This is a genomic window from Streptomyces sp. AJS327, assembly GCF_013450295.1.
Taxonomy (GTDB): Bacteria; Actinomycetota; Actinomycetes; order Streptomycetales; family Streptomycetaceae; genus Streptomyces.
Map to the genome: position 1 here is coordinate 461,372 of NZ_SKBR01000003.1, position 461,373 is coordinate 922,744.

Genomic DNA, 461,373 nt, shown 5'->3' on the forward strand with positions numbered 1-461,373 from the left:
TCACGCCGTACGGTCCGCCGTAGGAGTCGTCGAGGCCGACGGCGTGCGGGTCGTCCGGGGCGTCCGGATCGTACGGCGCGGGCGCGGACGGGCCGGGCACGCCGGGCCCGGCGGCGTCGGCGCCCGACGGGGCGCCGGTGAGCGGATCGGCGTACGGGTAGGAGTAGGTGCCGTCGTGCTCCGGCCCTGAGCGGGAGGACATCAGCTACCGACCACCGGGGCCAGTCCGTCGGAGCGGGCGACCGCCCCGGGGTCGCCGCAGCGCTCCAGCCAGTTCGCCAGCATCAGGTGCCCCCATTCCGTCAGCACCGACTCCGGGTGGAACTGGACGCCCTCCACCGGGAGCGAGCGGTGCCGCAGGCCCATCACCAGGCCCGTCTCCGTCCACGCGGTCAGGAGCAGCTCCTCGGGGAGAGCGGCGCGCTCCACGCCCAGCGAGTGGTACCGGGTGGCGGTGAACGGCGCGGGGACGCCGCGGAAGACGCCCTCGCCCTCGTGGCTCACCTGGGAGGTCTTGCCGTGGAGCAGCTCGGGTGCGCGGTCGACGACGCCGCCGTAGGCGACCGCCATCGACTGCATGCCCAGACAGACCCCGAAGACCGGCAGCTCCCGCTCCGCGCAGTACCGCACCATGTCGACGCAGACCCCGGCCTGTTCCGGGGTGCCGGGGCCGGGGGAGAGCAGCACCCCGTCGAACCCCGCCTCGGCGTGCGCGAGTTCGACCTCGTCGTTCCGTACGACCTCGCACTCAGCTCCCAGCTGGTACAGGTACTGAACGAGGTTGAACACGAAGCTGTCGTAGTTGTCGACCACCAGAATTCGCGCGCTCATGCGCCCGCCTCCACCCTCCGCCCGGCCGCGGCGCCCTCTCCGGCCGGGCCCGCGCCCTGACCGCCCGAGCCCCCGTCGACCGTCACGTCGTTGAACGGCAGCAGCGGCTCCGCCCACGGGAAGACGTACTGGAAGAGCAGAAAGACCACGCCCAGGGCGAGCACCAGTGAGAGCAGCGCCCGAACCCAGACGTTGCCCGGCAGGTGCCGCCAGATCCAGCCGTACATCCCCGCGTGCCGTCCTTTCCTCACGCGCCGCTGCGGGCGACGCGCACCCCAGGGTACGGGGACCTCGGCACGCCGCTGGGAAAGCCGGGGAAAACCAGTGAATCCGACGGAAGGCCCGCACGCGCCGCACACGGAAGGCCCACGGAAGACCCGCCCCCGCGTCCCGGGGAACCCGCCCCACACCAGCGCGGAACGCCCACGGACGGGGATCGCGGACCCGGCCCGCGCCCCGGGATCGCGCCCCCGGGGAGAACCCGGGCCACCCGGGCGAGCGGTCCGCCGGATCAGTCCTTCGGTTCGGCGTACCGCAGGTCGACGGTGCCGGAGTAGCCGGGGAGCGACAGCTCGTCCTTCTTGTCGACCTTCCAGCCCAGTCCGTACGCCTCCACGTACTGGAGGTAGTTGCGGATCGCGGGGGAGGCGTCGATCGCCTCGCGGAGCTTCTCCTGGTCGCCCACCGCGGAGATGGTGTACGGCGGGGAGTAGACCCGGCCCTGGAGGATCAGGGTGTTGCCCACGCAGCGGACGGCGCTGGTGGAGATCAGCCGCTGGTCCATCACCTTGATCCCCTTGGCCCCGCCCTCCCAGAGCGCGTTCACCACGGCCTGGAGATCCTGCTGATGGATGACCAGGTCGTTGGGTTGCGGTTCAGGGACGCCCGGCACCTCCGCCGTGGCGTCGGTGGGCGCGTCGTCCAGGCTGACGGTGAGTCCGGAGCCGGTGACCTTCTGGGTGCCGGCGGCCTTCTCCAGCCGCTCCAGACGCTTCTTCTCCTGGGTGCTCCGGCCGCCGTCCCGCTGCGCCAGCGCGTCGACGTCCTCGCGGATCTCGGCGGCTGAGGAGTCGAGTTCGGCGTTGGCGCGGCTGCGCTCCTGGATGAGGTCGGAGAGGCGCAACATCGAGTCGTCGCTTCGGATGTTCGTACCTTGCGCCGTGTTGAAGCTGACCCAGAAAATGAGTCCGGCGAGGGCGAACACCCCGAGTGTGGCCAGCCGCGCGGGCCGGAAGAGCGCTGTGGTCACCGTACCCTTGTCTCCCTCCGCCCTGGGGAAGCACTACGCTAACGGAATACCCTCCCCTGAGACCCAGCCGGTCCGGGGGTGCCCTGAGCGTTGGACCCCCGGCCGTACCCGGGCCGCGTCAAGGGGAACGCACGCGGTCGCCCAGCACATCGACAGGAGAGTCCCTCGTGCCGAAGTCACGGATCCGCAAGAAGGACGACTACACGCCTCCGCCGGAGAAGAAGGCCACGCAGCTCGACATGAGCGGCGGCGGACGACGCTGGGTCGCGCCGCTGATGCTGGCGCTCTTCGGGATCGGTCTCGCGTGGATCGTGGTGTTCTACGTCACTGACACCTCACTTCCCATCGAGGCGCTCGGGAACTGGAACATCGTCGTCGGCTTCGGCTTCATCGCCTCGGGGTTCGTCGTCTCCACCCAGTGGAAGTAGCCGTCCCGCGAACCCCGGGCGCTCCGGTCGGCCCGGGCGGTTCTGCTCGGTTCTGCTGGTTCCGGTCGGTTTCGGTGGTTCCGGCGGTTTCGCGGCTCGCGCGGTTTCGGTCGTTCGCGCGGGTTCGCCGCGTAGGCCGCCGCGTTGACGTGTCGGTTCCGGTGACGACGGCGGTCGCGGTGGGTGGTACGCGCCTCGTGGCGATCCGGCGGTGTCGTGCCGCCGGGCGGTGCGCCGCGCGGTTCGTGGGCCCCGCTCCGCCGGTCTCCTCCTCGCCGTCATAGTGGTCTCGGCGGCCCGTGTGGTCCCCCGTGGCCCGGTGGCCCCGGCGGGCTCCCCTCGGTGCTGCCGCTCCGCTTCCGGGGGCGCCGCCGCCTCGGACGGCTGGTCCTGCGGTTGGCCGGTTCGGGGGTGGACGGTGGGGGGACGGACTGTCCGACCGTGGGGGTAGGGCGTGGGGTGGTGGTGTGGGAGGGTGTGCCGAGCGGCACCACCAAGTTATCCACAAGCTGATCCACAGCTGTTGGTAAAGGTCACACGATCTGTGGATAACTCTTTACCGTGAACCTCCGTCAGGGGCGGTCCCATCGTGCGGTACTCTCCGGCGCACCCCTGGCACGCTGCGGAAACGTACCTCTGAGCGAGCCTCGTGCGCCAGGTTCCCGGCATGCACAAGATCCTCGCAGCGCTGTGGACAACTCCCGGGAACGCCAGCGGAACCGCCGCCTCGCTCCGGAGCCGGAAACACCGTTCGTCCCCGCCCCGTCTGTCTGTCCGTCTGTCTCCGCCCTGTCCGTTCGGGCCGTCCTCCCGGGGCTCGACGGTGGCCCTGGAGGTGCCCGGCCGCCGCGCTCCCGTGTCAGCCGACGAGCTGGACGGTGCGCACCACACAGACGGCCGCGATGACCAGCAGCAGTCCGGCGGCCGCGCCCCACTGCACCAGCGCCCGCCGCTCCCTGGGGGCGTGCACGATCGCGAAGGTGAGCAGCGCCCCGGCGACCAGTCCTCCTATGTGGGCCTCCCAGGCGATGTTCTCCCAGGTGAAGGTGAAGATGAGGTTGATCGCCAGCAGGACGGCGATGGGCCGCATGTCGTGCCGCAGCCGCCGCATCACCACGGCCGTCGCGCCGAAAAGGCCGAAGATCGCGCCGGAGGCGCCGAGCGAGGGTTGTACGGGCGAGGCGATGAGGAAGGTCAGCGCGCCGCCGGCGAGACCGGAGAGCAGGTAGAGCGTGATGAACCGCGCCCTGCCCAGCGCCGCCTCCAGCGGGGGGCCGAGGAACCAGAGACCCAGCATGTTCATCGCGATGTGCAGGAACTCCTGGTGCAGGAACATCGAGCTGACCAGCCGGTAGACCTCGCCCTCGGCGACGCCCTCCAGCGGGCCCCACGCCTCGGTGGCGGCCCTGCCGAACAGCATCAGCTCGTTGACCAGGCGGTCGCCGTAGACGAGGACCGCGACGAAGACGGCGAGGTTCACGCCGAGCAGGATCTTGGTGACCAGCCGGGTGTCGCCGACCAGCACGCTGCCGGCCACCGTGCGCGGCTGGTTGGCGGAGGGCGCGTGTCCGGTTCCGGAACCACCGCTGACGCAGCTCGGGCAGTGGAAGCCCACGGACGCGGTGATCATGCACTCGGGGCAGATCGAGCGCTCGCACCGCGTGCAGCTTATGCCCGTCTCCCGGTCCGGGTGGCGATAGCACGTGGCCAGCGACTGTTCCGGCCGCCCCGGCTGCTCCTGCTCCATGGAACCGTCCCCTTCGAGGTCCGTCGAACGCGCCGCCCCACCCGTCTGTCATACGGACGGGCGGGGCGGCACAGTTCCCGTGTCCGCGGTCGCGCGGCGGCGTACGTCCGGGCCGCGCCGCCGCGCGGCCCTGTACGCCATCCGGCCCGCGCCCCGGATACCCGGGACGGGGCCGGATCGAACCCCGGCGGGCGCGCGGGCCCGGGGGCTTCGCTCAGCGGCGCTCGATGACCACCGACTCCAGCACCACGTCCTGCGTCGGACGGTCGGTGCGCGGGTTGGTCGGCAGGCCGGCGATGGTGTCGACGACCTTCTGCCCGGCCTCGTTCGTCACCTCACCGAAGATGGTGTGCTTGCCGGTGAGCCAGGTGGTCGGGCCGACGGTCACGAAGAACTGCGAACCGTTGGTGCCCGGGCCCGCGTTGGCCATGGCCAGCAGGTAGGGCTTGGTGAAGGCGAGGTCGGGGTGGATCTCGTCCTCGAACTCGTACCCGGGGCCGCCGGTGCCGTTGCCCAGCGGGTCACCGCCCTGGATCATGAAACCGCTGATCACGCGGTGGAAGACGGTGCCGTCGTACAGCTTGGCCGACGACTTCTGGCCGGTCTGGGGGTGGGTCCACTCACGGGAGCCCTCAGCCAGCTCGACGAAGTTCTTGACCGTCTTCGGCGCGTGGTTCGGGAAAAGCTGGATCTCGATGTCGCCGTGGTTGGTCTTCAAGGTGGCGAAAAGCTGGTCGGCCACGTTCTACCTTCCATCTGTCTACAGTGCCCTTCCGATCCTCCCATGGACTCCGGCGGAGGGGATTTCCCCCGGGATGCCCCGGATGCCGGGCTGGGCGCTGCCGAACAGCGCATCGAGGGGCATGATCCGCGGCCCTGGTGGAACCCGAACCAGTGACCTCACCACCGTGAGGGACGCGGGCTGTTCACCACCGACCCCGACCCCGACCCGAACGTCGGCCCCGACCCACGGGCCGGGCCCGCGCCGTGGAGCGCCGCGCGCCCGGTACCCCGGCCCCGCGCGTCCTTCCGTCCGGGGTCGCGCCTCCACCGGCTCCACCGGTCCGCGCGCCAGGTCCGCCGCCGTCCGTGCCGTACGGCGGAGACACGTCCCATCGCCGACAGCGAACGTGCTTCCCCGGACAACCGACGACAGATGTCGACGGGAAAGCGATAGAAAACGATAGACGGGGACAGATATCAACAACAACGGATGATTCCCTACGGTGGGAACGCTCTCCGTCCGGCGGTGAGCCCGCCGGACGGACCCGCCCCACACCGGGACTCGCCGTGACGCACCGGGGAGTCACACCCGGACCCCACCGGGGCCCGCCCGGACAGCACAGCACCGTCAGTACCGTCAGCGAAGGAGGAACCCGTGACCCGCATCGACAGCGTGCGCGCCGCGGCCGGATCCGCCAGGAAGAGCGCGCGGCACGCCGCGGAGGCGGTGACCCCGTACGCGGAGACCGCCCGGGACGCCGCCGCGCACTACGCGCACGAGGCGGGCGCGCGACTGGGCCCGCGAGCCTCGTCGGCCGCACGCCAGGCCCGGGACTCCGCGCGCGAGGGGTTCGAGGCCCACATCAGCCCGCGTCTCGCGCACGCCCGCGACTCCCTGCCCCCCGAAGTGGACCGGGCCGCGACCGACGCCGCGCGCCGCACCCGCAAGGCCGCCCGCACCGCCAGCCGCTACGCCTCGGACGCCGCCGAGTACGCCCGGCCGCACATCGAGCAGGCCCGCAGCGCCGCCGAACCGGTGCGCGCCGAGGCGGCCCAGCGCGGCGCCGCCGCCGTCGCCGCGCTGCGCGGCGAGGTGACGCCCCGGGAGATCGACGGAGTGCGGAGGCGCCGCGCCCGCTGCGCCCGGCGGAACAAGGCGATGAAGCGGCTGGGGCTGCTGGGCCTGGTGGCGGGCGGCGCGTACGCGGTGTGGCGCTGGTGGGACCGGCAGGCCAACCCGGAGTGGCTGGTGGAGCCGCCACCCGCCACGGAGGCGCCGGAGGGCTACGAGGGTTCGCCCACCGCCGTCAACGGCTCCGGCCCGGGCAGCGCCTCCGCGCCCAGCACCCGCCAGCCCGGCGGCGCGGGCGCGGAGTCCGGCGCGGAACGGCGCCCCGAGAGCTGAGCCCCCGCCCGGCGACCGCTCCCGGCGGTCGCCGGGTTCGGGGGCGCCGCCGCCCGTCCCGTGGTCGCGCGCCGCGGGGCGGGTCAGGGCCGCTGGGGGGTGAGGGCGCGCCGGAGGCGCTGGACGCCCTCCTCCAGCTGGGCGGTTCCGGGGGTGGTCGCGTGACTCAACCGCAGGTACGGGGCGGGGGATTCGGCGGTGAAGTAGGGCGCGCCGGGGGTGACCGCGACGCCGTGCCGCAGCGCGGTGGCGGTGAGCGCCCGTTCGTCGGTGCCGTCCGGCAGCCGCAGCCACAGGTGGCAACCGCCGGCCGGTGGGTCCTGGGGGACGAGGCCGGGCAGGGCGGTGGCGAGCGCGGTGAGCAGGGTGGTGCGGCGGTCGCGGAGCGCCCCGGCGAGGGCGCGCAGGTGACGAGCCCAGGCGGGGGAGCCGACGAGTTCGAGGGCGGTCTCCTGGAGGGGCCGGGGGACGAAGAAGGTGTCGATGGCGTGCAGCGCGCGCAGCCGCTCCAGCGCCGGTCCACGGGCCGTCAGCGCGCCGATCCGCAGGCTGGGGGAGGCCGCCTTGGTCAGCGACCGGACGTGGACGACGACGCCGTCCGGGTCCTCGGCGGCCAGCGGCGCGGGCGTCGTTGGGGCGTCGGCGTGGGCCAGACGGCGGGCGAAGTCGTCCTCGACGACGAAGGCGCCCGCGCTCCGCGCGAGGGCGCGCACCTCCGTCCGGCGCCGCGCGGAGAGGACCGTGCCCGTCGGGTTGTGGAACAGCGGCTGGCAGACGAACACCCGGGCGCGGGTCGTCGCGAACGCCTCGGCGAGCAGGTCGGTGCGGACGCCCTCGGCGTCCAGCGGTACCGGCACGGGCCGCAGTCCGGCGGCGCGCGCCACGGCGAGCATGCCCGGGTAGGTGGGGGACTCGACCAGGACGGGTGAGCCGGGCGCCGCCAGCGCGCGCAGCGCGGTGGTGAGCGCGTTCTGGCCCCCGGAGGTGACGAGCACGTCCGAGGCGTCCAGCGGGCCGGACGGTCCGCCGATATCGCGGGCGAACCAGCCGCGCAGTTCGGGCAGTCCCTCCACCGGCGGACGCGACCAGGTGCCGGGCCTCCGCCCCGCCCGGGCGAGCGCGGCGGACAGCGCCCGCTCCGGCTGGAGGGAGGCGTGCGGGTAGCCGCCGCTCAGGTCGACGACCTCCGGCGGCGGCGTGGTGAGGGTGGTCAGGACGCCCGTGGCGTCGAGGCCGCGCGGTCCCGCGTCCAGCGCGGTGTGTGGCGGGTCGGCGCTGAGCGCCACCTCCTGCCAGGAGACGTCCCCGAGGGTGCGGGCGGTGGGCTGCCGGGCGGCCTTGAAGACCCCGGCGCCGGGCCGGGTGGTGACGAGGCCCTCGGCGGCGAGCGTGGCGATCGCCCGGGACACGGTGACGGGGCTGACGCCGTACCGGGTGACGAGGGCACGGCTCGCCGGGAGCTTCTGTCCCTCTGAGTAGCGGTCCAGTTCGCTCCGCAGGGTCGAGGCGAGCTGGGTGACGCTGCTACTGTCATTCATGACGGTTCAGGATAGCGATACCCCTCCCTCCTCGATAGCGGTCCGTAGCGGTACCGCGCAGGCCGCGCTCGGCGTGGCCGCCTTCTCCCTCACCTTCCCCGCCACCGTGTGGGCGCTGGACGGCTTCGGCCCGTGGACGACGACCGGGCTCCGCGGCCTCCTCGCGGGCCTCCTCGCCGCCGTCTGCCTCTACGCCGCCCGCGTGCCGCCGCCCGCGCGGGAGCACTGGCCCGCGCTGCTCACCGTCGCCGGGGGCTGCGCCGTCGGCTTCCCGCTGCTGACGACTCTGGCGCTGCGCACCTCCAGCACCGCGCACTCGGCCGTCGTCATCGGCGTCCTCCCCCTCGCCACCGCGATCGCCTCGTCCGCCCTGACCGGGCGGCGCCCCCCGCGCGCCTTCTGGGCGGCCGCCGGGCTCGGCGCGCTCACCGTCGCCGCCTTCACGGTCCAGCAGAGCGGTGGACTGCCCACCCTCGGCGACGCCTTCCTCTTCGGCGCCCTGCTGGTCTGCGCCGCCGGGTACGCCCAGGGCGGCCGTCTCGCGACCCGGATGCCCGGCTGGCAGGTCATCGCCTGGGGCGTCGTCATCGCGCTGCCGGTGTCCGCCCTCGTCACGGTGGTGGCCCTGCCCGTGGAGCCGGTGGCGCCGAATGCGCGGGCCGTCGGCGGGCTCCTCTACATCGCCGCCATCTCCCAGTTCGGCGGCTTCGTCGCCTGGTACCGGGGCATGGCGCTGATCGGGGTGCTGCGGGCCAGCCAGATCCAGCTGACCCAGCCGATCCTGACCCTCGTCTGGTCGGCCCTGCTCATGGGCGAGACGCTGTCCCCCCTCGCGCCGGTCGCCGCGCTGCTCGTCCTCGCCTGCGTCGCCACCACCCAGCGCACGGCCGCACCCCAACGCCCCGCCGCCACCTGACACTCCCTCTCCGATGGCCCCAACAGGCGGACCGCTACGGGGTGTTCGGTAGACGCGGGAGGGTCTTCCGCCGCCCGTGGCGGTCAGGGGGTGGTGGACTCGGTGATGCCGTTGGCGAGTTGGCCGACCACGTCGCCGACGGTCTCCCCGAAGGCGGTGGGGGCGACCAGCACGCCGAAGACGAGCGCGATGACGACGGTCAGCTGCTCGTCGTTCCGGGAACGGGCCTGGGTGCGCCGACGGAGCCGCAGGATGATGATCACCGCGAGCAGTACCGCCACGTTGATGGTCAGAGACATCGCGCGTCCTCCTGTCAGGCAGGGGCTTCGGACCTCCCAGCCTTCCTGCATAAGCCACGGCGGGTACGCCGGTGAATCCGTCGTCCACGGTTGGCGACAAAAGGCCCCCGGTCGGCTGGTTTTCCCCGAAAGGCGGACGGGCGACGGGTTTTCGCCACAGCACGAGCCGTGTGGAGTTGACGGCGTCCCGGAGCCCGCGGTGTCTCCCCCGACTGACGGCGTCCCCGAACAAGCCCCGGAGCACCCGGAGTTGGCGCGGGCGTCCGAGGCGGCCGCCGGCGCCGTGGGGCGGCGGTCGGCACAGTGGCCGGGAGCGCGGCGCCACGGCCCGGGTGACCGTACGATCGGGCTGAGGTGAGGGGAGAAGCCGTGGACATCTCCGCGCTGCGCAATCCGTACGACTACCGGAACCCGGTACGTGACGCCACCGTCTTCGCCGGACGGGGCGAGGAAGTCGCCATCCTCGCCTACGAGATGGACCAGACGGCGGTGGACCGGCCGTCGGTCTGCGTCGTCCTGCACGGCCCCCGGGCCTCCGGGAAGACAAGCCTGCTCAACGCCACCGAGTGGCTCGCCACCGAACGCGGATACACCACCGCCCGCGTGGAGTTGATCGGCGGCGACGGTGACCCCACGGTCTTCTTCCGCAAGGTGTACGAGGAGCTGGCCACCGCAGTCCTCGCCGAGTGCCAACGACGCGGCCAGCGCCTCCCGTTCGACATGGCGCAGCTGCGCCGGACGATGGCCGGGGTGACCCGCCACACCCCGGGGCCGGTCCCAGCCGCTCCCGAGCACGCCCCCGAACCCCCGTCCACAGCCGAACGTTCCGGCGCCGAGACCGCGACGCCCGGCCTCCCGGCCCGCACCCCCGGTGCTCCCGCGCGGACGTTAGGGGCCGACCACCACGGTCCGGGCGCCGCCGAACCGCTGCCGGAGTTCGTACCGGAGTTCCCGGAGGCCGTGGCGCTCGCGGGCGCGGACGGGCGCGTGCCGGAGGCGGCGCTCCGCGCCGACCTGGCTTCCTTCGTCCACCTGCTCGGGCATCCGCTCGTCCTGCTCGTCGACGAGGCCCAGTTGATGGCCGAGGACGCCCAGGTCCTGTCGATCCTGCGGTTCCTCACCTCCCGCGTCGACGGACTCGTCCTCGTCCTCGCCGGAACCTCCGGGCTCGTCGACCGGATCACCGAGGTGCACTCCCCGATCCTGCGGCAGTTCCGGGAGATCGCGGTCAGCGGATTCGTCGAGTGGGAGGACGTCCGGAACTGCGTCATGCGCCCGCTCCGCAGCCTCGGCGTCCACTCCATGTCACTGGACGGCGTGGTGTCCGCGCTGCGGCAGCTCACCGACGGCAACCCGTACGAGATCCAGCTGTACTGCCACGAGATGTTCGCCCGCTGGCAGCGCGGCGCCTCCGACGCCATGGAGCTGACCGCCGAGGTGCTGGAGGGCATCCGCTCGCGGATGGAGTCCCGGCAGGACGTCCTCGCGCGGCCGCTGATCCGCGTGGTCCGGGCGATGGAACCGTCCGAACTCGTCGCCTTCAACGTGCTCACCTCCGCGCTCGGCCACGCCACGGCGGACCAGGCGTGGTTCGCCTACTGTCTCACCGGGCCGCCGCGGATCACCCGCGCCGAGTACGACGACTGCCGGGACAGGCTCGTCGCGGAGGGCGTCATCACCACCGAGGGGCCGGTACAACTCGCCCTGGAAAACGACCTGTTCGACGAGATTTACGCCCGTCTGTGGACGGTAGGCAAGCTCGGTACCACCCGCCACGGCTCGTACACCAGCCGGACGCACGCGTCGGCGCTGCTCACCTACCGGCTTCTGGAACTGCTGCACGGCTTCGCCCAGGAGCCGCTGCACATCTTCCCCACCTGCTGCCACGGCATGCGACAGGACCACCTGGACGAGATCATCCGCGTCCTGGACACCCTGCCGGAGGAGGGGCCCGACGCGGCCATCCGGATCAACTACCTACACAAGGCCATCCTGTTGGCGGGCGAACCCCGGGCGCTGGACCTCATCGGCGTCACCTGCACCTTCGGCGAACTCACCGTCCGGCGCTGGCTCTACGCCCCGGACAGCGCGGACGTCGCGCTGTCGGAGGACCCCGCCTTCGTGGTGGCCGCCGCCTGGGTGGCGGAGCTGGGCGGCGAACTCACCACTGACCACGTGCGGGTGCCGCTGCGCACCTGGCCCGCCACCGACTGGTTCGGGAAGGTGGCCCCCGGCCAGCTGCGCGACGAACTCGCCGACAACCACCTCTCCGCCTCCTACCGTTCCTACGGCGCCGGGGACCTCCCCACCGCACGGCGCCACCTGGAGGCGTCCTACGAGTTGAGCCCCGGCTGGGAGCACGCCAACAACCTGATGTACATGAGTCTTTCGGCCGGTGAGGTAGCGGAGGCGCAGCGCTGGGGAGAGCGGGCGACCGGGTGGACCGAGGACTCGCTGCACCGCGCGCTCACCCACTACAACCGTGCGATGACGGGCGTGCTCAGCGGCGACCGGGGCGAAATCAACCGCCATCTCACGTACGCGGAACGACAGTTGGACGCCGTGCTCGCGGACGAGCACCCGTTCGGCTTCCTGTTCCTGCCCGACCCGGACCGTCCGGGGGCCCTCCGCGAGGAGACGGACGTCGACCTGGCCGACGCCCTGCGGCGCGCCCGCGAGACCCTGGGCCTTCCCCGCACGGAGACCGCCGAACGCCCCGACCACGAACCGGTGTTGGGCGCTGCAACGGCCCCGCCGGACGAGGCGCCGGACGCCGGGGACGCGCTACCCGACGCGACTCCCGTGCCCGGCAACGGTGGTGCGGACGCCCGGAACGGAGCCAGCGCGGCGGAGACCGGGGACACCCGGGCCCGGGCGTCAGAGGGCGGGGTGCCGCAGCCCGAGGCAGCGGAGGGCGGGGCAGCGGAGGGCGCGGCGCCGGACGACGCGGAGCGGCCGGTCATCCTGTCCGTCGCCACCGAGTGGGACTCCTCGCACGGCGGCCTCAGCACCTTCAACCGGGACCTCTGCCGCGCCCTCGCCGCCGCCGGGGCCCGCGTGTTCTGCGCCGTCCTGACCGCCTCGGCCGAGGAGGAGACGGCGGCCCGCGCCGCCGGTGTGACGCTGCTCCCGGCGCCCGCCGTCGCCGGAGCCTCCGACGACCTGCGGCTCGGCAGCCGCCCCGCGCTGCCCGAGGGAACCGAGCCGGACGTGGTGGTGGGGCACAGCCGGATCACCGGCCCCGTGGCCAAGGCCATGGCCGACGCGCACTTCCCGGCCGCGCGCCGCCTGCACCTCATCCACATGGCCCCGGACGAGATCGAGTGGTACAAGCCCGGCCGGGACAGCGACGCGGGCCTGCGCGCCGAGGAACGCACCGACATCGAGCGCCAACTCGGCCGGGACGCGCACCGCGTGGTCACCGTGGGCCCTCACCTGCGCACCCAGTTCCTCGCGGAGTTCACCGACACCGAAGTCCTCCGCCTCGACCCGGGATTCGACGTACCCGCACCCACCGGACCCCGAACTCCCCCCGGAGGCGAACCACTTCGGGTGCTGCTTCTCGGCCGGGTCGAGGACGCGCGGCTGAAGGGGGTGGACCTCGCGGCGATGGCGTGTGGCGAGGTGGCGCGCTGGCACCAGGAGGACGAACTGCCGCCCGTCCGGCTCGTGGTGCGCGGTGCGCGGAAGGACGACGTGGACGCGGACCGGGCCCGGATCGTCGAGTGGGCCAACAGCCCCCGCCTGGACGTCGTGGTGCGCCCCTACACCTCGGCGCAGGACTGCGTGGAGATGGATCTGAACAGCGCGAGCCTGCTGGTGATGCCGTCCCGCTCCGAGGGGTTCGGCCTGGTCGGCGTCGAGGCGATCGTCCGGGGCGTACCGGTACTCGTCAGCTCGGAGAGCGGCCTCGCCCAACTGCTGCGCGAGGCACTGGGCCAGAAGGCGGCCAGCCGCTTCGTCGTCGAGATGTCGCGGGACGAGAACGACCCCGGCCGCTGGGCCCGCGCCATCGGCCGCAAACTCCAGGACCGCGCCGGTGCGTTCCGGGAGATCGCCGAGTGCCGCGCGCGACTCGCGCGAGAGATGCCCTGGGCGCGCGCCGCCGCAGTCGTACTGGAGGCCGCCCTGGACCGTGCGCCAACAGCCGGGCGGGAATGAGGGGTTGGGCGTGTTCGTCGGCGCGTCCGGGCGGCGGGTGACGGCGGCGGGCGTCACGGTGGTGACGGCGCGGCGGACTGCGATGGGCCACCGCCGGGGGGTTGGCAGCGCGGACACCAGAGGGTGCCGCGTCCCGCCATCCGGTCCCAGCGGAGCGGCGTACCGCAGCGTGGGCACACCGGGTCGGTCTCCTCGCGGTGTCCGGTGAGCCAGGACGCCCGGGGCGGCACCCGTCCGGCGCGGACGGCGGAGTTCAGGGTGCGGGTCAGCTCAGTGTGCAGCCGGACGCGCTCGGCCACCGTCAACTCCCGTACCGCGAGGGCCGGGTGGAGATGGGCGCGCCACAGGATCTCGTCGGCGAGGAGGTTGCCGAGCCCGGCGACCACCGACTGGTTGGTGAGCGCGGACTTCACACCGCCGCGCCGTCCGGCGAGCCGCGCCTCGAAGCCCGCACGGTCCAACCCCAGTGCGTCGGGACCCTGTTCGCCGATCATCCGGTCAACGTCCGCCCGGTCGGCGAGCCAGAGGCCCTTCAGCTTCCGCTGGTCTCGATAGCGCAGCTGCCGGTCCCCGCCCACGGTGAACACCACCCGGTCGTGCGGGGCGAGCGCATCGTCCGGGGCCGCGCAGTGCAACTCGCCGGTCATGCCGAAGTGCAGGAGCACGGTCGGCCCGTCCGTCCGGCCCAGCAGCCACTTGCCGCGCCGCTCCGGTTCCGCGAACCGTCGCCCCTCCAGCTCCCGCCGGAAGCGCTGAGCGCTCACCCCGTGCAGCACTCCGGCGTCGCGGACCTCCACCCGGTCGACCAGCGCGCCCCGCGCGCAGTCGTCGAGCACCGCGCGGAACGCTTCGACGTCGGGGAGTTCGGGCATGGCGTCCACCACCGTCTTCCGTCGAGCCGCCAACGAGCCCGCGCACCACACCCGTTGGGGCCGGCCGCCCCGGTGTCACGTATCGCCGGGGCGCGCCCGGGCCGCCGGGCCCGGCACTCGCGCCGGGGTGTGTGGCTCGCCCGGGTGCGGCGCACCCTGCGTGCGGCCCGCCGGGTCAGGGGCGTGGCCGGGGCCGTCTCCAGTGTGCTCGGCCCGCCCGGCCCTGTCGCCCGGGGCTACGCCACCCGGCTGACCCGGGCCGTCCGCCCGGGAGTCCCGGCCGGACGCCCTGTGGGCGGGCGCCGTCGATCAGCGGCCGCCCGCCGATCACGGGCCCCGGCGGGACACCCGCACCCGCGCCCGGGATTTCCGCACTGTCGGCCGGGGCGGTCGTACCGTCGTCCGGGTGCCCGTCCGTCGGACGGGGGCCCGGCATCCGAGACCGTGACGCCCGTACCGGCGGCCGGGGGGCCGGGGCCGGTGTGGCCCCGTACCCCCGGCCGGTGGGTGCCGTCACCCCAGGGTCTGGCCCACCTCGTAACTCCCGGCGGGCTGCCGCACGATGACGTTCATCCGGTTGAAGGCGTTGATGACGGCGATGACCATCACCATCGCGGCGAGCTGGTGCTCGTCGTAGTGCTTGGCGGCGTTCGCCCAGACCTCGTCGGAGACTCCGCCCGCCGCGTCGGCGATCCGGGTTCCCTCCTCCGTCAGCTCCAGCGCGGCCCGTTCGGCGTCGGTGAAGACCGTCGCCTCCCGCCAGGTGGCCACCAGGTTGAGCCGCAGGGCGGTCTCCCCGGCGTGCGTCGCCTCCTTGATGTGCATATCGGTGCAGAACCCGCAGCCGTTGATCTGGCTGGCGCGGATCTTCATCAGCTCCTGTGTGGACCGCGGCAGGGTCGTCTTGGCCAGTAGCGGTCCCGTGGCGGCGAGTTGCTTCGCGACCTTGACGGCGTCCTGGCTGCCGAGCAGGTTCAACCGGGCGTCCATGGTGGCTCCTTCGCTGGTGTGTTCCGACACCCCCTTCACTGGACGGCCCCTCCGGATGTGACAGCACACGATGTGACGTGCGTCTCTCCCCTCCAGGGCGCCTCCCCGACGCCGCGCGCAGCAGGGGCCGTCCTCCTCGCTCACGAGGAAGTCACGTGTTACGTCGAGCAGTTGGAACGCGGCGTGCGGGCGGGCGGCGATGTTCGCTCCACCGACGGGAGGCGGCGACCATCCGGCCCGTCCTCGCGTGCTGCGTCGTCGGGGCGGGGGTCAGGTGCCGCGGGCGCGGGCCTGGTGGAAGCGGCGCGAGCCGTCGGAGAGGGCCACCATCGGTGCGGGGTAGTCGAGTTGGCGGCGTTCACGCTCGTCGAGTCGCCACGGTTCGTGGGCCGCCCGGCCGGGCAGCGTGGCCAGCTCCGGGAGCCAGCGCCGTACGTACGCGCCCTCCGGGTCGAGACGACGGGCCTGACTGACCGGGTTGAGCACCCGGTTGGGACGGGTGTCGGTGCCGGTCCCCGCCACCCACTGCCAGTTGAGCTGGTTGTTGGCGACGTCCCCGTCCACCAGCAGCTGGAGGAAGTGCCGGGCGCCGACGCGCCAGTCGACGTAGAGCGTCTTGGCCAGGAAGCTCGCCGCCACCAGCCGTGCGCGGTTGTGTGCCCACCCCTCGTGTGCCAGCTGCCGCATCGCGGCGTCGACGAGCGGATAGCCCGTCCGTCCCGCGCGCCAGGTGGCGGCGTCGTCTCCGTCGCCCTGCCAACTGTCGTGGTGCGTACGGTAGTCGGCGTGCGAGCAGCCAGGGCGGGCGGCGAGGACCTGATGGTGGAAGTCCCGCCAGGCGAGTTGACGGACGAACGCGCGGGCCCCCTCCCCACCCCGGTCCGTCGCCCGGCGCACCGTCTCGACGGGCGACAGGCAGCCGAAGTGCAGGTAGGGGGAGAGCCGGGAGGTGCCGTCCATGTCCAGCCGGTCCTGGCGGTCCGCGTACTCGTCCAACCCGTACCTCAGCCAGTGGTTCAGACGGCGCCGCGCCGGGCCCTCACCGCCCTGCGGCAGCCCGGGTGACACCCCACGGCCGGGCCGCCCCGGCAGACGATCCGACCGCACCCCCTCGGGCACCCGCACCGCGCGCGGCGCGCCCAGCGTGGACCGCGTCCCCTCCGCCTCCCAGCGCCGGAAGTACGGGGTGAACACCGCGAAGTGGTCCTTGCCCGCCGGGGTGACCGCCCCGGGCGGCAGCGCCGTGATCACCGCGTCGTGGACGTGCGGGGCGCAGCTGGTCCCCTCCAGCGCCCGCCGGAGACGTTCCTCGCGCCGCAGCGCGTAGCCGCTCACCCCCGCGCTGAGGTGTACCGCCCGCGCGCCGGTCTCGCGCACCACCCGCCGGACCTCGGTGGCGACCTCGCCCGTGCGCACCACCAGCCGTCCACCGGCGGCCCGTAGTGAACCGTCCAGGTCGGCCAGGCAGTCGGCCAGGAACGCCCGCCGGTTGGGCACGTCGAACCCGGCGTTCCGCACCCCCTCGTCCACCACGAACAACGGCACGATCCAGCCACCGGACGGGCGGAGCGCGGCCCGCAGCGGCGGATGGTCGTACGTCCGCAGATCGGAGGTGAACAGCACGACGGCACCACTCACGGGACCCTCCTCCGCGCGGGAGCCGCATCGGCGCCGCGCACTCCTCCGGCCCCCGGAACGCGGCCGTTCCGGACGCCGCCGGTACCGGGCACTCCGGCACCGGACACCTCGGTGACCCCGCCCGGCCCGGAGAGCGTCCGCGAGGTCGGCGCCGGGGATCCGGACCCGGCACACCCGGCTCAACGCCGCCTCACCGGAACGGGTGGCGCCCCGGCCGCCCCGAGAGCCACTGGCGACCCCCGGATGGCCCCGCCTGCGCGTCCCCGCGCAGCCGCCCCTGCTCAGCCGTCCTCGCCCGGCGTCCCCGTCCGGGCGTCAGGAGAGCGCGGCGCGGACGGCGGTGTGGGCGAGGACGTAGACGGCCGGTCCGCAGGTCAGCGTGGTGACGAGGTTGACGAGGGCGAGCCGCGGGGCGCCGTCGCGGGCCAGCCGCAGCGTCTCGTAGGAGAACGTGGAGTACGTGGTCAGCGCCCCGCAGAGGCCGACGCCCAGCAGCAGCTGGAGGTCGACGCCGCCGCCGGGCGCGGTCGCCCCGAGCGTCCCGCCGAGCGCGCCGAGCAGCCCGCCGAGCAGGAGGCAGCCCACGAGGTTGACGGTCAGGGTGCCCCACGGGAAGACGCCCGGCCACCGGCGGCGGACCGCGCCGTCGATCAGGTAGCGGAGCGGGGCGCCGACCGCGCCTCCGGCGATCACCAGCAGCCAGCTCACGTCGAACCCTCCCGTCGCTCACCCTCGCCCCCGGAGCGGCGGCCGCCCCGGGGCCCGCCCCCGGGCCCGTCCCCGTGGGCGTCCCGGGGCCCGGCTCCGGCTCCGCTCTGGCGTCGTACCGCGCGCTCCGTCGTCCACGCCGCTGTGGACGCCGCGAGGAGTACCGCCACCGGTGTGAGGACGAAGTAGCCGAGCTGGCCCACGTCGTGGAGCGCGATCCCGTACGGCTGGCCGTCGCCGAGGGCGTGCAGTTCGGCCGCGACGGTGGAGAGCGTGGTGAACCCGCCCAGGAAACCGGTGACGACGAAGGGGCGCAGCAGCGCGCCCGCCGTCCCGAACTCGGCGCTCAGCGCCATGAAGAGACCGATGAGCGCGCCCCCGAGCACGTTCACGCACAGCGTTGACCAGGGGAAACCGCCCGGGGACACGGGCCAGAGCAGCCCCGTCGCGTACCGCGTCCCCGCGCCCGCGCCACCGCCCAGCGCGACGGCGGCCACCACCGGCAGCTCGGTGCTCCAGCGTGCGCGGTGCCCGTCGGACGACCGTTGTTCCGGCCGCGACCGGATCCGCTCGTCCCGCGACCGGATCCGATCAGCCCCGGTTCGGTGATCCGCGATCCGCCCAGCCCCGGTTCGGTGGTCCCGGAGTCGCTCGGCCCGGGTTCGGTGGTCCCCGATCCGCTCAGCTCGGGTCCGGTGGTCCCCCATCCGGTCATCCCGGGACGGGGCGTCCCGCGACGGGCCCTCCGGGCGGGACGGATTCCGAGACGCGTTCCGGGACGGATTCCGGGACGGATTCTCCGGGCGGGACGGACCCTCGGGGCGGGAGCGGTACGTTCCGGGGCGGGGCGCGGGTCGGCCGGGCCCGGGAGGGTCCTCGGGCGGGTGTTCGGCGCTGGGCTCTCGATACACGGCGTCCCCTGCTCGTCGGCACCCCTGCCGAGCACGGGTGCTGTCTGTCACAAGCAGGGACCGTTGGTGGCGCGTACGACCACGGTTGGTGACGGCGGGCCCCACCGCCGTGCGGCGGTACGAGACCGCCGTGCCGCCCAGGCTACCGGCCGCCCCTCCTCTGTGGTACCGCCCGGAAAGTGGTCCCTGCCACGGGTTCCGGAGCCGCCGCCACCCCGCCCGCCGCCCCCGGATCCGGCCCGGGCTGGCGGTCGGGCGGCCGCCGGGCAGGGAGGCGTGTCGCGAGCCGCCCGACGTACGGCTACGGAGAGTTGACCGGAGGCGGGCGTCCCGGGAAAACGGCGCACCGCACCGACTGCGTCTGACAGACGGCTGCTCTACGGTGGAGGCGGTTGTTCGTGAAGGGAAGCACGGGCGACCACAGGGAGGCGGTTGACGCACGAGCCCCAGGGCTCCGAACGGCCATCCCGGGGGAGGCGCGGTGCGCGGTCGGCCTGCGAGGCGGTCGACGAGAGCGTGCCGCGCCACGCGCCCTTCGCACCCCGCCCGCCCCTGGCGCCCGTCACACCTACGCCCCTCACCCCAGGCGCTCCCGCCCACTCCCTCGTACTCGTCAGGCCGCCGCACACGGCCGCCATCCCGCGCGGCGGGCGGTCCGTCCACCACGGTGGCGGGCGGTCCGCCCCACGGCAGCGGGCGGTCCGGCAGTCTGCGGCGCCGGGCGGCTGGCCGGGCTCCCGACTCCGTAGCGTCCGGTGGCGCTCCGTGCACGTCACCGCCTGACCCGCGGCGACACCGAGGACGAGACGGGGACGGGTCAGGGACGGGTCGAGCACGGGGCGGGGGCGACCCTGTCGGGCCGCCGTGGGGCGTTGGGGCGGGGTGTTCGGGCGGGGCGGGTGGCGGGCGGAGAACTTCCGGCCGTCGGTCATGAACGCGCTCCGCCGGGGAACCCGGACCGGGCCAATCGACCGCGTCCCACCACCGGTGGACGAACTGAGGGATGACCATGGCGGACATCGACCTGACCGGTCGCCGTGTCCTGGCGATCGTCACGAACTACGGCGTGGAGCAGGACGAACTCCTCGTTCCCGTACGGCATTTGCGAGCCGCTGGAGCCGAGGTGGACGTGGCGGCGCCCTCCCTGGCGATGATCAGGACGCTGGAGGGCGACCGTGACCCCGGAGTGGAGGCCGACCCCACCCTCACGCTGGCTGAGGCCGACCCGGAGACCTACGACCTGCTGCTGGTGCCCGGCGGCACGCTGAACGCCGACTCACTGAGGCTGAACGACACGGCCATCGGCATCGTCCGAGCGTTCACGGCGGCGCGCGGGCCGGTGGCGGCGATATGTCACGGTGCGTGGGCGGTCGTTGAGGCGGGGGTGGCCGGGGGCAAGACGATGACCTCGTATCCGTCGCTGCGGACGGACATCCGTAACGCGGGCGGTCAGTGGATCGACGAGTCGGTGGTCACGGACGACTCCGAGGGGTATCTGCTGATCACCTCGCGTACCCCGCAGGACCTGCCGGACTTCCTCCGGGAGGTCGACACCGCCCTCGCGATGGCCCCCGTCTGACGCGCGGCCCCCGGGCGACCGGCGGTGCGTCACCGGTCGTGTGTGACCGGCGGTGTGCGACGGGCCCGGGCATCGGCACCCGGTGACCGCTCCCCGGGCGACCGGCACCGTACCGCTCTGACGTGGTGGCCCCGGCACGACCGCCCGGGGCCACCACCCCCGCTTGCCCCCAACCCCCGCGTCCGTCATGCGTGTCCGTCAACCGTGCCCCCCAAGTAGGAGCGCTCCAGGGTGAGTTGCGGACGAGAACGACGGCGGGCCGGAGAAGTGGCGACTTACCCCGACCATCCGGTCACGGGCGTCTTCGGTCGCGCCCTGATCTGGGAGTGCTCGACCGACGGTGGCACCACCCGGTGTGCCGGACTGCCGGTGCGGCCGGCGGCGAACGGGCCGGACGACGCGTCGGACGCCCACGCCGCCGGTACCGCACTGGAGCTCAACGATTTGGGAGACGCGGGTGGTTGGGCACTGTCGGACGGGACGGGGGACGAACTGCGCTGCGGGCTCGCTGGGGACATGACGCGGGCCCGGGGCCGCCGGAGGGTTCCGGGGCCCCGGGCCCGGGGGGAGGGGAGCGCCGTCCCCTCCCGGGTCAGCTCATCCGCTTACGTCAACTTGGGCTTGCGCGGGGCGAGATGCAGTTCCCGCAGCCGCGCGTCGTCCACCGCGCTGGGGGCGCCCATCATCAGGTCCAGCGCGTTGTTGTTGAGCGGGAACGCGATGGTCTCGCGGATGTTGGGCTCGTCGGCCAGCAGCATCACGATGCGGTCGATGCCGGGGGCGATGCCACCGTGCGGCGGGGCGCCGTACTGGAAGGCGCGGAGCATCCCGCCGAACTCCCGCCGCACGTCGTCCTCGGAGTACCCGGCGATCGCGAAGGCGCGGAACATGATCTCCGGATCGTGGTTCCGGATGGCGCCGGAGGACAGCTCGACGCCGTTACAGACGATGTCGTACTGCCAGGCGAGGATGTCCAGCGGGTCCTTCGTCTCCAGCGCCTCCAGGCCGCCCTGGGGCATGGAGAACGGGTTGTGGGAGAAGTCGGTCTCGCCGGTCTCCTCGTTCCGCTCGTACATCGGGAAGTCCACGATCCAGCAGAACCGGAAGACGCCCTCGGTGAAGTTGCCGGTGCGGCGCGCGGCCTCCACCCGCACCGCGCCCATGATCTTGGAGACCTCCGCGAACTCCCCGGCGCCGAAGAACACCGCGTGCCCGGCCGACAGGCCCAGCCGCTCGGTAAGTTCGGCGACGTCCGCCTCGGTGAGGAACTTCGCGACCGGACCGGAGAGCGTCGGCTTCCCGGCGTCCTCTCCGACGCGCACCCAGGCGAGGCCCTTGGCGCCCTGCTCGACGGCGAACTCCCCGAGCTGGTCGAAGAACTTCCGCGGCAGGTCCGCGGTGTCGGGCACGGCCAGCGCCCGGACGTGCTTCCCGGCGAACGCCTTGAAGTCCGAGTCCGCGAACACCTCGGACACGTCGGTGAGTTCGAGTTCGGCGCGGAGGTCCGGCTTGTCCGAGCCGTACCGCAGCATCGCCTCGCGGAACGGGATGCGGGGGAACGGGGAGGTCACCTCGCGGCCCTCGCCCAGCTCCTGGAACAGCTCCGTCATCACCCGCTCGATGACCCCGAACACGTCCTCCTGCTCGACGAAGCTCATCTCCATGTCGAGCTGGTAGAACTCGCCGGGGGAGCGGTCGGCGCGGGCGTCCTCGTCCCGGAAGCAGGGGGCGATCTGGAAGTAGCGGTCGAAGCCCGCGACCATCAGCAGCTGCTTGAACTGCTGCGGCGCCTGCGGCAGGGCGTAGAAGGTGCCGGGGTGCAGCCGGGAGGGGACCAGGAAGTCCCGCGCGCCCTCCGGGGAGGTCGCGGACAGGATGGGCGTCGCCAGCTCGTTGAAGCCCTGCGCGACCATCTTCTCCCGGATCTTCGCGATCACCGCCGAGCGCAGCATGATGTTGCGGTGCATCCGCTCCCGGCGCAGGTCGAGGAAGCGGTACTCCAGACGCCGCTCCTCGTTCACCCCGTCCTCGGCGTTGATGGTGAAGGGGACCTGCTCGGCGGTGCCCAGCACCTCGACCTGGGCGACCTCCACCTCGATCTCACCGGTGGGCAGCTCCGGGTTGACGTTGTCGGCGCCGCGCGCGGAGACCCTGCCGTCGATCCGGATGACCGTCTCCTTGGTGAGCGAGCTGAGCAGCTCGCTCACCGCCGTCCGCTCCGGGCGGACGACCAGCTGCACCACGCCGTAGTGATCGCGGAGATCGACGAAGAGGATGCCCCCCAGGTTCCGGCGATTGTGCAGCCAGCCACTCAGCCGGACGTCCGTGTCGACGTCCGTCGTCCGGAGCTCGCCGCAGGTGTGGGACCGGTACCGATGCATCACTCATCCAAGGGGGTCGGCTGGGGGGAGTAAGACGGCCCTCAGGGTACCGCCCCGGCCCTCTCCCGCTCGCCGGGGTTTCCTCAACCTACATAAAGTGGGGCAATGCACATCGAGGACGTGCTGACCGCCGTGGGAGTGGGTGTCTGGCGCTGGGAGAACGCCGACCAGACGGTGATAGTCGACGCCTACGCCGCGCGCCTCATCGGGGTGGAGCCCGACCCCGAGGGCGGTTCCCTGACCCTGTCGGAGCCCAGCGTCCGGGCCCGGATCAACCCGGTCGACTTCGTCGAGTACCAGGGCGCGGTCACCCTCGCCGTCGCCGAGGGCACCCTGGCCGAGGGCCAGGTCCGGATCGTGGACGACGACGGCCGCCTGCTGCGCACCGTACGGCTGCGGATGGCCCCGCAGATCGAGGAGCACGCCACGCGGCTGATCGGCCTGATCGCCGAGATCCCCGGCCCGCCCTCGGCCGCCGGCGAACCGGAACCGGCCGAGCAGGAGACCCGGAACGCGCCCGCCGTCACCGGGGACTGGCGACGCCACCGGGAGGCGTTCCTGCTGGACGCGGGGCGGGCGCTGGCCGAGGCCCAGTCGACCGCCGAGGTCCTGCGGGTGGCGGCCTCGCTCGCGATGCCCGGGTTCACGCCCAGCGCGCTCGCCGTCTTCGCGCTGGAGGGCGACCGGCTGCGGGTCATCGGCCACCACGGCCAGACCGACAGCGAGACGGACGAGCGTCCGTTCCTGGACATGCCGCTGTCCACCGACTACCCGGGCGCCGAGGTGGTCCGCACCGGCCGGGCGATCTACCTCTCCTCGCCCGGGCAGTACCAGCGCCGCTTCCCGACCAGCTGGCCGCTGGCCGAGCCGTACGGCCGCCAGTCCTGGGCGTTCCTGCCGCTCGCCGTGGCCGGGCGGTCACTGGGCGCCTGGATGGCCGCCTTCGACCACCGGGTCGCCTTCACCCCGGACGAGCGGTCCGTGCTGACCACCGTCGCCAGGATGCTCGGCCAGGCGCTCTCCCGCACCGCCCTCAACGAGACCGAGCGGGAGCTGTCCGCCGGGCTCCAGCGCACCATGCGGCCCGTCCGGCAGCCCCGGATCACCGGCATGAACGTGGCCGGGCGCTACATCCCGACCGGCGGCGGCCTCCAGGTCGGCGGCGACTGGTACGACGTGATCCCGCTCCCCTCCGGGCGCACCGCGCTGGTCATCGGGGACGTGCAGGGCCATGACATACGGGCCGCCGGGGTCATGGCGCAGCTGCGGGTGGCCCTGCGGGCCTACGCCGCCGAGGGCCACCACCCGGAGGCGGTCCTCGCCCGCACCTCCCGCTTCCTGCACGGCATGACGCCCGGCGGGTCGACGGAGTCCGCGGACACCACCGCGCCCGCCGAGTCCGTCCCGCACGGCGACTCCCCGCGCTTCGCGACCTGCCTGTACGCCGAGGTCGACGCCACCGCCGGGACGCTGATCGTGGCCCGCGCCGGGCACCCCGACCCCGTCATCCGGATGGCCGACGGCTCGGTCCTGACCCGTCCGACCGCGGGCGGACTGCCCCTCGGTATCGAACCCGATCCGGAGTACCCCACCACCCGTCTGGTCCTGGAACCCGGCGAGACTCTGCTGATCTTCACCGACGGCCTGATCGAGACCGGCGGCCACGACTGGGAGACCGGCTGGGAGCGCCTGCGCGGAGTCCTCACCGAGCAGGGCAGGCTCCGCGAGGAGCGGTCCGTGGTGGTCGAGGGCCCCAACCAGCGCGCGCCGCGCGGCGAGGGCCTGGAGTGGCTCGCCGACTCCCTGGTGCGCGAGGTGCAGGGACCCACCTCGCACTACGCGCGCGGCCCGCTCGGCGACCGGCGCGAGGACGACATCGCGCTGCTCCTCCTCGAACACGGCCCGGAGAGCGCCAGGGGCGCGGCCGCCGAGGCGGGCTCCGCCCGCCGCACCGTGCTGACCGTCGCGCAGGCCCAGTCCGACCGTGTCTCGGACGCCCGCAACCAGCTGCACAGCTTGCTCTACGACTGGGCCGACCCGGACCAGCTGGACGGCGCCGTGCTGATGCTCTCCGAGATGCTGACCAACGTCCTCATCCACACCGACAGCGACGCGCTGATGGTGGCCGAGGTCAGTGGCGAGTCCGGCTCGCGGCTGCTGCGCGTCACGGTCAGCGACCACAGTGACGAGCTGCCGCACCGCCGCCGCCCCGGCGAACTGGCCTCCTCCGGACGGGGGTTGGTGCTGCTGGAGATGCTGGCGGGCAACTGGGGCGTGGACCCGCAGGGCGAGGGCAAGCGCATCTGGTTCGAACTGCGCGAGGGCGAGGGCACCCCCGCCGCCGCGGCCCCACCCGGACTGGAGATCGAGGCCATCGAGTGACCGCGCCCCCGCCGCTCCGAACCCCCGTGGGGCCGAGCGCGGAACCCGGTGCGGAGCCCCAACCCTCCCCGGACAGCGGGGAATTCGGCCAGGGCGTGAGCGGCTCGCCCGGATCCGGTCAGGTTCGTCGCGAGGTGGCTGGGATTCCGTGACACACCGGTGAAGTTCGCGTACGAGAGTGGTGTCCGTAGAAACGCAAACCCAGGGGGGTTCGCACCACATGACCAGCACCACGACCTCGGCGCGCCGGGTACGCCCGGCCCGTGGCCCGCGCCGCCACACCCACTCGCTCGCCGCGCTCGCCGTCGCCGCGACCGCCGCCCTCGGCCTCACCGCCGTCGCCTCCGGCACGTCGGTGGCGGCCACCCCGGGCTCCGGCACGAGCGCCGTCAGCGCCTGCGCGGCGGCCGGAACCGCGCTGGACATCTCCGAGACGGGCCACACCACCCGCACGCTCACGCTCACCAACACCTCGGACGCGTCCTGCGTCGCCGCCGGTTTCCCGCACGTCTCCTTCGACCCGGCGCTCGACGGCTCCGCCAGCTGGGTCGAGGACTCCGAGCCCGCCGAGCCGGTGGTGCTGGAGCCGGGCGAGCGCGCCTACGCCAGCCTGATCCCGGTCTACGGCGAGGGCGACGAGGCCCGGCTCTCGGACCGCGTGGTCGTCGACCTGTCCGTCGGTGAGGAGGGCATGGCCGAGGGCAAGCCGCGGACCCTGAAGCACGAGATCGGCGTCTGGGACCCCCAGGTCACCGCCTGGCAGCCCACCCAGCCCAACTGACCATCACCCACGGATCGTTGACCCGGCAGGGTCGTCGGACGGTCCGCTCCGAACCGGTGGTTGAACCAGCCGCATCCCGCGGTTGACGAACCCCCGGGGCCGGAAGGTCACTTCCGGCCCCGGGACCACCGCACGGCCGCCGCCCGTGGCCGTGTCGCACCACCCGGCAGGACACCCGGGCCGTCGGCCCGGAGGACCGCCACCCGCACCACCGCCGCCCCGGGCCCGTCCGGAGACGGCGCCTCCACCGACCACCACCGGCCGCACCGCCGGTGACGACCGGTCAGCCGGAACCCGGCGCACCGGTGGCTGCCAGTGCCACACTGGACGAGAGACAACCCGGGCGTTCCCGCCCGGAAGCCCGGTCGGCCAACAGACCTGACACCCACGCCAGGTGGGGAGGAGACCGGCCGGGAGCACAGCGCGGGCCGGGGCCACCACAGCCCCGGCCCGCCGCCTGTGCCACTCCCAACTCACGCTGTGCTACGCCACGTTCGGCCTGTACCGGGTCGTTCCGGCCCACGTCCCAACCCACGTTCCGGTCAGCGCCGCCCACACCACCGGGCTCCTCAAAAGGGGCTACGCAAAGATCAGTTCAGCAAGTTCCAGCGGTGGTGAGACCGCGCGACCTGCTGGAGGAGGCGGTGCGGCAGGCGAAGCCCTCGGCCGGTCCCGTGGCGGACTGACCACCAAAACCCGCATCGCCGCGGAGGGCCGTTGCCGCCCGTTGTTCCTGCTCATCACGCCAGGGCAGCGGGCGGACCGCACCCAGTTCGAGCCTGTCATGGACAAGGTCCGCGTTCCCCGCACGGGGCCCGGGCGTCCTCGCCGCACGCCGGACAGCGTCGGAGCTGAGAGGGCATACAGAAACCGCCTCATCCATGCCTACCTCCGCAAGCGCGGCATCCGGCACGTGATCCCGGAGAAGAAGGACCACAAGGCCGCCCGCCTGCGCCGGGGATCACGCGGCGGACGACCCCGAATTTCGACATGGAGCGGTACAAAGATCGCAACACCGTGGAGCGGGCCATCGGGAAACTGAAGCAGTTCAGAGCCGTGGCCACCCGGTATGACAAGCGCGGATACGTCTACCTCGGCACCGTCACCGCCGCGGCGGTCGTCATCTGGCTCCGTTCGTGACCGGCCGGAGCCTTGAGGGCTGACAATCCGGAGCCTTGAGGGCTGACAATGGGGTGTTCGAACCGGGCGCACAACAGTGTTCGGCCCGCCGCTCTGTGACAGGAGGACCTATGCAACGGGGCGAAGTCTGGTGGGCCGATTTCGACGAGCGGCGCCCGGTCGTACTGCTCTCGGAGGTAGAGGCGTCCGAGTTCCGGGCAATGCAAGTCGTCGCTCCCGCGGGCACCGAGCTCAGTGGCGTGGCCGCTGAGCTGGCAGTAGGCGCCTCCGAAGGACTACCTCTTGAAGGCGTCCTGCGAGTCGCACTCCCACGCCCAGGCCTCATCCCCTGCACTTGGCTGGTCACCCTCACCCGGAAAGACCTGATCGAGCGGGCGGGAGCACTGTCGTCCACGAAGCTCGGTGAGCTCCAGGATCTTCTCCGACTCGGTGGACTTGAATAGGCTCCCGTGGGGCGGCCAAGCACTACGACTGCGCGGCTACATCGAGCCCGGCACCGCGACCGCCTTCGCAATCCTCGTCTGGCACCGATCCTGATCGAAGAGACACGCCTTACTTGGCGCCTTGGCGGGCGTGGGCCGCGCGCCCGTCCGTCTCAGTCGCGCTCGGCGGGGATCTGGCCCATCCGGCCCGCCTTGAAGTCGTCCATCGCCTGGGCGAGTTCGACGTGGCTGTTCATCACGAACGGGCCGTAGTGCGCCACCGGTTCGCGCAGCGGCGCTCCACCGAGGAGCACCACCTCGAAGTTGGCGCTGCGGGAGTCCTGCGCCTCGTCGGCGCGGATCGTCAGTGAGCCGCCGCCGCCGAAGACGACCGCCTGGCCCATCCGGAACGGCCGGCGTTCGGCCCCGGCCGAGCCGCTTCCCGCCAGCCCGTACGCGAGGGCGTTGAACTCCGGCCGCCAGGGCAGGGTCACCTCCGCCCCCGGGTTCACCGACATGTGGATCATCGTGATCGGGGTGTGGGTGGCGCCCGGACCCTCATGTCCGTCCAGGTCCCCGGCGACCAGGCGGAGCAGGGCGCCGCCGTCCTCGGAGGCCAGCAACTTCACCGTGCCGCCCCGGATGTCCTGGTACTTCGGCGCGATCATCTTGTCCTTGGCGGGCAGGTTCACCCACAGCTGGAGACCGTGGAACAGCCCACCGGACAGGACGAGTTCCTCCGGTGGCGTCTCGATGTGCAGCAGTCCGGAGCCCGCCGTCATCCACTGGGTGTCACCGTTGGTGATGACGCCGCCACCGCCGTGCGAGTCCCGGTGCACGAAGGTGCCGTCGATGATGTACGTGACGGTCTCGAAGCCCCGGTGCGGGTGCCAGGGGGTGCCCTTCGGCTCACCCGCCTGGTAGTCCACCTCGCCCATCTGGTCCATGAGCAGGAACGGGTCGAGTTCGGCCACGTCGATCCCGGCGAACGCGCGGCGCACCGGGAACCCCTCACCCTCGAAGCCGCTGGGCGCGGTGGACACCCGGGTGACGGGGCGCGGGGGCGCGGACTCGGGCGCCGGGGTGGCTATCCGGGGCAGGGCGAGCGGGTTCTCGACGGTGATGGCGGGCACGACCGACCTCCTGGGCTTCCCAGACTCCTCGGCGGCCGGGTCGTTCCGGATGCCGAGACCGCTGGAGCGGACTCCTGGACCGCGCGGATTCCACGCGTACGGACTTCCAGCAATGTAGTTGAATCCTTAACTTTTGCCAAGCGCTCCGGTGGGGCGGGCGACGGGGGGCTGGGTGGAGGTCGAGGCGGGGGTTGGGTGTGCGGCCGGGTGCGGCGCGGGGTGTGCGGGTGTGCGGCCGCTGGGTCGGGAGGCGTGCGAATGCGGGGTCGCCGAGGTGTGCGGACGGGGATGCCCTCGGTGGCGCCCGTCACGCTCGGTCTCCGCTCCCGTCACGTTCCGTGCGGGTTGCCCTCACGTGCCTGTCCGTCCACCGCCTGTCCTCCCAAACCGGGCTCAACGGGAGGACTCTCGCGCCCTGTTGTGACGCAGAGTGTCGACGAGGTGCGTTTTCCCGGATAAGTCGCCTTGCTCGTGCGGACGTTGGGTGCGGGCGCGCGGGTGGGGCGCTACTCTGAATCCTGAGTGGACTCCTCGTCCTCCATATGCCCTTCCCCGTACAGGGGTTGGGGGCCGCGAGGCCCGACGTCGGCTGGCGTCGGCCAGCCGAAGAGCGAGGAGGAGGAAGCTCATGACGCATGAACCATCCGAAGGCAGCAGCGAACGCTGGTCCGCTCCGGACCGATGGCAGGTCCTGTTAGCGGCCCTCAGCCTTCTGGTGGCCGTCGTCGCCGTGGTGGAGCAGGTGGTGCGCTGATGACCGCGTGGCTCCGGTCGAGCTTGGCCAGCGACTCGTGCCAGACGGGTCCGGCCGCCCCTTAATCGGCCGGACCCGCCTGGCTCCCGACCACGGGCGGGGCCCGGATCTGGCTGCCACCAGACCGGGCCTCCGCTCGTGCGGGGAACGCCATCCGACGGAGCGCGTCTCCGCGACTTCCCGGAGCCGTGCCCCGTCGTGTGACTCTCTCAATGTAGCCGCGCGCCCGGTCGGCCGCCCACCATCCAACGGCGCCGGGACCTCCCGCTTCCCGTCATCCCCCGGCGTCGTCGGACGTGCGGGTCCCTCCTCGGCGGTGTGTCCGCGGCTCCTCGCCGACGTGCGGGCGGTCGACCGAAGGAACGACGAAGACCGGGGTTCTGGGAGTCAGTTGGCGGTGCCGGGGGTGAAGCTGAGGGCCAACTCGTAGCGCCGAACGCGGCTGTCCACCAGACCCGGGAACACCTGCACCCGGCGCCACGCCTCCGCCTGCGCCTCGGAGTTGGCGGGGATGGCGAGGAACGCCTCGTGGGCCTCAGCGCTCATCCACTCGGTGTAGTTGAGCACCCGGCGGCCATCCGTCCCCAGGTGGAAGTGGGCCGAGAGGCCGTCCGGATGTCCCGGGGAGATGTCCAGCGCCTCGAACACCGTGTCCACCCAGGCGCGTTGACGATCCGGGTCGGGCCCGTCGAACTCCACCTCGGCGGTGACGAGACAGCCCGGCACCCGGTCGTCGCCCGGCTGCCGCGCCGTGCTGCGGTACAGCTCGTACCCGTGGAGGCCGACACGTTCGATGCCCGGCACCGCCGCGTCGATCTCGTCGTTCCGCGACTGCCGGTGGTCCCGCGCGAAGTCCTCGTAGCCGGACGGGGACGCCCACTGGGAGAAGTGCCCCAGCGTCTCGCCGTCGTGGCAGCGGAACACGTGGTAGCCGAGCAGTCCCTCGACCGGCCAGGGCCTGCCCTCCCAGGTGCGGGCGATCGCCTCCACCGCCGCCCGCTGCCGCTCGGGTGTGCCCAGTCGCCAGGTGCTGAACATGGGCGCGCCGACTCCGGCGAGCAGGGGATCGGGGTAGTTCTCGGAGCGGATGGTCGCGGTGTGGACGGTCATGGCGGGTCTCCCTGACGTAGTGGGCGTTCTTCCGCGCGGATCACCGCGCCCGCACCACCCTGGTAGTTGAAGTGCAATTGAGGTCAAGGGGTGTGGGTCGCCCGGGGGTTGGCGCTCGAACCGGGACCGGGGAGTTGGTCCTCGGGTCGGGAACGGGGCGTTGACGCCCGGGGCCGGGAGACGTGGGGCAGTTGACCGCTGGGCGGAGGTGAACGGCCGGGGGAAGGCGGTCGGTTGAGGCGGTCAGCAGGGACGGCCCGTGGGGGCGGTCGGTAGCGGCGGCCTGTGGGGGCGCTCAGTACAGACGGTCACCGAGGGGCGCGTACGCCTCCGCCATCCGGATCACCCGCTCCAGTGCCGTGCGTGCCTCCGAGGGGTCCGGCGCCTCCTCGGCCCGTGCCCGCAGGGCCGGGACCGTCGCCGGATCCGCTGGCCACAGGGCGCCCAACAGTCGCCCCGCCGCTATCGCAACCTCCGGCTGCCGCGCGTCGGTCAGGTGCTCCAGCAGTACGTCCCGCGTGGCGTCCGAGGGATCGTGTAGTGCCCGTTGCCGCAACGCGCCGACGAGCGGGGCGGGATCGGGCTCGCGGTCTTCCGCGCCGTTCGCGTCCCGCTCCGCGTCGGCCTCCGGGTCGGGGATCGCCGCCCCGCGCAACTCCTCCGGTACGGCGGGGTCGTTGGGCCAGACGGTGGCGAGGGTGCCCAGGGCCTGGGCCCGGTCGTCCGGGTCGGGCGCGTGGAGGGCCTGTTCCCGGACGAGTCGGTGGACCTCGGGTTCCTCGCCCCAGTGCGTCACCAGCGTCTGGAGGGCGGCGTGCCGGATCGCGGGGTCGTGGAGGACCTGGTGCTGGACGAGTTCACGCACGCCCGCCGCCTCGGTCCAGCGCCCGGCGAGCAGGTCGAGCGCGGAGGCGCGTACCTCCGCGTCGGGATCGTCGGCCGCCTGCCGTTCGACGAGCCGCCGCACCGCCGGGTCGCCCCAACGCCCCACCAGGCTGCCGAGAGCGGAGCCGCGGACTGCCACGTTGTCGTCCCGCGTGGCCAACCGCTCGGTCCACGCCCGGACTTCCGGGTCATCGCCCCAGTGCTGGACGAGGAAGTCCAGCGCCTCGCCCCGGGTGAGCTGCCCCTCGGGCTCGGTGGTGTGCTTCCAGAGGAGCCGCCGGATGTCCGCATCGGCCCCCTCGACCTTCATGAGCTGGGCGAACGCGTACCGGCGGAGGACGTACGAGGGGCCGTGGACGATATGCCGGAGGAGGAGGTCGTGGACCTCGTGGTCGTCGGGGTCACGGGTGCGCAGCCGTCCCAGCGCCGTACCCGGAAGGAACAACAGGGCGTCCGTGTCGAGTTGGTTCAGCGCGAAGCGCCGGACCTCGGGAACGTCTGCCCACTGGCCGAGCAGTCCGTTGAAGGCGATCGCCCGGAGGCTTCGATCCGTGTCGTGCGCCGCGATCCGGCGGACGAGGTCCATCGACTCCGGATGGTCCTTCCACGGCCCGGTCAGCTCGAAGACGCACCAGGCACGCACCTCCACACCGGGGTCCTCCAGTGCGCGGTCGCGGATCAGCGCGAACAGGCCCGGCTCGCCGGGAAACTGGCGACACAGGGTGTGCAGGGCGTTGGCCCGGTTCCGGGAGGACCACGCGTGCGTGCCCATCGTCCGCAGCGCGGTGGCGTCTCCGACGAGCAGGTAGCCCATGGCGGACTGGGGGGCGGGTGAGGACACATGGAGGTAGCGCCGGACGAGGGGGGCTCCCGCCCATCCCGGACCGAGGTGGATCAGCGCCGCCTCGATGTCCGAACGCACCCTGTAAGACACGTAGTTGGCGGTCTCCAAGTACCGGACGAGCACCCGGGCCGTGGCGAGGCTCTGGGCCTCCAGCTGCCCGACGCGCCGCACCTCCGCGAGGGCCCGGAGCGCCAGGACGGCGGGTGGCGCCGATTCGTCCTGCCTCGTTCGGCGCAGCTCCGTCACGGCGCAGAGCGCTGTGACGGAGGTGGAGGAGGCCACCGTCCACGGGGGTGCCGAGCCGGTCCCGTCGCCCCGCTCCAGCTCGAGCAGCCGGTCGATGGCGCGGGCGGCGATCCGCTCCCCGACCTGGCCCACGATCAGCAGCAGCACCTCGTGCCAGGCGGGGTCCGGCGCGCGGTGGGCGAAGACGCCGTCGAGCAGTTCCTCGTCGGTGAGTTCACGCGCGTCGAAGCGGCGGACGATGTCGGTGGCGGCCAGGTACTCCAGGAACGCCCGGTGAACGAAACCGTAGACCTGGCTGCCGTAGCGGCTGAGGATGAAGTTCCGCTCGCGGAACTGCCGCACCATCGCGCGGGCCACCTTCTTCGCGGGCGCCGTGCCCAGTTGGAGCGTCTCCACCAGGTACTCGGTGAACACCCGCTCCACGTCCTCCCCGAGGACGTGGTTGCCCGCGATACCGTCCGCCCCGGCCTGCATCCGGCGGGCGAGCCGCTCCAGCATCTCGCGCCGGTCCCGGTCGTCCAGATCGGCGATCGCCCGGATGTCCGGGGAGAGTTCGAGGTGTTTGGTGTCCTCGTCCAGGTGCGCGATGAGCACGTTGACCGCGTGCTGGTAGACCCCGGCCCGGTCGCGTGGCAGCCGCTGTCGCCGGGCGATGATCGCCAGGATCGTCAACAGCAGGGGGTTGCCCGCGAGTTCGCGCACCGGACGGGAACGCTCGATGGCCTCGGTGAGCCGGAGGCGGAGCCGTTCGGCCTGCGCCGGGTCGCCCGGGCAGACCGCCGCGTACCAGTGCGCGGCGAAGCGCCCGATCCGCTCCTCGTCCAGCGGCTGGATCATGTAGTGAACGAAGTCCGCGCCGTCGAGGGCGTGACGCCGGTAGCCGATCACCCGCGAGGTGACCACGGTCCGCACCGCCGGATAGCGGGCGGTGAACCCCGTGATCCGGCGGGCGACGTCCTCCCGAACGCGCGGGTCGAACAGCTCGTCCAGGCCGTCGAAGACGACCAGGGCCCGCCCGCCGGTGAGCCGCCGCCGCAGCAGCGCCGGGGAGGGAGCGTGCCCCTCGTGCTGGTGCACGTGGGCCAGGAAGTCCTCGAACGACCGCTCCCGCCAGTCCGCTTCGGCGTACCGGCGTAACTCGACCACCACCGGCAGGAGTCCACGCAGCGGCTCCAGCGGGCCGTCGAGCGAGGCGGAGGTGAGCGCCAGCGCCAGATAGCGGGCCAGCGTGGACTTGCCCGCGCCCGGATCGCCGAGCAGCGCCACCCGGCCCGACTCCGCCAGCGCCAGCGTCTCCAGCACCCCGACCGGCGGACGGTCCCGGTACGCCTCCCGCGCCTCCTCCCACAGCCGGGGATCGAGCCCGGGGGGTGCCCCCAACTCATCATTCGCCGACGGCCAGTTGAGGTCGCCGAGCGCGTCCGGCGACTCCGGCAGTTCGCCCGACTCGACCAGACGGCGGTGCAGTTCGGCGGGGAGTTCCAGACGGGGCGGATCGCGCCGCAGCAGCGGCGGGACGAACACCTCGCGCAGCCGCACCTGCGGATGCTCGCCCTCGGTGGTCGGGATCAGTACCTCCAGGTCCAGCCGCCCGTACGCCTCGTGGATACGCCGTACGTAGGCGTCCAGCGCCGCCCCCGCCTCCTCGTCGGTCAACTCCGTTTCGGCTGACGGGCCGTTGGGCCCCGGCGCCATCACGTAGGTGCGGTTGTCGTGGTACGTCCGGTTGTCCGTGATCCGGCTCCCGTGGCCGGTCGCGGCGTGCGTGACGTCGCCCCCCACGCCGAGCGCCCCCTCCCCCGAGACGCTGACCCGGACGTTGTCCCCGGACGGACCGACGTGCCCGGACGGGGAGACGTGCCCGGGCGAGGAGAGGAGCCCGGGCGGGTGGGCCGTCGTGCGCTCGGCGTCCGCCGCGCTTTCCGCGCCCTTCCGGGGTGCCGCGTCCATAGTGCGCTCCGGGCCCCGGTCGGGGTCCGCGTCCGGCGTCGGGTCCGCGGCTGACGAGCGGACGGTGTGGTGTGCGGCGGCGGCGGTCGTTCCGGCGGCGGTCGGTCCGACGGCGGGGGAGTACGCGGGTGGTGGTGGGATGGCGGGGGCGGCCGTCTCGGTCCCCCCGGACGGTGGCCCCGCGGCCGGTTTCGTACCGGCCAGCGGAGCGTGCCCCAACTCCCGGGCAGAGCCGTGCGGTTCGTCCTCCGGCTGTAACTGCCCGTCTGACTCCCGTGGTTCCGACGCGTCCTCGTTCACGGCTCCTCCGAATGACGTCGCCTCCGCGTGCCCGGCACCGCACGGGCGCCGCACCCGCCAGAGCACCCCACGCCCGTGGCCGCTCAACGTCCGTGTGTGCGCGACCGGTTGGGCTTTCCGTAACGGCCTTCCCCGTACACCCGCACCGGCCCTTCCCGTTCCACGGCCGCCTCATACCGGTCGGCGTCGCCATCCACAGCCCGTGGACGGCGGACACGGCCGGAGGCCGAGGGCCGGGGGATCGGGGCGGTGGTTCGACCCTATGGCACCCCACTCCGGCGGGGAGCGATTCCGGCAACGGCCCCGAGACCACGCCCCCGGCGCGACTACTCGGGGTTACCGCCCGGGGACGGTGAACCGGGCTATCGGCTCGGAGGCGTCGAAGCGGGCCGATCCCCCGGCTTCCGGGTGGGACAGGATCAACTCCCACAAGTAGAGATTTCCGGACATGATGCTCGCTCATCACCCATGTACCCGCAGTTCACACCGTGTGTTACCTTTGCCGCGGCTGGCTTGATCGGGTGCTCTCGTGACGGCTCAGGCCGGGCGGTCGAGTGCGGCAGCCGACACGCGTACGGCGTGTGGACGCACTTCGCGGAGCAACGCCCGTACCGCCGCAGTGGCATAGCCAGATCCCAGCACCACGGTTCAGGACGGACGTCCTGGGCGAAACGAACGCAGGGAGTGGCTGTGCACTTGACTCCACACGAGCGAGAACGCCTGATGATCCACGTGGCGGCGGACGTCGCGGAGAAGCGGCGAGCCCGTGGGCTGGCGCTCAACTACCCGGAGGTCGTGGCGATTCTGACCGCGCACGTGCTGGAGGGCGCGCGCGACGGCCGGAGCGTCGCCGAACTCATGTCCTCCGGGCGGAAGGTGCTGCGCCGCGAGGAGGTCATGGAGGGCGTCCCCGAGATGATCGACAACGTCCAGGTGGAGGCCACCTTCCCGGACGGCACGAAGCTCGTCACCATCCACCACCCCATCCCCGAGGCGGCCGAGTACGAGGAGGACGTCGTCCACCCGGGGAAGGTGGACTTCTCCGTCGAACCGGGCGACGAGACCGTCGCGTTCAACGAGGGTCACGAGGTCACGACGCTGACCGTCCGCAACCCGTCCGACCGCCCCGTCCAGGTCGGCTCGCACTACCACTTCGCCGAGGCCAACGACGCTCTGCGGTTCTGCCGGAAGAGCGCCTGGGGCAAGCGGCTGCACGTTCCGGCGGGCAGTTCGGTGCGCTTCGAGCCCGGCATCACCGAGGAGGTCCAGTTGGTGCCCATCGAGGGTGAGCGGCGGGTACGCGGGCTGCGCGGCGACGTGCCGGGGCTCCCGGAGAAGGTCGACGGCTCGCTCGACGAGGTCCGTGGCGCGTTCGACGAGGAGGGGTGTGAGATCCGTGGCTGAACCGATCCAGCGTTCCGTGCGCGCCGAACAGCCGGGCCGCTCCAGCCCGTTGAGCCGTATCGACTACGCGGACCGCTTCGGTCCGACGACCCGCGACGGCATCCGGCTGGCCGACACGGCGCTCCGTATCGGCATCGAGGACGACTGGGCGGGCGGTCCCCAACGCAGCGGCACCGAAATGGTGTTCGGCGGCGGCAAAGTGATCCGCGAGTCCATGGGACAGTCCGCGATCCCCCGCGCCGCCGGGGACCCTCCGGGAACCCCGAAGAGTCCGGCCGGTTCGGTCAGCGCGGCGCGTCCGGACGGTCCGGGTGCGGCGAAAACTCCGGCCAGTCCGGTCAGTTCGGGGACCGACGAGGTCACCGTAGGCGCCGAGGACCGGGGCTGGACGGTCGGGCCGCCGGACACCGTCATCACCGGGGCCGTGGTCCTCGACCACTGGGGCATCGTCAAGGCCGACGTCGCCATCCGGGACGGCGTGATCACCGCGCTCGGCAAGGCGTACAACCCCGAGACCATGCGCCGCCTGCACGACGACGCGACCGCGCACAACGGGAACGGGCCCACCCCCACCGACTTCCCCGTCGGCCCCGACACGGAGGTCATCGCCGGGAACGGCCGCATCCTCACGGCGGGCGGGGTCGACACCCACGTCCACTTCATCTGCCCCGACGAGATCATCGAGGGGCTGGCGTCCGGCGTCACCACGCTGATCGGCGGCGGTACCGGACCGGCGCAGGGCAGCACCGCGACCTCCGTCACCCCCGGCACCTGGCATCTGGACCGCCTCTTCGAGGCGCTGGACGGCATCCCGGTCAACGTCGGGCTGCTCGGCAAGGGCGCCACCATGTCGGAGCGGTCGATGTACGACCAGGTGGACGCGGGCGTCATCGGCTTCAAGATCCACGAGGACTGGGGCGCCACCCCGCGCGTCCTCCGTAACTGCCTGCGGATCTGCGAGGAGACGGGCGTGCAGATCGCCCTCCACGCGGACTCGCTGAACGAGGCCGGGTTCGTCGACGACACGCTCCGGGCCATCGACGGCCACTCCATCCACGTCTTCCACGTCGAGGGCGCGGGCGGCGGCCACGCGCCCGACATGATCAAGATGGTGGGTGAGGGCAACGTCCTGCCCGCCTCCACCAACCCCACCCGGCCGCTGACCGTGAACACGGTCAAGGAGCACTTCGAGATGGTGATGGTGGCGCACCACCTCAACCCGCAGGTCAAGGAGGATTTGGCCTTCGCGGACTCGCGGATCCGGCCGTCCACCATGGCCGCCGAGGACATCCTGCACGACCTCGGCGCCATCTCGATCATGTCCTCGGACGCCCACGCGATGGGCCGCGCCGCCGAGGTGATCACACGCACCTGGCAGACCGCGCACGTCATGAAGGTGCGCCGGGGCGTCCTGGAGGAGGACCGGGCGGAGGAGCGGCGGCCCGAACCACGGAACCCGGAGACCGCACCGCTGTCCACCGACAACCGTCGCGCCCGCCGGTACGTCGCGAAGTACACCATCAACCCGGCCATCGCCCACGGCATCGACGGTCACGTCGGCTCCGTCGAACCCGGCAAGCTCGCCGATCTGGTGCTCTGGGAGCCCGCGTTCTTCGGCGTCAAGCCCAACCTCGTCATCAAGGGGGGTCAGATCGCCTACGCGCAGGTGGGCGACCCCAACGGCTCCATCACCACCCCGCAGCCGGTGCTGCCGCGCCCCACCTGGGGGGCGGTGGGCCGGGCGCCCGGCGCCAACTCCGTCAACTTCGTCTCCCAACGGGCCCTGGACCAGGGGCTGTCCGAACGGCTCGGGCTCACCAAGCGGTTCCGCGCCATCTCCAGCACGCGCGGTGTCCGCAAGGAGCACATGAAGGAGAACTCCGCCACCCCGGACGTGCGCATCGACCCCGACACCTACGAGGTCATCGCCGGGGACACCACGGCGGTGGACGTGACGGCCTCCGTCGACGAACGGCTCGTCGACCGGGTCTACGCCACCGAACTGCCCATGACCCAGCGCTACTTCCTCTTCTGACGTGGCGGAACGCGCATGAGCACCGGTACGACCGACGCCCCCACAGCCACGCCCCACCACCCCGCGACCAACCCCAACCCCAACGCCCGCCCGGGCACCGTCGACACAGCCCGCCCGTGCGACGACGACACTGCCCACCTGGGCGCCGTCGACGCAGTTCACCAGGGTGGTGACCGCCCGGGCGGCAACTACCCGGGCGTGGACGGGACATCGGACGTTCGTCCGGAAGGCGGCACCCAACCCGCCCACCGAGCCGCGCTGTTCGTCCTCGCCGACGGCCGCTTCCCTGCCGGAGGCCACGCGCACTCCGGCGGGGCCGAGGCGGCCGTCGCCGCGGGGCGCGTCCACGACGCCCGGTCGCTGGAGGCGTTCTGCCGCGGGCGGCTGCACACCGCGGGCCTGGTCGCCGCGGCCCTCGCCGCCGCGTCCGCGACCGGACACGACCCGCTCGCGCTGGACGAGGCGGCCGACGCCCGCACCCCCGTCCCCGCCCTGCGGGACGTCGCCCGGCGCCTCGGCCGCCAGCTGATGCGGGCCGCCCGTGCCACCTGGCCCTCGGCCGAGCTGGACCGACTGGCGGGCGCCCGCCCGCGCGGCGCGCACCAGCCCGTCGTCCTCGGACTGACCGCCCGCGCGGCCGGGTTGGCGCCGCTGGACGCCGCGTACGCCGCGGCCTACGAGTCCGTCAGCGGACCCGCCACGGCCGTCGTCCGGTTGCTGAGCCTCGACCCGTTCGACGCCACCGGGGTGCTGGCCCGTCTCGCCCCGGAACTGGACCGGATCGCCGAGGACGCGAGGGCGGCGGCCCAACGCGTCGTCCACGAGGGGACGGTGGCCCTGCCCGCGGCCTCCGCGCCGCTGCTCGACATCACCGCACAGCACCACGCCGCCTGGCAGGTCCGCCTGTTCGCGTCGTAACCCACCACACCCACCACACCCATCCCGCCCCGGCTCCTGCATATGGCCCACCAACCACGCCCCACGGCCCCCGCGTTCACCAACCGGACCTGAGCGACGGCCTGTTCCCCGCCTTCGTACCCCTGTTCCTCGAACCCTCGAACCCCTGAGGACGCCCGAACTCCGGACTCCGGACTCCGGCCCGCCGAGGTTGCTCCGGACGCCGGACGCCGGGTAGTCCCGACAGCCCCTGGGCACCGGTCAGTTCGGGGTCTCCAGTCCCCGTCCAGACACCCCGCCGCCACCCGTCCCGCTCCGCCACCCCGTCCCCGTCGCACCCCTCACTCCTCACTCCTCACTCCTCACCGCTCACTTCGCGCCCCTCGCCCCATCCCGCCCTCGTCCCTCCGGCCCGGCCAACTGGTCGCGCCGCAGCACCAACAGGAGAGCCCGTGCACCTCGATCACGACCTCGACGAGCGGTTCCCGCTCCGTCACACCCACAGCGCCCTCGCCCCCCACCGGCCCGACGGCACCCGGCGAGCCTTCCGCGTCGGGCTGGGTGGGCCGGTCGGTTCCGGGAAGACCGCCACCGTCGCCGCCCTCTGCCGAGCGCTCCGCCGCGATCTGTCCATCGCGGTGGTCACCAACGACATCTACACCCGGGAGGACGCCGACTTCCTGCTCCGCGAGGCGATCCTGCCGCCCGAGCGCATCCGGGCCGTCGAGACCGGTGCCTGCCCGCACACCGCGATCCGGGACGACATCTCCGCCAACCTCGAAGCCATCGAACTCCTGGAGGACGAGACCAGCCCACTCGACCTCGTCCTGGTGGAGTCCGGTGGCGACAACCTCACCGCCACCTTCTCCAGGGGCCTGGTCGACGCGCAGATCTTCGTGATCGACGTGGCGGGCGGCGACGACATCCCCCGCAAGGGCGGTCCCGGCGTCACCACCGCCGACCTGCTGGTCATCAACAAGACCGACCTCGCGCCGTACGTCGGCTCCGACCTGGAGGGCATGGCCCGCGACGCGAAGGTCCAACGCGGCGAGCTGCCCGTCGCGTTCACCTCCCTCACCAGCGGCGACGGCGTCGGCCCGGTCGCCAGCTGGGTGCGGGAGCGGCTCGCGGCCTGGGGCGCGAAGCCCGCATGACCCCGACGCCCCCCGCACCCGCCGCCGTCGCCCCGGCGATCCCCGCCGCCGTCGCTCCGACGACCCGTGCGGCCCCCGCCGCCCCCGCGACGTCGACGAGCCCGGCCTCCGCGCCGAACCGCGAGGTCACGCCGATCGCGCCCTGGGCCACGGCGGGGGTGCGGGCCACCGCCCGCGTCGTGGCCGCCCGGCGCGGTCCGGTCACCTCGCTTCCCATCCTCGATGGCGACGGCCCCTTCGAACTGCGCCGCCTGCGCTCGCGCGGCGACGAGGCGCGGGTCTGCGTCGTCGGCGCCATGAGCGCGCCCCTGGGCGGCGACCGGCTGTGCGTCGAGGCCACCGCGCGCCGTGGCGCCGCGCTGCACGTCACCTCGGCCGCCGCGACGCTCGCGCTGCGCGGCCCGACCAGCGAGCACGCCACCTACGACATCCGGCTCACTGCCGAGGACGACAGCGAACTCCACTGGCTGCCCGAGCCGTTGATCTGCGCGGCCGGGAGCGACCTGCGGCAGAGCTGGACGGTCGACCTCGCGCCCACCGCGCGTCTGCTGTTGCGCGAGGAGCAAGTCCTCGGCCGCACCGGCGAACCCACCGGCCACGTGACCACCCGGCTCACCGTACGGCGCGGATCCCACACCCTGCTCGACCAGTCCGCCGACTACGGCCCGGGAGCGCCGGGTTGGGACGGTCCGGCGGTCCTGGACGGTCACCGTGCGGTCGGTCAACTCCTCGCCGTGGACCCCGTGTACGAGCGGTATCCCGCCAACGTCCGGCTGCTTGGCGGCGGTCCGGACGAGGGCCACGCGGCGGTGACCCCGCTCGCGGGCCCCGGCGTACTGGTCACCGCCGTGGCCCCGGACGGCCTCCGCCTGCGCGACCTCCTCGACGCGGCCCAGACCACCCTCCTCCAACCTCCACCCCCGCACTGACCGACACCGGAGTTGACCCCGCTCGGGGCCAACCCCTGCACGGACCCGCCCGGTTGGTCACGAACCGCCAAGTCCCTAAGAGCTGGTGTCTCTCCGGGACGCGCCGCCGCTGCCCCGTAAGGTGCCGTGGGCACGGAAGTTGACCGGACCGGCGGAGGGCCGCCAGGGGCGGCCGCGGACTTCGGAACCCGAAGGCGGCGGCACCGGGCCAGGGACCGGACTACACGGAGACGGTGACGGGCACGGTGTCCCTGGAACTGGAGGACACCTTGTACGTCCACTCCACCGTCCGCATCCCCAACGGCTCCGTGGAGACGTAGGGACACAGCGTGTACTTGATGGTGTACGTGCCCGAGTAGCCGGCCAGGCCGATCTTTTCGCGGTACCTGAGCGTGAGGATCTGGCAGAACGCCGCCAGCGCGGTGGTCCCGGCGGGCAACAGGTTGTGCAGGACCCGGAACTCCGGCAGATTCATGATCCGCAGCATCTCGGTCAGGCCCGAGCCCCCGGAGTCACCGAAGATGACGGAGTTGTAGTCGTTGACCACGTCGTCGTTGGACTTGAACTTCCACAGCTCCTGGTCGGTGGAGAGGAAGTACGCCTGGAAGTCCTCGAATCCCGGGTAGGGAGTCGAGCTGACCTTGCGGAGGATGCAACTCACGGGAGTTCCCTTCCGTCAGCGGTGGAACCGCGTGCCCTGGCGGGCACATCCGCTCACGGTAATCGCACCGGTGCGCGGCGTGAGGGCCGTGAGAAGAACCCGCCCAGGTTGACCGAGAACCCGCCCTCCCGGGCAGCCCAGGCCCCGACGCGTGACCGCACCCACCCCGCCCCGCCGGAACCCCGTCCCCACCGGACCGACCGGGGGGGGCACGGGGCAGGCGATGCGGAGACACGTGAGAACGCCCGCATCGGATTCGCGACGCGGCGATGGCGCATCGGACGGGGAGGCGCCCGGAGTTGGAGCATGTGGGGGAGGGGAGCGACCCTTGATCGGCCCCGGCAACAAACAACCCCCAGGCCGCTGACCTGGGGGTTGGAGTGGAGCGGGCGACGGGAATCGAACCCGCGCTCTGAGCTTGGGAAGCTCATGTTCTACCATTAAACTACGCCCGCGAGGAGCCCGGTGTTGATCGGCTCATCGGCGGATACTGTACCTCATGAGGGACCCCGGTCGCACAGGCCGAGGGTCCCCTTGTCGTTTGCGGGCTGGTGTGTGTGGGGGTGCGGGCGGGGGCTGTGTGGGGGTGGGGTTGAGGGGGCGTGCGAGGGGGTCGTGGTCGCTACGGTGGGTGGGGCGCCGCTTGCGCCACTGTCTGAACCATCCCCTAATGTGGCTTTTGTCGTCCAGGTGTAGGGGAGTGGGAAGTTGATGGAGTCCACCGTCGTGCGGTGTGCCGAGGGGCACGTGTTCACCACCTCGATGTTCCCGATGCAGCAGCTCGGTTCGGAACGCATCGGCCCGGGGCGGTTGTTGCGGTGCCCACGGTGTGCGCGGTTGCGGCAGGCGGTTCCGGTGTCGCGGCGTACCGGCAAGCGGTAGCGCGGCGTACCGGTAAGTGGTAGCGCGGCGTACCGGTAAGCGGTGGTCGGCGCGCTGGCACGCGGTAGCCAGGTGGGCCCGTGGGTGGGCGCGGACGGTCCGGGCGGTGGTGGTCGGAGGGCGCGCGCGGGGGCCCGGATGTGGTGGGAGCGGTGGCCCGGGTGGTGAGCCGCTGCCCACCTACGGTGCGCGGGCTGCCGGGCTGCCGGGTTTCCTGGGTATCTGTTCCGGGGGTTCCGGAGGCGGCACCGGGTCGCTTCGCTGGTCAGTGGCCGCGTACCGGGGTTCACCGGTCGTCGCCGGGAGAGCTGGGGGCTGGGGGCCGGTCCGATTGGGCCGGCCCCGAGTCGTGCGCGTAGTCTCGGGCCGTGCTTCTCTCAGACAAGGACATCCGGGCCGAGATCGACGCGGGGCGGGTGCGGATCGAACCGTACGATCCGACGATGGTGCAACCGTCCAGTGTTGATGTGCGGTTGGACCGCTACTTCCGGGTGTTCGAGAACCACCGCTACCCGAACATCGATCCCGCCGTGGAGCAGCCCGACCTGACGCGGCTGATCGAGGTCGAGGGGGACGAGCCGTTCATCCTGCACCCCGGCGAGTTCGTGCTGGCCTCGACGTACGAGGTGATCAGCCTGCCGGAGGACATCGCCTCGCGGCTGGAGGGCAAGAGTTCGCTGGGGCGGCTGGGGCTGCTCACGCACTCGACCGCCGGTTTCATCGACCCCGGGTTCTCCGGCCACGTCACGCTGGAGCTGTCGAACGTGGCGACGCTGCCGATGAAGCTCTGGCCGGGGATGAAGATCGGGCAGCTGTGCATGTTCCGCCTCACGACCCCCGCCGAACACCCCTACGGTTCCGCTCGCTACGGCTCCCGCTACCAGGGGCAGCGCGGCCCCACCCCGTCGCGCTCGTTTCTGAACTTCCACCGTACGCAGGTCTGAGAGAGGCGGCACCGCAGTGAGTACCGCGATGGGTGACGAGCGCGAGAACCTGACGTACGGGCTGTTCGGCGAGGCGGTCCGGGGGTGGGGAATACGTTGGACGTGCCGATAATGCTTCCGCCGCTGCCCAACGCCGTGGAGTTCTCCGAGAAGCGCGTCCTGGTGGCGGACGACGTGGCGGACACCGGCCGCACCCTCAAGCTGGTGCACGACTTCTGTGCCGACCACGCGGCCGAGGTGCGCAGCGCGGTGATCTACGAGAAGCCGCAGTCGCTGGTCTCCTGCGAGTACGTGTGGAAGCGCACGGACCGCTGGATCAACTTCCCGTGGAGTGTGCGGCCGCCGGTGGTCCGCCGCCCCGGGCAGGTCTTCGACGCCTGACGGGACGCGGACAGGAAGGCCGACGGGGGCGCGGACCGGGACGCGGACAGGAAAACGGCCCGGCGTTCACCGGGCCGCTCCGTGCCGCAGACTACAGCGTGCCGAGTTTGACCAGCGCGAGCAGCGCCAGCAACTGCACGGCCGAGGCGCCCAGCGCGCGGGGCCACGGCAGATCGTGTGAACGGCTGACCATCGAGGTGAAGAGGAAGCCCGCCGCGATCCAGGTGGCCCAGCCCAGCACCTGCACCAGGGGAGCGGTGCCGCCCAGGAAGAGCGCGAAGAGCAGCCGGGGCGCGTCGGTCATCGACATGATCAGCATGGAGAGGCCGATCGTCGGCGCCCACGCGCCGTCGCCGCCGAACTGGCGGGCGAGGGTGTGCGTCACCGCGCCGAGCACCAGACCGGCGAAGACCACGGCCACGGCGGTGCTGATGACGAACGGGATGGCGGTGGACAGCGTGGCGCCGAGGACGTCGTCGCGTCCCTGGTCCAGGCCGAAGATCGCCAGCAGCCCGTAGAGGAAGGTGACGATCAGGGCCGGGCCCCACACGGGGTAGTCCCGCATCTGCCAGAAGGTCGCGTTCGGCCGGAGCACCAGGCCGCGTAGCAGGTCCTTCCGGGACAGCCGGGGCCCCGAGGGCGGGCCGGGGGTTCCGGCGCCGTAGGTGCTTCCGGCGCTGTAGCCGTCACCCGGCCCGTAGCCGTATGGATCCTGACCGTAGGGATCCCGGCCCTGTGGGTCGTGACCGTAGGGATCGTGCACGCTGAACTGCTGGGTGTGGCCCGGTGCGTTGGCGAACGGGTCGCCGCCGGGTCTGGGTCCCGGGCCCGGCTGGTGACCGCCCAGGTACTCGGGCTCGCTGCGGCCCCCCGGCCCGGCGTGCCCACCCGCTTGCGGCCACTGCTGAGCGCCCCCCTGTGTGCCGTACGGGGGCTGTTGCTGCCCGTACGGCGGTTGTCCGTAGGTCCCCTGCTGTGGGGAGCCTCCCTGCCGCCCGGCCCCCCGGGCGTCTCTGCCGCGTCCCATCCTGAATCCAGCCACGCGATCGAACGTACCGCGTCCCGTGGACGCGCACGCCGCACCTTCGTGAACTGGCCAAACATCGCTGCCGAGCTGTGACATCCCCTAGGGGGACCCGGTGGGGCCAGCTCCCCCACGGGGTGGCGTCAGCTCCCCGGACCGGGTGGTGACAGCCCCCCTGCGCGCGGCGTCACCCGGCCCGGCCGTGCGGACGTGGCCCACGGCCGGGCGTACGGAGCGACGGGGTGGGCCGGGTACGGAGCGGCGGGGCGGCGGACCGTGTACGGCGGGGCGGCGGACCGTACGGCGGGGCGGCGGGGCGTCGGGGGGCCGGGCCGTGTGGCGGGGTCCGGCTCGGCGGCGACGGGTCAGCGGAGGTGGGTCAGCGGGCGGGGCCGTGGGGGTGGGCCTGGTCGGCGGGGAGAGCTCGGGACGTGTCGGGTGCCTCACCGGCGCTCGGATCCGCGCCCCCCGTCCGTTCCGCGCGGCCGCCGGGCAGCGCGCCCGGCAGCCAGACGGCCAGCGTGACGACCGCGCCCTGACCGTTCGCGTCACCGACCGTCAGCCGGTCGGTGACGAGTCGGGCCAGCCAGAGGCCCCGGCCGGTGGGCGCGCCGTCCAGCCCCGGGAGCACCTCGGGGATCACGTCCTCGCTGAACCCGGGCCCGGAGTCGGCCACCTGGCACTCCAGCTCGCGGCCGAGCTGCCGCAGCGTGAGGTGGCCACCGCCTCCGCCGTGCTCGATCGCGTTGGTGGCGACGGCGTCGATCGCCACCACGAACTCACCCCTGCGCGGCTCGTTCAGTCCGGCCCACGCGGCGCTGCTCTCGACCTCCATGCGGAGCCTGGGCATGTCCCGCAGGGTGAAACGGAAGCGGCAGAGGCACTGGGGGGTCAGCATCCGGCGTCCTCCTCGGCTCCGCCGGTGACGCCCAGGCGTTTCCCGAACCCCCGTTCCCCGAACCTCGCGCGGACGGGACGGACGGGGCCGGGGCGGGGGGTGCCCGCGCGGTACGGGCGGATGACGCCCGTGTGGACGGGGCGGCCGGTGTCCGGACGGGGGAACACGGCTGTCCGGGTTCCGGGAAGCGGTAACGGGCGGGGTCCGGACGGTGGGACGGGGACGGTCGGGCGCCGCGCCACCGGACCAGCGCCGCTCCCGGCCCCCGAGCCCGCTCCGCTCCCGGCCGCTGAGCCTGCTTCGGGCCCGGAGCCCGAGCCCGCCCCGACCCCGGTGTCCGTGCCCATGGAGATTCCGGTCGCCGAGTCGGCCGTCGCGTGCGGGGTGGTGCCGTCGCGGGGTAACTCGGCCGGGGTGCGCGCGGAGGGTGCGCCCTTCGCGGCCCTTCCGGTGGACGGGGCGACCCCGTCGGGGGAGCGCGCGTACGGTCCCGGCGCGTGTCCGGGGCCGTCCCCGCCCGTCCGCTGGGCGTTCCGGCCCGTCGGCTGGGCGTTCCGGCCGGGCTTCGCGCGGCACGGTCTCCCGGCCGCCGCCGCTCCCGCCGTAGCCGTAGCCGTAGCCGGAACCGGAACCGGAACCGGAACCGTAGGCGGGGTCGTGGGGCTGGGCGATCGACGGGGGCCGGGCTGGGCTCGCCGGCCCTCGGGTGGGGCGACGCGGGGCTGGCCGGGGAGGACGCGGCGCGCGGGCAGCCGGGGGCGCGGGTGACGGCCCCCGCCGTCCGGTCCGCTGTCGCGGTCCCCCACGCGTGTTCGCCTCCTTAGCCGGCTCCGCTCGGCACTCCCCGCGCTCCCCGCACCGTCCGGGGCGGGTGTGGTGCCCGGACGCCCGGTTCGGGGCGCGGCTCTCGCGCGGACGTCCGGCTGGTCCGCTGCGCTGCCGCCGCCTCTAGGAGGCTAGGGCGGCAGCCAGGCGAAGGGTATACGCACGGCATGTATTGCACTCCGCTGGGTGGTGGCCGGTCCGCTCCGGGAGCCGCGCGCCGGGCGGACGCACGCTGGCGCACGCCCGGCGGAGCGCGGGCCGAGGACGGGCGGGAGCCGGGCGGGAGATGCCCGGAAGGCGGCCGGAAGACGGGCGGGAGGTGGCCGAGCGGGGGAGCAGGGTCCGGTGGCGGCCCCCCGCGAGGGACCTGCGTGGGGCCGGGTGCTGGGGCCGGGCGTCAGGTGGCGTGGTGTTCCGTGGTGTGCAAGTGCGCCCCGACGTAAGGGGGTTCGCGCGGCGGCGGGGACCCTCCCGTCCACCGCGCGGCCTCCGCGTCGTCTCCGGTGCGTCCACCCTCGCCGCCGCACCCGGCGAGACGCCGGGGACGTCATGGCGCGACGGCCGGTCCCGGGGGGTGGGACCGGCCGTCGCGGGCTGGAGGGGTGTGGAGGCGCTCCGGTGGCCTCAGGTGGCGGGCTCCGGCGCGGGCTCCTCCTCGGTGGCGTCGTCGGTGGGGTCGGCCGGGGTCCTGACGGAGTCCAGCAGCAGCTGGGCCACGTCGACGACCTGGAGGTCGGCCTTGACGCGCGGCGCGGCGCCGGAGGTGTCGCCCTCGGCGGCGGCCTTCTTGCCGTTCACCGAGTCGGTGAGCATGACCAGGCAGAACGGGCAGGCGGTGGAGACGATGTCCGGGTTGAGGGAGAGCGCCTCGTCGACCCGCTCGTTGTTGATCCGCTTGCCGATCCGCTCCTCCATCCACATGCGGGCGCCACCGGCGCCGCAGCAGAAGCCGCGCTCCTTGTGCCGGTGCATCTCCTCGTTCCGCAGGCCGGGCACCCTGGCGATGATCTCGCGGGGCGGGGTGTAGACGGTGTTGTGCCGCCCGAGGTAGCAGGGGTCGTGGTAGGTGATCAGCCCCTCGACCGGGGTGACCGGCACCAGCTTGCCCTCGTCCACCAGGTGCTGGAGCAGCTGGGTGTGGTGGATGACCTCGTACTCGCCGCCGAGCTGCGGGTACTCGTTGGCCAGGGTGTTGAAGCAGTGCGGGCAGGTGGCGACGATCTTCTTCTTGGAGCGGGGGACGGTGGTGGCCTCCGTGCCCTCCTCGGCCTCCTCCTCGCCGAAGGCGGCGTTCAGCGTGGCGACGTTCTCCTCGCCGAGCTGCTGGAAGAGGAACTCGTTGCCGAGCCTGCGGGCCGAGTCACCGGTGCACTTCTCGTCCCCGCCCATGATCGCGAAGTTGACGCCCGCCATGTGCAGGAGTTCCGCGAAGGCCTTGGTGGTCTTCTTGGCGCGGTCCTCCAGGGCTCCGGCGCAGCCGACCCAGTAGAGGTAGTCGACCTCGGTGAGGTCCTCGACGGTCTTGCCGACGACCGGCACCTCGATCCCGGTCTCCTTCTGGAGTTCCTTCGTCCACTCCAGCCGCTGCTTCTTGGCCAGGCCCCAGGGGTTGCCCTTCTTCTCCAGGTTCTTGAGCATCGTCCCGGCCTCGCTCGGGAACGCGCTCTCGATCATCACCTGGTAGCGCCGCATGTCGACGATGTGGTCGACATGCTCGATGTCGACCGGGCACTGCTCGACGCAGGCGCCGCAGGTGGTGCAGGACCACAGGACGTCCGGGTCGATGACGCCGCCCTCCTCGGCGGTGCCGATGAGCGGGCGCTCGGCCTCCTCCCGCGCGGACTGGGGGACGCCGGCCAACTGCTCCTCGCTGGCCTTCTCCTCGCCCTCCATGGTCTTGCCGCCGCCGGCGAGCAGGTACGGCGCCTTGGCGTGCGCGTGGTCGCGCAGCGACATGATCAGCAGCTTGGGCGAGAGCGGCTTGCCGGTGTTCCAGGCGGGGCACTGGGACTGGCAGCGCCCGCACTCGGTGCAGGTGGAGAAGTCGAGGATGCCCTTCCAGGAGAAGTCCTCGACCTGCGAGGCCCCGAAGCGGACCTCCTCCTCGTTGTCGTCGTCGAGCGCGGTCTCGAAGTCGATCTCCTTGCCGCCGGAGACCATCGGCTTCAGCTCGCCGAGCGCGGTGCCGCCGTCCGCGTTCCGCTTGAACCAGATGTTCGGGAACGCGAGGAAGCGGTGCCAGGCCACACCCATGTTGGTGTTCATGCTGACCGTGATCACCCAGACGAGCGTGGTGCCGAGCTTCACCATCGCCCAGAAGTAGATGAGGTTCTGGAGAGTGGCGACGCTCAGCCCGCCGAAGGCGGCGACCAGCGGGTACGAGACGAAGTACGCGGCCTCGTAGCCGTCGACGTGGTGCAGCGCGCCCTCCAGGCCGCGCAGCGTCAGGATGGCCAGGCCGATGATGAAGATCACGTACTCGACGAAGTACGCCTGCCACGCCTTGGAGCCGGTGAAGCGGGACTTGCGCCCGGCGCGCGAGGGCAGGTTCAGCAGCCGGATGACCATCAGGGTGGCGATGCCCAGCGTGGTCATCAGCCCGATGAACTCGATGTACATCTCAAACGGCAGCCAGCCGCCGATCACCGGCAGCGTCCAGTCGGCCTGGAAGAGCTGTCCGTAGGCGATGAGGATGGTCGGCGGCAGGGTGAGGAAGCCGATGGCGACGAACCAGTGCGCGATGCCGACGACGCGCCAGCGGTTCATCCGGGTGTGGCCGAGGAACTCCCTGACGAGCGTGGCCGTGCGGGCCTTCGGGTGGTCGGTGCGGCTTCCGGTGGGGACGGGCTGCCCCAGCTTCACGAAGCGGTAGATCTGCGCGACAGCACGGGCGATGAGCGCAACGCCGACGGCGGTGAGCATCAACGTGACGACGATCGCGACGAGTTGCATGTCGGCTCCTCGGGCCTGCGGCCAGCTCTGACCGAACTCTTACGGAACTACGGATGACGACGGACGGCTACGAACGGCTACGGAGTCTACCGATCTCTTACTAAGCAGTAACTTAACCGGTCTGTACGAGGCTACCCACTCACTGCCGCGCGTCTGTAGTTCGCGCGGCGGTGATTTGCGTCGCCCTGGTCGTGCCGTCAGACCGTCGAGCCGTCCGGCGTCCGGACGCCGGAGTCGGCTCGCGCCGTCCGTGGTCACGGTTCGCCCGTCGGGTGTGGTGACCCGGTGGCGGTCACCGGTGGTCGCCGACGGTAGCCGACGGTGGTGGGCGGGCCCCGGCTCCCGGCGCCGGACGGGGTGGGTGGGCCTGGGGGAATCGGGGGGACCGGACGGATCGGGGGGATCGGAGGAGGGGTGGGGTGCGGCGATCCGCTCGCGGGAGGCGTACGGGGTCTCGCGGAGTGTACGGGGGTGCGGGGTGGGGCGGGGGTGTGCGGGGTACCCGGGCGCCGCGCGACTGTGGGGGTCCGGGTGGGGGTCAGGTTCGGGTGGGGCGGAGCGGGCCGAGCCGGTCGGGGCTGGGAGGGGGTGGCCCGGGAGCCGGGCGGAGTCAGCGGGAAGCGGCCTGGGTGACGGGCCTGGGTGGGCTGGTGGCTGCGCTGTGCTCCGGCAGCAGCCTTGAGTCTGCTCGACTCACGTCTTTTGACGCGGTGAGAATCCTGGTGCACTCTTGAGTCAGTCTCACTCAAGACATCAGCTGGAGGAAAACGAAATGGCACGTGCGGTCGGCATCGACCTGGGTACGACGAACTCCGTCGTCAGTGTTCTCGAAGGCGGTGAGCCCACCGTCATCACCAACGCCGAGGGCGCCAGGACCACGCCGTCCGTCGTCGCCTTCGCGAAGAACGGCGAGGTCCTCGTCGGTGAGGTCGCCAAGCGCCAGGCGGTCACCAACGTGGACCGCACCATCCGGTCGGTCAAGCGCCACATGGGCACCGACTGGAGCATCAAGATCGATGACAAGGACTTCAACCCGCAGCAGATCTCGGCCTTCGTGCTCCAGAAGCTGAAGCGGGACGCCGAGGCGTACCTGGGCGACAAGGTCGCCGACGCGGTCATCACCGTCCCGGCGTACTTCAACGACGCCGAGCGCCAGGCCACCAAGGAGGCCGGTGAGATCGCCGGCCTCAACGTGCTCCGCATCGTCAACGAGCCGACGGCCGCCGCGCTGGCGTACGGCCTGGAGAAGGAGGACCAGACGATCCTGGTCTTCGACCTCGGTGGCGGCACCTTCGACGTCTCGCTGCTGGAGATCGGCGACGGCGTCGTCGAGGTGAAGGCGACCAACGGCGACAACCACCTCGGTGGTGACGACTGGGATCAGCGTGTCGTGGACCACCTGGTCAAGCAGTTCCACTCGGGCCACGGCGTGGACCTCTCGAAGGACAAGATGGCCCTCCAGCGCCTCCGGGAGGCGGCGGAGAAGGCCAAGATCGAGCTGTCCTCGTCCACCGAGACCACGATCAACCTGCCCTACATCACCGCCTCGGCCGAGGGCCCCCTGCACCTCGACGAGAAGCTGACCCGCGCCCAGTTCCAGCAGCTGACGCAGGATCTGCTGGAGCGCTGCAAGACCCCGTTCCAGAACGTCATCAAGGACGCCGGTATCCAGCTGTCCGAGATCGACCACGTGGTGCTGGTCGGTGGCTCGACCCGGATGCCCGCCGTCGCCGAGCTGGTCAAGGACCTCACCGGCGGCAAGGACGCCAACAAGGGCGTCAACCCGGACGAGGTCGTCGCGATCGGCGCCAGCCTCCAGGCCGGTGTGCTCAAGGGCGAGGTCAAGGACGTTCTGCTGCTGGACGTCACCCCGCTGTCCCTCGGTATCGAGACCAAGGGCGGCATCATGACCAAGCTGATCGAGCGCAACACCACGATCCCCACGAAGCGCTCGGAGATCTTCACCACGGCCGAGGACAACCAGCCGTCCGTGCAGATCCAGGTCTACCAGGGCGAGCGCGAGATCGCCGCGTACAACAAGAAGCTCGGGATGTTCGAGCTGACCGGCCTGCCGCCCGCCCCGCGCGGGGTGCCGCAGATCGAGGTCACCTTCGACATCGACGCCAACGGCATCATGCACGTCTCGGCGAAGGACCTCGGCACCGGCAAGGAGCAGAAGATGACCGTCACCGGCGGCTCCGCGCTGCCGAAGGACGACATCGACCGCATGATGCGCGAGGCCGAGCAGTACGCCGACGAGGACGCCAAGCGCCGCGAGTCCGCCGAGACGCGGAACCAGGCGGAGCAGCTGGTCTACACGACCGAGAAGTTCCTCAGCGACAATGAGGACAAGGTCCCCGGCGAGACCAAGACCGAGGTCGAGGCGGCGCTGGCGGACCTCAAGGAGAAGCTGAAGGGCGAGGACACCGCGGCCATCCGGGAAGCCTCCGAGAAGGTCGCGGCCACCAGCCAGAAGCTGGGCGAGGCGCTGTACGCCGACGCGCAGCAGGCGCAGGCCGGCGGTGCCGAGGGCGCCGCGGGTGCCTCCGCCGGTGGCGCCGCGGGCGGTGCCAAGGCCGACGGCGAGGACGACGTGGTCGACGCCGAGATCGTGGACGACGAGCAGAAGCCCAAGGGTGGTGCGGCGTGACAGATCCGGAGGCGCGGGGCTCCGTGGAGCCCGACGTCCCCACTGACGCGGCCGTGAACGCCGAGGGCGCCGCGGCACAGGCCGCCGGGTCCGCCACCGCCGAGGAGCCGACGGCGGACGCGGCGGCGTCCGGGGACACGCAGGAGAAGGAGGCCGCGGGTCCGGAGGACCTCCAGGGCGCTCCCGAGGAGAACGAGCTGGACGCGGGGCTGCTCGCGCAGCTGGAGCAGACCAGGACCGCGCTGAACGAGCGCACCCAGGACGTCCAGCGGCTCCAGGCCGAGTTCCAGAATTACCGTCGCCGGGTGGATCGCGACCGCGCCTCCGTCAAGGAGATCGCCGTCGCGAACCTGCTGACCGAGCTGCTGCCGGTGCTCGACGACATCGGCCGGGCCCGGGACCACGGCGAGCTGGTCGGCGGCTTCAAGTCGGTGGCCGAGTCGCTGGAGATGGTCGTGGCGAAGCTGGGGCTGATGCAGTTCGGCAAGGAGGGCGAGCCCTTCGACCCGACGGTGCACGAGGCGCTGATGCACTCGTACTCTCCGGATGTCACGGAGACGACGTGCGTGCAGATCCTCCAGCCCGGGTACCGAATCGGCGAGCGTACGATCCGCCCCGCGCGGGTCGGGGTCGCCGAGCCGCAGCCGGGGGCTCAGCCGTCCGCCGCGGACGAGTCCGCGGAGCCCGAGGGCGGCGAGTCCGGTGACGCCGGTGAGCCGGGCGGGTCGGCCGAGCAACAGGAGAGCGGTGGTCCGAAGGAGGGCTGAGAGCCCTCCCCGGGCCTGTGTTCAGGGCCCGGTTCCGGGCCCTGAACACAGGGGATGGAACATCAGTAAACGGGAGGAGGGACGTCGGGGATGAGCACCAAGGACTTCATCGAGAAGGACTACTACAAGGTCCTCGGCGTCCCCAAGGACGCCACCGAAGCCGAGATCAAGAAGGCGTACCGCAAGCTCGCGCGCGAGAACCACCCGGACGCCAACCGGGGGGACGCCACCGCCGAGGAGCGGTTCAAGGACGCCTCCGAGGCGTACGACGTGCTCGGCGACCCCAAGCGCCGCAAGGAGTACGACGAGGCGCGTTCGCTCTTCGGCAACGGCGGGTTCCGTCCCGGTCCCGGAGCCGGGGGCGCCGGGGGGCAGGGCGCCGGGAACTTCAACTTCGACCTGGGCGACCTCTTCGGCGGTACCCAGGGCGGCCCCACCGCCGGCGGCTTCGGCGGCGGTATCGGGGACGTCTTCGGCGGGCTGTTCAACCGGGGCGGCCCCGGCACCGCGACGGGCGGCCGCGCCCAGCCCCGCCGTGGCCAGGACGTCGAGTCCGAGGTCACGCTGAGCTTCACCGAGGCGGCCGACGGCGCGACGGTCCCGCTGCGCATGTCCAGCAGCGCCGCCTGCAAGGAGTGCGCGGGCACCGGCGACAAGAACGGCACCCCGCGGGTCTGCCCCACCTGCGTGGGTACCGGCCAGGTCAGCCGGGGCGGTGGCGGCGGCTTCTCGCTCACCGATCCGTGCGTCGACTGCAAGGGCCGGGGCCTGATCGCGGAGGACCCCTGCGAGGTGTGCAAGGGCTCGGGTCGCGCCACCAGCTCCCGCACCATGCAGGTGCGCATCCCCGCGGGGGTGAGCGACGGTCAGCGGATCCGGCTGCGGGGCAAGGGCGCGCCGGGGGAGCGCGGCGGCCCCAACGGCGACCTGTACGTCGTCGTGCACGTCGACGCGCACCCGGTCTTCGGGCGGCGCGGCGACAACCTGACGGTCACGGTGCCGGTCACCTACCCGGAGGCGGCGCTGGGCGGTGAGATCAGGGTCCCGACACTGGGTGGGCCCCCGGTCACCCTCAAGCTCCCACCGGGGACACCGTCGGGACGCACCATGCGGGCGCGCGGCAAGGGGGCGGCCCGCAAGGACGGAACCCGGGGGGATCTGCTCGTCACCATCGAGGTGGCGGTACCCAAGGACCTGAGCGACAAGGCGAGGGACACCCTGGAGTCCTACCGCGACGCCACAGCGGGAGAGGACCCACGCGCAGCGCTGTTCGAGGCGGCGAAGGGAGACTGACGTGAACGGCCGAGGCGGACGAAGAAACCCCTACGAACTGACCGAAGAGTCACCGGTCTACGTCATCTCGGTCGCAGCTCAGCTCTCCGGTCTCCACCCGCAGACCCTGCGCCAGTACGACCGTCTCGGGCTGGTCTCCCCGGACCGCACGGCGGGCCGGGGACGCCGGTACTCCGCCCGGGACATCCAGCTGCTGCGCGAGGTGCAGCGGCTCAGCCAGGACGAGGGCATCAACCTGGCCGGAATCAAGCGCATCATCGAGCTGGAGAACCAGGTGGCGGCCCTCCAGTCCCGGGTCGCCGAACTCCAGCAGTCGGTGGACGGCGCCGCGGTGGCGATGCAGCAGCGGGAGGCGCAGGTACACGCCTCCTACCGGCGGGACCTGGTGCCCTACCAGGACGTCCAGCACTCCAGCGCCCTCGTGGTCTGGCGGCCCGGCAGGCGCCGCGACTGACCACCTCAGCCCGTGCGCGCCGCGGGGCCCCCGGCCCGAGCGGCCCGCACGGCGCTACGGAGCGTGGCGACCGATCACCCGGATCGCCGATATCACGCCACCAGCGGAGTACCGCTGGCCGTGCCGCGGAGGCCCGCCCAGCGTGGGGGGATGACATCGATACGCAGGCCCTCCCGCACGCGTACCCGAATACGGATCGCGGCGCTGCTCGCCGTCGCGCTCGGCCTGCTGGCCGCGGCCACGCCGTCCGCCCCGGCCAGGACGTACGTCCCCGACTCCGAGGGGCGGCTCTGGTCGCAGGGGGACGGCAGTGTCAGGACCGTCGGGAAGATCGTCTCGGTGCTCCCCGGTGACGAGATCGGACTGTGCTCGGGGGCGGTCGTCGATTCCGGCGAGGGGGGCAACGGCAGCGTCGTGGCGACCGCCGCGCACTGCATCAGCGATCCGCACTCCCCGCGCCACCCCCGTGAGGCGTACTTCGTCCCGGAGTACGACCGGCTCGGCCAGACCGACCTCGCCCGGATCCGGGACGCCGGGTGGCGGGTGACCGGCTTCCACGAGGCGCCCGGCTGGAACCCCGGGAAGCAGCGCCTGGAGGAGATCCTTCCGCACGACTGGGGCTTCCTCACCGTGGAGCGGAAGGACGGCCGGACGCTCCAGCAGTCCCAGGGCGCCAACACCCTCGCCTACGCCCCCGACCCCACCCACGAGCACGTCGCAGCGCTCGGCTACCCGGCGCAGTCCCCGTACGACGGGGAGGCCCTGGCCTACTGCGCCGGACCGGCCCCGGTGGCGCGGCCCGACGAGTACGCGGCGGCCAACGTCGGCAGCTACGTGATGGACGGCTGTGACCTCACGCAGGGCGCCAGCGGCGGCCCCTGGATGCGCGGCTTCGACCAGGGCAGCGAGTCCGGGACGGTGGTCGCCGTCAGCACCGTGGGGGAGTGGGGGACGCTGCTCGGCCGCCCCTTCCCGAGAGAGGCGCGGGGCGTGCTCGCCGACGCCGGACGCTGAGCCGCCCCGCCCGTGCCCCGGGGCCATGGGCGGTACGCCCCGGCCGGGGCCGCCGGAACAGTCGGAGCCGTCGGAGTCGGGGCCGTCGGAGTCGGGGCCGTCGGGAGGGCCGGGACGTGGGCGGTCGGCGGGGGTCAGTCCGCCTCGCGGAGCGTCAGCCCGTAGTAGGTGACCCAGTAGCCGCTGATCTGCTGCGCGTTGTCCGAGAGGGTGAGGCTCGCGGGGTGCGGGACGCCCACCTCGCGGAGGTAGCCGACCACGGTGCGGGCCAGCGCGGCGCCGTCCGCCTCGCCGGGTCCGAAGGCCCCGGTGGTGAAGTTCACCGGGTCCCAGTGCTCGTGGGTGGCCGGAACCTCCTCGGTGGGGATCCAGCCCAGCGCCCGCATGGTGTCCGCCCGGGGGCCGTTGGCCAACTGCTCGCTCGTCCAGGTGTAGTGGCCGATCTCCAGGGTGTCCGCGCTGGAGAGGTTGCAGAGCATCGGGCCGCCCATCCCGGGGACGTCGCCGTGCAGGGACATCGATATCGCGATGCCGAGCGCCCGGGTCTCCGCCGCCAGGGTGCTCAGGAACTCCCCGAGCGCCCGCTCGAACACTCCCCAGTCGTCGGCCCGCCAGCCGCCCGGGATGCCCAGTCCGGCGGTGGCCGGATCGCCGGTGCGCACGCCGAAGAAACCGCCGAGCGCGCCCGGCTCGCCGTGCCCCTGTCGCAGGTGCCAGTTCTCCTGCGGGTCGGTGGGCAGCAGCAGTAACTGCGGGCCGTTCGGTCCCGGGTGCAGCTCCAGACAGTTCCGCTGACCGCGCCAGCGCAGGAACGGGCTACCCCAGAGCGGCGGGCTGTCGTAGTACGGCATCGGCATCCCGTACGAGCCCATCAGCGAGGCCGGGCCCAGCGCCTCCGTCAGCGCGTCCCCCGCCTGGCGGAAGGCGTGCGCGGGGGTGGCGGCGAGGGCGCCCGCCGGGACGGGGCAGGCGCCGGGGCGCTTGGTCGCGGTCGCACTCCGTCCCACGGCGGGGGCGGGTTCCGGGGGCCCGGCGAGCGGGCCCGGGTACGTGGGGGCCTGACGGGCGGGGGCCAGCGGGTCCTCGCCGAGCGGGTCGGGGCCCAGCGGCAGGTAGATCCCGACGTACTCCTCGCCGTCGTGCGCGTAGTCCTTCTCGAAGCGGTCCACGGGGCGCAGCCAGCCGACGGTCCGCGACCCGTCCGCGCCGGTGCCCGGTCGGCTGACCGTGGGACCACCTTCCGCCTCGGACCACTCCCAGCCCAGCCGTTCCTCGACCAGCGCCCGCAGGTCGGTCCTCCGCCAGCCGCCGGTGTCGCCGTCCCAGAGTGTGCGCGCCAGTTCGGCCAGCTTCTGGCCAGGCCGTGCCTCGGTCATCCTGCGGTCTCCCGTGGTGCTTCGCGGTCGGTGAAACCCGATCTTGGCACGCGTCGAACGGCTCCCGTGGGTGCCCGCGGAAGTTGTGCGGGCGCAGCGTGGATGGCTGGTGCGGAGGCCGGTGGGAGCCCCGGTCCGGAGCCGGACGCGGGTGTTCTCCGGTCGGCCTCACCTGGGGCGACCGACGGTATTGGTCTGGACCGGAATCCGGACGGAGAGCGTCCGCAGGGTCCGGTCGGCCGGGGCCCCGGGCGCGGACCGGGCGACGGATTCCGGGCGCGGGCGGAACGTGGGCCGAACGCGGGCCGGGGGCGGACCGGGCGCGGGTCGAACGCGGACCGGCGCGGCCTCCGGGGCGGCCGCTCACCGTCGGACCCCGGAGGGGCCGCCGGGGCACGGCCGGGGCACCGTCGAGTCGTGGTCGGGGTGTGGTCGGAGGGGCGATCGGACGGCCGTCGGGATCAGGGCACCGGTGGCCTTCGTTCGGCCGCCGCCCGAGGGAATACGAGGAGGCGACATGTACTTGAGTGGAGTAGACTCAACTTGCTGCATACTGGAGATAGCAGGAGGCGGCGAGGCTCGGACCTCCCACGGGGCGGCCGGACGGGAGCGCGCGCCCGACGGCTGGGCACGGCCACGGGCCAGGTCCGCGAGGCGTGCGCACCGGGGCGCGGGGGCACCCGGCGCCCCACCGGAGGTACGCCGGGCGCACGCGCCGGGCCGACCCCGCTGGGCTGGTTCGTCGCCGGGACCGCCGGGCCCGACAGCGGCGGCCGCACCTCCTGTCAGCGGAACCAGACAGCCGAACCACCAGCCAGCCGAACGCCGAGTGCACAGCAGAGAAGCGGAGGAACCCCAGCCGTGGACGCCGAGCTGACCAACAAGAGCCGGGACGCGATCAGCGCGGCCAACAACCGCGCCCTGAGCGACGGGCACCCCGACATCACCCCCGCGCACCTGCTCCTGGCCCTCCTCGAAGGCCAGGACAACGAGAACATCCAGGACCTGATCGCCGCCGTCGAGGCCGACCAGGCCGCGCTGCGCGCGGGCGCCGAACGGCAACTCGCCGGGCTGCCCAGCGTCCAGGGCTCGACCGTCGGCAAGCCGCAGCCGGACCGCGAGGTCCTCGCCGCGATCAACGACGCCGCCCAGCGGGCCAAGGAGCTGGGCGACGCCTACGTCTCCACCGAGCACCTGCTGATCGGGCTCGCCGCCAAGGGCGGGCACATCGCCGAGCTGCTGAGGGGGCAGGGCGCGAGCGACCAGCGGCTGCTCGACGCCTTCCAGGCGGGGCGCGGCGGCCAGCGCGTCACCAACCCCGACCCGGAGGGCACGTACAAGGCGCTGGAGAAGTTCGGCACCGACCTGACCGCCGCCGCGCGGGACGGCGCGCTGGACCCGGTCATCGGCCGGGACCAGGAGATCCGCCGCGTCGTGCAGGTGCTCTCGCGGCGAACCAAGAACAACCCGGTGCTGATCGGTGAGCCCGGCGTCGGCAAGACGGCGGTCGTCGAGGGGCTGGCCCAGCGGATCGTGAAGGGAGACGTGCCGGAGAGCCTGCGGAACAAGCGGCTGGTGGCGCTGGACCTCGGCGCGATGGTCGCCGGGGCGAAGTACCGGGGGGAGTTCGAGGAGCGGCTGAAGACCGTCCTCGCGGAGATCAAGAGCAGCGACGGCCAGGTCATCACCTTCATCGACGAACTGCACACCGTGGTCGGCGCGGGCGCCGGTGGCGACTCCTCGATGGACGCCGGCAACATGCTGAAGCCGATGCTGGCCCGGGGCGAGCTGCGGATGGTCGGCGCCACCACGCTGGACGAGTACCGCGAGCGGATCGAGAAGGACCCGGCGCTGGAGCGCCGCTTCCAGCAGGTGCTGGTGGCGGAGCCGACGGTGGAGGACTCCGTCGCGATCCTGCGCGGGCTGAAGGGGCGGTACGAGGCGCACCACAAGGTGCAGATCGCGGACGGCTCGCTGGTCGCCGCCGCCGCGCTCTCCGACCGGTACATCACCTCCCGGTTCCTGCCAGACAAGGCCATCGACCTGGTGGACGAGGCCGCCTCCCGGCTGCGGATGGAGATCGACTCCTCCCCGGTGGAGATCGACGAACTCCAGCGCGCCGTCGACCGGTTGCGGATGGAGGAGCTGGCGCTGGACAAGGAGACCGACCCGGCCTCCGTGGAGCGGCTGGACCGGCTGCGCCGCGAACTGGCGGACAAGGAAGAGGAGTTGCGCGGGCTGAACGCCCGCTGGGAGAAGGAGAAGCAGGGCCTCAACCGGGTCGGTGACCTGAAGGGGCGGCTGGACGAACTGCACGGGCAGGCCGAACGCGCCCAGCGGGACGGCGACTTCGACTCCGCCTCCAAGCTCCTCTACGGCGAGATCCCCGCCGTGGAGCGGGAGCTGGCCGAGGCCACCGAAGCCGAGGAGGAGGCCGCCTCCCGCCGGGGCGGCAAGGACACCATGGTCAAGGAGGAGGTCGGCCCGGACGACATCGCGGACGTCGTCTCCTCCTGGACGGGCATCCCGGCGGGTCGGCTGCTGGAGGGGGAGACGCAGAAACTGCTGCGTATGGAGGACGAGTTGGGGAGGCGGCTCATCGGCCAGTCGGAGGCGGTACGCGCCGTCTCGGACGCGGTGCGCCGGACCCGCGCGGGCATCGCCGACCCGGACCGTCCCACCGGTTCCTTCCTCTTCCTGGGGCCGACCGGCGTCGGTAAGACCGAACTCGCCAAGGCCCTCGCGGACTTCCTCTTCGACGACGAACGGGCCATGGTCCGCATCGACATGAGCGAGTACAGCGAGAAGCACGCGGTGGCCCGGCTGGTCGGCGCGCCCCCCGGCTACGTGGGGTACGAGGAGGGCGGTCAGCTGACGGAGGCGGTGCGCCGCCGCCCGTACAGCGTGGTGCTGCTCGACGAGGTGGAGAAGGCGCACCCGGAGGTCTTCGACATCCTCCTCCAGGTGCTGGACGACGGGCGGTTGACGGACGGGCAGGGCCGTACCGTCGACTTCCGCAACACCATCCTGATCCTCACCTCCAACCTGGGCAGTCAGTTCCTCACCGATCCGCCGACCTCCGGCGCGAGCGGCGCCCAGGAGAGCCGCGAGCGCGTGCTGGAGGTGGTGCGGGCCACGTTCCGGCCCGAGTTCCTGAACCGGCTGGACGATCTGGTGGTCTTCTCCGCGCTGAGCGGGGCCGAGTTGGAGCGGATCGCGCGGTTGCAGATCGACGCGCTCCAGCGCCGTCTCGCGGATCGGCGGCTCACCCTGGAGGTCACCCAGAGCGCGTTGGAGTGGCTGGCCCGCGAGGGGAACGACCCGGCGTACGGGGCGCGCCCGCTGCGCAGGCTGGTGCAGACCGCGATCGGGGACCAGCTGGCCCGCGAGATCCTGGGCGGGGAGGTCCGGGACGGCGACACGGTGCGGGTCGACCACGTCGAGGGCTGGGAGGGCCTGATGGTGGGCGCCACCACCCCAGCGGCCACCGTCTGACCGGGGCTCCCCTTCGTCCCGTCCGTCCCGTCCGTCCGGTCCCCTCCCGGGCGCCCGGCGGGTTCGCGGGGCGCGCCGAACCGGTGGTGGGGACCGCGCGTCCGGGGTGGGCGCGGGCGTGCGTGTCCCCACCGGGAGGGTTGCGGGGACGGGGCCCGGATGGGAGAGGATGGCGGGACGCGTACGAAGGGAAATCCACGGTGAGCATCGACCCGTCCTCGATCCCGAATTTCGGGGGCCAGCAGCCCGACGAGCAGGAGTCCGGCCCGACCGGGCCGATCATCCCGGACCAGGATCTGGTGAAGCAGCTCCTCGACCAGATGGAGCTGAAGTACGTCGTCGACGACGAGGGTGACCTCGCGGCGCCGTGGGAGGAGTTCCGTACCTACTTCATGTTCCGTGGGGAGGAGGAGCAGCAGGTCTTCTCCGTGCGCACCTTCTACGACCGCGCGCACCCCATCGAGGACAAGCCGCAGTTGCTGGAGACCACGGACGACTGGAACCGCCGCACCCTGTGGCCCAAGGTCTACAGCCACACGCACGACGACGGCAGCGTCCGCCTGATCGGTGAGGCGCAGATGCTGATCGGGACGGGCGTCTCGCTGGAGCACTTCGTCTCCAGCACGGTCAGCTGGGTCCGTGCCTCGATCGAGTTCGACTCCTGGCTCCAGGAGCAGCTCGGACTGGAGAAGGACGTGGAGAGCCCGGGCGAACCGGAGGAGTGAACCTCCCGGGGCGGGCTCCGCGCGGATGACCGGGTGGCGGTTCCGTGGGACGTCGAGGGGCGCCTGAGGGCGCCCTTCCGCGTACCCGGCGGAGCCGCCATCGGACGTCCGGAGCGCCGGAAGCCCGGAGCGCCCGACGCCTGGGGTCTCCGGAAGTGCACGCCTCTCCCAGGCCCCACGCCCCTCCGGGCTCCCTGGCCGTCTCCGACCGTCCCTGACCTGCCGTTCTCTCCCCCGTCTCGCCTGTCGGGGGCGTGCGCCCGGGGTGGAGGAGGCGGGCTTCGGCGGCGCCCGAAAGGTCTGCCGTCCGCTTTGACGTGTCTCCTACATTTTTGGTGTTCGTTGACACCAGACGACGGGGGACCAGAGATGTACCGGACACGTACGCCCGTGGCGATGACCGCCACCGGACTCGCCACCGTCCTCCTGCTCACGGCCTGCGGCGGCTCCGAGGACTCGGACGGGAAGGACTCGGAGAAGAAGCGGGACGACGGCATCTCCGCGCAGCGGGGCACCGGCAAGAAGCAGGACGTGAAGCGGCCCATGAAGCGGCTGTGGATGCCCTTCCCCTGCGGCCAGAAGTGGCGCGTCAACTCCTACGACGAGAAGCACGCGCCCGCGCTGGACATGGTCCGCGAGCCGCAGCACAAGACGGAGGGCTCCACCCTCCGCGCGGCGGCCTCCGGGACCGTCCGCATCTCGAAGTCGGACAGCGGCGCTGGCAACGTCGTGCAGATCAAGCACGCCTACGGCTACTACACCACCTACCTGCATCTCAAGAAGAAGTACGTCGAGGAGGGGCAGAAGGTGAAGCGGACCACGAGGATCGGCACGGTCGGCGACACCGGCTCCAACGGAAACACCCCCCACCTGCATTTCGAGGTCGCCAAGGGCGCGAAGAACGCGGACCACTGGGGCGAGCGGGAGGGCGACAAGTACCGCGAGACCGCGAACCTCCACCCCACGTCCTACAAGGGTGTCGGCAAGGAGTGGCGGAACGCGGTCTCGCACTCCTGCGCCGCGCCGAGGCCCACCAAGTTCGCGAAGTACCGCGTCGTCCGCACGGTCAACGCGCGGGAATGGGCGGGGACGAAGTACCAGTCGGCCCGCAAGGAACGCAAGGGCCGGACGATCTACCTGGGCTGCGACCACTACCGCAAGCCGGAGGGCAAGCTCTTCCGGCGCGTCCAGGGCGGAGCCGGGCCGGACGGGAAGGGCCTGTGGGTCAGGGCTTCCAAGACCTACGTGAAGAAGATCGGCAAGTGCTCCGCGCGCTGACCCCGGCGCGCCCGCTGACCCCGGTGCCCGCTGAGTCCGGCGCCCGCTGATCCTCGCAGCCCGGCGGTCCGGCGTCCCGTCCCCGCGCGGGCGCCGGGCCGCTGTCATACGCGCCGGGCCGGGCGCTCAACCGCCGCGCAGAGCGCCCAGCCGCTCGGCCGCCTCCCGGAGCACGGAGACCCGCTTGCAGAAGGCGAACCGGACGAAGGGGGCGCCCACTTCGGCGTGGTCGTAGAAGACCTGGTTGGGCACGGCCACCACGCCACACCGCTCCGGCAGCCGGAGGCAGAAGCCGACCCCGTCGCTCTCCCCGAGCGGGCGGATGTCGGTGGTGACGAAGTACGTCCCGGCGGGCGGGAAGACCGTGAACCCCGCCTCGGACAGTCCGCTCACCAGCACGTCCCGCTGTGTGGCCAGCCGCTCCCGCAGCTCCGTGAAGTACGCGTCCGGCAGCCGCAGCGCCTCCGCGACCGCGTACTGGAACGGCCCGGCGGAGACGTACGTCAGGTACTGCTTGGCCGAGCGCACCGCCGCGAGCAGTTCGGGCACCGCCGTCACCCAACCGACCTTCCAGCCGGTGAAGGAGAAGGTCTTCCCGGCCGAGCTGATGGTCACCGTCCGCTCGCGCATCCCGGGGAAGGACGCCAGCGGCAGGTGCTCACCGTCGAACACCAGGTGCTCGTACACCTCGTCGGTCACGACCAACAGGTCCCGCTCCACGCAGAGTTCGGCGACGGCCGCCAGCTCTGAGCGGCTGAGCACCGTACCCGTCGGATTGTGCGGGGAGTTGAGCAGAATGAGCCGGGTGCGGTCGGTCACCGCGTCCCGCAGTTCGTCCAGGTCGAGCTGGAAGCGGCCGCGTTCGGCGTCCGGCCGCAGTGTCACCGGAACGCGGGTGCCACCGGCCATCGCGATGGCGGCGGCGTAGGAGTCGTAGTACGGCTCCAGCGCGACCACCTCGTCCCCGGGTTCCAGCAGGCCCAGCAGCGCGGCGGTGATGGCCTCGGTGGCACCGGCCGTGACCAGCACCTCTGTCTCCGGGTCGCAGACGACGCCCAGATGGCCGTACCAGCGCTCCTGGTGCGCGGCGACCGCCTCGCGCAGCTCCGGAACGCCGGGGCCCGGCGGGTACTGGTTGCCCAGCCCGTCGCGCAGCGCACGGACGGCGGCCTCCCGCACCTCCTCCGGGCCGTCCGTGTCGGGAAAGCCCTGGCCCAGGTTGATGGCGCCGGTGCGCACGGCGAGCGCCGACATCTCCGCGAAGATCGTCGTGCCGAACTCCGCCAGCCGGTGGTTCTGCGGTGGTCGTCCCATGTCCGTCATCCTCCGCCCAAGCTCTGGATTGGCTCAACTCCGCTTTCGGAACTGTCCGGCCGGGGCAGAAGGCGGTTCCAGGCCGAGGCGGTTCGCGCGGGCGGAGTACGGCGGGCCGGAAAGGGGGAGTTCGGTGGGCGTCATCCTGCTCGTGGCGGTGATCATCGCCGTCCTGGTGTTCCTCAGGAGACAGGAACGGCCCCGGGAACGGCGCGGGTCCTGGTGGACCGGCGGCAGCGGTGGGGGAGGGTGTGGCGCTGGCTGCGGCGGTGGCGGCGGGGACGGCGGGGACGGCGGCGGTGGGGGCGGGGGCGGCGAGTGACGTACCGGCGCATGGCGGTACCGCCAACCTCCCGACCCAGCACGGCCGTCTACGCGGCCGGATGCTCATCTCCCGTACTGGCCAGGGGAGTTCACCCCGGGAGAGGGGACCGACGCCGGTGTCCCAGAGGCCACGCCAGAGCCGCGGAGCGGTCAGGAACCGTCCCCACAGGCGCCGTTCGGAGCAGCGGATGTCCGGATTCGGTGACAGGGGGAGAAAGAAAGGCTAAAGCGGCGAACCACGGACCGCGCCACACACGTGGACCACGTATCGGGAGACGTTCCGGGCCGTGTGGGGCGGCTCGCCCGTCAGGCCCCCCGACCAGGGGCTACGGCGGACAACGTACGGGGGAAGGACACGCGATGAGTCCCTTGACACTCACCATCATCTTCTTCTTCGTGATGGCGGTGGTGGCGTTACTCAGCATGGTGCTCGCGGGCCCCCGCGCGGGCCAGGGCCACAAGGCCAGAGGCCCCGGCGGCGCGGGCGGCGCGGGCGGTGCAAGCGTCAACGGCGGTGACGGCGGAGGCGGTTCGTCCTGCGGCGGCGGTGGCGGCGGTTGTGGTGGTGGCGGGGGCTGCTGAGGACGCTCTCCGGACCCCCGATCAGGGGCCCGGCGGACAACGCACGGAGGAGGACACACGATGGACCCGATGGCGATCGCCATCGCCCTCTTCGTGGGGGTGACACTGGTGACCCTTCTCGGCATCGCGATCGCGGCGAGCCGCGCGAGCGCGGGCCCCGGGACTGGTGGTTCGGGCTGGGCAGGGGGCGGCGCGGGCGTCAACGGCGGTGACGGCGGAGGCGGTTCATCCTGCGGCGGCGGTGGCGGCGGTTGTGGTGGTGGCGGGGGCTGCTGAGGACTCTCGCCGGACCCCCGACCGGGGGCCACGGCACGGAACGCACGGGGAAGGACGGAGAGATGGATCCCATGTTGACAGGTCTGCTGGTCATTCTCGGAGGAGCGCTGCTGGTCTGCGGCATCGCCGCGATGGCCGCGAAGGGCGCGGGCAAGGGCGCCGGAGCGGGCGGCTCGGGCTGGTGGGCCGGCGGCGCGGGCAGCGTCGGCGGTGGCGACGGTGGTGGTGACGGCGGTGGTGGCGGTGACGGCGGCGGAGGCGGCTCCTCCTGTGGAGGCGGCGGCGGTGGTGGCGGTGGCGGTGGCGGCTGCGGCGGTGGCGGAGGCGGCTGAGCCCCCGTGGCGGGCCGCCGGATCTCCGGCGGCCCGGCCACCCGTCACCGACCCGGCGACTGACCGGCTCCCGAGCGCCCATCGCTGTGTGCATCGTCACACACGGTGGGCGCTCGCGACGGTGCGTGGGCACGCTCGGGCCGCCCACGGCGCCGGACACGCCCCGGGGCCTCCCCCCGGGGCCGCGACGGACCGTCCGCGCTCCCACGTCGGTGGGCGGGGGCGGCCGGACGCCACCGGAGGGCGGTACCGCCGGGGAACGGTCGAACAGCCGGAGCCCGCGCAGGAGGCCCGGAAGCGGCGAATATCACAGATCACCGGGGCCGGACCGACCAGACAGTCGGTCCGGTCCACCCGTGGGGCCGCGTAGAATGCTCCCCAGGGTGAACACCTGACCGGTGCGAGCCCCTTGGGATGGATATCGGAAGAAGTTGGGTAAAAGCGCTGTGCGCGCCAACCCTTCCGTGATTCGGTGAATCCGCGTCCCCAGGGCCCGAGTTCCAGGGCTGGCCCGGGGCGGCAGCCCTGAGGGGGACGGGGCACGCGCCGTCGAACGTACGACTCTGGTCCTTCCGCCGAAGGGTGGACCGGCCCACCCTCCATCGCGTGCTTGCGGAGCCGATCCATGCTCACCACTCTTCACACTGCCTATACCGATACCCGGGCGGGCGACCTGGCCTGGGCGCTGGGCCGCGAGCCACTGCCCGCGCTCGCCACACTCGACCTCGAACTCTCCGGCGCCACCGTGCAGTTGAGGCTCCTCGGCGCCTCGCATCAGGTGCTGATCGAGGAGGAGGGCGGCAGTTGCTCCGAGACCGTCGCCTGTATGCCGGGCAGCAGCTCACCCCTCCCGCTCGGTGTGTCCAAGAGACTCGGCGACTGGGACTACGAGTTCGCCGCCCGGGTCGAGAAGCTCTCCGAGGGCTCGTTCGCCGGGCGTGCACAGGAGTTGCTGGCCCTCGTCGCCGACCATCCGAGGGGACTGGCGGGCACCTTCCCGGGCGCACCACACGCCTTCACCGCGCTGCTGGTGCAGCGTCACGAGCACCAGGTGCACTGGCGTACCTGGCATTCGTACCCGCAGGAAGGGCAGTTGGTGTCCACCCGTACCCGGGTCGGCGCCCGCACCCTGGAGGCGATGGAGCGTGACGCGGCGGAACGCGCCGTCGCATGCGGTCCGTTGGCCACCCCGGTGTGAGTCCCGACCGCTCCATCAGTCACCCGCGCGAGCGGGGCGCCCGGAAGACGTCGGTGGCGCGGAGCACGCGAGCCGCGCGGGCGAATGAGCCGGTGCGACCGGAGCCCCCCGGGTGCACGTGCCGACGACGGACGACAACAGCCCGCGCGGGCGCGGGTATCCACCCCCTCCGCCCGAGACACCCCCAACCACCCCCGACACGCGATCTGTTGACCGACCGACCTGTTGACCGACCGACCTGTTGACCGACCGACACGGTGACGCGCCGCGCGTCGGTCCACCGGCGGTCGATGTACCGGTGCGTGGCGACGGTCCCTCGGGAACGGGCCGGTGCCGTCCGGGACGGCGCCCGGACGGATCGCGCGTCGCGCGACGTCGGCGGCTGTGCCGCCGGTGTGGACCCGCCTGTCCACCCACGCCTGTCCACCCTCCGCAACCCCCATACGAGCGCCGACAGTTGACCTCGGTCCGCGACCGCCCCGGTCCGCGATCGACCCGGCTCCGAGCCGCCCCTCTCGGTCCGGAGCTGACCGCCGGAGCTGACCGCCGGAGCTGACCTCTCCGTGTCCGTTCCGTGCCGGTCGCGCTGTCGTGTGCGTCCCGATGCCGAGCACCCGCCGGGCGTCGCGGAGCACGCTCCCGCCTTCCCGTCCTCGTCCCCTCCGGCCCCTCCATCCCCATCCGTCCCCTCCATCCCTCTCCATCCCTCTTCATCCCTCTCAGTACCTCCGCGTTCCTCTCCGCGCCGGACCGACGGCTGGTCGCCCCCCACGATGGGGCGTGGGGGCGTACCTGGCTGACGCGGGGAGGTGCGGCCGCGGGGGCATCTGGCCCTGGAGAGCGTTCGGTTGGGAGGGTGGGGCGGCTCCGGTCGTGGTGGTCGGGCGATGCTGCGAGGGTTGGCACGGCGCTGCGGGATTGGGGAGGTGGAGAGCACTCTTGTGGGTGACAAAGAGTGCGCGCACACTCACGTAACGTGCGGCTATGTTCGACAGCGCCACCGCTCGACCCGCTCTTCCCGTCCCCGTGCGTTTCGGCCGTGCCCTCGTCCTGACCTCCGTTTTCGTCTGTGCCGCCTGCGGGCTGATCTATGAGCTGGAACTTGTGGCGGTGGCGTCCTACGTGGCCGGCGACTCCGTCACCCAGGCGTCCGTCGTGCTGTCCGTGATGGTCTTCGCGATGGGCATGGGGTCGCTGTTCGCCAAGCGGTTACGGCTCCGGGCCGCGCTCGGCTTCGTCTGGATCGAGATGCTGCTGGCCCTGGTGGGGGGCGGCTCCGCGATCGCGCTGTACGCGATCTTCGCCTGGTTCGGGGACACTCGGGGGGCGCTGATCGGGTTCACGCTCGTCATCGGCATGCTCATTGGCGCCGAGATGCCGCTGCTGATGACGCTCATCCAGCGGATCAGAGCGCAGGACGCGGGCGGGGCGCTCGCCGACCTGTTCGCCGCCGACTACGTGGGCGCACTCGTCGGCGGACTCGCCTTCCCGTTCCTTCTGCTCCCCTTTCTGGGCCAGTTGACGGGCGCCCTCGTCACCGGGGTGGTCAACGCGGTGGCCGGAGGTCTGCTGGTCCTCTGGCTCTTCCGCAACGATCTGACCACGCGCGGACGCTGGTTGCTGCTGGCCGCGAACGCCGCCGTGGTGGCCGTCCTGCTCGGCGCCTGCGCGGTGATCCCCACCTTCGAGCGTGCCGCCAGACACGCGATCTACGGCGACAACATCCGCCTGGCCACCCGCTCGGACGTGCAGGAACTCGTCATCACCGGTGGGATATCCGGCACCGGGGCGCACGGCCCGGGATCCGGCCAGCGGAGCGCGCCCGACGAGCCGTTCCGTCTCTTCCTCAACGGACGGCTACGCGTCAACGGAGCCCAGGAGGCCCGACAGCACGAGGCGTTGGTCCATCCCGCGATGGTGAGTGCCCCCTCACGGGCGCGGGTGCTGGTCCTCGGCGGCGGGGACGGGCTGGCGGTGCGCGAAGTGCTGCGGTATCCGGGCGTACGCAGCGTCACGGTGGTCGAACTCGACTCGGCGGTCAGCGAGTTGGGTCGTACAGACCCGGAGCTGTCCCGGATGAACGACGGCTCCCTGCACGACCCCCGAGTCCGGATCGTCAGCGAGGACGTCTTCGACTGGGTGCGTTCCCGGGCGCGCGGCCAGCGACCGGCGGTCGCCCGAAAACCGCCCGCCCAGGCCCCGTTGAGCCCGGTGCGGCAGCGCTGGGTGAAGGACGGAACACGGTTCTCGGGCGAGGGTGGGGGCGAGCACCGGAGCGGCGCCGGACGACTCCGAACGTACGGTCAGGTGGCGGCGGTTGACCCGCCCGCCCGCTGCTCGCGCCCGGTGACGCCCGCGTCGCACGCACACCGTCCGCCCGGCCCGTCCTCGTACGCCCTGCCCGGGATTCAGCCCGGAAGCCCGCCCGGGCAGCTCGCGGAACCGGCGGCCGTCGCCGTGCGGGACGGTGCGCGAGCGCCCTGCCCGGAACAGCGGGACGTGGGCGCCGAGTTGGCGGACACGGAAGCTCGGTTGGCAGGTCCGGCGGGTCCGGCGGGTCCGGTGCACCGGGCGGCTGCTGTGGGGGCGGAGGGGGAGGATCACCGGTTCGACGTGGTGGTCTCCGGTGTGCCCGAGCCCGGGGACTCCGAGCACTCGAAGGTGTACTCCCAGGAGTTCTACGGCCTCGTCAACCGAGTGCTGGCCGAACGCGGCCGACTCGTGGTGCACACCGGAACGGCCGGATCTTCGGGGCGAACGCTCTGGACGGTGGAGTCCACCATCCGGTCCGCTGGCCTGCGCACTGTCCCCTACGTGATCGACCGGACCGCTCCAGGCGGCGCTTCTGGCTCCGGGGCGCCCGCCGAGACGGGCGCGACGCGCTCCGGTGACCCGGGCGACCTCGGGGATTCGGGCGGCCTCGGCGACTCCGGCGAAACCGGGGGCCGGGGCTTCGTCCTGGCGTCCCGGGAGGGGGTACGGCCCCGGTGGCCGAGCGGTCCGGTGGGCGCCTCCGGCGTGCGGGTCGACTGCCGTCCGCTCGCCCCCTCCGGGAGCGCCCCCGCCACACCGTCCTCCGTCGCGTCCCCGTCGTCGACGGGGGCTTCGCCGCTCACCGACGCTCGGCCGGTCACCCCCGCCCAGCCGGGCACCGTGCTTCAGCGGCTGACCGCCTCGCGGCACCACATCCGCCTCCGATCGCTCACCGTCCCGCCCCTCCCCGCGCAGTCCCTCCCGGCTCAGTCCCTCCCCGGCCCGTCCGTTCACGGTCGGTCCGTTCACGCCCCGCCCCGCGCCGGGTGGCCCGGTGCCGCCCGGCCCGTGGTCGTACGGCCCTTCACCCCGCAGCCCGTGATCGTCCAGCCCTTCGGTGACGGGCCCTACGGTGCCGGACCGTTCGGGGACCAGCCGTTCAGGGACCAGCCGTTCAGTGGGGCGGTGCCGGATGCCCTGCCTGGTCGCGGCCCGGCGGAGTCCGCCACTGCCGTCGCCAGCGGTGCGGCCACCAGCGGTGCCGTGCCGGACGGAGTCCACCGGCCCGCTGGTGCCGGGGACGCGTCGGACACGACGGCAGTTCCGAGCCCACGGTGCGGCGGCTCTGGGCTGGGCGAGCAGCGCGCGTCCGAGTCCGCTCCGTGGCGTTCCTCGCTGACCGCGCGGCAACTGCGCGCGGCGGAGCGCCGCGCCGCGCGCGACCGTATTCCCGACCTCCCCCCGTCCACGCTCCCTCACCCCCGCTACTGACTCCTCCGCCCCTGACCACCCGGCCGCCACTCACCGCCTCCGCTCCAGACCGCCTCCGCCACTGACCACGCAGCTTTGGGCCCCGGCCACCCCGACCACCCCGATTACCCCGGCCACCGAACGTCACGGCCCCGGTCACTTCCGAGCACCCGGCTCGGAGCGCGCCCCGGACCTGTCCCGCGCCCGTCCCGCGTCCGTTCCGCGTCTGTCCCGCGTCCGTCCCGCGCTCGTCCCGTGCCCGCCCCGTCTCCGTTCGGTGCCCGACGGCCCCAACTGGCCTGCTGGTCCGGATCGTTGTCTCCGAGGGGATGGTCCGGCCTGGCGGCGCGCTCTCGTACGGGCCCGGGTCAGCGGTGTGGTGCGGGTGGTGCCGGAGTGGGGAAACATCACGTCCGGTCATATGTGCGCGCAGGTCCGGGGTAATAGGCTCCGCCCCATGGAGCACGAGGTGTACGTACCGTTTTCCATGGACTCCGTGCGGGCGGCGCTCAGCGAACCGGGGCGTGTGGCGCGCTGCGTGCCCGGGCTGCAACGTGACGCGGGTGACGGCCGGGAGCCCTCCGGAGAGGAGAGCGGACCGGTCGGTTCGCCGATCACGGGGCGTCTGCGGGTGCGCGTAGGAGGTTCCACCATCACCTATCGGGGCTCGCTGAGCGTCTCGCCACGGGACGAGGGCTTCGAGGTCGAGGGCGGGGGCGCCGAGGCCCGTGGGGGCGCTGCCGTCCAGCTGATGCTGAGCGTGCTGCCCAGAGCGGCCGACGACGGTGTGGGCACGGTGCTGGAGTGCTCGGGAACCGTCGAAGCGGAGGGCCGTCTCACGGAGTTCGAGCAGCGCACGGTCACGGCGGCCGGGCGTCGGCTGCTGGACCGGTTCGGTGTGGCGCTCGGGGAGAGCCTGACCGCCGATCCCGCTCCGGTCGTCTCGGAGGCGGCCGAACCGGCTCCCACCGTCGGCGGGATCGGTGAGCCGGACGACAACGAGCGGGCGATTCCCGGGATTCCGGGTCCGGACCCGGAGCGTGCCGGTGAGGCGCGGGGGCAGGGCGCCGAGCCGGTCCCCGGTCCAGAGCCCGCTACCAGCGCGGACGAGGTCGCCAGCGCGGGCGAGACCGCCGGTGCGGGCGAGACCGTCGGCGCGGACGAGACCGGTGCGGACGCGGCCCGGACGGACGATGACGGGACGGACGTGGCGTCCGGTTCCCCCACGTCCGCCTCCTCGTCGTCGGGTTCCCCGGAGCCGGGCGCCTCCGGTTCCCCCGGCGCTGAGGGCGGTTCCGGTGGCCGGTCCGGCGGCGGCTCCGACAGTGAGCCGGGCGGCGCAGGACAGGAACCAGCGGCACAGGAACCACCGGTGTCGCGCGGGGAGGGACCGCCGGAGGGGCGGCCCGAACCGGACCACGGGGGGCTCTTCGGCACCGAGATCCCGCCGCCCTCGCTCGACCCGGTGGAGGAGGACGCGTTCGACGAGGCCGAGCACCCCGGCGTCGTCTCCGGGGCCGACGGTTCGCCGGTGACCGCCGAAGCGGCGCACGCCCGGCGCACGATGATCGGGCGTAGCGCCGAGGAGGTCGACCACGCTCCACCGCGCGGCCGGTACGCCCCGGTGGCCGCCCCGGAGGCGACCGGGGCGGTCACCACGCTCCGCTGGGCGGCGCCCGCCGCCGCGCTGCTGATCGCGGGGGCGCTGGTGCTCGGCCGGGCGTTGCGCCGCCGCCGTCACTGAGCCTCCGCGACCTGGTGTCCCTCGCACCCCTCGGGTGCCCCTCCTGCCCCTCGTGCCCCGCGTCGCCTCCTGCTCCTCGGACGTCTCGTACGCCTCGCCCCCCGTCCCCCTGTCCCCCCGTTTCGCCTCGTGTCCCTCGTCCCTCGCCCCCACTCGTTCCGGTCGTCCCTGCTCGTGCCGGACGGCCGTCCTGCTGGGGCTGGGGCGCTGTCCGGCGGGGTCTGGGGCCGGGGCGCGTGTGGGCCTGTTGCCGCGCCCGGGCGGGCGGTCCGTACGAGGGGGCGCGGGGGCGCCGGGTGCGACGCGGTCGGGAAGCGTGCCGTGGGGACGGCGGTTAGGGTCGCCGTATGACTGATCTTTCCACCGCCACGGGAGGCGTGACGCTCCGCGCTGGCGACGCCGAGGTGACCGTCGATCCCGAGCGTGGCTGCCGTCTCGCGTCGCTGGTGGTGGGCGGGACCGAGCTGTTGCGGCAGGGGGCTCAGTACGGATCGTTCGTCATGGTCCCCTGGTGCGGCCGGACCGACCGGGGGCGGTTCCGTAACGGCGGGGAGCTGTACCAACTGCCGGTCACCAGCGGGCCGCACGCCCTGCACGGCACGGTGCGGAACGTCCCCTGGCGCCTAGTGCGGCAGGACGAGCGGTCGGCGGCCTTCCATGTGGCGCTGACCGATCCGTGGCCGTGGGAGGGACAGGTCACCCAGATCGTCGAACTGGCCGAGGACGGCAGCGGTCTGACGCTGAAACTCGGTGTGGAGACGGCGGACGTGGCGTTCCCCGCGCAGGCCGGATGGCACCCCTGGTTCGCGCGCAGGCTGCGTCCCGGCGCTGAGGACGTGCGGATCGACTTCGCGCCCGAGTGGCAGGAGGAGCGGGACGAGGACCACATCCCCACCAACCGCCGCGTCGAGCCCCGTCCCGGACCGTGGGACGACTGCTTCGGCATGCCGATGGGCGTGGACGTCTCGCTGACCTGGCCCGGGGAGATGAGCCTGCGGATGGTCTCCGGCGCCGAGTGGGTCGTGATCTACGACGAGCAGACCGAGGGGGTCTGCGTGGAGCCGCAGACCGGCCCGCCGAACGGGCTGAACTCGCGTCCGCACCTGGTGACGCCGATAGAGCCGCTGGAGACCAGCACCACCTGGACCTGGAGCCGACTCGGCTGACCGTGGCCCGTCCCCAGCCTGTCCGTGGTCCGTCCGCTGACCGTCCGATGCCCCGCCGGAGCCGGTCCGTCGCCTGCCCCCCTGGCCGTCCACGCCCCGTCGGCGACCCGTCCGCGACCCGGGCGGGCGTCCCTCACCTGGGCACCCTTGGTGCGAGCCCCGGACGTGGGGCGCATACGCTCGGCAGCATGAACGCGATGGATGCCCGCCACCCTTCCGAGGACGACCGCAGCACGTCCGCCACCCCCGACCCTCTCGCCGCGTCGCCCGAGGCCCGTCGCGCGGAGCTGCTGCGGCAGATCCAGGACAAGGCCGTGGTGCACGGCAGGGTGACCCTCTCCTCGGGCGCCGAGGCCGACTTCTACGTCGACCTGCGGCGCGTCACGCTGGACGGGCAGTCGTCCCCGCTGGCCGGGCAGGTGATGCTGGACGCCACCGCCGACCTGGACTACGAGGCGGTCGGCGGGCTCACGCTGGGCGCCGACCCGGTGGCCGGCGCGATGCTGCACGCGGCGGCGGCGCGGGGGCGTCGGCTGGACGCCTTCGTGGTGCGGAAGGCGGGCAAGGCGCACGGCCTCCAGCGTCGGATCGAGGGGCCGGACATCGCGGGGCGCCGGGTGCTGATCGTCGAGGACACGTCGACCACCGGTGCCTCACCGCTGACCGCCGTGCGGGCGGCGCGGGAGGCGGGGGCCGAGGTGGTTGCGGTGGCGACCATCGTGGAGCGCGGCGCGGCCGCCGCCGTCGCGGACGCCGGGCTGCCCTACGTGTACGCGTACGACCTCGCGGACCTGGGCCTGGACTGAGCGGGACGCCCGGGCCCTCGTACGTCCGGCGTCCCGGACGTTCCCGCGGCCCGGGGTGAACGAACCGGAGGGGCACGGGTGGTGTTCCACGTGAAACCGTGCCCCCGGCTGCCCGGCTGCCCGGCTGCCCGGCTGCCCGCGACAGCGGTGGTGCCGCGCCGCCGCCCTCCCGTCGAACCCCACGCTCAGGGTGGGGGACGCGCTCGGTCGGGGACGCGCCCGGTCGGGGTCGGCTCGGGCTGGTACCGGTTTCGTTCCCTCGTGACCTGGGTCGGACCCTCTTGGCACGGTCTGGGAGGATGGGCGGGACGATGACGTCGTTCCGTTGAGTTCCGTTGAGCTGAACCAGAGCCGACCAGAGTCGAAACGTACTCGCGCACCCCAAGGAGCGGACAGATGCCCATCGCAACCCCCGAGATCTACACCGAGATGCTCGACAGGGCGAAGGCAGGCACGTTCGCCTACCCCGCCATCAACATCACCTCCTCGCAGACGCTGCACGCCGCGCTGCGCGGGTTCGCGGAGGCGGAGAGCGACGGGATCATCCAGATCTCCACGGGTGGGGCCGAGTTCCTGGGGGGCCAGTACAGCAAGGACATGGTGACCGGGGCGGTGGCGCTGGCCGAGTTCGCGCACGTCGTCGCGGCGAAGTACCCGATCAACGTGGCGCTGCACACCGACCACTGCCCCAAGGACAAGCTGGACGGCTATGTGCGTCCGCTGCTGGAGGTCTCCCAGGAACGGGTGAACGCCGGGCGCGACCCGCTGTTCCAGTCGCACATGTGGGACGGGTCGGCCGAGACGCTCAAGGACAACCTGGAGATCGGTGAGGAGCTGCTGGCCCGGGCCGCCGCAGCCAAGATCATCCTTGAGGTCGAGATCACTCCGACCGGTGGCGAGGAGGACGGCGTCACCCACGAGATCAACGACGAGCTGTACACCACCGTGGAGGACGCGGTGCGTACGGCCGAGGCGCTGGGCCTGGGAGAGAAGGGCCGCTACCTGCTGGCCGCCTCCTTCGGCAACGTGCACGGCGTTTACAAGCCGGGGAACGTGGTGCTCCGTCCCGAGCTGCTGCGGGACCTCCAGGAGGGTGTGGGGCAGCGGTTCGGCAAGACGGCGCCCTTCGACTTCGTCTTCCACGGCGGTTCCGGCTCCACCGAGGAGGAGATCGCGACGGCGCTGGACAACGGCGTGGTGAAGATGAACCTCGACACCGACACCCAGTACGCCTTCAGCCGTCCGGTGGCGGACCACATGTTCCGCAACTACGACGGCGTCCTGAAGGTCGACGGCGAGGTCGGCAACAAGAAGGTCTACGACCCGCGCAGTTGGGGCAAGGCCGCGGAGCGGGGCATGGCCGAGCGCGTCACCCGGGCCTGTGGGCACCTGCGTTCCACCGGCACGAAGATCAAGTAACCGCGCGCGGGGGCGGGCGGCCGTTCGGCCGTGCCCGCCGCCCCCGTCCGCGACGGTGGCCGAACGCCCCGTCCCGCGCGCCGACAAGGCAGACTGGACAGCATGGCCATTCACGAGAACCTGCTCGGGGGACCGCCCCCGACCCACCTCCCCGACGACCCCGAGCCGCGTGAGCTGCTCGCCTCTGGGAAGGCACCCACGGAGGTCGCCGCCGCGTACCCGACCTCCTCGCTGGCCTGGGCGCAGCTCGCGGACGAAGCCTTCGAGGCGGGCCGGACCGTCGAGTCGTACGCCTACGCGCGCACTGGCTACCACCGTGGGCTGGACGCGCTGCGCCGCAGCGGCTGGAAGGGCCACGGGCCGGTGCCGTTCGAGCACGAGCCGAACCGCGGGTTCCTCCGCTCCCTGCACGCGCTGGCGCGGGCGGCCCGGGAGATCGGTGAGGAAGAGGAGTACGAGCGCTGCTCGGACTTCCTGCGGGACAGTTCACCCACCGCCGCCGAGACGCTCTCCTGAGTCGGCGGAACTCTCCGCCGAGATCCTCTCCCGAGGCGGCGGAGCCCCTTCGCTGAGACGGCGGGGTCGTCCGCTGAGACGACGGGTCTCCGTTGAGGCCGTCGGGTCGCCGGGCCGTCGAGGCCGTCTGCTGGGTCTGAGCGCCGTGGAGCGCCCCGGGATGACCGGGGCGCTCCACGGCGCTTCTCCGTGTCGGGGCGCACCCCTGGGTACCGGTTGGCCGGGGGGTGAGCGCCGGGTGGACGTGGGCGCTGGTGGGGGCGGGGTCGCGGGGGCGGTGGGGGCTCCGGTGGCTGAGTGGACTTGCCCACGGCGGGTGCGCTGCGCATGATGCCGTGGTGGGCTCGCTTTCCGGACGCTGAGCGCGTGCATGCGGACGGCGGGGCCGAGGGGACCGGGGCTCCGATGCAGTCGAGACGACAGGAGGAGCGGACCGCTACCCGGCAGTTCGTGTCGAGGAGACAGCAATGTCGCAGCTTCCCGATGCCCCGGAAGCCGGTTCGCAGGAGCCGAATCTGGACTTCGAGGGCACCACCCCCTACGAGGACTACGTCCACGCGGACGTCCTCACCCACCTTCAGGACCTTCGCTCGGACGAGCCCGGTGAACTGGCCTTCCTGGTCACCACGCAGGTCATGGAGTTGTGGTTCACCGCGATCGTCCACGAGTGGGACACCGCCGCCGAAGCGCTGCGGCAGGACGAGCTACCGCGCGCGCTGGCGGCGCTCCGGCGTTCCTGCTACGAGCTGGTCGCGCTGAACGCCTCCTGGGAGCCGCTGGCCCGGCTGACGCCCGCCGAGTTCAACGCCTTCCGCGCGATCCTCGGGGAGGGTTCGGGTTTCCAGTCCGCGATGTACCGCCGGATGGAGTTCCTGCTCGGCGAGAAGTCCGCGGCGATGCTCGTGCCGCACCGGGGCAGTCCGCGGGTGTACGCGGAGCTGGAGAAGGCGCTCCAGGAGCCGAGCCTCTACGACGAGGCGCTGCGCTACCTCGCCCGGCGCGGGGAGCCGGTGCCCCGGGCCGTGCTGGAGCGGGACGTCACCGAGCGCTACGTCTCCGACCCCGGGGTCGAGGAGGTGTGGGCGCGGGTCTACGCCTCCGGCACGTCCACCGGCCCGGAGGGTCCGGCGGACGCGGTGGGTGACGGCGGTGGCGAGCGCCTGCGGCTCGGCGAGGCGCTGACGGAGGTGGCGGAGCTGGTGTGGCGCTGGCGGAACGACCATCTGGTCGCCACCCGCAGGGCGATGGGCGCCAAGCGGGGCACCGGCGGTTCGCCGGGGGTCGCGTGGCTGGAGAAGCGCGCGGCGAAGAACGTCTTCCCCGAGCTGTGGGCGGCGCGCAGCCATGTCTGACACGCGTCCGGAGGCCCTGGACCCCGGCGTTCCGGGTCCCGTCGCCGAACCGTCCGGGGAGCGTCCGGCCACTGTGGCGACCGGCACCGGTGGGATGGCCGCCGGGGAGCTGGTGGAGACGGCGGCGGCCTGCGACGAGGCTGACGAACTGCGGGCCAAGCGCGCGGAGTTCGTGCTGGAACCGGAGACGGTCTACCTCGACGGGAACTCGCTGGGCGCGCTGCCCCGCTCGGTCGCCGGGCGGCTCGCCGACGTGGTGGAGCGCGAGTGGGGCAGAGGACGCATCCGCTCCTGGGGCGAGGCCGGGTGGTGGACGGCGCCCGAGCGGATCGGTGACCGGATCGCGCCGCTGGTGGGCGCGGCGCCCGGGCGGATCGTGGTGGGCGACTCCACCAGCGTGAACCTCTTCAAGGCGGTGGTGGGCGCGGTGCGGATCGCCCGGGAGGAGGCGCCCGGCCGCACCGAGGTGCTGGTGGACGCGGCGACCTTCCCGACCGACGGGTACATCGCCGCCTCGGCCGCCCGGATGACGGGCTGCGCGATCCGGCCGGTCGCCGCCGCCGCGATGGCGGAGGAGGCCGGGCCCGCGACGGCGGCGGCGCTCGTCAACCATGTCGACTACCGCACGGGCGAGTTGCACGACCTGCCCGCGATCACCCGGGGGCTGCGCGCCGCCGGGGTGCGCACCGTGTGGGACCTGTGCCACAGCGCGGGCGCGCTGCCCGTCGAACTCGACGCGCACGGCGTGGACTTCGCTGCGGGCTGCACCTACAAGTTCCTCAACGGCGGCCCGGGCGCACCCGCCTTCCTGTACGTCAACGAGGCCGTGCAGGGGCGGTTCGACTCGCCACTGCCCGGCTGGAACTCGCACGCCGAGCCGTTCGCGATGGCCTCCGACTACACCCCGGCCCAGGGGCCGGTGCGGGGCAGGGTCGGGACGCCGGACATCCTCTCGACGCTGGCGCTGGAGGAGGCCCTGCGGGTCTGGGAGGGCGTGGACATCGCCGCGGTGCGGGCGAAGTCCCTCGCCCTGACCGACTTCTTCCTGCGCTGCGTCGCGGAGTACGGCCCGGGGGAGCCGCGGCTCCGCTCGCTCACCCCGGTGGCGCACGAACGGCGCGGCAGTCAGGTCGCGTTGGTCTGCGAGCCCGCCGAGGACGCGCGCCCGGCGCTGGAGGCGCTCGCCGAACGCGGGGTGGTCGGTGACTTCCGCCATCCCGGAGTACTCCGTTTCGGCTTCACCCCGCTCTACACTTCCTTCCGGGACGCGGAGCGCGCAGCTCGTGCCCTGGGGGAGGTCATCAGGTGAGCGAGGCCGGAGAGGCCGGGCGTCCCGTCGGGGGCGCCTCGGTGGGCGCCGAACAGGCGGCGTTCCAGGGGCTGTTGGATCGTCCGGTGCCCGCGCCGGACCGCACGGAACAGTACGGGCCGCACCCGTCCCAGCTGGTCGACATCTACGGCGCCGACGCGTCCGGACCCAACATCGCTCTGCTGCACGGCGGTTACTGGCGGGCGGCGTACGACCGGGCGTATCTCCGGCCGTTCGCCGCCGCGTTGGCGGCCACCGGGCGGACGGTCGCGCTGATCGAGTACCGGCGGATCGGGGACGGCGGTGGCTGGCCGCGAACCGTCGAGGACGTCGACGCGGCCCTGGACCACCTCGGGGCGCCCCCGAGCGTGCTGTTCGGCCACTCCTCCGGCGGGCACCTGGCACTGTGCGCCGCCGCGCGCCGGGAGCGGGCGGCGGGCCGCGTGGTGGTGCTGGCGCCGGTCGCGGACCTCGCGCGCGCACACGAACTCCGCCTGAGCGACGGCGCGGTGGCGGAGCTGCTGGGCGGCGCGCGCCCGGGGGACTCGCTGATGTGGGAGGCCGATCCGATGCGGCTGCTCCCCCGGGTACCGGTGGAGATCCTGCACGGCACCGCCGACGGCGACGTCCCGCTGGAACTGTCCCGCCGCTACGCCAGCAACTGGGGCGCCCGGCTCCATCTGCTGCCCGGCGCGGGCCACTTCGCGGCGCTCACGCCCGGCACCCCGCCGTACGACGTGCTGCGCACCATCCTGGGCTGACCCCCACCGGGCCCACCGGCCCCCACGGGCCCCGCCTCCCACCGGGCGCGGGCCCGTACCCGTGTCCGTACCCACATGCCCCCCGCAGGTCGTCCCGCGTCCGGGCGCGGCTCCAACTCGAAGCCTGGTGCGACGTGTTGGCGGGGGAAGTGGGTCGGCGGGCGAAGGTTCCCGTCCCGGTGGTGTGGGTGATTTCCGGAGCTGACTGTGAATTATTCGCGGTGGAAGGGGAATTCTTCGGGCCGTGGCTGTCACGGGGGTTCCGGGAATCCCCGGGGAGCGGCGGTCGAACCGGGTGCCTCCGGGACAAGCGGACCAGCCGCCGCTACGGGGTAATTGACGTGCGAAAGCCTCAATCCCGCACGGGAATTCACGAATTGTTCTGAGGTGCAGAAGAACTGATGTGGCGAACAGCGGGCGGGCGTCGAAATCCGCTCGTGGGGTGTGGCAGTCTTCTGGAGCCCTGAGAAACACCGGACCGGCGGAATGCTCGAATAGCCGGGGGCGCCCGCCGTGTCCGGTCACTCGGGAGCGGTGGTCCGCCCTGGTGGTGAGCCACGGTACGGCCGTCGGACGGGGTCCGGCCGCGTGTGGCGTGTGCCACCGCGGTCCGCCTCGCGGCCGTGGCCGTCCGAGCCGGGGCGGGTCGTCCGGCCGGTGGCGGCGGTCCACCGGGCGGTTCGGCCCGCACCGGCGCGCGCCGGTGGGCCGGCGAGCCGTCCGCCCGCCGTTTCCGGCCCGAACCGTCGTACGCGGCCCGCGTTCTCGGTCCGCCGTACCTCGGACGGCGCGCGCGACGACGCCCGGCGGTCATCCGAACTCCCCGTAACGCCCCACGAATTCAGCGGAACGACAGGAATACTCGTGCGAAAGACAACGACGTCGCTCGCGGCTGGCGCCGCGGTGCTGGCCCTGGTGCTCACCGGGTGCGGCGGTGGCGGAGACGACAGCGCCTCCGACAGGGTGACGCGGAGCGAGAGCCCGGCGGAGGAGAGGAAGTCCTCGCCCAGCCCCTCCGAGGAGCCCTCGGCCAGTCCCGAGGCCACGGAGCCGGAGAAACCCGAGAAACCCGAGAAGCCCGAGAAGAGGGAACCCGGAGCGAGCGGCGGCGGGGACACCAACACCGCGCAGCCGAAGCCGAGTTCGCCCGACGGCTCGGGCTCCTCGGGCGGCGGTTCCTCCTCCGGCGGTTCGTCCGGGGGCGGTTCGTCCTCGGGAGGGTCGTCCGGTGGTCAACAGGCGGGCGACAAGCGGATCCAGGGACTCTGGTACTACTACCGCCGGACGCCGGACGGTGGGGTCGGCACGTTGACCATCAACGGGGGCACGGTCACCCTCAAGGGCAACGGCGTGGACTGCCCGGGCACGGCCAAGGGGCTGTCCGTCACGATCACCTGCGAGGGCGAGACGAAGACCAGCACCGCCGAGGTGAAGGCGGGCGGCCAGGAGATGATCCTGAAGTGGCCGGACGGCGGTGCGGACGGCTTCGTCCGCACCGAACCCACCAAGTGAGGCCCGCCCCGGCGCCCTTGGGCGCGCGGGGCACGCTCACGCGGTGCGTGACGCACGCCGCCCCGCCCGGTGGGGCGGGGCGGTGGGGCGCGGTGGGGCTGGGGCTCAGAGGAAGGAGTTGATCTGGATCGTCTCCTCGCGGCCCGGGCCGACGCCGACGGCCGAGATGGGGGCGCCCGACATCTCCTCCAGCGCCTTGACGTACGCCCGTGCGTTGGCGGGGAGTTCGTCGAAGCTCTTCGCCTTGGTGATGTCCTCGCTCCACCCGGGCAGGTACTCGTAGATCGGCTTGGCGTGGTGGAAGTCGCTCTGGTTGTAGGGCAGTTCCTCCACCCGTACCCCGTCGACCTCGTACGCGACGCAGACCGGGACGCGCTCCCAGCCGGTGAGCACGTCCAGCTTGGTGAGGAAGAAGTCGGTGAGCCCGTTGACGCGGGTGGCGTAGCGCGCGATGACCGCGTCGAACCAGCCGCAGCGGCGGTCCCGCCCGGTGGTGACGCCCCGCTCGCCGCCGATCTCGCGCAGCGCCTCGCCGTCGGCGTCGAGCAGCTCGGTCGGGAAGGGACCGGAGCCGACCCGGGTGGTGTACGCCTTGAGGATGCCGATCACCCGGTCGATCTTGGTGGGGCCCACCCCGGAGCCGGTGCAGGCGCCGCCCGCCGTCGGGTTCGACGAGGTGACGAACGGATAGGTGCCGTGGTCCACGTCGAGGAGGGTTCCCTGACCGCCCTCGAACAGCACGACCTTCCCGTCGTCCACCGCCCGGTTGAGGACCAGGGTGGTGTCCGTCACGAAGCCGCGCAGCTGGTCGGCGTAGCCCAGCAGCTCCTCGACCACCTGCTCGGCGCCGATCGCGCGCCGGTTGTACAACTTGGCGAGTAGCTGGTTCTTGAAGTCGAGGGCGGCCTCGACCTTCTGGAGCAGGATGGACTCGTCGAAGAGGTCCTGGACCCGGATGCCCACGCGGTTGATCTTGTCGGCGTAGGTCGGGCCGATCCCGCGACCGGTGGTGCCGATCTTCCGCGTCCCGAGGAAGCGTTCCGTCACCTTGTCGAGCGTCTCGTGGTACGGCGTGATCAGGTGGGCGTTGCCGCTGAGCAGCAGGCGGGAGGTGTCCACACCGCGCTCGTTCAGCCCGCTCAGCTCGGAGAGCAGGACCGACGGGTCCACGACGACGCCGTTGCCGATGACCGGGGTGCAGCCGGGCGAGAGGATCCCGGAGGGGAGCAGGTGGAGCGCGTAGGTCTGGTCGCCCACGACGACCGTGTGACCGGCGTTGTTCCCGCCCTGGTAGCGCACCACGTAGTCGACCGAGCCGCCGAGCAGGTCGGTGGCCTTTCCCTTGCCCTCGTCACCCCACTGAGCACCGAGCAGCACAAGTGCGGGCACAGGCGTACACCCCTTTCGGGCGGGGCATGTCCCACGTGCGGTGCGGCACGGAGAACGAGCCGTACCCGGCGTACGAGGCGTACGCGCGGTACGGCTCACGTGACCGCGAGAGCCGTGGACTGGTGCCCCAGACTGAGGAAGCCCCTGACGCAACAGCGACAGGGGCTCTTGCACCGAGAGATTACCGAACATTCTTGTCGGGTGACGAACGGCCTCCCCGCCGGACGCGGGGAGCGTGCTGAGAAGGGACCGAGGTGTCGGCTCCAGACCCGGTGCGTTCAGCAGGACCTTTGCTCCTGGTCGTCGACCCCGCCGCGCGGCGGGTGGACGGCGAGGCGGTGCGCATCGCGCGCGATGTGCTGTGCGCGGGTGCCCCCGGAGCGAAGGTGTGCCTTCCCGAGTGCGGTGAGGAGGCGGCACGGGCGCTGGCCCGCCGGGGCAGCAGACGGCCGGTGCTGATCGGCGACGACCGGGTGCTGCTCAACGCGGTGCGGCTGCTCGACCGCGAGCGGGAACTGGCGGACGCGGCGCTGGCGGTGGTGCCGGTCGGCGCGGACGCCCGGGTGGCCCTGGCCCGTGGACTCGGGGTGCCCTCCGACGTGGTGAGCGCCGCCCGCGCGGTGCTCTCGGGCGTCGAGCGCCCCCTCGACCTGCTGGCCGACGAGACCGGCGGGCTGGTCCTCGGCGGGCTGCGGATCCCCGGCGGCGAGGAGCGGCGCGGGGTGCTGGGCCGGGCCGGTCCCCGGCTGGGCCTTGGCGCTCTCGCCCGGGGCGCGCCCGAGAACGGGGACGGCGCCCGGCGTCCGGCCGGGCCCGGGGAGCAGCGGCGGGGTGCCGGGGTGCTCGGCGGCTGGGGCGGCTTCGGCCGTCGTGGACCGGGCGAGGGCGGGCCGGACGAGCGGACCGGTGCCGGGCCGCCCGGCGAGGAACGGGTTCCGGCTCCCCGGCAGGGGGGCGTCTCCGGCGGCCGGAGTGGTCCGCGGGGGCTGCGCGTGGAGGCGGACGGGCGGGTGCTGGCCGGACCGGGCGGTCCCGTGACGGAGATCTCGGTCGCCCCGCGCCCGGAGGGCGGGCGCGGGATGGCCGAGGTGGCGGTGCGGCCCGCGCGGGGCGGTGCCCCGGTGCGGGCGCGGGCGCGCGCGGTGACGGTCTCGGGGCCGGAGTTCCGCTACCACGCGGACACCTGGCTGGCCGGTCCGGTGACGGCCCGGACCTGGACCGTGCGGCCGGACGCCTGGCGTCTCGTCCTGCCCGGCGGATAGCCGCCGGGGCGCGGGCGGGCGGCCGGTTACCGGCGTTCGTCCTGCCAGCGGCGCATCGCGTCCTGGAGTTCGGCGCGCAGGAACTCCAGGAACTCGCTGTTCTCCCGGAGTCTGCGGCCCGCGGTGGTGTCCGCGCCGAGGGTGTCCACGCCGCCGCGCAGGGTGGTGGAGAAGCGGGTGAGCGCGTTCGTCGCGTCCATCAGGGAGGCGAACCAGGTGTCGGCGTAGAGGCGGTAGCGCTCCCGCCGGGAGCCGGGAGTCCGCTCCCGGCTGACCATGTGCCGCTGGGCGAGGTAGCGCACGGCCCCGGAGATCGCGGCCGGGCTGGCCCGGAGGCGTTCGCCGAGTTCGGCGGAGGTCAGTGCGCCCTCCTCGGAGGCGAGCAGGCAGGCGAAGACGCGGGCGGACATGCGCTGCATGCCGACCTCGGTCAGGTCGGCCGCGAAGCGCTCGACGAACGGTGAGGTCACCCGGTCGTACCGCGCCATGGCGTCGGAGAGCCCCGCCGCGCCCGTGTCCCCGGCGTCCGCCGAGGGCTCCGCGTCCGCCGTGGGCTCCCGGTGCCCGGTGGGCTGCTCCGCCTCCCGGGTCTGGTGCGTGCCGTGCTCACCTGCCACTGACCGACTTCTCCCGTGTCCGCCGCGCGGCCCGCCGCGCGTTCCGTGACGCTCCGCGTCCCTGTCCCGTCCGCCGCTGTCCGGCCGCCGTCCCGCTCCGCTCCCGTCCGGCTCGTCCGCCGGTGGCCCGGTGGCGCCGCGCCGTGGCGACCCGTGTCCCGGTGGCCGTGGCCGGACGGTGCGCCGGGGCGTCCGGGATCGGGTGGGACGAACCCTAGTCTGCCTGCGCCAACCGTGTTCGCCCGCGCCCCGGAGCCCGGTGCCCCGACCGGGGAGGCACCCCCGACGGACGGACGGACGCGCGGGACGGGACGAACCGGGACCGGTCGGCGGGACCGATCGGACCGGGATCGGACCGGGACCGGGCGGGGTAACGGCGGCGGTGGGAACGGTGGTGGGAACAGGGGAACGGCACGGTGACGCACCCTTGTTTTCCTGACTTCACAAATTTCTGAAGAAACAGTAGCTTCGAACTCATGACGACGGAAGCCACCGAAACCGCGATCGACATCTCCGGACTGGTGAAGACCTTCGGTCGGACCCGCGCGCTGGACGGGCTGGACCTGCGGGTCCGCGCCGGTGAGGTGCACGGGTTCCTCGGCCCGAACGGCGCGGGCAAATCGACCACGATCCGGGTGCTGCTGGGGCTGCTGCGCGCCGACGCCGGTTCGGTGCGGCTGCTGGGCAGCGATCCGTGGAAGCACGCCGTGGCCCTGCACCGGCGGCTGGCCTACGTCCCGGGGGACGTGGAGCTGTGGCCGAACCTGACCGGTGGCGAGGCGATCGACCTGCTGACCCGGCTGCGCGGTGGGCCGCCCAGCGGGCGCCGGGCACGGGCCGGGGAGGAGCGCCGCCGGGCCGAGCTGATCGAACGCTTCCAGCTCGACCCGGGCAAGAAGGGCCGTACCTACTCCAAGGGGAACCGGCAGAAGGTCGCGATCGTGGCCGCGCTCGCCTCGGACGCCGAACTGCTGCTGCTGGACGAGCCGACGGCGGGGCTCGACCCGCTGATGGAGGTCGCCTTCCAGGAGACGATCGCGGAGGCCACCGAGCGGGGCAGGACGGTGCTGCTCTCCAGTCACATCCTCGCCCAGGTGGAGAAGCTCTGTGACCGGGTGAGCATCATCCGCCTCGGCCGGATCGTGCAGTCCGGCTCCCTCGGCGAGCTGCGCCATCTGACGCGTACCACGATCGAGGTGGAGACGGAGCGTCCGGTGACCGGGCTGGCCGAGCTGCCCGGCGTGCACGACGTGCGGGAACTCGCCGCCCTGGACGGTCCGGTGGACCCGGCCACGGAGGGCGCCGGGGTGGGGGAGGCGCGGGCGGTGCGGTTCTCCGTCGACGGCGGGCACCTCGACGAGGTGGTGCGGCGGCTGGCCACCTTCGGGGTGCGCGGCCTGGTCAGCCATCCGCCGACGCTGGAGGAGCTGATGCTCCGGCACTACGGCGACGAACTCGGCGTCACCGCCGCCCCGTCGGACCCGGCCCGGGTCCCGCCACCCGGCGCCGCCGCCGATCCGGCGCAGCGGCCCACGCCGGACGCGGGTGGCCCCGGCGGCGCCCGATGACCGCCCCGGCGACCGCCTCCCGCCCCGGCGGCGCCGCCCGGCACGCCGCGCCCGCCCCGCCCCCCGGGGGCCCGCTGGCCGGGACCGTCCCGCTGCTCCGCTTCGCCCTGCGCCGGGACCGGTTCCGGCTGCCCGGCTGGCTGCTCGGCCTGACGGCGCTGACCGTCGTCGCCGCCGTGAACCTGGACGCCCTCTACCCGGAGGCCGCCGACCGGGCCGCCGCCGCGAGGACGATGGACACCCCCGCCACCATCGCGATGTCCGGGCCGCGCCACTACCTCACCGACTACAACCCGGGCTCGATGACCGCCCACGAGGTGCTGTCCGTGCTGGGCGTGCTGCTCGGGCTGATGAGCGTGCTCACCGTGGTGCGGCACACGCGCGCCGAGGAGGAGGCCAACCGGGCCGAGTTGGTGCGCGCCGGGACCGTCGGGCGGCACGCGATGACCACGGCGGCGCTGCTCGTCGCCTGCGGCGCCAACCTGGCGCTGGCGCTACTGCTCGCGGTGAGCCTCGCCGGGCTCGGCCTGCCCGGGGTCACCCTCGCCGGGGCGCTGCTGTTCGGGCTGGCCTGCGCCTCCGTCGGCATCGTCCTCGCGGCCGTCGCGGTGGTCACCACCCAGCTGACCGCGCACGCGCGCGGCGCCTCCGGGATGGCCTTCGCGGTGCTCGGCCTCGCCTACGCGCTGCGCGCCGCGGGCGACGTGGGCGACGCCGCGCTGTCCTGGATGTCGCCTATCGGCTGGGCGCAGCGCAGCTACCCGTTCGTCGACGACCGCTGGTGGCCGCTGCTGCTCGCGACGGGCTGCGCGCTGGCCCTCACCGCCCTCGGCTACCTGCTGAGCACCCGCCGGGACGTGGGCGCCGGAATCCGCGCCACGCGCGGCGGCCGGACCCGCGCGGGCCGCGCGCTGGCCACCCCGCTGGGCAGCGCCCTCCGCTTCCAGCGCGGGCTGCTCCTCGGGTTCTGCGTGGCGACGTTCCTGCTCGGCGCGATGTACGGGGCGGTCCTCGGGGACGTCGACCGGATGCTCGACGACATGGAGGACATCCGCGAGGCGATCGCGGGATACGGCGGCACCATCGAGGACGCCTTCGCCTCCATGATCATGATCGTGGTGGCGGTGGTCGCCACGGTGTGCGCGGTGCTCGGGGCGCTGCGCCCGCGCGTCGAGGAGGACGCCGGACGGGCCGAGCCGCTGCTCGCGACCTCGCTGTCCCGGCCCCGCTGGGCCGGTGCGCACCTGGCGGTGGCGCTGCTCGGCGGCACCCTCGCGCTGGTGCTGGGCGGTCTCGGCTGCGGCGTCGCCGGTGCCGTCACCACCGGGGACGCCGCGCTCGTCGGCCGGCTGGCCGGGGCCGCCCTCGGCTACGCGCCCGCGCTCTGGGTGACCGCCGGACTCGCGGTGGCCCTTTACGGCTGGCTGCCGCGGGCGACGGGGCTGGTGTGGGTGCTGCCCCCGTACGCCTTCGTCGTCGGCTACCTCGGCGAGATCCTGCGACTGCCGGACTGGGCGAAGAACCTCTCGCCCTTCGGCCACGTGCCGCGGCTGCCCGCCGAGTCCCTGACCTGGACGCCGCTGCTGCTGCTCACCGCTCTCGCCGCCGCGCTGGTCGCCTGTGGACTGCTGGGTCTGCGCGCCCGGGACCTGCGGACCACGTAGTCGAGGCACCCCCCGGAGGCCCGGGGGAACCGCGGCCGTGCGGGTTCAGGGGGACCCGAGGAGGTTCCGATCCCGAGGGCCCGGAGCCCGCACCGGCCCGTATCGGTGCGCGGCGCCGGGCGGGCGTCAGCCGGGGGAGTCGGCGGGGACGTAGGTGCGGGTGCGGCCGTCCGGGAACTCCCGGATCAGCTGGCCGTTCTCGACGCGCAGGGTCGAGGAGGCGCCGGTGACGCAGGCGCCGTCGGACGCCTCCCGGTCGAGGGCGGGCGGGCCGAGCCGTACCGGGCTGTCCGCGTCGCCCGCCGAGAACAGGGTCATCGTGGCCTCGCAGTGCTCGCCGCCGCCCTCCGACACCAGCCGGACGCCCCGCTTGCCGGGCGCGGCCTGCTGGACGGTCATCGTCTGGGTACCGCCGTTGGGCAGCGTGCGCCGCCACTCACCGAGCAGTTCGGCGGAGAGCCTCTCCTCCCCGGTGACCTTGCGCAGCGTCGCGGTGCGGCCGCCCGCCTCCCACTCCAGGGTGCCCCCGCCGCCGGGGCGGAGCGTGTGCTCGCCGATCGCCGAGCACTTGCCCTCGGGGACGCTGCGCACCACCCGGGTGTCCAGCCGCAGCCCGTCCACCGGGTCGCTGGAGGCGAGCTTGCCGTCGCTGTCGCAGGAGTAGTCCCGGCCCAGGCTGACGCTCCGGGCGACCAACTCCCCCCGCTCGCCCGGGGTGATGACGAACCGCCGGTACTGCCCCGTCGGTTCGCCGCCGCGCTCGACGACGCCCGTCCAGGTGCCGAGGAACCGCTTCGGCACGTCGCTCTCCCGCTGTGCCGAGCCGCCGCCCCCCTGGTTCGAGGTGCCGAGCACCTCGGAGCCCACCGCGTACCCGGCGCCGAGCACCAGTGCGCCCGCCGCCAGCCCGAGCAGCAGCCGCCCGCGCCGGGCGCCCCGGCGGGGCGGCGCCGACGCGCCGTCCCCCGCGCCCGGATCGTCGGCGGCCGGGCCCCGCGCGCGGACCGAGGTGGTCGGCGCCTCCGAGGACGGCTCGATCCGGGTACCGGGCTCCCCGCTCGCCTCCTCGGACGCCTCCGCCGCCGCGCTCCGCGCGGGTTCGGGCGTCCGTCCCGGCGCGCCGGAGCCGGACGGCGGGGTGTCGGTGTCCAGCAGCCGCACCGCGTGCCGCCCCAACTCGGCGATCAGCTCGGCCGGCAGCCACGGCGGGATGGCGACGCCGGTCTCCTCCGGGCGCAGCCGCTCGGCCACCTCCTCCGCGGTGGGGCGCATCGCCGCCTCCTTGGCCAGGCACTCCTCGGCCAGCGTCCGCACCGGCTCCTGGAGCCCGCCGAGGTCCGGTTCGCCCTGGGTGATCCGGTACATCAGCGAGTGGATGTTGCCGGACTCCTGACCGCCGAACGGCGAGCGGCCGGTGGCCGCGTAGACGAGGATGCTGCCCATGCTGAACACGTCGCTGGCCGCGGAGAGTTGCTCCCCGCGGATCTGCTCGGGGGACATGTAGGCGGGCGAGCCGAGCACCATGCCCGTCCGGGTCAGCGTGGACTCGGGGACGGCGTCCAGGGCGCGGGCGATACCGAAGTCGATGACGCGCGGGCCGTCGATGGTGATCAGCACGTTGGACGGCTTCAGGTCGCGGTGGACCAGCTCGGCCCGGTGGATGTCGGCCAGCGCGCTCGCCAGGCCGTGCCCGAGGGTGCGCATCGAGTCCGCCGGCAGCGGGCCGTGGCCGCTGCCGGAGACCACGTGGTCCAGCGAGGATCCGGCGATGTAGCCGGTGGCGACCCAGGGGGTGTGGGCCTCGGTGTCCGCGTCCAGCACCGGCGCCGTCCACGCGCCGTCGACCAGCCGGGCCGCGCGCACCTCCTGCCGGAAACGGGCCCGGAACTCCGCCTCGACCGCGAGTTCCGCCTTGATCAGCTTCACCGCGACGGTGCGCCCGCCCTCGGAGCGGGCCAGGTACACCTGCCCCATGCCGCCGGCGCCGAGCTTGCTCAGCAGCCGGTAGCCGCCGAGCACCGTCCCCGTTCCGACGGGCGGTCCCTCACCCTCCGCCGACCGCCCTGTCATCCGCTCCCCCATCCTGCGTCTCGCTCCCTGGCCCGGTGGTGGCCGCCGCCCGGACCGTGGTCCCGGACGGCCGGTTCGCTCCGGTGTCCGGTGCGTTCCGGTTCGGCCCCTCAGCCCGCCTGTCCGGCATCCGGTTCTGTCCGGAGTGTCCGGTGTGTCCGGCCTCCCGCCCGCTCCGCGGCCGGGGTTCCGGTGTCTTCGACGTGTGAACCGCCCGGACCGTTGCCTTCCGCCGGGGCCCGCCGGACGGACGGTGGTCCACCGGCTCGCCGCCCGGGAGGCGCCCCGCTCCCGGTCGGGGTCCGGGTACCTCCCCGGACACATCATCCAAGATCAGGGGTTCGCCGCGCGCACCGGCCACCACTCTCCGCTCGTCCCGCGCTCCTCGTGCCGCCCGTCTCCCTCCCCGCGCGTACCGCCGCCGGATCCCGGCGCGTTCGGTTCACTCTGCGGCGCGAAGGTCACGAGAGGGATGCCGGGCGGACTCTCTTTGACCGCCTGTTCACCTCTCCCGGCCACGCGTTCACACCGGCCCCCCGACTCCTCCACCCCACCCTGACCTTCCCCCACCCCGCCCCGGGCGCACCCCGTGCCGTACGGACCTCCCCGTGCCGTACGGGGATCAGTGAGCCGCCCGGCCCGGCCCCGCTCGGGGCGGTGACCTGGCGGTGACCGAGGCCGTGACCGGGGCGGTGACCGGGGAAGTGGTGGCCGCCGCCCTCTGGCGCCCTGGCCGGATGGCTCTACGCTGGGTGCCTCCGCCTGTCCCGAACCCGGGAACCGGCGCGGACCCGCACGGTGCCGGTGCGCGGCAAGCCACCGGTCCGGGCGCCGCCGCCGGCTCGTCCCGGGCGAGCGAACCGAGGTAGCGACGTGACACCGCATGCAGCCGCGCCCGAGCCGGACCCCGCGACCGGCCGTGCCGTCAAGGACGCCGACCGGGCCCATGTATTCCACTCCTGGTCAGCCCAGGCCCAGATCGACCCGCTGGCGGTCGCCGGGGCCGAGGGCTCGTACTTCTGGGACTACGACGGAAACCGCTATCTGGATCTCTCCAGCGGCCTCGTCTTCACCAACATCGGCTATCAGCACCCCAAGGTCGTCGCCGCGGTGCGGGAGCAGGCCGAGCGGCTGTGCACCTTCGCGCCCGCCTTCGCGATCGAGTCCCGCTCGGAGGCCGCCCGGCTGATCGCCGAGCGCACCCCCGGCGACCTCGACCGGATCTTCTTCACCAACGGGGGCGCCGACGCCGTCGAGCACGCCGTGCGGATGGCGCGGCTGCACACCGGGCGGAGCAAGCTGCTGTCCGCCTACCGCTCGTACCACGGCGGCACCCAGACCGCGATCAACCTCACCGGTGACCCCCGGCGTTGGCCCTCCGACCAGGGCACCGCGGGCGTCGTCCACTTCTGGGGACCGCACCTGTACCGCTCGCCGTTCTGGTCCAGCACCGAGGAGGAGGAGTGCGCGCGGGCGCTGGAGCACCTGGAGCGCACCCTCGCCCACGAGGGCCCCGGCACCGTCGCCGCGATCATCCTGGAGACGATCCCTGGCACCGCGGGCATCATGCCGCCGCCGCCCGGCTACCTCGCCGGGGTGCGGGAGATCTGCGACCGGCACGGCATCGTGTTCATCCTGGACGAGGTGATGGCCGGGTTCGGCCGCACCGGCACCTGGTTCGCCGCCGACCTCTACGACGTGGTGCCGGACCTGATGACCTTCGCCAAGGGCGTCAACTCCGGCTACGTGCCGCTCGGTGGCGTCGCCCTCTCCGGGCGGATCGCGGACACCTTCGAGGAGCGGCCCTACCCGGGCGGGCTCACCTACTCCGGCCACCCGCTGGCCTGCGCCGCCGCCGTCGCCACCCTCACCACCATGGCCGAGGAGGGCATCGTGGAGAACGCGGCCCGGCTCGGGGAGACCGTGCTCGGCCCGGGGCTGCGGGAACTGGCCGAACGGCACCCCTCGGTGGGCGAGGTGCGCGGCGTCGGCGCGTTCTGGGCGCTGGACCTGGTCCGCGACCGGGAGACGCGGGAGCCGCTGGTGCCGTACAACGCGGCGGGCGCGGACAAGAAGCCGATGGCCGACTTCACCGCCGCCGCCACCGCCAACGGCATCTGGCCGTTCGTCAACATGAACCGCACCCACGTGGTGCCGCCCTGCACCATCACCGAGGCGGAGGCGCGGGACGCGCTCGCCGCGCTGGATGTGGCGCTGCGCGCCGCCGACGCGCACACCGTGACGGGCACCGTGTCGTGATCACCCGCAGCACCCTGCGCGCGCAGATCGCCACCGCGCTGACCGACGAGATGCTGGCCGGACGGCTGCCCGCCGGGCGGGAGTTCACGGTCAAGGAGATCGCGGAACAGTACGGCGTCTCGGCCACCCCGGTGCGGGAGGCGCTGATCGATCTCGCCGCGCAGGGGCTGCTCGACGTCGAGCAGCACCGCGGCTTCCGGGTGCACGAGTTCACGCTCGACGACTTCCGCTCGATGGTCGAGGCGCGGGCGCTGATCCTGGACGGCGTCTTCCGCCGCCTCCGGTTCGGCGCCCGCCCCGCCTCGTCCACCCCCGACCCCGACCCCGACCTCGACCCCGTTTCCGGCCCGACGCCCGGCCCGACGCCCGGCCCGACGCCCGGCCCGACGCCCGGCCCGACGCCCGGTCCGGCCAGCCCGGACCCGGCGGGGCCCGGCCCGTCGACTCCCGTGGTCCCGGGCGCCGAGCCACCGCCCGCGCCCGCGGTCTCGCCCGAGGTGCTCACCTCCGTGCGGCGCCGCGCCGAGGCCGCGGCCCGCTCCGCGCGAGTCGGCGACCTCGACGTGCTGATCGGCTACGACCTGCGCTTCTGGCGCGAGCTGAACCGCCTGGTCGGCAACCCGTACGTCCGGGACTTCCTCGACCGGCTGCGGGTGCAGTGCTGGGTGTACGCGGTGCCGTGGCTGCGCCGCGAGGAGGTGCGCAGGGGCACGCTCGCCGGCCGGCTCTGGGCGGGCCACGGCGAGGTGCTCGCCGCCGTGGAGCGGGGTGAGGCCGCGCTCGCCCAGCGGCTGCTGACCGCGTACAACGAGCACGCGCTGACCCTCGCGGACGAACTGGCCGCGGCCGAACGGAACACGCTGCCCGCGCACCTGTCCGCCGCGCGCCCGGCCGGGACGGACACTGTCTGACTGCCGGAAGGCCCGGTGTGCTCGCGGCGGAAGCGGCATTACGCTGACCGCACCCCGGCCGGGCCGGTGCGGCCAGGGCCGATGCGGCCGGGGCCGCGCTCCGGCCCGCCCCTTCGGACGCGCGCACAGAGGAGTTGGAGCACCCTTGGCCTGTGATCTCTGGCTGGTTCCCCTGGTCGACGTGCTGTGTCACAGCCCCGACAACCCGTTCGCTGAGGAGATCGCCGCCTACGACCGGGCGCTGGCCGAGGCGGGACTGCCCCCGGTCCCGATCCACGGCTACATGCCGGGCCTCTCCGGGGACGTCGCCCCGGTGGCCGGATTCGACTACGACGCGCTGCACTTCCTCCGCCGGGCCCACCTCCTCCAGCTGTGCAACCTGGAGGTCACCCCGGTGGACGAACTTGGCGGCGACTACGAACAGTTGCTGGAGATGTTCGGGCCGACCGCCCAGCAGTCCCACCTCGCCTGGCACTACGACCACGCGGGCGCCTACGTCCCCCTCGACTTCCCCGCCCCGCTCAGCAACGAGGAGCTGATGGAGGGCGGCGGGCCGCTGGGCTCCAGCCAGGGGCTGCTGCGCGAACTGACCGCCGTCGCCCCGTACCTGGGCATCGACCCCGGCAATCCGCCACCCCCGCCGCAGGCCCCGGCCCGCCCCACGGAGCTGGAGGAGCCCGCCGTGGCCGTCCCGGCCGCCGACGGGCCCTTCGCCCGGGAACGCCACGTCTGGCTGAGCCTGCACGCCGCCGCGACCCGCAGCCTGGCCCAGGGTGCCCTGATCGTCTTCAGCTGACCGCCCGCCCGGCGCCCCGGCACCCGCCGTCGGCGCCGGGCGTCCGGTTCACCCCGGTCGCCCGTATCGTCCCGCCGTCGGGGCGGTCCCGGGCTGCCGCTAGGGTGGCCGCGTGAGGATCCTTGTCATCGGCGGCGGTGCCCGCGAACACGCGCTCTGCCGCTCGCTCTCGCACGACCCGCAGGTCACCGAGGTGCACTGCGCCCCCGGCAACGCGGGTACGGCGGAGATCGCCACCCCGCACCCCGTCGACCCGTGCGACGGCCCGGCCGTGGCCGGGCTGGCCGCCGAACTCGCCGCCGACCTCGTGGTCGTCGGGCCCGAGGCGCCCCTGGTCGCCGGGGTGGCGGACGCCGTCCGGGAGCGTGGCATCCCCGTGTTCGGACCGTCCGCCGAGGCCGCCCGGCTGGAGGGTTCCAAGGGCTTCGCGAAGGACGTGATGGCGGCGGCCGGGGTGCCGACCGCCCGTGGCTACGTCTGCGTCGAGCCCGCCGAGTCGGACGCCGCGCTGGACGCCTTCGGCGCCCCGTACGTCGTCAAGGACGACGGGCTCGCCGCGGGCAAGGGCGTCGTCGTCACCGACGACCTCGCCGAGGCCCGCGCGCACGCGCGCGGCTGTGACCGGGTGGTCGTCGAGGAGTTCCTGGACGGCCCCGAGGTCTCGCTCTTCGCCGTCACCGACGGGGAGACGGTGCGCCCGCTCCAGCCCGCGCAGGACTTCAAGCGCGCCCACGACGGCGACCGTGGCCCCAACACCGGTGGCATGGGCGCCTACTCGCCCCTGCCCTGGGCCGACCCCGGGCTGGTCGACGAGATCGTCGCCACGGTCGTGCAGCCCACGGTGGACGAACTGCGCCGCCGCGGCACCCCGTTCGTCGGTCTGCTCTACGCCGGGCTCGCGATCACCTCGCGCGGGCTCCGCGTCATCGAGTTCAACGCGCGCTTCGGCGACCCGGAGACGCAGGCGGTCCTGGCCCGGCTGCGCACCCCGCTCGCCGGGCTGCTGTACGCGGCGGCCACCGGACAGCTCGCCGCCTTCCCCGAACTCCGCTGGAGCGAGGGCTCGGCGGTGACGGTCGTCCTCGCCGCCGACGGCTACCCCGCCGCCCCCCGCACCGGCGACCCCGTCGAGGGGCTGGCCGAGGCCGAGAGCGCCGTCGAGAGCGCCTACGTGCTGCACGCCGGGACCGCGCGGGACGCGGAGGGCCGCGTCGTCAGCTCCGGCGGGCGGGTGCTGTCGATCACCGCGACCGGCGCCGACCTCACCGAGGCCCGCGACCGCGCCTACGCGCTGATCTCCCGTGTCCGGCTGGCGGGCGCCCACTACCGCACCGACATCGCCGCCCAGGCCGCCGCCGACGCCGCCACCCCCACCCACCCCTGAGCCCGATCCACCCCTGAGCCCCGCCACCCGCTGCTCGGGTGTGCCCGGGCCCTGTCGACCGCTCGCTGAGCCCCGCGCCTCCGGGTCGCGGGGCTTCGCGGTGTCCAGGCCGCACGAGTCCGCGCCCTCGTGCGCGGAGGGTGCGCGGGCGTGCGGTCGGCCCGTCATCACGGCGCGCGACATCGGCGGATGCCTCGTTCGGGCTCCGGGGAAAACCACCCCGCACAGGGGCAGGCCGGGCGATACCGTTCCCCAAAGCCATTCCATCGAGTGACCGAAATCCCGAGCGGCTGACGGGTGCCGGGACCCCAACTAGGGTGCCGCACACGCTGAGTGGGAGTCCGTCGAGTGGACCCGTGCGCGTTGCGGGGTGGGCGAGCGGTGCGACAGTGAGGGAAAGCCGGGTATCCGGGTGGCAGGGAGAGCGGTCCGGGGGTGAACGGTTCGTGGGTGCCCATCAGCACGGCGGGTGGCACACCGGTGTGCGATCCGCGCGGCGGCACGCGCTGTCGGTGCTGCGCGTCCGCAACTGGGCCCTCGCGGTCACCCTGCTGCCCGCCGGTGTCGCCGTCGTCCTCTTCGCGGGGGCCGCCGCCGGGCACCTCGGATCGGCCTGGGCCCCGGTCCGCTGGGCCGTCGCCGGGCTCGCCGTCCTCACCCTGGCCGCCGCCACGGCGCTCGCCGCGCTGATCGCGCGCGCCGAGCCCGCCGTGCCGCCCACCGTGCGGCTCGACGAGCGTGCGGCGCCCGAGCTGTACCGGCTGGTGCGGGAACTCGCCGCCTGGCTGGACGTGCCCGCGCCCACCTCGATCGCGCTCACCCCGGACTGCGACAGCTGGCTGGAGGAGCGGCCCCGCCCGAAGCGGTCCCGTGCGCGCCGGGCGGGCGGCGTCCAGCACCCGGAACACCGTCCCCCCGCGCAGCGTGAGGCCGTGTCCGGGCCGGGCCGGACGGGCTCCGTGGCGGCGCCCGGTGCGCCGAGCGGGCACCGTCCGGACTTCCGGGAGGGGGTGGCGGGCCCCGCCGAGGGGGCCGACCCCGCCACCGGGGCGCCGCTCGGCGTACCCCGTGGGGGAAACGTCGCGGCCGACGGTCCCGAGGGGGCCGTCGGCACCGCTGACACCCCCCGAACGGCCGGTGGCGAAAGGGCCGGGGAAGCCGGACGGGCTGGGCGGGCCGGGCAGGTGCTGGTGATCGGCTCGCCTTTCCTCTGGTGGATGCGGATCGGTGAACTCCGCGCGTTGCTCGCGCCGGTGGTGGCGGGCACCGACCCCTCGGCCCACCCGGACGTGGCCGCCGCGCGCCGCTTCGTCCGGGGGCTGGACGCGGCGATCGCCGTCACCGGCCGGTCCGGGCCGCTCGCGGCGACGGGCGGCTGGCTGTGCCGCCGCATGCTGCGCGCCTCCGCGCCGTACGCGGCGGAGATGGAGCGCGGCGTGGCGATGGCCGCCTCCGCGCGGGCCCAGCGGGTGGACGACGGGGTGCGGGCCAGCGCGCAGGAGCAGGTGGGCCTCGCCTACGCCGGGTGGGACCGGCTGTTGACGCGCGTCGCGTTGCCCGCCTGGCACGCGGGCCGCTGGCCCGACCGGCTGAACGCCGGGGTCGTGGCGGCGCTGACCGAGCTGTCCCGGCGGGACCGGCTCGCGGACGGGCTGACGGCCCGACTGGGCGAACGGCCCTCCTGCGATCTGCTGGAGGAGCCCGGACGGGTGGACTCGGCCGTCTCCCTCCTCGCGGCGCACATGTTCCTCGGCGAGCCGGACGGTGGCTGGTCCCCGGTGGACTGGTCCGCCTACCCGGAGGAGGTGGTGGACCGCGCCTGGCGCACCGAGGCGGCCCGCCTCTTCGCGGCGCTGGACGCGGTGGACCATGACGCGGAGGACGCGGGCGGCACCCTCGCGCGCGTCATCGCGTGGCTGGCCGTCCCGGAGCCCACACCGGACGGGCCACCCCCGGCGTCCGAGGCGCGAGCGCCGGGCGAGGCCCGGCTCCCCTCCGAGACGCGGGCAGACGAGGCGCGGGCGGACGAGACGCGGGCGCCGGGCATGCGGGGGGAGTTGGCGGACACCACGGAGGAACTGACAGCTGGGCCCGCCGAGTTGACGGCCGGACCTGGGGGAGGGTCAGGCGTCGGGGTCGACGAGTCGGGTCCGGGCGGGCGGTTGGCCGCGCGGATCAGTGCCGCCGTGGCGCGCGAGGAGGCCGCCAGGGAGGACGGCGGGCAGTCGGTTCCCGGCGCGGTCGCGGGCGAGGAGATCTGGATACCCGGCGGCTCGGCGCGGGCGATGGGGCTGCCGCTCCGCCCTCCCCGGGGAACCCGGGAGGTGCTGGCCGAACACGTCACCGCCGTCGTCTGCTGCGCCGTGATCGACACGGGCGCCGCGGCTCCGGGACTGGACTGGCTGGACGGTCCCACACTGCTCGTCGGCGGCGAACGTGTCGCCGAACTCGCCCGTCCCGTCCTGGACTTGGTGGAGGACGGAGACGCGGCCCCGCTCCGGACCTGGCTCGCGGAGCTGGGCGTACGGGCCGACAAACCCGTCCGGCTCCTCTGAACCCCCATCCCCGCTGTCCCGCCCCCTCCGCCCCACACCGCCTCGCGCCGTCCCCACGTCTGATCTCGCACCCCACGCCGTCGCGCGCCGTCCCCACGTCTGACTCGTCCCACGCCGTCGCGCGCTGTCTCGGCCCACGCCCCGCGTCGTCCCGTCCGGACGCTCCCGACGTCCCGCCCCGCCCGGCGCCGTCTCGCGCCGTCCCATCCCGCGTCCACCGATCCGCCGTCGCCCGACGCGCACTTCGCCCCGCCGCGCGCCCCTTCCGAACCGGATCAACCGACCGCGCGCGCCCACATGTTGGACCGCGACGCCGCGCGGAGCGGACCCACCGCGCGTCCCCTTCCCCCCGGCTCCGGGACCCCACCCGCTCGCGAACGACGGCGCGTCCCGGCCGACGGGCGCGTCCCGACCGACGTACGTTTTCCGGCCGTCGAACTCCCGTATCTCACACCTACGTTGACGAACTCGCCAAGCTAAGGGGGCTGTTGGCGCTGCCCGTGAGCTGACGCGCGGTGTAGCTACCGGCCAACGGCCGGGCGGGCGGGGGCTGTTGTGCGTGCGGCATGGGGTCGTCGGGTGCGTGCGCCGGGTGGCGCACCGGTGCGCCCGGTGCCGCGTTCGCGCGCCGGTTACCGACGTCGCCCGGGAACCGCGGGCTTCGCGGGGGGACGCACCTGTGGGGGACGGTCTCGTACGTCGGTGCGGGTGTGCCGGCGGTGGTGCCGGACGTGCGCGAACGACCCTCGGATACGTCGAACATCCCTCGGGAACACGGTGGTTGAGCGCTGGAACACCGGCCGGATCGGCGCGGGGACGGAGGTGGCGCGCCGTTCTGACATGGGAGCCTCCCGCCGGGTCGGTACGAGCGGTGACGAAAAACGGTCGCAATGTGATGTCCTGTCCCCTGATAGTCCGTCGGTTCACCGATCGCCGGACTCCTGGCGCCCCGTGAGTAGTTGGGGCTCCAGGTCCGGTCCGCGACGGTTCACCGGCTGACGTCCGCCTGGCGTACGCCGGTTCGCCGTCCACGCTTCAGCCGTCCGTCGTCGTCCGTCCGCACGTCCCGTCCCGCCCGACCCCACCGAACGCACCGGATGCCAGCACTCCGCACCGTCGCCCGGCGGCCCGTTCCGCCCCGGTGGGCACGGTCCGCGGCGTGGGTCCAGCCGATCCGGCGGGCGACCGTTCCGGGGCGACCGCCCCGTGGGCAACCGGCCCGCGGACGACCGGCCGGTGGACGACCGGCGCGGCGGGTGGATCGACACAGGGAAGACGAGGGGAGCGGCAGTGGGTTCGGAACACACACAGCGCTGGGAGTCCGGGGCGCTGGCACACGCCGTCACCGACCCGTTCGGCCAGGGACCGGTGCCCTGGCTGCGCGGCAGCGAGCACTACTTCGACAACGGGCGCGTCGTCCCCTGGTACGTGGACAGTGCCGACCTGGCGCTGGGGACGCTGTCCCACGGGGGCGGGGTGCCCGCGCCCCCGGGCCACATCGAGGGCGCGGGCCCGCGCACCGCGGACGACGTGCGCTGCCAGATCAAGGGCTTCGCGGGCACCGGGGGCGGGACGGTGCCGGGGGAGTCGCTGGACTTCCGGATCACCGTCAACCCCCCGCAGCCGTTCGGGGTGGACATCTACCGCATCGGCCACTACGGCGGGGACGGCGCGGCGAAGATCGCGACCAGTCCCCGGCTCTCCGGGATCGTGCAGCCCGCGCCGCTGGCCGCGGACCGGACCGTCTCCTGTCACCACTGGTGGCTCTCCTGGCGGCTCCAGATCCCCGAGTTCTGGAGTACCGGCGCGTACGTCGCGGTGCTCACCACGGCCGACGGCTACCGCTCGCACATCCCGTTCACCGTGCGCGACACCCAGCCCGGTGATCTGCTGCTCGTGCTGCCGGACGTCACCTGGCAGGCGTACAACCTGTTCCCGGAGGACGGGCGGACCGGGGCGAGCCTCTACCACGCGTGGGACGAGGAGGGGCGGTTACTCGGCGAGGAGGACGCGGCCGTCACCGTCTCCTTCGACCGGCCGTACGCCGGGGCCGGGCTTCCGCTGCACGTCGGGCACGCCTACGACGTCATCCGCTGGGCCGAGCGGTACGGCTACGACCTCGCCTACGCGGACGCGCGGGACCTGCACGCCGGCCGGGTGGATCCGGCGGCCTACCGGGGGCTGATCTTCCCGGGCCACGACGAGTACTGGACGACCGGGATGCGCCGGACCGCCGAACGGGCCCGCGCGTGCGGCACCTCGCTCGTCTTCCTCTCCGCGAACACCATGTACTGGCAGGCACAGCTGCGGCAGTTGCCGTCCGGCGCCCAGGACCGGCTACTGAGCTGCCGGAAGCGGCGGCCGCCGGGCAAGGCCGCGCTGTGGCGGGCCTCGGACCCCGAACAGCGGGTGCTGGGCATCCAGTACGCGGGCCACGTACCGGAACCGCACCCGCTGGTGGCGCGGAACACCGACCACTGGCTCTGGGAGGCCACCGGCGCCGGGGAGGGCGACGAACTGCCCGGGCTGGTCGCGGGGGAGGCCGACTGCTACTTCCCGCGGACGACCCTGCCGGAGCACACCAGCCGCGTCCTGCTGGCGCACTCGCGCTACCCGGACGGGCACGGCACCCGCCGTCACCAGGAGACCTCGCTGTACCGGGCGCCGTCCGGCGCGCTGGTCTTCGCCTCCGGCACCTTCGCCTGGTCCCCGGCGCTCGACCGGCCGGGACACGTGGACAGCCGCATCCAGCGGGCGACGGCGAACCTGCTGGACCGTATCTGCAAACGGGACTGAGTCAGCGGCGGCGGTCACCGGGAGCCACCGGACCGCCCGCCGGGTGCGTGCTCGGGAGCGGCCCCGGACGGGCGGTGCGGCCCTCGGGCGCTGTGGCCCGCCTCCCTCGGACCGTCTCCGCCACGGCCGGGGACGGTTCCGGGTCGGGCGCGGGCCTGTCCCCGACCCGCCCCGGCCGGTTCCGGATCGGGCCCGGACGGCGTTCCCCTTCGCGACGCGGCGGCGTTCCCCTGGTGCCCGGACGCGGAACGTCGACCGGCCCGGCGGCCCCGTGCCGCACCGCCCGGTGGGCAACCGGCGGAGCCCCACTCGGCGTTCCCGGGGGCGATAGGGGAGAATCGGGGGTTACCGGAGCAACCCTAGGTGGAGGTCCCGTGTCCGGATTCGTCGAGAAGCCAGAGCCCGTTGAGGTGCCCGGGTTGGTGCATCTGCACACCGGCAAAGTGCGCGACCTCTATCAGAACGCGGCGGGCGAGCTGGTGATGGTCGCGAGCGACCGGGTGTCCGCCTACGACTGGGTGCTGCCGACCGAGATCCCGGACAAGGGCCGGGTGCTCACCCGGCTTTCGCTCTGGTGGTTCGAGCAGCTGGCGGACATCGTGCCGAACCACGTGGTCAGCACCGAGGTCCCGGAGGGCGCCCCCGCCTCCTGGGAGGGCCGAGTGATGGTCTGCGAGCGACTGCGGATGATCCCTGTCGAGTGCGTCGCGCGGGGCTACCTCGCGGGCTCCGGACTGGCCGAGTACCGGGAGTCCCGCACCGTCTGCGGGCTGGCGCTGCCGCCGGGGCTCACCGACGGCTCGGAGCTGCCCGCGGCCATCTTCACCCCGGCGACCAAGGCCGCCGTCGGCGAGCACGACGAGAACGTGTCGTACGAGGAGGTGGCCCGCGAGGTGGGGCCGGACACCGCGGCGCGGCTGCGCCAGTGCACCCTCGCGGTGTACCAGCGGGCGCGGGACATCGCGCGGGACCGGGGCATCATCGTGGCGGACACCAAGTTCGAGTTCGGCTGGTCCGGGGACGAACTGGTCCTGGCCGACGAGGTGTTGACGCCGGACTCCTCGCGGTTCTGGCCCGCCGAGAGCTGGGAGCCGGGCGCGCCGCAGCGCTCCTTCGACAAGCAGAACATCCGGGACTGGCTCACCGGCCCGGACGCGGGCTGGGACCGGAACAGCGAACAGCCGCCGCCCGCGCTGCCGCCCGGCGTGGTGGAGCGCACCCGGCAGACCTACACCGAGGCGTACCGCCGCCTCACCGGCCTCGACTGGACCTGACCGCGCCGTAGGCCCCCTTCCCTGACCCCCTTCTCTGACCCTTCTTCCCTGACCCTGACCCCTGGCCCCTGTTCCCCGAGTCCTTGGTGCCGGGGTCCCGTTTGTGTGACGACGGGGCCCCGGCACCGTCCTTGGGTTCTAACCGTCCCCACGTCATCCCGCCGTCGGGGCGGTCCCCAACCTCCCGCCGTCGGGGCGATGTCGGGGGCGCCGGTATCGGTCCCGTGACATACGGCCGCCGGGGCCGGAGGACGGCGGGGACGGACGCGGCGGACGGCGGCGGACAGCGGCGGACGGGGCGGAAGCGCCGGATCGCGGAGGTGCCAGAACCGGGCGAACCGGACTTCACGGTGCGACGCGGGAGTGCTCCGGGGTCAGGTCGGGAGGCTCTGTGGCGCTCTGCCCGATACGTCCGTGGTCTGCGTCAACGTCCCGCTGTCCGGGGGAGGTTCGACCTTGTTCACCGGGTGCGCGGGCCGTACGGGTGGCCGGGACGGAGGGGTCCGGCTGTCGAATCGTTGTCAGCGGGTGCCTTCTGTAAGGCGACTGTCACAGCTTCAAGGGTTGCGTCACCGGGCCGGAACAGTGCGCCATAGAGGCTCCTCCGCAGGCCATCGGGTGCCTAACGTGATGACCACGCGATGAGCACGGACACGAGACGAGCTGGCACGGGGGGTTCCGCTGTGGGTACCAACGAGATGGCGGTTCTCGGCATAGCCGAGGACGAGGAGCGCATCTACCGCCACTTCCTGCGCAACCCGGAGACCCCGGTCACGGAGGTTCACCTCGCGCTGGAGCTGGACCCCAAGTCGATCGAGCGTCAGCTCGGCCGCCTCTGCGAACTGGGCCTGCTGCGGCGGCTCGACAGGGAAACCGTGGCCCCGGTGGACCCCGAGGGCGCCGTCGCCCGCCTGATCGACCAGCGGCTCGGCGAGCTGCACGAGGAGCTTCAGCAGGTCACCGCGTCCCGTCGGCTGGCCGAGTCGCTCCGCTCCGAGCAGCGCCGTCCGGAGGCCACCCCGCGCGGTATCGAGCAGCTGACGGAGCTGCACGAGATCCGCGACCGGATCGACGACCTCGCGTTCTTCGCCCGGGACGAGGTGCTGTCCGTCGAGCCGTACACCGCGCTGACGCCGGAGAACATCCAGCAGTCCCGTCCGCTGGACCTGCGCTGCCTCAACCGTGGGCTGAGCGTGCGGAACGTGGTGCTGCGGGAGGCCCTGGAGGACGCGGACACCCTCGCCTACCTGCGCGAGCTGGAGGCGCACGGGGCGCGCATCCGCGTCGTCGACGAGACCACCGAACGCGTCCTGATCTACGACCGGCACTCGGCGGTCGTCCCGCTCGACCCGGAGGACAGCGGCCGTGGCGCGCTGATCGCCCACGAGGGTGCGCTGGTCAACAACCTGGTGGCGCTCTTCGAGCGGATCTGGGACCAGGGCGAGGACCTGGACGACGTGCTGAACGAGGGCGGGGACGACGAGGAGTCGGCGCTCTCCGAGGTCGAGCGGCAGGTGTTCGTGGCCATGTGCTCCGGTGACAAGGACGAGGTCAACGCCCGCTCCATCGGCGTCTCGGTGCGGACCTACCGCCGCCACGTCGCCGAGCTGATGCAGCTGCTGGGCGCGGGCAACCGGGCGCAGGCCGCCCTCCTCGCCCGCGACCGCGGCTGGGTCTGATCCCGCCGAGCCCGGGCGGGCCGAGCTGATCCGGAGTCGGGCGGAGTCGAGCTGATCCGGCGCCCGGTCCGCGTGCCCCGGCCCGAACGACGGCTTCGATACGAACGCGATGTCGGTGGGGCCGCCGCGAACGTCCGTGGCGAGACATACCGTTCGCGGGCACGACTACGGAGGAGAGACCATGGGTGACTGGTTCCAGACGATCGTCGACACGGAGGCCACGCCGGAGGAGGCGCCGGGGCTCGCGGCGAACGTCGTCGACTGGCTGGTCGCGGACGGCGTCATCCTGGCGGAACGTACCGACTGCGTCCTGGGCGCCGACGCCGGGCACGCACCGGGGACGCGTTACGGCGACGCCGTCCAGCAGCCCGACCCCGAGCTGGTCAACCTGTGGAGCAACGGCCTGCACGCCACGGTGGGGCGCACGGTCTTCGACGCCGGGCAGGGCGAGCCCTCGGCCGTCACCTGCCCGCACTGCGCGGTGGAGATACGCCTCGTCGACGAGTACTGGTCACCCGTCGAGGAGAGTTGGCACCGGTTCGCGCCCGCGGTGGGCTCCTGGGCCGAGGGGGACGACGAGCCCGTGGCGTGCCCGTCCTGCGACCGGGCGGCCCCCGTGCACACGTGGCACTGGGCCGACTACTTCGCCTTCGGCTCCCTCGGCTTCACCTTCTGGAACTGGCCCGACCTGCGCCCAGAGTTCGTCGCGGACGTCGCACGCCGTCTCGGCGGCCACCGCACCGTCCTGCTCGAAGGCAAGCTCTGACACGGCGAGTTGGGAGAGCCACGGGGACCGGACAGGCCACCGACGGTGACCGACTCCAACGGCCAACGCCGCTTCCACCACACCCGCCGTCCGCGACACGCAACCCCCACCGAACAACGCCCCGTACCGCCTGCGTACCGCCTGCTTGTTGGCCGTCCAGGGGTGCATTCCGCGCAGCGGGACGTCTCAGTGGCCAGCCGGGTTCGTCTTGAGGGTGCTGGTGAACGCGGCGAAGGCGTGGATGCTGACCAGGAGCGCGGCCCCGTCGGGCAACTTGGAGTCCCGGACAGCGACCGCGTCGTACGAGGTGGCCGTCAAGTCGGCAGTCTCCACACAGTTGTTGCCGTTGCCGCTGTAGGTGGACTTGAACCAGCCAGCAACGCCCACGAGGTCCGAAGTGGCTACGGAGCCTGCGTGAGCTGTGGTCATTCCCTGGTCGCTCGCGATAGTTGGTGCAGAACCTTCGGGGCGTCCTCCGGGAGCCGGACGCGAGCTGTTCGTTGGCTGTCCGGCCCGTCTTCCGGTCGCCCGTCGACGTTTCCCCTGACGTGACTGTGCTCTCGGTGCCGTGCATGAATGCACGGCACCGAGAGCACCCCGTTCTGTTCGCGCCAGCTGTCAAGTACCAACGTCCGCCGTGGGGTACACCAGAGCCCCCGGGGCGTCAGGCTCGGGGGCTCTGTTCTCGCTTGGCGTCGAGGCTCAGGCGCCGATGCCGTCGGTCTTCACTGCCTCCACGAAGGAGGTCCAGGCGTTCGCCTCGAAGACCAGGTTCGGACCGTCGGATTCCTTGCTGTCACGCACGGGCGTGACGCCGGGGAAGCCGTCGGCCACCTCGATGCACTGGCCGTTTCCGCTGCTGTAGCTGGACTTGCGCCAGGCGGCTTCTGTCGAATCAACCGTGCTCATAGCTCTCCGTCCGTGGGAATCGATCAGGGTGAGCCGTTCAGTTGACGAACCGACCTGTTGTGCCACCGGAGTTGAGGGCGACGATGAAGGAACTCATGGTGTGGTAACTCAGCAACAGAGCGGGTCCGTTGGGCTGCTTGCTATCGCGCACTGCGACGAGCTGCGCTCCCGCGTCTACGATGCCGCATTCGACGCACTGCGCCGCACTGTCCGAACGCGACGACTTCCACCAGTTCACGGACAGGGCGGAGGCGTCGACAACATGGCTCATAGAGAATCCCTTACCTGTGCGATGCGTGCCATGGACGCTTCGACGGACAGCGCGGGCGCGCGAAGCCGGTCGAAACCTTCCCGGTAGACGGCTACTTGATCTCGACGCTCGACGTACAGAGCGGCCGTCAGGCTCTCAGTATGAACGACATCGAGATCAGCATGTTCCTCAAACCCCAGCACGGTGTAGGAACCCACCTGACCCACATGCGGCGGAGCATTCGCAGGCATGATCTGGACGTTGATGTTGGGACGCTTCCCCAGGGAGAGCAGTCTGCCGAGCTGCTCGCGCATGACACCCTCGCCCACACTCTGTGTCTGCAAGGCCGAGTCACTGATGATCGCCCACATATCGAGTGGACGCTCACGGGTGAGCACTGACTGACGTGCGAGCCGCACCTCGACCAAGGCGTCAACCTTGGCTTCCACTGCCGCTGACATAGCCGTCGCGGTGATGATCTCCCGTGCGTACTCGGCGGTTTGCAACAGGCCGGGAATCATCCCGGCCTGCCATGTGGAGAGTTTGGTAGCTTCGGCTTCGAGGCTGATCAAGTCCTCGTAGACCGGCGTGAGAATGCCCCGATACGAGTGCCACCAGCCCCGTTGCGAGCCCTCCTTGGTGAGCATGAGGAGCGCTGCGCGTAGCTCGTCGCCAACGTCGCGACCAAGCTCCTCGTAGAGCTTGAGAAGCAGCTCGACGTCGTCCGGTTTGGCAGCGTTCTTCGCGGTCTCGATCCGCGACAGCTTCGAGTACGTGAAGTCACCGCTGGACTTCTCCGCGACCTCCTCCAAGGTGAGGTCACCGCGCAGGGCGCGGAGCTTGGCTCCGAGCCTGCGCCGTCGCACCGTGGGCGCGCTCACTGGCTCTCCTCCCTGGTAGGCGTGCGCTCGACAGTCTGCCGTCCAGTCTCCGCCCGTGTCACCACTGCCTGTTCGTTCATCAGACCCCTCACTCCAGAGTGTGCAAATTTCTATTTCTCGCTAGTTCCTCTTGCGGATCTATAGCGTGGTGGGCACGCTGGAGTCACTAACCGCGACGGGAACTTACTCGGTGTGGCTGCCTCGGTGTGGCTGTATGCGGTGATTCGAGGTGATTGAACGGTGGCAGTAGTCGGCGCCGGTAGTCGGCGGCCTCTTGTCAGCTGCGACGCCTCGTCTCTCCAGGTAGCGCCACACGTCGAACCTGAAGGCACCTCGATGGCACAGGCGTTGTCCGCATATTGGACGCGGATCCCGCTGCACGCGCGATGGATGTCCGTACGCCCACACACTGAACAGGCAGGGAGTGACGTCATGACGGCGAACGACGAACCCGAGGTCAGCAGTCCCATCGCTGAAGCCGAGGTGGTGCGGCGGGAGTTACAGGAGGCGTTGTCTGGAGCGGGGGTGGAGTTGCCGTCGTTGGGGTTGGATCCGTTGTCGTGTACGGGGCCGGTGCCGCGTCCGTTGGTGGATCTGGGGCGGTGCAATCTGGCGGTGGCGCGGGAGTTGGCGGTGGTGTTGCGCGCGTACGCGGCGCGGGGGTGGGAGCGGTGAGTGTGTACCGGGTGCTGGCCCGGATGTGGGTGGCGGGGTGGCTGCTGGTGTGGGGGCGACGGTGAACGGCTGGGCGGGCTGGGTCAGTTACGCGGTGGCGGTCCTCGCGCTGGCGGCCATCCACCTGTGGTGCGTGCGCCACTCCGCCGCCTCGGACGCGTCGACCGGGCAGGGTGCGGGGCGGGAGCCGGGCTCGGCGGAGGGGTTCGTGCCGCGGGGGTACGGGGTGTGGTTCACGGGCCGCTGTGGCCTGTACTGCGAACGCGAGGAGGTTCGGGTGACCGCGTTCCGGACGGTCACGATGCCCTGGGGCCGGACGGCCCTGTTCGGCTGCGTCCCCTGCCTACGTCGGCTGATCGACCTGGAGCGAGCCCGGACACGTGAACTCACCGCCCCCTTCCGCACCCCCATCAGCGCCCAACCCCAATCACCCCCATCGCACCCGCCGTCGACGACCACGACGAGCGATCCACGGGACCAGAACGGGACAACACCCGAACTGACCCCCGGAAGCGGTGCGTTGGTCTCTCCACCGGACGAGGTGTGGATTCGAGGTCGGCCGACCGCTCCGCTGTGGTGCCCCGGGAGGTGCCATGAACCGGCTCTGTGAGCGGCGTTGCACGACGCGCTGCGACCACCCCACCACCGTCGTCCGCGACGGCAAGACCCACTGCGGCACCTGCGGCCGCCAGCTCTACCTCTGAGCCGCGCGCCATGACAACAGCCGGGCTCCGGCTCCCAACTTCCGGGCGAAGAGCGATAGTTCGGCCTTCGCGCCGCAGCATCCACACGCGTACGGACCGCCAACCCCCTCCCACGAACGGCCTTTGGGCATGACCTCCACTCGACTTCCCCTCGCGGGCGAGCCCGTCTCCCTGGCACGCGCACGCGCACGCGCACCCGACGACCAGAGCGCCGAGGCCGGTTGCGGCGCGGGATGTCCGTACGGGTGCGCGTACCCCGACGAGACCGCGCTCCCGGCTCACCTGGCCGACGCGGAGCCGGTGGACGGCTACCGGTGTCCCCCTGACCTCGACCGGCCCATCCTCGCGATCGCGCTGACCTGCGTCACCGCTCTGCTCACCCTCGCCCTCGTCCTGGCCGCCTGCCAGGCACCCACCCCACCACCCGGCGGCCACATACCCCCCACCCACTGCCCCACCACCACACCCCCCACCACCCACACCACCTGAACCCACCACGCGATCCGGCGTGATGCCTCAACACCCGCCCACAACAGTCCAGTTCACGTAGAAGGAGCGCACGGGCCATGCACACCGAGTACGACTTCACCCACCCACCCGGCCGCCGCGTCGGCGTACTCGCCCTGATCACCAACCCCGACGGCGACATCCTGCTGGTCGAGAAGGTCTACCGGAAACAGCAGGGCGACCCCCACCCCTGGGGACTGCCCGGCGGCTGCGCACAGCCCGACGAGGACCTGCACGACGCCTTCCGCCGCGAACTCCTCGAAGAGACCGGCCAGCGCATCGAACCCGGCGACCTGCTCACCGTCCACCACATGCCATCCGACCCACCCCACCGCGAGGGCCTGAACTTCGTCTTCAACGGCGGCGTCCTCCACCCCGCGCACCGCATCACCCTGCCCCAACACGAGCTGAGCGACCATCAGTTCGTGCCGCTGGACGAACTGCCGTACTACCTGGCGCCGCACCAGCTCAACCGCGTCCGCACCGCCGTCCGTAACGCTCTCAACGGCCACCGCGCCGCCTACATCGCCGGACACCCCGCCTGAGCCCCCCGTCTGAACAGCGTGCCTGAACAGCGCACCCCTGATTGGCTGTGGCGATTCCGTTGGGGAACGTCCTTGGAGTGCTCCTGATGCCCGCGGTGTTTGGAGAACAGCACCAACTCGTCCTCCCGCGGATGGGGCGCGAGCGTTTCACCTGGTGCAGCCGGAGAATGATCGGAGGCTTGCTCTGGCTGCGTCCGGTGCGGGTTCTGAATGCGTCGATCGTGTGGGCACGGGACAAGAGAGCAGCGGCGCCGCAGCGGCCGTCCCGCGAAGACCACGTCCTACGTCCGGTGCTCCGTCTCCGCCAGTGCGGCCTTCTGGACCGTGGCGGTGAGCGCTTCGGGGACCAGGTTCTCCAGGTGGGTCAGGAGTGCGGTTCGGGTCTCCTCAACAAGGTTGGTGAGTCCGGTGCCGGTCACTTGACTGGGCAAGAGTACGCGGCGGAAGTCCGGGTCCTCGATAGCGCCCGCGATGAGTTGTTCGGCCAGCCAGAGCGGAGTGCGTTCGCAGAGTACGAATGTCAGGTGCACGCTCGGGCTGTCTGACGCGGGGACGTGCGGGTTGTGGACCCAGCCTCGTGGCAGAAGCAGTGACTCCCCTGGCCGGAGGTCGATCTCCAGGTCCGGCCCGGCGGACTCCCACTGTTCGACGTAGGAAGCCTTCCACACCCGCCATGATTCGTTGTACTCCCGCATCGGCGCTTCCACGGGAGGACGCCACAGGTGCCAGCGTTTGACGCCTTCGAGCTGGACGATCACGCCCATCTGCTGGTCCCAGTGGTGGCGCAGGCCCTGGCTGCCGGGTGGAGTGAGGAAGGCGGTGACGTGGTTGCCGTATCCGGTCTCCTGCTGGATGGTCCGCGAGGCGTGGGCCATGAAGGGCATGATTCGCTGGAGGTTGCCGATCCGGATGGTGAAGCCCTGGTCGTAGAGTTCGCGGAGCTTGACTGCGTTGGTGCGTCCGTTGTCCTTGAACGCGTTCTGGTTCAGGGATGGATACGGAGCGCGGACCACGGCGAGTTCATCGGCTGGCAGGCAGCCGGTGGCCACGTGGTCGTGAAGCACGGCGGCGGAAACGGCGCGATCCAGGTCCGTGGACTTGCGCCGGTAGACGCGGGGCTCGTCCGGCCACTCGGTGAGGAGGCTCTGGACGCCCTCCGGTGGGAGGATGAGATGCAGCGACATACGGCTGGTCTCCTCTCAGCTCGGCGGAAGCGGGCAGGTAATGCCGGGATGGAAGTGGTTGGGGCAGCAGACGACGGAGTAGGCCACGAAGTTCTGGGACTTGATGTAGTACGCCCACACGACGTCCACCCCGCGTGAGAGGGCGTCCTCGGCGTAGTGGGCTTTCTCTTCCACCATCACGTGGGTGCGGGAAGGGCTCCCGGCCCGCTCGTACGGTGGATTGACGGCACAGGTCTTCTTCAGCCAGTCCACGGCGTCACAGACGACGGTCCAGGTGCGGTCTGCCGTGGTCTGGTTGCGCTTCAGCAGAGCGTGGCCGGTCTGCACCGGGGGGAGGGTCTGGGCGAGGAACGTGCGGGTCTGCTCATCATCAGGGGCGGGGCCGGGGCGCCGGAGGTGTTCCTTCCCGTACTCGTGGCGGGTGCCGGTCCAGGGACCGTAGCCGTGCCAGTGGCCTGACCAGTTCATGGTGCCTCTTCGCGGGAGAGACGGGCCGCCGTGGTGCGGTGGCCCGCTCGGTAGGTGATTGGTCAGATCGACAGGCCGCGCAGTGCGGCGTAGCCACGGACGAAGGTGTCCAGCTCCTCGGCGGTGAAGCGCAGTTCGTTGCCAGACGCCTCGGGCTTGCTGTCGCGCAGGACGTACGTGGAGCTGGTGCCGGGAACCAGGGCCAGTTCCACGCAGGTCTCGTGCTCGCTCTGAAGGTTGCCGCCGCAGAACGTGATGAACTCGGTTCCGTCGGTCGACAGGGAGTAGAGGTTGTCGCTCATGTTTCCTCCTCGGTGTGCATGTGGGGATGCGGTCCCCATACCGTGGATCGCTTGCCTCCGTTCCGGCTGACCGCTGTCGTCAGGACAGCCGGGCGGGAGCGGAGCCGCTTCCGTGCGTCCGGGGACGTGCTCGCAGAAGCGAAGTCAGGGATCGGTTGAGGTGGGTCACGTGCCGGCGTGGAAACCGCTCCCGGTCTCTGTCGTGCGGGGGCGCGGGAGGCAGCGGCACTCGACCACCGGGGGCGACCGGGATCATGTGGTCCTAGGTGGCCGAAGGCGTCCTTTACGGGCTTGCGGTGTCTGCCGGTCCGGCCATGGTGCACTCCCTGTCTTCGCTCAACTGCGGGTGCGGGACGAGGCGCCTGTGCTGTCTACGACGTTAGGGCGCGGGAGCGGTGAGTTGCGAAGAAGTTGCAACCAGTTGCGAGCCGATCAACGCAGGGCGTCGCATGCCTTCATGATCAGGCTTCGGGCTTTGCCGCCGTAGACGGCCATGTGGGACAGCTCTGCGAAAGCGCGGCCGTATAGGGCGACTTCACTGGGTTGTGTGATGGTGACTTTGGCGGTCAGCAATTCCACGTGGACCCGGCCCTCGTCAAACATGGTGAAGGTCTCCTGGCCCCAGATACGGCGGGGTGTGGTACGAGGGATGACCCCGAGAGATACGTGCGGGGAGCGCATCGCGTCCAGTAGGTGGGTGAGCTGCCCGACCATGGTGGCGGCACCGCCGTATGGGTAGTAGAGGACGTCCTCTTCCATGAGGATTCCGAAGCAACGGCCGTTCTCCCGGGCCTTGCTGGAGCGGGCTACGCGGGCGACCGCAGCCTCGGTGGAGTCGTCCGGCACGCCCCTGAAGCGAGCGATGTTGCTCAGCAGCGCGCGGGCGTAGTCCCTGGTCTGGAGGACGCCGGGCATGACGCGCGTGCTGTAGACGCGAAAGTGGCTGGTGCGTTCGTACAGCGGGAGCGCGTTCTCCTGAAGACGGCGCAGGCCGGTGCGCTGGAGGCGGCGCCACTGCACGTACATGGAGTCCGTCGTACGGCGTGCCGCGATCAGGTCGGAAGCCTGGTCGGCGGCGTCACAAGCACCGCACCACGCCCGGATGTCGTCATCAGACGGGCTCGACTTGGCGTTCTCCAAGCGAGAGGACTTGGACTTGTGCCAGCCGCACAGCGCCGCTAGCTCATGCCCGGTCAGCCCCGCATCGTGACGGATCTCCCGGAGCCGGGAGGCGAGTGCCTCGCGGGCGGCCTGGGCGCTGGAGGACGGGGAGACGGGCACGGGCTGGGACGGTACGAGGCCGGGGGTTACACCTCGAAATCGTGGTGTGGGAGGGCGCGTTTCCATACCGCTTCGAAGGCGGTGGCGCAGAGTTCGGCCACCTCCGGGTCGTGCGTGATCTCCGGTCCGGCGGAGGCACCGTCTCCAGTGAAGTGGTTGAAGCGCACTACCTGGTCATCGAACAGCCAGAAATCGTTGCCCGGGAGGGTGAGGGCCGAGGCGTTGTGCCTGGGGAGCCAGCGGACTTCCTCTCCGGCCTCGATGTTCAGGTGGGCTCCGGCATGGGAGAAGCGCATGTATTCCGTGACCGGCGTGGACACGATGCGGGCCCGGCGCAGCACCACGCCTCTTGCCGTGGCGGCGCGGACGCCGTCGAGGAAGGGGCGGCGACGCCCTTCGCGGTCATGTCGGCTGGAGTCGTCACCCGCCTTCCACGCCTGGAATTCCGGGGACTCCCCGGCGATGCCGTACGAGTCCCGCATCTCCAGGTGCACGGCCGACCTGTGGCAGTTGGCCAGCATGTCAGCGAAGGTCGGCAGCTCGCCGTTCTGCTGCATCACACGCCTCTCGGATCTGCGGCACCATGCGGGCCGGGATACGGATGATCTCCTCGGTGTCCGGGACGCCGCCCGCCATGAGGCACTCCGCCTTGATGGTTTCGTCAGGCTTCCAGCCCTGGAGCACCAGGTCTGCGGTGTCCTCTTCTACCCAGACCGAAGGGCACTCGTCAATATCGCTGTTGGGGTCCTTGCCGAAGAACAGTAAGGCCATATTCCCGCCTCTCACGGAGTCGTTCGCCATGTCTACTCAACCATCACGCTGGGATCTTTCATGGGCAAGAGGGCAAGGTGGTTGTGAGCGCAACGGCGGCGTCCTCCACCCCGCCCACCGCATCACCCTGCCCCAACACGAGCTGAGCGACCATCAGTTCGTGCCGCTGGACGAACTGCCGTACTACCTGGCGCCCCACCAGCTCAACCGCGTCCGCACCGCCGTCCGTAACGCTCTCAACGGCCACCGCGCCGCCTACATCGCCGGACACCCCGCCTGAGCCCCCCGTCTGAACAGCGTGCCTGATGACTGTGCCTGGACAGCGCGCCCACCACCCGGGCCCCTACGTGCGGTCCCCGTGCCAACTGACCCTGAGGGCAGACGGGTTGGGGCCGGGGGGCGGGCGCTCCGTCGGCGCGGTGCGACGTGGCGCGACGCGGTGCGGCGGGTGACCGTCTGGCCGGGACCGCGGAGGGGCCCCTCCGAGGGCGTCGCCGCGACGGGGGTCAGCTTCCGGGGGTGCCGGGCGGGTAGCCCTCCGGGGGGAGGCCGAGGTACAGCTCGTTCACCCGGGTGCGGGGGCTGGCGTCCAGCGCGGTGAGGATCAACTCGGCTACCTCCTCGGGCTGGTTGAGGTGTCCTGGGCGGTACTCGACCCCCGCCCCCTCGCGCAGGCGGCGCTGGAGGGGCGTCGCCACGCAGGAGGGGAAGACCGAGGTCACCCGCACGCCGTGTGCCGCCTCCTCGGCGCGGAGCGCGTCCGCCAGCGCCCCCAACCCGAACTTGCTCGCCGCGTAGGCCGCCCAGTGCGGCTTGGCGGTGGGCCCCGCCCAGAAGTTGAGGAACACCACCTGCCCGGCCGCCCGGCGCAGCGCGGGCAGCGCCGTGCGGGTCAGCTCGGCCGGACCGGTCAGGTTGACGGCGAGTTGCCGGGCCCAGGACTCGGGGGTGGACGAGCCGACGTCCGCGAACTCCGCCACCCCGGCCGCGTGGACCAGGGCGTCCAGGCGCTCGGCACCGGTGCTCCGCAGGGCGGGGGCGACGCTCTCCGGCGCGGCGAGGTCCAGCACGACGGGCTGGGCGTCCAGCGCCGCGAGCCGGGCGCCGTCCCGTCCCAGCGCGATGACCTCGTCGTCCCGTTGGCGCAGCGCGCGGACCAGAGCGGAGCCGATACCGCCGCTGGCGCCGCTGACCATGATCCGGGCCATGACTCGTTCCTTTCAGGCGGTTTCTCTCGGCCGGTTTCTCTCGGCCGGTTTCTCCGGGGGAGGGGGCCGCGGAGGCGCGTGCCGGGGCGCGCGCCGGTGGAGTCGGGGGTCGGCGAAGTCGGGGCGGGTGGCGGCCGGTTCGGCGGGACGCCACGGCTGCGGCGTCCCGCCTGGCGGGCGCGGGTCAGGGGCTCGTGCGGAACCAGCCCTGGAGGTCCGCCATGCTCAGATGGGACTCGCAGCTGTGGTAGGTGCCGTCCGTCAGGAACTCCCGGGTGGCCTGTTCGAGCGTGGCGTAGGCGGCTTGGGCGAAGCTGCCGCCAACGCTGATCCGCCGGACTCCGGCCTCCCGGAACGCGGCCACGTCGGGCGCTCCCGGCATCGCCATCGCGCTGATCGGCAGGGGAGCCGCGTCGACCAGCTTCGCCAGCTCCGCCAGGTCGAAGAGGAGCGGGACGAACAGGCAGTCCGCACCGGCCTCGGCGTACGCCCGGGCGCGGGCCAGCGCGTTCTCGAAGCGCTCGGCGGGTTCGCCGACCCGGGCCAGGTACACGTCGGTCCTGGCGTTGATCACCAGTTCCGGCAGACCGGCGGCCCCGGCGGCCTCGCGGGCCGCCGCGATCCGCTCGGCCTGCTCCTCGGGGGTGTGGAGCGGGCCCGAACCACCCGGTGAGTCCTCCAGGTTGACGCCGACGGCGCCCGCCTCGACGGTGGCGGTGACGGTGGTGGCCACATCGCGCGGACCGGGCCCGTAGCCGCCCTCGATGTCGGCGGTCACCGGGACGTCGACGACGCGGGTGACGCGGGCGATGGCGGCGATCATGTCCTCCCGGCTCAGCCGCTGCCCGTCCGGGTAGCCCAGGGACCAGGCCACGCCGCTGCTGGTGGTGCCCAGCGCCGGTGCCCCGGCCCGCTCCGCCACCACCGCGCTGAGCGCGTCCCACACGTTGGGGAGGGTCAGCAGCTGCCCCGGGTCGTGCAGTGAACGCAGCCGCTGGGCACGGACGTTGAGGGGGTTGGTCATCGGTGGTGCCTTTCGGTTTCCGTGGTGTGGTGCGGTGGTGCGGTGTGGCTGGGGCGCTGGGTTGGGCTGGGACTTGCTGGGACGGGCTGAGATGGACTGGGACGGGTGGGGAGACCGGGGGCGTGGGCCGTTTCGTGGCCGTGCTCACGGAGGCTCGGTCGGGGCGGCCGTCTCGGTCGGGCCGATCGTCTCGCGCGGTCCGGTGGGTGGGGGCGGTTCGGCTGACGGCGGCCGTCCGGCCGGTGGGGGCGGCTCGTCGGGGAGGACCGGGGTGCGCCGGGGGGCGCGGAGCGCGCGGAACAGCACGGTGGGGGACATCAGCCGACGGGGTCGGCTCCGCATGTTGACCACGTCGAGGAAGCACCGGTGCACCGTGACGTCGGTGATCGCGCCGTCCAGCAGCCGGTCCCGCAGACGCAGCCGGAGCCGCTGGGTGCGGCTCGGGTCCCTCCGCAGGTGAGGCAGGAGGAGGTCCTGTTCGGCGGACATCTCCCAGGCGTCGTCCACCGCCCGGCCCAGGCGCGCGAGGTACCGGGCCGGGTCCGGCGCGCCGCCCCCGCGCCCCGCCGCGCGCAGCCAGGCGTCCAGCGCCTCGGCGTGCAGCGCCCCGCAGGTCATGCCCTGGCCGTAGACCGGGTTGAAGGAGGCGACGGCGTCCCCGAGGACGGCGAGGCCGGACGGGAAGCGGGCGAGCCGGTGGAAGTCCCTGCGCATGCTGCTGGGGAACCGGTAGACGGCGACGCCCCCGGCGGGTTCGCACTCCCGGACCAGCGCCCGCAGCGGGCCCGGTTCGCGGAGGCAGCGGCGGGTGAAGTCCCCGAAGTCCCGGCGCGGACGGTTGTCCCGGTACCCGGTGACGAGCGCCATCCAGCGGTCGCCCTCCACCGGGTTGAGGGAGCTGGCACCGGGCACGCCCGCGCGGGCGGTGCGCACCGAGTGCGCCGCCGTGAAGCCGTCCAGCCGCTGGCCGGGCGGGCGGTGGAAGAAGCAGGTGGCGTACCCGATGTCGACCGGCACCCGCCGCTTCGGTGGTTCCGGATAGCCGTGTTCCGCGAGCCACGTGACGAGGCGGCTGGAGCGCCCCGAGGCGTCCACGACGAGGTCGGCGGCGATCCGTTCGGCGACGGTGCCGGAATCTCCCCGTCCGGCCGCCCGCTCTCCGCCTTCTCCCCGTCCGTCCCGTCCGTGGCCGTGCCGTCCGCCGCCGGGGACGGTCTCGGCGGAGCCCGGGACGACCCAGGCGCCGTCCACCCGATCCCCGCTCAGCGAGAGGCCGGTGACCCGGCCGCGCACCAGCCGGACCCGCGTCAACTCCATTACCTCGCGGCGCAGTTCACGTTCGAGCAGCGGCCGGGTCATGCTCAGCATGTCGTCGCCCGGGACGGGCACCCGGCGCAGGCCGTCGGCGAACCAGGCGCCGTCCCGTTCGAAGTCGAGCGGCACCGCGCCGCGTGAGATCAGCCGGTCGAACAGCTCCGGGAACAGCCGTCCGATGATCTCGCGGCCCCGGCCGAGCAGGATGTGCGAGTGCGCGCCCTGCGGCGCCCCGCCACGGACCACCGGCTGGTCGGGGAGTTCGTCCCGCTCGACGAGCACGACCTCCTCGGCGTGCTCGACGAGCACCCTCGCCGCCAGCAGGCCCGCCATCCCGGCCCCCACCACCAGAGCGGCCCGCATATCGCACCCACTTTCCTCGCCACGGCCGAGCCGCCGCCCGTTCGCGCGCCGCGCGCGGCTCAGCGCGGCACGGCCCGGTGGTCCCCGGTGTCGTCCTGACCGACGGTCACGAAGTCCAGCGCGGTCCTGACCACCCGCTCGTCCCGCAGGATGCGCCGGTGGCCGAGGCCGCTGGTGGTCATGAGCCGGGCCGTCCCGCCGTAGGCGTCGACGATCTTGTGGGCCTGCTCCACCCTGACCACCCGGTCCTTCTCGTCGTGTATGACGAGCATCGGCAACCGGACCCGCTCCGGGCGGTGGACGGCGGAGAAACGGGTCCAGATGTCGCCGTCCCCGGCGAACAGCCGCCGCTGGATCTGACGCCGCAACTGTGGCCAGATCCGGGGGCGCAGCCCGAGGCCGACGCAGAACGAGTCGACCAGATAGCCGAAGTCGCAGACCCCGCCGACCGCGACCAGCCGTTTCGCGTCGAGCACGCCCTCGCGCAGCGCCAGGAAGGCGGCCATCACCCCGACCGAGTGGCCCAGCACGGCGTCGAACGGGCCGTGGCGTTCGCTGACGCGGCGGATCGCCTCCTGGAACTCCAGGACCGTGGAGAACTCGCCCTCCGCGTCCCCGTGTCCGGGGGCGTCGAACGCGACGACGGTGTGTCCCGCATCCAGCAGGCCGGGCACGAACGGGGCGAAGCAACTGCCGCGCGACTCCCAGCCGTGGGCCAGCAGCACGCGCCGGTCGCCCGTACCCCAGACGTACTCCGGGACCCGCTTCCCGCGCGCCCTCAACTGGGTGACCTCCGCCGACCCCAGCAACTCCCGCTCGGGCGGAGTGGGTTCGGCGCGCTTCAGGGGCAGGGAGAAGATCCGGTAGGCGCCGCGCCCCGCGAGGTGGGGGGAGAGGACGGAGGTGGCGTTCAGGGCGGTGCGCAGCGTGGCGACTGAGGCGTTCACTTCCGGTCCTCCTGGAGTGGCTGTCCGGCGGCTGGATCCTAGCGCGACCGTTCGTTCAATTTCCGGGTTTTTCCGGAGAGTTGCCCGAGGTGGGGGTGGTGACCGAACAGCCCGGGAGCGCCCGGCGCGCGCGGCCGACCGTCCCGCCCACCGCCGTACGCCCCGCGCCGCGCGTCCCCGACGGGCCGTCGGACAGGGGCGGTTCGGACACCAGACGCCTCCCGTGGGGGAGGGTCAGCCGGGGCGGTGGGGCGGGGCGGCCCGCGTGGCGGCGCGGCGCAGGGCGCGGGCGGCGGTGAACGCCAGCTCGGGTAGCTCGTCGCGCTGCCAGCCGAGTTCCCCGTCCGGACTGAGGCCGTCACCCTCGTTGTTGTGCGCCAGCAGCACCGAGTACAGGTGCACCGCGCCGCGTTGCTGGAGCCGCTCACGCAACTCCCCGGCCGGTACGTCCTCCAGCACCCGGTGGCTGACCGGCAGTGGACCGTACGAGCGCGACCAGTCCGGGTCCAGCAGGTACGGGACGCGGGTCTGCCGGTCCGCGGCGACCCCGCCCTGCGTCTCCCGGTAGGTGCGGATCACCGAGTGCCCACCGTCCACCAGCCGGAAGACGCTGAGGTTGCCGCGTGGCCGCGCCCCGTACAGCGCGGACTGCTGCACGAGGGTGGGCAGGATGTCCGGCACCAGCGAGGAGGCGCCGTCCCCGACGAAGGCCAGGACGTGGTCCTCGCGGGTCAGCGCGACGGCCGGGACCGCCTGGAGCGCGTCGCCCATCAGCGCCCGCCCGTACCAGCCGGAGTAACCCGGCCCGGTGCGCGGCAGGTTGCGGACGGCGGATATCGCGCCCCGGCCGACGTCGTACAGCCCGGTGTAGCGGTAGCCGGTGGTGGTGATCAGGTCGTCCAGCACCTCGGCCAGCCGGTGGAAGAAGTGGTTCGGGCTCATCGGCCGCAGGGGCAGCCGATGCAGCAGGTCGGAGGCGCTGTCCCGGGTTTCGGCCAGCGCCGCGCGCCGCGCCTCCCGCACCTCCGGGCGTACGGCCAGCCCGTCCCGCACGGCGCGCAGGAATCCGCGCGCCTCGGCGTGCACCGGAAGGTCGGTGAACGGCGCCAGATGGGCGGCGGTGTCGGTCACCTGGACGACGTGCAGCGAACGGCGCAGCGCCGACTCGGAGAACGGGGTGGCCAGATCGGCGATCCGGCTCTTGACGAAGAACAGCGACTGCTCCCGGGCGGGCCGTGGCCGCCCCGCCCGGTGCAGGAAGGCGTGCACCCGCGCCGAACAGCCCATCATTCCCAGGGTGCCCAGGTACTCCTCGACCGGTCGCCCCGCGTGGTAGCGGCTGACGGTCCCCGGCCGGGCCAGCGAGTCCGCGAGCCCGATCCCGCCCTCCCCGGCGATCCCGAGGACCAACTCACGTTCCTCGGCGTCCAGTTGGCCGCACTGCCAGAGGATCCGGCGCGGGTCCTCGTTGAGCAGCCGTAGCACCGGCTCCAGTGCGCTCTCCGTCACCACCGCGCACCCGGCCGACCCCCGCTCCGGGGACCCGGCCAACCCCCGCTCCGGACGTCCGTACCGCCCCGACTCCGGGCGCTGGCCCGCCAGTTCGGCGGTGGGCGGTTCGGTGGTGGACGGGTCGGCGGTGGGTGGTTCGGCCGTGGGCGGGTCGGCGGTGAGTGGTTCGGCGGTGGGTGGTTCGGGGAGGGCGGCGTTCAGCACCGGCGCCGTGGCCAGCAGGAACACCGGACCCTCGTCCGCGTCGAAGTCCGCCTGGGCGGCGGCTAGTTGTTCGGGCAGTCGCTCCGGATCGTCCAGGAACCGGCTGCGTAACCCCCGGGCGCGCAGCACCGCGCGGGAGTCCTCGCCCTGGTGCACCGTGCCCTGGAACGGGAACCACGCGTGGGGGTCGGCCTCGGCACAGACGACGAAGCCGCGCGCCCGCGCCTCCCGCAGGTTGGCGAGGGTGCCCCGGAACTCGTCCACCATCCCGTTGGTGACGACGATCAGGAACGGGGCCTCGTCCAGCTGCCAGCGGGCCAACGCCCCGGCGGCCAGGCTCTGTTCACTCGGGCCACGGAGCACGGGGTTGCCGTGGGCCAGCGCCGTCTCCTCCAACTCCCCGATGATCCCCGTGACCTGGGAACCGGTGTAGTAGTGCAGGCCCCAGCGGATCCCGGCGCGCGCGGTGAGGAAGTCGGTGAGGCCGCGCGCGAGCGCCCGCCGCCTCGGCGCGCGCGCCCGTGCGGCGGCCACGGTGTGCCGGGCCTGGACGGCGTCGGCGAGGGCGCGGACCACGTCGGCGGCGAGCAGCCACGGTTCCCCGGGCAGCCGCCGCGTCCCGAACGGCGAGCCCAGCCGCACCAGTTCGCCGGACCGGTCGACCTCGCCGGAGACCGGGACGCCCCGCGCGTCCGCTCCCGCCGGGGACGCGGACTCGTACACCTGGACGGTGTAGGCGGAGAACTCGGCCGTGACGCTCTCGGGTAAGTGGGCGGACAGGGCGCGCAGTTCGCCCGGCAGCCCGTCGTCCAGCGGGCCGGTGTCCACCCCGGCCGACTCCGCGTCGACCAACAGCAGCGCCAGCACGCCGGGTGCCGCCGCCTCCAGCGCGGCGGGCGCGGCGCTCAGCGTGTCCGCCCGCAGGTGGTGGACCTCGTCCGGCGGCAGCGCCCGGTCCAGGAAGCGCCGCGCGCGCCGCACCGTCTCGCCGTACGCCTCCCGGGGGTACGCGGGGCCCCGGGGCGGTGCCGCCACACCGGAGGCGAGACCGGCGCCGAGCCCCGCGTCGGCCAAAGCGAGGAGGACGACGGCATGGAACTCGGGGCGCTTCCCGACGCTGAGCACCAGCAGCCGCTCCCCCTCGGACCCGCCGGAGGGCGCGGGCGGAGCGGCTGGACCAGGGCGTGGGACGGACTGGGGCACGGCGGGCCTCCGTTGGTCAGGGCCGCCGTACGCCGGACAGCCCGGGGCGAGGTGGAGGGGACGGGAAGGGACGGACGACGGGCGGGGGCCAGCGGACGGACGGTGGACGGGCTCCGGAGTTGAGGAGCCCCGGTGGGTGGGTGCGGTCGGTGGTCAGACGGGGACGGCCTCCAGGGCGCTCTCCGCGCGCCCCGGCGCCTGATGCACCGCGCTGACCTCGAAGTCCGCGGCCTCCAGCAGCGCGCGGTATTCCGCCTCGGTGCGGTCGTGGCCCTCCAGCATGACGAGCATCAGCAGGTCGATCAGTTTGGCCTGGGCGGACGGGGAGGGGCGCCCGAGATCGCCCGGCGCGGCCGGTCCGGGGTGCTCCAGCCGCTCCAGCACCAGCAGCCGGGCGTGCGGCGGTATCGCCTCACGGACCCGCCGCAGGACGCGCGTGGCGCGCGCGTCGTCCCAGTTGTGCAGCACCCGGGAGAGGACGTACACATCGCCGCCGCCCGGGAGTTGGTCGAAGAAGCTGCCCTCGACCAGGTCCACCCGCCGCTCCAGACCGGCCTCGGCCAGCCTGGGACGGGCCCGGCCGAGGGCCTCCGGCAGCTCGACCAGCACGCCGCGCGCCGCCGGACGGGGGGTGAGCGCCCGGGTCAGCAGCCCGCCCTCACCGCCGCCCACGTCGACCAGGCAGCCGAGTCCGGACAGGTCGCAGCGGGCCAGCGCGGCCGGTACCGGCGCGGTCCCCATCGCGGCGGAGAACGCCCCGCCGGTGCGGGCGTCTCCGTTGACGTGGTCGTAGAACGGCCGTCCGTACACCGCCTCGAAGGCGGGCTGGCCGGTCGTCAGCGTGTGCGTGATCTCGCCGAACGAGCGGTGCACCTCCTCCCCGAACATCAGGGCGGACTCCCGGCTGGAGCGCGGGGTGTCCGCGCAGAGCAGCCGGGTGACCGGGGTGAGCGCGAACGTACCGGCGGCTGGTTCGCCGAACAGGCCCACCGCCGCGAGAGAGCTGAGCACCCGACGCACCGCCCGGGCGTCGGCCCCGGTCTCGTGAGCCAGTTCGGCGGCCGGACGTGGGCCTCCGGCCAGCAGGTCGGGGATGCCCAGCCTGGTCAGCGCGTAGCAGCACTGGGCCAGCCAGCCGCCGGTGAGCACCCCGAACAGGGCGGCGCGGTCGCGCGGCCCGGGCGGCGTGACCCACTCGGGGACGGCTTCCGTGGCCCCCGTAGCTCCCGTGGCCGCCGTACTCCCCGTGGCCCCTGCTGCCCCCGTACCTGCTGTGGCCGCCGTGGCTCCCGTGGCCCGCGTGGGGTCGTCGGCCCGCGCCTCGCCCGTCATCGGGTGGCCCCGGAGCGCGCGGCCTCCCCGGCGGCCCGCCCGGACGGCCTCGGTGCCGCCCCGGAGTCGGCCGCCTCCGAAGAGCCCGCAGCCGCAACGGAGTTGGCGGGCCCTTCGGGAGCGGCCCGCACCCGGCGGCCGAGCCGGCGTACGGTCTCGGCCGCCGCGATGGTGTGGCCCCGCAGGTTGGCGTGCCGCCCGTCCGCGCTGAGCAGGTCGGGGAGTTCGGCCGCCGGATGGTGCGAGAGGTCGAGGTGCAGGGTGTCCAGCTCCCCCGCGATCACCTCGGTGACCCGCGAGAGCAGCCGGAGACGCGTGGAGAACCCCCGGCCCGGCGACTCGGGGGGCAGGGGCAGGTCCATCATGCCGACCGTCAGCACCTCGCAGCCGTCGGTGCGCAGCGGGGTGATGATGCCGCGCAACTCCTCGGCGGTGCGCTCCGGTTCGAACGACGGCCACAGCGCGTCGTACCCGCCGCAGGCGACCAGCGCCAGATCCGGTCCGAAGGCCAGCGCCCGGTCGAGCTGGGAGGCGCGCACATGGGCCGCCCGGATGTTGCGGCGGCCGAAGTTCCGGTAGGCCAGCTCGGGTCGCTGTCGGCGCAGAGCCTGGGCCACCTGCGTCGCCCAGGGGACGTCGGGGTAGCCGGGGACGGGGTCTCCGAGCCCCTCGGCCACGCTGTCCCCGAGGACGGCGATCCGGCGCCAGGGGTGCCCGGCCAGCAGCGCGTCCGCCTCCTCGCCGGTGAGGCAGTACGGGTCGGGGGCGTCGCCGGTGGGGTCTTCGGTGAGCATGACGGTGGTCAGCTTCCCTTCCTCTCCCGCTTCTCCTCGCCGTGCGGGCCGTGCCCCTGCCCGGCTCTCCCGGTCCGTGCCCAACTCCCGCCGCATGATGTCCTGTTCAGAGGGTGCGGGGACGCGGAGGGCGCGGGACGCGGGGCGTTCGGAGCGTGCGGGCGTGCGCGGGCATGCGGCCGGGCGTGCCGCCGAGGAAGCTACAGCACGATCGTTCATTTAGATTGTCCACGACGGCACGGCGCCGTCAACAAGGTAAGAATGCGATCGGCCGTGCGGTTACGAGTATTTCCAGCCAGGGCCCGGACTCTCCTGGCTCGCCCGCGAGGAGGTCAACGCCGCGCTCCAGCAGTCGACTTCAGGCTCACCCGCACCGGGAGACCCTGGCCGGCAGTCGCCCACCATCGACCGGTCCCCGCCCCTCCGGGCGCGGGGAGGCGTGGACGCTCGCGGTTGCCCGAAGCCGCGGGCCGCGCCGTACCACGTCCCCGCGCGCCCCCCCCCGCTCGCGCTCTCACGGTCGCACCCCGGAAGCGGTGACTCAGCGGTACCTCCGGAGGAACGCGGAAGCGGTACCTCCGGAAGCGCGGGGCTCCCGTAATCCGGCCGATCCACAGGAGCGGCGGCTGGTTCGCTGGTGGACGGCGTCCAATGGGGTTCTTGTGTCCCGGGGGTCAGGGAGCTGTCGCGATCCTCCGATTACGGAGATCTGGCCAGGTTCCGCCCGGATTCCCAGGGCGGGCGGACGGGTATCGGTGAGCGCCCGTGCGTCGCCAACTACCATGAAATGCCCCTCAGTGGCCTGGTATCCAGTGTCCGCTCTATCTCTTTCCTTGTCGTCTTCGGAGCACGGTCGGCAATGAGTCGATACCAGAAACCCCGTGGATCTCCCTGCGGCCCGTCAGTCGGGATTTCCCGCACCGGGTGCCCGCACCCATCCCAGACTGGACGCCACCGTGGAGAAATCCGGTCGAGGGGCAGGGAGTTGAACCACGCTCCCAATGATCCCATGAATTATTGGGCGGACAGAAAGGGTTCGGTATGGCGTGAACAAACAGCTGCGGCTGACCCTCTCTTCGTGAGTGTCACCGCGGTGTGGCCTGACAGTAGATTTCACCGTTGCCATTGCAGACACCTCTTCCCCGTCTTGGGACCCGCGCCGGTCCCGCCGCGATCGGGACGTCCGCTCTCGGAACGCGGCGAGCGATGGCCTGGCCGGACTACGCTGGTGCCTGCCCACCCAGTCGAAGGGACTCCGCGATGTTCGTGATCCGCCGAGCGACATCGACCGACCGGGAAGCAGTCGAGGAACTGACGCGAGCACGCGCCCGGTGGATGGCTGAGCGTGGCGTCAGGGGTGCCCAGGGTTGGGAACGGTTCGCTGAGGAATCTGGCCGCCAGGCGGCCGCACCGAACACGCCGGTGCGGGTCGTCGCGACGGAGGCGGGTCGTGTGATCGGCCGGACGACGCTCGGTGAGCAGACACCGTTGTGGGGCTGGACTGAAGAAGAGCAGGCGCAGTCCGCGTACTTCCTCAATACGACCGTCACGCACCCGGAGTTCGCCGGTCAGCGAGTGGGGTCCCTGCTCGCCTGGTGGGCAGTGGACCGCGCCGCCGCGACCGGCCGGGAGTGGGTCCGCCGTGCCGTTGGACCCGACCCCGGACTGCTGCGGTACTACTGCGACGTTCAAGGCTGGCGGATCATCCACCAGACGGAGCGCTACGGAGAAGACGCGTACCTGCTTGGACGTGAGGCTGAGTCGCTTCCGGGGCTTGCGCGTCATCTACTCGCCCCCGTCTGACACTCCGCGTAACCCGATCTCGGTGGACGCGATCTGAAACAGTGTTCGGTCCATCTCTCCGTGCGGCCCTTTCCGGAATTCCGAGTTCACTGTCTTCGTGAGTCCATCTCCGTCCACGAACCCCGCGTCGATCAGCACGCCTCCCTCCCGGACCATGGATTCCAGGAACGGGAGGACGTAGCGTCGCATCGCGTTGTTCATCGCGTGGACGAAATTTCCCGGAACCGGCGCGTGAACAGCTTCCGGAGACATGCCAAGTCGGGCCAGGCGAAGCCTGTTCAACGCCTTGTGCTCGCGCCACGGGCGCGGCAGCCATTCCGCGAATCGGATCAGCTCCGGGTCCGCGAGCGGCGAGACGGGCCACAGCCCGTTGCGCATGAACTGCGGGGTGCGGCAGGCGAATGCGAGAAGCGTGCTGTCGTACAGCACCGGGGACGGTGCGATGCCGTCGTTGATGTGGTCCACGACGGCCAAGGTCCGCTTTCCGGTCCAGGGGCCGGAGGGCGGGACTTCTCCGGCGGGAGGACGTTCGTCGTCGCGTAGGGAGGTGAGTTCGTCGCCGCCCGTGCCGCCGAACGACCACCAGACGCCCGCCCGGGTGAGGGCACGCATCATGACTTCTTCCGCCTCGGTCCATGGATCGTCATACGGACTCACCGCCTGGCCGTTCGCCCGCCGCCCGGCAGGGTTGAGCGGCAGGTGTGCGAGCACGTCCGTACACACGTCCCGCGCGATCCCGAAGGCGCTGATCATCTCCTTGCGGCGGCGGATCTGCTGCTCACGGGCTTCGCCGCCGAGGAGCATGGCAGCGGCTGTGATGCCGGGGCGGTCGGGTGCGGTGAGGCTGGCTGCGACGTTTGCCGAGTCCATCCCGCCGGACAGCTCCACGGCGGAGCGATCCGCGATGAAGTGCCGTCGCGTGATCGCCTGTCCGAGAAGCTGTTCGTAGGCGTCGAGGACATCCGCGCCCGGCCGCAGGGTGCGAGGCTCGGTGTGTGGAGCGCCCGGCGGGTAGGCGAGCGCGAGGCCATTGGCGGTCCACGACGCGGTGGAGCGCTCCGTGAGCCGGTGCACCCCCCGCCAAAGGGTGTCGTGGGTGTATCGATGCTGGAGCCGCAGCAGACGGGCAATCTCGCGGTCGATCAGGGCACCGACCCGGCAGTGTTCGCGGAGGTCGGCCAGATCCCATGAGCCGTCCAACTTGCCGTTGTTGCTGGTGAGATAGAGCGGCGCGACGCCCCATGCGCCCGCTCGGATCGTCGCGGTACGGGGTGTCAGCTCGACGACAGTCCAGTCCAACACTCCCTGGCAGGCGGCCCGTAGACGTGTGCGGTATGCGTCCGGGGCCATGCGGACCGGCGACCCGCCGGGGGACGCGTCGGTTTCATGTCCGCGTTCTGCCGAGATCACTGCCACGGCTGTACCGTCGCTGATCATTTCGTGGCAGATGGCTGGATGCTCGTACGGCTCGATTCGGGATGCGCCGTGACGCCACTCGCGGCCGGTCCATGCCCATTTGTCCGGGTCGCTCTCCAGGCTGGCCCGCGCAATGCTGAGCTTGAGCAAGGGAGTTCTCCTCTCGGAACGGAACGGCCCACCGTCTGCGAGGACGGTGGGCCGTGGGAGTGCGGACTACTCGTGTTCGTCCCGCTCGGTGTTCGTGTCGCTGTTGCCGGAGAACTTCTTGGTCTCCAGGCGCTCGCGGAGCGTCGGCACGGTGAATACCGGCGTTCCCGAGAACACGTCTTCCAGGTTCACGCGTTGTCCCTCCCTTCCGCTGTCGTGTGCCGTCAGGGACAGCCACCGGCCCGCGCCGCCGGATTGGTCGTCTGGTGCGCGGGACAGGGGCAGCCACGGGGTCGTGTCTTCGCGACGGGATCAGGCGGGGACCGATGTCGACGCCGTGGACGGCCAGCCAGAGCCGTTCACCCAGCGTCGGCCATGCCCCCGGGCTGTTCTGGGGGTACCGCCCACTCCCTTGAGGCAGTTAAGGCAGTGATGAGGTCGCGGGGGTCCGTTTGCTCCAACTGTCTTGCCGGGCAAGGAACCTGACTTCCCACCGATGGGTATCCCCATGATGGGTAGGCTGAGCGTCAGGTCGATGCGACAAACTGTCACCAGCGGGTGCAACGGGGCAGCCCATGACCGCGTACGAAACGCCGACAGCCCTGCCGCGTGCCCTCCTGAACCGGGCGGACATGCGAGCAGCCATCACAGACCACGACTTCGGCACGGTGTTTCGACTCGCTCGGGCAGAGGCCGGGATCAGTTACTCGAAGATCGCGGCTGAGTGCGGCATCAAGCCGGAGCGCGTGGGTGCCCTGGCTCGCGGGGACGGCAGCGTGACGACGTTCGAGAAGATCGCCACTATCGCTGACGCCCTACGTATCCCCGGGCACATGCTCGGCCTCGCGCCCCGCACGTGGGAGGCGGCGGAGCAGCCACCCGGACACCCAGCCCTGCCCGCAGGCACTACAGGCACTACCCGAGACGGAGACAGCGCAGTGCGGCGACGGGGCTTCTTCAAGGCGTCGGCCGTAGCCGGATTGGCGGTCGGCCTGCCCGAACTCACTCCACTCACAACCGGCCGCCGGGTCGGCCGCGACACCCCGGGCCGACTACGCCAGCGCACCGCCCGCCTGCGCCGTCTGGACGACGTTCTTGGCGGAGGCGACACCTACCGCGTCTATCTCGGCGAGTACCAAGCCACCAAGGCCGTGATCCGAGCGGCCAGCTACACCGAGCAGACCGGCCGCGCCTTGCTTTCCGTGCTGGCCGAACAGGCACAGCAGGCGGGATGGGCCGCGTTCGACGCGGGCGAGCACGCCGACGCTCGCGGCCTGTACGAAGCCAGCCACCAGGCCGCCACCGAAGCCGGAGACTCAGCCCTCGCGGGGAACGCCCTGGCCTTCCTCGCCTACCAGCGGATCAATGGCGACCTGTCCGCCGGAGTCGAGACCGCCGAACAGTCCTGCCGCACCGCAGGACCGGACGCACCGCCCGGTGTCCGGGCACTGCTCAACGAACGCCTCGCGTGGGCCTACGCGGTCGCCGGACACGACAGCGAGACGGAGCAAGCGCTGAGCGCGGCTCAGGTTGCCCTGAACGACAGCGACGGTACACCGCCGCCCGATTGGGTCGCGTGGGTTGACCGGGACGAACTCCGGATCATGACCGGCAGGTGTTGGACCGAGCTACGCCGCCCGCTCCGCGCGGTCTCCGTGCTGGAAGACGTGCTGACCCGATACGACGACACCCACGCCCGAGACAAGAGCCTGTACCTGTCGTGGCTGGCCGAGTCCTACCTAGTCGCTCGCGAAGTGGAGCAGGCCGCGACGGTTGCCAGCCGCGCACTGGACCTGTCCGCCGGGGTCGCCTCCGTACGCCCCCGCCAACGCCTCGAACCGACGTTGCGACAGCTCAGCGCCCATTGTGACCTACCTGCGGTGGCCGAACTCCTCGAACGGGCCAGGGCGTTACAGGTCAGCCCGCGTCCCGCTGGGTGGTCTTGTCGATCCAGCGGAGGTACCCCTCTGCCCCGGTGAGTGGCACTGCCGAGACCTCCGGGTTCTTCCACGGGTGGTGATCCAGGAGGTGCGCTTCCAGTGCGGCGTACCGGTCAGCGCGGGTCTTGAGCAGGAGTTGCCACTCTTCGCCAGTGCCGAACTCGCCTTGATGCCAAAACACCGAGGTCACCGGACCGACGATCTGTGCACCGGCCGCCAGCCGGGCCGCAACCACCAACTGCGCCAGCTTCACCGCGTCGTCACGGTTCTCCGTGGCCGTGGCCACCTGTAGGTACTCAGCCATGCTGGGCGAGCCTAGCCCCGGACCGGGCTCAGGCACATAAGGCATCGAACCGTGATGGTGCCACGTGCTCAGCCCACCAGGTTGCGGATGACCGCCCAGGCCACCGCGAGCGTGAGGACGGCGGCGGCCCCGAGGGCACTGAGCCGGGGACGGTACCGGCGCCCTTGCAGCCCCTCGTACAGCCAGCGCCCGGCCAGATACGCGGCGGCCGGTACGCCGAGCAGCAGCAGCGCCGCGTTGTCGTGCAACGCGCCGGGGAGATCGCCGTGCAGCAGGTCGTACGTCATCCGCGTGCCGCCGCAGGCGGGGCAGAGCAGCCCGGTGGCCCAGTGGAAGGGGCAGCCGGGCAGCAGCGACCCCGGCTGGTGCGGGTCGGTGCCCCACAGGTACGCGGCGCCCAGCAGCGCCGCCATCGCGGCCGCGAGCGGCGGGGTGGCGGGGTGGGAGCGGACGGCACGGAGCCGGGCGTGCGGCCCGGAGGCCGGTGCCGGTGCCGCCGTACCGGTCCGCCCTCGCTTCCGCCGTGCCGTCTCGCTCGATCTGACCGATCTGAGTGATCTGGTCGATCTTCCGGGGTCAGCCACGGGAGCCGCCGTCAGCTCCGCAGGATGCGGCCGTCGCTGTCCGTGCGGTTGTCGCTGACGAGGAAGATGATGCCGTCGATCAGCGCCCAGAATCCGAGACCACCGCAGGTCAGCAGCTGGGCGACGCCCATACCGACGTGGCCGGTGTAGAAGCGGCCGATGCCCAGGGTGCCTATGAAGAGCTGGAGCACACCCGCGACGATCTTCGACTTGTGGGAGTAGGGACGCCCGTAGGGATCGAGGCCGTAGGGCGCGTTCGGGTCGCCCGGGCCGTAGGGGCCGGGCGGCATCATCCCCGGGTGCATCCCGGGTCCGGGCGGCATCCCCGGACCGGGCGGCATGCTCTGTGCCTGGGGGTAGCCGTAGGCGGGCTGGCCGGGGGCCCCGCCCGGGGGCGGACCGTAGGGGTTGCCCGGGGGCTGCGGCGGCTGACCGCCGTACGGGTTCTGGTATGGGTCGGACATGGCGCCCTCCGCGAGGTTGAGCGGTACCTGATGAAGTGACCCGGCCATCTTGTCAGCACGACCGAGCGGCAGGATTGCTGGCTGTCGGGTTACCGTTCGAGTGGCGTTGTGGACTTTTCCCGTCTGACATGACGACGGGAGGTAGCGTCACACTCCGCAGCGAGACAGATGCCGACCGGAGAGAAGAGCGAGAAGTTGTCCCCGACCAGCGAGACCGCATCCGGCGGACGCCGACTCGTCATTGTCGAGTCGCCTGCGAAGGCCAAGACGATCAAGGGCTATCTCGGTCCTGGCTACGTGGTCGAAGCCAGCGTCGGGCACATTCGCGACCTCCCGAACGGCGCTGCGGAGGTTCCGGCGAAGTACAAGGGCGAGCCCTGGGCCCGCCTCGGGGTCAACGTCGATCACGACTTCGAGCCGCTGTACGTGGTCAACAGCGATAAGAAGGACCAGGTCAAGAAGCTGAAGGAGCTGCTGGCCGAGTCGGACGAACTGCTGCTCGCCACGGATGAGGACCGCGAGGGTGAGGCCATCGCCTGGCACCTCCAGGAGGTGCTGAAGCCGAAGGTCCCGGTCCGGCGGATGGTCTTCCACGAGATCACCAAGGACGCGATCCAGGACGCCGTGCGGCACCCCCGCGACCTCAACCAGCGGCTGGTCGACGCCCAGGAGACCCGCCGCATCCTCGACCGGCTCTACGGCTACGAGGTCTCGCCGGTGCTGTGGAAGAAGGTCATGCCCCGGCTGTCGGCGGGCCGGGTGCAGTCCGTCGCCACCCGGCTGGTGGTGGAGCGGGAGCGGGAGCGCATCGCGTTCCGCTCCGCCGAGTACTGGGACCTCTCCGGCAGCTTCGCGACCGGCCGGGCCGGGGACGCCTCCGACCCGGGCGGCTTCGGCGCCAAGCTGACCGCCGTGGACGGCCGACGCGTCGCGCAGGGGCGGGACTTCGGTTCGGACGGGCGGCTCAAGGAGAGCGCGGCCAGCGCGAACGTCCTGCACCTGGACGAGGAGAACGCGCGGGCGCTGGCCGCCGCGCTGGCGGACACCCGGTTCGCGGTGCGTTCGGTGGAGTCCAAGCCGTACCGCCGCTCCCCGTACGCCCCGTTCCGGACCACCACCCTCCAGCAGGAGGCGAGCCGGAAGCTCGGGTTCGGCGCGAAGCGCACCATGCAGGTCGCGCAGAAGCTGTACGAGAACGGCTTCATCACCTACATGCGGACGGACTCCACGACCCTCTCCGAGACGGCGGTCACCGCCGCCCGCGCGCAGGTCACCCAGTTGTACGGGGCGGACTACCTCCCCGACCGGCCGCGCGTCTACGCGGGCAAGGTGAAGAACGCGCAGGAGGCGCACGAGGCGATCCGCCCCTCCGGGGACCGCTTCCGCACCCCGGCCGAAACCGGCCTGAACGGCGACGAGTTCCGGCTCTACGAGCTGATCTGGAAGCGGACGGTCGCCTCCCAGATGAAGGACGCCACCGGACAGTCCGTCACCGTCCGCGTCGGCGGCACCGCGAGCGACGGCCGGGACGCCGAGTTCAGCGCCACGGGCAAGATCATCACCTTCCACGGCTTCCTCAAGGCGTACGTCGAGGGCGCGGACGACCCCAACGCCGAACTGGACGACCGGGAGCGGCGGTTGCCGCAGGTCGCCGAGGGCGACGCGCTCAGCGCCACGGAGATCACCCCCGAGGGACACGCGACCAAGCCGCCCGCCCGCTACACCGAGGCCACGCTGGTCAAGGAGCTGGAGGAGCGGGAGATCGGCCGCCCCTCCACCTACGCCTCGATCATCAGCACCATCCTGGACCGGCGGTACGTCTTCAAGAAGGGCACCGCGCTCGTCCCCTCCTTCCTGAGCTTCGCCGTCGTGGGGCTGCTGGAGAAGCACTTCGGCCGCCTCGTCGACTACGACTTCACCGCCAAGATGGAGGACGACCTCGACCGCATCGCCGCGGGCGACGCCGAGTCCGTGCCCTGGCTGCGCCGCTTCTACTTCGGTGAGGACGGCGAGGGCGCCGAGGCGGCCTCCGCCGCCGACTCCGGCAACGGGGACGGCGACCACCTCGGCGGCCTCAAGGAACTCGTCTCCGACCTCGGCGCGATCGACGCCAAGGGCGTCTCCTCGTTCCCGGTCGGCGAGGGCATCGTGCTCCGCGTCGGCCGGTACGGCCCGTACGTCGAGGGTCCCCCGGCGCAGGAGGGCGAGACCGGCCACCGCGCCGACGTGCCGGACGACCTGCCGCCGGACGAGCTGTCGGTGGAGTACGCCAAGGAGCTGCTGGCCAAGCCGAGCGGCGACATCGAGCTGGGCACCGACCCGGAGACCGGCCGCCCCGTCGTGGCGAAGGACGGCCGCTACGGCCCGTACGTCACCGAGGTGCTGCCCGAGGGCACCCCGAAGACCGGGAAGAACGCCGTCAAGCCGCGCACCGCCTCGCTCTTCCAGTCCATGTCACTGGATACGGTGACGTTGGAGCAGGCGCTGCGGCTGCTGTCGCTGCCCCGCGTGGTCGGCGTCGACCCGGAGTCCGGCAACGAGATCACCGCGCAGAACGGCCGCTACGGCCCGTACCTGAAGAAGGGCACCGACTCCCGCTCACTGGAGACCGAGGAGCAGATCTTCGGGATCACGCTGGAGCAGGCGCTGGAGATCTACTCCAAGCCGAAGCAGCGGGGCAGGGCCGCGGCCAAGCCGCCGCTCAAGGAGCTGGGCACCGACCCGCAGACCGAGCGGCCGGTGGTGGTCAAGGACGGCCGCTTCGGTCCGTACGTCACCGACGGCGAGACCAACGCCACCCTCCGGCGGGACGACGACGTCGAGACGATCACCTCCGAGCGCGGCTACGAACTGCTCGCGGAGAAGCGCGCCAAGGGCCCGGCGAAGAAGACCGCCAAGAAGGCGCCCGCGAAGAAGGCGGCGAAGAAGGCCCCGGCGAAGAAGGCCGCCGCGAAGGCTCCGGCCAAGAAGACGGCGGCGAAGAAGAGTTCGGCGTCCGGCGAGAAGAAGGCCACGAAGACGGCGAAGACCGCCAAGACGGCGAAGACCGCGGCGAGTTCCGCCGGGTCCTCCGGGGGCGAGGGCTCCGCGTAACCGCCCGGACCGACCGCCCGTACCGCCGCCGGACCCGCCGGGTCCGGCGGCGTCGCCGTGTGGGGGTGGCGGCGCCGCTTCGGGGACGGCGGGCGCGGGGTGGTGGGGGACGTCTCGAACGGGCGGAGCGGGGCCGGAGAAAAGGCTCACAAAACAGTCGCAGACCGTTCACAACCCACACCGGTCCCGCCCGTTTGTTCGGGCGGGGCCGCAAGCGGTGGGCGCCTCCTTATACGCTGGCGGGATGACGCGTGCAGAGCAGCCAACGGGCGTGACCGTCCCTCCTGACGACGCACTCGCCGCCCAGTCCCGTGAGCGTGCCGTGGGCGCGCTGTTGCGCTTCCCCCCGCTGCGGCGGCTGTGGAGCGCCCAGTTCACCGGAGGCGTCGGCGACGCGCTGAGCGTGCTGGTGCTGCTGCTGCTCGGCTGGCAGGCGGCAGTGATCGTCAGCGACTCGGGCAGCGAGGTGTTCGGCGGTGGATACCGGGGGATGGTGCTGGTCCTCGCGGCCGTCATCGGACTGCGCCTGCTGTCCACCCTGCTGTTCGGCGCGGTGCTGCTCGGGCCCCTCTCGGCGCTCGTCGAGCCGGGCCGCTCGGGCGGGAAGCAGCGGGGCGCGTCCGGTGAGGCGCGTGACGCCGCCGATGGCGCCGGTGACTCCTCCGGTGAGGGGGCGGCGGCCGGGAAGGCCGGGAGCCCCGCGAGCCGGAAGCGGGGGACCGGGGTCGCCGAGGGCAAGGCGCTGCTGGACCGTCGCTGGACGATGTTCGGCGCCGACGCCGTCCGCGTGATCGCGCTGATCATCGCCCCGCTCTGGGTCGACTGGACCCCGGACAACGCCCTCGCCGCCATCCTGATCACCGTCTTCGTGACGGGCGTCGCGGAGCGGCTGTGGACGGTCGCCAAGGACAGCGCCGCGCCCGGCCTGCTCCCCGGACCGCCGCCGGAGGGCGACGTGGTGCGGCCCGTGGTCGACCACCACGACGCGCTGCGCAGGCTCTGGCTGCGGACCAGCTTCGTCGCGTTCCCCGTCGCCGCCGCCGTGCTGGTCGCGGTCACCCTGGTCAGCAACCTGCTGGGCTCCGGGATCGCCTGGTTCGACACCCACCAGGCGGCGCTCTCCTCGTACGTCGCCGCCGGGCTGTTCGCCGCCTCGCTCTCCGTCGTCTACTTCCTGGAGCTTCCCGACACCGCGACGGTCCGCCCGCGGTCCCCGCTGGAGGGGCTGCGCCGGCCCAAGGCGGGCGCCTCGACCGACCGGGGCCGCACCGGCGCCGTTCCGCTGCTCGTGCTGGCCTGCGCCGCGACGAGCGGCGCGCTCGCCGCCGCCGTCGCCGTCGCCCTGCCGCACGCCGTGGACCTCGACGGCGGGCCCGTCGCCTTCGGCCTCGCCGTGCTGGCGCTCACCGGCGGCGCCACCGCCGGGATCCGGCTGGCGCCGCGCACCCTGCCCGCGCTGTCCCGGCGGCGGCTGCTGGCGCTGGCCGTCGCCGCCACCGGCGTCGCGCTGCTCGTCGCCGGGCTGGTCGGCGACCCGACGACGGTGCTCATCCTGCTGCTGCTCGGCGGCGTCACGGTCGGCATCACCGCGAACACCGGGCACACCCTGCTCGACCAAGAGACCGAGGACTTCCGCCGCCCGCGCACCACCGAGCACCTGCACGCCGTGGTGCGGCTGACGCTCGCGGTGTGCGCGCTCGGAGCGCCCGTGCTGGCCGCGTTCATCGGACCGCACCGGGTGGCGCGCGGCGACTTCGTCTTCGACCACGGTGGCGCCGCGTTCACGCTGATGCTCGTGGGCGCGCTGCTGCTGCCGGTGGCCGCGCTCGTCCTCGGCCGGGTCGACGACCGGCAGGGCGTCTCCCTCCGCCGCGACCTGCGGAACGCCTTCGGCGGCGCGGAGCCCGTGGAGGGCACCGCCGACGACGGCTTCTTCATCGTCCTGGAGGGCGGCGACGGCGCGGGCAAGTCGACGCAGGTGACGGCGCTGGCCGAGTGGATCAGGGCCAAGGGCCACGAGGTCGTGGTGACCAAGGAGCCGGGCTCGACGCCCGTCGGCAAGCGGCTCCGGTCGATCCTGCTGGACGTCTCCTCCGCCGGGCTCTCGCCCCGCTCCGAGGCGCTGCTGTACGCCGCCGACCGCGCGGAACACGTCGACACGGTCGTCCGTCCGGCGCTGGAGCGCGGCGCCATCGTGATCTCCGACCGGTACGTCGACTCGTCCGTCGCCTACCAGGGCGCCGGACGCGACCTGTCGCCCACCGAGATCGCCCGCATCTCCCGCTGGGCGACCGGCGGTCTCGTGCCGCACCTGACGGTGCTGCTGGACGTCGCCCCGCAGGTCGCCCGCGAGCGGTTCACCGAGGCGCCCGACCGGCTGGAGTCCGAGCCCACCGAGTTCCACGAGCGGGCCCGCGCCGGGTTCCTGACGCTGGCCTCCGCCGACCCCGCCCGCTACCTCGTGGTGGACGCCGGGCAGGAGGCCGGAGCCGTGACGACGATCGTCCGCCACCGGCTCGACCAGGTGCTGCCGCTCTCCGAGGCGGAGAAGCAGGCCCAGATCGAGGCGCGGAAGGCCGCCGAGGAGGAGGCCCGCCGCCGGGCCGAGGAGGAGGCCGCCCGGAAGGCGGAGGAGGAGCGGCAGGAGCGCGAGCGGCAGGAGCGGATCGCCCAGCTCCGCGCCGAGGAGGAGGAACGCAAGCGGCGCGAGGCCGAGTTGGAGCGCCAGCGCGAGGAGGCGCGGCGAGCCGAGGAGGCCAGGCAGCGGGCGGAGGAGGAGCGGCAGCGCGCCGAGGAGGAGCGTCTTCGCCGCGAGGCCGAGGAGCGGGCGCGGGAGGAGGAGCAGGCGCGTCTGCGGCAACTCGCCCAGGAGCAGGCCCGGTTGCGGGCCGAGGCCGAGGAGCGGCGGCTGGAGAAGCAGCGCAAGGCCGAGGAGGCGCTGCTCCGTGCCGAGCGTGTGCGGAGCGCCGGTTCGGGCGCGGGCCCGGACGCCGCCCATCCGGACGGCAGCGAGGGCGACACCGCGAAGCTGCCCTCGGTGGAGGGGCCGCGGAAGGGGGCGGGCGCCGGTGCGTCCGGCGGGTCGAATACTTCCGCCGGGTCGGACGGTGAGGAGACGGCGCTGCTGCCCCAGGCGCAGCCGCCCGGGGAGCGCGCGGACGCCGCCCACCCCGACGGCTCCGAGGAGACCACGGTCCTGCCGCGGGTTCCGGAGGACGCCACCGACCGGGACGCGGACCAGGCGGCGGACCGCTGGACCGCCGACCGCTGGAGCGACGAACAGCGCGACGCCGAACAGCGGTTCCTGCGGGAGGGGTTCCCGGCGGCGGCCGTCGAGGAGCGCACCCGGGAGATGCCGCAGGTCGACCCGGAGACCGGCCGTCCGGTCCGGCAGCGCCCCGACTGGGCCGAGGAGACCCCGCTGGACGACGTGCCCAGCCTCGCCGACGAACTGCTCGGCCCGCGCGGTGAGCGGGACGAGGACGGGGACCGGCGGCGCGGCCGGGCCGACGGGGACGAGGACGAGACCGGGCGCCGCCGGGGCGGCTCCGGAAGCTGAACCGGGAGGCGGCGGTCAGAACTGGCGTCTGACCCTGGTGAGTTGAGCGGGAGAGCCCGCCGTGCCCTCGGGCGCGGCGGGCTCTCGCGTGGGCTGCCTCCGCTTCCGTCCGGACCGGCTCACCGGGGCGGTTGGTGGCCCCGGTGGGGCGGTGCGTCCCGTGCGGTGCCTTTCGTGGTTGGTGTGTCCGCTGCCTCGTCTCTCGTGGGCGGTGGCTTGGCGGGCCTTGTCGGGGCCTTCCGTGGGGTGGGCGTGGGTGCGTGGGTGTGCGGTGGCTCGGGGCCGCCGACGGTGGGTGGTGCCCCGTGGTGGGGCGGTTCCCCTTCCGCCGGTGGCTCGGAGGGCGTGGGGCTTCTGTCGTGGGCGTCAGTCGTCGCTGCCGTACGCGGCGTCGCCGCCTCCGTCCGCGCCTTCGGTGGTGTCCGACGGCCCGGTGGCGCCTCCGGTGCCTTCGCCGGGTGCGGACGTCTCGCTCGGTGGTACGGGGACGGCGGCGGTCGGCGGGTGCGGGGCGGCCGCGCCGGACGGTCCGGCCGGGAGCCGTGGTTCCGGCGGCTCGGGCTCAACGCTGGGCGTGCGCCGGGGTGTTGGGGATGGTCCGGTGGACGGGTGCGGGACGCGGGCGGTGGGGACGCGGTGCTCGCCCGCCGCTGCCTCCGCGCCGCCGGGGCTGGTCGTAGGCGGGGTGGGTGGCTCCGCGGAGTGAGTGGGCTCCGCCGTGACCTCGGCCAGGAGCGCGGTGAGCCGGTCCCGCCAGCGGGCCATGGTGGCGGCGTCGAAGAGGTCGGTGGAGTACTCGAACGTCGCGTGGGTGGCGCCCTCGCCGGGGACGAGCGCCACGTACAGCTCGGCGCGCGCACCGTCGCGTACGGGCAGCGCGCGAACGCGGGTGCTGAGTCCCTCCAGCCGGAGGGTGGGCGGCGGGGTGGTGACCACGGTGAACAGCACCTGCGGGAAGCGCGCCACTTCCTCGGACGGCCAGACGGCGCGGGCCAGTTCGTCCAGCGGGAGCAGTTGGTGGTCCAGCGTGCGGAACAGGGCGGCGCCGAGTTCCCGGGTCAGCGTGGCGAAGTCCTGGGCGACGCGGGCCCGCAGGGGTATCCAGTCGCCCAGCAGGCCCACCGTGGAGGTGTGTTTGCCCTCGGTGCGCTTGGCGCTGGAGACGGCGAGGACCAGGTCCGGCCGCCCGGTCAGCTCGGCGGCCCAGCGGGCGAACGCACCGGCCAGCACGGTGTACGGGGTGCAGCCGAGCCGTTCGGCGGTCGCCAGCACGGCGTCTCCGTGGTCGAGCGTGAACTCCAGCTTCGCGCCCGCGCCGGAGAGCCGGTCGGGGCGTGGCCGGTCGGTGGTCAGCGGCAACCGTGGGGACGTTCCCGCGAGTTCGGACCGCCAGAACCGGAGCAGCCGTTCCCGTCCGCCGTCCGCGAGTCGGCGCCGCTCGTCCCGCGCCCAGTCGGTGAACTGAGCCGAGGGATCCGGGAGCCGGGGGGAGCGGCCCGCGCGGTAGGCGCCGTAGAGCCGCTGGAGTTCGGACCAGAGGACGCCGAGCGACCAGCCGTCGCAGACCGCGTGGTGGAGAACGGTGACCAGCACCCAGCGGTGGTCGTCCAGCCTGCCCAGGTGGAACCGGAAGAGGGGTAACTGGTCGAGTGCGAAGGGGGTGTGGGCGCGGGCCGCGCACCAGTCGTCCACGTCGGCCGGGTCCAGGTCGACGGTGGTGAGGGTCACCGGCAGTTCGGCCAGGACCTCGATGCGGGGGCCGTCCTCCTCGTAGACGGGGCGGGCCCGCAGCGCGGTGTGCCGCCGGACGAACTCGCCGAGGGAACGCCCCAACGCGTCGACGTCCAGGGGGCCTTCGATGTCCACCCGGTGCGCGATGTTGTAGACGGACGGGTCGCGGAGCGCGTGGTGTCGTTGCCAGAGGCGCCGCAGAGTGGCGGGCATCGGGGCGGTGTCGACCACCCGCCGGTCGGGCCTGGCGGGAGGCGGTGTGCGGGGGGCTGCGGGCCGGTCCTCGAACTCCGGTGTGGTGGGGGGTTGTTCGTCGGGAACCAGCACCGTGATGGGGTCCTCGGGGGGCTCCTCGCGGGTGGGGGTGTTCTCGGAGGGGGGTGGGGGCGTGGGGAGTTGGGGGGTGGGGGCGAGGAGGGTGGCGACGCCCCGGATGGTGGGGGTGCGGAAGAAGTCCGTCATGGTCAGGGTGGAGCCGGTCACCTCGGATATCCGGTTCACCAGGCGCACGGCGCTGAGCGAGTGGCCGCCCAGCCGGAAGAACGAGGCGGAGACGGGCACGGCGGGGCGGTCCAGCTCGGCGCTCCACAGCGCGTGGAGACGGTGTTCCAGCGGTGTCGACGGGGCGTCCGGCCCCGCGCCGTCGGGCGGGGTGGCGGGGTCCGGGGCGGGAAGCGCGGCGCGGTCGGGTTTGCCGGAGCTGTTCACCGGCAGCCGGTCCAGGGTCACCCACCGGCGGGGCACGAGGTGGTCGGGCTGCTGGGCGGCGAGCGCGTCCCGGATCTGCGCGGTGGTGGTGTCAGCGCTGAACGGGACGACGTAGGCGAGGAGTTGGGCGTCCCCGTCCTGGGCACGGCGGGTGAGCACCAGCGCGTCCCGCACCTCGTCCAGCGCGGTCAACGCGGCGCGTACCTCGGCCGGTTCGACGCGGTGTCCACGGACCTTGACCTGTTCGTCGGCGCGTCCCAGGTAGGCGAGGGTGCCGTCGGACCGCCAGCGGGCGAGGTCGCCGGTGCGGTACCGGGGGGTGCCGTCGGGCGCGGTGTGGAAGACCGCCGCCGTCTCCTCGGGCCGGTCGAGGTAGCCGAGGGCCACCGGCACGCCCCCGACGTGGAGTTCACCGACGGCGCCGACGGGTACGGGCGCGCCGTGCGGGTCGAGCAGCGTGAGGTGTGCTCCGTCGACGGGCCCGCCGATGGGGGGCGTCGGCCCGTCCGCCGGGTGGACGCGGTGGGAGGTGACGACGACGGAGGTCTCGGTCGGGCCGTACTGGTTGTGGAGCGCGCACCGTGGGTTCCGCTCCAGGAAGTCCCGGATGGCGGGGGTCAGTTCCAGCGCCTCCCCGGCGGAGAACACCTCGCGTACGTCCGGCAGTTCGGGGGCGGTCTCCAGCAGCAGGCGCAGCGGGCGGTAGGGCATGTACAGGCGCTGCACGGTGTGTTCGCGCATCAGTCGGGCGACGGCAGCCGGGTCGTGGCGCACCGTGTCGTCGAGGAGGACCAGTTCGGCGCCGGAGGCCAGCGTCGTGAAGATCTCCTGGACGCTGACGTCGAAGGTGGGCGCGGTCCACTGGAGGGTGCGGAGGGGCCGGTACTGGGCGAGGTGCCAGCGGACCAGGTTGGCTGGTCCCCGGTGGGGGACCAGCACCCCCTTGGGCGTGCCGGTGGAGCCGGAGGTGTGCAGGCAGTACGCCGGGTCCCCCGGTCCCGCGCCACCGTCGGGCGGACCGGCGGGCAGCGGTTTTCCCGACATGGCCTGGCGGTCGAGGTCCTCGATGTGGCGGACGGCGGGGGCCGGGGTGGGTGGGGCGGTGCGTTGGTCGAACGCGGCGTGGGCGCCCAGGAGTTGGGGGTGCTGGGCGCGGGTGTCGCCGTGGGTGAGGAGCAGTACGGGCCTGCCGTCGGTGAGCAGGGTCCGTAGCCGGGCGGTCGGCGCCCCGGGGTCGAGCGGGAGATAGGCGGCTCCGCTCTTCATGCAGGCCAGCAGCGCGGTGATCAGCCCGGGACCGCGTGGCAGCAGCACGGCGACCCGCTCTCCGTGTCGCGCACCGGCCGAACGCAGCTGGCGGGCGAGGCGGTTGGCGCGTTCGTCGAGTTCGCGGTACGGCACGCGCTCCGCTCCGTGGACCAGCGCGACGGCGTCCGGGGAGCGCAGCGCCTGCACCTCGAACAGCCCGTGCAGGGTCCCCTCGAAGCGGCTTCCGGCCGAGGTGTCGGTGGTCGGATCGGGCCTCCGGAGCGGGGAGTTGACCGTGCGGTGTGGGGGTTGGGGCGCGTTCCCTGAGGGGATCGCGGGCGGTGGGGCGCCGTTCGACCAGGTGGTGAGCAGGGTGCGGTCCGCGTCCGTCAGCGCGGTGAGTTCGGTCAGCGGCGCCTCGGGGGCGGCGAGGGCGCGGCGCAGCAGATGTTCCACGTAGTCGACCAGGCGCCGCACCGTGGCCTCGGTGAAGAGCGACGTGTCGTACTCGGCCATGAGGCGGAGTCCCCGCTCGTGCCGGGTCAGGTAGAAGCTGAGGTCGAACGGGGCCCGGTCGCTGGGCACATCGAGCAGTTCGCAGCTGAGGAGTGGCGGGTCGAACTCGACGCGCTGCTCGTTCTCGTACTCCACCAGGACCTGGAAGAGCGGGTTGCGGCTGGGGTCGCGGCGTGGGTTCAGCTCCCGCACCAGCTCGTCGAAGGCCACGTCGCGGTGCTCGTAGGCCGCGCTGGCCCGTTCGGCGATGGAGCGCAGCAGCTGGGCGAAGGTGGGTTCGCCGTCCAACTCGACGCGCAGCGCCACGGTGTCGAGGAACACCCCGACCTCCTCGGCCGCGTCCTCCGGCCGCGCGGCGACGGCGGTGCCGAGCACCACTGTCTCCTGCCCGGCGAACCGCCCCAGCACGGCGGAGATGGCCCCGACCAGGGCCATGAAGAGGGTGGCGCGCTGACCGGCGGCGAACTCCCTCACACCTGAGATGAGTTCGGCGTCCAGTTCGTGCGTCAGGGCGGCACCGGCGCCGGTGCGGACGGCGGGACGCGGGTGGTCGGTGGGGAGTTCCAGCGTGGGCGCGTCGGCCAACTCACGGCGCCAGTAGGTGAGATCGACCGCCGCGCGGGCGGGGTCGGGCAGCCCTGGTGCCCGGGGCGGGAGGGCCGGTGGCGGGGCGCCGCCCGTGCGTTCGGCCCGGTAGGCGGTGGCGAGGTCGCGTACGAAGACGCCGGTGGAGGAGGAGTCGAAGACGATGTGATGGGCCAGCACGAAGAGCAGGTGCCGGTCCTCCGCGAGCCGCAGCAGGCGCACCGCGAGCAGTGGGCCCTCCGTCAGGTCGAAGACCTCCCGGCCGGTGGTGGCCAGGGCGTGCTGGAGGGCTTCCTCCTCGGTCGTCCCCCGGTGGTCCTCCACCGGGCAGTCGAGGGGCATGCTCCCCAGCACCCGCCGGTACGGGGCGCCTTCGGCGCTGCGGAAGACGGTGCGCAGCGCGGGCTGCCGTTCGGTGACGCGGCGCAGGGCGCGCCGGAACGCGTCGGTGTCGAGGGGGCCGTCGAGCCGGACGGCCTTCGGCTCGTGGTACATGCTGCTGCCGGGGTGGAGCTGTTCCACCAGCCAGATGCGCCGCTGTGCCGCGCTCAGCTCCCCGTCGACCTCCGGGGGTTCCTCGGCTTCCGGCGTCTCCTCGGCTTCGGGCGTCTCCTCGGACTCCGGCGTCTCCTCGGCTTCGGGCGTCTCCTCGGTGACCGGCGTCTCCTCGGTGACCGGAGTGGTGTCCGGTTGTGGGACTGCCCGCGAACTCGGGGCTGTGGGCGGGGAGATGGGTGTGGGAGTGGAGGGCGGGGTGGTGGGGTGCTGGAGGCGGGCGCGGAGGCGGTCGAGGGCGGGGAGCCCGGCGAGGACCTGGGGGGCGGGCACCCCGAAGTCGACGAAGCAGGCGATCTCGTCGGCGCCCGCCTCGACCAGCGCGTCCAGCGTGCCGGTCACGCTGTCCTCGTCACCGATGAGCGCGCGGCTCGCGCAGTACCGCTCGTAGGCCTGGCCGAGCAGGAAGTCCACGTCCTCGGCCGGAGTGCTGGCGAGGTCCAGCTCGAAGCCGAGGCTGTTGGTCACCTGGTCGAAGAGGGCGAGCGAGGAGCGGAGGTAGGAGACGAAGGGCTGGTAGGCCACGGCCCTGGCCCGCTCCGCGTCCTCCCCGAGGTAGGTGTGCACCAGCACGACGACGCGTCCGGCCGCCGGATCCAGGCCGTGTTCGGCCCGGGTCCGCCGGTAGAGCGCGATGTTCCCGGCCACTTCCTCGACGGTCTGGGTCATCAGGTTGGTGACCACGCCCAACCCCAGCCGCGCCGCCCGGCGGTAGCTCTCCTTGTTGCTCACCACAGCGGCGTACAGGGGCAGTTCGGGCTGTACCGGACGCGGGTACAGCCGTACCTCGGTGGGTTCGCCGCTGCCCGACACCAGCGGCAGCGCCTCACCGGACCACAACGTCCGTACGGCGTCGAGCTGTTCGTACATCAACTCGCGGTGGCGTCCGTAGTGGGCCGGTGCGAGGGCGAAGTCCCCGGAGTGCCAGCCGCTCGCGACGCAGAGTCCGGCGCGCCCTCCGGAGAGGTTGTCGACCACCGACCACTCCTCGGCCACCCGGACGGGGTGGTGCAGGGGCAGCACCACCGAGCCCGCGTGCAGCCGGACGTGCCGGGTGCGGGTGGCCAACGCGGCGGCGAGAACGGAGGGGTTGGGGAAGAGCGCGCCGAAGGAGTTGAAGTGCCGCTCCGGCAACCACACCGCGTGGAATCCGTGCTGGTCAGCGAATTCGCTCGCGGCCAGGATCAGTTCGTACTTGCCGGGCTGCGGCTGGGTGGTCGGCCGGGGGCCGTCCTCCTCGGGGTAGTCGCCGAAGAAGTACAGGCTGAGCGCGCAGCGGGCGGCTGGACCGTCCGCGTCACCGTCCGTGGTGGGCAGGACGGACGGGGGCGCGGGGAGGGGCGCCGGTGGCGCGGGCGCGGGTGCGGGGCCGGTGGCCTCGCGGGGGCCGGGGCCGAGGGCCGGGACCGACGACGGGCCGGAGGGCAGGCCCGCCGCCTCGGCGGTGCTGGCCGGGGCCTGGCTCGGGGGCGCCGGGGTTCGGGGGGCGGTGGCGGAGCGGGGCTCCGGGGCTCCGGGGCCGGGGGAGGGCGGGCCGGAGGGGGCGGGCGCGGTCTCCGGCTCCCGCCGTGGGGACGGTGTGGGCCGGGGCTCCCACTCCGCTGTCGTGGATGGTGTCGCGGCGGGGGTGTGGGGGGCGGCCGGTGGGGCCACCTCCGCCGCCGGGGCGGGCCCGAGCATGTCCAGCTGGCGGTGGAGCACCCCGCCGATCTGCTGCACCAACTCCCCGGCCAGCCGCAGCTGTTCGCCCATCAGCTGGTGTGCGGGCTCCGGAAGGGCGGTGGGCGGCGGTCCGGCGGCGGGCGCGGGGGCCGCTGGCGCCTCCCCCGCCGGTGGCACGGGGGCGGGCACCGGTGGCGGCGAGGCGGGAGCCGGGGGCGCGGCCGGTACGGGCGCGTTGCCGCTCGGCGTCGCGGCCGGGCCGGGGGCGGGCCGGGGGCGGATGCCCTGACCGGCTCCCTCGTCGGGTCGCGCGGGGGGACGGGGGGCGGGGAGGCCGCCCGGTGGCGGGGCCGGGGCGGCGGGCGGGACCGACGCCTCCGTGGGTTCCGACGGGGCCGCCGGGCCCGCCGGGTCCGGCGGCGGTGGTGTGGCGGTGTGGCGGTGGGCGGCGCCGGGCAGGGTGGCGCCGCGCCGGAGGAGCAGGGCGCTCAGCGCGCGCGGGGTGTCGCACCCGGTGAACAGCTCGCGGACGGGCACCCGTACGCCGAAGCGGCGCTCCAGCTCGCCGGTGAGACCCATCAACGACAGGGAGTCGGCGCCCAGTTCGAAGAAGGAGCTGTCCGGGAGCACCACGTCCGTGCCGGTGCCCAGCCTGACGGCGGTCAACTCGCGGACCAGGGCCAGCACGTGTGCGGCGATGTCGTCGTCCTGCGGCATGGCGTCGGGGTGTCCTCCGTCGGATGCGGTGCGGGCGGGACCGGAGTGGGGGGCCGGTGGCGTCTCCGGGCGGGGGACGCCGGTCGGCGTGGCGGGGCTGTCGGAACCGTCGGTGAGCGCGGGCGTGTCCGAACGTCCGCTGGGCGTAGTTCGGTTGGGGGCGAACGTGGTGGGCCAGGGGAAGCGGCGCGGTCTCAGCGGGTGGCCGGGCAGGGCCACTCGGCCGCCCGAGCGGACGATCGCGGGCCAGTGGAGGGCGGCCCCGTCGGTGAAGAGCGTGCCCGCGCTGGCCAGCAGCCCCGCCAACTGCTCCGTGCCCTCGCCCTGTCCACACAGCCAGCGGCTGCCGGGCGCGGTGTGCCGTCCGAGTCCGGCGAGCACCGCACCGGCGCCGACCTCCAGGAAGACGTCGGTGCCGTGTTCCCGCGCCGCCCGGACGGCGAGGTCGAAGCGGACCGTTTCCCGGGCCTGCCGGTGCAGGTACTCGGCGTCCGGCCGCCAGCCAGGAGGTCTGGCGGCGCCGTCCAGTCCACTGACGAACGGCACGGAGAGCGGGGCCAGCTGGACCTTCTCGGTGTACTGCTGGCGGTAGGAGGCGAGAGCGGCCTCCAGTGCCGCCGAGTGGAAGGCGCGGTCGACGGCCAGCGGCCGGTGCCGTACGCCGCGTTCGGTCAGCAGACGTACCGCCTCCCGCACCTGTGGCGCGGTGCCCGACAGGACCTGCGCCATCGGGCCGTTCACGGCGGCCAGTTCGGTGCCGCTCTCCCGGGCGATCCGCCGTGCCGTGTCCGGGTCGGCGCGGATCGCCAGCATCCCGCCGGGCGCGCTGCACCGGCCCATCAACCGGCCGCGCCGGGCGGTGAGCCGGAGCCCGTCCACCAGGTTCAGCGCTCCGGCGGCGCACAGCGCGGCGTACTCGCCGACGCTGTGCCCGAGCACCGCGTCGGGCGTGACGCCGAACGACCGCCATACGGCGACGAGCGCCATCTGGTGGGCGAACAGGGCCGGTTGGGCGGTGTCCGTGGGCCAGACGGCGTCCGTGGCGGGCGTTCCGTCCGACCGGGTGTCCGGTGGGGTGGCGTCGTCGGCGGTGGGCCGCCCGGCCGGAGGGGTGCGGTGACCGCCGGACTCGGGGGCGGTCAGGAGGGGTTCGAGCAGGCTGGAGCCGAACTCCGCGCGGTGGACGCGATCGCAGGCGTCCAGCACGTTCCGCGCCTCCGGATACGCGGCGTAGAGCTGGCGTGCCATGCCGGGACGCGCGCTGCCCTGCCCGGAGAAGGCGAACGTGACGCTCGGCGGCGCGGCACCCCCCGTGACCGGTGGACGTTCCGGCTCGCTGATGAACTCCTCTAACGCGGCAGCGAGTTCGGCACGGTCGCGGCCGACGACGGTGGTGCGGCAGGGGCGGTGCGGGCGGCCGAGCGCCATGGTGGCGGCGGCGTCCTCCGCGCGGAGGTGGGGATCCGCCGACAGCCGCTCGCGGAGCTGACCCGCGAGCACCGACAGCGCCTCCGGGTCGTTGGCCGAGAGCGGCAGCAGCACCGGGAGCACCTCCGCCGACCCCGGTTCCCGCCCGTCGCCCCCGGAGAACGGGGGGTCCGCCGCTGTACCCGTCGCGGACCGGCGGGTGGTGGGCGCGGCCTCGTCCGACTGGCGGTCCGTGGGGGCTTCTTCGAGTACGAGGTGGGCGTTGGTGCCGCCGACGCCGAGGGCGCTCACCCCGGCCCGGCGCGGCTCCCCGGGCGCGGCGCGCCACGCCGCCGCCTCGGTGGCGAGGGTGAACGGGCTGGATTCCAACGCGAGTTCGGGGTGGGGTTCGCGTAGATGGAGAGTGGGCGCGATGACCCGGTGCCGCAGCATCAGGACGGTCTTGAGGAGCCCGGCCATGCCCGCGCAGCTGTCCAGGTGCCCGATGCCCGGCTTCACCGAGCCCAGCGCGCAGAAGCCGGTGCGGTCGGTTCCCTCGCCGAACGCCCGGCTCAGCGCGGTGAACTCGATGGGGTCACCGACCGGGGTGCCGGTGCCGTGGGCCTCCACGTAGGAGACGGACTCGCCGGGAACTCGCGCGCGCCGCAGCGCCTCCCGCACGACCTCGGCCTGGCCGTCGGCGCTCGGGGCGCTGAGACCGGCCCGGTCGGGACCGTCGTTGTTGACCGCGGAGCCGAGGATCACCGCGTGCACGGTGTCGCCGTCCGCGAGGGCCAGATCGAGCCGTTTGAGGACCACGGCGGCGACCCCGTTGCCGCCGACGGTGCCGTCCGCCCGGGCGTCGAAGGCCCGGCAGCGGCCCGTGGGCGACAGGATGGAGCCGGGATACGCGAGGTAGCCGCTCTCCTGCGGGAGATGCACCGCCGCCGCCCCGGCCAACGCCAGGTCGGACTCGCCGGTGAGGAGCGACTGGACGGCCAGGTGGACCGCGACGAGCGAGGTGGAGCAGGCGGTCTGGACGCCGATCGCGGGCCCGGTCAGACCCAGCCGGTACGCCACGCGGCTGGCGAGGAAGTCGGGTTGGGAGCCGATGGCGGTCCGCAGACCCCGCGCCGGATCGTCCCCTCCGGCCCCGTCCGCCGGGTCATCGGGTGCGGGCGTCACCGTGGCGGGGGGCGTCTGGTGGCCGTAGAGGTTCATACCGGAACCGGCGAACACCCCGACGCGGGACCCGGATCGGTTCCCCGGGCCGGGGCCGGTGCCCCCCGAACCCGCGGCGTGACCGGCGTCCTCCAGCGCCCGATGGCAGATCTCCAGGAACAACCGGTGTGCGGGGTGCGTCAGTTCGGCGTCGGCGTTCGGCATGCCGAAGAAGTCCGCGTCGAAGTGGTCGGCCGCGTCCAGCACTCCGGCGACCAGTTGCCGCTCCGGGCTCCGGAAGTCCGCCGTGGTGGAGTGGCCGCCACTCGCCTCGGCGGCCTCCTCGGGGGTGAACGTCCGGACGGCGTCGACGCCGTGGCGCAGGTTCTCCCAGAACGCGTCCACCGTCCCGGCGCCGGGCAGCCGGGCCGCCATGCCGATGACCGCGATCCGGTGCTCACCGGTGGATGGCTCTCCGGGGGTCTGGTGCGACGTCCGGGGGGAGGGGGAGCCGTCCCGGGGGTGCCGCCCTTCGCGGTAACCGAGTGGAACGGTGGGTCCGTCAGAAGTGGCCCGTGAGTCCGGGGCGTTGGGCTCATCGGGGCGCGGGGGGTGGGCGGCGCCGGGCGCGGTCGGGGGTGGGGAGGTGGCGGCGCGCAGGTGGGTGGTGAGCGCGTCCACGGTGGGGTGGAGGAACAGGGCGGTACGCGGGATCGTGCGGGCGAGGCGGCGCTCCAGGGCTCCGTGCAGCCGGGCTAACCCGAGGGAGTTGAGGCCGAGTTCGTAGAACGGCAGCGCCGGGTCGGCTGGCCGTCCGAGGAGCGCGACGATCGCCTCCTCCACCGCCGCCCGTACCTCTCCGGGCTCGTTCGCCGCCAACCCCGGTGCGTCAGAAGGGAGTTCAGCCGCCGGTGGGGGCGGGTCGGTGGGGAGGAGCGCGGGCAGCTCACCCCGGCGGACCTTGCCGGAGGGGGTGCGGGGGAAGCGCTCCCCCGGCACGGCGGTCACCGGGCCGACGGTGAGGCGGCAGCGGGTGAAGACCGCCGCCCGGATCTCCCGGGCGACGCGGGCGTCCTCCTCCGCGCCCTGGCTGACGAAGAACAGCGCGGGCGTCTCACTTCCGCTGGCCTCGTCGGGCAGGCCGCAGGCCGCCACCTCACCGGCGCGCACCCCGGCCACCGTGCGGGCGGCGTCCTCCAGTTCGTGGCAGCTGAGGTTGTGGCCGTTGACGACGATCAGGTCCTTGCGGCGTCCGGTGACGACCAGCTGCCCCTCCGCGAGGAAGGCGAGGTCCCCGGTGTCGAGCCAGTCGGGCCCCGAGGGGAAGGCCGCCGCGTCCGCCGCCGGGTCGCCCACGTACCCCGGGGTGACCCGGGCGGACCGCACCTGGAGGCGGCCCACCCGCCACTCGGGGAGGGGCGCCCCGGCGTCGTCCACGACCCGCAGGGCCGTGCGGTGCGCGGGCTCGCCCACGCTGACGAAGGTGACGCACTCCGCCTCCGGCAGGTCCGCTCCCGCCGGGACGATCGTCCCCGACAGGCTGTCCGCGCGCACCCGTTGGAGGGTGCCCGGCCGGTCCATCCGGCCGTGGGTGATCGCGGTGACCGTCTCCGCCATCCCCCAGGCGGGCACGACATGGTGGGCCCGGACCCCGAACCGGTGTGTGGCGTCCAGGAATCGGCGCATCAGCGGCGGCGGTATCCGCTCGCCCCCGCACACCAGGCCGCGGAGACAGCGCAGATCCCAGGACGCCTCCGGCTGGGCTTCGGCGGCCTCGGCGAACAGTTGGAAGGCGAAGGCCGGAGCCCAGGAGTGCGCCACCCGGTACCGGTCCAACAGCTCGGGCCAGCGGGCCGGTTCGGCGAGCACGGTGGCGGTCGGCACGTGGACGTTCACGCATCCCGCGAAGACCTCCGCGAGGTGGTACAGCAGGAACGCCCCGCTGTGGTCCACCGGCAGCCAGTTCAGCGTCGTGTCCTCGGGCCGGATGTCGAGGATCCGGCGGCTGCTGGCCGCGAACTCCGCCAGTCCCGCGTGGGTGAGCCGGGCCGCCTTGGGGGCGCCGGTGCTGCCGGAGGAGAGCATCAGCAGCGCCACCTCCCCGCCCTCCGGGGTGACGAGGTCGTCGGCCGCCGGGTGGGCGAGGCAGTCCGCGAACGCGAGGACCCGCGCGGCTGGTTGGGAGGCGGAGAGCGAGGTGGCGCCGGAGTCGTCACTGAGCACCAGCGGTTCCCCGAGCACTGCCCAGGCCCGCCGCAGCCGTTCGGCGGTCGGACTGTCCGGCTCGGCGCGCTCCGCGATCGGCGCGGCCCGCAACCCGCCCAGCACGCAGGCCCAGACGGCGGGGAAGACGTCGTGCAACGGCAGCCCGCAGACGATGACGCGGTCACCCCGGCGGGCGCCCCGCGCCCGGAGCCCGGCGAGCACCCGCCGGGCGCGGAGGAGCAGTTCGGGGTAGGACTGCCACCGCTCCCGCCCCGAGCCGTCCAGGGTGACGACTCCGGCTTCCGGGAACTCCCGGGCGGCGCGGATCAGCGCGGCGGTCGCGTCGCGCGGGTCGGTTTCGGTGAGGTCCAGTTCCGGCCCCTGGTACAGGGCTTCTCGGGGTGCTGTCGTCATGGCTCCGGTTTCCGTGCGCGGTGTCACGTTCGCTGCTCTACCGGCGGCGCCCCGCCGGTCCCGCCCCGCCGGGTGCCGCGTCGGCGCCGCCCGGATCGGTGTGCGGGGGACGGGAGATGGCGTCCCCCGGGGTGGTGCCGGACGGACCCGTACCGGGCTCCGGCGGTGGTGTCGCGGCTCCGGCCGCCCGGCCGGGACCGGCCTCATCCGGGACGATCCGCCCGTCGGGGGCGTCCATCTCCGGTTCGTGGCCGACGAGTTGGGCGTCCCCTCCGGGGCTGCGCGCGGCGAGGAACACCAGGAAGGTCAGTGCTCCGCAGAGCGCGGCGCCGTGGAAGATCCCGACGACGGCCAGCGTGGGCAGCGCCTCCAGCGCGGCGGCCGCGGCCAGCGTGCCCAGCGCGAACCCGGTGGTCTCCGCCGAGACCGACAGCCCGAACACCCGGCCCCGCCGCTCGTCCGGGAGGGTCTGGAGGCGGGAGGTGTAGGCGATGTCGGTGAAGCCGTCCGCCAGCCCCGCGACCATCGCGACGCAGACCAGCGCGGGCGTGGGCAGACCGGTGAACGCCACGATGAAGGACACCGACATCACGCAGGTGCCGAGGGCGAACGCCCGCTCCCCCAGGAGGTGTTCGGAGCGTCTCGCCAACCGGGTGGTGAGCTGGTGGGCCAGTACGCTGCCGATCGCCCACGCGGCCCAGAACTGCGCCATCAGCACCGCCGGGCTGTCCGGCCGCGCGAGGTTCGCGGCGACCGGCAGCGCCACGTTGTGCGAGGAGGAGCCGAGCGCGTCCGCTCCCCGCAGCGCGACCATCGCGAGCAGCAGCACCGGCAGCGTCCGCAACACCGCCAGCTGGCGCGCCTCCCGCCGTCGGCCCTCGCCGCTCTCCGTACGCGCCTTGGGCCCGCCCCCGCCCGCCGACCGCCGCTCCCGCGCGGGTGCCCCGGGGTCCGCGGGGTCCCCGGGGCCTGGGACCTCGGGTTTCTCCGGGTTGGTGCGGGGGCGGAGCACCAGCAGCGCCCCGGCCGAGACGAGGAAGCTGAGTGCGTTGACCGCGAAGGCCACCCGGTAGCCACCGACGGCGATGATGGGCGCCGCCGAGGCGAAGCCGAGCACGGTGGCGAACGAACGGGCCGTCACCAGCAGCCCGTTGGCGCGCACCCGCTGGTCGTGCCCCGCCATCACCGGAACCGCCGTCCGCAGCGCCACGTTGAAGGAGGCGTTCCCCACCCCGAGGACGACGACCACCGCGCCCACCAGCGCCACCGGCGCGCCCTCTCCCGTGCCCGCCAGGACCAGCATCACCGCCGCCTGGCCGAGGTCGGAGACCACCATCATGGTGCGCCGGTCACGCCGCCCGGCGAGCCCTCCGGCGACGCCGCCCGCCACCATCCCGGCGGACAGCCGGAGGGCCATCAGCAGACCGAGCCCGAGCGCGCTGCCCGTCACGGCGTACGAGAACAGGCTGAGCGCGATCAGGCTCAGGTAGTTGCCGTATACGGAGACGGCGTAGGCGGCGGCGAAACCGTTGAACCGGCGTGCGCGGCGGCGCTCTTCGGAGGTCGGCAGGGGGCGGGATAACGGGGATGACCGGGATGAGGGGGTTGTGATGCGCTTGCCCGTCATATCCCCTCTTCGCGCCCCGATGCGGCGTTTCCTGGCAACTCCTGCCGCCCTGTGGGGCGTTCTTCGTACCTCGCCGTGCTGTCTCACACCTTGCCCGGACGACCCGGGAGTTGTCACCGGTTCGGTTCGAGGTTCCGGGGTGCCCCCGAGGCGGTGCGCGCCGGGCGGCCCCGGAACCCCGGTGGCGGAGGCCGGGGTTCCGGGCGCCCGGCCGTGGTGGTCCCGGGCGCGTCCCGTTCCGGGGCCCGCCACGGTCGGTCGGCGCCGCCCGGGCGCTGGTTAGCATGACGGTATGCCGAACTCAGCGCCCGGACTGGGCGGGAACCCGCCGCTCGCCACCTACGAGGCGAGCCTCGGGCTGCCGGAGGGCTTCGCCGGCCGGCCGCACCCCGAACACCCGGGCCCCCGGGTGCGGGAGGTGCTGGAGCTGCGTGAACGCAACCGGCGGCGGGGCTACCTGCTGGGCGTGCTGCTCGCCTACGTCGGGGTGGCCGAGGACCTGCTCGGGCACGAGGGCGCCGAGTCGCTGCCGGGGGTCTTCGAGGTCCACCCGCCGCACGAGTTCTACGCCAACGGCAAGCGGCTCAACACCCTGACGCTCGGCCCGCCCGAGCACTCCATCTCGCTGCGGACCTACTACAACGCGGTCGAACAGGCCATCCTCGGCGGCCTGTTGCGTATCGGCTACCCCAACTCGGCGCCACACGCGACCCAGTCGTGGTCGCAGCACCGCCGGGAGTTCGAGGTCATCTGCGAGATGTCCCCCGGCGAGCGGACCCAGCTCGCGAAGCTCCTCTGGACCGAGGTGCTCGCCCTGGAGGAGCAGCGCGGACGCTCCGGGCAGCGCCGCGAGATCCGTCCCTTCGAGTACCTCATCCGGCACTTCCCCAACACCTGTAGGGGAGAGCCCGCCGGATCGGTGCTCCAGGGGCTCGCCTACGCCTACTACCGCGCCGACAGCCCCAACGTGACCCTCCGGGTGCACAAGGTCGGCTCCGGCTCGGCGCGGGTCGGGTCCGCGGGCGACGTCGACGGCTGGATCGGGGACACCCTCGAACTCACCGTCGAGGTCAAGGACATGGACATCACCGAGGCGGAACTCCACCAGTTCCACCAGTTCGTGAAGCACCTCGACCGCTGGCCGAACGCCACCGCCGTCGCCCTGGCGCTGACCTTCACCCCGGAGGCCGTCGACTGGCTCCGGGAACGGGAGATACTCGCCTTCGACCGGGAGCGGATGCAGAGCAACGTCGCCTACTGGGACCTGCCCAAACAGCGGCTGGCCGTACAGGAGTTGCTGCACTACCTCGCCGTGGTGCAGCGCAGCCCGAAACTGCTTGGCCGCTTCCGGGAGTTCTGCGCCGAGCACGGCGTCCCGCTCGGTGGTGAACCCGCGACGCCCGTCCCCGGGCAGCCCACCGCCCCGGTCCCGGCTCCGTCCCCGGAGCCGGTCCTGTTCCCGGCGCCGGACGGGGCGGCGGCGCACCAGCGCTGAGCGCCCCCGCCCGACCGAAAGGCCATGTGCCCCTCGGCGCTCAGGACTTGACGGTGAAGTCGGCCAGCCGCGGGATGGCCTTCGAGGCCATCTCCACGTAGCTCGGGTCCCGTTCCACCCCGACGCTGCGGTACCCGACGGCCTCGGCGGCGGCGAGCGTCGACCCGGAACCGGCGAAGGGGTCCAGCACCACGCCCTCGCCCAGCGGCAGCGCGGCCCGCACGACCTTCCGCAGGAAGGCCTGCGGCTTGAGGCTGGGGTGCGGAGCCAGCCTCTTCTCCGGCGGACGGGTGGGCGCCGACTCGATGACGTCCCCGAAGGGCTGGTCGGCGCTGACGCGACGCAGCCCGCCGGTGCCCCAGGCGCGCAGGTTCTCCGCCACCGTCCCCTCGAAGGGCTTGCGGAACAGCAGCCACGGCTCCCACATGGAGCGCGGCATCACCGTGACGTCCGAGAACTCCTCCTCGGCGCTCTTCGGACGGTCACCCCCGCGCATCGTCATCACCCGCCGGACGATCTCCCCGCGCCGCTCCAGCCCGGCGTCCGCGATGCCGGTGGTGATGCGGTACGACAGGAGCGGGTTGCAGGCGACCAGGACGTGTCCCCCGGGAACCAGCACCGGCAGCAGTGCCTTCGCCCACTGGTGGAAGAACTCGCCCAGCGCCTCCCGTTCGCGCGCGCTGAGCGTGGTGAACCGGGGCAGGGGGGAGCGCCGGTGGCCGTCCAGGGTCGGCGGGATACGCCACACCCCGCCCTGCCCGCTGCGGAGTTTGCCCTGTTCCTTCTCGGAGTACTCCACGATCCCGTACGGCGGGTCGGTGACCACCGCGTGGACCGAGTTCGGCGGCTGGGACTGGAGCCAGTCGAGGCAGTCGGACTGGTAGAGCACCGCTCGGCCGTGCGTGAAGACGGGCCGGGGCAGGCCGAACTCCATCTGTACCGCGGTCATTCGGCGCCCTCCAGCCGGTAGCGGCCACGGCTGGTACGCGCGAAGGACGCCGGGGTGTTCTTGTTGAGGTACGAGCGGACGGACGAGCTGGGCACCTCGCGGCCCAGGCGCTCCGTCACGGCCCGCTGGATCTCGGCGACGCTGGCGTCGCCCGGGCCGAGGCCCCGGAGGAAATCGGTGATCGCGTCCCGGACCTGTCCAGGCTTCAGCCGTGCTGCCATACCGCGCACCGTACCGGGTTTGACGTCTGGACGTCAATAATGAGACCCGGTGTCAACGAGGCCGTGGGGGCGGGGGAGGGGAGCGTGGAAGGCCGCGCGCCCCGGACGCTTCCGGAGCCGTGGGCCAACTCCCCCGCGCGGCGGGCGGGTTCGGGCCCGGCGGGCGGGGGATGGGGCCTCCGGCCCGGTGGAGGAGGTCCGGGCCGGAGGCGGGGAGAGGGTCAGTCGCAGGTGGTGTCCCGGGCGGGGACCGTCCCCCTGAGCAGGTAGGTGTCGATGACGCGGTTGACGCAGTCCCCGGCGCGGAGGTACGCGGTGTGCCCGTCGCCGTCGTAGGTCAGCAGCCGGGCGGGGGCCAGCTGACCGGCCAGGCCCTCGGCCCAGGCGTAGGGGGTGGCCGGGTCGCGGGTGGTGCCGGTGACGATCATCGGCGGCGCCCCCTTCGCGACGACCCGGTGCGGTTCACCGGTCGGCTCGCGCTGCCAGTAGGTGCAGCTCAGCGCGGCCCAGGCGAAGCCGCGGCCGAAGACCGGGGACGCCTTCTCGAAGGAGGCCACCGCCTTCTCCGCGTCCTCCGGCCCGGAGAAGGCGGGCGGCAGATCGAGGCAGTTCACGGCCGAGTTGGCGTACATGATGTTGCCGTAGGAGCCGTCCGGCCCGCGTTCGTTGTACTGGTCGGCGAGTTCGAGCAGCGGGGTGCCGTCGCCCTCGCGCGCGGACTTCAGCGCCTCGCGCAGACCCGGCCAGGCGCCCTCGTCGTACATCGACTGCACGACGCCGGTGGTGGCCAGGGACTCGGTGAGGCGGCGGTCGGTGTCGGTACGGAGCGGGCGCTCGTCGATCCGCCGCAGCAGCTCGCTCATACGCTCGCCGGCGGAGTCGGCGTCGCCCGTGCCGAGCGGGCAACTCGCCCGCTTCACACAGTCCTTGGCGAAGGCGCGGAACGCGGTCTCGAAGCCCCGGGTCTGGTCACGGTTGAGCTGGAGGGCGGAGAGCGAGGGGTCCATGGCGCCGTCCAGCACGAGCCGTCCGGACCGCTGGGGGAAGAGCCCGGCGTAGGTGGCGCCGAGGAAGGTGCCGTAGGAGGCGCCCACGTAGTTCAGCCGCCGGTCGCCTAGCACGGCGCGGACCATGTCCATGTCCCGGGCCGAGTCGACGGTGGACACGTGCCCGAGCACGTCCCCCGACCGCCGCTCACAGCCCTTGGCGAAGCTCTTGTACGAGGCGACCAGCTTCTCGACCTCCTCCCGCGAGTCCGGGGTCTGGTCGACGGCGGTGTGCGCGTCCATCCGCTCGTCGGTCAGGCACTTCACGGGTTCGCTGCGGGCCACCCCCCGCGGATCGACCCCCACCAGGTCGTACCGTTCGGTGACCTCCGGCGGGTACGCCTGGCTCGCCTGCTGCTGGACGAACTCGATGGCCGAGCCACCCGGTCCACCGGGGTTGACCAGCAGCGAGCCGATGCGGTTGGTGCGGTCCCTGGCCCGCTGCCGCGCCACGGCGAGGGAGACGTCCTTCCCGCGCTCCGGCTTGTCATAGTCCAGCGGAGCCTTGAGGGTGGCGCACTCGAAGTCCGCCAGACCGCACGAGCGCCAGCGCGGCCGCTGCGCGTAGTACGGCTTCAGCTCCTCCGGCACCGCCTCGGGCAGCGCCTCCAGCGGGGCGGCGGTGCCGCCCGCGCGGCCGTTCGTCGAGGCGGCGGAGTTCCCACCGGAACCGTCCGAACTCCCCGCCGAACAGCCCGGAACCAGCAAGGCGGTGGCGGCGAGCGCGGCGCCGGTGACGCGGAACAGACACCTGGAGTCCATGGACCATCCCTGGGATCGCGGCAGATCCCCGGAGCGTATCCACGAGACCCGTGCGCGGGCGGCTCGCCGTGCCGGTCGGCGCGGCACACCCTCCGGACCGGCCAGCGCGCGAGGCCACGGACGGCCAGGGCACCCGACACGCGGTCAGCGACCGCTCAGTGACTGCTCAGTGACCGGTCGGGGCCGCGCAGCGCCATCGTCATCGCCTCGACCGCCAGCAGCGGCGCGACGTTACGGTCCAGCGCGCGGCGGCAGTCCAGGATGGCCTCGATCCGGCGCAGCGTCTCCTCCGGACGGGAGCCACCGGCGGCCCGGCGCACCGCGTCCTGGGCGTCCGCGTTCGCCAGGGCCGCGGAGGAGCCGAGCTGGCAGGCGAGAACGTCCCGGTAGAAGCTGGTCAGGTCGGTCAGCGCGAGATCGAGCGAGTCCCGCTGGGTGCGGGTGGCCCGGCGCTTCTGCCGGTCCTCCAGCTCCTTCATCGCCCCCGCCGTACCGCGTGGCATCCGCTTCCCCTCGGCTCCGCCGAGCGCCGCGCGCAGCTCCTCGGTCTCCCGGGCGTCCCGCTGCTCGGCCAGCTCCCGGGCGTCCTCCGCCGCCGCGTCGAGCAGCTCCTGCGCGGCCTTCAGCCCCTCACCCACGTCGGCGACCCGCTCCGGGAGGCGCAGCACGGCGGTCCGGCGGGCGCGCGCCCGCTCGTCGGTGGCCAGCCGCCGGGCGCGGTCGATGTGTCCCTGGGTGGCGAGGGCGGCGGCCCGCGCGGCGGGCGGCTCGATCCCGTCCCGCCGGACCAGCAGGTCCGCGACGGCCTCCACCGGTGGGGTGCGCAGCGAGAGGGCGCGGCAGCGGGAGCGGATGGTCGGCAGCACGTCCTCCGTCGAGGGGGCGCAGAGCAGCCACACGGTGCGGGGCGCGGGCTCCTCGACCGCCTTGAGCAGGACGTTCCCCGCGCCCTCGGTGAGCCGGTCGGCGTCCTCCAGCACGATCACCTGCCAGCGTCCGCCCGCCGGGGAGAGCTGCGCCCGGCGGACCAGCTCGCGGGTCTCCTTGACGCCGATCGTCAGCAGGTCGGTGCGGACCACCTCCACGTCGGCGTGGCTGCCGACCACGGTGGTGTGACAGCCCTCGCAGAAGCCGCAGCCGGGCGCGCCCCCCAGCGCCCGGTCCGGGCTGACGCACTGGAGGGCGGCGGCGAAGGCGCGGGCGGCGGTCGCGCGGCCGGAGCCGGGGGGGCCGGTGAACAGCCAGGCGTGCGTCATCGCCGAGCCGCTCCCGCCCGGCGCCGGGGTGGCGCCCGGGGACGGTGGGCCGGAACCCTCCGGTCCCGGACCGGAACCCTCCGGCGCGGGCGCGTCGGAGCGCGCCTCGGCGGCGCCGGTGACCAGCGCGTCGGCGGCCCGGGCGGCGGCGCTCAGCTGAGCCGTCACCCGGTCCTGGCCGACCAGGTCGTCCCAGACCGCCATGGCCGTACTCCTTATCCGTGCGCGGGCTCCTCGGGCCCGCCCCATTCTGCGCTACGCCGCCGGGGCCCCCACCGCTCCGCCCCCACACCCGCCAGCGGGCGCGTGGGGGACGGGACGGACAGGGGGTCAGCCGTTGCCGCGCACCACCAGGGCGCCGAGCAGCTCGTCGGTCGCGGCGGCGACGCGGTCGACGGCGCGCTCGAACGCCTCGGCGTTGTGGGCCGCCGGTTCGCGGAACCCGGACACCTTGCGGACGTACTGGCGGGCCGCCGCGCGCGTGTCCTCCCCGGTCACGGCCTCGGCGTACGGCGGGCGCAGGGTTTTGATGTTTCTGCACATGCGTCCACCGTACGACCGGCCACCGACAGCGCCCGGCGACGGCCACACGCCCCGGTAGCGAGCGGGAGTCCCCGGGAGCGGGAGTCCCCGGCAGCGGGCGGGAGGAGGGGCGGGGTGGCGCGCGGTCGCCGGGGTGCGGGGTGCGGCGTAGCGTGGAAGCGCGGGTGGAGCGCCCCGTGCGCCCCATGGCACCTCATGGCGGCCCCGGAGCGCTGCGGACCCATGGAGTCACTATGGCGTCACTGACCGGATTTCTCGACGCGCTCACCCCCGCGCAGCGTGCGGAGCTGCGCGGCTTGGGCCAGGAGGTGTCCTTCGCGGTCTCCACGCGGATCTTCGAGGAGGGCAGACGGGCGGACCGCTTCTGGATCCTGCACACCGGCGCGGTCAACCTGGAGATGCGGGTGCCGGGACGGCGGCACGTGGTCATCGACAGCGTCCGGCACGGCGAACTGCTGGGCTGGTCCTGGCTGTTCGCGCCGTACACCTGGCAGCTGAGCGCGGTGGCGGCCAGCCCGGTGCGGGCCGTGGAGTACCCCGCGCAGCCGGTGCGCGAACTCTGCGAACAGGACAAGGAGCTGGGGCTGGCGCTCACCAGGGCGGTGGCCGGGGTGATCGGGCACCGGCTCCAGCGCTCGCGGACGCGCCTGATCGACCTGTTCGGACCGTACTCCTCACACGGCGACCATCCCGACTGAACGTCCGTCGGGGCCCGTCGGGGCCGCCGGGGGCCGAGTGGGCCAGCCCGGGGTTCGTTGGGGATCCGCCGAGTCCGTGGGAACCGGGGATGTCCAACCGACGCCGACATGACCGGGGTTCGAGGCGGACCGGAACACGTGTCCCCCAACCGGTCGTGCCCCGGGCACGGTTCGGACGACGTACGTGTGTGCCAACTGACCGCGTTCCAGGGACGGTTCAGATGACGCGGGCGGTGTGCAGGGGGCGGACCTGGGACTCGACCAGCGCGGCCAGCCCGTGGACCGCACTCAGCTCGGGTTCGTCCGCGACGTGCACCGACATCCCGGTGGCCTGGCGCAGTTGCTCGTCCAGCCCGGGAAGGGCCGCGCTGCCCCCGGCGAGCACCATGCCGCGTTCGGCCAGGTCGGCCACGAGGTCCGGCGGGCACTGGTGCAGTACCGCGCGGATCGCGTCGACCAGTCCGGTCAGCGGGGTGCGGATGGCGGCGCGCACGTCCTCGGGGGCGATCGAGACGGTACGGACCAGCCCGGTCATGACGTCGCGGCCGTACACCTCCGCGCGTTCCGTCGCGTGGTCGGCGTCGCCCAGGGCCAGGTGGAGGGGGCGGACCGCCTGGTTGGGCAGCAGCAACTCGTGCCGGTCGCGGACGTGCTGGACGATGGCCGCGCTGATCGTCTCGCCGCCGAGGCCGACGGTCCCGGCCGAGACGGTGGCGCCCAGCGCGAGCACCGCGACCTGGGTGCTCGCCGCCCCACACAGCAGGATCATGGTGGCCTCCGGCTGCTCGACGGGGAGCCCGCAGCCGACGGCGGCCGCCGTCGGCGCGTCGACCAGCTCGACGCGCCGGGCGCCCACGCCGGTCAGCGTCTCCACCGTCGCGCGCCGGGCGAGCGGGTCCGCCCCGTGCGGGATGGTCGCGGCGGCCCGCAGCAGCGCCTTGCGGCGCCAGGGGCCGCGCAGCTTGTTGCCGATGAAGGCGCGCACCATCCGGCGCGCCATGTCGATGTCGATCACGCTGCCCCCGGCGACCGGGTGCACCACCCTGATGTGCGCGGGGGTCCGGCCCTCCATCCGTGCCGCCGCCGTGCCCACCGCGATCAGCGCCCCGGAACAGGTGTTGACCGCGACCGTGGAGGGTTCGTCGACGATCAGCCCCTGCTGCTTCACGAAGATCCGGGTACGGGAGGCGCCGAGGTCGACGGCGACCGAACAGCGGCGCAGGTCATCAAGGGTGGAGCTCACGGCGGATCGGTTCCTTCCGTAGACGAGGGCGGGCCGGACCGCACATCAGGCGGCCCCCGCGATCATCGTGAGCGTGGTGCGCCGGTCTCGCGCGCTGGGCTGGACCGGACGGGCGGCGCCCCACCCCGCCGGGGACCGATCGGGTTCCGGCGGGACGGGGCGCGGGGGACGCGGGAGAGGGGGTGGGGGAGGGGCGGGCGCGTGCCGTGCCGGGGGCGGCGGGGTGCGGCCGCCGCGCCCCGCCCGGTCAGTCGGCCGCCGGGGTCAGCCGCTCGTCCCCGGAGGCGCCCCCGTCGGGCAGCGCCGTCCCGGCCGCGTCGGGCCGCGCTGTCCCGGCCGCGTCGGGCCGCGCTGTCCCGGCCGCTTCGGGCCGCGCTGTCCCGGCCGCTTCGGGCCGGGGACCGGCGTCGCCGCCCTCGCTGAACTGCGTGCGGTACAGCTCCTCGTAGCGGCCGCCCGCCGCGAGCAGCTCCGCGTGCGTGCCGCGCTCCACGATGTGCCCCTGCTCCATCACGAGGATCTGGTCGGCCGCCCGCACGGTGGACAGCCGGTGGGCGATGACCACCGAGGTGCGGCCCTGGAGCGCCTCGGCCAGTGCCTCCTGGACGGCTGCCTCGGAGGAGGAGTCGAGGTGGGCGGTGGCCTCGTCGAGGATCACCACCTGCGGCTGGGCCAGCAGCAGCCGGGCGATGGTCAGCCGCTGCCGCTCCCCGCCGGACAGCCGGTAGCCGCGCTCGCCGACGAGGGTGTCGAGCCCGTCGGGCAGCCCGGCGATGAGTCCGTCGAGCCGGGCGCGGCGCAGCGCGTCCCAGATCTCCTCGTCCGTCGCCTCGGGACGGGGCAGCAGCAGGTTGGCGCGGATGGTGTCGTGGAAGAGGTGACCGTCCTGGGTGACCATGCCGAGCGCGCCGCGCAGCGAGGCGGACTGGAGGTCGCGAACGTCCTTGCCGGCGAGGCGGATCGCGCCGCTGTCGGTGTCGTAGAGCCGGGGCGCGAGGGACGCGAGGGTGGACTTCCCGGCGCCGGACGAGCCGACGAGCGCCACCATCTGACCGGGCTCCGCGCGGAACGAGATGTCGTGGAGCACCTGTTCGCCGCCCCGGGTGTCGAGCGTGGCGACCTCCTCCAGCGAGGCCAGGGAGACCTTGTCGGCCGCCGGGTAGCCGAAGTTGACGCCGTCGAACTCGACCGAGACGGGGCCGTCCGGCACCGGTTCGGCGTCCGGCTTCTCCTGGATCAGCGGCTTCAGGTCGAGCACCTCGAACACCCGCTGGAAGCTGACCAGCGCGCTCATCACCTCGACCCGGGCGGTGGCCAGCGCGGTGAGCGGGGCGTAGAGCCGGGTGAGCAGCAGCGCGAGGGCGACGACGGAGCCCGGTTCGAGGGCACCGCGCAGCGCGTAGAAGCCGCCGAGCCCGTAGACCAGGGCGAGGGCCAGCGCGGAGGCGAGGGTGAGCGAGGTGATGAACAGGTGCTGGACCATCGCGGTGCGCACCCCGATGTCCCGCACCCGGCGGGCCCGCGTCTCGAACTCGGCGGACTCCTCCTCGGGGCGGCCGAACAGCTTGACCAGGGTGGCGCCGGGAGCCGAGAAGCGCTCGGTCATCTGGGTGCTCATCACCGCGTTGTGATTGGCGCGTTCCCGCTCCAGGCGGGCCAGCCGGGCGCCCATCCGCCGCGCGGGCAGGATGAACAGCGGCAGCAACACCAGGGTGAGCAGGGTGATCTGCCAGGAGAGACTGAGCATCACGCCGAGGGTCAGCAGCAACGTGACCAGATTGCTGACGACTTGGGAGAGTGTGTTGCTGAACGCCCGCTGTGCGCCGATGACGTCGTTGTTCAGCCGACTGACGAGGGCCCCCGTCCGGGTTCGGGTGAAGAAGGCCACCGGCATTCGCTGTACGTGGTCGTAGACGGCGGTGCGCAGATCCAGGATCAGGCCCTCACCGATGCGCGCGGACAGCCATCGGGTGAAGATGCTGACGACGGCCTCCGCGACCGCGATCAACGCGATGAGACCGGCGAGTTGGAGGATGGTCGAGGTGGCGGAGCCCCCCACGATCCGGTCGACCACCTCTCCGGCGAGGAGGGGGGTGGCCACGGTGAGCCCGGCCAGCAGACTGCTGAGCGCCAGGAACCAGAGCATCTTGCGCCGGTGCCGCCGGGCGAAGGTGAGGATGCGGCGCACCGCCTCCCGGGAGAAGGGGCGTTGGTCCTGCTTGGCGTGGCTCGCGTTGTACAGCGCGTTCCAGGCGGTCATTTCCATGCTCATGGCGGTGGCCTCTCGGAGGTGGGTGCCGCGTAGTGGTAGGAGACGAAGGTAAAAGTTAAAGGCAACTTGAAGTCAACCACGTTCCCGGCCGCCCGCCGCCCCCTTCGTCCCGCCCCTCCTCTACCCTCCCCGGCCTCCCCGTTCGTCCCGTCCTCTCCCCGTTCCCCCTTGGGGGGCTTCGGCGCTCTCCGCCGTGCGGTACGAACGCGCCGGAGCGTGAGACGGGATGGGGACCTCCCGGCGTGGGGCGGTGTCCGGGGCGGTGGCGGCGAGGGGGTTCCGTGGTCCGCGCGCGGGACCGGAGCGGGGCCGGAGTGCCGCGAGCACGCGCCACGGTCGGGTGCCGGTGGCCCGTGCCAGAGGTCTGTGCCCGCCAACTATGCCGAATGTGCGATCAGTTGACGCATGCCGGAGGTAAAAGCGGGTAGCGCGGCGTCCTACGGGGTGGACGTGTGGCTCCGGAGGTGCGCGTCCACCGGGTGAGGCCCGTTCGGTCCGGTGTCAAGTCGTCGCGTGCGGTGCTTCTCGGTCGTATTCGCTGGGCGGCGAGTGCTGTCAGGGGCGGGTGCGGAGCCCGAGTCGGGTGGGCCGGACTCCACGGGTGCGGACGGTGGTTGGGGAGGGAACGAATCCGCCGAACGGGCCGTCTCACCACACGAGGTGATGGGGAAGCAGCCGTCAGCGACCCGCCTTTGACCGGCTGTGATGGCCTCACGACGGGGGGTCGTGCACGTGCATCCGCACATGCATCAGCACCTGAACGAAGCTATGATCCGGGCCAGTTGACAGATCACCGGTCTGTTGACCCCACCCCCCACAGCTCTGACCCGGGAGATCCAAGTGCCTCACGCGTACAACGGCATGGCCGCCAGGGACCTCCGGGGGGTCGAGTGGCGGAAGAGCCGGCACAGCAACTCACAGGGCACCTGTGTGGAGTTCGCCAAACTGCCCAGTGGTGACGTGGCGGTTCGCAACTCGCGCTTCCCCGACGGACCGGCGCTCGTCTACACGACCGCCGAGGTCGAGGCGATGCTGCTCGGTATCAAGGACGGGGAGTTCGACTACCTCGCGCACGACTGACCCGCGCGGACCCCTCGCGCGCGACCGGCCCGCACGGGCTGGCGCCGTGGCCACTCCGGCCGTCCGTGGCCGGTGGGCGCTCGGCGGGGCGAGGTCCTCGGTCCTCGCGCCCCGGGGCCGGATCGGCACGGTCCGCGCGCGGGGCCCCTTCTTCTACGCCCTCCATACCCCTTACCACCGCGCCACGCGGCGCACCGGTCGTCCGCCGGACGGGCCCCGCCCCGGCCGCCGGTCCCGTACCGGCGTCCGAGGCGCCCGGTGAGCCGCCGGGCGCGGACCCGCCGTCGCCGGGGCGGGCGAGGGCGCGTGCCACCCGGAGGCGGACGTGAACTGACCCAACCCCTGGTGGACGCGGCCGTGTTCCGTGGCCGTCGGCCTGAGTGCCCTGTCGTAGACGCGGGTTGGGGGAGTCGGTGGGCGCGGGTGGGGAACCGTGGCGTGGTGGCGCCGCCGGGGTCCGTGGTCCGGGGCGCCCGCCGTCGGCCCCTGACGGTGGGCCACTGTCAGAGGGGGACGACGGATGGGGGACCGGAACGGGTGACGGAGCCCGGTGCCGACGGCGGCGCCCGGAGGTGCCGGGGAGCGCCCAGCGGGGTCCGGCCGCCACCACGGGTACCGGGGCGCGGGCCCAGGCGGCCCTACGGGGTGCGTGGTTCGTGGGTGCCCAACCGGAACAGGGCCCAGACGACCTTGCCCGGTGTCGGGGAACCGCCGGTCAGCGGGTGCCAACCCCAGGCGTCGCTGAAGGAGTTGACCAGGTGCAGGCCGCGCCCCGACTCGGCGGCGAAGCCCGCGAAGGGGTCCTCCCCTCCGGCGCTCTCCGGCGGGGCCGGGGGCTGCGGGGCGATCGCGCTCGGGTCGCGCACGGCGCACACCAGGCGCGCCGACCAGCGCATCAGGTGGAGCCGCACCGGTGGCTCCAGCAACGTCCCCCGGACCGGGGGGAGTCCGTGCCGCAGGGCGTTCGTCACCAGCTCGGAGACGACCAGGGTGACACTGTCGAACGCCTCGCTGAGGTCCCACCGTTGTAGCGTGCACCGGGTGAACTCCCGGGCGCTCTTCACCGCTTCGTAGCGTGGGGGCAGCGCGCACGACGCTGAGCTGGAGACCGTGGTGGCGTCGAGTACGGGGAGCCCCTGTAACGGCTCAAGTACCGTCGATCCCTCGGTCCCCATGACGAGCCACTCCTGGCGTTCGCGGCAGTGATGATCCTGTGTGGATCCTGTTGGCCGTGCTCCTCTGGACAGATCTCGCGTCACAGTGCTCGGTACCCCCCAACGCCTTTGGCACTGGGTGCACTTGTGCGATCCCCATGGTTCCCAATGCCCTCGGCAGATGCAAGGGCAGATGCACGTGCACGGGAGAGTTTCGATCGTGTGTAACCGCACGGGCACGCAACGGAACGCGGAAGTGGCACACTTCCCTTCGAGCAGGGGTGGAGGGCTGATCGGAATGACGGCAGAACCGGCAAGCAGCGTCAGTAGCGTGTCAAGCGTGACAAACGGGGCGAGTGGTTCAGGTGGGTCAAGCGGCTCCATGGTGCGGCGCATCCTGCTCGGGTCTCAGTTGAGGCGGCTCCGGGAGGCGTCCGGCGTCACCAGGGAGGCCGCTGGATACTCGATTCGGGCTTCCGAGTCCAAGATCAGCCGGATGGAGCTGGGGCGCGTGAGTTTCAAGGCGCGAGACGTAGAGGATCTGCTCACGCTCTACGGAGTAACGGAAGACACCGATCGCGAGCCGCTGTTGAGCCTGGCTCGCGATTCGAGCATCGCCGGGTGGTGGCACCGCTACAGCGACGTGCTGCCCGGCTGGTTCCAGACGTACGTGGGGCTGGAGGGCGCGGCCTCCCACATCAACACCTACGAGGTGCAGTTCGTGCACGGACTGCTCCAGACCGAGGCGTACGCCCACGCCGTGGTCACCACCGGTCACCGCACCGACATCCCGGAGGAGGAGGTCGAGCGGCGGGTGGCGCTGCGCAGGGAGCGCCAGCGGCTGCTGACCGACGAGAACGGCCCGGAGTTCCTCTGTGTGCTGGACGAGGCGGTGCTGCACCGGCCGTTCGGCAGCCACTCCGTCATGGAGGGCCAGCTGCGGCATCTGGCCGAGATCTCCGAGCAGCCCAACGTGACCATCCAGGTCGTCCCCTACGAGCTGGGCGGTCACCCGGCCGAGAGCGGTGCCTTCACCCTGCTCCGCTTCCCCGAGTCGGACCTGAACGACGTGGTGTATCTCGAACAGCTCACCAGCGCGCTCTACTTGGACAAGCGGGATGAGGTGGCACAGTACGACCAGGTGCTCGACCGGCTGGTCAACGGCGCAGCCTCGCCCGAACGTTCGCGTGACCTGCTACACGAGATCCGCCAACTCCGCTAGTGCGCACGTAAGATGACCTCGCATCAGCGGCACCTTTCCACCCCCCAGAAGGAATGGCATGTCCTACTTCACGGACTTGGCGCTTCAGTACATTGATGGCGAGTGGCGACCAGGAAGTGGCTCCTGGGACATAATCGACTTCAACCCCTACAACGGTGAGAAGCTCGCCTCGCTCACCGTCGCCACCGAGGAAGAGGTCGACCAGGCGTACCGGGCCGCCGAGCGGGCCCAGCGGGGGTGGGCGGAGACGAACCCCTACGCGCGCCGGCTCGTCTTCGAGCGGGCGATAAGGATCGTCGAGGACAACGAGGCGGAGATCACCGAGGCGATCATCGCCGAACTGGGCGGCACCCGGCTGAAGGCGGCGTTCGAACTCCATCTGGCGAAGGAGTTCCTCCGCGAGGCCGTGCAGCTGTCGCTGCGTGCGGAGGGCCGGATCGCGCCCTCGCTGATCGACGGTAAGGAGAACCGCGTCTACCGGCTGCCGGTCGGGGTCGTCGGCGTCATCTCCCCCTTCAACTTCCCCTTCCTCATCTCCCTCAAGTCCGTCGCCCCGGCACTCGCGTTGGGCAACGCGGTCGTGCTCAAGCCGCACCAGTCCACCCCCGTCTGCGGGGGGGCGCTCATCGCGAAGGTGCTGGAGGAGGCCGGACTGCCCGGGGGGTTGCTGAACGTCGTGATGACGGACAGCGCCGAGATCGGCGACGCGCTGATAGAGCACCCGGTGCCCAAGGTGATCTCCTTCACCGGGTCCGACGCGGTGGGGCGGCACGTCGCCACCGTCGCCGCGAACAACTTCAAGCGGGTGATACTGCAACTCGGCGCCAACAGCGCCCTGATCGTCCTCGACGACGCGGACATCGACTACGCGGTCGACGCGGCGGTCTTCTCCCGGTACATCCACCACGGCCAGCTCTGTATGGCCGCAAACCGGATCATCGTGGACCGGAGCGTGGTGGACGTCTTCAGCGAGAAGTTCGCGAACAAGGTGCGGGGGCTGACCGTCGGGGACCCGGCCGACCCCAGCACCCACATCGGCCCATTGATCAACTCCCGGCAGACGGAGCGCGTCGGCGCCCTCGTCGACCAGGCGCTGGACGAGGGCGCGATCGCCCTCGTGCGGGGGAAGACCGAGGGCAACCTGGTGTGGCCCACGGTGCTGACCGGGCTGCCGGAGGACTCCTCGCTGCTCAAGGAGGAGATCTTCGGGCCGGTGGCGTTGCTCGTCCCGGTGGACGGCGAGGACGAGGCGATCCGCATCGCCAACGACACCCCCTACGGCCTCGGCGGGGCGGTGCACACCGCGAACATCGAGCGCGGGGTGTCCGTCGCGATGCGTATCGAGAGCGGCATGATGCACGTCAACGACTCGACGGTGGCGGACGAGCCGATCGTCCCGTTCGGTGGCGAGAAGCACTCCGGCCTCGGCAGGCTCAACGGAGAGCAGATGGTGGAGGCGTTCACCACCACCAAGTGGATCTCCATCCAGCACGGCCGCAGCGGCTTCCCCTTCTGACGCCGGCTTCCAGGCCGTACGCACCCGGCCTGGAAGCCGCGGCACCGCGCTCCACCAACCCGGGCGATCCCCGGCACCGTCCTCGACGCGGTACATCACTCGTTCCCCAACTCCCCTCGCGGCGCGGCCCGATGGCCTCGTCGTCCGCCGCCGTGCCCGGTCGGGGGCCCGCGATCCCGCGCGACGCCCCGGCCCCCCTCCCACGGCCCCGCGCTCCCCGTACGCGCGGCCGCCCCGGCCGTCTCGGGACCGTCGACCGCCGCGACTCCCGCCCGCACGCCCGTCGTTCGGCACCCCGTGGCCGCCCGCACGGTCCCGGTCCGGACGGGCTTGCACCTCACGTCACGTGAGGGGACAGGCTGGACCCGTCACGGCGACCGCCGTGGCAGTACCGCGCAGGGGGGAACGTGAGCCACTCGTCGGGCCAACTCGCGGCGATCGCCGGGGTGTCGGTGCGCACGCTGCACCACTACGACGACATCGGGTTGCTGGTGCCCGGTGAGCGCACCGGCGCCGGGCACCGGCGCTACACCGACACCGACGTCGACCGGCTCCAGCAGATCCTGTTCTACCGGGAGTTGGGCTTCCGGCTGGAGGAGGTCGCGGCGCTGCTCGACGACCCGGCTGCGGACCCCCACGAGCATCTACGGCGGCAGCACGCGCTGTTGAGCGCCCGCATCGACCGGCTTCGGGAGATGGCCGCCGCCGTGGAACGGACCATGGAGGCGAGGACGATGGGCATCAGCCTGACCCCCGAGGAGAAGTTCGAGGTCTTCGGGGACTTCGACCCGGACGCGTACGCGGCGGAGGCCGAACGGCGCTGGGGCGGCAGCGACGCCTGGCGGGAGAGCCGGCGCCGTACCGCCGCCTACACCAAGGAGGACTGGAAACGGGTCAAGGAGGAGTTCGACGCCCTCCACCAGCGGGTCGCGGAGCTGATGGAGGCCGGTGAACCGGCCGACGGGCGGGCCGCGACGGACGCCGCCGAGGCGCACCGGAGCTTCCTGAGCCGGACCAGCTACGACTGCTCGCACGCCATGCACGTCAGCCTGGGCGAGATGTACGTCGCCGACGAGCGGTTCACCGCGACGTACGAGGCGATCCGGCCGGGGCTGGCCCGGTACCTGCGCGACGCCATCGTGGCCAACGCCGCGCGCGCCAGCTGAGCCGCGACCCGGGCGCCCGGCTCCGTTGTCCCGAGTCCCGTGTCCCGTGCCGAGGCTGTGGGCCGGGGGTGCGCGGGGCGCGGGCACCGGGCGCGGGCGCGCCGGTCACGTGCCGGGGCGACGCCCGTCGGCTCGGCCTCCGCCGAGCCCGCCCCGGGTGCCCGAGCGCCCTTCGGCGCCACTCCACTCCACCTTCTCCCCGGCAGGTTCACCCGCCCCGCTCTCGCCCCGTGCGGACGCGGTCGGCTGACGCCCCGTGGGGCCGCCCGCGCGGCCCGCGGGGCGGCCGCCCAGCCGGGCCCGATCGGGCCTGTTCAGCGGTGCGGCGCGGGGCGTTCCGCAGCCGGTCACCGGGGCTCCCCGGTTGACCGGTCCCGATCAGGCGTACGAGGCCGGTGCGCCTTATGCTTCCGGACGGAGCGGCTGTGTCATGCAGCGATTTCGGGCCATGCCCCGGATCGTTCGGCAGCCCGCCTCCCGGACTGGGCATCGGACAGTGGGGCGCGTCGCGTGGGGCGGCGCCGGCCGCGGCTCGCCCGGTCAGCGGTGCGCACGCTGGCCGGGCAGGTGAGGAGTGGACAGAAAGTGGTCGGGGAGCCGAAGCGGGACGGCGGCACGGCGGATCGTTCTGGGACGACCTCGCAGAACGGGGGCCCCGGCGGCGCTCCGGAGGACGCCAAGCCGCTGTCCGACGAGGCGCACAGCGCCTTCACGCCACCGCTCGGGGTGCCGCTGCCGCCGGTACCGGAGGAGGAGCACCCGACCTCCGAGTTCGCCGTCCCCGAGGGGCTGACGCGACCGCTCCCGCACGAGCACGGCAGCGCGTTCACCCCGCCCGAGGGCATCCCCGTCCTGACGGCGCTGACCAGGCCGGGTGCTCCCTGGCAGGACCGGATGCGCACCATGGTCCGGATGCCGCTGGCCGAGCGCCCGGCTCCGGAGCGGATCGTTCCGGAAGAGGGGGACGCCGCCAGTCCGGGGCCGGGCGTGCCCCGCGTCCTCGACCTCACGCTTCGTATCGGCGAGTTGCTGCTCGCCGGGGGTGAGGGCGCCGAGGACGTGGAGGCGGCGATGTTCGGGGTGGCCCACGCCTACGGGCTGGACCGCTGCGAGCCCACCGTGACGTTCACCCTGATCTCCATCACCCACCAGCCCTCCCTCGTGGACGACCCGGTGACGCTCAGCCGCACGGTGCGACGGCGCGGCACCGACTACACCCGCCTCGCCGGGGTCTTCCGGCTCATCGCGGACATCACGCAGGGTGATGTCTCGCTGGAGGAGGCGTACCGCAGGCTGGCGGAGATGCGCCGTAACCGGCACCCGTACTCCAAGGGGGCGCTGACCGTCGCCAGCGGGGCGCTGTCCGGCGCGGCCTCGCTGCTCGTCGGCGGGGACACCCTGGTGTTCGTGCTGGCGGCGCTGGGCGCGATGCTCGGCGACCGGCTCGCCTGGCTGGCCGCCGGACGCGGACTGCCGGAGTTCTACCAGTTCGTCTCCGCCGCGATGCCGCCCGCCGCGATGGGCGTGGCCTTCGTGCTGATCGCCCCGGCGACCGAGACCTCCAAGGCGATGGCCGCCGCCGTCATCACCGGCGGACTGTTCGCGCTGATCCCCGGGCGAGCGCTGGTCGCCGCCGTCCACGACGGGCTGACCGGCTTCTACATCACGGCGGCCGCGCGGCTGCTGGAGGTCATCTACCTGATCGTCGGCATCGTCTGCGGTGTGCTGCTGGTGCTCTACGTCGGCTCCGAGCTGGAGGCGCAGCTGGTGCCGGACGTGGTCACCGGCCGGGAGCGCCCGGTGACGCAGCTGCTGGCCGCGATGCTGCTGGCGCTGGCCTTCTGCGTACTGCTCCAGCAGGAACGTCACACCGTGCTGCTGGCGACGCTGAACGGCGGGGTGGCGTGGCTGGTCTTCGGCACGCTGCACCACGCGGGCGGGCTGGACCCGGTCCCCTCGACGGTCGCCGCCGCCGGACTCGTCGGCCTCTTCGGCCAGTTGATGTCCCGTTACCAGTGGACGTCCTCGCTGCCGTACATCACGGCGGCGATCGGCCCCCTGCTGCCGGGCAGCGCCACGTACTTCGGGCTGCTCAACATCGCCCAGGGCAACATGGACAAGGGCATCGCGAAGCTGGCGACGGCCGTGGCCCTGGCGCTCGCCATCGCCATAGGCGTGAACCTGGGCGGCGAGTTGGCCCGCCTGTTCATCAAGACGCCCGGGGTGGAGACGCCGCTGCCGGGCCGCCGGGCCGCCAAGCGCACCCGCGGCTTCTGACCCGCCGCGTCCCCGGCACCGTTCACCCGGGGGCCGCCCCCGAACCAAACGGGGCGTCCCCGGCCACGGACAGATGTGCGCCCCCGTCCGCACGGGCCGGGCACCGGGGTGCTGGCTCCGCACGGGCGGGGGCGTACGCCCGCGGCTCAGTGACCGCCGCCGCTCGCTTCCAGCCGCTTGATGGAGGCCTCGACCTCGGCCTCGGCGTCCGCGCGGCCGACCCAGTCGGCGCCCTCGACGGACTTGCCGGGCTCCAGGTCCTTGTAGACCTCGAAGAAGTGCTGGATCTCCAGCCGGTCGAACTCGCTGACGTGGTGGATGTCCCGCAGGTGCTCCATGCGGGGGTCCGAGGCGGGCACGCACAGCAGCTTGTCGTCGCCGCCCGCCTCGTCCGTCATGCGGAACATGCCGATGGCGCGGCACTTGATCAGGCAGCCGGGGAAGGTCGGCTCCTCCAGCAGCACCAGCGCGTCGAGCGGGTCGCCGTCCTCGCCCAGCGTGCCATCGATGTAGCCGTAGTCGGCCGGGTACACGGTGGAGGTGAACAGGTGGCGGTCCAGCCGGATGCGGCCCGTCTCGTGGTCCACCTCGTACTTGTTCCGCGAGCCCTTCGGGATCTCGATGGTGACGTCGAACTCCAAGGGAGGCTCCTCCGTTGCTCGTAGGTCGCTCAGCCGCTCGCGCGGACCGTCAGCTCTCGTGGCTCTGGGGGGTCCCCCAGAATTCTTCACTCTGGTGATTAAGTGTCCCTCATACGCGCAGGCGTTCGCGAAAGGGGCTGGTCGGGATGCGGGACGCCGCTGCTGACATGCGGGACGCCGCCATCCGCGCTTACCATGCGGCTCACGCGCACCGGCGGCGCCTGGTCCGCAGAGCCCGGCGGCACTGGCGGGCGCTGACTCCGGCGCAGCGCCAGACGGCCCGGCTGACCACGTCGTCCGCCGGGGTGGGGCTGGTCGTCGCGATCACGGTGGTGACCGCCACCGGCCCCTGGGACTCAGGGCAGCGTACGGCCGAACGCGCCTGGGCGACCCGGCAGGGAGACGGAAGTGGCGTGCTCCACACCGGAGATGCCGGAGACGGCACACGGGCCGGCGGCCCCGCCCCGCGCGCCCCGCTGGTCCTCCCCGAACTCGGCCCCGGATCGGAACGCACCGCTCCGCTGCGCGGCAAGGCGGACGGGGTCCCGCCGCCCACCGGCACCGCCCTGGCCGACGCGCTGGAGCCGCTGCTGAAGAAGGACGCCCTGGGCCCGCGGCGCGGCGCCTCCGTGGTGGACGGCACCACCGGACGGAAGCTCTTCTCCTCGGAGGACGACCGCGCCGTCACCCCCGCCTCCACCGTCAAACTCGCCACCGGCGCGGCGGCGCTCAGCGCCCTCGGCCCCGGCCACCGGATCGAGACGACGGTGTGGGCCGGACCGAAACCGGACGAGGTGGTGCTCACCGGCGGCGGCGACCCGGTCCTCAGCTCCGCCGACCTGCGGAAGCTCGCCGGGGACACCGCCCGCGAACTGCGCGAGCGCGGCGTCCGGCGGATCTCGCTCGGCTACGACACCAGCCGGTACAGCGGCCCCGAGACCCACCCCATCGGCCCGAACGAGAACCTGGCACCGGTCACCCCGCTCATGGTCGACCAGGGACGGCTCGACGACCCGCCGGAGTCCGGCGGACCCGGCGACGGCGGCCCCGGCGCGGGCGGCGCCGGGGAGAGCGCCCCCCACGGCCCCGGCCCCCGCGGCTCCGACCCCGCCGGGGACGCCGCGACGGCCTTCGCGAAGGAGCTGACCGAGCGGGGGCTCGACGTCCGCGGCGAGCCCCGGTCCCGGTCGGCGGCGAAGGGGGCCACGAAGCTCGCCACCCACCGCTCCGTCCCCCTCGCCGACCTCGTGGAGCGGATGCTCACGCACAGCGACAACGACATCGCCGAGGCGCTGGCCCGGCAGACCGCGCTGGCCGACGGCGAGCCCGCCTCGTTCGACGGGGCCGCAGACGCCGTCCGCGCCCGGCTGGCCCGGCTCGACCTGCCGCTCGACGGCGCCCGCTTCCCGGACGGCAGCGGACTCGACCGCGACGCCCGGGTCTCGGCGGCGCTGCTCACCTCGATCCTGGTGCGCGCCTCCGGGCCGGACCACCCGGAACTGCGGCCACTGCTGACCGGGCTGCCCGTCGCCGGCTTCTCCGGAACCCTCGACGACCGGTACGCCAGCGAGCGCGGACGCGCCGGATCCGGCCTGGTCCGCGCGAAGACCGGCACCCTCAGCGGCGTCAGCACCCTGGCCGGAACGGTGGTGGATGCCGACGGCAGGCTGCTGGCCTTCGCGTTCATGGCGGAGGAGACGAAGGACCGGAACGACGCCCAGTCCGCCCTCGACCGGCTCGCCTCGGCCCTGGCCAACTGCGGCTGCCGCGACGGCGAGTGACCGCCGGCGGATCCCTCGCCCGCCCGGCGCCGCTCCCGCGGGGCGACCGTCGCGGCGGGCGTCCGCCCTCCGGCTCCGGGGCCGGCCGGGGACGCCCCGCACCTCCCCGGGCCCCGGCCGCTCCCGCCCGGCGCGCGTGCCACGTACCGTGAAGCCATGACGAGCCTCGGTGGTGTGGAGATGGTCGACTGGAACCTCGCGGTGGCGACCGCGACCCGGCTGGTGCGGCCGGGCCCCAACGTGAGCAGGGACGAGGCGCGCGCCACCGTCGCCGAGCTGCGGCGGCACGCCAAGTCATCCGAGGAGCACGTCCGCGACTTCACCCGGATGGGGCCCGCGGAGGCGGTGGACTCGGACACCCCCGTGCTGATCGTCGACCGCCCCGGCTGGGTGCGCGCCAACGTCGCGGGCTTCCGCGAACTGCTCACCCCGCTGCTGGAGAGGATGGAGGAGCGGCGGTCGAACCTGCCGGGCGGCGCGGTGCTCGGCGCCGTCGGCGGCAAGGTGACCGGCGTCGAGGTGGGGATGCTGCTGTCCTTCATGGCCTCCCGCGTCCTCGGCCAGTTCGAGACCTTCGCGCCCGCCACCCGGGAGCTGCCGGCCGGTACGGACGGCGGTGGCCGTCTGCTGCTCGTCGCGCCGAACATCGTGCACGTCGAGCGGGAGCTGGAGGTCGACCCGCGCGACTTCCGGCTCTGGGTCTGCCTGCACGAGGAGACCCACCGCACCCAGTTCGCCGGGGTGCCCTGGCTCCGCGACCACCTCAAGGGCGAGATCCAGACCTTCCTCGGCGAGACCGAGATGGACCCGTCGACCTTCCTGGAGCGGCTGCGCGAGGCTGTGCAGTCGCTGACCGGCTCCCGCGAGGGCGCCCCGGCGGAGGAGTCCGCCGACCGGGGCAGCCTCGTCGAGCTGGTGCAGACTCCGGCGCAGCGCGAGATCCTGGGACGGCTGACGGCGGTGATGTCCCTCCTGGAGGGGCACGCCGACTACGTGATGGACGGGGTGGGCCCGCAGGTCGTGCCGTCCGTCGCGGAGATCAGGGAGAAGTTCCAGAAGCGCCGCGCCTCGGGTGCCGGGCGGCTGGACCAGGTACTGCGCCGGGTGCTCGGGCTGGACGCGAAACTGCGGCAGTACCGGGAGGGCGAGCGGTTCGTGCGCGCGGTGGTGGACGAGGTGGGTATGGATGGCTTCAACCGCGTGTGGACGTCCCCCAACACGCTGCCCACGAAGGCGGAGATCGCCAAACCGGCGGACTGGGTCGCGAGGGTGCACCGAAAGCCGGAGTGATGGCTACCGGGAGCCTGGACTGTCACCCGTCCGAGGGACCGTGAGCGCCACGTATGCGTGCGATGCTCGGGAAACGCGCACCTAGTCTGTCACCATCGACACACTCAGAGTGATCGCCGTCCGATGGGCACCGCGATGCCGCACCGCGCACGACCCCAGTGATCATCTCCACTGGTCGGCCGGTGATCAGTCTCAGAGTGATCGAGTGCAACGAGTGATCAGTTTCTCCGGTCTCTCAGATCCCTCCCAGAGGAAGTGAATCGGACATGGGTCCCCACCCCGCGGTCGCCGCGATACGCCTGGCGGTCCGCCGCGTACTCCACGACGTGCTGACCGAACACGTCACCCCCCTTCCCCCCGGCCTCCCCTCCCACTCCTCCGGCGCTCCCACGGACGGGGTGCTCCCCCCGGCCGAGTCCTCCGTCCCCCTCGCTTCCCGACCGGCAACTCCCGGATCCCCCGGCTCCGTTGGTCCCGTCGGTCCCGTCGGTCCCGCTCCGGCTGACTCCCCCCGCGCTTCCGCCGACTCCGGCCGTCCCCCCGCCTCCGCCGTCCCCGCGGGGCCCGGGGCCGCCCGATCCGCCGCGCGGCCCACCCCCACCGACTCCCCGCCGCTCGTGCTCGTCGCCTGCTCGGGCGGCGCCGACTCGGTCGCCCTCGCCTCCGCCCTCGCCTTCGAGGCACCCCGCCTCGGCCTGCGCGCCGGGGGCGTCACCGTCGACCACGGGCTCCAGCCCGGCTCGGCCGAGCGGGCCGCCGAGGTGGTCGACCGGATGCACGCCCTCCGGTTGGAGCCCGTGGTGTCCGTCGCCGTCTCCGTCCCCCGCACCACCTCCGGTCCGGAGGCCGCCGCCCGCGAGGCGCGGTACGCGGCGCTCGACGAGGCGGCCGAACGGCTCGGCGCCGCCGCCGTGCTCCTCGGCCACACCCGGGACGACCAGGCGGAGACGGTCCTCCTCGGCCTGGCGCGCGGCTCCGGCACCCGCTCGCTCTCCGGGATGGCCGCCGTCACCGGGCCCGGCGGCCGGTACCGCCGCCCGTTCCTGGCGATAGACCGGCAGAGCACCCGCCGCGCCTGCATGGTCCAGTCGCTGCCCGTCTGGGACGACCCGCACAACACCGACCCCGCCTACACCCGCTCCCGGGTGCGGCACGAGGCGCTGCCCGCCCTGGAGAAGGCGCTCGGCAAGGGCGTGGTGGACGCCCTCGCCCGGACGGCCCAGCTCTCCCGGGACGACGCGGACGCCCTGGACCGCTGGGCGGACGAGGCCGAGCGCACCGTCCGGCTGGGCGCCTCCCCTGTCCGCCCGGCCCGGACCGCCCCCCGGCGGGACGCCGTCTCCGCCGAGCGCGAACAGGAGACGGCCGAGCGCGGGGCTGAGCACCGCGGGGACGAGCGCGGCGGCTGCGAGCTGGACGTGGCCCGGCTGTACGCGCTGCCGCCCGCGGTGCGCCGCCGGGTGCTGCGCCGGGCCGCCATCGGGGCCGGTTCCCCGGCCGGTTCGCTGTTCGCCCGGCACGTCGAGGAGATCGACCGGCTGATCACCGCCTGGCGGGGGCAGCGGGCGATCAGCCTGCCCGGGCGTGTGGAGGCGCGGAGGCAGGGTGGCAGACTGGTCATCCGGCAGGGCTCACAGAGCTGAGACTCCGAGCGAGAGCGGCACGGGTGGACGAGAAGGACATGGGGGCCGACCTCAAGTCGGTACTCATCAGCGAAGAAGAGATCAGGGCGAAGCTCACCGAGCTGGCGGCCGAGATCGACGCGGAGTACGCGGGCCGGGACGTGTTGCTCGTCGGGGTGCTCAAGGGCGCCGTCATGGTCATGGCCGACCTCGCCAGGGCCCTGTCGACGCCCGTCACCATGGACTGGATGGCGGTGTCCTCCTACGGCGCGGGCACCCAGTCCTCCGGAGTGGTGCGCATCCTCAAGGACCTGGACACCGACATCAAGGGCCGGGACGTCCTGATCGTCGAGGACATCATCGACTCCGGGCTGACGCTCTCCTGGCTGCTGTCCAACCTGGGCTCCCGGGAGCCCGCCTCGCTGAACGTCTGCACCCTGCTGCGCAAGCCGGAGGCGGCCAAGGTCGCCATCGACGTGAAGTGGGTGGGCTTCGACATCCCCAGCGAGTTCGTGGTGGGGTACGGGCTGGATTACGCGGAGAAGTACCGCGATCTCCCGTTCGTCGGGACGCTCGCCCCGCATGTGTACGGCGGCTGACCAGCCGTTCGGCGGCACCCGCCGGAACGGGCGGCGCCGTCGGGCGGCGCCGGGGCGTGGGCGTGGGAACTCGTGGGTTCCGCTCCCCGTTGGACAGGGGAGCGCGGTGCGGTTGACCGTGCTCGGCGGCGCCGGGTGACAATGCTGGGGTACCGTCCGAAGGTCAGTCTTTTCAACTCACTGTGGCAGGAGGGACGGGGCGCACGCGCTCCGTATGGATGGACGTGAAGCGATACTTCCGCGGGCCGGTCATGTGGATCGTGCTGGCCGTCCTCGCCGTGGTCGTGTTGATGCAGGTCGTCGGCTCGTCCGGCGGCTACAAGACGGTGGACACGGGCCAGATCGTACAGGCGATCAACGACGACAAGGTGAAGTCGGCTGAGCTGACGACCGGCGACGAGCAGACCGTCAAGCTGGAGCTGAAGGACGGCGCCAAGGTCGAGGACAGCGACAAGATCAAGGCCAGCTACATCGACAACCAGGGTGTCGCGCTGGCCAACAAGCTCCAGGAGAAGCAGGAGAACAAGGAGCTTCCCAAGGGCTACACGGTGGCTCCGCAGAAGCAGAACCCGCTGGTCGGGATGCTGCTCTCGATCCTTCCCTTCCTGCTGATCATCATCGTCTTCCTGTTCCTCATGAACCAGATGCAGGGCGGCGGCTCCCGGGTCATGAACTTCGGGAAGTCCAAGGCCAAGCTGATCACCAAGGACACGCCGAAGACCACCTTCACCGACGTCGCCGGTTCCGACGAGGCGTGCGAGGAGCTCCAGGAGATCAAGGAGTTCCTCCAGGAGCCCGCGAAGTTCCAGGCCGTCGGCGCGAAGATCCCCAAGGGCGTGCTGCTCTACGGCCCGCCCGGTACCGGTAAGACCCTGCTGGCCCGCGCGGTCGCCGGGGAGGCGGGCGTCCCCTTCTACTCGATCTCCGGCTCCGACTTCGTCGAGATGTTCGTCGGTGTCGGCGCCTCCCGGGTGCGGGACCTCTTCGAGCAGGCCAAGGCGAACGCCCCGGCGATCGTCTTCGTCGACGAGATCGACGCCGTCGGCCGCCACCGCGGCGCCGGTATGGGCGGCGGGCACGACGAGCGCGAGCAGACCCTGAACCAGCTCCTCGTCGAGATGGACGGCTTCGACGTGAAGGGCGGCGTCATCCTGATCGCCGCCACCAACCGGCCGGACATCCTGGACCCGGCGCTGCTGCGGCCCGGCCGCTTCGACCGGCAGATCGCCGTCGACCGTCCGGACATGCAGGGGCGGCTGGAGATCCTCAAGGTGCACCAGAAGGGCAAGCCGATGGCCACCGACGTGGACCTCGGCGCGGTCGCCCGGCGCACCCCCGGCTTCACCGGTGCCGACCTCAGCAACGTGCTGAACGAGGCGGCGCTGCTCACGGCGCGCAGCGATCACAAGCTGATCGACAACCGCTATCTGGACGAGGCCATCGACCGCGTCGTCGCTGGTCCGCAGAAGCGCACCCGGATCATGAGCGACAAGGAGAAGAAGATCACCGCGTACCACGAGGGCGGGCACGCCCTGGTCGCGGCGGCCTCACCGAACTCCGATCCGGTGCACAAGATCACCATCCTGTCGCGCGGCCGGGCCCTCGGCTACACCATGGTCCTGCCCGACGAGGACAAGTACTCCACCACCCGCAACGAGATGCTCGACCAGCTCGCCTACATGCTCGGCGGGCGCGCGGCGGAGGAGCTGGTCTTCCACGACCCGACCACCGGCGCGGCCAACGACATCGAGAAGGCGACGGCCACCGCCCGCGCGATGGTCACCCAGTACGGCATGACGGAGCGGCTGGGCGCCATCAAGTTCGGCTCCGACAACTCCGAGCCGTTCCTCGGCAAGGAGATGGCCCACCAGCGCGACTACTCCGAGGAGGTCGCCGGACTGGTGGACGAGGAGGTCAAGAAGCTGATCGAGGCGGCGCACAACGAGGCCTGGGAGATCCTCGTGGAGAACCGCGACGTTCTCGACAACCTGGTCCTCGCGCTGCTGGAGAAGGAGACCCTGGGCAAGGAGGAGATCGCCGAGGTCTTCGCGCCCATCGTCAAGCGCCCGGCCCGTCCGGCGTGGACCGGGTCCTCCCGGCGCACGCCGTCCACCCGTCCGCCGGTCTCGGCGCCGAACGGCGCGCTGACCAACGGGAACGGCTCGACGCCGTCGCTGGACAAGGGTCGCGAGATCGGCCCCCGTGACTCGGACGCCATCGTGGAGCCGGTGGATCCGACGGAGAGCTGAGCGGCGGCGCGGCTCCGCCCGCGCCGTGTCGGGCCACCGGGCCACCGCGCCGTGACAGGGATCACGGCCCCGGCTCCTGGCTGGAATGTCCACCACGCCCCTCGGGTTCTAGCCTGAGGGGCGTGGTGTGTATGGCCGCACTGACCGGCGTGTTCGAGGAACGGGGCAGCAGATGACCGACCCGGTGACGGTGGAGGAGAGCCGGGCGACCGGCGAGTTCGACGAGAAGCGCGCGGAGAACGCCGTCCGGGAGCTGCTGATCGCGGTGGGTGAGGACCCGGACCGCGAGGGGCTGCTGGAGACCCCGGCGCGGGTGGCGCGGGCCTACCGGGAGCTGTTCGCGGGGCTCCGGCAGCGCCCCGAGGACGTGCTGACGACGACCTTCGACCTCGGCCACGACGAGCTGGTGCTGGTCAAGGACATCGAGGTGGTCTCGAACTGCGAGCACCACCTGCTGCCGTTCCACGGCGTCGCGCACGTGGGCTACATCCCGGCCACCACCGGCAAGATCACCGGGCTGTCGAAGCTGGCCCGGCTGGTCGAGGTGTTCGCCCGCCGTCCGCAGGTGCAGGAGCGACTGACGACGCAGATCGCGGACTCCCTGATGCGGATCCTGGAGCCCCGCGGCGTGATCGTCGTCATCGAGTGTGAGCACATGTGCATGTCGGTGCGGGGGGTGCGCAAGCCCGGGGCCAAGACCACCACCTCGGCGGTGCGGGGCCAGCTGCGGGACGCCACCACCCGGGCCGAGGCGATGAGCCTGATACTCGCCCGCTGACGCGCCGCGCCGAACGGGGCGGTGGGGAGCCACCCGGGCTTCCCCGCTCCGCGCCCGGCTCAGCTGGTGGGCGGCGCTCCCGGACGGCTCACTTGTCGACGTCTCCGACGACGAAGAAGAACGAGCCGAGGATGGCCACCATGTCGGAGACCAGTGTGCCCGGCAGCAGGCGGGTCAGCGCCTGGATGTTGTTGAAGGAGGCGGAGCGCAGCTTGAGCCGGTACGGCGTCTTCTCGCCCTTCGAGACGAGGTAGTAGCCGTTCAGCCCCAGCGGGTTCTCCGTCCAGGCGTAGGTGGTGCCCTCGGGTGCCTTGAGCACCTTGGGCAGCCGCTGGTTGACCGGGCCGGGCGGCAGCTCCGCGAGCCGGTCCAGACAGGCGTCCGCGAGGTCGAGCGCGTTGTGCGTCTGCTCCAGCAGCACCTCGAAACGGGCCAGGCAGTCGCCCTCGGGGCGGGTGACCACACGCAGAGTGTCGGCCAGTTCCCGGTAGGCGAGGTACGGCTCGTCCCGGCGCAGGTCGAAGTCGACCCCGGAGGCGCGGGCCAGCGGGCCGCTCACCCCGAACGCCTCGATCGTGCCGGGGTCCAGCACCCCGATGTGCCGGGTGCGGCCCCGGAAGATCTCGTTGCCCAGCACCAGTTCGTCGAAGACGCCCATCCGGGCGCGCACCGCGCCCACCGCCTGCCGGGCGCGGTGCGGCCAGCCCGCGGGCAGGTCCTCCTTGAGCCCGCCGACCCGGTTGAACATGTAGTGCATCCGGCCGCCGGACAGCTCCTCCATCACGTTCTGTAGCTCCTCGCGCTCCCGGAACGCGTGGAAGACCGGCGTGATGCCGCCCAGCTCCAGCGGGTACGAGCCGAGGAACATCAGATGGTTGAGCACCCGGTTCAGCTCGGCCAGCAGGGTGCGCAGCCAGACCGCCCGCTCGGGCACCTCCATGCCGAGCATCCGCTCGACGGCCAGCACCACGCCCAGTTCGTTCGAGAAGGCGGAGAGCCAGTCGTGCCGGTTGGCGAGCACGATGATCTGCCGGTAGTCGCGTGCCTCGAAGAGCTTCTCCGCGCCCCGGTGCATGTAGCCGACCACCGGTTCGGCCTCGCTGATCCGCTCCCCGTCCAGCACCAGCCGCAGCCGCAGCACCCCGTGGGTGGACGGATGCTGCGGCCCGATGTTGAGCACCATGTCGGTGCTCTCGGCCGCCCCGCCGATGCCGACCGTCGTCTCCGCCCGCTGCCCCGCCGCGTGACCCGTCTGACTCATGCGGGTCAGTGTCGCAGGCGGTGGGAGGCGCGGAACACAGGGCGAGAGAGGGGGACGGCGGGGGCGGGAGGGGCGGGGGAACCGGGCCCGGCGGCCGCCGGGGGGCTGCCTCTACGCTGGAACGTATGAACGCTTCGTGTGACCAGGTGGCCGGACTGCCCCCGTGGGACCGCTGCGCCGTGATGGGCGTGGTGAACGTGACGCCGGACTCGTTCTCCGACGGCGGCCGGTGGTTCGACACCCAGACCGCGATCAAACGCGGTCTGGGCCTGGTCACCGAGGGTGCGGATCTGGTCGACGTCGGTGGCGAGTCCACCCGTCCCGGAGCGCCCCGGGTGGACGAGGACGAGGAGCTGCGCCGGGTGCTCCCCGTCGTGCGGGGACTGGCCGCCGAGGGGGTGCCGATCTCCGTCGACACCATGCGGGCGAACGTGGCCGCCCGGGCGCTGGAGGCGGGCGCGGTGCTGGTCAACGACGTGAGCGGCGGGCAGGCCGACCCGGGGATGGTCCCGGCCGTCGCGGCGGCCGGTGCCCCGTTCGTGGTGATGCACTGGCGGGGGCAGAGCATCGACATGAACAACCGCGCCGTCTACACCGACGTGGTGACCGAGGTGGTGGCGGAGCTGCGGGAGTGGGCGGAACGCGCGGTGGACGGCGGGATCGCCCCGGAGCGCATCGTCATCGACCCGGGGCTCGGCTTCGCCAAGCGGGCGGAGCACGACCTCGCGCTGGTCGCGGGGCTGCGCAGGCTCCGCGCCGAACTCGGGCGTCCGGTGCTGGTCGCGGCCTCCCGGAAGCGCTTCCTCGGCCGGGTGCTGGCTGACGCCGAGGACGCCACCCCGCCCCCGGCCCGCGAGCGGGACGCCGCGACCGCCGCGGTCACCGCGCTCGCGGCGCGCGAGGGTGCCTGGGCGGTGCGGGTGCACGAGGTACGGGCCAGCGCGGATGCGGTCCGGGTGGTGCGCGCCGTCCGCCGGGCGGAGTCCGGAGCCGCGTGACCGCTCTCCCAGGGGCGCGGGTCCGCCGGGGCGCGGCCGGTGAGCCGTGGCCGGGGGCTGACTCGCGGCGCGCGGCCGGGAGTTGGCGGCGCCCGGCTCGTCGGACCGTTCGGGTGGGCGCGGTCCGATGAGGGGACCGGAGGGGGCCGAAGCGGGCCGAAGGGTGGGGGAAGTCGGGGTCATCGGGACACGCGCGGCACACTCTTTCGGGTCCTTCCCACGTTCCGGGCTGTGCCGCGCGTGGACGGTGGGGCAGGGGGTAGACGGCGGTCGGGCCGTCGTGCGCGCGGGGTGGCGGCCGGTGGGGCGCGGCCGGGAGCGGTCATCCGTAGCAGCATGAACCCGCTGTGTCCAGGGCGCCCCCAAGGGTAAGACTGGTCCGCGCTCGCAGGTAGATTCGATTCCGGTGGCGCGCCCCGGTGCGTCCGGGGGCGTACGAGAGATCGACGAGTTCGAGCGAGACCGACGAGACACCGAACGTGACAACCGAACGAGAGACCGACGCGACGGGAGTGATCGAGGTGGACCGTGTGGCGCTGCGCGGCCTGCGAGCCCGCGGATACCACGGGGTCTTCCCGCGGGAGCGCGAGGAGGGCCAGACCTTCGTCGTCGACCTCAGCCTGGGGCTGGACACCCGGGCCGCCGCGGCTGACGACGACCTCACCAGGACCGTGCACTACGGCGAGGTGGCCGAGGCGGTCGTCGCGCTGGTCGAGGGGGAGCCGGTCGCGCTGATCGAGACGCTGGCGCAGCGGATCGCGGACGCCTGCCTGGCTCACCCGGCCGTCGACGAGGCCGAGGTGACCGTTCACAAGCCCGAGGCCCCCATCAGCGTGCCGTTCGAGGACGTGACCATCACTATCAAGCGGAGCCGTGGATGACGCCGAACAGTGACCCGACCGTGCAGCCGGTACCCGCCTCCGTCGTACAGCAGGTGGACGCGGCGGACACCACCCTGCACAACCCCAGACGTGCGGTGATCGCGCTGGGCAGCAACGTGGGTGACCGGCTGGAGATGTTGCAGAGCGCGGTCGACGCGCTCGCGGACACGCCGGGGCTCCGGGTCAAGAAGGTGTCACCGGTCTACGAGACGGCGCCGTGGGGCGTCGAGCCCGGCAGTCAGCCGAACTACCTCAACGCCGTCCTGATCGTGAAGACGACCCTCCCGCCGTCCTCGCTGCTGGAGCGCGGGCAGGCGGTGGAGGAGGCGCTGGAGCGGGTGCGCTCGGAGCGCTGGGGCCCGCGCACCATCGATGTCGACATCGTCTCCTACCAGGACGTCCTCTCGGACGATCCGGCGCTGACGCTGCCGCACCCGCACGCGCATGAGCGGGCCTTCGTCCTCGCCCCGTGGCACGATGTCGACCCGTCCGCCGAGGTGCCGGGGCGTGGTCCGGTCGCCGAGCTGCTGGGCGGCGTGGGCCGGGAGGGCGTCGTGGCCCGTGGCGATCTGGAACTCAGCCTGCCTGACTAGTCGTTGGGAGCCCCGTGAAGGAACTGCGAATCCGCGCCCTGCTGGGGCTCTTCCTGGTCGCCGGAGTGCTGTCCTGGGCCGCCGCACGGCTGTGGGACACCCTGGGCACGCTGCCCGGGGTGCCGGTGGCGGCGCCCGTGGTCCTGGCCGCGATCGCGGCCGTGCTGCTGGCGACGGCGCTGTCGCTGCGGTCCCGGCTGAAGGCGCAGCGGGAGCGGGAGCCGGGCGCGAAGGGCGTCGATCCGCTGATGGCGGCGCGGGCCGCGCTGTTCGCGCAGGCGAGCGCGCTGGTGGCGGCGCTGGTCGCGGGGATGTACGGGGGCACGGGCGTGTATCTCCTGCTGGAGGGGTCGAACGCCCCGGCCCGCGGTGATCAGACGCTGTACGCGGGGCTCTCCGTGCTGGCCGGGGCGGGTGTGGTGGCCGCCGCGGTCTTCCTGGAGCGGATCTGCAAGCTGCCCGAGGACGGCGACGACGACTCCACCCCGCCCCCGGCGGCGGCCCGCTGACCGCCCTGTGGCGCTCCACTGACCGCTTCCGGGGTGACCTCGGCCGGGGGGTCCGACCGTCCGCCGTCCCGCCCGGCCAGCCCGCGTTCGGCGCCGGGCCCGGCCGGGGCTCCGGAGTGCGGGCTCGGCCGGGCCGGGGGCGCGGGCGGACGGTGCTGGGTGGCGGGGCGGGTGCTGGACGGTCAGTCGAGGTTCTTTGACGCGAGGTAGTCGCGCGCCACGTCTCCGGGCTTCTCGCGGTCGCGGTCCACCCGGCTCTTCATCCTGATCAGGTCCTTTGTGGTGAGCGTCTCGGTCAACTCGTTGAGCGCGGCGGCGACGTCCTTCCCGCCCGCGTCCTCGGCGTTGACGACCGGCAGGATGTTGTCGGCGTTCTGGAGCCGCTTGTCGTCCTTGAGCAGCACCAGGTCGAAGGCGTCCAGGGTGGCGTCGGTCGTGGTGGTCAGCACGAGCTGGTCGGTGCCGTCCTTGACCGCCTGCTTGGCCTGGGTGGTGCCGACGCCCTTGGGGTCGATCTCGGTGATGTCGATTCCGTAGGTCTTCTCCAGGCCGGGGCGGCAGAAGGGGCGGGTCTCGCACTCGTCCCCGGCCGCCAGCTTGATCCTCTCCTTCGACCTGCCCAGGTCGGTGAGGGTCCTGAGCTTGTGTTCCGTGGCGAAGTCCCGGCGTACGGCGAAGGCGTTCTGCGCAACCGCGTCCCCGGCGGGCAGCACCTTCAGTCCGCGCTTGGTGGCCAGTTTCCGCAGCGCGGTGACGGTCTCGTCGACGTCGTTGGTGGCGACGGGCTTGGCGTCCTTGCCGTTCTCCTCGGAGTTGAGGTACTCGGCGAGGGTGGCGGCGTACTCGGGCACCACGTCGATCTGCCCCTTGCGCAGCGCCGGTTCGTACAGTTCGCGGTTCTTCAGCTTGCTGATGTCGGTGGAGTATCCGGCGCGGGTGAGGACGGCCGCGTACAGCTCGGCGGTCAGCTGGGACTCGGTGAAGCCCGCGGAGCCGATGACCAGGCTGCCCCTGTCGCCGCCGGAGCCACCGTCCTCCTCCAGGCTGTCGCCGCCGCAGGCGGTCAGGGTGAGCGCGAGGACGAGGGCGGTGACGGCCCCCGTGGTCCGGGCGCGACGGGGCGTCCGGGCGGCCGGGGTGTGGTGTGAACTCCGCTGGTGGGGAGGGCGGTTGAAGGTGTCCATGGGGTTCCGTTCCTCAGGCCGATGGCTGTGCCGGGATCGTGTGGTCCGGTGCGGGGGACGGCGCCGCGGGGCCGTCCTGGCCGGTGGCGGGGCTGCCGGTGCGGGCGGGGGAGCTGGCGGGGCGGCGGCGCGTCGGGTCCAGCAGCCGCTGGGTCAGCGCCAGCGCCGCCTCGACCAGCAGCGCCAGCCCGGCGACCAGCACCGCGCCCGCGACGACCTGGGGGGTGTCGTGGTTGCCGAACCCGGCGGTGATGACCCGGCCGAGGCCGCCCCCGCCGGGCAGCGCGGCGAGCGTCGCGGTGGCGACCAGCTGCACGGCCGCCGAGCGGATGCCGGTCATCAACAGTGGGAAGGCCAGCGGCAGTTCGACGCGGAGGAGCAGCTGGCCGCCGGACATCCCCATGCCGCGCGCGGCCTCCACCACGTCCCGGTCGGCCTCGCGGACGCCGACGTAGGCGTTGGTCAGCAGTGGTGGGACGGCGAACAGCACCAGCGCGACGATGGTCGGCCAGTCGCCGTGCTTGCCGAGCGGGCTGAGCGCCAGCAGCACCAGCACCGCGAACGTCGGTACCGCGCGGCCCACGTTGGAGATGTTGACGGCGAGCGCCCCGCCCCGTCCGACGTGTCCCAGCCACAGCGCGAGGGGCAGCGCGAGAGCGCAGGCGAACAGCAGGCTGAGCGCGGTCAGGGTGGCGTGCTCGCCGAGCCGCTGCCAGACGCCGCCCTGCCGCGTCCAGTGTTCCGCTGTGGAGAGCCAGCTCCACACGTCCGGGATCACTCCCATGGTTCACCGCCTCCTCTCGACGCCCGAACCGGCGTACCGGGCTGGGGTGTCGGCGTCGGACTGGTCGGAGGGAGAGGCGGCGCCGGACGGGACGGCCGCGCGGGACCGGAGGCGGGAGCGCCGTGGCGCGGTGCCCCGGGTCCAGGGTGTGAGCCGCCGTTGCAGCCCGAGCAGGGCGAGGTCGGCGAGCACGGCCAGCAGGACGCAGAGCACCGAGGCGGTCAGCACCTGGGCCTTGAAGAGGCTCTCCATCCCCTCGTGGATGAGGTTGCCCAGCCCGCCGAACCCGACGATCGCACCGACCGTGGTCAGGGAGACGGCGGAGACCGTCGCGATGCGCACCCCCGCCATCAACGCCGGGAGCGCGAGGGGCAGTTCGACCTCGAAGAGCAGTCGCGCCGGGCCGTATCCCATACCGCGCGCCGCCTCTCGGGCCTCCCGTGGCACGGACGCCAGCCCGGTCAGGATGTTGCGCACCAGCACGGTCAGCGAGTAGAGCGCCAGCCCGGTCACCACGACCGAGGCGGAGACCCCGAAGACCGGCAGCAGCAGCGCGTACAGCGCCAGCGAGGGGATGGTGTAGAGCACGGTGGTCAGCCCCAGCACCGGCCCCGTGGCCCGGCGCCAGCGACGGGCGACGAGCGCCAGGGGGAGCGCGATGAGGAGTGCGAGCGTCACCGAACTGGCGGTGATCCACACGTGCTCGACGGTGGCGTCCAGCAACTCCGGTGTCCGGGAACGGACGTACTCCGGGCAGATCCAGTCGTTCGCGGTGAGGCAACTGGACCCGTCCGCCGCCGACTGTCCGGGGTCCGCCGCCTGTTGTCCGTGGTTCACAGCCTGCTCCCGCTGTTTCGTGGGGAGTTGCCCGTTATCGATGATCCGGTGTCCGGTGTGTTCGGGGAGCGCTGGTGTGGCGCGGCCGCCAACGGCCCCCGCGTCGTGGACGGTTCGGGGTGAGCCTCGGCTTCGCCGGATGCCGTCACTGGATCTCCCGCACGTCAACCACCCTTTCGCGCCGAGTCGTTGAGCCACCGGCCGGGTGGCACCGACCGGCGACCCTACCCGTCCCCCCGGACTTTGGTTCGCGACTTCGTACGAACGTCATGACCCGTACCCGGCCGCGCGGTAGATTCCCGGCGTGGCCCCCGCAGCCGACGAAAACGAGTCGATGATCCGCTTCGAGAACGTCACCAAGCGCTATCCCGACGGCACCACGGCGGTCGAGGGCCTCTCCTTCGAGGTGGAGCGGGGCGAGATCGTCACCCTCGTGGGGCCGTCCGGCTGCGGCAAGACGACCACCATGAAGATGGTCAACCGCCTGATCGAGCCCACCTCGGGGCGGATCCTGCTGGACGGCGCCGACATCGCGGACGCCGACCCGGTCGAACTGCGCCGCCGCATCGGCTACGTCATCCAGCAGGTGGGACTCTTCCCGCACAAGACCGTGCTGGAGAACACCGCGACCGTGCCGCACCTGCTCGGCTGGCCCAGGGCGAGGCGGCGCGAGCGCGCGGCCGAACTGCTGGAGCTGGTCGGCCTCGACCCCGCCGTACACGGGGCCCGCTACCCGGAGCAGTTGAGCGGTGGCCAGCGTCAACGCGTCGGTGTGGCCCGTGCGTTGGCCGCCGATCCACCGGTACTGCTGATGGACGAGCCGTTCGGCGCCGTCGACCCCGTGGTGCGCGGGCACCTCCAGAGCGAGTTCCTCAAACTCCAGGCGGCGCTGCACAAGACGGTGTTGCTGGTCACCCACGACATCGAGGAGGCGGTACGCCTCGGCGACCGGATCGCGGTGTACGGGGAGGGCCGCGTCGAGCAGTTCGCCGCGCCGAGCAAGGTGCTGGGCGCCCCCGCCACCCCGTACGTCGCGGACTTCGTCGGAGCCGACCGGGGGCTCAAGCGGCTCGCCGTCACCCCGATCGAGACCGCCGACCTGGAGGAGCCGCCGGTCGTCAACCTCAACGACCGGATGGAGACCGCCGTCGCGCGGATGCGCGCGGACGGCGCCCGATGGGCCGTCGTCCTGGACGACGGCACCGAACTGCACGGCTGGATCGCCGCCGAGACGGCCGACGACGCCGCGCCCACGGCGACCGTCGCGGACCACGCGCGGCGCATGGAGGCGTGGCTGCCGATCGGCGCCTCGCTCAAGCAGGCGTTCAGCACCATGCTCCAGTACGACGCCGGGTGGATCGCGGTACTCGACCCGGAGCGTGACCACCGCTTCCTCGGCGTCCTCACCCCCCGCCGTCTGCACGAGGCGCTGCGCCGCTCGGTCGACGCGGACGAGCGGGACATCGACCGGGCCGACGTGGTGCTGAAGTCCGTTGGCGCCGCCTGAGACTGGCCCCCGCGCCCCGTCGCGTCCGGTTCCCGGGGCACGGCGTCCGGGTCCTCCCGGCCCGCCACCCGGAGATCCGCCCGCCCCCGGTGCCGGTCCTGTGGTACGGCGTGCCGCGCCCTGCCGCCGGGCGACCGGGGTCAGTTGTGGGCCGTCGGCCTGAGACCGCGCGACATACCGGGCTGACCGCCCCTGGAGCGGCCGCCGTTCGGGCTGTCCCCGCCCCGACTCCCGTCGTCCCGTGGGGTGTTGCCCCGGTCTCCGGCGTCCCGGCCTTCGTCTGGGCGGAGGGAGCCGTCGCCCCGTGGGCCGCCGTCCGGCTCCTCGTCCTCCTGGCCACCGTCCCGCTTCCGGCTCGCGGCCCCTGAGCGGGTGCCGAAGAAGTCGAACCCGCCGCCCTTGCCGTCCTTCCGCCCCCGGCCGTACTCCCGGTTGGCGGGCGGCCCGGACCGCCCGCCCGGGTCGCTCGCGGTGTCCCCGGACCGGGAACCGCCGTCACCGCCCGGCCCAACTCCGGCCCGGGAGGCCCGCGTCGAGCCGGAGCCGGACGGGGAACCGGCCGCCGCCCCGGAGCGGGGGCCGGGCGCGGGAGCGCCACCGGTCCGTGGCCGCGGGACGGGCCGGAGCGCCGGACCGGAGCCCTCGGCACCGTCGACCTCGGGAGCCGCCCCGGTGGAGGGCACGGCCTCGGTCGCGCGCTCCGCCTCCCGCTGTTCCCGTTGCCGGGCCACACTGCGCGTGAGGTTGCGCAGCGCCTCCGCGGCCTGGAGGTAGGTGAGCGTGCTCGGGGCGCCGGAGGACTGCCGGTGGTCGGTGGCGGTGGCCGGGAGTGCCATCGTCGGCTTGGCCGCCTCCAGTTGGAGCTGCCGCCGCCCCTCCAGGGCGTTCGCACGCTCCGTCTCGGCCTGGGCGTACCGGCGGAGCAGATCCGCGTGTTCCGAGCGCAGCCCGGCGAGTTCGGCGCGCTTGTCGCGCATCCGCTGCTCAAGCCGCTGCCGGAGGTCGCGCAACTCCTCGGTGTCCGCCGACAGTTCCGCGTGCCGCTCCTCGGCCTGGGACTCGGCGCTGGCCGCCTCCGACCGGAGGGCGGCCACCTTCCGGCCCGCCGCGCGGTCCCAGGAGCGGAGCAGTACCGCACCGGCCGTCGCGGAGAGCGCGGCGGCGGCGGTCAGCCCACGCAGGATCACCGTCTCCGTGTCGCCGACGCCGCTCTCGCCGACGAACCACGCGGCACCGGCGCAGGCGAGGGCGGCCACCGCGACAGCGACCGGGAGCAGGAGCCGGTGCAAGGGCGGTGAATGACGATGACGACCACGTGGCATGGCTCGGAATGTACCGTGACCTCGGTCATGCACGACACCGGACAAAGCGCATCGTTATGCCGTCACAACCCCGTGGAGCCGGGCGCGCGACCTCGCGGTGCTCCCCCGGGTGAGCGGCTTCCGCGCCGTCGCGCGGCCGTCGGGCCGCCCCGCCGCCGGACCCCCTCCCGCCGCCGGGACCGGGTGTATCCCATGAGCCGGGAAACTAGGGCGAGTTGGGTTTACCGGGCGAACCGGGTGGGATCGGAGTGCCGGGTGCGGCGGACGTGTCCGGTGTGCCGGGTGTGCCCAGCATGCCGAGCGCGTCGAGCAGGCCGAGCACGCCGGACGGATCGGCTGTATCAGGCGTATCGGGTGATTCGGTTGGATCGGGCATGTTGGGCGTCCGGGTTCGCTGGACGTGGGCGGTGAGGTGGGTCAGGTCGCTGACCCCGGTCAGATCGGTGACCTTCGAGCGGGCCGGGCGGTGGCCGGGCGGGACGGAGTCCGCCGGGTGTGCGGGTCCTGTGGAGATCCCGGACCCCGTGGGTGCCGCGAGCCCCGTGTGGCCGGTGGGGTCGGTGGGGCGCACGGAACCGGCGGGGTACGTGGGACCCGTGGGATCCGTGGAACCGGCGGGGTCGGCCGGGGGGAGGGCGGGGCCGACGGGGTGGAGCAGCCAGTGGAAGGCTCCCAGCCCGTCCCGGGCGGTGAGTTCGGCGGCCTCGCCCGCCTCCGCCAGCGCCCGGACGTACCGCGCGGGGTCGCGGCTGGCCAGGGCGAGCGGCGGACGGTCACCCCGGACGCCGAGCGCGCGCAGGGCCGTCCGCTGGGTGAGCAGGCTGCCGCCACCGGCGGCCTCCGCGCAGGCGTCCAGCGCCACGTGGGCGGTGAGGTCGCGGCCGCCGTCGGGGACCGGACGGACCTGGCGGCCGTCCCGGTAGCCGGTCAGGGTGCCGTGGGGCGGGCGGTCCGCGCGCGTGTGCGCGTAGTCGACGGCCACCGCGAGCCCCGCCCGTACGGTGCGCACGGCCGCCGCCCAGGCGTGGTCGCGGGGCGCGCCCAGCTCCACCCGGTACCCCGCGACGCCCCACCAGTCGCCGTCCGGCGCGGAGTTGGCGCCGAGCGAGGCGACGTCGCCGCCGGAGTGGCCGCCGGAGTGGGTCTCGGCGTCGGGCTCCCACTCCGTGCGGGGCGTCCCCGCGTCGGACGGGATTCCGGTGCCGGGCGTGGGCCCGGGCAGCGGTGGGGGCGTGGTGGGGGAGCCCCGGGTGGGGCCGGTCGCCGTCCCGGCTCCGGGGTCGTCGTCGGGCAGCGGCCACCAGCGGCGCTGCCAGGCGGCGTCCGCCTCGGTGAGCGGCGCGCCCAGCCGCTCCTCGCCCGCCGGGTCGGTGAGGACGTAGCGCGTGACGCCCGAGGCGTCCCGTTCGGCGATGTCGAGCGGGACGTTGTCCAGCCACTCGTTGGCGAACAGCAGCCCGGTGACGCTGTCTTCGGGCGGGAGGTCCGCGCGCCACTCGATGGCGGGGTCGAGACCGGACGGGCGGGGCGCCCGTTCGACCGCCACCGTCCGCAGGCGCCGGGCGAGTTCGGGGGTGGCGCTCACCAACCCCCGTACAGAGGTGAGGAGTTCCCCTCGACCAGCACCCACGTCCACCAGGGTCAGCGGAGAGGGGTGGCCGAGCAGCCGGTCGACCCGGCGCAGCAGCCGGGTCACGGCGGCGGCGAACAGCGGGGAGGCGTGCACCGAGGTACGGAAGTGCGCCCCGGGCGCCTCCCGCACGAAGAACCCGGGCGCCCCCGGGGCGGCGCCCGCCCCGGGGGCGCCCGGGTTCGCCTCCGGGCCCCCACCCGTGTCCGCCGTCTCCGGTCCGGTACCCCTGTCCGCCGCCTCCGGGCCCGTCCGCCCGGGTTCCGGCCGCGCCACCGTCTCCGTACGCCGCCGGTCACGTTCGGTGCGCGGGTGGGCGGGGGTGCCGCCGTCCGGCTCGTGCCCGGCGGGGCTCGCACCGGCGGTTCCGTAGAGCGCGCGGTCCATCGCCGCGCGCCAGCCCCTGACGTCGGAGGTCACGGTGGTCACCGTACGTGCGTAGGGCTTCCCTCCACCTTGGGGAGTACGTGTGGAGGCCGGTTATCGGCCGTCCGGCTGACCCTGGTGGGTCACCGCGCTTCCTACCCTTGGGTATGTGAACCGGCTCTACGACTTCATCCGCAGACACCCCACCTGGGTGGACGGTCTCTGGGCCGGACTGCTGCTGGTGCTGTCCTGCGTCTGGATCGTCGCCAGCCTGGCCCAGCCGGGTGTCGACCAGATGCTCAAGGACCGGAAGGAGCAGGTCGCCGCCGTACCGATCGTGCTCGCGCTGAGCCTGGTCGTCGCCCTGCGGCGCCGCGCGACGGACCAGATGCTGCTGCTCGCGACGGGCGCGGGCCTCGCGCAGCTGGTGGCGGACGTGGAGCCGAACCCGGGCAACTTCGCCTTCCTGGTGATCGTCTTCACGGTGGCCTCGAAGGGGGCCGGCTGGGCCTCGCGGTTCGCGCTGGTGGGAGCGGCCGTCGCCCCCGCGATCTCGACCCTGCGCTGGCCCGAGACCTCGCAGGGGACCATGAGCGCGGTGCTCAACTGCGTCTTCCTGACCATCCCGTTCCTGCTCGCCTGGGTGCTGGGCGACTCGATGCGGACCCGCCGCGCCTACTACCAGCAGCTGGAGGAGCGCGCCACCCGGCTGGAGAAGGAGCGTGAGGCGCAGTCCAAGGTGGCGGTCGCCGCCGAACGCGCCCGGATCGCACGCGAGTTGCACGACGTGGTGGCGCACAACGTCTCGGTGATGGTCGTGCAGGCGGACGGCGCCGCGTACGTCCTGGACACCGCGCCGGACCGGGCCCGGCAGGCGCTGGAGACCATCTCGGGGACGGGGCGGCAGGCACTGGCCGAAATGCGCCGCCTGCTCGGGGTGTTGCGGACCGGTGAGGGCACCGCGCGCGACCACGACGAGTACGTCCCCCAGCCCGGTGTCGAGCAGCTGGCCGAACTGGTGGAGCAGGTGCGGGCCACCGGCCTCACCGTCGACTTCCGGGTGGAGGGCACCCCCCGGCCGCTGCCCAGCAGTGTGGAGCTGACCGCCTACCGGGTCGTCCAGGAGGCGCTGACCAACACCCGCAAGCACGGCGGTCCGGAGGTGGGGGCCACCGTGCTGCTCAGCTACGGCGCCGACGACCTGACCCTCCTCGCGGAGGACGACGGACGCGGCGCCCAGGCCGTCCTCTACGACGACGGTGGGGCGGACGGCCTGGGGCACGGGCTCATCGGCATGCGGGAGCGGGTCGGTATGGTCGGCGGCAGCCTGGAGGCCGGGCCGCGCGCGGGCGCGGGCGGCTTCCGGATCACGGCGGTACTGCCGCTCAAGGGCGCCTCGTGACGCCGTCCCCGCCGCCCGCCCCCGCCCCTACCCCCGTTCCCAGTCCCGTTCCCGCTCCCGTCCCCGTTGTTCTCTCCCGGCGCCCCGGCCAGGGGCTCCCGGCAGACGCGGCCCACGACTCGCACGGCGCTCCCGGCCCGGTACGACGTGTGCGGACGCCCGGTCCACCACGAAGGGATTCACCGCTATGACGATCCGCGTCATGCTCGTCGACGACCAGGCCCTGCTCCGTACCGGGTTCCGGATGGTGGTGGAGGCGCAACAGGACATGGAGGTGGTCGCGGAGGCCGGGGACGGCGCCGAGGCCCTGGAGGTGCTGCGGGGCCAGCCCGTCGACGTGGTGCTGATGGACGTGCGCATGCCGCGCGTCGACGGGGTCGAGGCCACGCGGCGGATCTGCGAGGGCGGCGAGGGGGGCGCGAGCGACCCGAAGGTGCTGATCCTCACCACCTTCGACCTCGACGAGTACGCCTTCTCCGCGCTGAAGGCGGGGGCCAGCGGCTTCATGCTCAAGGACGTGCCGCCCGGGGACCTGCTGCACGCCATCCGCGCGGTGCACAGTGGCGAGGCGGTCGTGGCGCCCAGCACCACCCGGCGGCTGATCGACCGGTTCTCGATGGTGCTGCCCTCGGCCAGCCCCGAGCCGCCCGCGAAGGAGCTGGAGCGGCTGACCGACCGGGAGCGCGAGGTGCTCGTCCTCGTCGCCCAGGGCCTCTCCAACGGGGAGATCGCCCGGCATCTGGTGCTCTCCGAGGCGACGGTCAAGACCCATGTGGGCCGCATTCTCGCCAAGCTCTCCCTCCGGGACCGGGTGCAGGCCGTGGTGCTGGCCTACGAGACCGGCCTGGTCCGCGCCCGCGGGGAGTGAGGCGCGCCGCCGGCTGACGGGACGCGGGGACGGCGTTCCGCGCCCCACCCCCGTCCCCATCTCGGGGGCGCGTGGCGGGGGCGGGGCGATGTACACCACACCGTGCGAATCCGGCGCGGGGGCTTACGATGGCGAGGATGCGTACGGCACCCGCGGCGGTCGCGGGGCTGGAACGCCGATGGCGTCGATGGAAGGCCGTCACTCCGTGAACGCGAACCCCCAGCCCCCCGAGCGGGGCACTCCGGCGCGGGCCGAGGACCGGCCGGCGCGGCTCGCCGTCGGCGTGGTCGGCACCGGGCGGGTCGGACCCGCCCTCGCCGCCGCGCTGGGCCTCGCGGGCCACCGGCCGGTCGCCGCCTCCGGCGTCTCCGACGCCTCCCGGCGCCGGGCCGCCGAGTTGCTGCCGGGCGTCCCGCTGGTCGCTCCCGGTGAGGTGCTGGCCCGTGCCGAGCTGGTGCTGCTGACCGTCCCCGACGACGTGCTGCCCGACCTGGTGGCGGGGCTCGCGGAGACCGGCGCCGTGCGCCCCGGGCAGCTGGTCGTGCACACCTCGGGCCGGTACGGCGCCGGTGTGCTGGCCCCGGCGCTCCGCGCCGGGGCGCTGCCGCTCGCCCTGCACCCCGCGATGACCTTCACGGGCACCCCGGTGGACGTGCAGCGCCTCGCGGGCTGCTCCTTCGGGGTGACCGCACCGGAGGAACTGCGGCTCGCGGCCGAGGCGTTGGTCATCGAGATGGGCGGGGAGCCCGAGTGGGTGGCCGAGGAGTCCCGGCCGCTGTACCACGCGGCGCTGGCGCTGGGCGCCAACCACCTCGTCACCCTGGTGGCACAGTCCATGGAGCTGCTGGGCGAGGCGGGGGTGCGAGCCCCGGACCGGATGCTCGGGCCGCTGCTCGGGGCCGCGCTCGACAACGCGCTGCGCTCCGGCGACGCGGCGCTCACCGGCCCGGTGGCGCGCGGCGACGCCGGTACCGTCAACGCCCATGTGGCCGAACTCCGGCGGCACGCACCGCAGATGGTGGCCGGATATCTGGCGATGGCCCGGGCGACCGCCGACCGCGCGCTGGACAGTGGGCTGTTGAAGCCGGAACTCGCGGAGGACCTGCTGGAGGTGCTCGCGGAGCACTCGCAGCGCGGAGGAGCTGACACATGACCCCGAACACCGCTGGGAGCCCCGGCATATCGACCGGCCCTTCCAGCAACCCCGGTACGTCGAGTGGTACTTCGGGCGGTACTTCGGACGTCCTCGGCGACTCCGCCGTGACGGGCGGCACGTCCGGACCGTCGCCCGGACCGCCCGCCCCGCCGAACGGCACGGCCGGGGCGCCGGGTGCGGCGGATGGCGGTCAGGAGGCGTCCGCCGCCCGGCCGTCGCTGCTCCGTACGGTCGCCGCCGCGCGTGCGCTCGCCCGGCCGGAGGGCGCCCGCGCGGTCGTGATGACGATGGGCGCGCTGCACGCCGGTCACGCGGCGCTCGTCCGGGCGGCCCGCGAGCGGGTGGGGCCGGAAGGGCAGGTCGTGGTCACCGTGTTCGTCAACCCGCTCCAGTTCGGCCCCGGCGAGGACCTGGACCGCTATCCGCGCACCCTCGACGCCGACGTCGAACTCGCCGGCCGGGAGGGCGCGGACGTGGTGTTCGCGCCCGCGGCGCGGGAGGTCTACCCGGAGGGCGTGCCGCGGGTCACCCTCGCGGCCGGGACGATGGGGGAACGGCTCGAAGGGGCCTCGCGGCCGGGGCACTTCGACGGCATGCTGACCGTCGTCGCCAAGCTGCTGCACCTCACCGCGCCGGACCTCGCGTTCTTCGGTGAGAAGGACGCCCAGCAACTGGCCCTGATCTCCCGCATGGTGCGGGACCTCGACTTCCCGGTGGAGATCGTGGGCGTGCCCACCGTCCGGGAGCCGGACGGGCTGGCGCTCTCCAGCCGGAACGGCTACCTCTCCGAGGCCGAGCGGGTCTCGGCACGCGCTCTCTCCCGGGCGCTGTTCGCCGCCGGGGAGCGCGCCGGGGAGGGGCCACGGGCGGTGCTGGAGACGGCGCGTGCGGTGCTGCGTGGGGCGGCCGCCGCCCAGCCGCCGGTGACCACCGACTACGTGGCGCTGGTCGACCCGTCCGACTTCACGGAGCTGACCGAGACCACCGGCGGTCCCCGGCCGGCGGTGCTGGCGGTCGCCGCGCGGGTCGGTTCCGTCCGGCTGATCGACAACGTCCGGCTCACGTTGGGCCGTTCCGACACGGCCGGGGCCAACGAGCCGCAGCGGGCGGGCCGATGAGCCGCACTCCGGAGCGGAGTTCCGAAGTGCCCGCAGACACCGGGGAGTTGCGGCTCGGGGGAGCCGAAGCGCTCGCCGCGCCGCCGCCGGGCTGGACCCTGGAGGCGGACGTGGTGGTCGTCGGGTCCGGAGTCGCGGGCCTCACCGCCGCGTTGCGCTGTGCGGCGGCGGGCCGCCGCACCGTCGTGGTGACCAAGGCGCGGCTGGACGACGGCTCCACGCGCTGGGCGCAGGGCGGGATCGCCGCCGCGCTCGGCGCCGACGACAGCCCGGCCCAGCACCGGGACGACACGCTGCTCGCGGGCGCCGGACTCTGCGACGAGCGCGCGGTCCACACGCTCGTCACCGAGGGCCCGGAGGCGGTACGCCAACTCATCGCCACCGGCGCCGCGTTCGACCTGGCGGAGGACGGCGGGATCGAGCTAACCCGGGAGGGCGGCCACCGTCGGCGCCGCATCGCGCACGCGGGCGGGGACGCGACGGGCGCGGAGATCTCCCGCGCGCTGGTCGCCGCCGTCACCGGCCGCCCCGCCGACAGCCGTCCCGTCACCGGCCGCCCGGCCGAAAGTGGCTCCGCCGACGCCGAGTTGCCGCTGCGCACCGTGGAGAACGCGCTCGTCCTCGACCTGCTCACCACGCCCGAGGGAGCGGCGGCCGGGGTCACCCTGCACGTCATGGGCGAGGGGCAGCGCGACGGGGTGGGCGCGGTGCGCGCGCCCGCCGTGGTGCTCGCCACCGGGGGCATGGGCCAGATCTTCTCCGCCACGACCAACCCCGCGGTCTCCACCGGCGACGGGGTGGCGCTCGCGCTGCGGGCGGGCGCCGAGGTCTCGGACCTGGAGTTCGTCCAGTTCCACCCGACGGTGCTCTACCTCGGCCGGGACGCGCGCGGCCAGCAGCCGCTGATCTCCGAGGCGGTCCGCGGCGAGGGCGCGCATCTGGTGGACGCCGACGGGGTGCGGTTCATGCTCGGGCAGCACGAACTCGCGGAGCTGGCGCCACGGGACGTCGTCGCCAAGGCGATCATGCGGCGCGCCGCCCAACAGGGAGTGCCCCACATGTACTTGGACGGACGGCACTTCGGCGCCGCGATGTGGGAGAGCCGCTTCCCCACCATCCTCGCGTCCTGCCGCTCGCACGGCGTCGACCCGGTGACCGGGCTGATCCCCGTCGCGCCCGCCGCGCACTACGCGAGCGGCGGCGTACGGACGGACCTGGCCGGGCGGACCACGGTGCCCGGGCTGTACGCCTGTGGCGAGGTCTCCTGCACCGGAGTGCACGGCGCCAACCGGCTCGCGTCGAACAGCCTGCTGGAGGGGCTGGTCTTCGCCGAGCGCATCGCCGCCCGGATCACCGCCCCCGGCTCCGGCCCGTCCGCGAACCCCGCCCCGTTCCCGAGCGCCGCCGACGGTCCCGCCCCCGGTCCCGTGTCGTCCCCGGCCCGCCGAGTGCTGCTGCCGCCCCAGGCCCGTCCGGTGATCCAGCGGGTGATGACGGAGGGCGCCGGGGTGCTCCGCTCGGAGCGCAGCCTGGCCGAGGCCGCCGCGCGCCTGGACCAACTGGCCGCCGAGAGCGACGTGTTGGAAAGCGACGTGTTGGAAGCCGGTACGACCGGGCGGGCGGAGCCAGGGGTGGAGGCGTGGGAGACCACCAACCTCCTGCTGGTGGCCCGCGCCCTGGTCGCGCTGGCCAGGCGCCGGGCCGAGACCCGGGGCTGCCACTGGCGGGAGGACCACCCGGAGCGGGACGACCGAGGCTGGCGCCACCACCTCGTCGCCGCCCTGCCCGACGCTTCCGATCATGGCCCTGACCAGCACGGTCATCGGATCGCCACGGCGGCCCGTAACCTCGTGGTGCGTACGACGGAAACGATGGACCCGACGGGAACGACCGTTCCTTCGGTCGCGAACAAGGAGAAGCCGTGACCAACCCCACCCCGCAGCCCGTTCACGTGCCGCTGCTGACCATCGGGGGCCCGCCCGTCGGGGCCGAGGCGGACGGCGGCTGCGGGTCCGCCTGCGGCTGCGGCGGCCCCGAGGGCGCCGACCTCGACCCGCTGGACTGCGGGCTGGACCCGGATCTGGCGGCGCTGCTGGCCGAGGCGGGGCTCGACCCCGTCCGGGTGGAGGACGTGGCCCACCTCGCCATCGAGGAGGACCTGGACCAGGGCGTCGACGTCACCACCGTCGCGACCGTCCCGGAGGACGCCGTCGCCGTCGGTGACTTCACCGCCCGCGCGGACGGCGTGGTGGCGGGACTGCGCGTCGCCGAGGCGGTGCTCTCCGTGGTCTGCACCGACGAGTTCGAGGTCGAACGGCACGTCGAGGACGGTGACCGGGTGGTCGCGGGCCAGCCGCTGCTGACCGTCCGCACCCGCACCCGGGACCTGCTCACCGGCGAGCGGAGCGCGCTGAACCTGCTCTGCCACCTGTCCGGCATCGCCACCGCCACCCGAGCCTGGGCGGACGTCCTGGAGAGCGCGGGAACCGGCGCGCGGGTGCGCGACACCCGCAAGACGACGCCCGGACTGCGCGCGCTGGAGAAGTTCGCGGTGCGCTGCGGCGGCGGCGACAACCACCGGATGTCGCTCTCGGACGCCGCGCTGATCAAGGACAACCACGTGGTCGCGGCGGGCGGGGTCGCCGAGGCGTTCCGCCGGGTGCGCGAGGAGTTCCCCGACCTGCCCGTCGAGGTCGAGGTGGACGCGCTCGACCAGCTCGAACCGGTGCTCGCGGAGGGCGCGGACCTGGTGCTGCTCGACAACCTCTCGCCGGAGGAGACCGCCGAGGCCGTCCGACGCGTCGCCGGACGCGCCCAGTTGGAGTCCTCGGGCGGTCTGACGCTGGAGAACGCCGCCGCCTACGCGGCCACCGGAGTGGACTTCATCGCGGTGGGAGCGCTCACCCACTCGTCCCCGGTTCTCGATATCGGTCTCGACCTGCGCGACGATCGCTGACCTCCACCACGGATCACCACGGAACCGGGGCCCCGCACCATGCTGTTGACGATTGACGTAGGCAACACCCAGACCGTCCTCGGCCTGTTCGACGGACAGGAGGTGGTCGAGCACTGGCGCATCTCCACCGACCCACGGCGCACCGCCGACGAACTGGCCGTGCTGCTCCAGGGGTTGATGGGCATGCACCCGCTGCTCGGCGAGGAGCTGGGGGACAGCGTGGAGGGGATCGCGATCTGCTCCACCGTCCCCTCGGTACTCCACGAGCTGCGCGAGGTGACCCGGCGCTACTACGGCGACATCCCCGCCGTGCTCGTCGAACCCGGCGTCAAGACGGGCGTGCCGATCCTGGTGGACAACCCCAAGGAGGTCGGCGCGGACCGCATCATCAACGCCCTGGGCGCGATCGAGCTGTACGGCGGCCCGTGCGTGGTCGTCGACTTCGGCACCGCGACCACCTTCGACGCGGTCTCCGCCCGGGGCGAGTACGTCGGTGGCGTCATCGCCCCCGGCATCGAGATCTCCGTGGACGCGCTGGGGATGCGCGGCGCGCAGCTCCGCAAGATCGAACTGGCCCGGCCCCGGAGCGTGATCGGCAAGAACACCGTCGAGGCGATGCAGTCCGGCATCCTCTACGGCTTCGCGGGCCAGGTCGACGGCGTCGTGAACCGGATGGCCACCGAACTCGCCGACGACCCGGACGACGTCACCGTCATCGCCACCGGCGGCCTGGCGCCGATGGTGCTCGGCGAGGCGATGACAATCGACGAACACGAGCCCTGGATCACCCTGATCGGCCTCCGCCTGGTCTACGAGCGCAACGTCGCCCGCCTCTGACCCACCGCCCGCCCCGCTCCGCGACCACCAGGCTCCCCCAGCTCCCCGGTTCCTCCGGGACCGTTCGGGCCGCTCCGGACCTGTCCGCGCTTCCCCGGAGGTCACCCGGGCCGCTCGGGGCGCACCCCCGGTGCCGCGTCGTGCGGTCGTGTGTCCCCCGGGTTCGCCCAACTTCCGCTCTCGGCCGACCAGTTGCCCCCGTACCGGCGACGCCCCCGGCCCACCACCACGTCCCCGACCCCCCTCTCCCCCACACCCCCGGCACGTCCGGTGTTACCGAGCACCGCACCTCCGATCCGCCGGCGCACCACCACCCCGGCCGCCGCTCCCGACCGTCTCCGGGGCCACGATCCCAAGCGCCCACCGAAATCGCGGAGTTGGCCGCCGCCTTCAGGGGATCCCGACCACCACCCACGCAACCCCGGACGTAGCCCCACACCCACGCACCCTCCCCAACAGCCCGCACCCGGACCGTTCTTCGACAACCGGCCCACCAGCGGCCTCAGTTGTCCACGAATCGACCAACTCCCGTATCCACACCTGTGGATGGTCTGTCCGCCCCGCGCGAACCGCGCCCCGGCCGCACGCCCACCCGGAAGCGCTTCCCCGCGGCCGCCCTCCCGGCCGCCCCGTACCCCTCGCCACCCCCTCGCCGCACCCACCCCGACCCCCGACCCCGGCCTCTTGCCCTCCGCACGCGCACCGGGCCACACCGCGACCTCCCCGCCCGCCGATCGGCCGGACCCGCCCACCCGTAGCGGCGCCCGGCCGCCGGAGGCGGGCCGTTGGAACACGCGGCGGGCCACGCGGGCCACGCGCGGGCAGGGCGGGCGTTGACCGCCCCCGTCCACACGCTGTGGACAGGGGCGGGGGCGCCACGCCCAGCGGGAGCGATCAGCCCAAGGAGCCCGGGGGCCCGGCCTATCGTCACCCCATGCCCACCCCACACGGTTCCCGAGGCGGCATGGCCTTCAGCGCGGCCGAGCTGGAGGTACTGCGCTCCGCCCTCGCTGCCGCTCTCCGCGCCCGCCCCGGTACCGAGGACCGGACGCGCCCGACGAACGACGACGCCGGGCGGCACCACCCGGGACGGGACCTCCGCCCCTACCTTCGCCTCGCCGAAGCCATCGAGGAGACGGCGGCGGAGGACGCCCGCTACCGCGCCTTCCTCCTCGCGGACCTCGCACGACACCGGGCCGCGCTCCCCGGCGCCGCCACCGGGTACCTGACTCGCCTCGAAGAGGCCCTCACCCTCGACTGCCTGCCCCATCCGGACGACCTGGCGGCACTGCGCATGCTGCGCGCGCACGCGCGCGTCCCCGCCGAGGCGCGGCGCCGCGCCGGTCTGCTGCACCGCTGCGCCGAGCTGCTCGACCGGCCCGTCCGTACCCGGCTGCGGGTGCTGCCCGGTGGCCGTACCCCGCGCGGCGTCGCCCTCGCGTCCGTCGAGGGGTGCACGGCGTGGGGCGCCGGGCACGCGCTGGTGACGCACGAGGGCACGGCGGCCGAGCGGGCCGCGCGGGTCACCGCCGCGCGGCACGCCGCCTCGGCCGTCGGGTCCCCCGGTCTGCCCGCGGCCCGGCCGGGCTCCCCGGAGGACCCGAGCCACGAGCCGACCCCCGAACCGGGAGCCGAGCCGGACGCCAACCTCAATCCCGAGCCCGTGCCGAGCCCCGATGCCCCGGACCGCGAGGTTCCGGAACTCGAAGTCCCGGTCCGCGAACCCGTCTCCGAGCGCCTTCCGGAGGCACGGGTCGCGGAGGAGCAGCCACCGACGGGAGCGGAAGCGGACTCCACGGAGCACGATGGGGAGGCCGACGACGCCGACCCGGGCGAACCCCGGTGCGGAGGGACCCCGGAGGAGCGGGACGCCGGGGAACCCGAGTTGGACGAGCGGGAGCCGGAGGAGTGGACGGAGCCGAAGTACGAGTCGGAGGCTCCGCGCACGGACGAGACGGATCAGACGGATGAGGTGGAGGAGGCGGGCGAGCCGGAGGAGGAGGGCGGGACGGACGAGCCCGTGACCGCTCTCCCACTGGACGCCGTGGCCACCAACGAGCCCGCCGAGACAGGGGAGTTCGCCCCCGCCCCCGCGGTGACCACCGAGCACGAGGCCACCGAGCACGAGGCCACCGTCCGCGACGACGCCGAGCACGAGCCCGGGGAGCACGAGGCCACGCGGTACGACGCCGCCGAACACGAGGCGACGGAGCACGAGGTGGCCGAGTACGAGGCGACGGGGGCGCTCGGGCACGAGGAGCGCGGTGGGCACGCTCCGTCCGGACAGCCCGTTCAGTCCGGGAACGTGGAGGAGCCGGGTGACTCGGGCGATGCCGGGGACTCCGGGGACTCGGGCGAACCCGGTGAGTCCGGCGAACCGGCGGAGCCGGGGGAGGGTACGGGGGAGCCGGAGCCCGAGGAGGAGCAGCCCGAGCGGCCCGCCGAACCCGCGGCTCCGTCCCCGTCCCGTCCGTCGGACACCCCGGGGACCTCCGAGCCGAGGTCGCCCAGTCCCGGCAAGCCCGTACCGACCCCGGCCGAGGTCTTCCCGCCCCGGCGCCGCCGGTTGCCGCCGCCGGAACAGGCCGCCGACCGGGTGCTGTCAGCCTGAACGCCGTCCCCACGCGGGGGCCGGGACACCGACTTCGGTGTCCCGGCCCCCGCGTTCTGGGTGGGTGGCGGGCGCGGCGTAGGCTGGGGTACCGGACAGAGGGAGGCCCACCGCCATGGACTACATCGCCGCGCTGACCCCGCCGTTCCTGATGGCGACGGCCTTTACCGCACTCATCGTGACGATCGTGAAGAGCCAGGGGGGCGCGAACAAGGCGAAGGAGGACGCCGCCGTGGACGCGGCGTTGGCCCAGGCCGAAGCGCGCGGCGAGCAGCGGGACGCCTGAACCGCTTCGACAGTCCGCTCCCCCGCCGCACCCGCCGAGCGCCATCCGCCAGGCAGCCGTTGCCGCTCGCGTTCGCCAGTGGACGTCCGTCGGTCGTCACGTCCACGGTTCGACCCCCTCGCGGTAGTGGGGGAACAGCGCTTCCCCGACGTCCCGCGCTTCCCCTGACGCCCCGCGAGCGGTCCGCGACTCTCCCGCCGCCGACCGCGCACCGGACGGCTGTCCGGATCACGCACGGCGCGTACGACAGGAGGCCCGCGTGGGGCAGCCACCGACCGCTTCCCTGGTTTCGGGGCCGCCGACTCGGGCCGGGGCACCGGGGGTTCGGGTTTCGGAGCGCGGGCGCGCAGCTTTCCGGTCGTTTTCCCGGGGTACCCCAGCCCGCCGCGTGGCGGTTTTCGCCCCCGCCTTCCTCTCCGCCTTCCCCCTCGCCTTTCCGGAGGCCAGAAAAGCCGCGCATACTGGACATCTGCCCTTATTATGCTCGTCGTGGCTCGACGTTTGGGAGACCTGGAAGACGCCGTCATGACCCGGGTATGGCGGTGGAACCGGCCAGTTACCGTGCGAGAAGTCCTCGAAGATCTTCAGGAAGAACGCTCCATCGCCTACACCACCGTGATGACGGTAATGGACAACCTTCGCCTGAAGGGATGGCTTCGCAGAGTCGGGGAAGGCCGCGCCTATCGTTATGAGGCGGTGTCCACCCGTGCCGCCTACTCGGCGGCACTGATGAACGAAGGGTGGTCGGCCAGTGACAACCCGGCCGCCGCCCTCGTCGACTTCTTCGGGATGATGTCCCCCGAACAGGTAGACGTGCTCCGGGACGCACTCCGGGTCGTACAACTGCGTGGCGTGCACCTCGACACCCCCGGCGAGAGAGACGAGCCGCCGGGGCGATAGCGTCCTTACATGGCAGAACCCGGGAGAGTGAGCCCGCTCACCGAAGTCTCCGTCCGCAGGGCGCGTACCTCGGACGTGCCCGCGATCCGCCGACTCCTCGACGTCTACTCGCGGGACCGCATCCTCCTCGACAAAGCGACGGTGACGCTTTACGAGGACATCCAGGAGTTCTGGGTCGCCGAGCGCGACCACGACGGCACGGTGGTCGCCTGCGGTGCGCTGCACGTGATGTGGGAGGATCTGGCCGAGGTCAGGACGCTGGCGGTGGATCCGGCGCTCAAAGGGGCCGGGGTCGGGCACCTGGTGCTGGATAAGTTGCTCCAGACCTCGCGCTGGCTCGGTGTCCGGCGCATTTTCTGTCTCACCTTCGAAGTGGACTTCTTCACCAAGCACGGCTTCACCGAGATCGGTGAGACGCCGGTGGACGGCGATGTCTACAGTGAGCTGCTGCGTTCCTATGACGAAGGCGTGGCCGAGTTCTTGGGACTGGAACGCGTGAAGCCCAACACCTTGGGTAACAGTCGCATGCTGCTGCATCTCTGAGGGACTCAGAAGTGCGGCGCTATGTCCGAAAGATCCCGTGAATCCTCGTCCGCGGTGCGAGCAAAGTCCACCGAGGGTTTGAGTTTCTTCCGGAAAAGCGGTTTGCTTTGTCGGCAGTATCGGCAATGCGTTATCAACGAATGGGAGCAGCAGGTGGCTCAGAAGGTTCAGGTTCTTCTTCTCGATGACCTCGACGGCGGCGAAGCGGACGAGACCGTGACCTTCGCGCTCGATGGGAAGACCTACGAGATCGACCTCACCACCGCCAATGCGGACAAGCTCCGTGGCGTGCTGGAGCCCTATGTCAACGGTGGCCGCCGTACCGGTGGGCGCTCCGGCCGTGGAAAGGCCCGCGCCGCCTCTCCGAGCGCCGGTGGTCAGGACACGGCGAAGATTCGTGCCTGGGCCAAGGAGCAGGGTTACGAGGTCAACGACCGGGGCCGGGTGCCCGCGAATATCCGTGAGGCGTACGAGAAGGCCAACGGCTGAGCTGGCCGGGTGCCACGTTTTGCGGGCGGGTGTGGGGCGGTCGTCGCACACGCCAGCCGCAGGAGGTCCGGAACCGGACCCGTGCCCGGTTCACGCCCTGGCCCGGGAGGCCGCACATGACAGGCGCGGCCTCCCGGGCGACGTAGCGGGGCGCCCACGGAGCGACGCCGGTGGCGCGCCCCGCAGGTCACCCCGGTAGCCCCACGGGGCGGCGCGGATTCGGCCGCCTCTGACGCCCCCGCCTCCGCACCGCCTGGAGCCGCCCGACGCCCGGGCCTCTCCGTCTCCTCCGTATCCCGTCGGACGTCCCCCTTCGACGTCCCCGTGTCCTCCGGACGTCCCTCCATCGGCCGGTTCCCCGCGCGCTCCTTCCCGCGCCGGGTCGACCCCCTTCCCGGGCACCGGTTCGCCGCTCCCCAGGCCCGCGTCCCCGCCCGGTTCCAGCCCGCCTGGTTCCTCCCGGGGCCGGGATCTCCTCCCCGGGGCATAAGCCCCCAGCTCCCCGCTCCCGGGCCTCCGGTTCCCCATGGGGCCGCACCGCGAGCGCGCTCCGCTCCGCCGCGCTTCCCGTCCGCGCCGCTCGTCTGCTCCGGTCCCGCGAGGTCGCGGAATCCCTCTCATCCGTCCCTCTCGCGTTCGGCCGGTGGGCGCCGTCGACCGAAGCGGATCGATGGCGGGAGGGTGGCGTGCGACTGTGAACGGGAAAACACCGTGCGGTGTGCAACTGGTGATCGCGAAAGACGGTCACGCTTTGTCGATTGTTCGCACGCACAGGGTGATTCCCGAAGGGAAGGTGGGCGCCGCAAGGCTGTTCGCCATCAGCGGATGTGGGGTGCTCTCTCGGTCCGGGGCCGCATGGAGCGTCCGGGCTGGCGGGTAGGAAGCCCCCAGGAGAGCGGAGGAAATCCTGGTGAAACGGGGGTGTGGAAGGGCGGTGTCGGTGAAGGGCGGGCGTGTCGACGAGAGGGCGTTCGCCGTCGGCGTAGTGGATCCAGGTGAATACGCCTGGCCTGCGGGAACATCGTCTCGCACCATCGGGTTGGAACTGCTGTCGGCTGTCCGGGGCAGGGGGCCATGGACTGGTGTCGGCAGTTGGAATGAGCGGTCCCCCGTTGCGGGACTAAGCTGCGGAAGGACAGCGAGGGGAGCGTCCCCTCGTTGCCTGACCGCTCTGAGGAGCGATTAACGATGTTCGAGAGGTTCACCGACCGCGCGCGGCGGGTTGTCGTCCTGGCTCAGGAAGAAGCCCGGATGCTCAACCACAACTACATCGGCACCGAGCACATCCTTCTGGGCCTCATCCACGAAGGAGAGGGTGTCGCCGCTAAGGCACTGGAGAGCCTCGGGATTTCGCTTGAGGCTGTCCGTCAGCAGGTGGAGGAGATCATTGGCCAGGGCCAGCAGGCCCCGTCCGGCCACATCCCCTTCACCCCTCGCGCCAAGAAGGTCCTGGAGCTGTCGCTCCGGGAAGCCCTTCAGCTCGGCCACAACTACATCGGCACCGAGCACATCCTGCTCGGCCTGATCCGCGAGGGCGAGGGCGTCGCCGCCCAGGTCCTCGTGAAGCTGGGCGCCGATCTCAACCGGGTGCGGCAGCAGGTCATCCAGCTGCTCTCCGGTTATTCCGGCGGCAAGGAGGCGGCCACCGCTGGTGGCCCCGCCGAGGGCACTCCCTCGACCTCCCTGGTGCTGGACCAGTTCGGCCGGAATCTGACGCAGGCGGCCCGCGAGTCCAAGCTCGACCCGGTTATCGGGCGAGAGAAGGAAATCGAGCGGGTCATGCAGGTGCTGTCCCGCCGTACCAAGAACAACCCGGTCCTGATCGGCGAGCCCGGCGTCGGCAAGACGGCCGTCGTCGAGGGGCTGGCGCAGGCCATCGTCAAGGGCGAGGTGCCCGAGACGCTCAAGGACAAGCACCTCTACACGCTCGACCTCGGCGCCCTCGTCGCGGGCTCCCGCTACCGCGGTGACTTCGAGGAGCGGCTGAAGAAGGTGCTCAAGGAGATCCGCACCCGCGGCGACATCATCCTGTTCATCGACGAGCTGCACACGCTGGTCGGTGCGGGCGCCGCCGAGGGCGCGATCGACGCGGCGAGCATCCTCAAGCCGATGCTGGCCCGCGGCGAGCTCCAGACCATCGGCGCCACCACGCTGGACGAGTACCGCAAGCACCTGGAGAAGGACGCGGCGCTGGAGCGCCGTTTCCAGCCGATCCAGGTCGCGGAGCCGTCGCTGGCGCACACCATCGAGATCCTGAAGGGTCTGCGCGACCGGTACGAGGCGCACCACCGCGTCTCCATCACGGACGCCGCCCTGGTCGGCGCGGCCACGCTGGCCGACCGGTACATCTCGGACCGCTTCCTGCCGGACAAGGCCATCGACCTGATCGACGAGGCCGGATCGCGGATGCGCATCCGTCGGATGACCGCTCCGCCGGACCTCCGCGAGTTCGACGAGAAGATCGCCGGTGTCCGCAAGGACAAGGAGTCCGCGATCGACTCGCAGGACTTCGAGAAGGCGGCCTCGCTCCGGGACTCGGAGAAGCAGCTGCTGGCCCAGAAGGCCAAGCGGGAGAAGGAGTGGAAGGCCGGCGACATGGATGTCGTGGCCGAGGTCGATGAGGAGCTCATCGCCGAGGTGCTGGCCGCGTCCACCGGTATCCCGGTCTTCAAGCTGACCGAGGAGGAGTCCTCGCGGCTGCTGCGCATGGAGGAGGAGCTGCACAAGCGCGTCATCGGCCAGGAGGACGCCATCAAGGCGCTCTCGCAGGCCATCCGGCGCACCCGTGCGGGCCTCAAGGACCCGAAGCGGCCGGGCGGTTCGTTCATCTTCGCCGGTCCGTCCGGTGTCGGTAAGACCGAGCTGTCCAAGACGCTGGCCGAGTTCCTCTTCGGCGACGAGGACGCCCTGATCTCCCTCGACATGTCGGAGTTCAGCGAGAAGCACACCGTCTCCCGGCTGTTCGGCTCGCCCCCCGGCTACGTCGGCTACGAGGAGGGCGGGCAGCTCACCGAGAAGGTGCGCCGCAAGCCGTTCTCCGTGGTGCTGTTCGACGAGGTGGAGAAGGCCCACCCGGACATCTTCAACTCGCTGTTGCAGATCCTGGAGGACGGTCGCCTGACCGACTCCCAGGGCCGCGAGGTGGACTTCAAGAACACGGTCATCATCATGACCACCAACCTCGGCACCCGGGACATCTCCAAGGGCTTCAACCTCGGCTTCGCGGGCCAGGGCGATGTCAGCACCGGGTACGAGCGCATGAAGTCCAAGGTCAACGACGAGCTGAAGCAGCACTTCCGGCCGGAGTTCCTGAACCGTGTCGATGACACGGTCGTCTTCCACCAGCTCACGCGGGACGACATCATCCGGATCGTCGACCTGATGCTGGCCCAGGTGGACGAGCGGCTCAAGGACCGTGACATGGGCATCGAGCTGAGCACGGACGCCAAGGAGCTGCTGGCCAAGAAGGGCTACGACCCGGTGATGGGCGCCCGGCCGCTGCGCCGGACGATCCAGCGCGAGGTGGAGGACGAGCTGTCGGAGAAGATCCTCTTCGGCGAGCTGCGTCCCGGCCACATCGTCGTCGTCGACACCGAGGGCGAGGGCGAGGAGAAGAAGTTCACCTTCCGGGGTGAGGAGAAGGCCGCGCTGCCTGACGCGCCGCCCGTCGAGTCGGCGGCCGGTGGCGGTCCGAACCTCTCCAAGGAGAGCTGACCTCCGAGAGAACTGACTCGGTCCGGGGCCCGGCACCCAGTGGGTGCCGGGCCCCGGTGCGTTCGGGCCCGTGTCCACGGCTGTTTCTCCGGGGGGCCGCCGCCCGGCCCCGGACCACGGGCGGGCGGTCGGCTACGGGCCGGGTTCCGTGGACAGGGGCTCGCGCGGGCGCGGGGAGAACAGCACCTCGACGTGTTCGGGGAACACCTCCGCCCCCCATACGGGGGACCTCCAGTCAATGACGTGGACCTGTGTCAGCTCGGGCAGTCCGGTCAGCGGCGTCAGGTCGAGGCCGGGAGGAGACTCGTGCAGCCGGATCTGCCGGAGCGCCGGGAAGTGCCGGGCCACCGCCGTGAGATCCGGCTCGTCCCCATAGCAGTAGAGGTCGATGAGGGAGGGTTCGGGCAGGGGCTTTCCGATGGCGAACGCCTCGGCCAGCTGCCCGTAGCTCAGGTCCAGACGGTCCAGGCTGGGCAGCTCGGCCAGCTCGGCCCAGTCAGCCCTGCTGAGCGGGAGCGCCAGCCCCAGGAGGCTGAGGTGGGCGAGGCCGCGGAGGGCGGTGAGCCCGGTCAGGTCGAGAGCCTCCGCGGGCAGCGTCAGGACCTCAAGAGATCTCGGCAGCGCAGCGCAGCCGGGCCAGGGGGTGTTGATGTCGAGGAGCAGCACCCGTAGTTGGGGCAGCGGCGGGAGGGCCGGTGAGGCGCTGGGCGGGCCTCCGGTACCCGCCGGTCCGGTGGGTACCGGGGCGTACGCGGGAACGGGGGACGCCGGGGGCGGGGCGAGGTCCAGGTTGAGGATGCGCAGCGGCAGCGAGCTGAGCGCGGTGAGATCGCTGAGCTGAGGGCACGTCAACAGCCCCAGGCGCTCCAGACGGGGGAGTCCACGGAGGAACTCCAGGTCCGTGAGGAGGCTGTTGTGCGTGAGTGTCAGGTCGCCCAGCCGCTCGTCCAGCAGGCTCAGGACGCGGTCCACGGGCAAGTCGCCCTCCAGCACCAGTCGTTGGTGCCCGCCCAGCCGGGTGAGGGCGGCCAGCTGCTCCTCCGTGGAGACGTGGATGACCGCGTCGGGGTGGCCCACCAGATGCCGGATGACCTTCTGGGCGTACTCCTCGGTGTCGAACCTGTGCCAGAAGGTGCCGAGCAGATGGATGACGGCGGACGGGGGGTCGTGGTGCAGGAAGCGGGTGAGGAGGGGGAGGGCGGCGTCACCGCCGACCATTCCGGCGGCTGTGACCACGGCTCTGGTCTCGTCCTCGGGAAGGTCCTCCGGGCCGGGGAGGAGTTCCAAGACCAGCGGGCCGATCTCGGCGAGTTCTCTCGCCTCCCCGGGGGAGCGGGGCGGGAGGAGGCGGGCGGCGCGGCGCTCGATGCGGGCGCGGACCTCCGGGTCGAGGGTGGTCGCGTGCTCCAGGCAGGCGAGGGCGAGCAGGTGCAGGCGCTTGCGGTGCCGGGGCTTCCGGTCGCCGCGCTCAATCAACAGGCCCAGCAGACGGGCCCGTTCGTCGGCGCGGCCGTGCGCGACGGCCATGCGCACCACGTCCTCCCACTGGTCGAGCGGGGCGTGGTCGGCGAGCAGTTCGAAGTCACGCTCCTCGACGGCGGCGCGGGCACCCAGGTAGTCCTGGAAGGTGCGGTGCACGAAGTCGACGCTGCCCGTGGCCGGTTGGCGCAGCAGGCCGGAGCGGTTGAGCAGGTGCCGGTAGATCTCCTCGGTGCCGCCCTGCGCCGAGGCGCGGTGCAGGGCGGGCAGGACGCGGTCGAGTAGCCGAAGCGCGTCGTCCTCGGTCATCTCCGAACGGCCGTTTTTGATAAGGGAGTAGGCGAGCCGCTGCAACAACTCCGTCTGGGTTTCGGCGTCCAGGGTGATGCCGTTGGCGTGCTCGGCGCCGCGCTCCCGGTCGCGGCGTTCCAGCAGCATGCCCAGCGCCGCGTCGTAGAGCGCCTTGCGGCCCCGGGGCAGGTAGCCGCGCCGTTCGCGGTGGAGGGCGCAGATCAGCCCGCACATCAGCGGGTTGGTCGCGAGGCGGGCGAGGTCCGGTTTGCTCCGCACGGCGTCGAGCAGCTGGGTTGCCAACTTCCGGTCGGCGTCGGCTGCTTGGTGCCAGCGGTCGACGAAGAGGGCGACCTCGGCGCGACCCATCGGGGAGAGCGTCAGCTCGGTGAAGTGCTGGCGGCTCAGCCAGTCGGTGCGGACGGCGGAGGGGCGGGAGGTGACCAGGCAGGGGTTGCCGGGGAAGGCGAGCAGCAGGTCGTCCAGCCAGCGGTGGGTGCGGAGGCGTTCCTCCTCGGGTACCTCGTCCACGCCGTCGACCAGGAGCAGGCCCCGTCCGGCGGTCAGGACGCGGTCGACCCAGCCGTCCGGCTGCGAGCCGGAGAGCGGGCAGCCGGTGGCCGCCAGGAACCGTCCGGGGACGGGGAGTTGGGCGCCGCCTCGGGTCAGGGTGCGCAGCGGGAGGACGAACGGGACCCGGCCGAGCAGGTGGGCGTGGCGTCCGGTCGCCTGTTCCTGGCGGGCGGTGGTGACGGCGAGCCACTGGATGAGGGTGGTCTTGCCGGAACCGGCGACGCCGCGCAGCAGGACGCGGTCGCGTCCGGCCAGCGCCTGGTCGACCGGCTGGGTGCGGAGTGGGGCGCTCTCCGGCCCCGCGTGCGGGTAGTCGTCCTCGGACAGCGGCGAGGGGTGGTGGTACGGGGCGCTGGCTTCCAGGCTCAGGTAGGCCGCGTCCAGGGGCCAGTCGGAGACCTCGGTGAGGTCGAGCCCGTAGATGGTGATCTGGCTGTGGCGCTTGGCGACGTAGCGGGTGTAGTCGAGTTCGAAGCGGGCGTCCTCCAGGGAGCGGTGCGGAGTGCGCTCGATGAGTACGTCCAACGACCGGATCAGCTCGGCCAGTTGCTGACTCTGTGCGACGAGCGTGTGGGCGACGAAGGTGGAGCGCCGCGTGAGGAAGTGCAGGATGTGCAGACAGGCCGTCCGGAGCAGCGCCTCGTGCAGCGCGGTCGCGTCGCGGGACAGCTGACTCGTCGGCGGCGCCGCGCGGGACAGCCTCCGGGCCAGCTCCTGGTGGCCGAGCTGTACGGCCTGCGCGTCCTCCAGCTCCAGGTCCCGGAGCGCGAGCAGGGAGCGCGCCAACGTCTCTGCGACGAGGGGGACTTCGTCCGGTCGAAGTGGTGGCTCGTGCGGACCGGCGGCCCGCGTCGCGCGGTCCACCAGCTCGGCGGCGAGGGCGCGGACCCGCTCGTCCGACAGCGTCCGCCGCTCCCGCCCGAAGGTGAGCAGCGTGCTCATCCGCACCGGGCGGTCGACCAGTCCGGCTCCCGGCCCCTCGCGCACGATCAGTCGTCTGACGATCGGTACCACGACGCTCGACGCCAGGCGCGTCGCGATGATCCCGGTGTCCATCCGCCCCCGTTCCGCGTGCCCGGCTCCCATCTCACGGGCGTGTGGCGGGAGATGGGACCAGGGTAAGTGGGGAACGGGTCTCCGGGTGACGCTTTCGGCACTCTGAGTGAGCCGTGTGGGCCCGAACGGCGCGCCGCGCGCGTCCAGTTGGGGCGGCCGTGCGCGGTCAGTTGGGACGGGGGCGGCAGCGGGGGCAGCGGCACGGTGGAAAGGCCAGGGAGAACGGCACCCGGCAGGCCGTGCGTGGCGTCACCGTGGTCCGGGTCAGAGCGGGGGAGCGGGTGCCGTCGGGGTGGATCCGGTAGACCGTGAGCGTCATCCGGGCGGCGGCCGTCGCGTCCCCCGAGCCCGAGGCGATCACCGGGTACCACCCCCGCGCGTCGGCCGCGTCCGGGCGGGTGGGGCGAATCCGGGGTGGACGGCACACGGCATGGCGGTGCTCCTGACTCACGTGCTCCGCTCCCCGGCGAGGTGCCCGTCCGGGGGGCTTGGACGGACATGATGCCGTCGCCCGTGCCCCGGAAGTACCCCGGAGCGGGGTACTTCCCTCCCGTAACGGCCCTTGACAGGCGCCTCGTTCGGCGAGGGACCGAAGCCCCGGGGATCAGACGAAGCCGAACCAGTGGTTCAGCGCCCGGAGTTCCTCGCTGGTGCGGCGGTACTTCATCGTCAGCAGCAGCGCGGTGTCCCGTGCCATCGGCTTGTACCGGGTGACCTGCGGAGCCGCCGTACGCGCCAGCCGTAGGTGGCGGAGGGCGGACTCGCGCCGGTCCGCCGCGAGATGGACCCGGGCCGCGTTGATGTGCCAGGCGCTGACCCGGGTGGGCGGCACGGTGGCGGGCAACCGGGTGCGGCTGATGACGAGTTCGGCCTCGGCGAGCCGCCGGAGTTCCAACTGCGCCTGTAGCTCGTGGATCGCGACATTGCCGCCGCCGAACACCAGGGAGTGGTGCCGCCGGTCGTCCGGCGCGGGCAGTGTGCCGAGCAACTCCCGTGCCCGTTCGAGGTGGTGCTCGGTCGCCTCGGTGTCGCGTGCCCGGGAGGCCATGGTCACCTCCCGCAGTCGCAGACCACCGAGCACGGTGACGAGGGACGGGTCGTGGTGCGCCGTCGTCTCCTCCAACAGCCGTTCGCGCGCGGCCCGGAGAGCGCGCAGCCCGGCGTCGTACTCGTGGGCCGACTTGAACGACTCCACCCGCTTGTACTCCGCGAGCGCCGTCATCAGCGGATCGTTCGACAGCCGCGCCGCCCAGCGCAGCCGGTCCTCCACCTGGCCGCGCAGGTCCGGATAGCCGAGCCGGTAGGTGAGGGTGTGCGCCAGGTCGTAGGTGAGCGCCAGCAGCCGGGCGGCCCGCCGCCGCTCACGCGCGCCGGTGCGCAGATGGACTGCGGCGGTCAACTCTTCCATCAGGGCCGGGAGTTGGTCGCCGAGCTGGGTGAGGCGTCCGGCGAGCCGGAAGCCGTAGGCGGTGCGCACCTCGGCGTGGAGCTGTGGGAGCGGGCGTGGCCGTTCGAACCAGTCGCCGGGGAGGTCCCAGTGGCGCAGCGCCGCGCGGACTCCGGTGATCGGCCCGTGTACGCGCTCGTCCGCGCGGTGCCTGCGGTAGGGCTGGCCGGTGAGGTCCTCGACGGTGAGCCGCAGCGTCCGGGCGACGGCCGTCAACACACCGGCCGTGGGGAGGCGTTCGCCGCGCTCCACCTTGCGGATACAGCCGAGCGAGAGGTGGGCGTGCTCGGAGAGTTCGCGCTGGGTGTACCCGGCGAGCTTGCGGTGGGCGGCCATGCGCGCGCCGATATGGGCGTCATCGGTGGGGAACATTCCTGGGCTTCCCATCCCTGGGGCGACACTGTGGAACGTACCCATCCGCTCTGCGGCCGGAACGGCGCGCGGAGGGGAAACCGCATGTCAGGGATGGGAGAGTGGCCCGATACGAGTGTCCGCGCGCGGGAAGTTGACGGAGGTGCGCGCGGTGCGGACGGCCCGGCTCCGGCACCCGAGCCGGGCAGCCGGCCGCAGGCCCGTCCGGAGACCCGGCCGGAGGTGCCGGGCCCGGGGGCGACGGGGCGGCGTCCTGGGACGTGGCGATGGCCCCCGGCCCGGGCGGCCGGGGGGCGGAGGAGCCGAAGGCGGGTGGCGCGGAGTGTCCGGGGGCGACGGCCTACTTGAAGAAGGCGATGCCGTCGTCCGGCAGGTCGCCCAGGTCCTTCGCCCACTCGCTGGGGTCGACGACCTTCTTGAGGTGGGCCGACATGTAGGGCCGGAGCGGCACCTCGGGGGTGGACTTCTCGCCCACCCACATCAGGTCGCCGTTGACGTACCCGTAGAGCCGCTTGCCGCCGCTGTACGGCTCGGCCTTGCCGGTCCGCGCGATGGCGTCCGTGGCCAGGTCGATCTGCGGCTTCTGGTCGGCGAGTTGGCCGTACCAGATCTCGGCCACGCCCTGGTCGCGGATCATGACGACCTCGACCTGGCGCTCCCCGTCGATCCGCCAGTAGCCGGACTCGGTCTCCAGCGGGGCGATCTGCTGGCCGTCCTCGTCCAGCTCCCAGCTGTGCGAGACGTACTCCAGGAAGTCCCGCCCGTCGTGCGAGAAGGAGACCTCCTGACCGAAGTTGCACTGGTCGCGGCCGGGGAACTCCGCCACGCCCGCGCCGGTCCACCTGCCGAGCAGGAAGGCGAGGGGGACGAGGTCCGGATGCAGGTCGGAGGGGATCTCGATCATGGGTTCTCAGACGATCTGTGGGTGGTGGGACTGCGCTGGCGGTACCACGCTACCGAAGGTGACGCGGTGGTGGCGTCCGAAGTCCGCCGTGCTCGGCCCGCGCGGCCCGTACTCGGCCGCGAGGTGGGTGGCCCGGTGGCCGATCGCGGCTCCGCCTCCCGGCGGCGGCTCGCCTGGCCCTCCGGCCGATGCGTCTCCCGGGCCGTCCGGGACCGCCGTCCTCGTCCCGTCTCACCCGTCGGACGCGGGCGCCGTGGGACGGTGTGGGGACCGGGGCGCGGGGTCGGCGTGGAGCTGGCGCGAGCGGGGCCGGGTGGTGCGGGCCGGGTGGTGTGGGGTCGGGCGGTGCGCGGGGGCTCGGCTCAGCGCTGGCCCTGGTAGAGCTTCCGGTAGACGAGAGCCGCGAAGGCCAGGGTGCCGACGCAGACCAGGACCATCAGGGCGGTGAAGAATGCCTCAAGCACGGGGCTCTCCTTGGGCGGTGCTGAATGCAGTGTGCACGGTCTCTCCTCGAGTCTAGTCCGGGCCTTCCGCGCGCTCTCCGTGAGGCCCCGCTCCGGCGCTGGTCGCCGCCCGGGGAGCGTGCCCGGGAGCGGTGCCGGGGGAAGGGGTGCCGTGGGGCGGGGCCGGGAGGCCGGGTGAGGTCCGGCCCACCGGGACGGCGGGCCGGACGGTCAGTAGACGAGGGCCTGGGCGCCCTCGGCCATGATCTCGCTGACGAAGACCTGGGCGCCCGCGATGCGGACACCGTCCAGCACGTCCGCCTCGCTGATGTCCCGGCGGGCGGCGCACTGGGTGCAGAGGGTGAGACGTCCGCCGCCCGCGAGGACACCCTCGATCAGCTCGGGCAGGGGAGCGGCGTGCGGCAGCGTGAACTCCGCCGCGCGGCCCGGCAGCGCGAACCAGGCCGACTCCCCGGTCAGCCAGACCGAGACGGCGACTCCGCTGGAGGCGGCCACCGCCGCCACGGTGAACGCCTGCGAGCAGCGCTCCGGTGCGTCGGAGCCCGCCGTCACCTTGATCACGAGGCGCCGCTGTTCCGGTGAGTCTGGAGGAGTCATGCGCCTCAGCCTACGGCGGCGCCCCGCGCGCCGTCCGCCGTCCGCTGACTCCGCGCGCACGCCCGCGCGCCGTCCTCCCGCGCCGCCGCCGGGGCGGCCCCCCGTGCTGTCCCGACGGCGGCGCGGAGCCCCGACAGCTGTGAAAGGCCGCGCCCCCTGGCGTCCAACCCGTGGGGGAGCGGCCCCTCAGTCCCGCCGTCCACTCAGCGGTGAACGGTGCCCACGGCCCCGACCGCGCCCGACCCGGACCGGCGATCCGGATGCCGATCCGGAACCGGACCCGGGTCGTCCCCGGACCGGCCGGGGCTGGCCGAACGCGGCGGCCGTGGGGCGCCCGCCGTCTCAGACGGCGATGGCGACCTCCGCCAGACCGCCCTGCTCGGCCACGACGGTGCGGTCGGCGGTGCCGCCGGGCACCAGCGCGCGCAGCGTCCAGGTGCCCTCGGCCGCGTAGAAGCGGAACTGGCCGGTCGCGGAGGTGGGGACCTCGGCGGTGAACTCGCCGGTCGAGTCGAGCAGCCGCACGTAGCCGGAGACGGGCTCGCCGTCCCGGGTGACGCTGCCCTGGATGGTGGTCTCACCGGGCTTGATGGTGGAGGCGTCCGGGCCGCCAGCCGTTGCTCCGCACATGGTGTCGCTTCCTTTACGGGAGAGATCGGGAGAGATCAGGAGAGATCAAGGAGAGTCGGGAAAGAACCGGAGAGGACCGGCGAGGTCCGGCTCTCGCTCGGGCAAGATCGGTTGGGGGCCGCGCCGGGCCGGGGAGGAGAAGCCCGGCCCGGGTGCGCGGCCGCACCGGGCGCGCGGCCTCAGGAGCCGGAGCCGACCTCGATCGGCACGCCGACCAGCGAGCCGTACTCGCACCAGGACCCGTCGTAGTTCTTCACGTTCTCCTGGCCGAGCAGCTCGTGCAGCACGAACCAGGTGTGCGCGGAGCGCTCGCCGATACGGCAGTAGGCGATGGTGTCCTTGCCCAGGTCCACGCCCGCGCCCTCGTACAGCTCCTTCAGCTCGGCGTCCGACCTGAAGGTGCCGTCGTCGTTGGCCGACTTCGACCAGGGGATGTTCTTCGCGGAGGGCACGTGGCCGCGCTGCTGGGCCTGCTCCTGCGGCAGGTGGGCGGGGGCGAGCAGCTTGCCGCTGAACTCGTCGGGGGAGCGCACGTCGACCAGGTTCCGGGTGCCGATGGCCGCCACGACCTCGTCCCGGTGGGCGCGGATCGCGGTGTTCTGCGGCTGCGCCGAGTACGAGGTGGCCTCGCGGGTCGGCACCTCGGCGACCAGGTCGCGGGAGTCCAGTTCCCACTTCTTGCGGCCGCCGTCGAGCAGCTTCACGTTCTCGTGGCCGTAGAGCTTGAAGTACCAGTAGGCGTAGGCGGCGAACCAGTTGTTGTTGCCGCCGTAGAGCACCACGGTGTCGTCGTTGGCGATGCCCTTCCGGGACAGCAGCTCCTCGAAGCCCGCCTGGTCGACGAAGTCACGCCGCACCGGGTCCTGGAGGTCCTGCTTCCAGTCGATGCGCACCGCGTTCCTGATGTGGTTCTTGTCGTAGGCCGAGGTGTCCTCGTCCACCTCGACGATGACCGTCTTGGGGTCGTCGATGCGGGCCTGGACCCAGTCGGCGTCTACCAGGACGTCGCTGCGGCTCATGCTGTGTCTCCTCACGGGGTGTGCTGGCTGGGACGGGTGCGGCGGAGGTGGCGGGGCGCGTGGCGGGGCCGCGCGCGGTCCGGGACGGGCTTCGGGCTGCGTGCTGGATCGGCTTCGGACAGCGGGCTCAGCTGGCTGTGGAGCGGGAACCGGTGCGTGGTCGTGCGCTTCGGCCCCGGTGCGCACGGCGTCGGGCGCGAGGGTGCGGCGGCCGTGGGCGTGGGGGAGGCGGCACGTACCGCGGGGGCGGGACGGCAGCCGTCAGCGGCTGGTGCGACAGAGCATGGCGGCGATGCGGCACAGATCGACTGCCCGTCGCTTGGTGAGAACCGCCTGTCGCTTCATGCGCTCGATCGTAAGGAGGAGACGGGGCGTGTGTCACCGTCAATCCGAATGCTGAGATTTTTTCGTCCGTATTGCAGGATCGTGAACCCCGTGTGGGCCGCTCCGGGCCATCCACGCGGCCCGAACACGCCACCGTGGCACGGGGATTCCCCGCCCCTCCTGCCGTACGGAACGGGGTGTCTCGACCCTCGGGACGTTCACCGCCCCACCCGCTCCGGCCCTCCCCGTCACCCCGGGGCGGGGCGTGCGGGGGTGTGCGTCCCGGGCAGGGCACGTGGACGACACGGGCGGGGCGTGCGGGGGCGGGGCGTGGGTATCGGGCAGGGGCCCCGGGTCAGCTGTTGAGGGGGACGTCCTCGCCCTCCACGGTCAGCTCGATGCCCTTCTGGGTGGGCACCGCCCTCTTCAGTGTGAGGCCGTCCGGCAGCCCGTCGATGGCCCGGTCGAAGTCGGTCTTCTTCCGGACGGCTTCCTCCACGCCCGGCACCTTTGAGGCCGGAATCCGAGTGGCGCGGAGCTTGATCTTGTTGCCGCTCACCCCGACGGTGGCGCGCACACTACAGTCCTGCTTCAGCAGGGCGCAGGCCCTGGTCAGCGGCCCGACCTGGGCGTCGACCCTCACCTGGCCGCGGCCGGAGTCGCTCTTCCCGCCCCAGCCGAGGTTGACGTCCTTGTCCGCCGCCTTGGTGAGCGCGTCGTAGCTGATCAGTGCCGTGCCGGTGGCGTGGGAGGCGGTGGCGGAGGAGTAGCCGTCGCTGAGCCGCACGTCCGACAGGTCCGCCGTCAGGCTGGAGAGGGTGACCTGGCGCGCACCCGAGCGCGCGGTCACGTCGCTGACGTTGACCGTGATCTTGTCGAACTCCTTGGTGGCGAACTGCGTCAGGAAGGGGAAACCGTCGATCGAGACGTCGACCTCCCCGGCCTCCGTCATCCCGTTGGAGTCCTTGATCTGCTGGGCCACTTCGTCCTCCGCCATCCCGACGGCGAGTCTGTCGGCGGCGACGAACAGCACCGCGAGGACGGCCAGGATGACGAGACTGATGCGAAGTGCGCGCATGTGTTGCTTCCCCCATGCAATCGGCTTGCCGCGAGCCTACCGTCAGCACCTGTACGGAAAGCGGTGCAGAGGGGGCGATAGTCGATCACTGGTTGTCGTGGATGATCGCGAGGCGATCGGCCCCGGGCGACCGCGGCACCGGGCGTCCCTGTCAGCCGTCCTGTCCCCGCCGTCACCCCTCCCGTCCCGTCCCCGCCGCCGGGCGATCAGCTGCTCGGCAGCGGGCGACCGGGTGCCCGGCCGCCGGGCCCGGGTGGCCGGTGTCAGCCGAGGACGCGGCCGAGCAGGTAGACGGCGGGGGAGGCCAGGGTGAGCGGCAGCGCCACCCCGGCGGTCAGGTGGACGAACCGCGACGGGAAGTCGTAGCTCGCGACCCGCAGCCCGATCAGGGCCCCGGCCCCGGCCGCCGCGCCGAGCACCGCGCCCACCGTGCCGAGGTCGGTCAGCCCACCCACCGCCACGCCCGTACCGGCGGCGGCCAGCAGCGCGACCACCGGTGACACGTAGGGCGGCAGCGGCAGCGCGCGGGCGAGCGCGGCCACCGCGACGGCGGCGGCTCCCACCGTCACCGCGTCCGGCTCGGCGGCCAGGTGACCGGCGGCGAGCACCGCGAGGCCGGAGGAGGTGAGCGTCGCGGTGAGCGCGTAGAGCCGCTCGTCGGGGCTGGAGTGGTTGCGCAGCTGCAACACGAGGGTGAGCACGCACCAGACACCGAGGGTGGCGATGGCGACGCCGGGCGCGCCACCCTCCCCGTCCCCGTCGGTGACCAGCAGCGCGACGGTGGTGGTCACCCCGGCGAGGAAGGCCAGCAGGATCCCCTGCCGGGCGGGCCACATGCCGTTCAGCCGGAACCACCCGGCGGCGGTGACCGCCTGGAGCGGCAGAACGGCGGCGGCGAGCGCGAGGTTCCCGGCCTGTGCGGCCAGCGCGAGCAGCAGCGCGAGCACCGTGGTGAGCCCGGCCGGGACGATGCCCGGCGGGATGATCGGCGAGCGACCGGCCCGGTCCGGGTGCGCGGGACCCTCGGGACCGCTGGCGCCGCCCGGGCCGCTGGCGCTGTCCGGCCTGGGTGTCCCGGCTTGCGTGGGCAGCGACTCCGGGGCCGCGCCTGACGGCGGTCCGGCCGGGGTGACCCGCAGCCGCTGGGTGCTCTCCGGGGCGCCCGCGCCGGGGAGCGGGGCCGTCTGGTGCGCTCCGTGGTCGGGGGTGGAGCCGGGAGCGGCATCGGGGGCGCCGCCGTAGGGGGCCTGCCGCTGCCGGGGCCCGCTCTGCCACGGCGGCTGGCGGGCGTCGTGCCCGCCGTGCTGCTGGTCGTAACCGCCGTGCTGGCTGTGCCCGCCGTGCCCGCCTTGCTGGTCGTACCCGTTGCCCTGGCCGGGCCGTGGGGGCGCGTCGTACCGGCCGTACGGGTCGCGCGGCCCCGGCCGCCCCTGCCCCGGCTGCTCCAACCCCTGCTGGTGGTGGGGCTGTTGGGGCTGTTGGGGCTGGCCGTACGGGCCGGGCCGCTGGTCGTCGTGGGCGTACGGCTGGGCGTACCCCTGGTGGTGCGGTTCTCCGTGTCCGGCGGGCTGCCCCGGCCGCTGCCCGCCGGGCTCCCCGTACGCGCCCGGCTGGCCGGGCGGGCCCGCCTCCCCGTACGCGCCGGGCGCCGCGCGGTCGCCGTACCGGCCGTGCTGGCTCCGCGCTCCGTGCTGGCCGTGCTGGCCGTGCTGGGTGTGCCGCTGGTCGTAGGCGCCGTGCTGGTCGTACGGGCTGTACTGGCCGTACTGGACCTGGGGGCCGGGCTGTTGGGGCTGGGCGTGTGGCGGACGCGGAACCGTCGCGCCGGACTGACCGTACGGCTCCGACGCCGCGTACGGCCCGGCCTGACCGTACGAGTCGGCCTGACCGTACGGCTCGGGTGGGTGGTGCCCGCCGGGGTGGGGCGGCGGTGGGTGGGCGCCCTGCTGGTGCGGCGGCTGGTGGGGGTGCTCGGTCACCGGGAGCCTCCCGCGAACGGGGGGAGGACCTCGACGGTTCCGCCGTCGGTGAGCCGCACGGCGTCGTGTGGGCGGGCGCCGACCTGTTCGCCGTCGACCAGGAACGAGCAGCGCTGGAGCACCCGGGCGAACTCCGGGTGCGCGGAGTGCCTCGCGCGTGCCTCCCCGAGGGCCTCGGCGAGGGTCATGGCCTCGTACCGCTCCTCGGCGGTCCCGGCCGCGGCCTTCGCCGCCGCCCAGTAGCGGATGGTGCCGCTCGCCATCGTGTTCCTCTCGGTCGCCTGTGGTGCGGGTCCCATGATGGACGGTCCGCGGGGGGTCAGGTGCGGGCGCGGGTCCACGCCGCGACGCGGTGCAGGAGTTCGGGTCGGGCCGCGTTCTCCGCGTGGCCGAAGCCGGGGACGATCCACAGCTCCGCGTCGGCCGCCGGGTCGCTCGCCCCGGCGGACGGGCCGGGCGCCGCGTGACCGGAGGCGGTGGGGGTGCCGGACGTGTCGGGGGTGCGGGAGGCGCCGGGGGCGGTGGTCGTGGCGCCGGCGGCGGTGGCGAGGGAGCGCGGATGGTCCAGGGGGAAGTAGGGGTCCTGGTCGCCGTGGACGATCAGCAGCGGGGTGGGGGCGATCAGCGGTGCGGCGTCGACGGGGGAGAGCGGCACCGGGTCCCAGTCGGCCGGATGGATACGGGTCCTGAGTCCGAATCGTGAGACGAGTCGTCCCACCGGGCTCTCGATCGCCTGATGGACGCGGCGCATGGGCGCGGTCCCGCGGTAGAACCAGCGGGCCGGTGCGCTGATCGCGACCACCGTGTCGGCGTGTGCGCCCGTGCGCCCCTCGCGCTCCTCGGGGGCGTCGGGGTGGTACAGCGCCCCGTGCCGGATGACCACCGAACCGCCCATCGAGAAGCCGACGGTCGTCACCCGGCGGTGCCCCAGCGAGCGGGCCCAGCCGACGGCCGCCGCGAGGTCCAGCACCTCCAGGTCGCCCACCGTCGACCGGCCGCCCGAGCGGCCGTGGCCCCGGAAGGAGAAGGTGATCACGGCGGTGTGCTGTGCGAAGACCCGTGCGGCGCGGCGCAGCGCGGGCCGGTCGAGCGAGCCGGTGAAGCCGTGGGCGAGCACGGTGACGGCGGCCTCCGGCGGTTCCACGGCCTGGTCCGGGCGGTGTGCCGGTCCGGCGTACGGCTCGTACCGGGCCTCGACGCGTACCCCGTCCGCGGCCCGCAGCGCGCGGTGCCGCACGCCGGAGCGGGGCTCCACGGGCGCGCGCCCCGAGGTGGCGGCGGGGGCGGAGCGAGCGATCTCACACTGCCTTGCTTCGTACACGTCGGCTATTCTGCTGGACGAAGGATCCGGGCAGCGCCGCCCCCGGGTCCTTTTGTGCTTTCTGGAGGGCCGGGGGTTCCGGGTACCGGTCTGGGAGTTCCGGTTTCCGGGGTACCCGGGCCCGGGAGTCGCCGGGCGGCGGGTCCGCCCCGCTTCCGGGGTGGCGGCCGGTGCGGCCGTGACCGTGCGGCGCACCGGGTGGACAGCATGAACGTCGGATACGTCCTCGCGTGACCGAGGAAGGGACAGAACGTCATGGGCAAGCGAAACGCGCAGCGTCGGGACCGTTCGAAGGCGCACCATACGACGCGGGAGGAGGGAGCCCTGGTATGAGCTCGCTTCTCCTGCTGACCAACGCTCTCCAGCCCTCCACCGAAGTCCTGCCCGCACTGGGCCTGTTGCTGCACAACACGCGCGTGGCCCCCGCCGAGGGGTCCGCCCTCGTCGAGGCGCCGAGCGCCGACGTGATCCTGATCGACGGGCGCCGCGACCTGCCGCAGGTGCGGTCGCTGTGCCAGCTGCTCCGCTCCACGGGCCCCGGCTGCCCGCTGCTGCTGATCGTCACGGAGGGTGGCCTCGCCGCCGTCACCGCCGACTGGGGGGTGGACGACGTCCTCCTGGAGAGCGCCGGTCCCGCCGAGGTCGAGGCGCGGCTGCGGCTCGCCACCGGCCGCCAGCGGGGCACGGCCGACGACAGCCCGATGGAGATCCGCAACGGTGACCTCTCGGTGGACGAGGCCACCTACAGTGCCAAGCTCAAGGGCCGGATCCTCGACCTGACCTTCAAGGAGTTCGAGCTGCTGAAGTACCTGGCGCAGCACCCCGGCCGGGTGTTCACCCGCGCCCAGCTGCTCCAGGAGGTCTGGGGCTACGACTACTTCGGCGGTACCCGCACCGTGGACGTCCACGTCCGGCGGTTGCGGGCGAAGCTCGGCCCGGAGCACGAGTCGCTGATCGGCACCGTCCGGAACGTCGGCTACCGCTTCGTCTCGCCGGAGAAGGCCGAGCGGACCGAGGACGAGAAGAACGCGCGGGCGGTGACGGACGCGGCCGAGCGCGTCGCCCGGGAGGCGGCCACCGGCCGTCAGTGACCCGGGAGTTCCGGAGGACCGGACCCTGTGCCGGACGGCCGCACGCGCCGTGGGCCGCACGCCGAAGGTGCCGGGAACGACGCGGGGCCGGAACGGAGGCCCGCTCGCCGGAGGACCGCGAGCCGGAGGACCGCGAGCCGGAGGACCGCGCTCGCCGCGGGACCGGAACGCGCGAACGCACCCCCGAACGGGGGTTTCGCGCGCCGTGGCGGACCGCCGCCGCGCGGCTGGCCGAACGCCGCCGGGTCACCCGGCGCACGCCGGTTCCCGCCCGCCCCTCGTCCCTCGCTCGCCCGCCGCCGCGCCGCGCGGGCGAGCGCCGAGGGACGGGGCGGTGACCAGGGGCGAAGCCCCCGGAACGCGGGGCGCCGACCGCTGCCGCAGGGCGGGGCGCGCGCCGGGGCGCGGGGGCGGCACCGCCCGGTGGAGGGGTGATGCTCCCCGCGTAGACTGCGGAACGTGGCCAAAGTGACACGGGACGACGTGGCGAAACTGGCGGGCACCTCCACCGCCGTCGTGAGCTATGTGATCAACGATGGGCCCCGCCCCGTGGCACCCGCCACCCGGGAGCGCGTGCTCGCGGCGATCAAGACGCTCGGGTACCGGCCCGACCGGGTGGCGCAGGCCATGGCCTCCCGGAGAACCGACCTCATAGGGCTGATCGTCCCCGACGCCCGGCAGCCGTTCTTCGCGGAGATGGCGCACGCGGTCGAGCAGGTGGCGGCGGCCCGGGGAAAGATGGTGCTGGTCGGCAACTCCGACTACCTCGACGAGCGCGAGGTGCACTACCTCCGGGCCTTCCTCGGGATGCGAGTCGCCGGGTTGATCCTGATCAGCCAGGGCCCCAGTGAGCGCGCGGCGGCGGAGATCGAGGCGTGGGACGCCAGGATCGTGCTGATGCACCGCCGCCCGGCCGCCATCGACGACGTCGCCGTGGTGCTGGACGACGTGGGCGGCGCCCAGCTCGCCACCCGGCACCTGCTGGAACACGGGCACGAGCGGGTGGCCTGTCTCGGCGGGGTCGAGGAGACCCCGAAGCTGGGTGACCCGGTCACCGACCACGTCGAGGGCTGGGCGCGCGCCATGCGGGAGGCCGGGAAGTCCGTGGAGGGCCAGCACTTCCAGGCCCCGTACAACCGTTACGACACCTACCTGCTCGCCCTGGAGCTGCTGCGCCGCCCCGACCGTCCCACCGCGGTCTTCTGCGCGACGGACGACCAGGCGATCGGCCTGATGCGGGCCGCGCGGGAGCTGGGCGTCGACGTCCCCGGCGAACTCGCGGTCGCCGCCTTCGACGACGTGAAGGAGGCGGGGCTGACCGATCCGCCGCTGACCACGGTCGGTTCGGACCGGGAGGCGATGGCGCAGGTCGCGGTGGATCTGGTGCTGGACGACGCGCTGCGCGTCACCGGGTCCCGCCGGGAGCGCGTCCGGCAGTTCCCGACCGCGCTGAGGATCCGCCGCTCCTGCGGCTGCGGCGGCTAGCCGCCCCGCGGGCCGTGGGGCCGCCTCGACCCAGCCCCTCCCCGCGACGTCCGCCCCGGGCTCCAGCTCCCGACTCCGGCTCCGGGCTTCGCGCGGGTGTGGGGGTGTGGGGGTGTGGGGGTGCGACGCCCGGGGCGTGGCGTCCACCTTCGTCAACTCCCGCCCGGTTCGGGCTGGTTCGGGTCGGATCGGGGTCCCTGGGGGCTGGTGACCGCTCTGGCGTGCCCCTTCCGCGCGTTCCGCTCTCCGGCTGCCCGCCGATGACGTACGGACGCGGGGTGGCGCTCGTAGTGTGAGGCGGGTGAGACGTACGAGTCGCGCGTGCGCGGAGCGTCGCGGGGAGTGCGGACGGGGCGAGAGGCCGGGGAACCGCCGTGAGAATTCTGATCGTTGACGACGAGCCGCCGGTGCGGGAGGCGTTGCGTCGCGGTCTGGCCTTCGAGGGGTACGCCACGGAGCTGGCCGCCGACGGGCTGGAGGCGCTGGAGAAGGCGCGGACGACCGCCCCCGACCTGATCCTGCTGGACGTGCTGATGCCCGGGATGGACGGGCTGACGGCCGCGCGGCGGCTGCGCACGGCCGGGGTGCGGACGCCGGTGCTGATGCTCACCGCGCGGGACACGGTCGCCGACCGGGTCACCGGGCTGGACGCGGGCGCCGACGACTACCTCGTCAAGCCCTTCGAGCTGGACGAACTGCTGGCCCGTGTCCGGGCGTTGCTCCGGCGCAGCTCCTACACCCGCCAACTGGCGGAGGCGGCCGGGGCGGAGGACGAACCGGAGGTGCTCGCCTTCGCGGACCTCCGGATGGACCTGGGCAGTCGCGAAGTCGCCCGGGGCGCCCGGTCGGTGGAGCTGACGAGGACCGAACACACCCTGCTGGAGGTGTTCCTGAGTCATCCCCGGCAGGTGCTCACCAGGGAGCAGATCCTCAAGGCCGTCTGGGGCTTCGAACTCGAACCGTCGTCCAACTCCCTGGACGTGTACGTGATGTACCTGCGGCGGAAGACGGAGGCGGGCGGTGAGCCGCGCCTGGTGCACACCGTCCGGGGTGTCGGCTACGTCCTGAGGGACGACCCGGCGTGATCCGGCGGCTGAACGCCATGCCGCTCCGCTCGCGGCTGGCGCTGCTCGCGGCGCTGACCGTGGCGCTGGCGGTCGCCGCCTCGGCGACGGTCTGCTGGTTCCTGGTGCGCGCGCAGCTTCTCTCCTCGCTGGACAACGCGCTGCTCAGCAGCAGCGACGTCGATCCACGGTTCGTGGTGGAGCAGGTCGGGACGGGGGAGTGCAGCACCTCGGAGGTCCGGGCCCCGAACCCGTTCGGCGCCTCGGTGCAGGTGGTGGACGCGCACGGGAAGAGCTGCGTGATCGTGGGCAGTGCGCTGTCCGTCGACGACGCCGACGTCTCCGTCGCGGAGGGGGAGTTGAGCGAGGCCGTGCACGACGCGCCGTCCCCGGACGGCGCGGACTACCGGGTGCTGACGGTTCCGGTGCGCGGCACCGAGCTGGCGGTGACGGTGGCCCGCCCGCTGTCCGAGGTGGACGAGCCGCTGAACCGGCTCGCGCTGGTGCTCGCGGTGGTCGGTGGCGCGGGCGTGCTGGGCGCGGCGGGCGCGGGGGTGGCGGTGGCCCGGGCCGGGTTGCGGCCGGTGGACCGGCTGGCGGAGGTGGCCGGACACATCGCGCGTACCGAGGACCTGGCGGTGCGCATCCCGGCGGAGGGCGACGACGAGATCGCCCGGCTCTCCCGCTCCTTCAACTCCATGACGGCCTCGCTGGCCGCCTCGCGGGAACTCCAGCAGCAGCTGATCGCGGACGCGGGGCACGAGTTGCGGACCCCGCTGACCTCGCTGCGTACCAACATCGACCTGCTGGTGCGCAGTGAGCGGACCGGACGCCCGCTGCCGGAGGCGGACCGGCGGGCGCTGCTGGAGTCGGTCACCGCGCAGATGACCGAACTCGGCGCGCTCATCCAGGACGTGCAGCTGCTGTCCCGGCCGGAGACGGCGCCGGGCGGCACGGCGCGGCACCGGGTGGTGGAGCTGGGCGGGATCGTCGGCCGTGCCGTGGAGCGGGTGCGGCTGCGCGCCGCTGGCGTCACGGTGTCCGTACGGGGGGAGTTGGGGAGCTGGTACATGCGGGCCGACGCGTCGGCGGTGGAGCGGGCGGTGCTGAACGTGCTGGACAACGCGGTGAAGTTCGGCGGCCCGGCCGCCACCGTCGAGGTCTCGCTGGACGGTGGGGAGTTGCGCGTCCGCGATGAGGGCCCCGGTATCGCGGAGGACGAACTCCCGTACGTGTACGAGCGGTTCTGGCGTTCCCCGGCGGCCCGCGCGCTGCCGGGTTCGGGGCTGGGGCTCGCCATCGTGGAGCGGGTGGTCCGGCAGACGGGCGGGGAGGTGGCGCTGCGCCCGGCGCCGGACGGGGCGGGCGGCACCGTGGCCGTCCTCCGCTTCCCCGGCTCGTCCGCCGCCCCGCCCCCGGACGGTGGGCCGTCCCGGGACGACGGACCGTCTCCGGCCCCGGATGACCGGCCGCCGCTGAGACGTGGTCAACTCACCGCGTACGACGCCCTGTTGCCCTCCGCGTTGTCCTCCGCGTTGCCCTCCGCGCCTCGGCGGCGCCGGGAAGACGGCGCCCCTGACGGGCCATCGCCGGCCGTGCCGTCAGGTCAGCGGGCCGACGCCTCGGGTGACGGGCCGTCGGGCGAGGGGGCGGACGGGCGCGGGCGAGAGGCAGGGGGAGAAGGCACTTGACTTAAACCTCGATTCAAGTTGAAAACTCGTACGTGTTGGACGGCGGAAGGGTTCGCCGCCCGACGCGGGTCGCCAACTGACCCACTCATCCGCACAGTTGAGGAGCAACCATGACCACCACCCAGTCCACCCCCGTCCCCGCCCAGGCCGAGGGCTCCGGCGAGGACCGCCCGCTGCGGCTGGCGATCATCGTCGGGAGCGTGCGCGAGGGCCGGATCGGTCCCGTCGTCTCCAACTGGTTCGTCGGGCGGGCCGAACAGGAGGGCACCTTCGAGCTGGACCTGATCGACCTCGCGGACCCGGAGAACAGCCTCCCGATGGCCTTCCCCACCGACCTGGCGGCCGACGGTGAACTGTCCCGCGTCTACGCCCAGTTGTCGGAACGGCTGACCGCCGCCGACGCCTTCGTCGTCATCACCCCGGAGTACAACCACAGCTTCCCGGCCTCGCTGAAGAACACGATCGACTGGTTCAAGGGCGAGTGGGAGGCCAAGCCCGTCGGGCTGATCTCCTACGGCGGTATGGCGGGCGGGCAGCGGGCCGCCGAACACCTGCGGCAGGTCTTCCCCGAACTGCACGCCGTCACCGTCCGGGACACCCTCAGCTTCCCCATGGTCTGGGACCGCTTCGACGAGAACGGGGTGCCGCACGACCAGGAGGGCACCGCGGCGGCCGCCAAGGGCCTGCTCAACCAGCTGGAGTGGTGGGGCGACGCGCTGCGCCGGGCCCGCCAGCGCACCCCCTACTCGCGGATGGGCTGACCCGCCACGCCCTCCCCGACGCCACCCCGGCCCCGCCACGCCCCCTCGGCGGGGCCCGGCTCCCGCCCGCCGCGCGGCCCGTCCGCACCGCCGGTGTCGTTCCGCCCCGCCACCCTCCGCCGTGTTCCGGTGTCCCGCGCCGGGCCGTATCGTCGGTGCCATGAGCGACGTGGTTGTTGTGGACGAGCCGTCGGACGGGGACGTACGAGAGGCCATGGAGCTGATCGACGCGGCCGCCCGGGTGGACGGGCAGGCCGCCGTGTCCGAGCAGGGCCGCCTCCAGCTGCGGGGCGGGCGGCGCACCGGCGTGCGGCACCTGCTGCTGCACCGGGACGGCGGTGAACTCGTCGGCTACGCGCAGCTGGAGGACACCGACCCGGTGGAGGCGCCGGTCGGGGAGCTGGCGGTCCACCCGGACCACCGGGGCAGGGGGTACGGGCGGCAGCTCGGCCAGGCGCTGCTCCAGGCGTCCGGCCAGCGGCTCCGGGTCTGGGCGCACGGCGGCCACCCGGCGGCCCGGCACCTCGCCCGGGTGCTCGGGCTGACGCTCTTTCGGGAACTGCGCCAACTGCGGCGCCCCCTCGCCGGATCGGACGCGGAGTCCAGCGGCACCGGGGTGGCCGGGCCGCTGCCGGAGGCGGTGCTGCCGGAGGGCGTCAGCGTCCGCGCCTTCCGCCCCGGCGAGGACGACACCGCCTGGCTCCGGCTGAACGCCACCGCCTTCGCGCACCACCCCGAGCAGGGCTCGCTGACCCAGCGCGACCTGGACGACCGGAAGGCCGAGCCCTGGTTCGACCCGGCCGGTTTCTTCCTCGCGGAGCGCGGCGGCGTGCTCGTCGGCTTCCACTGGACGAAGGTGCACGCCGCCGAGGGGCTCGGCGAGGTGTACGTCCTCGGCGTCGCCCCGGACGAGCAGGGCGGCGGGCTCGGCAAGGCGCTCACCGCGATCGGCCTGCGCCACCTGGAGCGGGACCGGGGACTGCCGACGGCGATGCTCTACGTCGACGCGGACAACCTCCCCGCCGTCGCCGTCTACGAGCGGCTGGGCTTCCGCACCCACGAGACGGACCTGATGTACCGCGCCGAGAGCTGAGCCCCCCCCACGGGGCCCGGCTCCCACCGGGCCCCGCCCCCGCCCGGCCGCCGCCCGCCCGGCCCCGGCCGTTGACGTACGGGCGGCCTGGCACACGCGCGTAGCGTCCGCCTTCCCGGGCCGCCATGTGCGCGTAACCGGTGATTCAGACGCGGTTGCGAGCATCACGGAATGCAGCCCGCAGCTCAGCCGCCCCTCGTCCCCGCGCCGGCGCCTCCGCCCGCGCGGAACAATGGGGGTATGAGCCAGCACGCCTCGCGATCCGGTCAGCCGTCCGTCGGACCGATAGCCGCCCACCGTCCGCGCACGCTCCGGGACGCGGACGCGGACGCCGACGGCGATCGGCGGAGGCGCGAACCGGAGATCGACTCCGACCCGGACCTCTACCGGGAGGGCGAGGGCCCGGACGGCGCCGCCGACGACCTCCCCGCCGGGCGGTTCCTGGACCGGGAGCGCAGCTGGCTCGCGTTCAACGAACGCGTGCTGGAGCTGGCCGAGGACCCCACCGTGCCGCTCCTGGAGCGCGCCAGCTTCCTGGCCATCTTCGCCGGTAACCTCGACGAGTTCTTCATGGTGCGGGTGGCCGGGCTCAAGCGGCGGATCGCCACCGGCGTCGCCACCCGCAGCGCCTCCGGGCTCCCCCCGCGCGAGGTGCTGGACGAGATCTGGGGCCGTTCCCGGGAGTTGATGGCCCGGCACGCCGCCCACTACCAGCGGGAGATCGCGCCCGCGCTGGCCGCCGAGGGGCTGCACCTGATCCGCTGGCACGAGCTGACCGAGGAGGAGCGGGAGCGGCTCTTCACCCTCTTCCGGCAACGCGTCTACCCCGTGCTGACCCCGCTGGCCGTCGATCCGGCGCACCCCTTCCCGTACATCTCCGGCCTCTCGCTCAACCTCGCGGTGGTCGTCCGCAACCCGGCGAGCGGGAACCGGCACTTCGCGCGGGTGAAGGTGCCGCCGCTGCTCAGCCGCTTCCTGGAGGCGTCGCCCGGGCGCTACGTCCCGCTGGAGGACGTGATCGCGGCGCAGCTGGAGGAGCTGTTCCCCGGCATGGAGGTGCTGGCGCACCACATGTTCCGCGTCACCCGGAACGAGGACCTGGAGGTGGAGGAGGACGACGCGGAGAACCTGCTCCAGGCCCTGGAGAAGGAGCTGCTGCGGCGCCGCTTCGGCCCCCCGGTACGGCTGGAGGTCGAGGAGTCGATCGACCCGTACGTCCTCGACCTGCTCATCAGGGAGTTGAAGATCTCGGAGGCCGAGGTCTTCCCACTCCCGGGGCCACTGGACCTGACCGGGCTCGGCGAGATCGTCGCGGAGCTGGACCGGCCGGACCTGACGTTCCCGAAGTTCGTCGGCGGCACCCACCGCGACCTCGCGGAGGTCGAGTCCGCCTCGGCCCCGGACGTCCTCGCCGCGCTGCGCGAGCGGGACGTGCTGCTGCACCACCCGTACGACTCGTTCTCCACCTCGGTGCAGGCGTTCCTGGAACAGGCCGCCGCCGACCCGGACGTGCTGGCCATCAAGCAGACGCTGTACCGCACCTCGGGCGACTCCCCGATCGTGGACGCGCTGATCGACGCGGCCGAGTCCGGCAAGCAGGTGCTGGTCCTGGTGGAGATCAAGGCCAGGTTCGACGAGCAGGCCAACATCACCTGGGCGCGGAAGCTGGAGGAGTCCGGCTGCCACGTCGTCTACGGCCTCGTCGGGCTGAAGACGCACGGCAAGCTGTCGCTGGTGGTCCGGCAGGAGGGCGAGACGCTGCGCCGCTACGCGCACGTCGGCACGGGCAACTACAACCCCAAGACCGCCCGCCGCTACGAGGACCTCGGCCTGCTCACCGCCGACCCGGAGGTGGGCGCCGACCTCTCGGACCTGTTCAACCGGCTCTCCGGGTACTCCCGGCGGGAGACCTACCGGCGGCTGCTGGTCGCCCCGCGCTCCCTGCGGGACGGGCTGATCGCGCGGATCCAGCGGGAGGTGGCCCATCACGAGGCGGGCGCCGACGCCTCCGTCCGCATCAAGGTCAACTCGATGGTCGACGAGGCGGTGATCGACGAGCTGTACCGGGCCGCGCGGGCCGGGGTGCCGGTCGACGTCTGGGTGCGCGGGATCTGCGCGCTGCGGCCCGGCGTGCCCGGGCTCAGCGAGGGCGTCCGGGTGCGCAGCGTGCTCGGCCGCTTCCTGGAGCACTCCCGGGTGTTCGCGTTCGGGAACGGCGGAGAGCCGGAGGTGTGGCTGGGGAGCGCCGACATGATGCACCGGAACCTGGACCGCCGGATCGAGACGCTCGTCCGGGTCGCCGACCCGGGGCACCGCGCCTACCTCGACCGGCTGCTGGAGATGGGCATGTCCGACGAGACCGCGTCCTGGTGGCTCGGGCCGGACGGCGAGTGGACGCGGCACGCGCACGACCCGGACGGACAGCCGCTGCCGAACATCCAGGAGAAGCTGATCGAGAGCCGGAGGCGACGACGTGGCCCCGCGGTGTGAGCCGCCGCCCGCCGCCCGCCCCGGCCGCGCACGGACGGGGGAGACCAGCGTGCCGCGACCGGGGGCGGAGCCGGTGGGACCGACCGTCGCGGAGGCGCTCGGCGGCTACCTGCACGGCCAGGCCGCGGAGTTGCTCCGCGGCCTGCGGCGGCACGGCGAGACCGTCGGCGACCCCGAGGCCAGCGACCGGACCGCGCACGCCGTCCGGCGGATCGCGGCGGCGGCCCGGCGGCTCGACGCCACCCTGCACACCTACCGCACCCTGCTCGACCCCGACTGGGCCGACCGCTCCCGCGCCGAACTCCGCTGGCTCTCCGCCACCCTCCGCCGCGAGTACGAGGAGGCCGAACGGCTGGAGCGGCTGCTCGCGGCGCTCCACCGCCTCGCCAGCGGAACCGCGGACACCCCCGGCGCCGAGCCGCCACCCGGGCAGACCTCCGAGCCGCCCCCCGACCCGGTCGCGCGAGCCGGGGGCGCGGGCGGCGGCGCCCGCCCGGACGACGGGCTCCCGGCCGGAGTGGCGCGCGCCGGAGCGCTGCTCGACCGCCAACTGTCGCTCGCGCGCGGCCGGGCGCACTCCGCGGCGCTCCGGGCGCTCCGCTCCTCCCGGTTCCACGCCGCCGTCGACACCGTCGCGCTGCTCGCCTCGGAGGCGCCCCTCGCCCCCGGCACGGCCGACGCGGACGCCGCCGTCGCGCTCGGCCCCCCGGCCGACGCCGCCCGGACCCGGCTCACCGAGGCCGTCGCCGCGCTGCCGCTCGCCCGAGCCGAGGCCCCGTACAACGCGGAGGCGCTGGCCCGTTCGCTGACGGCCGGGCCCCAGCAGGACGCCGCCTGGCACCGGGTACGGGCCGCGCTGCGCCGCCACCGGTACGCGCGGGAGCTGCCCCGGGAGGCCGGCGCCCCGCCCGCCGGGCCCCGGCTGACCTCCGCGAGCGCGGCGCTGGAGCGGCACCGGGTCGCGGCGGAGGCGGCCGCCGCCGCGTCGGCCGCGGCGCGTACGCCCCGGATCGCCCCGGCCACCGCCTACGCCCTCGGGGTGCTCCACGCCGACCAGCGGCACGAGGTGGAGGCGGCCCGGTTCGCCTTCGGGCGCCTCTGGAGCGAGGAACACGGCCGCCTCTGGAGTGACGACTGGAGTGACGACCACGGCGAGGAACCGGCGGCCCCCGCGAGCGCCCCCACCCGGAGCGGCGCCCTCCCGCCCCCGCGCGAGCACCCCACCGGCCGAACCGGCAGCGACTGAACCGGCACCGGCCGAACCGGGACTCCCGGAAGCGGAAGCGGCCCGGAAGCGGAAGTGGCCCGGCCCGAAGGCGCAGGCGGCCGACGGCGGGGGACGGCCGCCGGGGCTACCGGCCCGGGGCCGGACGGGGGGCCAGCGCCTCCCAGGCGACGGTGACCTCGCCCTGCCGCCGACGCCGCTCCCCGTCGAGCACCGGCCAGTCGGCGGACAGCGCGGCGACCGCCCGCGCCCAGCGCTGGCGCGCGCCGAGCGCCGCGTACGGGGAGGCCGCCGCCCAGGCGCGGTCGAAGTCGCGGAGGAAGGCGTGCACCGGCTGACCGGGCACGTTGCGGTGTATCAGCGCCTTCGGCAGCCGCTCGGCCAGGTCGGACGGGCGCTCCAGCGAGGCGAGGCGGGCGGCGAAGGTCACGGTGCGCGGCCCCTCGGGGCCGAGCGCGACCCACACATGACGGCGGCCTATCTCGTCGCAGGTGCCCTCGACCAGCAGCCCGCCCGGCGCGAGCCGCCCGCACAGCCGCCGCCAGACCGCGGCGACCTCCGCCTCGTCGTACTGCCGCAGCACGTTCGCGGCCCGTATCAGCAGCGGCCGGTCCCCCGGCGCCGCGCGCGGACCGGCCGCGGGGACGGCGGGCAGCGGCAGCTCGAAGCCGCCACGGACGAAGGCGAGGCCGGGACGCTCGTACCCGCGCGCCGCCGCGACCCGGTCCGGATCTATCTCGACTCCGTAGACGAGGGCGGCGGGCCGCACCACCCGCAGCCGCTCCAGCAGTTCGACGGCGGTCCAGGGCGCCGCGCCGTACCCCAGGTCGACGGCGACCGGTGCCGCCGCCCGGCGGAGCGCCGGGGCCAGCGCGTCCACGATCCAGCGGTCCATCCGGCGCAGCCGGTTCGGGTTGGTCGTGCCGCGGGTGACGGTGCCCACGGGACGGGTCGGGGTACGGGCGGCCATGCCCCAGAGGGTACGGCTGATGGTCACTACACCGAAGTGTCACGATTGGGCAAAGAGCCCCCACAAGCGGAAGAGACCGGGCTCACGACGCGTTCCTCCCCGATGGGCTCCGCGGGGTTCCCGGTCCGTGTCCGTACGGAGGAGGCACCGTGAGCCAGTACGTACCGCTGCTCGCCCAGCGCCTGGGCCGTGGCCGGCGGCCACGCCGGATAGCGATGCTCAGCGTCCACACCTCGCCACTGCACCAGCCGGGAACGGGCGACGCGGGCGGAATGAACGTCTACATCGTCGAACTGGCCCGGCAGCTGGCCGCCCTCGGCATCGAGGTGGAGATCTTCACCCGTGCCACCCGGGGCGCCCGCGAACCCTCCGTCGAGCTGACGCCAGGGGTGCTGGTCCGGCACGTCGACGCGGGCCCGTACGAGGGGCTGTCCAAGGAGGAACTGCCCGCCCAGCTCTGCGCGTTCACCCACGGCGTGATGCGCGCGTGGGCCAGGCACCGGCCCGGCTACTACGACCTGGTCCACTCGCACTACTGGCTCTCCGGCCACGTCGGCTGGCTCGCCGCCCAGCGCTGGGGCGTCCCCCTCGTCCACGCGATGCACACCATGGCCAAGGTGAAGAACGCCGCGCTCGCCGCGGGCGACACCCCGGAACCGGCCGCGCGGGTCATCGGGGAGACGCAGATCGTCGACGCCGCCGACCGGCTCATCGCGAACACCGCGGAGGAGGCGGACGAGCTGGTCCGCCACTACGCCGCGGACCCCGCCCGGACGGCGGTCGTCCACCCCGGCGTCAACCTGGACCGCTTCCGGCCCGCCGACGGCCGCGCCGCCGCCCGGGACCGGCTCGGCCTGCCCCGCGAGGCGCTGGTCCCGCTGTTCGCGGGCCGCATCCAGCCGCTGAAGGCGCCCGACGTGCTGCTCCGCGCGGTGGCCCAACTCGTCGACGAGCAGCCCGGCCTGCGCGGACGGCTCGTCGTGCCGGTGGTCGGCGGCCCCAGCGGCACCGGCCTCAGCAGGCCCGAGGGGCTCCAGAAACTCGCCGCCCGGCTGGGCATCGCCGACCTGGTGTGGTTCCGGCCGCCGGTCGGCCAGGAGCGGCTGGCGGACTGGTACCGGGCTGCCTCCGTGCTGGTCATGCCCTCCCACAACGAGTCCTTCGGGCTGGTCGCCGTGGAGGCGCAGGCCTGCGGGACGCCGGTGGTGGCCGCCGCCGTCGGCGGACTCCCGGTGGCCGTCCGCGACGGGGTCAGCGGCTTCCTCGCCGCCGGACACGACCCGGCGGAGTACGCCAGGGCGCTGCGCCGCTTCGTCGACGACCCCGGGCTGCCCGAGCGCATGGGCGCGGCGGCGGCCCGGCACGCGCGCGGCTTCGGCTGGAACACCGCCGCCGCCGCGACCGCCGAGGTGTACACCGAGGTGCTCGCCGAGCGACGCGGTCGCCTACGATCGGCCCATGGCTGACGCAGCAGCGATCATCGAAGCCTTCCTGGCCGACGCCGAGCTGGAGTGGGAGAGCCCCGCGCCCGGCACGTACGCGGTCACCCTGCCCGGCAGCCGCAAGCTCTCCACCACCTGCTCGCTGGTGCTGGGCAGGCACTCGCTCTCCGTGAACGCCTTCGTCGTCCGCTGCCCGGACGAGAACGAGGCCGCCGTGCACCGCTGGCTGCTGGAGCACAACACCCGCCTCTACGGCGTCAGTTACGCCATCGACCGGCTCGGGGACGTCTACCTCGTGGGGCGGCTGCCGCGTTCCGCCGTCACGGCCGAGGAGATCGACCGGCTGCTCGGTTCGGTGCTGGAGACCGCCGACGGCTCCTTCAACACCCTGCTGGAGCTGGGGTTCGCCAGCGCCATCCGCCGCGAGTACGCCTGGCGCACCTCCCGGGGCGAGTCGACGCGCAACCTCGCCGCCTTCACCCACCTGACCGGCGAGGGCTCCCCACCCGCCAAGCCCCCCGCCGAACCCTCCTAGCCCAGTGCCCCGTCCAGGTCGGACGGAGCGCTGGCGGGGCACGAGCGAGGAGGGGACGGGGAGCGGGCGGGCGCCGGGGCGTCGCACCGTACCCAGTAGGCTCGGGAGCATGGCCGACGCACCGTACAAGCTGATCCTCCTCCGTCACGGCGAGAGCGAGTGGAACGCGAAGAACCTGTTCACCGGCTGGGTGGACGTCGATCTCACGGAGAAGGGGGAGGCGGAGGCGGTCCGTGGCGGCGAGCTGCTCCAGGACGCCGGTCTGCTCCCGGACGTGCTGCACACCTCCGTGCAGAAGCGCGCCATCCGCACCGCCAACCTCGCGCTGGACGCGGCCGGTCGGCACTGGATCCCGGTCCACCGCTCCTGGCGGCTGAACGAACGGCACTACGGCGCGCTCCAGGGCAAGGACAAGGCGGAGATCCGCGCCGAGTACGGCGAGGAGCAGTTCATGCTCTGGCGCCGCTCCTACGACACCCCGCCGCCCGAGCTGGCCGACGGCGCCGAGTTCTCGCAGAGCGACGACCCCCGGTACGCGGGCATCCCGAGCGAGCTGCGCCCGCGCACCGAGTGCCTCCAGGACGTGGTCGTGCGGATGCTGCCGTACTGGTACGACAGCGTCATCCCGGACCTCCTCGACGGCCACACGGTCCTGATCGCCGCGCACGGCAACTCACTGCGGGCGCTGGTGAAGCACCTGGACGGCGTCTCCGACGCGGACATCACCGGGCTCAACATCCCCACCGGCATCCCGCTCTCGTACCGGCTCGACGCCGACTTCCAGCCGCTCAACCCGGGCGGCACCTACCTCGACCCGGAGGCGGCCGAGGCGGCGATCCAGGCGGTCGCCAACCAGGGCAAGAAGTAGGCCCGGCCGGGCGGCGTCCCGAGGGCGCCGCCCGCCTCGCCTTCCTCACCTTTCTCGGCTGCCTCACCTTCCCCGGCCCTCCCGGCGCACCGCCCGCCCCGCGTCACCCCCCCCCGCCACTCCCGGCCCCGCCCCGTGCGGGGCCGCGCCGGTGTGCGGGGTGCCCGGGTCCGGGCTGGCCGGAAGTCGTCCGGAGTGCGGCGGGCGCACGCGCCGAGCACGCGCTCACCGCGCGGGCACACGCCGCCGGACGCGCCCCGAGGCCGGGGCGGACCCCGCGCGGCCGGACGGCCGGGGCGCACCGACCGCGCACCGGCGCGGACCGGCGAGCCCGTTCGTCCGCCACCTCCCCGCTCGCCGGGCGCCGTCCCGCCTTAGGCTCAAGGGGTGAACAGCCGCGAGGAGCGTCCCGCAGCGAGCGGTGGCCGATGCCTTCGGTGGCACTCGGTCCTCACCGGCGAACTGGCCAACGAGGTGGGCTCGGCGGATCGGCGCACCCCCCGCGACTGGACGGTCGACCTGCTGCTGTTCGGCTGGGCCGTGGGCCTCTGGCTGCTGATGACCCTGGCCTTCACCGGCGCCGCGTACCTGCCCCGCTGGCTGGTGGCGGTCGACGCGCCGCTCGGTGCCCTGTGCTGCCTCACGCTGTGGTGGCGACGGCGGCGTCCGCTGCTGGTCGCGCTGGCGATGGTGCCGGTGGGCGCGATCAGCGACTCCGCGTTCGGCGCCCTGATGGTCGTCATCCTCAACCTCGGCCTGCGGGTGCCGTGGAAGCGCGGGCTCCCGGTGCTGGGTCTCTACGTCGTGGCCTCCGTGCCGTACGTCCTGCTCTACTCGGTGCCGCACGAGGGCTGGGCGACAGCGATCTTCGTCCTCGCGTACTACCTGGTCTTCTTCCTCTGGGGTACCGCCCTCCGCGCCCGCCGGATGCTGATCGCGCAGCTGCGCGCCGAGACCGCGCGGGAGCGGGCGGAGCACGCCCGGCGGCTGGGGGAGGCCCGGCGGGCCGAACGCGGCGCCATCGCCCGGGAGATGCACGACGTCCTGGCCCACCGGATATCCCTGCTCTCCGTGCACGCCAGCGCGCTCGTCTACCGTGCCGAGCAGGCCGAGGCGGGTACCGCCCCCGCCCTCCCGGGCCCCGAGATCGCGGACAGCGCGCGGGTGATCCGGGACAACGCCCACCAGGCGCTGGACGAACTCCGCGGCGTGCTCCGGATACTGCGCGACGACCCGGCCGCCGACCCCCCACGGTCCGCTGAACTCCCAGAGGTGCGCCGACCCGGAGCCGCCCCGGGCGACGGCGACCCGGCCGCGCGCCGCCCGCGCACCGGCCCACCGGAGCCCCGCCAGACCGAACCGGAACCGGAGCGGGGGCCGGAGCCGGGACCCGGGCCGGAGCGGGGGTCGGAACAGCGCCGGGAGCCCGCGCCCGAGACCGGCTCAGCCTCCGGGCCCGAGACCGGGTCGGCGTCCGCGCCCGTACCGGGGAACGCGGCCGTGACCGTCTCCAAGGGCCCACACCCGCTGGGGAGTTCGGCCCCGGAGGAGGACGTGGTGGGACAGGCGGAGGACGAGGGGAGGGCCCCCGGCGGGCCCTCCGGGGCCATCGGGGGCCGTACGGCCCCCGGGCGCGCGGCGGCGACGACGGCGTCCGCCGGGGTGTGGCCCGGCGGACGGCGGACGGAGCGGGCGCGGATCGAGCGCCCCCAGCCGACGCTCACCGATCTCGTGGCGCTGCTGGAGGAGGCCCGGAGGGCGGGACAGCGCGTCACCTACCGGGACAGCGCGGGGGCGGCGGCCCAGCGGTCGCTCTCGGCGCACCGGCAGCGGACCATCTTCCGGACGGTGCAGGAGGGGCTGACCAACGCCCGTAAGCATGCTCCGGGGCAGGAGGTCACGGTGCGGCTGTACGGGGCACCGGGCGAACGGATCACGGTCAGCGTCCGCAATCCACTGTCCCGCGCCCGGCCACGCGCCCGGGTCCCCGGCGCCGGGATGGGCCTCACGGGGTTGGGCGAACGCGTGGCGCTGGACGGCGGCACGCTGGAGCACGGCTGTCGGGGCGGCTGGTTCGAACTGGCCGCCCGGCTGCCCTGGCCGGACTGAACCGGACCGAACCGGAGTGAACCGACTGAACCAGTCCGGGCCCGACTGGACCGGAGCGAGCCCGGCCCGAGGGGTGATGGCTCCGGGGCCCTGCCCCGTCGAACCGGGCAGGGCCCCGGAGGGCTCGGGCGCGGTCCCTCAGCCGCAGCCGCCGGAGCAGGAGCACGGGCCGCCCGACTGGCAGCCGCAGCCGCAGCCGGGGCCGCAGCCGCAGGCGCCCACGACGGGCAGGCTGCGCGGTGTCCGTCCGTCCTCGGCGGCGGTGCCCGGGGAGGTGCGCTGGTCCTGGTCAGCCATCTGGTGTCCTCCTCGTCCGCCGGGCTGACGGAACGCCACCGCGTCCGCGCCCCGCCTCGCCTCGGGCCGCGAGGGGCGGGTGCGCGACCGCGACGGATCCGTCGTCCGGCATCGGTGCCGTCCGTCCGGCTGCCATTGCAGAACCGCCGGGTACGGCGCATCAAGGGCGCGCGGATGCACCCGGGAACAGGGGGCGCACATGGCCGTAAACCGCGCCCGGTCCCGTCCCGCACCGGATACCGAAACCGCCCAGTCCAGCAGGAGCCGCCCTGTCCCGGGCTCAACCGCCCCGTTCCGGGTCGACTCGCCCCGAACCGTGCCTCAGGCGTCCTCTACCGGGGCGGTGCCGTCGCCGCTGCTGCCGTCGCCGTCGATCTCGTCCGCGTAGTCGCCGGTCACCAGGTAGACGACCCGGCGGGCGACGGAGACGGCGTGGTCGGCGAAGCGCTCGTAGTAGCGGCCGAGCAGCGTGACGTCGACGGCGGTCTCGATGCCGTGCTTCCAGCGGTCGTCCATCAGGTGCTGGAAGAGCGTGCGGTGCAGCAGGTCCATCGCGTCGTCGTCCTGCTCCAGCTGGAGGGCCAGGTCGATGTCCTTGGTAATGATCACCTCGGCGGCCTTCGCCATCAGCCGCTGCGCCAGCTGCCCCATCTCCAGCAGCGTCGCCTGGAGGTCGCGCGGCACCGGCGACTCCGGGAAGCGCAGCCTGGTGACCTTCGCCACATGCTGGGCCAGGTCGCCGGAGCGCTCCAGGTCGGCGCTCATCCGCAGGCTGGTGACGACGATGCGCAGGTCGGTGGCGACCGGCTGCTGCCGGGCCAGCAGTTGTATCGCCCGGGTCTCCAGCTCCCGCTGGAGGTCGTCCACCTTCTCGTCGGCGGCGATCACACTCTCGGCGAGCTTGAGGTCCGCGTCGAGCATCGCCGTAGTGGCGCGGCCGATCGCGGAACCGACGAGCCGGGCCATCTCGACCAGGCTGTCGCTGATCGAGTCCAGCTCCTCGTGGTACGCGTCCCGCATGGCTGTCCTTCCCTCACATGGCTCAGTTGACGTCGCTTGACCGGTGTCTCGTACGGCCACCCGGGGGCCTGAGACCCCCACGTTCCCACGGTCCGCCCGAAATGCGACGGGCGCCGACCTCCGAAATGAACCGGCCAGGACGCCGAGGTGAACTCTGGTAGACGCTTGTTCGAGCTGGGGACAGCAGCTCTGGGGCGCCGCCGGGCGGGGCGCATAATCTGGACACATGGACGTGAACGCGGCGGTCGCCGCAGCGGCAGCGATCGCCGGGGTGTGTACCGGCGTGATCGCCATGCTGGCGTTCCGCTGGAGCGAGCGGGATCGGATCAGGCCGACCCGTTCCTCGCTGCACACCGGATCCGCGCTGCCACCCGGAGTGGACACCGTGCTGTCGGTGCTGCGCTCCTCCGCCGTCGTGCTGGACGAGAGCGACGCGGTGGTCAAGGCCAGCTCGGCGGCGTACGCGCTGGGCCTGGTCCGCGGGGGCACGCTCTCCGTCGAGCCGATGCTCCAGATGGCCCGGGACACCCGCAGGGACGGCGAGATACGGCAGGTGGAGCTGGACCTGCCGCGCCGGGGCACCGGACGCGGTGACGGGCTGGCCGTCTCGGCGCGCGTGGCGCCGCTCGGCTCCCGGCTGGTGCTGCTCCTGGTCGAGGACATGACCGAGGCCCGCCGGATCGAGGCGGTCCGCCGCGACTTCGTCGCGAACGTCAGCCACGAGCTGAAGACCCCGGTGGGCGCGCTCTCCCTGCTCTCCGAGGCCGTGATGGACGCCTCGGACGACCCGGAGGCCGTCGAGCGCTTCGCGGGCCGCATGCAGTCCGAGTCGACGCGGCTGACCAGCCTCGTCCAGGAGCTGATCGACCTCTCCCGGGTGCAGAACGACGACCCGCTGGAGGACGCTGAGTCCGTCGCGGTCGACGACCTGGTGGACGAGGCGATCGACCGCTGCCGGCAGACCGCCGACAACAAGCACATCACGCTCGTCGCGGGTGGCACCGGCGGGCTGTACGTGTGGGGAAACCGCGGTCAGCTCGCCGCCGCCCTCGGCAATCTCGTGGAGAACGCCGTCAACTACTCACCGGCCCGTACCCGGGTCGGTATCGCCGGGCGCCGCACCGCGGCTCCCGGCGGGGACCTGATCGAGATCGCCGTGACCGACCAGGGCATCGGCATCTCGGAGAGGGACCGGGACCGGATATTCGAGCGGTTCTACCGCGTGGATCCGGCCCGGTCGCGCGCCACCGGCGGTACCGGCCTCGGCCTCGCCATCGTCAAGCACGTGGCCGCCTCGCACGGCGGGGAGGTCACGGTGTGGAGTGCCGAAGGCCAGGGCTCCACCTTCACCCTGCGACTGCCCGAGGCGGGCCGCGCGCGGGAGAAGGCCGAGGCGGCCCGGGAGCACCGGGACCGCCCAGGCGCGCTACAGGAACCCGCCGCCTTCGAGGACGAGGAGCGGCGGCGCCAGCTGCAAAGCGCAGACGAAGCAGACGGACAACTCTCTGCCCCGGAGGTCCTCCCGTGACCCGAGTGCTCGTCGTCGAGGACGAGGAATCGTTCAGCGACGCGCTGTCGTACATGCTCCGCAAGGAAGGCTTCGAGGTCGCCATCGCGGCCACGGGGCCGGAGGGGCTGGATGAGTTCGAGCGGAACGGCGCCGACCTGGTGCTGCTCGACCTGATGCTGCCCGGCCTGCCGGGCACGGAGGTCTGCCGCCAGTTGCGAGGGCGCTCCAACGTCCCCGTGATCATGGTGACCGCGAAGGACAGCGAGATCGACAAGGTGGTCGGCCTGGAGATAGGAGCCGACGACTACGTCACTAAACCCTTCTCCTCCCGCGAGCTGGTCGCCCGGGTGCGGGCGGTGCTCCGGCGCCGCGGCGAGCCCGAGGAGGTCAGCCAGGCGGCGCTGGAGGCGGGCCCGGTGCGGATGGACGTCGACCGGCACGTGGTGACCGTCGCCGGAGCCAAGATCGACCTGCCGCTCAAGGAGTTCGACCTGCTGGAGATGCTGCTGCGGAACGCCGGGCGCGTGCTGACCCGGATGCAGCTGATCGACCGGGTCTGGGGCGCGGACTACGTCGGCGACACGAAGACGCTGGACGTTCACGTCAAACGGCTACGCGCGAAGATCGAACCGGATCCGGGCGCCCCCCGCTACCTGGTCACCGTCCGTGGCCTGGGCTACAAGTTCGAGCCCTGATCCACCCGCCCGGCCCGGGCACACGTAGCGCCCGCCGTTCGCCCCGAGAGGCGCGCGGCGGGCGACGTCGTGTCTGGATGGCTCGGAGGGAGCGCGGTGACCCGGGGGCGGCGATGCGGCCGCCCCGGGGCGGCCGGTGGCCCGGGGGCGTGCGTGGGCTCAGCGGCCGGAGCCCGCCTCGCCCTCGCCCTGCTCCCCGCTCTCGCCGGGGGTCTGGCCGGCGGCGTCCTCGCCGCCCTCGCCACGGTCCGCGTTCTGGCCGTCCCCGGCCTTCTCACCGTCCCTGTCCTTCTCGGCCTGCTCGCCCCTGCCGTTGCCGTCCTGGGCTTCCCCCTCGCCCCGCTCACCCTGCTCGCCCTTGCCGCCCTTCTCGTCGGCCGCGTCCGGGGCCGGGGTGGACGGTGCCTCGGTCGGCCCGAACTTCTCGTAGTGCTCGGTGGCCGGGACGACCGTCGCGCGCACCGGCACCTCGCCGGTCTCGCTGAAGACGAAGGAGAGCCCGCGCGCCGAGCCGTTCTTGATCTTGATGTCGTCGGCGTCCGCGAAGAGCGCGGCGGCGTTGTCCTTGCCGCCGAGCATCAGCGAACCGCCCGCCGGAATGGTCAGCTCGCGCTCGTCCTTCGCCGGGCTGAGCTTGGCGCGGGAGCCCGGGGCGGCGACGAGCGCCTGGAGCTTCTCGTCCTTGGTGCCCTCGTTGAAGATCCGCGCGGAGACCGTGGCGGGCCCGCCGTCGGGGGTGGTGACGACGTTGATGTTCTGGATCTTGATGTCGCCCACGGTCATCGAGGCGTTGTCCGGCCTGATCTGGTGCGTCTGCGGGTTGTTCCCCGCACCACAGGCGGTCAGCGTGAGGGCGGAGATCGCGAGGGTGGTGGCGGCGAGGGTGCCGCGTCGAAGGCTGCTGCTCACGGCGGCGGCATCTCCTTGGCGAGCTCTGGCGGCCGAACTGGGTGCCGGTCGCGGACGGATGGGCCATCCCGGTCGCCGTGACCGGCGTCCGGGCCTGCGGTTCAGGCGTGATCAGATTACCGACCCCCGTCACGGGCCCCGCACCCGACCCTCCGGGTCGCGCGGGCCCCACGGCACGCGACCCGGAGGCGGTGCCGGGCCAGCACCTGGGACGGGCGCCCGGGCATACGGCGCGCTCGGCACGACATACCGGCAACCCATACGGGCCTCGGCACATCCGTCCGGCCGAATCCGGGTAATGAAAGTGGAGCCGTGAGAATTGATCAGTGTCTTGGGGCGGGGAGTGCTCAGGGAGCCTTAGATCAATTCCTGTGAATGGCCGAACTTCGGCCGAACTGACGGCCGCACGGAACCCGACAATTCGGACGGTTGGCTACCGCTTAGCGGGTCGGCCGGGCCGTGACGCCCGTGTTTCGGCCCCCGCGCAGAACCGCTCCGACCTGCGAATACCTCGGTGCCCCCCGGGGGTCATGCACGGCACGGGGGGCGTTGTCAAGCCCCGAGATGCGCTCTGACCTGCGAAAACGCCATTCAGAAGCGCTCGTTCCCGTGTTACTCTGGATAGCCACGGAAGGGGTACCTGACACATGACGTTCAAGGTTGGCGACACCGTGGTCTATCCCCATCACGGGGCCGCGCTGATCGAGGCAATCGAAACTCGCCAGATCAAAGGCGTGGAGAAGACCTACTTGGTTCTGAAGGTAGCGCAGGGCGATCTCACGGTTCGGGTGCCGGCGGACAATGCCGAGTTCGTGGGTGTGCGCGATGTGGTCGGTTCGGAGGGGCTGGACAAGGTCTTCGAGGTGCTTCGCGCACCGTACGCGGAAGAGCCCACCAACTGGTCCCGGCGCTACAAGGCGAATCTGGAGAAGCTTGCCTCCGGAGACGTGATCAAGGTGGCCGAGGTCGTCCGCGACCTGTGGCGCCGTGAGCACGAGCGCGGTCTCTCCGCCGGTGAGAAGCGCATGCTCGCCAAGGCGCGGCAGATCCTGGTGAGCGAACTCGCCCTCGCGGAGAACACCAACGAGGACAAGGCGGAAGCCCTGCTGGACGAGGTGCTCGCCTCCTGAGGCCCTGAGCCCGTCGGCGCTTCCCGCGCCCGGCCGGTGTCCGGTCACCCGCCCTCGTGGGCTGAGCGTCCGGTCGCGTGCCGCCGTCCCGGGTGGGCGCCCGTCCGTCCGTTCCGCTGCCTCGCGATACCGGCCCCGACCTCGTACGACAGCGCCATGGCACTCCCGCACGGGAGACCTCGGCCGCGGTCGCGCGAGTCCGGGAGCGGTGCCGGACGGTATGGCGGATTCCCGGACGGTTCGACGGCTGGCTGAATCCGGCCGGTGGGCCGAGGAGTCGTGCTCGCGGGAGTTGTGGTTCGCGCTCGCGGCCGGGCGGTCCGCCCGAACGACCGGGCCGCTCCGAACCCGGGTGGGTCGGTGCCCGCCGCCCGCACGTCGGCCGGAGGCCACGGCGGACGGCTGTCCGTGTGGTCGCGCGCGCCCTCGCCATGGAGACGTGGGCGCGCCACGGAAGCGACGTGCCACGGACTGCTGGGGGTACCGCTGGATGACGCCGGAACGCGTGCACTGCCGGAGCCGGCGGATGGCCGGGTTCCGGCAAGGGGCAGCGCCGTTCCTGTGAATCTGTTAGGCAGGCCCTCGGGCCGGTTGTGCCGGGCCCGGGCAGCTGACTCGACCGGTCGACACGGAAGGGTCCGGTCGGGGCGTCGCGCCCGGCACGCTGTGGCCATACCCATTTCGGTCGAGGACACAAACCTGAACGCGCAATCGATGTCAAACCAACCAGCTGAAACTACCGGCGCCGCCGCCCCGGGAACCGCTTCCGCCGCCGGGGCGGAATCCGCCGCGTTCCGCGTCGCCGCCGTCATCCCGGCCGCCGGACGGGGCGTCCGGCTCGGCGCCGGGGCACCGAAGGCGCTCCGGGCGCTGAGCGGCACCCCGATGCTCGTGCACGCGGCCCGGGCGATGAAGCGCGCCCGCGACGTCTCCCTGGTGATCGTGGTCGCCCCGCCGGACGGCGCCACCGGGGTCCGCAACCTCCTGGACGAGCACGCGCTCTCCGACGTCGAGGTGGTGACCGGGGGCGACACGCGGCAGGACTCCGTACGGCTCGGGCTGGCCGCGCTGCCGGAGGACGTCACCGCCGTGCTGGTGCACGACGCGGCCCGCCCGCTGGTCCCGGCCGACACCGTGGACGCGGTGGTGGCCGCGGTGCGCGAGGGGGCGCCCGCCGTGGTGCCAGCGCTCCCGGTCGCCGACACCGTCAAGGAGGTGGAGCCGCGGCCGGAGGGCGAGCCGGAGCCGGTCACCGGCACCCCGGACCGGTCGCGGCTGCGGGCCGTGCAGACCCCGCAGGGGTTCCGGCGTGAGGTGCTGCTGGCGGCGCACGACCGTGTCCCCCGCGAGGGAGAGGGCGCGACCGATGACGCGGGCATGGTGGAGCGCACCGGGGTCGAGGTGGTCCTGGTCCCCGGACACGAGGAGGCGTTCAAGGTGACCCGGCCCCTGGACCTGGTGCTGGCCGAGGCGGTCCTCGCGCGGAGGAGGGCGACCGTTGCCTTCTGAACCGACGCGACCTGAGCCGACGCCCTCCGATCCGGGGGCCGGCGCGGACGGCCCGGGCCCGCCCGGCTCCGTCCTGCCGCGCGTCGGCGTCGGCACCGACGTGCACGCCTTCGCGGAGGGCCGCGAACTGTGGTGCGCCGGGCTGCTGTGGGAGGGCGAGCCGTACGGACTGGCCGGGCACTCCGACGGGGACGTGGCCGCGCACGCCGCGTGTGACGCGCTGTTCTCCGCGGCGGGCATCGGCGATCTCGGGGAGCACTTCGGCACCTCGCGGCCCGAGTGGTCCGGCGCCTCCGGCGTCACCCTGCTCGCCGAGGCGGCCCGGTTGGTCCATGCCGCCGGGTTCGAGATCGGCAATGTCTCCGTCCAGGTGATCGGGGTGCGGCCGAAGGTGGGGAGGCGGCGTGCCGAGGCCCAGCGGGTGCTGTCTCAGGCAGCGGGCGCTCCCGTCTCGGTCTCCGGTACGACGACGGATGGACTGGGCCTGACCGGCCGTGGCGAGGGGCTCGCCGCCGTCGCCTCGGCGCTCGTTGTCGCGCGCGGAACCCCGGGAGGGGCGGGACACGGGGGATAGGGTTGCCGGGGGCGGCGGCCGGTCGCCAGCCGCCCCACACGCCGTCGTCTCCGTGTGGAAGGGAACCCAACCGTGGCAGCCCAGCTCTCCGACGCGCTCAAGAAGGTCCTCGACGGCAAGGTCTTCGTGACCGTCGCCACCATCCAGCCGGACGGCAGTCCGCAGCTCTCTCCCGTCTGGGTCAAGCGGGCCGAGGACAACCCGGACGACCTCCTCATCTCCACGACGGTCGACCGCCGGAAGACCGCGAACCTCCGCCGCGACCCGCGGATCACCGTCCAGGTCCAGCCCGCTGAGGAGCCGTACACCTACGCGGAGATCCGCGGCACCGCCTCCCTCACGACGGAGGGCGGGCAGGAGCTGATCGACGAACTCGCGCGGAAGTACGTCGGCAAGACCTACGCCGAGTTCAACTCCCAGGCGGCGCAGGACGCCGAGCGTGTGGTGGTCCGGGTGACCCCGCGCAAGGTCGTCGGACGGCTCTGACGGGAGCCTGCCGCCGCCGGGTGTCCCGGGCGCGTTCCGGGGCTGTCGCGGAAGTGTTCCGGTCCCGCCCTCCGGGGCGGATCCGGCGGCGGAGCGCCCGTGGGGCCGACTAGTCTGGGCCGCGTGACTCTACGGCTGTACGACACCAGCGCCCGGCGGATCCGCGATTTCAGTCCCCTCGTGCCGGGCTGCGTCTCGATCTACCTCTGCGGCGCGACCGTGCAGGCGCCGCCCCACATCGGGCACATCAGGTCGGGGCTGAACTTCGACATCATGCGCCGCTGGTTCACCCGGCGCGGATACGACGTGCGGTTCGTCCGCAACGTCACGGACATCGACGACAAGATCATCGCCAAGGCGGGAGACCAGGGCCGCCCCTGGTGGGAGATCGCCTACGCCAACGAGCGCGCCTTCAACGCCGCCTACGACGCGCTCGGTTGCCTGCCGCCCAGCGGCGAGCCGCGCGCGACCGGGCACGTCCCCGAGATGATCGCGATGATGCACGACCTGATCGAGCGCGGTCACGCCTACGCCGCGGACGGCAACGTCTACTTCGACGTCCGCTCCTTCCCGGACTATCTCGCGCTCTCCAACCAGGAGTTGGACAACCTCCTCCAGCCCGAGAGCGAGGGCGAGACCGGCAAGCGCGACCCGCGCGACTTCGCCATGTGGAAGGCCGCGAAGCCGGGCGAGCCCAGCTGGGACACCCCGTGGGGCGCCGGCCGTCCCGGCTGGCACCTGGAGTGCTCGGCGATGGTGCACAAGTACCTGGGCGAGGCGTTCGACATCCACGGCGGCGGCGTCGACCTCGTTTTCCCGCACCACGAGAACGAGATCGCCCAGTCCCGCGCCTACGGCGACGCGTTCGCCGGCTACTGGGTGCACAACGCCTGGGTGACCATGAGCGGCGAGAAGATGAGCAAGTCGCTCAGGAACTCGGTGCTGGTCAGCGAGATGGTCAAGCAGTGGCGCCCGATCGTCCTGCGCTACTACCTCGGCACCCCGCACTACCGCTCCACCATCGAGTACAGCGAGGAGTCCCTGCGCGAGGCGGAGGCGGCCTTCGGCCGGATCGAGGGCTTCCTGCATCGCGCGGCCGAACGGCTCGGCGTCGCGCCGGGCGCCCCCCGGCCGTCGGCCGAACCGCCCGCCGCCTTCGCGGAGGCGATGGACGACGACTTCGCCGTGCCGCAGGCCCTCGCCGTGGTGCACACCACCGTCCGGCGCGGCAACGCGGCGCTGAGCGCGGAGGACGGGTGCGAGGAGCAGATCGCCACCGCCTACGCCGAGGTCCGGGAGATGCTCGACGTCCTCGGGCTCGACCCGCTGGGCCCCCTCTGGTCGGCGTCCGGCGCCGGGGACGGCGCCGACGTGGCGGAGCTGCGGGGCGCGGTCGACTCCCTGGTGAGCCTGGTGCTCGACCAGCGGCAGGCCGCCCGGGCGCGCAAGGACTACGCCACAGCCGACGCGATCAGGGACGAGCTGAAGCAGGCCGGACTGGTCATCGAGGACACCCCCGCCGGGCCGCGCTGGGAGCTGGGCTCCGCCTCCCCGCACTGAGCGGGCGGGCCGCCGTTCGGGGGAGACGGTCGGGGATAATCGGCGGTGTCACCCCCGACACGTGGCGGTGACGCCAGCCACGCAGCGAGAGAGACGGGTTCCCCGATGGCGAACAAGAAGTCCCCGGCCAAGGGAACCGGCGGCAAGGGCCGCCGGGCCCTCCAGGGCAAGGGCCCCACCCCGCCCGCCGAGATGCGCAAGGGACACCCCAAGCAGCGCGCCGCGCAGGCGAAGGCCCGCCGCGCCCAGGGCCGCCAGCAACGCAAGGCGCCCGGCCGGAGCACCGCTGAGCTGGTCGTCGGGCGGAACTCGGTGGTGGAGGCGCTGCGCGAGGACGTCCCGGCGAACGCGCTCTACGTCCAGCAGTTCATCGACACCGACGACCGGGTGCGCGAGGCGGTGCACGCCGCCTCCGAGCGCGGCGGCGTCCGGCTGGTGGAGGCTCCCAAGCCCGAGCTGGACCGGATGACGAACGGGATGAACCACCAGGGCCTGGTGCTCCAGATCCCGCCGTACGACTACGCCCACCCGGAGGACCTTTCCGCCGCCGCCTTCGACCGGGGCGAGGAGCCCCTGATCGTCGCGCTCGACGGGGTCACCGACCCGCGCAACCTCGGCGCCGTGGTGCGCTCGGTCGCCGCGTTCGGCGGACACGGCGTGGTGGTGCCCGAACGCCGGGCCGCCGGGATGACGGCGGGGGCGTGGAAGACCTCGGCGGGCGCCGCGGCGCGCGTCCCGGTGGCCCGCGCCACCAACCTCACCCGCGCGCTGGAGGCGTACCAGAAGGCCGGGCTGACGGTCGTGGGCCTGGCCGCCGACGGCGAGCTGGAGCTGGGCGAACTGCGGGCGCTCGACGGCCCCGTGGTGATCGTCGCGGGCAGTGAGGGCAAGGGCCTCTCCCGGCTCGTCGGCGAGACGTGCGACGCCCGGGTGCGCATCCCGATGCCCGGTGGCGCCGAGTCGCTGAACGCCGGGGTGGCGGCGGGCATCGTCCTCTACGAGACCGCCCGCCGCCGCGCCTGACCCCCTCGGGGAGCCGGAGAGCCGCCGTCCGGCGCCCCGCGTACGGGGTGGTGCGGTGGCGCGCGGGCTCGGTCGCGACCGGCCTCGCGCGCTCCGCCGCACAGGCGGCTCCCCGCCCCGGCCGCGGAGCGCGCGCGGTCCCGTCCGCCGACCAGCCACCGACGACCTTGACGGGTCTCGGACAGATCCGGCAGTCAAGGCAGTGTCTTAACCGTTCGTCACTCGGTTAGATGAGTGTGGACACCAGAACACCCCGCAAGCCCTCCCCCTCGGGCTCCGCCCAGGACACACCCCGATCCTCGGCATGGAGCCCGCAGGGAAGCACCCGCGGGTTCCTCGACGACGAGCCGGTGCTGAGCACGGTCAAGGTGCCGTGCGATCCGGCGCAGGTCGTCGTCGCCCACGCCAGCTTCCGGGTGCGGCTCAGCACACCGGCACCGGTCAGCCCCGCCCTCCAGGACACCGCTCCGATCCCCACCGTGCGCCCCACGGCGGGTCGGCGCCGCGCCCCCGTCGTCTGGAGCGGCCGCAGCGAGCCGGGCGACGCGGGCGCCGGCGAACTGCTCCGCGCGGTCCGCGCCGGAGCGGTGCGTACCACGGCCCCGGAGGAGGTCGAGCCCGCCGCGGCCGCGACCCGCGTGCTGCCCCGTGTGGAGGTGGCGGAGCCGCCGGTCACCACCGTCGGCCCGCCGCGCGGGCCGCGTCCGCCGGAGACCACCGGCCCGCTGCCCGTCACCCGCGCCCCCGAGCCGCTCGTCGAGCGGACCTTCCCCCGCCCACCCGTCCCGGGCGCCCCGGACCCCGACGGCGGGCACGACCCGGCGGCAGCCGACGGCCCCGACGGCGAGGCCGAGACCGGCGCCACCCCCGTCGCGGGCGCGGGCGCACCCCGGCGCGGGGAGGCGGTGCGGCACGCCTACTACCCCATGCGGCGGATGAACCTCGGCGTCGTCCTGCTGCCGCTCCGCGTCTTCCTCGGCCTGATCTCCATCTACGCCGGGATGGGCAAGCTCTGCGACCCGGTGTACTTCGACGGCGGGGAGCGCGGGTCCATGGTGACCTGGCTCCGCTCCCTCGAACCGTGGGCCGTGGCCTCGCCATTGCGCGACTTCGCCCTGGCCCACCCCGTCGGCTCCGGACTCACCGTCGCCTTCCTCCAGGTCGTCGTCGGCGTCCTGACGGTCTGCGGACTGTGGCAGCGGCTCGCCGCCTCCCTCGGAGCCCTGCTCTCCGCCGCTCTTCTGATGACCGTCAGCTGGAGCACGGTCCCCGCCTACGACGCCCCGGACATCATCTACCTCGCCGCCTGGAGCCCGCTGATCATCGCGGGCGCCCCCGTCTACTCCGTCGACGCCCGGCTCGCCGGAGAGGCGTGGCGCACCCTCGGCCCCCGGGCGGAGATCTGGGAACTGCGCCGCCGGGTACTGCGCCGGGGCGCCGCCATCGCCACCGTCCTGCTCGGCCTCTCCCTGCTCACCGGCTCGCTCCTGGGCGGAGCCGTACGGTCCGCCCAGGTCACGACCGTGCCCGAACGGCAGGACCCGCCGACCAACCGCCAGCCCGGCACACCCCTCCCGGAGCGCTCCCGCGAAGGGACCAACCCCGGGCAGTCCTCGCGGGGACCGAGCGGTTCGCCCGCCTCACCCGGGAGCGAGAGCAGCGGCTCGCCCTCCTCGGCGCCCACCACCCAGGGGCCGGGGCAGCAGGAGAGCGGTGGCGGCGGACCCAGCCAGCGCGCGACCCAGCCGCCCGCCCAGACCGCGCCGCCGCAGCAGGCGCCGCCGCCCAGGGACTCACCCACCGCCACCGGGGGCAGCAGCAGCCCCGGCGGTACGGCCAGCGGCTCGCCGGGCGGCGACAGCGGAGGCCAGGGCTCCGGCGGCAACCAGCCGGAGAACGGCGACGGTACGGGCGGCTCCGGCGGCCAGGGTGGTGAGGAACCCGGAGGCGGCCTCGGCGGCCTCCTCGGATAGCCCCTCGGATCGCGCCGCGCGCGCCGGGCTGGACCGGTCTCCCGGTCCAGCCCGGCGCGCGTCAGCTTTCGGTGCTGCCGGGAGCGGTCCCGGTAGCCAGTTCCCGGGCCGCCTCGGTGAGGTCCTTCGCGGTGTCGATCGCCCGCCAGTACGCGCCGTTCGGCAGCGGGAACCCGGCCAGCAGGCGCTCCCGGGCGAGCCGCGGGAACGTGGTGCGCTCGTGGTCGCCCCGCTCCGGAAGCAGCGCGGTGAACCGCGAGGAGAACACGTACACACCCGCGTTGATCAGAAACGGTGACGGGGGTGCCTCGATGAAGTCGAGAACGTGCCCGAACTCGTCGGTCTCCACCGCGCCCCACGGAATCCGGGGACGGGCCAGCGCGAGAGTGGCGGTCGCGTCCCGTTCCACGTGGAAGGCCGCCATCTCACGGAGCGAGAAACGCGTCCAGATATCACCGTTCGTCGCGTACCAGGACTCGTTCTGACGGGGCAGCGAGGCGGCGGCGAACCGGAGCCCCCCGCCCCGGCCCAGAGGCTCCGGCTCCGTCACCGTCCGTACGCGCAGCGGCTGTTCGTTCTCCTCCAGCCAGTCGCGCAGCACCTCGGCGAGGTGACCGCAGGAGACGACGGCGTCGGTGACACCCTCCGCGGCCAGCCAGGCCAGTTGGTGCCCGATGATCGGCAGACCCGTCCCCGGAATCTCGACCATGGGCTTCGGACGGTCGTCGGTGTAGGGGCGCAGACGCGATCCCTGGCCGCCCGCCAGGATCACCGCCTGGGTGGGCTGACCAGCGCCGGAGGTGAGGCTCATGCCCCGAGCCTAAGCGGCCTCGCCCGCTGGCCCGCCCGCCGCCCCGCCGCCCGCAACCGGTCGCCGCGCCGCGCGGGCCCGGACGCGGAACTCCCCCGGAACCCCGCCGGATTCGGGAGCGGGATCCGGGGCGGGGTCCGGGGGAGGCCGGAGCGGTCCGGGACAGCCGGACCGGGTAGCGCGGAGCACGCCGTGCGGTGGCGGAGTCCGTGCGCGGAGGGAGCGCGGGTGGGGGCGGGCGATCGGGTACGGAGGGGCAGGTGTCCGGCGAGCACTGGGAGGACGGGCTACCGGGCGCTGTGTGCGGAGGACGACGGCGTGTTCACCGGAGGCCGACAGTCACCGGTTCACCAGCCTGACCCAGCGCCCAGTCCCCGGCCGCCAGCCGTCAGTTGCCCGCCGTCCGCCGTCAACCGGCGGCGGGGGCCGGGACGTCACGAGGTCCGAGCACCACACGGACGGGTTCCCGGACCGGACGGACATTCAGAACGACGAGACCACCGCACCGGCGGGACGCGTCACCTGACGAGGGCGCCCGCACCGGCCGGAGACGTTCCGCGCCGTCAGCCCATCTGCGCGACGCCGGTGGCGAACGCCGTGTCGCAGACCGGACGGGAGAAGCGCTGCGCCCCCGCCCCGTACTTGTGCACCGCAGCCTTTCCGAGCGCCTTCGCGATCGAGGCGCAGTGCTTGACCAGCGACGGCTTGCGCTGCATCGCGCGCTGGAGACTCGTCAGCGCGACGGCCGGATCCTTCTCCCGCAACTCGCCCACGAGTTGACGGCGGAGCCGCTCCTGCGGGGTCGCGGTCTTCGTGGCGGTCTTCTCGGCGGAGGCGGTGAGCACTTGGGAATCAGCGGTCGGAGTCGCCCACGGGACGCGGGTGACGGCGAGGGTCCCGGAGAGGACCAGGACGACCGGCAGGGCAAGGGCGAGGGATCGGCCGATTCGGCGGGCTGCGTGGTTCACGGGGGCGATCGTAGCGAGGAGTAGTCAGGTGAGGACAACGAGTCATTCCGTTGAGCGACAAAAAATCCGTGGCGTTCGAGTGTGATGTTGACGTTCCGTCCTTCGGCGGGTGCGTGACCTGCTTCGCGCTCCGTCCGTCGTCCTCCGTGCGCCGTTGACCGTCGGCGTGCCCGCCGGTCAACCAACCGCGCAGGGCCCGCGTCTTCCCGGATGTCTCCACGACCCCGCCGCCACGAACCCGGCCCCACGCCCCGCACGGCTCCTGATCCCGCCTCGGCCCGGCGTGCCCGACCACCCGGGCACCTTCGCTCGGAGCGGCCGCCCGAGGGTGGTCCCACCCCGCGAACGCCTGCGAACCGTTCGGCGGGGACCTGTTCGGCCGCGAACCGATCGCAGTGTGAGCCGTCTCGCTCACACACCGCCCTGACGGCACGCCCTCCCGATCGTGCTCCGTTCTGGACGCGAACGGATCGGGGCGGTACCGAACGACACCGGTCGCCCGAAGGAGGCGCGGAGCAGCGCGTGTTGACCACGCGAGGACGAACCCCGAAGCGTGAAGGGGTCCCGGCGGGGGTTCGTTGACGGACCGGCCTACGCGGCCAACCCGTCTACCCGACAGGGCCTGCCGTCCGCGTACGACACGGGGGCCGCCGACAGCGCGGCGACCCCCGGTACTTCGTCTCTCCCGGACTCTGTCCGTCCGGAGTCCGATCAGTCGCTCAGCCGCTCACCGGACGAGGTGGAGAAGACGTGCGTCTCCCCGCTGCGCGGCACCACGTGCACCACGGCGCCCTTCTCCGGCACCTGCCGCCCGGAGACGCGGACCACCAGGTCCCGCTGCTCGCCGCCGACGTCGGCGGTGCCGTAGATGTAGCCGTCGGCGCCGAGCTCCTCGACCACGTTGACCGTGACCGCGACGCCCGCGGGCTCGTCCTTGTCCTTCTTCGTGGCCTCGGCGCCCTCGCCGTTCACCAGGTCGAAGTGCTCCGGGCGGACGCCGACCGTCACGGTCTTGTCGCCCTTGTCCGAGGCGGCGGCCAGGGCGTCCCGCTCCACGGGGACGACGCTGTTGCCGAACTTCACCCCGCCGTCCGTGATCGGCACCTCGACGAGGTTCATCGCGGGCGAGCCGATGAACCCGGCGACAAAGAGATTCGCCGGACGGTCGTACATGTTCCGGGGGCTGTCAACCTGCTGCAACAGGCCGTCCTTGAGCACCGCGACGCGGTCACCCATGGTCATGGCCTCGACCTGGTCGTGTGTCACGTACACGGTGGTGATGCCCAGCCTGCGCTGTAGACCAGCGATCTGGGTGCGGGTCTGGACGCGGAGCTTGGCGTCCAGGTTGGAGAGCGGCTCGTCCATCAGGAAGACCTGCGGCTCGCGGACGATGGCCCGGCCCATCGCGACGCGCTGCCGCTGACCACCCGAGAGCGCCTTCGGCTTCCGCGACAGGTACTCGCTGAGGTCGAGGATCTTCGCCGCGTCCTCGACCTTCTTCCGGATCTCCGCCTTCGGGACCCCGGCGATCTTGAGTGCGAAGCCCATGTTGTCCGCGACGCTCATGTGCGGGTACAGCGCGTAGTTCTGGAACACCATGGCGATGTCCCGGTCCTTCGGCGGGAGATGGGTCACGTCCCGCTCGCCGATGCGGATACTGCCCTCGTTCACGTCCTCCAGGCCCGCGAGCATCCGCAGCGAGGTGGACTTGCCGCAGCCGGAGGGGCCGACGAGGACGAGGAACTCGCCGTCGGCTATCTCGATGTCGAGCTTGTCGACGGCGGGGGTGTCGGCGCCGGGGTACACCCGGGTCGCCTGGTCATAGGTGACCGTGGCCATGATGCTGTCTCCTTCACCGGCAGGTACGTGCCGGACGATCCGTCGTAAAGGGAGTCGTGCGACGGCACCGCGGAGAGCGGAACCGCCCCATCCGACGGGGCCCCGGCCACCGTCCCGCCCGGCGGCCCGCCACGTCACCGGAGGCGCCGCGTGGCGCCCCGACACCGGGAGAGCCGACCGTGAGAGGCCGGTTACCGAGAGGTGAGGACCACCGCGCGGATGTGCCGCGACGCTAACCCGCAGGTGGGCCGCTTGTCAGTACCTCCGGGCAAACTCCTTCCCCACCCCGGCGCCCTGGCGCCCCGCCCGCCCCCACCCCGCCCTCCCATGCCCCCAGCCCTCGTTCCCGCCCCATCCCTCCCCTCCCGCCTCCACCCGGGGCGGGGAACGACGGTCGCACGGCACCGGCCAATGGCCCACGGCCCCTCGTCACGCCGACAGCGCCCCGCCCCGTCCCCACCCCTCGGCCGCCTTCCCCGCGGTACGCCCCACTCGTTCCACCACACCGTCTGACCAGCCACAACCGCCCGTCACCCACACGCGATCCACAGCCGTCGGCCGCCCCTCGCGGCGGCAGCGGCAATGGTTGCGGAGGCCCCGTACGAGGTCCCGCCGGGGTCCGCCCAGGTGGGGAGCGAATCCGGAAAAGTGCCCGCCAGTCGACCCCGCCCGCCGGGTACACTGCACGGGCACGCGACGCTGCCGCCTTAGCTCAGCTGGTTAGAGCATCTGTCTTGTAAACAGAAGGTCGTCGGTTCGAATCCGACAGGCGGCTCTGAGGACAGCGGCTCCCACGGCTTCGGAAGCGCGGTGGTGACCTGGTGTTTCACGCCCCGCCTGGGCCTGCTTGGGCGGGGCGTTCGTCGTGCGTGCGCGTGCTCATGGGGCGTGGGTGAGCCCGAGGTGAGCCCGGCGGGTCTGGGGTGGACCGGGGGTGTGGGGCACTTCGCCGTGAGGTGGGGGTGGGGGCGGTTGGGGGCTCGTCAGCGGCTTGTGCGGCGGACGAGGACTGCTGTCGTTGTCGATCCCAGGACGACGAAGCCGGCGGCGCTGGCTATGCCGGCTTCGAACGAGGGGCCGGAGATCGGCACGCGCGTGGTGCCGCCGGTCGTGGTGGTGATCTCGCAGCCCCGCTCGGTGATCGAGGCGCTGGACGTGTCCGGGTGCAGTTTGCCGTCCAGGCAACGCTTGGCCTTCAGACCGCATGATGCCGCCCAGACGGCCACGCCTCCGCACGCGAACGTCGCCAGTAGCAGCACCGAGACCAGCGTTACGGCGGAGCGATCCGCCTTACGGGCGGGGGTGTTGGGAGGGTGTGTTCCATCGGGGTCTCCGTTGTGGGTGATGCCCTGCGGGCCGGATGCCGGACGGACGTCTGTCGCTCGGGGTCACGCTCTCGTGAACGGCGGTGGTTGCGGGGGCACTTCGCCGGTGGGGAAGGGCGGGGGCGGTGGGGTGGGGCGTGTCATCGGCGGGGAGGTGTCAGTCGTGGATGCCGAGGTCCTCGCGCGTCCGCTGACGCGTGGTGGCGAGGAGCGCTTCACCGTCGCTGGTGAGGGTGTGCAGGGTGGATCGTGGCGCCTCGCCGTCCCGGGCCAGGTTCCGGTCCATACGCTTCAGGAGGCTGTCGGCCTCGTCCAGGACGCGGTTGACGGCTCGGGAAGCCTCCAGAGTCCGGGCGGCACGATCATTTGGGCTTCCGCGTAGCGATCGCGGTAGTCGAGGTGTGCCTCCTCCAGCGCGGTCCGTTCCTGGTCGGTGTACACGCCGTCGCGCAGGCGGTGCGGGGCGTCCTTGAGGAGGGCGCTGAACTGACGTGAGGCGCGGTTTATCGCGGTGTAGGCGGCGCGACGCTGCGCGAACAGGCGGATGTGCCCGGCCTGTTCACGTTCCTCGGCGCGTTGCCGGGTGGTCAGGTGGTGGGAGACGAGTCGCGCGGAGGGAGTGCCGAGTTCGCCGACGATGGCGGTGATCACGGCTGCTGTGACTGCGGTCACCGTCCGACCGTACGGCGAACGGACCGGCCAACTCAGCGGGTGTGACGAGGAGTTGGCGGGTGTACCGAGAGCGGTGGCGGGAGGTCGGGCTTCGTGGCCGGGCGGTGGTAGCGGGTCAGCGCGGGGCGGGGACGCGGTGGCGACAGGTCGAGAACCTTGCGGTGACGGGGAGTTGGGGCGTAGCCGGTGGAAGGGCTGGGATCAGCCTGTGGGGGCGCGGAGTTGGGTGCGTGTGGTGGACGGGGCCCACTCCTCCCGTCGTTCCGGTGGTCAGCCGCGGTCGCGGACGAGGATCAGGTACGACTCCGGGCTGAGCAGGCCGAAGAGCCGATCCGCCGCGTCGGTGGCGGACCGGCCGGGGAGCGTCGGGCTTGGCGACCAGTGACTCGGTGGCGGTCCGCCGCACCGTGTAGCGCTGGTCCTGGCTGCCCGGCCACCGGGCGGCGATCCGCGATCAGCGGCATGATCGGCGCGACGCGCTCCGGGATCCCGCGGGTGCCGCGCACGTGGAGCGCGGTTGGTGGGCGCGGACGGCGCGGCGGGGGGGTGCGGAACCACTCCCGCTCCGTCGTCGCGACGGGCTCGGTGTCACCGGCGATCGTCGTGTCGATGACGGAGGCGAACGGCGTGCGCTTGTTGCCGAACGAGAAGTAGATCGACTGGACGGCCACGCCCGCCCGGTCCGCGATCTCCTGAAGGCCGGTCGCCCCGCATCCCGGGGCGAGGGGACGCGGCGGGGTCCGGGTCAGTGTTCGCCGCGCTGGTTCTCGTTGAACTCCCTTACCCAACGCTGGTGTTGCTTGTAGTTGTCGGTGAACCGGGTGTCGCCCGGTCGCACGGTGACGAAGTACAGCCAGTCGCCCCTGGGTGGCTTCACCGCAGCCCGGATCGCGTGTTCTCCCGGGTTGTTCACGGGAGTTGGGGGAAGTCCCCGGTGCCGGTAGGTGTTGTACGGACTGTTCAGCCGCGTGTCCGCATGGGTGGTGCGCAGGGTGGAGCGGCCGAGCGCGTAGTTGATGGTCGCGTCGAGCCCGAGTGGCATTCCCCGCTCCAGACGGTTGGCGATCACCCGCGAGACCTTGCCCATGTCGGACGGGTTGTCCGCCTCGGCCTGTACGAGACTCGCGACGGTCAGCGCGTCGTACGTGGTGGCCGCGCCCCGCCGCAACCGGATATGCGCGGTGCCGGCCATGTGGCCGAGCAGTTGACGGGCGGTGGTCCGCTCGTCGATCGGATAGGTGGCCGGGAACAGATAGCCCTCCGGGTTTCCGTCGGCTTCGCGCGGGAGGTTCAGTTCGCCGTGCCGCGCCGCTCGCCGTGCGGCCTTTCTGGTGGTTCCGCGCGGCAGGTCGAGCGCCCGGTCGGCGGCGGGGTAGACCTGGCTGGCCCGCCAGCCCTCGGGGATGACGAGCGACTCCGCGCGTCCCTCGTCCTTACCGGATCGGGTGAACACCAGCACGCTGATGACGATCGCGGCCACCACACAGAGGGCGCCCACGCCCAGCAGCCACCCCTTGCGGGGGACGATGAGGCTCATACGGGCAGGTTAGGCCGGTGTGGAGGGGTGTGCCGGGCGTGCGCCGCCGGGTGGGGGAGCGTCCGAGCGGGGAGTGCGCCGAGCGGGGAGTGCGCCTGGTGCCGGAGGTGGGGCGTGGGGACGTGACGCGGTGGCCACGGCGGTGGTGAAGGGGCGGCGCTTAGGGAGGCCGGTGGGGTGGGCTGGTTCGGCCGAGTCGTGGTCACGGGGGTGGGGCGCTGGTGGGGTGCGGGTGAGGCAGGGGTCGGTGGCGGGGTACAGGATGGGGGCATGGTGCGTGACGCGGCGGAACGAAACGGGGGTGTGGCCCCCGTACGGCGGCCGGAGGTCGATCTTCCGGAACTGCGGGAGTACGACGGGGGCCGGGCGGAGGACACGCTGGGGCCCAACGGCGATCACGACGGCGTGCGCTTCGCGGAGCTGGACCTGAGCCGGGTCCGGGCTGCCGGAACCACGTTCCTCGACTGTGAGCTGCTGAACTGCGCCTTGGACGAGGCCCGGTTCGACAACGCGCGGTTCCTCGACTCGGTACTGGACGGGGTGCGCGGGGCGGGTACCCGGCTGGTCGGTGCGGAACTCCGCGACGTCCGGCTCGTCGGGGCGCGGTTGGGCGGGGCGCAGGCGCATGGTGCGCGGCTGACGCGGGTGGTGGTGAGCGGAGGGAAGGTCGACTTCCTCAACCTCCGGCAGGCGGAACTGCGGGACGTCGTCTTCGAGAACTGCGTGCTGATCGAGCCGGACTTCGGTGGGGCGCGGCTGGAGCGGGTGGCGTTCCCGGGTTCCGTCGTGCGTGCGGCGGAGATCAGCGAGGTCCGTATGCGGGACGTGGATCTGCGGGGCGCCGCCGAACTCTCCCTGCGCGGGGACGTGCGGGGACTGTCGGGAGCGACGGTGTCCATGGAGCAACTGCTCGATCTCGCCCCGGTGTTGGCGTCCTCACTTGGGATCGGGGTCACCGGTGCCCCGGCGCCGGAGTGATGCCCGTTCCACGAGAGCGGTTCCACGACGGCGAGGTCCACGAGGAGCAGTACCACGACGGGCAGTACCACGACGGACGTTCACTCCCGGCTGGGTCACTGCGGGTTGGTCCGGGGGGTGGTGTGGGGAGGTGTGTCCCCCTCGTGGAACCCCGCCGGGGGAACGGGCTGTTGGCGAGGTTCGACGGGCCTCGCCCCGGGGTCGGGGACCGGCGGGCCTGGTGGGTTCGCAGGGGCGGTGGGCCGTGGTTGTGGGAGGCTCGCACGGACGGGGCCCGGTTCGACGGAGGAGGCGTGATGTTCGTCAAGTCGCTTGGGCAAGAGGCGGAGTTGCGGCCGCTGGAGCCCTGGTGGGCTGCGGAGTTCCTGGCGAACATCGATCGGGGGCGGGAGTACATCGGCCGGTACATCGGACTGCCGGACGTGGTCACCGATGTGGAGTCGAGCCGCGCGACCCTTCGGAGGTACGCGGAGAAGGCCGCCACCGACACCGGGCGTATCTACGGGATCTGGGAGGACGGCAAGCTCGTCGGCGGGGTTCTGTTCCGCACGATGGACCTGGAGCAGGGGACGGCGGAGGCGGGCTGCTGGCTGGAGCCGAGCGCGGTGGGACGTGGGTTGGTGACCCGCGCGTGCCGCGTGATCATCGACTGGGCGGTGGAGGAGCGCGGCGTCCACCGGATCGAGTGGCGGGTCGCGGCGGAGAACACGGCGAGCGTCGCGGTGGCCAGACGGCTCGGGATGACGCGGGACGGCGTCCTGCGGGAGTACTTCCTGCATCGGGGCGAGCGTCAGGACGTTGAGATCTGGTCGGTGCTCGCTCCCGAGTGGCGTGCGAACCAGCAGGCGGTTGACGCTCGTTGAGCGCCCTGCCGGTAGGGCGCCGGGCAGGGGCGGGGGTTCTCCGGCGTACCGGTTCGTCGGTGTACGGGTGCGGGGGTGCACGGGTGCACGGGTGCACGGGTGCATGGGTGCGGGTGTCAGCGGTGGTGCGGTGGGGCTTGGCCAACAGCCTTGCGGAACGGGGCTGTTGACCGGGGTGCGCGATCCGGGGGGAAGGCGAGGGTGTAGGCCAGCGCACCGCAGCCGACCACCCAGAACGGCCAGGCGAAGAAGAAGTACAGGAACTGTGAGAGGAATCCGAGGCCGAGTATCCCGAGCACCTGAAAGGTGGCGACCACGTGCACGCGCCAGAGGCCGTGCGGGACCGTACCCCGCTTCACCCTGCGGCCCACGAGGGCGCAACTCAGCACGGAGAGCGCGACGGAGACGGTGTAGACGGTGATCTCCGGCCCGATGGGGGCGTCGACGATGATCGGGAGGAAGTAGCCCAGGGTCAGCGCGACGGGGGCGATCCGGAAGGGAAGGTAGCGGCGGCGGGGTGTGGTGGCGGGAGACACGCTGGTCGTCTGCTGGGCGGGTGGCCCGGGGGTGGCTCGCCGGTCGGGCGCGGCGGACGCGGTGGGTTGGTTCGCGGAGGCGAAGGCGGGCGTCCGGTCCGACGGGGTGGCCGGTCCCCGCTGACCGGCGGGCTCGGTGTGCTGGAGGGGTGGTGCGGTGGGGGGAGCGGGTGTCGGGGCGGGGCCCGCGGACACGGTGGGGATGGCCGCGAACTGCGAGGGTGAGGACGGATCTGGCACGGGGCCCGGGGGTGCGGGGCGCGCTTGCTTCGGGCTCTGGGCCGGTGGCTGTGCGGGTGCCGACGCGGGGGCCGTGGGCGCCGGGGAGGTCGCGGTCGTGAACGCCGCGAGGTCGTTGGCGACGGGGTCGGGGAGCCAGGCCGAGGGGGCGGAAGCGGACTGTATCCGGTAGGCGCCGGTGTCCGCGGCGGCCAGCCCGAACTCCTCCACCAGCTCGGCCACCGTGGGCCGTTGGGCCGGGTCCTTGGCCAGGCAGCGTGCCACGGCCTCCAGTCCGGAGGGGGGCAGCGCGCTGAGGTCCGGATCCCGGTACGCGATACGGAAGTTGAGGGACTGGGCGGAGCCCACACCGAACGGTCCCCGGCCGGTGGCCGCGTAGGTGAGGACGGAGCCGAGGGTGAAGACGTCGGTGGCCGGGGTGACCGGATCACCGATGAGTTGCTCGGGCGCCATGAACCCGGGGGTGCCCACGATCATCCCGGTGTGGGTCAGTGCGGTCTCCTCGGCCGCGACGGAGATCCCGAAGTCCACCACCCGGGGGCCGTCGGGAGCGATGAGCACGTTGGCCGGTTTGAGGTCGCGATGGACCAACTCGACCTCGTGGATGGCCTCCAGAGCCTCTGCCAGCCCCGCTCCGAGGGTCCGAACCGAGTCGACGGGCCAGGGGCCGTGCCCGGCGATCGCCCTGTCCAGGGGGATGCCGGGGACGTAGGCCGTGGCGAGCCAGGGTGGCGCACCCTCCGGGTCCGCGTCGACGACGGCGGCGGTGAAGAAGGCGGTGACCCTGCGCGCCGCCGCCACCTCCCGCGCGAACCGGCGGCGGAATCCCTGGTCCTCGGCGAGTTCGGGCCGTACGACCTTGACGGCCACCAGCCGTCCACTGGGCGAGTGGCCCAGGTAGACGCGGCCCATCCCACCGGTGCCCAGCAGCGCGCTGATCCGGTAACGCCCCACCCGTCGTGGGTCGGTTGGCTCCAGCTCCGCCATCCGCCGTCCCTCGATGGCCCTGACCTCCTCGCAGTTCGGTCCCCGCGCGATTAAACACCACCGTTCCGCACCCCGCAGCCGCCCGAGCGGCGCCCGTTGATTCTCCACCGTGCGGAACGGGCCGCGCGGGCGGGGGTGATGTGGTGGGCGGGGGTGATATGGGCGATGCCGGCGTCACCCCTGAGGATCCGCGGTGGATCTGTTGGATCTGTTGGATCTGTTGGATCTGTGGGTCTGCTGGGCCTGTTGGGTCTGTGGGTTCGTGGTGGGTTCGTGGGTCCGGTGGTTCGGGCCCTGGCTCGGGCTCTGGCGACGGGGGGGGGACCGCGTCGACGGGGCGGCGCCGTCCGTCTTGGTGTTCGGGGAGGAGGGCGGGTTCGCGCTGACCGTCCGGGCTCGGGATCGCGGTCGCCGTTCGGGGTGGGCCACGGTGCCGACGGTGGTGTTCCGGGGGCGCCCGGGCGGCGACCGGGCCGTGCGGCGGGGTCGTGCAACCGCAACCAGCCCTGGTTGGCGGTGGGTTGGTGGCCGTACGGGCAGTGGTCCGGCCCGCGTGTCGGCAGCCGTTCGTGGGCGACCGACGGGACGGGTGATCCTGCTGGTCACGGGGCGGCTGAACGAACCGGGCGCGTTCCTGACCGGAGGGTGCGCGGGGGAACCGTCCACGTGCTCGCTTCCGGGGCGGCTTCCGGACGGATTCGGGGACGGTTCGAGGCCGCTTGCGAGCGGATTGCTTCCGGACGTGATCTTCCGGGATGGCCTCGGCGGGTGACGCGTCGGGCGGGAGCGGCGTCGGACGGAGCTGCCGGGCCGGGTCGCCGGAGGGGCCGCTGATCGGTCTTTCCGGAGATCGTTGGCTGTGACAAGCTGACCTGCGTGTCCAGTCCATTGCTTGAGGTGATCGCGCTCAGCGCGGAAGACGCGACCGCGGCCCGCGCCGGGGGCGCCGACCGCCTGGAAGTGGCGGCCGATATGGCGGCCGACGGGCTGACCCCGTCACGGGAGACCGTGGGACGCGTTCGGGAGGCGGTCGACCTCCCCCTCCGCGTCATGCTGCGGGCACGCGGGGGGTTCACCGCCGGTGGGTCCGCGGCGCTGGACGCCCTGACGGCCCAGGCGGCGATGTTGCGCGCGGAGGGCGCGGAGGAGTTCGTCTTCGGTTTTCTGGACGACGCGGGGCGTCCCGACTTCCGGGCCGTGGTGACGGTGGCCGAGGCCGTCGAGGGCTGCCGCTGGACCTTCCACCGGGCGATCGACAGCGCCGCCGACCGGCCGGAGTCCCGCCGACGACTTGCCGAACTACCCGGCTTGGACACGTACTTGACGGCTGGATCGGCGGAGGGCGTGGACGCGGGACGTTCCGTGCTGGTGGACGAGGCAGCCCGGACCCGCAGGGGCGAACCGGGGTACGAATCACGGCTGCTGGTCGGCGGTGGGCTCCGACTCGACCACGTACCGGGGCTGTTGGAGGCGGGCATCGACGCCTTCCACATCGGCCGCGCGGCGCGCCCGGAGGGCTGGGCCGGTCCGGTGGCGCCGGAAGCCGTCGCGGAGTGGCGCGCCGTCCTGGACAAGTAACCCATCACCGGGAGCGGTTCGGCGACCCACCGCCACCATGGGCCGCCATCACGGCACCGCCGCCGTGGACGTACCGCGCCCTGCCTCCCCCGGCGTGGCCCCGTGTCTGCGCCGTCCGTCCGTGCCGGGCCCCTGTGTCCCTGGGCCGTACCTCGTGCCGGAGCCACACCGTGCCCACGCGACGGCCGGGGGTGGCCCTCGGCCGTTCCGCCGCCGCACCCCCCGGCGCGGGCGGGGCGCAGTGTGTCGTCAATGTGTCGCGCAGGGACCGGGGTTGGCCCGGGCACGAGCCGAGGCCGGGGGATCGGTGGTGCGGTGTTCCGGGGCGATGAGTTCTCTCCGCCCGGGTGGTCTGACCTTCGTCGACAACCTCAGGAGAAACATGAGCCAGTTGGTGAGAGTCCATAACTTCAGCGTCTCGCGGGACGGGTACTGCTCCGGTGAGCACCAGAGTCTGGAGAGGCCGTTCGGCGACTCCGACCCCGGCGACCTGCTCGGCTGGGCGAGTGCCACGGCGAGCTGGCCCGGCCGAACCGAACCGGGCGGAAGCCGCGGGCTGGACGACTACTTCACCCGGGACTACGCCCGGAACATCGGCGCCGAGATCATGGGCCGCAACAAGTTCAGCCCGCAGCGGGGGCCGTGGGAGGACCACGAGTGGCAGGGCTGGTGGGGAGACGAACCGCCTTTTCACACACCGGTGTTCGTGATGACACACCACACACGGCCCTCGTTCACGCTGTCCGACACCACCTTCCACTTCGTCGACGGCGATCCGGCGACCGTCCTCGACCAGGCGCGGGAGGCGGCCGGAGGCAAGGACGTCCGGATCGGCGGTGGGGCCATCACCGTGCGGCAGTTCCTGGACGCCGACCTCGTCGACACCCTGCACGTGGCGGTCGCGCCGGTGACGATCGGCGCCGGTTCGCGGCTGTGGGAGTCGCCCGAGGAACTGTCCGACCGCTTCCACCACGAGCGGGTTCCGAGCCCGAGCGGAGTGACCCACCACCTGTTCTGGCGCGAGTGACCCACCACCTGTTCTGGCGCGAGTGAGGTGACGCGCCAGACCCACGTCCGGTGCCGCGAGGGCCACTTGGGCGTCGCGGCCCACCTCGGTGTCGCGACCGTCCGGTACCGGTGTCGGTGCCGCCGGTCGGTGTCGGGGTCAACCGCCGGTTCCGTCGCTGGCGGCGGTGCCCCCTTCGGCCCGTCCCGACGGTCGCTTCCGAGCCGCCGTCTCCGTCCCAACCGAGCCCGGGCCAGGCGGAGTCACCGGCGGGAGCCCGGTTGGTTCCCGGGCCGGGCCGAGTCAGAAGGCGCGAGTGAGGGGCTGGTTTCCGGGCCGGGCGGAGTCGGAGGCGCGAGCCCGGGCTGCGGGAGCGGTGGAGTCAGGGGCCGGGGCCCGGGAGTTCAGGAGTGGGCCAGGTAGCCCGCGAGGTTGTCGCGGCTGCGCTGGAGGGCGTTGATCCGCTCGTTCATCGCGTCCAACTCCCGGTCCACCAGCGTCCGTAGCTCTGTGCACCAGTTGATGCGCGGCTTCCCGCCGTACGTGTCTCCGTACGTACAGGGCAGCACGGTGCGGATGATCTCCGTGGACAGCCCCGCGTCCAGCAGCGCGCGCACCTGCCGGACGGTCCGCTCCGCCCCCTCGTCGTACGTGCGGTAGCCGTTCGCGCCGCGATCGGCGGTGAGGAGGCCCTGAGCCTCGTAGTACCGCAGCAGCCGTGGACTGACGCCGGTACGCCGGGACAACTCACCGATCAGCATGGACTCCCGCCCTTCGCGCTTGACTCTCACACTGGTGTCAGGCTCTAACGTCTTCCAGTGAGCGGGCATTCCCCGCAGGTCAACGGTGGTGTGGCCGGTCCCCGGACGGTCCGCGCGGCCGCGGCCCGCGCGCCCGGGACGCCGCTCGGTCCGTGTGCGCACCGACGACTGGGAGTGTGAGATGGCCACCATCACCGACCTCGACAATCCGACCACCGACGGCCGGTCCTTCCTCTTCGTGCTGGGCAGCTCACGCGCGGAGGGCAACACGGAGATCCTGGCGCGCACGGCCGCCGAACAGCTGCCCGCGCGGGTGTCCCGGCGCTGGGTCGACCTCTCGCGGCTGACGCTGCCCGACTTCCAGGACGGGCGGCACGAGGGGGGCGAGACGGTGGGTGGCGAGGCCGAAGAGACCCTGCGACGGGCCACGTTGGAGGCCACCGACGTGGTCATCGCCTCGCCGCTGTACTGGTACACCTTCTCCGCACAGACCAAGCGCTACCTCGACTACTGGTCCGGCTGGCTCTCGTCCCCCGACTCGGACTTCAAGGCGACGATGGCGGGCCGCACCCTGTGGGGCGTGACGGCGATGGCGGACCGCGAGGAGAGCGTGGCCGACGGGCTGGTGACCACCATGAACAACACCGCCGCCTACATGGGCATGCGCTTCGGCGGGATGCTGTTCGGCAACGGGTCCCGGCCCGGTCAGGTACGCGACGACCTGGACGCGCTGGACCGGGCCCGTACCTTCTTCACCCGCCCGGCGGCCCCGATCGCCCGCTTCTCCCACGAACTCCAGGCAGCGTAGGGCGTGTTGGGGTGCGGTCCCAGCGCCGGGGTCCGCCGGGAGGTCGCGCCCACACGGTCGCGACGCGGGCGGCTATGCGGTGGCGGGGGAGGGGGCCGGACGCCGAGAATCGGCGGATGATCTCCCCCGCCACGCCCTTCCTGACCACCGACCGGCTGCTGCTGCGCCCGTTCACCGAGGACGACGAGGACCTGCTGGTGGAGCTGGACAGCGACCCCGCCGTGATGCGCTACCTCACCGGCGGGCGTCCCACCCCCCGGGAGCGGGTACGCGAGGCGGTGCTGCCCGGACTGCTGCGCCACCACTCGACCCTGGGGACGCGCGGCTTCTGGGCAGCCGAGGAGCGGGTCTCCGGGCGCTTCCTCGGCTGGTTCGAGTTCTGCCCCGAAGACGCGGCGGGCACCGTGGAGTTGGGCTACCGGCTCCGCCGGGACGCCTGGGGGTCCGGCTACGCGACCGAGGGCGCGCGGGCCCTCGTCCGTAAGGGGTTCACCGAGTTGGGCGTGCGCCGGGTCGTCGCCTACACCATGACCGTCAACTCCCCCTCGCGGAAGGTGATGGAGAAGACCGGGCTGCGGTTCGTCCGTACCTTCTTCCAGGACTGGCCGGAGGCCATCGAGGGCTCCGAACAGGGCGAGGTGGAGTACGCCCTGACGGCGGAGGAATGGCACTCCGGCCAGTGAACTTCTGCTGGAACGCGAGTGGTTGCACGTCCCCGCTCCGGAGGGGAGGAGCGGAGACGTGCGGCGCGTTCCCGTGGAGCGGGTGGGCGGTCGCTGTCAGGAGGCGGCGGTGAGGGCTTCCGGGAGCGGCTGGGCGTGCACCACGAGCAGACCGGAGACGGCCCGGGTGAGGCAGACGTAGAGGCGGCGCAGCCCGGTGCGCTCGTCCGGTTCGGCGGCCACCAGCGCCGCCGGTTCCTCCAGCACCACGTGGTCGTACTCCAGGCCCTTGGCCAGACCGGCGGGCACGAGCGTGAGCCGGACGTCCGGGGCGGTCCCCTCGCCCGGCCGCAGCCAGGGCACTCCCGCCCCGTCGAGGAGCCCCTCCCACTCCGGGACGCGCGCGTCCGAGACGATCAGGCCGACGGAGCCCTCGCGTTCCAGCGCGCGCCGCACGGCCTCGTGCACCGCCTCCGTCAACGCGCCCTCCGGGCACCGCAGTACGGCGAAGTCGCCGGGGGACTCCCGAACCGACGTGGCCTCGCGGAGTGTCGGCGCGATCTCGGGCAGCAGCCGGGAGGCGTAGGCGATCACCTCGCGCGGCACCCGGAACCCGCGCGTCAACTCCGTTACCTCCGCTCCCGGTTTGCCGAGGTGCGTGAGCGCGTCGGTCCAACTCCGCGTGGCCCAGGGGGTGGTGCCCTGGGCGATGTCCCCGAGGACAGTGGCGGTGCCGGTGGCGCAGCGGCGACCCACCGCGCGGTACTCCATGGGGGAGAGGTCCTGTGCCTCGTCCAGCACCACATGGCCCAGCGAGGAGAGGCGGGACACCAGATCGGTGGCCTCGTCCACCAGCACCGCGTCCGCCGCCGACCACCTGGCGGACCGCACTCCCCGCGCGGGTTTCGGCCAGAGCACCGCCCGCTGCTCCTCGGGGGTGAGCAGCCCCTCGGACTGCTCGGCTAGGAAGTCCGCGTCGGACAGCAGCCGCAGGACCAGCTTCGCCGGATCCACCGCCGGCCAGCAGAAGTTGACGATCGCCTTGACCGGGGCGGAGCGGGCCACGGCGTTCTGGGTTCGGTCGTCGGGTGCCTCGCCCGCCCGTTCCATCCGCACGAGCACGGCGTGCGCGAGGCGCTGCGGCAACGCCTCCCGGGCGGCGCCGTAGCGCATGTCGCGGGTGTCGCCCCAGCGGTCGATGTCGGCCCGCAACTCCTCGACGATGCCCCGGAGTTCGTCCACCGGCACGCGCCAGGTACGGGAGCCGCGCACTAGGGCCAGCGGTTCCTCCGGAGCCCGTACACCGGAGCGCACCGCGCGGCGCAGCAGCTGGGCCATCCGCGCGTCCCCCTTGACCGTCGCCGCCCGCGCCGTGTCGGCCCCGCGCACCGGCACGTGGGCGACCAACTCCGCCACCGTGGACTGCCGGACCCGGACCTCACCGAGGGCGGGGAGCACCTGCTCGATGTAGCGGAGGAAGGAGTCGTTCGGCCCGAGGATCAACGCGCCGCCGCGCGCGAGGCGTTCGCGGTGCGTGTACAGCAGGTAGGCGACGCGGTGCAGGCCAACCGCCGTCTTCCCGGTGCCGGGCGCGCCCTGCACGCAGAGCGTCTCCCCGACCTCCGCGCGGACGATCTCGTCCTGTTCCGGCTGGATCGTCGCGACGATGTCCCGCATGGGGCCGACGCGTGGCCGTTCGATCTCGGCCCGCAACAGCGCGCTCGTCTCTCCTGAACTGCCCTCCGCGGACGGGGTGTCGGCGTCAGCTGGCGAGTCCGTGCCGGGGTCGCCCGCGAACCGCTCGTCCTCGTAGGCGGTCAACTCCCCGCCGGTGTAGCCGAATCGGCGGCGCAACGCCACGGACTGCGGGTCCTGCCGGGAGGCGCGGTAGAAGGGACGGGAGACCGGCGCGCGCCAGTCGATCACCATGGGGTCGCCGTCCGCGTCGTGGACGTGGCGGCGGCCGATGTAGTAGCGGGTGGACTCGCCGGACCGGTCGGGCACCGTGTCCAGCCGTCCGAAGAACAGCGGTGTCTCGGCGAGATCCGCCAGCGCGGCGATGCGTTTGTCCAGGTCGGCCCGGAGGATCTGGTCGTTGACCCAGCTCGTGGTGGAGCTGGTCTCCAGGCTCTCGGCGTTCACGCGCATCGCGCGCAGCGCCGCCCGGGACGCGGCGAGGTGGGCCTGCTCGCTCTCCAGCGGGCCGCCGTCCGAACGTTCCCGCTCGGCGTCCGAGCGTTTCCGGTCGGTTTCCGGGTGTTTCCCCTCGCTGTCCGGGCGTTCGTGGTCGAGGGGCGGTGGCGTGCCGGACACGGATGTGCCTCCAGGGATGACCGCCGCGAGCGCGCGCGACAGGGCACGCGGCGGCGGTGGAACGGGTACGGAAGGGGTGGCCCGGCCGGTTTCCGTGCGGCGGGCACCTCCCGGGCGGGGAGGAGGCAGAAGTCGGGGAGTGTAGTGCCGGGGCCCGGGAACCGCGAACGGTTTTCCTCGCGGTCCGCCGGGCCGCCCGGGCTGCCGCACCACCGCGACGCCGGGCTGCCCGTGCCCCGTGCGCCCGGCCGTGTCCGTGCGCCCGGCCGTGTCCGTCCGTCCGCGTCCGTCCGCCCTGCCGTGTCTGCCGTGTCTGCCGTGTCCGTCGGCTCGGCGGCCCGCTGTCCGCCCGCTCGCTGGCCGCCGGTCCGGGGCCCTCTCAGGGGTGAACCCCGAAGCTCTCTCCGGGGCGGCTCACCCCGGGGAGGGACACGCGGGCCCGGCCGCCGGGACGTGCGGCTGATGTGCGGAGTGGCCGGTCCGCCGCAGGCTGGGGGCATGAATCACACGGTCACTGATCCCACGCGGCACGGCCCGTCCGGCACCGGATGCCCCGGCGTGACCGCCCCCGCCAACCGGAACGCCCCCGGGGCCCGCAGCACACCCGGCAACGGGAACGCACCCGGGGCCCGGAGCACGCGGGGCGCCCGGAACGCGGCGAACGCCGGAGGTACGGACGGGCTGGCGGAGGCCCCGGTGGGTGGCGCGCGGCGCGGGCACCGCATCGGGAACGGGCTGCGTGCCGTGCGGGTCTTCCTCGGCACCGCGTTCGAGGTGGCCGTCCTCGGCGCGCACGAGGGACGGTCGGCGGACGGCCCGGACCGTTGCCGGGACGCCCAGCAACCGGTCCGCCAACCGGTCCGCTGAGCACCGGGAGGCTCACCAACCGGCCCGCTGAGCACCCGGACGCTCGCCAACTCGCCCGCCGAGTACGGGAACACGCACCAACCGGCCGCTGTGGACCGGGACGTACGGGGGCTCGACTGCCAACTCCCCAGGACGCCCGCCGTGTTGCGAGCTCGACGTGTGGCTTCTTGTGGCTGGGCGAGGGTCGGCTGACGCGGAAGCAGCGCACGGCACACGCGGGGACGCGCGGGCCGTGCGCTGGCACGCCAGGTTCCGGCCCTACGGGGCCATGTTCGCGCTCTCGTTCCCGTTCTTCTCGGCCCATTCGACCAGTTCGACGGGGACCCCGTTGGGGTCGGCGACCATGAACAGCCGCTCGCCCCACGGCTCCTCGCGCGGCTCCAGGGTGATGGTGACCCCTTCGGCGCGCAGTCGCTCGTACTCCCTGTGCAGGTCGTTCACGACGAAGGCGAGGATCACCCCGTCCGCGGTCCGGTCGCGGAAGCCCTCGGGGAGCACTTCGAGACCGCGCCGGTGGAAGACCACGCTGGGCGCGCCGGGGTGGCTGAGGGAGGCGAAGCCGTCGGCGGCCATGGCCTCGGTGTAGCCGAAGTGCCTGGTCAGGAACGAAACGGAGGCCGGAACGTCGTCGACGGTCAGGCATATGGCGGTGTCGGTGATGTGCACGGAACTCCTCGCTGGGGCGGCTCAAGCTTTCTCTGTACGTTGTACTCTGTACCACATACGGAGTTACTGCGCGGGGAGTCGTGGCGCAACGTTTCCGGAGGGCGGGAGGGGCTGTGACGCGGAACCGCGGCGGGGTGGGGACCCCGGGCGTCCGTCACCAGCACGTCCGCCAACTGGACTACCGCGTAACGGAGTTCGGTCGAGTGGTCGACGGGCGAGGCGAGATGAGGCGCGGCGGGCGGTCGCGTACGGGGTCAGGCCGCGCGCAGCAGCAGGTGGCCCCGGGGGAGTTGCCGTTCCCCCTCGTACGGGGCGCGGAGCATCCGTGCGGCCTCGGTGAACCCGGCCGCGGCCGTCAACTCGGCCAGCTCGTCGATCGGCCACCGGTAGGCGGTCGTCACCTTGTGGTCGAAGGCCGCGACCGGTTCGCCGCCCGACTCGAAGAAGGCGAGCAGGAGATGGCCGCCCGGCCCGAGAACCCGCCGGAACTCCGCGAGGTACGAGGGCAGTTCGCGGGGTGGAGCGTGGATGACCGAGTACCAGGCGACGACGCCGCCCAGCGCGCCGTCCGCGAGGTCGAGGGCGTCCATGGAGCCGACCTCGAAGCGCAGGTCCGGGTGGGTCTCCCGGGCCAGGCCGACCATCGCCGGGGACAGGTCGACGCCGAAGACGTCCAGCCCAAGGTCCCGCAGGCGCGCGGTCACCCCGCCGGGGCCGCAGCCCAGCTCCGCGACGGGTCCGGCACCGGAGGACCCGGCCAGTTCCGCGAACGCGGCGAGGACGGAGCGTTCCAGCGGATACGCGTCCAGCTGGTCGAGGCCGAGTTCGGCGTAGAGGGCGGCGACGCCGTCGTAGGCGTTCGCCGTCGCGCGCAGGTGCGGGGAAGGTGCGGTCACGGGCGAGAACCCTAGGACGTCCGCCCGCCCTCCCGTACCGCCGCCCACGAGCCGGACACCGCTCCGGGGCACCGCCCCGCCCTGATCCCGGTCCCGGTTAGACGCTCCCGCGCCCCGGGTGACCGCGACCCGGGCGGCAGTGTCCGGCCCGCCGGTTCGGGGCGCGTGGCCCGGTTCGGGGTCCGTCAGCCGTTTTCGGATTCCGGGCCGGAGCCCGGAACCGCACCCGCCGGGGCTGGTCCCGGGGGTCAGCCCGCCGGGTCCGGGTCGGAGTCCGGGTCGGAGTCCTGGTGCGGGTCGGGAGCCGGGGCCTCGCCGTCGAGCAGTTCGTTCGCGTCGACGATGCGGTACGCGTAGCCCTGCTCGGCGAGGAAGCGCTGGCGGTGCGCCGCGAAGTCCTGGTCGATGGTGTCCCGCGCCACGACGGAGTAGAACCGTGCCTCGTGCCCGTCGGCCTTGGGACGCAGCACCCGGCCGAGGCGCTGGGCCTCCTCCTGGCGGGAGCCGAAGGTGCCGGACACCTGGATCGCGACCGTCGCCTCGGGCAGGTCGACCGAGAAGTTGGCGACCTTGGACACCACCAGGCAGCTCAGCTCCCCCGAGCGGAACGCGTCGAACAGCTTCTCCCGCTGCGCCGGAGTGGTGTCCCCCTTGATCACCGGGGCGTCGAGGTGGGCGCCCAACTCGTCGAGCTGGTCGATGTACTGGCCGATGACGAGCGTCTGCTCGCCCCGGTGCCGCCGCACCAGCGCCTCGGTGATCCGCTGCTTGCTGCCCGTCGTCGCGCAGAAGCGGTACTTCTCCTCCGCCTCGGCCGTCGCGTAGGCGAGCCGTTCGGACTCGGTGAGCCCGACGCGCACCTCGACGCAGTCGGCGGGGGCGATGTAGCCCTGGTTCTCGATCTCCTTCCAGGGCGCGTCGAAGCGCTTCGGGCCGATGAGTGAGAACACGTCCGACTCGCGGCCGTCCTCCCGTACGAGGGTGGCGGTCAGCCCCAGACGGCGCCGCGCCTGGAGGTCGGCGGTGAACTTGAACACCGGCGCGGGCAGCAGGTGTACCTCGTCGTAGATGACCAGACCCCAGTCGCGGGAGTCGAACAGCTCAAGGTGCGGGTAGACGCCCTTCCGCTTCGCCGTCAGCACCTGGTAGGTGGCGATGGTGACCGGCCGGATCTCCTTCCGCGCCCCGCTGTACTCGCCCACCTCGTGCTCGGTGAGCGAGGTCCGGCGGACCAGCTCGTGCTTCCACTGCCGGGCGGAGACCGTGTTGGTCACCAGGATCAGCGTCGTCGCGCTGGCCCGCGCTATCGCCCCCGCGCCGACCAGCGTCTTGCCCGCCCCGCAGGGCAGGACCACCACGCCGGAACCGCCGTGCCAGAACCCCTCGACGGCCTGCCGCTGGTACGGGCGCAGCGCCCAGCCGTCCTCCTCCAGCGCCACCGGGTGCGCCTCACCGTCGACGTAGCCCGCCAGGTCCTCGGCGGGCCAGCCCAGCTTGAGCAGCACCTGCTTGATCTGCCCGCGCTCCGAGGGGTGGACGATCACGGTGTCCGGGTCGATCCGCTCGCCCACCAGCGGCAGTACCCGCTTCGAGCGCAGCACCTCCTCCAGCACCGGGCGGTCGCTGCTGTGCAGGACCAGTCCGTGCGCGGGGTGCTTGGTCAGCGTGAGCCGCCCGTACCGCGCCATGGTCTCGGCCACGTCGACGAGCAGCGCGTGCGGCACCGGGTAGCGCGCGTACGCCACCAGCGCGTCCACCACCTGCTCCGCGTCGTGCCCGGCGGCCCGCGCGTTCCACAGACCGAGCGGGGTGAGCCGGTAGGTGTGGATGTGCTCGGGAGCCCGCTCCAGCTCGGCGAAGGGCGCGATGGCGCGGCGGCACGCGTCGGCCTGCTCGTGGTCGACCTCCAGCAACAGCGTCTTGTCACTCTGGACGATCAGCGGGCCACCGTTCACGCGGTTCTCCTCAGCGGTACGACGGACGGACGAAGCGGCTGACACAAGCCAAACGTCCAGTGTGCCGCATCGCTGGTGGGAGCTGACGGGGGACGACAACCCGTGATGCCTGGTCGGCCCGGAGTAGCGGGGCTACTGGTCGGGGAGGTCGGCGGCGCCGGTGATGCGGTGCAGGGGGTAGGTGCGGACGGCGTCGCTGGTGTGGTCGTACGCCGTGACGAAGCCGCCCTCGACGCGGACCGGCGCGATGACGCGCTGGCTGGCCGAGCCCTCGGCGTTGACGTAGCCGATCCACAGCGCGGCGCCGGTGCGCGCGGCCTCGCGGACCAGGGTGAGGGTCTCCGCGGAGGTGGTGCGGGGCAGCTCCCCGAGGCGCTGCCCGGTGGGCCGGGGCCGCGCGCCGCCCGGTCCGGGGCGTCGCGGGGCGTGGGGGCCGGGGCGGCCGGGCTGGCCGCCCTCCCGTGCCGGGGCGGCCGGGGGCTCGTGCGGCACCGTCGCCGCGCGGTCGCCCGCGCGGATGGCCCGGACGGCGGCGGTGAGCAGCGCCCGGTCGGGGGTGGGCGGGCCGTCCGGTACCGGCTGGGGTGGGGTGCGCCGGGGGGTGCGGTGGGCGTCGGGCCGTGCGACGAGAACCGTTCCCTCGGCTGACTCGGCGGCCGGGGCGTACCCCATCTCGCGGAGTTTCGTGAGGAGTTGGTCGGGGGGTGTGTGGGAGGCGAGCACGGTGGGGGCGAGCAGCCGGAGGCCGAGCGTGGCGGCGCGCCGGTCGGCGAGGATCTCGGCGAGCAGCGCGTCGTCGTCGCAGCGGAGGTAGGAGGAGGCGGCCCCGACGCGGAGGTGCCCGTGCCGCCGCGCGACGTCGTCGATCAGGTAGCTGAGCGGCTGCGGGACGGGCGTACGGGAGTGGGCGGTGAGGAAGGCGTGCAGGTCGGTGGCGGCGCGCCCGGCGTCGAGGGCGCGGCGGACGGAGGCGGGGGTGAAGCGGTAGACGGTGGCGCCGCCGGTCGACTCGACCTCCGCGAGCACCCCGAGGACGGCCGACAGCTCACGGGTGAGCGGTCCGGGGGCGACGGCGGTGAGGTCGGCCTGGAGCAGCACGTAGTCGAGCGGTTCGGGCAGCAGGGGCGCCAACGCGCGGGCCGCCCGCTCCAGGGACGCGGCCGACGGCGGTGTGGTGGCCAACTCGCCGCCCAACTCCTCGGTGAGGGCTCCGTGTTCGCCCTCGCCCGGAGCCAGGTCCGGAGCCCGACCCGGAGCCCGATCGGGAGCGGGAGCCGGATCCGGTACCGGTTGCGGTCCCGGCTCGCCCGCCGCCCCAAGTGTTCCCGGCGTCCCGGGCGTTCCCGCCGACCCGGGCTCTGGTGCCGCCCCGGGGGCTCCTGTCGCCGCCAACTCGGGCTCGGGCGTGAGGAGTTCGCGGGCGTAGCGGGTGAGGGCGCCGCGTCCGGTGACGCCCAGCAGTTCGGCCTCCTCCAGCGTCCAGCGGGCGATCCGCGTACGCGGATCGCTCTCGCCGTCGGTCCCCGGCGTCCCGGCGTCCGGTCCCCCGGGGCGGGGCTCGCCGCTCGCCGCGCCCCGGGCCTCGGGGCTCGTGTCGCCGGGGCCGCCGCGGAGCGGCTGCTCCCAGGCCAGCCGGGCGAGCAGCGAGGCGGGGTCCGGCGCCGCGCCGGGCGGGAGCGCCGCCAGCAGCCGCAGCGCGCGCCGCCGCACCTCCGGTGCCAGGCTCCGGTCCAGGCCCGCGCCGAGCGCGGTCAACGTCCGGCCCTTCGCGTCCCGTTCGCTGACCAGCCCGGCCACCCGGGTGCCGGTCAGCCAGGTGTCCGCCAGCCTGGTCCAGCGCAGTTCGGCGGGGGAGCGCAGCCACTCGTCGTAGGCGGGGGTGGGCGCGTACCGCTCGTCCGCCTCGCCGTCGGAGGCCAACAGCCCCGCCGCGTAGGCGAGTTCGATCCAGAAGGCGGCGGTGGTGACGGGGGTGTCGAGGCTGCTGGCGGTGCGGCGCAGCTCCCGGACGCCGAGTCCGCCCGCCCGCAGCACCGGTGGCGGTTCCGTCTCCCAGGCGCCCAGCAGCTCCTCGACGGTGGCGAGCGCGGCGTGCGCCTGCCCCGCACCCGTCGCGTCCACGGTCTCCGGCGGGTACTCCCGCCGCACCGCGACCGCCGGTGGCGTCGGTTCCGGCCGCCGGTGCGCCCGTCCGGCCCGCAGGTGCAGCGCCACCTCCCGGGGCAGCACCACCGTCCCCTCGCCGGAGGGGACCAGCAGGCCCCGGTCGAGCAGCCAGGCGACGGGCGGGGAGGGCGCGGTGAGGTCGACGGTGCCGTAGGGCGGGCCCCACTCCAGCCGGCCGAGGATCGCGAGGGCCGCCGGGGGCGCGGTGGCCAGCAGCTCCGCCATCCGCCGCCGGTCGCCGAAGAGGCCGGTGAGCGCGGTGACGGCGCTGACCGGGTCGGCGGTGCCGGGCAGCCCGGCGGCGGCCAGCAGCTCCTGGAGGCGGCCCGGCGAGGTGCCGCCGGTGGCCTCGGCGAGCGTGGGTCCGAGGCCGGTGGGGGAGGGCGCGGTGGGGGAGGGGGCGAGCAGCTGCCGGGCGGTGCGGACGAGCCGCAGGTGGTCGTCGTCCCCCCAGAGCAGGGCCCGTTCGCGCAGCGTGCGCAGGGCGCGGCGCAGCTCCGCCTCGCCCGGCGGCGCCCCGGCCCCGGCCCCGGACGCTCCGGGCGGCGGCTGCTCGTCGGGGGCGCCGGGGCCGTCGGGGGGCGGACCGGCGAGCAGCGCGGCGAGCGCCGTGTACGAGCCGGGGTCGGGGGCGACGGCCAGGGCCTCGGCGGTCTGGAGCGTGAAGCGGTCGAGGCGTTCCACCGCGCGGACGACGGAGGCGCGGGTCCCGGCGCGGGTGGCGAGCTGGGTGAGGTCGCCGGGGACGGGGCTGAGCAGGTCGGGCCGGGACCGCAGCAGGGCCGCGAGGGCGGCGTCGTCGCGGGAGCGCAGCTCCTCGGCGAGCGTGCGGGGCGCTCCGCGTCCGCCCTGGGTGGCGGGGTCCGCGGGGTCGTCGCTCGGCTCGTCGCTCATCCTCATAACGGTAGCCTGCGGCCGTCGACGCGGTACGGTCGTGACGGATGCCTCCGGGCATCAGTTCGTTGACGAGCGCCAACCGAGAGCAGCCGTTGGGGTTTTGGTGGGGATCGAAAGCGACCAGCTCGTATTCGACTATCTGAGCCGGGTTGGCGACCTCGCGCACGGCACGTCCATGACGGCCGCCGAGCGTGCCCGTCTCGTCACCGGGCTGCGCGGGGAGATCGACCGGATGCGCGCCGCCGAGGGCGGCGCGGAGAGCAGGACGGCGACGCGCCGGATCCTCGACCGCCTCGGCAGGCCGGAGGACCTCGTCGCGGCCCGCGCGGGCAGCGCGCCGCCGTCGCCGCCGGAGCCGCGTCCGCACACCCCGTCGAGCCCGTCCGGCCCGTCGGCGCGCCCCGGACGGGACCGCGGTGGGGCCGGTCGCTCCGGCTCCCGCTCCGGGGACCGCCCGGCGGACGCCGCGCCCTCTCCGGGGGCGGCGTTCACCGCCTCGCTCTCCCGGCTCTCCGCCTCGCTGCGGACCTCGGCGACCTCGGCGTGGACCACCTCCGGGCGGGACGCCTCCCGCCCGGGCGGCGCCTCCGCCGACCAGGGGTCCGGCGGTCGCGGATCCGGTGGCCGGGACCGGGCGGCCGGACGCGAACCGGGGCGGGAGCGGGAGCCACGGCCGGACAGGCCGGACGAGCCGGACGAGAAGACGGGCCCCCGGGCGCCCAGCGGCCCGGCGGTGCCGGACGGCGGCGCCGACCCCGGGTCCGGCGCGGACCGGGCACGACGCGAGGGCGGACCGTCGTTCTGGAAGGAGGAGCCGGACGACGCGGAACGCGGCGGGCAACCGGCACGGCCGAGCGTGCCGCCGCAGCGCGCGGGCGGCTTCCCCACCGGGCCGGGCGCCGCCCCACCGCACCTCGCGGGCATGGACGAGCTGGGCCCGGCGGAGTCCGACCCCAACTGGTGGCGCGTCGACACCGGCCCCTTCAGCGACGGCGTGGCCAGCTCCCGCCCGGACGAGACGGTGCCCGGCTTCGTCGGCGGGATCGAACTGCCCGAGGTGCGCGAGCACCCGCCCGAGAGGGAGCGGGCCGGAGAGGGCGGGGGGTCCGGGGGATCGCGTGGCGCGGAGCGCGGCGGGGCCGGACGTCCCGGCGCGGGCCGGGAGGCGGACCCTCCGGTGGAGGCCGCCCCACGGCCGGAGGAGGAGACGAAGGACGGTGCCGCCGGGCGGCGGGGCCGGATGGCCCGGCTGGTGCGCGGCTCGCGTGGCGGCGGCCCGCACGCCGGGGGGATCGTCGAACTCGCCGCGGTGGGGCTGTTGTTCGTGGGGGCGATCCAGCCGTCGCTGATGGCGCTGGCGGTCGGCTGGCTCGCCGCCTGGTGGTCGCCCCGGCTCAGCCGCAACGAGGCGAAGTGGGCCTCCGCCGGAATGCCCGGCGTGGTCGCCGGGGGCGCGGCGGTGTGGCTCTGGGGGCGGATGAACGGCCGCTGGGGCGAGCCGATCGAGGAGGGCGGGGACGCGCTGCGCGATGTGCTGAGCGACGCCTTCCCGGTGCTGCTCCGCGTCGCCGCCGTCGCGAGCGCGCTGTTCCTGCTCTGGCGCGCCCGCCGTCCGCGCGGTTGAACCGGCCGTCTACGCGGTTGAACCGGCCGTCAACGGGCGGTCGTCGGCCCCGTGCCCGCCTGTCGCCGGGCGACCGGCCGGGTGGTCAGGGAGCGGCGGGGCCGCTGTCCCGCTGGCCGTTCCGGTCTGTCCGCGGGCGACGACCGCGTCCCCAACGCCCCGTGTGGGGCGATGAGTCGGCGGCCGTCGCCGCTGGCCCCCGGCTGCCCGTGACCCACGGCCCGTGCCACGGACACCGGTGACGGGTGGGCCTGTCCCCGGTGCGGGGCAACGGACGGTCGTGTGACGGGTGTTCGGCAACGCGGGGGCGTCTGGGGGAGTTTGGGCGACCGGCGGACGGGCCGGGCGGGTCACCAGGTGGGCCGGGTCACGAGGTGAGGTGGCCGCGCATCTCCTGGAGGATCTTCCCGGCGGCGGTGTAGCCGATGCCCTGGATCCACAGCTCGTCCTGGACGTGGAACGCCCGGTCCTTCCGTACCGCGTTCATCCCCTTCCACAGCGGGCTCTTGACGGCCTTCCGCTCACCGGACTTGGTGGGCGAACCGTAGGAGGTGTAGAAGACGACGTCCGCGTCGCCCTTGTCGACCTGCTCGGGGCTGACGTCCAGCGCGAGTCCGTCGTAGTCGGTGGCCTCCTTCACCACGTCCGGGCGGCCGAGGCCCACGTCCTTCAGCAGGGTGGCGATGTACGCCTTCTCGCCGTAGATCCGGGTGTCCGCGCCCTCCTGGAAGCGGATGACGCTGGTCTCGATCTTCCGCGCCTTCTCCTTCCCACCGAGGGCCTTGGTGACCGCGGCGGCCCGGTCGCGGTAGGTGGCGAGGGCCTTCCGCGCCTCCGGCTTCTTGCCCAGCGCCTCCGCGTGCACCTGGAAGTTCTCCTTCCAGGGGTAGCCGGTGGTCTTCGTCATCACGGTGGGCGCGATCTGCTTCAGCTCGTCGTACCGCTGCCCGTCGCGCTCCTGGTTGGTGAGGATCAGGTCCGGCTTCAGCTCGGCGACCTTCTCCAGGTTGGGCTGCGCGATGACGCCGACGTTCTCCACGTCCTTCAGCCGGTCCTTCGGCAGGTAGCTCAGGAAGGGCTTGCCCGGCTGGGCGGTCACCGCGCCGACCGGGGTGACGCCCAGAGTGAGCGCGGAGTCCAGCTCTGCGGTGTCCAGCACCACGACGCGCTGGGGCTTCTCGGGCACCTTCACGGTGCCGTTGACGGTCTCGACGGCGCGTTCCCCGCCCTCCGCCGCGTCCTCCCCGGAGCCGCACCCGGCGAGCACGAGCGCCCCGGCCAGGGCGAGCGCGGCCGTGCCGGGCAGCCGGTTCGGGCGGCGCCCGGCCCGGGTGGAGCCGTGCCCGCCCCCGGTCGTCGCGGTGTGTGTGCCGGGCCGGGGTTCGGTGGTGGTCTGCCCGTCGCGCATGGGTCGGTGGCCTTTCGTCGAGGGTGTGGCGCGGAGTCGTCCGCTGGGGGGTGGGGTCTGAGGGTGCCGAGGGGAGCTGGCGGACGGCGGCTTCGGCGGAAGTCGCCCCCGTATGACGGGGGTTGACGCACGCGTGGCGCCGGGCGCCGGGGTCGCGGGCGGCTACCCGGGGCCGGGGTCCGCCCGCCCGGGGTCGCCGGGGTCGGGGGTGGGGCGCCAGGGGGAGCCGGGGACCACCAGCGGGGAGCCGGTGACCGGGTCGGGCAGCACCACGGACTCCAGGCCGAACACCTCGCGCACCAGCGCGGCGGTGACCGTCTCGGACGGGGGGCCGTGCGCCACCACCCGGCCGCCGACCATCGCCACCAGGTGATCCGCGTACCGGGCGGCCTGGTTGAGGTCGTGCAGCACCATCACCACCGTGCGGCCCCGCTCGTGGTTGAGCCGCCGCACCAGGTCCAGCACCTCCACCTGGTGGGCGATGTCCAGGTAGGTGGTCGGCTCGTCGAGCAGGAGCAGTTCGGTCTCCTGCGCCAGGGCCATCGCGATCCACACCCGCTGACGCTGCCCGCCGGACAGCTCGTCGACGGGGCGGTCGCCGAGATCGCTGACCCCGGTGCGCTCCATCGCGTCCAGCACGGCCCGCTCGTCCGCCTCGGACCACTGCTGCCACCAGCGCTGGTGCGGCTGGCGCCCCCGGGACACCAGATCGCCCACGGTGATCGCCTCCGGCGCCACCGGGGACTGCGGCAGCAGCCCCAGGGAGCGGGCCACCGCGCGGGTGGGGAGCCCGGCCAGCTCGGCGCCGTCCAGCAGCACCGCGCCCCGGTGCGGCTTCAGCAGCCTGCCGAGCGCGCGCAGCGTCGTCGACTTGCCGCAGGCGTTGGGGCCGACGACGGCGGTGACCGCGCCGTCCGGTATGTCGAGGTCGAGGTCGTCCACCACCGCGCGGTCGCCGTAGGAGAGCGTCAGCCCGCGCGTGGCCAGTCGCGTCGTCCCGGTCTCCGGGCGGTGCCGGTCGGGGTGCGGCGCGTCCGGCCGCGGGTGGGGCGGTGTGGCCATGGTGGCTCCTGTGCCGGGTCGGTCGGTCGCGTCGTGTGCGGGGCGGCTCACCGGGCGGCACCGCCCCGGTGGCTCCGCACGATCAGCCAGATCAGGTACGGCGCGCCGACGGCGGCCGTCAGCACGCCGACCGGCAGCTCCGTCGGGGCGAACAGCCGCCGCGCGAGGAGGTCCCCGAGGACCACCAGGAACGCGCCGAGCAGCGCGGAGGACAGCAGCGGGATCGTCGCCGTACGGGTGAGGCGGCGGGCGAGCTGCGGGGCGAGCAGCGCGACGAAGTCGATCGGCCCGGCGGCGCCGGTCGCGACCGAGGCGAGGACGACGCCGGTCAGCACCAGCCCCAGCCGCACCCGCCCGAGCCGGACGCCGAGCGCCGTCGCCGTCGCGTCGTCCAGCGCCACGTCCCGCTGGGCCCGCGCCGCCCAGCACAGCGCCGGGAGCAGCAGCAGGAGCGCGAGGGCGAGCGGGCCCGCCTGGTCCCAGCCACGTCCGTTGAGCGAACCGGTCATCCACACCTGCGCCTGCTGCGCGACCAGGTAGTCCCCCTTGGTGAGGAACAGCTGGGTGAGGGAGCGCAGCGCCACCGCGAAGCCGATGCCGATCAGGATGAAGCGGGTGGCGTGCAGCCCGCCGCGCCAGGCGAAGACGTACACCAGGGTGGCGGCGAGCAGCCCACCGGCGACCGAGACGTACGGCAGCAGCGTGTAGGAGGTCAGCCCGAAGGTCATCGCGCCGACCGTCAGGGCTGAGGCGCCGTGCGTCACGCCGATGATCTCGGGGCTGGCCAGCGGATTGCGGGCCACGGTCTGGATCAGCGCCCCGGCGGCGCCGAGCGCCGCCCCGGCCAGCAGCCCGACCGTCAGCCGGGGCAGCCGGAGCGTGCCGACCACCAGCTCGTCGGGCGAGGGCAGTCCGAACAGCACCCGCACCACCTCGACGGGCGGGACGGTGCTCTCCCCGAGCGTCAGATGGGCGACGACGGCGAGGAACAGCGCCAGTCCGAGCGCGCAGGCCACGACCGTGGCCCGCCGGTGCACCAGGAACGAGGCGCCGCGCACCCGCAGCACCGTGTGGCCGGAGCCGCGCGGCGGCCCGGCGACGCGGCTCCCCACGCCGGGCGTACCCGGCGCCCCGGACCCGTCGGTGCCGGACTTCCCGGTGCCGGGCCCGCCGGTCCGGTGGCCCGGGACCGGGGGGCCACCGGGCGCGGGACGGGCCCCGGAGAGGCGTTCCCCGCTCATGCGGCGACCCCCCGTCCACCCTTCCCCCGGACCAGCGCGACCAGGAACGGGACGCCGAGCAGTGCCGTCGTCACCCCGGCCGGTACCTCGCCGGGCGGCAGCACCAGCCGCCCCACCACGTCCGAGAGCAGCAGCACCACCGGCCCCAGCAGCCCCGCCATCAGCAGCAGCATCCGGTGACCCGGGCCCACCAGGGCCCGCGCCATGTGCGGAACGGCCAGCCCCACGAAGGCGATCGGCCCGGCGGCGGCGACCCCGGCGCCGGTCAGCACCGTCGCGCCGAGCCCGCCGACGATCCGGACCGCGCCGACGTGCTGCCCCAGCCCCCGCGCCGCCTCGTCGCCCAGCGCGAGCGCGTCCAGCCCGCGCGCGACGCAGAGCACCAGCGCCAGGCCCGCCAGCAGGAACGGCCAGACGCGCCACGCGATCTCGGCGTCCCGGTCGGCGAGGGAGCCGACCTGCCAGAACCGGAACTCGTCCAGTGCCGCCGCCCGGGTCGTCAGGATTCCCGAGACGACCGCGACCAGCAGCGCGTTGACCGCCGCGCCCGCCAGCGCCAGCTTGACGGGCGTGGCCCCGCCCCGGCCCCGGGCGGCGATGGCGTAGACGGCGACCCCGGCGGCGCCCGCCCCGAGGAACGCGAACCACACGTACCCGGCGATGCCCTGCACCCCGACGAAGGAGATCGCGCAGACCACGCCGACGGCGGAGCCCTGCCCGGTGCCGAGGATGCCGGGCTCCGCGATGGGGTTGCGGGTGAGGCCCTGGAGCACCACGCCCGCGATGCCGAGGGCGGCGCCGACCATCACCCCCACCACGGTGCGGGGCAGCCGCATGTCGCGGACGACCCGCGCCGCCTGGCTGTCCCCGCCGTTCCGCAGCGCCTCCCACACCTCACCCGGCGGTATGGAGCGGCTGCCCAGGGCGAGGCTCAGGACCACGGCGACCGCCAGCAGCGCCGCCACCACCAGCAGCCAGACCAGCCGCCGCGCCCGCAGCCCGCGCCACGCCGCCCCGCCACCGCGCCCGTTCGGGGGCGCGACCGAGATACCGGGAACCGTGGCGGACGGGGTCCCGGACGCGGGGGGCGCGGGTGGATGGGCGACCGGATCCGGCGTACCGGCAGCGGACGTCGGACGCGGAAGTCGTGCCGTGGTACCGGCGGCGGGCGTCGCGGCGGGCCCCTCGCCTCCGGTGCCGCCGTCCGGCGGGGTGGCCGGATCCGGCGGTGGTGGTGCGGCGGACATCTCGTACCTCACGCGGCTGCGGGGGCGGTGACCAGCGCGGGGAGTGCGGTGGCCGTGAGCGGACCGGCCGCCGGTCGACGGAGGGAATCCGCCATCCCAGCAGCTCGGACACCTTAGGTTAGGCAGACCTAAGCCTATGCCGCAGGGGCGGCAGAATGGGTACATGTCTGCACCATCGAATCCCACGGATTCCCCCGGCTCCCAGGCGGATTCGGGCATATCCGTGCCGTTCGCCAGCCCCGTCGGTCCGTCCGGTCCCGTCGGTCCGTCCGGTCGCGGCCGCTCCGACGCGACCGACACGACCGCCCCGGCCTCCGGCGCCCCGGCCCCGCCGGATCCGGCCCGCCCGGGCCTGGTCGTCGGCTTCGACCTCGACATGACGCTCATCGACTCCCGGCCCGGGATCAAGGCCGCCTACGAGGTCCTCGCCGCCCGCACCGGCACCCACATCGACGCCGACCTCGCCATCACCCGGCTGGGCCCGCCGCTGGAGGAGGAGTTGGCGCACTGGTTCCCCGAGGGCCAGGTCGCGGAGATCGCCCAGCGCTACCGGGAGCTGTACGAGGAACACGCCATCGCCCCCACCCTGGCGATGCCCGGCGCCCGCGAGGCCCTACGGGCGGTGCGCGCCGCGACACCGGGCGGCCGCGCGATCGTCGTCACCGCGAAGCACGAGCCGAACGCCCGTCAGCACCTGACGTACCTCGGCATCGAGCCGGACGCGGTGATCGGCTGGCTGTGGGCGGAGGCCAAGGCGGAGGCGCTGCGGGACCACGGGGCCGCCGTCTACGTCGGCGACCACACCGGGGACGTGCGCGGGGCGAAGGCCGCCGGGGCGCTGTCCGTCGGGGTGGCGACCGGGCCCTGCGAGGCGGAGGTGCTGCGCGCGGCGGGCGCCGACGTGGTGCTGCCGGACCTCACGGCGTTCCCCGCCTGGCTCGTCTCGTACGCCGGGTCGCTCGGCTTCCCCCGCCCGAACTGACCCGCCCGCGCCCACCCGCCGCGCGGTGTCCGCTATGCGGACGGCGCCCCGGGGGTGGGCGCGGTGGAGGCGGGGGTGTCCGTCGTACCTGTCGCGCTCGCGGCGGCGGCCACCGCGCGGCGCTGGACGAGCATCGAGCGCAGCAGCCCGGCACCGGCGAGCGCGAAGCCGAGCCCCATCAGCATGCAGACGAAGTAGGCGGGGGCCGGGAAGGGCTCGGTGCCGAGGAAGAGCGGGGCGACCGTGACCACGGTCGCCAGGGCACCCAGCGCGAAGACGATGCCGCCGACCCGCACGAGAAGATCACCGGGGGTGGGAGTTTCAGCGTTCACACGCCCAGGGTAGGTCGGTGAGCAAGTGCGCGGGGGAACCAGTCGGTGGCATCTTGTCACGGCGCATTCGGCTATTAACCTGGGTGAGAGCGGGTATCACCCCCGCTCAACGCTTTTTTTCGGGGAATCGGCGCCAGCCCCGACGTATCCGCACGGTTCATTTTTTCCAGCAGCCGCAGCCCGGGCTATCCGGACGAGTTCGAGGACGAGGACAGACGTGCCTACCGGCAAGGTCAAGTGGTTCAACAGTGAGAAGGGCTTCGGCTTTCTCTCCCGTGACGACGGCGGAGACGTCTTCGTCCACTCGTCGGTGCTCCCCGATGGTGTTGACGCGCTCAAACCCGGCCAGCGGGTCGAGTTCGGCGTGGTGGCTGGGCAGCGGGGGGACCAGGCGCTCTCGGTCGCGCTGCTGGACCCGGCCCCCTCGGTCGCGGCCGCGCAGCGCAGGAAGCCCGACGAGCTGGCCTCCATCGTGCAGGACCTGACGACCCTGCTGGACGGGGTCTCGCAGTCGCTGGAGCGCGGCCGCTATCCGGACAAGCAGCACGGCCGGAAGATCGCCGGAATGCTCCGCGCCGTAGCCGACCAGCTGGACGTCTGAGCAGCCGGGGACGGCCGCGCGACCTGGAGACGGCTGACACCGGGAGACGTCTGCGTACCGGGTGAGGTCTGCCGCGTACCGGGAGACGGCTGCACACCGGGTGAGGTCCGAGTGCCCGGGCCGTCCGGCCCCGGCCGCTCAGGGGAAGGCGAGGGCGGCCGGCGGCACCGGCGGCACCAGCTCCTGCTCGGCGGCGCGGTCGAGCAGCGTCCGGACCGCGGCGTAGCCCTCGTCGCCCAGGTTCTCGGTGAACTCGTTGACGTAGAGCGCGATATGCCGCTCCGCGACCTCCGGGTCCATCTCCTGCGCGTGGGCCCGCACGTAGGGCCGGGTCGTCTCCGGGGCGTACCAGGCGGCGCGGACCGAGGCGCGGAGGGTGCCGGCCAGACCGGTCAGGGCGTCGGCACCGAGGGAGCGGCGGGCGACGATGGCGCCGAGCGGGATGGGCAGCCCGGTGACCGCCTCCCAGTGCTCCCCCATGTCGGCCAGCTGGTGCAGCCCGTACCGCTGGTAGGTGAAGCGGGCCTCGTGGATGACCAGTCCGGCGTCCACCCGGCCGTCCCGCACCGCGGGCATGATCTCGTCGAACGGCAAGACCACGACCCGGCCCACCCCGCCGGGCACCGTGTCCGCGGCCCACAGCCGGAACAGCAGGTAGGCGGTGGAGCGTTCGCTGGGCACCGCCACGGTCCGGCCGCCGAGCCCGGCCGCCGTGCCGGGCTCGCGGGTCAGCACCAGCGGGCCGCAGCCACGGCCGAGCGCGCCGCCGCAGGGCAGCAGCGCGTAGCGGTCCCGCTCGCCGAGCACCCAGGGCAGCGCGGCGTAGGAGATCTTCAGCACGTCGAGTTCGCCGCGCTCGGCCATGGTGTTGGTGAGGTTGATATCCGCGAACGTCACCTCGGGGGGCGTGGCGCCCGGCACCCGCCCGTGCACCCAGGCGTCGAAGACGAAGGTGTCGTTGGGGCACGGCGAGAACGCGACGGACAGCGGGCTGGTCACGGCGTGGGCTTCCTCTCTGCGGGGTGCGCACCGGCGGCGCCGGACGGCCCGCCGGTGCCGGTGGGCAGCGGCAGCGGGGCGGCGAGCAGGTTCCGGAACGCGGTGGTGAGGGTCGTCAGCGCGGCCCCGACGCGCCAGGCGGCGCGGTCCCGGGGGCCGACCGGGTTGGAGACGGTGCGCAGCTCCAGCACCGGCACTCCGTGGGCCGCCGCCGCCTCCGCCACCCCGAAGCCCTCCATCGCCTCGGCGGCGGCGCGCGGGTGACGGGCGGCGAGTTCGGCGGCGCGCTCCGCGCTGCCGGTGACGGTGGAGACGGTGAGGACGCCGCCGCACCGCGCGCCGACCGCCGCCGCGGCGGCCCGCACCAGCGGTGCCGGGGGACGGTGCGTGTCGGTGCCGAAGCCGAGTTCCGTGACCGGCAGGAACCCGTCGCCGGTCGCCGCCCCGAGGTCCGCGGCCACGATCTCGTCCGCTAGGACCACCGGCACCTCGCCCGCGTCCGGCGCCCCGTCCGTGACCTGTGCCCCGCGCTCGCCGCGCGGCTCGCCCGTCGTCGCGGCGGGGTCGGGGAACCCGCCGCCGATGCCCGCCGAGACGACCAGCGCGTACGGGTGGCCGCCGAGCGCGGCGGCGGTCAGCGCGGTGGCGGCGGCCGAGGCGGCGGCCGCCGGGCCGACCCCGCCGGCCAGCACGTCCAGCGTCCCGGCCGCTCCGGAACCCGGCGCGTCGGGGCCGGACGCGTCAGGAGAGACGGGAGAGAGGGGAACGCGGTGCAGCAACGCGCCGCCGGGCAGGGCCCGTTCAGCGGGCGGCGCGGGCACGGCGCCGGTGACGGCGTCGCGCTCCGCCTCCACGGCGGTGACGACCAGGATCCTCGGCGGAACGGGGACCGGTGGCGTCACCGCGTCCTCAGGCGTCGTCGTTCTTGAGCGTCACGTTCCAGACGCCCTCGATCTTGGTGCCGTCCGCCTGGACCACGCTGATGGTGGCCTCCTTCTTCGGCAGCGACTGACCGCTCGTCGGGTCCGTGCGCTCCAGCAGCTCCTTCGCGTCGAAGCTGCGGTAGCTCTTCTTCGTCGGGGCCTCCAGCGGGGCGCCGTCGACGAAGAGCAGCCAGCCGGAGTCGGCGGTGCCCGGCTCCACGCCGACCCGCACCTTGTCCGTGGTGCTCGCGGTGAGCTTCCCGCCGTCCTTCTCCAGGCAGTCGCGCAGCTCCTGCTGGGACTCCTTGGACTTGCTGAGCGTCAGCACCGTCCCGCCGTCGTCGTAACAGGCCGCCTCCACGGAGGCGCTGTCGCTGCCGACGGTCACCGTGGAGACGGGCGTCGGCTTGTCGCAGGCGGAGAGCGCGAGCAGGCCGAGCGACACGGCACCCACGGCTGTGGCGGTGCGCACGCTCCGTACACCCCGTACGGACCGGCGCGGCTGGGACAACGTGCGGCTGCGCCGCGTCGCGATGCTCATGCGGGCAGGCTACCGGGCGGTTCCGCTCAGGTGACGCGGGGGTGCGGCGTGCCGCGCCGGGCGGCGGACCGCCGCCCGCGCACCGTACGGAGCACCCCCGGCGGCCCGAACTCCCCGTGCCCCGCGCGCCTCCCGCCAGGTTCGCCGACCGCCCGGACCGGCGAGATCACCGACTCCGGAGCGACCCGTTCGCCGAGCCCGCCCGTCGACTGCCCCGCGCACCCCGTCGACCCGTTCGCCGGTCCGGAGTGACGAGACCACCGACCCTTCCGTCGACCCGTTCGCCGGTCCGGACTCCCCCGCGCAAGCGGTCCCCGGCACGTCAACCGCCGGGCCCGCCCGGCGCGGCCGCACAGGCTGGCCGTACGGGTACGGGGCGCCCCGCGCGTCGCCTCCCCCTCGTACGGACACCGCCCCGGGACGCGCCCGGAGCATCCCGGCCCACCCGCCGCCACGTGCGGCGTCGTGCCCTCCGGCCGACCGGGAGGCGCCGGTCACGGCTCCGTCGACCGGACCGTCCCGGAGGCCAGCCCGGGAAACCGTGGGGTAGCGTGGGTACGCGGTGCGCTCCACACGGCCCTCGGCGCGGGCGCGGACGTCGCAGCGGCTCCCCGGTCCCGCTCCGTCCTCTCTCCGCCCTCCCTCGGCCGCCGTACGGCCAGCGCACGCCGATATCGGCGCGACGGCGTAGGAGAGACGATTCTTGATGAGTGCTGTATGAGTGCCGCGACGCGACGCTCCGCGCGGAGCGCGAAGGACTCGCCCGCGCGAGACGCGGCGGACGGTCCGGAGGGCGGCTCACCCGCCGCCCCGCCGCGCGGTCGCACCCGTGCCCGCCGCGCCCCCGACAAGCTGTGCGCGGAGGCGGTCGACCTCGCCCGCGAGGGCCTGGAGGAGCTGGCCGGGCCGGACGCCGTCGGGGAGTACATCGAGGCGGTGGCGGACGCCGAGCGCGTCGTGACCCACTTCTTCGCGTGCCGTGAGCCCGGCTACCGCGGCTGGCGCTGGGCGGCCACGGTGGCCCGCGCCTCCCGCGCCAAGGTCGTCACCCTGGACGAGACGGTGCTGCTGCCGGGCACCGGGGCGCTGCTCGCCCCCGAGTGGGTCCCCTGGAGCGAGCGCCTGCGCCCCGGCGACATGGGCCCGGGCGACCTGTTGCCCACCGAGGCGGACGACCTCCGCCTGGAGCCCGGCATCTCCGGCGAGGACGACCCGCCGCCCAACTCGGCGCTGCCCGAGGCGGAGGAGTGCCGCGAGGCCGCCGGACGGCACGCCGAGCGCCGCCGTCGCGCGGCCCGTGCCGCGGCCGACGCCCGCGCCGAACGCGTCTCCCCGGAGACCGAACGCGTCCCACCGGCGGAGGGCGTCTCTCCGGAGGAGGGCGCCGCGCCCGCACCGGAGGCTCCCGAGGCCGCCGAGGCCACGGGGCCCGCCGAGGCGCTCCCGGCCGCCGGGGGCGGCACGGCGGTCGCGGCGGAGGCGCGCGGCCCGGAGGAGCCGCTGGCCGACCCGCCCTCGCGCGGCAGCATCGAGGCGGTCGCGCGGGAGCTGGGCATGGGCCGTAGCCGGGTGCTCTCCCGCTACGGTCTGCACACCTCGGCGGACCGCTGGGAGGACGCCTACGGGCCGGCGACCCCGATGGCGCAGTCCGCCCCCGCGGCCTGTGTGAGCTGCGGTTTCCTGATCCCTCTCGCGGGGTCCCTGCGGCAGGCGTTCGGCGTCTGCGCGAACGAGTTCAGCCCGGCCGACGGCCATGTGGTCTCGCTGTCGTTCGGCTGCGGCGGCCACTCCGAGGCGGCGGTCATGCCGAAACCCCCGCAGCCTCCGCCGCCCGTGCTGGACGAGACGATGATGGACGAACTGCCGCTGCACGCCGACGCGGAGGCCGAGCCCCCGGCGTCAGCCCAGGCCGAGGCGTCCGGCGGGGCCCCGGGGACCGCTGAGTCGGCGTCCTCCGGCGCCGGGGACGGATCGGCGGGCGGCGGTGACGGCCCGCCGGACACCACCGGGGGCGGAGCGGGCGCGGACAACACCCCCGAGACGACGGCCGGTTCGGCCAACGGCAAGGGCTCCCGAGCCAGGTCCAGGTCCGGCTCCGGTTCCGGCGGTGGTTCCGGGTCCGGCGGTTCGCGCGGCGGCAGGAGCCGGAGCGGCCGGACGCGCGCCCGGAACGGCGGCAAGCGCCCCTCGCGCGGTAGCTAGCCCGGAGCGGAGGGCCGGGCGCACCGCAGCCCGGCCCTCCGCCCACCCTTTCCGCCCGCCCTCTCCCTGCTCTCCGGATCCCCGGATCTCCGGAGCCCCCCGGATCCCCGGATCGATCCCCCCGGGTTCCAGCCCCTTCGGCCCCACCATCCCGTCACCACGGTCCAGGTCCCGCCTCGCCGCCGGGCCCCAACAGCCCCCTCCGGCCGCCTCCTTCACGTCCGCGCCGCGCCGCTTCCGTGCCGCGCTGAGCTGTCTCCGATCCGTGCCCGGGCGTTGCCCCTTCCCGGCCGTCGCCCCCTCCCGGGGCGTCGTCCCCTCCCGGCGTCGGTTCGCCCCGGGTCTCGATACCCCCCCGGGGGTCCGGCGGCCCCGGCTCTCCGGCTGCCCGGCTTCCCTCCCGGTGACCTCACCCGGGCGGTGCTCCCGGTTCGCGCCCGCCCCGCGCTTCGCCGTCCGCTGACGTGCCGGGCCACGTCCGTGCCCCGCTGACGTGTCCGCTGTCCCGACCGGCGCGTCTGTTGTCCCGTCCGGCGTGTCCGCTGTCCCGTGCCGCGTGACCGGGTGGCCGCGTGGGCGGGTGTCCGTGTGCCTTCCCGTTCGTCCAACGTCCCCTGCGCGTACGGGCGTTGGCGCCTGGCACGTCCGTCAGCCTCGTCCCCGCCCGCTCCTCCTTCCTTCACCACGGTCTCCGTGTGGGCGTGGTGCGGGTGGGGACGCGGTGGCTCCGTCGTGGGTGGGGCGGGCTGGGCGGATGGGGGTGGCGAGGCGGGGTGAACCGGGGCGCGCCGGTCCGACCACTTGCCTTACATACGGGTGGGGGGTATATGCTCGTGCTCAACGAGGGGTACCCCGGAGGGGTATCACGTACCACAGAGCGAGGAGAGGTCATGTCCGACTGCTGCACCCCCGACGGAAGCTGCCACACGGGCGAGAGCGGCACCGCCACGACCACCGTGGCCGAGGGCCAGGTCACCGAGTACCGCTTGGAGGGCGTCAACAGCCCCCACTGCCAGGGGGTGGTCACCAAGGCGCTCAGCGAACTCGACTCCGTCCTCGGTACCGAAGTGGGCGTCGGTACGGGCCGGTTCACCGTAACCACGGCGGGCGACCCGGACGACGCGCTCATCGAGCGCACCATCGACGAGGCCGGTTACACCTTCGTGGGCCGCGCCTGACCGTCCCCCGGCGCGGGGCCGCCAACCGGCCCCGCGCCTCCCCCTGTTGGAGCCTTCCGGACCCTCGCGGTCCCTTCTGGTCCAAGGAGCTGTGATGACGACTGTGACGGCCCGACCGGCCGCACCACCCGACCCCGTGGGGACCGTGCCCACCGACGGAGGTCCCGCCCCGGCCGTGCCCGGCGCACCAGCGCCCCGCGCCAACCGGCGGCCCCACCTCGCGAGTTCGCGGTTATCCCCGTTGTCCCGCCGAGCGGCCCGCGGGTGAGGTGGGGCGGCCATGAGCGGGTACGTGGAGCACAAGGACGACGCCCTGCGGCGACTGCGCCGCATCGAGGGCCAGGTACGCGGACTTCAGCGGATGGTCGAGCGGGACACGTACTGCGTCGACGTGCTGACGCAGATCGCCGCCACCAACGCGGCACTTCAGTCCTGCGCGGTCTCGCTGCTGGACGAGCACCTCTCGTGCTGTGTGACGGAGGCGATCGTGAACGGCGGGGCGGACGCGAAGACGAAGGTGGACGAGGCGTCGCGGGCGATCGCCCGGCTGGTGCGCTCCTGAGCGCGAACGCGCCACTCCCGGGGCGCGGCGTGGGCCGCGCGCCGGGACAGGAGTGGGACCGCCCGTCGCGGGGGAGTTGGATGACCGGCCGCCCGCGCGGCGGCGCACCGTACGATGTGGCACATCTCGTGTGGCGGCGGGCACCGAGAGGCCGGGAAGGGGAGGGGCCGTGCGGCGACTGGGCGACCTGGAAGCCGAGATCATGGACCGGCTGTGGACGTGGCGGCGCCCCGCGACGGTGCGCGAGATCGTCGACGACATAAACCGCACCCGCGCCGTCGCCTACACCACTGTGATGACGGTGGCCGACATCCTGCACCGCAAAGGGCTGTTGCGCCGGGTGAAGGTGCGCAGGGCCTGGGTGTACGAGACGGAGCACAGCCGGGAGGACTACACGGCGGAGCTGATGCGGGAGGCGCTCGGCGGGATAGAGGACCGCCAGGCGGCGCTACTCCGCTTCGTCGAGCACATGCCCCGGGAGGACGTGGAGGCGCTGCACGCGGCGCTCCGCTCGGTGGGCGGGAGGGACGAGGAGTGCCCGTGACCCACCACGTACTGCCGCCGCTGGGAGTCGCGTTGACGACGGGCTTCGTGTTGCCCGTACTGCTGGTGCGGGCCCGGTGGCCCGCGCAGGCACCACGGCTCGCGGTGGCGATGTGGGGTGCTCTCGGACTGCTGTTCACCTTCTCGGTCAGCATGGTCGCCGTGCAGTGGCTGCTGTCGCCGCGGACCAGCCACTGGTTCGCCGACTGGCTCGGCACCTGCCTCCCCTGGAGCGAACAGGACACGGTCGGCGGCGAGTTGGTGCTCAGTACCGCCGACTGGGTGGCGCTCGGTCTGGGGGTCTCGCTGATGAGCGTGCCGCTGCTCTCCTTCGCGCGGGAACTGTTCCTCGCCCGACGCAAGCGTGGGCGGCACGCCGACCGGCTGCGGCTGGTGGGGAGTTGGAACAGCGACTGGGGGATCACGGTGGTGGACCACGCGGTCCCGGCGGTCTACTGCCTACCGGGCCGCGCTCCCCAGGTGGTTGCCACGACCGGGGCGTTACACAGCCTGACCGACTGGCAGTTGAGGTCGGTCCTGGAACACGAACGGGCACATGTCGCGGGGCGGCACCACGTGCCGGTGGCGGCGGCGGAAGGGTTCGCCGCCGTTTTTCGTTGGCTGCCGCTCGCCCGGCGCCTGCGCGCCAACGTGCCGTTGCTGCTGGAGATGGCGGCGGACGACCGTGCGCTGCGCAGCTGCTCCCGTGCCTGCCTGGCGACCGCGCTGTTCACCCTCGCGGTCACCGAGCTGCCGCGCGTGGCCTTCGCCGCCGGGGGCGCCTCGGCGGCGCTGCGGGTGCGCCGCATCCTCACGCCGCACCGCCGCGTCTGGCCCGCGCTGCGTGGGCTGACCTCGGCGGCTGGCGCGCTGTATCTCCTGACGTTCGCCGTGGGCGTCTGCTGCTCCGCTCCGTAGGGATTTCGGCTACTGACGTACTAAGTAATTTCGTAAATGCGCGCACTGGTTCCGGAAGGGTAATTCCCCGCTATTCTCGGGGTGTTCAGAAGTGAGTGTCCGCGAGCGAGGGAGAAGCCGTATGTGCCAGGTGGAGGTGCGGTCGGCCACCCCAGCCGACGCATCCACGATCTCCTGGCTGCTCGCCGATTCCCTGCGCGGTAGCTACTCCGGACTCGTCGACGCCGACACGCTCAGCCAATTGCTCCACACCCACTGCTCGCTGGAACGCATAAAAGCTGAGGTGGGAATTCCGGGGGGTGCCCCCGGATGGCTCGGCTGGCTGGTCGCCGCTGACGGCAGGACCGTCGTCGGCGTGGGTGCCGGTGGGGTCCCCTCCCCGACACAGGGCGAGGTCTACGCGCTGGGTGTCGCGCTGGAGCGCCGCAGGGAAGGTGTCGGGAGCAGTCTGCTGACCGCGCTCTCGGAACGGCAGCGCGACCACGGGGCGGTGAGCCAGGCCATCTCGCTGCCCTGTCCCGCCGAGCGGGTGGACGCTCCGGGGCTGCCGTTCCTCACCGCGCGGGGCTTCACCGGCTCCGGAACGCGGCTCGCCCGCCCCCTCTGACCGCCCCCGCTGACCGCCGCCGCTGGTTGATCCCTCTGACCGGCCCCCACCCGGGGCCCGTTCCGGGGCCGTCCGCCCCGGAGGGCCGTCCTGGGGTTCGTCCCGGAGGGCCGTCCCGGGGGTTCGTCCCGTCACGCCGACTACCCGTCCGGCCGCCGCCGTTCGGCGGGTCTCCCCAACAGCAGGTACACGACGGCGGGTTGCCGCGTCGCCGCACCGGCCGACGCTCGGACCCGCACGCGGTCCCCGTCATGCCCTCTATACGGGCGCCGCCACCCTCCGTACGCTGCCCGGGCGTTGGGACCGTACGTCGGGACGGGGGCCGAACTGGCGGTTGTGCTGGCGTATCCACGCGATGGCGTGGATACGCAGTGGGCAACGGTAGGCAGTTGGCCGGAAGTCGAGCCACGATTTTCAGCAGCGGGCCCCGGCGGCACGGGGCGCGCTCGGACGGCAAGGACCACCGAGCCCCTGGAGGAGCGATGTACGCACGGACCGGAACTCCGGTATCCACCGCGCCTGGCCCGGTCCTTCCGTCCCGGCGGGCGACCCGCGTGGCGGACGACCGCCTGCCGGGCCTGGAGTCGGTCGCCCCGCACGACGAGGACGGCGTCTGGCTGCACGACGCGCTGCTCGGCCCCTACAGCGCGGACATCGTGGAGTACCTGGGTCTGGCCCGCGCCACCGGCGGGCCGGTGCTCGATCTCGGCAGCGGTGGCGGCCGGTTGACGGTTCCGCTCGCCCGGCACGGCTTCACGGTGGAGGCCGTCGACGCCGACGAACGGAGTCTGGAGCGGCTGCGTGCCTGGGCGGCGCGCGGTGGCCCGCGCGTCCGGGAGCGGGTGACCACCACGCGCGCGGATCTCACGGCGCTGCGGCTGCGCCGTCCCTACCGGCTGGCGCTGCTGGCCGGTGCGGTGATCAGTGCCGTACCGCCGGGAGTGCGGTTCGGGCTGCTGCGTGAGGTGGCCGGGCATCTCGCCGAAGGGGGCCTGCTGGCCTTCGACTTCACTGACCACGAGCCGTCCGCCCTGGCCGAACGCCCCTACCGTGGCTGCACGTTCCAGGTGCCCCGGTTCGACGGCGTGGCCGAACGCGTCGTCGCGCGGCAGGCGTTCGACGTTCCGGGAGAGCGGGAGCGCGTCTTCTACCGGGGGGAGCGGCTGGCGCACGGCAGGCTCTGGGAGTTCGCCCACTCGACCGAGAAGTGGCTCGTGCGGGCGCGGGACGTCACCGCCGAACTGAGCGCGGCGGGACTCCGGATCGCGGAACGCCGGGAGCAGCCGCTGGGGCAGGGTGCGCGCAGTGTGCTGCTGGTGTGCCAGAGTGAGAGTGATACACGTCACACTGCGATCAAGGCCCGGGAGCTCAGCTCACATTCGTGACATGGTGGGCGGGGGCGCGCAGGCGATGGCGAGGGGGGTCACACCGCTGTGGCGAAAGCCAGTGGCAAATCCGACGCGCACTCCGCTGACCTGACGCTGGCGCTCTACCGCGAACTCCGCCAACGCGGCGCCTCCAGTTTCGACGAGTTGGCCACGGGACTCGACCTCACCCCCGACCACCGCGACCGCTGCCGTTCGGAGTTACTCGAACTCGGTCTGATCGTCCCCACCGGCGCCACCCATGACAGCAGGCTCGCCGTCGAGTCCGGCGAGCGGTCCGAGCAGCAGACGGACGGCATCACCGCCATCGACCCGGAGATCGCGCTGCTGCGGCTGGTCGAGCGGCAGCGGGTGCGGCTGCGCGAGCACCTCAGCGAGTCGGAACAGGTCTACGGCACCCTGGAGGTGCTGGCCGAGCGGTTCCTGCGGGTGCGAAGTGAGCGCTCTGACGCCGAAGTCGAGGTCTTCACCGACTACCGGCGCATCCAGCAGGCGCTGGAGGACATCTCGGAGGTCGTCCAGCACGAGCAGGCGTCCATGCATCCGACCGCGCTGCAACGGGAGTTCCCCGAGCGGGTCCTCAAGCGGGACCAGCGGCTGCTGGACAACGGGGTGCGGGTGCGCGCCATCTACAACCAGCGCTTCACCACCGTCCCCGAGCAGGTGGAGTACTTCCGGCGGAAGGCCGAGATCGGTGTGGAGCTGCGGCTCGCGCCCGTCGTCCCGATGAACATGATCCTCGCCGACCAGCAGTACGCGCTGTTGCCCGTCAACCCGGAGGACCCGTCGGAGGGCGCGGTGCACGCCCGGGGCTCGGCGCTGGTGCGCTCCTACGCCGCGCTGTACGAGTACTGCTGGCACACCGCGACGCCGTACGGCGAGCAGGCCCATCCCGAGCGGGGCGGGGACGGCCTCTCCGAGCAGCAGCAGGCGGCGCTGCGCATGCTGGCCTCCGGGGTGAAGGACGAGCGGATCGCCCGCAGCCTGGGGGTCTCGGTCCGCACGGTGAGCCGGCTGGTGTCCGAGCTGATGCAGGAGCTGGGCGCCTCCAGCCGTTTCGAGGCCGGGGTCCGAGCGGCCCGCCTGGGCTGGCTCGACTGACCGTTCGCCCGGATCCGGTTACGATGCGGGCAAACCTTTGGTCACACCAGACGGCGGGGACATGGCAGGCGACGCGATCACGGCCGAGCGGGCGGCGGCGATCCAGCAGCTGAGAGACGCGGGGCTGCGGGTCACCGGCCCGCGCCTGGAGGTGCTGCACGTACTTGCCTCCGGTGAGCACCTGGACGTCGAGGCGCTGACGACGGCCGCCCGCGACCGCCTCGGCACCCTGACCAGCCAGGCGGTCTACGACATGCTGCGGCACTTCCTGGAGACCGGTCTGGTCACCAAGTTCGAACGACCGGGCAGGCCCGCGGTGTTCGAGCTGGCGACGGAACCGCACCAGCACGCGCTGTGCACGGGCTGCGGCCGGGTGGCCAACGTGGACCTCGCCGAGCCGGAGCCCCGGGGTGCGGCGCCCGCTGGCTGGCGGCAGGAGAGCGTGGAGGTCATCCTCAAGGGTCGCTGCCCCGACTGCGCCTGAGCCCCGCCCCACCTCCCTCCGAAGCCGTCTCCCTCCGGACGTGCCTCCCTCCGAGCCCGTCTTCCTCCGGACGCGCCCCGCCCTCGGGCCGACCCACCCCCTCCGGGCTCTCCCTGTCGTCGGTCCAACGCGCCCCCCGTGACCGCGAGTTCGGACGCAGCCACCTCTCACGCCGTGCCCACGCCTCCCCTTCCCGCCCGCCGGGTCCGTCCGCCGGTTGCGCGCGTGGTCCGTCCTCGTCGCCCTCCGCCGGTTCCGCCGGCTGGTCCCGTACGCCGGAGCGCCGTGGCGCCCGTACGCCAACGGGGCGTCCGCCGGGGGGGCATTGGGGCGTGGGAAGTCGCCACCGGGCTCGTCCGGGTGCCAGGAGGCGGAGGAGCGGGAGGCGTTGGGCGGATCCCGGGGTGGAGCGGGACCGGGCGCCGGATCATCGGGCGGGGCGGTGGTGGGTGGGAGGGGCCGTGGGGGCGTGGGAGCCGGGGAATGGCGTCGAATTTCTGGGTGGTTCATTCGTCAACTTCCCTGGAATGGCTGCCGGTTCGGTGGTGTGCCGGTTTTTCCGGTGCGGGTGTACGCCACCGCCGAGGGGTCGCCGGATATCGTTCCGGGGAATTACTGGGCTGGGGAATTCACGCCATGGCGTCTTCACGCAAGGGGGTGGGGGTTGTCGTCCCGTGGTTTCCCGCTCTCCGACGCCCCGGTGTGCGGGGTCGTGTCGGTGAGTTCGGGAACGGGGGCTCTCGCGGGCTGTGCCGGGCGGGGCGGGAGGAGCCGCCGGGGCGGGGTGCCCACACAGCGGCGCGGCGCCCCCGGGGGGTTCCCGGAGACGCCGTGAGTCGCGCTGTGCGGGTGGTTCAGGCGCGGACGCCCGAGGTGGGGGCGATGGGCCACTCGCTGCTGGGGTCGCCGGCGGCCTCGACGCCGACGCCCTGGCCACCGCCCGGGAGGCCGCCCGCGACGGCGGGGACGAGGGCGGCGGTGCACAGGGCCGCGACCACGGCGCCACGGCGGATGACGGGGAGAATGCCGGTGCTGCGGGTGGCTGCGAACATGATTCCTCCAGGATGCGAATGGGAATTTCTGTGTCTTCCCCGCCCCCGTGCCGCCGGGGGCGGTGGGGAAGACATTTAAATAATCTCCCAGTGCGTCCGGGGAAACCAGGATTCCTGAAGTCGCATACGCGCCATGACGAGGATGCGACAGTGTGCGTGAGTCCGCCAGGGGGTTCAGATCCCCGCTCGCCGGGCCAGGGAAATGCCATTTTCCTGAGTGGTCACTACATTTGGTCCATTAAAAAGATGTGCTAAGCTGCCCTTGTGGCCTCCTTTTTCCTCCAGGGAGGGAGTGCCGCCGGGGCAGAGACGTGCCGCCGTCTCTGCCCCACCGCGTCGTTGCCGCAGCGCCCGCTCGTAGACCTCCACGGTGCGCTCGGCGGAAGCCCGCCAGCTCATGCCGCGCGCGTGCCGCACGGCCGCCGCGCCCATCGGGGAGGACATCCCCGGGAAGCGCGCCATCCACCGCAAGTGGCGTGCGTAGTCAGCGGGTTCGTGCCCCTTCACCAGGAAGCCCGTCACGCCGTCCCAGACGGCCGTGGGCAGCCCGCCGACGGAGGCGGCCAGTACCGGGGTCCCGCACGCCTGGGCCTCCAGCGCGGCCAGCCCGAAGGACTCGCTGCGCGAGGGCATCACCAGCACGTCGGCCGCCCGGTACCAGTGCGCCAACTCGCCCTGAGGCAGAGCGGGTTCGAAGCGCACCACGTCGCTGACGCCGAGTTCCGCGCAGAGGCGGTAGATGTCCGCCATCCGCGCCGCGCTGCCGCTGACGCCCCCGATCAGCGGGACCACCGTCCGGCGGCGCAACCACGGTGCCTGTGCGAGGAGTTCGGCGACCGCGCGCAGCAGAACGTCCGGGGACTTCAGCGGCTGGATGCGCCCGGCGAACAGTGGCACGAACGCGCCGCGGGGCAGCCCCAGCCGGGCGCGTGCCGCCTGCCGCCCGGCGCCGGGGTGGAAGGTCCGCAGGTCGACACCGGGCCGTATGACGTGGGTGCGATCCGGCACCGCCCCGTACAGATCGCACAACTCCCCTGCTTCACAGCCGGTGTTGGCGATCAGATGGTCGGCGGCCTCCACCACCTGGTGCTCGCCCCGCACCCGCTCCTCGGGCTCGGCGCTCTCGCCCGCGCGCAGCGCCGCGTTCTTCACCCGGGCCATGGTGTGCATGGTGTGCACCAGCGGCGCGCGCCAGCGGGCGGCGGCGATGCGGCCCGCCTGCCCGGACAGCCAGTAGTGCGAGTGCACCACGTCGTAGGGACGTCCGGCGCGGGCGGAGCGCAGCAGGGCGAGTGAGAACTCCACGACGCGGGCGGGTAGTTCCTCCTTCGCCACCCGGCGCTGGGGTCCGGCGGTGAGATGTCGCACGGTCACGCCTGGCGCCAACGGCACCTGGGGTGCGGCGCGTTCACCCTCGTTCCGGGTGAACAGGTCGACTTCCGCTCCGAAGCCGGTGAGGGCCCTGGCGAGTTCGGCCAGGTACACGTTCATCCCCCCGGCGTCGCCCGTGCCGGGCTGGTGCAGCGGGGAGGTGTGGACGCTGAGCATCGCGATGCGAAGGGACATGTGGCTCTCCCGTTGTGGTGGGTTGGAGTGCCACATGTCCCGTCGCGCGGTTCCGGCGCCCGGTCACGCGGCACCGGATACGGGGTTCAGAATCCGAAGACCGGCCCGGAGGGTGGGGTGACGCGGGTGCCCGGAGCGGGCACCGCGATGGCCTCGGCCGTGACCGGACGGCCCGGCTCGATGCCGAGAACGGCCGCGAGCCGCTGGGCGCCCTCCGGCATCACCGGGTACGCCCAGGCGGTGAGCGCCGAGCAGACGCCCAACTCGGCGGCCAGCGCCGTCAGGTGTTCCTCGCCGCCCTCACCGGACTCGGACCGTGGTGCGTTCAGGTTCCCGAAGTCGGCGATGGAGCACACCACTTCGTCGAGCAGCGCCACCGCGCGGCGGGGGTCGAAGCCCTCCGGGGTGTACGCCTCGCGCAACTCCTCACAGGTGTGCCGCAGCCTGCGCAGCTGCGTATCCCAACCCGCGCCGCCGGGAGGGACGTTGGGCACGATGCCGCCGCAGCGGCTGGTGAGCCTGCCGAAGAGGCCGGTCAGCCAGCCGTTCCAGGTGCCGTGCAGCACCCCGCGGGTCTGTTCCAGCCGCTCCCGGCTGAACACGGCGCCCGGTCCGGTGGGCCGGGCCTCCAGGGAGTGCCGCCGCAGGGTGTCCGAGCCGTACTCGGTGAGCAGGTCGAGCGCCCAGGCGTCCCGCCAGTCGCGGCCCTGCCCGCCGTCGGAGCCGCTGCGCAGCGTCTCGTTGACGAAGAACTCCTGCGGCAGCTTGACGCCCTGGGTGATGAGGATCGCGGGAAGCAGCACCGCGTGGCAGAAGCTGTGCCCGAACCCGCAGAAGTGCACGGTGCGTTCGGGCAGCGGCACCCGGTCGTAGCCGTAGCCGTACAGGTGCATGGCGGCCGACTCGAAGCAGGTGTCCACCCGGTGCTCGGCGAAGCCCTCCATGTCGAGGGTCACGCCCCAGTCGCCGGGGTGGGCGACCGCCACGTCCGGCAGGCCCTCGTCGGCGAGGAGCTGGCAGAGCGCGGTGAGCCGGGGCGGCAGCGCGGAGGCCCGCCAGTAGTCGATCAGCGCCTCCCGGAACGGTTCCAGCGGGAGGTACAGCCGACGACAGCGCCGGATCCGGGCGGTGGCGCCGCAGTGTCCGCACTCCGGGGCGAGCAGGTCACCGCAGTCGTTGGGGCGGGCGCAGGCGCGGCAGGCGCCACCCGCGCTCCGGGCGCCGCAGTACGGGCAGCCACCGCGCACCCGGGCGCCGAACAGCCAGCGTTCACAGCCGTCGCAGTACGGCAGCCGCCGGGTGCGTGGGACCAGGACGCCCTCGCCGTGCAGCCGTTCGAGGAGGCCGCGCAGCCAGCGGTCGTAGCCGCCCCGGGCGCGGGGTGCGACGATCCGGTCGAAGCGCACTCCGGCGCGCAGCCAGTCCGAGGTGATGGACTCCCGGAAGCCCTCCGCGACCTGGGCCGCGTCGCGTCCGGTGCGCAGCGCCCGTTCGGCGACCGAGGTGCTGTGGTCGGCGGTGCCGCTGGTGAAGAGCACCGTCCTGCCGTCGGCGCGCAGGAACCTGGACAGCACGTCGGCGGCGACGTAGGGCCCGGTGAGGTGCCCGGCGTGCAGTTCGCCGTCGGGTACCGGCGGGGTGGCGGTGATCCACAGCGGGGTGTTCACGACAGACCTCCTTGACGCGGCCGCGAGTTCCGTTCGCCGGACCGGCCGGTGCGCTCAGCACGGTGCGTGGACGTGCTCAGCACGGTTCGAAGTGGAAGGAGCGGATGAAGCAGTCGCGGGGCTGCTTGACGGCGTAGACGATGCACTCGAACAGCGCCTGGGTGGTGAGCTTCTCGTCCGGCTCCAGCCGCTCCTCGAAGTCCGGGGGGAAAAGCGAGAAGACCCGCACCCCGGAGGTCCGCAGCCGCCGGGCGAGGATGTCCGCGAAGCCGGACTGCGCGCTCTTGGCGGCGTAGAACGCCTCGTGGGCGCGGCCCGCGCCGCCGCCGTCCGCCGCGGAGACCGCCACCATGTTGACGATGTCCGGCCGGACGGAGGCACGGAGCAGCGGCAGGAAGTGCTTGACCATCAACACGGTGCCGCCCGCCGTCGATTCGATGGTCTCCATGATCTGCTCGTCCCGGGCGGCCTCCAGCTCGATCCCGTCCAGCCAGCGGGCGCCGTTGTTGACGAGCAGGTCGACCTGGCGGGTGTGTTCGCCGACCTGACGGGCGAACTCCCGTATCTCCTCCGGACGGTTGAGGTCGCAGCCGAAGGCGTGGATGCGGTCCCGGGCGGCGCCCATGACCTCCTCGCGGGTGCGTTCGGCGGCCTCGACGGTGCGGGCCGAGACGAACACCTCGGCGCCCAGGTGGGCGAAGCCGATGGCGAGGGCGCGGCTGAAGTGCCGGGACGCACCGGTCACCACGACCCGCATGTCAGTGAACTCCATTCTTCTGACCACCTCTCTGTGCCGTGTCGGTGCGTGGCGTGGCGCGTGGGACCCCGGCCGGGCGTCGGGGGGACCGGCCGGACGTGACGGGTGTCGGGACGGCCGCCGGGCCGTGGGCCCCGCGTTCCTGTGGTGCGGTACTCATCTGGTCCTGCTGATAGGGGAGTTGGGAATCCGTGCGTCTCGGCGGCCGGGCGGGCGCGGACGGGTGCGTCGGGTGTGTCGAGGGGAGGGCGGGACGGGTGGTGCGAGTGGTGCGGGGAGGCGGGACGGGACGGGGTGTGCGGTGTACGCCCAGCCCCGGGGCGGCCCGCCGTGCGCGGGCCCGGAGCCGGAGTCCGGGGCGGGGACGGGGCGTTGGCCCGTCAACCGGGGTGCTGGGTGCTGGCTGCTCGGGACCGGATGTCCGGCCCGTTCGGGGAGGTGCCGGTCAACCACCCGCCGTCGGACGGGCGGTGGCCAACCGGTCCCGGTTGGTGATTAATTCCGGATTTCAGCGTGGCACAGCGGCCCAGACCAGGCCCGGCCAGCGGCGGTTCGCGTTCACGCCGTGACGTGGATACGCCACGGGAGGCTGATCGACCGCTCCAGCACCCGCACCCGCTTCCCGTACACCACCGCCGCGTCCAGCACCCGTCCGCCGAAGCTGAGTTCCGTCCCGACGCGGGCTCCGCCCCCCGGGGTGCGCACCCGAAGTGGCCCGGCTGTGGCGTCCGCCGCGAGCAGCCGGTGCGGCACGGTGCCGGGGACCGCCGCGGCGGCGGCCAGGCACAGCGTCCCGGTGACCGCCAGCGCCGGATGCCAGCCGTGGGTGGTGACCGCGCGTACGCTCAGCCGCCCGGGGCGGTAGGCGCCGACCGCCGCCACCTTGGGCAGCGCCCGGCCCGCCGGGACGCCCAGCGTCCGCGCCGCGGCCTCCCGCACCGCGCGGAGCGCGGCGAGCGTCGCCTCGTCGGCGGTGAACAGCGCCTGTTCCGTGGGGAGTCCGAGCGCCGCCGCGTCCACGAAGACGTACGGGTTGCCGTACCAGACCAGCGACACCGGCAGGCCCCCGAGCCGTTCGGCGGGCCGCCCGGACGGCAGCAGTCCCGGCAGCGGCACCCGGCGGTGCAGCCGCACGGTGTGGCTGCCGTCCCGCTCCGGGACACAGACCATGCCCTCGCCCGTGGTCAGCGCCCGCACCCGCAACGGGCCGGGCAGCCCCGAGCCGACGGCGCAGGCCAGCAGCGAGTGCCCGCATCCCGTACGGAAGTCGAAGGCCCCCGGGCCCGGAAGGCACTGCACGAAGCGGTAGTCGAGGTCCCAGCCGGGGGCCCGCGCCGCCCCGTACAGTCCGATCTTGGTGACCTCGGTACGTCCGGTAGCCGCCAACCAATCGCGTACGGCGAGGAGTTCGGAACGCAGGGCGAGCGCGCCGGGCGGCAGCAGGTCCCGGTCGAGCACCAGCGTGGGGCCCGGCGCGCCCTCGGCGCGCACCAGGTCCGCTCTCACGCCGCGCGCCGCCCGGGCACCCGGACCGCCGCCGGAAGCGTCTCCCGCCACAGTTCGTGCACCAGCAGCGCCCACACCGCCAGCGCCGTGCTGGTCCGCGGGTGGTCCGCCTGCCGCTCCAGCAGCGCGGTGACCCGCTCGGCCCGCAACCGTCCGTCCTCCCGCAGCCGTACGGGGTCGAGTAACTCCCGCGCCAGCTTCCACAGTGGGCTGCCGCGCGTCAGCATCGGGGCGAGCGGCAGGGTGAAGGGCTGCTTGCGGCGGTGCAGCACGGCGGGCGGCAGCAGCCCCGTGCCCGCCGCGTACAGCGCGCGCTTCCCCAGCCGGGCGCGCGGGGGGAGACGGTGCGCGAGCGCCCTCAACGAGGGCTGGCAGAAGGGGAGTCGGGCCTCGATCGCGTGGGCCATGCTCAGGTGGTCGACGCGGCGCAGGTGGTAGGCGGGCATCCGCGTCTCGGTCTCGAACCGGGTGAGGGCGGTCAGCCGGTCCTGGAAGGTGGTGCGCAGCCGTGCGGCCAGCGCGTCCCCGCTACGCCCCCGCTCGGTGAGGGCGTCGCGGTAGGCGTCGGTGTACAGGTGCTCGCGGAGCGCCCGTGGCGCGGCGGACAGCGCCTCGGTGTAGTCCGTCACCCAGTCGGTGCCCTCGGGCGCGCCGACGGCGCTGGTCACGCGGGGGTAGCCGCCGAAGAGTTCGTCGGCTCCGTCCCCGGTGAGCGCCACCGTGAAGCCCTCCTCCCGGATGGCGCGGAACAGCACGTGGGTGCTGAGCGCGATCGGGTCCGCGTTGGGCTGGCCGAGCCGCCGCACCGTCTCCGGTAACAGCGCCGCGAACTCCGCCGGGTCAGCCTCGACCTGGTGGTGGACGGTGCCCGCCCGCCGGGCCACCGCGCGGGCGTAGCCGTGCTCCGTCTCCGGCCAGCGTCCACGGTAGGTGAGGTGGAAGGTGTGCAGCGGGGGACGTCCCGAGGCGCGGCGGTCTCGCGCGGCGAGCGCGGTGACCAGCGCCGAGTCCAGCCCGCCGCTGGAGACCGCGCACACCGGCACGTCGGCGCGGCCGAGTTGACGCACCTCGCGGCGTAACGTCTCGCGTGCGTCCGGCCGTCCGGGGCGGGGCGTGGTGGAGTGCGGTGGGCGGTGGAACGGTTGCAGCGGGTGCGGTGCGGAGAGCGACGGCCAGGCGGAGCGCGAGCCCTGGTCCTTGGTGCCCGGAAGCAGACCCCGCGCGCTCCGGACTCCCGTCTGTACGGCGGTCGTTCCGGGTAAGAGCACCCGGACTCCGTCCAGCGCGGTCTCCTCCCCGAGCGGGGTACGGGTGGTCAGCACGCGGTCGAGGGTGTCGGGGCGTGGCAGGGCGCGTACCCCGTCGAAGCCCAGCAGCGCGGGTAGTTCGGAGGCGAAGCGGAGGGCGCCGTCCGGCGCCACGTGGTAGTACAGCGACTTCATGCCCGCGTCGTCCACGGCGAGCAGCAGCCGGGGCGGGAACCGGCCGCCCCGCAGGTCGAGTACGGCCAGCGCGAACATGCCGTCCAGCAACTCGGGGAAGTCCGCGCCGTGTTCGGCGTAGAGGGCGGGGAGGACACCGCCGTCGCAGGTGTCCGGGAAGTGGTGGCCCCGGGCGGACATGGCCCGCCGCAGCCGGTGGTGGTTGTACAACTCCCCGTTGAACACCGCCAGTACGCCCGGCACGGTCGGCAGGCTGTAGGGCTGGTGGCCGTGGGCCGGATCGGTGACGGCGAGCCGGTCGCATCCCAGCGACCAGCCGGGGCCGCCGCACACCCCGTGCCCGTCGGGGCCGCCGTGGCGCTGCCGTGCTGAGACCTCGGCCAGCTCGTCACCGCTGGCCCCGACCGCGAACGTGCCGAAGATCCTGCACATAACTTGAATGTACCAATTTTTTTGCTGGCTAGTGAGTGCCATGGCGTTAACACGCCAACCCCCCTGCCTTGCCGCTCAGTTCAGCACCCCAGAGCCTTTTGCTCATGACTGACTTCGAGAACGGCGCGCGGATGCCCGACCGAAGCGCCCCCGAAAGTCTGCTCGTGGTCGCCGCCCACCCGGACGACATCGAGTTCTGCGTCAGCGGAACCGTGATGCGATGGATCGCGGAGGGCACCAGAACCACGTACTGCATCGTCACCGACGGCGGCGCGGGTGGCTACGACTCCCGGCTGCCCCGCCAGGTCATGGCCGACCTGCGACGCGCCGAACAGGTCCACTCCGCCAAGGCCAACGGCGTCGACGACGTGCGCTTCCTCGGCTACCCCGACAGCAGGATCGAACCCACCGAGGAACTCCGCCGCGACCTCTGCCGGGTCATCCGCGACGTACGGCCCCAGCGGGCCGTGATACCCAGCCCGGAGATCAACTGGCGCCGCGTCGCCGACCTCCACTCCGACCACCGTGCCGTCGGCGACGCCGCCCTGCGCGCCGTCTACCCGGAGGCGCGCAACGAGTTCGCCCACCCCACGCTGCTCCGCGACGAGGGGCTCGCGCCCTGGGCCGTCCCCGAACTCTGGGTCATGATGGGCCCCACCCCGAACCAGTACATGGACGTGACCTCGGTCTTCGACCGCAAGGTGGAGGGACTGCGCATCCACACCTCGCAGACCGCCCATCTCTCGGACCTCGCCGGCCTGTTGCGCGACTGGCTCACCGAGCACGCCCGGGCCGCCGGTCTCCCGCCCGGCCGTCTCGCCGAGGCGTTCCAGGTCGTCAGCACCGAGTAGTCCGAACAGCCGGACCGCCGCCCCCTGTTGGTCAGACCGGACCCTTCGCGCCATCCGCTCGGGCCGTCGAAGTCGCCTATCCAGCCCACGAGTTGACGGTCGCCTTCGCGCGGGAGTCGCGCCCGGTGGTCCGGTGCGCGTGAGGTCCATGGGGGCCGTGAGGGGCGTGTGGCACGGGGAGACGTCCCGAACTCACCCACGGATGAGATCGGGTCTACGCGCGGTGCGCACGTATCTTCCGCGCCCCAGGAGCGCTGTGGCATGCTCACGATTCCCCCACAGTGAAGGACACACCTATGCGAAGAAGAGCTTTCGCCGGAGCGATGGCCCTCACCGCCACCGGAGCGCTGCTGTCCACGGGCACCGCCCACGCCAGCCGGGCCCCCCGGGGCGGCAGCCAGGTGGCCCCGATCCCGCCGAGCCCCGCGCACCCCAACGGGATCCAGGTGGCGACCGAGGTCGTCGGCGGGTACCGCTCCAAGTTCCCGGTGCTGCGCACCAAGGAGGTGAACACCAAGGGCGAGCACGTCATCTCGGTCGAGTACCAGGTGCAGGAGACCGGCTACTGGTGTGGCCCCGCCGCCACCCGCTGCGCGCTCTCCGCCCGCGTCGCGCCGCCGAGCCAGGCCACCCTGGCCGCCGAACTCGGCACCCACACCGGTGGCACCGACCACATCAGCCAGATCGCCACGGTGCTCAACAACCGCATCGACGCGGGCGAGTACTTCATCCGCGAGATGCCCAACGACCCGCCCACACAGGGCCAGATCGACCAGCTGTGGACGGACGTCGTCACGGACATCGACGACGGCTACGCCGTGGTGGCGAACATCGTCGCCCCGCCCGGCAACCAGCCGCCCGGCTACCCGCCGGACCAGACCGTGTACCACTACTTCACGGTCATCGGCTACGACACCGACTACAACACGGTGCTCATCGCCGACTCGGCCTCCTTCAACGGGTGGCAGATCTACTGGCTGAACTTCTCCCAGCTCGCCAGCCTGATCCCGCCCAAGGGCTACGCCGCCTGACACCCCCCGCCGCCGGTCCTGCGCACGCACCCGGGACCGGCGGCCGCACGCGGGAGGGTCAGGAGGAGCGGGTACGGCACGGCGCCGACGGTCCCGTCCGGCGGACGGACCCGCTCCCACCCACCTCGACCCGCCCGCGTACTCGCCCAACCCGCCCATCGGGACGCGGAGTCGCCGTCCCGGACGGTGAGGGGACGGGAGTCCCGGACCGGGCGAGGGAGCACGCGACCTGTGGAGTACGTGGGCCGCGCGCGGCGCGACCGGACGGGAAACCCCGGCGGTGGCCCCGGAACGCCACGCGCCCGACGCGGAACCGTCCGGAGGCGGGCAGATGAAGGAGCCGACGTTCGGAGTGCTGGGACCGCTCCAGGTACGGGCCGGTGGCGCCCTCGTCCCCGTCGGCGGCCCCAAACCCCGCGCGGTGCTCGCCACGCTGCTGCTGCAACCCGGCGGCTTCGTCTCCCTCGACCTGCTGACCGAGGTGCTGTGGCCGGGCGGCGCGCCGCGTTCCGCCGTCGCCAACGTCCGGACCTACGTCCGCAACCTGCGGCGCGCGCTGGTGACGGCCCGGGTTCCGGGCGAACTACGCACCGAACGCTCCGGCTACGCCCTCGACGTCGAACCCGCCGCACTGGACCGGCTGTTGTTCGAACAGCGGCTGGAGTGGGCCCGCGACGCACTCGAACGGGGCGACTACCCCGAGGCGTTGCGCGGCTACGAGGCGGCGCTCGCCCTCTGGCGCGGCGGCGTGCTCCAGGACGTCCCGCCCAGCGTCGTGTGGGACCCGACGGTCACCAGGATCGAGGCCCTCCGCTCGGCCGCCGTCGACGAGTGCCTCCAGACGCGGATGCGGATGGGCGACTACCCCACGCTCGTCAGCGAGTTGAGGTCCCGGTTGGCCGAGGACCCGCTGCGCGAGGACCTGTGGCGGATGCTGACCCGGGCACTACACGACGCGGGCCGGGGAGCCGAGGCCCGGGCCGCCTACCAGGACGCCGAACGGGTGCTCGCCGCCGAACTGGGCGTCGAACCGAGCGCCCCGTTACGGGCGGTGGGGGAGGAGGTACGCGGCTACGCGCCAGCGCGCCGCGTGGAACAGCCCACACCGGTCTGCCAACTCCCCATGGACATCCCGGACTTCACCGGCCGGGCGACGGAGACCGGAACGCTTGAGCGGCTGCTCGCCCTGGCTGGCCGGCAGCCGGTAGCCGTGATCGTGTCCGGGGCCCCCGGCTCGGGCAAGTCGACGCTGGCGGTGCGGGTGGCGCACCGGGTGCGGGAGACCTTCCCCGACGGCCAGCTCCACGTCGACCTGGGCGCGATGGGCGACCGCCCCCGTGAACCCGGCGAGGTCCTGGCCGAGATGCTGCGCGGGCTGGGCGTCATCGACAGCGCCATCCCCTCCGACGTGCGGGAACGTGCCGCGCTCTTCCGCTCCCGCCTCGCCCAGCGCCGGTTCCTGATCGTCCTGGACGACGCGGTGGGCGCCGACCAGGTACGTCCGCTGCTGCCCGGCACCGGAGGCTGCGCCGTCCTGGTCACCTCCCGCCGCCGGATGCCGGAACTCCCCGCGTATCACCTGCCGTTGGAGGTCATGAGCCGGGAGGACGCGGGCGCGCTGTTCGCCGCGATCGTCGGCCCGGAACGGCTCCGCGCGCACGCCGGGGACGTCGACCGGGTGGTGGCCGGGTGCGGCTCCCTGCCACTCGCCGTGCGGATCGCGGGCGCCCGGCTGGCGAACCGCCCCGGCTGGACCGTCGGCGCCCTGGCGGACTACCTGCACGACGAACGGGGACGCCTCGACCAACTCCGCACCGGTGGACTGGCGGTGCGGGCCAGCGCCGAGCTGAGCTACCGGCACCTGCCCGCGGACGCCGCCCTGGCCTTCCGCTGCTTCGGGCAGCTCGCCGAGGAGGACGTACCCGCCTGGATGGTCGGCGTCGCCATGGGACGGCCCGGCGCGGCGCCGGACGCCGTCGAAACCCTCCTGGACGAGCACCTGCTGGAGGTGGCGGGGACCGACGGGCTCGGCACCCACCGCTACCGGATGCACCACCTGCTGCGCTGCTACGCCCGCGAACTCGCGGAGGCGGGCGGCCCCGGAGCGCCCGCCGGGGCGCGGCTCGCGGACGTCCTGATCGGCCTGGCCCGCGTGGCCAACGCCGCCACCCCCGTCCGCTTCCTCGGCGTCCTCGGTGAACAACGCCCCCTGGACGCTGAGTTCGCCTCCCTCGCTGAGGTCCCGCGGGCCCGTCCGGTCGACTGGTTCGAGGGGGAGCGCCGCGTCCTCGTCGCCGCCGTGGACACCGCCCTCGCGCGGAACGACGTGCCCCGCGCCGCCGATCTGGCCATCGAGCTGGCCGGGTTCTTCGACATGCGCGGCTACTACGGCGACTGGCTCAGCACCCACCGGCGGGTGCTGGAGGCGGTACCGGAACCGTACGGCGTGCGGGCGGCGGCACTGCTGCGCAACCTCGGCCAACTCCACCTCTACCAGGACCGGTACGCGGAGGCGCTGGCCGACTTCGCCCGCTCACGGGAGCTGTTCGCGGGCCAGGGCCACCGCGCGGGGGAGGCCGTCGCGGCGCTCGGCGTGGGCTCCGTGTACCGCGTCACCGGCGAACTCGACGCCGCGCGGGCCACGTTCGAGAGCGCGCTGCGCGTCTTCGTGGAGACCGGCGACCCGCACGGGGAGGCGGTCGCCCGGAACGGCGTCGCCTCCGTGTGGCTGGAGCGCGGGGACGCCGAGCGCGCCGCGGGCTGGCTCGACGGCGCCCTGCGGCTCGCCCGGGACGTGGGCGACCGGCACCGGGAGGCCCAGGTACGCCGCCGGATCGCCGTCGCGCACGAGCTGCGCGGCGACCCGGCCGCGGCACGAGCCGAACTGGAACGGGCGCTGAGCATCTTCGACGAGCTGTCCGACACCCACTGCGCGGCCTACGTGCAGCAGAGCGTCGGCGAACTCTGCCTCCGTCAGGGCAACGAGGCCGAGGCGTCAGCCCTGCTGGTGGGGGCGCTGGCCGTCCAGCGGCAGTTGGGCGACCGCCGGGCGGAGGCCCGGGTGGCGGGCCTCCTCGGCGAACTCCACCACCGCACCGGGAGGAAGACGGCGGCGCAGCGCTACTACCACCGCTCGCTCTCCGCCTGGCGCCGCCTGGAGGCCCCGGAACAGGCCGAGTTGGTCGACGCCAAGCTCCGGGCCCTCCGCTGACCCGTCCCCGCCGGAACCCGGCCGGGCACCGAACTCCCGGGCACGGCCGGACCGTTGGTAATGGGTGACGCGGTCAGCACCGGTTCTTGCTGGTCTGGTAGCGCTTCGTGTAGTCCTTCCAGACGACGCCCTGGACGTGGGCCACCACCGCGCTGCCGTTGTGGATCTGCTCGTAGTGCAGATGCGGCGAGAGGTTCGACGTGGCGGAGGACTTCCCCACGCGGCCGATCTTCTGCCCGACCCGCACCTTGTCGCCCTTGCTCACCGCCCGCGTCTTCAGGTGCGCGTACCGGGTCTGCCAGCCGTTGCCGTGCCCGATGACGACGGTGTTGCCGTAGCCGGTCGTGGTCGAGTAGTACGAGGCGAGGACCTTGCCCCCGGCGCTGGCGAACACGCGACGCCCGAAGTCGTCAGGGCTGCCAGCGGAGTTGTAGTGGTTCCAGTCGATGGCGTGCGGCGGGCTGTGGCCCTTCCAGTTGCTGCCGAGCCACCGCTGGCCGCACTCGAAGGGCATCTTGAACGCGGGCCGCGCCGCCGCGGCCTCGGCGGAAAGCTCCTGGCCGGACGCCGTGGACCCCTCGGAGGGCGCCGCGATGGCGAGCGGCGCGGCCACGGCGACGGCGGCTATGCCACCGGTGGCGGCCAGCAGTCGTCTGAGGTGTCGGTGCATGCTCTTCTCCCCTTGTCCTGAGGTGACTCAGGGGATTCAAGAAGACGCGCATACACGATCGATACATCCCCCACCCCCGCCGCAACACCACCCCCACCCCGCGCCCCGTTGCCGCCCCGCGCCGGGACGGCGGGCGACCCGCGCCCGAACTGACGCCAACCGAGGGTTGGTTGTGACCCAGAACGGCCCGGCGATTGGGGTGGGGCCGGGCGCGGGGACCACCTCCCGCGCCCGGCCCTCGGTCGTGCGGGGGGCGTCACCCGAGATGTCCCCGCCCCGCCGCACGCCCGTCCCCGGCGTGCCCGTCCGCGCCCCCACAGCACGTCCGTCGCACGCCACCCGCGGGGGCCACCCACCCGCGGGGGCCGCGAGGCTCACCCACCTCGCGGGGTTCGCGGCCCGCCGCCCGATCCGTGGGGCCGGGCGGCGGGCCGTGCCACTCGCGGGCGGTGACCGGACTCCGGCCCGCGGCGGGCGGCGCGTCAGCCGTAGATGACCAGCTCCCGCTCGTACGCGCCGCGCAGTTCGTAGCGGGTGCCCACCAGGGGGCGGCCCGTGTAGAGCCGCAGCAACGTGGCGGGATCGGCGTGGAGTTGGGCGGGGGAGCGCCCCCGTACCGGGGCGCCCAGCGCCAGCGGGGCCTCGGCGTTGGGCAGCCGCGCGTACAGCAGCGGGCTGCCCCGCTCGCCGCTGACGACGGACAGCAGCGACAGCGCGATGTGTGTTCCGGATCCCCCGTACGCGCCGGGCAGGCCGAGTGCCTCGCGGATGTCTCCCGCGTGCACCCACTCGCCGAGGGCCACGGCGTCGAGCCGCGGCTCCCCCTCGGCGATGGCCGGACCGGCCTCGGTGAAGCCCGCCTCCAGCTCGTCCAGGACGGCGTGCAGCGGCCAGTCGTCCCGCTCCGCCACGTCGGCGGCGTTCGCCTCGGGCGAGAAGGCGCCGTCACCGGTACGGCCCTGGATGATGCGGGTGAGCGCCGCACCGCAGTGCGCCGCCACCTGCCGCACCGTCCACCCGGGGCAGGCGGTGCGCAGCGCGAAGCGTTCCGGCGCCACCCGGCGGAGCTGCGGGATCAGCGTGTCACGCTCACCCCGCAGCAGCCGTCCGGGCAGCAGGGGATCCCGTGGGGTCACCCCACCTCCGCGCGCAGGAAGGAGCGTTCGATGGCGGCGAGGGTGCGGATGCTGTCCACGTCCAGCGTCTCCATCTCGATGGACTGGCCGCTCAGTTGCTCCAGCAGGAACACGAACTCCACGAAGGAGAGCGAGTCGATCAGCCGGTTCTCGATGAGGTCCAGCTCCGGGTCGATGTCGGTCCGCTCCGGGTGCCGGGCCAGCAGCCAGTCCCGGATCTGCCGGGTGCGGTCGGTGGTCGTCTCGCTCATGTGACTACTCCTTAACGCGGATTCGGGTGCTGTGGGTGAAAGGACCGGGTGGGTGCCGACGGGCGCGCGGAAGAGTCCCGCGGGAAGCCCCGGCGTACCGACGACGGGCGCGGCGACGGCCACCGCGTAGTCGACGTCGTGGCTGATGCTGACGGTGATGTCGACGATGCCGGACTCCTCCGCCATCGCCGCGGCCGCGCGGCGCAGTTCGACCAGCGGCCAGCCGCCGCCGGAGCGCCGCACCACGATGTCGCGCCAGGGCAGCAGCCGCCCGCCCACCCGGAGGGTCTTGAACGCGGCCTCCTTGGCGGCGATGCGTCCGCAGAGGCCGAGCGGGTCGAGGCTGCCGCCGTGCGGGGTGGGCGTGCCGTCCGGGAGCCGGCAGTCGTCGAGTTCGCCTTCGGTGAGCATCCTGCTGAAGAACCGCTCACCGTGCTCGTCGAGCAGCCGGCGCACCCGGTTGACGGACACGATGTCCAGGCCGAGGTGGGCCAGGCCCCACATGTCACGTAGCTCGCCGCACGGCGTCGGAGGCCGCCTGCCAGCTGCCGTGCCGTCGGGTCAGCGCGGAGAGCCAGCGTTCCAGACCGAAGGCGACACAGCTGGTGAACGCGGGGTCGCCGGTGGGCTCCGTGGTGATGGAGCACCGCTCGCCGAAGAAGTTGCGGTGGGTGTTGACCGACGCGATGGCCAGGTCCTCGAAGAGGAACTCGTACTTGACGGGCGAGAGCCGCTGGAGCACCGCCTTGGAGCTGCCCGCGTCGTAGAACGGGTCGCAGGCGGCCTCCTTGCGCAGCGTCAGGCCGACGGCGTCCGCGAACTCGTTGACCCTCGCGGAGAAGTCGGTGAGGTGCCGCTCGGTGTGTTCCGCGCTGCCCAGCGCGATGATCTCCCGCATACGGAAGCCGAGTTGGCGGCGGAGCCCGACGTAGTGCTCCTCCCGGCGGAAGCACCAGCTGACGACGGTCACCAGGGTGTCCTCCGGCAGCCGCTGTCCCTGGAGGTCCAGGTACACGCCGTAGCAGGACGCCGACGGCAGGCCCAGTTCGGCCTCGCGCAGCGTCTCCCGGGGGAAGTGGCCGCTCTCCCGGCAGCGCGCGGCCGCGGACGGCTGCTCCAGGTCGAGGGGCGCGGCGACGACCGCCTGGTGGGGGAAGTTGTCGTAGTAGTCCAGCCGGGCCAGTTCGTTGGCGGGCAGCAGCGGCGGCATCGTCATGGCGCGGGCCCCGGCGGTGATGCCCCAGCTCTCGAAGGTGTCGTCCAGCAGCCGGAGCAGGGCGGTGCCCTCCGGGCCGAGCGAGGGCAGTCCCGAGGTCTCGCGGGGTGGCGCCGGTGGACGCGCGGTGCGCACCTGGGTCGGCGCGATGTCGGACGCGGTGGTCATGGATACCTCGCAGCGGGCTCAGAGGGAGGGCAGGGAGTCGTCGGTGAAGATCCCGGTCTTGCGGAAGAACGCGAGCGGCTTGCGCAGCGCGCCCCGCTCGTAGGGGCGGCGGCGCTCGTCGGAGAGCAGCGCCGAGCGGAGGGCCAGCGGGTCGCTGACGCCCGCGTCGCGGTAGACCTGCGGGTTGTAGAAGGAGTTGATGGTGAAGGCCACGTACCGCTTGAGGTACGCCTCCACCTCGCGCAGCCGCTCCTCGGTGGCGGTGTCCCGCAGCCGGGTGTAGAGCAGCCCGACGAGTTCCCGGCCGAACGCGATGTGCCGGGACTCGTCCTGGTGGTGCAGCCGGTTGACCTGCCGGATGGTCTCGCAGAGCCGGGCGTCCCTGGCCATGGCGGTGTTGTAGTGGTCGACCAGCTCCTCGAAGAGCAGGATCCGGGCGAACACCAGCAGGTTCTCGGCCTCCGGCTCCCAGTCGGAGTCGCCGGGCAGGCCCATGGCACCGTAGATCTTCCCGCCGTAGCGGCGGCAGAACTCGGCGAAGAACCACATGTGCTCGTTCTCCTCACCGATGAAGTGGTGGAAGAAGTCCGAGGGCACCTCGAAGCCGGGGGAGTGGATCCGGTTCACGACCTCGATGAGCAGTTCCCGGATGCCGTGCACGTTCAGCGAGTAGAAGTTGATGCTCTCCCACTTGGAGAGCCGGTACAGGGTGGCCTGGTCCAGCCGGTCGAAGTGCCGGGTGCCGTAGACACTCAGCAGCTCGGGCGACATCCACAGCTGGTTCTCCTCCAGCCGGTCGGGCCAGTCGAACTCCAGGTACGGGTTGTAGTAGTCCGCGACCGCCTTGGAGCTGAGCCGGTCGAGGACGTCCTTGAAACGGTCGGTCGTGGGCAGGGCCGGAGCCGTTGCCGTGCCGGTTGCTGCCATCGCGGTTGCTCCCGGAAGCTCGAAGAGGTCGATGTCGGTGCGGTGGTGCGGTGACGCGAACGCTGCGTGCGGGGCGCTGGTACGGGGCGGGAGTTGTGCGGAGGGCGGGGGTGCGGGCGGCGCCGCCCGGAGCCGTGGGGCGTCGTACGGGGAGGCGCGCGCGGCGCCGGGAGGCGGGGGCGGCGCGCGAGCGGTGACGCGCCGGACGACTGAACAGGGCGGTGGTACACGGCTGTCGGGGCGCCGCACCGCGGGCCAGGGCGGGGGATCCGTGCCTCGGGGACGGCGCAGGTCGTGCGGAACGGGGCGGAACCGTGGTCCCGTCCCGCGTGTCCCTCCCCCGCGCGGCACCAGCGGAGCCGCGCCGAACGGGCGGGCGCGGGCGTCGTGTTGAGGGCTCGCGGTACGACGCCGTGGTGCTCGGCGGGGGACGGGCCCGCGGTGCGGCCCGTCACCGCCGCTCCCGGCCGCTCGCCGGTGCCCCCGTCGGCGGGAGGGAGCACCCGGGTACCTCGGACGGTGACGAGGTGCGGGGCGGGAGTCGCGGGCTGCGGGAGGTACGGGGGTGCGGGAGGGGCGGTGCCCGGCACCCGTCCGCTGGCCACCGCGTCGCCCTGGTACGTCCAACCAGCCCGCTGAGACGGGGGGTTGGACACGGTGGCGGGTGGTGACGGGCGGTGGCGGCGGTCCGGCGCGGGGCGGGAGGCGGGTGGGGCCGCCGTCGGTCAGGGGCGGATCTCGTAGACGGCGTTCACCGGGGTCTCGGCGGCGCGCCGCCAGCGGGTGAAGCCCGCGGCCTCCGCGATCGAGCGGAACGCCTCCTCGCCGGAGTGGTTGCCGAGCGCGCGCGGACCGTCCTGGGCCAGCGCGGCGGGCAGGCACATCACGGCGGACAGCGCCATGAACATCCGGGCGGCGGGCGTCTGTTTGGTGATGTCGTCGGGCGAGACGTTCGACTCGACGAGCATCCAGGTGCCGTCCGGCGCCAGCGACTCCCGCACGTGCCGCGCCGCGCCCAGCGGATCGCCCATGTCGTGCAGGCAGTTGAAGAACGCGACCAGGTCGTAGCTGGTGCCGGGGTAGTTGTCGGCGTAGGCGAACTCGAACGTCACCCGGTCGGCCATCCCGGCCTTCTCGGCCTGCTGCCGGGCGATGTCCACCGCCTCCTCGCAGCAGTCGTAGCCGTGGATGGTGCTGTTCGGGAACGCCTCGGCCAGCAGCAGGGTGGTGTGCCCGATGCCGCAGCCCACGTCCGCGATGGTGCCGCCGTCCCGCAGCCGGTCCGCGACCCCGTCCAGCGCGGGCACCCAGTCCGACACCAGCCGGTGCTCGTAGGTGGGCTGGAAGAAGCTGCCCATGCCGGTGTCCAGGGCCGGGCCGTGCTCGGCCCAGTCGACGCCGCCGCCGGTGCGGTACGCGTCGATCAACTGCTCCTCCGTGCAGTACAGCGCCTTCAGCGCGGAGAAGAAACCGGCCGCGTAGTGCTCGGCGGTGGGCTCGGCCAGCACCGGGACGTGCGAGGTCGGGAGGGTGTAGGTGTCCCGCTCGTCGTTCCGCTCGACATAGCCGCCGCTGAGCTGCGAGTGCAGCCACTCCGCCGCGTACCGCTCGGTGATCGAGGCGTGCCAGGCGAGTTCGCGCGGGGTGAGCGGCCCGTGCGCGGCCAGCGCCCGGTACAGGCCCAGTTGGTCACCGACGGCGATGGTCAGCCCGCGTACGGCCGCCGCGCCGTCCTCGATTATTCGCTGGTGGAAGTCGGCTGTGCTGACGCTCATGTGTGTGCCTCCGGTAGGTCGGCGGTGAACAGGAACGAGCGGGGGACGTGCGGCGTCTCACGCGGCGGGACGGGGTAGGGCCAACGGCCCCAGGACGCGCCCTCCTCGCCGGGCTGCTTCAGCTCCCGGCAGCTCCAGCCGCACTCCTCCAGCAGCCGCTCCGGTTCGTCGGTGCCGAACCGCCACGGATTGCCGTCCTCCGAGAGGGCGTTGAGGAAGGGACGGGAGAGCGGGTTGTCCAGCGCGGCGCGGCTGATGGTGTCGCCGAGGAAGACGGACCCGGGGGCGCTGTGCGCGGAGAGGGTGCTCAGCAGCCCCCGGACCGCGTCCTCGGTGAGGAAGAAGAGGAGACCCTCGGCGATCCACAACACCGGTTCCTCCGGGCGGAGTCCGGCCTCCTTGAGCGGAGTCGTCCAGTCACCGGTGAGGTCGACGGGGACCGGCCGCCGGGAACGCCCGGCGGGGGGCGGCGTCTCGGCGAGCAGCTGCTCCTTGGCCTCCAGCAGCGCGGGCCGGTCGAGTTCGTAGACGGTGACGCCGGTGGGCCACTCCAGGCGGTGGTAGCGGGTGTCCATACCGGCGGCGAGGAACACGACCTGACGCAGGCCGTGTTCGGCGACCGCGCGCTCGATCGCCCGGTCCAGGTAGGTGGTTCGGATGGCGAGGAAGGGCACGGTGCCGGCCCCCGCGTAGCGGTGGAGCAGTTCGAAGCCGATGCCCTCGGCGACGGTGCGCGCGTACGGGTCGTTGAACAGCCGATCGTCACGCTCGCTCTCCAACGCCCGTGCTGCGGCGGTCCACTGGGCGGTGCGGGATACGGCTTCCACGAGTGGGGCTCCCCTCGGGTCGGGTGGAGTTGGGAACGGCCGTGTTCAGCTCCGCACGCAGGCGACCGGGTCCTGCGCCGCGGGCATCGACGCTGGGGAGGCGGAGGACCCGCCGGGGCGCCGCCGGAAGATGCTGTGCAGGATCATGCTGAACACGACCGTCCCGTCTTGGGCCACCAGCTGGCATCGGGGCTGCACGACGCCAGTGGTGGGGTTCGTGAGGGAAGGGCGGGAGCCGAGGATCTCGACGCGCGCGGTGAGGACGTCCCCCGGGCGCACCGGTCGGTGGTACCGCAGCTCGTCGACGCCGGGCGATCCGGCACAGGCGCTGTGGGCGAGCAGCCCGTCGACGTAGCGGCGCATGAACAGGGACGCGGTGTGCCAGCCGCTGGCCACCAGACCGCCGAACTCGCTCTCCTCAGCGAGCCGTTGGTCGGTGTGGAACGGCTGCGGGTCGAAGCGCTTGGCGAAGGCGAGCACATCGGCCTCGGTCACCCTGACGGTGCCCAGCTCGTGGATGTCGCCGGCGCGGAAGTCCTCGAAGTAGCGCACTGCGCTTCCCCCTTGACGGAGCTGTAGCTCGGACCAACCTTCCCTTGCGTCCTCTAATTTATGAATGACCCATTTCTTTTGTCAAGCCAAATCTACAGCTTTGCGTCCGAGTTGGACCGCGTGGCGTCATGATCTGCTCGCTTTCCGCTCCTACCTGCGTCGACGCCCCGACCCTGTTCGTCTCGGCGGCTCCCGCCCCGTCCGTCTCGGCGGCTCCCCCTGTCGCCCGGGCGGCGCTCCGTCCATCCCGGCGAGCCGCCGGTGCCGTCCGGAGACGTTCGGCCCCGTCCGCTCTCACTGTCCTTCGCGGACCGCCGCCGGGGGAGTCGAGCGGAGTGAGTCCTCACTCATTGACGGAGTGAGGACTCACTCCGTACGCTCGTGGCATGCCAACACCGAAGGAGAACAAGGAAGTTCGCCGCCGCGCCCCCGGGATGTCGCCGGAGCGCCGCCGCGAGATGATCATCCAGACCGCGATCCCGTTGATCGCCGAGTACGGCGCCGGGGTGACGACCGCGAAGATCGCCCGCGCCGCGGGCATCGGGGAGGGCACGATATTCCGTGTCTTCGCCGACAAGGACGAACTGCTCCACGCCTGCGTGGCCGAGGCGCTCTCGCCCGAGAACGCGGTCCGCGAGCTGGACGCGATCGACCTGGCCCAGCCGCTGCCCGACCGGCTGGCGGAGGCGGTCGAGGCGCTTCAGGCACACCTGTCCAGGATGGGCGCGATCGCGGGCTCGCTGGGCCACCGCGGCGGCAAGCACCCCGGCCCGGTGCGTGGCGCGGGCCGCGAGGAGTCCACGGCCCGTATCCGCGCGGCCCTCGCGGAGCTACTGGAGCCCGAGCGGGCCGACCTGCGGCGGCCGCCGGAGCAGATAGCGGCCCTGTTCTTCGGGTTGCTCTTCACCCAGCCACGCACGGAGGACGAACCCGACCTGACCCCACGGGAGTTGGTGGAGGTCTTCCTGAACGGGGCGCTCTCGGCCAGTTCCCCCAGCGGGAACGCCACACCGTCGGACGGCACCAAGTGAGCCCGCGCGGAAGGCGCTTGGCGGTCACGGCGCTGGCCACCCTCGCCCCGGTCCTGGTGTGGCTCGTCACGGACCCGCTGCTGGGCCACCGGCCGCGGGTCACCGACGGCGAGGAGACGCTCGACCTCGGCGGCGCCCCCGTGGCGGTGGCGGCGCTGCTCGCCTCCCTCTGCGGCTGGGCACTGCTGGCCGCCCTGGAGCGGTTCGGGGTGCGCCGCGCCCGCGCCGTCTGGACCGGAGCGGCCGGGGTCGTACTGGCCCTGTCCTTCCTGCCGTTCCTCGGCGGCGGCATGGACGGCGGCACCCGCGCCTCCCTCGCGCTGATGCACCTGGCGGTGGCGGCGGTGCTGATCCCGGGTCTGGCCGGCGGCTCCCCCGAGACGCGAACCGCCACCGCCCGGGGATGACCCCCGGCACCAACCACCCCTCGGCCAGCGGCGGATGGGGCAGCCCCGCCGCCGTCCCCCCCACCGTCGCGCGCGGCACCGGCACCGGCACCGGCACCGGCACCGGCACCGGCACCGGCACCGGCACCGGGACCGGCATCGGCTCCGGGACCGGCATCGGCTCCGCGGCCGGCATCGGGTTCGGGACCGGCTCCGGCTTCGGGACCGGCTCCGGGTTCGGCCAGCGCAGGGATACGGTGGGCCGGTGAGCGGCGGCGAGGACCACCAGCCGGACCTGGACGAGATCGAGGCGTGGTTCGCCGCGGTGGCCGAGGGGCGGGTGACCCGGGACGCGGCGGACCGGTGGGCCGCCCGGTGGTACACCGACGACAGCCTCGACTGGGACGAACCGTCGCTCTGGGCCCTGCGCCTCCTGTGCGGGATCGACCTGCGACCGGGCCCGAACCAGCCCTACCTGCACGACGACGCGCAGGTCCGGCGGTGGCACGCGGAGCTGCGCCGCCGCCGCGCCGAGTGACCACCCTGCCCGCTTCTCACGTCCCGCCGGGGGAGGTGGCCGGGCGGTCCGCCGTCACCAGCCAGGCGGAGCCGCGCAGTCGCACCGTGCCGTCCGCCGCCACGTGGCCGCGCAGGTGGTCCGTCAGGGCGGTGAGAGCGCGGGCCTGGGTGGCCGGATCGACCCGCGACAGCAGGTGGAGGCCGGGACCGGTGCCCAGCAGGAACTCCGCCGCGTCCGTGGGGTCATCGCCCCATGTTCCGTGCGCCTGCGTCTGGTTGACGGTGATGTCGGTGAACCCGGCCTCCGTGAGGGTGCGGTGGATGAGGTCCGGTGAGGTCAGGGAGAACATGCCGGGCTGCCCGGGCGTCGCGAAGTCGTCGACCGGCAGCACCTCGGACAGCGACGTCACCGCCGTCACCCAGTCGTTGAGGTGAGGCTCGGCCGGACAGACGAACGCCAGGCGCCCTCCGGGGCGCAGGGCCTGGCGAACGTTGTCGAAGGCGGCCACGGGGTCGTCGAAGAACATCACCCCGAAGCGGCTGATCGCCCGGTCGAATGAGGCCGGGGGGAGGGGGTAGACCTGCGCGTCGCCCTGAAAGAAGGCGGCGTGGGTCACGCCCTCCAGCCTCGTGCGGGCGCGCGCCTCGGCCAGCATCGTGGCGGAGATGTCGAGACCCAGCAGGCGCCCCCGGGGCGCCCGGAGCGCGGCGCGGCGGGTGGTCTGCCCGGAGCCGCAGCCGAGGTCGAGGACCGAGTGGTCCACGACGATCCCGCTGGCGTCGAGCAGCGGCTCGTCGAAGCCCTCGTTCACGGCGTTCCAGCGGTCCTGATGGTGGGCCCAGTGGGCGCCTTCGTGGCTGTTCCACGCCTGCGCCTGGGCGACGTTGACAACGTCCGTCATGGGTCTCTCCTCTGGTGGGGGCGCCCGAAGGCGGGCGCGCGCCCACGTGGTTCGGGCCCGCACCCAGACGGTATGGGCGCGTGCCCAAACAGTATGGGCGCGTGCCCAAACCAGCAATTCCGTTTATTCTCAGAGGTGTTGAGACGCCCGAGAGGAAGCCGGAGAACACCCCATGTCACCGCGCGGAGTGGCGACGCCGGACGTACGCGAGCTGCTGTTCGCGGCCGCCGAGCGCGTCGTGGAGAGAACCGGGCCCGGCGCGCTCACCAGCCGGTCCGTCACCGACGAGGCGGGTTGCGCCAAGGGGCTGCTGCACGCGCACTTCGCGGGGTTCGACGAGTTCGTGGCCGAGCTGTGCCTCGACCGGTTCGCGCGCATGGCGGCCACGGCACGGACCCTGCACGGGCTCGCGGGGCGGGGCGGCGTGGCGCGGAACCTCCACACCGTCGCCCTCGCCCTGTTCGACTCCGGTGGCCCCGCCCTCTCGGGCCTCGTCATGACCCGCCCCGCGGCGGCCCTCCGCGTCCGCGAGGCCCTGGGGGACGGGGCACCCGGCTTCGCCACGGTCCAGGAGGCCGTCACCGCCTACGTGCGGGAGGAGCAGCGGCTCGGCCGGGTGGCGGAGACCACCGACCCGGCCACCGTGGCCCTCGCCATCGTCGGCAGCGCCCACCATCTGATGATGACCGGCTGGCCGGGCGGCCCCGACCCACGGCCCGCCATGACACGCCTGGTGACCGCGCTCGTGGGGGGTGGGGCGACCGCCGGGACCTGAGGCCCGCCCCGGCGCGCCGGGCGCGCACGGCGACGACCGCCCCGGCGTCCCGGCGTCCCGACGTCGTGGCGTCCCGACGTCGTGGCGTCGTGGCGTCTCGGCGCCGAAGTGCCCCGGCGTCCCGGCGTCATGGCGCCCCAGTGAGCCCGCGCCCCTGCAGGGGAGGGCCCGCGCCCGCCGAGGGTGTGCCCGCGCCTGCCGAGGGTGCGCCCGCGCCCCGTCCGTGGGGGCTCTAGCCCTGTTCGTGGGGGCCCTAGCCCTGTCTGTGGGCCCGGCGCGTCGCCGGGAGGGACGGGCGGGAGATCACCACCTGAGCCGTCGGCTGCGGCTCAGGAACCTGGCGTGCCCGTGCTGGGCGAGCACCGTGTCGGGGTGGTCGGGTCCGAGAACGCGTGCGGAGTCGGTGGCGAGTTGGGCGAAGAGCCGTGCGGCCTTGCGGAATCTGCCGCCCTGACCCAGGCAGAAGGCACGCTGGTGGCGGGATTTGAGAGTGTCGGGATGGTCCGCGCCGAGAGCGCGTGCGCGGTCGTCGGCGACACCGGCCATGAGATGTGCGGCCCTGAGGTACTTCCCGCTGTGGCCCAGGTAAAGAGCGTGCTGGTGACGGGAGTTGAGGGTGTCCGGATGGTCCGGGCCGAGTACGCGCGCGCGGTCGACGGCGACCTCGGCGAAGAGCTGGACCGCGTCGGCGCGGACCCCCACGAGGCCGAGGTTCCGCGCCTGTTCGTGGCGGCAGAGCAGAGTGCCGGGATGGTCGGCGCCGAGAACGTGTGTGTGATCGGCGACGACCTCCGCGAAGCGATCCACCGCTTCGGCGGGGCGTCGTGCGCCGATGTGCAGCGCTTCCTCGAACCGCCTGGTCAGCTCCCCCTCCGACGTGTTCGCCGTGGTGGTGGGAGCGTCATGGACGGACTCGGGGGAGTGGGGGAACTCGGAGGACTCGGGGGAGTCGACGGAGTCGGGCGCCTCGGGGGGCTCGGGGGGCTCGGAGGACTGGGTGTAGGACGCGGTGGGGGCGGTGACCCGGTGCTGGATGAGCGTGGTCACGCCGACGGGCCAGCGTGAGCTGCCCGAAGCCTCGTCCGGCGGGTCCCAGTGCGCGGTGATCAGCTCCAGTAGCTGAGGGAGGGCGGGACGCTCCGCCGGGCTCTTGGCCAGGCAGGCGGCTATCAGGTCGTGGAGCGGGCCGTCGACGGCGTCAAGACGCGGCTCGTCGTTGACCACGCGGTGGAGGATCGCCCAGGGCTGTCCCTGACCGAACGGTTCCTCGCCGCTGGCGGCGAACGCGAGGACCGCCCCGAGGGAGAACACGTCGGCGGCTGGCCCGACCTCACCGCCTTCGGCCTGCTCGGGGGACATGAAGCCCGCCGTGCCGACGACCATCCCGGTTCTCGTGAGCGAGGTGCCCTCCAGCGGGCGGGCGATCCCGAAGTCGATGACCCGCGGCCCGTCCGCCGCCAACAGCACGTTCGCCGGCTTCAGATCCCGATGCAGCAGCCCTCTGGAGTGGATGGCCTGCAACGCCTCCACCAGACCCGCCGCCAACCCCCACACCGGCCGTTCCGGCAGTGGACCGGCCACGGCCACGGCTTCGGCCAGGTCCGGGCCGGGGATGTAGGCGGTCGCGATCCACGGCGGGTCATCCTCCGGCCCGGCCGCCACCACCGGGGCGGTGAACGCCCCGCCGACCGCCTCGGCCGCCGCCACCTCCACGGCGAAACGGGCCCGGAACTCGGACTGACCCGCCAGGTGCGGGTACACCACCTTCACCGCCACCGATCGGCCCCCCGGCGATCGGCCCAGGAACACCTCACCCATGCCGCCAGCGCCCAGTCGTCCCCGCAAGGTGAAGCTACCCACCCGCTCCGGATCTCCCGCCCTCAGCGGCTCCATCCTGAACCCCTTCTTCCGGCGCCATGAGCGCGGCTTCCCAGACGTGTAGAAGCCATACAACTCGAAGGTGGCCCATCGCGTACCCGCGAACTGGTCCTTCCCTGCCCGTTGTTGCCGAATCACCACGTCCCGAACGGCCGCCTCGCTCGCTGTCGTCGCCCCCGGGGAGAGCGGCGCGCGCCCGGGACCGTCGACACGGAGCACCGGTGGGTGGTCATCCCTACGGAGCCCCGGTGGGTGGTCATCCCTGGCGTCCGTTCCCCGCCGCCCACGTGATCCCAGACCGGTCCGGTCACCGCCGTGACGGGGAGGGCCCGGCCGGAACGGGCGGGCCGAGACCTCCCGTGAGCCCGGGATCCGGGAGAGACCGCGGGCGAAAACCGAGGTGCCTCGGCGGACGGAGGCGGGTAGCGTGCGGGCCGTGTCGAACCCCGAAGCGGACAGGGCGGGGGCTCCCGGTCACGCCGTCAGCCCCCCGAACCCCTGAGTTCCCGAACCCCTGAGTTCCCGAACCCCTGAGTTCCCGAACCCCTGAGTTCCCCGAACCCTGAGTTCCTGAGGCTCTGAGGTCCCGAACTCCTGAGTGCCGGACCCTGAGTTCGGGACCCTGGCTTTCCGAACTCCTGAGTTCGGGCCTTGAGTTCCGGCCTCCTGTGTTCTGAACCCCGTCGTGGCGCCACCCGTCGTGGCGCCGACGCGGGTGACCGGGGCTGGCCGCGGTGACGAGATGACCCCTCGTTCCTCTCCTCACCTCGGAGCTTTCGATGCCCTCGATGCCCTCGATGCCTCTTCCGCTGTACCTGCTCGCCATGGCCGTGTTCGCCATGGGCACCTCGGAGTTCATGCTCGCCGGTCTGCTGCCGGACATCGCCTCGGACCTCGATGTCCCCGTCGGCACCGCGGGAGTGCTCACCTCGGCCTTCGCGGTCGGCATGGTCGTCGGCGCGCCCCTCGTGGCGGCGCTGGCCCGTGACTGGCCCCGGCGCTCCAGCCTGCTCGGCTTCCTCCTCGCCTTCGCGGCGGCGCACGTCGTGGGCGCGCTCACCACGAGTTTCCCGGTGTTGCTCGCCACCCGGGTCCTCGCCGCCCTCGCGAACGCCGGGTTCCTCGCCGTCGCCCTGACGACCGCCGCCGCGCTGGTCCCGCCGGACCGGAAGGGACGTGCCCTGGCGATCCTGCTGTCCGGTACCACGGTGGCCACGATCGCGGGGGTCCCCGGTGGCTCGCTCCTCGGCGCGTTCCTCGGCTGGCGGGCCACCTTCTGGGCCGTCGCCGCGCTCTGCCTGCCCGCGGCGCTCGGCATCCTGCGGGGCGTCCCCACCGGACCCGTGACGCGAGGAGGGACGGGGGACGGGGCTGCGGGACCCGTGGCGCGGGACGGGAAGGCCGGACCCGTGACGGGGGACGGGGCGGCGCGGCCCGTGACGGGGGACGGGACGGGCGGACCGTCCCTGCGTGCGGAGCTGGCTCAACTCGCCCGCCCGAGGCTGCTGTTGGTGATGCTGCTCGGTGCCCTGGTGAACGCGGCGACGTTCGGCAGCTTCACCTTCCTCGCCCCGGTGGTGACCGGTACCGCTGGGCTGGGCGAGCTGTGGATCTCCGTCGTCCTGGTGCTGTTCGGCGCCGGTTCCCTCCTCGGCGTCACCGTCGCGGGACGGCTGTCGGACCGGCGCCCCGGACTGGTACTCGCCGTGGGCGGACCGCCGCTGCTCGTCGGCTGGCCGATGCTGGCGGTACTGGCCGACAGTCCGGTCGCGCTGTGTCTCCTCGTGTTCGCGCAGGGCGCGTTGTCGTTCGCGCTGGGCAGCACCCTGATCGCCCGGGTCCTCTACGAGGCGGCCGGAGCCCCCACGATGGCCGGGTCGTACGCGACCGCGGCCCTCAACGTCGGCGCCACCGCCGGTCCGCTGCTCGCCGCTGCCACCCTCACCACCCGGGCCGGGGACCTCGGGCCGCTGTGGGCCAGCGGGCTGCTCGTCGCCGTCGCGCTCCTCGTCGCCCTCCCCGTACGCGCCGCGCTGACCCCGCGCTCCACCTGAATCCGCCGCTGTCCGCCGACCCCGCGCTCCACCTGAACCCGCCGCTGTCCGCCGACCCCGCGCTCCACCTGAACCCGCCGCTGTCCGCCGACCCCGCGCTGCCTTCGCGATCGACGCGAACTCACCACCGTCCACGCGAACTAACCACCGTCCACGCGAACTCACCGCTGCCCAGGAGGAGTTGGAATGGTTTTCGGAGGTGACGGACGGACCTTTGATCTCGTTTCCCCGAACCCCCTAGGGTGCGAGGCTCGACGTAGCGCTGTGGGGAGAAGGGGGCACGATGGGGCGCGCACGGACCATGCCGTCTCTGCTGGCCGTACTGGCGATGACGGCCGCGGCGGGCTGCGGTGCGGACACCGGGGAGGACACCCGCTCGGAGGGCGAGTGGCGGCCCTGGCAGACCACCTTCAAGGCCGGGGAGGACGAACGGGGAGCGGAGCGGTACGCCTGCGACGCGGACATGCCCCGCTCCGGGCTGCTGCGGTGCTCGGGCAGAGGCTTCGACAGCGAGGCGCTCCGCTCCCACGACGGCGCCCCCCGGAAGACGACGCGGCCGAGCGCCGACGCCGAGGACTTCGGCAAGTCCGACGGGCTGCTCCTGCGGCACGTGTACGGCCGCGCCGAGATCCGCGCCGTGGACGCGGAGAGCGGCAAGACCCGGTGGAAGCACACCGCTTCGCGCGCCCCGGCCGTCCACACCTCGGACGGGGCGGTCTCCGTGGAGTGGAAGCGCCCCGACGGCGAGCGCACCCCCGTCGACGACGCCGGACCGGGCGGCGACCTGATCGTCCGCGAACCCGCGAGCGGCGAGGAGAGCGCCCGGATCCCCACCCCGAAGGACCGCTGGTGCTTCCCGCTCGCCCCGTTCGGGCCCGAGGGCGACACGATCGCCGCCTGCGAGGACCTTCAGCGCGACGGCCAGCTCGACCTCGCCCAGGACGAGCCCCTCGTCGGGAAGTTCACGGTGCACCGCGTCGACGCGGAGAAGGAGAAACTCACCGAACTGGAGAAACTGGAGCCGGAGAAGAGCGACGAGCGCGAGTACGAACCGGTCTACCTGGGCGGCGACGACGGCGACCTGCTGTTCCTTCTCCGCGACGGCGAGTGGAGCTACGGCGAGGAGTACGACGAGGAGCCCCGCGCCCTCGGCGACGCGAAGTACGGCGACCTCCTGCGCGTGGACGCCAAGTCCGGTAAACAGCATCGGGTTTCGGCCGTCGACGACGTGCCCCGTGGCTCCTACCCGAGCCTCAGCGGGGGCCGTCTGACGTTCCTCTCGCCCGACACCCGCACCACGGTCGCCGCCGACCCCGCCACCGGCAAGCACCTGTGGACCGCGAAGAGCCCCTTCCAGAGGAACTCCGTCCCGGTGGTCTCGCCGTCCCAAGGCGAGGTCTACACCGTCGACGCGCGGGGACGGCTCCTCGCACGCGACCTGAAGAACGGCGAGGAGCTACGCCGCTCCGAGACCACGCGGACCAAGGGCTCTCCGGGCGGCCCCCTGGAACTGCCCTCCCTGAACGTGGTCGACGGTTCCCTGATGGTCACCGCCGGGAACACCGTCTTCTCCGTCTCCCCCAAGGACCTCGACGCCAAGCCCGACAGCCGCCACACGGTCAACAGAACCTGACCGCGCCGTCCCCGGACGCCGTCCGGCGGGTGAAGAACAGGCGGGCACGCTCGTCGAGTTGGGCAGCGACCCGTACGCCCCGCGTCCGGTGGGGACGCGGGTCGGAACGGAGGGTGCGGACGGCGTCGACGGTGCGGGCGGACCGAACCCCCGTCATGGTGTCGATGGCGCGGCCCCACGTGGCACACGCCTTCTCGATGTCGCCCTGCCGCGCCCGCTGTTGGGCCTGGGTGACCAGGTCGAGCGCGATGATGCGGGCGTAGGTCGTGCCCGGGCGGCTCGCGGTGGCGAGCGCGTACTGCCGTCCGGCGTTCGGCCGGTCACCGATGGTCTCGAACACCTTCGCCGTACGGGAGTGGACGGTGGCCGTGGGCGGACCCCACACCAGGGCCCAGAGGGGCACGCCGTCCCTGGAGCCGGTGCCAACACTGCCTGGGCACCGTCGAGTTCAGCGAGGGCGCGCCGGGTCTGACCGGTCTTGGCGAGCGCGTGCGCGTGTGTCACGGCGAATAGGGCTTCCACCGGCGGCGCGACATCGACTCCGCCAGATACCCCAGCGTCGCCCACCAGTGATACCGGGGCCCGCGCTCACCAGAACCGCGTGGGCCCCACCTTGTGCCCCTTCGGCGAAAAGGGAGAACAGGCTGATGATGACGTGTCGTTCGGTGGGCAGGCGTTCGGCTCGCTGGAACCAGTTCCCCCATTTGTCGTCACGGACCGTGTAGGCGTACTCGATCCACAGGGACTCGCCGGGGCCGCCGGGCCGACAGACCGATTCTGCCGGGTTCCGCACCCTGTGCTGGGGTCTGGCTACCGCAGGTACGTCTGCTGCCACTCGATGGACGACATGTTCAGCGCGGCCTCGGCCAGCTCCTGGGCGGACTCGGTCTTGAGCTTCGCGAGGCTGCTGTCGATCCAGGGTTGGACGTTCGAGCAGCCTTGCTCCCGGTACTCCACTGCCTGAAGCAGACACTCCAGCTTGTCGGCGTCGTGGGCGCAGATCACCTCGGGGGTGTCTCCGTGCTCGTACTCCTCCACGATGCGCCGCGCCCCGGCCTGAACCGCCGGGTGTGCGGCTGATACCTGGTCAGCGGTGACCCGCTCGTTGCTGGCGGCGTCGAGGTATCGACGGCCGATGTGGGGGATGTCGCTGACGCGGGATTCCTGTGTGTCGTGCCAGAGGCCGAGGAGAGCGGTCTTCGCGGGATCAGCGCCCTCCATCATGGCGAGCACGGAACCGATGAGCCCGACCCTGAAACTGTGCTCGGCGATGGTTTCCGGATCCTTTACTCCGGCGATCCACCATCCCGACCGTTTGGCCCGCTTCAGCATCCCCATCTCCAGCAGAAAGCCCGCTGTGCCGGTCGCCCGCTCCCGCTCTGTTTCCGTCATGAGATGAGTCCTCCGATGCGTCATCTACGGTTCTCGCGTAGAACGTAGTGCACCGCGTTGAGTTCCCGCCGTGCCCGTCGGGAGACTCCGTCCTCGTCGAGGAGTTGGGTGGTGTGTGTGGACAGACCGTCCGTCAACTCGCGGTCGGCCAGCGGCAGCCATCTGTGGTACGCCAGCAGTGCCCAAAGAGAGTGAACGTACAGATCGACGTACGCGGGGGCTTGGCGAAGTCCCGTAACGAGCTCTCTCAGCAGGCGAACCGGCTCCCAGGCGACGGACCTTTCCCGCATGAAGCCGTCGTTCGCCTGTGGCTCTCGGAGCGCGCCCAGCCAGTAGGCCCAGTAGTTCAGGTTGGCGATCTCCGCCGCGTCATTGTCGACCATCGCCCCGTCGATGAAGTCCAGGAGGGGTTGGGGCTCGCCCAGACGTACGAGGGCAGTCGCTGTTGATCGCGCCGTGGCCCAGTGCGGCGTCCAGCCCCGGGACGCGATGAGATCGCGCCGTGTTCGCAGGGCGTGTCTCATCCACGAGGTCGACTCCGCCGCTCGGCTGTAGGAACAGAGGTACAGCGCCTGGCGATGGAGAAGCATTCCGTCCTCGCCGGAGCGTGCCGCCGTTTCGGCGGTTTCTCTCAACTCCGAGAAGAACAGGTCGCGTTCCGAAGCGGGCAGCAACGGGGCGTGAGCCGTGGGGCCCCGACGCCTTCTCTCCTGCCGGGATGCCAAAGCTGGCGGGATGGTTCCGTTCACCGCCCAAGCGATCATGTGGGCGGTGTCGCGGGTGTGAACCCATTCCGCAAGGGGGTGCCGACCCGGGCCTTCTGGGTGGATCGTTGCGCTGATGACGCGGTCCGCGTCCATCGCCGGGTCCAGCAGCGAGAGCACACCGGGGTCCGCACCAAAGGCCAGCAAGCGACGGCGCAGGTCGAGGAGGCTTCCCGCCTTCACATTGGCGAGTGGCCTTCGTCCGCTCTCCCAGCCCTGCCAGGTGGCGAGGTCAACGCCCACAGTTTCGGCCATACGCGCCTGTGTGCTGTTCTCCTGGCGCACGCTCTCCCGGGCCTTACGAAGCACGAACCCCGCTATGGCGCCCGTTGTGGCCCGGCCTCGTGCGACTTCCCTGGCAGCCATGAAGCCCCCTGCGCGGTCGGTTATCCAACCCGTACTCACAGTCAGTTCTACTCCATCTCAGACGACCGTAAGTTCAAGGTGCGCAAGCAATCATCTTCCCCGACCAAGAGGATCGTTGGTTCGTTAGCCATCGAGGAGCGCAATACGGATTCCTGAGCAGCGCCCGGATTCCGGTCCCCTGCCAAGCCCGTGGGTTGAGTGGCCGCCACGCGACGCCGGTTGCGGCATTCGGAGATGGATTGCGTTCCGGACTCCACGCCTTCGGCCGCTGACGGCCGAACATGAGGCACGGCTCCGGACGTGCGCGATTCCAGTCGGCCGAGAGACAGGAGAGAAGCACGATGACTGCTGTGGACGCCGCTCCCAGGGCAGTTCGCCCTTGGGGAGCCGAACGACTCGAAACGTACCCGACCGCCAGTCGGCTCCCTCACGCGACGGTCACCATCGACCTCTCGACACAACTTGGCGTGTTTCGTGACGGCGCCGGCAGGGTGGTCGACATGGGTAAGCACGGCACCGGCTGCGGCACCGAGACGTCCACGGTCACGAACTCGGACTCGCAGAACGACCAGGGGCACGACCAGGATTCCCAGCAGGACTGATGGGAGTGAACGCGCGCGGCCCGGTCCTCGTGGCGACCGAGACGGCGGACGTCACCGCCGACATGGTGATCACTGAGATCAACCGGCGGAGTGTGCCGGTAGTGAGGTTCAACCCGGCCGACGTCGGGACGGACTTGACGCTCTCAGCCTGGTTCGGAAACCAGCCGACGCCGGTCGCCGGACAGCTCCGTACGCTGTCGAGGACCGCGGACCTGCCCCAGGCGCGAGCCGTGTACTGGCGCCGCCCCGTCTGGCCCGACTTCCCACATCTGAACGACAACGATGCCCGCTTCGCCGCGGCTCAGGTGCGGTACGGGCTGGGCGGCGCCCTGTACGCCGTCGAGGGCCCGTTGTGGGTCAACCATCCGTTGCGCAACGCCGCCGCGGACTACAAACCCGTCCAACTCGCCCTGGCGAAAAGGCTCGGTCTTTCCGTACCGCCGACTCTCGTCACCAACGACCCAGCGCACGCACGAGAGTTCATGTCCGTACATCGGCAGGTGATCCACAAGACGCTGCGCTGGACTCCCTACGAACGGGACGGAGTTCCGGTGACAGGGTGGACGCGCCCGGTCACCCCGGACGAGATCGATGACAGCCTGCGCGTCGCTCCACACCTCTTCCAGTCCCGCGTGGACAAGACCTGCGATGTGCGCGTGCTGGTGGTGGGCCGACGTGTGTTCGCCGTGCGGATCGACTCCGGTCTCCTGGACTGGCGCACGGACTACACGGGCCACTCGTACTCGGTCGTGGATCTCCCCGGCCCGTTGCGGGAGCGCCTCCTCGTCTATCTCGATCACCTCGGCCTCTCGTCGGGCAGTTTCGATCTCGCTGTGGACCGAGCGGGACGTTGGTGGTGGCTGGAGCTGAACCCGAACGGGCAATGGGGCTGGCTTGAACAGAGGACCGGGGCGGAGATGTCCGCCGCGTTCGCTGACCTACTCATTCGAGGAGCAACCGCATGACTGGCCCAACCTCAGCAAGCGACCCAGCCCCCGCAACCGGCCCTGACCGTCTCCCCGTTGGTGAACCCGCGACCCCGGGTGGCCCGCTGGCCGGGGCCGGGGCCGGGGCCGGGGCCGGGGCCGGGGACGGGGACGCGGGCGCTTCCGCGCGTCGGGCTCTCGCTGAACGTCTCGAAAGGGCCGGGGTGTTGAGGGAGCCCGGATGGCGAGCCGCGGTGGAGTCGGTCCCCCGGGAGGTGTTCCTCGAACCCGGCGTCTTCCTGCGCGCGAGCGGCGGCCGGTGGCGTCCGGTCCCCCGGGCCGCCGCCGATCCGGAGGTGTGGGCCGGGATCGTCTACCGCGAGGAGTCCCTGACCACCCAACTCGACGGCCGTCTGACGGCGGACGCGGCGGACGGGCTGGTCCTGGGCGTCCCCACCTCGTCCTCCACGACGCCCCTGACCGTGGTCAGCATGCTGGAGGAGCTGGGCCTCGAAGACGGGCACACCGTGCTGGAGATCGGTACGGGAACCGGGTACTCCTCGGCTCTCATGTGCCACCGTCTCGGCGAGGACAACGTGACGACGGTCGAGGTCGACCCGGACGTCGCCGCTCGCGCCGACGCCGCTCTCGAACGGTGCGGATTCTCGACGTGGACCGTGAACGGCGACGGTCTCCTTGGCCACCCGTTCCGCGCCCCGTATGACCGGACCATCGCCACGTGCGCCGTCCGCCGCGTCCCCTACGCCTGGATCCGGCAGACGAAGCCCGGCGGCGTCGTTCTCGCCACGGTGGGCGGGACGTGGGGCTACGGCACGGGGCTGGCGAAGGTCGTCGTCGGCGGGGACGGCACCGCCGAGGGGCGGATCATCCGCCGTTCCTCCTTCATGCAGGCCCGGGCTCAGGCCCTCCAACCGGTGTCCGGCGATCTGGCCGCCCGCACTGCCCACGCGGACAGCGAGCGTCCGCTCCGGGTCCCGCCCGTCCTGCTGGAGGAGTGGATGCCCGCCTTCATCGCCCAACTCACCGCTCCCGGGGCGCGGTTGACACGAGCCACGGCGAGCGACGGAACCCCGTTGACGTACCTCTTCGACCCGGAGCGAGAGTCCTTCGCCGAGTTCGTCGCGGACGGCGAGGAGTGGACCTCCGTCCGGCAGGGCGGTCCCGTACCGCTGTGGGACCGTGTCGAACGGGCCCTGGTCGCTTGGCGGGAGGCCGGGTCTCCCGGCATCACCACAGTGCGGCTCCGCGTCACGGCGAACGCCCACACGTACTGGATCGAGGGGCATCCCGCTCTGCGCTGGCGCCACGAGTTGGTCTGACGTTCGGCGGCTGCGGGATTCCGGCCGTTGGGGGAGAAGGGGAGAGGGGGGAGGGTGCGGGCGGGGGCGGTCAGTGGTTGGAGGGGGGCGGGTTCTGGCTGGGTGGTGTGGGGTTCGGTTGTCTCGGCGAGGTGGCGTTGTAGGTCGAGGTGGCGGAACTGGTAGACGGCGCCGACCTGGCGTAGGACGCCCCGATTCTCGTGGGCGTCCTGGAGGAAGGCGATGAGGTTCCGGGGGACGCGTCGGCGTAGTGCCAGCAGCGCGACGGTGATGGTGAAGCCCGCGTAGACGGTGTGCGCGAGTGCGAAGACGAGCCCGGCCAGGAGCCCGGCCGCGAGTTCCAACACGAACGCCTGCGGTGAAGTGAGCCCGAGCAGGAACCCGGTCAGGAGCCCGAGCGCGAGCCCGAAGACGAGCCCGATTCCGAGCACGGTGGCGATGAAGGTGCGGCGGTCGCGGTAGTGGAGGGTGACGGGGCCGACCACGGTGGTCAACTCCGGTCGTACCGCCCGGAATCCGTACACGAGCCCGGCCATGATCCCGAACACGAGCCCGATCACGAGACCCGGCAAGAACCCGTACACGAACCCGTCCACGAACCCGTCCCTGATCCAGAGCACGAGGCCGAACACGATCCCGGCCAGGGGGCCGAAGCCGAGGCCGGTGAGGAAGGAGCGGGTTGACCATCTGAGTCGGACGCTGGGAGTGCCTGGGTGGGGTGCGGGCAGGCGCGCGAGCCCGAAGGGGAGCCCGATCAAGAGCCCGGTCAGGAACTCGTCCTCGGGGGAGTAGGTACTGGGGAATCCCGCCGCGAGTTCGTTGAGCAGCGGGAACGCGATCGCGATGGCGATCATGGTGACGAATCCGTGCGCGGCTCTGACGGGGAAGGAGCGCGTTGACCATCTGCGCCGGACGCCGGGGGTTCCTGGGTCGGGAAGGGACAGGCGGGTGAGTCCGAACGCGATCCCGACCAGGAGTCCGACCGAGATCCCGTACGGGAGCCTGTCCCAGGGACCATACGGGATCCCATGTGGGAGTCGGAAGTTGTCCCAGTACACGTTGAGGAGTTCGTATGGGAGCCCGTAGATGATTCCGAACAGGAGTCCTGTGGTGAGGCCGAGGGCGGTGCGGAGGGTGCTTCGTCGGATCGTGAGGGGGAGTTCCCACCAGGCGAGGTTGGGGTTTCCGTTTCGGTTGTTCTCCAGGTGGCGGGCGAGGAAGACGTGGGTGCGGTGGGCTTGTTCGGGCTTCCAGCGGCGTGGATGGGTGTCGTGGGGGGCGTAGGCGGCGGGGATGAAGGCGTTGAAGAGGTGGGCGTTGAGGTCGGTTTGGGTGGGGAAGGCGCAGAGTTCGTCGGGGTGTGGAACGCCGTCTGGTGGGGGTGTGGTGTTGGGCCGGGGGTTGTAGATGGTGCGGGCCAGGAACAGGCCCAGTGGGGTGCCCAGTACCTGTCCGACGGGGGTGTTGGTGCCTAACTGGGTGGCGACGGTGTCCCATCGGTTGGCGGCCGGGCTGTGGGGGCCGCCGGCGTCGCGGCGGAGGTATGCCTCGGCGTCTTGGGGTGTGAGGGGCAGGAGGTGGATGCCGGCTGCGCCGTTGAGTCGCACCATCGCGTCGGGTCGGGTCACGGTGTGGCGGTATGCCGCCGCGCGGCTGGCCAGGACTACCGGTGCTTTGGCGGCTAGATCGCGGTTGAGGGCGTTGAAGCCCATGTCGTGGAGGGCGGGTGGGAGTTCGTCGAAGCCGTCGAGTAGCGGGAGGATGCGTCCGGCGTCCAGTAGGGCCTGGGCCAGATCGCTCTGTTGGCCGGGGGCGGGGGCGCGGAGGCCGGGGTAGCTCTGGCGGAGTTGTGTGGCCAGCCAGTCGTTCAGTGACTGGTCGGCGGGGTTCCAGGAGGCGAGGGCGAAGAGTACGGGTACCGGACTGCCTGGTGTGTGGGGGGTGTTGAGGTGCTGGAGGAGGCGGATGAGGAGCATGGTCTTGCCGGAGCCGGGCTCGCCCAGGACCACCAGACGGCGAGTTGGCACCCGTGTGGTGAAGACTTCGCTGATCTGGGCGTCGGCGCCCGCCAGCCCGGTGGAGTCTTGGGGCCACTGTGCTGGGTCTGCGGGTGGGCCGCCGGGCCATGCGCGGGCCATGTCCTCCAGCAGGGGCCAGGGTTCGACCAGGTCGGTATCGGCCGCTGTCCAGGCCACCGGCAGGGGGTAGGGGTCGTTCATGCGGCGGTTGGCGGCCTCGTCGTTCCACTGTTTGCCCACGGCGATGGATAACTGGGCGGCGGCCGTGTCCAGGTCCACCGTGGCGGATGCGACCTGGTCGTGGCGGAAGGTTGCCCACGCCAGATACAGGGGTCCCAGCGTCGCGAAGAAGGAGGCCGTCACCTTGGCCTGCTCCGATTCGGCGTTCCAGGCGAACGCCAACGCGCCGACCGTCCCCAGCACCACCAACGCCAGGTACCACCCGCCCACCCGCCTGGGCGCCCGACCGTTTCCCCCGTGCCTCACAACAACCTCCCGCCGTGTGCTCCCTACCAGTCTCCCCGGCCGGTGCCACAGTGGCGGGACTTCCGACGGTTGACGGTGTGATCGGCGGCGTTCATCTGGTGGGCCTGCCTTGGGTGTTGGGTGCGGGATACCCATATGTGAAGCCCCGTCATCCGGAGTCGGACGACGGGGCCTGTGTGGCGTTCGGTTCAGGCCGTGGTGGAACCGTCTCGCCGTACGGTTGCGACGAACGTGCCCCAGGCGGACGGCTCGAAGACCAGAGCGGAGCCCTGCGGCGTCTTGGAGTCCCGGACGGGGACGGCCCCGGCAAGACCAGCTCCTACCTCCAGGCAGTTGCCCCCGTTGGTGCTGTAGCTGGACTTCTGCCAGGTCAGGTTGTGATGCGTGATGTTCGGCATGGGGCCTCCCTTGGGTGTTGGGGGTGGGTTACCCATGTGTGAGGCCCCGTCATCCAGGGTCGGACGACGGGGCCTGTGTGGCGTTCGGTTCAGGCCGTGGCTGAACCGTCTCGCCGTACGGTTGCGACGAACGTGCCCCAGGCGGACGGCTCGAAGACCAGAGCGGAGCCCTGCGGCGTCTTGGAGTCCCGGACGGGGACGGCCCCGGCAAGACCGTGTCCCACCTCCAGGCAGTCACCGCCGTTCGGTCCGCTGTAGCTGGACTTCTGCCAGGTCACGAGCAGGTCACTTGCGCGGGTGGTCATTCGTTCAGTCCCTCCATATGCGCGCCGATCACCTCAGCCGACGCCTCGGGTGACAGGGCTGTCGCCCTGAGCAGATCATAGATGCGCGTCGCTTCGTTAACCTCCTCAGTATTGGCCGTCGTTCGCCCCTGAGAGAACCCGTCCACATGCAGGACGTCGGACCCCTCATCGAACCCGAGAAGCGTGAAGGCGCCGTTCACGCCGGGATGTGCCGCCGTCTCGCGTGGGATCACCTGGATGACGTTGCGCGGTTCGCGGCCCAACTCCAGCATCCGACCGAACTGTTGACGCATCACCTCGGGTCCGCCGAGATGCCGTAGCAATACGTACTCATCGATGATGAACCAGCATCGAGGGCGGTCCTTGCGGTCGAATACGTCCTGCCGACTCGCTCGCGCGGTGACCAGATCGTCGAGATGGTCCGGGCGCATTGTGTCGAGCACGGCTCTCGCGTACTCCTCGGTTTGCAGCAATCCCGGGAGAACCATGGTTTGAACCGTGCGGATCTGGGCGGCCGTCTGCTCCAACTCTACGAAGGATACAAACCACTTGGGGTAGGAGTGGCGGAGGACCAGAGGGTGGAGCCGGAGGAAGTAGCCGTCGGTGTTAAGAGCTACGTCCAGGTCACGGGCTAGTTCGGCGGAGGGGACCCGTTTGGCGAACTCCACCTTGGACAGCATCGACTGGGTCGTGTGCGCCTTCCTCGCCGTCTCCTCCTGGGATAGCCCGCACTTGATCCTGATGCGGCGTAGTTCGGAGCCGAAGAACGCGAGTAACGAGGACGAGGGGTCGGGTGCCTTATCTTCCTCAACGGTCATACGTAACGCCTCCTTTCCATGACTGATGCGATGTCATGGCCGTCCTCCATGACCCGTTAACGGTCATGGATGTTTCTGCGGTGACCGCCCAATTTCTGAGCGATGGTGGAAGTACACCAGAAGCCAGCCGCTCAAAGGGGCGAGCGTCGAAAATGTACGGGAGTGACGTAGTGACGACAACACATGATCGAGGAGCTACGGGGCCGATTCCGGAGGCGGAGCGAGTGCGACGGGAGTTGCGCGACGCGCTGGAAGAGGCGGGGGTGACGCTGCCGTCGCTGGGGTTGGATCCCCTCTCGTGTACGGGGCCGAATCCGCGTCCGTTGATCGACTTGGGGCGTTGTGACATGGCCACCGCACGGGGGTTGACGATCCTCCTGCGGGAGCATCGCGAGTGGGGGCGGGAGCGGTGAGCGTGTATCGGGTCTGGGCCCGGGTGTGGTTGGCCGGGCGGTTACTGCTGTGGGGGCGTCCGTGAACGGGTGGGCGGTGACGTTCGGTTACGCGGTCGCGGTCGGTGCGGTGGTGACGGTGTACCTGTGGTGTGTGCTGGCGTCCTCCGCGTCGGGCGTCGGGGCCGAGGGGGATGAGCCGGGGTCGGCGGCCGGGTTCGTCCCGGAGGGCCTGGGCGTGTGGTCCACGGGACGGTGCGGGCTCTACTGCGGACGGGACGAGGTGCGGGTGACGGCCTTCCGCTCCGTGCGAGCGCCCTGGGGGCGGCTCCAACTCTTCGGCTGCGTCCCCTGTCTGCGTCAGCTGATCGACCTGGAGCGGGCGCGCACCCGTGAACTCACCGCTCCCTTCCGTACCCCGATCGGTGCCGGACTCCTGCCCGCGTCGCGGACCTCGGATGCCGACGAGCCAAGCCCCCAACCCCAACCTCAGTCCCAACTCCGCGCCAGCGATGGGACGTTGGAGGGTGCGGCGGCGGAGCCACGGGTGTCGCACCACGTGCCGAACTCCCCGTTGTGGTGTCCGGGGAGGTGCCGTGGCCCGGGGCTGTGACCACCGTTGGCAGACGCGCCGCGACCACCGGTGGGAGACGCGCTGCGACCACCCCACCACCGTCGTCCGCGAGGGCAAGACCCACTGCGGCACCTGCGGCCGACAGCTCTACCTCTGATCCACCTCTGAACTCCCCCCTGAACTTCCCCCCCCCAACTCCCCATCACCGACCAGTGACTGCGCATGCTCCCCACCTCACCTCCCGCTCCGCGCCAGGCGGCGCCAGACCCATCCCCCGAGCCGGGCCCCGGACCTCCATCATCGGACCCGTTGGACCCGTTGGACCCACCGATCGGTGAGTACATCCCGGATGGTGACCACACCCGGAATGGACCCGATGGCTACCGGTGTCCGCCGGAGCTGGACCGGCCGATCCTCGCGGTCGCGCTGACCTGCGTGACCGGCCTGCTCACCCTCGCCATCGCCCTAGCCGCCTGCCAACCCACCCCCACACCACCGACCACAACACCCCCGGCCACACCACCCTCGACCACACAGGGCCCCGCCACAGCCCCACCATCCGGCGGCCCGGCACCCGGCGGCCAGATACTCACCCGCTGCCCCACGGCCGACCAACACGGCTGACACGCCCGTCAGTTCACCCACAACGACGTACGACACCGCCACGCGGCGCACGAGAAGCGACGCACCACCACACACGACGAAAGGCGAGGCCAGCACTTCATGCACACCGAGTACGACTTCAGTCACCCGCCCGGACGGCGCCTGGGCGCCCTCGCGCTGATCACCAACCCCGAGGGCCACATCCTGCTCGTGGAGAAGATCTACCGGAAGGAGAAGGGCGACCCCCACCCCTGGGGCCTGCCCGGCGGCTGCGCACAACCCGACGAGGACCTGCACGACGCCTTCCGCCGCGAACTGCTGGAGGAGACCGGGCAGCGCGTCGAACCCGGCGACCTGCTCACCGTCCACCACATGCCCGCCAACCCACCCCACCGCGAAGGACTCAACTTCGTCTTCGACGGCGGCACCCTCCACCCCGCCACCCCCATCACCCTCCCCCAACACGAGCTGAGCGCCCACGCGTTCGTCTCCCTCGACGACCTCCACCACTACCTCGCACCCCACCAGCTCCTCCGCGTCCGCACCGCCGTCCGCAACGCTCTCAACGACCATCGCACCGCCTACCTCACCGCCGCCCACCCCACCAACGATCCCCAACCGAAGCCTGCTTGACCTGGCCGGGATCGCGCTGAGGCCGTGTGGTGGAACGGTTAGGGCCGTTCCACCACACGCGTGCTCGGGCGGTGTCGGCATCTTGACCTTGACACTGGTGTCAGGGCGTAGCTTGCCGCCATGTCTCACGACCTTCAGGACTGGAACCGTCGGATCGTCACGGAGTTTCGAGCGAACGGGGGGTTCGTTCCGTGGAGCACCGAGGACGAACTGGCCGCTGGGCGTCCCGTCCCACCTCTGTTGCCGGGCTTCGAGCGCGAACGAGGCGTCCCGATCATGCTGGTCGGCCACACCGGTGCGAGGACCGGCCGCCACCACACCACGCCTCTGATGTATCAGGTGGTGAACGACTCGTTCGCCGTCTTCGCCTCCTTCGGCGGTAGTCCGCGTACGCCGTCGTGGTACCGCAACATCGAGAAGAACCCCGATGTCACCATCGAGGTCGGCACCGAGGTGAGTCGTGCTGTCGCCCGGGTAGCCGAGGGGGCGGAGCGCGAGCGCGTCTGGGGTGAACAGGTCCGTGTCATCCCCGAGTTCGCCGACTTCGAGAGGATCGCCGGCCGACGAATTCCGGTCGTCGTCCTTGACCCGGTGCGGGGCGCGGCCGCCGTCGAGCCGCCGCAGGGCGGTTGAACCAACGTGGTCTGTCGAGCCACCGCGCGTACGACCGCGAGGCCGGTCCCGACGGAGTGGCTGACCCGATGAGGCAGGGCGTACGCGCTGGGTACAGTCCCGGCGAGCCGAACTGACCCGGGGGTAGCGTGAGTAGCGCAATCAGCCAGATCGTGATCGCGGTGCTGGGCATCGGCGGCACGCTCGCGGCGGCCGTGATCACCCAGCGTGGGGCCGACCGTGCCCGGATCCGTGAGCTGGAGGGCGCGCGCCAACTCCAGCAGGATGAACGGGAGTACGCGGCACGTCAGGCCGAACGCGAGGCGCGGCGCTCGTGTTACGCCAGCCTGAACGCCGGTACCCGCGACCTGGCGAACGCGATAACGAAGGCTCTCCATGCCCTGGAGAGGGGTGAGTTGAGCGAGGAGTCGCGGTCGGATCTGGACCGGGCGCATCGGGACCACCGGCTGCGGCACGCTGAGGCGCAGATGGTGCTGCCGGACTCGGTGGCCCCGGCCGCCAGTGCCGCGAACCACCGTCTCGGGTCGCTGTACGCCCTGGTGAAGCGTCTGGACGAGGGCACCGTGCGGGAGGGCGAGGACCTGTCCACCGGCTGGGAGGGTCTGGACGATCTGTGGGACCCCCTCTGGCGGATGCGGCGCGTCATGCGGATCGACCTCGGCATCACTACCTCCGAGCCGGAGGAGTAGGACCCAAGGACCCAAGTGCGCGGTGGGGAGGGGGCGTTGGGGCGGCCTTCCGGCGGGTCCGGAAACGTGGGCCCCAGCCGCCCCACCCCCCACACGCCCCGGCCCCATACATGCTCCCGCTGTCGACAGCCTCCATGAGGAAGAGAGCGACGGCTGAACGGTAGAGGCCGGAACCCGCGCCGGCCGTTTGTCGAGACGGTCGGTGGCGATCAGTTGCGAACACCGGTCGCTGTGGCGAGCTCCCGGACGCCGCTCGCCCTCGGGTGCCGCGTGGACAGGTCGCTGACGATCTGCCGGATTGCCGGGCGGTCGCGGACCTCACCCGGCGAGACGCGTAGGGCCGAGAGTAGTTCGTGTGCGGTCTGCTCCGGCTTGCCCCACTGCCACCATGCCCGGCCGAGGTCGGTGTGCATTCGCCCTTTGCGTTCGGCCGTTGGGAACTGATCCGCACGCAGTGCGCGACCGGCTTTCAAGGCGGCCCCGGCGTCGCCGAGCGCCCAGTGAACGCCGACTGCGTAGAGGTCGACGGCGGCTGGGGTGAGGGGGAACAGACGCCCGGCCGGGGCCTGCCGCGGGAGGCGGCGTGCGGCCCTGGAGGCTTCGTGAATCATGGCCTGTGCCTGGTCACGGCCCCCTGCCCGAGCCGCGGTGTAGGAGGTGGTGCACAGCATCTGTGCGTACGCCGCCGCTTGAGCCGGGGTCGTGAGGCCAGTGGCCTCGATCTTGGTCACGGCGTCAAGAATGAGGCGCTGCGCGGCGGCTGCCTGGTCCTGGTGGCGTAGGACGATGCTCAGTTCTCGGGCGGCCGCCGCAGCCACCAAGGGAGAGCCGGACAGGTCCGCGTACACGGTGGCACGGTCGGCGGTGAGGCGCGCCCGGTCGTATCGCCCAATCTTCACTAGCACTTGAGCGGCCAGGCTGTAGCAGGCCGAGAGCCGGGCGTGTGCGAGGTCGGTACGGGACTGAGCGCCTTCGTGGGCGTCGGCGAGCAGGCCCGGCAGCACCTCCAGCAGAGCGGTGTGCTCGCCGGCGTCGAAGAAGGCCCGCGCCCTCGCCATGCGGGTGTCCAGGGGGACCGCCGAGCCAGTCGGCGCGGGCATACTCGCCAAGGCGTCGTCCACGCCCGTGAGGAGTTGGGCGGGGGCCGCGAGCCCGGCGGCTGCGAGCAGTGTGCGGCGGCGCATGGGGTCCTCCTCGGCGCGATGTGGACCGGCCGACGCAACTCTAGTGGCTTGGAATCCCCCCAATCCGAGTGCCGCACCTAGGACTTTCGTCGGGATGCCCACCTCCCGGGCGGCCAGGCGCAGGAGATGCACGTCAGCTGTTCGGCTGCCCCGTTGCTCCATTCGGGAAACGGTCGAGGCCGAGCAGCCGAGCCGTGCGCCGAGGTCGGCTTGCCGCGATCCCCGGCTGACGCGGCCCATGCGGATGAGCGCTCCGGGGTTCTGGCGGTCGACGTGTCCACGGGCTTCGGCGGAGCTCCACAGCGGGTCCATGGTGCGCATCGCGCCTCCCACTGGCCGGGGCCGGGCCAATCCACGGTAGCGACCACGCGAAGGGGCGTCGATGGCGCGTGCGGGTTCTGCAAATGGCCTGCATGACACGGCAATTGACCACTGCTCGCGGTCGGCCGGTGGTGTGGTTCGAGTACGGGCCCGCTCCGGGTGGCAGGCCCCGACGACGTCACGGAGGACACCATGACAGCAGTAGTGGAGACCCACGTCCGCGACCCGCGAGCGTACGTGAAGCGCGACGTGTGGGACCGGGAGATCCGGCTCCTGATGCGGGATCACCCCGTGGACGAGGTGATGGCCAACCGGCTGTTCGGTGCGGCCGTCTCGTACCTCATCACCGCCATGGAGAAGTGGGGCCAGGGTCTGGAGATGTGCTGCGGTCGGCTGGTCGACCTGGCGGTTCACGTCTTCATCCTGGACACGAAGAACTACCGCGAGTTCTGCGCGGAGCACTTTGACGGGAAGTTCCTGGAGCACGTTCCGGAGATCGAGTTCAAGTACGACGGCTCGGTGGAGCGCACCGCACAGATCGTCGCGGACGCGGGCTTCGACGTGGACTGGAAGCTCTGGGAGCGCGACTACGGCAAGTGCGGGCCGTGCAGTCCGGGGTCGAACTGCCACTGATCTGAAACGGTCGAGCCCGGGGGCGTCGCGAACGCTCCCGGGCCTCTTCGCGTGCGTCCGGGTGAGGTGGTGTCATTCGACCACGCGCGGGAGGAAGCACCGATACCGTGCTCGGCTCAATGGACACCGGTCACTCCACCCTCCCGAGGAGCTTCATGTCCCACGCGCCCATGACACCGGCCGAGTACTGGGACAAGTACAAGCCCTACAAAGGCGAGGGCATCCAGCCGGCGCCGCGGGCCGAGCGGTTCGACTGGACGCAGTACGCCGGGCACGGGCCCGGTGCCGAAGTCCTCGGCCACCCCCGCGACGCGCTGGAGCTCGGGCCGGCGGAGGGCAAGGAAGCCGCCCACCTGGCCCATCGGGGCGTTGAGGTGACCGGGGTCGACTTCTCCTCCGTGCAGGTCGAGCGGGCCCGCGCCTGGTGGGCAGAGACCCCCGGGCTGTCGTTCGTCCGGGGCGAGGCGTGCGCCTACCTCTCATCGACCCCTGGGGAGTACGACGCGATCTACTCGGTATGGGGGGCCGTCTGGTTCACGGACCCCGAGGACCTGTTCCCGTGCGTCTTCAAGCGACTGGCCCCCGGCGGGGTCTTCGCGTTCTCGCAGGCCGAACCGGTCACCGGTTCCCACGGCCCGCAGCGGATGCGGGGCAAGTGGCTCGAAGGGCGGGAGCGCGAACTGACGGTACGGCGCTGGCAGTACGCCCCCGAGACGTGGGCGGACATCCTCAAGCGGCACGGCTTCACCGACGTGGACGCCCGTGTCCTCGATGCCCCGGAAGCGGGGAACCTGGGCACGCTCATGGTGCGCGCCCACATCCCCGCGTAAGACCGTCCGGAGGAGTCGCGGTCGGATCTGGACCGGGCGCATCGGGACCACCGGCTGCGTCACGCTGAGGCGCAGATGGTGCTGCCGGACTCGGTGGCCCCGGCCGCCAGTGCCGCCAACCACCGTCTCGGGTCGCTGTACGCCCTGGTGAAGCGTCTGGACGAGGGCACCGTGCGGGAGGGCGAGGACCTGTCCACCGGCTGGGAGGGTCTGGACGATCTGTGGTACCCCCTCTGGCGGATGCGGCGCGTCATGCGGATCGACCTCGGCATCACTACCCCCGAGCCGGAGGAGTAGGAGCCAAGGACCCAAGTGCGCGGTGGGGAGGGGGCGTTGGGGCGGCCTTCCGGCGGGTCCGGAGACGTGGGCCCGAGCCGCCCCACCCCCCACACGCCTCCGCTCCCGCCTCCGGCGCGTCCCGTTTCCCGGCGTGCCCCGTCCCGTTCCACGCCGTCTCGTACCGTTCGGTGGCTACGGGATCGTCGGCGGGCTGGGGTGGAGGAGCCGGACCTCGTGCGAGGCGACGTAGCGTCCCCGCACGTCCCCGAGGGCCACGCGGGCGGGTGTGGAGAAGAACTCCTCCTCCTGCGCGGTCACCGTGTCCAGGGACTCGAACTGCCGTATCCACACGAACTCCTCCGCGTCGTGCGGGTTGGTCCACGCGGCGGGCACGGTGATGCCCACCAGGTGGTGCAGCGGGACCAGGGTCCGGTGGAAGAAGGGCAGCCAGGCGTCCATCAGTCCCGGCCGGATGCGGTAGATCCGCAGTTGGGAGACGGCGGTGCCGCGCGGTGGCCGCGCGCCCGCGCGAGGCTGTCCGAGCGCGGTCCCGGCCTCCGCGACCGTGGCCGCCGGACTGGTCAACACGGGGACGTCCAGGTCGAGTTCGATGGCCGCTCCCGCCATGGACGCCTGCGCCAGCACCAGTACGTCGACCGAGGGGGCCAGCGTGGCGGCGGCCTCCCGGATGGCCTGGTCGTGCCCGGCCTGGTCGCCCGCCCGCAGCAGGTCGAAGGCGTCGGCGCAGAGCCGGTCCTCGACCTGGACGGTCCGTCCCTCCGCCGTCGCGGTGTCCTCGATGACGGCGCGGCTCGCGGCCCGGTTGCTCTCCAGCGTCGCGATGACCCCGACCCGTCGGTGGCGGACCGCCTGCCGGGCCATCGGCCGGTCGATCCGGATGACCGGCACGTCCCGGGTGGCGGCGACCACGTCGGTGGCCGGTCCCATCGTCGAGCAGGTGACCACGACGGCGGACGCGCCCTCGTCCAGGGCGGTGTCCACGTGGTGCTGGAGCCGCGTCACGGTGCGGTCGAAGTCCAGCCCGGGGACGGCGGTGGCCGTGCTGAGCAGGTCCTCGTCGACGAGGTGCCGGGTGGCCACTCCCGGCAGCGACGACGCCGCCAGGTCCTCGAAGACGGGCGCCAGCGCCGGGACGGTGTGCACGAACGCGAGCCTCGGCGGGGAGCCGGACCCCGGCCCGGCCGCGCCCGGAGGCGGGGGGACGGCGGCCGTCACGGCCGCACCATGACCTTTCCGGGCAGCCGCCGGACGGCGTCGAGCTGGTCCGGCAGTTCGTTCACCTTCACCGTGCCCTCCAGGAACGAGGCCAGGTCCACCTGGCCGGACAGCACCAGGTCCTGGAGCTTCTCCCAACTGCTCCAGATCCGCCGCCCGTAGACGCCCTTCCAGTTGAGGACGCGGAGGTTCACGTCCCGCGAGATGTTCACGGGGACGGGGCCGGAGGTGTGGCCGACCGAGATCAGGGTGGACTCCAGGCCGAGGGCCTCGAAGACCGTCTCGTAGGCGGGGGGCGCGCCGGACACCTCGAATCCGATCTCCGCGCCGCCCAGCGCCCCCGCGCGGCGGCAGTGCTCGACCAGGTCGCGCGCCTGCTCGGCGGAGTAGGTGACCGCCCCCTCCGCCGCCGCGCGCTCGCGGCGGGCCGCGTTGGGCTCCAGGACCAGCACCTCACCCACGCCGAGGGCGCGGAGTTCGGCGATGAGGAACAGCCCGACCGGGCCCGCGCCCGTGATGACCACGGTGCGGTCCTCGACGTTCCCGGCCTGCTCGATGGCGTGCATCGCCACCCCCGCGGACTCGAACAGCACCGCCTCCGGGCCGATGCCGTCCGCGAGGGCGAAGCAGGCGGACTCGGGCACGGCCACCCGGGGCGCGAAGGCACCGTCGCGGTTGACGCCGGGGATGGAGATGTGGAGGCAGTTGTGCCGTGCGTCCCGGCGGCAGGCCGCGCAATCGCCGCAGGACACGTGCGACTCCCCGGCTATCCGCTGCCCGGCGCGGACGGCGGTGACGCCCTCACCGACCCCGACGACGGTGCCGCAGTACTCGTGGCCCATCGTCAGCGGGAAGGGGCTGCCCCAGTTCGCGGCGCCCGGAGCCCAGTCGGCGAGGGTGTAGTCGGTGCCGCACACGGACGCCGACTCCACCTCGACGAGGACCTCGCCCGGGCCGGGGGACGGTTCGGGTACGTCGGCGACCTCGATGCCGGGGTGCGGGCCGGACTTGATCACAGCTTCCATGGTGGTGCCTTCCTTCGGGGGAGAGGGGGACGGGGGAGAGGACGGGACGGGGACAGGGACGGGGACTGGACGGGGACGGGGACGGGTGGTGTGGACGGTACGGGCGGGATTCCCGGGCGGACGGGGCCCGGTACGGGCGGGATTCCGGGCCGGGCTGGCCGTGGGCGCGGGGGGCGGAGGGACCGGGCCGGGGTCAGCGCGCCGCCGGGGCGGACGGCACGGGCGGGGCTCAGCGCGCCGCCGGGGCGGTGACGGGGGCCTCCTCGGTGGGCGGGGCGTCGTCGTCCTCCACGCCGTGGTTGGAGGCGAACCGGTTCCACCGGGTCTCCGGGAGCGTCGCCATCGACGCGATCCCGACGCCGTAGAGGACGGCCAGGACGCCCACGACGCTCCAGGTGGTGCCGGTCGTCGACAGCAGGAGAGCGGCGACGAACGGCGCGGTGGACCCGGCGATCAGGTTGTTGAGGGTGTAGACGGCGGCGTGGCCCGAGTAGCGCACCGCGGTGGGGAAGGGCTCCGCGAAGAACGCCGCCATCACCCCGACCGACAGGAACTGGCAGCCCTGGCTCAGGAGCATGGCCAGCAGCATCAGCGGGGTGTTCCGGGTGTCGAGCAGGGGGAAGAGCGCCAGCGAACCGCCCAGCGAGGCCGCCATGGTGCAGAACAGGACGCGCTTGCGGCCGAGGCGGTCGGAGAGCGAGCCGCCGAGCGGGATCAGCCCGAGACCGCACAGGTTCAGCGCGAGGACCAGACCGAAGGTGACGGAACTGGACATGTCCAGGTCGTTGCTGATGTACGCCAGCGCGTAGGTGCTCACGACGTAGCTGAGGAACGTGTTCGGCAGCCACACCAGGATGAGCCGGATGACGGTGCCACGCTGGGTCCGGAAGACCCGCGCCAGCGGGCGCCGAGTCCGGGCACCGACCTGGCTCGCCTCGATGAAGACCGGGGACTCCTCGACGTTCCTGCGGATGAAGTAGCCGACCACCGCGATCAGCGCACCCGCCACGAACGGCAGCCGCCAACCCCAGTCCTTGAGGGCGTCCTCACCGAGCGCGGCCGCCGCGGTGAGCATGAACACCGAGACGATCACCTGGCCGAGCGGATTGCCGAAGTTGACCATGGCGCCGTAGAAGCCGCGACGGCCGTCGGGCGCGTACTCCAGCGCCATCACCTGCGCGGAACTGGCCTCCCCGCCGAGGCAGAAGCCCTGGAGGAAGCGGAGCAGGACCAGCCCGACCGGTGCGGCGACGCCGATCGTCTCGTATCCGGGCAGGCAGGCTATCGCCAGGGACACCCCGCCCATCAGCATCAGCGACACCACCATCGCCTTCTTCCGGCCCGCGCTGTCGGCCATGCGCGCGAAGAAGGCGGCACCGAGCGGGCGGGCCAGGAAGCCGACACCGAACGTGGCGAACGACTGGATGACACCGATCGCGGGAGCGGAGTCGGGGAAGAACACGTGCGGGAAGACGACGCCGGCCAGCGCTCCGTAGAGCGCGAAGTCGAACCACTCAAGGGTCGTACCGACCGTGGTGGCGGTCAGCACCCGGCGATGTGAGGTCACGGGTTCAGCGGAACTCGTCATGGAGACACCACCAACAGGGCTGTGGGGACGGGGAGGGGAGGACCGCGCCGCACCGGGCGAGGGAGGCGAACCCTCGGACGTCCCCGCGCGGCGGGGTGAGCGCGGGACGCCGGATGGCGGGGCGGGCGCGAATCGGTGGGGATGGCGTGACGCGGCCATTGACGCGACGCGGTCGGTTACGCGTTGACGCGGTCACGTGGTGATGCGCCGCGGTCGGTGACGCGCTGCGGCGGGGTGCGGAGGCGTGGCGCGGCGGGTGGCGCGACGCGCTGCGATGTGGGGACGCGGTGCGGCGGGGGTGAGCGCGCCGCGTCGAACGGGGGGTCGGAGAGCGTGGAGCGGGGGAGTCGGGAAGCGGGGGAGTCGGGGAACGGGGAGAACCGGAGGTGCTGCTCAGTCCAGGTGCTCGACGGTGAGGAACTCCAGGGGGGTGTCCCCGTCGTTGACCAGGTCGTGCAGCAGGTAGGCACCGTCACGGAAGACGAAGTGCCGGGTGTCGCCCGCGCGGTAGCTCACCCTGCGGGTGGTGCCGTCGTCGACGTGCTGGACGGAGACGCCGTCGCGCAGCGCCGTCCAGAAGTAGTCGAGATCGTGCCGGTGGGCGGGTAGCCGTTCGCCGGGCGGCACCTCGATGTGCCAGACGCGCACCCGGTCTGTCTCGGACAGCACGGTCGAGCCGATGACCCGGTTGTAGGCGTTGTCCCGGAACTCCTGCTTCAGGCTCTCACTCCAGCCGCTGAAACCGGAGGCGATCACGTCGCCAGCCAGGTCAACGCCCTGAGATAGCCACTAGTTCTTGATTTATGGTGCTTCCGATAGCGACCAACTATCGCTTCTCGCACACCCTCCGCAGCATCGTGAGGAGGGACCGGCCCAGAACCGGAATCGGCGTCGGGGAGTAGAGGTACAGCTCCCGCAGCAGCGGCGTGGACATCGACCGGGCGAAGCGGCGGAACGGCGGCGGGACGGTGTTGTCCGGAACCAGGGCGGGACCGAGCCCGACCGTCGCCAGGCGTACGGCCACATCGGTCTGCCGGGTCGAGGCGGCCCCCTCCGGGGCGATGCCCGCCGCCGCGAACACCTCGTCGAGCGTGCTCGACAGCCCGTGCTCCCGGTCGTAGCGCACCCACGGCCGGTCCCCGAGCGTCGCGATGTCGACCGTCGCCGCGTCCAGCAGCGGATCGCCCTCCGGCAGGACGACGACGAACTCCTCGGTGCCGACGAACTCCGTCACCTCGAACACGGCGGTCGGCTTCGGCCCCACGGCGAAGTCGTGCAGACCCTGGAGCGTCGACCGCTCCAGCTCCTGCGAACTGCGGTACTCGTGCAGGTAGGCGTGTGCTTCGGGATGGCGCCCGCGCCAGGTCAGCAACGCGGGCGGGACGAGCCCGGCGGCGACCGACAGGACCGTGGCGAACCGCACGTCCCCCTGCTCGCCACCGAGTGCCAGGCTCGCCGACCGCTTGGCCCGCTCCGCCGCGGCCAGGGTCCGCCGCGCCTCCCGGAGGAACACCCGGCCCGCGGGCGTCAGCGTGACCCCGCGGGGCTGCCGGTGCAACAAGGCGCCGCCGACCTCCCGCTCCAGCGCCGCGATCTGGTTGGACAGGGACGGCTGCGCCACGAAGAGCGTCTCCGCCGCCCGGCGCATCGACCCCAGGTCGGCGATCGCCACGAAGTACTCAAGCTGGCGCAGTCTCATGGTTCCGCTCCATCGCCCGCAGACGGCGCCGCGCCCCGGATCGGGCGGCGGCACGAGTGGCGGCCGGTGCCTCCGGTCCCCGGGCTGCCACGACCGGCCGGGCCGGTGGCCGGTACCGGCGTCCCCCGGCACTCAGCCGGAACGATACCGGCGGCCCCTCGCGACAGGCCCCGATGGCGGCCCCCGTGACGGCGGCCCCGGGGTGGCGCCCGCGATGGCGGCGCGCGGAACCGGCGGACCGTCGGCGTCCTGGGCGCCGCCTCCGCCCGTCCGGGTGCCGCCGCGTGCCGCCACACCGGCACCCCATCCCGCCGCGCGTGGCCACCCCCTTCACCGGCGATGCCCCGGCCCGAGGGCGGGTGGGAGTGGGATGGCGACAATGGGCGGATGTGGGTGGTGAGGTGTCCGGAGGCGGTGACGCCGTCCGGCTTGCGCGCGCAGGTGCGGCGGCTGCAACGGGAGGTCTGGCCGGAGCCCGGGGGTGAGGAACCACCGGGCGGGGACGTGGCGCCCGTGCACGACCCCGCGCTGGCACCCCGCTCGATGCTGCTCGTGGAGCCCGAACGGGCCCTGGAGCCCGCCGATTCGGTGGAGCCCGCCGATTCGGTGGGGTCCGCGGGTTCGGTGGGGTCCGCGGGTTCGGTGGGCTCCGGGGCCTCGGTGACTTTCCGGGGTTCGGTGGACGTGAGTGAGGGCGCGGGCGCTGACGGGGCCGGTGGCGTGGCCGGGTCCGCGGTGCCCGTCGGCGGGCGGGTGGTGGCGGCGCTGGACGTGCTGACCACCACGTTCACGCACGACGGCCGCCGCTTTCTGGCGGGCGGCCTGAGCACCGTCGTCACGGCGCGGGCCGAGCGCGGCCGGGGATACGGCGGCCGACTGGTGGCCGCCGCGCGGCGGGAGATGGCCGCTTCCGCGCTCGACCTGGGCCTGTTCACCTGCGACCGGCCACTCCAGGGCTTCTACGAGCGGGCGGGCTGGGAGCCGCTGCCCGGCACGGTCCTGCTGGGCGGCACCCCCCTCGCGCCGTTCCCCAGCGACCAGCCGGGCTTCGACAAGGTGACGATGGCGGGCTTCTTCTCGGCGGCGGCGCGCCGCTCCCGGAGCAGCTTCGCGCACGCCCGCGTCGCGCTGTACCCGGGGTCGATCGACCGCCTCTGGTGACCCCCCGTCTCCAATCTCCGTCCGCGCGGCCTGTGTTCGGGGTTCGGTGCGCCGCCAGGGGGGAGCCTCCCGGCGTGCGCCGCCGGGTGTGCCCGGTCGGGTGTGAGCCGCCGGGCTGGGTCGCAGGGTCGGGGGCGCCGGATGTGAGCGGGGAGTGGCGCCCGGCGGGATGACGGGGGCGTCGGGCCGTGAACCAGCGCCCGGTGGCGGTCAGTTGCCAGCGGCGTCGGCGGAGGGGGCGCGGCCGGGGCCGGGTGGACCGGCGAAGGACTGGGCGATGCCGAGCCACCGCTCCGCCTCGTCGCCCTCCGCCCGGACGTCGGTGTCCGCGCGGTGCGTTCGCTGGGTGACCAGGCGGCAGAAGTCGTACGCGGGGCCGGTCACTCGCTGTGTGGCCTCCTCCGGCCCGTGGGCCCACAACTCGCCGTCGGGGCCCGTGATTTCGACGCGGAACGGCTGCGGGGGCGGCGTCAGCCCGTGTGCCGCGTACGCGAAGTCGCGGGTGCGCACGCCGATGTGGACGACGTGGCGCAGGCGGCGCGTCACGGGGCGGCGCAGGCCGAAGGTGTCGGCGATGTCCTCGCCGTGCGCCCAGGTCTCCATCAGCCTGCCGGTGGCCACCGAGGTGGGGCTCATCGGCGGGCCGTACCACGGCATGCGCTGGCCGGGCGGGTAGGTGGCGAGGACGTCCAGCAGTTCGGCCCGACCGGCGCGCCAGCCGCGCAGCAGTCCGTCCACCGGGAGCCGGGCGCCCGCCTCTGCCGCCTCGTCGACGAAGGTGTCCGGGGAGGCGATGGCGCGCTCCACGGCCCGCTGGAAGGCGTCGGTGTCGCGGGCCGCCATCAGCGACTGCTGGTCGGTCCAGGCGAGATGGGCGACCTGGTGGGCCACGCTCCAGCCCGGCGCGGCGGTGGGACGCCGCCAGTCGTCGCGGTCGAGTCCGGCCACCAGCGTGTCCAACTCGGCGCCCTCGGCGCGCAGATCGTCGAGTACGGGCTTCGGGTCAGCCACCGGTCTCCTCCACCTTCCACCTCCTGTGGCGCGCCGTCGCGTGACGGGCGGCCGGGGCCGCCGGAGCGCGCCCGGGCGGCGGTCGTCGCGGGCGGTCTCCGGACGTCCAGAGGGTGACATCCCAGGCCAGGAGGGGCAACCGTCCCACCTGCCCCATCCGTCGCCCGGTGCCGGGGCGCTCAGGCGGGCCGCCGAGCCGTCACCGCGTCCCGTCATTGGTCCGCACCATCGACGGGTAGACGTATGGGGCCGGGGTAGGGAAGCGCTGACCCGTACCCCGGGACGACGCACACGGACCCGGACGCACACGGAACCCGGACGGGCACGGGACCCGGGCGGGCACGGGCCGGGTGGCGCACGTGCGGCGGGAGGCCCGCGTCACGGCGGTGGACGAAGCGGAGGAGCCATGGTCGAGCTGGTCGGCGACGTACTGGAACGCTGGCACACCACGGTGCCGCTGCACCGGCTGGACGTACCGGCACCGCACGTACTCCCCTTCGCCATCGGCTCGTTCGAGACGCTGGGGCCGATGTCCCGCGCCGACTTCCCGCACCGGCACACCTTCTACGAGATCGTCCACGTCACCGGCGGCCGGGGACGCCACGTCGTCGACCTGCGCGGCTGGCCGCTCGCACCACCCCAACTCTGCGTCATCGCCCCCGGACAGGTGCACTTCTGGAACGAGGTACGCGATCTGACCGGCTGGGTCCTGGTGTTCGACGACGCCTTCCTGCTGGCCCACCCCGGCGACCGCGAACTGCTCCACGCCCTCGGCGGGCGCCTCACTCCCCGGCTGACCGGCCGGAGCGCCGTGGACATCGCGGAGGTCGTGACCCGCATCCGCCGCGAATACGCCGAGCGGCGACCGGAGATGGTGTCGGTACTCCAGGCGTACCTGCACGTCCTGCTGGTCCTCGCGTCCCGGCTGCCCGCCCCCGCCGAGGCCGTCGACGCCGCCGGACCCGTGCCCGGGCCACTCCCCGGGGCGGGCCTCGCGACACCGGCCGACGCGGGGCGCGGCGACGCCGACCTCGCCCACCGCTTCACCAGCTCGCTGGGCCGTCCAGGCGCCGCCGCCGAACGCTCCGTCGGCGCCTGGGCCGCCGAACTCGGCGTCTCCACCGGCAGGTTGCACGAAGCGGTGAAGGCGGCCACCGGACGCACTCCGGGCCAGCTCATCCGGCACGCCCAGGTACTCGAAGCCAAACGGTTGCTGAGCAGTACCGAGCTGACCGTCGCCCGGGTCGGACGCGAGGTCGGGTTCGAGGACGCCGCGTACTTCTGCCGCTTCTTCCGCCGCGAAGTAGGCGTCAGCCCAGGCGAGTTCCGCCGCGCCTCCGCGACCTGACACCGGCGGCGGCCGCCCGCCGCAGGAAAACACCACGGTGCCGGTGCTCTGTCCATCGACGGTGCCGAGCCGTCCGCATAGCGTCAGTTCCGCTTCCAGGCGGTGCCGCCCCCGCCACCGGTGCGCAGGTCACCGGTGGTCGGACCGTGCGCCGCTCCGCGTCCGGCCGGTCGCGCTCTCAACACGCCACACCACCCCACAACGTCACGACGCCAAGGAGAGCACCGTGGAAGGCGAGAAGACCCCGGAGACCCCGGAACACGCCAGCACCCCGGCGACCCCGGACCCCGCACCCGGCCGCTCGGACATCACCCGCAAGAGCGTGCTGCGCGCCGCCGTGTTCGCGGCCCCCGCCGCCGTGCTGCTGGGCAGCGGAGTGCCCGCGCTCGCCAGAGAACGCGTGGGGGAAAAGCGAACCCTCGACCCCACCCCCACCTGCGACGACGGAGACGACCCGACGCCGCCGCAGATGGAAGGCCCGTACTTCAAGCCGAACTCCCCCGAGCGGTCGGACATCTCGGAGGGCGGCGGCACCCCGATGACGCTGACCGGCCTGGTCTACGGCGTCAACTGCCAGCCACTCGCGGACGTTCTGCTGGACTTCTGGCAGGCCGACCCGCAGGGCAACTACGACAACGTCGGATACCGGTTCCGTGGCCACCAGTTCACCTCGGCGGACGGCGGCTTCCAGCTGACCACCGTCGTCCCCGGTCTCTATCCGGGCCGCACCCGGCACCTGCACGTCAAGGTGCAGGCCCCGGGGCAGCCCATCCTGACAACCCAGCTGTACTTCCCCGGCGAGCCCGGCAACGGCAGCGACCCGATCTACGACGCGCGGCTGTTGATGGACGTCACCAACAACGGCGGCTCCGTGGACGCGGCCTTCGACTTCGTCCTGAACGTGGGATGAGTCCAACCGCCGCTCGTCCGGGGACGGGTCACGCACCGGACCCGTTCACCCCCAACTCACCGTGACCCGGCCTGACATGGGTCGGCCTGCCAGGAGTTGCCCTGACATGGCCTGACCCGGGCTGGCACGGCCCGGGTCGCGCGCTCGGCCCGGGCGGAGCCCGGCCACACGCACCCGCCTCGGGGCTCGGCCCCGTCGCTCACCCGGGTTGCCAGACCCGGGGGTCCGGCCCGTGGGGACGGGAAGGCCGGACCTGGCCGCATCCGGCCAGGTCCGGCCGGTGAACCGAGGGGTGGGTGAACCCCGGGGGACGGATGGGTCCGGGGGATGGGCGGGCCCGGGGGGATGGCTGGGGGAGCAGCCCGGTGTGCGGAGTCCGCCCGAGGACCGGTGCCCCGGGGGCGTGGCGGACCGGCACCCGAGAACCCGGGGATCCTCGGTGACCCGGGGCACTGTGGGGCGGGTCGCGGTGGGGGCACCCACCGCGACCCGAGCCTCCCCGCCGAGCCGTGATCAGGCGCCGAGTCGGGGCGAGTCGACGAGGCAGGGCGAGTCGACGAGGCGGGATGAGGCGACGGGGCGGGGGGACTGTCGGCCGGGACCGAGGCCGACCAGCCCGCCCCGTCCGTCTCAGCTCCGGGGGGCGCCCGCCGGTCCGTCCGACGGGGGCTGACAGGCACAGCCCCCGCCCGCCCCCGAGCCGCCCGACCCCGAGCCACCCGACTGTGAACCGCAGCCGCAGCCTCCGCCCGAACCGCAGCCACCGCCACCGCCGTTGGCGTGGTCCGTGGCGCAGCCGTCGTCTCCGCCGCCACAACAACCGTCCGGCTGCCGCACGGTGGAGCGCCGCACCCCGTGCTCCAGCGCCTCGGCCAGCACCTCCGCCAGATGCCTGCTGCGGAAACCGCCCATCTGCTCCAGCTGCGTACGGCAGGAGTAGCCGTCCGCGAGGAGTTCCGTCCCCGGAGCGGCCTCCCGCACCGAGGGCAGCAGCTGCTCCTCCGCACAGGCGGCGGCCACCTCGTAGTGCCCCTTCTCGAAACCGAAGTTGCCCGCCAGACCACAGCAGCCCGTGCTCAACGAACCGGTCAGCCCCGCCTGTTCACGTAGCCGACGTTCCGCCGCGTCACCCAGCACGGCGTGCTGGTGGCAGTGCGTCTGCCCGGCCACCGGCCGGTCCACGAACGGCGGCCGCCAGTCCGGCGCGAACTCCTCCAGCGTCTCCGCGAAGGTGCGCACCGACCGCGCCAGCCGCTCCGCCCGTGGGTCGTCGCCCAGGAGTTCCGGCAGGTCCGTCTTCAACGCGGCGGCACACGGCGGCTCCAGCACCGTGATCGGCAACCCGGCGTCCAGCGCCGGTTCCACCCGGTCCAGCGTGCGGCGCATCACCGCCCGCGCCTGGTCCAGTTGGCCCGTCGAGACGTACGTCAGACCGCAGCACACCTGCTTGGGCGGCACCGCGATCCGCAGTCCCGCGTCCCGCAGCACCGCCACGGCGGCCGAACCCGCCTCCGGCGACAGGTAGTTGGTGAAGGTGTCCGGCCACAGCACGATCCGCTGCCCGTCCCCGGCCGTGCTCCGGCCCGGCTGCGCACGCCACCAGCGGACGAACGACCGGTGGGGCAACGCCGGGATGTCCCGTTCCGGAGCGATCCCGCCGAGCCGCTTCGCGACCGCCGCCAACGGCCCCACCCGGGCCCCCGCGTTGAGCAACGGCACCATCCGGCTCGCCGCCGCCAGCCGCAGCCACTGAGGCAGCCTGCCCAGCGCGTAGTGCGCCATCGGACGGCGCCTGCCCTCGTAGTGGTGGTGCAGGAACTCCGCCTTGTAGGTGGCCATGTCGACCCCCACCGGACAGTCGCTGCGGCAGCCCTTGCAGGACAGGCAGAGGTCCAGCGCGTCCCGCACCTCCTCGGAGCGCCAGCCGTCCCGCACGACCTCGCCGGCGAGCATCTCGTGCAGCAGCCGCGCCCGGCCGCGCGTCGAGTGCTTCTCCTCTCCGGTCGCCCGGAACGAGGGACACATGACACCCGAACCCGCTGTGGGATTACGGCACTTGGCGACCCCCACACAGCGCCGTACCGCCGCGCTGAAGTCCCCGCCGTCATACGGGTACTGGAACTCCACGTCGACGGGTGTCCGGGGGAGCGAGCCGAAACGCAGGTTGTCGTCCACCCGGTCCGGCCGCACCAGCATGCCCGGGTTGAGTCCGCCCGCCGGATCCCAGAGATCCTTGAACCGGTTGAACAGCCCGATCATCTCCGTGCCGTACATCTTCGGCAGCAGCTCGGCCCGCGCCTGCCCGTCCCCGTGCTCACCGGAGAGCGAACCGCCGTGCCGCACCACCACGTCGGCCAGGTCGTAGCTGAAGTCCCGGAAACGCTGGATACCGTCGGCGCTCAGCAGATCGAAGTCGATCCGCACGTGAATACAGCCGTCCCCGAAGTGCCCGTACGGCAGCCCCCGCAGCCCGTACTCACCCAACAGGGTCCTGAAGTCCCTTAGGTACGCGCCGAGTCGGGCGGGCGGCACCGCACAGTCCTCCCAACCCGGCCACGCCTCGCTGCCGTCCCGCATCCGCGTCGCCGTGCCCGAGGCGTCCTCCCGCACCCGCCACAGCGCCCGCTGCCCCACCGGATCCGTCACCAGCATGTGGTCGGTCGTGCCGTCGGCTACCCGGCGGCACAACTCCTCGGCGTTCGCCCGGGCTTCGGCCGCGTCCGCCCCGCCCACCTCGACGAACAGCCACGCTCCGCCCCGGGGCAGCGAAGCCCGAGCGGCGTCCCCCACCAGGTCGTTGGCCATCCCCTCCACCGTCAGTGGGCCGAACGGCAGGACGCCCGGGGCCGCTTCGGCCGCCGCGCTCTCGTCCGGATAGCCCAGCACCGCCAGCACCCGGGCGCCGGGCACCGGCACCAGCCCGACCGTCGCCCGCGTCAGCACCCCCAACGTGCCCTCGCTGCCGGTGAAGGCGCGCGACCAGTCCTCCCCGTTCTCCGGCAGCAGCGCGTCCAGCGCGTAACCCGAGATACGGCGCGGGAGTTCGGGAAACCCAGTGCGCAGCCTGGCCAGTTCGGTCGCCACCATGCGTGAGGTCCCGTCCCGCAGCCAGTCCGGCACACCCGCCCCGCCGGGCCCCAGCACCGTCGGCACCCCGCTGTACGTCAGGGCCTCCAGCTCCCGCACGTTGTCCGCCGTGGTTCCCCAGGCGACCGAGTGCGAGCCACACGAGTTGTTGCCGATCATCCCGCCGAGCGTGCAGCGGCTGTGCGTTGACGGGTCCGGGCCGAACGTCAGCCCGTACCGCGCCGCCGCGTCCCGCAACTCGTCCAGCACGACGCCCGGTTGGACCACTGCGGTGCGACTCTCCGGATCGATCCGCTCGATCGTCCGCATGTGCCGGGTGAAGTCGAGGACCACCCCGACCCCCGTGGCCTGCCCCGCGATCGACGTACCCGCGCCCCGCGCGACCACCGGCACCTCGTGCTCGCGGCACACGGCGAGCGCGGCGGCGACGTCCGCGTCGTCCCGGGGCGCCACCACCCCGACGGGCACCCGCCGGTAGTTGGACGCGTCCATCGTCATCAGCGCGCGGCTGCCCGCGTCGAACTCGACCTCGCCGCGCACCGTGCCGCGCAGCGCCTTCTCCAGATCCCCTGCCTGAGCCATGCCCCCAGCCTGCCCGCTGATCGCCCGTACTGTCGCCACCGCCTCCCCCATCACCCACGTCACACCCCCTCTCCTCACCCCCACCGGCACCACCCGAGCCGTCCCCGGCCCGCCGCCCCGGTCGGCCGCCCTGTCCGCTGCCCCTGCCGCCGACCGCTTTCCAGGCCCGGCCTGGCCCGGTGCCCAGCCTCAGCCACTGGCCTGGGCCTGGGCCTGGGCCTGAGCCTGGGCGTGGGTGGGGGTGTGGGCGGAGGCGCTGGTCGCTGTTCGGGGCGCTGGCGTGCCGCGTACGAGGGGGCTGGCCCAGTCAGGGCACGTGCCTGGGCGGGACGGGCGACGCGGCGCCCGCGAGCGGCGCGCTTCGTGCACAACGCCCCTAAGGTGCACTTTTTGGATCTTGGTGACACCACTCACCAGCCATCCCCAAACCATCCGTCTCACGCCGTCACGCGTCCGCGCGTCACGTGGCGACCACAGAGCCCGGAGAGCGTATGCCCAGCACACCGCCCCCACGCGTCCACCGCACCCGGCCAGCCCGGCTGGACCAGTCCGGCCCACCCGAGGCGCGCGCCCACCCCGGCCTCTCGACGTGGTTCCTCGCGCGGACCCGCGACCCCGGAGGGGAAGGCCGGGGCGAGGGCGACGACAGTGACCGTCCCGGCGAGCAGCCCGACGGCGCCGGACCCGCGCGAGGCGGCGGTGCCGAGCACCCCCCGGAACACGAGCGCGCCGGTGATCACGGTCCGGAGCCCGGCCACGGGCACTGCCACCACCAGGCCCGCGAGATCGGCCACCCCGCGCCGCCGCACCCCATGGACTGGCCCGGTGCGGCGAGAGGTCTCCGGGTCGTCGTGCGGCGCCTGAACGTAGCCCGGCGCAGGACGGTGGCCCGGTTCCGACGCCCACCGCGTCGCCCCGCGATCCGGGGCCACCTCCGGTGGGCCTCGACGTGGCCAGGTCAGCCGCTCCCGTCCTGCTGAAGGGGCGGGAGCGGGGAGGGGGACGGGGTGGAGCAGGGGGGCTGGGGCGGGGTGGAGCGGAGGCCGTGCGGAGAGCGGGCACGAGGGGGCCATGCGGAAAGCGGGCACGCGGGGCGGTGCGCAGAGGGGGCGGGCGGGCCATGCGGAGAGGGGGCCGGGTGAACCGGTGGTCTGAGAACCGGGGGCCTCCTCATGACGGAGAGCGCTGATCCGAGAGGAGAGGAGTGCTCTGAAGCGGCAGCACCGCTCTCGTCTCCCAGCGGTGCCCCGCCCGCCGCGCTTCCGCTCCGCCCGTCCCCGTGCGTCCCGCCCGCTTCGTCCGTCCCCGCGCGTCCCGCGCGTCCGTCCCGCCGTCCCCGCGCGTCCCGCCCGCTCCGCCCGTCCCGTCCCGTCCTGCTTCGCGATCCCATCGCGCTCCTCGCGGTCGGTGTCCCGGGTGTCCTGGCTCTCACTGGCGTTGACGGGCACCGCGCAACCCTTTATGTTGTCTCTAAATTTAGCCGCAAAATTTAATGCATGCCCTGCGCCTCCTCAGCCTCAGCCCCGCCGCCGGCCCGATTAGTCCTCCAGGTACCGACCTGGGTCTTCCGGCCACCGGCCCGGGGCCTCACGCCACCGGCGCGGGTGCTCAGGTCACCGGTCCGGTCTCGGCCAGCCGTCGGCGCTGGAGCTGACGCCAGCGCCGAGAGCCCGTCCACGCGGCCCGTCCAGACAGTCCGTCCACGCGGCCCGTCCAGATAGTCCGTCCACGGGGTCCGTTCACGGGGCCCGTCCCGAAGGTTCGTTCAGAAAGGGGGTGTGCGGTCCGTGCCGTCCGCTGCCCACGCCGCGCCCCGCGGCCTCTCCCGTACGGCGGTTCTCGCGTTGCTCGGGCGGAGTGGTCCGCTGAGCCGGGTGGAGATCGCCCGGCAGCTGGATCTCAGTCCGGCCACCGTCACCCAGATCACCAAGCGGCTGCTGGCCGAGGGACTGATCGCCGAGACCGACTCGGTGCCGTCCGAGGGGGGACGGCCCGCCATACGGCTGTCGATCGTCGCCGACGCCGGGCGCGCGCTGGGCGTCAAGGTCGCCCCGGACCACGTGACGGTGGTGCACGTGACGCTGGACGGGTCGGTCACCCGGAGCGTCACGTACGACTTCGACGCCCTCGACGACCAGGCCGCCGACCAGCTGGTGGCGCTGCTCGCGCCGGAGGCCGCCCAACCTCCGGGCAGCGCACCGCTGATGGGGGTCGGGGTGGGGATGCCGGGCCGGGTCGACTCCGACGGCATCGTCGACTCGCCGGTCCTCGGCTGGCGGGCGCTGCCGCTCGGCCGCACCCTGTCCCGCGCGCTCGGCCTGCCGGTCCTGGTCGACAACGACGTGAACACGGTGGGCGCCGCCCAACTGCTGTACGGGCACGGCCGGGGCCGCGACGACTTCCTCGTGCTCACGCTCGGCTACGGCATCGGCCTCGCCGTCGTCGACGGCGGGTCGGTGCGGCGCGGGGCCACCGGCGCCGCGGGCGAGATCGGCCACGTCCCGGTCACCGAGAACGGGCGGCGGTGCCGCTGCGGCAACCGGGGCTGCCTGGAGGCGTACCTGGGCTTCGACGGACTGGTGCGGACCGCCACCGAACACGGCCTGCTGGAGGCGGGCGACACCCCGCACGCGCTGGCCGCGCTCGCCGAGGCGGGGGAGAGCGCCGCCCTGGAGGTGCTGCGCGGCGCGGGCCGTCTGCTGGGCCGCACCCTCGCGGGCGTCGCCAACGTCCTGGATCCGGGCGCCGTCGTCGTCACGGGGGAGGGCGTGGCGCTGTGGCCCTATCTGCGTGACGGCTTCGAACCGGCGCTCCGCGGCCACCTGTTCCGTCCCGCGCACGGCCTGGACGTGGTCACGGACGACTGGGACGACCAGGCGTGGGCGCGGGGCGCCGCCGCCGTCGTGCTGTCCGCTCCGTTCCACGCGGCCGACCACGGCGTCGGCCCGGCGGACGCGGTCCGCGCCCGGATGGGGCGCGCCGTCGAGGGCGGCGCACGGTGAACACGCTGGCCGGTCCCCGCAAAGCGGCGCTGCTCGCGCTGCTGCTGGCGCCCAGCCTGGTACTGCTGCTGGCGTTCGTCATCGGGCCGATGCTGGGCTCCCTGTGGATAAGCCTCCACGACTGGAACCTGCTCAAGCCCATGCGGTGGACGGGCCTGGACAACTACCGGGACGTGCTGACGGACGCCGCCACCTGGAAGGCGTTCCGCAACACCCTGTTCTACGTGGTCGGTTACCTGCCGATCGTCTACGTCGGCGGGCTGCTGATCGCGCTGGGCCTCAACCGGGCCCTGCGCGGCCGCGATCTGCTGCGCGGCGTCTACTTCCTTCCCGTGGTGACGAGTTGGGTCGTCGTCGCGCTCGTCTGGAAGTGGATCCTCAACCCGAACTCCGGTGCCCTCAACGCCGTTCTGGGCTGGTTCGGGGTCGACGGGCCGGGCTGGTGGACCGACCCGGACTGGGCGATGCCGTCGGTGATCCTCGCGTCCGCGTGGAAGGACCTCGGCTTCGTCATGGTGATCCTGCTGGCGGGCCTCCAGACCATCCCGGCCAGCGTGTACGAGGCGGCGCGCGTCGACGGGGCCAGCGCCTGGCAGCGCTTCCGCCACGTCACGTTCCCGCTGCTCGCCCCGTCCACCCTGTTCGTCGTGATGATCTCCCTGATCAACGGCTTCCAGGTGTTCGACCAGGTATTCGTCATGACCGGCGGCGGCCCGGCGGGCGCCACCACGACGGTGGTCTCCGCCGTGTACGACAACTCCTTCCGCTACGGGAAGATCGGCTACGCGAGCGCGCTCAGCTGGGTGCTGTTCGTGGTGATCCTCGTCGTCTCGCTGGTCCAGTCCCGGATTCAGCGCAAGGTGGTGGACCCCCGATGACGGCCACGATCCCCCCGCCGACCACCCCGGACCCGGCGCCCGGCACCCGCCGCGACGGGCGGCGCCGGCACCCGCTGGGCGGCGCGCTCGCCACCGCCGCACTCACCGTCGGCGCGCTGTGCATGCTGTTCCCGTTCGCGTGGATGGTGCTCACGGCCTTCCAGCCCGACGGGTCCCTGGGCTCGGCACCCCGCTTCGGCGACCTGACCACCGGTGCCTTCGGGCGGCTCGACGACGCCATGCCGTTCTGGCGGATCCTGGGCAACTCCGTCTGGATCTCCGTCGTCTCGACCCTCGCGCAGCTGGTGACCAGCACCCTCGCCGCCTACGCCTTCGCCCGCTTCACCTTCCGCGGCCGCGAGACCCTCTTCACGCTGTACCTGGCCACCATGATGATTCCCCAACAGGTGCTGCTGGTCCCGCTGTTCGTGGAGATGAAGCAGCTCGGCCTCATCGACACCTACGCCGGGATCATGCTGCCCGGACTCGCGTCCGCCTTCGGCACCTTCCTGATCCGGCAGGCCATGCTCACCGTGCCGCGCGAACTGGAGGAGGCGGCGCTCGTCGACGGCGCGGGACCGATGCGGATCCTGTGGACCGTGGTCCTGCCGCTGGTACGCCCGGCGCTCGCCACCTTCACCGTCTTCGGGTTCATGGCCTCCTGGAACAACTTCCTGTGGCCGCTGGTCGTCACCCGCTCCCCGGAGCTGTTCACGCTGCCGCTCGGACTCTCCGCCCTCCAGGGCCAGTTCACCACCGAGTGGAACATCGTGATGGCGGGCTCGGTGATCAGCGTCATCCCGATGCTGCTGCTGTACCTCGCGGCGCAGAAGCACGTCGTCCGCTCCATCGCCACCACCGGACTGAAGTAGGGAGGCCCCCGATGACCGGCCCCAACACCCTGGCCTCCGCGCGGACCTGGCGCCTGGCGATCCCCCTGCTGACCGCCGCCGCCCTCGTCGCGGGCTGCACCCAGGGCTCCGCGACCCGCTCCCGCGCCGACGACGGCCGCCGCATCGTCCACTACATGACGTTCTCCGCCGCCCCCGACCACCTCAAGGACCTGGCCACACTGGAGAAGTCCTTCGAAGCGGACCACCCGGACATCGACGTCCGCGTCCAGACCGCCCCGTTCGACCAGTACTTCACCAAACTCCAGACCAGCGTGGCCGGTGGCACCGCACCGGACGTCTTCGAACTCAACCAGGACAACTTCGCCACCTACGCAGACTCCGGCGCCCTCGCCGACCTCGACGACCGCGTCGAAAAAGACCGCGTGGCACGGCACTTCACCAACTCGTCCCTCTCCGCGTTCACCTACCGGGGCACGCAGTACGGACTGCCGTCCAGCTTCTCCACCGAACTCCTCTTCTACAACAAGGAGTTGTTCGACCGGGCCGGAGTCGCCCACCCCACGGCCGACTGGACCTGGAAGGACGAACAGCGCGCCGCCGAGAAGATCAGGGCACTGGGCGGCGGCGTCTTCGGAGACTTCCAGCACGCCTCCTACCTGGAGTTCACCAAGGCCCTCGTACAACGCGGCGGACGCTTCCTGTCGAAGGACGGCACCAAGGTCGCCTTCGACAGCCCCGAGGGCGTCGCCACCGTGAAGTGGCTGACGAACAAGGTGGGTTCCACCATGCCGACCCAGGCACAGATGGGCGGCACCACCGACTACGACACCAAACTCTTCACCGACGGCAAGCTCGGCATGTGGCACACCGGCTCCTGGTTCTTCCCCGCTGTCGCCGACTCCGGCCTGAAGGACTGGGACGTCGTCCTCGAACCCGCCGCCACCCGCGACCGCCGGGCCAACTCCGTCTTCCAGAACACCCTCGCCCTCTCCAGCCAGTCCCGGAACGCGGACGCCGCCTGGCGCTGGATGCACTACCTGACGACCTCCGACGAGGTCGCCCAACTCCGCATCGACACCTCCTGGGAGCTGTCCCCGGCCACCAGCCCCACCCTGCGGAGGAAGTACGAGGCGGAAACCCCACCCGCCGGACGGGCGGCCGTCTTCGACGCCCTCAAGGACGTGGCCCCCAGCCCCCAACTCGTCAACCACGCACGGATCTCCGACATCCTCACGCGCCAACTCGACGCCGTCATCCTCGGATCCACCACACCCGAGAAGGCGCTCAGCAAGGCCGCCGCCGAGATCCAGCCGCTCCTCGACCCCGAAGCGGACTGACGCCGTGCCCAGTCACCCCCTCCGACTCCCCAACCAGACCCATCCCGCGCGGGACTGACCCCCGACCCCCGGCCCCGGCCTCCGAACCGGCCGCCGCCCGGGGCCGCCCGGCACCCCAACCCCACCGGCCCCGCACCCGACCGGCCGCGCACCCGACCGGCCCCGCACCGGACCGACCACCGCGACGGCCGGCCCCCCGAACCGTACGAACGCACCACCTCCAGGAGACCCCCCGTGCCCACCCCGCACGCTCCCGACCACCCGGCGCTGCTGCGCGCCAGCCTCGACGTGATCACCGGTAACCAGGCCCCGTCCGGCGCCTACCCTGCCTGCCCCACCTACGAGGTCTACCGCTACTCGTGGCTGCGCGACGGCTCGTTCACCGCCGAGGCCACCTCCCGCGCCGGAGCCCCCGAGAGCGCCGACGCCTTCCACCGCTGGACCGCGAAGGTCATCACCGACCGCGCCGCCCGCATCGAGCGCCTGGTCACCACCGTGCGCGCCGGTCAACAGCCCACCGAGAGCGACCACCTGCCCACCCGCTACACCCTCGACGGCGACGACACCGGCGACGTCGGCTGGTGGGACTTCCAACTCGACGGCTACGGCACCTGGTTGTGGGCCCTCACTGAACACCTCACCCGGCACGGACGGGACGCCACGCCCTACCGCGAGGCCGTGCGGCTCACCGTCGACTACCTCACCGCCACCTGGGCCACCCCCTGCTACGACTGGTGGGAGGAGTACCGCGAACAGACCCACGGCGGCACCCTCGGAGCGATCCGCGGCGGCCTGCACGCGGTCCGCGCCGCGGGCCTCGCCGAAGACACGCGCTGCGGCCACACCATCGACGCCATCGACACCCTCATACGCGAACGCGGCACGTACGACGGCCACCTCGCGAAGTGGCTGGGCAGCAAACAGGTCGACGGAAGCCTCCTGGCCTGCCTGACACCCTTCGGCAACGTCCCAGCCGACGGACCCGTCGCGGCGGCCACCCTGCACGCCCTCGAACTCGACGTCGTACAGCCCGGCGGCGGCGTCTACCGCTACCTCGGCGACACCTTCTACGGCGGCGGCCAGTGGCCCGTACTCGCCGGATTCCTCGGCTGGCACTACGCCCGCACCGGCCGCACCGACGACGCCCGCCGCGAACTCGACTGGATCGCCGCCCAGGCCACCGCCGACCACCTGCTCCCCGAACAGGCCCCGGACGTACGGCTCCAGGCCCCCCGCCGCCTCCCCGAGTGGGAGACGCGCTGGGGCCCCAACGCCACCCCCCTGCTGTGGTCGCACGCCATGTACCTCATCCTCGCCGACGAACTGGGAGCCACCCCGTGATCCGCCACCGCCCCCACGGCTCCGGCCACGCCTACCAACCCACCGACGACCAGCGCGTACCCGCCACCCCCCACGCGGGAGAACCGTTCGAGCTACGCGCCTCCACCGGACCGGACGTCACCACCGTCGTCTGCGCCTGGGAACACGACGGCACCGTCACCGAACTCCCCGCCACCATCGAGACGTCCGACACCGAAGGAGACGTCGGCGGCGCCGGCGACAGCCACCTGGCGGCCGCCGCCTCCGGCGCCGGACGCGGCCGCCACCGCTGGGTCGTACGGCCCACGCCGCTCCCCGCCGGCGGCTCCGCCCGCTACCGGTTCACCGCCACCCACAGCGACGGCCGCACCCGCTCCACCCGCTGGCACACCGTCGCCCCCGCCACCTGGCGGGAGGGCGCCCCCGCCCTGACCCTGAGCGGCCCCGCCGCCGACCGGTACCTGCCCGGCAGCGCCCGCACCCTGACCGCCGCCGACGGCCGCGCCCTCCGGGTCCGGTTCGCGCTGACCCTCACCGCGGCGGAACACGTCGTCGGCTTCGGCGAGCGCTACCACGCCGTCGACCAGCGCGGCGGCACCCTCGACGCGCAGGTCTTCGAGCAGTACAAGGGACAGGGCCACACCACCCGCACCTACCTGCCGATGCCCTTCGCGTTCGTCATCGCGGGCCAGGGCGCCGACTGGGGCTTCCACGTCCGGACCTCCCGGCGCACCTGGTACGACGTGGCCGCCACCGACCACGACCTGCTGTGGATCGAAGCGGAGGTCGGCCCCGACGGCGCCCTCGACACCCGCGGCCACCCCGGTGCCCCCCACGAGGTGCTCGGCGCCTTCCTCGACGACGTGGGCCGCCCCGAGGAACTCCCCGACTGGGTGTTCGGCCTCTGGGCCAGCGGCAACGAGTGGAACACCCAGGCCCGCGTCATGGCCGAGATGGACCGCCACCGCGACACCGACATCCCCGTCCGCGCGCTCGTCATCGAGGCGTGGAGCGACGAGTCCACCTTCACCGCCTTCCGCGACGCCCAGTACCCCGTCCACGAGGACGGCGCCCCCCACCAACTCGCCGACTTCACCTTCCCCGCCGACGGCGCCTGGCCCGACCCCCGCGGCATGGTCGACACCCTGCACGCCCGCGGCATCAAGGTCCTGCTGTGGCAGATCCCCCTGATGAAGACCCGCCCCCACCCCACCGGACAGGCCGCCGCCGACGCCCGCACCATGGTCGAACGCGACTACGCCGTCCGGGAGTCGGACGGCGCCCGCCCCTACCGCAACCGCGGCTGGTGGTTCCCCCTCGCCCTCATGCCCGACCTCACCAACCCTGAGGCCCGCGACTGGTGGCTCGCCAAACGCCGCTACCTCGTCGACGAGATCGGCGTCGACGGCTTCAAGACCGACGGCGGCGAACACGCCTGGGGCGCCGACCTCCGCTACGCCGACGGCACCCACGGCGACGAGACGAACAACCTGTTCCCTGTCCAGTACCCCCGCGCCTACGGGCAGTTGCTCCGCGACAGCGGCAAGGCCCCGGTCACCTTCAGCCGCGCCGGATTCACCGGCTCGCAGACCGCCGGCGCATTCTGGGCCGGCGACGAGGACTCCACCTGGGACGCCTACCGCCACTCCATCACCGCGGGCATCACCGCGTCCGCCTGCGGCATCGTCTACTGGGGCTGGGACCTCGCGGGCTTCTCCGGCGACGTGCCCAGCGCCGAACTGTTCATCCGCGCAACGGAGTTCTCCACCTTCGTCCCCGTGATGCAGTACCACTCCGAGTACAACCACCACCGCCAGCCACGACGCGACCGCACCCCCTGGAACATCGCCGAACGCACCGGAGACCCCACCGTCCTCGACACCTTCCGCCGCTACGCCCAGCTCCGCGAACGCCTCATCCCCTACCTGGCGACCGAGACCCGCACCGGCCTCGCCGAGAACAAACCGCTGATGCGCGGCCTGTTCTTCGAGTACCCCGACGACCCGCGCGTCTGGGACCACCAGGACCACTACCTGCTCGGCTCAGCGCTCCTCGTCGCCCCCGTCACCGAACCCGGCGCCACCCACCGCACCGTGTTCCTCCCCACCGGCGAATGGACCGACGTCTGGACCGGCGAGCAGATCACCGGCGGACGCGTACGAGAGCACCCGGCACCCCTCGGCACCCTCCCCGTCTTCGCGAAGGCCGACCGCTGGCCGACCCTGAAGCCGCTCTTCTCCGAAACCACCTGACCCCGCCCGGAGAAGAGCATCCGGGGCGGCGACGGGCCCCGACGGCCCGCCGCCGCCCCGCCCCTCCCCCTACCCCTCCCACACCCGCTCTCCCCCGCCCGTACCCCACCGCCCCCACCGCGCCCCTCTTCCGCCGTGGCGCCCGCCCACTCCGCGTATCCGTCGTCGCTGCCGCCGCCTCCTCCTCCGGACATCCCCGTCTCGTCCGCACCAGCCCCCGGCCTTCGGCGGCACGACCAGACGAACTCACCCTGGGCGGGCGGGCGTTGGCGTACGCGCGGAGGTGGGGCGGACGTGGGCGCATCCACTGGGGGAGCGGGAGGGGGAGGGTCATGGGTGCACCGCCGCGGTGTACCGCCACGGCGGCTGGACGACGAGGCAGCACCGGCATCGGTGCTCCGGAGGAAGCGGTCGTACGGAAACCGGTGTCACGGCGCGGCGGACCGTGCGGGGAGCCGATCCGCCGCACCGTGTGGTGAATCCACTCCACAGCGCGGCATCCTCGCCCCACCCGGAGCTCTCGTGCGGCCGTCGCCGAACGGGTCTCGACTTTCGGGAGGGCGAGGACACTCGCGATGTGCCCCCCGGTTTCCCCCTGACGCGGGCGCTCGGCCGAACTGGGGAACAGTCTGTCCGGACGTTTGCCGGACGTTGACCGAATGGCCCGCGGACATGGTTCATGGTGCCGGTCGCGGTACTCGTCTGACAGGTGTTTCGGTCCTGGCCGAAACACCGGGCCCCCAACCGATCCGGCCCGACCGTCGACCTTGCCTGACCGTCCGATCTGGCCTGACCTTCGCCCCGCCCACCCGACGTCCACGACCTCGCCGGGATCCGCCGCCCCCTGCCCGCTCGGGACCCGCCACCTCCGTCCCCGTCCCCCTCGCCCGCTCGGGACCCGCCCGTCCCGGGATCCGCCGCCCCCTGCCCGCTCGGGACCCGCCTCCTTCGCTCGTGCCGGGAGCCGCTACCCCGCGCACCGGGCCGCGCCACCCCGGGCCGCGCCATCCCGTGCGCGTTCGCGAGCGTCGTACCCAGCAGCACGCACCCGCGCACGTACCCGAGCACGCACGCACGAGCAAAGCCCCGTGTATCGGGCGAAGCGGGTAATGACGGCCGAAGGCCCGCGTCTCGTCCGGGATCGGTGGGATGGGCGCGCACGTCGTAAGGCGGTGATACGTGGCACAGTGACGCGCTCGGGGGCGTCCGGTGATCTCCGTGAAACACCTGGTCAGAGCGGTGCTCTCGGGTGGCCTTTTCGTGTCGCGTCGCTTCGTCCCTGCTCACGGGGTGGACGTCGCCGAGGCGGCCTTGCGTCGAGGGACTACGCTGCAAGGCGTGGCTGATCTCCAGATTCCCGCTGACATGAAGCCCGCCGACGGACGATTCGGTTCGGGCCCGTCCAAGGTCCGCACGGAGGCGCTCTCCGCGCTGGCCGCCACCGGAACCTCCCTTCTCGGCACCTCGCACCGGCAGGCTCCCGTCAAGGACCTCGTGGGCCGGGTTCGCGACGGTATCCGGGAGCTGTTCCAGCTCCCCGAGGGGTACGAGGTGGTGCTCGGCAACGGCGGAACCACCGCTTTCTGGGATATCGCGACGCACGGCCTGATCGAGGCCAGGTCGCAGCACCTCTCCTTCGGCGAGTTCTCCGCCAAGTTCGCCAAGGCGGCCCGTCAGGCGCCGTGGCTGGACGAGCCGTCCGTCATCCAGTCGGAGCCGGGCACCCACCCGGAGGCCGCCGCCGAGGCCGGTGTCGACGTCTACGCGCTGACCCACAACGAGACCTCCACCGGTGTCGCCATGCCGCTGCGTCGCGTGGCGGGGGCCGACGAGGGGTCACTCGTCCTGGTGGACGCCACCTCCGGCGCGGGCGGCCTGCCCGTCGACATCGCGGAGACGGACGTCTACTACTTCGCCCCGCAGAAGTCCTTCGCCGCCGACGGCGGGCTGTGGATCGCGGCGTTCTCCCCGGCCGCGCTGGAGCGCGCGGAGCGGCTGGCCGCGTCCGACCGTCACATCCCGGCGTTCTTCGACCTCCAGACGGCGATTGACAACTCCCGCAAGAACCAGACGTACAACACCCCCTCGCTGACCACCCTGTTCCTCCTCGCCGACCAGCTGGAGTGGATCAACGGCCAGGGTGGTCTGGACTGGGCGGTCAAGCGCACCGCCGACTCCTCCTCGCGGCTGTACGGCTGGGCCGAACGGTCGGCGCACGCGACGCCCTTCGTCGCGGACCCGGTCCAGCGTTCGCAGGTCGTCGGCACGATCGACTTCGCCGACGGGATCGACGCCGCCGCCATCGCGAAGGTCCTGCGAGCCAACGGCGTGGTCGACACCGAGCCCTACCGCAAGCTGGGCCGCAACCAGCTGCGGGTGGCGATGTTCCCGGCGGTCGAGCCGGCCGACGTGGAGGCGCTGACGGCCTGCGTCGACTACGTGATCGAGCGCCTCTGACGAGCCGACGCCGCGACGAGCTGACGCGGTGACGCGGTGACGTGGTGACGCGGTGACGCGGTGACGAGCTGAGGGGGTGGGCGCCGGCGAGTACGTCGGCGCCCACCCCTTTTCGTCCCGACTGTCGCCGTCCCCGTTGCCGTCGCTGTCCTCGCTGCCGTCCCTGTCCTCGTCCTTGTCCCGTTGTCGTCGCGTCCCCGCCTCCGGGTTCCGGGGCTGGTGGGGACGGGGCTGGTCCGGGTGGGGCCAGGTGGAGGAGCGCGGGGGCGCGGCACCCGACCGGACTCGTTTTTCCGTTTTGTGTACCGGGTACGCCGCCCGCCATGACCACACCCACAACCGGGCTGATGCTCTTCGCCCACGCCAGGCGCGTACGGCTGACCACGTACGAGCCGGAAGGCACGCCGGTCGGCTGCCGTGCGCACATCACCGTCGAGGGGGACCGGGCCTTCGTCCGGACCTACGGCCACGCGCGGACCAATCTGGACCGCTACCCCGAGGTCGAGATCGTCACCGCCTCGGCGGGCGGCACCCCCACCGGAGCCCCGATGAAGGCCCGGGTGCGGAAGCTGTCCGGAGAGGAGTCCCGGCACGCGGCGGGGGCGCTGGCCCGTAAACACCCGCTGATGCAGGGGCTGGTGACGCCGTTGACCGCCGCGCTCCGGATGGACCGTCCCTCGCTCTACGAGCTGCGCCTGGTCGGCGAGTAAGCCCCGCCCCTCAGCCCGGCCCCGGTCCCCGGCGCCAGCTCCGACCTCCCCGCCCCGATCTCCCCGCCCCGACATCCCTCCGCCGTCCCCCTCGACGGCCCCTCCGACGTCCCCCGCCTTCCCTGCGCCGCCGTCTCGACGCCGCCCACCCGTCCGACCTCCGCCAGAAACAGTTCGCGGGCCACCCCCCCGTCGGTGGTGGCCCGCGCGTCTGACCGCTCCGCGTTCCCTGTCGTTCGGCTTCCCCCACGGCCCGAACTCCACCGGCGGTTTCCGCTTCCCCTGACGGTTCCGCCTCCGCTGGCGCGGTGTGTTCAGCGGCGGAGGTTCTGGAACTTCCGCACCGCCAGGGGCAGGAAGATCGCGGTAATGATCAGGGGCCAGACGACCGCCATCAGCGCCGCGTTCTGCTCGATCCAGCTGTCGCCCAGCGTCACCGGGTTCCCGTAGAGGTCCCGGACGGCGTTGGCGGTGGCCGAGACGGGGTTCCACATCGCGATGGCGCCCAGCCAGTCCGGCATCATCGAGGGCGGGGTGAAGACGCTGGAGATCATCCCGAACGGGAAGGCGACGGCGAAGAGGTTCCCGGCCGCCTCCATGTTCGGGACGAGCAGCCCGATCCAGACGCCGACCCAGATCAGCGCGAAGCGCAGCAGGAGCAGCAGGGCGAAGGCGTAGAGCGTGCCGAGCAGCGAGCCGTCCGAGCGCCAGCCGACGACGAGCGCGATCCCCGCGAGCACCGCGAGGTCGAGTGCGGCGTGCAGCACGTCGGAGATGCCGCGTCCGGTGACCACCGCCGAGGAGGCCATCGGCATGGAGCGGAACCGGTCGGTGACGCCGCGCTCCTTGTCGATGACGACGGCCATCGCCGTGTTCATGAAGCCGAAGGCCATGGTCATCGCGAACATGCCGGGCATCGCGAAGTCCTTGTAGTCGACTCCGGAGCCGACGTCCATGGCACTGCCGAACACGAAGACGAAGAGCAGTACCGAGACGATCGGGAAGCCCAACTGCCAGGCGACGTTCGCCGGTTGCTTGATGAGATGGGTGACGTCCCGGCGGACGACGGTCGCGCAGTCGACGAAGGCCCAGTAGACACGGCGCTCCGGGCCGTCCAGGGCGGGCGTGCCCTCCGGTGGGGTGGCCGTGCGGGGTTGTTCGGTCGTGGTCGTCATGCGGTGACGTCCTCCTCGGTCTCCCTGGATTCCTCCGCCGGTTCCTTCGCTGGTTCCTTCGCCGTCCCGGCGGTGTCCGTCGTCGTCGCCGTTGTCTCCCTCGTCGCCCTCGCCGCCGTCTCCGTTGCCCTCGTGCCCCTGGTGCCCTTCTTGCTCTTGGTGGTGCGCGAGGGGCCGGGTTCGCCGGTGACCGGTGTGGAGTTGGTCCCGTCCGAGCCCGAAGTCTCCACCGACGAGGAGGAGTTGGTGGATGCCGCCACCGAACCGCCTCCCGCGCCAGCGCTCTTGCCGCTCCCGGCGGGCCCGGTAGTCCCGGTGCCTCCGGTAGTCCCGGTGCCTCCGGTGGCGGTGCCGGTGGTCCCCGTACGGCGTTGGGCCGGGGTGCTGGCGGGGCGCGGGGCACCCGGCGCACCCGGCCCGTTCCCCGAGCTGGAGCCCTCGAACTCCCGCTCTCCGGGCCTCGGTTCCCCGGAGTGCGGCGATCCGGGTTCGGGGTCCAGGCCGGTGAGGGTCAGGAAGACCTGGTCGAGGGTGGGTCGCCGGAGCGCTATGTCGTTGACCTCGATGCCCGCGTCCTGGAGTTCGCGGGCCACCTCGGTGAGCGCCGTCACCCCGGAGCGGACCGGCACCTGGGCCCGCAACTCCTCGGCGTCCGCCTCGGGTTCGCTGCCTCCGCTGGCCACCCGGGAGAGGGTCGCGCGGACGAGGGGAAGGTCGGACGGATCGCTGACGACCACCTCCAGCCGGTCGCCGCCGACCGCCCGCTTGAGCCCGTCGGGCGTGTCCTCGGTGACCTTCCGCCCCCCGTCGATCAGCGCGATCCGGTCGGAGAGCTTGTCGGCCTCGTCCAGGTAGTGGGTGGTGAGCAGGACCGTGGTGCCGCCCGCCGCGAGGGTGCGGACCGAGTCCCACACCTCGTTCCGTCCGCGCGGGTCCAGCCCGGTCGTCGGCTCGTCCAGGAAGAGGACCTCGGGGGCGAGGATCATGCTGGCCGCCAGGTCCAGCCGTCGGCGCATGCCTCCGCTGAAGGTCTTCGGCTGCTTCGAGGCGACCTCGGTGAGGCTGAAGTACTCCAGCAGTTCGTCCGCGCGGCGGCGGGCGTGCGCCGGGTCGAGGTGGAAGAGCCGCCCGAACATCACCAGGTTCTGCCGGGCGCTGATGATGTCGTCGACGGCCACGTTCTGGCCGGTGAGCCCGATGCGGCGGCGGACCTTGCGGGGTTCCCGCGCCACGTCGAACCCGCCGACGCGGGCGGTGCCGCCGTCGCTGCGGATCAGGGTGCTGAGAACGCGTACGGCGGTGGTCTTCCCGGCGCCGTTCGGGCCGAGCAGGCCGAGCACCGTGCCGTGCGGTACGGCGAGATCGAGGCCGTCGAGCGCGCGCTTCTCGCCGTAGCTCTTGCGGAGCCCCTCGGCCAGGACCGAGTAGGACGTCGTCACGGATTCTCCCCCTTCGTGTGCTGGTCCACCCCGCAGTGGACAGGGCGCGTTCGGGGCGCCGGGGGTGGAGTGGGTACAGACAGGGCCAAAAACTGGGTACACCGTACCCAGAGGAAAACAGCGTACGCCATACCCAGTTTCCCCGGGGTCACTTACGATGGGGGCACCATGACCGACGAGCACACCGGCGGCGGCGACCTGACCCGCAGCCTCGAACTGCTGTGGAACCCCGGGGCGGTGCCCAGCCGCGGCCCGAAGCGGAACCTGACCCTGGCCCGCGTTGTCGAGGCCGCTATCGCCCTGGCCGACCGCGAGGGGCTGTCCGCGCTCTCCATGCGGAACGTCGCCAGCGAACTCGGCGTGGGCACCATGTCGCTCTACCGGTACGTTCCCGGCAAGGGCGAGCTGATCGACCTGATGGTCGACCACGTCAACGGCCCCGCCGAGGCAACGGCCTTCGAGGGCCTCGGGTGGCGGGAGGCCATGGAGCGGATCGCCGAGGACTCGTGGACGCTGTACACCACCTCGTCCTGGCTGATCCAGATCAACCAGTCCCGCCCGATCCTCGGGCCCCGCTCGATGGCCGGGGTCGAGACGGCGCTCACCCCGCTGCGTGGGCTCGGACTCACCAGCCAGGAGAAGATGTCGCTGCTCGTCGCGCTCGACAACTTCGTGCTGGGCTCGGCCCGTTCGCACATCCTGGAGCGCCAGGCCGCCCAGGAGTCCGGCGTATCCGACGAGGATTTCTGGGCGGCGCAGGAACCGTTCCTGGAGCGGGCGATCGAGTCGGGGAACTACCCCAACCTGGCCTCGGTGGACGAGGACGCCTTCAGCGCCACCGGACTCCAGGTGATGCGGTTCGGGCTGCGCGCGCTGCTCGACGGCTTCCAGGCCCTCGTCGACGCGCGCGACGGGCGGCTCCCGGAGGACGGCTCCTCCGCCATCCCCCCGGACGACCAGAAGCCTCCGGTGCGCGGAGCCGTGCGCCCGTCACCCCCTGTGGACGACGAGGCCAGCCCGCCACCCCCGGGTAGGTGACGCGTCCCAGGACGTGAGGGCCCTCCCGCCCGGAACGGCCCCCCGGTTCGGCACGGCCCCTGTCCCGGAGCTGCCCCGTCCGGCACGACCCCCTCCGGGCGGCCCGGCCCGCTGCCAAGATGCCGCCGGGAAGCGCCCGTTGGGCTCCACCCGACCTCACCCGGACGAGCGGTCCACCACGCCCGCGCACGGTGACGCCGCCCCGCACCCACGCGGCGTACGGAACGCGGCGACGGTCCGACGCGGACGGTCTGACGCGCCGAGACGGGGAGGGGACGGGCGCGGCCGGGGGCTCACAGTGGGCGCTCGGGGCGGAGAAGCGAGGCGGGTTGGGTGGGGTGAGGTGAGGCGTGGTGGGCGGTGCTTCGTGGTGCCGGGCTCAGGGCTCCACGCGGTAGAAGACCTTGCTGTGCTTCTCCTCCGCGCCCAGGGCCTCGTAGAAGCCGAGCGCGGCCGGATTGTCGCGGTCCGCCGTCCACTCCAGCCGGGCGCACCCGAAGTCCGCGGCGAGCTTGCGCAGTTCGGTCATGAGCGCCCCGGCCACTCCGCGTCGCCGCGCGTGGCCCCGGACGAACAGCTCCTTCAGGAACATCGAGCTACGCCCCGAAGCGGGCCAGAGATACGTGTACGAGGCGAAGCCCAGCACTCCGGGCTCCGGGACGGCGGCGTCGGGGCCACCGTCCTCCGGGCCCGTCCCGGTGGGGGAGCCGGGCGTCGCCTCGCGGGCCAGCAGCACCGTGGCCAGCGGACGGTCGCCGAACAGCGCGGCCTCGACCTGGCGTTCGTCCGTCAGGTCCTCGCCACCGTAGTAGACGGCTATCTCCCCGAGCAGCGTCGCGATGATCGCCACGTCCGCCGGTGTCGCCGGCTCCACCGTCACCATCTTCCGGTGTTCCCCTTCCCGCGGACCTCCGCCCGCCCTCCCGCCGGGCCACGTTCCGGGCCGACGCCGTCTCCGGCGGCCCGGCGCACCCGCCGTACCGTCTCAACGGACGCACACTAACGAGCCGTTGACCTCCCCGGAACCACGCCTCCACCTCGCCACCCTCCGGAGACGGGACGAAGCGATCCGGGGCGAGGCGAGTCCGGACGAGTCGAGTGGAGTCGGGACGGGACGGCCGGACGGGACGGGGCGGGGGATGCTCCTGTGGATGTCAGTCGCGGCGGCGGAACAGCCGGCGCAGGCCCAGCCAGGCGCTCACCGCGACGACGAAGGTCACCAGGCCGACGACGGTGTTGCTGTTCGCCGCCGGGCTGTCCCCGTCGTCGTCCCCGCCCCGCGCGTCGCCGCGTTCGCCGTCGCCGTCCTGCTCCCGCTCGACCTTCTCCCGCAGGCTGCCCGGCAGTTCGCGTCCGCTCAACTCGACAGGTTTTACCGCGCTGTTGCGTCCCTCGGCCCCGAACATCAGGAACCGGCCGTCGGGCGTGTACGTCACCGACTCGCCCTGCCACTGCATCGGGACCCGCACGGTGCTGAGGAAGCGCGGACGGTGTCCCGAACCGCCCTTCTCCCAGCGGTACATGCGGGCGCTGAAGTAGCCCCGCAGCACCAGCCGGGAGCCGTCCGGGGAGAACGCGCCGTCCGTGGCGGACAGTTCGGTGTCGGCGATCCGACGGAAGGTGTTCACACCGGACGCGTTCAGCGTGTCCGGCTGTTCGTACAGCCCGCCCCGCCTGTCGTTCTTGCTGGCGATGTACACCCGGCCGGTCCGCGGGTGCACCATCAGCGACTCGGCGTCCCGCCCCCCGTCCGCGTAACGCACCGTGTACCGCACCGGATCGACCGTGGTGTCCCGCAGCTTCGCCGGTTCGCGGAAGCGGTAGATCCACACCTCGTTCCACCGGCCGTCGAAGTTGTCCCCGATGTCGCCCACGTAGATGTCGCCCTTCGGGCCGATCGAGATCCCCTCCACGTCACGGGGGTTGATACCGCGCAACGTGACGGTGGCGACCGTCTTCCCGGTCCTGCTGTCGACGGCGTAGACGTACGGGCCGTCGTCCGAGTCGTTGTGCGTCCAGTAGACGTGCGGGTGCGCGCGGCTCGCGGCGAGCCCGCTCGACTCGGTGATCCGCGCGTCCCGGATCGTGAACTGCCGCGGGTCCGGGCTCGGTTTCGACGCTGGGGCGTCGGCCCGCGCCGCCGGAACGGTGGCCAGCAACGCGACTGCGGTCAGCAGCGGCACGGCGGAACGTACGGAGACATGCATGATCCCAGCCTGCCGGATAACCGGAGGCGCCACACCACACCGTCCGACGTACGCCAAACCGCCACGCCGGTTCCGCGCTCCGGCACCCGGCCGCCACCGGCGCGCGCCCCGCGTCGTGGAGGCGGGCCCACGGCGGTTCCACGGCGCGGGCGGGGGCTGAGCCTCACCGTGCGTGTCCACGGCGGGAACGAGTCGCAGTGGCCCGAGTCGCAGTGGCCCTGGTCGGGGTGGGCCCTGGTCGGGGTGGGCCGGAGTTGTTTGTGGGGAGCGGGGGCGCCGGGTGGGGGTGTGGTCAGGCCGGGAGGGCGGAGTGCGGGTGGGGGTCCGGGCCGGGGTCTGGATCAGGGTCCGGATCGGTGAAGACGTCGTACGGCTCGTCGGACAACTCGCCCTCGCCCCAGACCTGCATGCCGTAGTGCAGCGGATGCTCCGGGTAGAGAAACGGGAGTTCGGCGTCGAGGTCACGGAAGTCCGCCTGGCCACCGAACAGTTGGAGGTCCTCGCCGTGCCGCAGCGGCGCGCCGGCCAGGGCCGCCGGTACCGCTGCCTCGAACCCGGCGCGGTCCAGCTCCAGTTGGCGCTCGGACCCTCCGGGCTCCGTGCGCTCCACCGGCTCCCCGAGGAAGACCGTCAGGTCCACGTGACCGGTGCGTCTGCCGCCCTCGATCAGCCACAGATCGGCTGTCTCGCCCTCCTCGTGGCAGCAGATCTGCCCGTCGACCACGTCCGGATCGGGATTGTCCACGTACATGTCCCGCAGTACCGCCCAGATGTGCGCGCGGCGGGCGTAGACGAAGAACAGGGTCCAGGCCGACCGGCCGTCGTAGGTCTTCTCCAACACATAGGCGCTGCGCACCAGTTGCTCCCCGGTCATCTCCACACCCTGCCACCCTGAGGTGACATCGCACCCGCCGGTTTCCCCCACCCCCCACCCGGCGTTTTCCCCACCCCTCCACCCCGGCTGTCCCCACCCCACCCACGCCACGCCACGCCACCGCCGGGCCTGGCATCCGGACGTCGCGACTCTCCGGTACGCAGCCCGGGACCGCCGTCAGCGGGGGTTGCCCGGCCACGGCGGCGGGCGGGAGGTTCGGAACCACGGGCCGTGACGCCCGGGTCGCCCTTGCCTGGAGCGCACTCCACGGGCTTGGGTGGGTGGATGAAGTACACGCAACTGGGCCGCACGGGGCTCAAGGTCAGCCGGATCGTGCTGGGCACGATGAACTTCGGACCGCAGACCGACGAGGCCGACAGCCACGCCATCATGGACGCCGCGCTGGACGCGGGCGTCAACTTCTTCGACACCGCCAACGTCTACGGCTGGGGCACCGAGAAGGGCCGCACCGAGGAGATCCTGGGCAGCTGGTTCGCCCAGGGCGGGAACCGGCGCGACAAGACCGTCCTGGCCACCAAGGTGTACGGCACCATGAGCGCCGACATGGACGACGTCTGGCCCAACCACAACAAGCTGTCCGCGGTGAACATCCGCCGCGCGGTGGACGCCAGCCTCAAGCGCCTCGGCACCGACTACATCGACCTGTACCAGTTCCACCACGTCGACCGGAACACCCCCTGGGACGAGGTCTGGCAGGCCATCGACGTCCTCGTCACCCAGGGCAAGGTGCTCTACGCCGGCTCCTCCAACCACGCGGGCTGGAACATCGCGCAGGCCAACGAGACGGCGGCCAGGCGCGGTTCGCTGGGCCTGGTGAGCGAGCAGTGCCTCTACAACCTCGCCGAGCGGCGCGCCGAGATGGAGATCATCCCGGCGGCCCGGGAGTACGGCCTCGGCGTCATCCCCTGGTCGCCGCTGCACGGCGGTCTGCTCGGTGGCGCCATCAAGCGCGAGAGCGAGGGGGCGCGGCGCAGCAGCGGCCGCTCCGCCGACGCGCTGGCGAACACCTTCGTCCGGGCCCAGGTCGAGGCGTACGAGGACCTGCTCGGCAAGCACGGTCTCGAACCGGGTGAGGTGGCGCTGGCCTGGCTCCTCGCCCAGCCCGGGGTGACCGGTCCCATCGTCGGGCCGCGCACCAGGGAGCAGCTGGACGGCGCGGTGCGCGCGGTGGATCTGGACCTCGGCGAGGAACTGCTGGCCTCGCTGAACGAGATCTTCCCCGGTCCGGGCCCCACCCCCGAGGCGTTCGCCTGGTAGCTCCGCGGATCCCACCGGAGGCCCGGCTCGCCCGGCCGGGTCCCCGGTCCGTGGTGTCCGGATCTGCGGTCCCGTGGGGTCCGGACGTGCGGGTGGGCCTTCCGGCCGGGGGCGAGCCGGGGCGAATCGGGGTGTGAGCCGGGTGGTCAGCCGCCGAAGGCGGTGGCGATGGCCACCACGAGGAACATCATCACGAGCGCGATCGTCACGACGCGCGTCCTGGTCTTGGTATTCACAGCCCCCACCGTACTGCCCACCGGCCGCGCGCCCCGGCCCCGGGTGTCCCGGAGCCGGGCGCCGGCCGGTCCCCGCGCCCGGCCCCGGAGCCGGGCGCCGGCCGGTCCCCCGCGCCCGGCCCCGGAGCGCCGGACGCGGCGGCGGACGGTCCCGTCAGGCGGGCACCCGGCGGGCGACCAGGCGCCAGACGATCTCCAGCAGCACCCCGGCGGTGAGCGCCACCCCCACCCCGGTCCAGGGCATCTCGGTACCGACCAGCTGGAGCTTGAAGAAGTCCTGGAGCCACGGCGTCACCAGCACCACCACGAAGCCGAGCCCCATCGCCAGCACCAGCCCGATCCGCCACCAGGTGTACGGCCGCGCGACGATCGCCAGCACCCACATCGCGATGAGGAACAGCGTCATCGTCGCCACGCTGGTCTCCGCGTCCAGCGCGCCCTCACCGGAGTAGTGACCGCGCGCCAGCATGTACGCGGTGAAGGTGCCGGTCGCCGCGATCAGACCCGCGGGCATCGCGTACCGCAGCACCCGGCGCACGAAGTTCGGCCGGGCCCGCTCCCGGTTCGGGGCGAGCGCGAGGAAGAAGGCCGGGATGCCGATCGTCAGCGAGGCCAGCAGCGTCAGATGACGCGGCAGGAACGGGTACGGGATCTGCCAGAGGATCACCAGCAGCGCCAGCAGCACCGAGTAGACGGTCTTCGTCAGGAACAGGCTGGCGACCCGCTCGATGTTCCCGATGACGCGGCGCCCCTCGCCGACGACCGAGGGCAGCGTGGCGAAGCTGTTGTTCAGCAGCACGATCTGCGCGACACCCTTGGTGGCCTCCGAACCGGAACCCATCGAGACGCCGATGTCCGCGTCCTTCAGCGCCAGCACGTCGTTCACGCCGTCCCCGGTCATCGCCACGTTGTGCCCGCGCGACTGGAGCGCGGCGACCATGTCCCGCTTCTGCTGCGGAGTGACCCGCCCGAAGACGCTGCCCTCCTCCACGGCCCGCGCCATCTCGTCCCGGTCCTCGGGGAGCTGACGCGCGTCCACCGGCGCCTCCGCGCCCGGCAGGCCCAGCTGCCCGGCGACGGCACCGACCGAGACCGCGTTGTCCCCGGAGATCACCTTCGTCTGGACGTGCTGCTCCGCGAAGTACTCCAGGGTGGCCGAGGCGTCCGGCCGCAGCCGCTGCTCCAGCACGACCAGCGCCCGCGGCTCGGCCCCGGCCGCCGCCTCCGACGACTCCAGCTCGGCGCCGGTACGCGCGAGGAGCAGCACCCGCAGCCCCTTGCTGTCCAGCCGCCCCGTCTCGCGCAGCGTCTCGTGCCCGGCGGGCAGCAGCACGTCGGGGGCGCCGAGCAGCCAGGTGTGCCGGGCGCCGTCGGGCTCCGCGAGCACCGCGCCGCTGTACTTCCGGGCGGACGAGAAGGGCAGCGCCTCGACACAGCTCCAGCCGGAGTCCGCGGCCGCCGGATACGCGTCGACGATGGCCTGGAGGCTGGCGTTGGGGTGCGGGTCGGACTGGCCGAAGGCGGCCAGCACCCGCTCCACGTGACCGGGGTCGGCGCCGTCCAGCGGGCGGGTCTCCGCCACGTCCATGCCGCCCTCGGTGAGCGTCCCCGTCTTGTCCAGGCAGACGATGTCGACCCGCGCCAGCCCCTCGATGGCGGGCAGCTCCTGCACCAGGCACTGCTTGCGGCCGAGCCGGATCACGCCGATCGCGAAGGCCACCGAGGTGAGCAGGACCAGGCCCTCGGGCACCATCGGCACGATCCCGGCCACCATGCGGCGGATGGCCTCGGAGGGGTCGTTGTGCTCCACCACCATCTGGCTGATCACCAGCCCGATCGCGGCGGGGATGATCATGTAGGTGATGTACTTGAGGATCTGGCTGATCCCGCTGCGCAGTTCGGAGTGGACGAGCGTGAAGCGGGACGCCTCCTCGGCCAGTTGCGCGGCGTACGCCTCGCGGCCCACCTTCGTCGCGGTGAACGCGCCCCCGCCCGCGACCACGAAGCTGCCGGACATGATGGTGTCGCCGGGCTGCTTGAGCACCGGGTCCGCCTCGCCGGTCAGCAGCGACTCGTCGACCTCCAGGCTCTGCGACTCGGTGACCTCGCCGTCCACCACGCACTTGTCGCCCGGCCGCAGCTCCACCAGGTCCCCGAGGACGATGTCCCCGGTGGCGACCTCGCTGCTCACCCCGTTCCGCCGCACCAGCGGGCGGGCCTCCCCGATGACCGCGAGGCTGTCCAGGGTCTTCTTGGCCCGCAGCTCCTGGATGATGCCGATGCCGGTGTTCGCGATGATCACGAAGCCGAACAGCCCGTCCTGGATCGGCCCCACGACCAGAATGATCAGGAAGAGGATGCCGATGATCGCGTTGAAGCGGGTGAAGACGTTGGCGCGCACGATGTCGGCCGCGGAGCGGCTGCTGCGTACCGGTACGTCGTTGATCTCGCCGCGGGCGACCCGCTCCGCCACCTGAGCGGAGGTCAGCCCGGTGGCGCGGGCCGCGTCCGCTGTCGTGTCCCCGCCGTGCTCCGGGGGGGCATGCCCGTCGTCGGGTGGGGGCGCGGCAGCGCTCGCCCCCGAGGCTCCCCCGCCCCCACCTCCGCCTTCCGGCTCCAATCCACCAACCTCGGCCTCTGCCCGGTGCGTCATGGGTGAGACGGTACGCGTTCGGCTCACCGCGCGGAGCGGCAGCCCTGCCGAGAACGGCGCCCCGGCCGGCCCCGCCGGTGGTGCGGTCGGCCGGTGTGGTCAGCCGGTGGTCTGCCCGTCCTCGGCGGACCGCGCGGCGGACCGGCGGATGGCGGCCTCCCTGCGGCGTACGTACCAGATGCCGACGAGGCCGAGCCCGGCTCCGGCGGCGCAGGTCCAGATCCACCAGGTGTGGCCCCGGTCGGCGTACCAGCCGTAGAAGGGCAGCTGGGCGAGGAAGAGGACGCCCCAGATCACCGTGCCCGTGACGGTCGTCGCGACGACGTTGCCCTCAAGCGGTTCCGGCGCCACCCGCTCACCGTCGGTCCACTTGCTCATCAGCCCCATGGCCGCCAGCCTACCCAGCCCCCGTCGCCCGCCCCGAGCCCACCCGCTCCCGCCGCCCCGCCCTCCGGTATCCGGTTCCTCTCCACCGCCCGGCCCCGGGTGGCCGGGTGCGTCCCGGTTCCGGCTTCCGGTCTCGCGGAGGGGCCGTCCGCTCCGGTCGCGGAGGGTGGCGCGGGCGCGACGCACCGCCCCGGACCACCGCGTCCGGGGTCACCGTGTGCGCGTGCGTACGTACGGACCGGTGGCTCTACGCGCGCAGATAGCGATCATTGGCGTGACCTGTTCATACTGACCTCCGTTGCACGCGGCTGATTTCGATCGTTGGATGCTCCAAACTGATCCTTTACCGGCCTGAGACCACGGTGCCGGACGCTCGGGTTCAGCCCTGTCGCACGCTCCGCCACACCGCCGCCCATCTGGGCTCTCCCCACCCGAGGTCACGCATGCCCGCTTCGACGCGCCCCGTCGACTCCGATCCCCCCGAGAATCCCGAGCACCCGGAGAAGGGGACGTCTCGGCCAGGGCCGCACGGCGCACTGGACCGGTTCTTCCGCATTTCGGAGCGCGGCTCCAGCGTGGGACGCGAACTCAGGGGCGGGCTCGCCACCTTCTTCGCGATGGCATACATCATCGTGCTGAACCCGATCATTCTGGGCGCCGGAACCGACAAGTACGGCCACCAGCTCGACAACGCCCAACTGGTCACCGCCACCGCGCTGATCGCGGGACTCACCACCGTGCTGATGGGTGTGATCGGCAACGTCCCGATCGCCCTCGCCGCCGGCCTCGGGATCAACGCCGTCGTCTCCCTCCAGCTCGCACCGCAGATGAGCTGGCCGGACGCGATGGGCATGGTGGTGCTCGCGGGCGTCGTGCTGATGATCCTGGTGGCCTCCGGTCTCCGGCAGCGGGTGATGGACGCGATCCCCAACGGCATGCGCCGCTCCATCGCCATCGGCATCGGGCTGTTCATCGTCCTCATCGGCCTCGTGGACTCCGGTTTCGTCACCCGCAACCCGGACGCCGCGCACACCACGGTGCCGCTCGGCCTCGGCCAGGGCGGGCAGCTCCAGGGCTGGCCGGTGCTGGTCTTCGTGATCGGGATGGCCCTGATGTTCGTCCTGCTGGTCCGGAAGGCCAAGGGCGCCATCCTGATCGGCATCGTCACCATGACGGTCGTCGCGATCGTGATCAACGCGCTGGCCGACATCCCGGACGAGGCGTGGGGCCTCGCCGTCCCGCAGCTCCCCGACTCGGTCGTCGGCAGCCCGGACTTCGGGCTGATCGGGGAGATGAGCCTGTTCGGCGGCTTCAGCGAGGTCGGCGTCCTCACCGGCTGCCTGTTCGTCTTCACCGTGCTGCTGTCCGGCTTCTTCGACGCGATGGGGACGATCATCGGCGTCGGCGAGGAGTCCCGGCTCACCGACGAGAACGGTCAACTGCCCGGCATGGGCCGCATCCTGATGGTGGACGGGATCGGCGTCGCCGGGGGCGGCTTCGGCTCCTGCTCCGCGAACACCTGCTTCGTGGAGTCGACCGCCGGCGTCGGCGAGGGCGCCCGTACCGGCCTCGCCAACCTGCTCACCGGCGGGCTCTTCCTGCTCGCGCTGATCTTCACGCCGCTCGCCACCGTGGTGCCCTCGCAGGCCGCCACCCCGGCGCTGGTCGTCGTCGGCTTCCTGATCATGTCGTCCAACGTGCGCGGCATCGACTGGGCCGACCCCACCATCGCCATCCCGGCGTTCCTCACGCTGATCTCGATGCCGTTCACCTACAGCATCACCAACGGAATCGGCCTCGGCGTCCTCGCCTTCATCGTGCTGCGCGCCGCCACCGGACGGTTCCGCGAGGTGCCGTGGCTGCTCAACGCCGTCGGTCTCTGCTTCCTGGTCTACTTCCTGCTGGACCCGATCGAGCAGATCCTGGGCGTCAAGTAACCCGAACTGGTCCGCGCCGGGCGGAAGGCACCCGAGGTGCCCCTCCGTGCCTGCCGCCGCCATCGGGCGCCGCCCCGGTCACCGGCGCCGCCGCCCGTCGGATCCGCTGAGCCGGGCCATCCCCTCCGGATGGCCCGGCTCAGCCCGTTCCCGGCCCGGCTCCGCGTTCGCCACCGTTTCCACTCCGGGGAGCTTCCCGTGGACCGGGTCCGGGGGAGCGGCGGGCGCTACGGCCGGGTGGACGACGAGCGGGACGGTTCAGGCCGTGTGACGATGAGTACGGGCCGAACTTCCGTAGAAGCGGTCCGTCTCATCGACCGCCGCCGTGAACCGTTCGTCGAAGTCATCGCGGACGAGCGCCCGGACGACGTAGTCCCGCACGCTCATTCCCCGCTTGGCGGCGTGCCGGTGGAGACTGTCGAACAGCTCACCGTCTATCCGCAGGCTCAGCACCTTCGAGGGCGACGAGGATTCCGAGGACATGCGTTCCACTGTCCCCGTAGGCTCCGGTGCCGGTCGTCGGTTTCCCGTTCGCTCTCACTCGTACGTGTGAGAACGGGCGGAAGCGCCCCCTCGTACCGGCCTGCCGCGCTGGTTACCGGGCCGTCGACCCGCGGAGTGGTATTTAGGTGGAGTAATGAGTTACTCTAATGAACATGCCGGAACACTCCCGTCCCCAGCACCAGGGCGACACCGCGCACCACTCCGAAGGCCCGGGCGCCCCGGCCGTCCAGCCGCTGTCGCCCGCGGGCACTCCGGCCGCCTCGGGCCCCCCGGGGGCCCCGGCCGCCGATCCCAGCGGAGCCGGTGACGCCAACGGGACGGGCGGTCCGGCGGCGATGGGCGACTCGGCCGACGAGATCGCGGTCAACGCCCTGCGCTCGTCCGTGATGCGGCTGTCCCGGCGCCTGAAGCACCAGCGCGTCGACGAGTCGCTGAGCCCGACGGAGATGTCGGTTCTCGGCACCCTCGCCCGCTGCGGCAGCGCGACGCCGAGCGAACTCGCCCGGCGGGAACACGTCCAGCCGCCGTCGATGACCCGCATCGTGGCGATGCTGGAGGCCAAGGGACTGGTTCGGCTGGATCCCCACCCGGAGGACCGCCGGCAGAAGGTGGTCACCCAGACCGAACAGGCCGAGTCCATGCTCGTCGCGGCCCGCCGCAAGCGGAACGCCTGGCTGGCGGAGCTGGTCGGACAGCTGGACGAGGAGGACTGGGCCCGGCTCCGGGACGCCGCGCCGGTACTGGAGAAGCTGGCGCACCAGTAGCGGCCGCAGGGCGACGGACCGGCCCCGGAGCGGGGTCGACGAGTACCGAACCCAGCGAACCCAGCGAACCCAGCGAGTAGCGAACGCGCGGGACGGCGAACACCCGAGAACCAGCGAAGACAGCGGAGACGAAGCGCGCGGAGCGCGGTAGAGCAGGAGGCGAAGCGCCCTTGAGTACGGGCCACGGAGCAGATTCCGCACCCGGACCAGAGAGCACCACACCACACCACGACGGCACCCGGCGTGACCGGCGGCGGCGGTTCCGCCCCACGCGCCGCGGCCACTCTTCCGGCCAGACCCCCGATTCCTCGGGCAAGCGGGTCCGGCCCGGTGCGACGCCGCCCGGCGGCGGCGCGAACCCCCCGGCCAGCGAGCCGCGGGCGTCCATGTTCAGCTCCCTGCGGATCCGGAACTACCGGCTGTTCGCGATGGGACAGGCCGTCTCCAACACCGGTACCTGGATGCAGCGCATCGCCCAGGACTGGCTGGTGCACAGCCTCACCGGATCGGCGACGGCGGTGGGGATCACCACCGCCCTCCAGTTCCTCCCGATGCTTCTCTTCGGGCTGTACGGCGGGGTCATCGCGGACCGCTGCGACAAGCGGAAGCTGCTGCTCGGCACCCAGGCCGTGATGGGGCTGACCGGTCTCGGGCTGGCCGCCCTGACGCTCAGCGGGCAGGTGCACGTCTGGCACGTCTACGCGCTCGCCTTCGTCCTCGGACTCGTCACCGTGCTGGACAACCCGACGCGGCAGTCCTTCGTGTCGGAGATGGTCGGACCCGATCAGATACGCAACGCGGTCTCGCTCAACTCGGCCAACTTCCAGAGCGCCCGGCTGGTGGGTCCCGCCATCGCCGGGGTGCTGATATCGGCGGTCGGCAGCGGCTGGGCCTTCCTGTTCAACGGCCTCTCCTTCATCGCCCCGCTCACCGGGCTGCTCATGATGCGCACCGCGGAGCTGCATGAGACCACCCGCGCCCCCCGCGCCAAGGGACAGCTCCGCGAGGGGCTGAGCTACGTACGGGAGCAGCCGGCGCTGCTCTGGCCCATCGTGCTCGTCGGCTTCGTCGGCACCTTCGGCTTCAACTTCCCGATCTGGCTGACGGCGTTCACCGAGGGCGTCTTCGACGAGGGCGCCGGGACGTACGGGCTGCTCAACACCCTGATGGCGGTCGGATCGGTCGCCGGGGCGCTGCTCGCGGCGCGGCGCGGCTCCGCCCGGATGTGGCTGATGGCGGGCGCGGCGGTGGCGTTCGGCCTGCTGGAGATGGCCGCGGCCCTCGCCCCGTCCTTCTGGGTGTTCGCCGCGCTGATGGCTCCCATCGGGATCATGGGACTCACCTTCAACGTGACCGCCAACACCACCGTTCAGCTGGCCTGTGACCCGGTGATGCGCGGCCGCGTGATGAGCCTCTACATGATGGTCTTCGTCGGTGGTACGCCCATCGGTGGCCCGTTGATGGGCTGGATCACCGACGCGTACGGGCCGCGCGCCGGATTCGTCTGCGGCGGGCTGATCTCCGCGGTGACCGCCGTCGCCGTCGGGCTGGTGCTGGCCCGGGTCGCGGGACTGCGGCTCCGGTTCGAACCGCGGCGCGGACACCTGCCGGTGCGGCTGGTTCCGGTGGCGGGCGGCGTACCCGCGCCGGAGGCCCGGGCCGCGCTCGCCCCGGCCCTGTCCGAGCGGACCACTCCGCTCACCGGCACCCCGGAAGCGGCCACGAAGCGATCCGGTACGGACGTGGCGCAGCCCGCCGTGGTCACCGGGGCGTCCCGGGTGGTCGCCAGGGCGCCCGGAGCGGCCACCGGCACCCCCGGGGCGGTCACCGCCGGGACTCCCCGAAGTCCAGGAACCGCCGCGGCCGCCGGACACCCCGGGACCGCCGGATCCTCCGGAGACACCGGAGCCACCGGGAACGCCGGAGACACCGGAGCCACCGGATCTCCCGGGATCACCGGTTCCAGCGGTGAGACCACGGTCGCGGCCCCGTCCGGCGACCGCGCCGAGCGGCAGCCGGAGACGGCCACGGGCGAGCGCGCCAGCGGCAGGGGCCGGTCACGGGCCGCCGCCGCTCCGACCGGCGCGGCGCGCCCCCGGGTACGGACGGGAGCCGCCGCCACCCCCGGCCCCCACGGATAGCGCGGGCCCCGCCCCTCCACCCGTCGGTCCACCCGTCGGTCCACCCGTCGGTCCGCCCGTCGGTCCGGGCGCGGCGGGGAGGCGGCCGGGCCGACCTGCTGGCCGCCGCCGCGCGCGGAGAGCGGCGGGAGCAGGCGGGAGCAGGCGGGGGAGTGGACGGGCGGGAGCGGGCGGCGGGAGTGGCGGACCGGTGCGGGAGGCTGTGCCCATGAGACTCTTCGCCGCGCTGCTCCCGCCGCCCGCCGTCACCGAGCAACTAGCCGCCGGGGTACGCGAGTTGCGGCGTCTCCCGGAGGCGGACCGGCTGCGCTGGACCGAGCGCTCCGGCTGGCACGTCACCCTCGCCTTCTACGGGGACGTGCCGGAGGCCACGCTGCCACGGATCGAGGAGGGCCTGGCCCGCGCCGCCTCCGGCTGCGCCCCGCTGGAGCTGCGGATCGTGGGCGGCGGCCGGTTCGGCTACCGCGCGCTGTGGGCCGGGGTGCGCGGCGAGCACCGCTCCACACTCAGCGAACTGCGGCGGCTCGCCGCCGAGTCCAGCGCGGTGGGGCGTCACGCGGGGCTGGAGACGGAGGACCTGGAACACCGTCCGTACCGCCCGCATTTGACGCTCGGGCTGACCGGCCGCGCCCATCCGCCGGCCGACCTCCCGGCGTTCGTCACCGCGCTGGCGGCGTTCCGCTCCCCGCCCTGGACGGCCGACGAGCTGGCCCTCGTCCGCAGCCACCCTCCGACCAGCGGCGTCCTCCGGGAGCGTCCCCGCTACGAGACGCTCACCACCTGGCCCCTCACCCCCGCCTGAGCCGCCACCCCGCCGCCCCGCCGACCTTCCCCAGCACCCGGCCGCCCCGCCCCGGTCTCCCCAACGACCCGCCAACGCCCCCTCCCCGCCCGGCGGGTGGTGGTCAGGGGGTGGTGGTGACCTTGGTGAGGAAGGTGGCGAGGTTCGTCGTGGTGCGCTCGATCTTCTGCTCCAGGGTGAGCGTCTCGTGGAGCCGGGCGCCGACGCCCGGGTTCCGCAGACCGCGGACGTACAGGGAGCAGGCGAGGTCGCCGCAGAGGTAGACGCCGACCGAGTCGCCCTGCCGCCCGGCCTTCCCCGCGCGGGGCGCGACCATCAGCGAGACGCCACCCGGATGAGTGGTGAGGCACAGCGAGCACATGCCGCGCCGGGTCTGCCAGGAGGTGGGGGCGGGGGAGCGCAGCGCGAGGGCGGTGGGGCGGCCGTCCCACTCGGTGACGAGGTAGGCCCGCTGGGGGGCCTGGGGGTCGCGCCAGCCGAGGTAGTCCAGGTCGGTCCAGGGTTGTTCGGCCAGGTCGCGTGGGACGGGGAGCCGCTTCGCCTCGCCCTTTGTGCGGTTGACGAACGCGGCCCGGATCTCCGGTTCACTCAGCGGTCTCATACGACGCACGCTAATTTGCCTAATGGTTTTAGGCAAACGCATAATCTCCTCAGGCTGACGGGAGGAGACGTGATGGCGCGGGTGGGACTGAGCACGGAACGCCTGGTCGCGGCGGGAGCGGAGCTGGCGGACGAGGTCGGCTTCGACGGGGTGACGGTCTCGGTGCTGGCCCGGCGGTTCGGGGTCCGCGCCGCGAGCCTCTACTCGCACGTCCGGAACTCCGAGGACCTGCGGACCCGGATCGCGCTGCGCGCGCTGGAGGAACTGGCCGACCGGGGCGCCTCGGCGCTGGCCGGGCGGGCCGGGAAGGACGCGCTGGCCGCGCTGGCCAACGTCTACCGCGACTACGCGCGGGAGCACCCCGGCCGCTACGCCGCCGCCCAGCTACGGCTCGATCCGGCCACCGCCGCCGCGAGCGCGGGCCCCCGGAACGCCGAGCTGGCGCGGGCGGTGCTGCGCGGCTACGAGCTGGCGGAGCCCGACCGCACCCACGCGGTGCGGCTGCTCGGCAGCGTCTTCCACGGCTACGTCAGCCTGGAGCTGGGGGGTGGTTTCAGTCACAGCGCGCCCGACAGCGAGGAGACCTGGACGCGGATCGTGGACGCGCTCGACGCGCTGCTGCGCGCCTGGCCCCCCGCCCCCGGCTGATCCGCGAGCGGGCCGGGGCGGGAGGGCGTGCCCGAGGTGGGGCCCTGGGCGCGGGCGAGGGTCAGTCGAACCAGCGGGCGCGGGCGAGTTCGGCCGTCCGCGAGGGGTCCTCCAGCAGGGCCGCGACCTCGAAGCGGCGCGGCCAGGCACCGGCCGCCCAGGCCAGCCCCGCCGCCAGACCCTCCAGGGTCGCGGCGTGCACCACGCCGTCCGGGGTGTGGCGCCAGTCCAGCTCCGCGGCGCCGCCCCCGGCGTCGTCGCTGTCGGCGGTGCCGAGCGTCACCAGCAGTTCGTCGTGCTCGCGGTAGCGGCGCGGGGCGGCGGGCAGCAGCACCCGGACGGCCTCGGGAACCTCGCGTTCCACGCCCGGCTCGGTGACGGGCGCCGGCAGGGACTCGCTCAGCCGCCGGACGTCCAGCAGCGCGGCCAGGTCGGCGGCGTGGGCGGGGGCGACCGGCAGCAGCGGACGGTCACCGGCGAGCGGCAGCAGGTCCGGCGCGTCGGCGATCCGCACCCGCGCCGCGTCCACCACCCGGAGCTGGTCGCCGCAGAGCGCCCGTACCTCGTCGGGGAGGGTGACCTCGTCCGGGTCGAGCCGTGCCAGCAGGCCGTAGAGCGCGTGGAGTTGGGCGGCGCTCACCTCGGCGTCGGGGTCCGCGAGACGGGCGAGGAGTTCGGCGGCGCCGCCGGGCTCGTCCAGCAGGGCGAGCGCGGAGGTGCGGACCCCGAGGGCGCGCAGCACCTGCTCGTCGCGGACGGCCGAGGTGTCCGCCTCCTCGTAGAGCCCGGCCAGCAGCGGGTCGCCGCCGCTGGCCCGGAGCCCGGCCGGGCGGCGGCCGTCCAGTACCGGGTGGCCGCGCAGCCACCAGGCGGTGTGGGGGCGGACGTGCTGGGCGGTGCCGTCGGGGAGGAGCACCCGCACGGGCGCGGTGAGCGCCTCGCGGAGTGGCGGCTGGGACAGCATCGCGAGGGCTTCGGGCCAGTGGTCGTCGTCGACCAGGTCGAGGTCGCGGACGGCGACGAGTTCGGCGGCCACGGGCGGCAGTGGCGTCTCCGGCAGCTGGTCGAGTACGTCCTCACACCAGACATCGACGGAGTCGAGGTAGCCCGGATCGTCCGGCTCGGGGAAGTCGCTGTCTCGCGGGGCGAGTTCGTCCGGGTCGAGCACCACGTCGGTGGCGCGGACCAGCGCGAAACCGGCCTGCACGCCGACCGCGGTCAGCGGGCCCTGACCCCAGCGGTCGGCCAGCTCCTGGTCGCAGGCGCCGAGTTCACCCTCGAAGATGACGCGCTGGAACGGGCTGCCGGGGAAGACGAGTTCGGCGGCGGGGACGGGTTCGCCGTCCTCGTCGGGCAGGGCGAGCGCGCCGAGCCAGGGCTCGTCGCCCGGGTCCAGCCGCGCCTCGCCGACGAGGCCGAGCACCGTTTCCACCAACTCGTCCCAGTCCGGGGCCTCTTCGGCCCAGCCGGACTCGGCGCTGTCCAGTGAGCCCGCCACGGCGGCGCGCACCTGCGGGGTGGTCAGTACCGCGCGCGGGGTGGCCGGGGTGGCGCCCAGCTTCTCCAGCAGCGGGTGGACGGAGTCCGGGTGCGCCACCTTGAGCCCGAGCCCGGCGAGTACCGCGTTCCGCCCGCCCTCGGGCATCAACGCCCCCTCGCCCAAGGGGAGTTCATCACCGTACGCAGCGGCACGACCGTCCGTGCCGTCCGTGCTGTCGGCGTCGGCGGTGCCGGTGGGGAGGGGGAGGAGGACCTGGCGGGGGCCGATCGCGGTGCGGCCGGGGGTCCCGGCCAGCGGAACGGGCAGGCCGCTGAGCCGGTCCGGGTCGGTTCCGGCCAGTGCGTCATAGAGCCGGAACCACCAGGAGGGGGGCCGCTCCACGCCCGCGAGCCGGTCGATGACCTCGCCGAGCGGCACCCGCTCGACCTCCAGCGCGCGTAGTTCGGCGCGGCGCTCCAGCCCGGCGGGGAGCAGGCTGGGGAACAGCTCCGCGAGCACGGCGACGGTGGCGGCGCCCGCGCCCTCCACCAGTTCGGCGTCCAGCGGGCGCAGGGCGATCGGCCCGGACTCCACGTCCCCGTCGGTGAGTTCGCCCGCGTCCGTGCGGCTGTCGGCGTCCCCGGGCCCGTACCCGGCGCCGGTGCCCGGTGCGCCGAGGACGTCCGAACCGCCAGCGGCACGCCGCGAGTCGGGCTCCGCGTCCGCCATCTCGCGTCCGGCGGCGGGGCGTTCGGCGGAGGCGGCGTCGCCGGAGGGGACGGCGGTGGCCGGGGGAAGGAAGCGCACACGGGGCAGCAGGGCGAGTACCCGGGCGCGCAGCGCCCCGTCGGTCTCGCCGGTGCCGAGCGGCGCCGGGACGAGGTCCAGGACGCCGGTGCCGAGCGGCCGCCAGTCGCGCAGCAGCCCGGCGTAGGTCTCGGCGGCGCGGTCGAGCAGGAAGTCGGTGAGCGGGCCGGGGGCGAGGTGCCGCCGGGTCGGCTCCAGCGGGAACGTGCCGATGAGCAGCGCGGGCAGGCCCAGTGGCTCGTCGGTGGGGGTCGGCGCGTGCACCCGGGGAGCGGTGCGGGGGCGTGCGGGGGCGCCGGTCTCCGGATCGACCGGCACCGCCCAGGTGATGCTCCAGCCGGGCCGTTCGCGCTCCTCGGTGGGCCGGTCGGCGAGGAGTTCGGGCGCGGCGACGCCGTCGAGGGTGGTCACCCGCCAGCGGGTGGCGCCGGCGGCCGAGTCCCGCACGGTGACGAGGCTGGCCCGCCCCCGCGCGCCGTCCCGGGTCGGTTCGCCGGGTACCCGGGCGGGCTCTCCGGACTCCCGGGAGAGTTCGCGGACGCCCTCGGCGGTCCGCACCGTGATCCGCTCCAGCGCGGGCAGCGTGAGCAGCAGCGCGTCGTCGATCCCGGTGAGCAGCCGGTGCGCCAGCTCCTCGGCCGCCGCGTCCCGCAGCGGGAGGACGACGCTGGTGTCGAACTCCGTGAGGTCCGTCCGCCGGACGACCCCGCCGAGGTCGGCAGCGCCGTCCGGAGCGGCCGGGGCGACCGGCAACGGCAGCCGGAGCAGCGGCACATGGCCGGAGCGGCGCTGGAGTTCGGCGGCCAGCCCGGGGTCGGCGGCGCCCTCCCCGGCCGCCCGTCCGGCCGCGTCGCGGGCCTCCGCGAGCGACCAGCGCACGCCGCCCGCGCGGCCGAGCACGGCGGGTTCGTCGGTGACCGCGAGGACGGCGGAGAAGCCGACTCCGAAGCGGCCGACCGCCCGGTCGTCGGTGCTCTCCCGCTTGGCGGAGGCGCGCAGCGTGGACAGCGACTCGACGCCCTGGACGTCCAGCGGGGCGCCGGTGTTGGAGGCGGTGAGCACCCCGTCGGCGAGGGTCAGCAGCAGGTGGCCGGGGATGTGGGCGCGGGCGGCGGCGTCGGCGGCGTTCTGCGCGAGTTCGACGACGAGCCGGTCGCGGTAGCCGCCGAGCGCCAGGTCCTGTTCGGCGTTGGCGTCCTCCCGGAAGCGGGCGGGGGACGCCGCCCAGGCGTCGAGCACGGCGCGCCGGAACCGTGCGGTGTCCAGGGGATCCGCCGCGCTCCGGGCGCCGTCCGCCGCTGCCGCTCCGCCGCTGTTCACGCCTGTCGTCTCCTTCGTCGGCCGGTTCCGCTCTGCCCGGTGACGGTACGGCATCGGCGCGCGGGGCGGCGGGGTGGCGGCCGGACGGGGGCTCGGGCGCACCGCCACGTGAGCCGGGGCGCACCGGGGTGAGAGCCGGGGCATACCGGGACGGGGGCCTGGCGAGGGCCCGCCGCGCCGGGTGCGGCGGAGCGGCCGGGACCTGAACGAGCCCTGCGCGGGCGCGGGTTGGGCGGGGGCCCGGTGCGGGGGCGGGTTGGGTGGGGCCCGCTGCGGGGGCGGTTGAGCGGAGGGTCGGTTTCCGGCCGGAATCGACTCCGAGGTCCGGAACCCGGTTGACTGCATACCCCCGGGGGGTACATTATCCCGGCACGTTTCTTTACCCCTAGGGGGTATATACCGAAGGAGTTGGGCCGTGACAACCGTCAATCCCAGACGCTGGTGGGCACTGCTCGTGCTGGCTGGCGCGCAGTTCATGGTCATCATGGACACCTCGATCATCGGGGTCGCGCTCCCCGAGATGCAGAAGGACCTGGGCTTCTCCCAGGGCGACCTCCAGTGGGTCTTCAACGCCTACGTCATCGCCTTCGGCGGGCTGCTGCTGCTCGGCGGACGCCTCTCCGACCTGCTCGGCGCCCGCAAGGTGTTCGTCACCGGCTGGATCATCCTTATCGGCGGATCCGTCGTCGCCGCGGCCGCCACCACCGCCTCCGCGGAGATCGTCGGACGCGCGGTGCAGGGCGTCGGCGGCGCGCTGATCGCACCGTCCGCGATGACGCTGCTGATGATCCTCTTCAGCCACGACCCGCGGGAACTCGGCAAGGCGATGGCCTTCTACGGGGCGGCGGCACCCGCCGGCGGCACCGCGGGCGTCTTCCTCGGCGGCGTCTTCACCGAGTGGATGAGCTGGCCCTGGATCTTCGTCATCTACATCCCGATCGGCCTCGCCTCGCTGGCGGCCACCCCCAGGCTGCTGCCCGCCGTGGCCAACAAGCGCGGTTCGGTCGACGTGCTCGGCGCCGTCGCGGTGACCGCGGGACTCGCGGTCGCGGTGTTCGCCATCGTCCGTGCCCCCGAGGTCGGTTGGGGCTCCGGCGAGACGCTGCTCCAGCTCACCGGAGCCGTCGCGCTGCTCGCCCTCTTCCTGGTCCTCCAGCGCTCCGTGCGCGAGCCGCTGATGCCGTTCAGCGTCTGGCGCGTCCCCCGGCTCGGCACCGCCAACCTGGCGATGCTGCTGCTGGGCGCGGCCTGGATCCCCATGTGGTACTTCCTCAACCTCTACCTCCAGCAGGTCCTCGGCTTCGGCGCCTTCGCCAGCGGTTCCGCGCTCGTCCCGATGACCGTCCTGCTGATGCTCTTCATGACCGTCATCACCGCCCGGCTGATGGCCAGGTTCGGCGCCAAGCCGCTGATCGGCACCGGCCTGCTGGTCCTCGGCGCCGGTCTGCTCTGGCTCTCCGCCGTGCCGTCCGACGGCAGCTTCGCGGTGAACGTGCTGCCCGCCTCGCTGGTCGCCGCGCTCGGCATGTCCCTGGCCTACATCCCGGCGATGCTGACGGCGATGTCCGGCGCCCCGCCGGAGCAGGCGGGCCTGGCCTCCGGCATCGTCAACACCTCCTACCAGGTGGGCTCCGCGCTCGGCCTGGCCGCGCTCACCGCCCTGGCCACCTCGCGGGGAGCCGACGAACTGGGCAACCTGCCCGCGCTCACCGACGGCTTCAGCGCCGCGTTCCTGGCGGGCGCCGGAGTGGCGGCCCTCGCCGGGCTGCTCACCCTCGCGGTCATGCGCGGCGAGCGGCAGGCCCGCGCCGCCTCCCCCGGGACCGGCGCCCCCGACACGGCGGACGCCGAACCGGCGCGCCGGGAGAGCACCCCGGTGTGACCCCCCGTTCCACAGACGAGCGGACCCCGGCGCGCTCAACTCCCCGCGCGCCGGGCCCATCCGGGACCGCACGACGCCCCCGAGGCGCCGTGCGGTCCCGCGCGGCGTCCCTCCCCCGACACCCCCATAGCCCCGCCCGGCCCCTTCGTGGTGACCACGGGGACCGTCAACCCGTCGACTGTGGCCGGTACTTCGGGCGGGAACCACCGTGTTCACCCCCCGCCGACCTTCCGCGCCGCCGACTCGTCGTGACGGAGCGCCAGTTCGTGACGTGGACTCGTCCGCGCCGCCGACTCGCCCGTCACACCGCCCCGTTCGGGACACCGATCCGTCCGTCAGCCGATCCACCCAGGAGAGGAAACCCGCATGGACCAGCTGCCAGGTCAGCCGCCACCGCACCACCGGCAGACCCGCGCCGTACACGCCGCCCGCTCGTCGCCCCCACCGCCGGACGGTCACCGGCCCACCACCGGCGGGGAGTCCGGGGACGCCGCACGGCCCACCGCGGAGGGCCGTCCCACCGCCGGTGACCGGTCAGCCGCCGGGGGCGCGGGGCGGCCCGGCGGGTACGGGTCGGCCGGACACCACTCAGCGGGGTACGCGACAGCCGAGGAACAGGCCCAACCCCCGCTCCGATCACGTCCGTTGAGCGTGCCACTGATCCAGGCGTCCGCCTTCGCCTTCGACGACGTGGACGCGCTGGCCGACGCGATGGCCGACCCCGACGGCGCGTACGTCTACAGCCGCCGTGGCAATCCGACCGTCCGCGCCCTGGAGAGAACCCTGGCCGACCTGGAAGGGGGCACCGCGGCGCTGGCGACCGCCTCCGGAATGGGCGCGATCAGCGGGGTGCTGCTCTCGCTGCTGCGCCCCGGCGACCACGTGATCGCCCAGAGCTGTCTCTACGGCGGCACGCACGCCGTCCTCACGGACCTGGCCGCCCGGTTCGGGGTGGAGGTCTCCACCGTCGCGGGGGACAGCGTCGAGGAGTTCCGCGCCGCCGTCCGGCCCACCACCCGGCTGCTGTTCCTGGAGACGGTCGCCAACCCGACGGGAGACGTGCCGGACCTGCCCGGACTGCTGGGCGCGGCGGCCGAGTTCGGCGTGCGCGGGGTGGTCGACAACTCCCTCGCCTCCCCGCTGCTCTGCCGCCCGCTGGAACACCGCGCCGACGTGGTCGTGCACTCCACGACGAAGTACCTCAGCGGGCACTCCGACACGATGGGCGGTGCCGCGGTCTTCGCCGACACCGCGCTGTACCGGCTGGTGTGGGGCAGGGCGGTCGAACTCGGCAGCACCGCCGACCCGTTCGCCTCCTGGCTGACCCTGCGCGGGATACAGACGCTGCCGCTGCGCATGCGGCAGCACTGCGCCAACGCGGAGGTGCTGGCCGAACGGCTGGCGGGGCACCCGGCGGTGACGGCGGTGCGCTGGCCGCTGCGGCCCGACCATCCGCGGTACGCGCTCGCCCGGCGGCTGCTGTCCGGCGGCGGCGGAATGCTCTCCTTCGACCTGGCGGGCGGCCGGGCGGCGGGACGCGCCTTCGCACGCACCGTGCGGCTCGCCCAACTGGCCCTTTCCCTGGGCGGGGTGGAGACCCTGGTGACGCATCCGGCGAGCACCTCGCACCGCGAGCTGGACGGTGCCGCGCTCCACGCGGCGGGCATCGGCCCGGGCACGGTACGGATGTCGGTGGGCATCGAGCACCCCGAGGACCTGTGGCGGGACGTCGAACAGGCGCTGGACGCCGCGTACGCCACCCGCCGCCCGGCGACCCGACGCGACGGCGCCTCGGCCTGAACGGCCTCGGCAGCCCGGGGGTTCGGAGGACCGGCCGGGTCGATCGCCCGGTGCGATCCGAGGGCGCTGGCCCACGGGGCCGCGCGGCCCCGGGGCCCCGTCGCCCCGAACCCCCTTCGGCCACACGCTCCTTGGGGCCCTCGGCGGCCACAGGGCGGTGCGGTGACGGGGTGACGGGGTGACGGGGCCCAGGCGGTGACGGAGTCACGGGGGTCACCGGCCACGGGGCCCACGGGCCACGGGTTCCGCGTGGGTCTGGCCGGTGTCCCGCGCGCCGCGTTCGCGTGCTCAACGCCGCGCTCTGACAGGGTTGTTGGCAGGGTCTCAGGGGCGGTGGCGCGAGCGGGCGACGAGGCGCCTGAGCGGTGTCATCCAGCGGCGTCGGGTCAGCGTCAGCGCTCCGGCGACCACGACGAGCCCGACCGTGACGGACAGCGTCTTGTGGAGCGTTCCCGCGGGGGTGCTGGCGGCCGCCGTGTCGTTGGCCGGCCGGGGGTCGAGCCGGGGGAACCGTTCGGAGTCCGTGACCTCGACCCTGGTCTGCCCCCACCAGCCGGGGCGCAGGACGAAGTCGAAGGTCGTGGTCCGTCCACGGTCGGGGGAGACCGCGCACCGGTACTCCGTACCGCTCACCCGCTGGCACAGTTCCGCGTTCTCCTCCAGGTCCTCGTCGCGTGGGGTCCGCAGCACGGTGCTGCCCGGCGGGAACGTCACCTTCGCGTGGTACGGCCCGCCCGGACCAGGGTCGCCAGCGGGCCCGTTGTTCCGGACGCCCACCCGCACCCGCACGCGGTCGTCCGACTCCTCCGAGAGGCGAACGCCGGTCGCCTCGTAGTCGGCGCGGGTCGGCCGTCGCAGGTACATGAGAGCCTCGCCCCCCGGCTCGTCGAACTCGCGGAACGGGCCCTTCGCGTCGGTGTCCGTGAGCCGCAGGGGGCTTCCCCGCCCTGGCTCACCGGGCCCGGGATCATCGGACTTCTCCATGGGACGGACGGAGAAGGGGATCGACTCGTACATGGCGGGTTCCGGGTTCCGCACGCTCAGTGCGGGGGCGAGCGTCATGGTCTCGCCCGGGCGGACGACGACGTCGGGGAACTGGCACGTCACGGAGACCGCACGGTACCGGCAGTTGCGGTGCTGCTCTTCCGTGGCCCCCTGCCTGACGCTCGCCACGACGCCACGCGCGGGGACCTCGCCCACGTTCTTGAACGTGATCGGCACCCGGACCGATTCGGTGGGCTTGACCCCCTTTCGCATGGGTGGCTGCTCGACCGCGAGGCGCGGCCGTCCGATCACGACCCGCGTGGTCGCCGTGCGCGGCTCGCCCTGGCGCGGGGTGAACGTGTAGCGGAGCGTCCCGGAGTCACCGTTCCGGCCGGCGTCGAGCGCGCGGAGATACGTCTTGAAGACGGGCAGGGAACTGCTGACGGAGCAGTCGATCCTCGCGCTTCCGTAGCCCTCGCACTTGTCCAGGCCGTCCTGCCTGAAGGCCACCTTGCCCGAGAGGTCGCTGGCGTCCAACGTGAGTCGGCCGGAGGGACGTTCGCGGTTCCCGTTGCCGAGATCGTGGATCTCGACGTCCAGATCCTTCTGGCTCGGACGCGGATCGCCCTTCCCTCCCCACGCGCTGGCGGGCGCGAGGAAGTAGGTCTCCGGCACCTCCAGACGCGGCTTCCCGCCCTCCCGGACCCGCGCGCCCTCCTCGGCCCTCACGTTCCCCTCGGCCCGCTGGTGTCCGGCCACCGGCTGTACGGTCCCGCCAGCCCGTTGACCGGCGACGTCCTGCCCGGCGCTCCCCACGGTCGCGGACACCACCAGCGTCACCGCGACGACCCTCGCCAGGGCACCCCCGGGTCGGCCGACGGGGGCTCCCGCTCGGAAGGGGAACCGGAGTATCCGCTCGCGCCGCATGGTGCCCTCTCTCCGCCAGGGGCCGAGATCCCGAACAGCGGTGGTGTGAGCCGACGTTGTCGGGTACCACCGCCCGGCGGAGCCCGGTGCGGGTAGTCGCCCGCTACGGAAGACCGGCCCGGTCTGCCGCCGGACTCTACAAGGCTGCTGGGGCGGATGGGACCGCTGTCGTGGTCAGGTGCCGTGGAACCAGCCGGGCATGTCGAGCGGGAGCGGCTCCGCCGGGGTCATCCGGCGCAGGTCCGCCTCCAGCGCGCTCAGCCGTTCCGCGCCCAACTCGGCGGCCCAGTCGGCCCGTAGCCGTTCGAAGACGATGGCGGAGCGGCGCAGGCAGTCGTCGCCGTGCGCGGTGCGCCGGACGGTCTTGCGCCGGGCGTCGTGCGGGTCGGTGCCCCGCTCCACGTAGCCACGGGACTCCAGGGCGCTGACGGTCTTGCCCGCCGCCTGCTTCGACACCCCCAGCCGCCGGGCGAGTTCCACGGCCGTGGTGCCGTCCCGGCCTATGGCCTGGAGGGCGTAGCCGTGCAGGGGGCGGGCGTCCGGGTGGCCCTGCCGGGCGAGTTCGGCGTGCAGTTCGTCGATGAGTACGCGGAAGGCCAGGAACAGGCGGAGCGGCAGTTCGAATCCGGGGGCCTGGGCGCCCGGGCCGGGGTCCGCCAGCCGTCCGGCCTCCGGTGCGGGACGCGCTTCGCCGCCACCGGACGCCGGTTCGCCAACTCCCGCCCCTGGAAGATCACTTGACACGATGGACAACCATGTTCACTATCTCGACAACCATGTTGTCGATTCTAGGAGTTCCCTCCATGTCTGTCATCCGTGAGAGTGAGGCCCGTCGTACGGAGACCCCGAACGCGGTGATGACCACCCTTGCCTCCCCGACGCTCGGCGGTGCCGAACACTCCGTCTGGCGCGTCGAGATGGGGCCGGCCGCCGTCGGCCCCCCGCACGCCTTCGACGTCCAGCAGGTCTGGACGGTGCTGGAGGGTGGCGCGACCGTCGAGGTGGGGGAGGCGAGCCACGACGTGGCCCCCGGGGACACGCTGGTGCTGCCCGCCGAGGTGCTTCGCCGGGTCACCGCCGACCCGGCGGGCGGGCTGCGGGCCCTCGTTGTCTCCGCGCCCGGCCCCTCCGCGAGCGTGCCGGGCGGCGCCACCCCGACCGTCCCCGCCTGGACCGTCTGATCCGTCCCCGTCCCGCTGTCGGGGTCGTGGGCCTCGTGGCCGGGCGATGATTTTCTAATCCAGCACGCTTGTTTGTTTTCGGTTTCGCTGTCAGGCTCGTCCCGCGCGTCCCGGGGGGTCGCTTCCGGGGTACCGGAGGCCGTTCCCGGGCGGCGGGAGAGGGGAGCGGGCATGGCGGCGGAGCAGCGCGACACCGGTGCGGACGCCGGGAGTTCGGCGCCGGGCCCGGCGCGTACCGGGCGGCGGGCGGGAGCCCCCGCGCTCCAGGACCCCACGTCCGGGGGCCGGTTGGCGCGGGTGGGCGGGGCGTCCAGGGGTCCCGGTGACGCGGACGGGGTGCTGCGGATCGGCAACGCCTCCGGCTTCTACGGCGACCGCTTCGACGCCCTGGAGGAGATGCTGACCGGCGGCCCCCTCGATGTGCTGACCGGGGACTACCTGGCCGAACTCACCATGCTCATCCTCGGCAGGGACCGGATGAAGGATCCGGCGCGCGGCTACGCCCGCACGTTCCTGCGCCAGCTGGAACGCGGCCTCGGTATCGCGCGGGAGCGCGGCGTCACCCTCGTCACCAACGCGGGTGGGCTCAATCCTGCGGGACTCGCCGATGCCATACGGGAGTTGAGTGAGCGCGTCGGGGTGCCCGCCCGGGTGGCGCACGTCGAGGGCGACGACGTCCTCGGCCGTGGCTGGGGCGAGGGGGTGCTGACCGCCAACGCCTACCTGGGCGGCGGGGGCGTCGCGGCCTGTCTGCGGGCCGGGGCGGACGTGGTCGTCACCGGCCGGGTGACGGACGCGGCGCTGGTGAGCGGCGCGGCGGCGGCGCACTTCGGCTGGGCGCCGGACGACTGGGACGCGCTGGCCGGGGCGGTCGTCCTCGGGCACGTGCTGGAGTGCGGGCCGCAGGCGACCGGCGGCAACTACGCCCTCTTCGTGGAGGAGGGCGTGGACGCGCGCCGTCCCGGCTTCCCCCTCGCGGAGATCGCGCGGGACGGCTCGGGCGTCGTCACCAAACACCCGGGCACCGGCGGCGCGGTGACCGTCGGCACCGTCACCGCGCAGCTGCTGTACGAGACGGCGGGCGCCCGCTATCCCGGGCCGGACGTGACGGCCCGGCTGGACACGGTGCGGCTGCGGCAGGAGGCGCCGGACCGGGTGCGCGTCGCGGGGGTGCGCGGCGAGGCGCCGCCCAGCACGCTCAAGGTCGGCCTCACCCGGCTCGGCGGGTTCCGGAACGAGGTCACGTTCGTGCTGACCGGGCTGCGGGTGGAGGAGAAGGCGGCGCTGGTCCGGGGGCAGATGGAGGAGGCGCTGCGGCGCTCCGGGCGGGTCCCGGCCGAGGTGCGGTGGAGCCTCGCGCGGACGGACCGCGTCGACGCGGACGTTCAGGAGGAGGCCAGCGCGCTGCTGCGGATGGTGGTGCGGGACCGGGACGCGGAGGCGGTGGGGCGCGCGGTGAGCGGCGCCGCGATCGAGCTGGCGCTCGCGGGCTATCCGGGGTTCCACGTCACACGGCCGCCCGAACGGGGCGCGCCCTACGGGGTGTTCACCTCGGAGACCGTGGCGGCGGGGAGCGTGGAGCACCTCGCGGTGCTGCCGGACGGACGGCGTGAACCGGTGCCGCCCGCCCCGGAGTTCCGTCCGCTGACGGAGCTTCCCGAGCCTGAGCCGTCCGGGGCCGGGGTTCCCGGGGGCGGGGACCCGACGGACGCCGGGGCGAACTCCGGTGAGCCGCTGGGTGGTTCGGACACGGTGCGGGTGCCGCTGGGCGCGGTCGCGGGGGCGCGCAGCGGGGACAAGGGCGGCAGCGCCAACGTGGGTGTCTGGGCGCGGGGTGGAGACGAGCGGATCTGGCGGTGGCTGGCGCGGGAGCTGACCGTCGAGCGGCTGCGGGAGCTGCTGCCCGAGTGCGCCGAACTCCCCGTCACCCGGCATGTGTTGCCCAACCTGCGGGCGCTGAACTTCGTCGTCGACGGGATCCTCGGGGAGGGCGTCGCCGCGCAGGCCCGTTTCGACCCGCAGGCCAAGGCGCTGGGGGAGTGGCTGCGCTCCCGGCATGTGGAGCTACCGAAGGGGTTGTTGCCGTGACTGTGCTGCGGTCCGTGCTGGACGTGGCGTCGCCGGAGTACGCGCGGGCACGCGAGTCGATGCTCGGCAAGCTCACCGAGCTGGAGGCCGAGCAGGCGAAGGCGGTCGAGGGCGGCGGTGCCAAGTACGTCCAACGACACCGGGAGCGGGGGAAGTTGCTGGCCCGTGAGCGGATCGAACTGCTGCTCGACCCGGACACGCCGTTCCTGGAACTCTCCCCGCTCGCTGCCTGGGGGTCGGACTACCAGGTCGGCGCCTCGCTGGTAGCCGGGATCGGGGTGGTCTCCGGCGTCGAGTGCCTGATCACCGCGAACGACCCGACGGTGCGCGGCGGCGCCAGCAACCCGTGGACGCTGCGGAAGGCGCTGCGGGCCAACGAGATCGCCTATGCCAACCGGCTGCCCAGCATCAGCCTGGTGGAGTCCGGCGGCGCCGACCTGCCCAGCCAGAAGGAGATCTTCATCCCCGGCGGGGCGCTGTTCAAGGACATCACCCGGCTCTCCGAGGCCGGAATCCCCACCGTCGCCGTGGTGTTCGGCAACTCCACGGCGGGTGGCGCGTACATCCCCGGCATGTCCGACCACGTCATCATGGTCAGGGAGCGGGCCAAGGTGTTCCTCGGGGGGCCGCCGCTGGTCCGGATGGCCACCGGGGAGGAGGCGGCCGAGGAGGACCTGGGCGGCGCCGACATGCACGCCCGCACCTCCGGGCTGGCCGACCACTACGCGGTGGACGAGCCCGACGCCCTCCGGCAGGCGCGGCGCGTGGTGGCCCGGCTCAACTGGCGTAAGGCGCACGCCGATCCGGACCCGGAGGCGGTGCTCCCGCCGCGCTACGACGCCGAGGAGCTGCTCGGGGTGGTGCCCGAGGAGCTGAAGGTGCCGTTCGACCCGCGTGAGGTGATCGCGCGGATCGTCGACGACTCGGACTTCGACGAGTTCAAGCCGCTGTACGGGGCGAGCCTGGTCACCGGCTGGGCGCGGCTGCACGGCTACCCGGTGGGGGTGCTCGCCAACGCGCGGGGGGTGCTCTTCAGCGAGGAGTCCCAGAAGGCCACGCAGTTCATCCAGCTGGCCAATCAGCGGGACATCCCGCTGCTGTTCCTGCACAACACCACCGGCTACATGGTCGGTACGGAGTACGAGCAGGGCGGCATCATCAAGCACGGCGCGATGATGATCAACGCGGTCTCCAACTCGAAGGTCCCGCACCTGTCGGTCCTGCTGGGCGCGAGCTACGGCGCCGGGCACTACGGCATGTGCGGACGCGCCTACGACCCGCGCTTCCTGTTCGCCTGGCCGAGCGCCAAGTCGGCGGTGATGGGGCCGCAGCAGCTGGCCGGGGTGCTGTCGATCGTGATGCGGGAGTCGGCCGCCGCCAGGGGCAAGCCCTTCGACGAGGAGGCCGACGCGGGGCTGCGCGCCATGGTGGAGCAGCAGATCGAGAGCGAGTCGCTGCCGATGTTCCTCTCCGGGCGGCTCTACGACGACGGGGTCATCGACCCGCGCGACACCCGCACGGTGCTGGGTCTGTGTCTGTCCGCGCTGCACAGCGCGCCGGTCGAGGGCGCCCGTGGCGGCTTCGGCGTCTTCCGGATGTGAGGCGGGATGAAGCGAGAGATGATCGGTTCAGTTCTGGTGGCGAACCGGGGGGAGATCGCCCGGCGGATCCTGCGCACCTGCGCCGCGCTGGGTGTGGAGACCGTCGCGGTGTACTCCGACGCCGACGCCGGGGCGCCGCACGTCCGGGAGGCCGACCGCGCCGTCCGGCTGCCCGGTGACGCCCCGGCCGACACCTACCTGCGCGGCGACCTCCTCGTCGCGGCGGCCCGCTCCGCCGGAGCCGACGCCGTCCACCCCGGCTACGGATTCCTGTCCGAGAGCGCCGAGTTCGCGACCGCCGTGCGGGAGGCCGGGCTGTGCTGGATCGGCCCGCCCCCCGAGGCGATCTCCGCGATGGCCTCCAAGACCCGCGCGAAGCGGCTGATGCGCGACGCCGGCGTTCCGCTGCTGGAGCCCGTCGAGGCCGACGCCGCCGTCGAGGCGGACCTGCCACTGCTGGTCAAGGCCGCCTCCGGCGGCGGCGGTCGCGGTATGCGCGTGGTGCGGCGGCTGGACGCCCTCCGGGACGAGGTCGCGGCGGCCCGGCGGGAGGCCGAGGCGGCCTTCGGGGACGGCGAGGTCTTCGTCGAGCCGTACGTCGAGCGCGGGCGGCACGTGGAGGTGCAGATCCTCGCGGACCGGCACGGCACCGTGTGGGTGCTCGGCACCCGCGACTGCTCCCTCCAGCGCCGCCACCAGAAGGTCATCGAGGAGGCGCCCGCGCCCGAACTCCCCGCGTCCCTGAGGGAGGAGCTGCACCGCGCCGCCGAACGGGCGGCCCGAGCGGTGGAGTACGAGGGCGCCGGAACCGTCGAGTTCCTGGTCCGCGCCCCCGGCACCGGCGCGCCGGGCCACGGTGGGGAGGGGGCTCCGGAGGACGGGTCCGGTGCCTACTTCCTGGAGATGAACACCCGGCTCCAGGTGGAACACCCCGTCACCGAGTACGTGTTCGGCGTGGACCTCGTCGCGGAGCAGATCCGCGTCGCCGAGGGCGCGGCGCTGGACCCCGCCGGACCGGGCCCCGCCGAGGGGCACGCCGTCGAGGCCCGGCTGTACGCCGAGGACCCGGCCCGCGACTGGCGGCCCCAGACCGGCGCCGTGCACCGGCTGGAGGTCCCCGGCGCCGACCGGAACGGGGGGCCAACCAGCCCGCGCGACCGGGGTGTTGGACGCCCCGGAGGGCTGCGGCTGGACAGCGGCGTGGAGGCGGGCGACGAGGTCGGGACGCACTACGACCCGATGCTCGCCAAGGTGGTCAGCTGGGCCCCCACCCGCGCCGAGGCCGTCCGACGGCTCGCCCACGCGCTGGAGCGCGCCCGCGTCCACGGGCCCGTCACCAACCGCGAGTTGCTCGTCCGCTCGCTGCGGCACCCGGACTTCCGCGCGGCCCGGCTCGACACCGGCTTCTACGACCGTCACCTCGCCGCGCTCACCGACCGCGAGGAGGTCGCGGCGGCCGGGCCCAACACGCGGGACCAGGAGGGCGGTTCCGGGGATCCGGCGGCGCTCTCCGCGCTCGCCGCCGCGCTGGCCGACGCGGCGGCCCGCACCGGCGGCCCCGGAGTGGCCGCCCGGCTCGGCGGCTGGCGGAACCTCGTCTCCCAGCCGCAGACCAAGCGGTACCGCCGGGAACCGGACGGCGTCGAACGGGAGATCCGGTACCGGCTCACCCGCGACGGCCTGCACGCCCCGGACTTCCCGGGCGTCCGCCTCGTGGGGGCCACCCCGCACCGCGTCACGCTGGACGTGCGCGGCGTGCTCCACACCGTGGAGGTCAGCGTCTACGGGACCGGCGGCGCCCCGTGCGGCGGTTCGCCGGGTGCCCGACGCCCCACCCGACACGGCGCCGAACCCGGCTACTTCGGGCGGCGCGTGCACGTCGACTCCGCCCTCGGCTCGCACACGTTCACCGCGCTGCCGCTGCTGCCCGAGCCGGAGGACACCACCGAGGCCGGGTCCCTGCTGGCGCCGATGCCGGGCGCCGTCGTCCGCGTCGCGGACGGACTCGCGCCCGGCGTCGCCGTGGTGGAGGGGCAGCCGCTGCTCTGGCTGGAGGCGATGAAGATGGAGCACCGCGTCGCCGCCCCCACCTCGGGCGTCCTCACGGACCTGCGCGTCCGGCCGGGCAGCCAGGTGGAGTTGGGCACGGTGCTGGCCGTCGTCAGCCCGGGAACCGAAACGGCCGTGAACGGCGGGGACGACTCCGGGACGGCCGGGGCCGACCCGACGGGCGGGGGCGACGGCGACCCGGCGGACGCCGGGAGCACCGCTGGCGGCCACGGCGCGTAGCACCGAACGCCTTACCGCCCGGGGGGAGTTCGGGGGACCACCGAGCGGGCCGGGCGGTGGGCGCGGCACCCCGTGTGGCGGCGGGGGACCGGGCGTTCCGGCGCCCGGACGCTCCCAGCACGCGGATCGGACCGGAGGAGTACCGGAGGAGAGGGGACGGACATGACCGGACTGCTGGAGACGGACGAGCAGCGGGCGTTGCGCGAGGCGGTCGCCGCACTCGGACGGCGCTACGGCCGCGACTACTTCACGAAGGTGGTCAGCGAGGGCGCCCAGCCAGACGAACTCTGGCGCGAGACGGCCAAGTTGGGCTACCTCGGCGTCAGCCTGCCGGAGGAGTACGGCGGTGGTGGCGGCGGTATCACCGAACTCTCCATCGTGCTGGAGGAGCTGGGCGCGGCGGGCTGCCCGCTGCTGCTGATGATCGTGTCACCCGCGATCTGCGGAACCGTCATCGCGCGTTTCGGCACCGAGGAGCAGAAGCGGGAGTGGCTGCCCGGATTCGCGGACGGCAGCCGGAAGATGGCCTTCGGCATCACCGAGCCCGACGCCGGATCCAACTCCCACCGCATCACCACCACCGCCCGCCGGGACGGCGACGACTGGGTGCTGACCGGCCGGAAGGTCTTCATCTCCGGCGTCGACATCGCGGAGGCGACGCTGGTCGTCGGCAGGACCGAGGACGCCAGGACCGGCAAGCTGAAGGCCTGTCTGTTCATCGTCCCCAGGGACACCCCGGGCTTCTCGTACAACGCCATCGACATGGAGATCCAGGCGCCGGAGAAGCAGTTCGAGGTGGTGCTGGACGAGGTCCGGCTACCCGCCGACGCCCTCGTCGGGGACGAGGACGCCGGACTCCTCCAGCTGTTCGCCGGGCTGAACCCGGAGCGGATCATGACCGCCGCGTTCGGCCTCGGCATGGGCCGCTACGCCCTCGGCCAGGCGCTGGACTACGCCCGTACCCGGCAGGTGTGGAAGAGCCCGATCGGCGCGCACCAGGCGATCGCCCACCCCCTCGCGCAGGCCCACATCGAGCTGGAACTCGCCAGGTTGATGACCCACAAGGCCGCCCAGCTCTACGACGCGGGCGACGACGTCGGCGCGGGCGAGGCGGCGAACATGGCCAAGTACGCGGCGGCCGAGGCCTGCGTGCGGGCGGTGGACCAGTCCGTCCACACGCTGGGCGGGAACGGGCTCACCCGGGAGTACGGTCTCGCCTCGATGATCGCCGCGTCCCGGGTGGCGCGGATCGCGCCGGTCAGCCGGGAGATGATCCTCAACTACGTCTCCCACCAGAGCCTGGGCCTACCCAAGTCGTACTGAGCACCGCCCCGTCGCCCCACTCGCGCCCCGGCCCCACACGGCCCCGGCGGCGGGGAACGGTTCACCGGTCCACCCGGGGCGGGGCGGGGCGGCGCCCGGTGGCGGGGCGCGGCGGGACCGTCCCCGCCCCGCCCCGGGCCCGTACGAACGCCCGTCGCGTACGAACGCCCGGGCCCCGTACGAACTCCCCCTGCCCGAACACCTCGTCTCCGCAGCCGAGATGGGGCCCCTCACAGAAGGGGCCCGACGACACCGGGACGGGCCGACCGATACCGAGACACCGAGACGGGCCGACCGACACCGAGACGGCCGACCGACACCGAGACGGGCGCCAGCGTCGCCCGAGGGGCGTCCCGTTGGCGGCCCGTAACCCGAACCGAGGAGAACCACCGTGGAGTTGATCCGGCGCGCCGCCGATCGCGGCATCGTCACGCTCACCCTGGACTCACCGCGCAACCGCAACGCGCTCTCCGCCCAGCTCGTCGCGGAACTGTACGCGGCGCTCGCCGAGGTGGAGACCGACCCGGAGACGCGGGCGGTGCTGCTCACCCACACCGGGGGCACCTTCTGCGCCGGGGCCGACCTCACCGAGGCGAGCGCGGCGGACACCCCCGCCTCGCCGAGTTCAGCCCCGCTGGACCTCGCCCGGCTGCTGCGCCGGCTGGTGGAGTTCCCCAAGCCGGTGGTCGCGCGGGTCACCGGCCATGTGCGGGCGGGGGGAACGGGCCTGCTCAGCGCGTGTGACATCGCGGTGGCCGGGCCGGGCGCCACCTTCGCCTTCACCGAGGCCAGGATCGGGCTGGCGCCCGCCGTCATCTCGATGCCGGTGCTGCCCCGCGTGGACCCGCGCGCGGCGGCCCGCTACTACCTCACCGGGGAGCGGTTCGACGCCGCCGAGGCCGCCCGCATCGGCCTGGTGACCCTCGCCGCCGAACCGCCCCGGGACGCCCCCGAGGCGACCGGCGACCCCGCCGGGGCGGCGGAGGCCGCCGAGGCCGCCGTGGACACCGCGCTGGCACCGGTACTCGACGGGCTGCGGCGCGGCTCCCCGCAGGGCCTCGCGGAGTCCAAGGCGCTGGTCACCGCGGAGGTCCTCCGCGCCTTCGACCGGGACACGGGTACGCTCGCTGAACTGTCCGCGCGCCTGTTCGCCTCCGGGGAAGCCCGCGAGGGCATGGCCGCCTTCCTCGAACGACGGGATCCCGCATGGGTGTGCTGAACGCACGCGGCGACGCGCGCGGCGCGGCGCCCAAGCAGGACCGCAGCCGCGCGACGCGGCGCCGGCTGCTGGAGTCGGCGGTGACGTGCCTGGCCGAGCGCGGCTGGACCGGCAGCACCGTCTCCGTGGTCGCGGAGCACGCGGGCGTCTCGCGCGGCGCCGCCCAGCACCACTTCCCCACCCGGGAGGACCTGTTCACGGCCGCCGTCGAGTACGTCGCGGAGGAACGCACCCGCGCGCTGCGCGAGTTGCCGCGCGAGTCGCCGGTCGCCACCGCCGTGGAGGCCCTGGTGGACCTCTACACCGGCCCGCTGTTCCGGGCCGCGCTGCACCTGTGGGTGGCCGCCTCCAACGAGCCGCAACTCGGCCCGCGCGTACGGGATCTGGAGGCCAGGTTCGGACGTGAGTCGCACCGGATGGCCGTCGAACTGCTCGGTGTGGACGAGTCGGTGCCGGGCGCCCGCGAGACCGTCCAGGGGCTGCTGGACATGGCGCGCGGGCTGGGCCTGGCCAACCTGCTCACGGACGACAGCGCGCGCCGCGCCCGCGTGGTCGCCCAGTGGGCGCGGCTGGTGGAGGACACCCTCCGCACCGCCCACCCGTAGCCACCGGGACCGGGACGGGGACCGCCGACCGGGAACCGCCGGAGCTGAAGGCCGCAGAACGGCAGCCGCGCCCGGCGGTGTTCACCCCGCCCGGTGGGGCCACGGACCGCCCGGCCTCCGGAACCGCTCCGGCCGCAGGGCCGTTGGCCCGACGCCAACGGCCCTGGAACCGGCGGTCGTTCACCAACGCATCGCGCGTAGCGGCGAGTTGGGCAATCCACCTGCGGACTGCGGTCAGTTGCTGGGGGCGCCGAGCTGGTCGGGGGTGCGCGGACCGGGGCCGACGTACCGGGCGGAGGGCCGGACCAGCCGCCCCGTCCGCTTCTGCTCCAGGATGTGCGCCGACCAGCCCGCCGTACGGGCACAGGTGAACATCGAGGTGAACATCTCGGCGGGAACCTCGGCGAAGTCGAGCACGATCGCCGCCCAGAACTCCACGTTCGTCTCCAGCACCCGGTCGGGGCGCCGCTCCCGCAGCTCCGCGAGCGCGGCCCGCTCCAGGGCCTCCGCCACCTCGTAGCGCGGGGCGTTCAGCTCCCGTGCCGTCCGGCGCAGCACCCGCGCCCGCGGGTCCTCGGCCCGGTACACCCGGTGCCCGAAGCCCATCAGCCGCTCACCCCGGTCGAGTTGGTCCTTGACGTAGGCCCGCGCGTCACCGCTGCGCTCGATCTCCTCGATCATGCCGAGGACGCGGGAGGGGGCGCCGCCGTGCAGTGGGCCCGACATGGCGCCGACCGCCCCGGAGAGCGCGGCGGCCACGTCCGCGCCGGTGGAGGCGATGACGCGGGCGGTGAACGTGGAGGCGTTCAGGCCGTGTTCGGCGGCCGAGGTCCAGTAGGCGTCCACGGCGGCGACGTGCTTCGGGTCCGGCTCACCACGCCAGCGGCGCATGAACCGCTCGACGACGGTGTCGGCCTTGTCGATCTCCCGCTGCGGCACCATCGGCAGCGACTGGCCACGCGCCGACTGGGCGACGAAGGACAGCGCCATCACGGCCGCCCGGGAGAGGTCCTCGCGCGCCTGCCGCTCGTCGATGTCCAGCAGCGGCCGCAGCCCCCAGACGGGTGCGAGCATCGCCAGCGCGGACTGCACGTCGACCCGCACGTCCCCCGAGTGGACCGGGATCGGGAACGGCTCGGCGGCCGGGAGGCCCGGCTCGAAACCGCCGTCCACCAGCAGTCCCCAGACCTCGCCGAAGGAGACCCGGCCGACCAGGTCCTCGATGTCGACCCCGCGGTAGCGGAGCGCGCCGCCCTCCTTGTCGGGCTCCGCGATCTCCGTCTCGAACGCGATGACTCCCTCAAGTCCGGGTACGAAATCGGACATCAGGCGGCTCCCTCATGCTGGGCCGCCAGGCGCGCTGACGGCGGTCGGCCGGACTGGCTGCGGGACCGGGCGGTGTCCACCGGGTCCGCCACGACCGGCGGTTCCACGCGCCGCCCCGTCGGGTCCGGCGCGGCGGTGTCCCCGTCGGGCGGCCCGCCGGAGGTGTCCGGACGGCTACCAGCGGCGACCCACCGGGCGGGCCGGGGTGACGCGCCGACGAGCGGTCGGGGCGCTCCGGGTGGAGCGGCCACGATAGTCGGGGGCGCCGGGATCCCACATCCACGGAACACCTGATTCTCGACGGTTCGCGGGCGCGTGGCAGGGTGCGGCGGCGTGAGAAGCGGCACAGGGGGCCGGGGAGGCGGCGGAGGTGTAGCCGGGGGCGGGCGGGGTAGACAGGAGGCCGCGCCCGCGCCGATCCGGCGCCGTGCGGCGAGGCGCCTTCGGATCCTGGGCCACCGAAGCGACCAGGTGCCCCGTACCCGGTCCGTACCCGGTCCGGCGCCGTCCCCGGCCGCCAGCCGGTGCGCGGCCACCACCCGGTCCTCCCCGGAGATCCCCGAGATCCCGTGGGCTCCCCGGCCGGGTCGCGGCGGCATGCTGCAAGATGGCCGCGTGGTCCCTTCTGATAGCTCTGCCGCCGCCGCCAGTTCTGACGAATCCCACGACGCGCCCGCCCCCGAGGCCCGCTCCGGCGCCCCGGACGCCTCCCCACCGGCCGTCGCCGACGCGCCCACCCACCCCGCGACCTCGCTGGACCCGGCCGCCATGCGCGCCCGGTACCGGGCGCGGGGCCTCTCCGAGGACGAGCTGGCGCCCGACCCCTTCACCCAGTTCGCCCGCTGGTTCGCCGACGCCTACCAGAGCGGGCTGCACGAGCCGAACGCGATGATCCTCTCCACCGCCGACGCCGACGGCCGCCCCAGCTCCCGCACGGTGCTGCTGAAGCGGCACGACGCGCGCGGCTTCGTGTTCTACACCAACCACGGTTCGCGCAAGGGCCGGGAGCTGGACGTGAACCCGCGCGTCTCGCTGCTGTTCCCCTGGCACGGCATCGCCCGCCAGGTGATCGTCTCCGGTACGGCCCGGCGCGTCGGCCGCGAGGAGACGATCGCCTACTTCCGGACCCGTCCGCACGGGTCGCAGTTGGGCGCCTGGGCGAGCGAGCAGTCCTCGCGGATCGCCACCCGAGCCGAACTGGACCGGATGTACGAGGAGTTGGCCGAGCGCTACCCGGAGGGCACCGATGTGCCCGCGCCGCCGCAGTGGGGTGGCGTCCTGGTGCGCGCGGAGAGCGTCGAGTTCTGGCAGGGCCGGGAGAACCGGCTGCACGACCGGCTCCGCTACGTACGCCGGGCCGCGGACGCCACCGCCGCGCCCGGGGGGACCGACGACGGCCCGCCGTCCCCGGCGGAGCCCGCCGAGCCCCCCGCCGGGTCCGGCGGTGAGTCCGGCGACGACTGGACCGTCGAGCGTCTCTGCCCCTGACCGGCGCCCGCCGCCTCACCCACGGGAGGCGGCGCGGGCCACCGGGTGCCGGGGACGGGACGGGCGCCCACACGGAAGGCCCGGCGCGGACGCCGAACCCACGGGAGACACGGAACACCCGGAACACCCGGGGCGTGCGGAGAGCGCGGCGGGTAGCGGCGGGCCTGGAGACAGCAGACGGCCCGCGGGCGACTCCCTCCGCCGGGGCGGAAGGGCGTCGGTCGGACGAGTCCGACGAGCCCGCGGGCCGGGTGACTGCTGGGATTTCAGCCGGCGAACCGGCGTCACACGGGGCGACGGCTCTCAGGCCGCAGCCACCTCACGCGTCCGGTAGTCGTACATCGACCGGATCACCTCCTTTCTCGTGTGCCCCGCACGTTAGGCGCCGCCCCCGGGGTGGGCAACCGAATTTCGGGGGAGCAACGATTTCCCCGAAGTCGGTGTGGGATGGGTCACGTTCGAGTTGAATGACGCCCGTGCGCGGACGTTCCGGTCTGTCCCGCGCACCTGGCAGCGTGCAAGACGGCTGGGGGCCACGGTGGCGACGCAATCGGAAACCCACTCCGCTTCGACCCCGGAGAGTGGTGGCCGGGAGACGAGCGGACCCGACGAGGACGAGCTGCTGCTGGCCGCTCTCCTCAACGGTATGGACGCCGCGCTCTGCGCCTTCGACGCGGAGGGTGTCGTCACCCACTGGAACCGGGAGGCCGAGCGCATCCTCGGCTGGACCCGGGCGGACGCGGTGGGCCGCGCGGGGCTGGCGGGCTGGGCGGTCCGCCCCGCCGACGCCGACGAGGTCGAGACCCGCCTGCTGCGCCCGCCCGGCGGCGCCGGGCGCCGGGTGCACGAGTTCGCGCTGCTGACCAAGAGCGGGGGGCGAGTGCTGGTCCGCACCCAGGCCACCGGCATGGTCGCGGCGGACGGCAGCTCGCGGGGCGTGTACTGCGCGTTCAGCGAGGTGCACGCGCAGGTCGGGCTGGAGCGCTCCCTCGCGCTGAGCGAGGCGCTGCTGGACGACGCCTGTTGGGGCGCCGTCCTCGTCGACGCCGACCTGCGCCCCGCCGTCGTCAACTCCTACGCGGCCCGCGCCTTCCAGCGCGCCACCCGCGCCGAACTGCTGGGCCGCCCGCTGGGCGACGTCGTCGAGCAGGGCGTCGAGGAGCTGGAGGGCGCCCTCCAGCACGTACTCGGCCAGGGGGCGACCCCGGCGCCCGCCGAGATCTGGGTCACCCTGCGCGAGGCCACGCCTCCGGAGACCCCCGGCCCCCCGGGATCCGCCGCGACCCGCACGGACGAGGGGAGCGGCCCGGCCTCCGGCGGCCGGGCGGGCCAGGGCGGTGGCTCCGGCGGCGGGCCGGGCAAGCGGGGTACGGCGGCGGTGCGCCGCTGCTGGCGCAGCGGTTTCCTGCGACTGGACTCCCCGATGGCCGAGGAACCGGTTCCGCTCGGTGTCGCCTGGCTGTTCCAGGACGTGACGGAATCCAAGCGGGCCGAACAGGACGCGGCGCGGCTCCGGTTCCGCGGCAGCCAGCTGCACCGCGCGGCCCGGGCCTCGGCCGAGTGCGAGAGCCCGATGGAGGCCGCCGCCGTCCAACTCGACTTCGCGCTGGTGGGGTTCGCCGACCACGCGCTGCTCGACCTGGCCGACCCCCGGGAGGGCTGGCCGCGGGACGCGGGCGCGGGGAGCGACGCCGCCCCCCGGCTGCTGCGCGCGGCCACCGCGCCGGTCTCCTCGCCCGGCCGGGTCCCGCCGGTGGAGCCGAGCCTCGCCAGCGGCATCCCGGTGGGGTACGGCGAGGGGCATCCGGCGGTGCAGGCGTACCTGCGGTGCGGGGCGGTCCGGGCGAGCGCCGGGGGCCCGGCGCCCGCGAGCTGGGCGGCCGAGCGGCGCTGGCCGGACGGTACGGCGCACGCGCTGTGCACGGTGCTGCGCGCGCGGGGACGGTCGCTGGGTATCGCCACCTTCCTGCGCGGCGCCTCCCGCGCCCCCTTCGACCGGGCGGACGCGGCGTACGCGGAGGAGGTCGCCCTGCGGGTCGCCGGGGCGATCGACCTCGCCTACGCGATCCGCTGACCCGGCCGCCCCGGAGGGCCGAACCCGCCCCGCCCGGAGGGCGGTTCGGCCGCGCGTCGCCGAACGTCCGCCTGCTGGTTCACCCCATGGGGTGAACGCGGCGCACGCGGCGGGCGGTGCCGCGCCCCCCGGGGGCGCCGGGAGCCCCGGCCGGTGGCGGTGTCAGTTCCGCCGGTGTGGGTTCCGGTCCGGGTTCCGGTCACGGGTTCGGTCGGTGTGAGGTCCGGGGTCAGTTCTGGTGGAAGACGCGGTCGCCGTACTCGTGGAACACCCGCGCGTTCCAGTCGTGTCCGCCGTCGACGTTGCCGGAGCGCAGCAGCGGCGGGTCGATCCCCCGGGCGGCCAGTTCACCGGCGGCCGTGGCGACGACGGCCTGCATCAGCGCGCTGGTGACGACGGTGGAGGCGGGGGCGAAGGGCGCTCCCACGCGCTCGTCGACGAGGGTGGCGTCCCCGACCGGTATCCGGCTGTCGAGCACCAGGTCGCAGTGGTCCTTGAGGAAGGTGCCGCTGGCGCTGCGCGGGGTGGTCTCGCGGGCGTAGGCGAGCGAGGTCACGCCCACGACGCCGATACCGCGGGAGCGGGCGTGCGAGGCCATCTCCACGGGCAGCGTGTTCCGCCCGGACAGGGAGATCACCACCAGCAGGTCCCCCTCGGCGGCGGGGCTGGTGTCGAGGACGGTGCGGGCGAGTCCGCTGACGGTCTCCAGGGCGCTGCCGAGGGTGGCGGGCCGCACGTCCACACCGACCGCCCCGGGGACGGCGAGCAGGTTCATGATCGCGAGGCCGCCCGCGCGGTAGACCACGTCCTGCGCGGGCAGCGAGGAGTGACCGGCGCCGAAGACGAAGACCCGGCCGCCGTTGGCGACGGTGTCGGCGAGCAGCGTTCCGGCGGCGGCGATGTTCTCCGCCTCCCCGGTTCTGGCCTGCCGCAGCAGTGCGATCGCGGCGTCGAGGAAGTCGTCGGCGAGCGTGCTCTCGGTCATGGCGGAACGGTGAGGTCTGGACCAGTCGACTGTCAATACGTCTGCCCGCCGGAGCGGCGCGGTTGCCCGCCCGATGCGTCAGAATTGACGTCAGGCCACCGCACGAACTGACTAGGGGCTACGCATGTCGGGACTCATCGACACCACGGAGATGTACCTCCGCACCATCCTGGAGCTGGAGGAGGAAGGCGTGGTCCCCATGCGTGCCCGCATCGCGGAGCGGCTGGACCAGAGCGGCCCGACGGTCAGCCAGACGGTGGCGCGGATGGAGCGGGACGGCCTGGTCACGGTGGCCGGGGACCGTCACCTGGAGCTGACCGACGAGGGCCGCCGCCTGGCGACGCGGGTCATGCGCAAGCACCGGCTGGCCGAGTGCCTGCTGGTGGACGTCATCGGGCTGGAGTGGGAGCAGGTGCACGCCGAGGCCTGCCGCTGGGAGCACGTCATGAGCGAGGCGGTGGAGCGCCGCGTGCTCAGCCTGCTCCGGCACCCGACGGAGTCGCCGTACGGCAACCCGATCCCCGGGCTGGAGGAGCTGGGCGAGGAGGCGGAGGCCGACCCGTTCCTGGACGACGGCATGGTCAGCCTGACGGACCTGGACACCTCGGGTGACGGCAAGACAGTCGTGGTGCGGCGAATCGGTGAGCCGATCCAGATGGACGCCCAGCTGATGTACACGCTGCGGCGGGCCGGGGTGCAGCCGGGCGCGGTGGTCAGCGTGCACACCGGGGCCGCGGGCGGGGTGCTGATCGGCAGCAGTGGTGAGGCGGCCGAGCTGGAGGCGGACATCGCGACGCACGTCTTCGTCGCCAAGCGCTGAGCCGGGCGGCCCCGCGCGCCCCGCGCCGCGCACGGCGTGTGAACGGCACGTCTTCCCAAACCGCCCCGGCAGTACGAGAGTGACGCGTACCTGAGGGGCGCGGCGGCCGCCGGGCGGCACCGCCGACCGGCGGCCGCCGGAGCGCGGGGCGGCCGTGGCGCGGGGCCCGCGTCCGTCCGGCCCCGACGCCGCCCGCCGGGCGGAGGGGGCACCGGCGCGCGGGAGGCGCCGGACGCTGGGTCCGCGCCCCCGCCGGGCCGGGAGGGAGAGCGGAGCGGGAAGCACGCCGGAACGCACGGGCGGCGCGGGGAGTTGAGGCATCGCGGGGCGGTGGCCCCGACGTGGCCGTGGGGCGGACGGACGAGGGGGAGGCCCGGCGGAAGCCGGGCCCGAGGAGCCGGGCGGGATCCGTCAGCGGGTGGCGCGGACGCGACACCGGTGTGGCGCCGGTGGGCCGGTCCCCGGTGGGGCCGGAACGCGTCGGCGGCCGGGCGGATCGAGGCAGGGGTCTCCGTGCGGGGCCCGTACAGGGGACGCTCCGGCCGGGGCGTCCCGCGGGGAACCATCGAGCGGAGGGAGACCGTCATGGCGCGCGGATCCGGGAGACGTTCGGTGCGGGGCTCCGGCGGGAGCCGAAGCGGACGGTCCCGTTCGGCTGAGGGCGGGCGCATCGCCGCTCGCGCTCCCCGCCCCCTTCACGCGCGGTCCCGGCCGTCCCGGTCCCGGTTATCCCCGGCGTCCCAACCGCCCCGGCCGCTCCGGGAGTTCTGGCCGGGTCAGCGTTTCCGGCCGTCCCGGCGTCCGGCCGCTCCGGCCCGTTCGGCCGGTCCGGCTGGTCTCCCGGCTCCGGCCGGTCCGAGGGGTTTCCGAGGCTGCCGCCTGACCGAGGGGAGGCGCCCGGGAGCTGCCGCGGCACAGCGTGTTCGAATATGGGTTCGATAAGCTGCGTGTTGGTCTGCGAGTCTGAGTGGGGGTGCCACGACTCATGGTGCGACGGATCAATGTGACGGGCGCGCAGGGCGTCCGGCTGGCCGCCTGGGAGTACGCCGACCCGCCCAAGGTGAGCCCGGAGAGCGCCGACGGGCCGGCCGGCCAGCGCCGTCCGTCCGGGGTGCTGCTGCTGCACGGTCTGATGGGGCGGGCCGCGCACTGGGCGGACACCGCCCGCTGGCTGTCCGCCCGCTACCGGGCCGTCGGGCTCGACCAGCGCGGGCACGGGCGGAGTGACAAGCCGGGCGAGCTGCCGTACGACCGGGAGGCGTACGTGGCGGACGCCGAGGCCGCCCTCGAACAGCTCGACCTCGCCCCGCTCGCGCTGATCGGGCACTCCATGGGCGCGCTGACCGCCTGGCAACTGGCCGCCAGACGCCCGGACCTGGTGCAGGCGCTGGTCATCTCGGACATGCGGGCCTCCGCGCTGGGCGAGCGGTCGCAGCGCGAGTGGGAGAAGTGGTTCGCCTCCTGGCCGGTGCCCTTCGCGACACTCGCCGACGTACGGCGGTGGTTCGGCGAGGACGACCCGTCGCTGGAGCGGCCCAACCCCTCGCGCGGGGAGTTCTTCGCCGAGGTGATGGCCGAGCGGGCGGACGGCTGGCGGCCGGTCTTCTCCCGTCGTCAGATGCTGCGGGCCCGCGAGACCTGGGTGTACGACGCGCACTGGGACGAGCTGGCGCTGGTGCGCTGCCCCACCCTCGTGGTGCGGGGGATCGACGGGGAGCTGGGGCGGGCCGAGGCGCAGGAGATGGTGCGGGTGCTGCCGCGCGGGATCTACGCGGAGGTGCCGGAGGCCGGGCACCTCATCCACTACGACCAGCCGGAGGACTGGCGCCGCGTCGTCGAGCCGTTCCTCCAGGCCACGCTGCCCGGCGTCGGCTGACGCCAACTCCCCCCGGGGGACGCCGGGTTCCGGCCGCGTCCCGTCGCCCCCGGCCCTGCCGCCCTCCGTGGCCCGGCGGCCCCACCCCCTCGGGGCCGGGGCCGTCCGGACCGTCCGGGCCGTCGGCGGGGGGCTCAGCCCTTGCTGACGGCGGTGAGGATCTCCGGCAGCCGCCGGACGACCCGCCGCGACACCAGCCGCAGCGCCACCGCGCACAGCGCCACCCCGTACGCCGCGCCGACCGCCAGCAGCTGCCAGCCCGGACCGCCCTCCGTCGACGTGTGCAGCCACACGTCCAGGACGATCACCGGTGCGCAGAGCAGCCCGGCGCAGAGCATGCCGCCCAGCAGGCTGAGATAGGCCAGCGAACCCTGCCCCGCCGCGACGTTCCGGTGGATGTCGTCGGCGGGGATGGAGTACGGGAAACGTTCCGAGGCCAGCGCGCCGGTGGCGAACAGCGCGCCGAGCACGGCCGCCGACAGCCCCAGCATCTCCGTCAGCCGGTCCCGCTCGCCCGTCAGCAGCGTCCCCGCGACCACCACCAGCGTCATGTAGGGCGCCGCGATCAGCGCGAGCGCCAGCATGCGGGCGCGCAACTCGCGACGCGCGTCCCGGGCGGTGGAGATGGTGGACGCCACCAGCCAGAAGCCGCTGTAGTCCTGGCCGAACTGGTTGTACATCATCATGCCGAGCAGCCCGGAGGCCCAGAAGACGCTGTACACACTGTCGTTGCCCTGGAGGGCGAACACCACCGGCAGCAGCGCCCCGAGCCCCAGCGCGGACGCCCAGCCCATCCGGGTCTTCGGGTCGCGCCAGGCGTAGCGCAGGGTGCGGAGCATCACGGCACCGGTACGGCCGTCCGGGAACAGCGCGCCGGGGCCGCGCCGGGCGCGCACCGTGGCGGCCTTGTCGGTGTGCGGCAGCGTCGACTCGTCCGGGGAGGTCATCAGCCGGGTGAGGCTGTGCCGCCACCACCGCAGCAGCAGCCACAGGCCCGCCCCGCTGATCGCGAGCCGCGCCAGCGCCACCGCGTACGCGCCGTCCGCCGCCGAGTCGATCGCCGCGACCGCCGAGCCGGGCGGCAGCCAGCCGAGCACCGCCGCGTACGGCTCCAGCGCCGAGAGGCCGTCTGGTTCGGAGAGCTTCTGGATGCCCAGGTTGACGAACTGCGCGCCCACCGCGACGCCCAGTCCGCTGATCAGCGCCAGATCGCGGCCCCTCCGGCTGGTCAGCAGCCGGACGTTGGCGGCGGCGACGGACCGGGCCAGCGCCACGCACACCAGGATCAGCAGCGGCAGCGCCAGCGCCGCCGTCAGCCACGCGGCGGCGCCGTGCGCCGGGGCGACGACCGCGCCGACCCCCAGCAGCAGCGTGACCAGCGGGCCGATACCGACCAGCGAGGCCGCCAGCAGCGCCGTGACCAGCGGTCCGGGCCGCAGCGGCAGCATCGTCAGCCGCGTCGGGTCGAGCGTCTCGTCGCCGCCCGGGAAGAACAGCGGGGTCACCGCCCAGCCGAGCGCCAGCAGCCCGGCGAGCACGACGGTGACCTCGGTCGCGTGCGCGTTGCCGCGCAGCACCAGCAGCCCCAGCAGCTGGAGGGCGGCGAACACCACCGCCAGCACGATGGAGATGACGAAGGCGACCTGGCGGCCCGTCGACTGGCGCAGCCCGTTCCGCAGCAACGACAGCCGCATCCGGACGAACACGGAGGTCAGCGCGGGGGACGGCACCCCGCCGCCGGTACCGGGAGCGGGCGCCTGGGTGGGGGCCGGGGACAGGCTGGTGTCCATCAGGCCCCGCCGCCCAGCCAGTCGAGCCGCTCGTCGGCCGAGCGGTCGCCCGCGCCGACGAGGTGGAGGAACGCCTCATGCAGCGAGGGCGCGGAGCCCCGCACCTCCTCCAGCGAGCCGTACGCGCGGATGTGGCCGGTCGCCAGCACCGCGACCCAGTCACACAGCGACTCGACCAGCTCCATCACGTGGCTGGAGAAGACGACGGTCGCGCCCGAGCGGGTGTACCGCTCCAGCACCCCGCGGATGATCTGCGCCGAGACCGGGTCGACACCCTCGAACGGCTCGTCCAGGAAGAGCACCTCCGGGTTGTGCAGCAGCGCGGCGGCCAGCCCGATCTTCTTCCGCATCCCGGTCGAGTAGTCGACGATCAGCTTGTTCCGGGCGCCGGACAGGTCGAGGACGTCCAGCAGCTGACCGGCCCGGCGCTCCGTCTCGTCCGCCGGGATACCGCGCAACGCGCCCAGATAGCCGAGGAGTTCCTCACCGGACAGCCGCTCGAAGAGCCGCAGCCCCTCCGGGAGCACCCCGATCCGGGACTTCACCGCGGCCGGGTCCCGCCACACGTCGTGGCCCGCGATCTCCACGGTGCCCGAGTCGGGGCGCAGCAGCCCGGTCACCATGGACAGCGTCGTGGTCTTCCCCGCGCCGTTCGGGCCGACGAGGCCGACGAACCGCCCGGCGGGCAGATCCAGGTCGATCCCGGACACGGCGACCTGCTCACCGAACTGCTTCCACAGGTTCCGCACCCGTACGGCGCTCCGGACGGTGCCGTCGGCGGTCCCGGCGCCCTCCGCCGCGCCGGGCCGCGCCGCCCACTCGTCACCGGGGCCCGTGCCCTGGCCCGCCGCGCCCTCCGGGGGGCCGGTGCCACCGGCTCCGCCGTGCCCGTCCCGCGGTATCTCCGTCGCCACCGTCTCGCCTTTCGCCGCCTCCCGGGAGCCTGCCGACACCCGCTGACCACCCTAGGACACCCACCAGAACGCCCCCCGGAGCCCGTGTCCGCGCCCCGGGCCCGCGTCCGCCCCCAGCCGGCCGCTCCCGTTCCGGACGGAAGGCCGCATGTAGGGCAAAGGTGATGTGCCGGGCGGGTACGGCCGTCGCGGGACGCGCCGTGGCTCCGGCACCGGGGCCCGCGCGGAGATTCGCGCGGGGGCCCGTTCGGGAGTCAGTGGGGTTCGGGTGGGTCCGCGCGGGTTGCCCGGGGAGGCGCGGGCGCGGGCGCCCCCGGGTGGACGCCAGGTGGACGCGGGCGGTGGGGAGTTCGCGGGCCGGGACACGACGGGGAGTCAACGTGGGGAGAGTGGGCGGCGGTTGGGGTGATCGCGGGCGACGGGGTGCCGGGGCGGGGGGAGTTCGGTGGGTGGGAGGTGTCGCAGCCGGTGGGGGCGGCGCCGCCGCCCGGCGCGCGGAACGGGCGCGCCGCCGGGTCAACCGGCCGGAGCGAACCGGCCATTGGCGGGAGGGGCGGGGCGCATCGGTGCACAGCGGGGGGCGCGCGCAGGAGTCGCGGCTGAAGTGGGGGTAGTCCTCTGACCCGCTCCGGTGCGATGCGCGAGGAACTGCCGTTTTTCGTGGGAATCATGGGCATACGCACGGGGCAGTGATCGTCCACAACCTTCTGCCTCAGGGGGGATCGCATGGCCGCCAGGCCACTCATCGCACGGCAGCCCAACGAACGGCTGCAAGCGCTCATTCAGGAAGCCGTCTGCTCCAACGCCGGTCTCGCGCGCCGCGTCAACATGTGCGGCGCCGAACACGGCCTCGACCTGCGCTACGACAAGACCTCCGTGGCGCGCTGGCTGCGCGGTCAGCAGCCGCGCGGCAGAGCCCCCGGCATCATCGCGGAGGCGCTCGGCCGCAAACTGGGCCGCACCGTCACACTCGACGAGATCGGCATGGCGAACGGCAAGAACCTCGCCTCCGGCGTCGGTCTCCAGTTCTCCCCGACGGTGCTCGGCGCCGTCGAGCAGGTCTGCGAGCTGTGGCGCAGCGACGTCGGCCGCCGCGACTTCCTCACCGGCTCGTCCGTCGCCTCCTCCGCGCTGGTCGAGCCCAGCCGGGACTGGCTGATCACCGCACCGGACAGCCAGGTCGCGCGGACCACCGGCACCCGGGTCGGGCAGTCCGACGTCGAGGCGGTGCGCGCGATGACGGACGCGCTCTCCCGCCTCGACCACCGGTACGGCAGCGGGCACCTGCGCGCCGTGCTCGTGCACTACCTGAACAGTGTGGTCTCCGGCCTGCTCGCCGGGTCCTACCGGGAGCGCACCGGGCGGGAGTTGTTCTCGGCCGTCGCCCGACTCACCGAACTCGCCGGGTACATGGCCATCGACACCGGCCAGGCGAGCCTCGCCCAGCGGTACTACATCCAGTCGCTGCGGCTCGCGCAGGCCGCGGGCGACCGCGCCTACGGCGGGTACGTACTGGCCGCCGGGATGAGCCACCTCGCCGCCACCCTCGGCAACCCGCGTGAGATCGCCCAACTCGCCCGCGCGGCCCAGGAGGGCGCGCGCGGCCAGGTCACCCCACGTACCGAGGCGATGTTCCACGCCGCGGAGGCGCGCGGCCACGCGTTGATGGGGGACGCGGTGGCCTGCTCCGAGCGGATGACCCGCGCGCTGGACACCATGGAACGGGCGGAGGCCGCCGAGGACTCGGGGGACGACCCGGAGTGGATCCGCCACTTCGACCGGGCCTACCTCGCGGACGAACTCGCCCACTGTCACCGGGACCTGGGGCAGGCGAAGAACGCGGCGGAGTGCGCCGAACAGGCCGTCGAGGGGCACGCCGAGACCCGCACCCGGCGCCGCGCCATCGGCCTGCTGCTGCTCGCCACCGCGCAGGCGCAACAGCGGGAGGTCGACCGCGCCTGCCACACCGGCACCCGCGCCACCGAACTCCTCGCCACCCTGCGCTCGGAGCGCGGAACGGAGTACCTGGACGGCTTCCGGCAACGACTCGAACCGTTCGGTAAGGAGCCCGCCGTCCGGGAATTCTCGGCGCGACTGGAGTGGAGAGCCGTGGCATAACGGGACGTTTCCCCCGAGGGCGTCGTCCCCGATCCCCGTGAGCCGGTAGCGTAACCCGACGATTCCATGAGCCATGCGACTGAGGAGTCCCGGTGACAACGCACAACGGACGGGGGCAGGGAAGCGCCGCGGACGACGGTCCGCAGCCCTCGACCACGACGCCCTACGAGGGCGTCGTGCTACCGGCCAACGGTGATCCGTGGACCCCCGAACAGCAGCGCCAGGCTGACGAGTCGCGGAACCAGCCACCCGCCGGGCAGCCCTGGGGCGAACCGTGGGGGCCCGAGAGTCAGGCCGGTCCCTGGGGACCGGAGAGTCAGGCCGCCCCGTGGGGGCCGGAGAGTCACGCCGCACCGCAGGCCCCGCCGCTCCCCGGCACCCCGCAGCAGCCGTCCATGCCGCCACCGATGCCGCCCACCGGCCCGGACGCGGCCACGCCGACCGGGGTGCCCGGAGCGGAGGGCGGCTCCGCGCTGCCCGTGCCGAGGGACCAGGGCGGCACCTGGGGCGGCCAGCCCCTGCCGCCGCCCAGCGACCCGGCGGGCGGGGACCCCGCCGGGGCGATGCCGGGCTCCGCGCCGCTGCCCGAGGAGGGCGCCCCCGGCGCGCTGCCCCCGGCCACCCCGTCCGGCGGCGCGCTGCCGCCCGCGTCCTCCGGCGCACCGCTGCCCCCGCCGGGCGCCCCCGCGGGCCAGCTGCCCGAACCCGGGGCACCGCCCGCCCCCGAGGCCCGCCCCGGCGGACGGCACGGCGCCCCGGCATACCAGGCGCACGAGACACACCAGGCACACCAGCTTCCCCCGGCGCACCCCGGCGCGCTGCCCGGATCGGGCGCGCCCCTCCCGCCGTCCGGCGGCGGGTTCCCGTCCGGCGGGATACCCCCGGCGGCCGGTTCCGGTCCGGAGGACGGGACGCAGCTGCTCCCGCCGATACCCGGCACCCCGGACGGCATGCCCCCGCCCCCCGCCGGCGCGCCCCCGGTCCCGCCCGGCGCCGCCCCCGGGCAGCCCGGGCCGATGCCCGGCCAGGGCGGAACGCCACTGCCCGACGGCTTCCCGCCGCGCGGCGCGCACCGGCGCCCCACCCCGCGGGAGGAGCCGCCCGCGCCCGCTCCAGGCCAGGGGCCGCCCCCGGCGGCCCCCGGCGGGCCGCCCGGTTCCGAGGACGGAACCCAGCTGCTCCCGCCGATCCCCGCGGCCGGGGACTCCGAGGCGACCCAGCACATGCCGATCCCGGGCGAGAGCGCCGCGGAGTCGACCCAGATGCTGCGCTCCCCGCTGCCGCCGGACGGCGGTCAGGCGGGTCGGCACAGACAGGCCCCGCCGCCCCAGCCGCAGCAGGGCGGACCCCAGCAGCCGCCGCTCGCGGCCGAGTTCGACAGTCTCTTCCGTTCCGGCCCGGCGCAGCCGAACCCGGCCCAGGGCGATCCGGGCTCCACGCAGAGCCTGCCTCTCTTCGACGGCGCCGCCGCCCATCAGCAGGGCGGCCCGGGCGGTCCGCCGGAGTTCGGCGCCCCGCCCGGCGGCCAGCCGCCGCGAGGCCGGGGCGGCCGTCGTGGGGGTGGCGGTGGCCGGTCGCCGGTGATGCTGGCGGCCATCGGCGTCGCGGTGCTCGCCGTCGTCGGGCTCGCGGTGGGCGCGGTGCTCAGCAGCGGGGGCGACAGCGACAACGGGTCGAAGGACGAACCCTCGAAGTCGCCGGAGGCCAAGAAGTCCTCACCGGCGCCGGATCCGGCCCAGCCGCAGGCCAAGCAGCTCGACGCGCTGCTCGCGCAGAGCAACAACAGCCGCGCCGCGGTGATCCGTTCGGTCGAGTCGATCCGGAAGTGCCAGCGGCTCGACCAGGCGGCCGCGGACCTCAAGGGCGCGGCCAAGCAGCGCGACGGGCTGGTCACCCGGCTCCGCGAGCTGAAGACGGACAAGCTGCCCCGGACCGCCGAGCTGAACTCCTCGCTCGTGCGGGCGTGGAAGGCGTCAGCGGCGGCGGATCGGCACTACGCCTCCTGGGCCGGGCAGATCGCGAAGGACAAGAAGAAGAACTGCACGAAGGGGAAGGCCCGCATCACCCCGCACACCTCCACGGGACACCGGGAGAGCGGAAAGGCCACGGCGGCGAAGAAGCGCGCCGCCGCGCTGTGGAACCCCACCGCCCAGAAGTACGACCTGCCCACCCGCAAGTTCGGCGATCTGTGACGCGGGCCCGGCGCCCGGCGCCGGGTCCCTCGTCCCGGTGAACTCCCCGTACGGGGGCGGGAGTCGGGCTCGCGCGCCCGCGGCGGCGGACGGCCGCCCGGTGCGGCCCACCGGTGCCCGCGGGCCGGGGCGCGCGGCCCGGACCGGGTGGGAGGGGTGGGAGCGGGGACGCCCGGGGGAACGTATGGTCGAGGCCATGGAGCCAGGTTCCGTGAAGACTTCCCGCCGCACCGCCCCGTCGACCACCATGGGTGGCATGCCCGTCAACGACATGCCCTGGTGGCGCTGGCGCAGCAACGTGCGCTCCGCGCTGCACATGCTCTCCGACCCCGTCTTCCAGCGGGAGTGCTGGGTGGCGGGACTGCCCGGCTACGGGGACGTCACCGACGCCGTCTACCGCCTGGTCGAGGACACCTGGCTGGACAACTGGTCGGCGGAGAAGTACATCGGCACGATCTTCCGGGACGCGCAGGAGGCCGCGCTCGTCGACACCGCCGTACTCCGGGTCCTGCGGATCATGCATCAGGTGGGCGCGGACGCCCCGGTCACCTCGTACATGGAGAACGCGGACTGGCCGGAGGCGATGCGCGCGGCCCGCGACGCGCACGTGCGGCTCTCCGCGAACGACGGCGACGACCCCGACCGTGCCCCGGACACCCTGGACGCGCTCGCGATCCGCCTCCGCACGGTCTGACCGGCCGGTTCCGACCGGGTGGGCCCCGCGCGGGCCCGCCCCGTGGGGTGTGTGGTCCGGTGGGGGCGGGGCCGGGGAGGCGTGGGGGAAGGGTGTGCCAGGCTTGTCCGTATGAGCGAGTCACTTCCCGAATCCGAACGCTCCGCCGACCCGGAGCAGTACGTCCTCACCCTCTCCTGCCCGGACCGGAAGGGCATCGTGCACGCGGTGTCCAGTTACCTGTTCATGACGGGCTGCAACATCGAGGACAGCCAGCAGTTCGGCGACCCGGGAACCGGGCTCTTCTTCATGCGGGTCCACTTCAGCGCCGAGCCCTCGGTGACGGTGGACAAGCTCCGGGCGAGCTTCGCGGCCGTCGGCTCCTCCTTCGGCATGGACTGGCGGATCGTCCGCGCCGGTGAGCGGATGCGCGTCATCCTCATGGTGAGCAAGTTCGGCCACTGCCTGAACGACCTGCTCTTCCGCTCCCGGATCGGGGCGCTGCCCGTCGAGATCGCGGCCGTCGTCTCCAACCACCCGGACTTCGGCGAGCTGGTCGACTCCTACGACATCCCGTTCCACCACATCCCGGTGACGCGGGACACCAAGCCGGAGGCCGAGGGGCGGCTGCTGCGGCTCGTCGCGGACGAGGGCGTCGAACTGGTGGTGCTGGCCCGCTACATGCAGGTCCTCTCGGAGAACCTGTGCCGCGAGCTGTCCGGGCGGATCATCAACATCCACCACTCGTTCCTGCCGAGCTTCAAGGGCGCCAAGCCCTACCACCAGGCGCACGCCCGGGGTGTCAAACTGATCGGCGCGACCGCCCACTACGTCACCGCCGACCTCGACGAGGGCCCGATCATCGAGCAGGAGGTGGAGCGCGTCGGACACGAGGCCACCCCCGAGCAGCTGGTCGCCGTCGGCCGGGACGTGGAGTGCCAGGCGCTCGCCCGCGCCGTCAAGTGGCACAGCGAGCACCGGGTCCTGCTGAACGGCCAGCGCACCGTCGTCTTCACCTGACGGCACCGACCGACGGGCGCCCGTCAGACACCGGACGGGCATCCGACCGGCATCGGACGGGCATCCGCGGCGCGTCCGACGGGCACGGCCCGGAGGTGCGGCCGCCCTGCGGCCCGGATCCGGCCCGGGCCCGGAGCTGGCGGGGTTCCGCCGCCTACGGGCCCGGGGAGGTCTCCGGCCGTCAGCGGCGCTGGCCGCGACGGCGCTGACCGCGCCCCCGCGTCACCCGGGCGAAGAGGAAGACGACGAGGCCGATCAGGACCAGCACCAGCACGACCTTGGAGAAGATCCCGACGTAGTCCTCGACCTTCTCCCACTGGTCGCCCAGCCAGTAGCCGGCCAGCACCAGCACCGAGTTCCACAGCAGGCTGCCCGCCGTGGTCAGCGCGGTGAACACCGGGACCGACATCCGCTCGACACCGGCCGGTACCGAGATCAGACTGCGGAAGATCGGCACCATCCGGCCGAAGAACACCGCCTTGGTGCCGTGCTTCGCGAACCACGCCTCGGTGCGCTCCAGGTCGGCCGTCTTCACCAGCGGCAGCTTCTCCCAGATCTTGTACATCCGCTCCCGGCCCAGGAGCGCGCCGATCCAGTAGAGCGCGAGCGCCCCGACGACCGAGCCCAGCGTCGTCCAGAACAGCGCCGAGGCCAGGCTCAGCACGCCCTGCCCGGCGGCGAAGCCGGTCAGCGGCAGGATCACCTCGCTGGGCAGCGGCGGGAAGAGGTTCTCCAGCGCGATGGCGAGACCGGCCCCGGGACCGCCCATCGTGTCGACCAGCTGTGCCGCCCAGCCCGCGATGCCACCTTCGGGCTGCTCGGGAATGGCGAGGACCGTGGGCTGCATGCACACCTCTTCAGGGATCGGGGAGAGCGCGGTCGAAGCACCGCCTGGCACCGATCCTAGAAATCGCCCGGCGCGCGGTTGACGGGGGATGCCCCCGAGCGCCGGCGGATTGCCCCGGTCTGGGCCGCTGACCGCCCCCACCGTCGCTCACGCGTCGAGAACGAGCCAGGACGGTGGGCGAACTGACGTGATGTGGCCCACGATACGTCCCCGGCCCGATGGCCGGGCGGCCACCCGCGAGGCTCCCGCACCCCACCCGGCCGCCACCCGCACCCCACCCGGCCCCCGGCTCCGCGCGCGCCGGAGGAGCGGCCCTGGGGCCAAGTGCTCAGAAGGCACCTGCTCTCCCGGCTCCCCGCGCGGAGGAGCGGCCCGGAACCCGCCCCACGCGCGAACCGCCCCCGTCGCGAACCGCCAAGCCCACGCGCGAACCGCCAAGCCCACGCGCGAACCGCCCGCCCGTCACCCCTGGCCGTGAGCCCGCGACCGTCGGCGCCGGTTCTCACCCCTCGGCCTCGGCCCTCACTCCTCCCCCCACCCCTCGGGCGTCGGCCCTCCGCTGTCAGCGCGGCCCGACTCCCCGTGCCGGGGAGCCGTCGTCAGAGGACTCGGAGGCGGGAGCGTCAGCGGCGCGAGCGGCGGCGGCCGGAAGGTCGGAGGAGGTCGGAGCGTCAGAGGTCGGAGCGTCGGCGGTGCGCGTCAGAGGTGGGAGAGCGAGGCGGCGGCGAAGAGCACCTCCCGGATCGCCTCCGGATCGCCCTCCTGCCCGGCCGCCGCGTCCCGTGGCGGCACGTGCCCCGCCGCGAGCTGACAGAACTCCACACAGTCCAGGGCGATATGGGCCACCTCCTCGCCCTCGGTGGACGCGGCGCCCGGCGAGTCCAGCGGTACGTGCCAGAGCCCGCCGCCGCTGCCCTCCACCTCCAGCCGGAGGGTGCGGCCCGGCGCGCCCACCGCCGCGAGGCGGCGGGGCGGCGCGGCCAGCCCCGATCTGCGACGGCCCGCGAGCGACTCGGTCAGCAACCGCACGCTGAGATCGACGAGTTGGTGCAGATGCTCGGGCAGCGGCAGACCGTGCGGATAGTCGACGGCCTCCGCGATGTCCCCGGCGTGCACCCAGCACTCGAAGGCCCGCTCCAGGAACGCGTCCCGCAGCGGCAAGCGGAGGTCGCGGTAGGGCAACTCCCGTTCGGCGCCCAGATGCGGGGCGAAGGAGACCGTCCGCACCACCGAGTGGCTCTGCTCGCGCCACGCCCCGAGGACGGTGGAGGGGCGCTCGTCCGGCGCGAGGGAGCGCCAGAGCGCGGTGGTGCGCTCGTCCGGCCCGTCGGGGGATCGTTCCTCCGGCCCGTCACCGAGCGGGTCGGGGAGGCCCAGTGCGCCCGCGAGCAGCCCGTCCACCGCGAGGAGATGGGCTATCACCCCCGAGACGGTGGTGTCCGCTCCCGTCTGCCGTTCGTCCTCGAACCAGCGCAGCCGCACCGGCGCGCGCCACTCGTCCGCCGCCATGTCTCGCAGCAGGGCGTCGAGCCGCGCGGTCTCCGCGTCGTACGGAGCGGCCCACTCCGGTACCGGGGTGCGTGGGCGGCGGCGCTCCAGGCAGCCCTCCAGCACCCGCGAGCGGAGGCGCGGGTCGAGGTCCAGGTTGTCCTCGGGGTGCAGCAGGCCGACCGCGTCCCGCAGCCGCAGGGCCTCCTCGGCGCAGGCCGCGCAGCCGCTCAGATGCTCCTCGACGGCCCGCGTCTCCGCCGGGGAGCTGGCGGCGAGCGCCCACGCGCCCAGCAGCGACTTCAGTACGGCGTGGTCGTACACCGGGGGAGGACCGGACCCACCGGCGCCGCCCGACCCACCGGCGCCACCGGAGCCCGGCTGTCCGGCCGGGCTCCCCGCCGGTTCCCGCGCCGGGACCCCGACGGGCCGCGTGCGGTCGGCGGGTCCGTCTCGCGAGGGGTCGGCCGGTCCGGAACCGCCGGTCATCGCAGCGGTCCCGGGGCGTCCCGGCCCAGGGGCCCGGAGGCCGCCGGGCCGGGCGGCGCGCCACCGCCGTAGGAGGGTGGCACGGCGGCGGACGGCGGTACGGCGGGGGACCGGGGCGCGGGCGCGGTGCGACCGGGCGGCGTCGGCGCCCCGGACGGGCCGGGCGCCTCCGCCGGTGCCGAGGGGCCGAAGGGCCGGGACACCGCCGAGGCGAGCAGCTGGAGCCCGAGCCGGAGCCGCCGACGGGCCTCGTCCTCGGTGACGCCCAGATTCGCCGCCGTCTGACGGCAGTCCCGCCGCTGGAAGTACGCCAGTTCCAGCGCGGCGCGCAGCGGCGCGGGCATCGAGGTGACGATGTAGTCGGCGCGGGCGGCCGTCGAGGCGGCGCGCACCTTCTCCTCCACCGTGGCCGCCTGCTCCGGGGAGTACGGGCCCGCGTTCCGGTGGCGGTCGCGGAGGCTGGCGGTGGCCTGCCGCTGGGTCAGGTCCGCGATCCAGGAGCGCATCGGGCCGCGCCGGGGGTCGTACCGCGCCGGGTGCTCCCAGACGTAGCCGAAGACCTCCCGGGTGGTGCGGTCGGCCGCCGCCTCGTCGTCCAGCACGCGGTGCGCGAGGCCGTGGACCAGTGGGGCGAAGCGGTCGTACAGCTCGCCGAGCGCGGCGGCCTCCCCTCGCTCCAGTCGCTGCTGCATCTTCCGGTCCCAGCGCGGTGACGCGTCATTCGCCATGGTGGCTCCCCAGCCCTCGACCGCAGCCTCCCACCGGGCAGGGGCCCCGCCCAGCGCTCACACCGACGTCGCTCGTGCTTCCCTCGGTTCCTCCCCCGAGTCGGCCGCCCCCGGACCGTCCGCTGTGAGGCGCGGTGGCTCCTGCCGCCGACCCCTCGAATGTAGTGCGAGGGGATGACAACACAGGTCCCTTTGCGGCAATGTGCGCCCCAAAGTTGTTGCCGATGGTGCCGAATCCGTCACTTTCCGCTGTGGAAACCCCAGAGCTTCGCGCACGGGAGCGGGGATGGCACCGAGAGTTATCCGGGTGTGACGGGACGAGCGCCGAAACCCGGGTGCCGAGGCATAGGCTCGTCCGGGGATCAGTTTTGACGGTGACCGGCCGGGCAGCCGGTCCTGGAGGGACGCTTCCAGCGCTGATCGGACGCGCCAGCCGAACTAAGGAGTTGCGGGCAACGTGTCATTGAAAGTCTTGGAGGAGGAGCGGGGTGGGTGGGCGGTTCTCCGGGTCTCCGGCGAACTCGACCTGGTCACCTCCCCCGCCGTACGACAGCACGTCCACGACGCGGTGGCCGAAGGGCGCCGCAGCCTGGTTCTCGACCTCTCCGAGGTGCTCTTCTGCGATTCGAGCGGCGTCGGGGTGCTGATCGCCTCCCGGCGGCTGATGCGCTCCTGCGCCGGACAGTTGCGGCTGATCCTGCCCGCGCAGGGCGCCGAGGACGGCTCCCACGTCAACCGGGTGCTCGCCGCGCTCGGCGTGCGGCGCCTCTTCGACTGCTACCCCGACCTCATCGCCGCCACCGACGCGGAGAAGGCGGCCGGTCCGCTCTCCGCCTGACGCCTCGCCCGACCTCCGTCTGACGGCGGACCACCCCGTTCCCGCCCGGCGCCGCGCGCCCACCCCCAGCCGGACGCTCCGGCCCGACCGCGCGCCACCCCCCCACGCCGGAGGGCATCCGCCCGCGCCCCGCCGGCCGCCCCCGCGCCCGCACGCTCCACACCGGAGCCGCCCTCGCGCCAGCCCCCCCCGTGCCCGGCCCTGAGCGCGTCCAGCGACTCCGCGCGCTCCCCGCAGTTCTCTCGCCGTTCCGGCTGGGTCCGCCGCCCCGCCCCCGCCCGGTCCTCGCCGCCGCGCCCCCGGACCCCGCTCCCCACCGTCGCCGGTCCTCGCTGACTGGATTTCGCCCGTAGCGTCAGGGGCGCGGGGGTGCGAGCGGCGCGCGCGGGGCGGATGTGACGGGCCGAGTGCGCCAACTCCCCGGCCCCTCCGGGGAGGTGGCGACGGGGAGGACGGGAGTTCCCGCGCGTCGATACCGGGTCGTGGCCCGGATGTGACCGTCCGCCAACCGAAGTGGCTGGTTCCGCTCGGGTACGCTCCGTCGGGTGCGGCACCGGGCTGGCCGGGGCGGCCGGGTCGGCTGGGCCGACGAGGTCGACGGGGTCGGTCGCGAGTTACCGGGCTGGCCACGGACGGTGATCACCGGCGATCGACCTGTCCGGTTTCCCGGGCGTTCGACCCCCGGCGAACGGCGTCGCACAGTATGCAGCACGTCCACCCCCCGGTGTCGGAATATGCCTGAAGCGCTTGTTGCAGCCGCTCTCCCTGAACCATGCTGTGCGCTCATGTCACGTTCCGTGATGCTGCGGAGGCGTGAGGCGATGTGTCCGCCAGTTCGGATGGTGTGAGCGGTGCAGGTGCTTCAGGTGCAGTTGGAGATCGGATCGGACCCGGCGGACGTCGGCCGTGCCCGGGGGTGGGCGCGCTCCCGGCTCGCGGGCGCCGGGGTCAGCGCGGACGAGTCGCTGGCCGAGAACCTGGTCCTGCTCGTCTCGGAACTCGTCACCAACGCGATCGTGCACGCGGGCGCGCCCGCCGTACTCCGCCTGCTGCTGCCCACCCGGCAGTGCGCCGGAGCCGTCCGGGTCGAGGTGCTGGACGCGAGCGGCAGGCCGCCCCGCCAGCGCAGGGCCGAGGGCGGCGACACCAACGGGCGGGGGCTGGAACTGGTTTCCTGCCTCGCCGACCGCTGGGGCTGGCAGCAGGAGGGCACCGGCAAACGCGTCTGGTGCGAACTCGACAGCGGGCCGGTGGCGCGGCCGACGGGGGCGGCCTCCGCCGCCGGGCTCCGGCCGCCCGAGCCGTGCGAGGGCCGGGGCGCGCACCCGGCCCCGGAGCGACGGCCGTTGAGCGGCGTCCCCCGGGGATCCGATACGCGCGGCCCGGCGTACGTGGGAACGGCCGGCGTCCAGCCTCCCCGCCAGCCCGCCCCGTCGCCGTAACGCCTCAGGCGGGACGGCACGGCCGGGATGCCTCGCCAGAGCGCTCGGCCGGAAGCGGTCCGCCGGAAGCTCCCTGCCGGAAGCCGTCCCCGGAACGCGCCCCGCCAGCCCGCCACTTCGCCCCCCCCGTACCGCACCGGGCCGTTGGACGGCTGTGACATGTCGTCCGGCGCCCGTCCGGCGGTCATCCGACCTGCCGCGCGGGGTGCCGCCGGGTACCCCCGGTCTTCCCAACAGGCCCTGCTCCGTGGCCGGTTCGCGTGGCAGGCGAACACACGGGCGCGAGTCTGTCCAGTGTCGGGCGTGAGGAGTTGGCGGCAGCGGGTTGTGCGGCGCGGGCGATTTCCGTCCGAAGCGTTGTCCGGTATCGGACACGGCTGTAGCTTCCCTGGGCTTACCCCCGGTATCAGGAGGCCCTGCCATGCGCCACCGACGACGACTTCTCACGCTCAGCGCCGCCGCGCTGGCCGGACTGCTGCTCACCTCAGGCACGGCGAGCGCCGCGCCAGCCGAACCGGCCGAGGCCCAACGGTACGTGGCCCTCGGCGACTCGTACGCCTCCCTGGGCTCGCTCACCAAGGTGTACGTCGACCCGGCCACCGGGTGCATGCGGTCGAAGGACAACTACCCCGCCCGGGTGGCCGAGGGCATGAAGCCCGGCACGTTCGTGGACGCCACCTGCGCCGGTGCCGTCACCGACGGCGTGCTCTCCCCCCAACTGGACGCGGTGACACCGGAGACGGACCTGGTGACGCTCACCGTCGGCGGTAACGACATCGGCTTCGCCGACATCGCGCTGCGGTGCGGGCTGCTCAGCGTCACCAACCCCCTCGGCACGCCCTGCCAGGACCACTACACCGAGGGCGGGACGGACCGCCTGGCGAAGGCCATCGAGGACACCGCGCCGAAGGTGGACAGGGTGCTGGCCGCGATCGCGGACCGCGCCCCGGAGGCGAAGGTCGTGGTCACCGGATACCTGCGCATCCTGCCGCCGGACAACGGCTGTTGGCCGCTGATGCCGATCTCCCGGGGAGACGTTACCTACGTCAACAGCGTGCAGGACAAGCTGAACGGGATGATCGCCGACCGGGCGAGGGCCGCGGGCGCGAGCTTCGTCGACCCGTCCACCACCGGCGGACACGACGTCTGCCAGGCGCCGTCGAAACGGTGGGTGGACGGCCTGCTGCCGCTGTCCAACGGCACGCCGATCCATCCGACGGCCGCCGGGCAGGCGCACGTCGCGGAACTCGTCCGGGGAGCCGCCGGGTAGCGCACGCGGGACGGTGTCCGGCCGGTGGCCTCCCCCCCCGGCCGGACACCCGACTCGCCTGCTGACACCGGTTGTTGGAGTCGGGCGCCTGACGTGCCTGCCGACACCGGCTGTTGGAGTTCGGCCCACGAACTCGCCCTCACAGCGCCGACTGTTGGGGGCGAGTAACCAACTCTCGGTCATTTCCCTGCTGTTGGAGTCGGAGACCGGATGCGGGTGGGGTCAGGAGGGCCGTGCGGACGTGGAGTTGTCCCGGCCGCCACGGAACGTACGCCGGTAGGCGCGGGGGCTCACCCCGAGCGCCGCGTGCAGGTGCTGGCGCAGGGAGGTGCCGCTGCCGAACCCGGCGTCCACGGCGACCCGGTCGACGGGCAGGTCGGTGTTCTCCAGCAACTCCCGTGCCCGCTCCACGCGTCGGCGGATCAGCCACTGTCCGGGGGTGGTTCCGGTCTCCTCGCGGAAGCGGCGCGTGAACGTCCGTACGCTCATCGACTCCCGCGCGGCCAACTCGTCGAGAGTGAGGGGACGTTCGAGGTTCCGCAGGGCCCAGGCGCGGGCCCGGCCGGTGCTGGAGGTGCCGGGGGACGGCACCGGGCGGCGGATGAACTGCGCCTGCCCGCCGTCCCGGTGGGGCGGCACCACGGTGCGGCGGGCCACGTCGTTGGCGACGGCGCTGCCGTGGTCCTCACGCACCATGTACAGGCACAGGTCGATACCGGCTGCCTCGCCCGCCGACGTCAGCACCGCGCCCGGACCCGCCCCCTCCCACCCCGTCAACTCCCGGGCTTCGCAGTCGGGTTGGTCGCCGTCCCGGTGGGCGCCCTCTCCGATGCGTTCGTGCGTGTGGAGGACGTCGGCGTCGAGCTGGACGCGGGGGAACAGCTCGCGGAAGAGGCCCGCGGAGAGCCAGTGTGTGGTGGCGCGGCGGCCGTCGAGCAGCCCGGCCGCCGCGAGGACGAAGGCCCCGGTGCAGACGGAGGCCACCCGCGCGCCGGGCCGGATCCGCCGCAGCGCGGCGGCCAGCGGCGCGGACAACTCGCCGGTGACGTCCGTGGCGCCCGGCGCGTGCGAGGCGGGGACCAGCACGGTGCGCGCCTCGGCCAGCGCCTCGGGCCCGTGCGCGACCCACACCGGGAAGTCAGCGCTGGTGCGCACCGTGCCGGGCGTGACCGCGCAGGTCACCGTCTCGTACAGCGGGTCTCCGGCCGCCGAGCGGGCCGAGCCGAAGATCTGGTGGACGAGGCCGAGTTCCATCGGCAGCACACCGTCGCGTACGAGCACGGCGACGGGCTGCCGCTCCGGGTGCCGGAAGACGCTCATGGCCGGATTCTCCCAGTGCGGGTAATCCGGCCGGTGGACGGCCGGTGGCGGCTCCCGGGGCCCGGTCAGGCGCGGTCGGGCCGGGCCAGGGTGCGAAAGGTGACGGACACCCGCCGCCCACGCGGCACCCGCCCCGTCGCCCCGGGGTCGCTCTTCCGGGCGGCGATCGCGTGCCGCCAGGTGAAGCGGGCCGGACCGGTCAGCACGAGCAGGTCGCCGGGGGCGAGGGGCACCGCCAGCCGCGTGCCGTCCCCGGGGTGGGTGAAGTCCATCAGGCAGCGGGAGCCGAGCGAGACCGCCGCCACCACCGGGCCGAACTCCGGCACGCTGTCGACGTGGGCGCTGATGCCCTGCCCTGGCTCGTACTCGTTGACGATCACCTGCTCCGCCGCGCGGTCCAGGAACTCCTCGCGCACCAGCCGGGCGGCCATCCGCCGGGCCCAGACCGGCAGCGGCGGCACCGTGGACCGCACGTCGGCCGTGACCCCGCGCCGCCCGTAGTCGTACCGGTGGCCGTAGTGCTGGACCCGCCGCCGCAGGGGCGTCGACCAGGGCGCCGCGTCGATCTCCGCGAGCAGTTCGGCGCGGGCCTCCGGGCCGAGCCAGTCCCCGACGTGGATCAGCCCCGGCACCGGGACGGGGACGGCGCCCGCCTCCGGGGGCGGCGCGGCGGCCGGGCACGGGAGCGGGTTCGGGGAACGACTCGGGGGCGGGTTCAGGGAACTACCCGGGGGCGGTTGTGGGTCCGTCGGGGGGTCGCCGTCGAACGGGAGCTGGCCGGAGGTCTCGGGCATGCCGGAAGAGTAGCCAGCGCGGTTCCGGGCTCCCGTCGGCCCGGGACGGGGCCGGTGGTCGCGGGCCCGGTCAGTGGGGAGTGACGCGGGCGGGGTGGCGGACCTGTCATCCTGGGTGAATGCCAGCCCGCCCGTACAGCACGGCGGGCCGGTCTCGTCAAGATCGAACAGCGTGAGCCAGCACGCGTGGAAGGTGCCACAGGCATGGTGGAACAACAGCAGGTCCGGTCCCTGACCAGCCAGGTGGAGGATGCCGTCACCGAGGCGATGCGCGGCGTCCTCCCGGCCGACGTCACCGAGGTCGACCCGCTGATCCGCCGATCCGAGCACGCCGACCTCCAGAGCAACGCCGCCCTCTCGCTGGCCAAGCGGCTGAAGCGGAACCCCCGGGAGCTGGCCGAGGAGATCAGGGAGCGCCTCGCGGAGGTGCCGTGGCTCACGGCCGAGGTGTCCGGCCCCGGGTTCCTGAACCTCACCGTGGACGGCGGGCGGCTGGTGGAGAACCTCGGCGCCCGGGCCGAGGACCCGCGCCTCGGAGTGCCGCTCACCCAGAGTGGGCAGGTCATCCCGGTCGACTACTCCGCGCCGAACGTCGCCAAGGAGATGCACGTCGGGCACCTGCGCTCGACGCTGATCGGCGACGCCCTCGCGCGGGTCCTGGGCTACCTCGGTGCCGAGGTCATCCGGCAGAACCACGTCGGGGACTGGGGCACCCAGTTCGGCATGCTCATCCAGTACATCGTCGAGCACCCCGACCAGCGGTGGCACAACGACGAGGTCGACACCGACCGGACCGGGGGCGCGGTCTCCGCGCTCGACAGCCTGTACCGCACGGCCCGGCGGACCTTCGACGAGGACCCCGAGTTCAAGGTCCGTGCCCAGCAGCGCGTGGTCGAACTCCAGGCGGGCGACGAGGCCACGCTGGCCACCTGGCGCGAGATCGTCACCGAGTCGGAGAAGGCGTTCCAGGAGGTCTACGCCCGGCTCGGCGTACTCCTCGAACTCGACGACGTCGCCGCCGAGTCCTTCTACAACCCGCGCCTCCAGGGCGTCGTCGACGAACTGCGGGAGCTGGGCGTCGTCCAGGAGAGCGAGGGCGCCTGGTGCGTCTTCTTCGACGACCTGAAGGGACCGGACGGCACCCCGAGCCCGCTCATCGTGCAGAAGGCCGACGGCGGGTTCGGATACGCCGCCACCGACCTCGCCGCGGTCCGCTACCGCGTCCAGGAACTGGCGGCCACCCGCGTGCTGTACGTGGTGGACGCCCGGCAGGCGCAGCACTTCGACATGGTCTTCCGCACCGCCCGCCGCGCCGGGTGGCTCACCGACGACATCGAGGTCGTGCACGTCCAGACTGGCACCATCAACGGGCCCGACGGCAGGCCGTTCAAGACCCGGGCCGGTGGCACCGTGCGGCTGGCGGACCTGCTCGACGAGGCGCTGCGCCAGGCCGAACGCGTCGTGCGGGAGAAGGACCCGGAGCTGCCCGACGAGGAGCTGCGGCGGGTGGCGCACACCGCCAGCATCGGCGCGGTGAAGTACGCGGAGCTGTCCACGGCGCGCACGAAGAACTACAACTTCGACGTCGAGCAGATGGTGTCGTTCAACGGCGACACCGGCGTGTACCTCCAGTACACCCACACCCGGATCGCCTCCATCCTGCGCCGTGCCCAGGACAGCCCGGCCGCCTTCGACACCTCGGCCGAACTGGAGCCCGCCGAGCGGCTGTTGGCCTGGGAGCTGGACAGCTTCGCCGAGGCGCTGGACGCGGTCTCCGGCACGCTCGAACCGCACCGGCTGGCCGGGTACCTCTATTCGCTGGCCCGCGCCTACACCTCGTTCTACGAGGCGTGCCCGGTGCTGGGCGCCCCGACCCCCGAGGTGCGGGCGAACCGGCTGGCGCTCTCCTCCCTGGCCCGCACCACCCTGGCCACCGGCCTCGGACTGCTGGGCATCACCGCTCCCGACCGTATGTGATCCGGTGCCCCCGGGGCGGCCATCCGTCGCCCCCGGGGGCCCGACTCCCTTCCGTGGCAGGCGCGTTCAGTCACCGGTCGGCGGTCGGCAGTCGGCGGCCACCGGTCGGCGGGCGGTCGGCCGTGGGCCGGGGGGCCGCACGACGGCGGAACGGCGCCGTTCGGCGGCCGTCAGGCGCCGTTCAGGCGTTCCGCGAGGTGGGCGCGGAACGCCGTGGCCCGCGGGTCCGCGTACTCCCCGAGCAGCGCGTGCGCCTCCCGCCAGTGGGCCAGCGCCCGCTCCGGACGCTCCGCGCGCACCGCGTCCGCCAGGTGACCGAGGTCCACGGCCCGTTCCCAGGCGTCTCCCAGCTCCCCGTGCGCGGCCTCGGCCCGCCGGTGGAAGGCGGCGGCCTCGTCCGCGCGACCCATGGCCGTGTACGTCCGCGCGGCGCCACGCCAGGCCAGGGCCTCACGACTGCGGTCCCCGAGCCGTCGGTGCAGCTGCGCCGACCGCTGACCGGCGGTGAGCGCCTCGCCGTGCAGCCCGGCGGACCGCAGTACGTCGCCGTGGGTGAGTAGCCAGAACGCCTCCAGCGTGTGGTTGCGGAGGTCGAGCGCGATCTCCAGCGCCTCCTCGATCGCCTCCCGGGCCGCCGCGAGATCGCCCCGCTCCAGGCGGAGTCTGGCGACGAGGTGCAGCGCGTTGCCGACGCTCGCGGGGTTCGCCAGGGCCCGGTGGGCGGCGAGCGCCTCCCGCGCCGCCGTCTCCGCCTCGGGCAGGTACCCCGCGGCGAGCCGGGCACTGGCCAGGTTCGCCGTCGCCATGGCAGCCCGGCGCCGGTCGTCCACGGAGCGGAACCGCCGGGCCGCTGACTCGAAGTGCTCGGCTGCGGCGTCGAGTTGGCGGCGCTCCAGCTGGACGAGACCGATCAGGTTGAGGGAACGGGCCTCCTCCTCGGCCATGTCCGCCTCCCGCGCCCGTTCCAGGGCGCGCCGGTGGCAGTCCAGGGCGTCGTCCAGGCGCTGGCACCGCCGGTAGGCCATCCCGAGGCGGCTCAACAGCCGCACGGCGCCAGGCACTTCCTCCTCGCTCTCGGCCGCCGCGAGGCCCAGCAGTCCGGTGTCGAGCCAGTCGGTGACGGAGGACGAGGGGGAGCGGGCGATCCACAGGATGTCGGCCAACCGCCAGGCGAGCGTGGGCAGTCCGGCCGCCTCGGCGGTGGGCACCAGCCGCAGGAGGGTGGCGTGTTCGCGGTCCGACCAGTCCACGGCGGCGTCGTAGTCGGGGACGTCCACGGGCGGCGGGGCGGAGCCGTCCGTCACACCCGCTCCGTCCGTCACACCCGCTCCGTCTGTCGCGTCCGTCGTGTCCCTCGGGATCTCGTGCGGTCTGACGCGGCTCGCGACCGCCCGCGCGGTGCGCAGGTACCAGTCCAGCATCCGCTGGAGAGCCGCCTTCCGTGGCTCGGGCGGCTCGTCGCTCTGTGCCTGTCCGGCCGCGAACACCCGCAGCAGATCGTGGAGTTGGAAACGGTCCGGGGCGATCTGCTCCAGCAGGTGCGCGGCGACGAGGTCGTCCAGTATCGGCCGTACCCGGGTGGGGCTGAGGTCGGCCAGGGCAGCTGCGGCGTGCAGGCTGATCTCCGGCCCCGGATGGACACCGAGCAGGCGGAACAGTCGCGCGGAGCGCGGTGGCAGGGCGCGGTAGGACCAGGCGAAGACCGAACGGACCGCCTCGGCCTCCTCGTCGATGCCGGTGCTCAGCACCGACCAGAGCGCCGACTCGTCCCGCAGGTCGGCGATGAGGTCGTCGATCCGCAGATGGGGGCGGCTGGCGGCGCGTTCCGCCGCGATCCGCAGGGCGAGTGGCAACCGGGCGCAGAGCCGCGTCAGTTCGGTGAGCTTCTCCTCGTCGTCCTCCGGCCGGTAGCCGCTGGTGACGGCGCGGAGCAGGGCGAGGGCCTCCTCCTGCGGGAGGGTGCCGAGCGTCAGATGGTGCGCGCCGTCCCGAACGGCCAGTCCCGCCAGCCGGTTGCGGCTGGTCACCACGGTGAGGCTGGGGCCACCGCCGGGCAGGAGCGGCCGCACCTGACTGACGCTGGAGGCGTTGTCCAGTACGACGAGCACCCGCCGCTCGGCGAGCAGCGAACGGTACAGCGCGGCGGCGTCGTCCACGTCCTCCGGGATCCGGGACGGGGACACACCCATGGCGCGGAGGAAGCCGCGCAGGGCGTGCCGTGCCGTGACGGGTTCACCGGCGTCGTAACCACGGAGGTTGACGAAGAGCTGCCCGTCGGGGAAGCCGTCCTTCGCCTGGTGCGCCCAGCGCAGGACGAGCGAGGTCTTCCCCGCGCCGGCCGTTCCCGCCACCACCAGAAGCGAGGCGCCGGGTGGGTCCCCGCCCCGGGCGGCCCGGGCCGCCTCCAACTGGCGCAGTTCACCACTGCGGTTGACGAACGTCTGGAGCGGCGCGGGCAGTTGACGCGGGACGGGGCCGGATCCCTCCGGGTCCGGCCCCTGGTGGAAGTGGATGTCCCCCGAGACGCTGCCCGCCTGCACGAGGTCGCGGGAGCGGCCGGAGAGCGCGTTGCGCTGGCCCTCGGGGTCGTTGCCGTGGTGGCCCACTGTGCTGGTCCGTTTCTCGCGGGCCGGTCAGGCCGCCGGGGGTGGGGGAAGATGGGCCACCGCGCGTTCGTGGTAGTCCCGCAGGTCCTCCGCGCCGGCGTAGGCCTCTCGCACGAAGTCCAGCCAGGGGGCGACGATCTCGGGCTCGGTGTAGCGCCGCGCGCTCTCGAAGGCGCCCGCCTCGGTGTAGATGATCTCGTACAGCGTGTGGCCACCGATGATGACGATCTCGGGCAGCGGCCCCTCCGTCTCCGCGGCGGCGACCTCCTTCGCGAGCAGTACCCGGGCGGCTTGCCCCTCCTCCGCGCGCACCCGCAGCGCGGTCAACTCCCACTGGGTGTACGGCGTCAGTGGCTCCTCCACCACCCGCAGCCGACGGAACGGGGCGCCGTTGCGCTGGTCGGCCTCCGCGAGCTGGCGCACGGTCTCCCGCTTCGACTCGAACAGCCGGAGCGCCTCGGCCCAGTCGCCCCTCCGGAGGGCGTCGCGGGCGGGGTGGTCGTTCTCCTCGAAGTGCTGGCGCCGTTCGAGCTTCCAGTGCGCGTGGTCGCGCGTGGCCCTGCGGCGCGCCCGGAAGTCACTGATGTAGGCGCCGTGTTCCAGGGGTTCGCCGCGTTCCGCGGGGAGCGGGGGAGCTGGGAGTTCACGCATCGGGGATGTCGTCCTTCGCCGCGCTGAGCATGGAGCCGGGGATCACGACCAGCCGCTCGTCCGGCCCGAGGGAGACCCCCTCGGGCAGGCGGGGCCGGTAGGCGCTGGTGAGGTCGCGGCCTATGACGGCGACGTCCCCGTTGGTCAACTGCCAGATGTCCGGGCACTCTTCATCGCCCTCTGAATGACCGGTCTCCGCGGCGGTCTTTCCCAGTCGCCGGGCGAATAACGCGGACGGGTCAGCTTCCCAGGTGCGTGCCATAACGGCCTCCACCGTATGAGGTCTTGTGTCAGACCGTCAGCGTAGCGAAGCTGGGGAACGCTGGGAAGCGGTCGACGTATCGGCGGTACGCGATTCGGGGGCCGGGGGCGCGAGAGTCATGAGTCCGCGAGGGGACGGACATAGTGCCTGGTCAGAGGCGTGGTAAGCGCCATTCCGATCCCGTGGGAAACCTGAACTGATCGCATTTACAAGGACGTTGGGAACATCCGTCAGCTCGCACGCGAAACGCGGTTCTCTCGCGTTTTTCCCTTCACGGTATCTACCCCTTGAAGTGGGTGGCTGAGGCCGTCAGTTGACGCGCGAAAGTGGCCGGAGAAGATTGGCATAAGTTTATGGAATATGCCGCGGGGAGGGGGTCCCGGTGAAATGCGCTCCGGAGAGGAATGTGACGGAGTTCGGGACGCTCGGGGCGGATCAGCGGAGGCCGGGCGGCCGGGGCGGGGGAGACGCGGCCGCGCCGTCGGGGCCACCGCGGTAGGTGCGGCGGTAGGTGCTCGGCGAGACGCCCAGCGCCGCCTGGAGGTGAAGCCGGAGGGTGGACGCCGAGCCGAAACCGGCGTCCGCCGCGACCCGGTCGACCGGAAGATCGGTCGTCTCCAGCAACTGGCGTGCCCGCCCCAGACGTTGACGCGTCAGCCACTGCTGTGGGCTGACGCCCGTCTCCTCCCGGAAGCGGCGGGTGAAGGTGCGCACGCTCATCGCCTCCCGCGCGGCGAGCTGGCGCAGCGTGAGCGGTCGGTCGAGGTGGTCGAGCGCCCAGGCGCGGGCGGCCGCCGTCGTCGAGCTGTCCGGCTCGGGCACCGGGCGGTGGACGAACTGGGCCTGACCGCCGTCCCGGTGGGGCGGCACGATGGTGCGCCGCGCCACGTCGTTGGCGACCGCGGCGCCGAAGTCCTCGCGCACCATGTGCAGGCAGAGGTCCACGCCGGCGGCCACCCCGGCCGAGGTCAGCACCGCGCCGTCGGCGACGTACAGCACGTCGGGGTCGACGGCGACGCGGGGGAACGCCGAGCCCAGCAGCTCGCAGGAGTTCCAGTGGGTGGTGGCGCGGCGCCCGTCGAGCATCCCGCCCGCCGCGAGGACGAAGGCGCCGGTGCAGATGGACGCCGTCCGGGCGTCCGGCGGCAGCAGGTCCAGCGCCCGGGCGAGCGCCGTGGGGAGACCGCTCTCGGCCAGTGACTCGTCCTGCCCGTGCGCGGCCGGGACGATCACGGTGTCCGCCTCGGTCAGCGCCTCGGGCCCGTGCGGCACGTTGACCGAGAAGTCCGCGTCGGTCTGGAGCGTCCCCGGGGTGACGGCGCAGGTCAGCACCTCGTACAGCGGCGCCCCCCGGTCGTCGCGGGCCTTGCCCATCAGCCGGTGGGGGATGCCGAGTTCGAACGGCAGCAGGCCGTTCCGGACCAGGACGGCGACCCGGTGGCGCTCGGGGTGCTGGAAGGCGGCCATGGCCCGATCCTCGCACAGGGTGGCCCTCGGGCCACTCGTGACGGTGTCCCCCGTGGACGAGGCTGAGCCGGGTGACCCAGACACCCACCCACCAGCAGGAACCCCCCGACCCCACCGAAGGACCCGATCCCACGGAACGGCCCGACTCCACCAGACGGCCCGACTTCACCGGGCGGCCCGCCTCCCCGGGGTCCGCCGACCCCCGGCCCGTGACCCCCGAGCCCGCTCCGCCCGGGCACCCGAACCCCGGCCCCGCCTCCGCCGGACGCGGGACCACGCGCGGCGGGGTGCACCACGCCTGGTGGGTGGTGCTGGTCGGCTTCGTCGCGCTCGTCGGCGCGGCCGGGTTCCGCGCCACCCCCGGCGTCCTCCTCGACCCGCTGCGCGACGAGTTCGGCTGGTCACACGGCTCGATCTCGGCGGCCATCTCCGTCAACATCCTGCTGTACGGGCTGACCGCGCCGTTCGCCTCGGCGCTCATGGACCGCTACGGGGTGCGGCTGGTCGTCTCCTGCGCGCTGCTGCTGATATCGGCGGGCAGCGGCCTGACCGTCCTCATGTCGGCCCGCTGGCAGCTGGTCCTCTGCTGGGGCTTCATGGTCGGCCTCGGCTCCGGCTCCATGGCCCTGGCCTTCGCCGCGACGCTCGCCAACCGCTGGTTCGTCCGCCACCGGGGACTCGTCAGCGGCGTGCTGACGGCCGGGGGAGCCGCCGGTCAGCTCGTCTTCCTGCCGCTGCTGGCGCTGCTGGCCGAGGGGCCCGGCTGGCGGGCCGCCTCGCTCGCCGTCTCCGGCACGGCGCTCGCCGTCGTCCCGCTCGTCGTGTGGCTGCTGCGGGACCGGCCGGAGGACCTGGGGCTGCTCCCCTACGGCGCCGGACCCGACTACCGCCCGCCCGAGCCGCCGCGCGAGGGCGCGGCACGGCGCACCCTGCGCGTCCTGCGGACCGCGCTGCGCGGCCCGGTGTTCTGGCTGCTGGCCGGGGCCTTCGCGGTCTGCGGCGCGACCACCAACGGACTGGTTGCCACGCACTTCGTGCCCGCCGCGCACGACCACGGCATGGCCGTGCCGACCGCCGCCGCACTGCTCGCCGTCATCGGGGTCTTCGACCTGGTGGGGACGGTGTTCTCCGGCTGGCTGACCGACCGGTACGACCCCCGGCGGCTGCTCGCCGCGTACTACGCGCTGCGCGGGGTCTCGCTGCTGTTCCTGCCGATGCTCTTCGCGGACGAGGTGCGGCCCTCGATGCTGTTCTTCGTCGTGTTCTACGGGCTCGACTGGGTGGCCACCGTCCCGCCCACCATCGCGCTGTGCCGGGAGCACTTCGGGGAGGACGGCGCGATCGTCTTCGGCTGGGTGCTGGCCTCGCACCAACTGGGCGCCGCCGCCGTCGCGTTGCTCGCCGGGCTGGCCCGCGACACCTTCGGCTCGTACGACGTGGTGTGGATGGCGGCCGGGGCGCTGTGCGCGCTGGCGGCGCTGATGTCCCTGGTCGTCTCCTCGCCCGGGGTCCCCGACGGCCTGGAACCGGACCGGGGCCCGGAACGGGACTAGTCCCGGGGAGTGGCCGGACGCGCGACCGCCGACGGGTGTGCCGTGCCGCCCTGGCCCGGGGCGGGAGGCAGTTGGCCGGATTCCTGTGGAGGGTGGCGGTCTGGCCGGTCGTTCCCGGCGGCCGGGGCGTGGACGCTCGTCGTATGAAGGTTCTCTGGATCACCGCGCACCCCGACCCCCGCTCCCTGACCTCCGCCCTGCGCGACGAAGGGGTGCGCGCACTCGGCGAGTTCGGGCACCGGGTACGGCAGTCGGACCTGTACGCGATGGGCTGGAAGGCGGTGCTCGACGCGGAGGACTTCCCCGCCGCGCACGACGGCGAGGTCCACGGTGGGGGCGCCCCCGGTGACGACCCCGCCGGTGGGGGCGCCCCCGGGTGGAACTCCCCGGACCCGGCCCCGGACCCGGCCCCGCGCCCGTCCCCGAAGTGGCCCCGGGCGCCCCGGAGATGAACGGCCGGGATCGGCTGCTGGTCGGAGAGGCGCAGGAACGCGCCTACCGCGAGGGCGGGTTGAGCGCCGACATCCACGGCGAACTGGAGAAGCTCCGCTGGGCGGACACTCTCGTCCTCCACTTCCCGCTGTGGTGGTTCGGCCCGCCCGCCATCCTCAAGGGCTGGCTGGACCGCGTCCTCGTCCAGGGCCTCGGCTTCGGCGTGCACGGCCCAGACGGCGTCACCCGCCGCTACGGCGACGGCGGGCTCGCCGGGAAGCGCGCCCTGGTCGTCACCTCGGTCGGCGCCCGCCCCTCGGGTTTCGGGCCGCGCGGTATCCACGGCCATGTGGAGGACGTGCTCTGGCCGTTGCACCACGGCACCTTCTGGTACACCGGCATGGCGGCGCTTCCCCCACACGTCGTCTACGGCGCCGACCGGCTCACCCCGGGCGAGTTCCCCGCCCGGGTCGCGGAACTACGCGCCCGGCTCGCGGAGTTGCCGACCGTCGAGCCCCTGCCCTTCCGCTCCGAACGCGGCGGGGACTACGACACCGACCTCGTCCTGCGCAGCCACCTCGCCCCCGGGCACACCGGACTCGCCGTCCACCGCATCCCGAACGACTCCCCGGCAGCGCCCCGTTGACACCCTGTGCCGTCGCGTCCCCGACGACTGAAGCGTGCCCCGGCCTTTCGGGGATCCCGGCCCCAGCATCCCTCGCCCCGGCGGGAGTTCAGTCGCCGTCCCGCGTCAGCCGGTGCCGGACCCACACGTTGGGCTCGACGTACACGGCCTGGTCGTGGGCGGTGTCGCAGTGCACCGGAGCGAGAGCGCCCGGCACCGCCACCGCGCCGTCGCGGTCGAAGGGCAGGCCGGTCCACCGCCGCCACTGGTCGAGCGAGCCGCCGACCGTCATGGAGGCCGGGGCGATCCGCTCGACGGTTCCCCCGGCCCGGACGTGGACGCGCAGCCAGGGATCGGTGGGCAGCCCGTCCGCCCGGCGCTCCTCCACGTACTCCGCCATCGGCAGGTGCGGACGGAGGTGCTTCGCGTTCGGGCGGACGGGGGCGAGCAGTTCCCGGTGGCCCTGCCGCGCGGCGGCCTCCCGCAGCGCGGTCAGCATCCGGTGGGACAGGCCACGGCCGACGTACCCGGTGTCGACGGTGATCTCCAGCGCGCTGACCGAGGTGGGCTGGCGCCCGCTGCGCTGGTCGCTGAACGCCCACAGCAGCACCCGGTCCCAGCCCTGGTCCGGCAGCTCCGTACGGCGGCCGAACCCGGCGTCGAACGGCACGCTGAACCCCCGCGCGACGACGCGGTCGCCGTCCGTGGCCACCAGGCAGTACTCCGGGAACTCCTCCGGCACCCGGCCCAGCAGGGCCCCGGCCACCGGCTCGAAGAAGACGAACTCGGGCCAGGTGTCGGACAGTTCGTAGATCCGGGGGGTCAGCTCCGGTCGCTCGGCCAGCGTCGTGATCACCACGCCGCCAGGTTGCCCCGCCCGCCCGGCGGGATCGTCCGGCCCGGAAGGGGCGTGCGGTCTGGCCGGTTCGTTCCGCTTCGCTTCCGCCGCCCGTCCCTCGGGCCGGTGGCCCGGGTCGGCGCCGGTGTTCTCGTTGTCCGTCACGGCTCCGCAGCATCGTCCATGCCGACCGTGATGACCAGCGCTTTTTCGAGCGCCACCCGAGGGTGACAGCGGCCCGTCGACCCCCGTGGGCCGCCCCGTACCCGGTCGGCGGCCACGGCGCGCGGCCCTCCGCTCCGGCCGCCCGGCCCCACCCATCCCCTCCCACCCATCCCTCCCCGCCCCGTCTCGCCGTCCACGGCCCGGAGTTGGGCGGAATCCCCTCCTGCCGTCCGACACGGGCGGGGGCAGAACGGGCTCAGGCGGTCGTGGTGCGGACGACGGCGCGGGCGATCCGCTCCGCGTCCCGCGACAGTTCGCGCAGGGTGCCGCTGATCGGATTGGAGTAGCCGGTGAAGTGCAGACCGGGGGCGTCCGGATGGGTGCGCGGCCCGTGCACGGTGGGCCGTCCGCGCTCGTCCAGCACCCCGAGGTGGCCGACCAGCCGCTCCAGCCCGCGCCGATAGCCGGTCGCGGCGATCACCGCGTCCGGCCGCAGCGCGGTGCCGTCCGTCAGCCGCACCTCGTCCCCCTCGAACTCCTCGACGGCGGCGACCGGTTCGACGCGGCCCTCCCGCACGGCCTGGACGGTGCCCACGTCCAGCACCGGAATGGCGCCCTCCCGGACGCGGGTGTACAGCCCGGTCTCCGGACGCGGCAGCCCCTGCGGGCCCAGGTCCGGCACGGAGATCCGCGCCAGCCGGGCCGCCATCGCGTCCACCAGCCGGGTCGGCAGCCGACGGCAGAGGATCGAGTTGGCCTGCGCGGGCCAGCCCAGCGTGGAGCGGCGGACGATGTGTGGCGGGGTGCGCACCGCCAGCCGCACCCGCGCGGCCCCCGCCTCGGCCAGGTCCACCGCGATCTCGGCGCCGGTGTTGCCCGCGCCGACCACCAGTACGTCCCGCCCCGCGTAGGGCCCCGGCGAGCGGTACCGGGAGGCGTGCAGCAACTCCCCGGTGAAGCCGGGGCGCCCCGGCCACTCCGGCAGGTACGGCGTGTGGTTGTAGCCGGTCGCGACGACGGCGACCGGGGCGTTGAGCCGCCGCCCGCCGTTCGCGTGCAGCACCCACTCCCCGTCCCGCCGCTCCACCCGCTCGACCGCGACGCCGGTGGCGATCTCCAGCTGGTGGTGCTCGGCGTAGGACTCCAGGTAGCGCACCAGGTCGGCGCGGGCGACCCAGCGCCCGTACGAGCGGGGGATCGGCAGGCCGGGCAGCGCCGACCAGCGGCGGGTGGTGTGCAGCCGGAGCCGGTCGTAGTGCGCGCGCCACGAGGACCCCACCGACGGCGACTTCTCCAGGACGACGGCGTCGATACCGCGCGCCCGCAGGGCGGCCGCCGTGGCCAGTCCGCCCGGTCCGGCGCCGATGACGTGGACGGGGGAGCCAGTGTTCGACATGGGCATGACCGTGATCCTAGACGGGTGCGCGCGCGTTGTACCGCCCTGACCAGGCCACGGGAGCAGCGTCACGGCACGAATCGGCTGGCGGTCACCGACCGCGTGGGGCACCCTGAGCGCCGTGCGTATACGAGAAGCGGAACCAGCCGACTGGGACGCCATCTGGCCGTTCTTCCACCAGATCGTCGCCGCGGGCGAGACCTACACCTACCCCCGTGACCTGGACACCGAGGCCGGACGCGAGATGTGGATGCTCCCGCCCCCGGGCCGCACGGTCGTCGCCGTCGACGGGGACGGAACGGTGCTCGGCTCGGCCAAGATGAACCCCAACCACACCGGGGCGGCCTCCCACATCGCCTCGGCCAGCTTCATGGTCGACCCCGCGTGCGGCGGTCGCGGCGTCGGCCGGGCGCTGGGAGAGCACGTGCTGGAGTGGGCCCGATCGGCCGGATACCGCGCGATGCAGTTCAACGCGGTCGTCGAGACGAACACCGGGGCCGTGAGGCTCTGGACCTCGCTCGGTTTCGAGATCGTCGGCACCCTCGCGGAGGGGTTCGACCACCCCGTGCACGGCCCCGTGGGCCTGCACATCATGTACCAGCGCTTCTGAGCCCGGTACCACCGGTGGCGGCGCGCTCTCGACGCTCTCGATGGTTCCGGGGCGGTCCGTCCGTCGCCCGAACCCGCCGTGCGGCGAGGGCTGTCGAGGGGCGTGCCGGACGCGCGCGCCCGCGAGGCGCGGAGCGCCGAGCCCGTGGCCCGTGGCCCGTGGCCCGTGGGCCGTGGGCCGTGGGCCGTGGGCCGTGGGCCGTGGGCCGTGGGCCGTGGGCCGTGGGACGTGGGACGCAGGGTGTAGGTGCGGGTGTGGGGTGTGGGGGCCACCGGAGGTGGCGGCCGGGGGCGGGGTTACCGGGTGGGCTTGCGGCCGGTGACGCCGAGGTAGACCAGCAGCGCGAGGTTCGGCTTCAGCTCCGTCTGCCGGACGCCCCAGGTCTGGAAGCCTTTCTGGTGCCCGGCGACCGCCGCCAGCATGGTGACCAGCGCTCCGGACATCGCTGCCGGATTCGCCTCCTTGCTGACCCGGCCGCGCGCCTGGAGATCCTTGATCGATTCTGTCAGCGAGGAGTTGACGGAGTTCAGCACCTTCATCCGAATCCGGTAGAAGCGCTTGTCACCCTCGGCGGCGGCCAAATCGACCACCCGCAGAATCGAATCGTTCTTCCGCCAGAAACTGAGGAAGCCGTCCACCAGATCTTCCGCCGTCTGCCAGCCCGCCCGGCCCGCCCAGGAACGTCCGTCCACCAGCTCCGTGAGCTGTGCACTGTCCTTCGCCATCGTGTTGGCGAGCTCCAGTACCGCGCCTTCCACATCCGGAAAGTACTGGTAGAAGGTGGCGGGTGAGGTACCGGCCCGGCGCGCGACATCGATGACCTTGACATCTCGGTAGGGCGAGGAGTTGAGCATCTCGCTGAGGCAGTCGAGCAGCTTCTGCCGCGTCGCCTGTCCGCGGCGCCCCGCCACCCGGCCGTCGACTGTTCGAACTTGTCCGCTCATGCCGTCAGCTTACCGACGGGTGATCGACGCGCTATGCGGCCGAGGGCAAATGGGGTGCGGCCCGCCGAATAACGCCGCCAATCCTGACTCAGTCGGTATCACCGCAGGTCAGAGCCATAGGGAAGGGGAATTCCGGCCGATGCGACGCCTCCGGGTCGCCATGGCGTCACGAATGGTGATTCCCGGTGGCCGCGGGCGGCCAGTGCGGTCGAACGGTACGCGGGAGCGGTTTCCCGGACGCCCTTCCCGTTGACGCTCAGTGATCTCATGGTGGATGCACTGGTCTGCGCCATTCGGTTTGTTCTCCGGTCTCGGAGACGACGGCGTCGTCGGCGGGGAAACCCGGTGCCGTTTCCCTTTTCGCGGGCTCGGGCCGGTTTGGTGCGGCTTCTTTGGCCGTGCCACGTTCTCGCGCGGTCGCCCATGGCCCGGCCGTGACCGGGTTCGTGTCCTCCACCTTCCCCACGTACGGGCCGAAACGTACGCGACGACCAGGCTCGCTCCCCGAGCCGGGCTCCGGGTTCCGTGGTCGGGGTTCGGTGGTCAGGGTTCGGGGTTCGGTGGCTTGCCGTTCGGTGGTTCGGCGTTCCGGGTTCCGTCTGGTCCGGGTTCCGTGGTCGGGGTCCGGTTCCGTGGTCCGGATTCGGGTCTCCGCTCCGGTTTCGCACTCGGGGTCTCCGCTCCGGTTCCGGGTTCGGGTGGGGGCAGGGGGAGCGGGGGAGCGGGGGAGCGGGGGTCGTGAGTGCGGTGATCGGGGGTCGGGGTGCGGGGATCGGGCGCGGGGGGCGAGGGGAGGGGTGAGAGGGGGTGTGAGGGGAGGGGGCGAGGGGATCGTGAGGGGGTGGGGTGCGAGGGGGCGAGGGGGACGTGCCACGAACGTGTGGGTCCGGTTCGTCCGGCGTCGCGCCGTGACCGGCGCGGTTCCCGGTGTGGAGGGTGGTTCGGCGCGGTGCCCCCGGACCGCGCCGCTTGAACACGGCGGCGGATGTGGTGAGGTGGACGGGTCCGGAGTCGCGATGGCCGGTGCCGAGGTGTGTCCCGGGCGGACTGGGGGCGGGGCTCGGGCTGGTGCTGGAGAGCGGGGTGGAGCCCCGTCGGGGAGGGTTGTGGGGGCGGGGGAGTGGAATGCCGGGAATGCGAGGGAGTGCGGAGCTTCGCCGTAAGACGAAGACACGTCCGGGCTGCCCCCGGGTTCGCAACCGTCACCTTCGCCAGGAAGAATCGGTCTCCGCACCGCGGGTCCGGCACGGCGGTGAGAAGCTGCACGGGGCGAAGACGAACAGCCCCTACGGGGAGGTGGCAGGCAAGTGGTGGAGCAGCTGGCGCAGCACGATCCGCGACGGATCGGCCCGTTCGAGGTGCTCGGCCGACTCGGCGCCGGCGGCATGGGCCTGGTCTATCTCGCGCGCTCGGCCTCCGGGCGGCGCGTGGCGATCAAGACGGTGCGGACCGAACTCGCCGAAGACCAGCTGTTCCGGGTGCGGTTCACACGGGAGGTGGAGGCGGCCCGGGCCGTCAGCGGCTTCTACACCGCGGCCGTGGTCGACGCCGACCCGAGGGCCGCGGTGCCCTGGCTGGCCACCGCGTACGTGCCGGCGCCCTCGCTGGAGGAGATAGTCACCGAGTGCGGGCCGTTGCCGGTGCAGGCGGTGCGGTGGCTGGCCGCCGGGGTGGCGGAGGCGCTCCAGTCCATTCACGGGGCCGGGCTGGTACACCGTGATCTGAAGCCGTCCAACGTGCTGGTCATGGAGGACGGCCCGCGCGTCATCGACTTCGGTATCGCCTCGGGTGTCTCCAACACCCGGCTCACCATGACCAACGTGGCGGTGGGCACCCCCGCCTACATGTCGCCCGAGCAGGCGCGCGACTCCCGCAGCGTGACGGGCGCCAGCGACGTCTTCTCGCTCGCCTCCACCCTGGTCTTCGCGGCCACCGGCCACGCCCCGTTCCACGGCGCCAACCCCGTCGAGACGGTCTTCATGCTGCTGCGCGAGGGTCCCGACCTGGAGGGTCTGCCCGACCAGCTGTGGTCGCTGATCGACTCCTGTATGCGGATGGAGGCCGACGAGCGGCCCACCCCCGCGGACCTCCAGTCCCAGCTCGCGCCCCACCTGTTCGGCGCGGGCGGGGACGACAGCGGCACCGTCTCCGCGTGGCTGCCCAGCAACGCCGTCTCCCTGATCATGCGCCGCCGGGGTATGCGCCCGGCCCGCAGGCGCCCCGCCGAGGAGCCGCCGCGGCAGCCCGGACCCGAGGCGCCGCAGGCGCCGCCGTCCGCCGGCCCCGGCGCCTCCGCGTATCCGGCGCCGCCCGGGCCCGAGGCGCCTCCGGCGCACCAGCCGCCCCGGCACGCGGCACCGCCGTCCCCGGTCGAGCCCCTGCCGGTGGACGACGGTGCCGGGCACCGCATCCCGGGCGGGCCCGGCGGTCCGGCCGCTGTGGGCTCCGCCCCCGCCGACCCGAGCCGTGTCCCGGCGCCGCCCGCCCCGTCGCCCGACTCGGCGCCGCCCTCGTCCGGGGTCGCGGAGTCCGCCGGATCGATCGCCTCGCCTCCGGTCGCGCCCGCCGACCCGGTCCGGCTGCCCGGTTCGCACGTGCCGATCGGGCCCGGTCCGCGCCGCGCGGAGGACGCCCGCGAGCCGGAGGCCGGACCGGCCACCGGGTGGGTGCGCCCGCCGAACGGTGCTCAGCCTCCGGGCGTCGGCTCCGGGGCGCCACCGGCGGCTCCGGCCCAGCCCGCGCCGCCGTCGGAGCCGCCGCGCTGGCGGCCGTGGCGCTTCCGGATGTCGAACGAGGTGTGGGGCACCCCGGTCGTCGCGGACAACCTGCTCTACGTCACCTCCTTCGAGGTGCACGCGCTCGATGTGGCCAGCGGGCGGCGGCAGTTCAAGACACGGGAGGTCGCCTGGTCCATGGCGGTCTCCGGCGGACGGGTGCACGCCTCGGACGGCCCGAGCCTGTACGCGCTGGACGCGCAGGACGGTTCGGAGGGCTGGCGGCTGGCCACCGACGGCTGGGTGTACGCCCTCCAGGTGGATCGCGGCACCGTCGTCACCGGTACCCGGGGCGGCGGCGTGCAGGCGTGGGAGGCGGCCAGCGGCGAGCAGTTGTGGCAACTCTCCGGCGCGCAGGCCGACTTCGAGACCCCTGAGGCGGGGCCGGTGATCCAGGACGGCACCGTCTACACCTGGGGGGACGGGCGGCTGTACGCGCTGGAGGCGCGTACCGGGGCGGAACGCTGGTCCTACCCGGTGGGGGACGCCTCCGCGACCGGCGGGGTGCCGGTGCGGCTGACCGTCGCGGGGGACTCCACCGTCTATGTCTGCGCGGGATCACGGGTGTTCGCCCTCGACGTGGCGACCGGCACCGAGCGGTGGCGCTTCGACGCGCCCGCCGCCTTCCTCTCCCCGGCCGCCTTCGCGCCGGGCCCGGCGGTGGCGGGCGGCGGCATCTACCTCGCGGACTACCTCGGCACCGTGTACGCCCTGGACGCGGTCAACGGCCACGACCGCTGGCGGATCGCGACCGAGGCGCGCCACTCGGTGCACCCGGTGGTGGTGGCCGACGGCCTGGTGCACCTGGGCAGCGGCGGCGCGCTGTACACCCTGGACGCGGTGAGCGGCACCCCGCGCTGGCGGTTCGCGGCGGGCGCCGACGTGGTCGGAGGGCCCGTCGTGGCCTCGGGCCGGGTGCACTTCGGCTCCGCGGACCACTGCCTGTACACGGTGGACGCGGTCGGCGGCCAGCTGCGGTGGAAGCTGGCCACCGGCGGGGAGATCACCGGTTCGCCGGTGGCCGCCGGGGGTGTGGTGTACGCGTGCAGCAAGGACCGCTGTGTGTACGCGCTGGACGCCGAACGCGGCACCGGCCAGTCCCGCCCCAACTGACCCCGCCAGCAGGCCCGTAGCCCGCGTAGCGCTGTTCCCGGCCGGGTCCAGCCCGGGACTCGGCACGGACTCAGTACGGACTCAGTGCGGACCCAGCCCGGGACTCAGTCCGGGGGGATGCGGGGCAGCCGCTGGGTGCTGCCCGGCTCGTCGTCCGGCCCGCCCCGCTCGCCTCCGCTCCGGCGGTGCCCGCCCCCGTGGTGCCCGCCCCGCTCGTCCGCGTCCCACTCGTCAGCGGCGGGTTCCCGCCCGGGAGGGGCCGGAGGGTGGTCGGGGGGCGGCGGGGCCGTGGCGGGCGGCGGTGGCTGGACCGGTGACCGGGCCGGGGGCTCCGCCCCGTCGGGCGGCGGCCCCGGACGCGGTTCTCCCGCCCCCGGATACGGCCACCCGGGTTCCCCGTACGCCGCACGGGGGTCCGGCTCACCGGAGGGACCCGGGGGCACGGGGCGACCCGGGGGCGTCGTGGCGCTCTCCGGTGGCGGATATCCGTACCCCTCGCCGTACGGCCCGTACGAACCAGCCGTGCCGTACGAACCAGCCGTGCCGTACGAGCCGGGTGGCCCGTACGAGCCAGCCGAACCGTACGGGCCGGACGGGCCGGGGGAACCGGCGGGGCCGTACGGACCGGCGGGGCCGTGGGAGCTGTGCGGGCCGCCGGGCGGGCCGTACGCGCCGGGGTGCTGCCCGGCGTCCGGTGGCCCGTACGGGGCATAGGGCTCGGGGTCGAACTCCTCGTCAACGGGGACGGGTTGGGGACGAGGACGGCGCCGAGCGAAGCGGTGGGGCGGCATCGTCCGGGCGCCGAGCAGGATCAGCAGACCGCCCCCGAGGGCGTAGGCGACACCGGCGCCGAGCCCCTCACCACTCCCGCTGACGCTCAGGCTGCCGGCCGCCTGCGCCTGCCGCACCATCCACAGCACGGTGAAGCCCAAAACGAGCACCGCGGGCAGAAGCAACAGCAGACGGCTCCGGGCCAGCAGCGCGACCACCGTGAGCACGGCGGCGACAAGCAGCGGGAGGAACAGCCCGTCGAACAGCGCGGCGCCGCTCTGGGTGATCCCGCCGCTCTCGAACAGTTCCGCCACGCGGTAGTCCCGCCCCGTACGTCCGCGGTACCAGGGGCGGTAGGTGCTGAAGACGGCCGCCGCCGCGCCGAGGAGGGCGAGCAGACCACCGAGAGCGCTTCTCACCATCGCAACGTCGCCTCGCTTTCCGTCTCGACGCTACGTCCGGCCCCCGGCCGCCGCACCCCGGCCGTGGGCCCGCCAGACACCGGACGGACCGGCCGGGCGGAACCGGACCCGGCGGACCGGACCGGGCGGGACCGGGAATGGGGGGGCGAGGGGGTGAGGGCGGGTGACGGGCGGGATCGGCCAGGCTGGTGACGACGGACGAGAAGGCGCCGGAAGGACAGCGACCAGGAGGGGACGAGCGGGACCGGGAGGGATGGGACGGGGAAAGGACGGGAGGGCGTGCCGGAGGTGGCGCCGGTGCGGGAGCAGGGTGGAGGGACGGGCGGGGGAGCCGTGAGTGACGCTGCGCCGTGGACGCGACGGGCCGATACTGGGGGCCTCGGGCACCCGTCCCCGGTGGGTTCCGGACGCGCGGCCCCGCGCACGGGAACCCCGGCGACCGAGAGGGCCCCGGAGACCGCGTCACCGCCACGCGTCCGTTGGAGGAGAACCGTGCCCCTGTCCCACGAAGAGCGCGAACTGTTCCTTTCCGAACCGCACATCGGCGCCCTGTCGGTGGAGGGCGATCCGGGACGGGCCCCGCTGACCGTGCCGGTCTGGTACCTCTACGAACCGGGCGCCGACCTCCGCGTGCTGACCGGCGCCGACTCCCGCAAGGCCCGTCTGATCCGGGCTGCTGGACGGTTCAGCTTGCTGGCCGAACGCGTGCGCCCCACGGTGCGTTACGTCTCCGTCGAGGGCACGGTGGTGGAGAGCCGCGCGGGGACGGATGACGACCTCCGGCAGTTCGCGACGCGCTACCTGCCCGCCGAGAAGGTGGCGAACTACGTGGAGTTCGCCAGTCAGGACCATGGACCGACGGTCCTCTTCCGGCTGCGCCCCGACCACTGGTTCAGCTCCGACCTCGGTCCGCTCTGAACGCGGCTGAACGCGGCTGAACGCGGCTGAGCGCGCTGAACACACCGAACGAAGACCGAACACGAACCCACGGGCGGACACCAGGAGTTCGAGGATGACCCCGGGACGGAGCGAGCCGGACGCCCGGCTTCGCGCCCCGGACCGGAGCGTCCGGTGCCCGGCGGAGCGAACCCGGTGCCCGGGAAGGAGGAAGCACCCGGGTGCTAACCCGTTGTGCCGCGCCGACGGAGTTGGGCAAGCTGGGCAGGCGGCTGAGGCGGCTGAGGCGGCTGAGGCGGCTGAGGCGGCTGAGGCGGCTGAGGCGGCTGAGGCGGCTGAGGCGGCTGAGGCGGCTGAGGCGGCTGAGGCCGGGGAGCCGGGTCCGAGGGGGCGGGAGCCGGGGAGCCGGCGAGCCGTGCGAAGCCGCGAGAGCCGAAGAACCGTGAGAGGTGGGGGAGTTGAGCGAGACAGGGGAGCCGCGCGCGGAACCGGTCCTGGAGACCGCCTACCGGACGGTGTTCGACGGCTGGCCGACCGCCGAACCGGCGCCCGACGGACTGCTGGTGCTCTCCGGTGAGTTGACCTCGGACGAGGTCGGACTGGCCCTCGCCGTCCTCGTTGACTACAACCAGTGCGACCCGGATGGCCCGGACGACCGGGGCTCGGAGTCAGACCCGGCCATGAACCTCCCGAACCTGGCTCCGGCCCCGGACCCGGACCCGGCCTCGGACCTGGTTCCGGGTCTGAACCCGGCTTCCACTCCGGATCCGGTCCCGGGCTCGGAGGGGGAAGCCGCCCTGCGCAGACTGGGCCAACTGACCCGCGTGGAACATCTGTTGATACCTGGAGGGCTTCGCCTCCGTGACCCGGCGACCGGCCGGACCATCACCCCCGGCTGCTGCTCCGGCCTGGAGGACTGGCCCGAGTGGACCGAACTGTTCGACGGCGAAGTGCCCTGGCTCGGCCACGATCCGACACCCCAGGTGGAACTCCGGGGAACCACGGCCTACTTCTGGCCCGACGCACGTCGAACCCCCTCCACCGGCGACGGCGACGCGGACCGCGCGGACCGCCGCCCCACCCCGACGGACGGATTCCCCAGCTCGACGGCCGACGCGGGGCCGCGCGACCCGGAACAGTCACTCGACACGGCACTGGTGGTGGACGCCGACTGCCTGGAGCGTCTCCTCACGGAGGTCCGGGAGGACTTGCACGGATTCGTAGCCGCGGTCGAGCGCTGGGCCCTGCGGTACGCCCCCACGCACCTCACCGCGCTGCGGGAGTCGCTGACGGACGGGCTGGCCCTCAGCGACGACGTTCCCTCCGGCCGAACTGGATGATCGAGGCGCAGGCGAGCGCCGTTCCCGCGAGGGCCGCTCCGGTCAGCGTCAGCACCCCGAGGACGCCGTCCCCGTCCAGCAGGCCACGGATCGCCGCGGCGAACCCACCGGCCGCGACCACCACCCCCAGGACGAAGGTGTGGTGGCTGGTCAGGGACAGCAACACCCGGCCGACACCACGCCAGCCGGGCCGCCGGGCAGGCGAACGCCGGTGCCCCGACGGTCGGTTGGCTTCGCCCTGACTCATGACCCGCGCTTCCGGTTCGCCCGCCGAGCTTCGGTGCTCAGGGGTTCCGGCCGTGACGCTCCCCGGGGCGCGCCCCGGGTACGGCGACGGGAGGCCGGCGACCATACGGACGCTTCTCACCGTACGGCACCCGGACGGACGGAACCCGGCCGGTGGTCCGGCCAGGCAACCACCGGCCCGCCACGCCCCCATGGACACGGCTGGTCTCCACCGTCTCCATGCCCCGATGCCCCAAGACGACGCGGCGCCCGGACCGTTGGGGTCCGGGCGCCGGTGCTGTATCCGGTGGTGCCGAGGTGCGGTCGGCGGTACCGATGGGTGGGAGCGTGTGCGCCCAGGGCGGTCAGCCCTGGGTCGTGAGGCCCCGTGCCTCCGAGCTGTGGTGCTCGTCCGACCCGAGCGGGCCCGACGAGCTGTGGTGTTCGTCGCCACCGGTGACCTGGTAGTCCGCCGCTGCGGGGGCGGCCATAGCGCCGAGGGCGCCCGCGGTGGCTGCGCATATGACGAGGATCTTCTTCACACGGGACATGCGGGGCTCCTAGATGAGGGGTCACGGAATACGGGATAACCCGGTTTTCGAGACGGGAAGCATCCGGCTCTCGGCTGACTGACACGTCGACCGTCGGACGGCGAACCAGCCGTCGTCCGTAGAGCTGTTGAGTTGTCAACGCTCAGCGGGGCCGCTGCCGATCGCTCCCCCTCTGCGCTATCGACAGCGGCCCTCGCGTGTCCCCCGTGGCGGTTGGCCTTACTCAGCGGGAGTGCTGGTCCCGTGGTGCTCCTCGGTGCCGGGGCCGCCCGTGCCGTGGTGCTCGTCGGTGGTGCCGGGCATACCCGTCCCGTGGTGCTCGTCGCTCCCAGGGACACTCGTTGGACGCTTGTCGTTCTTCTGGTTCTTCTTCTCGTGGGTGGCCATGTCTGAAACTCCTTGGGCAGGCTTGACATTGACGCACTCGCCCGGCGGCTCCCCCGTGGGCCGCCGGGCGGGTGTCTCACGGCCGCTCACCGTATGGGACAGCGGCTTCCCCCAATCAATCCGCCTGCCCCCCGCGGCGACGGATCGAATGAGTCGAGCATGACGCGTCGCGATAAACGAACGATGAACGATTGATGCGCGCCCCGTCTATCGGCCTCCCGCCGCTCCGCCGCGCTCGCGGTCGGCGCCCAACTCAACGCCCTGACCTGCCCGTTCACTGATCGCACGCACCTCTCCCACCGCCCGTCGGACTAAACCCCCACCAGCAACCGACAGTTGATCTTCCAGTACCCCAACACCCAGCAGACGGCACCCAGCACCCAGCAGACGGCGGACGGCAGGTGGCAGACGTCAGGCGGCGAATGGGAGTTGTCGGCGGTGGGCGGCAGCCAGTGGGCGGCGGGCTGCCGGGCCCCCGATCCGGACCGGACCGGGGGGCTCGGCACTCGAAGTCGCCGCCGGGCCCCCGCGTCGTCGGTCCGTGGTCGTCTCCGGGTCAGGAGACGGGGGCGTTGAGAGCCAGAAGCTCCCGGACCTCCGCGGCCTCCGCCGAGCCCAGACCCTCGAACACGCCCAGCGCCTCCTGCCAGCAGACCCGGGCCCGGTCCGTCTGGTGCAGTGCGTCCAGCGCCTTGCCCAGGACGATCAGGACCGTGGCCCGGCGCCAGTCGCCGCCGATGACCCGGAGCGCGATGGCCTGTTCGGCGTGCCGGGCGGCGGCCGGGGCGTTGCCGTCCATCAGGTGCGCCTCGGCGATGCGGAAGTGCGTGACGCCCTCCCAGCGTGCCTGGCGGCTGCTGCTGAACAGCGCGCTCGCCTCGGACAGTTGGGCCAGGCCCTCGGCCGTCCGTCCCGCGTGGACCAGGGCGCAGCCCAGCGTGTAGCCGCCGTTGGCCACGCGCAGGGAGTTGCCCATCACCCGGTAGATCGCCGCGCCCTGTTCGGCGAGGGTCACCGCGCTCTCTGACTGGCCGAGCGCGATGTGCACCCGGGACAGGTTGCAGAGCGCCGCCGCCTCGCTGGGCTTGTTGCCGTCGGCCCGGAACGCCTTGATGGCCTGGGAGAGGTAGGACTCGGCGTCCTCGTGCCGCCCCTGGTATGTCGCGATGATCGCCCGGTCGTTCGGCGCGTACGAGCTGGAGAGGGGGTCCTCGGCGGCGAGGGCCAGCAGCATCGCCTGCTGGGCCTCGGCGTCGGCCTGCGGGAACCGCCCGGCCACGGTGTGCGCGTGGGTGAGCATCAGCCGGGCGCGGGCTTCCGCCTTCGCGTTGCTCAGACGGTGGGCGTGGTCCCGTACGGCGATCACCGCCTGCTCGTAGCCGAGCGAGTGGATGCCGGAGTCGGCCAGCACGTTGGTCGCGATCAGCAGGTCGGCCGCGCGCTGGAGGGAACTGGCCGTGCCCGCCGACTGCTTGGCGCACGCCAGCAGGCAGGGCGCCTCGGCGAACAGCCACTCCAGCGCCTTCTCCCGGTCGGTGAAGCGCAGTCCTGGGCGGTGTGTCGGCTCCAGGTGGTCGACCGTCCGGTCTCCCGGGTGGTCGATCTCGAAGACGTGGGCAGCGGTGGCGAGGTAGTAGTCGAGCAGCCGTGAGCGTGCGGTCTCGCGTTCGCTGGGCGGCTGTTCGTCTCGCTCGGCGCAGGCCCTGGCGAAGAGCCGCACCAGGTCGTGGAAGCGGTATCGCCGGGGGGCGGCCGACTCCAGGAGCGAGGTGTCGACGAGGGATTCCAGCAGGACCTCGGTGTCGTCGGGCGAGCGGTCCAGCAGGGCGGCCGCGGCCCCCACCGAGATGTCCGGTCCGGCCGTGAGCCCCAGCAGGCGGAACGCGCGGGCCTGTGCCGCGTCCAGCTGGCCGTAGCCCAGCTCGAAGGTGGCCTTCACCGCCTGGTCGCCCACCTGGAGTTCGTCCAGCCGGCGGCGTTCGTCGGCCAGCTTCTCCGCGAGCACCTGCACGGTCCAGGTACGGCGGGAGTCCAAGCGGGACGCGGCGATGCGGATGGCCAGCGGCAGGAACCCGCAGGCGGCGACGGTGTCCATGGACGCCTGACGCTCGGCCGCCACCCGCTCCTCGCCGACGATGCGGCTGAACAGGGCCAGCGCCTCGTCCGGGCTCATCACGTCCAGGTCCACGAGGTGCGCGCCCGCCAGGTCCACCATCCGCACCCGGCTGGTGACCAGTGCCGCACAGCCAGCGGTGCCCGGCAGCATCGGGCGCACCTGCGCCGCGTCCCGCGCGTTGTCCAGCAGCGTCAGTACGCGGCGCCCCGCGAGCAGGGAGCGGAACAGCGCGGCGCGCTCCTCCACGCCCTCGGGGATGGCGGAGTCCGGTGTGCCCAGGGAGCGCAGGAAGGAGCCGAGGACGGCTTCCGGTTCGGCGGGGGCGGGTCCGGCGCCCTGGAGGTCGACGTACAGCTGTCCGTCGGGGAAGTGCTGCGCGGCGGCATGCGCCACGTGAACGGCCAGGGTGGTCTTGCCGACCCCGCCGATCCCGGCGACCGCCGACACGGCCATGATCGCGCCCTCTCCGACGGCCAGCTGCTCGCCCAGCTCCCGGACGAAGGCGGCGCGTCCGGTGAAGTCCGCGACGGTGGCCGGGAGTTGCGCGGGGCGCGTCAGGGTGACGGCCGGGGTGTCGCCGCCGGTCTCGGTCGGCTTCGACAGTTCCTCGTCGGCCTCCAGGATGCGCTGCTGAAGGTCGGTCAGCTCCTGTCTGGGATCCACGCCCAGCTCGTCCAGGAGCAGCCGCCGGGTGTCCGCGTACACCGCGAGGGCCTCCGCCTGCCGTCCGCTGCGGTACAGCGCCAGCATCAGCAGTTCGCGGAAGCGTTCGCGCAGCGGGTGCGCCGCAGTGAGCGCGGTCAGTTCGCTCACCGCCTCGGCGTGCCCGCCGAGTTGGAGGTCCAGATCCAGCCGGTGCTCCAGCAGGTTCAGCTTCCACTCCTCCAGTCGCGTCCGCTGCGTCTCGGCGAACGGGCCGGGGAGCTGGGCCAGCGGCTCGCCGTCCCACTGGGCCAGCGCCTCCGCGTAGTCGGCGCGGGCCCGGGCGCGGTCGCCGCTGGCCGCGGCCTTCTCGGCGTCGGCCACGCGCTGCGTCGCGATGTCCAGATCGAGCGTCGCCCAGTCGGGTCCGGTGCGGAGGGCGTAGCCGCCGGCCTCGCTCACCAGCCGGTCGGCGGCCGGGCCCAGCGCCTTCCGGATACGGGAGGCGTAGGTACGCAGCGTGGCCTTGGCCTGATGCGGCGGCTCCTCACCCCATATGGCGTCGATGAGTTCCTCGGCGGTGGCGGTGCTGCCGTTCCGTAGCAACAGCGCGGCCAGCAGGGCACGTTGCTGCGGTGACCCCATGCTGAGAGGCTTCGCGCCCAGCCATGCCCGAATCGGTCCGAGCACGATGAAGCGAAGCTGGTCTTGGCGCTGTTCGGGTTCGCATGCCGTGTGGTGCCCCTCGGCGCTCATGGTGCCCCCTGCCTCTGCGCTCCACTGCCGCAGCTGTCAGTCTGCCTTGTCACCCATATCCCCGTCAGCTCGGGTATTCGCCTCTCCACGAACCCTTTGAATCCCGTACCTTCCCCGAATCCCGTACCTTCCCCTCGAAGTGACCCCCGCACGCCTGCGTCCATGTGACGGATTGTCACGAACGTGTCGGCGGCCCCGAGCCGGACGCGGACGGATTCGGCTGGGCCCGGCAGGGCCTCCCGCCGGTGCGGTAAGTCGGCGCTCGGACGGGGTCGGTGGAGTGCGGGGTGCTGGGGGTGCGATGCCATGCTTCTCGGGTTTCTCGGGTTTCTCGGGTTCTCTGACGTCTCGATGCCGGTCTCTGATGCTTTCTGGGTGTTTCGGGGTACTTCTCGGCGCTTAGTGCCTCATTGCCGGTACCACGGTGTTACTCGCCCCGTGGTGCCACGGTGTTCCGTGACGCCCGGGGGCTATCGGTGATTCCCGCTGTCCGGATTCTGGTCGTACGGCGCCGTCGTCACTCCTCTCGGTCGCGCTTCCCGTCATTCCTGCCCCTGCCACCGTTCTCCACTGTTCCTTACTCTTCTTCGGCGTTCTTCGGCGCTCTTCGATGTTCTCTGTCGCGTGACTGACCGTTCTTCCCGCTACCGCGGTCGTTCCGCTGCGGCTCACTGACCGTCAATGTCCGGATCGTGTCCGTGTGTTGGCGTCCGCTGGTGCTGACGCGCGACTGAGGGGCGGATGGTGGGGTGTTCTCGTTCGGCCCCGACCCGCCGGTGCGGGTGCGTGGCGGGCGGGTGGCTGGTCGTGGCTGGTCTGGTCGGTTCCCCGGTGGGGAACGGGGCGGGACGGGGTGCGGGTCCGTCGGTCGCGTCGAGCCGGGTGCCCCCGCCCGTCCGCCGAGCGGAGCCCGGCCCGACGGAGTGGGTGGGAGCCGAGCGGACGAGCCTCCGCCGTCAGCCAGAGGCTCGGTGACGTGGAGTCGCCGGGCCGCGCATCGTACGGTTTCATGCATGGACATGACGCTTCCAGAGGGTGAGTTCGCGCCGGGGAGCGCGACGTGCGCGGACCGCCCGGACCCGGACTGACCCCGCTCCACCCCGCCTCCCGCCGGGGTGAACTCCCGGGCTGACCACGGCCGGTGCGGCCCTGCCCACGGCCGGGACGAGCCGGAGCAGCCCCACCCCACCGGCACCGTCCACCCGCCGGTAGCGAGGTCCGGGTGACCAGAATGGCTGGATTCGCTTATCTTCCGGACCCGTACGATGACGCGGGCCCGCACGGTGGCCACCCGGCGCCGCCACGCGCCTCCGGTGCCGCCCCTCGCACACGTCCCCATCCCGCACGCCCTTCCCGCGCCATCCGTGCACCTCATCTCCACGCACCGCTCACCGGGCATCTCCTCCCCGCGTCACCGCGGGTTCCGGGCGTTCCGTCCCCCGCCGTATCGCCCCCTCCGTATCGCCCCCGTGTGGCCCACCGCCGTGTCGCCCAGGCCGTCGGCCCCGGCGCCGGAAGCCCCCCGCCTCGTCGTGGAGACCTCGTCTCGTGCCCGGCCCGACGAGCCGGTGCGCCGCCCTCCGCGCCACGGCTCCTCCGCTTCCGTCCGCGCCACCGCTCTCACCTCGGGTTCCCCCCGACCTCGCTCCTCTCTCAACTCTTCGTTCCCCTCTGCGTCCTGCGCCTCCGGGACGTCTCAGTGCCGCTGCCTGCCGCTGCCTGCCGCTGCCTGCCGCAGCCCCCAGCGCCGCCCCCGCCAACGCGGCTCTCCTCGCGTGGCAGAGCGACGGGCGGTGGCTGGGCGACGGGCGGTGGCTGGGTGACGGGCGCGGCTGTGCGACCCGGACGATCCGGGGCCGGATGGGGAGCCGGAGCGGCGGGTGGGGGTGCGCCGCGCGGGCGATGGACACACGACGGGGGCCGGACGGTGTCCCGCCCGGCCCCCGTTCGCTTCCCGCACGATCCGGCGCTCCTGAACCCACCGGGCCTCTCGGCCCGGCCCGGCGCCGGTCTCGCTAAGTGATCAGCTCGGCGCCCCCAGGTTCACGGGCAACGTCGCGAAGCCGTGTGCCACGAACGAGGGCACGTGCTCCAACTCCTCGGTCGGCACCGCCAGATGTATGTCCGGGAACCGCTCGAACAGCGCCGGAAGCGCGATCCCCGCCTCCATCCGCGCCAGCGGGGCCCCCAGGCAGAAATGCACTCCGTGACCGAAGGACAGGTGCTCGGTGTCCTCCCGGCGTATGTCGAACCTGTCGGCCGTCTCACCGTGCTTGGCCGGATCCCAGCCGGAGGACGCGTACGAGGTGATGATCGCGTCCCCCTTACGGATGGTGACGCCCTCCGGCAGCTCGATGTCCTCCACCGCGTACCGCAGCGGCAGGTTGGCGATGCTCGGCGCCCAGCGCAGCGTCTCCTCGATGACGTTGGCCCACGGCACCTCGCCGTCCCGCACCAGCTTCAGCTGCTCCGGGTGCGTCAGCAGCGCGTGCACCGCGTTGCCGATCAGGTTCACCGTCGTCTCGTGCCCGGCGGCGACCACCAGCAGCAGCGTGTCCAGCAGCTGCTGCTCCTCCAGACCCGAACCGTCCTCGTCCCGGGCGGCGATCAGCGTGCTGGTGAGGTCCTCGCCCGGGTTCTCCCGCTTGAAGGCGACCAGCGAGGAGAACGCGGCGTTCACGCCCTCCGCGGTCTCCGCCGCCTCCTCCGGAGTGACGTTCGTCGCCATGATCCGCTCGACGAGCCGTGCCACCTCCGGCCGGTGCTCCATGGGGATCCCGAACAGCTCACAGATCACCCGCATCGGCAGCGGGAAGGAGTAGGCGGAGCGCAGATCGACGGGTTCCCCGGCCGGGGCCTTCGCCATGTCGTCCAGCAGCTCATTGGTGATCTGCTCCACCTGCGGCTGCATCGCGTGCGTACGGCGGAGCGTGAACGCCGGGGCGATCAGTTTCCGCAGACGGCGATGCTCCTCGCCGTAGGAGCTGAACATGTTGACCACGCCGACCCACGAGCGGAGCCAGCTGTCGTGGTAGTCACCGCGCTGCCACGCGGGCCAGTGCTGACGCGGGTCCTTGGAGACCCGCGGATCGGCCAGCAACTCCCTGAGAAGTTCGTACCGGGTGATCGACCAGGCGGGCACGCCCGCCGGAAGCTCTACGAGGACCGCGGGCCCACGCTCGCGGAGACTGGCTGCTTCTCCGGGGAGGTCTCGCCCGAGCGGGTCGATGACGAAGGTGCCTGCTGCGGACTGCTGTCCCATGGGGTGGCTCCTGCCTGATGAGGGCTGATAGGCGTGAAGCGTGCGGGCAGTTGCGCTAGGGCGCGGTGGAACGGCCCGTGGCGATACACCAGTTGGTCATGCCCAACGGTGAGCTCGATATCCGACAGCCACGCGGTCAGTCGTTCGATGGCTGTCATGGCGAGCAGTGCGGCGTGGTGCGGCACCGGGCAGGTGTGCGGACCGGCAGCCCA

General features: G+C 73.3%; 363 protein-coding genes, 2 tRNA genes and 7 pseudogenes (2 of these 372 only partly in view). 201 read left to right on the top strand and 171 right to left on the bottom strand.

Annotated features, from left to right (window positions below):
- From E0L36_RS19235 to E0L36_RS19250, 4 genes are all read right to left on the bottom strand, one after another.
- A protein-coding gene (locus tag E0L36_RS19235; RefSeq protein WP_180930369.1) for a class E sortase crosses the window boundary here: on the bottom strand, positions 1-202 show its beginning. The gene continues 2,213 nt to the left of window position 1, outside the view; the window shows 202 of its 2,415 coding nt (coding positions 1-202); the start codon lies at positions 200-202; its stop codon lies beyond the left edge, outside the window.
- Positions 202-831, bottom strand: a complete 630-nt coding sequence (locus E0L36_RS19240; protein WP_180930370.1) for an aminodeoxychorismate/anthranilate synthase component II — start codon at positions 829-831, stop codon at positions 202-204. The genes E0L36_RS19235 and E0L36_RS19240 overlap by 1 nt, the downstream gene beginning before the upstream one ends.
- The gene (locus E0L36_RS19245; protein WP_180930371.1) at positions 828-1,058 is read right to left on the bottom strand and encodes a hypothetical protein; all 231 of its coding nucleotides are present in this window, start codon (positions 1,056-1,058) and stop codon (positions 828-830) included. Before E0L36_RS19245 ends, E0L36_RS19240 begins: the two co-directional genes overlap by 4 nt.
- A 284-nt stretch (positions 1,059-1,342) precedes the next feature.
- Positions 1,343-2,080: a DUF881 domain-containing protein gene (locus tag E0L36_RS19250; RefSeq protein ID WP_180930372.1), complete on the bottom strand. Its 738-nt coding sequence runs from the start codon at positions 2,078-2,080 to the stop codon at positions 1,343-1,345.
- A gap of 167 nt (positions 2,081-2,247) precedes the next feature.
- On the opposite strand from E0L36_RS19250, the gene crgA reads away from it, so the two are divergent.
- The gene (gene crgA, locus E0L36_RS19255; RefSeq protein ID WP_180930373.1) at positions 2,248-2,508 is read left to right on the top strand and encodes a cell division protein CrgA; all 261 of its coding nucleotides are present in this window, start codon (positions 2,248-2,250) and stop codon (positions 2,506-2,508) included.
- Positions 2,509-3,367: 859 nt separating this feature from the next.
- Here crgA and E0L36_RS19260 read toward each other — a convergent pair.
- Together E0L36_RS19260 and E0L36_RS19265 are read right to left on the bottom strand one after the other, a co-directional pair.
- Positions 3,368-4,255 (bottom strand): rhomboid family intramembrane serine protease, encoded by an 888-nt coding sequence (locus tag E0L36_RS19260; RefSeq protein WP_180930374.1) that lies wholly within the window; start codon positions 4,253-4,255, stop codon positions 3,368-3,370.
- Between the two features lie 214 nt (positions 4,256-4,469).
- A complete protein-coding gene (locus E0L36_RS19265; protein WP_180930375.1) occupies positions 4,470-4,997 on the bottom strand; it encodes a peptidylprolyl isomerase in 528 nt (175 codons plus the stop codon).
- Positions 4,998-5,633: 636 nt separating this feature from the next.
- Here E0L36_RS19265 and E0L36_RS19270 point away from each other — a divergent pair.
- On the top strand, positions 5,634-6,383 hold the full coding sequence (locus E0L36_RS19270; protein WP_180930376.1) for a DUF5324 family protein: 750 nt from the start codon (positions 5,634-5,636) through the stop codon (positions 6,381-6,383).
- Between the two features lie 83 nt (positions 6,384-6,466).
- Here the strand turns inward: E0L36_RS19270 and E0L36_RS19275 are convergent, their stop codons facing one another.
- Complete coding sequence (locus E0L36_RS19275) at positions 6,467-7,921, bottom strand: PLP-dependent aminotransferase family protein (protein WP_180930377.1); 1,455 nt, start codon at positions 7,919-7,921, stop codon at positions 6,467-6,469.
- On the opposite strand from E0L36_RS19275, the gene E0L36_RS19280 reads away from it, so the two are divergent.
- Complete coding sequence (locus E0L36_RS19280) at positions 7,920-8,837, top strand: DMT family transporter (protein WP_180930378.1); 918 nt, start codon at positions 7,920-7,922, stop codon at positions 8,835-8,837. The two genes, E0L36_RS19275 and E0L36_RS19280, sit on opposite strands and share 2 nt — an antisense overlap.
- 83 nt (positions 8,838-8,920) lie before the next feature.
- Here the strand turns inward: E0L36_RS19280 and E0L36_RS19285 are convergent, their stop codons facing one another.
- On the bottom strand, positions 8,921-9,136 hold the full coding sequence (locus E0L36_RS19285; protein ID WP_180930379.1) for a hypothetical protein: 216 nt from the start codon (positions 9,134-9,136) through the stop codon (positions 8,921-8,923).
- Positions 9,137-9,505: 369 nt separating this feature from the next.
- Here E0L36_RS19285 and E0L36_RS19290 point away from each other — a divergent pair, with 369 nt between their 5' ends.
- Entirely contained in the window at positions 9,506-13,297 is a 3,792-nt protein-coding gene (locus E0L36_RS19290) for a glycosyltransferase (RefSeq protein WP_219636835.1), read from the top strand.
- Between the two features lie 53 nt (positions 13,298-13,350).
- Here E0L36_RS19290 and E0L36_RS19295 read toward each other — a convergent pair whose 3' ends face one another.
- The 5 genes from E0L36_RS19295 to E0L36_RS19315 all read right to left on the bottom strand — a co-directional run bounded on the left by E0L36_RS19295 (position 13,351) and on the right by E0L36_RS19315 (position 18,005).
- A complete protein-coding gene (locus E0L36_RS19295; protein ID WP_180930381.1) occupies positions 13,351-14,169 on the bottom strand; it encodes an Fpg/Nei family DNA glycosylase in 819 nt (272 codons plus the stop codon).
- 513 nt (positions 14,170-14,682) lie between these two features.
- On the bottom strand, positions 14,683-15,159 hold the full coding sequence (locus E0L36_RS19300) for a carboxymuconolactone decarboxylase family protein (RefSeq protein ID WP_180930382.1): 477 nt from the start codon (positions 15,157-15,159) through the stop codon (positions 14,683-14,685).
- Between the two features lie 270 nt (positions 15,160-15,429).
- Entirely contained in the window at positions 15,430-16,797 is a 1,368-nt protein-coding gene (locus tag E0L36_RS19305; protein ID WP_180930383.1) for a deoxyribodipyrimidine photo-lyase, read from the bottom strand.
- Positions 16,798-17,112: 315 nt separating this feature from the next.
- Entirely contained in the window at positions 17,113-17,505 is a 393-nt protein-coding gene (locus tag E0L36_RS19310) for a CrcB family protein (protein WP_180930384.1), read from the bottom strand.
- The gene (locus E0L36_RS19315; RefSeq protein ID WP_308416837.1) at positions 17,502-18,005 is read right to left on the bottom strand and encodes a CrcB family protein; all 504 of its coding nucleotides are present in this window, start codon (positions 18,003-18,005) and stop codon (positions 17,502-17,504) included. Before E0L36_RS19315 ends, E0L36_RS19310 begins: the two co-directional genes overlap by 4 nt.
- 1,420 nt (positions 18,006-19,425) lie before the next feature.
- Between E0L36_RS19315 and E0L36_RS19320 the strand changes: the two genes are divergently transcribed.
- Positions 19,426-19,995: a type 1 glutamine amidotransferase domain-containing protein gene (locus E0L36_RS19320; protein ID WP_180930806.1), complete on the top strand. Its 570-nt coding sequence runs from the start codon at positions 19,426-19,428 to the stop codon at positions 19,993-19,995.
- Positions 19,996-20,600: 605 nt separating this feature from the next.
- Here the strand turns inward: E0L36_RS19320 and aspS are convergent.
- Entirely contained in the window at positions 20,601-22,376 is a 1,776-nt protein-coding gene (aspS, locus tag E0L36_RS19325; RefSeq protein WP_180930386.1) for an aspartate--tRNA ligase, read from the bottom strand.
- Between the two features lie 105 nt (positions 22,377-22,481).
- Here aspS and E0L36_RS19330 point away from each other — a divergent pair, with 105 nt between their 5' ends.
- The 4 genes and pseudogenes from E0L36_RS19330 to E0L36_RS19350 all read left to right on the top strand — a co-directional run bounded on the left by E0L36_RS19330 (position 22,482) and on the right by E0L36_RS19350 (position 27,122).
- Positions 22,482-24,758, top strand: a complete 2,277-nt coding sequence (locus E0L36_RS19330) for a SpoIIE family protein phosphatase (RefSeq protein WP_180930387.1) — start codon at positions 22,482-22,484, stop codon at positions 24,756-24,758.
- A 220-nt stretch (positions 24,759-24,978) separates the two neighbouring features.
- Positions 24,979-25,539 carry a DUF4232 domain-containing protein gene (locus E0L36_RS19335; protein ID WP_180930388.1) on the top strand — a complete coding sequence of 187 codons (561 nt, stop codon included), beginning with the start codon at positions 24,979-24,981 and terminating at the stop codon, positions 25,537-25,539.
- Positions 25,540-26,194: 655 nt separating this feature from the next.
- Positions 26,195-26,679 (top strand): annotated as a pseudogene (locus E0L36_RS27820) (IS5 family transposase); the annotation flags it as partial.
- 110 nt (positions 26,680-26,789) lie between these two features.
- The gene (locus E0L36_RS19350) at positions 26,790-27,122 is read left to right on the top strand and encodes a type II toxin-antitoxin system PemK/MazF family toxin (RefSeq protein WP_180930391.1); all 333 of its coding nucleotides are present in this window, start codon (positions 26,790-26,792) and stop codon (positions 27,120-27,122) included.
- A 152-nt stretch (positions 27,123-27,274) separates the two neighbouring features.
- Here the strand turns inward: E0L36_RS19350 and E0L36_RS19355 are convergent, their stop codons facing one another.
- On the bottom strand, positions 27,275-28,234 hold the full coding sequence (locus E0L36_RS19355; RefSeq protein WP_180930392.1) for a pirin family protein: 960 nt from the start codon (positions 28,232-28,234) through the stop codon (positions 27,275-27,277).
- A gap of 628 nt (positions 28,235-28,862) precedes the next feature.
- Between E0L36_RS19355 and E0L36_RS27825 the strand changes: the two genes are divergently transcribed.
- Positions 28,863-28,988 (top strand): hypothetical protein, encoded by a 126-nt coding sequence (locus tag E0L36_RS27825; RefSeq protein WP_258016337.1) that lies wholly within the window; start codon positions 28,863-28,865, stop codon positions 28,986-28,988.
- 387 nt (positions 28,989-29,375) lie between these two features.
- On the opposite strand, the gene E0L36_RS19360 is transcribed toward E0L36_RS27825, so the two are convergent.
- Together E0L36_RS19360 and E0L36_RS19365 are read right to left on the bottom strand one after the other, a co-directional pair.
- Positions 29,376-30,098, bottom strand: coding sequence for an antibiotic biosynthesis monooxygenase (locus E0L36_RS19360; RefSeq protein WP_180930393.1), 723 nt, complete (start codon positions 30,096-30,098; stop codon positions 29,376-29,378).
- A 295-nt stretch (positions 30,099-30,393) separates the two neighbouring features.
- Entirely contained in the window at positions 30,394-34,323 is a 3,930-nt protein-coding gene (locus tag E0L36_RS19365) for an NACHT domain-containing protein (protein ID WP_180930394.1), read from the bottom strand.
- A 690-nt stretch (positions 34,324-35,013) separates the two neighbouring features.
- On the opposite strand from E0L36_RS19365, the gene E0L36_RS19370 reads away from it, so the two are divergent.
- The 5 genes from E0L36_RS19370 to E0L36_RS19390 all read left to right on the top strand — a co-directional run bounded on the left by E0L36_RS19370 (position 35,014) and on the right by E0L36_RS19390 (position 40,742).
- Positions 35,014-35,727: an urease subunit gamma gene (locus tag E0L36_RS19370; protein ID WP_180930395.1), complete on the top strand. Its 714-nt coding sequence runs from the start codon at positions 35,014-35,016 to the stop codon at positions 35,725-35,727.
- Positions 35,720-37,762 (top strand): urease subunit alpha, encoded by a 2,043-nt coding sequence (gene ureC, locus E0L36_RS19375; protein WP_308416838.1) that lies wholly within the window; start codon positions 35,720-35,722, stop codon positions 37,760-37,762. The genes E0L36_RS19370 and ureC overlap by 8 nt, the downstream gene beginning before the upstream one ends.
- A 198-nt stretch (positions 37,763-37,960) precedes the next feature.
- Positions 37,961-38,680: an urease accessory UreF family protein gene (locus tag E0L36_RS19380; protein ID WP_308416871.1), complete on the top strand. Its 720-nt coding sequence runs from the start codon at positions 37,961-37,963 to the stop codon at positions 38,678-38,680.
- 431 nt (positions 38,681-39,111) lie between these two features.
- Positions 39,112-39,813: an urease accessory protein UreG gene (ureG, locus tag E0L36_RS19385; RefSeq protein WP_180930396.1), complete on the top strand. Its 702-nt coding sequence runs from the start codon at positions 39,112-39,114 to the stop codon at positions 39,811-39,813.
- Positions 39,810-40,742, top strand: coding sequence for an urease accessory protein UreD (locus E0L36_RS19390; protein WP_180930397.1), 933 nt, complete (start codon positions 39,810-39,812; stop codon positions 40,740-40,742). The genes ureG and E0L36_RS19390 overlap by 4 nt, the downstream gene beginning before the upstream one ends.
- Before the next feature lie 220 nt (positions 40,743-40,962).
- Here the strand turns inward: E0L36_RS19390 and E0L36_RS27830 are convergent, their stop codons facing one another.
- The gene (locus tag E0L36_RS27830; protein WP_258016338.1) at positions 40,963-41,403 is read right to left on the bottom strand and encodes a hypothetical protein; all 441 of its coding nucleotides are present in this window, start codon (positions 41,401-41,403) and stop codon (positions 40,963-40,965) included.
- A gap of 381 nt (positions 41,404-41,784) precedes the next feature.
- Positions 41,785-41,858 (bottom strand) — tRNA-Gly (locus tag E0L36_RS19400).
- Between the two features lie 256 nt (positions 41,859-42,114).
- Between E0L36_RS19400 and E0L36_RS19405 the strand changes: the two genes are divergently transcribed.
- From E0L36_RS19405 to E0L36_RS19415, 3 genes and pseudogenes are all read left to right on the top strand, one after another.
- Positions 42,115-42,285, top strand: a complete 171-nt coding sequence (locus E0L36_RS19405; protein ID WP_180930398.1) for a hypothetical protein — start codon at positions 42,115-42,117, stop codon at positions 42,283-42,285.
- A gap of 368 nt (positions 42,286-42,653) precedes the next feature.
- Positions 42,654-43,229: a dCTP deaminase gene (dcd, locus tag E0L36_RS19410; RefSeq protein WP_180930399.1), complete on the top strand. Its 576-nt coding sequence runs from the start codon at positions 42,654-42,656 to the stop codon at positions 43,227-43,229.
- 63 nt (positions 43,230-43,292) lie between these two features.
- Positions 43,293-43,610: pseudogene (locus tag E0L36_RS19415) on the top strand (phosphoribosyltransferase); the annotation flags it as partial.
- A gap of 91 nt (positions 43,611-43,701) precedes the next feature.
- Here E0L36_RS19415 and E0L36_RS19420 read toward each other — a convergent pair.
- The 3 genes from E0L36_RS19420 to E0L36_RS19430 all read right to left on the bottom strand — a co-directional run bounded on the left by E0L36_RS19420 (position 43,702) and on the right by E0L36_RS19430 (position 49,309).
- Positions 43,702-44,652, bottom strand: coding sequence for a Yip1 family protein (locus tag E0L36_RS19420; RefSeq protein ID WP_308416839.1), 951 nt, complete (start codon positions 44,650-44,652; stop codon positions 43,702-43,704).
- 361 nt (positions 44,653-45,013) lie between these two features.
- On the bottom strand, positions 45,014-45,532 hold the full coding sequence (locus E0L36_RS19425; RefSeq protein ID WP_180930402.1) for an ATP-binding protein: 519 nt from the start codon (positions 45,530-45,532) through the stop codon (positions 45,014-45,016).
- A gap of 1,449 nt (positions 45,533-46,981) precedes the next feature.
- Positions 46,982-49,309 carry a (Fe-S)-binding protein gene (locus E0L36_RS19430; protein ID WP_180930403.1) on the bottom strand — a complete coding sequence of 776 codons (2,328 nt, stop codon included), beginning with the start codon at positions 49,307-49,309 and terminating at the stop codon, positions 46,982-46,984.
- A 772-nt stretch (positions 49,310-50,081) separates the two neighbouring features.
- Between E0L36_RS19430 and dnaK the strand changes: the two genes are divergently transcribed.
- From dnaK to E0L36_RS19455, 5 genes are all read left to right on the top strand, one after another.
- Positions 50,082-51,959, top strand: a complete 1,878-nt coding sequence (gene dnaK, locus E0L36_RS19435) for a molecular chaperone DnaK (RefSeq protein WP_180930404.1) — start codon at positions 50,082-50,084, stop codon at positions 51,957-51,959.
- On the top strand, positions 51,956-52,726 hold the full coding sequence (grpE, locus tag E0L36_RS19440) for a nucleotide exchange factor GrpE (RefSeq protein ID WP_374705559.1): 771 nt from the start codon (positions 51,956-51,958) through the stop codon (positions 52,724-52,726). Before dnaK ends, grpE begins: the two co-directional genes overlap by 4 nt.
- A 90-nt stretch (positions 52,727-52,816) precedes the next feature.
- Positions 52,817-54,019 (top strand): molecular chaperone DnaJ, encoded by a 1,203-nt coding sequence (gene dnaJ, locus E0L36_RS19445; RefSeq protein ID WP_180930405.1) that lies wholly within the window; start codon positions 52,817-52,819, stop codon positions 54,017-54,019.
- 1 nt (position 54,020) lies between these two features.
- Positions 54,021-54,473 carry a heat shock protein transcriptional repressor HspR gene (locus E0L36_RS19450; protein WP_180930406.1) on the top strand — a complete coding sequence of 151 codons (453 nt, stop codon included), beginning with the start codon at positions 54,021-54,023 and terminating at the stop codon, positions 54,471-54,473.
- A gap of 150 nt (positions 54,474-54,623) precedes the next feature.
- Entirely contained in the window at positions 54,624-55,487 is an 864-nt protein-coding gene (locus tag E0L36_RS19455; RefSeq protein ID WP_180930407.1) for a serine protease, read from the top strand.
- Between the two features lie 134 nt (positions 55,488-55,621).
- Here E0L36_RS19455 and E0L36_RS19460 read toward each other — a convergent pair whose 3' ends face one another.
- Positions 55,622-56,863 carry a hypothetical protein gene (locus E0L36_RS19460; RefSeq protein WP_180930408.1) on the bottom strand — a complete coding sequence of 414 codons (1,242 nt, stop codon included), beginning with the start codon at positions 56,861-56,863 and terminating at the stop codon, positions 55,622-55,624.
- An 861-nt stretch (positions 56,864-57,724) separates the two neighbouring features.
- Between E0L36_RS19460 and clpB the strand changes: the two genes are divergently transcribed.
- The 3 genes from clpB to E0L36_RS19475 all read left to right on the top strand — a co-directional run bounded on the left by clpB (position 57,725) and on the right by E0L36_RS19475 (position 62,361).
- Positions 57,725-60,358, top strand: coding sequence for an ATP-dependent chaperone ClpB (gene clpB, locus E0L36_RS19465; protein WP_180930409.1), 2,634 nt, complete (start codon positions 57,725-57,727; stop codon positions 60,356-60,358).
- 200 nt (positions 60,359-60,558) lie between these two features.
- The gene (locus tag E0L36_RS19470; protein ID WP_180930410.1) at positions 60,559-61,083 is read left to right on the top strand and encodes a YbjN domain-containing protein; all 525 of its coding nucleotides are present in this window, start codon (positions 60,559-60,561) and stop codon (positions 61,081-61,083) included.
- 396 nt (positions 61,084-61,479) lie between these two features.
- A complete protein-coding gene (locus E0L36_RS19475; protein ID WP_180930411.1) occupies positions 61,480-62,361 on the top strand; it encodes a M23 family metallopeptidase in 882 nt (293 codons plus the stop codon).
- A 126-nt stretch (positions 62,362-62,487) separates the two neighbouring features.
- On the opposite strand, the gene E0L36_RS19480 is transcribed toward E0L36_RS19475, so the two are convergent.
- Entirely contained in the window at positions 62,488-63,675 is a 1,188-nt protein-coding gene (locus E0L36_RS19480; RefSeq protein WP_180930412.1) for a pyridoxal phosphate-dependent aminotransferase, read from the bottom strand.
- Between the two features lie 133 nt (positions 63,676-63,808).
- On the opposite strand from E0L36_RS19480, the gene E0L36_RS19485 reads away from it, so the two are divergent.
- From E0L36_RS19485 to E0L36_RS19555, 15 genes are all read left to right on the top strand, one after another.
- A complete protein-coding gene (locus tag E0L36_RS19485) occupies positions 63,809-63,997 on the top strand; it encodes a hypothetical protein (protein ID WP_180930413.1) in 189 nt (62 codons plus the stop codon).
- A 362-nt stretch (positions 63,998-64,359) separates the two neighbouring features.
- Positions 64,360-64,581 carry a hypothetical protein gene (locus E0L36_RS19490; protein ID WP_180930414.1) on the top strand — a complete coding sequence of 74 codons (222 nt, stop codon included), beginning with the start codon at positions 64,360-64,362 and terminating at the stop codon, positions 64,579-64,581.
- A 60-nt stretch (positions 64,582-64,641) separates the two neighbouring features.
- Complete coding sequence (locus E0L36_RS19495; protein ID WP_180930415.1) at positions 64,642-64,857, top strand: hypothetical protein; 216 nt, start codon at positions 64,642-64,644, stop codon at positions 64,855-64,857.
- A 62-nt stretch (positions 64,858-64,919) separates the two neighbouring features.
- Positions 64,920-65,189 carry a hypothetical protein gene (locus E0L36_RS19500; RefSeq protein ID WP_180930416.1) on the top strand — a complete coding sequence of 90 codons (270 nt, stop codon included), beginning with the start codon at positions 64,920-64,922 and terminating at the stop codon, positions 65,187-65,189.
- Between the two features lie 625 nt (positions 65,190-65,814).
- Positions 65,815-66,387, top strand: coding sequence for a DUF2617 family protein (locus E0L36_RS19505; RefSeq protein ID WP_180930417.1), 573 nt, complete (start codon positions 65,815-65,817; stop codon positions 66,385-66,387).
- 984 nt (positions 66,388-67,371) lie between these two features.
- Positions 67,372-70,131 (top strand): hypothetical protein, encoded by a 2,760-nt coding sequence (locus E0L36_RS27835; protein WP_258016339.1) that lies wholly within the window; start codon positions 67,372-67,374, stop codon positions 70,129-70,131.
- Between the two features lie 436 nt (positions 70,132-70,567).
- A complete protein-coding gene (locus E0L36_RS19515; RefSeq protein ID WP_180930418.1) occupies positions 70,568-71,854 on the top strand; it encodes a hypothetical protein in 1,287 nt (428 codons plus the stop codon).
- Positions 71,855-72,201: 347 nt separating this feature from the next.
- Positions 72,202-73,020, top strand: a complete 819-nt coding sequence (locus E0L36_RS19520; RefSeq protein ID WP_180930419.1) for an aldose 1-epimerase — start codon at positions 72,202-72,204, stop codon at positions 73,018-73,020.
- Positions 73,021-73,208: 188 nt separating this feature from the next.
- Positions 73,209-73,826, top strand: coding sequence for an orotate phosphoribosyltransferase (locus E0L36_RS19525; protein ID WP_258016340.1), 618 nt, complete (start codon positions 73,209-73,211; stop codon positions 73,824-73,826).
- A 396-nt stretch (positions 73,827-74,222) separates the two neighbouring features.
- On the top strand, positions 74,223-75,245 hold the full coding sequence (gene fbaA, locus E0L36_RS19530; RefSeq protein WP_180930420.1) for a class II fructose-bisphosphate aldolase: 1,023 nt from the start codon (positions 74,223-74,225) through the stop codon (positions 75,243-75,245).
- Between the two features lie 102 nt (positions 75,246-75,347).
- Positions 75,348-75,761, top strand: a complete 414-nt coding sequence (locus E0L36_RS19535) for a DUF3151 domain-containing protein (protein WP_180930421.1) — start codon at positions 75,348-75,350, stop codon at positions 75,759-75,761.
- A gap of 467 nt (positions 75,762-76,228) precedes the next feature.
- Positions 76,229-77,113, top strand: a complete 885-nt coding sequence (locus tag E0L36_RS19540; RefSeq protein ID WP_180930422.1) for a tryptophan 2,3-dioxygenase — start codon at positions 76,229-76,231, stop codon at positions 77,111-77,113.
- A 94-nt stretch (positions 77,114-77,207) separates the two neighbouring features.
- The gene (locus tag E0L36_RS19545; protein WP_180930813.1) at positions 77,208-78,422 is read left to right on the top strand and encodes a kynureninase; all 1,215 of its coding nucleotides are present in this window, start codon (positions 77,208-77,210) and stop codon (positions 78,420-78,422) included.
- A gap of 41 nt (positions 78,423-78,463) precedes the next feature.
- Positions 78,464-79,183 (top strand): alpha/beta fold hydrolase, encoded by a 720-nt coding sequence (locus E0L36_RS19550; protein WP_180930812.1) that lies wholly within the window; start codon positions 78,464-78,466, stop codon positions 79,181-79,183.
- Between the two features lie 864 nt (positions 79,184-80,047).
- Positions 80,048-80,695, top strand: a complete 648-nt coding sequence (locus tag E0L36_RS19555) for a hypothetical protein (RefSeq protein WP_180930423.1) — start codon at positions 80,048-80,050, stop codon at positions 80,693-80,695.
- A gap of 105 nt (positions 80,696-80,800) precedes the next feature.
- On the opposite strand, the gene E0L36_RS19560 is transcribed toward E0L36_RS19555, so the two are convergent.
- Complete coding sequence (locus E0L36_RS19560; protein ID WP_180930424.1) at positions 80,801-82,084, bottom strand: adenylosuccinate synthase; 1,284 nt, start codon at positions 82,082-82,084, stop codon at positions 80,801-80,803.
- A gap of 290 nt (positions 82,085-82,374) precedes the next feature.
- Between E0L36_RS19560 and E0L36_RS19565 the strand changes: the two genes are divergently transcribed.
- Positions 82,375-83,346, top strand: a complete 972-nt coding sequence (locus E0L36_RS19565) for a hypothetical protein (protein ID WP_308416840.1) — start codon at positions 82,375-82,377, stop codon at positions 83,344-83,346.
- A gap of 26 nt (positions 83,347-83,372) precedes the next feature.
- On the opposite strand, the gene E0L36_RS19570 is transcribed toward E0L36_RS19565, so the two are convergent.
- Positions 83,373-83,963: a GbsR/MarR family transcriptional regulator gene (locus tag E0L36_RS19570; protein ID WP_374705560.1), complete on the bottom strand. Its 591-nt coding sequence runs from the start codon at positions 83,961-83,963 to the stop codon at positions 83,373-83,375.
- A 476-nt stretch (positions 83,964-84,439) separates the two neighbouring features.
- Between E0L36_RS19570 and E0L36_RS19575 the strand changes: the two genes are divergently transcribed.
- Together E0L36_RS19575 and E0L36_RS19580 are read left to right on the top strand one after the other, a co-directional pair.
- Positions 84,440-85,531 (top strand): ABC transporter ATP-binding protein, encoded by a 1,092-nt coding sequence (locus tag E0L36_RS19575; RefSeq protein WP_180930425.1) that lies wholly within the window; start codon positions 84,440-84,442, stop codon positions 85,529-85,531.
- A complete protein-coding gene (locus tag E0L36_RS19580; protein ID WP_258016341.1) occupies positions 85,528-87,195 on the top strand; it encodes an ABC transporter permease in 1,668 nt (555 codons plus the stop codon). The genes E0L36_RS19575 and E0L36_RS19580 overlap by 4 nt, the downstream gene beginning before the upstream one ends.
- 126 nt (positions 87,196-87,321) lie before the next feature.
- Here the strand turns inward: E0L36_RS19580 and E0L36_RS19585 are convergent, their stop codons facing one another.
- A complete protein-coding gene (locus E0L36_RS19585; RefSeq protein ID WP_180930426.1) occupies positions 87,322-89,265 on the bottom strand; it encodes a serine/threonine-protein kinase in 1,944 nt (647 codons plus the stop codon).
- A gap of 873 nt (positions 89,266-90,138) precedes the next feature.
- Here E0L36_RS19585 and E0L36_RS19590 point away from each other — a divergent pair.
- The 9 genes from E0L36_RS19590 to E0L36_RS19630 all read left to right on the top strand — a co-directional run bounded on the left by E0L36_RS19590 (position 90,139) and on the right by E0L36_RS19630 (position 103,685).
- Positions 90,139-91,524, top strand: a complete 1,386-nt coding sequence (locus tag E0L36_RS19590; RefSeq protein ID WP_180930427.1) for an aspartate aminotransferase family protein — start codon at positions 90,139-90,141, stop codon at positions 91,522-91,524.
- A complete protein-coding gene (locus tag E0L36_RS19595) occupies positions 91,521-92,435 on the top strand; it encodes a GntR family transcriptional regulator (RefSeq protein ID WP_308416841.1) in 915 nt (304 codons plus the stop codon). The genes E0L36_RS19590 and E0L36_RS19595 overlap by 4 nt, the downstream gene beginning before the upstream one ends.
- 145 nt (positions 92,436-92,580) lie before the next feature.
- Positions 92,581-93,231: a hypothetical protein gene (locus tag E0L36_RS19600; RefSeq protein WP_180930428.1), complete on the top strand. Its 651-nt coding sequence runs from the start codon at positions 92,581-92,583 to the stop codon at positions 93,229-93,231.
- 112 nt (positions 93,232-93,343) lie between these two features.
- Positions 93,344-94,615: a phosphoribosylamine--glycine ligase gene (gene purD, locus E0L36_RS19605; RefSeq protein WP_180930429.1), complete on the top strand. Its 1,272-nt coding sequence runs from the start codon at positions 93,344-93,346 to the stop codon at positions 94,613-94,615.
- Between the two features lie 446 nt (positions 94,616-95,061).
- Complete coding sequence (locus tag E0L36_RS19610) at positions 95,062-97,170, top strand: hypothetical protein (protein ID WP_180930430.1); 2,109 nt, start codon at positions 95,062-95,064, stop codon at positions 97,168-97,170.
- Between the two features lie 1,290 nt (positions 97,171-98,460).
- Complete coding sequence (locus E0L36_RS19615) at positions 98,461-99,966, top strand: N,N-dimethylformamidase beta subunit family domain-containing protein (protein ID WP_180930431.1); 1,506 nt, start codon at positions 98,461-98,463, stop codon at positions 99,964-99,966.
- A 374-nt stretch (positions 99,967-100,340) separates the two neighbouring features.
- Entirely contained in the window at positions 100,341-101,240 is a 900-nt protein-coding gene (locus E0L36_RS19620; RefSeq protein ID WP_180930432.1) for a phosphoribosylaminoimidazolesuccinocarboxamide synthase, read from the top strand.
- Positions 101,241-101,923: 683 nt separating this feature from the next.
- Positions 101,924-102,919 carry a response regulator transcription factor gene (locus tag E0L36_RS19625; RefSeq protein WP_180930433.1) on the top strand — a complete coding sequence of 332 codons (996 nt, stop codon included), beginning with the start codon at positions 101,924-101,926 and terminating at the stop codon, positions 102,917-102,919.
- Positions 102,920-103,100: 181 nt separating this feature from the next.
- Positions 103,101-103,685 carry a hypothetical protein gene (locus E0L36_RS19630; protein ID WP_180930434.1) on the top strand — a complete coding sequence of 195 codons (585 nt, stop codon included), beginning with the start codon at positions 103,101-103,103 and terminating at the stop codon, positions 103,683-103,685.
- Positions 103,686-103,871: 186 nt separating this feature from the next.
- On the opposite strand, the gene E0L36_RS19635 is transcribed toward E0L36_RS19630, so the two are convergent.
- From E0L36_RS19635 to E0L36_RS19650, 4 genes are all read right to left on the bottom strand, one after another.
- Complete coding sequence (locus tag E0L36_RS19635; RefSeq protein ID WP_180930435.1) at positions 103,872-104,114, bottom strand: DUF397 domain-containing protein; 243 nt, start codon at positions 104,112-104,114, stop codon at positions 103,872-103,874.
- 273 nt (positions 104,115-104,387) lie between these two features.
- Positions 104,388-104,594 carry a DUF397 domain-containing protein gene (locus E0L36_RS19640; protein WP_180930436.1) on the bottom strand — a complete coding sequence of 69 codons (207 nt, stop codon included), beginning with the start codon at positions 104,592-104,594 and terminating at the stop codon, positions 104,388-104,390.
- A 37-nt stretch (positions 104,595-104,631) separates the two neighbouring features.
- The gene (locus tag E0L36_RS19645) at positions 104,632-104,865 is read right to left on the bottom strand and encodes a DUF397 domain-containing protein (RefSeq protein WP_180930437.1); all 234 of its coding nucleotides are present in this window, start codon (positions 104,863-104,865) and stop codon (positions 104,632-104,634) included.
- Positions 104,862-105,725: a DUF5753 domain-containing protein gene (locus E0L36_RS19650; protein WP_180930438.1), complete on the bottom strand. Its 864-nt coding sequence runs from the start codon at positions 105,723-105,725 to the stop codon at positions 104,862-104,864. Before E0L36_RS19650 ends, E0L36_RS19645 begins: the two co-directional genes overlap by 4 nt.
- A 432-nt stretch (positions 105,726-106,157) precedes the next feature.
- Between E0L36_RS19650 and E0L36_RS19655 the strand changes: the two genes are divergently transcribed.
- From E0L36_RS19655 to E0L36_RS19670, 4 genes are all read left to right on the top strand, one after another.
- Positions 106,158-106,400, top strand: coding sequence for a hypothetical protein (locus tag E0L36_RS19655; RefSeq protein WP_180930439.1), 243 nt, complete (start codon positions 106,158-106,160; stop codon positions 106,398-106,400).
- A 37-nt stretch (positions 106,401-106,437) separates the two neighbouring features.
- Positions 106,438-107,010, top strand: a complete 573-nt coding sequence (locus E0L36_RS19660) for a hypothetical protein (RefSeq protein WP_180930440.1) — start codon at positions 106,438-106,440, stop codon at positions 107,008-107,010.
- Positions 107,011-107,233: 223 nt separating this feature from the next.
- Positions 107,234-107,593 carry a hypothetical protein gene (locus E0L36_RS19665; protein ID WP_180930441.1) on the top strand — a complete coding sequence of 120 codons (360 nt, stop codon included), beginning with the start codon at positions 107,234-107,236 and terminating at the stop codon, positions 107,591-107,593.
- Between the two features lie 77 nt (positions 107,594-107,670).
- Entirely contained in the window at positions 107,671-108,156 is a 486-nt protein-coding gene (locus E0L36_RS19670) for an NUDIX hydrolase (protein ID WP_180930442.1), read from the top strand.
- Between the two features lie 281 nt (positions 108,157-108,437).
- Here the strand turns inward: E0L36_RS19670 and E0L36_RS19675 are convergent, their stop codons facing one another.
- From E0L36_RS19675 to E0L36_RS19700, 6 genes are all read right to left on the bottom strand, one after another.
- Complete coding sequence (locus E0L36_RS19675) at positions 108,438-109,340, bottom strand: JmjC domain-containing protein (protein WP_180930443.1); 903 nt, start codon at positions 109,338-109,340, stop codon at positions 108,438-108,440.
- Positions 109,341-109,355: 15 nt separating this feature from the next.
- A complete protein-coding gene (locus E0L36_RS19680; RefSeq protein ID WP_180930444.1) occupies positions 109,356-109,808 on the bottom strand; it encodes a hypothetical protein in 453 nt (150 codons plus the stop codon).
- Between the two features lie 62 nt (positions 109,809-109,870).
- A complete protein-coding gene (locus tag E0L36_RS19685; protein WP_180930445.1) occupies positions 109,871-110,110 on the bottom strand; it encodes a DUF397 domain-containing protein in 240 nt (79 codons plus the stop codon).
- A gap of 432 nt (positions 110,111-110,542) precedes the next feature.
- A complete protein-coding gene (locus tag E0L36_RS19690; RefSeq protein WP_180930446.1) occupies positions 110,543-111,391 on the bottom strand; it encodes a helix-turn-helix transcriptional regulator in 849 nt (282 codons plus the stop codon).
- A gap of 26 nt (positions 111,392-111,417) precedes the next feature.
- Positions 111,418-111,948: a DUF6879 family protein gene (locus E0L36_RS19695; protein ID WP_180930447.1), complete on the bottom strand. Its 531-nt coding sequence runs from the start codon at positions 111,946-111,948 to the stop codon at positions 111,418-111,420.
- Entirely contained in the window at positions 111,914-112,162 is a 249-nt protein-coding gene (locus E0L36_RS19700; protein WP_180930818.1) for a hypothetical protein, read from the bottom strand. Before E0L36_RS19700 ends, E0L36_RS19695 begins: the two co-directional genes overlap by 35 nt.
- 28 nt (positions 112,163-112,190) lie before the next feature.
- Between E0L36_RS19700 and E0L36_RS19705 the strand changes: the two genes are divergently transcribed.
- Complete coding sequence (locus tag E0L36_RS19705) at positions 112,191-112,442, top strand: hypothetical protein (RefSeq protein ID WP_180930448.1); 252 nt, start codon at positions 112,191-112,193, stop codon at positions 112,440-112,442.
- Between the two features lie 226 nt (positions 112,443-112,668).
- Here the strand turns inward: E0L36_RS19705 and E0L36_RS19710 are convergent, their stop codons facing one another.
- From E0L36_RS19710 to E0L36_RS19740, 7 genes are all read right to left on the bottom strand, one after another.
- Positions 112,669-113,370: an SDR family oxidoreductase gene (locus tag E0L36_RS19710; protein WP_180930449.1), complete on the bottom strand. Its 702-nt coding sequence runs from the start codon at positions 113,368-113,370 to the stop codon at positions 112,669-112,671.
- Between the two features lie 184 nt (positions 113,371-113,554).
- Entirely contained in the window at positions 113,555-114,394 is an 840-nt protein-coding gene (locus E0L36_RS19715; protein ID WP_180930450.1) for an isocitrate lyase/phosphoenolpyruvate mutase family protein, read from the bottom strand.
- Positions 114,395-114,538: 144 nt separating this feature from the next.
- Positions 114,539-116,071, bottom strand: coding sequence for an NAD(P)/FAD-dependent oxidoreductase (locus E0L36_RS19720; protein ID WP_180930451.1), 1,533 nt, complete (start codon positions 116,069-116,071; stop codon positions 114,539-114,541).
- A 59-nt stretch (positions 116,072-116,130) separates the two neighbouring features.
- Positions 116,131-117,018, bottom strand: a complete 888-nt coding sequence (locus E0L36_RS19725; protein ID WP_180930452.1) for an alpha/beta hydrolase — start codon at positions 117,016-117,018, stop codon at positions 116,131-116,133.
- A 234-nt stretch (positions 117,019-117,252) separates the two neighbouring features.
- Positions 117,253-119,937: a hypothetical protein gene (locus E0L36_RS19730; protein WP_180930453.1), complete on the bottom strand. Its 2,685-nt coding sequence runs from the start codon at positions 119,935-119,937 to the stop codon at positions 117,253-117,255.
- Positions 119,938-120,090: 153 nt separating this feature from the next.
- Positions 120,091-121,269: a methyltransferase gene (locus E0L36_RS19735; RefSeq protein ID WP_180930454.1), complete on the bottom strand. Its 1,179-nt coding sequence runs from the start codon at positions 121,267-121,269 to the stop codon at positions 120,091-120,093.
- Positions 121,266-122,063: an SGNH/GDSL hydrolase family protein gene (locus tag E0L36_RS19740; protein WP_180930455.1), complete on the bottom strand. Its 798-nt coding sequence runs from the start codon at positions 122,061-122,063 to the stop codon at positions 121,266-121,268. Before E0L36_RS19740 ends, E0L36_RS19735 begins: the two co-directional genes overlap by 4 nt.
- Before the next feature lie 1,260 nt (positions 122,064-123,323).
- On the opposite strand from E0L36_RS19740, the gene E0L36_RS19745 reads away from it, so the two are divergent.
- Positions 123,324-123,866 carry a GNAT family N-acetyltransferase gene (locus tag E0L36_RS19745; protein ID WP_180930456.1) on the top strand — a complete coding sequence of 181 codons (543 nt, stop codon included), beginning with the start codon at positions 123,324-123,326 and terminating at the stop codon, positions 123,864-123,866.
- Here the strand turns inward: E0L36_RS19745 and E0L36_RS19750 are convergent.
- Both E0L36_RS19750 and E0L36_RS27840 read right to left on the bottom strand, forming a co-directional pair.
- Positions 123,849-125,432: an asparagine synthase-related protein gene (locus tag E0L36_RS19750; protein WP_180930457.1), complete on the bottom strand. Its 1,584-nt coding sequence runs from the start codon at positions 125,430-125,432 to the stop codon at positions 123,849-123,851. The genes E0L36_RS19745 and E0L36_RS19750 overlap by 18 nt on opposite strands.
- A 66-nt stretch (positions 125,433-125,498) precedes the next feature.
- Entirely contained in the window at positions 125,499-125,624 is a 126-nt protein-coding gene (locus E0L36_RS27840) for a hypothetical protein (protein WP_257578117.1), read from the bottom strand.
- A gap of 383 nt (positions 125,625-126,007) precedes the next feature.
- On the opposite strand from E0L36_RS27840, the gene E0L36_RS19755 reads away from it, so the two are divergent.
- The gene (locus E0L36_RS19755; protein ID WP_258016342.1) at positions 126,008-127,411 is read left to right on the top strand and encodes a helix-turn-helix domain-containing protein; all 1,404 of its coding nucleotides are present in this window, start codon (positions 126,008-126,010) and stop codon (positions 127,409-127,411) included.
- Here the strand turns inward: E0L36_RS19755 and cutA are convergent.
- The 3 genes from cutA to E0L36_RS19770 form a co-directional block, all read right to left on the bottom strand.
- Positions 127,350-127,676, bottom strand: coding sequence for a divalent-cation tolerance protein CutA (gene cutA / locus E0L36_RS19760; protein WP_180930458.1), 327 nt, complete (start codon positions 127,674-127,676; stop codon positions 127,350-127,352). The genes E0L36_RS19755 and cutA overlap by 62 nt on opposite strands.
- A 68-nt stretch (positions 127,677-127,744) precedes the next feature.
- Positions 127,745-128,089 carry a DUF2752 domain-containing protein gene (locus E0L36_RS19765; RefSeq protein ID WP_180930459.1) on the bottom strand — a complete coding sequence of 115 codons (345 nt, stop codon included), beginning with the start codon at positions 128,087-128,089 and terminating at the stop codon, positions 127,745-127,747.
- A gap of 182 nt (positions 128,090-128,271) precedes the next feature.
- Positions 128,272-128,724: a TM2 domain-containing protein gene (locus tag E0L36_RS19770; RefSeq protein WP_180930460.1), complete on the bottom strand. Its 453-nt coding sequence runs from the start codon at positions 128,722-128,724 to the stop codon at positions 128,272-128,274.
- Between the two features lie 195 nt (positions 128,725-128,919).
- On the opposite strand from E0L36_RS19770, the gene topA reads away from it, so the two are divergent.
- Entirely contained in the window at positions 128,920-131,817 is a 2,898-nt protein-coding gene (gene topA / locus E0L36_RS19775; RefSeq protein ID WP_180930819.1) for a type I DNA topoisomerase, read from the top strand.
- A gap of 244 nt (positions 131,818-132,061) precedes the next feature.
- On the top strand, positions 132,062-135,376 hold the full coding sequence (tmk, locus tag E0L36_RS19780) for a dTMP kinase (protein ID WP_180930461.1): 3,315 nt from the start codon (positions 132,062-132,064) through the stop codon (positions 135,374-135,376).
- Between the two features lie 366 nt (positions 135,377-135,742).
- Here tmk and E0L36_RS27125 read toward each other — a convergent pair whose 3' ends face one another.
- Together E0L36_RS27125 and E0L36_RS19795 are read right to left on the bottom strand one after the other, a co-directional pair.
- Positions 135,743-148,285 carry a non-ribosomal peptide synthetase/type I polyketide synthase gene (locus E0L36_RS27125; RefSeq protein WP_258016343.1) on the bottom strand — a complete coding sequence of 4,181 codons (12,543 nt, stop codon included), beginning with the start codon at positions 148,283-148,285 and terminating at the stop codon, positions 135,743-135,745.
- Between the two features lie 37 nt (positions 148,286-148,322).
- Positions 148,323-149,912 carry an MFS transporter gene (locus tag E0L36_RS19795; protein ID WP_180930462.1) on the bottom strand — a complete coding sequence of 530 codons (1,590 nt, stop codon included), beginning with the start codon at positions 149,910-149,912 and terminating at the stop codon, positions 148,323-148,325.
- 292 nt (positions 149,913-150,204) lie between these two features.
- Here E0L36_RS19795 and E0L36_RS19800 point away from each other — a divergent pair, with 292 nt between their 5' ends.
- Positions 150,205-151,407: a hypothetical protein gene (locus tag E0L36_RS19800; RefSeq protein WP_180930463.1), complete on the top strand. Its 1,203-nt coding sequence runs from the start codon at positions 150,205-150,207 to the stop codon at positions 151,405-151,407.
- Positions 151,408-151,447: 40 nt separating this feature from the next.
- Here E0L36_RS19800 and E0L36_RS19805 read toward each other — a convergent pair whose 3' ends face one another.
- From E0L36_RS19805 to E0L36_RS19825, 5 genes are all read right to left on the bottom strand, one after another.
- A complete protein-coding gene (locus E0L36_RS19805; RefSeq protein ID WP_180930464.1) occupies positions 151,448-152,356 on the bottom strand; it encodes a DNA methyltransferase in 909 nt (302 codons plus the stop codon).
- Positions 152,353-152,577, bottom strand: a complete 225-nt coding sequence (locus E0L36_RS19810) for a hypothetical protein (protein ID WP_180930465.1) — start codon at positions 152,575-152,577, stop codon at positions 152,353-152,355. The genes E0L36_RS19805 and E0L36_RS19810 overlap by 4 nt, the downstream gene beginning before the upstream one ends.
- Before the next feature lie 221 nt (positions 152,578-152,798).
- Entirely contained in the window at positions 152,799-154,385 is a 1,587-nt protein-coding gene (locus tag E0L36_RS19815; protein WP_180930466.1) for an alpha/beta hydrolase, read from the bottom strand.
- Between the two features lie 155 nt (positions 154,386-154,540).
- Positions 154,541-155,845 carry a DNA polymerase III subunit delta' gene (locus tag E0L36_RS19820; protein ID WP_180930467.1) on the bottom strand — a complete coding sequence of 435 codons (1,305 nt, stop codon included), beginning with the start codon at positions 155,843-155,845 and terminating at the stop codon, positions 154,541-154,543.
- A gap of 126 nt (positions 155,846-155,971) precedes the next feature.
- Positions 155,972-156,184, bottom strand: coding sequence for a DUF2277 domain-containing protein (locus E0L36_RS19825; protein WP_180930468.1), 213 nt, complete (start codon positions 156,182-156,184; stop codon positions 155,972-155,974).
- Between the two features lie 233 nt (positions 156,185-156,417).
- On the opposite strand from E0L36_RS19825, the gene E0L36_RS19830 reads away from it, so the two are divergent.
- Positions 156,418-156,882 carry a Crp/Fnr family transcriptional regulator gene (locus E0L36_RS19830; protein WP_180930469.1) on the top strand — a complete coding sequence of 155 codons (465 nt, stop codon included), beginning with the start codon at positions 156,418-156,420 and terminating at the stop codon, positions 156,880-156,882.
- A 217-nt stretch (positions 156,883-157,099) separates the two neighbouring features.
- On the opposite strand, the gene E0L36_RS19835 is transcribed toward E0L36_RS19830, so the two are convergent.
- Positions 157,100-158,125 carry a rod shape-determining protein gene (locus E0L36_RS19835; protein ID WP_180930470.1) on the bottom strand — a complete coding sequence of 342 codons (1,026 nt, stop codon included), beginning with the start codon at positions 158,123-158,125 and terminating at the stop codon, positions 157,100-157,102.
- Positions 158,126-158,372: 247 nt separating this feature from the next.
- Positions 158,373-160,397 (bottom strand): ABC transporter ATP-binding protein, encoded by a 2,025-nt coding sequence (locus tag E0L36_RS19840; protein ID WP_180930471.1) that lies wholly within the window; start codon positions 160,395-160,397, stop codon positions 158,373-158,375.
- Between the two features lie 840 nt (positions 160,398-161,237).
- Between E0L36_RS19840 and E0L36_RS19845 the strand changes: the two genes are divergently transcribed.
- Positions 161,238-161,477, top strand: a complete 240-nt coding sequence (locus tag E0L36_RS19845) for a DUF397 domain-containing protein (protein WP_180930472.1) — start codon at positions 161,238-161,240, stop codon at positions 161,475-161,477.
- A 638-nt stretch (positions 161,478-162,115) separates the two neighbouring features.
- Here E0L36_RS19845 and E0L36_RS19850 read toward each other — a convergent pair.
- Positions 162,116-162,652 (bottom strand): ATP-binding protein, encoded by a 537-nt coding sequence (locus E0L36_RS19850; protein WP_180930473.1) that lies wholly within the window; start codon positions 162,650-162,652, stop codon positions 162,116-162,118.
- 361 nt (positions 162,653-163,013) lie between these two features.
- Between E0L36_RS19850 and E0L36_RS19855 the strand changes: the two genes are divergently transcribed.
- The 4 genes from E0L36_RS19855 to E0L36_RS19870 all read left to right on the top strand — a co-directional run bounded on the left by E0L36_RS19855 (position 163,014) and on the right by E0L36_RS19870 (position 168,812).
- Positions 163,014-163,853 (top strand): helix-turn-helix transcriptional regulator, encoded by an 840-nt coding sequence (locus E0L36_RS19855; RefSeq protein ID WP_180930474.1) that lies wholly within the window; start codon positions 163,014-163,016, stop codon positions 163,851-163,853.
- Positions 163,854-163,911: 58 nt separating this feature from the next.
- Positions 163,912-165,369: an aldehyde dehydrogenase family protein gene (locus E0L36_RS19860; RefSeq protein ID WP_180930475.1), complete on the top strand. Its 1,458-nt coding sequence runs from the start codon at positions 163,912-163,914 to the stop codon at positions 165,367-165,369.
- Between the two features lie 407 nt (positions 165,370-165,776).
- Positions 165,777-166,535: a MerR family transcriptional regulator gene (locus E0L36_RS19865; RefSeq protein WP_180930476.1), complete on the top strand. Its 759-nt coding sequence runs from the start codon at positions 165,777-165,779 to the stop codon at positions 166,533-166,535.
- Positions 166,536-167,120: 585 nt separating this feature from the next.
- On the top strand, positions 167,121-168,812 hold the full coding sequence (locus E0L36_RS19870) for a threonine/serine exporter family protein (protein ID WP_180930477.1): 1,692 nt from the start codon (positions 167,121-167,123) through the stop codon (positions 168,810-168,812).
- A gap of 146 nt (positions 168,813-168,958) precedes the next feature.
- Here the strand turns inward: E0L36_RS19870 and E0L36_RS19875 are convergent, their stop codons facing one another.
- A complete protein-coding gene (locus E0L36_RS19875; protein WP_180930478.1) occupies positions 168,959-169,453 on the bottom strand; it encodes an inorganic diphosphatase in 495 nt (164 codons plus the stop codon).
- 146 nt (positions 169,454-169,599) lie between these two features.
- Between E0L36_RS19875 and dacB the strand changes: the two genes are divergently transcribed.
- The 6 genes from dacB to folE all read left to right on the top strand — a co-directional run bounded on the left by dacB (position 169,600) and on the right by folE (position 177,772).
- On the top strand, positions 169,600-171,234 hold the full coding sequence (dacB, locus tag E0L36_RS19880; RefSeq protein ID WP_180930479.1) for a D-alanyl-D-alanine carboxypeptidase/D-alanyl-D-alanine-endopeptidase: 1,635 nt from the start codon (positions 169,600-169,602) through the stop codon (positions 171,232-171,234).
- A gap of 156 nt (positions 171,235-171,390) precedes the next feature.
- Positions 171,391-172,524: a zinc-dependent metalloprotease gene (locus tag E0L36_RS19885; RefSeq protein ID WP_180930480.1), complete on the top strand. Its 1,134-nt coding sequence runs from the start codon at positions 171,391-171,393 to the stop codon at positions 172,522-172,524.
- A 266-nt stretch (positions 172,525-172,790) separates the two neighbouring features.
- The gene (gene tilS, locus E0L36_RS19890; protein WP_180930481.1) at positions 172,791-174,167 is read left to right on the top strand and encodes a tRNA lysidine(34) synthetase TilS; all 1,377 of its coding nucleotides are present in this window, start codon (positions 172,791-172,793) and stop codon (positions 174,165-174,167) included.
- 38 nt (positions 174,168-174,205) lie between these two features.
- Positions 174,206-174,745 (top strand): hypoxanthine phosphoribosyltransferase, encoded by a 540-nt coding sequence (hpt, locus tag E0L36_RS19895; protein ID WP_180930820.1) that lies wholly within the window; start codon positions 174,206-174,208, stop codon positions 174,743-174,745.
- A gap of 218 nt (positions 174,746-174,963) precedes the next feature.
- On the top strand, positions 174,964-176,994 hold the full coding sequence (gene ftsH, locus E0L36_RS19900; RefSeq protein WP_180930482.1) for an ATP-dependent zinc metalloprotease FtsH: 2,031 nt from the start codon (positions 174,964-174,966) through the stop codon (positions 176,992-176,994).
- Between the two features lie 172 nt (positions 176,995-177,166).
- Positions 177,167-177,772, top strand: a complete 606-nt coding sequence (folE, locus tag E0L36_RS19905) for a GTP cyclohydrolase I FolE (RefSeq protein ID WP_180930483.1) — start codon at positions 177,167-177,169, stop codon at positions 177,770-177,772.
- 88 nt (positions 177,773-177,860) lie between these two features.
- On the opposite strand, the gene E0L36_RS19910 is transcribed toward folE, so the two are convergent.
- Entirely contained in the window at positions 177,861-179,033 is a 1,173-nt protein-coding gene (locus E0L36_RS19910) for an NADH-quinone oxidoreductase subunit D (protein ID WP_180930484.1), read from the bottom strand.
- A 125-nt stretch (positions 179,034-179,158) separates the two neighbouring features.
- Between E0L36_RS19910 and folP the strand changes: the two genes are divergently transcribed.
- The 4 genes from folP to E0L36_RS19930 all read left to right on the top strand — a co-directional run bounded on the left by folP (position 179,159) and on the right by E0L36_RS19930 (position 182,014).
- The gene (gene folP, locus E0L36_RS19915) at positions 179,159-180,031 is read left to right on the top strand and encodes a dihydropteroate synthase (protein WP_180930485.1); all 873 of its coding nucleotides are present in this window, start codon (positions 179,159-179,161) and stop codon (positions 180,029-180,031) included.
- Positions 180,032-180,552: 521 nt separating this feature from the next.
- A complete protein-coding gene (gene folB, locus E0L36_RS19920; protein ID WP_180930822.1) occupies positions 180,553-180,912 on the top strand; it encodes a dihydroneopterin aldolase in 360 nt (119 codons plus the stop codon).
- A complete protein-coding gene (folK, locus tag E0L36_RS19925; protein ID WP_180930486.1) occupies positions 180,909-181,505 on the top strand; it encodes a 2-amino-4-hydroxy-6-hydroxymethyldihydropteridine diphosphokinase in 597 nt (198 codons plus the stop codon). Before folB ends, folK begins: the two co-directional genes overlap by 4 nt.
- A 14-nt stretch (positions 181,506-181,519) precedes the next feature.
- Positions 181,520-182,014 (top strand): DUF3180 family protein, encoded by a 495-nt coding sequence (locus E0L36_RS19930; protein WP_180930487.1) that lies wholly within the window; start codon positions 181,520-181,522, stop codon positions 182,012-182,014.
- 182 nt (positions 182,015-182,196) lie between these two features.
- Here the strand turns inward: E0L36_RS19930 and E0L36_RS19935 are convergent, their stop codons facing one another.
- Genes E0L36_RS19935 through E0L36_RS19945 form a run of 3 tightly spaced genes read right to left on the bottom strand, consistent with a single transcriptional unit; the run spans position 182,197 to position 184,819 of the window.
- Entirely contained in the window at positions 182,197-183,198 is a 1,002-nt protein-coding gene (locus tag E0L36_RS19935) for an ABC transporter substrate-binding protein (RefSeq protein ID WP_180930488.1), read from the bottom strand.
- A gap of 13 nt (positions 183,199-183,211) precedes the next feature.
- Positions 183,212-183,982 carry an ABC transporter permease gene (locus E0L36_RS19940; RefSeq protein WP_180930489.1) on the bottom strand — a complete coding sequence of 257 codons (771 nt, stop codon included), beginning with the start codon at positions 183,980-183,982 and terminating at the stop codon, positions 183,212-183,214.
- Positions 183,983-183,985: 3 nt separating this feature from the next.
- Positions 183,986-184,819, bottom strand: a complete 834-nt coding sequence (locus E0L36_RS19945; protein WP_180930490.1) for an ABC transporter permease — start codon at positions 184,817-184,819, stop codon at positions 183,986-183,988.
- 334 nt (positions 184,820-185,153) lie between these two features.
- On the opposite strand from E0L36_RS19945, the gene E0L36_RS19950 reads away from it, so the two are divergent.
- On the top strand, positions 185,154-186,326 hold the full coding sequence (locus tag E0L36_RS19950; protein ID WP_180930824.1) for an ABC transporter ATP-binding protein: 1,173 nt from the start codon (positions 185,154-185,156) through the stop codon (positions 186,324-186,326).
- A gap of 140 nt (positions 186,327-186,466) precedes the next feature.
- On the opposite strand, the gene E0L36_RS19955 is transcribed toward E0L36_RS19950, so the two are convergent.
- Both E0L36_RS19955 and E0L36_RS28540 read right to left on the bottom strand, forming a co-directional pair.
- Positions 186,467-187,648, bottom strand: coding sequence for a hypothetical protein (locus tag E0L36_RS19955; protein ID WP_180930491.1), 1,182 nt, complete (start codon positions 187,646-187,648; stop codon positions 186,467-186,469).
- 634 nt (positions 187,649-188,282) lie between these two features.
- Positions 188,283-189,428 (bottom strand): annotated as a pseudogene (locus E0L36_RS28540) (SAM-dependent methyltransferase); the annotation flags it as partial.
- Positions 189,429-189,813: 385 nt separating this feature from the next.
- Between E0L36_RS28540 and E0L36_RS19965 the strand changes: the two are divergent.
- The 13 genes from E0L36_RS19965 to E0L36_RS20025 all read left to right on the top strand — a co-directional run bounded on the left by E0L36_RS19965 (position 189,814) and on the right by E0L36_RS20025 (position 206,524).
- Positions 189,814-191,046 carry a sensor histidine kinase gene (locus E0L36_RS19965; RefSeq protein ID WP_180930493.1) on the top strand — a complete coding sequence of 411 codons (1,233 nt, stop codon included), beginning with the start codon at positions 189,814-189,816 and terminating at the stop codon, positions 191,044-191,046.
- A gap of 187 nt (positions 191,047-191,233) precedes the next feature.
- Positions 191,234-191,914, top strand: coding sequence for a response regulator transcription factor (locus E0L36_RS19970; RefSeq protein WP_180930494.1), 681 nt, complete (start codon positions 191,234-191,236; stop codon positions 191,912-191,914).
- Positions 191,915-192,101: 187 nt separating this feature from the next.
- A complete protein-coding gene (locus E0L36_RS19975; RefSeq protein ID WP_180930825.1) occupies positions 192,102-193,067 on the top strand; it encodes a Rossmann-like and DUF2520 domain-containing protein in 966 nt (321 codons plus the stop codon).
- Positions 193,064-194,188, top strand: a complete 1,125-nt coding sequence (panC, locus tag E0L36_RS19980; protein ID WP_180930495.1) for a pantoate--beta-alanine ligase — start codon at positions 193,064-193,066, stop codon at positions 194,186-194,188. The genes E0L36_RS19975 and panC overlap by 4 nt, the downstream gene beginning before the upstream one ends.
- Positions 194,185-196,113: an L-aspartate oxidase gene (locus tag E0L36_RS19985; RefSeq protein ID WP_180930496.1), complete on the top strand. Its 1,929-nt coding sequence runs from the start codon at positions 194,185-194,187 to the stop codon at positions 196,111-196,113. The genes panC and E0L36_RS19985 overlap by 4 nt, the downstream gene beginning before the upstream one ends.
- Complete coding sequence (gene nadC, locus E0L36_RS19990; RefSeq protein ID WP_180930497.1) at positions 196,110-197,144, top strand: carboxylating nicotinate-nucleotide diphosphorylase; 1,035 nt, start codon at positions 196,110-196,112, stop codon at positions 197,142-197,144. Before E0L36_RS19985 ends, nadC begins: the two co-directional genes overlap by 4 nt.
- Positions 197,145-197,183: 39 nt before the next feature.
- Positions 197,184-197,981: a type III pantothenate kinase gene (locus E0L36_RS19995; protein WP_180930498.1), complete on the top strand. Its 798-nt coding sequence runs from the start codon at positions 197,184-197,186 to the stop codon at positions 197,979-197,981.
- Positions 197,982-198,915: 934 nt separating this feature from the next.
- Complete coding sequence (locus tag E0L36_RS28300; protein WP_180930916.1) at positions 198,916-200,592, top strand: hypothetical protein; 1,677 nt, start codon at positions 198,916-198,918, stop codon at positions 200,590-200,592.
- Positions 200,593-200,707: 115 nt separating this feature from the next.
- Positions 200,708-200,878 carry a hypothetical protein gene (locus E0L36_RS20005; protein ID WP_180930499.1) on the top strand — a complete coding sequence of 57 codons (171 nt, stop codon included), beginning with the start codon at positions 200,708-200,710 and terminating at the stop codon, positions 200,876-200,878.
- Positions 200,879-201,367: 489 nt separating this feature from the next.
- The gene (locus E0L36_RS20010) at positions 201,368-201,778 is read left to right on the top strand and encodes a BlaI/MecI/CopY family transcriptional regulator (protein WP_308416842.1); all 411 of its coding nucleotides are present in this window, start codon (positions 201,368-201,370) and stop codon (positions 201,776-201,778) included.
- 9 nt (positions 201,779-201,787) lie between these two features.
- Positions 201,788-202,321 carry an amino-acid N-acetyltransferase gene (locus E0L36_RS20015; RefSeq protein ID WP_180930501.1) on the top strand — a complete coding sequence of 178 codons (534 nt, stop codon included), beginning with the start codon at positions 201,788-201,790 and terminating at the stop codon, positions 202,319-202,321.
- Between the two features lie 153 nt (positions 202,322-202,474).
- Positions 202,475-202,810, top strand: a complete 336-nt coding sequence (locus E0L36_RS20020; protein ID WP_180930502.1) for an Lsr2 family protein — start codon at positions 202,475-202,477, stop codon at positions 202,808-202,810.
- Between the two features lie 1,188 nt (positions 202,811-203,998).
- Complete coding sequence (locus tag E0L36_RS20025) at positions 203,999-206,524, top strand: ATP-dependent Clp protease ATP-binding subunit (RefSeq protein ID WP_180930503.1); 2,526 nt, start codon at positions 203,999-204,001, stop codon at positions 206,522-206,524.
- 132 nt (positions 206,525-206,656) lie between these two features.
- Here the strand turns inward: E0L36_RS20025 and E0L36_RS20030 are convergent, their stop codons facing one another.
- From E0L36_RS20030 to E0L36_RS20075, 10 genes are all read right to left on the bottom strand, one after another.
- Entirely contained in the window at positions 206,657-209,923 is a 3,267-nt protein-coding gene (locus E0L36_RS20030) for an NACHT domain-containing NTPase (protein WP_180930504.1), read from the bottom strand.
- A gap of 604 nt (positions 209,924-210,527) precedes the next feature.
- Positions 210,528-211,742 (bottom strand): helix-turn-helix transcriptional regulator, encoded by a 1,215-nt coding sequence (locus E0L36_RS20035; protein ID WP_180930505.1) that lies wholly within the window; start codon positions 211,740-211,742, stop codon positions 210,528-210,530.
- 340 nt (positions 211,743-212,082) lie between these two features.
- Positions 212,083-212,646 (bottom strand): FABP family protein, encoded by a 564-nt coding sequence (locus tag E0L36_RS20040; RefSeq protein WP_180930506.1) that lies wholly within the window; start codon positions 212,644-212,646, stop codon positions 212,083-212,085.
- Positions 212,647-213,320: 674 nt separating this feature from the next.
- Positions 213,321-213,707 (bottom strand): DsrE family protein, encoded by a 387-nt coding sequence (locus tag E0L36_RS20045; protein ID WP_180930507.1) that lies wholly within the window; start codon positions 213,705-213,707, stop codon positions 213,321-213,323.
- Between the two features lie 342 nt (positions 213,708-214,049).
- Positions 214,050-214,337 carry a DUF1416 domain-containing protein gene (locus E0L36_RS20050; protein ID WP_180930508.1) on the bottom strand — a complete coding sequence of 96 codons (288 nt, stop codon included), beginning with the start codon at positions 214,335-214,337 and terminating at the stop codon, positions 214,050-214,052.
- A gap of 179 nt (positions 214,338-214,516) precedes the next feature.
- The gene (locus E0L36_RS20055) at positions 214,517-215,356 is read right to left on the bottom strand and encodes a sulfurtransferase (RefSeq protein ID WP_180930509.1); all 840 of its coding nucleotides are present in this window, start codon (positions 215,354-215,356) and stop codon (positions 214,517-214,519) included.
- A gap of 679 nt (positions 215,357-216,035) precedes the next feature.
- Positions 216,036-216,758 carry a DUF2993 domain-containing protein gene (locus tag E0L36_RS20060; protein WP_180930510.1) on the bottom strand — a complete coding sequence of 241 codons (723 nt, stop codon included), beginning with the start codon at positions 216,756-216,758 and terminating at the stop codon, positions 216,036-216,038.
- A gap of 263 nt (positions 216,759-217,021) precedes the next feature.
- Positions 217,022-218,737: a hypothetical protein gene (locus tag E0L36_RS27850; RefSeq protein WP_258016344.1), complete on the bottom strand. Its 1,716-nt coding sequence runs from the start codon at positions 218,735-218,737 to the stop codon at positions 217,022-217,024.
- Positions 218,734-219,000 carry a MoaD/ThiS family protein gene (locus E0L36_RS20070; RefSeq protein ID WP_180930511.1) on the bottom strand — a complete coding sequence of 89 codons (267 nt, stop codon included), beginning with the start codon at positions 218,998-219,000 and terminating at the stop codon, positions 218,734-218,736. The genes E0L36_RS27850 and E0L36_RS20070 overlap by 4 nt, the downstream gene beginning before the upstream one ends.
- A 56-nt stretch (positions 219,001-219,056) precedes the next feature.
- Positions 219,057-220,058: an alpha/beta fold hydrolase gene (locus E0L36_RS20075; protein ID WP_308416843.1), complete on the bottom strand. Its 1,002-nt coding sequence runs from the start codon at positions 220,056-220,058 to the stop codon at positions 219,057-219,059.
- Between the two features lie 329 nt (positions 220,059-220,387).
- On the opposite strand from E0L36_RS20075, the gene E0L36_RS20080 reads away from it, so the two are divergent.
- The 8 genes from E0L36_RS20080 (at position 220,388) to E0L36_RS20115 (ending at position 230,979) form a co-directional block, all read left to right on the top strand.
- Complete coding sequence (locus E0L36_RS20080; RefSeq protein WP_180930512.1) at positions 220,388-221,149, top strand: response regulator transcription factor; 762 nt, start codon at positions 220,388-220,390, stop codon at positions 221,147-221,149.
- Positions 221,150-221,608: 459 nt separating this feature from the next.
- On the top strand, positions 221,609-222,634 hold the full coding sequence (locus E0L36_RS20085) for a LacI family DNA-binding transcriptional regulator (RefSeq protein WP_180930513.1): 1,026 nt from the start codon (positions 221,609-221,611) through the stop codon (positions 222,632-222,634).
- 374 nt (positions 222,635-223,008) lie between these two features.
- Positions 223,009-223,719: a response regulator transcription factor gene (locus E0L36_RS20090; RefSeq protein ID WP_180930514.1), complete on the top strand. Its 711-nt coding sequence runs from the start codon at positions 223,009-223,011 to the stop codon at positions 223,717-223,719.
- Entirely contained in the window at positions 223,716-225,389 is a 1,674-nt protein-coding gene (locus E0L36_RS20095) for an ATP-binding protein (RefSeq protein WP_374705561.1), read from the top strand. The genes E0L36_RS20090 and E0L36_RS20095 overlap by 4 nt, the downstream gene beginning before the upstream one ends.
- 110 nt (positions 225,390-225,499) lie before the next feature.
- A complete protein-coding gene (locus tag E0L36_RS20100) occupies positions 225,500-226,150 on the top strand; it encodes an NADPH-dependent FMN reductase (protein ID WP_180930515.1) in 651 nt (216 codons plus the stop codon).
- A 160-nt stretch (positions 226,151-226,310) separates the two neighbouring features.
- Positions 226,311-227,243 (top strand): mycothiol synthase, encoded by a 933-nt coding sequence (mshD, locus tag E0L36_RS20105; RefSeq protein ID WP_180930516.1) that lies wholly within the window; start codon positions 226,311-226,313, stop codon positions 227,241-227,243.
- 171 nt (positions 227,244-227,414) lie between these two features.
- On the top strand, positions 227,415-229,733 hold the full coding sequence (locus E0L36_RS20110) for an RNA degradosome polyphosphate kinase (protein WP_374705562.1): 2,319 nt from the start codon (positions 227,415-227,417) through the stop codon (positions 229,731-229,733).
- Positions 229,734-229,782: 49 nt separating this feature from the next.
- Positions 229,783-230,979 (top strand): CHAD domain-containing protein, encoded by a 1,197-nt coding sequence (locus E0L36_RS20115; RefSeq protein WP_180930518.1) that lies wholly within the window; start codon positions 229,783-229,785, stop codon positions 230,977-230,979.
- A 106-nt stretch (positions 230,980-231,085) separates the two neighbouring features.
- Here the strand turns inward: E0L36_RS20115 and E0L36_RS20120 are convergent, their stop codons facing one another.
- A complete protein-coding gene (locus E0L36_RS20120; protein ID WP_180930829.1) occupies positions 231,086-231,928 on the bottom strand; it encodes a class I SAM-dependent methyltransferase in 843 nt (280 codons plus the stop codon).
- 149 nt (positions 231,929-232,077) lie between these two features.
- On the opposite strand from E0L36_RS20120, the gene mshA (E0L36_RS20125) reads away from it, so the two are divergent.
- The 4 genes from mshA (E0L36_RS20125) to E0L36_RS28305 all read left to right on the top strand — a co-directional run bounded on the left by mshA (E0L36_RS20125) (position 232,078) and on the right by E0L36_RS28305 (position 236,882).
- A complete protein-coding gene (gene mshA, locus E0L36_RS20125) occupies positions 232,078-233,394 on the top strand; it encodes a D-inositol-3-phosphate glycosyltransferase (RefSeq protein ID WP_308416844.1) in 1,317 nt (438 codons plus the stop codon).
- Entirely contained in the window at positions 233,387-233,905 is a 519-nt protein-coding gene (locus tag E0L36_RS20130) for a YbjN domain-containing protein (RefSeq protein ID WP_180930519.1), read from the top strand. The genes mshA (E0L36_RS20125) and E0L36_RS20130 overlap by 8 nt, the downstream gene beginning before the upstream one ends.
- Positions 233,906-234,014: 109 nt before the next feature.
- Entirely contained in the window at positions 234,015-234,773 is a 759-nt protein-coding gene (locus E0L36_RS20135; protein ID WP_180930520.1) for a phosphoglyceromutase, read from the top strand.
- Positions 234,774-235,160: 387 nt separating this feature from the next.
- Positions 235,161-236,882 carry a sensor histidine kinase gene (locus E0L36_RS28305; RefSeq protein ID WP_180930521.1) on the top strand — a complete coding sequence of 574 codons (1,722 nt, stop codon included), beginning with the start codon at positions 235,161-235,163 and terminating at the stop codon, positions 236,880-236,882.
- 138 nt (positions 236,883-237,020) lie between these two features.
- Here E0L36_RS28305 and E0L36_RS20145 read toward each other — a convergent pair whose 3' ends face one another.
- Both E0L36_RS20145 and phoU read right to left on the bottom strand, forming a co-directional pair.
- Positions 237,021-237,179, bottom strand: coding sequence for a hypothetical protein (locus E0L36_RS20145; RefSeq protein WP_180930918.1), 159 nt, complete (start codon positions 237,177-237,179; stop codon positions 237,021-237,023).
- Positions 237,180-237,500: 321 nt separating this feature from the next.
- A complete protein-coding gene (gene phoU / locus E0L36_RS20150) occupies positions 237,501-238,199 on the bottom strand; it encodes a phosphate signaling complex protein PhoU (RefSeq protein WP_180930522.1) in 699 nt (232 codons plus the stop codon).
- Between the two features lie 226 nt (positions 238,200-238,425).
- Between phoU and E0L36_RS20155 the strand changes: the two genes are divergently transcribed.
- Together E0L36_RS20155 and E0L36_RS20160 are read left to right on the top strand one after the other, a co-directional pair.
- Positions 238,426-239,727 (top strand): cell wall metabolism sensor histidine kinase WalK, encoded by a 1,302-nt coding sequence (locus E0L36_RS20155; protein WP_180930523.1) that lies wholly within the window; start codon positions 238,426-238,428, stop codon positions 239,725-239,727.
- The gene (locus tag E0L36_RS20160; RefSeq protein ID WP_180930524.1) at positions 239,724-240,404 is read left to right on the top strand and encodes a response regulator transcription factor; all 681 of its coding nucleotides are present in this window, start codon (positions 239,724-239,726) and stop codon (positions 240,402-240,404) included. The genes E0L36_RS20155 and E0L36_RS20160 overlap by 4 nt, the downstream gene beginning before the upstream one ends.
- A 159-nt stretch (positions 240,405-240,563) precedes the next feature.
- On the opposite strand, the gene E0L36_RS20165 is transcribed toward E0L36_RS20160, so the two are convergent.
- Complete coding sequence (locus tag E0L36_RS20165) at positions 240,564-241,313, bottom strand: DUF461 domain-containing protein (protein ID WP_180930525.1); 750 nt, start codon at positions 241,311-241,313, stop codon at positions 240,564-240,566.
- 647 nt (positions 241,314-241,960) lie between these two features.
- Here E0L36_RS20165 and E0L36_RS20170 point away from each other — a divergent pair.
- The 7 genes from E0L36_RS20170 to E0L36_RS20200 all read left to right on the top strand — a co-directional run bounded on the left by E0L36_RS20170 (position 241,961) and on the right by E0L36_RS20200 (position 249,568).
- Positions 241,961-242,443 carry a CarD family transcriptional regulator gene (locus tag E0L36_RS20170; RefSeq protein WP_180930526.1) on the top strand — a complete coding sequence of 161 codons (483 nt, stop codon included), beginning with the start codon at positions 241,961-241,963 and terminating at the stop codon, positions 242,441-242,443.
- Positions 242,444-243,157: 714 nt separating this feature from the next.
- Positions 243,158-243,952 (top strand): 2-C-methyl-D-erythritol 4-phosphate cytidylyltransferase, encoded by a 795-nt coding sequence (gene ispD / locus E0L36_RS20175; RefSeq protein WP_180930527.1) that lies wholly within the window; start codon positions 243,158-243,160, stop codon positions 243,950-243,952.
- 73 nt (positions 243,953-244,025) lie between these two features.
- Positions 244,026-244,526 (top strand): 2-C-methyl-D-erythritol 2,4-cyclodiphosphate synthase, encoded by a 501-nt coding sequence (gene ispF, locus E0L36_RS20180; RefSeq protein ID WP_180930833.1) that lies wholly within the window; start codon positions 244,026-244,028, stop codon positions 244,524-244,526.
- 72 nt (positions 244,527-244,598) lie between these two features.
- On the top strand, positions 244,599-245,012 hold the full coding sequence (locus E0L36_RS20185) for a PPOX class F420-dependent oxidoreductase (RefSeq protein ID WP_180930528.1): 414 nt from the start codon (positions 244,599-244,601) through the stop codon (positions 245,010-245,012).
- A 123-nt stretch (positions 245,013-245,135) separates the two neighbouring features.
- Positions 245,136-246,572, top strand: coding sequence for a cysteine--tRNA ligase (gene cysS, locus E0L36_RS20190; RefSeq protein WP_180930529.1), 1,437 nt, complete (start codon positions 245,136-245,138; stop codon positions 246,570-246,572).
- 105 nt (positions 246,573-246,677) lie between these two features.
- Positions 246,678-247,595 carry a 23S rRNA (guanosine(2251)-2'-O)-methyltransferase RlmB gene (rlmB, locus tag E0L36_RS20195; protein WP_180930530.1) on the top strand — a complete coding sequence of 306 codons (918 nt, stop codon included), beginning with the start codon at positions 246,678-246,680 and terminating at the stop codon, positions 247,593-247,595.
- 230 nt (positions 247,596-247,825) lie between these two features.
- Complete coding sequence (locus tag E0L36_RS20200; RefSeq protein WP_180930531.1) at positions 247,826-249,568, top strand: DoxX family protein; 1,743 nt, start codon at positions 247,826-247,828, stop codon at positions 249,566-249,568.
- 61 nt (positions 249,569-249,629) lie between these two features.
- Here E0L36_RS20200 and E0L36_RS20205 read toward each other — a convergent pair whose 3' ends face one another.
- The 3 genes from E0L36_RS20205 to E0L36_RS20215 all read right to left on the bottom strand — a co-directional run bounded on the left by E0L36_RS20205 (position 249,630) and on the right by E0L36_RS20215 (position 253,186).
- The gene (locus E0L36_RS20205; protein WP_180930532.1) at positions 249,630-250,379 is read right to left on the bottom strand and encodes a nucleotidyltransferase family protein; all 750 of its coding nucleotides are present in this window, start codon (positions 250,377-250,379) and stop codon (positions 249,630-249,632) included.
- A gap of 563 nt (positions 250,380-250,942) precedes the next feature.
- A complete protein-coding gene (locus tag E0L36_RS20210; RefSeq protein ID WP_180930533.1) occupies positions 250,943-251,347 on the bottom strand; it encodes a hypothetical protein in 405 nt (134 codons plus the stop codon).
- 711 nt (positions 251,348-252,058) lie between these two features.
- Positions 252,059-253,186, bottom strand: coding sequence for an ABC transporter ATP-binding protein (locus E0L36_RS20215; RefSeq protein WP_180930534.1), 1,128 nt, complete (start codon positions 253,184-253,186; stop codon positions 252,059-252,061).
- Positions 253,187-253,887: 701 nt separating this feature from the next.
- Between E0L36_RS20215 and E0L36_RS20220 the strand changes: the two genes are divergently transcribed.
- Positions 253,888-253,961: transfer RNA gene (locus tag E0L36_RS20220), tRNA-Thr, on the top strand.
- 208 nt (positions 253,962-254,169) lie between these two features.
- Here the strand turns inward: E0L36_RS20220 and E0L36_RS20225 are convergent.
- The 5 genes from E0L36_RS20225 to mltG all read right to left on the bottom strand — a co-directional run bounded on the left by E0L36_RS20225 (position 254,170) and on the right by mltG (position 256,720).
- Positions 254,170-254,445 (bottom strand): hypothetical protein, encoded by a 276-nt coding sequence (locus tag E0L36_RS20225; RefSeq protein WP_180930535.1) that lies wholly within the window; start codon positions 254,443-254,445, stop codon positions 254,170-254,172.
- A gap of 223 nt (positions 254,446-254,668) precedes the next feature.
- Complete coding sequence (locus tag E0L36_RS27860) at positions 254,669-254,797, bottom strand: hypothetical protein (RefSeq protein WP_258016345.1); 129 nt, start codon at positions 254,795-254,797, stop codon at positions 254,669-254,671.
- Positions 254,798-254,802: 5 nt separating this feature from the next.
- The gene (locus E0L36_RS20230; protein ID WP_258016346.1) at positions 254,803-255,183 is read right to left on the bottom strand and encodes a hypothetical protein; all 381 of its coding nucleotides are present in this window, start codon (positions 255,181-255,183) and stop codon (positions 254,803-254,805) included.
- Between the two features lie 293 nt (positions 255,184-255,476).
- Complete coding sequence (locus E0L36_RS28545) at positions 255,477-255,971, bottom strand: helix-turn-helix domain-containing protein (RefSeq protein ID WP_219636841.1); 495 nt, start codon at positions 255,969-255,971, stop codon at positions 255,477-255,479.
- Positions 255,929-256,720: an endolytic transglycosylase MltG gene (gene mltG / locus E0L36_RS20240; RefSeq protein ID WP_180930536.1), complete on the bottom strand. Its 792-nt coding sequence runs from the start codon at positions 256,718-256,720 to the stop codon at positions 255,929-255,931. The genes E0L36_RS28545 and mltG overlap by 43 nt, the downstream gene beginning before the upstream one ends.
- A gap of 270 nt (positions 256,721-256,990) precedes the next feature.
- On the opposite strand from mltG, the gene E0L36_RS20245 reads away from it, so the two are divergent.
- Both E0L36_RS20245 and E0L36_RS20250 read left to right on the top strand, forming a co-directional pair.
- A complete protein-coding gene (locus tag E0L36_RS20245; RefSeq protein WP_180930537.1) occupies positions 256,991-257,698 on the top strand; it encodes a pentapeptide repeat-containing protein in 708 nt (235 codons plus the stop codon).
- 296 nt (positions 257,699-257,994) lie between these two features.
- Entirely contained in the window at positions 257,995-258,561 is a 567-nt protein-coding gene (locus tag E0L36_RS20250) for a GNAT family N-acetyltransferase (RefSeq protein ID WP_180930538.1), read from the top strand.
- 116 nt (positions 258,562-258,677) lie between these two features.
- On the opposite strand, the gene E0L36_RS20255 is transcribed toward E0L36_RS20250, so the two are convergent.
- Positions 258,678-260,324, bottom strand: coding sequence for a serine/threonine-protein kinase (locus tag E0L36_RS20255; RefSeq protein ID WP_219636842.1), 1,647 nt, complete (start codon positions 260,322-260,324; stop codon positions 258,678-258,680).
- Positions 260,325-261,200: 876 nt separating this feature from the next.
- On the opposite strand from E0L36_RS20255, the gene E0L36_RS20260 reads away from it, so the two are divergent.
- Together E0L36_RS20260 and E0L36_RS20265 are read left to right on the top strand one after the other, a co-directional pair.
- The gene (locus E0L36_RS20260; RefSeq protein ID WP_308416845.1) at positions 261,201-261,902 is read left to right on the top strand and encodes a copper homeostasis protein CutC; all 702 of its coding nucleotides are present in this window, start codon (positions 261,201-261,203) and stop codon (positions 261,900-261,902) included.
- A gap of 382 nt (positions 261,903-262,284) precedes the next feature.
- Positions 262,285-262,929 (top strand): dihydrofolate reductase family protein, encoded by a 645-nt coding sequence (locus E0L36_RS20265; protein WP_180930539.1) that lies wholly within the window; start codon positions 262,285-262,287, stop codon positions 262,927-262,929.
- A gap of 383 nt (positions 262,930-263,312) precedes the next feature.
- Here the strand turns inward: E0L36_RS20265 and E0L36_RS20270 are convergent, their stop codons facing one another.
- A complete protein-coding gene (locus tag E0L36_RS20270) occupies positions 263,313-263,669 on the bottom strand; it encodes a MerR family transcriptional regulator (protein ID WP_180930540.1) in 357 nt (118 codons plus the stop codon).
- Positions 263,670-263,850: 181 nt separating this feature from the next.
- Here E0L36_RS20270 and E0L36_RS20275 point away from each other — a divergent pair, with 181 nt between their 5' ends.
- Both E0L36_RS20275 and E0L36_RS20280 read left to right on the top strand, forming a co-directional pair.
- Positions 263,851-264,477, top strand: a complete 627-nt coding sequence (locus E0L36_RS20275) for a flavodoxin family protein (protein ID WP_180930541.1) — start codon at positions 263,851-263,853, stop codon at positions 264,475-264,477.
- Between the two features lie 116 nt (positions 264,478-264,593).
- On the top strand, positions 264,594-265,160 hold the full coding sequence (locus E0L36_RS20280; RefSeq protein ID WP_180930542.1) for a GNAT family N-acetyltransferase: 567 nt from the start codon (positions 264,594-264,596) through the stop codon (positions 265,158-265,160).
- A gap of 96 nt (positions 265,161-265,256) precedes the next feature.
- Here the strand turns inward: E0L36_RS20280 and E0L36_RS20285 are convergent, their stop codons facing one another.
- Positions 265,257-267,452: an AAA family ATPase gene (locus E0L36_RS20285; RefSeq protein ID WP_374705563.1), complete on the bottom strand. Its 2,196-nt coding sequence runs from the start codon at positions 267,450-267,452 to the stop codon at positions 265,257-265,259.
- A gap of 498 nt (positions 267,453-267,950) precedes the next feature.
- Between E0L36_RS20285 and E0L36_RS20290 the strand changes: the two genes are divergently transcribed.
- Positions 267,951-268,319 carry a hypothetical protein gene (locus E0L36_RS20290; RefSeq protein ID WP_180930543.1) on the top strand — a complete coding sequence of 123 codons (369 nt, stop codon included), beginning with the start codon at positions 267,951-267,953 and terminating at the stop codon, positions 268,317-268,319.
- 258 nt (positions 268,320-268,577) lie between these two features.
- Here the strand turns inward: E0L36_RS20290 and E0L36_RS20295 are convergent, their stop codons facing one another.
- From E0L36_RS20295 to E0L36_RS20310, 4 genes are all read right to left on the bottom strand, one after another.
- Positions 268,578-268,985: a VOC family protein gene (locus tag E0L36_RS20295; RefSeq protein ID WP_180930544.1), complete on the bottom strand. Its 408-nt coding sequence runs from the start codon at positions 268,983-268,985 to the stop codon at positions 268,578-268,580.
- Positions 268,986-269,239: 254 nt separating this feature from the next.
- Positions 269,240-269,881: a class I SAM-dependent methyltransferase gene (locus E0L36_RS20300; protein ID WP_180930545.1), complete on the bottom strand. Its 642-nt coding sequence runs from the start codon at positions 269,879-269,881 to the stop codon at positions 269,240-269,242.
- Positions 269,882-270,129: 248 nt separating this feature from the next.
- A complete protein-coding gene (locus E0L36_RS20305) occupies positions 270,130-271,836 on the bottom strand; it encodes a DNA repair helicase XPB (protein WP_180930546.1) in 1,707 nt (568 codons plus the stop codon).
- Positions 271,837-271,968: 132 nt separating this feature from the next.
- Positions 271,969-274,896: a helicase-associated domain-containing protein gene (locus tag E0L36_RS20310; protein ID WP_180930547.1), complete on the bottom strand. Its 2,928-nt coding sequence runs from the start codon at positions 274,894-274,896 to the stop codon at positions 271,969-271,971.
- Positions 274,897-275,002: 106 nt separating this feature from the next.
- Here E0L36_RS20310 and E0L36_RS20315 point away from each other — a divergent pair, with 106 nt between their 5' ends.
- On the top strand, positions 275,003-276,523 hold the full coding sequence (locus E0L36_RS20315; protein ID WP_180930548.1) for a hypothetical protein: 1,521 nt from the start codon (positions 275,003-275,005) through the stop codon (positions 276,521-276,523).
- 367 nt (positions 276,524-276,890) lie between these two features.
- On the opposite strand, the gene E0L36_RS20320 is transcribed toward E0L36_RS20315, so the two are convergent.
- The 4 genes from E0L36_RS20320 to E0L36_RS20335 all read right to left on the bottom strand — a co-directional run bounded on the left by E0L36_RS20320 (position 276,891) and on the right by E0L36_RS20335 (position 281,283).
- A complete protein-coding gene (locus E0L36_RS20320) occupies positions 276,891-277,931 on the bottom strand; it encodes an ABC transporter substrate-binding protein (protein WP_180930549.1) in 1,041 nt (346 codons plus the stop codon).
- A gap of 162 nt (positions 277,932-278,093) precedes the next feature.
- Positions 278,094-278,993, bottom strand: coding sequence for an ABC transporter ATP-binding protein (locus E0L36_RS20325; RefSeq protein WP_180930550.1), 900 nt, complete (start codon positions 278,991-278,993; stop codon positions 278,094-278,096).
- Between the two features lie 47 nt (positions 278,994-279,040).
- Positions 279,041-280,105: an iron chelate uptake ABC transporter family permease subunit gene (locus E0L36_RS20330; RefSeq protein WP_308416846.1), complete on the bottom strand. Its 1,065-nt coding sequence runs from the start codon at positions 280,103-280,105 to the stop codon at positions 279,041-279,043.
- Positions 280,106-280,230: 125 nt separating this feature from the next.
- Positions 280,231-281,283: a FecCD family ABC transporter permease gene (locus E0L36_RS20335; protein ID WP_374705573.1), complete on the bottom strand. Its 1,053-nt coding sequence runs from the start codon at positions 281,281-281,283 to the stop codon at positions 280,231-280,233.
- A 361-nt stretch (positions 281,284-281,644) separates the two neighbouring features.
- Here E0L36_RS20335 and E0L36_RS20340 point away from each other — a divergent pair, with 361 nt between their 5' ends.
- The gene (locus tag E0L36_RS20340; RefSeq protein ID WP_219636843.1) at positions 281,645-282,463 is read left to right on the top strand and encodes an HAD family hydrolase; all 819 of its coding nucleotides are present in this window, start codon (positions 281,645-281,647) and stop codon (positions 282,461-282,463) included.
- A 32-nt stretch (positions 282,464-282,495) separates the two neighbouring features.
- Here E0L36_RS20340 and E0L36_RS20345 read toward each other — a convergent pair whose 3' ends face one another.
- Positions 282,496-282,795 carry a hypothetical protein gene (locus tag E0L36_RS20345; protein ID WP_180930553.1) on the bottom strand — a complete coding sequence of 100 codons (300 nt, stop codon included), beginning with the start codon at positions 282,793-282,795 and terminating at the stop codon, positions 282,496-282,498.
- Positions 282,796-283,012: 217 nt separating this feature from the next.
- On the opposite strand from E0L36_RS20345, the gene E0L36_RS28310 reads away from it, so the two are divergent.
- Positions 283,013-283,396, top strand: coding sequence for a cold-shock protein (locus tag E0L36_RS28310; protein WP_180930554.1), 384 nt, complete (start codon positions 283,013-283,015; stop codon positions 283,394-283,396).
- Between the two features lie 138 nt (positions 283,397-283,534).
- Here E0L36_RS28310 and E0L36_RS20355 read toward each other — a convergent pair whose 3' ends face one another.
- Genes E0L36_RS20355 through E0L36_RS20365 form a run of 3 tightly spaced genes read right to left on the bottom strand, consistent with a single transcriptional unit; the run spans position 283,535 to position 285,859 of the window.
- A complete protein-coding gene (locus tag E0L36_RS20355) occupies positions 283,535-284,395 on the bottom strand; it encodes a 1,4-dihydroxy-6-naphthoate synthase (protein ID WP_180930555.1) in 861 nt (286 codons plus the stop codon).
- Positions 284,392-285,297 (bottom strand): futalosine hydrolase, encoded by a 906-nt coding sequence (mqnB, locus tag E0L36_RS20360; RefSeq protein ID WP_180930556.1) that lies wholly within the window; start codon positions 285,295-285,297, stop codon positions 284,392-284,394. The genes E0L36_RS20355 and mqnB overlap by 4 nt, the downstream gene beginning before the upstream one ends.
- 7 nt (positions 285,298-285,304) lie before the next feature.
- Positions 285,305-285,859, bottom strand: a complete 555-nt coding sequence (locus E0L36_RS20365; RefSeq protein ID WP_258016347.1) for a DUF2771 domain-containing protein — start codon at positions 285,857-285,859, stop codon at positions 285,305-285,307.
- A gap of 717 nt (positions 285,860-286,576) precedes the next feature.
- Between E0L36_RS20365 and E0L36_RS27870 the strand changes: the two genes are divergently transcribed.
- The 9 genes from E0L36_RS27870 (at position 286,577) to E0L36_RS20415 (ending at position 294,839) form a co-directional block, all read left to right on the top strand.
- Positions 286,577-288,061 (top strand): DUF3027 domain-containing protein, encoded by a 1,485-nt coding sequence (locus tag E0L36_RS27870; RefSeq protein ID WP_374705564.1) that lies wholly within the window; start codon positions 286,577-286,579, stop codon positions 288,059-288,061.
- An 890-nt stretch (positions 288,062-288,951) separates the two neighbouring features.
- Positions 288,952-289,239 carry a heavy-metal-associated domain-containing protein gene (locus tag E0L36_RS20380; protein WP_180930557.1) on the top strand — a complete coding sequence of 96 codons (288 nt, stop codon included), beginning with the start codon at positions 288,952-288,954 and terminating at the stop codon, positions 289,237-289,239.
- A gap of 280 nt (positions 289,240-289,519) precedes the next feature.
- Positions 289,520-289,801 (top strand): metal-sensitive transcriptional regulator, encoded by a 282-nt coding sequence (locus tag E0L36_RS20385; RefSeq protein WP_180930558.1) that lies wholly within the window; start codon positions 289,520-289,522, stop codon positions 289,799-289,801.
- A 169-nt stretch (positions 289,802-289,970) separates the two neighbouring features.
- Positions 289,971-290,345: a BlaI/MecI/CopY family transcriptional regulator gene (locus E0L36_RS20390; protein WP_180930559.1), complete on the top strand. Its 375-nt coding sequence runs from the start codon at positions 289,971-289,973 to the stop codon at positions 290,343-290,345.
- Positions 290,342-291,262 carry a M56 family metallopeptidase gene (locus E0L36_RS20395; RefSeq protein ID WP_180930560.1) on the top strand — a complete coding sequence of 307 codons (921 nt, stop codon included), beginning with the start codon at positions 290,342-290,344 and terminating at the stop codon, positions 291,260-291,262. Before E0L36_RS20390 ends, E0L36_RS20395 begins: the two co-directional genes overlap by 4 nt.
- Positions 291,263-291,383: 121 nt before the next feature.
- The gene (locus tag E0L36_RS20400) at positions 291,384-291,869 is read left to right on the top strand and encodes a GNAT family N-acetyltransferase (protein ID WP_180930561.1); all 486 of its coding nucleotides are present in this window, start codon (positions 291,384-291,386) and stop codon (positions 291,867-291,869) included.
- Positions 291,870-292,423: 554 nt separating this feature from the next.
- A complete protein-coding gene (locus tag E0L36_RS20405; RefSeq protein WP_180930562.1) occupies positions 292,424-293,254 on the top strand; it encodes a class I SAM-dependent methyltransferase in 831 nt (276 codons plus the stop codon).
- 48 nt (positions 293,255-293,302) lie between these two features.
- Positions 293,303-294,355, top strand: a complete 1,053-nt coding sequence (locus tag E0L36_RS20410; protein WP_180930563.1) for a LuxR C-terminal-related transcriptional regulator — start codon at positions 293,303-293,305, stop codon at positions 294,353-294,355.
- A 61-nt stretch (positions 294,356-294,416) separates the two neighbouring features.
- Positions 294,417-294,839 carry a Fur family transcriptional regulator gene (locus E0L36_RS20415; protein ID WP_180930564.1) on the top strand — a complete coding sequence of 141 codons (423 nt, stop codon included), beginning with the start codon at positions 294,417-294,419 and terminating at the stop codon, positions 294,837-294,839.
- An 854-nt stretch (positions 294,840-295,693) separates the two neighbouring features.
- Here E0L36_RS20415 and E0L36_RS20420 read toward each other — a convergent pair.
- The 6 genes from E0L36_RS20420 to asnB form a co-directional block, all read right to left on the bottom strand.
- Entirely contained in the window at positions 295,694-295,891 is a 198-nt protein-coding gene (locus E0L36_RS20420; protein ID WP_180930565.1) for a hypothetical protein, read from the bottom strand.
- Between the two features lie 174 nt (positions 295,892-296,065).
- A complete protein-coding gene (gene mshA, locus E0L36_RS20425) occupies positions 296,066-297,457 on the bottom strand; it encodes a D-inositol-3-phosphate glycosyltransferase (RefSeq protein ID WP_180930566.1) in 1,392 nt (463 codons plus the stop codon).
- 86 nt (positions 297,458-297,543) lie between these two features.
- Positions 297,544-299,124, bottom strand: a complete 1,581-nt coding sequence (locus E0L36_RS20430; RefSeq protein WP_180930567.1) for a class I tRNA ligase family protein — start codon at positions 299,122-299,124, stop codon at positions 297,544-297,546.
- A gap of 76 nt (positions 299,125-299,200) precedes the next feature.
- Positions 299,201-299,896, bottom strand: coding sequence for an SDR family oxidoreductase (locus E0L36_RS20435; protein ID WP_180930568.1), 696 nt, complete (start codon positions 299,894-299,896; stop codon positions 299,201-299,203).
- A 543-nt stretch (positions 299,897-300,439) separates the two neighbouring features.
- Positions 300,440-301,387 (bottom strand): PrpF domain-containing protein, encoded by a 948-nt coding sequence (locus E0L36_RS28315; protein ID WP_180930569.1) that lies wholly within the window; start codon positions 301,385-301,387, stop codon positions 300,440-300,442.
- A complete protein-coding gene (gene asnB / locus E0L36_RS20445; protein WP_180930570.1) occupies positions 301,384-303,261 on the bottom strand; it encodes an asparagine synthase (glutamine-hydrolyzing) in 1,878 nt (625 codons plus the stop codon). The genes E0L36_RS28315 and asnB overlap by 4 nt, the downstream gene beginning before the upstream one ends.
- Before the next feature lie 104 nt (positions 303,262-303,365).
- Between asnB and E0L36_RS20450 the strand changes: the two genes are divergently transcribed.
- From E0L36_RS20450 to E0L36_RS20460, 3 genes are all read left to right on the top strand, one after another.
- Positions 303,366-304,112: a PIG-L deacetylase family protein gene (locus E0L36_RS20450; protein ID WP_258016350.1), complete on the top strand. Its 747-nt coding sequence runs from the start codon at positions 303,366-303,368 to the stop codon at positions 304,110-304,112.
- 296 nt (positions 304,113-304,408) lie between these two features.
- On the top strand, positions 304,409-305,143 hold the full coding sequence (locus E0L36_RS20455) for a C39 family peptidase (protein WP_180930571.1): 735 nt from the start codon (positions 304,409-304,411) through the stop codon (positions 305,141-305,143).
- Between the two features lie 331 nt (positions 305,144-305,474).
- Entirely contained in the window at positions 305,475-308,354 is a 2,880-nt protein-coding gene (locus tag E0L36_RS20460) for an AfsR/SARP family transcriptional regulator (RefSeq protein ID WP_180930572.1), read from the top strand.
- A gap of 73 nt (positions 308,355-308,427) precedes the next feature.
- Here the strand turns inward: E0L36_RS20460 and E0L36_RS20465 are convergent, their stop codons facing one another.
- From E0L36_RS20465 to E0L36_RS20500, 8 genes are all read right to left on the bottom strand, one after another.
- Positions 308,428-309,024, bottom strand: coding sequence for a M23 family metallopeptidase (locus E0L36_RS20465; protein ID WP_180930573.1), 597 nt, complete (start codon positions 309,022-309,024; stop codon positions 308,428-308,430).
- A 482-nt stretch (positions 309,025-309,506) separates the two neighbouring features.
- Positions 309,507-310,160 carry a maleylpyruvate isomerase family mycothiol-dependent enzyme gene (locus E0L36_RS20470; protein WP_180930574.1) on the bottom strand — a complete coding sequence of 218 codons (654 nt, stop codon included), beginning with the start codon at positions 310,158-310,160 and terminating at the stop codon, positions 309,507-309,509.
- Positions 310,157-310,915 (bottom strand): 4'-phosphopantetheinyl transferase superfamily protein, encoded by a 759-nt coding sequence (locus tag E0L36_RS20475; protein ID WP_180930575.1) that lies wholly within the window; start codon positions 310,913-310,915, stop codon positions 310,157-310,159. The genes E0L36_RS20470 and E0L36_RS20475 overlap by 4 nt, the downstream gene beginning before the upstream one ends.
- Position 310,916: 1 nt before the next feature.
- Positions 310,917-311,795 (bottom strand): hypothetical protein, encoded by an 879-nt coding sequence (locus E0L36_RS20480; RefSeq protein ID WP_258016351.1) that lies wholly within the window; start codon positions 311,793-311,795, stop codon positions 310,917-310,919.
- Between the two features lie 18 nt (positions 311,796-311,813).
- Positions 311,814-312,722 carry a diiron oxygenase gene (locus E0L36_RS20485; RefSeq protein WP_180930576.1) on the bottom strand — a complete coding sequence of 303 codons (909 nt, stop codon included), beginning with the start codon at positions 312,720-312,722 and terminating at the stop codon, positions 311,814-311,816.
- Positions 312,723-313,447: 725 nt separating this feature from the next.
- Entirely contained in the window at positions 313,448-314,497 is a 1,050-nt protein-coding gene (locus E0L36_RS20490) for a class I SAM-dependent methyltransferase (RefSeq protein WP_180930577.1), read from the bottom strand.
- Positions 314,494-315,324: an SAM-dependent methyltransferase gene (locus tag E0L36_RS20495; RefSeq protein WP_180930578.1), complete on the bottom strand. Its 831-nt coding sequence runs from the start codon at positions 315,322-315,324 to the stop codon at positions 314,494-314,496. Before E0L36_RS20495 ends, E0L36_RS20490 begins: the two co-directional genes overlap by 4 nt.
- A 45-nt stretch (positions 315,325-315,369) precedes the next feature.
- Entirely contained in the window at positions 315,370-315,876 is a 507-nt protein-coding gene (locus E0L36_RS20500) for a MaoC family dehydratase (RefSeq protein ID WP_180930579.1), read from the bottom strand.
- A gap of 386 nt (positions 315,877-316,262) precedes the next feature.
- Here E0L36_RS20500 and E0L36_RS20505 point away from each other — a divergent pair, with 386 nt between their 5' ends.
- From E0L36_RS20505 to E0L36_RS20520, 4 genes are read left to right on the top strand one after another with little or no spacing between them, the layout of a single operon-like run.
- Entirely contained in the window at positions 316,263-316,907 is a 645-nt protein-coding gene (locus E0L36_RS20505) for a TetR/AcrR family transcriptional regulator (protein ID WP_180930580.1), read from the top strand.
- On the top strand, positions 316,904-317,314 hold the full coding sequence (locus E0L36_RS20510) for a DUF6069 family protein (protein WP_308416847.1): 411 nt from the start codon (positions 316,904-316,906) through the stop codon (positions 317,312-317,314). Before E0L36_RS20505 ends, E0L36_RS20510 begins: the two co-directional genes overlap by 4 nt.
- Entirely contained in the window at positions 317,311-317,562 is a 252-nt protein-coding gene (locus tag E0L36_RS20515; protein ID WP_180930581.1) for a hypothetical protein, read from the top strand. The genes E0L36_RS20510 and E0L36_RS20515 overlap by 4 nt, the downstream gene beginning before the upstream one ends.
- A complete protein-coding gene (locus tag E0L36_RS20520) occupies positions 317,559-317,831 on the top strand; it encodes a hypothetical protein (RefSeq protein WP_180930582.1) in 273 nt (90 codons plus the stop codon). The genes E0L36_RS20515 and E0L36_RS20520 overlap by 4 nt, the downstream gene beginning before the upstream one ends.
- Positions 317,832-317,847: 16 nt before the next feature.
- Here the strand turns inward: E0L36_RS20520 and E0L36_RS20525 are convergent, their stop codons facing one another.
- Positions 317,848-318,777, bottom strand: a complete 930-nt coding sequence (locus E0L36_RS20525) for a methyltransferase domain-containing protein (RefSeq protein ID WP_308416848.1) — start codon at positions 318,775-318,777, stop codon at positions 317,848-317,850.
- A gap of 109 nt (positions 318,778-318,886) precedes the next feature.
- Between E0L36_RS20525 and E0L36_RS20530 the strand changes: the two genes are divergently transcribed.
- Positions 318,887-319,489 carry a TetR/AcrR family transcriptional regulator gene (locus E0L36_RS20530; protein ID WP_180930584.1) on the top strand — a complete coding sequence of 201 codons (603 nt, stop codon included), beginning with the start codon at positions 318,887-318,889 and terminating at the stop codon, positions 319,487-319,489.
- Positions 319,490-319,792: 303 nt separating this feature from the next.
- On the opposite strand, the gene E0L36_RS20535 is transcribed toward E0L36_RS20530, so the two are convergent.
- Positions 319,793-321,349 (bottom strand): protein kinase, encoded by a 1,557-nt coding sequence (locus tag E0L36_RS20535; protein WP_374705565.1) that lies wholly within the window; start codon positions 321,347-321,349, stop codon positions 319,793-319,795.
- 815 nt (positions 321,350-322,164) lie between these two features.
- Between E0L36_RS20535 and E0L36_RS20540 the strand changes: the two genes are divergently transcribed.
- Both E0L36_RS20540 and E0L36_RS20545 read left to right on the top strand, forming a co-directional pair.
- Positions 322,165-323,421 carry an MFS transporter gene (locus tag E0L36_RS20540; RefSeq protein ID WP_180930850.1) on the top strand — a complete coding sequence of 419 codons (1,257 nt, stop codon included), beginning with the start codon at positions 322,165-322,167 and terminating at the stop codon, positions 323,419-323,421.
- Positions 323,422-323,704: 283 nt separating this feature from the next.
- Positions 323,705-325,054: a PQQ-binding-like beta-propeller repeat protein gene (locus E0L36_RS20545; protein WP_180930586.1), complete on the top strand. Its 1,350-nt coding sequence runs from the start codon at positions 323,705-323,707 to the stop codon at positions 325,052-325,054.
- Here E0L36_RS20545 and E0L36_RS20550 read toward each other — a convergent pair.
- The 3 genes from E0L36_RS20550 to E0L36_RS20560 all read right to left on the bottom strand — a co-directional run bounded on the left by E0L36_RS20550 (position 325,041) and on the right by E0L36_RS20560 (position 327,465).
- The gene (locus E0L36_RS20550; protein WP_180930587.1) at positions 325,041-325,457 is read right to left on the bottom strand and encodes a hypothetical protein; all 417 of its coding nucleotides are present in this window, start codon (positions 325,455-325,457) and stop codon (positions 325,041-325,043) included. The genes E0L36_RS20545 and E0L36_RS20550 overlap by 14 nt on opposite strands.
- A 407-nt stretch (positions 325,458-325,864) precedes the next feature.
- The gene (locus tag E0L36_RS20555) at positions 325,865-326,446 is read right to left on the bottom strand and encodes an HD family hydrolase (RefSeq protein WP_180930588.1); all 582 of its coding nucleotides are present in this window, start codon (positions 326,444-326,446) and stop codon (positions 325,865-325,867) included.
- Between the two features lie 20 nt (positions 326,447-326,466).
- Positions 326,467-327,465 (bottom strand): XRE family transcriptional regulator, encoded by a 999-nt coding sequence (locus tag E0L36_RS20560; protein ID WP_258016354.1) that lies wholly within the window; start codon positions 327,463-327,465, stop codon positions 326,467-326,469.
- A 452-nt stretch (positions 327,466-327,917) separates the two neighbouring features.
- On the opposite strand from E0L36_RS20560, the gene tgmA reads away from it, so the two are divergent.
- The 3 genes from tgmA to tgmC all read left to right on the top strand — a co-directional run bounded on the left by tgmA (position 327,918) and on the right by tgmC (position 330,444).
- Positions 327,918-328,178 carry a putative ATP-grasp-modified RiPP gene (gene tgmA, locus E0L36_RS20565; RefSeq protein ID WP_180930590.1) on the top strand — a complete coding sequence of 87 codons (261 nt, stop codon included), beginning with the start codon at positions 327,918-327,920 and terminating at the stop codon, positions 328,176-328,178.
- Positions 328,178-329,143 (top strand): ATP-grasp ribosomal peptide maturase, encoded by a 966-nt coding sequence (tgmB, locus tag E0L36_RS20570; RefSeq protein ID WP_180930591.1) that lies wholly within the window; start codon positions 328,178-328,180, stop codon positions 329,141-329,143. Before tgmA ends, tgmB begins: the two co-directional genes overlap by 1 nt.
- A 185-nt stretch (positions 329,144-329,328) precedes the next feature.
- Complete coding sequence (gene tgmC / locus E0L36_RS20575) at positions 329,329-330,444, top strand: ATP-grasp peptide maturase system methyltransferase (RefSeq protein ID WP_308416849.1); 1,116 nt, start codon at positions 329,329-329,331, stop codon at positions 330,442-330,444.
- A gap of 1,544 nt (positions 330,445-331,988) precedes the next feature.
- Here tgmC and E0L36_RS28320 read toward each other — a convergent pair.
- The 4 genes and pseudogenes from E0L36_RS28320 to E0L36_RS20590 all read right to left on the bottom strand — a co-directional run.
- Positions 331,989-333,083, bottom strand: a pseudogene (locus tag E0L36_RS28320) (NACHT domain-containing NTPase); the annotation flags it as partial.
- A gap of 53 nt (positions 333,084-333,136) precedes the next feature.
- The gene (locus E0L36_RS20580) at positions 333,137-333,346 is read right to left on the bottom strand and encodes a DUF397 domain-containing protein (RefSeq protein WP_180930593.1); all 210 of its coding nucleotides are present in this window, start codon (positions 333,344-333,346) and stop codon (positions 333,137-333,139) included.
- Positions 333,347-333,435: 89 nt separating this feature from the next.
- Positions 333,436-333,651 (bottom strand): DUF397 domain-containing protein, encoded by a 216-nt coding sequence (locus E0L36_RS20585; RefSeq protein WP_180930594.1) that lies wholly within the window; start codon positions 333,649-333,651, stop codon positions 333,436-333,438.
- Complete coding sequence (locus E0L36_RS20590) at positions 333,648-334,469, bottom strand: helix-turn-helix transcriptional regulator (protein ID WP_180930595.1); 822 nt, start codon at positions 334,467-334,469, stop codon at positions 333,648-333,650. The genes E0L36_RS20585 and E0L36_RS20590 overlap by 4 nt, the downstream gene beginning before the upstream one ends.
- Before the next feature lie 489 nt (positions 334,470-334,958).
- Between E0L36_RS20590 and E0L36_RS20595 the strand changes: the two genes are divergently transcribed.
- The 5 genes from E0L36_RS20595 to E0L36_RS20610 all read left to right on the top strand — a co-directional run bounded on the left by E0L36_RS20595 (position 334,959) and on the right by E0L36_RS20610 (position 337,993).
- A complete protein-coding gene (locus E0L36_RS20595; RefSeq protein WP_180930596.1) occupies positions 334,959-335,474 on the top strand; it encodes a hypothetical protein in 516 nt (171 codons plus the stop codon).
- On the top strand, positions 335,458-335,592 hold the full coding sequence (locus tag E0L36_RS27890; RefSeq protein WP_258015894.1) for a hypothetical protein: 135 nt from the start codon (positions 335,458-335,460) through the stop codon (positions 335,590-335,592). Before E0L36_RS20595 ends, E0L36_RS27890 begins: the two co-directional genes overlap by 17 nt.
- Before the next feature lie 566 nt (positions 335,593-336,158).
- Positions 336,159-336,671: an NUDIX hydrolase gene (locus tag E0L36_RS20600; RefSeq protein ID WP_180930597.1), complete on the top strand. Its 513-nt coding sequence runs from the start codon at positions 336,159-336,161 to the stop codon at positions 336,669-336,671.
- Between the two features lie 120 nt (positions 336,672-336,791).
- Positions 336,792-337,304 (top strand): nitroreductase/quinone reductase family protein, encoded by a 513-nt coding sequence (locus E0L36_RS20605; RefSeq protein WP_180930598.1) that lies wholly within the window; start codon positions 336,792-336,794, stop codon positions 337,302-337,304.
- A 128-nt stretch (positions 337,305-337,432) separates the two neighbouring features.
- Positions 337,433-337,993: a hypothetical protein gene (locus E0L36_RS20610; protein WP_180930599.1), complete on the top strand. Its 561-nt coding sequence runs from the start codon at positions 337,433-337,435 to the stop codon at positions 337,991-337,993.
- 209 nt (positions 337,994-338,202) lie between these two features.
- On the opposite strand, the gene E0L36_RS20615 is transcribed toward E0L36_RS20610, so the two are convergent.
- Positions 338,203-339,498: a helix-turn-helix domain-containing protein gene (locus tag E0L36_RS20615; protein ID WP_180930600.1), complete on the bottom strand. Its 1,296-nt coding sequence runs from the start codon at positions 339,496-339,498 to the stop codon at positions 338,203-338,205.
- Between the two features lie 192 nt (positions 339,499-339,690).
- Between E0L36_RS20615 and E0L36_RS20620 the strand changes: the two genes are divergently transcribed.
- The 3 genes from E0L36_RS20620 to E0L36_RS20630 all read left to right on the top strand — a co-directional run bounded on the left by E0L36_RS20620 (position 339,691) and on the right by E0L36_RS20630 (position 341,258).
- Positions 339,691-340,131 carry a hypothetical protein gene (locus E0L36_RS20620; RefSeq protein ID WP_180930601.1) on the top strand — a complete coding sequence of 147 codons (441 nt, stop codon included), beginning with the start codon at positions 339,691-339,693 and terminating at the stop codon, positions 340,129-340,131.
- Positions 340,132-340,286: 155 nt separating this feature from the next.
- Positions 340,287-340,961 carry a trans-aconitate 2-methyltransferase gene (locus E0L36_RS20625; RefSeq protein ID WP_180930602.1) on the top strand — a complete coding sequence of 225 codons (675 nt, stop codon included), beginning with the start codon at positions 340,287-340,289 and terminating at the stop codon, positions 340,959-340,961.
- 75 nt (positions 340,962-341,036) lie between these two features.
- Entirely contained in the window at positions 341,037-341,258 is a 222-nt protein-coding gene (locus E0L36_RS20630; RefSeq protein WP_180930603.1) for a hypothetical protein, read from the top strand.
- 174 nt (positions 341,259-341,432) lie between these two features.
- Here the strand turns inward: E0L36_RS20630 and E0L36_RS20635 are convergent, their stop codons facing one another.
- The 5 genes from E0L36_RS20635 to E0L36_RS20655 form a co-directional block, all read right to left on the bottom strand.
- A complete protein-coding gene (locus E0L36_RS20635; RefSeq protein WP_180930604.1) occupies positions 341,433-342,404 on the bottom strand; it encodes an aspartate/glutamate racemase family protein in 972 nt (323 codons plus the stop codon).
- A 68-nt stretch (positions 342,405-342,472) separates the two neighbouring features.
- Positions 342,473-343,501 carry a zinc-binding dehydrogenase gene (locus E0L36_RS20640; protein WP_180930605.1) on the bottom strand — a complete coding sequence of 343 codons (1,029 nt, stop codon included), beginning with the start codon at positions 343,499-343,501 and terminating at the stop codon, positions 342,473-342,475.
- Positions 343,502-343,730: 229 nt separating this feature from the next.
- The gene (locus E0L36_RS20645) at positions 343,731-345,068 is read right to left on the bottom strand and encodes an MFS transporter (protein ID WP_180930606.1); all 1,338 of its coding nucleotides are present in this window, start codon (positions 345,066-345,068) and stop codon (positions 343,731-343,733) included.
- Between the two features lie 414 nt (positions 345,069-345,482).
- A complete protein-coding gene (locus E0L36_RS20650; protein ID WP_308416850.1) occupies positions 345,483-345,845 on the bottom strand; it encodes a hypothetical protein in 363 nt (120 codons plus the stop codon).
- 70 nt (positions 345,846-345,915) lie between these two features.
- The gene (locus tag E0L36_RS20655) at positions 345,916-346,788 is read right to left on the bottom strand and encodes a LysR family transcriptional regulator (RefSeq protein WP_180930607.1); all 873 of its coding nucleotides are present in this window, start codon (positions 346,786-346,788) and stop codon (positions 345,916-345,918) included.
- 414 nt (positions 346,789-347,202) lie between these two features.
- On the opposite strand from E0L36_RS20655, the gene E0L36_RS20660 reads away from it, so the two are divergent.
- The gene (locus tag E0L36_RS20660; RefSeq protein ID WP_308416851.1) at positions 347,203-347,949 is read left to right on the top strand and encodes a GNAT family N-acetyltransferase; all 747 of its coding nucleotides are present in this window, start codon (positions 347,203-347,205) and stop codon (positions 347,947-347,949) included.
- Between the two features lie 210 nt (positions 347,950-348,159).
- Here E0L36_RS20660 and E0L36_RS20665 read toward each other — a convergent pair whose 3' ends face one another.
- Positions 348,160-348,960, bottom strand: coding sequence for a TIGR03084 family metal-binding protein (locus tag E0L36_RS20665; RefSeq protein WP_180930608.1), 801 nt, complete (start codon positions 348,958-348,960; stop codon positions 348,160-348,162).
- 406 nt (positions 348,961-349,366) lie between these two features.
- Between E0L36_RS20665 and E0L36_RS20670 the strand changes: the two genes are divergently transcribed.
- Both E0L36_RS20670 and E0L36_RS20675 read left to right on the top strand, forming a co-directional pair.
- Complete coding sequence (locus E0L36_RS20670; protein ID WP_180930609.1) at positions 349,367-350,308, top strand: AraC family transcriptional regulator; 942 nt, start codon at positions 349,367-349,369, stop codon at positions 350,306-350,308.
- Between the two features lie 226 nt (positions 350,309-350,534).
- Positions 350,535-351,218 carry a dioxygenase gene (locus E0L36_RS20675; RefSeq protein WP_180930610.1) on the top strand — a complete coding sequence of 228 codons (684 nt, stop codon included), beginning with the start codon at positions 350,535-350,537 and terminating at the stop codon, positions 351,216-351,218.
- A 630-nt stretch (positions 351,219-351,848) separates the two neighbouring features.
- Here the strand turns inward: E0L36_RS20675 and E0L36_RS20680 are convergent.
- Positions 351,849-354,887, bottom strand: a complete 3,039-nt coding sequence (locus E0L36_RS20680; RefSeq protein WP_258016359.1) for an FAD-binding and (Fe-S)-binding domain-containing protein — start codon at positions 354,885-354,887, stop codon at positions 351,849-351,851.
- A gap of 437 nt (positions 354,888-355,324) precedes the next feature.
- On the bottom strand, positions 355,325-355,681 hold the full coding sequence (locus E0L36_RS20685) for a hypothetical protein (protein WP_180930611.1): 357 nt from the start codon (positions 355,679-355,681) through the stop codon (positions 355,325-355,327).
- 993 nt (positions 355,682-356,674) lie between these two features.
- Between E0L36_RS20685 and E0L36_RS20690 the strand changes: the two genes are divergently transcribed.
- The 8 genes from E0L36_RS20690 to E0L36_RS20725 all read left to right on the top strand — a co-directional run bounded on the left by E0L36_RS20690 (position 356,675) and on the right by E0L36_RS20725 (position 367,697).
- Positions 356,675-357,889 (top strand): ROK family transcriptional regulator, encoded by a 1,215-nt coding sequence (locus E0L36_RS20690; RefSeq protein WP_180930612.1) that lies wholly within the window; start codon positions 356,675-356,677, stop codon positions 357,887-357,889.
- Complete coding sequence (locus E0L36_RS20695; RefSeq protein ID WP_219636846.1) at positions 357,886-358,767, top strand: carbohydrate ABC transporter permease; 882 nt, start codon at positions 357,886-357,888, stop codon at positions 358,765-358,767. Before E0L36_RS20690 ends, E0L36_RS20695 begins: the two co-directional genes overlap by 4 nt.
- On the top strand, positions 358,764-359,639 hold the full coding sequence (locus E0L36_RS20700) for a carbohydrate ABC transporter permease (RefSeq protein ID WP_180930613.1): 876 nt from the start codon (positions 358,764-358,766) through the stop codon (positions 359,637-359,639). The genes E0L36_RS20695 and E0L36_RS20700 overlap by 4 nt, the downstream gene beginning before the upstream one ends.
- 11 nt (positions 359,640-359,650) lie before the next feature.
- Positions 359,651-360,958, top strand: coding sequence for a sugar ABC transporter substrate-binding protein (locus E0L36_RS20705; protein ID WP_180930614.1), 1,308 nt, complete (start codon positions 359,651-359,653; stop codon positions 360,956-360,958).
- A 234-nt stretch (positions 360,959-361,192) separates the two neighbouring features.
- Complete coding sequence (locus tag E0L36_RS20710; protein WP_180930615.1) at positions 361,193-362,299, top strand: glycoside hydrolase family 15 protein; 1,107 nt, start codon at positions 361,193-361,195, stop codon at positions 362,297-362,299.
- Complete coding sequence (locus E0L36_RS20715; RefSeq protein WP_180930616.1) at positions 362,296-364,530, top strand: TIM-barrel domain-containing protein; 2,235 nt, start codon at positions 362,296-362,298, stop codon at positions 364,528-364,530. The genes E0L36_RS20710 and E0L36_RS20715 overlap by 4 nt, the downstream gene beginning before the upstream one ends.
- Positions 364,531-365,868: 1,338 nt before the next feature.
- Positions 365,869-366,987: a phosphoserine transaminase gene (gene serC, locus E0L36_RS20720; RefSeq protein WP_180930617.1), complete on the top strand. Its 1,119-nt coding sequence runs from the start codon at positions 365,869-365,871 to the stop codon at positions 366,985-366,987.
- A gap of 323 nt (positions 366,988-367,310) precedes the next feature.
- Positions 367,311-367,697 (top strand): hypothetical protein, encoded by a 387-nt coding sequence (locus E0L36_RS20725; protein WP_180930618.1) that lies wholly within the window; start codon positions 367,311-367,313, stop codon positions 367,695-367,697.
- A 314-nt stretch (positions 367,698-368,011) separates the two neighbouring features.
- On the opposite strand, the gene E0L36_RS20730 is transcribed toward E0L36_RS20725, so the two are convergent.
- The gene (locus E0L36_RS20730) at positions 368,012-368,872 is read right to left on the bottom strand and encodes an ABC transporter permease (RefSeq protein ID WP_180930619.1); all 861 of its coding nucleotides are present in this window, start codon (positions 368,870-368,872) and stop codon (positions 368,012-368,014) included.
- A gap of 500 nt (positions 368,873-369,372) precedes the next feature.
- Positions 369,373-370,347: pseudogene (locus E0L36_RS20735) on the bottom strand (ATP-binding cassette domain-containing protein); the annotation flags it as partial.
- 132 nt (positions 370,348-370,479) lie between these two features.
- On the opposite strand from E0L36_RS20735, the gene E0L36_RS20740 reads away from it, so the two are divergent.
- Positions 370,480-371,349, top strand: coding sequence for a TetR/AcrR family transcriptional regulator (locus tag E0L36_RS20740; RefSeq protein WP_180930620.1), 870 nt, complete (start codon positions 370,480-370,482; stop codon positions 371,347-371,349).
- A 379-nt stretch (positions 371,350-371,728) separates the two neighbouring features.
- Here E0L36_RS20740 and E0L36_RS20745 read toward each other — a convergent pair whose 3' ends face one another.
- The 3 genes from E0L36_RS20745 to E0L36_RS20755 all read right to left on the bottom strand — a co-directional run bounded on the left by E0L36_RS20745 (position 371,729) and on the right by E0L36_RS20755 (position 374,430).
- Positions 371,729-372,232 (bottom strand): GNAT family N-acetyltransferase, encoded by a 504-nt coding sequence (locus tag E0L36_RS20745; RefSeq protein ID WP_180930621.1) that lies wholly within the window; start codon positions 372,230-372,232, stop codon positions 371,729-371,731.
- 271 nt (positions 372,233-372,503) lie between these two features.
- Positions 372,504-373,556, bottom strand: a complete 1,053-nt coding sequence (locus E0L36_RS20750) for a hypothetical protein (RefSeq protein WP_219636847.1) — start codon at positions 373,554-373,556, stop codon at positions 372,504-372,506.
- Positions 373,557-373,848: 292 nt separating this feature from the next.
- A complete protein-coding gene (locus tag E0L36_RS20755; RefSeq protein WP_180930622.1) occupies positions 373,849-374,430 on the bottom strand; it encodes a hypothetical protein in 582 nt (193 codons plus the stop codon).
- Between the two features lie 285 nt (positions 374,431-374,715).
- On the opposite strand from E0L36_RS20755, the gene E0L36_RS20760 reads away from it, so the two are divergent.
- The gene (locus E0L36_RS20760) at positions 374,716-375,708 is read left to right on the top strand and encodes an aldo/keto reductase (protein WP_180930623.1); all 993 of its coding nucleotides are present in this window, start codon (positions 374,716-374,718) and stop codon (positions 375,706-375,708) included.
- Between the two features lie 390 nt (positions 375,709-376,098).
- On the opposite strand, the gene E0L36_RS20765 is transcribed toward E0L36_RS20760, so the two are convergent.
- Both E0L36_RS20765 and E0L36_RS20770 read right to left on the bottom strand, forming a co-directional pair.
- Complete coding sequence (locus tag E0L36_RS20765; protein ID WP_180930624.1) at positions 376,099-378,597, bottom strand: HAD-IC family P-type ATPase; 2,499 nt, start codon at positions 378,595-378,597, stop codon at positions 376,099-376,101.
- A gap of 99 nt (positions 378,598-378,696) precedes the next feature.
- The gene (locus E0L36_RS20770; RefSeq protein WP_180930860.1) at positions 378,697-378,975 is read right to left on the bottom strand and encodes a DUF2530 domain-containing protein; all 279 of its coding nucleotides are present in this window, start codon (positions 378,973-378,975) and stop codon (positions 378,697-378,699) included.
- 452 nt (positions 378,976-379,427) lie between these two features.
- On the opposite strand from E0L36_RS20770, the gene E0L36_RS20775 reads away from it, so the two are divergent.
- Entirely contained in the window at positions 379,428-380,921 is a 1,494-nt protein-coding gene (locus E0L36_RS20775; RefSeq protein ID WP_180930625.1) for an NCS2 family permease, read from the top strand.
- A 258-nt stretch (positions 380,922-381,179) separates the two neighbouring features.
- On the opposite strand, the gene E0L36_RS20780 is transcribed toward E0L36_RS20775, so the two are convergent.
- Positions 381,180-381,404 (bottom strand): hypothetical protein, encoded by a 225-nt coding sequence (locus E0L36_RS20780; RefSeq protein ID WP_180930626.1) that lies wholly within the window; start codon positions 381,402-381,404, stop codon positions 381,180-381,182.
- Between the two features lie 356 nt (positions 381,405-381,760).
- Here E0L36_RS20780 and E0L36_RS20785 point away from each other — a divergent pair, with 356 nt between their 5' ends.
- From E0L36_RS20785 to thpR, 3 genes and pseudogenes are all read left to right on the top strand, one after another.
- Positions 381,761-382,189 (top strand): MarR family winged helix-turn-helix transcriptional regulator, encoded by a 429-nt coding sequence (locus E0L36_RS20785; protein ID WP_180930862.1) that lies wholly within the window; start codon positions 381,761-381,763, stop codon positions 382,187-382,189.
- A gap of 170 nt (positions 382,190-382,359) precedes the next feature.
- A pseudogene (locus tag E0L36_RS20790) lies at positions 382,360-383,814 on the top strand (MFS transporter); the annotation flags it as partial.
- 724 nt (positions 383,815-384,538) lie between these two features.
- Positions 384,539-385,132, top strand: coding sequence for an RNA 2',3'-cyclic phosphodiesterase (thpR, locus tag E0L36_RS20795; RefSeq protein WP_180930627.1), 594 nt, complete (start codon positions 384,539-384,541; stop codon positions 385,130-385,132).
- A 103-nt stretch (positions 385,133-385,235) separates the two neighbouring features.
- Here thpR and E0L36_RS20800 read toward each other — a convergent pair whose 3' ends face one another.
- Positions 385,236-385,733, bottom strand: coding sequence for an FBP domain-containing protein (locus tag E0L36_RS20800; RefSeq protein WP_180930628.1), 498 nt, complete (start codon positions 385,731-385,733; stop codon positions 385,236-385,238).
- 72 nt (positions 385,734-385,805) lie between these two features.
- On the opposite strand from E0L36_RS20800, the gene E0L36_RS20805 reads away from it, so the two are divergent.
- Entirely contained in the window at positions 385,806-386,381 is a 576-nt protein-coding gene (locus E0L36_RS20805; RefSeq protein WP_180930629.1) for a TetR/AcrR family transcriptional regulator, read from the top strand.
- Positions 386,382-386,442: 61 nt separating this feature from the next.
- Here the strand turns inward: E0L36_RS20805 and E0L36_RS20810 are convergent, their stop codons facing one another.
- Positions 386,443-389,988 carry a sacsin N-terminal ATP-binding-like domain-containing protein gene (locus tag E0L36_RS20810; protein WP_374705566.1) on the bottom strand — a complete coding sequence of 1,182 codons (3,546 nt, stop codon included), beginning with the start codon at positions 389,986-389,988 and terminating at the stop codon, positions 386,443-386,445.
- A gap of 415 nt (positions 389,989-390,403) precedes the next feature.
- On the opposite strand from E0L36_RS20810, the gene E0L36_RS20815 reads away from it, so the two are divergent.
- On the top strand, positions 390,404-391,870 hold the full coding sequence (locus tag E0L36_RS20815) for an MFS transporter (protein WP_180930630.1): 1,467 nt from the start codon (positions 390,404-390,406) through the stop codon (positions 391,868-391,870).
- 366 nt (positions 391,871-392,236) lie between these two features.
- On the top strand, positions 392,237-393,670 hold the full coding sequence (locus E0L36_RS20820; protein WP_258016362.1) for a PLP-dependent aspartate aminotransferase family protein: 1,434 nt from the start codon (positions 392,237-392,239) through the stop codon (positions 393,668-393,670).
- Positions 393,671-393,994: 324 nt separating this feature from the next.
- Here the strand turns inward: E0L36_RS20820 and E0L36_RS20825 are convergent, their stop codons facing one another.
- Together E0L36_RS20825 and E0L36_RS20830 are read right to left on the bottom strand one after the other, a co-directional pair.
- Entirely contained in the window at positions 393,995-395,494 is a 1,500-nt protein-coding gene (locus tag E0L36_RS20825) for a hypothetical protein (protein WP_180930631.1), read from the bottom strand.
- 261 nt (positions 395,495-395,755) lie between these two features.
- A complete protein-coding gene (locus E0L36_RS20830; RefSeq protein ID WP_180930868.1) occupies positions 395,756-396,241 on the bottom strand; it encodes a MarR family winged helix-turn-helix transcriptional regulator in 486 nt (161 codons plus the stop codon).
- 143 nt (positions 396,242-396,384) lie between these two features.
- On the opposite strand from E0L36_RS20830, the gene E0L36_RS20835 reads away from it, so the two are divergent.
- The 7 genes from E0L36_RS20835 (at position 396,385) to E0L36_RS20865 (ending at position 405,887) form a co-directional block, all read left to right on the top strand.
- Positions 396,385-396,762 carry a cupin domain-containing protein gene (locus tag E0L36_RS20835; protein ID WP_180930632.1) on the top strand — a complete coding sequence of 126 codons (378 nt, stop codon included), beginning with the start codon at positions 396,385-396,387 and terminating at the stop codon, positions 396,760-396,762.
- Between the two features lie 171 nt (positions 396,763-396,933).
- Positions 396,934-398,850, top strand: coding sequence for an acyclic terpene utilization AtuA family protein (locus E0L36_RS20840; RefSeq protein WP_180930633.1), 1,917 nt, complete (start codon positions 396,934-396,936; stop codon positions 398,848-398,850).
- Positions 398,847-400,451, top strand: coding sequence for an acyl-CoA carboxylase subunit beta (locus E0L36_RS20845; RefSeq protein WP_180930634.1), 1,605 nt, complete (start codon positions 398,847-398,849; stop codon positions 400,449-400,451). The genes E0L36_RS20840 and E0L36_RS20845 overlap by 4 nt, the downstream gene beginning before the upstream one ends.
- A gap of 18 nt (positions 400,452-400,469) precedes the next feature.
- Positions 400,470-402,740 (top strand): biotin carboxylase N-terminal domain-containing protein, encoded by a 2,271-nt coding sequence (locus tag E0L36_RS20850; RefSeq protein ID WP_180930635.1) that lies wholly within the window; start codon positions 400,470-400,472, stop codon positions 402,738-402,740.
- 162 nt (positions 402,741-402,902) lie between these two features.
- Positions 402,903-404,063, top strand: a complete 1,161-nt coding sequence (locus E0L36_RS20855) for an acyl-CoA dehydrogenase family protein (RefSeq protein ID WP_180930636.1) — start codon at positions 402,903-402,905, stop codon at positions 404,061-404,063.
- A gap of 391 nt (positions 404,064-404,454) precedes the next feature.
- Positions 404,455-405,282, top strand: coding sequence for an enoyl-CoA hydratase family protein (locus E0L36_RS20860; RefSeq protein ID WP_180930637.1), 828 nt, complete (start codon positions 404,455-404,457; stop codon positions 405,280-405,282).
- Positions 405,270-405,887 carry a TetR/AcrR family transcriptional regulator gene (locus E0L36_RS20865; RefSeq protein ID WP_180930638.1) on the top strand — a complete coding sequence of 206 codons (618 nt, stop codon included), beginning with the start codon at positions 405,270-405,272 and terminating at the stop codon, positions 405,885-405,887. Before E0L36_RS20860 ends, E0L36_RS20865 begins: the two co-directional genes overlap by 13 nt.
- A gap of 234 nt (positions 405,888-406,121) precedes the next feature.
- Here E0L36_RS20865 and E0L36_RS20870 read toward each other — a convergent pair whose 3' ends face one another.
- A complete protein-coding gene (locus tag E0L36_RS20870; RefSeq protein ID WP_180930639.1) occupies positions 406,122-407,213 on the bottom strand; it encodes a citrate synthase 2 in 1,092 nt (363 codons plus the stop codon).
- Positions 407,214-407,981: 768 nt separating this feature from the next.
- Between E0L36_RS20870 and pdxH the strand changes: the two genes are divergently transcribed.
- The gene (gene pdxH, locus E0L36_RS20875) at positions 407,982-408,701 is read left to right on the top strand and encodes a pyridoxamine 5'-phosphate oxidase (RefSeq protein WP_180930870.1); all 720 of its coding nucleotides are present in this window, start codon (positions 407,982-407,984) and stop codon (positions 408,699-408,701) included.
- Positions 408,702-409,239: 538 nt separating this feature from the next.
- Complete coding sequence (locus E0L36_RS20880; RefSeq protein WP_180930640.1) at positions 409,240-410,775, top strand: PAS domain-containing protein; 1,536 nt, start codon at positions 409,240-409,242, stop codon at positions 410,773-410,775.
- 229 nt (positions 410,776-411,004) lie between these two features.
- Here E0L36_RS20880 and E0L36_RS20885 read toward each other — a convergent pair whose 3' ends face one another.
- Complete coding sequence (locus tag E0L36_RS20885; protein WP_180930641.1) at positions 411,005-411,760, bottom strand: SIS domain-containing protein; 756 nt, start codon at positions 411,758-411,760, stop codon at positions 411,005-411,007.
- A gap of 124 nt (positions 411,761-411,884) precedes the next feature.
- On the opposite strand from E0L36_RS20885, the gene E0L36_RS20890 reads away from it, so the two are divergent.
- Together E0L36_RS20890 and E0L36_RS20895 are read left to right on the top strand one after the other, a co-directional pair.
- The gene (locus tag E0L36_RS20890) at positions 411,885-412,580 is read left to right on the top strand and encodes a metal-dependent transcriptional regulator (protein WP_180930642.1); all 696 of its coding nucleotides are present in this window, start codon (positions 411,885-411,887) and stop codon (positions 412,578-412,580) included.
- A gap of 985 nt (positions 412,581-413,565) precedes the next feature.
- Positions 413,566-414,456: an alpha/beta fold hydrolase gene (locus tag E0L36_RS20895; RefSeq protein ID WP_180930643.1), complete on the top strand. Its 891-nt coding sequence runs from the start codon at positions 413,566-413,568 to the stop codon at positions 414,454-414,456.
- Positions 414,457-414,590: 134 nt separating this feature from the next.
- Here the strand turns inward: E0L36_RS20895 and E0L36_RS20900 are convergent, their stop codons facing one another.
- Positions 414,591-416,246, bottom strand: coding sequence for a transporter (locus E0L36_RS20900; RefSeq protein WP_180930644.1), 1,656 nt, complete (start codon positions 416,244-416,246; stop codon positions 414,591-414,593).
- Positions 416,246-417,148 (bottom strand): ABC transporter ATP-binding protein, encoded by a 903-nt coding sequence (locus tag E0L36_RS20905; protein WP_374705574.1) that lies wholly within the window; start codon positions 417,146-417,148, stop codon positions 416,246-416,248. The genes E0L36_RS20900 and E0L36_RS20905 overlap by 1 nt, the downstream gene beginning before the upstream one ends.
- A gap of 738 nt (positions 417,149-417,886) precedes the next feature.
- Here E0L36_RS20905 and E0L36_RS20910 point away from each other — a divergent pair.
- The 4 genes from E0L36_RS20910 (at position 417,887) to purU (ending at position 423,163) form a co-directional block, all read left to right on the top strand.
- Positions 417,887-419,278, top strand: coding sequence for a transcriptional regulator (locus E0L36_RS20910; protein ID WP_180930645.1), 1,392 nt, complete (start codon positions 417,887-417,889; stop codon positions 419,276-419,278).
- Positions 419,279-419,370: 92 nt separating this feature from the next.
- Entirely contained in the window at positions 419,371-421,470 is a 2,100-nt protein-coding gene (locus tag E0L36_RS20915; protein WP_180930646.1) for a hypothetical protein, read from the top strand.
- 196 nt (positions 421,471-421,666) lie between these two features.
- Positions 421,667-422,164 (top strand): hypothetical protein, encoded by a 498-nt coding sequence (locus E0L36_RS20920; protein ID WP_180930647.1) that lies wholly within the window; start codon positions 421,667-421,669, stop codon positions 422,162-422,164.
- 111 nt (positions 422,165-422,275) lie between these two features.
- Entirely contained in the window at positions 422,276-423,163 is an 888-nt protein-coding gene (gene purU / locus E0L36_RS20925) for a formyltetrahydrofolate deformylase (RefSeq protein WP_180930648.1), read from the top strand.
- Positions 423,164-423,344: 181 nt separating this feature from the next.
- Here the strand turns inward: purU and E0L36_RS20930 are convergent, their stop codons facing one another.
- The 3 genes and pseudogenes from E0L36_RS20930 to E0L36_RS20940 all read right to left on the bottom strand — a co-directional run.
- On the bottom strand, positions 423,345-424,010 hold the full coding sequence (locus tag E0L36_RS20930) for a DedA family protein (RefSeq protein WP_180930649.1): 666 nt from the start codon (positions 424,008-424,010) through the stop codon (positions 423,345-423,347).
- Between the two features lie 699 nt (positions 424,011-424,709).
- Positions 424,710-425,822: a zf-HC2 domain-containing protein gene (locus E0L36_RS20935; RefSeq protein WP_374705567.1), complete on the bottom strand. Its 1,113-nt coding sequence runs from the start codon at positions 425,820-425,822 to the stop codon at positions 424,710-424,712.
- Positions 425,823-426,142: 320 nt separating this feature from the next.
- Positions 426,143-426,715 (bottom strand): annotated as a pseudogene (locus E0L36_RS20940) (sigma factor); the annotation flags it as partial.
- 457 nt (positions 426,716-427,172) lie between these two features.
- Here E0L36_RS20940 and E0L36_RS20945 point away from each other — a divergent pair.
- The 3 genes from E0L36_RS20945 (at position 427,173) to E0L36_RS20955 (ending at position 430,265) form a co-directional block, all read left to right on the top strand.
- Entirely contained in the window at positions 427,173-427,553 is a 381-nt protein-coding gene (locus E0L36_RS20945; protein ID WP_180930652.1) for an STAS domain-containing protein, read from the top strand.
- A gap of 851 nt (positions 427,554-428,404) precedes the next feature.
- Positions 428,405-428,995, top strand: a complete 591-nt coding sequence (locus E0L36_RS20950; RefSeq protein ID WP_180930653.1) for an ATP-binding protein — start codon at positions 428,405-428,407, stop codon at positions 428,993-428,995.
- A 421-nt stretch (positions 428,996-429,416) separates the two neighbouring features.
- The gene (locus tag E0L36_RS20955) at positions 429,417-430,265 is read left to right on the top strand and encodes an SGNH/GDSL hydrolase family protein (protein WP_180930654.1); all 849 of its coding nucleotides are present in this window, start codon (positions 429,417-429,419) and stop codon (positions 430,263-430,265) included.
- Between the two features lie 222 nt (positions 430,266-430,487).
- Here the strand turns inward: E0L36_RS20955 and E0L36_RS20960 are convergent, their stop codons facing one another.
- The gene (locus tag E0L36_RS20960; RefSeq protein ID WP_180930655.1) at positions 430,488-431,585 is read right to left on the bottom strand and encodes a GlxA family transcriptional regulator; all 1,098 of its coding nucleotides are present in this window, start codon (positions 431,583-431,585) and stop codon (positions 430,488-430,490) included.
- 65 nt (positions 431,586-431,650) lie between these two features.
- On the bottom strand, positions 431,651-432,379 hold the full coding sequence (locus E0L36_RS20965; protein ID WP_180930656.1) for an alpha-ketoglutarate-dependent dioxygenase AlkB: 729 nt from the start codon (positions 432,377-432,379) through the stop codon (positions 431,651-431,653).
- A gap of 204 nt (positions 432,380-432,583) precedes the next feature.
- Between E0L36_RS20965 and argS the strand changes: the two genes are divergently transcribed.
- The gene (gene argS, locus E0L36_RS20970) at positions 432,584-434,356 is read left to right on the top strand and encodes an arginine--tRNA ligase (protein WP_180930657.1); all 1,773 of its coding nucleotides are present in this window, start codon (positions 432,584-432,586) and stop codon (positions 434,354-434,356) included.
- A 170-nt stretch (positions 434,357-434,526) separates the two neighbouring features.
- Here argS and E0L36_RS20975 read toward each other — a convergent pair whose 3' ends face one another.
- The 4 genes from E0L36_RS20975 to E0L36_RS20990 all read right to left on the bottom strand — a co-directional run bounded on the left by E0L36_RS20975 (position 434,527) and on the right by E0L36_RS20990 (position 439,342).
- The gene (locus E0L36_RS20975; protein ID WP_308416852.1) at positions 434,527-436,962 is read right to left on the bottom strand and encodes a tetratricopeptide repeat protein; all 2,436 of its coding nucleotides are present in this window, start codon (positions 436,960-436,962) and stop codon (positions 434,527-434,529) included.
- 27 nt (positions 436,963-436,989) lie between these two features.
- The gene (locus E0L36_RS20980; protein WP_180930658.1) at positions 436,990-437,613 is read right to left on the bottom strand and encodes a DUF6879 family protein; all 624 of its coding nucleotides are present in this window, start codon (positions 437,611-437,613) and stop codon (positions 436,990-436,992) included.
- Positions 437,606-437,875: a hypothetical protein gene (locus E0L36_RS20985; RefSeq protein WP_180930659.1), complete on the bottom strand. Its 270-nt coding sequence runs from the start codon at positions 437,873-437,875 to the stop codon at positions 437,606-437,608. Before E0L36_RS20985 ends, E0L36_RS20980 begins: the two co-directional genes overlap by 8 nt.
- A 435-nt stretch (positions 437,876-438,310) precedes the next feature.
- The gene (locus tag E0L36_RS20990) at positions 438,311-439,342 is read right to left on the bottom strand and encodes a GlxA family transcriptional regulator (RefSeq protein WP_180930660.1); all 1,032 of its coding nucleotides are present in this window, start codon (positions 439,340-439,342) and stop codon (positions 438,311-438,313) included.
- A gap of 209 nt (positions 439,343-439,551) precedes the next feature.
- Between E0L36_RS20990 and E0L36_RS20995 the strand changes: the two genes are divergently transcribed.
- The 3 genes from E0L36_RS20995 to E0L36_RS21005 all read left to right on the top strand — a co-directional run bounded on the left by E0L36_RS20995 (position 439,552) and on the right by E0L36_RS21005 (position 441,973).
- Complete coding sequence (locus tag E0L36_RS20995; RefSeq protein ID WP_180930876.1) at positions 439,552-440,895, top strand: MFS transporter; 1,344 nt, start codon at positions 439,552-439,554, stop codon at positions 440,893-440,895.
- A gap of 143 nt (positions 440,896-441,038) precedes the next feature.
- Positions 441,039-441,347 (top strand): NAD(P)H-dependent oxidoreductase, encoded by a 309-nt coding sequence (locus tag E0L36_RS28550; RefSeq protein WP_180930661.1) that lies wholly within the window; start codon positions 441,039-441,041, stop codon positions 441,345-441,347.
- Positions 441,344-441,973: an NAD(P)H-dependent oxidoreductase gene (locus tag E0L36_RS21005; protein WP_180930662.1), complete on the top strand. Its 630-nt coding sequence runs from the start codon at positions 441,344-441,346 to the stop codon at positions 441,971-441,973. The genes E0L36_RS28550 and E0L36_RS21005 overlap by 4 nt, the downstream gene beginning before the upstream one ends.
- Positions 441,974-442,061: 88 nt before the next feature.
- Here the strand turns inward: E0L36_RS21005 and E0L36_RS21010 are convergent, their stop codons facing one another.
- Both E0L36_RS21010 and E0L36_RS21015 read right to left on the bottom strand, forming a co-directional pair.
- A complete protein-coding gene (locus tag E0L36_RS21010) occupies positions 442,062-442,811 on the bottom strand; it encodes an N-acetyltransferase (RefSeq protein ID WP_180930878.1) in 750 nt (249 codons plus the stop codon).
- Between the two features lie 400 nt (positions 442,812-443,211).
- Complete coding sequence (locus E0L36_RS21015) at positions 443,212-444,351, bottom strand: NAD(P)/FAD-dependent oxidoreductase (RefSeq protein WP_180930881.1); 1,140 nt, start codon at positions 444,349-444,351, stop codon at positions 443,212-443,214.
- 121 nt (positions 444,352-444,472) lie between these two features.
- On the opposite strand from E0L36_RS21015, the gene E0L36_RS21020 reads away from it, so the two are divergent.
- The gene (locus E0L36_RS21020; protein ID WP_180930663.1) at positions 444,473-444,961 is read left to right on the top strand and encodes a GNAT family N-acetyltransferase; all 489 of its coding nucleotides are present in this window, start codon (positions 444,473-444,475) and stop codon (positions 444,959-444,961) included.
- 296 nt (positions 444,962-445,257) lie between these two features.
- On the opposite strand, the gene E0L36_RS21025 is transcribed toward E0L36_RS21020, so the two are convergent.
- Positions 445,258-445,905 (bottom strand): TetR family transcriptional regulator, encoded by a 648-nt coding sequence (locus E0L36_RS21025; protein WP_180930664.1) that lies wholly within the window; start codon positions 445,903-445,905, stop codon positions 445,258-445,260.
- Between the two features lie 1,307 nt (positions 445,906-447,212).
- Between E0L36_RS21025 and E0L36_RS21030 the strand changes: the two genes are divergently transcribed.
- Positions 447,213-449,792 carry a PQQ-binding-like beta-propeller repeat protein gene (locus tag E0L36_RS21030; protein WP_180930665.1) on the top strand — a complete coding sequence of 860 codons (2,580 nt, stop codon included), beginning with the start codon at positions 447,213-447,215 and terminating at the stop codon, positions 449,790-449,792.
- A gap of 104 nt (positions 449,793-449,896) precedes the next feature.
- On the opposite strand, the gene E0L36_RS21035 is transcribed toward E0L36_RS21030, so the two are convergent.
- Positions 449,897-450,985 carry a hypothetical protein gene (locus tag E0L36_RS21035; RefSeq protein ID WP_219636849.1) on the bottom strand — a complete coding sequence of 363 codons (1,089 nt, stop codon included), beginning with the start codon at positions 450,983-450,985 and terminating at the stop codon, positions 449,897-449,899.
- A gap of 492 nt (positions 450,986-451,477) precedes the next feature.
- Here E0L36_RS21035 and E0L36_RS21040 point away from each other — a divergent pair, with 492 nt between their 5' ends.
- Together E0L36_RS21040 and E0L36_RS21045 are read left to right on the top strand one after the other, a co-directional pair.
- On the top strand, positions 451,478-451,903 hold the full coding sequence (locus E0L36_RS21040) for a pyridoxamine 5'-phosphate oxidase family protein (protein ID WP_180930667.1): 426 nt from the start codon (positions 451,478-451,480) through the stop codon (positions 451,901-451,903).
- Between the two features lie 437 nt (positions 451,904-452,340).
- Positions 452,341-453,222: a hypothetical protein gene (locus E0L36_RS21045; protein ID WP_180930668.1), complete on the top strand. Its 882-nt coding sequence runs from the start codon at positions 452,341-452,343 to the stop codon at positions 453,220-453,222.
- Here E0L36_RS21045 and E0L36_RS21050 read toward each other — a convergent pair.
- The 7 genes from E0L36_RS21050 to E0L36_RS21080 form a co-directional block, all read right to left on the bottom strand.
- Positions 453,188-453,469, bottom strand: coding sequence for a hypothetical protein (locus E0L36_RS21050; RefSeq protein WP_180930669.1), 282 nt, complete (start codon positions 453,467-453,469; stop codon positions 453,188-453,190). The genes E0L36_RS21045 and E0L36_RS21050 overlap by 35 nt on opposite strands.
- Before the next feature lie 343 nt (positions 453,470-453,812).
- A complete protein-coding gene (locus E0L36_RS21055) occupies positions 453,813-453,998 on the bottom strand; it encodes a hypothetical protein (RefSeq protein ID WP_180930670.1) in 186 nt (61 codons plus the stop codon).
- 219 nt (positions 453,999-454,217) lie between these two features.
- Positions 454,218-454,385, bottom strand: coding sequence for a hypothetical protein (locus tag E0L36_RS21060; RefSeq protein WP_180930671.1), 168 nt, complete (start codon positions 454,383-454,385; stop codon positions 454,218-454,220).
- 311 nt (positions 454,386-454,696) lie between these two features.
- The gene (locus E0L36_RS21065) at positions 454,697-454,891 is read right to left on the bottom strand and encodes a hypothetical protein (protein WP_180930672.1); all 195 of its coding nucleotides are present in this window, start codon (positions 454,889-454,891) and stop codon (positions 454,697-454,699) included.
- A 50-nt stretch (positions 454,892-454,941) separates the two neighbouring features.
- Positions 454,942-457,899 (bottom strand): AfsR/SARP family transcriptional regulator, encoded by a 2,958-nt coding sequence (locus E0L36_RS21070; protein ID WP_180930673.1) that lies wholly within the window; start codon positions 457,897-457,899, stop codon positions 454,942-454,944.
- A 2,023-nt stretch (positions 457,900-459,922) separates the two neighbouring features.
- Positions 459,923-461,161, bottom strand: coding sequence for a cytochrome P450 (locus E0L36_RS21075; RefSeq protein WP_180930674.1), 1,239 nt, complete (start codon positions 461,159-461,161; stop codon positions 459,923-459,925).
- Positions 461,056-461,373: the final stretch of a cytochrome P450 gene (locus E0L36_RS21080; protein WP_308416854.1), read on the bottom strand. It continues 1,068 nt past the right edge of the window; the window shows 318 of its 1,386 coding nt (coding positions 1,069-1,386); its start codon lies off the right edge, out of view; its stop codon occupies positions 461,056-461,058. Before E0L36_RS21080 ends, E0L36_RS21075 begins: the two co-directional genes overlap by 106 nt.

Bases quoted from the DNA above. Each gene is read 5' to 3' on its own strand.
- E0L36_RS19430 (WP_180930403.1), bottom strand. From the start codon at position 49,309: ATGCAACTCGTCGCGATCGTCGTCACGTTGATGCTCACCGCCGTCGGC.
- E0L36_RS19670 (WP_180930442.1), top strand. From the start codon at position 107,671: ATGCACACCGAGTACGACTTCACCCACCCACCCGGCCGCCGCGTCGGC.
- E0L36_RS20505 (WP_180930580.1), top strand. From the start codon at position 316,263: ATGCCAACACCGAAGGAGAACAAGGAAGTTCGCCGCCGCGCCCCCGGG.
- E0L36_RS20850 (WP_180930635.1), top strand. From the start codon at position 400,470: ATGATCGGTTCAGTTCTGGTGGCGAACCGGGGGGAGATCGCCCGGCGG.
- E0L36_RS19805 (WP_180930464.1), bottom strand. From the start codon at position 152,356: ATGACCGCGGTACAGATGGAGTTCGGCCTGCCCCGGCCCGTCTTCACG.
- E0L36_RS20870 (WP_180930639.1), bottom strand. From the start codon at position 407,213: ATGTCCGATTTCGTACCCGGACTTGAGGGAGTCATCGCGTTCGAGACG.
- tgmB (WP_180930591.1), top strand. From the start codon at position 328,178: ATGGGAGTGAACGCGCGCGGCCCGGTCCTCGTGGCGACCGAGACGGCG.
- E0L36_RS20885 (WP_180930641.1), bottom strand. From the start codon at position 411,760: ATGACCGAGAGCACGCTCGCCGACGACTTCCTCGACGCCGCGATCGCA.
- E0L36_RS19390 (WP_180930397.1), top strand. From the start codon at position 39,810: ATGACCCCGACGCCCCCCGCACCCGCCGCCGTCGCCCCGGCGATCCCC.
- E0L36_RS19285 (WP_180930379.1), bottom strand. From the start codon at position 9,136: ATGTCTCTGACCATCAACGTGGCGGTACTGCTCGCGGTGATCATCATC.
- E0L36_RS20015 (WP_180930501.1), top strand. From the start codon at position 201,788: ATGGCAGAACCCGGGAGAGTGAGCCCGCTCACCGAAGTCTCCGTCCGC.
- E0L36_RS20475 (WP_180930575.1), bottom strand. From the start codon at position 310,915: ATGTGGGGCCTGGCCCACCTCGGCCTGGACATCGTGTCCGTCAACCGG.
- panC (WP_180930495.1), top strand. From the start codon at position 193,064: ATGACCCCGAACACCGCTGGGAGCCCCGGCATATCGACCGGCCCTTCC.
- E0L36_RS20560 (WP_258016354.1), bottom strand. From the start codon at position 327,465: ATGGCCGAAACTGTGGGCGTTGACCTCGCCACCTGGCAGGGCTGGGAG.
- E0L36_RS20490 (WP_180930577.1), bottom strand. From the start codon at position 314,497: ATGAGCGTCAGCACAGCCGACTTCCACCAGCGAATAATCGAGGACGGC.
- E0L36_RS20765 (WP_180930624.1), bottom strand. From the start codon at position 378,597: ATGACGCACCGGGCAGAGGCCGAGGTTGGTGGATTGGAGCCGGAAGGC.
- E0L36_RS20290 (WP_180930543.1), top strand. From the start codon at position 267,951: ATGAATCACACGGTCACTGATCCCACGCGGCACGGCCCGTCCGGCACC.
- E0L36_RS20640 (WP_180930605.1), bottom strand. From the start codon at position 343,501: ATGGAAGCTGTGATCAAGTCCGGCCCGCACCCCGGCATCGAGGTCGCC.
- E0L36_RS19830 (WP_180930469.1), top strand. From the start codon at position 156,418: ATGGCGTCACTGACCGGATTTCTCGACGCGCTCACCCCCGCGCAGCGT.
- E0L36_RS20480 (WP_258016351.1), bottom strand. From the start codon at position 311,795: ATGACCACCGCGTCCGACATCGCGCCGACCCAGGTGCGCACCGCGCGT.
- E0L36_RS20740 (WP_180930620.1), top strand. From the start codon at position 370,480: ATGACCGACGAGCACACCGGCGGCGGCGACCTGACCCGCAGCCTCGAA.
- E0L36_RS19720 (WP_180930451.1), bottom strand. From the start codon at position 116,071: ATGCGGGCCGCTCTGGTGGTGGGGGCCGGGATGGCGGGCCTGCTGGCG.
- dacB (WP_180930479.1), top strand. From the start codon at position 169,600: ATGCGGGACGCCGCTGCTGACATGCGGGACGCCGCCATCCGCGCTTAC.
- E0L36_RS19820 (WP_180930467.1), bottom strand. From the start codon at position 155,845: ATGGCGGTCTGGGACGACCTGGTCGGCCAGGACCGGGTGACGGCTCAG.
- E0L36_RS19770 (WP_180930460.1), bottom strand. From the start codon at position 128,724: ATGTCCGACCCATACCAGAACCCGTACGGCGGTCAGCCGCCGCAGCCC.
- E0L36_RS19260 (WP_180930374.1), bottom strand. From the start codon at position 4,255: ATGGAGCAGGAGCAGCCGGGGCGGCCGGAACAGTCGCTGGCCACGTGC.
- E0L36_RS20385 (WP_180930558.1), top strand. From the start codon at position 289,520: ATGAGCGGGTACGTGGAGCACAAGGACGACGCCCTGCGGCGACTGCGC.
- E0L36_RS19755 (WP_258016342.1), top strand. From the start codon at position 126,008: ATGACCGCGTACGAAACGCCGACAGCCCTGCCGCGTGCCCTCCTGAAC.
- E0L36_RS21070 (WP_180930673.1), bottom strand. From the start codon at position 457,899: ATGAGCGCCGAGGGGCACCACACGGCATGCGAACCCGAACAGCGCCAA.
- E0L36_RS19860 (WP_180930475.1), top strand. From the start codon at position 163,912: ATGTCCTACTTCACGGACTTGGCGCTTCAGTACATTGATGGCGAGTGG.
- E0L36_RS20530 (WP_180930584.1), top strand. From the start codon at position 318,887: ATGTCACCGCGCGGAGTGGCGACGCCGGACGTACGCGAGCTGCTGTTC.
- E0L36_RS20080 (WP_180930512.1), top strand. From the start codon at position 220,388: ATGAGCTCGCTTCTCCTGCTGACCAACGCTCTCCAGCCCTCCACCGAA.
- E0L36_RS20400 (WP_180930561.1), top strand. From the start codon at position 291,384: ATGTGCCAGGTGGAGGTGCGGTCGGCCACCCCAGCCGACGCATCCACG.
- E0L36_RS20620 (WP_180930601.1), top strand. From the start codon at position 339,691: ATGACAGCAGTAGTGGAGACCCACGTCCGCGACCCGCGAGCGTACGTG.
- E0L36_RS20100 (WP_180930515.1), top strand. From the start codon at position 225,500: ATGACCACCACCCAGTCCACCCCCGTCCCCGCCCAGGCCGAGGGCTCC.
- E0L36_RS19630 (WP_180930434.1), top strand. From the start codon at position 103,101: ATGGGTGACTGGTTCCAGACGATCGTCGACACGGAGGCCACGCCGGAG.
- E0L36_RS19855 (WP_180930474.1), top strand. From the start codon at position 163,014: ATGGTGCGGCGCATCCTGCTCGGGTCTCAGTTGAGGCGGCTCCGGGAG.
- E0L36_RS20460 (WP_180930572.1), top strand. From the start codon at position 305,475: ATGAAGGAGCCGACGTTCGGAGTGCTGGGACCGCTCCAGGTACGGGCC.
- E0L36_RS19455 (WP_180930407.1), top strand. From the start codon at position 54,624: ATGACATCGATACGCAGGCCCTCCCGCACGCGTACCCGAATACGGATC.
- tilS (WP_180930481.1), top strand. From the start codon at position 172,791: ATGGGTCCCCACCCCGCGGTCGCCGCGATACGCCTGGCGGTCCGCCGC.
- E0L36_RS20965 (WP_180930656.1), bottom strand. From the start codon at position 432,379: ATGCCCGAGACCTCCGGCCAGCTCCCGTTCGACGGCGACCCCCCGACG.
- E0L36_RS19535 (WP_180930421.1), top strand. From the start codon at position 75,348: ATGGCCATTCACGAGAACCTGCTCGGGGGACCGCCCCCGACCCACCTC.
- E0L36_RS20920 (WP_180930647.1), top strand. From the start codon at position 421,667: ATGGAGCCAGGTTCCGTGAAGACTTCCCGCCGCACCGCCCCGTCGACC.
- E0L36_RS19735 (WP_180930454.1), bottom strand. From the start codon at position 121,269: ATGACGGGCGAGGCGCGGGCCGACGACCCCACGCGGGCCACGGGAGCC.
- E0L36_RS19810 (WP_180930465.1), bottom strand. From the start codon at position 152,577: ATGGCAGCACGGCTGAAGCCTGGACAGGTCCGGGACGCGATCACCGAT.
- E0L36_RS20205 (WP_180930532.1), bottom strand. From the start codon at position 250,379: ATGAGCCTCACCTCCGGCGCTGGTCAGCCCACCCAGGCGGTGATCCTG.
- E0L36_RS20900 (WP_180930644.1), bottom strand. From the start codon at position 416,246: ATGGACACCAGCCTGTCCCCGGCCCCCACCCAGGCGCCCGCTCCCGGT.
- E0L36_RS19825 (WP_180930468.1), bottom strand. From the start codon at position 156,184: ATGTGCAGAAACATCAAAACCCTGCGCCCGCCGTACGCCGAGGCCGTG.
- dnaK (WP_180930404.1), top strand. From the start codon at position 50,082: ATGGCACGTGCGGTCGGCATCGACCTGGGTACGACGAACTCCGTCGTC.
- E0L36_RS20820 (WP_258016362.1), top strand. From the start codon at position 392,237: ATGGACCAGCTGCCAGGTCAGCCGCCACCGCACCACCGGCAGACCCGC.
- E0L36_RS20985 (WP_180930659.1), bottom strand. From the start codon at position 437,875: ATGGCACGCACCTGGGAAGCTGACCCGTCCGCGTTATTCGCCCGGCGA.
- E0L36_RS19300 (WP_180930382.1), bottom strand. From the start codon at position 15,159: ATGGACGCCCGGTTGAACCTGCTCGGCAGCCAGGACGCCGTCAAGGTC.
- E0L36_RS20910 (WP_180930645.1), top strand. From the start codon at position 417,887: ATGGCCGCCAGGCCACTCATCGCACGGCAGCCCAACGAACGGCTGCAA.
- E0L36_RS20670 (WP_180930609.1), top strand. From the start codon at position 349,367: ATGGTCGAGCTGGTCGGCGACGTACTGGAACGCTGGCACACCACGGTG.
- E0L36_RS19280 (WP_180930378.1), top strand. From the start codon at position 7,920: ATGACGGTTCAGGATAGCGATACCCCTCCCTCCTCGATAGCGGTCCGT.
- E0L36_RS20040 (WP_180930506.1), bottom strand. From the start codon at position 212,646: ATGATCGAGATCCCCTCCGACCTGCATCCGGACCTCGTCCCCCTCGCC.
- E0L36_RS20835 (WP_180930632.1), top strand. From the start codon at position 396,385: ATGTCTGTCATCCGTGAGAGTGAGGCCCGTCGTACGGAGACCCCGAAC.
- folK (WP_180930486.1), top strand. From the start codon at position 180,909: ATGACGCCGAACAGTGACCCGACCGTGCAGCCGGTACCCGCCTCCGTC.
- E0L36_RS20725 (WP_180930618.1), top strand. From the start codon at position 367,311: ATGACCACACCCACAACCGGGCTGATGCTCTTCGCCCACGCCAGGCGC.
- E0L36_RS20200 (WP_180930531.1), top strand. From the start codon at position 247,826: ATGAGTGTGGACACCAGAACACCCCGCAAGCCCTCCCCCTCGGGCTCC.
- E0L36_RS20780 (WP_180930626.1), bottom strand. From the start codon at position 381,404: ATGTCCTCGGAATCCTCGTCGCCCTCGAAGGTGCTGAGCCTGCGGATA.
- E0L36_RS19360 (WP_180930393.1), bottom strand. From the start codon at position 30,098: ATGACCGTCCACACCGCGACCATCCGCTCCGAGAACTACCCCGATCCC.
- E0L36_RS19405 (WP_180930398.1), top strand. From the start codon at position 42,115: ATGGAGTCCACCGTCGTGCGGTGTGCCGAGGGGCACGTGTTCACCACC.
- E0L36_RS21050 (WP_180930669.1), bottom strand. From the start codon at position 453,469: ATGAGTCAGGGCGAAGCCAACCGACCGTCGGGGCACCGGCGTTCGCCT.
- E0L36_RS20455 (WP_180930571.1), top strand. From the start codon at position 304,409: ATGCGAAGAAGAGCTTTCGCCGGAGCGATGGCCCTCACCGCCACCGGA.
- E0L36_RS20745 (WP_180930621.1), bottom strand. From the start codon at position 372,232: ATGGTGACGGTGGAGCCGGCGACACCGGCGGACGTGGCGATCATCGCG.
- E0L36_RS19460 (WP_180930408.1), bottom strand. From the start codon at position 56,863: ATGACCGAGGCACGGCCTGGCCAGAAGCTGGCCGAACTGGCGCGCACA.
- mltG (WP_180930536.1), bottom strand. From the start codon at position 256,720: ATGAGCCTCATCGTCCCCCGCAAGGGGTGGCTGCTGGGCGTGGGCGCC.
- E0L36_RS20770 (WP_180930860.1), bottom strand. From the start codon at position 378,975: ATGAGCAAGTGGACCGACGGTGAGCGGGTGGCGCCGGAACCGCTTGAG.
- folP (WP_180930485.1), top strand. From the start codon at position 179,159: ATGAACGCTTCGTGTGACCAGGTGGCCGGACTGCCCCCGTGGGACCGC.
- E0L36_RS20465 (WP_180930573.1), bottom strand. From the start codon at position 309,024: ATGCACCGACACCTCAGACGACTGCTGGCCGCCACCGGTGGCATAGCC.
- E0L36_RS19665 (WP_180930441.1), top strand. From the start codon at position 107,234: ATGACCTCCACTCGACTTCCCCTCGCGGGCGAGCCCGTCTCCCTGGCA.
- E0L36_RS20110 (WP_374705562.1), top strand. From the start codon at position 227,415: ATGCAGCCCGCAGCTCAGCCGCCCCTCGTCCCCGCGCCGGCGCCTCCG.
- mshA (WP_180930566.1), bottom strand. From the start codon at position 297,457: ATGTCCCTTCGCATCGCGATGCTCAGCGTCCACACCTCCCCGCTGCAC.
- E0L36_RS27870 (WP_374705564.1), top strand. From the start codon at position 286,577: ATGAGTGCCGCGACGCGACGCTCCGCGCGGAGCGCGAAGGACTCGCCC.
- E0L36_RS20840 (WP_180930633.1), top strand. From the start codon at position 396,934: ATGGCGGCGGAGCAGCGCGACACCGGTGCGGACGCCGGGAGTTCGGCG.
- E0L36_RS19940 (WP_180930489.1), bottom strand. From the start codon at position 183,982: ATGGGAGTGATCCCGGACGTGTGGAGCTGGCTCTCCACAGCGGAACAC.
- E0L36_RS20055 (WP_180930509.1), bottom strand. From the start codon at position 215,356: ATGAGCCGCAGCGACGTCCTGGTAGACGCCGACTGGGTCCAGGCCCGC.
- E0L36_RS20930 (WP_180930649.1), bottom strand. From the start codon at position 424,010: ATGCAGCCCACGGTCCTCGCCATTCCCGAGCAGCCCGAAGGTGGCATC.
- E0L36_RS20895 (WP_180930643.1), top strand. From the start codon at position 413,566: ATGGTGCGACGGATCAATGTGACGGGCGCGCAGGGCGTCCGGCTGGCC.
- E0L36_RS20415 (WP_180930564.1), top strand. From the start codon at position 294,417: ATGGCAGGCGACGCGATCACGGCCGAGCGGGCGGCGGCGATCCAGCAG.
- E0L36_RS20980 (WP_180930658.1), bottom strand. From the start codon at position 437,613: ATGCGTGAACTCCCAGCTCCCCCGCTCCCCGCGGAACGCGGCGAACCC.
- E0L36_RS20590 (WP_180930595.1), bottom strand. From the start codon at position 334,469: ATGACCGTTGAGGAAGATAAGGCACCCGACCCCTCGTCCTCGTTACTC.
- E0L36_RS20310 (WP_180930547.1), bottom strand. From the start codon at position 274,896: ATGAGCGACGAGCCGAGCGACGACCCCGCGGACCCCGCCACCCAGGGC.
- E0L36_RS20545 (WP_180930586.1), top strand. From the start codon at position 323,705: ATGGGGCGCGCACGGACCATGCCGTCTCTGCTGGCCGTACTGGCGATG.
- E0L36_RS19240 (WP_180930370.1), bottom strand. From the start codon at position 831: ATGAGCGCGCGAATTCTGGTGGTCGACAACTACGACAGCTTCGTGTTC.
- E0L36_RS19705 (WP_180930448.1), top strand. From the start codon at position 112,191: ATGTCTACTCAACCATCACGCTGGGATCTTTCATGGGCAAGAGGGCAA.
- rlmB (WP_180930530.1), top strand. From the start codon at position 246,678: ATGGCGAACAAGAAGTCCCCGGCCAAGGGAACCGGCGGCAAGGGCCGC.
- E0L36_RS20485 (WP_180930576.1), bottom strand. From the start codon at position 312,722: ATGGCAGCAACCGGCACGGCAACGGCTCCGGCCCTGCCCACGACCGAC.
- E0L36_RS19580 (WP_258016341.1), top strand. From the start codon at position 85,528: ATGACCGCCCCGGCGACCGCCTCCCGCCCCGGCGGCGCCGCCCGGCAC.
- E0L36_RS20320 (WP_180930549.1), bottom strand. From the start codon at position 277,931: ATGCGCGACGGGCAGACCACCACCGAACCCCGGCCCGGCACACACACC.
- E0L36_RS20515 (WP_180930581.1), top strand. From the start codon at position 317,311: ATGACCCCCGGCACCAACCACCCCTCGGCCAGCGGCGGATGGGGCAGC.
- E0L36_RS20615 (WP_180930600.1), bottom strand. From the start codon at position 339,498: ATGCGCACCATGGACCCGCTGTGGAGCTCCGCCGAAGCCCGTGGACAC.
- E0L36_RS19350 (WP_180930391.1), top strand. From the start codon at position 26,790: ATGCAACGGGGCGAAGTCTGGTGGGCCGATTTCGACGAGCGGCGCCCG.
- E0L36_RS21035 (WP_219636849.1), bottom strand. From the start codon at position 450,985: ATGGTGAGAAGCGCTCTCGGTGGTCTGCTCGCCCTCCTCGGCGCGGCG.
- E0L36_RS20050 (WP_180930508.1), bottom strand. From the start codon at position 214,337: ATGTGCGGAGCAACGGCTGGCGGCCCGGACGCCTCCACCATCAAGCCC.
- E0L36_RS21060 (WP_180930671.1), bottom strand. From the start codon at position 454,385: ATGGCCACCCACGAGAAGAAGAACCAGAAGAACGACAAGCGTCCAACG.
- E0L36_RS20435 (WP_180930568.1), bottom strand. From the start codon at position 299,896: ATGGAGTTCACTGACATGCGGGTCGTGGTGACCGGTGCGTCCCGGCAC.
- E0L36_RS19995 (WP_180930498.1), top strand. From the start codon at position 197,184: ATGCTGTTGACGATTGACGTAGGCAACACCCAGACCGTCCTCGGCCTG.
- E0L36_RS20120 (WP_180930829.1), bottom strand. From the start codon at position 231,928: ATGGCCGCCCGTACCCCGACCCGTCCCGTGGGCACCGTCACCCGCGGC.
- E0L36_RS19710 (WP_180930449.1), bottom strand. From the start codon at position 113,370: ATGGCCCGGATCATGGTCAGCGGCGCCAGCGGCGGTATCGGCTCCGCT.
- E0L36_RS19245 (WP_180930371.1), bottom strand. From the start codon at position 1,058: ATGTACGGCTGGATCTGGCGGCACCTGCCGGGCAACGTCTGGGTTCGG.
- E0L36_RS27825 (WP_258016337.1), top strand. From the start codon at position 28,863: ATGACGCATGAACCATCCGAAGGCAGCAGCGAACGCTGGTCCGCTCCG.
- E0L36_RS20580 (WP_180930593.1), bottom strand. From the start codon at position 333,346: ATGCCGAACATCACGCATCACAACCTGACCTGGCAGAAGTCCAGCTAC.
- tgmA (WP_180930590.1), top strand. From the start codon at position 327,918: ATGACTGCTGTGGACGCCGCTCCCAGGGCAGTTCGCCCTTGGGGAGCC.
- hpt (WP_180930820.1), top strand. From the start codon at position 174,206: ATGGGGGCCGACCTCAAGTCGGTACTCATCAGCGAAGAAGAGATCAGG.
- E0L36_RS19525 (WP_258016340.1), top strand. From the start codon at position 73,209: ATGAACGCGATGGATGCCCGCCACCCTTCCGAGGACGACCGCAGCACG.
- E0L36_RS20855 (WP_180930636.1), top strand. From the start codon at position 402,903: ATGACCGGACTGCTGGAGACGGACGAGCAGCGGGCGTTGCGCGAGGCG.
- E0L36_RS19335 (WP_180930388.1), top strand. From the start codon at position 24,979: ATGACCAGCACCACGACCTCGGCGCGCCGGGTACGCCCGGCCCGTGGC.
- E0L36_RS19500 (WP_180930416.1), top strand. From the start codon at position 64,920: ATGGATCCCATGTTGACAGGTCTGCTGGTCATTCTCGGAGGAGCGCTG.
- E0L36_RS20890 (WP_180930642.1), top strand. From the start codon at position 411,885: ATGTCGGGACTCATCGACACCACGGAGATGTACCTCCGCACCATCCTG.
- E0L36_RS20655 (WP_180930607.1), bottom strand. From the start codon at position 346,788: ATGAGACTGCGCCAGCTTGAGTACTTCGTGGCGATCGCCGACCTGGGG.
- pdxH (WP_180930870.1), top strand. From the start codon at position 407,982: ATGCGCGCCCGGTACCGGGCGCGGGGCCTCTCCGAGGACGAGCTGGCG.
- mshD (WP_180930516.1), top strand. From the start codon at position 226,311: ATGAGCGACGTGGTTGTTGTGGACGAGCCGTCGGACGGGGACGTACGA.
- E0L36_RS20750 (WP_219636847.1), bottom strand. From the start codon at position 373,556: ATGCATGTCTCCGTACGTTCCGCCGTGCCGCTGCTGACCGCAGTCGCG.
- E0L36_RS20625 (WP_180930602.1), top strand. From the start codon at position 340,287: ATGTCCCACGCGCCCATGACACCGGCCGAGTACTGGGACAAGTACAAG.
- E0L36_RS19970 (WP_180930494.1), top strand. From the start codon at position 191,234: ATGACGATCCGCGTCATGCTCGTCGACGACCAGGCCCTGCTCCGTACC.
- E0L36_RS19955 (WP_180930491.1), bottom strand. From the start codon at position 187,648: ATGCCACGTGGTCGTCATCGTCATTCACCGCCCTTGCACCGGCTCCTG.
- E0L36_RS19795 (WP_180930462.1), bottom strand. From the start codon at position 149,912: ATGACGGGCAAGCGCATCACAACCCCCTCATCCCGGTCATCCCCGTTA.
- E0L36_RS28550 (WP_180930661.1), top strand. From the start codon at position 441,039: ATGAAGGTTCTCTGGATCACCGCGCACCCCGACCCCCGCTCCCTGACC.
- E0L36_RS27125 (WP_258016343.1), bottom strand. From the start codon at position 148,285: ATGACGACAGCACCCCGAGAAGCCCTGTACCAGGGGCCGGAACTGGAC.
- E0L36_RS19275 (WP_180930377.1), bottom strand. From the start codon at position 7,921: ATGAATGACAGTAGCAGCGTCACCCAGCTCGCCTCGACCCTGCGGAGC.
- E0L36_RS20255 (WP_219636842.1), bottom strand. From the start codon at position 260,324: ATGGCGGAGCTGGAGCCAACCGACCCACGACGGGTGGGGCGTTACCGG.
- E0L36_RS20130 (WP_180930519.1), top strand. From the start codon at position 233,387: ATGGCTGACGCAGCAGCGATCATCGAAGCCTTCCTGGCCGACGCCGAG.
- E0L36_RS20035 (WP_180930505.1), bottom strand. From the start codon at position 211,742: ATGTTCCCCACCGATGACGCCCATATCGGCGCGCGCATGGCCGCCCAC.
- aspS (WP_180930386.1), bottom strand. From the start codon at position 22,376: ATGCATCGGTACCGGTCCCACACCTGCGGCGAGCTCCGGACGACGGAC.
- cutA (WP_180930458.1), bottom strand. From the start codon at position 127,676: ATGGCTGAGTACCTACAGGTGGCCACGGCCACGGAGAACCGTGACGAC.
- E0L36_RS20960 (WP_180930655.1), bottom strand. From the start codon at position 431,585: ATGAGCGTCTTCCGGCACCCGGAGCGGCAGCCCGTCGCCGTGCTCGTA.
- E0L36_RS20280 (WP_180930542.1), top strand. From the start codon at position 264,594: ATGATCTCCCCCGCCACGCCCTTCCTGACCACCGACCGGCTGCTGCTG.
- E0L36_RS19545 (WP_180930813.1), top strand. From the start codon at position 77,208: ATGGCCGCCGGGGAGCTGGTGGAGACGGCGGCGGCCTGCGACGAGGCT.
- E0L36_RS28300 (WP_180930916.1), top strand. From the start codon at position 198,916: ATGCCCACCCCACACGGTTCCCGAGGCGGCATGGCCTTCAGCGCGGCC.
- E0L36_RS19515 (WP_180930418.1), top strand. From the start codon at position 70,568: ATGGAGCACGAGGTGTACGTACCGTTTTCCATGGACTCCGTGCGGGCG.
- E0L36_RS19695 (WP_180930447.1), bottom strand. From the start codon at position 111,948: ATGCAGCAGAACGGCGAGCTGCCGACCTTCGCTGACATGCTGGCCAAC.
- E0L36_RS19840 (WP_180930471.1), bottom strand. From the start codon at position 160,397: ATGAGCATGGAAATGACCGCCTGGAACGCGCTGTACAACGCGAGCCAC.
- E0L36_RS20600 (WP_180930597.1), top strand. From the start codon at position 336,159: ATGCACACCGAGTACGACTTCAGTCACCCGCCCGGACGGCGCCTGGGC.
- E0L36_RS20605 (WP_180930598.1), top strand. From the start codon at position 336,792: ATGTCTCACGACCTTCAGGACTGGAACCGTCGGATCGTCACGGAGTTT.
- thpR (WP_180930627.1), top strand. From the start codon at position 384,539: ATGAGACTCTTCGCCGCGCTGCTCCCGCCGCCCGCCGTCACCGAGCAA.
- E0L36_RS19495 (WP_180930415.1), top strand. From the start codon at position 64,642: ATGGACCCGATGGCGATCGCCATCGCCCTCTTCGTGGGGGTGACACTG.
- E0L36_RS21005 (WP_180930662.1), top strand. From the start codon at position 441,344: ATGAACGGCCGGGATCGGCTGCTGGTCGGAGAGGCGCAGGAACGCGCC.
- E0L36_RS19540 (WP_180930422.1), top strand. From the start codon at position 76,229: ATGTCGCAGCTTCCCGATGCCCCGGAAGCCGGTTCGCAGGAGCCGAAT.
- E0L36_RS20680 (WP_258016359.1), bottom strand. From the start codon at position 354,887: ATGGCTCAGGCAGGGGATCTGGAGAAGGCGCTGCGCGGCACGGTGCGC.
- E0L36_RS19985 (WP_180930496.1), top strand. From the start codon at position 194,185: ATGAGCCGCACTCCGGAGCGGAGTTCCGAAGTGCCCGCAGACACCGGG.
- E0L36_RS19680 (WP_180930444.1), bottom strand. From the start codon at position 109,808: ATGAACTGGTCAGGCCACTGGCACGGCTACGGTCCCTGGACCGGCACC.
- E0L36_RS20760 (WP_180930623.1), top strand. From the start codon at position 374,716: ATGAAGTACACGCAACTGGGCCGCACGGGGCTCAAGGTCAGCCGGATC.
- E0L36_RS20705 (WP_180930614.1), top strand. From the start codon at position 359,651: ATGACCGGCCCCAACACCCTGGCCTCCGCGCGGACCTGGCGCCTGGCG.
- E0L36_RS20045 (WP_180930507.1), bottom strand. From the start codon at position 213,707: ATGACTCCTCCAGACTCACCGGAACAGCGGCGCCTCGTGATCAAGGTG.
- E0L36_RS20630 (WP_180930603.1), top strand. From the start codon at position 341,037: ATGGTGCTGCCGGACTCGGTGGCCCCGGCCGCCAGTGCCGCCAACCAC.
- E0L36_RS21075 (WP_180930674.1), bottom strand. From the start codon at position 461,161: ATGGGACAGCAGTCCGCAGCAGGCACCTTCGTCATCGACCCGCTCGGG.
- E0L36_RS19585 (WP_180930426.1), bottom strand. From the start codon at position 89,265: ATGACAGGGCGGTCGGCGGAGGGTGAGGGACCGCCCGTCGGAACGGGG.
- E0L36_RS19320 (WP_180930806.1), top strand. From the start codon at position 19,426: ATGGCGGACATCGACCTGACCGGTCGCCGTGTCCTGGCGATCGTCACG.
- E0L36_RS19715 (WP_180930450.1), bottom strand. From the start codon at position 114,394: ATGACCAACCCCCTCAACGTCCGTGCCCAGCGGCTGCGTTCACTGCAC.
- E0L36_RS19520 (WP_180930419.1), top strand. From the start codon at position 72,202: ATGACTGATCTTTCCACCGCCACGGGAGGCGTGACGCTCCGCGCTGGC.
- E0L36_RS19740 (WP_180930455.1), bottom strand. From the start codon at position 122,063: ATGCTCACCGAAGACCCCACCGGCGACGCCCCCGACCCGTACTGCCTC.
- E0L36_RS20990 (WP_180930660.1), bottom strand. From the start codon at position 439,342: ATGGCCGCCTTCCAGCACCCCGAGCGCCACCGGGTCGCCGTCCTGGTC.
- E0L36_RS20955 (WP_180930654.1), top strand. From the start codon at position 429,417: ATGCGCCACCGACGACGACTTCTCACGCTCAGCGCCGCCGCGCTGGCC.
- E0L36_RS19745 (WP_180930456.1), top strand. From the start codon at position 123,324: ATGTTCGTGATCCGCCGAGCGACATCGACCGACCGGGAAGCAGTCGAG.
- E0L36_RS20135 (WP_180930520.1), top strand. From the start codon at position 234,015: ATGGCCGACGCACCGTACAAGCTGATCCTCCTCCGTCACGGCGAGAGC.
- E0L36_RS20420 (WP_180930565.1), bottom strand. From the start codon at position 295,891: ATGTTCGCAGCCACCCGCAGCACCGGCATTCTCCCCGTCATCCGCCGT.
- dnaJ (WP_180930405.1), top strand. From the start codon at position 52,817: ATGAGCACCAAGGACTTCATCGAGAAGGACTACTACAAGGTCCTCGGC.
- E0L36_RS19975 (WP_180930825.1), top strand. From the start codon at position 192,102: ATGGAAGGCCGTCACTCCGTGAACGCGAACCCCCAGCCCCCCGAGCGG.
- E0L36_RS21055 (WP_180930670.1), bottom strand. From the start codon at position 453,998: ATGTCCCGTGTGAAGAAGATCCTCGTCATATGCGCAGCCACCGCGGGC.
- E0L36_RS19480 (WP_180930412.1), bottom strand. From the start codon at position 63,675: ATGGGACGACCACCGCAGAACCACCGGCTGGCGGAGTTCGGCACGACG.
- E0L36_RS21025 (WP_180930664.1), bottom strand. From the start codon at position 445,905: ATGAGCGGACAAGTTCGAACAGTCGACGGCCGGGTGGCGGGGCGCCGC.
- folE (WP_180930483.1), top strand. From the start codon at position 177,167: ATGACCGACCCGGTGACGGTGGAGGAGAGCCGGGCGACCGGCGAGTTC.
- E0L36_RS20155 (WP_180930523.1), top strand. From the start codon at position 238,426: ATGGACGTGAACGCGGCGGTCGCCGCAGCGGCAGCGATCGCCGGGGTG.
- E0L36_RS19910 (WP_180930484.1), bottom strand. From the start codon at position 179,033: ATGAGTCAGACGGGTCACGCGGCGGGGCAGCGGGCGGAGACGACGGTC.
- E0L36_RS20215 (WP_180930534.1), bottom strand. From the start codon at position 253,186: ATGGCCACGGTCACCTATGACCAGGCGACCCGGGTGTACCCCGGCGCC.
- E0L36_RS19475 (WP_180930411.1), top strand. From the start codon at position 61,480: ATGACCGCCACCGGACTCGCCACCGTCCTCCTGCTCACGGCCTGCGGC.
- E0L36_RS20025 (WP_180930503.1), top strand. From the start codon at position 203,999: ATGTTCGAGAGGTTCACCGACCGCGCGCGGCGGGTTGTCGTCCTGGCT.
- E0L36_RS19635 (WP_180930435.1), bottom strand. From the start codon at position 104,114: ATGACCACAGCTCACGCAGGCTCCGTAGCCACTTCGGACCTCGTGGGC.
- E0L36_RS19640 (WP_180930436.1), bottom strand. From the start codon at position 104,594: ATGAGCACGGTTGATTCGACAGAAGCCGCCTGGCGCAAGTCCAGCTAC.
- E0L36_RS20340 (WP_219636843.1), top strand. From the start codon at position 281,645: ATGTCTGCACCATCGAATCCCACGGATTCCCCCGGCTCCCAGGCGGAT.
- fbaA (WP_180930420.1), top strand. From the start codon at position 74,223: ATGCCCATCGCAACCCCCGAGATCTACACCGAGATGCTCGACAGGGCG.
- E0L36_RS20265 (WP_180930539.1), top strand. From the start codon at position 262,285: ATGAGCCAGTTGGTGAGAGTCCATAACTTCAGCGTCTCGCGGGACGGG.
- E0L36_RS20145 (WP_180930918.1), bottom strand. From the start codon at position 237,179: ATGGCTGACCAGGACCAGCGCACCTCCCCGGGCACCGCCGCCGAGGAC.
- E0L36_RS19295 (WP_180930381.1), bottom strand. From the start codon at position 14,169: ATGCCCGAACTCCCCGACGTCGAAGCGTTCCGCGCGGTGCTCGACGAC.
- E0L36_RS20060 (WP_180930510.1), bottom strand. From the start codon at position 216,758: ATGCGCGCACTTCGCATCAGTCTCGTCATCCTGGCCGTCCTCGCGGTG.
- E0L36_RS19815 (WP_180930466.1), bottom strand. From the start codon at position 154,385: ATGGACTCCAGGTGTCTGTTCCGCGTCACCGGCGCCGCGCTCGCCGCC.
- E0L36_RS20805 (WP_180930629.1), top strand. From the start codon at position 385,806: ATGGCGCGGGTGGGACTGAGCACGGAACGCCTGGTCGCGGCGGGAGCG.
- E0L36_RS20775 (WP_180930625.1), top strand. From the start codon at position 379,428: ATGCCCGCTTCGACGCGCCCCGTCGACTCCGATCCCCCCGAGAATCCC.
- E0L36_RS20540 (WP_180930850.1), top strand. From the start codon at position 322,165: ATGCCTCTTCCGCTGTACCTGCTCGCCATGGCCGTGTTCGCCATGGGC.
- E0L36_RS20730 (WP_180930619.1), bottom strand. From the start codon at position 368,872: ATGACGACCACGACCGAACAACCCCGCACGGCCACCCCACCGGAGGGC.
- E0L36_RS20785 (WP_180930862.1), top strand. From the start codon at position 381,761: ATGGGCGACTCGGCCGACGAGATCGCGGTCAACGCCCTGCGCTCGTCC.
- E0L36_RS20755 (WP_180930622.1), bottom strand. From the start codon at position 374,430: ATGACCGGGGAGCAACTGGTGCGCAGCGCCTATGTGTTGGAGAAGACC.
- E0L36_RS20585 (WP_180930594.1), bottom strand. From the start codon at position 333,651: ATGACCACCCGCGCAAGTGACCTGCTCGTGACCTGGCAGAAGTCCAGC.
- E0L36_RS19330 (WP_180930387.1), top strand. From the start codon at position 22,482: ATGCACATCGAGGACGTGCTGACCGCCGTGGGAGTGGGTGTCTGGCGC.
- E0L36_RS20005 (WP_180930499.1), top strand. From the start codon at position 200,708: ATGGACTACATCGCCGCGCTGACCCCGCCGTTCCTGATGGCGACGGCC.
- E0L36_RS20275 (WP_180930541.1), top strand. From the start codon at position 263,851: ATGGCCACCATCACCGACCTCGACAATCCGACCACCGACGGCCGGTCC.
- E0L36_RS19505 (WP_180930417.1), top strand. From the start codon at position 65,815: ATGCTCACCACTCTTCACACTGCCTATACCGATACCCGGGCGGGCGAC.
- E0L36_RS20555 (WP_180930588.1), bottom strand. From the start codon at position 326,446: ATGACGGAAACAGAGCGGGAGCGGGCGACCGGCACAGCGGGCTTTCTG.
- ftsH (WP_180930482.1), top strand. From the start codon at position 174,964: ATGGACGTGAAGCGATACTTCCGCGGGCCGGTCATGTGGATCGTGCTG.
- E0L36_RS20030 (WP_180930504.1), bottom strand. From the start codon at position 209,923: ATGGACACCGGGATCATCGCGACGCGCCTGGCGTCGAGCGTCGTGGTA.
- E0L36_RS19575 (WP_180930425.1), top strand. From the start codon at position 84,440: ATGACGACGGAAGCCACCGAAACCGCGATCGACATCTCCGGACTGGTG.
- E0L36_RS20800 (WP_180930628.1), bottom strand. From the start codon at position 385,733: ATGAGACCGCTGAGTGAACCGGAGATCCGGGCCGCGTTCGTCAACCGC.
- E0L36_RS21015 (WP_180930881.1), bottom strand. From the start codon at position 444,351: ATGTCGAACACTGGCTCCCCCGTCCACGTCATCGGCGCCGGACCGGGC.
- E0L36_RS20270 (WP_180930540.1), bottom strand. From the start codon at position 263,669: ATGCTGATCGGTGAGTTGTCCCGGCGTACCGGCGTCAGTCCACGGCTG.
- E0L36_RS20250 (WP_180930538.1), top strand. From the start codon at position 257,995: ATGTTCGTCAAGTCGCTTGGGCAAGAGGCGGAGTTGCGGCCGCTGGAG.
- E0L36_RS20380 (WP_180930557.1), top strand. From the start codon at position 288,952: ATGTCCGACTGCTGCACCCCCGACGGAAGCTGCCACACGGGCGAGAGC.
- E0L36_RS19935 (WP_180930488.1), bottom strand. From the start codon at position 183,198: ATGGACACCTTCAACCGCCCTCCCCACCAGCGGAGTTCACACCACACC.
- argS (WP_180930657.1), top strand. From the start codon at position 432,584: ATGGTGGAACAACAGCAGGTCCGGTCCCTGACCAGCCAGGTGGAGGAT.
- purU (WP_180930648.1), top strand. From the start codon at position 422,276: ATGAGCGAGTCACTTCCCGAATCCGAACGCTCCGCCGACCCGGAGCAG.
- E0L36_RS19675 (WP_180930443.1), bottom strand. From the start codon at position 109,340: ATGTCGCTGCATCTCATCCTCCCACCGGAGGGCGTCCAGAGCCTCCTC.
- phoU (WP_180930522.1), bottom strand. From the start codon at position 238,199: ATGCGGGACGCGTACCACGAGGAGCTGGACTCGATCAGCGACAGCCTG.
- E0L36_RS19685 (WP_180930445.1), bottom strand. From the start codon at position 110,110: ATGAGCGACAACCTCTACTCCCTGTCGACCGACGGAACCGAGTTCATC.
- E0L36_RS19850 (WP_180930473.1), bottom strand. From the start codon at position 162,652: ATGGGGACCGAGGGATCGACGGTACTTGAGCCGTTACAGGGGCTCCCC.
- E0L36_RS27860 (WP_258016345.1), bottom strand. From the start codon at position 254,797: ATGGACCGGAACCTGGCCCGGGACGGCGAGGCGCCACGATCCACCCTG.
- E0L36_RS19950 (WP_180930824.1), top strand. From the start codon at position 185,154: ATGATCCGCTTCGAGAACGTCACCAAGCGCTATCCCGACGGCACCACG.
- E0L36_RS20070 (WP_180930511.1), bottom strand. From the start codon at position 219,000: ATGGCGAGCGGCACCATCCGCTACTGGGCGGCGGCGAAGGCCGCGGCC.
- E0L36_RS27835 (WP_258016339.1), top strand. From the start codon at position 67,372: ATGTTCGACAGCGCCACCGCTCGACCCGCTCTTCCCGTCCCCGTGCGT.
- E0L36_RS20325 (WP_180930550.1), bottom strand. From the start codon at position 278,993: ATGGCCACACCGCCCCACCCGCGGCCGGACGCGCCGCACCCCGACCGG.
- ispD (WP_180930527.1), top strand. From the start codon at position 243,158: ATGTCAAACCAACCAGCTGAAACTACCGGCGCCGCCGCCCCGGGAACC.
- E0L36_RS19885 (WP_180930480.1), top strand. From the start codon at position 171,391: ATGACGAGCCTCGGTGGTGTGGAGATGGTCGACTGGAACCTCGCGGTG.
- E0L36_RS20365 (WP_258016347.1), bottom strand. From the start codon at position 285,859: ATGAGCATCGCGACGCGGCGCAGCCGCACGTTGTCCCAGCCGCGCCGG.
- asnB (WP_180930570.1), bottom strand. From the start codon at position 303,261: ATGTGCAGGATCTTCGGCACGTTCGCGGTCGGGGCCAGCGGTGACGAG.
- tmk (WP_180930461.1), top strand. From the start codon at position 132,062: ATGACGCGTGCAGAGCAGCCAACGGGCGTGACCGTCCCTCCTGACGAC.
- E0L36_RS19655 (WP_180930439.1), top strand. From the start codon at position 106,158: ATGACGGCGAACGACGAACCCGAGGTCAGCAGTCCCATCGCTGAAGCC.
- E0L36_RS20245 (WP_180930537.1), top strand. From the start codon at position 256,991: ATGGTGCGTGACGCGGCGGAACGAAACGGGGGTGTGGCCCCCGTACGG.
- E0L36_RS19425 (WP_180930402.1), bottom strand. From the start codon at position 45,532: ATGCTGACCCCCCAGTGCCTCTGCCGCTTCCGTTTCACCCTGCGGGAC.
- E0L36_RS19765 (WP_180930459.1), bottom strand. From the start codon at position 128,089: ATGGCGGCGCTGCTGGGCGCCGCGTACCTGTGGGGCACCGACCCGCAC.
- E0L36_RS19490 (WP_180930414.1), top strand. From the start codon at position 64,360: ATGAGTCCCTTGACACTCACCATCATCTTCTTCTTCGTGATGGCGGTG.
- E0L36_RS19700 (WP_180930818.1), bottom strand. From the start codon at position 112,162: ATGGCCTTACTGTTCTTCGGCAAGGACCCCAACAGCGATATTGACGAG.
- E0L36_RS20450 (WP_258016350.1), top strand. From the start codon at position 303,366: ATGACTGACTTCGAGAACGGCGCGCGGATGCCCGACCGAAGCGCCCCC.
- E0L36_RS19800 (WP_180930463.1), top strand. From the start codon at position 150,205: ATGCCGAACTCAGCGCCCGGACTGGGCGGGAACCCGCCGCTCGCCACC.
- E0L36_RS20700 (WP_180930613.1), top strand. From the start codon at position 358,764: ATGACGGCCACGATCCCCCCGCCGACCACCCCGGACCCGGCGCCCGGC.
- E0L36_RS20170 (WP_180930526.1), top strand. From the start codon at position 241,961: ATGACGTTCAAGGTTGGCGACACCGTGGTCTATCCCCATCACGGGGCC.
- E0L36_RS20865 (WP_180930638.1), top strand. From the start codon at position 405,270: ATGGGTGTGCTGAACGCACGCGGCGACGCGCGCGGCGCGGCGCCCAAG.
- E0L36_RS19645 (WP_180930437.1), bottom strand. From the start codon at position 104,865: ATGAGCCATGTTGTCGACGCCTCCGCCCTGTCCGTGAACTGGTGGAAG.